The 447,669-nt window shown below is 61.1% G+C and carries 450 protein-coding genes, 9 tRNA genes and 1 riboswitch (2 of these 460 only partly in view); of the genes, 238 read left to right on the top strand and 221 right to left on the bottom strand.

Annotated elements, in window-relative coordinates:
- A protein-coding gene (locus tag KIG99_RS02605) for a BTAD domain-containing putative transcriptional regulator (RefSeq protein ID WP_226458678.1) crosses the window boundary here: on the bottom strand, positions 1–2,352 show its 5' portion. It extends 1,464 nt beyond the left edge of the window; only the first 2,352 of its 3,816 coding nucleotides appear in the window; its start codon is at positions 2,350–2,352; its stop codon lies off the left edge, out of view.
- Between the two features lie 251 nt (positions 2,353–2,603).
- Here KIG99_RS02605 and KIG99_RS02600 point away from each other — a divergent pair, with 251 nt between their 5' ends.
- A complete protein-coding gene (locus KIG99_RS02600) occupies positions 2,604–4,853 on the top strand; it encodes a response regulator (RefSeq protein ID WP_226458677.1) in 2,250 nt (749 codons plus the stop codon).
- Here KIG99_RS02600 and KIG99_RS02595 read toward each other — a convergent pair.
- Both KIG99_RS02595 and KIG99_RS02590 read right to left on the bottom strand, forming a co-directional pair.
- Positions 4,850–5,284, bottom strand: a complete 435-nt coding sequence (locus KIG99_RS02595) for a type 2 periplasmic-binding domain-containing protein (protein ID WP_226458676.1) — start codon at positions 5,282–5,284, stop codon at positions 4,850–4,852. The genes KIG99_RS02600 and KIG99_RS02595 overlap by 4 nt on opposite strands.
- Positions 5,285–5,289: 5 nt before the next feature.
- Positions 5,290–6,489, bottom strand: coding sequence for a hypothetical protein (locus tag KIG99_RS02590; RefSeq protein WP_226458675.1), 1,200 nt, complete (start codon positions 6,487–6,489; stop codon positions 5,290–5,292).
- 71 nt (positions 6,490–6,560) lie between these two features.
- Between KIG99_RS02590 and KIG99_RS02585 the strand changes: the two genes are divergently transcribed.
- Positions 6,561–6,707 carry a hypothetical protein gene (locus KIG99_RS02585; protein WP_226458674.1) on the top strand — a complete coding sequence of 49 codons (147 nt, stop codon included), beginning with the start codon at positions 6,561–6,563 and terminating at the stop codon, positions 6,705–6,707.
- Positions 6,708–6,711: 4 nt separating this feature from the next.
- Here KIG99_RS02585 and KIG99_RS02580 read toward each other — a convergent pair whose 3' ends face one another.
- Both KIG99_RS02580 and KIG99_RS02575 read right to left on the bottom strand, forming a co-directional pair.
- The gene (locus KIG99_RS02580) at positions 6,712–8,274 is read right to left on the bottom strand and encodes an acetyl-CoA hydrolase/transferase family protein (RefSeq protein WP_226458673.1); all 1,563 of its coding nucleotides are present in this window, start codon (positions 8,272–8,274) and stop codon (positions 6,712–6,714) included.
- A 215-nt stretch (positions 8,275–8,489) separates the two neighbouring features.
- A complete protein-coding gene (locus KIG99_RS02575) occupies positions 8,490–8,708 on the bottom strand; it encodes a hypothetical protein (protein ID WP_226458672.1) in 219 nt (72 codons plus the stop codon).
- A gap of 127 nt (positions 8,709–8,835) precedes the next feature.
- Between KIG99_RS02575 and gcvA the strand changes: the two genes are divergently transcribed.
- Positions 8,836–9,822, top strand: coding sequence for a transcriptional regulator GcvA (gene gcvA, locus KIG99_RS02570; protein WP_226458671.1), 987 nt, complete (start codon positions 8,836–8,838; stop codon positions 9,820–9,822).
- A 30-nt stretch (positions 9,823–9,852) separates the two neighbouring features.
- Positions 9,853–10,620: a ZIP family metal transporter gene (locus KIG99_RS02565; protein WP_226458670.1), complete on the top strand. Its 768-nt coding sequence runs from the start codon at positions 9,853–9,855 to the stop codon at positions 10,618–10,620.
- Between the two features lie 21 nt (positions 10,621–10,641).
- On the opposite strand, the gene KIG99_RS02560 is transcribed toward KIG99_RS02565, so the two are convergent.
- Positions 10,642–10,881, bottom strand: coding sequence for a hypothetical protein (locus tag KIG99_RS02560; protein ID WP_226458668.1), 240 nt, complete (start codon positions 10,879–10,881; stop codon positions 10,642–10,644).
- Between the two features lie 45 nt (positions 10,882–10,926).
- Positions 10,927–11,133, bottom strand: coding sequence for a hypothetical protein (locus tag KIG99_RS02555; protein WP_226458666.1), 207 nt, complete (start codon positions 11,131–11,133; stop codon positions 10,927–10,929).
- 66 nt (positions 11,134–11,199) lie between these two features.
- Here KIG99_RS02555 and phaC point away from each other — a divergent pair, with 66 nt between their 5' ends.
- From phaC to phaR, 4 genes are all read left to right on the top strand, one after another.
- Entirely contained in the window at positions 11,200–12,930 is a 1,731-nt protein-coding gene (phaC, locus tag KIG99_RS02550) for a class I poly(R)-hydroxyalkanoic acid synthase (protein WP_226458665.1), read from the top strand.
- 27 nt (positions 12,931–12,957) lie between these two features.
- A complete protein-coding gene (gene phbB / locus KIG99_RS02545) occupies positions 12,958–13,698 on the top strand; it encodes an acetoacetyl-CoA reductase (RefSeq protein ID WP_226458663.1) in 741 nt (246 codons plus the stop codon).
- 47 nt (positions 13,699–13,745) lie between these two features.
- The gene (phbB, locus tag KIG99_RS02540) at positions 13,746–14,489 is read left to right on the top strand and encodes an acetoacetyl-CoA reductase (protein ID WP_226458662.1); all 744 of its coding nucleotides are present in this window, start codon (positions 13,746–13,748) and stop codon (positions 14,487–14,489) included.
- A gap of 128 nt (positions 14,490–14,617) precedes the next feature.
- Entirely contained in the window at positions 14,618–15,172 is a 555-nt protein-coding gene (phaR, locus tag KIG99_RS02535) for a polyhydroxyalkanoate synthesis repressor PhaR (RefSeq protein WP_226440471.1), read from the top strand.
- 57 nt (positions 15,173–15,229) lie between these two features.
- Here the strand turns inward: phaR and KIG99_RS02530 are convergent, their stop codons facing one another.
- Positions 15,230–15,433 (bottom strand): hypothetical protein, encoded by a 204-nt coding sequence (locus KIG99_RS02530; RefSeq protein ID WP_226461861.1) that lies wholly within the window; start codon positions 15,431–15,433, stop codon positions 15,230–15,232.
- Here KIG99_RS02530 and KIG99_RS02525 point away from each other — a divergent pair.
- Entirely contained in the window at positions 15,383–15,706 is a 324-nt protein-coding gene (locus KIG99_RS02525; RefSeq protein ID WP_226458661.1) for a PilZ domain-containing protein, read from the top strand. The two genes, KIG99_RS02530 and KIG99_RS02525, sit on opposite strands and share 51 nt — an antisense overlap.
- 108 nt (positions 15,707–15,814) lie before the next feature.
- Here KIG99_RS02525 and KIG99_RS02520 read toward each other — a convergent pair whose 3' ends face one another.
- Positions 15,815–16,627 (bottom strand): inositol monophosphatase family protein, encoded by an 813-nt coding sequence (locus KIG99_RS02520; protein ID WP_226458660.1) that lies wholly within the window; start codon positions 16,625–16,627, stop codon positions 15,815–15,817.
- A gap of 66 nt (positions 16,628–16,693) precedes the next feature.
- On the opposite strand from KIG99_RS02520, the gene KIG99_RS02515 reads away from it, so the two are divergent.
- On the top strand, positions 16,694–17,455 hold the full coding sequence (locus tag KIG99_RS02515) for an RNA methyltransferase (protein ID WP_226458659.1): 762 nt from the start codon (positions 16,694–16,696) through the stop codon (positions 17,453–17,455).
- A 12-nt stretch (positions 17,456–17,467) separates the two neighbouring features.
- Here the strand turns inward: KIG99_RS02515 and KIG99_RS02510 are convergent, their stop codons facing one another.
- The 7 genes from KIG99_RS02510 to tig all read right to left on the bottom strand — a co-directional run bounded on the left by KIG99_RS02510 (position 17,468) and on the right by tig (position 24,684).
- The gene (locus KIG99_RS02510; protein WP_226458657.1) at positions 17,468–18,346 is read right to left on the bottom strand and encodes an HDOD domain-containing protein; all 879 of its coding nucleotides are present in this window, start codon (positions 18,344–18,346) and stop codon (positions 17,468–17,470) included.
- Positions 18,347–18,412: 66 nt separating this feature from the next.
- A tRNA-Val gene (locus KIG99_RS02505) sits at positions 18,413–18,488 on the bottom strand.
- A gap of 9 nt (positions 18,489–18,497) precedes the next feature.
- On the bottom strand, positions 18,498–18,770 hold the full coding sequence (locus tag KIG99_RS02500; protein ID WP_203466293.1) for an HU family DNA-binding protein: 273 nt from the start codon (positions 18,768–18,770) through the stop codon (positions 18,498–18,500).
- Positions 18,771–18,934: 164 nt separating this feature from the next.
- Positions 18,935–21,349, bottom strand: a complete 2,415-nt coding sequence (lon, locus tag KIG99_RS02495; RefSeq protein ID WP_226458656.1) for an endopeptidase La — start codon at positions 21,347–21,349, stop codon at positions 18,935–18,937.
- 67 nt (positions 21,350–21,416) lie between these two features.
- On the bottom strand, positions 21,417–22,679 hold the full coding sequence (gene clpX, locus KIG99_RS02490; RefSeq protein WP_264180387.1) for an ATP-dependent Clp protease ATP-binding subunit ClpX: 1,263 nt from the start codon (positions 22,677–22,679) through the stop codon (positions 21,417–21,419).
- 14 nt (positions 22,680–22,693) lie between these two features.
- A complete protein-coding gene (clpP, locus tag KIG99_RS02485; RefSeq protein WP_226458655.1) occupies positions 22,694–23,323 on the bottom strand; it encodes an ATP-dependent Clp endopeptidase proteolytic subunit ClpP in 630 nt (209 codons plus the stop codon).
- A gap of 56 nt (positions 23,324–23,379) precedes the next feature.
- Complete coding sequence (gene tig / locus KIG99_RS02480; protein WP_226458654.1) at positions 23,380–24,684, bottom strand: trigger factor; 1,305 nt, start codon at positions 24,682–24,684, stop codon at positions 23,380–23,382.
- Positions 24,685–24,838: 154 nt separating this feature from the next.
- On the opposite strand from tig, the gene KIG99_RS02475 reads away from it, so the two are divergent.
- The 3 genes from KIG99_RS02475 (at position 24,839) to KIG99_RS02465 (ending at position 26,654) form a co-directional block, all read left to right on the top strand.
- Positions 24,839–24,914 (top strand) — tRNA-His (locus KIG99_RS02475).
- Between the two features lie 58 nt (positions 24,915–24,972).
- Entirely contained in the window at positions 24,973–26,454 is a 1,482-nt protein-coding gene (locus KIG99_RS02470; RefSeq protein ID WP_226458653.1) for an aminoacyl-histidine dipeptidase, read from the top strand.
- Positions 26,451–26,654 (top strand): hypothetical protein, encoded by a 204-nt coding sequence (locus KIG99_RS02465; protein WP_226458652.1) that lies wholly within the window; start codon positions 26,451–26,453, stop codon positions 26,652–26,654. The genes KIG99_RS02470 and KIG99_RS02465 overlap by 4 nt, the downstream gene beginning before the upstream one ends.
- Position 26,655: 1 nt before the next feature.
- Here KIG99_RS02465 and KIG99_RS02460 read toward each other — a convergent pair whose 3' ends face one another.
- The 6 genes from KIG99_RS02460 to dapC form a co-directional block, all read right to left on the bottom strand.
- Complete coding sequence (locus tag KIG99_RS02460; RefSeq protein WP_226458651.1) at positions 26,656–27,525, bottom strand: spermine/spermidine synthase domain-containing protein; 870 nt, start codon at positions 27,523–27,525, stop codon at positions 26,656–26,658.
- Between the two features lie 9 nt (positions 27,526–27,534).
- Entirely contained in the window at positions 27,535–28,434 is a 900-nt protein-coding gene (gene prmB / locus KIG99_RS02455; protein ID WP_226458649.1) for a 50S ribosomal protein L3 N(5)-glutamine methyltransferase, read from the bottom strand.
- A gap of 37 nt (positions 28,435–28,471) precedes the next feature.
- The gene (gene dapE, locus KIG99_RS02450; RefSeq protein ID WP_226458648.1) at positions 28,472–29,611 is read right to left on the bottom strand and encodes a succinyl-diaminopimelate desuccinylase; all 1,140 of its coding nucleotides are present in this window, start codon (positions 29,609–29,611) and stop codon (positions 28,472–28,474) included.
- Positions 29,608–30,795 carry a PilT/PilU family type 4a pilus ATPase gene (locus KIG99_RS02445; RefSeq protein ID WP_226458647.1) on the bottom strand — a complete coding sequence of 396 codons (1,188 nt, stop codon included), beginning with the start codon at positions 30,793–30,795 and terminating at the stop codon, positions 29,608–29,610. Before KIG99_RS02445 ends, dapE begins: the two co-directional genes overlap by 4 nt.
- 101 nt (positions 30,796–30,896) lie before the next feature.
- Entirely contained in the window at positions 30,897–31,712 is an 816-nt protein-coding gene (gene dapD / locus KIG99_RS02440; RefSeq protein ID WP_226458646.1) for a 2,3,4,5-tetrahydropyridine-2,6-dicarboxylate N-succinyltransferase, read from the bottom strand.
- A gap of 16 nt (positions 31,713–31,728) precedes the next feature.
- On the bottom strand, positions 31,729–32,919 hold the full coding sequence (gene dapC / locus KIG99_RS02435; RefSeq protein ID WP_226458645.1) for a succinyldiaminopimelate transaminase: 1,191 nt from the start codon (positions 32,917–32,919) through the stop codon (positions 31,729–31,731).
- Between the two features lie 59 nt (positions 32,920–32,978).
- Between dapC and KIG99_RS02430 the strand changes: the two genes are divergently transcribed.
- Entirely contained in the window at positions 32,979–33,356 is a 378-nt protein-coding gene (locus KIG99_RS02430; protein WP_226458644.1) for a hypothetical protein, read from the top strand.
- Positions 33,357–33,377: 21 nt separating this feature from the next.
- Here KIG99_RS02430 and ureG read toward each other — a convergent pair whose 3' ends face one another.
- From ureG to KIG99_RS02370, 12 genes are all read right to left on the bottom strand, one after another.
- Complete coding sequence (gene ureG / locus KIG99_RS02425) at positions 33,378–33,983, bottom strand: urease accessory protein UreG (protein WP_226458643.1); 606 nt, start codon at positions 33,981–33,983, stop codon at positions 33,378–33,380.
- Positions 33,980–34,513, bottom strand: coding sequence for an endonuclease domain-containing protein (locus tag KIG99_RS02420; RefSeq protein WP_226458642.1), 534 nt, complete (start codon positions 34,511–34,513; stop codon positions 33,980–33,982). The genes ureG and KIG99_RS02420 overlap by 4 nt, the downstream gene beginning before the upstream one ends.
- Entirely contained in the window at positions 34,479–35,159 is a 681-nt protein-coding gene (locus tag KIG99_RS02415) for an urease accessory protein UreF (protein WP_226458641.1), read from the bottom strand. The genes KIG99_RS02420 and KIG99_RS02415 overlap by 35 nt, the downstream gene beginning before the upstream one ends.
- A complete protein-coding gene (locus KIG99_RS02410) occupies positions 35,156–35,500 on the bottom strand; it encodes a YnfA family protein (RefSeq protein WP_226461779.1) in 345 nt (114 codons plus the stop codon). The genes KIG99_RS02415 and KIG99_RS02410 overlap by 4 nt, the downstream gene beginning before the upstream one ends.
- A 12-nt stretch (positions 35,501–35,512) precedes the next feature.
- Positions 35,513–36,049 carry an urease accessory protein UreE gene (gene ureE / locus KIG99_RS02405; RefSeq protein ID WP_226458639.1) on the bottom strand — a complete coding sequence of 179 codons (537 nt, stop codon included), beginning with the start codon at positions 36,047–36,049 and terminating at the stop codon, positions 35,513–35,515.
- A 4-nt stretch (positions 36,050–36,053) separates the two neighbouring features.
- A complete protein-coding gene (locus KIG99_RS02400) occupies positions 36,054–36,386 on the bottom strand; it encodes a DMT family transporter (RefSeq protein WP_226458638.1) in 333 nt (110 codons plus the stop codon).
- A gap of 6 nt (positions 36,387–36,392) precedes the next feature.
- Entirely contained in the window at positions 36,393–38,099 is a 1,707-nt protein-coding gene (gene ureC / locus KIG99_RS02395; RefSeq protein WP_226458637.1) for an urease subunit alpha, read from the bottom strand.
- Positions 38,099–38,404, bottom strand: a complete 306-nt coding sequence (locus KIG99_RS02390) for an urease subunit beta (protein ID WP_226458636.1) — start codon at positions 38,402–38,404, stop codon at positions 38,099–38,101. Before KIG99_RS02390 ends, ureC begins: the two co-directional genes overlap by 1 nt.
- A gap of 141 nt (positions 38,405–38,545) precedes the next feature.
- Entirely contained in the window at positions 38,546–38,848 is a 303-nt protein-coding gene (gene ureA, locus KIG99_RS02385) for an urease subunit gamma (RefSeq protein WP_226458635.1), read from the bottom strand.
- A gap of 9 nt (positions 38,849–38,857) precedes the next feature.
- Positions 38,858–39,748: an urease accessory protein UreD gene (locus KIG99_RS02380; RefSeq protein WP_226458634.1), complete on the bottom strand. Its 891-nt coding sequence runs from the start codon at positions 39,746–39,748 to the stop codon at positions 38,858–38,860.
- Between the two features lie 21 nt (positions 39,749–39,769).
- A complete protein-coding gene (gene queF / locus KIG99_RS02375) occupies positions 39,770–40,609 on the bottom strand; it encodes an NADPH-dependent 7-cyano-7-deazaguanine reductase QueF (RefSeq protein ID WP_226458633.1) in 840 nt (279 codons plus the stop codon).
- A 117-nt stretch (positions 40,610–40,726) separates the two neighbouring features.
- On the bottom strand, positions 40,727–41,593 hold the full coding sequence (locus tag KIG99_RS02370) for a hypothetical protein (protein WP_226458631.1): 867 nt from the start codon (positions 41,591–41,593) through the stop codon (positions 40,727–40,729).
- A 403-nt stretch (positions 41,594–41,996) separates the two neighbouring features.
- Between KIG99_RS02370 and KIG99_RS02365 the strand changes: the two genes are divergently transcribed.
- From KIG99_RS02365 to KIG99_RS02355, 3 genes are read left to right on the top strand one after another with little or no spacing between them, the layout of a single operon-like run.
- The gene (locus KIG99_RS02365) at positions 41,997–43,025 is read left to right on the top strand and encodes an ABC transporter substrate-binding protein (RefSeq protein ID WP_226458630.1); all 1,029 of its coding nucleotides are present in this window, start codon (positions 41,997–41,999) and stop codon (positions 43,023–43,025) included.
- A 60-nt stretch (positions 43,026–43,085) separates the two neighbouring features.
- A complete protein-coding gene (locus tag KIG99_RS02360) occupies positions 43,086–43,865 on the top strand; it encodes an ABC transporter ATP-binding protein (RefSeq protein WP_226416538.1) in 780 nt (259 codons plus the stop codon).
- Between the two features lie 11 nt (positions 43,866–43,876).
- Complete coding sequence (locus tag KIG99_RS02355) at positions 43,877–44,653, top strand: ABC transporter permease (RefSeq protein WP_226458628.1); 777 nt, start codon at positions 43,877–43,879, stop codon at positions 44,651–44,653.
- Between the two features lie 57 nt (positions 44,654–44,710).
- Here the strand turns inward: KIG99_RS02355 and KIG99_RS02350 are convergent, their stop codons facing one another.
- Both KIG99_RS02350 and scpB read right to left on the bottom strand, forming a co-directional pair.
- Positions 44,711–45,154 (bottom strand): nucleoside deaminase, encoded by a 444-nt coding sequence (locus KIG99_RS02350; RefSeq protein ID WP_226458627.1) that lies wholly within the window; start codon positions 45,152–45,154, stop codon positions 44,711–44,713.
- A gap of 29 nt (positions 45,155–45,183) precedes the next feature.
- Positions 45,184–45,963, bottom strand: a complete 780-nt coding sequence (gene scpB / locus KIG99_RS02345) for a methylmalonyl-CoA decarboxylase (RefSeq protein WP_226458626.1) — start codon at positions 45,961–45,963, stop codon at positions 45,184–45,186.
- 193 nt (positions 45,964–46,156) lie between these two features.
- Here scpB and KIG99_RS02340 point away from each other — a divergent pair, with 193 nt between their 5' ends.
- On the top strand, positions 46,157–47,080 hold the full coding sequence (locus tag KIG99_RS02340) for an alpha/beta hydrolase (protein ID WP_226458625.1): 924 nt from the start codon (positions 46,157–46,159) through the stop codon (positions 47,078–47,080).
- A 97-nt stretch (positions 47,081–47,177) separates the two neighbouring features.
- Here KIG99_RS02340 and KIG99_RS02335 read toward each other — a convergent pair whose 3' ends face one another.
- From KIG99_RS02335 to KIG99_RS02290, 10 genes are all read right to left on the bottom strand, one after another.
- Positions 47,178–47,411 (bottom strand): hypothetical protein, encoded by a 234-nt coding sequence (locus KIG99_RS02335; protein WP_226458624.1) that lies wholly within the window; start codon positions 47,409–47,411, stop codon positions 47,178–47,180.
- 126 nt (positions 47,412–47,537) lie between these two features.
- Positions 47,538–48,866: a guanine deaminase gene (gene guaD, locus KIG99_RS02330; protein WP_226458623.1), complete on the bottom strand. Its 1,329-nt coding sequence runs from the start codon at positions 48,864–48,866 to the stop codon at positions 47,538–47,540.
- A 6-nt stretch (positions 48,867–48,872) separates the two neighbouring features.
- Positions 48,873–50,234 (bottom strand): 8-oxoguanine deaminase, encoded by a 1,362-nt coding sequence (locus tag KIG99_RS02325; RefSeq protein WP_226458622.1) that lies wholly within the window; start codon positions 50,232–50,234, stop codon positions 48,873–48,875.
- A 7-nt stretch (positions 50,235–50,241) separates the two neighbouring features.
- Entirely contained in the window at positions 50,242–51,162 is a 921-nt protein-coding gene (locus KIG99_RS02320; protein WP_226458621.1) for an ABC transporter permease, read from the bottom strand.
- A gap of 18 nt (positions 51,163–51,180) precedes the next feature.
- A complete protein-coding gene (locus KIG99_RS02315; RefSeq protein WP_226458620.1) occupies positions 51,181–52,239 on the bottom strand; it encodes an ABC transporter permease in 1,059 nt (352 codons plus the stop codon).
- Positions 52,226–53,773 (bottom strand): ABC transporter ATP-binding protein, encoded by a 1,548-nt coding sequence (locus KIG99_RS02310; RefSeq protein WP_226458619.1) that lies wholly within the window; start codon positions 53,771–53,773, stop codon positions 52,226–52,228. The genes KIG99_RS02315 and KIG99_RS02310 overlap by 14 nt, the downstream gene beginning before the upstream one ends.
- 4 nt (positions 53,774–53,777) lie before the next feature.
- Positions 53,778–54,779, bottom strand: a complete 1,002-nt coding sequence (xdhC, locus tag KIG99_RS02305; protein ID WP_226458617.1) for a xanthine dehydrogenase accessory protein XdhC — start codon at positions 54,777–54,779, stop codon at positions 53,778–53,780.
- Positions 54,780–54,815: 36 nt separating this feature from the next.
- Entirely contained in the window at positions 54,816–57,176 is a 2,361-nt protein-coding gene (gene xdhB, locus KIG99_RS02300) for a xanthine dehydrogenase molybdopterin binding subunit (RefSeq protein ID WP_226458616.1), read from the bottom strand.
- Positions 57,173–58,678: a xanthine dehydrogenase small subunit gene (gene xdhA, locus KIG99_RS02295; protein ID WP_226458615.1), complete on the bottom strand. Its 1,506-nt coding sequence runs from the start codon at positions 58,676–58,678 to the stop codon at positions 57,173–57,175. The genes xdhB and xdhA overlap by 4 nt, the downstream gene beginning before the upstream one ends.
- A 96-nt stretch (positions 58,679–58,774) precedes the next feature.
- The gene (locus KIG99_RS02290; RefSeq protein WP_226458614.1) at positions 58,775–59,269 is read right to left on the bottom strand and encodes a nucleoside deaminase; all 495 of its coding nucleotides are present in this window, start codon (positions 59,267–59,269) and stop codon (positions 58,775–58,777) included.
- Between the two features lie 163 nt (positions 59,270–59,432).
- Between KIG99_RS02290 and KIG99_RS02285 the strand changes: the two genes are divergently transcribed.
- From KIG99_RS02285 to KIG99_RS02275, 3 genes are all read left to right on the top strand, one after another.
- Complete coding sequence (locus tag KIG99_RS02285) at positions 59,433–60,623, top strand: BMP family ABC transporter substrate-binding protein (RefSeq protein WP_226458613.1); 1,191 nt, start codon at positions 59,433–59,435, stop codon at positions 60,621–60,623.
- Between the two features lie 35 nt (positions 60,624–60,658).
- Positions 60,659–61,690 carry an adenosine deaminase gene (locus tag KIG99_RS02280; protein ID WP_226458612.1) on the top strand — a complete coding sequence of 344 codons (1,032 nt, stop codon included), beginning with the start codon at positions 60,659–60,661 and terminating at the stop codon, positions 61,688–61,690.
- A 280-nt stretch (positions 61,691–61,970) separates the two neighbouring features.
- A complete protein-coding gene (locus KIG99_RS02275; protein WP_226458611.1) occupies positions 61,971–64,088 on the top strand; it encodes a methyl-accepting chemotaxis protein in 2,118 nt (705 codons plus the stop codon).
- Between the two features lie 198 nt (positions 64,089–64,286).
- Here the strand turns inward: KIG99_RS02275 and KIG99_RS02270 are convergent, their stop codons facing one another.
- Positions 64,287–65,213: a LysR family transcriptional regulator gene (locus KIG99_RS02270; RefSeq protein WP_226458610.1), complete on the bottom strand. Its 927-nt coding sequence runs from the start codon at positions 65,211–65,213 to the stop codon at positions 64,287–64,289.
- Between the two features lie 108 nt (positions 65,214–65,321).
- Here KIG99_RS02270 and KIG99_RS02265 point away from each other — a divergent pair, with 108 nt between their 5' ends.
- Positions 65,322–66,215 (top strand): MBL fold metallo-hydrolase, encoded by an 894-nt coding sequence (locus KIG99_RS02265; RefSeq protein ID WP_226458609.1) that lies wholly within the window; start codon positions 65,322–65,324, stop codon positions 66,213–66,215.
- A 91-nt stretch (positions 66,216–66,306) separates the two neighbouring features.
- Complete coding sequence (locus KIG99_RS02260; protein WP_226458608.1) at positions 66,307–66,996, top strand: DsbA family protein; 690 nt, start codon at positions 66,307–66,309, stop codon at positions 66,994–66,996.
- Between the two features lie 73 nt (positions 66,997–67,069).
- On the opposite strand, the gene KIG99_RS02255 is transcribed toward KIG99_RS02260, so the two are convergent.
- The 5 genes from KIG99_RS02255 to puuE all read right to left on the bottom strand — a co-directional run bounded on the left by KIG99_RS02255 (position 67,070) and on the right by puuE (position 74,616).
- Positions 67,070–71,125, bottom strand: coding sequence for a tetratricopeptide repeat protein (locus tag KIG99_RS02255; protein ID WP_226458607.1), 4,056 nt, complete (start codon positions 71,123–71,125; stop codon positions 67,070–67,072).
- Between the two features lie 344 nt (positions 71,126–71,469).
- Positions 71,470–72,063 (bottom strand): IMPACT family protein, encoded by a 594-nt coding sequence (locus tag KIG99_RS02250; RefSeq protein ID WP_226458606.1) that lies wholly within the window; start codon positions 72,061–72,063, stop codon positions 71,470–71,472.
- 86 nt (positions 72,064–72,149) lie between these two features.
- Positions 72,150–72,644, bottom strand: coding sequence for an ureidoglycolate lyase (locus KIG99_RS02245; RefSeq protein WP_226458605.1), 495 nt, complete (start codon positions 72,642–72,644; stop codon positions 72,150–72,152).
- On the bottom strand, positions 72,641–73,672 hold the full coding sequence (gene alc / locus KIG99_RS02240; RefSeq protein ID WP_226458604.1) for an allantoicase: 1,032 nt from the start codon (positions 73,670–73,672) through the stop codon (positions 72,641–72,643). The genes KIG99_RS02245 and alc overlap by 4 nt, the downstream gene beginning before the upstream one ends.
- Positions 73,669–74,616 carry an allantoinase PuuE gene (puuE, locus tag KIG99_RS02235; RefSeq protein WP_226458603.1) on the bottom strand — a complete coding sequence of 316 codons (948 nt, stop codon included), beginning with the start codon at positions 74,614–74,616 and terminating at the stop codon, positions 73,669–73,671. The genes alc and puuE overlap by 4 nt, the downstream gene beginning before the upstream one ends.
- A gap of 50 nt (positions 74,617–74,666) precedes the next feature.
- Here puuE and gpt point away from each other — a divergent pair, with 50 nt between their 5' ends.
- On the top strand, positions 74,667–75,182 hold the full coding sequence (gene gpt, locus KIG99_RS02230) for a xanthine phosphoribosyltransferase (protein WP_226458602.1): 516 nt from the start codon (positions 74,667–74,669) through the stop codon (positions 75,180–75,182).
- Here the strand turns inward: gpt and KIG99_RS02225 are convergent, their stop codons facing one another.
- Positions 75,183–76,367: a urate hydroxylase PuuD gene (locus tag KIG99_RS02225; RefSeq protein ID WP_226458601.1), complete on the bottom strand. Its 1,185-nt coding sequence runs from the start codon at positions 76,365–76,367 to the stop codon at positions 75,183–75,185. It lies immediately after the preceding gene.
- The gene (uraH, locus tag KIG99_RS02220; RefSeq protein ID WP_226458600.1) at positions 76,367–76,720 is read right to left on the bottom strand and encodes a hydroxyisourate hydrolase; all 354 of its coding nucleotides are present in this window, start codon (positions 76,718–76,720) and stop codon (positions 76,367–76,369) included. The genes KIG99_RS02225 and uraH overlap by 1 nt, the downstream gene beginning before the upstream one ends.
- A 221-nt stretch (positions 76,721–76,941) precedes the next feature.
- Here uraH and uraD point away from each other — a divergent pair, with 221 nt between their 5' ends.
- Positions 76,942–77,463: a 2-oxo-4-hydroxy-4-carboxy-5-ureidoimidazoline decarboxylase gene (uraD, locus tag KIG99_RS02215; protein WP_226458599.1), complete on the top strand. Its 522-nt coding sequence runs from the start codon at positions 76,942–76,944 to the stop codon at positions 77,461–77,463.
- Between the two features lie 30 nt (positions 77,464–77,493).
- Here the strand turns inward: uraD and KIG99_RS02210 are convergent, their stop codons facing one another.
- The 7 genes from KIG99_RS02210 to urtA form a co-directional block, all read right to left on the bottom strand.
- A complete protein-coding gene (locus KIG99_RS02210) occupies positions 77,494–78,480 on the bottom strand; it encodes a LysR substrate-binding domain-containing protein (protein WP_226458598.1) in 987 nt (328 codons plus the stop codon).
- A gap of 195 nt (positions 78,481–78,675) precedes the next feature.
- Positions 78,676–79,368, bottom strand: a complete 693-nt coding sequence (gene urtE, locus KIG99_RS02205; RefSeq protein ID WP_226458597.1) for an urea ABC transporter ATP-binding subunit UrtE — start codon at positions 79,366–79,368, stop codon at positions 78,676–78,678.
- A 708-nt stretch (positions 79,369–80,076) separates the two neighbouring features.
- Entirely contained in the window at positions 80,077–80,850 is a 774-nt protein-coding gene (gene urtD, locus KIG99_RS02200; protein ID WP_226461778.1) for an urea ABC transporter ATP-binding protein UrtD, read from the bottom strand.
- Positions 80,851–80,906: 56 nt separating this feature from the next.
- Positions 80,907–82,031, bottom strand: a complete 1,125-nt coding sequence (gene urtC / locus KIG99_RS02195; RefSeq protein ID WP_226458596.1) for an urea ABC transporter permease subunit UrtC — start codon at positions 82,029–82,031, stop codon at positions 80,907–80,909.
- 164 nt (positions 82,032–82,195) lie between these two features.
- On the bottom strand, positions 82,196–83,773 hold the full coding sequence (urtB, locus tag KIG99_RS02190) for an urea ABC transporter permease subunit UrtB (protein WP_226458595.1): 1,578 nt from the start codon (positions 83,771–83,773) through the stop codon (positions 82,196–82,198).
- A 132-nt stretch (positions 83,774–83,905) separates the two neighbouring features.
- Positions 83,906–85,072 carry a GGDEF domain-containing protein gene (locus tag KIG99_RS02185; RefSeq protein WP_226458594.1) on the bottom strand — a complete coding sequence of 389 codons (1,167 nt, stop codon included), beginning with the start codon at positions 85,070–85,072 and terminating at the stop codon, positions 83,906–83,908.
- 151 nt (positions 85,073–85,223) lie between these two features.
- The gene (urtA, locus tag KIG99_RS02180; protein ID WP_226458593.1) at positions 85,224–86,486 is read right to left on the bottom strand and encodes an urea ABC transporter substrate-binding protein; all 1,263 of its coding nucleotides are present in this window, start codon (positions 86,484–86,486) and stop codon (positions 85,224–85,226) included.
- Between the two features lie 271 nt (positions 86,487–86,757).
- Between urtA and KIG99_RS02175 the strand changes: the two genes are divergently transcribed.
- The gene (locus KIG99_RS02175) at positions 86,758–86,922 is read left to right on the top strand and encodes a hypothetical protein (protein WP_226458592.1); all 165 of its coding nucleotides are present in this window, start codon (positions 86,758–86,760) and stop codon (positions 86,920–86,922) included.
- A gap of 6 nt (positions 86,923–86,928) precedes the next feature.
- Here the strand turns inward: KIG99_RS02175 and KIG99_RS02170 are convergent, their stop codons facing one another.
- Positions 86,929–87,873: a response regulator transcription factor gene (locus KIG99_RS02170; RefSeq protein ID WP_226458591.1), complete on the bottom strand. Its 945-nt coding sequence runs from the start codon at positions 87,871–87,873 to the stop codon at positions 86,929–86,931.
- Positions 87,870–91,241, bottom strand: coding sequence for a hybrid sensor histidine kinase/response regulator (locus KIG99_RS02165; RefSeq protein WP_226458590.1), 3,372 nt, complete (start codon positions 91,239–91,241; stop codon positions 87,870–87,872). The genes KIG99_RS02170 and KIG99_RS02165 overlap by 4 nt, the downstream gene beginning before the upstream one ends.
- A 183-nt stretch (positions 91,242–91,424) precedes the next feature.
- Here KIG99_RS02165 and smc point away from each other — a divergent pair, with 183 nt between their 5' ends.
- Genes smc through KIG99_RS02130 form a run of 7 tightly spaced genes read left to right on the top strand, consistent with a single transcriptional unit; the run spans position 91,425 to position 101,480 of the window.
- Positions 91,425–94,934 (top strand): chromosome segregation protein SMC, encoded by a 3,510-nt coding sequence (gene smc / locus KIG99_RS02160; protein WP_226458588.1) that lies wholly within the window; start codon positions 91,425–91,427, stop codon positions 94,932–94,934.
- Complete coding sequence (locus tag KIG99_RS02155) at positions 94,931–96,241, top strand: cell division protein ZipA C-terminal FtsZ-binding domain-containing protein (protein ID WP_226458587.1); 1,311 nt, start codon at positions 94,931–94,933, stop codon at positions 96,239–96,241. Before smc ends, KIG99_RS02155 begins: the two co-directional genes overlap by 4 nt.
- Positions 96,241–98,610 carry an NAD-dependent DNA ligase LigA gene (gene ligA, locus KIG99_RS02150; RefSeq protein WP_226458586.1) on the top strand — a complete coding sequence of 790 codons (2,370 nt, stop codon included), beginning with the start codon at positions 96,241–96,243 and terminating at the stop codon, positions 98,608–98,610. Before KIG99_RS02155 ends, ligA begins: the two co-directional genes overlap by 1 nt.
- Entirely contained in the window at positions 98,607–99,476 is an 870-nt protein-coding gene (galU, locus tag KIG99_RS02145; protein WP_226458585.1) for a UTP--glucose-1-phosphate uridylyltransferase GalU, read from the top strand. Before ligA ends, galU begins: the two co-directional genes overlap by 4 nt.
- Complete coding sequence (locus KIG99_RS02140) at positions 99,477–100,022, top strand: hypoxanthine-guanine phosphoribosyltransferase (RefSeq protein ID WP_226458584.1); 546 nt, start codon at positions 99,477–99,479, stop codon at positions 100,020–100,022.
- A complete protein-coding gene (locus tag KIG99_RS02135) occupies positions 100,022–100,723 on the top strand; it encodes a class I SAM-dependent methyltransferase (RefSeq protein WP_226458583.1) in 702 nt (233 codons plus the stop codon). Before KIG99_RS02140 ends, KIG99_RS02135 begins: the two co-directional genes overlap by 1 nt.
- A 1-nt stretch (position 100,724) precedes the next feature.
- Complete coding sequence (locus tag KIG99_RS02130; RefSeq protein WP_226458582.1) at positions 100,725–101,480, top strand: S-methyl-5'-thioinosine phosphorylase; 756 nt, start codon at positions 100,725–100,727, stop codon at positions 101,478–101,480.
- A 67-nt stretch (positions 101,481–101,547) separates the two neighbouring features.
- Here the strand turns inward: KIG99_RS02130 and KIG99_RS02125 are convergent, their stop codons facing one another.
- Together KIG99_RS02125 and map (KIG99_RS02120) are read right to left on the bottom strand one after the other, a co-directional pair.
- A complete protein-coding gene (locus tag KIG99_RS02125; protein WP_226458581.1) occupies positions 101,548–104,109 on the bottom strand; it encodes a [protein-PII] uridylyltransferase in 2,562 nt (853 codons plus the stop codon).
- Positions 104,109–104,909: a type I methionyl aminopeptidase gene (gene map, locus KIG99_RS02120; RefSeq protein WP_226458580.1), complete on the bottom strand. Its 801-nt coding sequence runs from the start codon at positions 104,907–104,909 to the stop codon at positions 104,109–104,111. The genes KIG99_RS02125 and map (KIG99_RS02120) overlap by 1 nt, the downstream gene beginning before the upstream one ends.
- A 123-nt stretch (positions 104,910–105,032) precedes the next feature.
- Between map (KIG99_RS02120) and rfbD the strand changes: the two genes are divergently transcribed.
- The 17 genes from rfbD to KIG99_RS02035 all read left to right on the top strand — a co-directional run bounded on the left by rfbD (position 105,033) and on the right by KIG99_RS02035 (position 120,856).
- On the top strand, positions 105,033–105,932 hold the full coding sequence (rfbD, locus tag KIG99_RS02115; RefSeq protein ID WP_226458579.1) for a dTDP-4-dehydrorhamnose reductase: 900 nt from the start codon (positions 105,033–105,035) through the stop codon (positions 105,930–105,932).
- A 198-nt stretch (positions 105,933–106,130) separates the two neighbouring features.
- Positions 106,131–106,880, top strand: coding sequence for a 30S ribosomal protein S2 (gene rpsB / locus KIG99_RS02110; protein ID WP_226440331.1), 750 nt, complete (start codon positions 106,131–106,133; stop codon positions 106,878–106,880).
- A gap of 56 nt (positions 106,881–106,936) precedes the next feature.
- Positions 106,937–107,836 (top strand): translation elongation factor Ts, encoded by a 900-nt coding sequence (gene tsf, locus KIG99_RS02105; protein ID WP_226440330.1) that lies wholly within the window; start codon positions 106,937–106,939, stop codon positions 107,834–107,836.
- A gap of 17 nt (positions 107,837–107,853) precedes the next feature.
- On the top strand, positions 107,854–108,570 hold the full coding sequence (gene pyrH / locus KIG99_RS02100; RefSeq protein ID WP_226440329.1) for a UMP kinase: 717 nt from the start codon (positions 107,854–107,856) through the stop codon (positions 108,568–108,570).
- A 9-nt stretch (positions 108,571–108,579) separates the two neighbouring features.
- Positions 108,580–109,137 (top strand): ribosome recycling factor, encoded by a 558-nt coding sequence (gene frr / locus KIG99_RS02095; protein ID WP_226440328.1) that lies wholly within the window; start codon positions 108,580–108,582, stop codon positions 109,135–109,137.
- Between the two features lie 29 nt (positions 109,138–109,166).
- Positions 109,167–109,928: a polyprenyl diphosphate synthase gene (gene uppS, locus KIG99_RS02090; RefSeq protein WP_226458578.1), complete on the top strand. Its 762-nt coding sequence runs from the start codon at positions 109,167–109,169 to the stop codon at positions 109,926–109,928.
- Positions 109,921–110,760: a phosphatidate cytidylyltransferase gene (locus KIG99_RS02085; RefSeq protein WP_226458577.1), complete on the top strand. Its 840-nt coding sequence runs from the start codon at positions 109,921–109,923 to the stop codon at positions 110,758–110,760. The genes uppS and KIG99_RS02085 overlap by 8 nt, the downstream gene beginning before the upstream one ends.
- On the top strand, positions 110,757–111,947 hold the full coding sequence (ispC, locus tag KIG99_RS02080; protein WP_226458576.1) for a 1-deoxy-D-xylulose-5-phosphate reductoisomerase: 1,191 nt from the start codon (positions 110,757–110,759) through the stop codon (positions 111,945–111,947). Before KIG99_RS02085 ends, ispC begins: the two co-directional genes overlap by 4 nt.
- Positions 111,944–113,311, top strand: coding sequence for an RIP metalloprotease RseP (gene rseP, locus KIG99_RS02075; protein WP_226458575.1), 1,368 nt, complete (start codon positions 111,944–111,946; stop codon positions 113,309–113,311). Before ispC ends, rseP begins: the two co-directional genes overlap by 4 nt.
- Before the next feature lie 3 nt (positions 113,312–113,314).
- Complete coding sequence (gene bamA, locus KIG99_RS02070; protein WP_226458574.1) at positions 113,315–115,588, top strand: outer membrane protein assembly factor BamA; 2,274 nt, start codon at positions 113,315–113,317, stop codon at positions 115,586–115,588.
- Positions 115,589–115,636: 48 nt separating this feature from the next.
- Positions 115,637–116,107, top strand: coding sequence for an OmpH family outer membrane protein (locus KIG99_RS02065; protein WP_226458573.1), 471 nt, complete (start codon positions 115,637–115,639; stop codon positions 116,105–116,107).
- Positions 116,107–117,150 carry a UDP-3-O-(3-hydroxymyristoyl)glucosamine N-acyltransferase gene (lpxD, locus tag KIG99_RS02060; protein WP_404817869.1) on the top strand — a complete coding sequence of 348 codons (1,044 nt, stop codon included), beginning with the start codon at positions 116,107–116,109 and terminating at the stop codon, positions 117,148–117,150. The genes KIG99_RS02065 and lpxD overlap by 1 nt, the downstream gene beginning before the upstream one ends.
- Positions 117,151–117,159: 9 nt before the next feature.
- On the top strand, positions 117,160–117,594 hold the full coding sequence (gene fabZ / locus KIG99_RS02055) for a 3-hydroxyacyl-ACP dehydratase FabZ (RefSeq protein WP_226440321.1): 435 nt from the start codon (positions 117,160–117,162) through the stop codon (positions 117,592–117,594).
- A gap of 1 nt (position 117,595) precedes the next feature.
- On the top strand, positions 117,596–118,366 hold the full coding sequence (lpxA, locus tag KIG99_RS02050) for an acyl-ACP--UDP-N-acetylglucosamine O-acyltransferase (RefSeq protein WP_226458571.1): 771 nt from the start codon (positions 117,596–117,598) through the stop codon (positions 118,364–118,366).
- A complete protein-coding gene (gene lpxB, locus KIG99_RS02045; protein ID WP_226458570.1) occupies positions 118,366–119,511 on the top strand; it encodes a lipid-A-disaccharide synthase in 1,146 nt (381 codons plus the stop codon). Before lpxA ends, lpxB begins: the two co-directional genes overlap by 1 nt.
- Positions 119,499–120,089 carry a ribonuclease HII gene (gene rnhB, locus KIG99_RS02040; protein WP_226458569.1) on the top strand — a complete coding sequence of 197 codons (591 nt, stop codon included), beginning with the start codon at positions 119,499–119,501 and terminating at the stop codon, positions 120,087–120,089. Before lpxB ends, rnhB begins: the two co-directional genes overlap by 13 nt.
- On the top strand, positions 120,086–120,856 hold the full coding sequence (locus KIG99_RS02035; protein WP_226458568.1) for a TrmH family RNA methyltransferase: 771 nt from the start codon (positions 120,086–120,088) through the stop codon (positions 120,854–120,856). The genes rnhB and KIG99_RS02035 overlap by 4 nt, the downstream gene beginning before the upstream one ends.
- Here the strand turns inward: KIG99_RS02035 and KIG99_RS02030 are convergent.
- The 25 genes from KIG99_RS02030 to KIG99_RS01910 all read right to left on the bottom strand — a co-directional run bounded on the left by KIG99_RS02030 (position 120,853) and on the right by KIG99_RS01910 (position 136,766).
- Positions 120,853–123,369, bottom strand: a complete 2,517-nt coding sequence (locus tag KIG99_RS02030; protein ID WP_226458567.1) for a diguanylate cyclase domain-containing protein — start codon at positions 123,367–123,369, stop codon at positions 120,853–120,855. The genes KIG99_RS02035 and KIG99_RS02030 overlap by 4 nt on opposite strands.
- Before the next feature lie 221 nt (positions 123,370–123,590).
- On the bottom strand, positions 123,591–124,403 hold the full coding sequence (gene ppsR / locus KIG99_RS02025; RefSeq protein ID WP_226458566.1) for a posphoenolpyruvate synthetase regulatory kinase/phosphorylase PpsR: 813 nt from the start codon (positions 124,401–124,403) through the stop codon (positions 123,591–123,593).
- 52 nt (positions 124,404–124,455) lie between these two features.
- Positions 124,456–125,460, bottom strand: a complete 1,005-nt coding sequence (locus KIG99_RS02020) for a tyrosine-type recombinase/integrase (protein ID WP_226458565.1) — start codon at positions 125,458–125,460, stop codon at positions 124,456–124,458.
- Between the two features lies 1 nt (position 125,461).
- Positions 125,462–125,680, bottom strand: coding sequence for a DUF4224 domain-containing protein (locus tag KIG99_RS20840; RefSeq protein WP_226458564.1), 219 nt, complete (start codon positions 125,678–125,680; stop codon positions 125,462–125,464).
- Positions 125,681–125,762: 82 nt separating this feature from the next.
- The gene (locus KIG99_RS02010; protein ID WP_226458563.1) at positions 125,763–126,062 is read right to left on the bottom strand and encodes a hypothetical protein; all 300 of its coding nucleotides are present in this window, start codon (positions 126,060–126,062) and stop codon (positions 125,763–125,765) included.
- A gap of 215 nt (positions 126,063–126,277) precedes the next feature.
- A complete protein-coding gene (locus KIG99_RS02005) occupies positions 126,278–127,027 on the bottom strand; it encodes a hypothetical protein (RefSeq protein ID WP_226458562.1) in 750 nt (249 codons plus the stop codon).
- A 187-nt stretch (positions 127,028–127,214) separates the two neighbouring features.
- Positions 127,215–127,424 carry a hypothetical protein gene (locus KIG99_RS02000; RefSeq protein WP_226458560.1) on the bottom strand — a complete coding sequence of 70 codons (210 nt, stop codon included), beginning with the start codon at positions 127,422–127,424 and terminating at the stop codon, positions 127,215–127,217.
- Positions 127,425–127,701: 277 nt separating this feature from the next.
- Entirely contained in the window at positions 127,702–128,232 is a 531-nt protein-coding gene (locus KIG99_RS01995; RefSeq protein ID WP_226458559.1) for a hypothetical protein, read from the bottom strand.
- A 126-nt stretch (positions 128,233–128,358) separates the two neighbouring features.
- Positions 128,359–128,922, bottom strand: coding sequence for a FaeA/PapI family transcriptional regulator (locus tag KIG99_RS01990; RefSeq protein WP_226458558.1), 564 nt, complete (start codon positions 128,920–128,922; stop codon positions 128,359–128,361).
- A 142-nt stretch (positions 128,923–129,064) separates the two neighbouring features.
- Entirely contained in the window at positions 129,065–129,385 is a 321-nt protein-coding gene (locus KIG99_RS01985) for a hypothetical protein (RefSeq protein WP_226458557.1), read from the bottom strand.
- An 84-nt stretch (positions 129,386–129,469) separates the two neighbouring features.
- On the bottom strand, positions 129,470–129,772 hold the full coding sequence (locus KIG99_RS01980) for a hypothetical protein (protein ID WP_226458555.1): 303 nt from the start codon (positions 129,770–129,772) through the stop codon (positions 129,470–129,472).
- Positions 129,773–129,832: 60 nt separating this feature from the next.
- Positions 129,833–130,573: a 3'-5' exonuclease family protein gene (locus KIG99_RS01975; protein ID WP_226458554.1), complete on the bottom strand. Its 741-nt coding sequence runs from the start codon at positions 130,571–130,573 to the stop codon at positions 129,833–129,835.
- A 61-nt stretch (positions 130,574–130,634) separates the two neighbouring features.
- Entirely contained in the window at positions 130,635–131,015 is a 381-nt protein-coding gene (locus tag KIG99_RS01970) for a single-stranded DNA-binding protein (protein ID WP_226458553.1), read from the bottom strand.
- On the bottom strand, positions 131,012–131,560 hold the full coding sequence (locus tag KIG99_RS01965) for an ERF family protein (protein WP_226458552.1): 549 nt from the start codon (positions 131,558–131,560) through the stop codon (positions 131,012–131,014). The genes KIG99_RS01970 and KIG99_RS01965 overlap by 4 nt, the downstream gene beginning before the upstream one ends.
- Before the next feature lie 226 nt (positions 131,561–131,786).
- A complete protein-coding gene (locus KIG99_RS01960) occupies positions 131,787–131,969 on the bottom strand; it encodes a hypothetical protein (protein ID WP_226458551.1) in 183 nt (60 codons plus the stop codon).
- Positions 131,966–132,205 (bottom strand): hypothetical protein, encoded by a 240-nt coding sequence (locus tag KIG99_RS01955; RefSeq protein ID WP_226458550.1) that lies wholly within the window; start codon positions 132,203–132,205, stop codon positions 131,966–131,968. Before KIG99_RS01955 ends, KIG99_RS01960 begins: the two co-directional genes overlap by 4 nt.
- Before the next feature lie 211 nt (positions 132,206–132,416).
- A complete protein-coding gene (locus tag KIG99_RS01950) occupies positions 132,417–132,953 on the bottom strand; it encodes a hypothetical protein (protein ID WP_226458549.1) in 537 nt (178 codons plus the stop codon).
- A gap of 358 nt (positions 132,954–133,311) precedes the next feature.
- Positions 133,312–133,587, bottom strand: a complete 276-nt coding sequence (locus KIG99_RS01945; RefSeq protein ID WP_226458548.1) for a hypothetical protein — start codon at positions 133,585–133,587, stop codon at positions 133,312–133,314.
- Positions 133,588–133,682: 95 nt separating this feature from the next.
- Positions 133,683–133,838, bottom strand: coding sequence for a hypothetical protein (locus KIG99_RS01940; RefSeq protein WP_226458547.1), 156 nt, complete (start codon positions 133,836–133,838; stop codon positions 133,683–133,685).
- Between the two features lie 24 nt (positions 133,839–133,862).
- Positions 133,863–134,120 carry a hypothetical protein gene (locus KIG99_RS01935; RefSeq protein ID WP_226458546.1) on the bottom strand — a complete coding sequence of 86 codons (258 nt, stop codon included), beginning with the start codon at positions 134,118–134,120 and terminating at the stop codon, positions 133,863–133,865.
- A gap of 161 nt (positions 134,121–134,281) precedes the next feature.
- Positions 134,282–134,527: a hypothetical protein gene (locus KIG99_RS01930; RefSeq protein WP_226458545.1), complete on the bottom strand. Its 246-nt coding sequence runs from the start codon at positions 134,525–134,527 to the stop codon at positions 134,282–134,284.
- A 122-nt stretch (positions 134,528–134,649) separates the two neighbouring features.
- The gene (locus KIG99_RS01925; protein ID WP_226458544.1) at positions 134,650–134,892 is read right to left on the bottom strand and encodes a hypothetical protein; all 243 of its coding nucleotides are present in this window, start codon (positions 134,890–134,892) and stop codon (positions 134,650–134,652) included.
- A gap of 858 nt (positions 134,893–135,750) precedes the next feature.
- Positions 135,751–135,876 carry a YHYH domain-containing protein gene (locus KIG99_RS20735; RefSeq protein WP_226458543.1) on the bottom strand — a complete coding sequence of 42 codons (126 nt, stop codon included), beginning with the start codon at positions 135,874–135,876 and terminating at the stop codon, positions 135,751–135,753.
- A 218-nt stretch (positions 135,877–136,094) separates the two neighbouring features.
- Positions 136,095–136,331, bottom strand: coding sequence for a hypothetical protein (locus KIG99_RS01915; protein WP_226458542.1), 237 nt, complete (start codon positions 136,329–136,331; stop codon positions 136,095–136,097).
- A gap of 75 nt (positions 136,332–136,406) precedes the next feature.
- Positions 136,407–136,766 (bottom strand): helix-turn-helix domain-containing protein, encoded by a 360-nt coding sequence (locus tag KIG99_RS01910; protein WP_226458540.1) that lies wholly within the window; start codon positions 136,764–136,766, stop codon positions 136,407–136,409.
- A gap of 101 nt (positions 136,767–136,867) precedes the next feature.
- Between KIG99_RS01910 and KIG99_RS01905 the strand changes: the two genes are divergently transcribed.
- From KIG99_RS01905 to KIG99_RS01710, 40 genes are all read left to right on the top strand, one after another.
- Positions 136,868–137,053, top strand: a complete 186-nt coding sequence (locus KIG99_RS01905) for a hypothetical protein (protein ID WP_226458539.1) — start codon at positions 136,868–136,870, stop codon at positions 137,051–137,053.
- Between the two features lie 92 nt (positions 137,054–137,145).
- Positions 137,146–137,541 carry a hypothetical protein gene (locus tag KIG99_RS01900; protein ID WP_226458538.1) on the top strand — a complete coding sequence of 132 codons (396 nt, stop codon included), beginning with the start codon at positions 137,146–137,148 and terminating at the stop codon, positions 137,539–137,541.
- Positions 137,542–137,626: 85 nt separating this feature from the next.
- Positions 137,627–137,827 carry a hypothetical protein gene (locus tag KIG99_RS01895; RefSeq protein WP_226458536.1) on the top strand — a complete coding sequence of 67 codons (201 nt, stop codon included), beginning with the start codon at positions 137,627–137,629 and terminating at the stop codon, positions 137,825–137,827.
- Positions 137,828–137,939: 112 nt separating this feature from the next.
- The gene (locus KIG99_RS01890) at positions 137,940–138,791 is read left to right on the top strand and encodes a hypothetical protein (RefSeq protein WP_226458535.1); all 852 of its coding nucleotides are present in this window, start codon (positions 137,940–137,942) and stop codon (positions 138,789–138,791) included.
- The gene (locus KIG99_RS01885; RefSeq protein WP_226458534.1) at positions 138,788–139,108 is read left to right on the top strand and encodes a hypothetical protein; all 321 of its coding nucleotides are present in this window, start codon (positions 138,788–138,790) and stop codon (positions 139,106–139,108) included. Before KIG99_RS01890 ends, KIG99_RS01885 begins: the two co-directional genes overlap by 4 nt.
- Positions 139,105–140,046 carry an AAA family ATPase gene (locus tag KIG99_RS01880; protein ID WP_226458533.1) on the top strand — a complete coding sequence of 314 codons (942 nt, stop codon included), beginning with the start codon at positions 139,105–139,107 and terminating at the stop codon, positions 140,044–140,046. The genes KIG99_RS01885 and KIG99_RS01880 overlap by 4 nt, the downstream gene beginning before the upstream one ends.
- A 1-nt stretch (position 140,047) precedes the next feature.
- Positions 140,048–140,353, top strand: coding sequence for a hypothetical protein (locus KIG99_RS01875; protein WP_226458532.1), 306 nt, complete (start codon positions 140,048–140,050; stop codon positions 140,351–140,353).
- Positions 140,350–140,535, top strand: coding sequence for a hypothetical protein (locus KIG99_RS01870; RefSeq protein WP_226458531.1), 186 nt, complete (start codon positions 140,350–140,352; stop codon positions 140,533–140,535). Before KIG99_RS01875 ends, KIG99_RS01870 begins: the two co-directional genes overlap by 4 nt.
- The gene (locus KIG99_RS01865; RefSeq protein WP_226458530.1) at positions 140,535–142,226 is read left to right on the top strand and encodes a class I SAM-dependent methyltransferase; all 1,692 of its coding nucleotides are present in this window, start codon (positions 140,535–140,537) and stop codon (positions 142,224–142,226) included. Before KIG99_RS01870 ends, KIG99_RS01865 begins: the two co-directional genes overlap by 1 nt.
- The gene (locus tag KIG99_RS01860; RefSeq protein WP_226458529.1) at positions 142,223–142,540 is read left to right on the top strand and encodes a DUF7768 domain-containing protein; all 318 of its coding nucleotides are present in this window, start codon (positions 142,223–142,225) and stop codon (positions 142,538–142,540) included. Before KIG99_RS01865 ends, KIG99_RS01860 begins: the two co-directional genes overlap by 4 nt.
- A gap of 115 nt (positions 142,541–142,655) precedes the next feature.
- Entirely contained in the window at positions 142,656–142,835 is a 180-nt protein-coding gene (locus tag KIG99_RS01855) for a hypothetical protein (protein ID WP_226458528.1), read from the top strand.
- Entirely contained in the window at positions 142,832–143,293 is a 462-nt protein-coding gene (locus tag KIG99_RS01850) for a recombination protein NinB (RefSeq protein WP_226458527.1), read from the top strand. Before KIG99_RS01855 ends, KIG99_RS01850 begins: the two co-directional genes overlap by 4 nt.
- Positions 143,290–143,481: a hypothetical protein gene (locus KIG99_RS01845; RefSeq protein ID WP_226458526.1), complete on the top strand. Its 192-nt coding sequence runs from the start codon at positions 143,290–143,292 to the stop codon at positions 143,479–143,481. Before KIG99_RS01850 ends, KIG99_RS01845 begins: the two co-directional genes overlap by 4 nt.
- A complete protein-coding gene (locus KIG99_RS01840; RefSeq protein WP_226458525.1) occupies positions 143,478–143,729 on the top strand; it encodes a hypothetical protein in 252 nt (83 codons plus the stop codon). The genes KIG99_RS01845 and KIG99_RS01840 overlap by 4 nt, the downstream gene beginning before the upstream one ends.
- Positions 143,726–143,881, top strand: a complete 156-nt coding sequence (locus KIG99_RS01835; protein ID WP_226458524.1) for a hypothetical protein — start codon at positions 143,726–143,728, stop codon at positions 143,879–143,881. The genes KIG99_RS01840 and KIG99_RS01835 overlap by 4 nt, the downstream gene beginning before the upstream one ends.
- Entirely contained in the window at positions 143,881–144,465 is a 585-nt protein-coding gene (locus KIG99_RS01830; protein WP_226458523.1) for a recombination protein NinG, read from the top strand. Before KIG99_RS01835 ends, KIG99_RS01830 begins: the two co-directional genes overlap by 1 nt.
- The gene (locus KIG99_RS01825; protein WP_226458522.1) at positions 144,462–144,800 is read left to right on the top strand and encodes a dATP/dGTP diphosphohydrolase domain-containing protein; all 339 of its coding nucleotides are present in this window, start codon (positions 144,462–144,464) and stop codon (positions 144,798–144,800) included. The genes KIG99_RS01830 and KIG99_RS01825 overlap by 4 nt, the downstream gene beginning before the upstream one ends.
- Positions 144,797–144,940, top strand: a complete 144-nt coding sequence (locus tag KIG99_RS01820) for a hypothetical protein (protein ID WP_226458521.1) — start codon at positions 144,797–144,799, stop codon at positions 144,938–144,940. The genes KIG99_RS01825 and KIG99_RS01820 overlap by 4 nt, the downstream gene beginning before the upstream one ends.
- Before the next feature lie 265 nt (positions 144,941–145,205).
- Complete coding sequence (locus KIG99_RS01815) at positions 145,206–145,412, top strand: hypothetical protein (protein ID WP_226458520.1); 207 nt, start codon at positions 145,206–145,208, stop codon at positions 145,410–145,412.
- A gap of 4 nt (positions 145,413–145,416) precedes the next feature.
- On the top strand, positions 145,417–145,821 hold the full coding sequence (locus tag KIG99_RS01810; RefSeq protein WP_226458519.1) for a terminase small subunit: 405 nt from the start codon (positions 145,417–145,419) through the stop codon (positions 145,819–145,821).
- Positions 145,822–145,847: 26 nt separating this feature from the next.
- Positions 145,848–147,266: a terminase large subunit domain-containing protein gene (locus tag KIG99_RS01805; RefSeq protein WP_226458518.1), complete on the top strand. Its 1,419-nt coding sequence runs from the start codon at positions 145,848–145,850 to the stop codon at positions 147,264–147,266.
- A 59-nt stretch (positions 147,267–147,325) separates the two neighbouring features.
- Positions 147,326–149,143, top strand: a complete 1,818-nt coding sequence (locus KIG99_RS01800; protein ID WP_226458517.1) for a hypothetical protein — start codon at positions 147,326–147,328, stop codon at positions 149,141–149,143.
- Between the two features lie 82 nt (positions 149,144–149,225).
- The gene (locus KIG99_RS01795; RefSeq protein WP_226458516.1) at positions 149,226–149,540 is read left to right on the top strand and encodes a hypothetical protein; all 315 of its coding nucleotides are present in this window, start codon (positions 149,226–149,228) and stop codon (positions 149,538–149,540) included.
- Positions 149,537–151,708: a hypothetical protein gene (locus tag KIG99_RS01790; RefSeq protein ID WP_226458515.1), complete on the top strand. Its 2,172-nt coding sequence runs from the start codon at positions 149,537–149,539 to the stop codon at positions 151,706–151,708. The genes KIG99_RS01795 and KIG99_RS01790 overlap by 4 nt, the downstream gene beginning before the upstream one ends.
- Positions 151,705–151,914 carry an HP1 family phage holin gene (locus KIG99_RS20835; protein ID WP_226458514.1) on the top strand — a complete coding sequence of 70 codons (210 nt, stop codon included), beginning with the start codon at positions 151,705–151,707 and terminating at the stop codon, positions 151,912–151,914. Before KIG99_RS01790 ends, KIG99_RS20835 begins: the two co-directional genes overlap by 4 nt.
- A 16-nt stretch (positions 151,915–151,930) precedes the next feature.
- Positions 151,931–152,404: a hypothetical protein gene (locus KIG99_RS01780; protein WP_226458513.1), complete on the top strand. Its 474-nt coding sequence runs from the start codon at positions 151,931–151,933 to the stop codon at positions 152,402–152,404.
- Positions 152,401–152,829: a lysozyme gene (locus KIG99_RS01775; RefSeq protein WP_226458512.1), complete on the top strand. Its 429-nt coding sequence runs from the start codon at positions 152,401–152,403 to the stop codon at positions 152,827–152,829. Before KIG99_RS01780 ends, KIG99_RS01775 begins: the two co-directional genes overlap by 4 nt.
- Positions 152,830–152,856: 27 nt before the next feature.
- Positions 152,857–153,828, top strand: coding sequence for a hypothetical protein (locus KIG99_RS01770; RefSeq protein ID WP_226458511.1), 972 nt, complete (start codon positions 152,857–152,859; stop codon positions 153,826–153,828).
- Positions 153,829–154,069: 241 nt separating this feature from the next.
- Positions 154,070–155,131 (top strand): phage major capsid protein, encoded by a 1,062-nt coding sequence (locus KIG99_RS01765; protein ID WP_226458510.1) that lies wholly within the window; start codon positions 154,070–154,072, stop codon positions 155,129–155,131.
- 11 nt (positions 155,132–155,142) lie between these two features.
- Positions 155,143–155,475, top strand: a complete 333-nt coding sequence (locus tag KIG99_RS01760) for a hypothetical protein (RefSeq protein ID WP_226458509.1) — start codon at positions 155,143–155,145, stop codon at positions 155,473–155,475.
- 55 nt (positions 155,476–155,530) lie between these two features.
- Positions 155,531–155,833, top strand: a complete 303-nt coding sequence (locus KIG99_RS01755; RefSeq protein WP_226458508.1) for a hypothetical protein — start codon at positions 155,531–155,533, stop codon at positions 155,831–155,833.
- Positions 155,833–156,471 carry a phage adaptor protein gene (locus tag KIG99_RS01750; RefSeq protein ID WP_226458507.1) on the top strand — a complete coding sequence of 213 codons (639 nt, stop codon included), beginning with the start codon at positions 155,833–155,835 and terminating at the stop codon, positions 156,469–156,471. Before KIG99_RS01755 ends, KIG99_RS01750 begins: the two co-directional genes overlap by 1 nt.
- Before the next feature lie 5 nt (positions 156,472–156,476).
- Positions 156,477–158,792 carry a hypothetical protein gene (locus KIG99_RS01745; RefSeq protein ID WP_226458506.1) on the top strand — a complete coding sequence of 772 codons (2,316 nt, stop codon included), beginning with the start codon at positions 156,477–156,479 and terminating at the stop codon, positions 158,790–158,792.
- Positions 158,789–159,241, top strand: coding sequence for a hypothetical protein (locus KIG99_RS01740; protein WP_226458505.1), 453 nt, complete (start codon positions 158,789–158,791; stop codon positions 159,239–159,241). Before KIG99_RS01745 ends, KIG99_RS01740 begins: the two co-directional genes overlap by 4 nt.
- 58 nt (positions 159,242–159,299) lie before the next feature.
- Positions 159,300–159,701, top strand: coding sequence for a hypothetical protein (locus tag KIG99_RS01735; RefSeq protein WP_226458504.1), 402 nt, complete (start codon positions 159,300–159,302; stop codon positions 159,699–159,701).
- On the top strand, positions 159,698–160,348 hold the full coding sequence (locus KIG99_RS01730) for a hypothetical protein (protein ID WP_226458503.1): 651 nt from the start codon (positions 159,698–159,700) through the stop codon (positions 160,346–160,348). Before KIG99_RS01735 ends, KIG99_RS01730 begins: the two co-directional genes overlap by 4 nt.
- Before the next feature lie 2 nt (positions 160,349–160,350).
- Positions 160,351–161,004 (top strand): hypothetical protein, encoded by a 654-nt coding sequence (locus KIG99_RS01725; RefSeq protein WP_226458502.1) that lies wholly within the window; start codon positions 160,351–160,353, stop codon positions 161,002–161,004.
- Between the two features lie 2 nt (positions 161,005–161,006).
- Positions 161,007–162,356 (top strand): hypothetical protein, encoded by a 1,350-nt coding sequence (locus KIG99_RS01720; RefSeq protein WP_226458501.1) that lies wholly within the window; start codon positions 161,007–161,009, stop codon positions 162,354–162,356.
- A 10-nt stretch (positions 162,357–162,366) separates the two neighbouring features.
- Positions 162,367–164,280, top strand: coding sequence for a hypothetical protein (locus tag KIG99_RS01715; RefSeq protein ID WP_226458500.1), 1,914 nt, complete (start codon positions 162,367–162,369; stop codon positions 164,278–164,280).
- 133 nt (positions 164,281–164,413) lie between these two features.
- Positions 164,414–165,595 carry a carbohydrate-binding protein gene (locus tag KIG99_RS01710; RefSeq protein WP_226458499.1) on the top strand — a complete coding sequence of 394 codons (1,182 nt, stop codon included), beginning with the start codon at positions 164,414–164,416 and terminating at the stop codon, positions 165,593–165,595.
- A 185-nt stretch (positions 165,596–165,780) separates the two neighbouring features.
- Here the strand turns inward: KIG99_RS01710 and ppc are convergent, their stop codons facing one another.
- The 7 genes from ppc to KIG99_RS01675 all read right to left on the bottom strand — a co-directional run bounded on the left by ppc (position 165,781) and on the right by KIG99_RS01675 (position 177,545).
- Complete coding sequence (ppc, locus tag KIG99_RS01705) at positions 165,781–168,543, bottom strand: phosphoenolpyruvate carboxylase (protein WP_226458498.1); 2,763 nt, start codon at positions 168,541–168,543, stop codon at positions 165,781–165,783.
- On the bottom strand, positions 168,544–168,990 hold the full coding sequence (locus tag KIG99_RS01700; protein WP_226458497.1) for a universal stress protein: 447 nt from the start codon (positions 168,988–168,990) through the stop codon (positions 168,544–168,546).
- A 116-nt stretch (positions 168,991–169,106) separates the two neighbouring features.
- The gene (locus KIG99_RS01695) at positions 169,107–170,927 is read right to left on the bottom strand and encodes an L-lactate permease (protein WP_319002351.1); all 1,821 of its coding nucleotides are present in this window, start codon (positions 170,925–170,927) and stop codon (positions 169,107–169,109) included.
- 137 nt (positions 170,928–171,064) lie between these two features.
- Positions 171,065–173,836 carry an FAD-binding and (Fe-S)-binding domain-containing protein gene (locus KIG99_RS01690; protein WP_226458496.1) on the bottom strand — a complete coding sequence of 924 codons (2,772 nt, stop codon included), beginning with the start codon at positions 173,834–173,836 and terminating at the stop codon, positions 171,065–171,067.
- 834 nt (positions 173,837–174,670) lie between these two features.
- Positions 174,671–176,101, bottom strand: a complete 1,431-nt coding sequence (locus KIG99_RS01685; protein WP_226458495.1) for a LutB/LldF family L-lactate oxidation iron-sulfur protein — start codon at positions 176,099–176,101, stop codon at positions 174,671–174,673.
- Positions 176,098–176,766, bottom strand: a complete 669-nt coding sequence (locus tag KIG99_RS01680; RefSeq protein ID WP_226458494.1) for a LutC/YkgG family protein — start codon at positions 176,764–176,766, stop codon at positions 176,098–176,100. Before KIG99_RS01680 ends, KIG99_RS01685 begins: the two co-directional genes overlap by 4 nt.
- Positions 176,763–177,545, bottom strand: a complete 783-nt coding sequence (locus KIG99_RS01675; RefSeq protein ID WP_226458493.1) for a (Fe-S)-binding protein — start codon at positions 177,543–177,545, stop codon at positions 176,763–176,765. Before KIG99_RS01675 ends, KIG99_RS01680 begins: the two co-directional genes overlap by 4 nt.
- 177 nt (positions 177,546–177,722) lie before the next feature.
- On the opposite strand from KIG99_RS01675, the gene KIG99_RS01670 reads away from it, so the two are divergent.
- Both KIG99_RS01670 and ppsA read left to right on the top strand, forming a co-directional pair.
- The gene (locus tag KIG99_RS01670; RefSeq protein WP_226458492.1) at positions 177,723–178,508 is read left to right on the top strand and encodes a FadR/GntR family transcriptional regulator; all 786 of its coding nucleotides are present in this window, start codon (positions 177,723–177,725) and stop codon (positions 178,506–178,508) included.
- Between the two features lie 25 nt (positions 178,509–178,533).
- The gene (ppsA, locus tag KIG99_RS01665) at positions 178,534–180,909 is read left to right on the top strand and encodes a phosphoenolpyruvate synthase (RefSeq protein ID WP_226458491.1); all 2,376 of its coding nucleotides are present in this window, start codon (positions 178,534–178,536) and stop codon (positions 180,907–180,909) included.
- Here ppsA and KIG99_RS01660 read toward each other — a convergent pair.
- Positions 180,828–181,298 carry a hypothetical protein gene (locus KIG99_RS01660; RefSeq protein ID WP_226458490.1) on the bottom strand — a complete coding sequence of 157 codons (471 nt, stop codon included), beginning with the start codon at positions 181,296–181,298 and terminating at the stop codon, positions 180,828–180,830. The two genes, ppsA and KIG99_RS01660, sit on opposite strands and share 82 nt — an antisense overlap.
- Between KIG99_RS01660 and KIG99_RS01655 the strand changes: the two genes are divergently transcribed.
- On the top strand, positions 181,292–181,459 hold the full coding sequence (locus tag KIG99_RS01655; RefSeq protein WP_226458489.1) for a DUF3149 domain-containing protein: 168 nt from the start codon (positions 181,292–181,294) through the stop codon (positions 181,457–181,459). The genes KIG99_RS01660 and KIG99_RS01655 overlap by 7 nt on opposite strands.
- 347 nt (positions 181,460–181,806) lie before the next feature.
- On the opposite strand, the gene KIG99_RS01650 is transcribed toward KIG99_RS01655, so the two are convergent.
- From KIG99_RS01650 to KIG99_RS01640, 3 genes are all read right to left on the bottom strand, one after another.
- Positions 181,807–182,118, bottom strand: coding sequence for a hypothetical protein (locus tag KIG99_RS01650; RefSeq protein ID WP_226458488.1), 312 nt, complete (start codon positions 182,116–182,118; stop codon positions 181,807–181,809).
- Positions 182,119–182,235: 117 nt separating this feature from the next.
- The gene (locus KIG99_RS01645) at positions 182,236–183,831 is read right to left on the bottom strand and encodes a CHASE domain-containing protein (RefSeq protein ID WP_226458487.1); all 1,596 of its coding nucleotides are present in this window, start codon (positions 183,829–183,831) and stop codon (positions 182,236–182,238) included.
- A gap of 7 nt (positions 183,832–183,838) precedes the next feature.
- The gene (locus KIG99_RS01640; RefSeq protein ID WP_226458486.1) at positions 183,839–184,621 is read right to left on the bottom strand and encodes a substrate-binding periplasmic protein; all 783 of its coding nucleotides are present in this window, start codon (positions 184,619–184,621) and stop codon (positions 183,839–183,841) included.
- Between the two features lie 91 nt (positions 184,622–184,712).
- On the opposite strand from KIG99_RS01640, the gene KIG99_RS01635 reads away from it, so the two are divergent.
- On the top strand, positions 184,713–184,949 hold the full coding sequence (locus KIG99_RS01635) for a hypothetical protein (protein ID WP_226458485.1): 237 nt from the start codon (positions 184,713–184,715) through the stop codon (positions 184,947–184,949).
- 48 nt (positions 184,950–184,997) lie between these two features.
- Entirely contained in the window at positions 184,998–186,962 is a 1,965-nt protein-coding gene (locus KIG99_RS01630) for a putative bifunctional diguanylate cyclase/phosphodiesterase (RefSeq protein WP_226458484.1), read from the top strand.
- Between the two features lie 3 nt (positions 186,963–186,965).
- Here KIG99_RS01630 and KIG99_RS01625 read toward each other — a convergent pair whose 3' ends face one another.
- Complete coding sequence (locus tag KIG99_RS01625; RefSeq protein WP_226458483.1) at positions 186,966–187,613, bottom strand: HD domain-containing protein; 648 nt, start codon at positions 187,611–187,613, stop codon at positions 186,966–186,968.
- A gap of 153 nt (positions 187,614–187,766) precedes the next feature.
- On the opposite strand from KIG99_RS01625, the gene KIG99_RS01620 reads away from it, so the two are divergent.
- From KIG99_RS01620 to KIG99_RS01595, 6 genes are all read left to right on the top strand, one after another.
- A complete protein-coding gene (locus KIG99_RS01620; RefSeq protein ID WP_226458482.1) occupies positions 187,767–187,919 on the top strand; it encodes a hypothetical protein in 153 nt (50 codons plus the stop codon).
- A gap of 121 nt (positions 187,920–188,040) precedes the next feature.
- Positions 188,041–188,136 carry a 3'-5' exonuclease gene (locus tag KIG99_RS20730; protein WP_226458481.1) on the top strand — a complete coding sequence of 32 codons (96 nt, stop codon included), beginning with the start codon at positions 188,041–188,043 and terminating at the stop codon, positions 188,134–188,136.
- A 44-nt stretch (positions 188,137–188,180) separates the two neighbouring features.
- On the top strand, positions 188,181–189,743 hold the full coding sequence (locus tag KIG99_RS01610; protein ID WP_226458479.1) for an ATP-dependent nuclease: 1,563 nt from the start codon (positions 188,181–188,183) through the stop codon (positions 189,741–189,743).
- A gap of 101 nt (positions 189,744–189,844) precedes the next feature.
- Positions 189,845–190,309, top strand: coding sequence for an RDD family protein (locus tag KIG99_RS01605; RefSeq protein ID WP_226458478.1), 465 nt, complete (start codon positions 189,845–189,847; stop codon positions 190,307–190,309).
- Between the two features lie 92 nt (positions 190,310–190,401).
- Complete coding sequence (locus KIG99_RS01600; protein ID WP_226458476.1) at positions 190,402–190,923, top strand: hypothetical protein; 522 nt, start codon at positions 190,402–190,404, stop codon at positions 190,921–190,923.
- 90 nt (positions 190,924–191,013) lie between these two features.
- Positions 191,014–191,607, top strand: a complete 594-nt coding sequence (locus KIG99_RS01595) for an NAD(P)H-dependent oxidoreductase (protein ID WP_226458475.1) — start codon at positions 191,014–191,016, stop codon at positions 191,605–191,607.
- 171 nt (positions 191,608–191,778) lie between these two features.
- Here the strand turns inward: KIG99_RS01595 and KIG99_RS01590 are convergent, their stop codons facing one another.
- From KIG99_RS01590 to KIG99_RS01580, 3 genes are all read right to left on the bottom strand, one after another.
- Positions 191,779–192,171, bottom strand: a complete 393-nt coding sequence (locus KIG99_RS01590) for a glutaredoxin family protein (protein ID WP_226458474.1) — start codon at positions 192,169–192,171, stop codon at positions 191,779–191,781.
- 216 nt (positions 192,172–192,387) lie between these two features.
- On the bottom strand, positions 192,388–193,752 hold the full coding sequence (yjjJ, locus tag KIG99_RS01585; RefSeq protein WP_226458473.1) for a type II toxin-antitoxin system HipA family toxin YjjJ: 1,365 nt from the start codon (positions 193,750–193,752) through the stop codon (positions 192,388–192,390).
- Positions 193,753–194,425: 673 nt separating this feature from the next.
- Positions 194,426–195,001, bottom strand: coding sequence for a hypothetical protein (locus KIG99_RS01580; RefSeq protein WP_226458472.1), 576 nt, complete (start codon positions 194,999–195,001; stop codon positions 194,426–194,428).
- Positions 195,002–195,312: 311 nt separating this feature from the next.
- Here KIG99_RS01580 and KIG99_RS01575 point away from each other — a divergent pair, with 311 nt between their 5' ends.
- The 5 genes from KIG99_RS01575 to nudC all read left to right on the top strand — a co-directional run bounded on the left by KIG99_RS01575 (position 195,313) and on the right by nudC (position 199,364).
- Positions 195,313–195,651 (top strand): hypothetical protein, encoded by a 339-nt coding sequence (locus KIG99_RS01575; RefSeq protein WP_226458471.1) that lies wholly within the window; start codon positions 195,313–195,315, stop codon positions 195,649–195,651.
- Positions 195,652–196,163: 512 nt separating this feature from the next.
- Positions 196,164–196,568, top strand: a complete 405-nt coding sequence (locus KIG99_RS01570) for a phage holin family protein (protein ID WP_226458470.1) — start codon at positions 196,164–196,166, stop codon at positions 196,566–196,568.
- A gap of 83 nt (positions 196,569–196,651) precedes the next feature.
- The gene (locus tag KIG99_RS01565) at positions 196,652–197,863 is read left to right on the top strand and encodes an MFS transporter (RefSeq protein ID WP_226458469.1); all 1,212 of its coding nucleotides are present in this window, start codon (positions 196,652–196,654) and stop codon (positions 197,861–197,863) included.
- Between the two features lie 147 nt (positions 197,864–198,010).
- Complete coding sequence (locus KIG99_RS01560; protein WP_226458468.1) at positions 198,011–198,475, top strand: PaaI family thioesterase; 465 nt, start codon at positions 198,011–198,013, stop codon at positions 198,473–198,475.
- Positions 198,476–198,605: 130 nt separating this feature from the next.
- Positions 198,606–199,364 (top strand): NAD(+) diphosphatase, encoded by a 759-nt coding sequence (nudC, locus tag KIG99_RS01555; protein ID WP_226458467.1) that lies wholly within the window; start codon positions 198,606–198,608, stop codon positions 199,362–199,364.
- On the opposite strand, the gene KIG99_RS01550 is transcribed toward nudC, so the two are convergent.
- From KIG99_RS01550 to KIG99_RS01540, 3 genes are all read right to left on the bottom strand, one after another.
- The gene (locus tag KIG99_RS01550; RefSeq protein ID WP_226458466.1) at positions 199,361–200,095 is read right to left on the bottom strand and encodes a dinitrogenase iron-molybdenum cofactor biosynthesis protein; all 735 of its coding nucleotides are present in this window, start codon (positions 200,093–200,095) and stop codon (positions 199,361–199,363) included. The genes nudC and KIG99_RS01550 overlap by 4 nt on opposite strands.
- A gap of 171 nt (positions 200,096–200,266) precedes the next feature.
- Positions 200,267–201,109: an S-formylglutathione hydrolase gene (fghA, locus tag KIG99_RS01545; RefSeq protein ID WP_226458465.1), complete on the bottom strand. Its 843-nt coding sequence runs from the start codon at positions 201,107–201,109 to the stop codon at positions 200,267–200,269.
- Positions 201,110–201,122: 13 nt separating this feature from the next.
- Entirely contained in the window at positions 201,123–202,238 is a 1,116-nt protein-coding gene (locus KIG99_RS01540; RefSeq protein WP_264180385.1) for an S-(hydroxymethyl)glutathione dehydrogenase/class III alcohol dehydrogenase, read from the bottom strand.
- 127 nt (positions 202,239–202,365) lie between these two features.
- Here KIG99_RS01540 and KIG99_RS01535 point away from each other — a divergent pair, with 127 nt between their 5' ends.
- On the top strand, positions 202,366–203,268 hold the full coding sequence (locus tag KIG99_RS01535) for a LysR substrate-binding domain-containing protein (RefSeq protein ID WP_226458464.1): 903 nt from the start codon (positions 202,366–202,368) through the stop codon (positions 203,266–203,268).
- A 127-nt stretch (positions 203,269–203,395) separates the two neighbouring features.
- On the opposite strand, the gene KIG99_RS01530 is transcribed toward KIG99_RS01535, so the two are convergent.
- Complete coding sequence (locus KIG99_RS01530; protein WP_226458463.1) at positions 203,396–204,340, bottom strand: GlxA family transcriptional regulator; 945 nt, start codon at positions 204,338–204,340, stop codon at positions 203,396–203,398.
- Between the two features lie 87 nt (positions 204,341–204,427).
- Here KIG99_RS01530 and KIG99_RS01525 point away from each other — a divergent pair, with 87 nt between their 5' ends.
- On the top strand, positions 204,428–205,645 hold the full coding sequence (locus tag KIG99_RS01525; RefSeq protein WP_226458461.1) for an MFS transporter: 1,218 nt from the start codon (positions 204,428–204,430) through the stop codon (positions 205,643–205,645).
- Between the two features lie 182 nt (positions 205,646–205,827).
- Here KIG99_RS01525 and KIG99_RS01520 read toward each other — a convergent pair whose 3' ends face one another.
- Together KIG99_RS01520 and KIG99_RS01515 are read right to left on the bottom strand one after the other, a co-directional pair.
- Positions 205,828–206,181, bottom strand: a complete 354-nt coding sequence (locus KIG99_RS01520) for a hypothetical protein (protein WP_226458460.1) — start codon at positions 206,179–206,181, stop codon at positions 205,828–205,830.
- A gap of 258 nt (positions 206,182–206,439) precedes the next feature.
- Positions 206,440–206,658 carry a Nif11-like leader peptide family natural product precursor gene (locus KIG99_RS01515; protein ID WP_226458459.1) on the bottom strand — a complete coding sequence of 73 codons (219 nt, stop codon included), beginning with the start codon at positions 206,656–206,658 and terminating at the stop codon, positions 206,440–206,442.
- Positions 206,659–206,837: 179 nt separating this feature from the next.
- Between KIG99_RS01515 and KIG99_RS01510 the strand changes: the two genes are divergently transcribed.
- On the top strand, positions 206,838–208,166 hold the full coding sequence (locus tag KIG99_RS01510) for a malonyl-CoA decarboxylase (protein ID WP_226458458.1): 1,329 nt from the start codon (positions 206,838–206,840) through the stop codon (positions 208,164–208,166).
- Positions 208,167–208,251: 85 nt separating this feature from the next.
- On the opposite strand, the gene KIG99_RS01505 is transcribed toward KIG99_RS01510, so the two are convergent.
- Complete coding sequence (locus KIG99_RS01505; RefSeq protein ID WP_226440280.1) at positions 208,252–208,605, bottom strand: DsrE/DsrF/TusD sulfur relay family protein; 354 nt, start codon at positions 208,603–208,605, stop codon at positions 208,252–208,254.
- Between the two features lie 170 nt (positions 208,606–208,775).
- Between KIG99_RS01505 and KIG99_RS01500 the strand changes: the two genes are divergently transcribed.
- Positions 208,776–209,492, top strand: a complete 717-nt coding sequence (locus tag KIG99_RS01500) for a substrate-binding periplasmic protein (protein ID WP_226458457.1) — start codon at positions 208,776–208,778, stop codon at positions 209,490–209,492.
- An 18-nt stretch (positions 209,493–209,510) separates the two neighbouring features.
- Here the strand turns inward: KIG99_RS01500 and KIG99_RS01495 are convergent, their stop codons facing one another.
- The 6 genes from KIG99_RS01495 to KIG99_RS01470 form a co-directional block, all read right to left on the bottom strand.
- On the bottom strand, positions 209,511–210,269 hold the full coding sequence (locus KIG99_RS01495) for a fumarate reductase iron-sulfur subunit (RefSeq protein ID WP_226458456.1): 759 nt from the start codon (positions 210,267–210,269) through the stop codon (positions 209,511–209,513).
- Positions 210,266–212,245, bottom strand: coding sequence for a fumarate reductase flavoprotein subunit (locus KIG99_RS01490; RefSeq protein ID WP_226458455.1), 1,980 nt, complete (start codon positions 212,243–212,245; stop codon positions 210,266–210,268). Before KIG99_RS01490 ends, KIG99_RS01495 begins: the two co-directional genes overlap by 4 nt.
- Position 212,246: 1 nt before the next feature.
- Entirely contained in the window at positions 212,247–213,083 is an 837-nt protein-coding gene (locus tag KIG99_RS01485; RefSeq protein ID WP_226458454.1) for a fumarate reductase cytochrome b subunit, read from the bottom strand.
- A gap of 258 nt (positions 213,084–213,341) precedes the next feature.
- Positions 213,342–214,184: a M48 family metallopeptidase gene (locus KIG99_RS01480; protein WP_226458453.1), complete on the bottom strand. Its 843-nt coding sequence runs from the start codon at positions 214,182–214,184 to the stop codon at positions 213,342–213,344.
- A 3-nt stretch (positions 214,185–214,187) separates the two neighbouring features.
- Complete coding sequence (locus tag KIG99_RS01475; RefSeq protein WP_226458452.1) at positions 214,188–214,631, bottom strand: YbjQ family protein; 444 nt, start codon at positions 214,629–214,631, stop codon at positions 214,188–214,190.
- 3 nt (positions 214,632–214,634) lie between these two features.
- Complete coding sequence (locus tag KIG99_RS01470; protein ID WP_226458451.1) at positions 214,635–214,949, bottom strand: YbjQ family protein; 315 nt, start codon at positions 214,947–214,949, stop codon at positions 214,635–214,637.
- Positions 214,950–215,106: 157 nt separating this feature from the next.
- On the opposite strand from KIG99_RS01470, the gene KIG99_RS01465 reads away from it, so the two are divergent.
- The 11 genes from KIG99_RS01465 to KIG99_RS01415 all read left to right on the top strand — a co-directional run bounded on the left by KIG99_RS01465 (position 215,107) and on the right by KIG99_RS01415 (position 223,674).
- Positions 215,107–215,883, top strand: coding sequence for a hypothetical protein (locus KIG99_RS01465; protein WP_226458450.1), 777 nt, complete (start codon positions 215,107–215,109; stop codon positions 215,881–215,883).
- Positions 215,884–215,952: 69 nt separating this feature from the next.
- Positions 215,953–217,893, top strand: coding sequence for an ATP-dependent DNA helicase (locus tag KIG99_RS01460; RefSeq protein WP_226458449.1), 1,941 nt, complete (start codon positions 215,953–215,955; stop codon positions 217,891–217,893).
- The gene (locus tag KIG99_RS01455) at positions 217,886–219,061 is read left to right on the top strand and encodes a hypothetical protein (protein WP_226458448.1); all 1,176 of its coding nucleotides are present in this window, start codon (positions 217,886–217,888) and stop codon (positions 219,059–219,061) included. Before KIG99_RS01460 ends, KIG99_RS01455 begins: the two co-directional genes overlap by 8 nt.
- A gap of 17 nt (positions 219,062–219,078) precedes the next feature.
- Complete coding sequence (mobB, locus tag KIG99_RS01450; RefSeq protein WP_226458447.1) at positions 219,079–219,585, top strand: molybdopterin-guanine dinucleotide biosynthesis protein B; 507 nt, start codon at positions 219,079–219,081, stop codon at positions 219,583–219,585.
- Positions 219,579–220,784 carry a molybdopterin molybdotransferase MoeA gene (locus KIG99_RS01445; RefSeq protein WP_226458446.1) on the top strand — a complete coding sequence of 402 codons (1,206 nt, stop codon included), beginning with the start codon at positions 219,579–219,581 and terminating at the stop codon, positions 220,782–220,784. Before mobB ends, KIG99_RS01445 begins: the two co-directional genes overlap by 7 nt.
- Positions 220,781–221,029, top strand: coding sequence for a molybdopterin converting factor subunit 1 (gene moaD / locus KIG99_RS01440; RefSeq protein WP_226440270.1), 249 nt, complete (start codon positions 220,781–220,783; stop codon positions 221,027–221,029). Before KIG99_RS01445 ends, moaD begins: the two co-directional genes overlap by 4 nt.
- 56 nt (positions 221,030–221,085) lie before the next feature.
- A complete protein-coding gene (ylqF, locus tag KIG99_RS01435) occupies positions 221,086–221,985 on the top strand; it encodes a ribosome biogenesis GTPase YlqF (protein WP_226458444.1) in 900 nt (299 codons plus the stop codon).
- A 104-nt stretch (positions 221,986–222,089) separates the two neighbouring features.
- Positions 222,090–222,165, top strand: a tRNA-Asn gene (locus KIG99_RS01430).
- A 44-nt stretch (positions 222,166–222,209) separates the two neighbouring features.
- Positions 222,210–222,284, top strand: a tRNA-Thr gene (locus tag KIG99_RS01425).
- A 162-nt stretch (positions 222,285–222,446) separates the two neighbouring features.
- On the top strand, positions 222,447–222,665 hold the full coding sequence (locus KIG99_RS01420) for a YdcH family protein (protein WP_226458443.1): 219 nt from the start codon (positions 222,447–222,449) through the stop codon (positions 222,663–222,665).
- A 151-nt stretch (positions 222,666–222,816) separates the two neighbouring features.
- The gene (locus KIG99_RS01415) at positions 222,817–223,674 is read left to right on the top strand and encodes an HDOD domain-containing protein (RefSeq protein WP_226458442.1); all 858 of its coding nucleotides are present in this window, start codon (positions 222,817–222,819) and stop codon (positions 223,672–223,674) included.
- On the opposite strand, the gene KIG99_RS01410 is transcribed toward KIG99_RS01415, so the two are convergent.
- The 3 genes from KIG99_RS01410 to KIG99_RS01400 all read right to left on the bottom strand — a co-directional run bounded on the left by KIG99_RS01410 (position 223,671) and on the right by KIG99_RS01400 (position 225,421).
- The gene (locus tag KIG99_RS01410; protein ID WP_226458441.1) at positions 223,671–224,690 is read right to left on the bottom strand and encodes a class I SAM-dependent rRNA methyltransferase; all 1,020 of its coding nucleotides are present in this window, start codon (positions 224,688–224,690) and stop codon (positions 223,671–223,673) included. The two genes, KIG99_RS01415 and KIG99_RS01410, sit on opposite strands and share 4 nt — an antisense overlap.
- Positions 224,691–224,756: 66 nt before the next feature.
- Positions 224,757–224,984, bottom strand: a complete 228-nt coding sequence (locus tag KIG99_RS01405) for a hypothetical protein (protein ID WP_226458440.1) — start codon at positions 224,982–224,984, stop codon at positions 224,757–224,759.
- A complete protein-coding gene (locus KIG99_RS01400; RefSeq protein ID WP_226458439.1) occupies positions 224,978–225,421 on the bottom strand; it encodes a rhodanese-like domain-containing protein in 444 nt (147 codons plus the stop codon). Before KIG99_RS01400 ends, KIG99_RS01405 begins: the two co-directional genes overlap by 7 nt.
- Before the next feature lie 162 nt (positions 225,422–225,583).
- On the opposite strand from KIG99_RS01400, the gene KIG99_RS01395 reads away from it, so the two are divergent.
- Both KIG99_RS01395 and KIG99_RS01390 read left to right on the top strand, forming a co-directional pair.
- A complete protein-coding gene (locus KIG99_RS01395; RefSeq protein WP_226458438.1) occupies positions 225,584–226,135 on the top strand; it encodes a YaeQ family protein in 552 nt (183 codons plus the stop codon).
- Positions 226,136–226,231: 96 nt separating this feature from the next.
- A complete protein-coding gene (locus KIG99_RS01390) occupies positions 226,232–227,386 on the top strand; it encodes an iron-containing alcohol dehydrogenase (RefSeq protein WP_226458437.1) in 1,155 nt (384 codons plus the stop codon).
- A 12-nt stretch (positions 227,387–227,398) separates the two neighbouring features.
- Here KIG99_RS01390 and KIG99_RS01385 read toward each other — a convergent pair whose 3' ends face one another.
- Positions 227,399–228,124, bottom strand: a complete 726-nt coding sequence (locus KIG99_RS01385; protein WP_226458436.1) for a zf-TFIIB domain-containing protein — start codon at positions 228,122–228,124, stop codon at positions 227,399–227,401.
- A 147-nt stretch (positions 228,125–228,271) separates the two neighbouring features.
- Here KIG99_RS01385 and KIG99_RS01380 point away from each other — a divergent pair, with 147 nt between their 5' ends.
- Positions 228,272–228,982, top strand: a complete 711-nt coding sequence (locus KIG99_RS01380) for a class I SAM-dependent methyltransferase (protein ID WP_226458435.1) — start codon at positions 228,272–228,274, stop codon at positions 228,980–228,982.
- 169 nt (positions 228,983–229,151) lie between these two features.
- On the opposite strand, the gene KIG99_RS01375 is transcribed toward KIG99_RS01380, so the two are convergent.
- Entirely contained in the window at positions 229,152–231,041 is a 1,890-nt protein-coding gene (locus KIG99_RS01375) for a peptidase U32 family protein (protein WP_226458434.1), read from the bottom strand.
- A gap of 7 nt (positions 231,042–231,048) precedes the next feature.
- Positions 231,049–231,882, bottom strand: a complete 834-nt coding sequence (locus KIG99_RS01370; protein ID WP_226458433.1) for a class I SAM-dependent methyltransferase — start codon at positions 231,880–231,882, stop codon at positions 231,049–231,051.
- Positions 231,883–232,026: 144 nt separating this feature from the next.
- Here KIG99_RS01370 and KIG99_RS01365 point away from each other — a divergent pair, with 144 nt between their 5' ends.
- The gene (locus tag KIG99_RS01365; RefSeq protein WP_226440257.1) at positions 232,027–232,305 is read left to right on the top strand and encodes a hypothetical protein; all 279 of its coding nucleotides are present in this window, start codon (positions 232,027–232,029) and stop codon (positions 232,303–232,305) included.
- Between the two features lie 139 nt (positions 232,306–232,444).
- Here KIG99_RS01365 and ettA read toward each other — a convergent pair whose 3' ends face one another.
- Entirely contained in the window at positions 232,445–234,109 is a 1,665-nt protein-coding gene (ettA, locus tag KIG99_RS01360; RefSeq protein WP_226458432.1) for an energy-dependent translational throttle protein EttA, read from the bottom strand.
- Positions 234,110–234,443: 334 nt separating this feature from the next.
- Between ettA and KIG99_RS01355 the strand changes: the two genes are divergently transcribed.
- The 5 genes from KIG99_RS01355 to KIG99_RS01335 are packed head-to-tail and all read left to right on the top strand — an operon-like array spanning position 234,444 to position 239,766.
- A complete protein-coding gene (locus KIG99_RS01355; protein ID WP_226458431.1) occupies positions 234,444–236,612 on the top strand; it encodes a TonB-dependent receptor in 2,169 nt (722 codons plus the stop codon).
- Between the two features lie 5 nt (positions 236,613–236,617).
- Positions 236,618–237,523 carry an alpha/beta hydrolase gene (locus KIG99_RS01350; protein WP_226458429.1) on the top strand — a complete coding sequence of 302 codons (906 nt, stop codon included), beginning with the start codon at positions 236,618–236,620 and terminating at the stop codon, positions 237,521–237,523.
- 26 nt (positions 237,524–237,549) lie between these two features.
- Positions 237,550–237,831 (top strand): hypothetical protein, encoded by a 282-nt coding sequence (locus KIG99_RS01345; protein WP_226458428.1) that lies wholly within the window; start codon positions 237,550–237,552, stop codon positions 237,829–237,831.
- Positions 237,824–238,114, top strand: a complete 291-nt coding sequence (locus KIG99_RS01340; protein WP_226458427.1) for a hypothetical protein — start codon at positions 237,824–237,826, stop codon at positions 238,112–238,114. Before KIG99_RS01345 ends, KIG99_RS01340 begins: the two co-directional genes overlap by 8 nt.
- A 17-nt stretch (positions 238,115–238,131) precedes the next feature.
- The gene (locus KIG99_RS01335; protein WP_226458426.1) at positions 238,132–239,766 is read left to right on the top strand and encodes a PepSY-associated TM helix domain-containing protein; all 1,635 of its coding nucleotides are present in this window, start codon (positions 238,132–238,134) and stop codon (positions 239,764–239,766) included.
- Between the two features lie 174 nt (positions 239,767–239,940).
- Here the strand turns inward: KIG99_RS01335 and KIG99_RS01330 are convergent, their stop codons facing one another.
- Complete coding sequence (locus tag KIG99_RS01330; protein ID WP_226458425.1) at positions 239,941–240,510, bottom strand: bactofilin family protein; 570 nt, start codon at positions 240,508–240,510, stop codon at positions 239,941–239,943.
- Positions 240,511–240,857: 347 nt separating this feature from the next.
- On the opposite strand from KIG99_RS01330, the gene KIG99_RS01325 reads away from it, so the two are divergent.
- The 4 genes from KIG99_RS01325 (at position 240,858) to KIG99_RS01310 (ending at position 244,715) form a co-directional block, all read left to right on the top strand.
- Positions 240,858–242,264, top strand: a complete 1,407-nt coding sequence (locus KIG99_RS01325) for a HAMP domain-containing sensor histidine kinase (RefSeq protein WP_226458424.1) — start codon at positions 240,858–240,860, stop codon at positions 242,262–242,264.
- A complete protein-coding gene (locus KIG99_RS01320) occupies positions 242,254–242,814 on the top strand; it encodes a permease (RefSeq protein ID WP_226458423.1) in 561 nt (186 codons plus the stop codon). Before KIG99_RS01325 ends, KIG99_RS01320 begins: the two co-directional genes overlap by 11 nt.
- On the top strand, positions 242,811–244,205 hold the full coding sequence (locus KIG99_RS01315; protein ID WP_226458422.1) for a sigma 54-interacting transcriptional regulator: 1,395 nt from the start codon (positions 242,811–242,813) through the stop codon (positions 244,203–244,205). The genes KIG99_RS01320 and KIG99_RS01315 overlap by 4 nt, the downstream gene beginning before the upstream one ends.
- A 168-nt stretch (positions 244,206–244,373) precedes the next feature.
- Entirely contained in the window at positions 244,374–244,715 is a 342-nt protein-coding gene (locus KIG99_RS01310; protein WP_226458421.1) for a BON domain-containing protein, read from the top strand.
- A 24-nt stretch (positions 244,716–244,739) separates the two neighbouring features.
- On the opposite strand, the gene KIG99_RS01305 is transcribed toward KIG99_RS01310, so the two are convergent.
- A complete protein-coding gene (locus KIG99_RS01305; RefSeq protein WP_226458420.1) occupies positions 244,740–245,006 on the bottom strand; it encodes a biotin/lipoyl-containing protein in 267 nt (88 codons plus the stop codon).
- 66 nt (positions 245,007–245,072) lie between these two features.
- Between KIG99_RS01305 and KIG99_RS01300 the strand changes: the two genes are divergently transcribed.
- Positions 245,073–245,149 (top strand) — tRNA-Arg (locus KIG99_RS01300).
- A gap of 60 nt (positions 245,150–245,209) precedes the next feature.
- Positions 245,210–245,286: transfer RNA gene (locus tag KIG99_RS01295), tRNA-Arg, on the top strand.
- A gap of 23 nt (positions 245,287–245,309) precedes the next feature.
- Here the strand turns inward: KIG99_RS01295 and KIG99_RS01290 are convergent.
- From KIG99_RS01290 to KIG99_RS01265, 6 genes are all read right to left on the bottom strand, one after another.
- The gene (locus KIG99_RS01290; protein ID WP_226458419.1) at positions 245,310–246,452 is read right to left on the bottom strand and encodes a tyrosine-type recombinase/integrase; all 1,143 of its coding nucleotides are present in this window, start codon (positions 246,450–246,452) and stop codon (positions 245,310–245,312) included.
- A 192-nt stretch (positions 246,453–246,644) separates the two neighbouring features.
- Positions 246,645–248,015: a replication initiation factor gene (locus KIG99_RS01285; RefSeq protein ID WP_226458418.1), complete on the bottom strand. Its 1,371-nt coding sequence runs from the start codon at positions 248,013–248,015 to the stop codon at positions 246,645–246,647.
- Positions 248,016–248,115: 100 nt separating this feature from the next.
- Positions 248,116–248,799 (bottom strand): hypothetical protein, encoded by a 684-nt coding sequence (locus KIG99_RS01280; RefSeq protein ID WP_226458417.1) that lies wholly within the window; start codon positions 248,797–248,799, stop codon positions 248,116–248,118.
- 167 nt (positions 248,800–248,966) lie between these two features.
- A protein-coding gene (locus KIG99_RS01275; RefSeq protein ID WP_226458416.1) for an IS3 family transposase occupies positions 248,967–250,087 on the bottom strand; the annotation gives its coding sequence in 2 pieces (ribosomal slippage) (positions 248,967–249,835 and positions 249,835–250,087; 1,122 coding nt in all).
- Positions 250,088–250,351: 264 nt separating this feature from the next.
- Entirely contained in the window at positions 250,352–251,023 is a 672-nt protein-coding gene (locus KIG99_RS01270; protein WP_226458415.1) for a hypothetical protein, read from the bottom strand.
- A gap of 285 nt (positions 251,024–251,308) precedes the next feature.
- The gene (locus tag KIG99_RS01265; RefSeq protein ID WP_226458414.1) at positions 251,309–252,385 is read right to left on the bottom strand and encodes a hypothetical protein; all 1,077 of its coding nucleotides are present in this window, start codon (positions 252,383–252,385) and stop codon (positions 251,309–251,311) included.
- 590 nt (positions 252,386–252,975) lie between these two features.
- Here KIG99_RS01265 and KIG99_RS20830 point away from each other — a divergent pair.
- From KIG99_RS20830 to KIG99_RS01235, 6 genes are all read left to right on the top strand, one after another.
- On the top strand, positions 252,976–253,341 hold the full coding sequence (locus tag KIG99_RS20830; protein ID WP_404817868.1) for an HNH endonuclease: 366 nt from the start codon (positions 252,976–252,978) through the stop codon (positions 253,339–253,341).
- Positions 253,342–253,918: 577 nt separating this feature from the next.
- A complete protein-coding gene (locus KIG99_RS01255; RefSeq protein WP_226458413.1) occupies positions 253,919–254,473 on the top strand; it encodes a phasin family protein in 555 nt (184 codons plus the stop codon).
- A gap of 97 nt (positions 254,474–254,570) precedes the next feature.
- A complete protein-coding gene (locus tag KIG99_RS01250; RefSeq protein WP_226440246.1) occupies positions 254,571–254,747 on the top strand; it encodes a hypothetical protein in 177 nt (58 codons plus the stop codon).
- A gap of 202 nt (positions 254,748–254,949) precedes the next feature.
- On the top strand, positions 254,950–255,888 hold the full coding sequence (locus tag KIG99_RS01245) for a nucleoside recognition domain-containing protein (protein ID WP_226458412.1): 939 nt from the start codon (positions 254,950–254,952) through the stop codon (positions 255,886–255,888).
- 16 nt (positions 255,889–255,904) lie between these two features.
- Positions 255,905–256,258, top strand: a complete 354-nt coding sequence (locus KIG99_RS01240) for an HdeA/HdeB family chaperone (RefSeq protein WP_226458411.1) — start codon at positions 255,905–255,907, stop codon at positions 256,256–256,258.
- A gap of 1 nt (position 256,259) precedes the next feature.
- A complete protein-coding gene (locus KIG99_RS01235) occupies positions 256,260–256,760 on the top strand; it encodes a YkgJ family cysteine cluster protein (protein ID WP_226458410.1) in 501 nt (166 codons plus the stop codon).
- A 4-nt stretch (positions 256,761–256,764) separates the two neighbouring features.
- Here the strand turns inward: KIG99_RS01235 and KIG99_RS01230 are convergent, their stop codons facing one another.
- Together KIG99_RS01230 and prfB are read right to left on the bottom strand one after the other, a co-directional pair.
- The gene (locus KIG99_RS01230; protein ID WP_226458409.1) at positions 256,765–257,097 is read right to left on the bottom strand and encodes a cupin domain-containing protein; all 333 of its coding nucleotides are present in this window, start codon (positions 257,095–257,097) and stop codon (positions 256,765–256,767) included.
- Positions 257,094–258,198 (bottom strand): peptide chain release factor 2 gene (gene prfB, locus KIG99_RS01225; protein WP_226458408.1). Its coding sequence is split into 2 segments (ribosomal slippage): positions 257,094–258,116 and positions 258,118–258,198, totalling 1,104 coding nucleotides; the frame shifts between segments, so codons are not numbered across the junction. The genes KIG99_RS01230 and prfB overlap by 4 nt, the downstream gene beginning before the upstream one ends.
- 602 nt (positions 258,199–258,800) lie before the next feature.
- On the opposite strand from prfB, the gene KIG99_RS01220 reads away from it, so the two are divergent.
- Entirely contained in the window at positions 258,801–260,834 is a 2,034-nt protein-coding gene (locus tag KIG99_RS01220) for a sensor domain-containing protein (RefSeq protein ID WP_319002350.1), read from the top strand.
- Positions 260,835–260,840: 6 nt separating this feature from the next.
- Here KIG99_RS01220 and KIG99_RS01215 read toward each other — a convergent pair whose 3' ends face one another.
- Positions 260,841–261,611, bottom strand: a complete 771-nt coding sequence (locus tag KIG99_RS01215) for a TIGR01458 family HAD-type hydrolase (RefSeq protein WP_226458407.1) — start codon at positions 261,609–261,611, stop codon at positions 260,841–260,843.
- Between the two features lie 205 nt (positions 261,612–261,816).
- Between KIG99_RS01215 and nifJ the strand changes: the two genes are divergently transcribed.
- The 3 genes from nifJ (at position 261,817) to KIG99_RS01200 (ending at position 267,172) form a co-directional block, all read left to right on the top strand.
- Positions 261,817–265,443 carry a pyruvate:ferredoxin (flavodoxin) oxidoreductase gene (gene nifJ / locus KIG99_RS01210; protein WP_226458406.1) on the top strand — a complete coding sequence of 1,209 codons (3,627 nt, stop codon included), beginning with the start codon at positions 261,817–261,819 and terminating at the stop codon, positions 265,441–265,443.
- Positions 265,436–266,446: a dihydroorotate dehydrogenase-like protein gene (locus KIG99_RS01205; protein WP_226458405.1), complete on the top strand. Its 1,011-nt coding sequence runs from the start codon at positions 265,436–265,438 to the stop codon at positions 266,444–266,446. Before nifJ ends, KIG99_RS01205 begins: the two co-directional genes overlap by 8 nt.
- Positions 266,447–266,554: 108 nt before the next feature.
- Positions 266,555–267,172 (top strand): LysE family translocator, encoded by a 618-nt coding sequence (locus KIG99_RS01200; protein ID WP_226458403.1) that lies wholly within the window; start codon positions 266,555–266,557, stop codon positions 267,170–267,172.
- A 19-nt stretch (positions 267,173–267,191) separates the two neighbouring features.
- Here the strand turns inward: KIG99_RS01200 and KIG99_RS01195 are convergent, their stop codons facing one another.
- The 3 genes from KIG99_RS01195 to KIG99_RS01185 all read right to left on the bottom strand — a co-directional run bounded on the left by KIG99_RS01195 (position 267,192) and on the right by KIG99_RS01185 (position 269,735).
- Positions 267,192–268,307: an ATP-binding protein gene (locus KIG99_RS01195; RefSeq protein ID WP_226458402.1), complete on the bottom strand. Its 1,116-nt coding sequence runs from the start codon at positions 268,305–268,307 to the stop codon at positions 267,192–267,194.
- Entirely contained in the window at positions 268,307–269,458 is a 1,152-nt protein-coding gene (gene nosP / locus KIG99_RS01190; protein ID WP_226458401.1) for a nitric oxide-sensing protein NosP, read from the bottom strand. Before nosP ends, KIG99_RS01195 begins: the two co-directional genes overlap by 1 nt.
- Before the next feature lie 139 nt (positions 269,459–269,597).
- On the bottom strand, positions 269,598–269,735 hold the full coding sequence (locus KIG99_RS01185) for a hypothetical protein (RefSeq protein ID WP_226458400.1): 138 nt from the start codon (positions 269,733–269,735) through the stop codon (positions 269,598–269,600).
- A gap of 452 nt (positions 269,736–270,187) precedes the next feature.
- Between KIG99_RS01185 and KIG99_RS01180 the strand changes: the two genes are divergently transcribed.
- Positions 270,188–270,967, top strand: coding sequence for a class I SAM-dependent methyltransferase (locus tag KIG99_RS01180; RefSeq protein WP_226458399.1), 780 nt, complete (start codon positions 270,188–270,190; stop codon positions 270,965–270,967).
- 126 nt (positions 270,968–271,093) lie between these two features.
- Here the strand turns inward: KIG99_RS01180 and KIG99_RS01175 are convergent, their stop codons facing one another.
- From KIG99_RS01175 to KIG99_RS01160, 4 genes are read right to left on the bottom strand one after another with little or no spacing between them, the layout of a single operon-like run.
- Positions 271,094–271,498 (bottom strand): FKBP-type peptidyl-prolyl cis-trans isomerase, encoded by a 405-nt coding sequence (locus tag KIG99_RS01175; RefSeq protein ID WP_226458398.1) that lies wholly within the window; start codon positions 271,496–271,498, stop codon positions 271,094–271,096.
- A 33-nt stretch (positions 271,499–271,531) separates the two neighbouring features.
- The gene (locus KIG99_RS01170; RefSeq protein ID WP_226458397.1) at positions 271,532–272,437 is read right to left on the bottom strand and encodes a DMT family transporter; all 906 of its coding nucleotides are present in this window, start codon (positions 272,435–272,437) and stop codon (positions 271,532–271,534) included.
- 3 nt (positions 272,438–272,440) lie between these two features.
- Entirely contained in the window at positions 272,441–274,129 is a 1,689-nt protein-coding gene (gene recJ, locus KIG99_RS01165) for a single-stranded-DNA-specific exonuclease RecJ (protein ID WP_226458396.1), read from the bottom strand.
- Positions 274,126–275,154 (bottom strand): hypothetical protein, encoded by a 1,029-nt coding sequence (locus tag KIG99_RS01160; RefSeq protein ID WP_226458395.1) that lies wholly within the window; start codon positions 275,152–275,154, stop codon positions 274,126–274,128. Before KIG99_RS01160 ends, recJ begins: the two co-directional genes overlap by 4 nt.
- A gap of 74 nt (positions 275,155–275,228) precedes the next feature.
- Between KIG99_RS01160 and KIG99_RS01155 the strand changes: the two genes are divergently transcribed.
- The 3 genes from KIG99_RS01155 to KIG99_RS01145 are packed head-to-tail and all read left to right on the top strand — an operon-like array spanning position 275,229 to position 279,218.
- Positions 275,229–276,476 carry a lipoprotein-releasing ABC transporter permease subunit gene (locus KIG99_RS01155; RefSeq protein WP_404817867.1) on the top strand — a complete coding sequence of 416 codons (1,248 nt, stop codon included), beginning with the start codon at positions 275,229–275,231 and terminating at the stop codon, positions 276,474–276,476.
- On the top strand, positions 276,469–277,146 hold the full coding sequence (lolD, locus tag KIG99_RS01150; protein ID WP_226458393.1) for a lipoprotein-releasing ABC transporter ATP-binding protein LolD: 678 nt from the start codon (positions 276,469–276,471) through the stop codon (positions 277,144–277,146). The genes KIG99_RS01155 and lolD overlap by 8 nt, the downstream gene beginning before the upstream one ends.
- Positions 277,147–277,202: 56 nt before the next feature.
- Positions 277,203–279,218 carry a methyl-accepting chemotaxis protein gene (locus KIG99_RS01145; protein WP_226458392.1) on the top strand — a complete coding sequence of 672 codons (2,016 nt, stop codon included), beginning with the start codon at positions 277,203–277,205 and terminating at the stop codon, positions 279,216–279,218.
- Here KIG99_RS01145 and KIG99_RS01140 read toward each other — a convergent pair.
- Positions 279,208–279,741 carry a DUF2062 domain-containing protein gene (locus tag KIG99_RS01140; protein ID WP_226458391.1) on the bottom strand — a complete coding sequence of 178 codons (534 nt, stop codon included), beginning with the start codon at positions 279,739–279,741 and terminating at the stop codon, positions 279,208–279,210. The two genes, KIG99_RS01145 and KIG99_RS01140, sit on opposite strands and share 11 nt — an antisense overlap.
- Positions 279,742–279,849: 108 nt before the next feature.
- On the opposite strand from KIG99_RS01140, the gene KIG99_RS01135 reads away from it, so the two are divergent.
- Genes KIG99_RS01135 through KIG99_RS01125 form a run of 3 tightly spaced genes read left to right on the top strand, consistent with a single transcriptional unit; the run spans position 279,850 to position 283,803 of the window.
- Positions 279,850–282,165: a DNA internalization-related competence protein ComEC/Rec2 gene (locus KIG99_RS01135; RefSeq protein ID WP_226458390.1), complete on the top strand. Its 2,316-nt coding sequence runs from the start codon at positions 279,850–279,852 to the stop codon at positions 282,163–282,165.
- A 25-nt stretch (positions 282,166–282,190) separates the two neighbouring features.
- The gene (locus tag KIG99_RS01130) at positions 282,191–283,045 is read left to right on the top strand and encodes an alpha/beta fold hydrolase (protein ID WP_226458389.1); all 855 of its coding nucleotides are present in this window, start codon (positions 282,191–282,193) and stop codon (positions 283,043–283,045) included.
- On the top strand, positions 283,042–283,803 hold the full coding sequence (locus KIG99_RS01125) for an alpha/beta fold hydrolase (protein WP_226458388.1): 762 nt from the start codon (positions 283,042–283,044) through the stop codon (positions 283,801–283,803). The genes KIG99_RS01130 and KIG99_RS01125 overlap by 4 nt, the downstream gene beginning before the upstream one ends.
- Before the next feature lie 118 nt (positions 283,804–283,921).
- Here KIG99_RS01125 and KIG99_RS01120 read toward each other — a convergent pair whose 3' ends face one another.
- The 5 genes from KIG99_RS01120 to KIG99_RS01100 form a co-directional block, all read right to left on the bottom strand.
- Positions 283,922–284,284 (bottom strand): cupin domain-containing protein, encoded by a 363-nt coding sequence (locus tag KIG99_RS01120; RefSeq protein ID WP_226458387.1) that lies wholly within the window; start codon positions 284,282–284,284, stop codon positions 283,922–283,924.
- Positions 284,281–284,748 (bottom strand): CreA family protein, encoded by a 468-nt coding sequence (locus KIG99_RS01115; RefSeq protein ID WP_226458386.1) that lies wholly within the window; start codon positions 284,746–284,748, stop codon positions 284,281–284,283. The genes KIG99_RS01120 and KIG99_RS01115 overlap by 4 nt, the downstream gene beginning before the upstream one ends.
- Before the next feature lie 25 nt (positions 284,749–284,773).
- Positions 284,774–287,680: an ATP-binding protein gene (locus KIG99_RS01110; RefSeq protein ID WP_226458385.1), complete on the bottom strand. Its 2,907-nt coding sequence runs from the start codon at positions 287,678–287,680 to the stop codon at positions 284,774–284,776.
- Between the two features lie 159 nt (positions 287,681–287,839).
- Positions 287,840–289,219, bottom strand: coding sequence for a 3'-5' exonuclease family protein (locus KIG99_RS01105; protein WP_226458384.1), 1,380 nt, complete (start codon positions 289,217–289,219; stop codon positions 287,840–287,842).
- 62 nt (positions 289,220–289,281) lie between these two features.
- Positions 289,282–289,725: a PaaI family thioesterase gene (locus KIG99_RS01100; protein ID WP_226458383.1), complete on the bottom strand. Its 444-nt coding sequence runs from the start codon at positions 289,723–289,725 to the stop codon at positions 289,282–289,284.
- A gap of 155 nt (positions 289,726–289,880) precedes the next feature.
- Positions 289,881–290,092, top strand: a riboswitch (cobalamin riboswitch).
- Between the two features lie 161 nt (positions 290,093–290,253).
- Between KIG99_RS01100 and KIG99_RS01095 the strand changes: the two genes are divergently transcribed.
- The 3 genes from KIG99_RS01095 (at position 290,254) to KIG99_RS01085 (ending at position 296,048) form a co-directional block, all read left to right on the top strand.
- Positions 290,254–293,025, top strand: a complete 2,772-nt coding sequence (locus tag KIG99_RS01095) for a ribonucleoside-diphosphate reductase subunit alpha (RefSeq protein WP_226458382.1) — start codon at positions 290,254–290,256, stop codon at positions 293,023–293,025.
- Positions 293,026–293,266: 241 nt separating this feature from the next.
- Positions 293,267–294,877 carry an adenosylcobinamide amidohydrolase gene (locus KIG99_RS01090; protein WP_226458381.1) on the top strand — a complete coding sequence of 537 codons (1,611 nt, stop codon included), beginning with the start codon at positions 293,267–293,269 and terminating at the stop codon, positions 294,875–294,877.
- A 19-nt stretch (positions 294,878–294,896) separates the two neighbouring features.
- Entirely contained in the window at positions 294,897–296,048 is a 1,152-nt protein-coding gene (locus tag KIG99_RS01085; RefSeq protein WP_226458380.1) for a ribonucleotide-diphosphate reductase subunit beta, read from the top strand.
- Positions 296,049–296,102: 54 nt separating this feature from the next.
- Here KIG99_RS01085 and KIG99_RS01080 read toward each other — a convergent pair whose 3' ends face one another.
- Positions 296,103–296,303 carry a hypothetical protein gene (locus KIG99_RS01080; RefSeq protein WP_226458379.1) on the bottom strand — a complete coding sequence of 67 codons (201 nt, stop codon included), beginning with the start codon at positions 296,301–296,303 and terminating at the stop codon, positions 296,103–296,105.
- Positions 296,304–296,639: 336 nt separating this feature from the next.
- Between KIG99_RS01080 and KIG99_RS01075 the strand changes: the two genes are divergently transcribed.
- Positions 296,640–296,915, top strand: a complete 276-nt coding sequence (locus tag KIG99_RS01075; RefSeq protein WP_226458378.1) for a type II toxin-antitoxin system prevent-host-death family antitoxin — start codon at positions 296,640–296,642, stop codon at positions 296,913–296,915.
- A 3-nt stretch (positions 296,916–296,918) separates the two neighbouring features.
- Entirely contained in the window at positions 296,919–297,317 is a 399-nt protein-coding gene (locus KIG99_RS01070) for a type II toxin-antitoxin system RelE/ParE family toxin (RefSeq protein ID WP_226458377.1), read from the top strand.
- 37 nt (positions 297,318–297,354) lie between these two features.
- Here the strand turns inward: KIG99_RS01070 and KIG99_RS01065 are convergent, their stop codons facing one another.
- The 7 genes from KIG99_RS01065 to KIG99_RS01035 form a co-directional block, all read right to left on the bottom strand.
- Entirely contained in the window at positions 297,355–298,269 is a 915-nt protein-coding gene (locus KIG99_RS01065; protein WP_226458376.1) for an HNH endonuclease, read from the bottom strand.
- Positions 298,270–298,632: 363 nt separating this feature from the next.
- Positions 298,633–299,175: a hypothetical protein gene (locus KIG99_RS01060; RefSeq protein WP_226458375.1), complete on the bottom strand. Its 543-nt coding sequence runs from the start codon at positions 299,173–299,175 to the stop codon at positions 298,633–298,635.
- Between the two features lie 134 nt (positions 299,176–299,309).
- On the bottom strand, positions 299,310–299,780 hold the full coding sequence (locus tag KIG99_RS01055; RefSeq protein ID WP_226458374.1) for a VF530 family protein: 471 nt from the start codon (positions 299,778–299,780) through the stop codon (positions 299,310–299,312).
- 81 nt (positions 299,781–299,861) lie between these two features.
- Positions 299,862–300,599 (bottom strand): DUF2894 domain-containing protein, encoded by a 738-nt coding sequence (locus KIG99_RS01050; RefSeq protein WP_226458373.1) that lies wholly within the window; start codon positions 300,597–300,599, stop codon positions 299,862–299,864.
- Positions 300,592–301,236, bottom strand: a complete 645-nt coding sequence (locus KIG99_RS01045; protein WP_226440207.1) for an OmpA family protein — start codon at positions 301,234–301,236, stop codon at positions 300,592–300,594. The genes KIG99_RS01050 and KIG99_RS01045 overlap by 8 nt, the downstream gene beginning before the upstream one ends.
- A 2-nt stretch (positions 301,237–301,238) precedes the next feature.
- On the bottom strand, positions 301,239–303,716 hold the full coding sequence (locus KIG99_RS01040) for a DUF802 domain-containing protein (protein WP_226458372.1): 2,478 nt from the start codon (positions 303,714–303,716) through the stop codon (positions 301,239–301,241).
- Positions 303,713–304,525 carry a DUF3348 domain-containing protein gene (locus tag KIG99_RS01035; protein WP_226458371.1) on the bottom strand — a complete coding sequence of 271 codons (813 nt, stop codon included), beginning with the start codon at positions 304,523–304,525 and terminating at the stop codon, positions 303,713–303,715. The genes KIG99_RS01040 and KIG99_RS01035 overlap by 4 nt, the downstream gene beginning before the upstream one ends.
- A 471-nt stretch (positions 304,526–304,996) precedes the next feature.
- Between KIG99_RS01035 and msrA the strand changes: the two genes are divergently transcribed.
- From msrA to KIG99_RS01020, 3 genes are all read left to right on the top strand, one after another.
- A complete protein-coding gene (gene msrA, locus KIG99_RS01030) occupies positions 304,997–306,307 on the top strand; it encodes a peptide-methionine (S)-S-oxide reductase MsrA (RefSeq protein ID WP_226458370.1) in 1,311 nt (436 codons plus the stop codon).
- Positions 306,308–306,466: 159 nt separating this feature from the next.
- Entirely contained in the window at positions 306,467–307,774 is a 1,308-nt protein-coding gene (locus KIG99_RS01025; protein ID WP_226458369.1) for a hemolysin family protein, read from the top strand.
- A 109-nt stretch (positions 307,775–307,883) separates the two neighbouring features.
- Positions 307,884–308,888, top strand: a complete 1,005-nt coding sequence (locus tag KIG99_RS01020) for a sensor domain-containing diguanylate cyclase (protein ID WP_226458368.1) — start codon at positions 307,884–307,886, stop codon at positions 308,886–308,888.
- A 74-nt stretch (positions 308,889–308,962) separates the two neighbouring features.
- On the opposite strand, the gene KIG99_RS01015 is transcribed toward KIG99_RS01020, so the two are convergent.
- From KIG99_RS01015 to eat, 4 genes are read right to left on the bottom strand one after another with little or no spacing between them, the layout of a single operon-like run.
- Positions 308,963–309,817, bottom strand: coding sequence for a TorF family putative porin (locus tag KIG99_RS01015; RefSeq protein WP_226458367.1), 855 nt, complete (start codon positions 309,815–309,817; stop codon positions 308,963–308,965).
- Positions 309,814–310,668 carry an ethanolamine ammonia-lyase subunit EutC gene (gene eutC, locus KIG99_RS01010; protein ID WP_226458366.1) on the bottom strand — a complete coding sequence of 285 codons (855 nt, stop codon included), beginning with the start codon at positions 310,666–310,668 and terminating at the stop codon, positions 309,814–309,816. The genes KIG99_RS01015 and eutC overlap by 4 nt, the downstream gene beginning before the upstream one ends.
- A complete protein-coding gene (locus tag KIG99_RS01005) occupies positions 310,665–312,059 on the bottom strand; it encodes an ethanolamine ammonia-lyase subunit EutB (protein WP_226458365.1) in 1,395 nt (464 codons plus the stop codon). The genes eutC and KIG99_RS01005 overlap by 4 nt, the downstream gene beginning before the upstream one ends.
- Positions 312,060–312,080: 21 nt before the next feature.
- Positions 312,081–313,469: an ethanolamine permease gene (gene eat, locus KIG99_RS01000; RefSeq protein ID WP_226458364.1), complete on the bottom strand. Its 1,389-nt coding sequence runs from the start codon at positions 313,467–313,469 to the stop codon at positions 312,081–312,083.
- A 324-nt stretch (positions 313,470–313,793) separates the two neighbouring features.
- On the opposite strand from eat, the gene KIG99_RS00995 reads away from it, so the two are divergent.
- From KIG99_RS00995 to KIG99_RS00985, 3 genes are all read left to right on the top strand, one after another.
- Positions 313,794–314,762 carry a helix-turn-helix domain-containing protein gene (locus KIG99_RS00995; protein WP_226458363.1) on the top strand — a complete coding sequence of 323 codons (969 nt, stop codon included), beginning with the start codon at positions 313,794–313,796 and terminating at the stop codon, positions 314,760–314,762.
- 33 nt (positions 314,763–314,795) lie between these two features.
- Positions 314,796–315,101: a hypothetical protein gene (locus KIG99_RS00990; RefSeq protein ID WP_226458362.1), complete on the top strand. Its 306-nt coding sequence runs from the start codon at positions 314,796–314,798 to the stop codon at positions 315,099–315,101.
- A gap of 171 nt (positions 315,102–315,272) precedes the next feature.
- Positions 315,273–316,393 (top strand): IS3 family transposase gene (locus tag KIG99_RS00985; RefSeq protein ID WP_226458267.1). Its coding sequence is split into 2 segments (ribosomal slippage): positions 315,273–315,525 and positions 315,525–316,393, totalling 1,122 coding nucleotides; the frame shifts between segments, so codons are not numbered across the junction.
- A 19-nt stretch (positions 316,394–316,412) separates the two neighbouring features.
- Here KIG99_RS00985 and KIG99_RS00980 read toward each other — a convergent pair.
- The 6 genes from KIG99_RS00980 to KIG99_RS00955 all read right to left on the bottom strand — a co-directional run bounded on the left by KIG99_RS00980 (position 316,413) and on the right by KIG99_RS00955 (position 319,513).
- Positions 316,413–316,574 carry a helix-turn-helix domain-containing protein gene (locus KIG99_RS00980; RefSeq protein ID WP_226458361.1) on the bottom strand — a complete coding sequence of 54 codons (162 nt, stop codon included), beginning with the start codon at positions 316,572–316,574 and terminating at the stop codon, positions 316,413–316,415.
- Positions 316,575–316,720: 146 nt separating this feature from the next.
- Positions 316,721–317,119: a hypothetical protein gene (locus KIG99_RS00975; RefSeq protein ID WP_226458360.1), complete on the bottom strand. Its 399-nt coding sequence runs from the start codon at positions 317,117–317,119 to the stop codon at positions 316,721–316,723.
- A gap of 95 nt (positions 317,120–317,214) precedes the next feature.
- Positions 317,215–317,610: a hypothetical protein gene (locus KIG99_RS00970; RefSeq protein ID WP_226458359.1), complete on the bottom strand. Its 396-nt coding sequence runs from the start codon at positions 317,608–317,610 to the stop codon at positions 317,215–317,217.
- 6 nt (positions 317,611–317,616) lie between these two features.
- Positions 317,617–318,204 (bottom strand): hypothetical protein, encoded by a 588-nt coding sequence (locus tag KIG99_RS00965; RefSeq protein WP_226458358.1) that lies wholly within the window; start codon positions 318,202–318,204, stop codon positions 317,617–317,619.
- A gap of 119 nt (positions 318,205–318,323) precedes the next feature.
- Complete coding sequence (locus KIG99_RS00960; protein ID WP_226458357.1) at positions 318,324–318,818, bottom strand: hypothetical protein; 495 nt, start codon at positions 318,816–318,818, stop codon at positions 318,324–318,326.
- A gap of 302 nt (positions 318,819–319,120) precedes the next feature.
- Positions 319,121–319,513, bottom strand: a complete 393-nt coding sequence (locus KIG99_RS00955; RefSeq protein WP_226458356.1) for a winged helix-turn-helix transcriptional regulator — start codon at positions 319,511–319,513, stop codon at positions 319,121–319,123.
- Positions 319,514–319,602: 89 nt separating this feature from the next.
- Here KIG99_RS00955 and KIG99_RS00950 point away from each other — a divergent pair, with 89 nt between their 5' ends.
- The 7 genes from KIG99_RS00950 to KIG99_RS00920 all read left to right on the top strand — a co-directional run bounded on the left by KIG99_RS00950 (position 319,603) and on the right by KIG99_RS00920 (position 327,288).
- Entirely contained in the window at positions 319,603–320,466 is an 864-nt protein-coding gene (locus KIG99_RS00950; protein ID WP_226458354.1) for an SDR family oxidoreductase, read from the top strand.
- Between the two features lie 320 nt (positions 320,467–320,786).
- Entirely contained in the window at positions 320,787–321,686 is a 900-nt protein-coding gene (locus tag KIG99_RS00945) for a glutamate/aspartate ABC transporter substrate-binding protein (protein ID WP_226458353.1), read from the top strand.
- Between the two features lie 63 nt (positions 321,687–321,749).
- A complete protein-coding gene (locus KIG99_RS00940; protein ID WP_226458352.1) occupies positions 321,750–322,487 on the top strand; it encodes an amino acid ABC transporter permease in 738 nt (245 codons plus the stop codon).
- Positions 322,487–323,167, top strand: coding sequence for a glutamate/aspartate ABC transporter permease GltK (gene gltK / locus KIG99_RS00935; RefSeq protein WP_226458351.1), 681 nt, complete (start codon positions 322,487–322,489; stop codon positions 323,165–323,167). The genes KIG99_RS00940 and gltK overlap by 1 nt, the downstream gene beginning before the upstream one ends.
- Before the next feature lie 22 nt (positions 323,168–323,189).
- Entirely contained in the window at positions 323,190–323,918 is a 729-nt protein-coding gene (locus tag KIG99_RS00930) for an amino acid ABC transporter ATP-binding protein (RefSeq protein WP_226458350.1), read from the top strand.
- Positions 323,919–324,036: 118 nt separating this feature from the next.
- On the top strand, positions 324,037–325,962 hold the full coding sequence (locus KIG99_RS00925; protein WP_226458349.1) for a sensor histidine kinase: 1,926 nt from the start codon (positions 324,037–324,039) through the stop codon (positions 325,960–325,962).
- A 3-nt stretch (positions 325,963–325,965) separates the two neighbouring features.
- Complete coding sequence (locus tag KIG99_RS00920) at positions 325,966–327,288, top strand: sigma-54-dependent transcriptional regulator (RefSeq protein ID WP_226458348.1); 1,323 nt, start codon at positions 325,966–325,968, stop codon at positions 327,286–327,288.
- Between the two features lie 145 nt (positions 327,289–327,433).
- Here the strand turns inward: KIG99_RS00920 and KIG99_RS00915 are convergent, their stop codons facing one another.
- Positions 327,434–328,366, bottom strand: a complete 933-nt coding sequence (locus KIG99_RS00915; protein WP_226458347.1) for an AraC family transcriptional regulator — start codon at positions 328,364–328,366, stop codon at positions 327,434–327,436.
- 181 nt (positions 328,367–328,547) lie between these two features.
- Between KIG99_RS00915 and KIG99_RS00910 the strand changes: the two genes are divergently transcribed.
- From KIG99_RS00910 to KIG99_RS00890, 5 genes are all read left to right on the top strand, one after another.
- Entirely contained in the window at positions 328,548–329,006 is a 459-nt protein-coding gene (locus tag KIG99_RS00910; protein ID WP_226458346.1) for a (2Fe-2S)-binding protein, read from the top strand.
- A gap of 11 nt (positions 329,007–329,017) precedes the next feature.
- Complete coding sequence (locus KIG99_RS00905; protein WP_226458345.1) at positions 329,018–331,207, top strand: xanthine dehydrogenase family protein molybdopterin-binding subunit; 2,190 nt, start codon at positions 329,018–329,020, stop codon at positions 331,205–331,207.
- 13 nt (positions 331,208–331,220) lie between these two features.
- Positions 331,221–332,222 carry an XdhC family protein gene (locus KIG99_RS00900; RefSeq protein WP_226458344.1) on the top strand — a complete coding sequence of 334 codons (1,002 nt, stop codon included), beginning with the start codon at positions 331,221–331,223 and terminating at the stop codon, positions 332,220–332,222.
- Positions 332,219–332,788: a nucleotidyltransferase family protein gene (locus tag KIG99_RS00895; protein ID WP_226458343.1), complete on the top strand. Its 570-nt coding sequence runs from the start codon at positions 332,219–332,221 to the stop codon at positions 332,786–332,788. Before KIG99_RS00900 ends, KIG99_RS00895 begins: the two co-directional genes overlap by 4 nt.
- Before the next feature lie 119 nt (positions 332,789–332,907).
- Positions 332,908–333,606 (top strand): YecA/YgfB family protein, encoded by a 699-nt coding sequence (locus KIG99_RS00890; protein WP_226458342.1) that lies wholly within the window; start codon positions 332,908–332,910, stop codon positions 333,604–333,606.
- A gap of 58 nt (positions 333,607–333,664) precedes the next feature.
- Here the strand turns inward: KIG99_RS00890 and KIG99_RS00885 are convergent, their stop codons facing one another.
- Both KIG99_RS00885 and KIG99_RS00880 read right to left on the bottom strand, forming a co-directional pair.
- Positions 333,665–335,128, bottom strand: coding sequence for a DegQ family serine endoprotease (locus KIG99_RS00885; RefSeq protein ID WP_226458341.1), 1,464 nt, complete (start codon positions 335,126–335,128; stop codon positions 333,665–333,667).
- Positions 335,129–335,175: 47 nt separating this feature from the next.
- Positions 335,176–335,469 carry a hypothetical protein gene (locus KIG99_RS00880; RefSeq protein WP_226458340.1) on the bottom strand — a complete coding sequence of 98 codons (294 nt, stop codon included), beginning with the start codon at positions 335,467–335,469 and terminating at the stop codon, positions 335,176–335,178.
- Between the two features lie 110 nt (positions 335,470–335,579).
- On the opposite strand from KIG99_RS00880, the gene KIG99_RS00875 reads away from it, so the two are divergent.
- A complete protein-coding gene (locus tag KIG99_RS00875; protein ID WP_226458339.1) occupies positions 335,580–336,062 on the top strand; it encodes a nucleoside 2-deoxyribosyltransferase in 483 nt (160 codons plus the stop codon).
- Here the strand turns inward: KIG99_RS00875 and KIG99_RS00870 are convergent.
- Positions 336,059–336,811: a M90 family metallopeptidase gene (locus KIG99_RS00870; RefSeq protein WP_226458338.1), complete on the bottom strand. Its 753-nt coding sequence runs from the start codon at positions 336,809–336,811 to the stop codon at positions 336,059–336,061. The two genes, KIG99_RS00875 and KIG99_RS00870, sit on opposite strands and share 4 nt — an antisense overlap.
- Positions 336,811–337,707 (bottom strand): DMT family transporter, encoded by an 897-nt coding sequence (locus tag KIG99_RS00865; protein ID WP_226458337.1) that lies wholly within the window; start codon positions 337,705–337,707, stop codon positions 336,811–336,813. The genes KIG99_RS00870 and KIG99_RS00865 overlap by 1 nt, the downstream gene beginning before the upstream one ends.
- A gap of 127 nt (positions 337,708–337,834) precedes the next feature.
- Between KIG99_RS00865 and KIG99_RS00860 the strand changes: the two genes are divergently transcribed.
- Entirely contained in the window at positions 337,835–340,057 is a 2,223-nt protein-coding gene (locus KIG99_RS00860) for a RelA/SpoT family protein (protein WP_226458336.1), read from the top strand.
- A gap of 13 nt (positions 340,058–340,070) precedes the next feature.
- On the top strand, positions 340,071–340,247 hold the full coding sequence (locus KIG99_RS00855; RefSeq protein ID WP_226458335.1) for a LiaI-LiaF-like domain-containing protein: 177 nt from the start codon (positions 340,071–340,073) through the stop codon (positions 340,245–340,247).
- A 107-nt stretch (positions 340,248–340,354) separates the two neighbouring features.
- On the opposite strand, the gene ppk1 is transcribed toward KIG99_RS00855, so the two are convergent.
- From ppk1 to KIG99_RS00830, 5 genes are all read right to left on the bottom strand, one after another.
- Positions 340,355–342,436, bottom strand: a complete 2,082-nt coding sequence (ppk1, locus tag KIG99_RS00850; RefSeq protein WP_226458334.1) for a polyphosphate kinase 1 — start codon at positions 342,434–342,436, stop codon at positions 340,355–340,357.
- 163 nt (positions 342,437–342,599) lie between these two features.
- Complete coding sequence (locus KIG99_RS00845) at positions 342,600–343,178, bottom strand: YceI family protein (protein ID WP_226458333.1); 579 nt, start codon at positions 343,176–343,178, stop codon at positions 342,600–342,602.
- Positions 343,179–343,206: 28 nt separating this feature from the next.
- Positions 343,207–343,758 carry a YceI family protein gene (locus tag KIG99_RS00840; RefSeq protein ID WP_226458332.1) on the bottom strand — a complete coding sequence of 184 codons (552 nt, stop codon included), beginning with the start codon at positions 343,756–343,758 and terminating at the stop codon, positions 343,207–343,209.
- A 1-nt stretch (position 343,759) separates the two neighbouring features.
- The gene (locus KIG99_RS00835; RefSeq protein WP_226458331.1) at positions 343,760–344,302 is read right to left on the bottom strand and encodes a cytochrome b; all 543 of its coding nucleotides are present in this window, start codon (positions 344,300–344,302) and stop codon (positions 343,760–343,762) included.
- An 11-nt stretch (positions 344,303–344,313) separates the two neighbouring features.
- A complete protein-coding gene (locus KIG99_RS00830) occupies positions 344,314–345,108 on the bottom strand; it encodes a DODA-type extradiol aromatic ring-opening family dioxygenase (protein ID WP_226458330.1) in 795 nt (264 codons plus the stop codon).
- 95 nt (positions 345,109–345,203) lie between these two features.
- Between KIG99_RS00830 and KIG99_RS00825 the strand changes: the two genes are divergently transcribed.
- Positions 345,204–346,097, top strand: coding sequence for a LysR family transcriptional regulator (locus KIG99_RS00825; protein ID WP_226458329.1), 894 nt, complete (start codon positions 345,204–345,206; stop codon positions 346,095–346,097).
- A gap of 46 nt (positions 346,098–346,143) precedes the next feature.
- On the opposite strand, the gene KIG99_RS00820 is transcribed toward KIG99_RS00825, so the two are convergent.
- Positions 346,144–346,911: a hypothetical protein gene (locus KIG99_RS00820; RefSeq protein ID WP_226458328.1), complete on the bottom strand. Its 768-nt coding sequence runs from the start codon at positions 346,909–346,911 to the stop codon at positions 346,144–346,146.
- 34 nt (positions 346,912–346,945) lie between these two features.
- Positions 346,946–347,101 (bottom strand): hypothetical protein, encoded by a 156-nt coding sequence (locus tag KIG99_RS00815; protein ID WP_226458327.1) that lies wholly within the window; start codon positions 347,099–347,101, stop codon positions 346,946–346,948.
- 201 nt (positions 347,102–347,302) lie between these two features.
- Here KIG99_RS00815 and KIG99_RS00810 point away from each other — a divergent pair, with 201 nt between their 5' ends.
- The gene (locus tag KIG99_RS00810) at positions 347,303–348,088 is read left to right on the top strand and encodes a response regulator (protein ID WP_226458326.1); all 786 of its coding nucleotides are present in this window, start codon (positions 347,303–347,305) and stop codon (positions 348,086–348,088) included.
- 10 nt (positions 348,089–348,098) lie between these two features.
- On the opposite strand, the gene KIG99_RS00805 is transcribed toward KIG99_RS00810, so the two are convergent.
- Entirely contained in the window at positions 348,099–351,935 is a 3,837-nt protein-coding gene (locus tag KIG99_RS00805; protein WP_226458325.1) for an MHYT domain-containing protein, read from the bottom strand.
- A 221-nt stretch (positions 351,936–352,156) separates the two neighbouring features.
- Between KIG99_RS00805 and tpx the strand changes: the two genes are divergently transcribed.
- The 7 genes from tpx to pcaC all read left to right on the top strand — a co-directional run bounded on the left by tpx (position 352,157) and on the right by pcaC (position 358,356).
- On the top strand, positions 352,157–352,660 hold the full coding sequence (tpx, locus tag KIG99_RS00800; RefSeq protein ID WP_226458324.1) for a thiol peroxidase: 504 nt from the start codon (positions 352,157–352,159) through the stop codon (positions 352,658–352,660).
- Between the two features lie 69 nt (positions 352,661–352,729).
- Complete coding sequence (locus KIG99_RS00795) at positions 352,730–354,097, top strand: HD-GYP domain-containing protein (protein ID WP_319002349.1); 1,368 nt, start codon at positions 352,730–352,732, stop codon at positions 354,095–354,097.
- Positions 354,098–354,154: 57 nt separating this feature from the next.
- Positions 354,155–355,477 (top strand): 30S ribosomal protein S12 methylthiotransferase RimO, encoded by a 1,323-nt coding sequence (gene rimO / locus KIG99_RS00790; protein WP_226458323.1) that lies wholly within the window; start codon positions 354,155–354,157, stop codon positions 355,475–355,477.
- Positions 355,452–356,849, top strand: coding sequence for an FAD-binding oxidoreductase (locus KIG99_RS00785; protein WP_226458322.1), 1,398 nt, complete (start codon positions 355,452–355,454; stop codon positions 356,847–356,849). The genes rimO and KIG99_RS00785 overlap by 26 nt, the downstream gene beginning before the upstream one ends.
- 75 nt (positions 356,850–356,924) lie before the next feature.
- Entirely contained in the window at positions 356,925–357,137 is a 213-nt protein-coding gene (locus KIG99_RS00780; RefSeq protein ID WP_226458321.1) for a ParD-like family protein, read from the top strand.
- Positions 357,134–357,934 carry a type I methionyl aminopeptidase gene (gene map / locus KIG99_RS00775; RefSeq protein ID WP_226458320.1) on the top strand — a complete coding sequence of 267 codons (801 nt, stop codon included), beginning with the start codon at positions 357,134–357,136 and terminating at the stop codon, positions 357,932–357,934. The genes KIG99_RS00780 and map (KIG99_RS00775) overlap by 4 nt, the downstream gene beginning before the upstream one ends.
- Before the next feature lie 32 nt (positions 357,935–357,966).
- Positions 357,967–358,356, top strand: coding sequence for a 4-carboxymuconolactone decarboxylase (pcaC, locus tag KIG99_RS00770; protein ID WP_226458319.1), 390 nt, complete (start codon positions 357,967–357,969; stop codon positions 358,354–358,356).
- Positions 358,357–358,478: 122 nt separating this feature from the next.
- Here pcaC and KIG99_RS00765 read toward each other — a convergent pair whose 3' ends face one another.
- The 3 genes from KIG99_RS00765 to KIG99_RS00755 all read right to left on the bottom strand — a co-directional run bounded on the left by KIG99_RS00765 (position 358,479) and on the right by KIG99_RS00755 (position 360,339).
- Positions 358,479–359,051 (bottom strand): hypothetical protein, encoded by a 573-nt coding sequence (locus KIG99_RS00765; protein WP_226458318.1) that lies wholly within the window; start codon positions 359,049–359,051, stop codon positions 358,479–358,481.
- A 163-nt stretch (positions 359,052–359,214) separates the two neighbouring features.
- Positions 359,215–359,886: a glutathione S-transferase family protein gene (locus KIG99_RS00760; protein ID WP_226458317.1), complete on the bottom strand. Its 672-nt coding sequence runs from the start codon at positions 359,884–359,886 to the stop codon at positions 359,215–359,217.
- 18 nt (positions 359,887–359,904) lie between these two features.
- Positions 359,905–360,339, bottom strand: coding sequence for a MarR family winged helix-turn-helix transcriptional regulator (locus tag KIG99_RS00755; protein ID WP_226458316.1), 435 nt, complete (start codon positions 360,337–360,339; stop codon positions 359,905–359,907).
- Positions 360,340–360,400: 61 nt separating this feature from the next.
- Between KIG99_RS00755 and KIG99_RS00750 the strand changes: the two genes are divergently transcribed.
- The 4 genes from KIG99_RS00750 (at position 360,401) to def (ending at position 364,734) form a co-directional block, all read left to right on the top strand.
- The gene (locus KIG99_RS00750) at positions 360,401–361,591 is read left to right on the top strand and encodes an aminotransferase-like domain-containing protein (RefSeq protein ID WP_226458315.1); all 1,191 of its coding nucleotides are present in this window, start codon (positions 360,401–360,403) and stop codon (positions 361,589–361,591) included.
- A gap of 72 nt (positions 361,592–361,663) precedes the next feature.
- Positions 361,664–362,491, top strand: a complete 828-nt coding sequence (locus tag KIG99_RS00745; protein ID WP_226458314.1) for a hypothetical protein — start codon at positions 361,664–361,666, stop codon at positions 362,489–362,491.
- A 116-nt stretch (positions 362,492–362,607) separates the two neighbouring features.
- Complete coding sequence (locus KIG99_RS00740) at positions 362,608–364,170, top strand: bacteriohemerythrin (protein ID WP_226458313.1); 1,563 nt, start codon at positions 362,608–362,610, stop codon at positions 364,168–364,170.
- 42 nt (positions 364,171–364,212) lie between these two features.
- Positions 364,213–364,734, top strand: coding sequence for a peptide deformylase (def, locus tag KIG99_RS00735; protein WP_226458312.1), 522 nt, complete (start codon positions 364,213–364,215; stop codon positions 364,732–364,734).
- Here the strand turns inward: def and KIG99_RS00730 are convergent.
- From KIG99_RS00730 to ilvB, 3 genes are read right to left on the bottom strand one after another with little or no spacing between them, the layout of a single operon-like run.
- Positions 364,731–365,276, bottom strand: a complete 546-nt coding sequence (locus KIG99_RS00730; RefSeq protein ID WP_226458311.1) for a hypothetical protein — start codon at positions 365,274–365,276, stop codon at positions 364,731–364,733. The two genes, def and KIG99_RS00730, sit on opposite strands and share 4 nt — an antisense overlap.
- 59 nt (positions 365,277–365,335) lie before the next feature.
- Positions 365,336–365,647 carry an acetolactate synthase small subunit gene (ilvN, locus tag KIG99_RS00725; RefSeq protein WP_226458310.1) on the bottom strand — a complete coding sequence of 104 codons (312 nt, stop codon included), beginning with the start codon at positions 365,645–365,647 and terminating at the stop codon, positions 365,336–365,338.
- Position 365,648: 1 nt separating this feature from the next.
- Positions 365,649–367,319, bottom strand: coding sequence for an acetolactate synthase large subunit (ilvB, locus tag KIG99_RS00720; protein WP_226458309.1), 1,671 nt, complete (start codon positions 367,317–367,319; stop codon positions 365,649–365,651).
- A 439-nt stretch (positions 367,320–367,758) separates the two neighbouring features.
- Between ilvB and KIG99_RS00715 the strand changes: the two genes are divergently transcribed.
- The 3 genes from KIG99_RS00715 (at position 367,759) to KIG99_RS00705 (ending at position 370,009) form a co-directional block, all read left to right on the top strand.
- Positions 367,759–369,042 (top strand): GGDEF domain-containing response regulator, encoded by a 1,284-nt coding sequence (locus tag KIG99_RS00715; protein ID WP_226458308.1) that lies wholly within the window; start codon positions 367,759–367,761, stop codon positions 369,040–369,042.
- A gap of 275 nt (positions 369,043–369,317) precedes the next feature.
- Positions 369,318–369,737, top strand: a complete 420-nt coding sequence (locus KIG99_RS00710; protein WP_226458307.1) for a DUF3352 domain-containing protein — start codon at positions 369,318–369,320, stop codon at positions 369,735–369,737.
- Between the two features lie 14 nt (positions 369,738–369,751).
- Positions 369,752–370,009, top strand: coding sequence for a hypothetical protein (locus KIG99_RS00705; RefSeq protein WP_226458306.1), 258 nt, complete (start codon positions 369,752–369,754; stop codon positions 370,007–370,009).
- 100 nt (positions 370,010–370,109) lie between these two features.
- On the opposite strand, the gene KIG99_RS00700 is transcribed toward KIG99_RS00705, so the two are convergent.
- Together KIG99_RS00700 and KIG99_RS00695 are read right to left on the bottom strand one after the other, a co-directional pair.
- Complete coding sequence (locus KIG99_RS00700) at positions 370,110–371,642, bottom strand: fumarate hydratase (RefSeq protein ID WP_226458305.1); 1,533 nt, start codon at positions 371,640–371,642, stop codon at positions 370,110–370,112.
- Positions 371,643–371,657: 15 nt separating this feature from the next.
- The gene (locus tag KIG99_RS00695; RefSeq protein WP_226458304.1) at positions 371,658–372,194 is read right to left on the bottom strand and encodes a TIGR00645 family protein; all 537 of its coding nucleotides are present in this window, start codon (positions 372,192–372,194) and stop codon (positions 371,658–371,660) included.
- 252 nt (positions 372,195–372,446) lie between these two features.
- Between KIG99_RS00695 and acs the strand changes: the two genes are divergently transcribed.
- The 12 genes from acs (at position 372,447) to KIG99_RS00635 (ending at position 386,079) form a co-directional block, all read left to right on the top strand.
- On the top strand, positions 372,447–374,408 hold the full coding sequence (acs, locus tag KIG99_RS00690; protein WP_226458303.1) for an acetate--CoA ligase: 1,962 nt from the start codon (positions 372,447–372,449) through the stop codon (positions 374,406–374,408).
- A gap of 186 nt (positions 374,409–374,594) precedes the next feature.
- Positions 374,595–374,789, top strand: coding sequence for a hypothetical protein (locus tag KIG99_RS00685; RefSeq protein ID WP_226458302.1), 195 nt, complete (start codon positions 374,595–374,597; stop codon positions 374,787–374,789).
- Positions 374,790–374,792: 3 nt separating this feature from the next.
- A complete protein-coding gene (locus KIG99_RS00680) occupies positions 374,793–377,504 on the top strand; it encodes a sensor histidine kinase (protein ID WP_226461772.1) in 2,712 nt (903 codons plus the stop codon).
- A gap of 16 nt (positions 377,505–377,520) precedes the next feature.
- A complete protein-coding gene (locus KIG99_RS00675) occupies positions 377,521–377,892 on the top strand; it encodes a response regulator transcription factor (RefSeq protein ID WP_226440148.1) in 372 nt (123 codons plus the stop codon).
- A 102-nt stretch (positions 377,893–377,994) separates the two neighbouring features.
- Positions 377,995–380,154, top strand: coding sequence for a 3'-5' exonuclease (locus tag KIG99_RS00670; RefSeq protein ID WP_226458301.1), 2,160 nt, complete (start codon positions 377,995–377,997; stop codon positions 380,152–380,154).
- A 229-nt stretch (positions 380,155–380,383) separates the two neighbouring features.
- Complete coding sequence (locus KIG99_RS00665) at positions 380,384–382,297, top strand: DUF294 nucleotidyltransferase-like domain-containing protein (protein ID WP_226461771.1); 1,914 nt, start codon at positions 380,384–380,386, stop codon at positions 382,295–382,297.
- Between the two features lie 2 nt (positions 382,298–382,299).
- The gene (locus KIG99_RS00660; RefSeq protein WP_226458300.1) at positions 382,300–382,980 is read left to right on the top strand and encodes a hypothetical protein; all 681 of its coding nucleotides are present in this window, start codon (positions 382,300–382,302) and stop codon (positions 382,978–382,980) included.
- 7 nt (positions 382,981–382,987) lie between these two features.
- The gene (locus KIG99_RS00655) at positions 382,988–385,027 is read left to right on the top strand and encodes a sodium:solute symporter family protein (RefSeq protein WP_226458299.1); all 2,040 of its coding nucleotides are present in this window, start codon (positions 382,988–382,990) and stop codon (positions 385,025–385,027) included.
- Positions 385,024–385,272: a DUF4212 domain-containing protein gene (locus KIG99_RS00650; protein ID WP_226458298.1), complete on the top strand. Its 249-nt coding sequence runs from the start codon at positions 385,024–385,026 to the stop codon at positions 385,270–385,272. The genes KIG99_RS00655 and KIG99_RS00650 overlap by 4 nt, the downstream gene beginning before the upstream one ends.
- 6 nt (positions 385,273–385,278) lie before the next feature.
- Positions 385,279–385,548 carry a hypothetical protein gene (locus tag KIG99_RS00645; protein WP_226458297.1) on the top strand — a complete coding sequence of 90 codons (270 nt, stop codon included), beginning with the start codon at positions 385,279–385,281 and terminating at the stop codon, positions 385,546–385,548.
- Between the two features lie 35 nt (positions 385,549–385,583).
- Positions 385,584–385,674: transfer RNA gene (locus KIG99_RS00640), tRNA-Ser, on the top strand.
- 102 nt (positions 385,675–385,776) lie between these two features.
- The gene (locus KIG99_RS00635; RefSeq protein ID WP_226458296.1) at positions 385,777–386,079 is read left to right on the top strand and encodes an STAS domain-containing protein; all 303 of its coding nucleotides are present in this window, start codon (positions 385,777–385,779) and stop codon (positions 386,077–386,079) included.
- Between the two features lie 68 nt (positions 386,080–386,147).
- Here the strand turns inward: KIG99_RS00635 and hslO are convergent, their stop codons facing one another.
- From hslO to KIG99_RS00610, 5 genes are all read right to left on the bottom strand, one after another.
- A complete protein-coding gene (gene hslO / locus KIG99_RS00630; RefSeq protein ID WP_226458295.1) occupies positions 386,148–387,026 on the bottom strand; it encodes an Hsp33 family molecular chaperone HslO in 879 nt (292 codons plus the stop codon).
- A complete protein-coding gene (locus KIG99_RS00625) occupies positions 387,023–387,367 on the bottom strand; it encodes an arsenate reductase (RefSeq protein WP_226458294.1) in 345 nt (114 codons plus the stop codon). The genes hslO and KIG99_RS00625 overlap by 4 nt, the downstream gene beginning before the upstream one ends.
- Positions 387,368–387,427: 60 nt before the next feature.
- A complete protein-coding gene (locus KIG99_RS00620; protein ID WP_226458293.1) occupies positions 387,428–388,054 on the bottom strand; it encodes an esterase/lipase family protein in 627 nt (208 codons plus the stop codon).
- Positions 388,055–388,056: 2 nt separating this feature from the next.
- Entirely contained in the window at positions 388,057–389,373 is a 1,317-nt protein-coding gene (locus tag KIG99_RS00615; RefSeq protein WP_226458292.1) for a ferredoxin reductase family protein, read from the bottom strand.
- A 114-nt stretch (positions 389,374–389,487) separates the two neighbouring features.
- Positions 389,488–391,809 (bottom strand): Tex family protein, encoded by a 2,322-nt coding sequence (locus tag KIG99_RS00610; RefSeq protein WP_226458291.1) that lies wholly within the window; start codon positions 391,807–391,809, stop codon positions 389,488–389,490.
- 120 nt (positions 391,810–391,929) lie between these two features.
- Between KIG99_RS00610 and fliW the strand changes: the two genes are divergently transcribed.
- A complete protein-coding gene (fliW, locus tag KIG99_RS00605) occupies positions 391,930–392,373 on the top strand; it encodes a flagellar assembly protein FliW (protein ID WP_226458290.1) in 444 nt (147 codons plus the stop codon).
- A 165-nt stretch (positions 392,374–392,538) separates the two neighbouring features.
- Here the strand turns inward: fliW and KIG99_RS00600 are convergent, their stop codons facing one another.
- Together KIG99_RS00600 and KIG99_RS00595 are read right to left on the bottom strand one after the other, a co-directional pair.
- Entirely contained in the window at positions 392,539–393,972 is a 1,434-nt protein-coding gene (locus tag KIG99_RS00600) for an SH3 domain-containing protein (RefSeq protein WP_226458289.1), read from the bottom strand.
- A 2-nt stretch (positions 393,973–393,974) separates the two neighbouring features.
- Positions 393,975–395,252, bottom strand: coding sequence for an SPFH domain-containing protein (locus KIG99_RS00595; RefSeq protein WP_226458288.1), 1,278 nt, complete (start codon positions 395,250–395,252; stop codon positions 393,975–393,977).
- Between the two features lie 303 nt (positions 395,253–395,555).
- Here KIG99_RS00595 and KIG99_RS00590 point away from each other — a divergent pair, with 303 nt between their 5' ends.
- From KIG99_RS00590 to KIG99_RS00565, 6 genes are all read left to right on the top strand, one after another.
- Positions 395,556–396,062 (top strand): hypothetical protein, encoded by a 507-nt coding sequence (locus KIG99_RS00590; protein WP_226458287.1) that lies wholly within the window; start codon positions 395,556–395,558, stop codon positions 396,060–396,062.
- Positions 396,055–396,726, top strand: coding sequence for a PspA/IM30 family protein (locus tag KIG99_RS00585; protein WP_226458286.1), 672 nt, complete (start codon positions 396,055–396,057; stop codon positions 396,724–396,726). The genes KIG99_RS00590 and KIG99_RS00585 overlap by 8 nt, the downstream gene beginning before the upstream one ends.
- 15 nt (positions 396,727–396,741) lie before the next feature.
- Complete coding sequence (locus KIG99_RS00580) at positions 396,742–397,374, top strand: OB-fold-containig protein (RefSeq protein ID WP_226458285.1); 633 nt, start codon at positions 396,742–396,744, stop codon at positions 397,372–397,374.
- Positions 397,375–397,393: 19 nt separating this feature from the next.
- Complete coding sequence (locus tag KIG99_RS00575; RefSeq protein ID WP_226458284.1) at positions 397,394–399,070, top strand: flotillin family protein; 1,677 nt, start codon at positions 397,394–397,396, stop codon at positions 399,068–399,070.
- Between the two features lie 123 nt (positions 399,071–399,193).
- A complete protein-coding gene (locus tag KIG99_RS00570) occupies positions 399,194–399,892 on the top strand; it encodes a response regulator (protein WP_226458283.1) in 699 nt (232 codons plus the stop codon).
- A complete protein-coding gene (locus KIG99_RS00565) occupies positions 399,889–401,946 on the top strand; it encodes a sensor histidine kinase (protein WP_226458282.1) in 2,058 nt (685 codons plus the stop codon). The genes KIG99_RS00570 and KIG99_RS00565 overlap by 4 nt, the downstream gene beginning before the upstream one ends.
- Positions 401,947–402,003: 57 nt before the next feature.
- On the opposite strand, the gene KIG99_RS00560 is transcribed toward KIG99_RS00565, so the two are convergent.
- Together KIG99_RS00560 and KIG99_RS00555 are read right to left on the bottom strand one after the other, a co-directional pair.
- On the bottom strand, positions 402,004–404,610 hold the full coding sequence (locus KIG99_RS00560) for a polysaccharide deacetylase family protein (protein WP_226458281.1): 2,607 nt from the start codon (positions 404,608–404,610) through the stop codon (positions 402,004–402,006).
- 400 nt (positions 404,611–405,010) lie between these two features.
- Positions 405,011–405,532: a gamma carbonic anhydrase family protein gene (locus KIG99_RS00555; protein ID WP_226458280.1), complete on the bottom strand. Its 522-nt coding sequence runs from the start codon at positions 405,530–405,532 to the stop codon at positions 405,011–405,013.
- Positions 405,533–405,637: 105 nt separating this feature from the next.
- On the opposite strand from KIG99_RS00555, the gene KIG99_RS00550 reads away from it, so the two are divergent.
- Positions 405,638–406,072 (top strand): hypothetical protein, encoded by a 435-nt coding sequence (locus KIG99_RS00550; protein ID WP_226458279.1) that lies wholly within the window; start codon positions 405,638–405,640, stop codon positions 406,070–406,072.
- Between the two features lie 6 nt (positions 406,073–406,078).
- Here KIG99_RS00550 and KIG99_RS00545 read toward each other — a convergent pair whose 3' ends face one another.
- A complete protein-coding gene (locus KIG99_RS00545) occupies positions 406,079–407,323 on the bottom strand; it encodes a dicarboxylate/amino acid:cation symporter (RefSeq protein WP_226458278.1) in 1,245 nt (414 codons plus the stop codon).
- Positions 407,324–407,437: 114 nt separating this feature from the next.
- Here KIG99_RS00545 and KIG99_RS00540 point away from each other — a divergent pair, with 114 nt between their 5' ends.
- Entirely contained in the window at positions 407,438–407,794 is a 357-nt protein-coding gene (locus tag KIG99_RS00540) for a nucleotide pyrophosphohydrolase (protein ID WP_226458277.1), read from the top strand.
- 7 nt (positions 407,795–407,801) lie between these two features.
- Here the strand turns inward: KIG99_RS00540 and KIG99_RS00535 are convergent, their stop codons facing one another.
- Positions 407,802–408,647 (bottom strand): 23S rRNA (adenine(2030)-N(6))-methyltransferase RlmJ, encoded by an 846-nt coding sequence (locus KIG99_RS00535; protein ID WP_226458276.1) that lies wholly within the window; start codon positions 408,645–408,647, stop codon positions 407,802–407,804.
- A gap of 22 nt (positions 408,648–408,669) precedes the next feature.
- Here KIG99_RS00535 and KIG99_RS00530 point away from each other — a divergent pair, with 22 nt between their 5' ends.
- Both KIG99_RS00530 and KIG99_RS00525 read left to right on the top strand, forming a co-directional pair.
- The gene (locus tag KIG99_RS00530; protein WP_226461770.1) at positions 408,670–409,011 is read left to right on the top strand and encodes a DUF3301 domain-containing protein; all 342 of its coding nucleotides are present in this window, start codon (positions 408,670–408,672) and stop codon (positions 409,009–409,011) included.
- On the top strand, positions 408,995–409,840 hold the full coding sequence (locus KIG99_RS00525; protein ID WP_226458275.1) for a D-hexose-6-phosphate mutarotase: 846 nt from the start codon (positions 408,995–408,997) through the stop codon (positions 409,838–409,840). The genes KIG99_RS00530 and KIG99_RS00525 overlap by 17 nt, the downstream gene beginning before the upstream one ends.
- Positions 409,841–409,849: 9 nt before the next feature.
- On the opposite strand, the gene KIG99_RS00520 is transcribed toward KIG99_RS00525, so the two are convergent.
- Positions 409,850–410,698: a LysR substrate-binding domain-containing protein gene (locus KIG99_RS00520; protein WP_226458274.1), complete on the bottom strand. Its 849-nt coding sequence runs from the start codon at positions 410,696–410,698 to the stop codon at positions 409,850–409,852.
- A 102-nt stretch (positions 410,699–410,800) separates the two neighbouring features.
- Here KIG99_RS00520 and KIG99_RS00515 point away from each other — a divergent pair, with 102 nt between their 5' ends.
- The 3 genes from KIG99_RS00515 (at position 410,801) to KIG99_RS00505 (ending at position 413,817) form a co-directional block, all read left to right on the top strand.
- Complete coding sequence (locus tag KIG99_RS00515) at positions 410,801–412,000, top strand: YbfB/YjiJ family MFS transporter (protein ID WP_226458273.1); 1,200 nt, start codon at positions 410,801–410,803, stop codon at positions 411,998–412,000.
- Positions 412,001–412,046: 46 nt separating this feature from the next.
- Complete coding sequence (gene acuI / locus KIG99_RS00510; protein ID WP_226458272.1) at positions 412,047–413,030, top strand: acrylyl-CoA reductase (NADPH); 984 nt, start codon at positions 412,047–412,049, stop codon at positions 413,028–413,030.
- A gap of 103 nt (positions 413,031–413,133) precedes the next feature.
- Entirely contained in the window at positions 413,134–413,817 is a 684-nt protein-coding gene (locus KIG99_RS00505) for a Crp/Fnr family transcriptional regulator (protein ID WP_226458271.1), read from the top strand.
- Between the two features lie 214 nt (positions 413,818–414,031).
- Here the strand turns inward: KIG99_RS00505 and KIG99_RS00500 are convergent, their stop codons facing one another.
- The 3 genes from KIG99_RS00500 to KIG99_RS00490 all read right to left on the bottom strand — a co-directional run bounded on the left by KIG99_RS00500 (position 414,032) and on the right by KIG99_RS00490 (position 417,315).
- Positions 414,032–415,813: a bacteriohemerythrin gene (locus KIG99_RS00500; protein WP_226458270.1), complete on the bottom strand. Its 1,782-nt coding sequence runs from the start codon at positions 415,811–415,813 to the stop codon at positions 414,032–414,034.
- 336 nt (positions 415,814–416,149) lie between these two features.
- Positions 416,150–416,650 (bottom strand): hypothetical protein, encoded by a 501-nt coding sequence (locus tag KIG99_RS00495; protein ID WP_226458269.1) that lies wholly within the window; start codon positions 416,648–416,650, stop codon positions 416,150–416,152.
- A gap of 86 nt (positions 416,651–416,736) precedes the next feature.
- Positions 416,737–417,315 (bottom strand): RDD family protein, encoded by a 579-nt coding sequence (locus KIG99_RS00490; RefSeq protein ID WP_226458268.1) that lies wholly within the window; start codon positions 417,313–417,315, stop codon positions 416,737–416,739.
- On the opposite strand from KIG99_RS00490, the gene KIG99_RS00485 reads away from it, so the two are divergent.
- A protein-coding gene (locus KIG99_RS00485; protein WP_226458267.1) for an IS3 family transposase occupies positions 417,314–418,434 on the top strand; the annotation gives its coding sequence in 2 pieces (ribosomal slippage) (positions 417,314–417,566 and positions 417,566–418,434; 1,122 coding nt in all). The genes KIG99_RS00490 and KIG99_RS00485 overlap by 2 nt on opposite strands.
- Before the next feature lie 326 nt (positions 418,435–418,760).
- Here the strand turns inward: KIG99_RS00485 and KIG99_RS00480 are convergent.
- Both KIG99_RS00480 and KIG99_RS00475 read right to left on the bottom strand, forming a co-directional pair.
- Positions 418,761–419,417, bottom strand: coding sequence for a CPBP family intramembrane glutamic endopeptidase (locus tag KIG99_RS00480; protein ID WP_226458266.1), 657 nt, complete (start codon positions 419,415–419,417; stop codon positions 418,761–418,763).
- Positions 419,418–419,486: 69 nt separating this feature from the next.
- Positions 419,487–420,014: a hypothetical protein gene (locus tag KIG99_RS00475; RefSeq protein WP_226458265.1), complete on the bottom strand. Its 528-nt coding sequence runs from the start codon at positions 420,012–420,014 to the stop codon at positions 419,487–419,489.
- A 425-nt stretch (positions 420,015–420,439) separates the two neighbouring features.
- Between KIG99_RS00475 and cowN the strand changes: the two genes are divergently transcribed.
- The 3 genes from cowN to moaE all read left to right on the top strand — a co-directional run bounded on the left by cowN (position 420,440) and on the right by moaE (position 422,863).
- A complete protein-coding gene (gene cowN / locus KIG99_RS00470) occupies positions 420,440–420,757 on the top strand; it encodes a N(2)-fixation sustaining protein CowN (RefSeq protein ID WP_226458264.1) in 318 nt (105 codons plus the stop codon).
- 76 nt (positions 420,758–420,833) lie between these two features.
- The gene (locus KIG99_RS00465; RefSeq protein ID WP_226458263.1) at positions 420,834–422,408 is read left to right on the top strand and encodes a peptide chain release factor 3; all 1,575 of its coding nucleotides are present in this window, start codon (positions 420,834–420,836) and stop codon (positions 422,406–422,408) included.
- Between the two features lie 2 nt (positions 422,409–422,410).
- The gene (gene moaE / locus KIG99_RS00460; RefSeq protein WP_226458262.1) at positions 422,411–422,863 is read left to right on the top strand and encodes a molybdopterin synthase catalytic subunit MoaE; all 453 of its coding nucleotides are present in this window, start codon (positions 422,411–422,413) and stop codon (positions 422,861–422,863) included.
- Positions 422,864–422,922: 59 nt separating this feature from the next.
- On the opposite strand, the gene KIG99_RS00455 is transcribed toward moaE, so the two are convergent.
- A complete protein-coding gene (locus KIG99_RS00455) occupies positions 422,923–424,542 on the bottom strand; it encodes a methyl-accepting chemotaxis protein (protein ID WP_319002347.1) in 1,620 nt (539 codons plus the stop codon).
- 154 nt (positions 424,543–424,696) lie between these two features.
- On the opposite strand from KIG99_RS00455, the gene clpB reads away from it, so the two are divergent.
- Positions 424,697–427,279: an ATP-dependent chaperone ClpB gene (gene clpB, locus KIG99_RS00450; RefSeq protein ID WP_226458261.1), complete on the top strand. Its 2,583-nt coding sequence runs from the start codon at positions 424,697–424,699 to the stop codon at positions 427,277–427,279.
- Positions 427,280–427,344: 65 nt separating this feature from the next.
- Here the strand turns inward: clpB and KIG99_RS00445 are convergent, their stop codons facing one another.
- Complete coding sequence (locus KIG99_RS00445; RefSeq protein WP_226458260.1) at positions 427,345–427,644, bottom strand: DUF2502 domain-containing protein; 300 nt, start codon at positions 427,642–427,644, stop codon at positions 427,345–427,347.
- Between the two features lie 75 nt (positions 427,645–427,719).
- On the opposite strand from KIG99_RS00445, the gene KIG99_RS00440 reads away from it, so the two are divergent.
- From KIG99_RS00440 to KIG99_RS00425, 4 genes are all read left to right on the top strand, one after another.
- On the top strand, positions 427,720–428,493 hold the full coding sequence (locus KIG99_RS00440) for a DUF1684 domain-containing protein (RefSeq protein WP_226458259.1): 774 nt from the start codon (positions 427,720–427,722) through the stop codon (positions 428,491–428,493).
- A 113-nt stretch (positions 428,494–428,606) separates the two neighbouring features.
- Positions 428,607–429,017 (top strand): flagellar basal body-associated FliL family protein, encoded by a 411-nt coding sequence (locus KIG99_RS00435; RefSeq protein ID WP_226458258.1) that lies wholly within the window; start codon positions 428,607–428,609, stop codon positions 429,015–429,017.
- Between the two features lie 97 nt (positions 429,018–429,114).
- Complete coding sequence (locus KIG99_RS00430) at positions 429,115–429,348, top strand: DUF3567 family protein (protein WP_226458257.1); 234 nt, start codon at positions 429,115–429,117, stop codon at positions 429,346–429,348.
- Between the two features lie 48 nt (positions 429,349–429,396).
- Positions 429,397–429,606 (top strand): DUF3460 family protein, encoded by a 210-nt coding sequence (locus tag KIG99_RS00425; RefSeq protein WP_226458256.1) that lies wholly within the window; start codon positions 429,397–429,399, stop codon positions 429,604–429,606.
- A 94-nt stretch (positions 429,607–429,700) separates the two neighbouring features.
- Here KIG99_RS00425 and KIG99_RS00420 read toward each other — a convergent pair whose 3' ends face one another.
- The gene (locus tag KIG99_RS00420) at positions 429,701–432,406 is read right to left on the bottom strand and encodes a bifunctional acetate--CoA ligase family protein/GNAT family N-acetyltransferase (RefSeq protein WP_226458255.1); all 2,706 of its coding nucleotides are present in this window, start codon (positions 432,404–432,406) and stop codon (positions 429,701–429,703) included.
- Between the two features lie 88 nt (positions 432,407–432,494).
- The gene (locus KIG99_RS00415) at positions 432,495–432,902 is read right to left on the bottom strand and encodes an OsmC family protein (protein ID WP_226458254.1); all 408 of its coding nucleotides are present in this window, start codon (positions 432,900–432,902) and stop codon (positions 432,495–432,497) included.
- Between KIG99_RS00415 and KIG99_RS00410 the strand changes: the two genes are divergently transcribed.
- On the top strand, positions 432,901–433,440 hold the full coding sequence (locus KIG99_RS00410; protein ID WP_226458253.1) for a class I SAM-dependent methyltransferase: 540 nt from the start codon (positions 432,901–432,903) through the stop codon (positions 433,438–433,440). The two genes, KIG99_RS00415 and KIG99_RS00410, sit on opposite strands and share 2 nt — an antisense overlap.
- On the opposite strand, the gene mnmH is transcribed toward KIG99_RS00410, so the two are convergent.
- Together mnmH and KIG99_RS00400 are read right to left on the bottom strand one after the other, a co-directional pair.
- Positions 433,413–434,474, bottom strand: coding sequence for a tRNA 2-selenouridine(34) synthase MnmH (gene mnmH / locus KIG99_RS00405; RefSeq protein WP_226458252.1), 1,062 nt, complete (start codon positions 434,472–434,474; stop codon positions 433,413–433,415). The two genes, KIG99_RS00410 and mnmH, sit on opposite strands and share 28 nt — an antisense overlap.
- A gap of 4 nt (positions 434,475–434,478) precedes the next feature.
- Positions 434,479–435,081, bottom strand: coding sequence for an arylesterase (locus tag KIG99_RS00400; protein ID WP_226458251.1), 603 nt, complete (start codon positions 435,079–435,081; stop codon positions 434,479–434,481).
- Between KIG99_RS00400 and KIG99_RS00395 the strand changes: the two genes are divergently transcribed.
- Complete coding sequence (locus KIG99_RS00395; RefSeq protein ID WP_226458250.1) at positions 435,080–435,754, top strand: ABC transporter ATP-binding protein; 675 nt, start codon at positions 435,080–435,082, stop codon at positions 435,752–435,754. The genes KIG99_RS00400 and KIG99_RS00395 overlap by 2 nt on opposite strands.
- A gap of 892 nt (positions 435,755–436,646) precedes the next feature.
- Here the strand turns inward: KIG99_RS00395 and pqqE are convergent.
- From pqqE to pqqA, 5 genes are all read right to left on the bottom strand, one after another.
- Positions 436,647–437,792, bottom strand: a complete 1,146-nt coding sequence (pqqE, locus tag KIG99_RS00390) for a pyrroloquinoline quinone biosynthesis protein PqqE (protein WP_226458249.1) — start codon at positions 437,790–437,792, stop codon at positions 436,647–436,649.
- The gene (gene pqqD / locus KIG99_RS00385; RefSeq protein ID WP_226458248.1) at positions 437,789–438,064 is read right to left on the bottom strand and encodes a pyrroloquinoline quinone biosynthesis peptide chaperone PqqD; all 276 of its coding nucleotides are present in this window, start codon (positions 438,062–438,064) and stop codon (positions 437,789–437,791) included. Before pqqD ends, pqqE begins: the two co-directional genes overlap by 4 nt.
- Positions 438,064–438,855 (bottom strand): pyrroloquinoline-quinone synthase PqqC, encoded by a 792-nt coding sequence (gene pqqC, locus KIG99_RS00380; protein WP_226458247.1) that lies wholly within the window; start codon positions 438,853–438,855, stop codon positions 438,064–438,066. The genes pqqD and pqqC overlap by 1 nt, the downstream gene beginning before the upstream one ends.
- Positions 438,856–438,870: 15 nt before the next feature.
- A complete protein-coding gene (pqqB, locus tag KIG99_RS00375) occupies positions 438,871–439,791 on the bottom strand; it encodes a pyrroloquinoline quinone biosynthesis protein PqqB (RefSeq protein ID WP_226458246.1) in 921 nt (306 codons plus the stop codon).
- A gap of 213 nt (positions 439,792–440,004) precedes the next feature.
- The gene (pqqA, locus tag KIG99_RS00370) at positions 440,005–440,079 is read right to left on the bottom strand and encodes a pyrroloquinoline quinone precursor peptide PqqA (protein WP_141353941.1); all 75 of its coding nucleotides are present in this window, start codon (positions 440,077–440,079) and stop codon (positions 440,005–440,007) included.
- Between the two features lie 173 nt (positions 440,080–440,252).
- On the opposite strand from pqqA, the gene KIG99_RS00365 reads away from it, so the two are divergent.
- Positions 440,253–441,209 (top strand): alpha/beta fold hydrolase, encoded by a 957-nt coding sequence (locus tag KIG99_RS00365; RefSeq protein ID WP_226458245.1) that lies wholly within the window; start codon positions 440,253–440,255, stop codon positions 441,207–441,209.
- A gap of 108 nt (positions 441,210–441,317) precedes the next feature.
- Positions 441,318–441,701, top strand: coding sequence for a hypothetical protein (locus KIG99_RS00360; RefSeq protein ID WP_226458244.1), 384 nt, complete (start codon positions 441,318–441,320; stop codon positions 441,699–441,701).
- Position 441,702: 1 nt separating this feature from the next.
- Here the strand turns inward: KIG99_RS00360 and hpnE are convergent, their stop codons facing one another.
- The 3 genes from hpnE to hpnC are packed head-to-tail and all read right to left on the bottom strand — an operon-like array spanning position 441,703 to position 444,578.
- Complete coding sequence (gene hpnE / locus KIG99_RS00355; protein WP_226458243.1) at positions 441,703–442,923, bottom strand: hydroxysqualene dehydroxylase HpnE; 1,221 nt, start codon at positions 442,921–442,923, stop codon at positions 441,703–441,705.
- Positions 442,924–442,930: 7 nt separating this feature from the next.
- A complete protein-coding gene (gene hpnD / locus KIG99_RS00350; RefSeq protein ID WP_226458242.1) occupies positions 442,931–443,764 on the bottom strand; it encodes a presqualene diphosphate synthase HpnD in 834 nt (277 codons plus the stop codon).
- A 4-nt stretch (positions 443,765–443,768) separates the two neighbouring features.
- Positions 443,769–444,578, bottom strand: coding sequence for a squalene synthase HpnC (hpnC, locus tag KIG99_RS00345; protein ID WP_226458241.1), 810 nt, complete (start codon positions 444,576–444,578; stop codon positions 443,769–443,771).
- A 53-nt stretch (positions 444,579–444,631) separates the two neighbouring features.
- Between hpnC and KIG99_RS00340 the strand changes: the two genes are divergently transcribed.
- Both KIG99_RS00340 and KIG99_RS00335 read left to right on the top strand, forming a co-directional pair.
- Positions 444,632–444,716 (top strand) — tRNA-Leu (locus KIG99_RS00340).
- A 123-nt stretch (positions 444,717–444,839) separates the two neighbouring features.
- Complete coding sequence (locus tag KIG99_RS00335; protein ID WP_226458240.1) at positions 444,840–445,766, top strand: bestrophin family protein; 927 nt, start codon at positions 444,840–444,842, stop codon at positions 445,764–445,766.
- 4 nt (positions 445,767–445,770) lie between these two features.
- Here the strand turns inward: KIG99_RS00335 and KIG99_RS00330 are convergent, their stop codons facing one another.
- Together KIG99_RS00330 and KIG99_RS00325 are read right to left on the bottom strand one after the other, a co-directional pair.
- Entirely contained in the window at positions 445,771–446,754 is a 984-nt protein-coding gene (locus tag KIG99_RS00330; RefSeq protein ID WP_226458239.1) for a DHH family phosphoesterase, read from the bottom strand.
- An 8-nt stretch (positions 446,755–446,762) separates the two neighbouring features.
- Entirely contained in the window at positions 446,763–446,963 is a 201-nt protein-coding gene (locus tag KIG99_RS00325) for a SlyX family protein (RefSeq protein WP_226440099.1), read from the bottom strand.
- A 120-nt stretch (positions 446,964–447,083) separates the two neighbouring features.
- Here KIG99_RS00325 and KIG99_RS00320 point away from each other — a divergent pair.
- Positions 447,084–447,160: transfer RNA gene (locus KIG99_RS00320), tRNA-Val, on the top strand.
- Positions 447,161–447,291: 131 nt separating this feature from the next.
- Positions 447,292–447,669, top strand: partial view of a threonine--tRNA ligase gene (gene thrS / locus KIG99_RS00315; protein WP_226458238.1) — the start only. Its footprint extends 1,539 nt past the window's final position; 378 of the gene's 1,917 nt are visible here — the first part of the coding sequence; it begins with the start codon at positions 447,292–447,294; its stop codon lies off the right edge, out of view.

Here is a 447,669-nt window from a genome sequence, read left to right as displayed (position 1 = left end):
GCGGAAAGCATAGTGCGCCTTCATCTCCTGTTGCAGTAGTTGGGCCGCTGCCATTTTTTCCAGGCCGCGGGTGAGCGAGTCGCTTCCCTCGTCCCACAGGTATTCGAGCATTTCGCGGTCGAATTCGCGGCCGATCACCGCCGCATACTGGGCCAGACGCTGGTAGGAGCCGAGGGCTTCGAGGCGCGAGGCGAGCAGGTCGGTAAGATTGAGGGGAATGGTGGTGCAGCCGTTGTCCAGTGCCGAACGGACCATTTGCTCGATATAGAGCGGCATGCCGTCGGCCCGGGCGACGATGCCGGCAATCTGTTCCGGCGGTAGTTGTCCGGCCCCAACGACGCGGTTGGCCAGGTCGCAAGCCAGGGATGCGTTGAGATGGCCGAGGGCCAGCGTGCTTGCCCCGGTCACAATGGCGGCGTCGCGCGAGGTCATCAGCCAGAGGCGGGGCCCGCCTGGTGCGGCGATTGCCCGCGTCAGGAAGTCGAGGGTCGAGGGGCCGGCCCAGTGTGCATCCTCGAGGGTCAGCAATACCGGGTGCTGGCCGGCAAGTCCCTTGATGCATTCCAGCAGCCCGTGCTCAAGCGCACTCCTTCTTGCGAAGTGGTCGTTGATGGTGTCGAGTTCGGAGGGCAGGTTGAGCAAGGCACAGAGGGTCGGAATAAAACGCACCAGTTCCGGTCGGTCGCGGAAAATGCCGTGTTGCAGGGCGCTGATCCGGATCTCGTCGGATGCATCGGGCGGGATCCGAAAACGCCGCTGAACGAAGTCGCTGAGCGGGAAGTAAGGGGTTTGCTGATAATCTGGCTGGCAGCGCAGGTCGATGTGCAAGGCGCCGGTTTTGAGGATCTGTTCGATGGCGGCCCGCATCAGGCGGGATTTGCCGATTCCGGCTTCGCCCTGGACGATGACCGTACGGCTTTGTCCGGCGGAGCCATGCCAGTCGTCGAGCAGCTTTTTCAGCTCGGCTTGGCGGCCGACCAGTGGCGTCAGACTGCGTGCGGCTTCCCTGGTCGCTTCGATGCGGTCGAACGCATCGGTTTTCCCGGTCAGGCTGGAGTACAGATTGCCGTCGCCGGCCAGATAATCCGCAAAGCAGAAGTAGCCTTCGGTGGCGGCGACAATTTCCCGGCTGACCGTGATCTGGCCCGGCTTGCCCTGGCTCGCCAGGAACGAGGCGTGGCGGGAAATTTGGCCGGCGACATCGGGCAGGGCGTAAGTGCTGTCGGCCAGCATCCAGCCGCAATGCAGGCCCAGCGAGAACTCGAGGGCCGTTTGTGCGGCAAGCTCGCGGGCGATTGCGATGGCCGCCTTTAGAGCTCGGCGGGGCGCGCGCTCCTGCGGGTTAGGGTAACCGAAATAAGCGCTCAGCGAGCCGGCGTGCAACTCGACGCAATGTCCACCCTGTTCGCCGATTGCCTGGCGACAGCGGGCGCGCGGCTCCATCAGCGCTTCGTGAATGTCGTCCGGGTGGAGCAATTGTCGGGGATGCAGGTGGCAGACCAGAACGGTAACCGGCAGACGTTGCTGGGTGATTTTGGCGACTGGCTGCACTCGCGTGGGCAGGGCATGTCCCTTTTCGCGGATACGGCTTGCTAGTGACTCGGTTGCCGGGTCGGGCAGGATGCCGACTTCCTTCTCCAGGTAGCTGCGGCAGGCCTCGTATTCGAGCAGTGCCTCGGCGGTTTTGCCGTTTTCGGCGAGGTATTGCATCAGTTGCTGGCGATAGGCCTCTTGCCAGGGAGCCAGCGCCACCTGGCGCCGCATGTGGTGCAGGGTGTGTGCCGTCCGGCCGCTCTGCATGTAGTGGTCGACAAGCTGCTGGTGCAATTGCAGGGCACGGCGCAGGGCGGCTTCCTGGCGCTGGCATAGCCACTGCTCGAATTCCGGCGCGTCGGGGAGGTGCAGACGATCGAGCAGTGGGCCGCGAAACAGGGCAACTTGTTCTTCCGTACTGTTGCTGTCGAAGCCATGTTGGTCGCTTCTCGTCGCGTTGAAACGGCGAAAATCCAGATCGAGCGGATGTGCCGATGCGAAGCGCAATGCCTGTCGCCCTTCGTGCACGATGACGGTACTGTCCTTGCCGAGCACTTTGCGCAAGTTGAAAAGGGCATGGCGCAAATTGTTGCGGGCCGTGTCGTGGTCGGCATCCGGCCAGAACAGGTCGGCCAAGTGTGCGCGGCTGTGGGCGCGCTCCGCTTCGATGGCGAGATAGGCGAGCAGTGCCCGTACCTTGTCGTAGGCGAAGTCGGGCAAGGGCTGTTGACCGCGAAGCGCCGAGAATCCGCCGAACAGGCGTAGCGTTAACAGGTCTTCGTCAGGCCCCGGGTTGTCTGACGCATCACTTGGTTGCAAGGTGCTTCTTTCTTTTTTGCATGGTGCCGTGTTGCCCGGATCGGTTCGGTCGTTGTTGTCGAAAGTCAGACTGGGCAAGGCTCGCCGTCGGACGCAGTGATGTAACACTATCAAATCCCCGACCTGCTGTTAAGTTGTCTTTGTCGCGAATGCCCGTAGCTGCATTGGCTTGCATTTCTGGCGAATGAAAAATTCAACAGGGTGCAATCGGTTTTATGCCAGAATAGTTTCGGGTTCTGAAGTGAAGAAAAATGACATTTCTTGTACGACGTGGCATCGCTTTCCGAAGTGCCTTGGCAGTGATCGGTTTTACGCTGCTGGCCGGGATTTGTTCGGTTGCGATCATCGGCGCAGTGGCTTTCGAGCGGACGGGTGAGGATGTCGCGCTGCGTTTGCAGGCCTTGCTCGATACGGTAGCCAGTACGGCCAGTGCCGCCTGTTTTGTCGAAGACAAGGTGCTGTCCAGGGAAATTGCCGAGGGCTTGCTCAAAAACTCTGTCGTGCTCGGTGTAGTGATTCGTTCAAGTTCGGGCGAGCTGGCCCGTGTTGCGCGGACTCCTGCCGACGCCGGGACGCCGGCCATCTCGCTCGGCGCGGTCAGTCGGAAAATCTATTCGCCGTTCGATCCTCGCGCCCAGGTCGGCGAGATCGTGATCGAACCCAATCAGGATGAGCTCGAGCGATTGAACCGCGAGGAACTGATCTTCATCGGTTCCGCCTTGTTGCTGCAGTTGCTGGCTATCATCGTGGCTGCCATTTTTGCGGCTTTCCGCTGGATCGTCTGGCCGATGAAAAGCATGTCCGACCAGTTGCACCGGATGACCAACGATCAAAGCGGTAGCCTGCCCTTGCCTCCTGGCCACGAAACGACCGAGATCGGTCGTCTGGTGATGGATATCAATGCCTTGAACAGTCATCTGGCCCTGGCGCGTGAGCAGGCCGAGAGTGCCAGCCGGGCGAAGGGCGATTTTCTCGCGCACATGAGTCACGAGATTCGCACCCCGATCAATGCCGTGGTCGGCATGGCGCATCTGGCATTGAAGACGACGCTGACGCCCAAGCAGCGCGATTACCTGGAAAAAATCCGCGGCGCGGGGCGGCATTTGCAGGATCTGGTCAATGACATTCTTGATTTTGCCAAGATCGAAGCCGGCAAGCTGAAGCTGGAGTCGGCGGTCTTCAATCTTGTTGAACTGGTGCGGCGGATCACGGCAATTGCCGAATTGAAGGCGCAGGAAAAAGGCTTGTCGCTGAAAATCGACATTGATCCGCAGATTCCCGCCGAGCTTCGTGGCGACGGCATGCGTCTGGGCCAGGTCCTGCTCAATTATCTGAATAATGCGATCAAATTCACCGAGAAGGGCTCGGTCTGCCTGCAGGCGCGTCTGCTCTCCTGTACGGACGGGCAGTGCCGTATCCGTTTTGCCGTTCAGGATACCGGGATTGGTCTGAGTGTCGAACAGACCGCCCGGCTTTTCAATTCCTTCGAGCAGGCCGATTTGTCGACCACCCGCAAGTTCGGCGGCAGCGGGCTGGGTCTGGCGATCAACAAGCAGCTCGCCGAATTGATGGCGGGCGAGGTTGGTGTTGATAGCCTGCCCGGTCAGGGCAGTACTTTCTGGGCAACGGTCAATCTGGCCGTCGCTCCTTCGGGTTCGACCGTGCTTGCCGAGGAGCATGCTCCGGTCAGCTTGCCGGCGGGCATGCAAGGACTGCGCATTCTGCTCGCCGAGGATAATTTGCTTAATCAGCAGATCGCCCGGGAGTTGCTCGAGGAGTTCGGGGTCGTGGTCGAGGTGGCGAACAATGGCCGCGAAGCCATCGAATTGCTGCAGCGGGCTGTCTTCGATTGCGTCCTGATGGATGTCCGGATGCCGGAAATGGATGGTATCGAGGCGACGCAGCGTATCCGCAATGATCCGCGCTTTCGCGATCTGCCGATTGTCGCGATGACGGCCAATGCACGGACGGAAGACCGGGAGGAATGCCTGGCAGCCGGGATGACGAATTTCATTTCCAAGCCGGTTGAGCCGGCCCAGTTCTTCCGGATATTGCTCAAGTCTTTGCGCCTGTCGCCGGTCTCCTCCACGCCGGTCGACCCGCCGGAAATGCCGGAAACCGTGGCCTCGGCACAGAGCGATGTTGTCATGTCGGGCGAAATTGACATGCAGGTTGTCGCGGCACTCGGGCGCCACAATCCGGAAAAAATCCGCCGCTTTCTTGATCTTTTCATCCAGTCGACCGCCAGCGGTGTGCAACAGATGCTTGCCGCTGAAGATGCCGGCGATATGGCTGCGCTGGCTCAGGTTGGCCACCGCCTCAAGGCTTCTGCCGCCAGCATGGGGGCGGCGCGTCTGGCGGCGCTGATGCAGCAGCTTGAGGCTGCTGCCAGGCAGAATGAGCGTGACGAGACAAGTCGCCTGGTCCGCGAAGTCACCGACGTCTGGCAACTGATTGAAGCCGACCTGTCGGCTTTGCCGGTGGATAATTCTGCCCTTTAGGGCGAACCGGACAGTTCGAAAACGATGCGCAAGCGGCTGTCGATGTGGCTGCGGTCAATATAGCCGATAGCGCCGGGCGTGCTGCTGATCAGGCGGATCAGCTCTTCGCGGCTTTCCGCCGTATAGGGTGGGCGCGAGCCACCGGAAAACACCAGGCGTGACCAGTAGGCCTTGATTTCCGAGGGTTCCTTGTTGACCAGTTGGCGGTAGAAATCAGTTCTTTCCGTACTGTCAGTGCCGAGGTCAATCGGGTGTGCCTCGACCCCGGAAGGTAACTGGCGCCAGCGCCCCATGAACAGGTAAATGACTTCCTGGCGTTTGAGGTGTTCGATGCCGCTTTTCGGGTTGGCCACGACAACCAGATCGGCGCAGGCGTCGCGTCCGGCGATCAGAAGCAGGGCGGAAAGCAGGAGGAATGTGGTGCGCTTCATGATGGTCAGAACACGAAATCGAGCGCCAGACTGAAGACGTTCAGCTTGCCATCGAACTTGCCCGGTGTGCTGGTCGGATAAAGAAAGATGGAATCCGGCTTGCCGCGGATCAGGTCAACTTGTGCCTTGAGCGCCATGTTGCGGCGAAAGTCCCAGCGCGTGCCGAGCGACCAGGTGTGCTGGTCGGTATGAACCCGGGCCAGGGCGCCGGCCAGTGCGACATTTAGGTCGTGGAACGGAATGTCGGGCAGGCCGCTCGACAACTCCTTGCTTTTCGATTTGCTCCACGAGTAGCCCAGGAAGGGGGTGAACTCGCCCAGGCGGTAACCGCCAATCAGATAGCCGGCCTTGGTGTTCTGGTAAATATGGCTTTCATGCGCGGTGTAACTCAGCATGGCCTGGACCTGCAGCGGGCCGCGATCATAGACGCCGCCCGCCGAGTAGAAGCGCGAGGTGGTATTGGTCAGGGCGATGGCCCGGGCTGCCGTGGTCGCGCCGAAGGCGGTGAGTTGCTCCTGCAGGCTTGATACGGGCGCCGGCAAATCATGCTTGAAGGTCATCTGGGCGTAGGTTGCCCGCCATTGCCAGTTGCCTTGCTGGTAGTCCAGGTAAGCGCCGTACATCGGATTGCGCCGCAAACTGAATATCTCTTCGCCGATGGGGGCGACCTCGTTCGATTGGCCGGCAAAGGTCTTGAGCTTGAGGACGCCGTCGCCGACCGGCACGGTGCCAACCAGATCAAAGCCGTCGACATAATGGAAAGCGAGACCACCAAAGAAGTCGACCGGTGGCCGTACCGTCAGATAGGAGTAACCGACATGGCGCGAGTCGGCGAGCATGTAGAACTCGGTTCCCATGCGGCCAACGCGTAGCGTCAGGTTGTTGGGAATCAGTGCATATTTGGCGAAGGCCCAGGAAATATCCGGCTGGAAATTGCCTTGCGGGCCGTAGCGGGTAATGGCTTGCGCAACCAGTTCGAGCGAGTCGGAGGCGCGAAAGTAAGCCTGTACGCCAAGTAGTGAATCCAGCTTGCCGCTCAGTCCCTTGCCGATGCCCTTGACCTGGCTCTGGTCACGAATGAACTGCGCATCGTTGCTGTCGGTCTGGGCGATGCCCAGCGTGCCAAAGCCGCCAAACTCGAAACGCTTGTCGGCGATTTCGCTTTCGCCTTCGGCCATGATCGGCCCGCTCAAGGAGAGCAGCATGGCAAGCAGCACAAGGGAAGTGCCTGGTATTTCCCGCTTGCGGTCCTGCTCTCTGAACCGGTCGATTATTGATGGCACGCAATCATTCCGCAGCAAATGGAGATATGCCGGATCTTAGCAGGATGGCAGGCGAAGATCGCAGCCGCAGCTGGAAAATGATGCTTAAAGAATATGCTGTATGTGAAAAAGGCCGCGCTTTTGGCGCGGCCTCGCGGTGATGCCTTACTTCCGCCAGGCGTCGGCCTGGACGACCGAGTCTTCTCGCCACGCTTCGCGAGCAGCCTTGTTGGCGACCCAGTTGGGCAGGAAGCTGTAGGCCTCGTCGAGCAGGTGCGGTGTGTGGCGGCCGGGCGAGTAGCGCTGGGCCCGGTCGTAGTACTCGCGCAGGGCCGGCTTGAAGTTGGGGTGGGCGCAATTCTCGATGACCACCTTGGCGCGCTGCTTTGGCGACAGGCCGCGCAGGTCGGCCAGACCCTGTTCGGTGACGATGACCTGGACATCGTGCTCGGTATGGTCGACGTGCGAGACCATCGGCACGATGCAGGAAATGCTGCCGCCCTTGGCGCTCGACGGGGTCATGAAAATCGACAGGAAGGCGTTGCGGGCGAAGTCGCCGGAGCCGCCAATGCCGTTCATGATCGCCGTACCCATGATGTGGGTCGAATTGACGTTGCCGTAGATGTCGGCTTCGATCAGTCCGTTCATGGCGATGACGCCGAGACGGCGGATGACTTCCGGATGGTTCGAAATTTCCTGTGGGCGCAGGATGATGCTGTCCTTGAAGCGCGGCAGATCGGCATTCAGTTCGACGAGGGCGTTCGGGCTGAGCGAGAAGGAGGTCGCCGAGGCACAGGTCAGCTTGCCGCTCTTGATCAGGTCGAGCATGCCGTCCTGCAGGACTTCGGTGTAGGCGGTCAGGTTTTCGAACGGACCATCCTGCAGACCGGCCATCACGGCGTTGGCGACGTTGCCGACGCCCGATTGCAGGGGCAGCAGGTTGGCTGGCAGACGGCCCTTCTTCACTTCATGCTGCAGGAAGTCAAGGATGTGATTGGCAATCTTCTGGGAGTTTTCATCGGGGGCGGAGAAAGCCGAATTGCGGTCGGCCTTGTTCGTTTCGATGACGGCGATGACCTTGTTCGGATCGATCTTGTAGTACGGTTCGCCGATCCGGTCGTCCGGTTTGCAGATCGGGATCGGCTTGCGGTTCGGGGGCAGGGCGGTGCCGTAATAGATGTCGTGCATGCCCTCGAGGTGCGGGTTCTGCCAGGAGTTGACCTCAAGGATGACCTTCTCGGCCTGGTCGAGCCAGGTCTTGTTGTTGCCGACGGAGGAGGACGGAATCAGACGGCCGTCTTCGAGGATGCCGGCAACTTCGACCACGGCCACGTCGAGCTTGCCGAGGAAGCCGCCCCAGACGAATTGCGCGACATGCGAGAGATGGATGTCGATGTATTCCATCTCGCCGGCATTGATGCGTTTGCGGCAGGTCGGGTCGGACTGGTAGGGCAGACGCATTTCGATGCCGTCGACCATGGCCAGGGCGCCGTCGAGTTCAGGTGCGGTCGAGGCACCGGTCCATACGCCGATCTTGAATTTCTGCCCGTGCAGGTTGGCATCCATGATGCGCTTGGCCAGTGCGGTCGGGACTTCTTTCGGGTAGCCGGCGCCAGTAAAACCACTCATCCCGACATTGACGCCGGAGGGAATGAGATTGGCCGCCTCGATGGCCGACATGATCTTGCCGCGTAAGGCGGCATTATGGACGCGGGATGCTCCACCCATTGTTTATTGCTCCTGAAAGAGGGGTCGATTTGCCTCCGCATGACCCGGCCGAAAAAAAGCCCGCACAAGGCGGGCTCAAATCCAGATCCAAAGCGCATTAAGGTCTGGAGGAGACGGTGCGCAAATTTACCAAAGGGCAGTAATGGCCAACGAACGAGATTTTTTTATTCGATGGAATAGAAAATCTTATCTGTCGGCTTTTGTGCCATCGGCAATCAGTTGGCCGGCTTGCTTTCAGCTGGCTTTTGTTCCGGCATGGCATTCAGGCTGGCGCCTTCGGCCGGCTTGGCTTGCTCACCCGGCGCGCTTTCAGCGGCAGTCGGGAGGCTGGGGGCAACGGCCGGTGCGGGCAGGGTCGTTGCCGGTTCTTCCTTCTTGCCACAGGCAGAGAGGGCGACGGCGAGCAGGGCGGCAACGAGCAGGGACTTCTTCATTCTGGTATTTCCTTTCACTGGCGGAGGGGGGAGCCGCAGCGGCGGCTTGCTGGCAAAGATAGTGACTTGCTTGCGGTGCGGCAAACGACAATTTATGATCCTATGCTTTAGAAAAACTTAATCATCAATGACCTATCGTCTGCCTCCGCTTTCTGCCATGCGTGCCTTCGAGGCGGCCAGTCGCCATCTCAGTTTCAAGAAGGCGGCCGAGGAGTTGCATGTGACGCCGGCGGCGATCAGCCAGCAGATCAAATCTCTGGAGGATTATCTCGGCCTCAGCCTGTTTCGCCGGCTGACCCGGGCACTCGAGATCACGCCGCAGGGCGAGGCCATGTTGCCGAAGATCCGCGAGGGTTTCGAGTGTTTTGCCGCCGCCGTCGATAGTACCCGCCAGCCCTGCGCCGGTGTGCTGACGGTCACGGCGCCGCCGTCGTTTGCGGCGCGCTGGCTGGTACCCCGTCTGCCGCGTTTCGCCGCGCTGCATCCGGACGTCAAGTTGCGACTTTCGAGCAGTGGTGATGCGGTTGACCGGCGCGGCGGCATTCGTCTCGTTGAAGAGGCGGCAGCCGATTTGCGCGAGGCCGGCAGTACGCTGGCCATTCGCTACGGAACCGGCAATTACCCCGGCTTCCTGGTCGAGCAGATTTTTGCCACCGATTGCGTGCCGGTTTGCAGCCCGCGTCTGGCAAGCGCCGAGCGACCGCTCGCAATCCCGCAGGATCTGGCCCGGCATGTGCTGATTCATGATGAGACGATAGACGATGGCGAATACCAGCCGAGCTGGCGCGAGTGGCTGAGCCATGCCGGCGTGACGGGCGTCGATGCCGAGCGCGGTCCGCGTTTTTCCAATGCCGTTTTGGCGGTGGAGGCTGCTTTGGATGGCCAGGGCGTGGCGCTGGCCTTGAAGCCGCTGGTTGCTGCCGATGTTGCCGCCGGGCGTTTGCGGGTGCCTTTCGAAATCTCGGTGCCGTCGCCGTATTCCTATTTTCTGGTGATGCGCAAGGTACTGGCTGATCGCGACTCGGCGGTGGCTTTTCGTGCCTGGTTGCTTTCCGAAGCGCAATTGTCCGGGCAGGAAAATGGCGAACGTGCCCTCTCGCCTGACGGCGTATAATCCGCGCCTTTCCCTCAATTTCAGGGTGTCGTGAGTACCTTTTCCTGGATCATTGCCGTTTCTCTGGCCGGTGGCTTGCTGAGCGTTCTGGCGGCTGCCGCACTGAGTGTTGCGGTCGGTACGCAACGCATCAGCATGCTGATTTCCTATGCGATTGGCGCCCTGCTTGGGGCGGCTTTCCTGGAGATCCTGCCCGAAGCCCTGGAAAAGGGCGAGCCGCACCAGATGGCGGGAACCGTGTTGTTCGGCATCATGGTTTTCTTCGTTCTGGAAAAACTGGTGCTCTGGCGGCATTGCCACCACGATCACTGCGAGGCGCACGAAGCGCACGCCCCTGCCCATGACCATGGGCGCTCGGGGCTGCTCATCCTGGTTGGCGATACCTTCCACAATTTCGTGGACGGCATCCTGATTGCGGCGGCCTTTCTTGACAGCACCCAGCTTGGCATTGTCACTGCGCTGGCCATCATCGCCCATGAAATCCCGCAGGAAGTTGGCGACTACATGATCCTGCTGCATTCCGGCTACAGCAAAATGCGGGCGCTTGCCTTCAACCTGCTTTCCAGCCTGGCGACACTGGTCGGTGCCATGCTGGCCTATTTTGCGCTGTCCGATCTCCAGGAGTGGATTCCGACCCTGCTCGGGCTGGCGGCGGCGAGCATGATTTATGTCGCCGTTGCCGACCTGATTCCCGGACTGCACAAGCGCACGGAACTCAAGGCGACTCTGCAGCAGGTGCTGTTGATCGGGCTGGGTATCGCGTCGATCGGCATTGTTCAGCATCTCGTCGGCGAATAGCCGGCGTCGCCGCAAGCTCGATCAGTCTTCGGTCGACACATCTACCCCGTCGGGGTCCTGGGCTTGGCGGGCGGCCATTTGTTCCCGGTACTTGCGGCGCTCGCGGCGTACCCTTGAGCCGGCGAAGTATACGACCAGGCTGCATGGCAGGGCGCCGTAAAACAGGAAGGAAACGATGCCGGCAACGACCGTGGGTTCGTTGGCGGCGACCAGCAGGGTGACATAAATCCACCCGATGACGATGATCATGGCTAGAGGCATGGCGTCATTGTAGAAGCAATGTCGGGCAGGCGGTGCGACCCCGTTTCAGAACTTTTCGCCATGCTCACCCCGGGGCTCTGGTAGGGGCGCATTTTTGCGATGCCACAAATGTATGAAGCCGGTCATATTGTTACCGCTTGCAACAATATGGGCTTGATGTGCATTGGATGCCTGGTGAGACTCTTCGGTGTTGTGCGGGGATGGCTTGAAAGCCTTGCCAAATGGTCGTTTCCGCCGGTCGACAATTTTCATTGACAGGATTCGGGGGGGTATGGAGAATCGATAAGCTCAAGCCCACGATAAATCAAAGAGAAACCCATGGCGCATCAGGGATCGAACAATAACGACGCATTTCTCGGCTCGGCGATGCAGTTCATGCAAGCCGGACAGAATATGGCGCAGCAGTTCATGGAGTTTGTCGGCAAGGCCGGGAATCCCAATGTCACGCCTCCGCCGGCGATTGATCCGCAGCAACTGACGGCGCTGCAAAAGCAGTTCACCGATCAGCAGATGTCGCTGTGGCAATCCGTGCTGGCCAAACAGCAGGGGCAGCAGGAGTCCTTCAAGGTGGCGCCGGAACCGGGCGATCGCCGTTTTTCGGCTCCCGAGTGGCGTGACAGCCCGATTTACGATTACACGCATCAGGCCTATTTGCTGAACACCAAGTTCGTGAACCAGATGGTCGAGCTGATCCCCGCGGCTGACGAAAAATCGAAAAACCGCATGCGTTTCCTGGCGCGTCAGATGATCGATGCGATGGCGCCGTCCAATTTTGCCGCGACCAATCCCGAGTTCATTCAGCGTGCCCTGGAAACCAAGGGACAGAGCATTACCGACGGTATCAACAATCTGATTCAGGATTTCGAGAAGGGCCGTATTTCGATGACCGACGAAACGGTCTTCGATGTCGGCCGCAATATCGCGACCACCGAAGGTGCCGTCGTTTTCGAAAACGAATTGATGCAGCTGATCCAGTATGCGCCGCTGACACCCAAGGTCGGCACCCGCCCATTGCTGGTGGTGCCGCCCTGCATCAACAAGTTCTACATCATGGACCTGCAGCCGGAAAACTCGCTGATCCGCTTCATGGTCGAGCAGGGCAATACTGTTTTCCTGGTTTCCTGGCGTAACCCAAAGGAAGAGCAGGGGCATCTGACCTGGGACGATTACCTTGAGCATGGTCCGATTGCCGCGCAGCACGTCGTGCGCGAAATCACCAAGGTCAAGCAGATCAACGCGCTTGGCTTCTGTGTTGGTGGCACCATCCTGACCTCGGCGCTGGCCGTACTGAAGGCGCGCGGCGAGGATCCTGTCGCCTCGCTGACCCTGCTGACCACGTTGCTCGACTTCTCCGATACGGGTGAAATCGGTCTTTTCATTGATGAAAGCGGCCTGCTGGCGCGCGAATCGACGATAGGCAAGGGCGGCCTGCTGCCGGCGCGCGACCTGCAAAGCACCTTTTCCTTCCTGCGAGCCAACGATCTGGTCTGGAATTACGTCACCAGCAACTATCTGAAGGGCCAGAAACCAGCGGCTTTCGACCTGCTCTACTGGAACTCGGATTCGACCAGCCTGCCCGGGCCGTTTGCCTGCTGGTACATGCGCAACCTTTATCACGACAACAATCTGCGTGTGCCGGGCAAGCTTGAAATGTGCGGCACCAAGGTCGATCTCGGCAGTCTGGACATGCCGGTCTATCTGCTGGCGACGCGTGAGGATCATATCGTGCCCTGGCAGTCGGCCTTCCAGAGCACGCGCATTCTCGGTGGTCAGGTGCGCTTCGTGCTCGGTGCTTCCGGGCATATTGCCGGCGTGATCAATCCGGTCAGCAAGAACAAGCGCAGCTACTGGATTAACAACGATGTGAAAATGGATGCTGAAAGCTGGTTGACCGCTGCCGAAGAAAAGAAGGGCAGCTGGTGGGCCGACTGGGCCGAATGGCTGAAACCGTTGTCAGGAGAACAGCGGGCACCGCGCAAACCGGGAAATGCAAAATACAAGCCGATCGAACCGGCACCCGGTCGCTACGTCAAGGAGCGCGCGGTTTAAAAAAGCTGGAGGAGAGGAATCAAGAACATGACGCGAGTTGCACTGGTTACGGGTGGTATGGGTGGTCTCGGCGAAGCGGTATGCATCAAGCTGGCGGCGCTCGGTTTCAAGGTTGTCACGACTTATTCGCCGGGGAACCCCAAGGTTCAGGAGTGGCTGAATTCGATGCACAACATGGGCTATGGTTTCAAGGCCTATCCTTGTGATGTGACCGACTTCGATTCGGCGCGCGCCTGTGTCGAGGCCGTTGCTGCCGATGTCGGGCCGGTTGATGTCCTGGTCAATAACGCGGGTATCACGCGTGACATGACCTTCAAGAAGATGACCAAGGCTGACTGGGATGCCGTCATGCATACCAATCTTGATTCTGTTTTCAACATGACCAAGCAGGTCATGGATGGTATGGTCGAGCGCCGCTGGGGACGTGTCATCAACGTTTCATCGGTCAATGGACAGAAGGGCGCATTCGGGCAGACCAATTATTCTGCAGCCAAGGCCGGCATGCATGGCTTCACCAAGGCGCTGGCGCTGGAAGTGGCGAAGCAGGGTGTCACAGTAAATACAATATCGCCGGGATATATTGGCACCAAGATGGTGACAGCGATCCCGCAAGAGATTCTCGATTCAAAGATTCTGCCGCAAATCCCGGTCAACCGACTGGGCAAGCCAGAGGAAATTGCCGGACTCGTGGCCTACCTTGCTTCCGATGAAGCGGCGTTTGTCACCGGGGCCAATATTTCCATAAACGGCGGTCAGCACATGTACTGACTGACGTATTTTTTACCCCGCTTTATATCAACAATGAAGGAAAAATTATGACGCAACGTGTTGCTCTCGTTACCGGCGCTATGGGTGGTCTTGGAACCGCAATCTGTCAGGAACTGGCCAAGGCTGGCCACAAGGTGGTTGCTTCTTACCACCCGCAGTTCGACAACAAGGATGCCTGGCTGGCTGAAATGGCTGAAGCCGGCTTCAAGGATTTCGTTTGTGTCGCTGGCGACGTTTCCGATATCGCTTCCTGCCAGACCATGGTTGCCGAAGCTGAAGCCGCTTGCGGCCAGGTCGACATCCTCGTGAACAATGCCGGCATCACCCGTGACCGCATGTTCGCCAAGATGGAAAAGGACGGCTGGGATGCAGTTATCGCCACCAACCTGACCTCGCTGTTCAACATGACCAAGCAAGTCTCCGCCAAGATGGCCGAGCGTGGCTATGGCCGCATCATCAACATCTCCTCCGTCAATGGCGTCAAGGGTCAGGCTGGCCAGACCAACTACTCCGCTGCCAAGGCTGGTGTGATCGGCTTCACCAAGGCACTGGCTGCCGAACTGGCCGCCAAGGGCGTGACCGTTAACGCCATCTGCCCGGGTTACGTTGCCACCAAGATGGTCATGGCGATCAAGCCGGAAGTTCTGCAGTCCATCATCGACACCGTGCCGATGAAGCGTCTGGCCAAGCCGGAAGAAATCGGTGGCGCCTGCGCCTACCTGGCTTCCGATCTGGCTGCCTTCATGACCGGCGCCACGATGAACATCAACGGCGGTCTGTACTACCAGTAAGCAATGTTGCGAAATTCGGCATGAAACATTGCTGAATTTTTGCATTGCAACAAGAATGGGCGCCTCCGGGCGCCTGTTTTTTTAGCTATAATGTTGCACTGCACACAAAATCGTTCAAGGATCGCAGCATGTCGGAACTGGTACGCCTGATCAAGAAATACCCCAACCGTCGTCTTTACGATACCAAGACGAGCGCTTACATCACATTGGGTGATGTCAAGGAACTTGTTCTCAAGTTCGAAGTATTCAAGGTCGTCGATGCCAAGACGGCGGAAGATCTGACGCGCAGCATCCTGCTCCAGATCATCCTTGAAGAAGAAACGGGCGGCATGCCGCTGTTCTCGAGCGATCTGCTTTCCGGCTTCATTCGTTTCTACGGTAGCGCCATGCAGGGCATGCTCGGCAAGTATCTGGAAAACAACATGAAGACCTTCGTTGATTTTCAGGGCAAGCTGCAGGAGCAGTCGCGCACTGTCTACGGTCCGGGCGACAACAGTCACATGCAGGCTGATTTCTGGGCGCAGTTTCTCAACTTCCAGCAGCCGGCCATGCAGAACATGATGACGGCCTATATGGAACAGTCGAAGAAAATGTTCCAGTCGATGCAGGATCAGCTGCAGACCCAGACCCGCACGATGTTTACCGGCTTCCAGTTCAATCCGGAAGAGCCCGAACAGAAATAACGCTGAGCCGCCGTTGCTTGGCCTGGCGGAAATTGCATCGGTTTTGGATGTCGACCGCTAAGCCTGGCTTGGCGCAATTTCCTTGCGTTGTTTTTTTGGGGCTGGTTCCGGTATTTTTCCCGCGCCTTTCGCTGGTTTGTTCTGTTGCCCATGGTTTGTCTGCGCTCGCCATGGGAAAATGCAGGCTGATTTTTCCTGCTTGAAAGCACCATGAGAGAGCGTCGTCGATCCCATCGCATTTTTCTGCAAGGTCAGGTTCATCTGACTCTCGGCGGGAAAAATTTCGAGTTTCCGCTGGCCGATGTTTCGGTGACCGGGGTTGGCATCATGCTGGATGTTGCCGTGCTTGGAGCACGTCCGAGCGGCGAAGTTGGTGTCTGCCGCATCGAGTCGCCTGAACTTGCGTCGCCGGTCGAGGCCTTCGTCAGCGTCATGCGCATTCGCCGTGTCGGGCATCAGCATCTGGTTGGCCTGCGCTTCGAGTCAATCAGCGACGAGCAACTGGCTGTGCTGCAGGCGCACGCTTCGGCCTGAATTGAACTCGCCGATTTTCGATGTCTGTCCTGCTTCGGTTTGGGGAACAAAAAAACGCCAGCTGCAAGCTGGCTTTTTTTTGGTTTGGTATTTTTGCTTGTCGGCGATTTAGCCGCGAATGGTCTCTGGCAGCTTGCTCTCGATCATCTTGAGAAGCGGTGCAAAGACCTTCGGCGTGCCGGCGACCAGATTGCCGGTTTCGAGATAGTTGGTGTTGCCGCGCAGGTCGCTGACCAGGCCGCCGGCTTCGGAAATGAGCAGGGCACCGGCCGCCATGTCCCAGGGGGCCAGGCCGAACTCCCAGAAGCCGTCGTAGCGGCCGCAGGCGACATTGGCCAGGTCAAGCGAGGCGGCGCCAGGACGGCGCATGCCGGCGGTTCTCTGGGCGAGTTCCTTGAAGATGGCGAGGTAGGTGTCGAGCTTGTCGAACTCGCGGTACGGAAAGCCGGTGCCGAGCAGGGAGCCTTCCAGGCGAAGGCGTTTCGAGACGCGAATGCGGCGTTCATTGAGGAAGGCGCCGGCGCCCTTGCTGGCAGTGAACAGCTCGTTGCGGTTCGGATCGAAGACCACTGCCTGCTCGACCACGCCGGCCTTGGCCAGGGCGATCGATACGGCGTATTGCGGCAAGCCGTGAATGAAGTTGGTGGTGCCGTCGAGCGGGTCGATGATCCACTGGTACTCGGCATCCGCTGCGCCCTTGCCGGCGGACTCGCCGGACTCCTCTGCTAGAATGCCGTACCCGGGGTAGGCTTCCTGCAGGGTTTCGATGATCGCGGCTTCGGCAAACTTGTCGACTTCGGTAACGAAATCGTTTTGCTGCTTGGCCGTGACCTTGAGCAGGTCGACGTCGTTCGAGGCGCGATTGATGATCTGGCCGGCGCGACGCGCCGCCTTGATGGCGATATTCAGAGCTGGATGCATGGGCTTAAAGAGCTGACGGGCGGCCAGAGCCACCCGATATATATTTGAAAGAACGAATTTTACACCATGAACCCCGAAGTCCTGCTTTCCCGTATCAGAGTCGTGCTTTGCCGCCCCAGTCACCCGGGCAATATCGGCGCCGCGGCCCGCGCCATGAAGACGATGGGCCTGTCCCGGCTGTATCTGGTGGCGCCCAAACAGTTTCCGGATCCCGAGGCGGATACCCGGGCCACCGGAGCGGTCGACCTGTTGCAGGAGGCCAAAATCACCGCAACGCTGAACGAGGCACTCGCCGGTACCGTATTTGTCGTCGCGCTGTCGGCGCGGCAGCGCGATCTGGGGCCGGCACTCGGGGCGCCCCGCGAAACGGTTGCCAGACTGCTTGCCGAGGCGGCCCAGGGTGAGGTCGCGCTGGTTTTTGGTAACGAGACCATGGGGCTGAGCAACGACGAAATTCAGCATTGCCATGCTGCCGTGACGATTCCGACCAATCCTGATTTCAGTTCGCTGAATCTTGGTTCAGCCGTGCAGGTATTGTGCTACGAGTGTCGGATGGCAGCCTTTGCTGAGAAACCGCCGGTAGTTGTTCCCGGCGTCACGCCATTTGTCTCGCTGCCTGCCAGTCATGATGAGGTGGAGGGCTTGTACGGTCATCTTGAATCAGTCATGACCGCAACCGGTTTTTACAATCCGGAACAGCCGGGCCGGCTGATGCCGAAATTGCGCCGCCTGTTTGGCCGGGTTCGTCTTGAAAAGGATGAAATCAATATCCTGCGTGGCGTGCTGGCTTCAACCCAGGTCAAGACCGGATTCGGGCGCAAGGACTAGCTTGCTGCGGCTTCAGGCGAAGCTCTCGCGCATTGCGGTGAGCTGGGTATCAATTTCCGGCTGGAGGTCGGCGTAAGCCGCCTCCAGGGCTTCGCGGTCCGGCGTGCTCATCGGGTTGCCCTGCATGGTCCACTCGAAGTGGCCGCCGGCCAGCATGTTGGCAATATAGACCACGTCTGCCAGGGTGCGGGGTGGGTTGGGGCTGGCGCGCAGGCGATCATGTTCTTCGGTGGCCCTGACGATTTCCTCGGGTAGCCCGAGTGCGTTGAGCAGCGATACGCCAATGCTTTCGTGCCACTCGATGATCAGATGCTTGACACTGTCCGGTCGCTCACGCAGCCCGTCGTATTGCGTGGCGCGGTACAGCATGTAGAAGGCGCCCAGATCATGGATCAGTCCGGCCAGCATGGCCTCTTCGGGATTGATCCGGGTCAGCTGGCGGGCAATGACGCGGGCGCCTGCTGCCGTACGTATCGAGTGATCCCAGAGTGTCTGTGTGAGGTCGGCAAAGGCGGCCATGCCCTTGGCACGCAGCAACTGGGTCATGACGATGGATAGCGCCGAGCTGCGTACGACATTGAGTCCCAGGCGGGTCACGGCAGCCTGCAGGTCGACCACCTCAATGGCGCCCGGATTGAATGCGACCGAATTGGCCAACTGCAGCAGCTTGGCGCTGATCAGCGGTTCGCCGGCGATTGCGGCGCTAATGGCGCGCAACGATACATTCGGGTCATGCAAGACCTTGCGCAGGCGCATGACTGCATCAAAATGGGTGGGAAAGACAACTTCGCCGGCCAGTTCCTTGGCAATGTCGGCCAGCATCTGAAAGCGCTGGGCCTTGAGCGCATCGCCGGTCTTGTCGTCTTCGTGCGATATCTTTTGCGCGGTCATTTTCTTGCTCTTCCAGCAAAAACCCCGCTACAGGAGCGGGGTTCGTGGTTTCCTGTAGAGGAATCCTGGTGGGTGCTGACGGGGTCGAACCGCCGACATTCGCCTTGTAAGGGCGACGCTCTACCAACTGAGCTAAGCACCCGTCATGCGATTAGTTGATGGCGTCTTTCAGGCCCTTGCCGGCGCGGAACTTCGGCGACTTGGCGGCCTTGATTTCCAGGGTCTTGCCGGTGCGCGGGTTGCGGCCGGTGCGGGCTGCGCGTTCACCAACGTAGAAGGTGCCGAAGCCGATCAGGCTGACGGTGTCGCCGGCCTTCAGGGCAGCCTTGACGGCTTCGACGGTAGCGTCGAGGGCGCGGCCGGCGGCAGCCTTGGAAATGTCAGCAGAAGCGGCGATTTGGTCAATCAGTTCGGTTTTGTTCATCTTGAGTCCCCTAGGTGGATGGATTTGAGAAGCGAAATTTTGTGAGGACGGATTTATATATCTGGCGAAATCCTTGTGTCAAGCGGATTCTCGCGGGTTTTCCGGGGCTCGTTAACGGCCAAGGCCTGCCGGTGCGGATGCATCGGCAGGCCTTTCCTTACAAATCAATGAGTAAGCACGGTTTGCGCAGCGGGGTTTTCAGCCGTTGCAGCGACCTCTGATTTTTGCTCGGCCAACTCGGGGAGCGCCTCGGGCAAGCGCTCCAGTGCGCGTTCGAGCACCTGGTCGATCCACTTGACCGGGACGATCTCGATCTTGTTTTTGATGTTGTCAGGGATCTCGGTGAGATCCTTGACGTTCTCGGACGGGATCAGCGCGGTCTTGATGCCGCCACGTACGGCGGCCAGCAGTTTTTCCTTGAGGCCGCCGATCGGCAGGACTTCGCCGCGCAGGGTGATCTCGCCGGTCATGCAGACATCGCAGCGCACCGGGATGCCTGTGTAAGCGGAAACGAGAGCCGTGGTCATGGCGATGCCGGCCGACGGACCATCCTTGGGCGTGGCGCCTTCCGGAACGTGGATGTGGATGTCGGTCTTCTCGAAGACTTCGTCCTTGATGCCGAGGCGGCGCGAACGGGCGCGCACGACGGAGCGGGCGGCTTCGACCGATTCCTTCATGACGTCGCCGAGCGAGCCGGTGCGCAGGATGTTGCCCTTGCCCGGCATGTTGGCGCATTCGATGGTCAGCAGTTCGCCGCCGACTTCGGTCCAGGCCAGGCCGGTGACCTGACCAACCTGGTTTTCCTTTTCGGCCATGCCGTAGCTGTAGCGCTGGACACCGAGGAACTTGTCGAGATTCTTGGCGTTGACCAGGATCTTGGTGTCGCGCTTTTTCAGCACCAGGGTCTTGACGACCTTGCGGCAGATTTTCGAGATTTCGCGTTCGAGCGCCCGGACACCGGCTTCGCGGGTGTAGTAGCGGACGATGTCGCGCACGGCGCTGTCGGCGACCGAAATCTCGGTTTTCTTCAGGCCGTTGTTCTTGATCTGCTTGGGCAGCAGATAGCGCATCGCGATATTGACCTTTTCATCTTCCGTGTAGCCGGACAGGCGGATGACTTCCATGCGGTCGAGCAGCGGCGCAGGGATGTTCAGCGTGTTGGCGGTGGCCACGAACATGACGTCGGAGAGGTCGAAATCGACCTCGACGTAGTGGTCCTGGAAGGTGTGGTTCTGTTCCGGGTCGAGCACTTCGAGCAGCGCCGACGACGGGTCGCCGCGGAAATCCTGGCCGAGTTTGTCCACTTCGTCGAGCAGGAAGAGCGGGTTGCGCACGCCGACCTTGGTCAGGCTGCTGAGAATCTTGCCCGGCATCGAGCCGATGTAGGTGCGGCGGTGGCCACGAATCTCGGCTTCGTCACGTACGCCGCCCAAGGCCATGCGTACGAACTTGCGGTTCGTTGCCTTGGCGATCGACTGGCCGAGCGAGGTCTTGCCGACGCCGGGAGGGCCGACCAGGCACAGGATCGGCGCCTTGACCTTGTCCACGCGCTGCTGCACGGCGAGATATTCGACGATCCGTTCCTTGACCTTGTCGAGGCCGTAGTGGTCCTGGTCGAGTACCTTCTCGGCCTCGCGCAGATCCTTGCTGATGCGCGTCTTCTTGCGCCAGGGCAGGCCGATCAGGGTTTCGATGAAGTTGCGCACGACGGTGGCTTCGGCCGACATCGGCGACATCAGCTTGAGCTTCTTGAGCTCGCCCTGCGCCTTGGCCAGGCCTTCCTTGCTCATGCCTGCAGCCTTGATCTTCTTGTCCAGTTCCTCGAGGTCGGCGCCTTCTTCGCCTTCGCCGAGTTCCTTCTGGATGGCCTTGACCTGCTCGTTGAGGTAGTACTCGCGCTGGCTCTTTTCCATCTGGCGCTTGACGCGGCCACGAATGCGCTTTTCCACCTGCAGGATGTCGATTTCGGATTCGAGCTGCGAGAGCAGGCGATCGATACGGTCGCGGATGCTGTCCATTTCCAGTACTTCCTGCTTTTGCTCAAGCTTGAGCGGCAGGTGGGCAGCGATGGTGTCGGCCAGACGGCCGGCGTCTTCGATGCCGGCGATGGAGGAGAGCACCTCCGGCGGAATCTTCTTGTTCAGTTTGACGAACTGGTCGAACTGGGCGACCACGGCGCGGCGCATCGCCTCAATCTCGTGATCTTCGACGGCGGCCTGCGGCAGCGGCACGGCGGTGGCCATGAAAACCGAAGACTGGGTTTCGATCGCTTCGACGCGGGCGCGCTGGGTGCCTTCAACCAGCACCTTGACAGTGCCATCCGGCAACTTGAGCATTTGCAGGATATTGGCCAGGCAGCCGATGCGGTAGAGGTCTTCCGGCTCCGGCTCATCCTTGGCCGCCGATTTCTGCGCGACGAGCAGGATGTTCTTGTTGCCCTCCATGGCCATTTCGAGGGCCTTGATCGATTTCGGGCGGCCGACGAAAAGCGGGATGACCATGTGCGGGAAAACGACGACGTCGCGCAGCGGCAGCAGCGGCAGTTCGACGGTTTCCGGGAGCGTGTTGGGGTTCGACATTACGATGCCTTTGAAATAGGTATGTGCCCCCTAAGTGGGGGCGGGGAACCGCAATTCAAGTCCCGGCTCAGTTGGAGCCGGAAACCTTTGGCTGATCGGCGTAAATGAGCAGCGGCGGGGTGTCGCCGGTGATCATGTTTTCATCGATGACGACCTTTTCGACATTCTCCATGCCCGGAAGTTCGTACATGATGTCGAGCAAGGCATGTTCCATGATCGAGCGCAGGCCGCGGGCACCGGTCTTGCGATCGAGTGCTTTCTTGGCAATGGCCGACAGGGCGCCGGGGCGAATTTCCAGTTCGACCTCTTCCATGTTGAACAGCTTCTGGTATTGCTTGACCAGAGCGTTCTTGGGTTCGGTCAGGATCTGGACGAGAGCGTCTTCTTCCAGTTCCTGCAGCGTTGCGACGACCGGCAGGCGGCCGATCAGTTCGGGGATGAGGCCGAACTTGATCAGGTCTTCCGGTTCGGTTTCGAGCAGGATCTTGCCGACAGCCTTGCCGTCGTCCTTGCTCTTGACCTCGGCACCGAAGCCGATGCCGCCCTTTTCGGAGCGCTTCTGGATGACCTTTTCCAGGCCGGCGAAGGCGCCGCCGCAAATGAAGAGGATGTTGGTGGTGTCGACCTGGACGAAGTCCTGGTTCGGGTGCTTGCGGCCCCCCTGCGGCGGAATCGAGGCAACCGTGCCTTCGATCAGCTTGAGCAGGGCCTGCTGCACGCCTTCACCGGAAACGTCACGGGTGATCGACGGGTTGTCGGACTTGCGCGAAATCTTGTCGATTTCGTCGATGTAAACGATGCCCTGCTGTGCTTTTTCGATGTCGTAATCGCATTTTTGCAGCAGCTTCTGGATGATGTTCTCGACGTCCTCGCCGACATAGCCGGCTTCGGTCAGCGTGGTGGCATCGGCCATCACGAAGGGAACATTGAGCATGCGGGCCAGCGTCTGGGCGAGCAGGGTCTTGCCGGAACCAGTCGGGCCGATCAGCAGGATGTTGCTCTTCGCCAGTTCCACTTCGCCGGTGTTCTTGGCGGTGTGGCGCAAGCGCTTGTAATGGTTGTACACGGCAACCGAGAGGATGCGCTTGGCAACTTCCTGGCCGATCACGTACTGGTCGAGAATGGAACTGATCTCGCGCGGCGTCGGCAGGTCGGAGCGACCTGCCTTGGCGGCTTCCTCGGGCAACTCGTCACGAATGATGTCGTTGCACAGTGCGATGCACTCGTCACAGATGAACACCGACGGGCCGGCGATAAGCTTTTTGACTTCGTGCTGGCTCTTGCCGCAGAAGGAGCAGTACAGCAGTTTTTCCTGGCCGCCTTTAGACATCTGAATTTCTCCGGTCAAGCCGCATCGCGGCGGGTAAGCACCTTGTCAATCAAGCCGTATTCTGCCGCTTCGTCAGCAGAAAGGAAATTGTCGCGGTCGGTATCCTTTTCGATCCGTTCCAGCGGTTGACCGCTGTGTTCGGCCATGATCCGGTTCAAACGGTCACGGATGGAGAGGATTTCCTTGGCGTGGATGGCGATATCCGAGGCCTGGCCCTGGAAGCCACCGAGTGGCTGGTGAATCATGATGCGTGAATTGGGCAGCGCAAAGCGCTTGTTCTTGGCGCCGGCGTTGAGCAGGAAGGCGCCCATCGAGCACGCCTGACCAATGCACAGCGTCGACACGTCGGGCTTGATGAACTGCATGGTGTCGTAAATCGACATGCCAGCCGTCACCGAACCACCCGGCGAGTTGATATAGAAATAAATGTCCTTGTCCGGGTTTTCCGCTTCAAGGAACAGTAGTTGGGCGACGACCAGGTTGGCGGTGTTGTCGTTAACCGGGCCGACAAGAAAGATCACCCGCTCTTTCAACAGGCGGGAGTAGATGTCGTAAGAGCGCTCGCCACGGCCGCTCTGTTCTACCACCATCGGGATGAGGCCCAGTGCTTGCGGATCCCAGTTGCTTGCGTTGTCGATATTCATGTCAGCCCTTGTTGGTTACGTTACAGACGTTTGTTGTTTTTGTGACGTGCCGGAAATTACTGGTTCTGGCCCATCAGTTCATCAAAAACGGCAGCCTTGTCAGTGACCTTGGCCTTGCCCAGAACCCATTCAACCACATTGTTCTCGATTGCGACGCCTTCGACTTCCTGGAGGCGCTGCGGTTGAGCGTAATACCAACGGATGACTTCTTCCGGATGCTCGTAGCTCTGGGCGGTTTCTTCGACCATCGCACGAACCTGTTCCGGCGTTGCTTGCAGCTTTTCCGTCTTGACGACTTCAGCAAGAACCAGGCCAAGGGTGACGCGGCGCTTTGCCTGGTCGGCAAACCATTCCGGCTGGATCGGGAAGTCCTTGGTCTTCATGCCGCGCTGTTCCATATCCTGGCGGGCAGCCTGCATCAGGCGCTGGATTTCCATTTCGATCAGGGCGCCCGGTACGGCAATCGGGTTGGCCTTGAGCAGGGCTTCCATGACCTGATCCTTGAGCTTGGCTTCGATGCGCTTCTTCACTTCGCGCTTCAGGTTGGCTTCGATCTCGGCCTTCATCTTGGCGACGTCGCCGTCGACAATGCCCATGCTGGTGGCGAACTCGGCGTCGAGTTCCGGCAGGACGGGGGCTTGCACCTGCTTGACGGTGATGTCGAACTGGACCGTCTGGCCGGCCAGATCCTTGGCGTGGTAGTCAGCCGGGAAAGCCAGGTCGAAAGTCTTCGATTCGCCAGCCTTGGCGCCTTCGACAGCGTTTTCGAAATCGGGCAGCATCTGACCCTGGCCGAGCACGAAGGGGTAATCCTTGGCTTCACCGCCGGCGAACGGCACGCCGTCCTTCTTGCCGAGGAAGTCGATGACAACACGGTCTTCCTTGGCGGCGGCGCGGTCGGCGTCGGCGTAGGAAACGCGCTGCTTGCGCAGGATGTCGAGGGTCTTGGTGATTTCGGCTTCGCCGACTTCGAGAACCGGACGTTCGACTTCAGCGGTCGACAGGTCGCCAGGCACGAATTCCGGGTAGATTTCGAAGGTGGCAGCGAACTCGATGTGGGTCGTGCTTTCGGTGGTCTTCGGCTCGATGCGCGGGTAGCCGGCAACGCGCAGCTTCTGGGCGGTCACGGTTTCGCCGAAGACGCGGTCGAGCTGTTCGGAGAGGATTTCGTGACGAGCCTGGTCGCCATACTGCTGCTTGACGATGTGGAGCGGCACCTTGCCCGGACGGAAGCCCGGCATCTTGATGTTCTTGCCCATGCGCTTCAGGCGCTGGTCCATTTCCTTCTCGATATCGGCAATGGCGATGGAGAGGTCGACGCTACGTTCGAGTTCGTTAGCTTGTGCAGTGGTTGCTTCCATGAGAATTCCTTGTGACTACAGAGCCGAAAAATAAAGCTGTCAATTCTATCACGGTGGATCAAACTGACAGCAGTTGCATTCGCTTGCAGCAATTGAAGAAGAAGTTGTAGACAGCGCTTTCAGAAGTTCGTACAATGCGCGCCTTCGCTCAGCGGCGGCTGTAGCTCAGTTGGTAGAGTCCCGGATTGTGATTCCGGTTGTCGTGGGTTCGAGCCCCATCAGTCGCCCCAGAATTTAAACCCCCGAATGTCGAAAGATGTTCGGGGGTTTTCACTTTCAGGGTTCGCCATGGCCACTTTTGCTGCTCAGGATGTTTTCTCTTCTCTGGCGCCCGCCCGCGTCTGGCAACATTTTTCCCGTTTGTGCGCGATTCCGCGGGCGTCCAAGGAGGAAGCGGCGCTGCGCCAGGATCTGCTCGATTGGGCGCAGGCGCATGGTCTGCCGGCAACGGTCGACGCCGCTGGCAACCTGATTATCCGCAAGCCGGCGACGCCCGGGCGCGAGCATCTGCCGGGCGTCATCCTGCAGGCGCATCTCGACATGGTCTGCCAGAAGAATGCCGACACGCCGCATGACTTTGCCCGTGACCCGATCCGGCCGGTGCTGCGCGATGGCTGGCTGGTCGCCGAGGGCACCACGCTGGGCGCCGACAACGGCATCGGTGTGGCGCTGATGCTGGCGGCGCTGGAAGATGCCGAACTGCAGCATGGTCCGCTCGAAGCCCTGTTTACTGTTGACGAAGAGGCCGGCATGGGCGGCGTGCGTGGTCTTGAGCCGGGATTGCTGCAGGGCAGCCTGATGCTCAATCTCGATACCGAGGAATGGGGCGAGTTCTATCTCGGCTGTGCCGGCGGGCTGGACGTCAACGTTGCCCGGTCCGGGCTGCCTGAACCGGTGCCGGTTGGTTGGCAGGGCTGGCGCATCGAGCTGGGCGGGCTGCGCGGCGGCCATTCCGGCGTCAATATCCATGAAGAGCGCGGCAACGCGATCAAGTTGCTGGTGCGCGTGCTGCGCGAGCTTGAGCAGAAATTCCCGCTGCGTCTGGCCAGCCTGCTCGGTGGGACGGCGCGCAATGCCTTGCCGCGCGAAGCAGTCGCCGTGCTTGCGCTGCCGCCGGGGACGCAGACTGCGGTTGGAGCCTGCCTGAAGGAAATCGAAACCGTGCTGCGCCAGGAGTTGCGCGGCGTCGATGATGGCGTTTGCCTGAGCCTGGCGGCCTGCGATGTACCCGAACTGCTGGCCCCTGCCGAGCAGGCGGTCTGGCTGGCCTCGCTGCATGCCGCGCCGCATGGCGTGCGGCGGATGAGCCGGGCTTTGCCGGGTGTGGTCGAGACCTCGAACAATCTCGGCATGGTCGATGTGCAACCGGCCGGCGGCAGTTGCAATTTCATGCTGCGTTCGCTGCAGGACAGCGGCAGTCTGGCGCTAGCCGCGGAGATCGTCAGCCTTTTTGCCCTTTCCGGCACGTCGACCGAACAGAGTGGTTATTACCCGGGCTGGACACCGAACCCGGCTTCGCCGCTGCTCGCGCTGTGCCAGCAGGTCTATCACCGCGAATTCGCCGCTGAATCCAGCGTCCAGGTGATCCATGCCGGGCTGGAATGCGGCATCATCGGGGCCAAGTATCCGAGTCTGGACATCGTCTCCTTCGGCCCGACCATCCGCGGTGCGCATGCGCCGGGCGAGGCGGTCGAAGTGGCCGCGGTCGAGCGTTGCTGGCATTTGTTGCAGGCCATTCTGGCCGCGGTGGATGTAAAGGAAAAAGCATGAAAACCGCTTTGCTCGCTTCCCTGTTGTTCCTTGCCGCTTGTGGCGTCGAAACCGTTGGCACGGCTGCGACGGCGGCATCCCTGAAAAAGCAGGAAGTTGAACAGGGTCAGAAGACGCTGCAGGAGGTGCAGCAAAAGCTTGATCAGGCCAGTCAACAGGCGGCGCAGCGCGCCGAGCAGGCAGGCGGCGACAAACCCTGATTCAGCGGCCGCGCAGCGCCTCGCGGCGGGCCAGACCGAGCTTGGTCGAGCGTTCCATCTTTTGCACGAAGGCCGGGAAATCGAGGCCGAATTTGGCGCGCAACTCCTTGGCGTAGTTGTGCAGCCAGCGCCAGCGCGGCTCGAAGTAGAGCTCGCGGAAGGCGTAAAGCACGTGGTTGCCGTCGTCGGGCACCGAGATCACGATGACCTGGTCGTCGAAAACGTGCATCGCCTCGCCGATCAGGCCGGCGTAGGTTTCCTTTTCGCCGGCCAGGTTGATGACCAGCACGCCGTTGCCAGCCAGCTTGGCGTAGGCGTTTTCGAAAAACTCGCGGTTGGCCAGGCTGGGCGCGAAGCCGGTCTTGTCGAAGGCGTCGACGAGCAGTACATCGATGCCCTTTTCGGTGTTCTCGATGAATTCGGCGCCATCCGCCTCGATGATCTGCAGGCGCTCGTCGTCGGCCGGCACGGCAAAAGCGTCGCGCAGGGCGATTACGTCGGGATTGAGTTCGACCGCAGTCAGGTGGGTGCCCGGCATGCGCTGGTAGCAAAACTTGATCAACGAGCCGCCGCCCAGACCGATCAGCACGATGCGTTTCGGGCGCGGCTGGAAAAGCAGAAATGCCATCATTTTCTGCGTGTACCGCAAGGCGAGGTCGTGCGGCGCCTTGAGCGACATTTCGCTCTGCATCAGGCGCACGTTGAAATACAGGAAGCGCGACTTGCCGTTGTCGATGACGAAGGGCTTCGGGTAGCTCTCGTCGAGCAACTGGGCGCGCAACTCGCCCTCGCGCGCCCAGCCCGGTTCGAGCATGAGCACGGTGCCCGTTTCGATCTCGAAAGGGCTGGGTATTTCGAAAAGCTTGTTCAAGCTGCCTGCTTATTCCGGCAGGTCTTCTGCGCGCAGCAGGAAGACGTATTCGTCGCCGGCTTCGGTGTCGAGCCAGATGAAGGGCAGGTTGGGGTAGGCGGCTTCAAGCGCATCGCGGTTGTGGCCGATTTCGACGACCAGGATGCCGTCTTCCGTCAGGTGCTTTTTCGCTTCGGCGAGGATGATGCGCGTGAAGTCGAGACCGTCTTCGCCCGAGCCGAGCGCCAGTTCCGGCTCATGCAGATACTCCGGCGGCAGCAGGTCGACCGATTCGGCATTGACGTAGGGCGGGTTGGAGATGATCAGGTCGTAGCGCTTGCCGGCCAGTCTGGTGAAGGCATCGGACTGGATGATGTTGACCCGGTCGTTCAGGTGGTAGTCGGCGACGTTGCGTTCGGCGACGGAAATCGCGTCTTCCGAGAGGTCGACCGCATCGACTTCGGCTTCCGGGAAGGCGAGCGCGGTCAGGATGGCGAGGCAGCCGGAGCCGGTGCACAGGTCGAGCGCCGAGTGGATGGCCCACGGGTCTTCGATCCACGGCGTCAGTTGTTCCTGCAGCAGTTCGGCGATGAAGGAGCGCGGCACGATGACGCGCTCGTCGACGTAGAAACGGTGTTCGCCCAGCCAGGCTTCGTTGGTCAGGTAGGCGGCCGGCAGGCGCTCTTCGCAGCGGCGGCGGAAGACGCCGAGCAGGGTTTCACGCTCGCCGGGCAGCAGACGGGCATCGAGGAAGGGTTCGAGGCGGTCAAGCGGCAGGTGCAGCGTGTGCAGCGTCAGGTAAACGGCTTCGTCCCAGGCGTTGTCGCTGCCATGGCCGAAAAACAGTTGCGCGGCATTGAAGCGGCTGACCGCATAGCGGATGAAGTCGCGAATGGTGATGAGTTCGCTGCGGGCGGCGGGATCGGTCATTTTTTGTTTTCAGGATCGGGGGGGCAGGATCGAGCGCTTAGTTGCCGGTAAGCAGCAACTGCTCAAGAATCCGGGTGTAGATGGCGGAGAGTTGCGGCAGCGATGCGACTTCGATGTTCTCGTCGATCTTGTGGCTGGTCGCATTGACCGGGCCGATTTCCAGCATCTGCTTGCAGATCTCGGCGATGAAGCGGCCGTCGGAGGTGCCGCCGGTGGTCGACAGTTCGGTTTCAATGCCGCAGATTTCGCGGATGGCCGCAGTCGCCGCATCGGCAAGCGGACCGCGCCCGGTCAGGAAGGGGCGGGCGCCGAGCGTCCAGCTGATCTCGTAATCGAGCTTGTGCTTGTCGAGGATGGCGCGCAGGCGTTGTTGCAGGCCTTCCGGGGTGCTCGCCGTCGAGAAACGGAAATTGAACTTGATTTCGAGTTGACCGGGGACGACGTTGGTCGCGCCGGTGCCGGCATGGATGTTCGAGACCTGCCAGGTGGTCGGCGGGAAATATTCGTTGCCTTCGTCCCAGACCGTCGTCGCCAGTTCGGCCAGGGCCGGGGCGGCTTCGTGGATCGGGTTGCGGCCCTTTTCCGGGTAGGCGATGTGGCACTGGATGCCCTTGACCTGGAGCGTGGCGGAGAGCGAACCGCGGCGGCCGTTCTTGATCATGTCGCCCAGCGTGTTGACCGAGGTCGGCTCGCCGATGATGCAGAAATCGAGCGTTTCGCCGCGCGCTTTAAGGGCCTCGACGACGGCGATGGTGCCGTCGTTGGCATCGCCTTCTTCGTCCGAGGTGAGCAGGAAGGCGAGCGAACCGGGATGATCCGGGTGGGCGGCGATGAAGGTTTCAACGGCGATCACCGAGGCGGCGAGCGAGGATTTCATGTCGGCCGTGCCGCGCCCGTAGAGCACGCCGTCGCGGATTTCCGGTGCAAAGGGCGGGCTGGTCCATTTTTCCAGCGGCCCGGTCGGCACGACATCGGTGTGGCCGGCGAAGACGAAGAGCGGTGCGCTGGTGCCGCGGCGTCCCCAGAGATTGGTCACGCCATTGCGGTTGATGTATTCGATGGCAAAGCCGAGCGGTGCGAGGCGGGCGGTGATGATGTCCATGCAGCCGGCGTCGTCCGGCGTGACGGAGGGCCGGGCGATGATCTGCCGGGCCAGTTCGAGCGTGGGTTCGGTCATTGGGGTGTTTCGTCGTCGTCGGCGAGGCTGAGCGCAAATTCCTTGAAGGAGGTGCCGCCCGAGTTGGTGCTGTCGAAATCGAGAGCCAGTTCGGCGGCCTTGTCTTCTTCCGGCGTGCTGCTGCTGATTTCGGAATTGTTGATCAGCCACGACAGGTTGGTCGGCGAATCGGCATTGGCCAAGGCTTCGTCGAGGGTGATAGTGCCTTCGTGATAAAGGCGGAAGAGATCCTGCTCGAAGGTCTGCGAACCCGGGGTCAGGGTCTGCTCCATGGCATCCTTGATCGCCTGCACTTCGCCGCGTTCGATCAGTTCGCTGATGTGGCGGGTGTTGAGCATGACCTCGCAAGTCGGCAGCAGCTTGCCGTCCGGTTTCTTGACCAGGCGTTGCGAAACGATGGCGCGCAGGCTGACCGAGAGGTCGAGGAAGAGCGCCGGCCGGTTCTCGGGCGGGAAGAAGCTGATGATGCGGTTCAGCGCATGGTACGAATTGTTGGCGTGCAGCGTGGCCAGGCAGAGGTGGCCGGTCTGCGCGTAGGCGACGGCAGCCTGCATGGTTTCCTTGTCGCGGATTTCACCGATCAGGATGCAGTCCGGCGCCTGGCGCATGGCGTTCTTCAGCGCCACGTTCCAGTCGGCGGTATCCATGCCGATTTCGCGCTGATTGACGATGGAACGCTTGTGCTTGAACAGGAACTCGATCGGGTCCTCGATGGTCAGGATGTGACCATTGCGGTTGGCGTTGCGGTGATCGAGCATGGCGGCGATGGTCGTCGACTTGCCGGAACCGGTAGCGCCGACGATCAGGATCAAGCCGCGCTTCTCCATGATCATCTCGGCCAGCACCGGCGGTACGCCCAGGCTTTCGAGCGGCGGGATGTTGCCGAGGATGAAGCGCACGACGATGCTGACCGAGCCGCGCTGCTTGAAGATATTGACCCGGAAGTTGCCGACCTGCGGCACGCCGAAGGAGAGATTCATCTCCGACGTGGTCTCGAAGGTCTTGATCTGCTCAGGCGACATCAGTTCGTGGGCGATCTTTTCGATCATGTCGGGCAACATCATCTGCTGGTTGACCGGCAGTGTATTGCCCTGGATCTTGATGTGGATGGGCGCGCCGGCGGATATGAAAATATCCGACGCCTGCTTTTCCGACATCAGCTGGAACAGTTTGTCGAGGATCATGGCAAGACCTTCGTTAGGTAGTGGAACTCGGTGGTGCTAAAAATCATGCGCAATGTTGCGGGTGCGTACCGTGCCACCAGCAACATTGCGCAGTCCTGGCTTTAAGGGCGCAGCAGGTCGTTGATGCTGGTCTTCGAGCGGGTCTGGGCATCGACGCGCTTGACGATGATGGCGGCGTACATGCTGTAGGCGCCGTCGCCCTTGGGCAGGTTGCCGCTGACCACCACGGAACCGCTCGGCACGCGGCCATAGCTGATTTCGCCGGTGGCGCGGTCGTAGATCGGGGTGCTCTGGCCGAGATAGACGCCCATGCCGAGCACGGAGTTTTCTTCGACGACGACGCCTTCGACGACTTCCGAACGGGCGCCGATGAAGCAGTTGTCTTCAATGATGACCGGGCCGGCCTGGATCGGCTCAAGCACGCCGCCGATACCGACGCCGCCCGACAGGTGCACGTTCTTGCCGATCTGCGCGCAGGAACCGACGGTGGCCCAGGTGTCGACCATGGTGCCTTCATCGACGAAGGCGCCGATGTTGACGAAGGAGGGCATCAGCACGACGTTCTTCGCGATGTGCGAACCCTTGCGCGCGAAGGCGCCCGGCACGACGCGGAAGCCGCCGGCCTTGAACTGTTCTTCGCTCCAGCCCTGGAACTTGGTGTCGACCTTGTCGTAGAAGCGGACGTCGCCGGCTTCCTGGACGCGGTTGTCGCGGGTGCGGAAGGAGAGCAGCACGGCCTTCTTGGCCCACTGGTTGACGACCCATTCACCGTTGATCTTTTCGGCAACGCGCAGCTTGCCGCTATCCAGATCGCCGATCACGGATTCGATGATCTTGATGGCGTCGGCGGATTGGGTGGTGAGTTCGGTACGGCGTTCCCAGAGGTCGTCGATGGTGGCTTGCAGCGGATGGCTCATGGAGGGTTCTCTCTGTTTAAAGTTGTTGGGCAAATTGACGGATACGGCTGGCCGCTTCGAGGCATTCCTCGAGCGACGCGACCAGCGCGATGCGGATGAAATTGCTGCCCGGGTTGACGCCGTTGGCCTCGCGGGCGAGGAAGCTGCCGGGCAGGACCACGACATTATAGTGTTCGAGCAGGCCGCGGGCGAATTCGGTGTCCGCGATCGGCGTCTTCGCCCACAGGTAGAAACCGGCGTCGGGCAGGGCGGTGCCGAGCACGTCGGCAATCAGCGGCGTCACGGCGGCGAATTTGGCGCGGTACTGGTCGCGGTTGTCGAGCACGTGCGCTTCGTCGTTCCAGGCGGCGATCGACGCGGTCTGCACCGGGGGCGCCATGGCGCAGCCGTGGTAGGTGCGGTAGAGCAGGAATTTCTTGAGGATTTTCGCGTCGCCGGCGACGAAGCCGGAACGCATGCCCGGCACGTTGGAGCGCTTCGACAGGCTGGAGAACATGACCAGGCGGTCGTTCGTGCGGCCGAGCAGCTGGGCGGCCTGGAGGCCGCCGATCGGCGGGTTGGCTTCGTCGAAGTAGATCTCGGAATAGCACTCGTCAGAGGCGATGATGAAGCCGTACTTGTCGGAGAGGGCGAACAGCGTCTTCCAGTCGTCCAGCGACAGCACCTTGCCGGTCGGGTTGCCCGGCGAGCAGACGTAAAACAGTTGTACGCGCGCCCATTCTTCTTCCGACAATGCCGCGTAGTCGAAGGCAAAGCCGTTGTCCGGCAGGTTGTTGAGGAAGCGCGGCTCGGCGCCCGACAGGTAGGCGGCGCCTTCGTAGATCTGATAGAAGGGGTTCGGGCTGGCGATCAGCGGCACGTAGCCACGGCTCGGGTCGATCACCGTCTGGGCGAAGGAGAAAAGTGCCTCGCGCGAGCCGTTGACCGGCAGGATCTCGGTTTCGGCATCAAGCTGCAGGCCGTAGCGGCGGCCGCACCAGGCGGCGATGGCCTGGCGCAAGGCCGGCATGCCCGGCGTCGTCGGGTAGTTGGCGAGGCCGTTCAGGCCCTTGGCCAGCGCGTCCATGATGAAGGGCGGCGTGGCGTGCTGCGGCTCGCCGATCGACAGCTTGATCTCTTTGTATTGCGGGTTCGGGGTGACGCCGGCGAACAGGGCGCGCAGCTTTTCGAAGGGGTAGGGCTGGAGTTGGGCGAGATGCGGATTCACGGCGGGCGTCGAATGGGTGTAAAAATGTCGATTATCCCCGAAAACAGTGTTGCTGCCTCGTGAACAAAAAATCCCGCGTCTTCCCCCTTGCTCTGGCACTGCTGCTCGGCGCCTGCGCCTACGGCTACCAGGCGCGTGGCAGCTTGAGCGACGTGGCGGGCGAACTGCGCGGCAAGGGTTATCCGGGCAACAGCGGCGGCGGGCGTTTCGTGCTGAGCGAGCGCCACAGCGGCCTCACCTGCGACGGCATCGCCGAGCCGGCCAAGTCGTCGCCCAACCCTGGTTCCTGTCTGGGTGAAAGCGGCGAAGGTCTGGTCCGCTGTTCGGACGGGCGCGAAATCCGCTTCACCTGGCGCGCCATCACCTGCCGCTCGTTGCAGGGCAGCGGTGTGGACGCCAGGGGAAATCGCCTGGAATTCGTGGTCGACCGGCCGTGATGCCGCCTACCGGTCAACGGCCTAAAGCATGCCTTTTTCGCGGATGAAGGCGATGATCTCGTCCAGGCCCTGACCGGTCTTCAGGTTGCTGAACACGAAGGGCCGCGCGCCGCGCTGCGCCTTGGCATCGGTCGCCATGACCTCAAGCGAGGCGCCGACCATCGGTGCGAGGTCGATCTTGTTGATGATCAGCAGGTCGGACTTGGTGATGCCGGGGCCGCCCTTGCGCGGAATCTTCTCGCCGGCCGCGACGTCGATGACGTAGAGCGTCAGGTCGGAGAGTTCGGGCGAAAAGGTCGCCGCCAGGTTGTCGCCGCCGGATTCGACGAGAATCAGCTCGACGCCGGGAAAGGCGCGTTGCAGGCGGTCGACCGCCTCGAGATTGATCGACGCATCCTCGCGGATCGCCGTGTGCGGGCAGCCGCCGGTCTCGACGCCGATGATGCGCTCCGGCGCCAGCGCCGAATGATTGACCAGGAACTTGGCGTCCTCGGCGGTGTAGATGTCATTGGTGACGACGGCCATGTCGATCTGTTCGCGCAGGGCCTGGCACAGGGCCAGGGTCAGGGCGGTCTTGCCGGAACCGACGGGGCCGCCGATGCCGACGCGCAGTGCTTGTTTGCTCATGATTGGGTTTGTTCCAGTTGCTGTTGGAGGTGTTCGTAAACACCGGGAAGATTGTTCAGAATTTCGCGGTTGGGGTAGCGGAGGACACGCAGGCCATGGCTTTCAAGGAAGGCCGTTCGTTTGGCATCGTAGTCCTGCTGTTCTGCGTGACTGTCGCCGTCGATTTCGATGGCCAGATTGAGTTCGGCGCAGTAGAAATCGACGACGTAGGGACCGATGGGTTTTTGCCGGAGGAATTTGTGGCCGAAAAATTGCCGGTTGCGCAGGACTTTCTGCCAGATCAGATTTTCGGCCGGCGTTGGCTGCTGGCGGTTTGTGCGGGCGAAAGCAGTCAGGCGTTGGTCGTAGGAAAGAAATTTGTTCTTTCGGATAGTGGCCTCAAACCCCTCCCCGGCCCTCCCCTTGTCAGGGGAGGGAGTGGCGGTTGAACCGTCGCCACTATATCCCCCCCCTGACAAGGGGGGGCTAGGGGGGGTTAAGGTTTTTGCCACCATCTCAAGACCGAAACAGTCGCGAATACTGCGTTTCATGCCGCGCGCAAGCAATGGCGAAGGCTGGTGTGAAGTTGGACCACTGCATTTCGGGCAATTTTTGTGCGTCGACCGCGATGGCGGGAATCCTGCCGCCCAGCTCGGCAAGCAGGCGCTGGCCGGCGGCCTGGCCGAGCGGTACGGCTTTCAATGCGGCCATTACCTGGTTTTCCGCCCAGGACCAGAGGTAGGCGGTCAACGCGGCGTCGGGCGCGATTTTCCAGTAGGCGGCGAGGCCGGCCCAGCCGGTCGGGAAGGCGATTTCACCGAGGCTGGCTAGCGTGCTTTCGACACTTGCCAAGTCCGGATCGCGCAAATCGCGCACCAGGCGGTTGAGCGAAAAGCCCATCTGGGCTGTTTCGGCGCGCAGTTCGGCCGATTCGCGGCTGGCCAGGAATTCGCCATTGAGGCGGGCGATTTCGCCGGCCTCGCCAGCGGTCCACGCTGCCATCAGGGCAAAAACCAGCGGCGCTTCGTAGCGCCCGATGCCGTGCTGCATCAGGTCGGCAATCCAGCGGCCGGCCGTGGTTTCGTCGCTGATGACGCCCGATTCGACAGCCCATTCCAGGCCCTGCGAATAGGTGTAGGCACCGACCGGCAGGGCCGGGCTGGCCAGTTGCAGCAGGCGGGCGAGTTGCAGGCTCATGCGCTTGCGCCGGCGGAAGGTTGCAGCGCGATGACGGCCATGCCGCACAGGGCGATCATGGCACCGGCAACATCCCAGCGGGTCAGCGCCACGTCATCGACGAAACGCAGCCAGAGCAGCGCGACGGCGATGTACATGCCGCCGTAAGCCGCATAGGTCCGGCCGGCGGCCGTCGGATGCAGGGTCAGCAGCCAGGCGAAGGCGATCAGCGAAAGTGCGGCCGGCAGAAGCAGGAGCGCGCTCTTGCCCTGTTTGACGACGAGCCACGGCAGGTAGCAGCCGACGATCTCGGCGAGTGCAGTGAGGGCGAACAGCAGGCTGAGGCGGAGCAGTTCCAAAATTCTTTCCCGTGCTCAGCGTGGCTTGAATTGGTGAATTTTCGGCACGGAACGGTGTGGACCGTGGCCGGGGTTGTGCAGGTCGGTCGTCGCCTCGTCGTCGCCATGGTGATGGCCGCCATGCGCCCCATAGGCGCCGGATTCCGGCTGGAAGGGCGCTTCGGTTTCGCCGATCGTGCAGCCCAGACCCTTGGCCATGTCGGCCAGTACGTGGTCGGTCTGGAAGCGCAGCTTGCCGCCGTTTTCCGTCGGCAGGATCTGTACCGGCACATGCCGGTTGCCGAGGTGATAGGCGGCGCGGGCGAAGAGCAACGGGCTGTCGGCGACGGCTTCGATCAGCTTTTCCGGCGCGGCGAGGATTTCGACGACGGTTGAGCCGTCTTCAGCCACCAGCTTGTCGCCGCCGTGCAGGTGATCGCCGCGTTCGAGGAAGATGCCGGCATCCAAGCCGGAAGCGAGCGTGACCTTGAGGCGGCTGCGCTTGCGTTCGTCGTAGGCCAGCGCCACCGAGTCGGTGGCGGCGGCAGTGCTGCGGTGGTTGAGGATGAGCATGGGTTCAGTGAGCGACGGTTTTCGAGAAGAGGTTGAGGACGATGACGCCGGCGACAATCAGCGTCAGACCGAGCACGGCTGCCAGGTCGAGCGCCTGGCCGTAGAGCAGCCAGCCGGACAGGGCGACCAGCGCGACGCCGACGCCGGACCAGATGGCGTAGGTGATGCCGAGCGGCAGCGTGCGCAGTACCACCGACAGGCAGTAGAAGGCGATGCCGTAGCCGATCACGACCAGCAGCGAGGGCCGCGGCCGGGTGAAGCCTTCCGCTGCCTTCAGTGCCGAGGTGGCGATGACTTCGCTGACGATCGCCACGCCGAGGTAGAGCCAGTGCTGCATGCCGTCTCAGAACAGGAAGTAACGCTGCGCCAGCGGCAGTTCGGTCGCCGGTTCGCAGACGAGATGCACGCCGTCGGCCTTGACCACGTAGGTTTCGGGATCGACGGTGATTTCGGGCGTGGCGCCGTTGTGCACCATGTCAGATTTCTGCAGCGTGCGCGTGCCGGAGACGGCGACCAGCGTTTTTTGCAGTTTCAGGGCGTTGACCGCTGGGTTTTGCAGCGCCGCTTGCGAGACGAAGGTGACGGACGTTTTCAGCGCCTTGCCGAAGCTGCCGAACATCGGCCGGTAATGTACCGGTTGCGGCGTCGGGATCGAGGCGTTGGGGTCGCCCATCGCGGCGGCTGCGATCATGCCGCCTTTTAGAATCAGGCTCGGCTTGACGCCAAAGAAGGCCGGTTTCCACAGCACCAGGTCGGCCAGCTTGCCGACTTCGATGGAGCCGACGGTGTGCGCGATGCCGTGGGTCAACGCCGGGTTGATCGTGTACTTGGCGATGTAGCGTTTGACGCGGAAGTTGTCATTTCTTGTACTGTCTTCCGGCAAGGCGCCACGCTGTAGCTTCATCTTGTGCGCCGCCTGCCAGGTACGGATGATGACTTCGCCGACGCGGCCCATGGCCTGCGAGTCGGAACTCATCATCGAGAAGGCGCCGAGGTCGTGCAGGATGTCCTCGGCGGCAATCGTCTCGCGGCGGATGCGCGATTCGGCGAAGGCAATGTCCTCGGCGATGCTCGGGTCGAGGTGGTGGCAAACCATCAGCATGTCGAGATGCTCGTCGATGGTGTTCACCGTGTACGGCATGGTCGGGTTGGTCGAGCTGGGCAGGACATTGGGCAGGCCGGCCGCCTTGATGATGTCCGGGGCGTGGCCGCCGCCGGCGCCTTCGGTGTGGAAGGTGTGGATGGTGCGGCCCTTGAAGGCGCCCAAGGTCGCTTCGACAAAGCCGGATTCGTTGAGCGTGTCGGAGTGGATGGCGACCTGCACGTCCATCTCGTCGGCCACCGTCAGGCAGCAGTCGATGGCGGCCGGCGTCGTGCCCCAGTCCTCGTGCAGCTTGAGCCCCATGGCGCCGGCTGCGACCTGCTCGCGCAGGGCTTCCGGCAGGCTGGCGTTACCCTTGCCGAGGAAACCGAGGTTCATCGGGAAAGCGTCGGCCGCTTCGAGCATGCGGTGGATGTGCCACGGCCCCGGCGTGCAGGTCGTGGCGAAGGTGCCGGTGGCGGGGCCGGTGCCGCCGCCGATCATGGTCGTTACGCCGGAATAGAGCGCCTCGTCGATCTGCTGCGGACAGATGAAATGGATGTGGCTGTCGATGCCACCGGCCGTGACGATCATGCCTTCGCCGGCGATGACCTCGGTGCCGGGGCCGATGACTATCGTCACGCCGGGCTGGATGTCCGGGTTGCCGGCCTTGCCGATGGCTGCGATGCGGCCATCCTTGAGACCGATGTCGGCCTTGATGATGCCGGTCACGGCATCGACGATCAGGGCGTTGGTGATGACGGTATCGACCGTTTCAGCCGAGGCGCGCTGGCCCTGGCCCATGCCGTCGCGGATGACCTTGCCGCCGCCGAATTTCACTTCCTCGCCGTAGATCGTGTGGTCCTTTTCGACTTCGATGATGAGGTCGGTATCGGCGAGACGGAGACGGTCGCCGGTCGTGGGGCCGAACATTTCGGCGTAGGCCTGACGGGTGATTTTCGTACTCATCACAGTGCTCCCTGAACGAGGCCACGGAAACCGTAGACCTTGCGGTCGCCAGCCAGCGCGACCAGTTGCACGGTGCGCGTCTGGCCTGGCTCGAAGCGCACGGCGGTGCCGGCGGCGATGTCGAGGCGGAAGCCGCGCGCCGCTTCGCGGTCGAAGCTCAGACCGGCATTGGTTTCGTGAAAGTGGTAGTGCGAGCCGACCTGGATCGGGCGGTCACCAGTATTGGCGACGACCAGCGTGATGGTCGGGCGGCCGGCATTGAGTTCAAGTTCGCCGGGTTCGGCGAGGAGTTCTCCGGGGGTCATGGTTTCTCCGTAAACGAGAAGGGGGAAAACCCCTCCCCAACCCTCCCCTTGTCAGGGGAGGGAGTGGCGCCTCGGTTGGCCGAGATGCTCACTCCCCCCTGACAAGGGGGGCTGGGGGGGTTAGGGGTTTGCATCCTGCAATCAAACAATCGGGTTATGCACGGTGACCAGCTTGGTCCCATCCGGAAACGTCGCTTCGACCTGGATTTCCGGAATCAGCTCGGCGATGCCGTCCATGACGTCGGCGCGGCTCAGGACCTGTGTGCCGGCGTGCATCAGTTCGGCAACGGTCTTGCCTTCGCGGGCACCTTCCATGATGGCGCAAGTGATCAGCGCCACGGCTTCCGGGTAGTTGAGCTTCAAGCCGCGCGCCAAGCGCCGTTCGGCGAGCAGGCCGGCGGTGAAGATCAGCAGCTTGTCTTTCTCTCGTGGTGTCAGTTCCATGAAGACTCCTTAGGTATTCCAGATTCTTGGCAAAACGGCCGGTCGACCGATACAGGCCGGGCGCAGGATTTTCCAGATGTCGGCGAACCATTGCCGCGCGGCTTCGCTGTTGTCGCCGAGGTAACGGGCAACCAGGATGCCGGGCAGGGCGGTCAGCGCATGTGATGCGGCATCGGCCGGGGCGATGGCGCGGCAGCTTTCGAGCAGGGCGGCGGCCTGTTGCGGCAGTTCGGGAAAGCTGCAAAGCAGGGTGCCGCAGACGGTGGCGCCGGCCCAGCCGGCCGGGCTGTGCAACATCGCGTCATTGCCGGCAAAGCCGCCGCGTTCGAGCCAGATCGGCTGGCCCGACCGGTCGACGCGACAAAACAGGTCAAAACGGCCGTTTTCAAAGCGTTCACCGGCGGCAGCACGGCCCAGGCAGAGAATGTCCCAGCCGATATAGCGGCTGTCGGCGGCGAGTTGCACGCGGGTGTCCATGCGCGCAATGGCACCATCGAAGACGATGGTTTCCTGCGGCAGCCATTCGAGCGCGGCGCCGGCGCAAACGTTGAATTTGATGTGCTGGCTGGCTTCGGCGCCGCCCGAGCGGTACCACTTGCCGGCACCCGGCGTGGTGATTTGTGCCTGGGCCGCGGCGTCGACCGTCACGGCGATGTGCAGCTGGTCGCCGCCGGCAATGCCGGAGGGTGGATGCAGCAGGATGGCCTGGCAGATGCCTTCGCCTTCCGGGTAAAGCGCCTTTTGCACGCGCAAGGGGCCCTGGTGGCGATTCTCGCGCAGCACACTGCGGCCTGCACGGCTGGCAAAACCGAGATGCAACTCGGCGTGCCAGGTGGGCGGGGCGATCGGCAGGCGGCTGTTCATGGCCGGATTGTCGGCAAGGTGGCCGCGGCCGGCCATACGCAGGAACGCGTAGGCGACCTACTGGCGGACTTCGCGGACATTTTCCGGCGGCCCGAACTCGCCGCTGCTGCGGAAGGGATTGATGTCGAGTCCGCCGCGCCGCGTGTAGCGGGCGTAAACGGCAAGCGCGGCAGGCGCGCACTGGCGCGTGATGTCGCAGTAGATGCGCTCGACGCACTGCTCGTGGAATTCGTTGTGGTTGCGGAAGGAGACGATGTAGCGCAGCAGCGCGGCGCGTTCGAGCGGCCGGCCGCGGTAGCGGATGACGACCATGCCCCAGTCCGGCTGGCCGGTGACCAGGCAGTTCGACTTGAGCAGGTGCGAATACAGCGTTTCCTCGATTTCCGGGGCGTCGACCGTGTGCAGCAGTTCGGGGGTCGGCTGGTAGGTGTCGCAGGCGATGTCGAGATCGTCGAGCAGCACGCCGTCCGGATAGGCGATCTGCGGCAGCGGGTAGAGGCCGAGCGGCGCCAGTTCGACATCGACCGTGGCGCCGGCGGCCGCCGACAGATCCTTGGCCAGTGTCGCGACCACCGTGTCGGTGTCGGCAAAGGGCGTCTGGTTCAAGGAATTCAGGTAGAGCTTGAAGGACTTCGATTCGATCAGGTGCGGGCTGTCAGCCGGGATGCGGAAGCAGCCGAGGGCGACGACCGGCTTGCCCTTTTCATTGAGCCAGGAGATTTCGTAGGCGTTCCAGATGTCTTCGCCGACGAAGGGCAGGGCGGCATCGCTGACGCCGATCTCGCTGCGCTTGATCTGGCGGGGAATCGGGAAAAGCAGCTCCGGGGCGTAAGCATTGCGGTATTCCGTGGCTTTGCCGAGGGGCGACAGGGGGCTGGGGTCGTGGCTGGAGTTCATGGCGCGATTTTACCCGCAACTGCCGTGCGCCAAGGGCGGGCTGGGCTGCTGGCGGAAGGAAAACGGCGCAGCCGGCCGAAGCCCGCTGCGCCGTGGCGACACATCGTCGATGACGATTTAGAAGTGGAACTCGGCGCGAATCATCGGGGTCTTGGCGAAGGCACCATCACCGGCGGCCTTGGTGTGGTCGTTGCCGAACTTGTTGCGCCAGTACTGGTATTCCAGGCCGACCTTGAAGGTTCTCGGCTTGGCGCCGAGCAGCGAGCTGGCGTCGTACATGATCTGCGCATCGATGTTGGTTTCCGGCTTGGTATTGCCACCGAATTCGTTCTTGCCCTTGGACGCGATGAAGTTGGCAAAGCCTTCGAAGGAAAGCTTGACCGGGCCGACGCTGAACGGGATGCCCCAGGCGGCATTCAGCATCGGGTGCGGATCGTAGTCGTAGCGGTCGGTTTTGGTCTTGGTGAAGCCGTTGTAGGGGGCATTGCTTTCCCACAGTTGCAGCAGGCTGACATTCAGGAAGCCCGGCACGTCGAACATGACGGTCGGACCGGCAACCAGCATCTGCTTCTTCGAGTTGTAACCGGCATCATCCTTGAAGTTGAAGTCGAAGCCGGCAGTCAGGCCGAGACCGCGGACCGGGCCGAACTTGAAGGTTTCCGGCGTGCCGAAGACCTTGCCGAGATCGAGGGTGTGACGATAGACAACATAAATTTCCTGGGCGCCCGTGGTGGAACCGACACCATCCGGGTCCTTCTTGTCGGACAGCAGGATGTCGGCATTCAGGAAATTGGTGCCGTATTTGTAACCGTTGACATGGTTCAGGTTGAAGATGTTCTTGGCGATGTCGTTGTTGTTGAACGGCTCGGCAAAGGTGGTGCCGTAGCGGTAGCCGACGTAGGTATCGCTCCAGTCGACGGCGTAGGCGCTAGACAGGCTGGCGGCGAGCAGCGCACCGAGGACGGCGGATTTCTTGATGGACATGGGATTGAACCTCCAGGAGTTGAATGTAATTTTTGTCGGGATCTGCCGTGTTGCGATGCAGCATTGAACCGATGGGCAAAATTTATCAGGACAGCGGCGCCGCGGGCTGTATATCCATTATCAGCAAAGTTGTATAAGCAAGGTTTTATATCCCATTGAATATAATGAGCTTGTTTGAAGCGGGATATACAAAATCCATGCACTCGAAGGGGGCGGTTTTGCGCTCGACGCACTCTTTTGATGCACGATTTTCCCGGAAATCCACGCAAAACACGGTGATGCCGGCTTATCTCCGGTGCAAAAATCGTATGCTGAATTTAAAGTCGTTTTAATTCAGTTGCTTAAGTCTTGGCATGGCGATTGCCTAGAGGGAGTCACTTTATCTGCTCTGGAGATCTGCCAAATGTCTGTCCCGTTCAATGTCTGCCGTCGTCTCTTCCTCGCTGCCAGCATGGCCTTCCTTGCCAGCCCGGTGCTCGCCGAGACGCCGACCAAACTGAAGTTCACCCTCGACTGGCGTTTCGAAGGTCCGTCCGCACCGTTCCTGTTGGCCAAGGCCAAGGGTTACTTCGCGGCCGAAGGGCTTGATGTCGAGATCGACTCCGGTGCCGGTTCGGCCGGTGCGGTGACGCGCGTCGCCACCGGTGTATACGAGATGGGCTTCGCCGATTTCAACGCGCTGGTCGAATACGATGCCAAGACGCCGAACTCGAAGATCCAGGGTGTCTACATGGTGTACAACGCAACGCCGGCTGCCGTCTTCGTGCTCAAGAAGTCGGGCATCACCAAGCCGGCCGACCTCGCCGGCAAGACGCTGGCGGCGCCGATCTTCGATGCCGGCCGCAAGGCTTGGCCGGCCTTTGCCAAGTCCAACAAGCTGGCGGTCGATGCCGTGAAATGGCAGACCGTCGAACCGGCTCTGCGCGAAACCCTGCTCGCCCGTGGCGACGTGGATGGCATCACCGGCTTCTACTTCACCAGCCTGCTCAATCTCGAGGCGCGCGGCGTCAAGACGGAAGACATCGTCGCCCTGAAGTACCCGGACTTCGGCGTTGAACTGTACGGCAACGCGATCATCGCCAGCCCGAAGCTGATGGCCGAGAACCCCAAGGCCGTGGCCGGCGTGCTGCGCGCCTTCAACAAGGCGCTCAAGGAAACCATCGCCAACCCGGTCGCGGCAATTGCCTACGTCAAGGAACGCGATCCGCTGATCAACGTCGATCTGGAAACGCGTCGCCTCAAGCTGGCGCTTGAGTCCAGCGTGATCACGCCGGAAGTCAAGGCGAACGGCCTCGGTGCGGTGACTGCCGAGCGCATGCAGCGCTCGCTCGCCGAGACGGCCGAAGCCTACGGCCTGGCCAAGGTGCCGGCTGCTGCCGACCTGTTCACCTCTGCCTTCCTGCCGGCCAAGGCCGACCGGATGCTCAAGTAAGCAGTTTGCGCCGGGGGCGGGCGTCCGCTCCCGGCTGATTTCACCCGACAGGAATTTCCCATGTCTTTTGTTTCCTTTGAAAACGTCAGCCTGGCCTACGCGCCGGGTGGCGCCAATGCCATCGAGAACGTCAGCCTGAACATCCGCGAAGGCGAATTCGTTGCCGTGGTCGGTCCGTCCGGTTGCGGCAAATCGACCCTGATGAAACTGGTCTCCGGCCTCAAGCCGCCGAGCGAGGGCTATGTCTTCGTCGATGGCCGCGAAGTCGGCGGACCGCTGAAAATTATCGGCATGGCCTTCCAGGCCGCCAACCTGCTCCCTTGGCGCACGACGCTGGACAACGTGATGCTGCCGCTGGAAATCGTCGAACCCTTCCGCAGCAACCTGAAGAAGGAGAAGGCCAAGTACACCGCCGATGCCGAGGCGCTGCTCGCCAAGGTCGGTCTGGCCGGCTACGGCGACAAGTTCCCGTGGGAGCTGTCGGGTGGCATGCAGCAGCGCGCCTCGATCTGCCGCGCGCTGATCCACCAGCCGCGCCTCCTGATGCTCGACGAGCCCTTCGGTGCGCTCGATGCCTTCACCCGCGAGGAACTGTGGTGCATGTTGCGCGATTTGTGGCAGCAGCAGCCGTTCACCGTCGTGCTGGTGACGCACGATTTGCGCGAGGCGGTCTTCCTGGCCGACACCGTGTACGTGATGAGCAAGCGCCCGGGCCGCATCCTGGTGCGCAAGGAAATCGACCTGCCGCGCCCGCGTCCGCTCGACGTGACCTATACCGATGCCTTCGCCGGCTATGTTCACGAACTGCGTGAACACATCGGCCGCATTCGTGAATCCTGAGGAGCGCCAGCATGGCCGTTAAACAATCCACCCTGATCAAGGTCGCGCCCTGGGCCCTGACCATCACGCTTTTCCTCGTCTGGGAAGTCATCTGCACCGGTCTGAAGATTCCCGACTACCTGATGCCGGCGCCCAGCGCCATCTGGGTCGCCGGCGTTGAATACGCCTCGCCGATCATGATGCACGCGACGCAAACCTTGTTCACCACGCTGGCCGGTTTTGCGCTCGCCGTCGTCGTCGGCATGCTGCTCGGCCTGGCGGTCGGCGCCTCGCCGCTGATCTACAAGGCGACTTATCCTTTGTTGGTCGGTTTCAACAGCATTCCCAAGGTCGCCTTCGTGCCGGTGCTCGTCGTCTGGTTCGGCATCGGTACCGTGCCGGCCATCCTGACCGCCTTCCTGATTTCCTTTTTCCCGGTCGTGGTCAATGTCGCGACCGGCCTGGCGACGCTGGAGCCGGAACTGGAAGACGTGCTGCGCTCGCTCGGCGCCAAGCGCTGGGACATCATGATCAAGGTCGGCCTGCCGCGCTCCTTGCCGTACTTCTTCGCCTCGCTCAAGGTGGCGATCACGCTGGCCTTCGTCGGTTCGGTGATCTCGGAAACCGTCGCTTCCAACCTCGGTATCGGCTACCTGATGATGTCGGCCAGCTCGTCGATGAACATGCCGCTGGTGTTCGCCGGCCTGATCGTGATCGGCGTCATGGGCGTTGTCATGTACGAACTGTTCGCGCTGGCGGAAACCCGCCTGACCGGCTGGGCGCACCGCAATCCGAACGCGCCGGGTTGATTGCTCGCAGCTTGCCCAATGAAAAACGGCGCCGCGCGGCGCCGTTTTTCATCGTTTTCAGCGGTCGACCGTGTCGACGACGCCGATATCCTCGTTCCACAATTCCGGCCGGGCCGCGATGAAATCGCGCATCAGGGCGATGCAGGTCTCGTCCTGGACGACTTCGACGCTGACGCCGCGTGAGCGCAGCAATTCCTCCTCGCCCATGAAGGTTTTGTTTTCGCCGACGATGACGCGGCGGATGCCGTAGAGCAGCATGGCGCCGCTGCACATGGCGCAGGGCGAGAGCGTGGTGTACAGCACCGCCTCGCGATAGACGCTGGCCGGCTGGCGACCGGCGTTTTCGAAGGCGTCCATCTCGCCGTGCAGGATGGCGCTGCCGTTCTGCACACGACGGTTGTGGCCGCGGCCGATGATGCGGCCGTTGTGCACGATCACCGAGCCGATCGGGATGCCGCCTTCGGCGAGGCCAAGGCGGGCTTCGGCTATGGCGGCTTGCATGAATGGATCCATGGTTTTTCCTTTTTCGTTCATTCGCCGAGGTAGACCGGCGTGCGTTTTTCCTTGAAGGCGTTGATGCCTTCGGCGTAGTCGCGGCTGTTGTACACCACCCGGCGCAGGCCCTGGATGCGCTCGAAGTCGGCTGGTGACAGGGCGTGTGCGGCGGCCAGGATGCGCAACTGCTCCTTCATGACGCCGATCGCCAGCGGCGAGTTGTGGGCGATGGTCTGCGCCATCTCGTGCGTGAAGTCGGTGATCTCGGCGGCCGGTACGACGTGGTTGATGATGCCCTGGCGTTCGAGGCGGGCGGCGGTCATCGGTCGACTGGTAAAAAGCAGCTCTTTTGCGATGTGCGGCGGCGCGGCGTTGAGGAAGGTGAGCAGGCCGGTCGCGTTGTAGGGCACGCCGAGCTTGGCTGGCGTCGCGGCGAAGGTCGCCTCGGGCGTGGCGACGATCATGTCGCAGGCGAAGACCAGTTCGCAGGCGCCGCCCCAGACGCCGCCCTCGATCAGCGCAATGACCGGGGCCGGAAAGGCTTCCACGTCGCGGATCAGCATGCGCAACGGGTCCTGCCAGCCGAGCGGGTCGAGGCCGCCGAGCGGCAGTTCGGCGACGTTGTGGCCGGCCGACCAGACCTTGGCACCGGGCCGGGCGCGCAGGATCGCAACGCGCACGCGTTCGGCCTTGAATTTCTCGAAAGTGGCGGCGATTTCGAGGACCAGTTGTTCGGATAGCGCGTTGCGCTTGATTTCGTAATTCAGCGTGATGGTGCCGATGCCATCGCTGATTTCGGCAAGAATCAGGGACATGGAGTTTCCTGTGGTCAGTATTGCGGCCTATTGTGCCCGAGATGCAGCATCAATGATGCGGGGCAGAGCCTCCTGCCCATGCGGCGGATGTGCCGATGCGATCCGCTGACGCATAATGCGGCCGATATCTGCTGCGGCAAACGCGGTACCGCCAGCGCCCGCTGAAGCCGCCCGCAAATGAGGAGGGAACGAGATGAAACGACTGCACCTGTGCGCCATCGGCCTGGCCCTGCTGCTCGGCCTGTGCGAAGCCAGCCTGGCCGGTCCGTTGCTCGATCGTCTGCGTGAACGGCGCGCGGCGCAAGGCAGCAGCGCGGCTGGTTCCAGCCTGCCGGCCGGTGTCGAGCGCCTCGAGAACATCGCCTACGGCAGCGATCCGGCGCAGGCTTTCGACGTCTATCTGCCGCCGAATGCGCAGAATGCGCCGGTGATCTTCATGGTGCATGGCGGCGCCTGGGCGATCGGCGACAAGGCGACGGGCCGTGTCGTCGAGGCCAAGGTGGCGCGCTGGGTCAGTCGCGGTTTCATCTTCATCTCGGCCAATTACCGCATGCTGCCGAGTGCGCCGCCCGACGTGCAGTTGCGCGACGTGGCCCTGGCCGTGGCGACGGCACAGCGCAAGGCGGGTGAATGGCGCGGCGATGCGCAGCGTTTCATTTTGATGGGCCATTCGGCCGGGGCGCATCTGGTTGCACTGCTCGCCGCAACGCCGCGTCCCGCCTACGCACCGGACCTGCAGCCGGTGCTCGGTACGGTGGCGCTGGACAGTGCGGCGATGAATATTGTCGAGATCATGAGCCAGAAGCACTATCGCCTCTACGACAAGCCGTTCGGGACCGATCCGGCCTACTGGCGCAGCATGTCGCCGACGCTGAACCTGGCGGCCGGGGCCGCGCCGCTGCTTGCCGTCTGCTCCAGCCGGCGCGATGAATCCTGCGCCCAGGCCAGCCAGTTTGCCGGGCGCGCCGGGCAACTCGGCGTGCGCGCCGAAGTGCTGCGCCAGGATCTGTCGCACGGCGATATCAACAGTCAGCTGGGGACGCCGGGCGCTTACACGGCGGCGGTCGAAACCTTCCTGGCCAGCCTGGACGGCGAAGTGGCGCGCCGGCTGCGCTGAGCGTCTGGCGGTCCGGACGCCGGCTTGCCATTTCGCTTGATTGTTTCAACTTTATCGCGCCCGCGAACTGCTGTTCAGGCGCGCTGGCAAAGAAGGATCACGCCCCCCGGTCGGTGAAGTGCAGCGTCTCCTTGTGGAGAAAGCCGAGGGCGGCGGCATAGCGCGCGGCCAGTTCCTGGACCAGCGGATCGTCCGCCGCATCAGCCTGGCGCAACAACTCGGTGTTGCTGATCCAGAGCATTGGTTCGACCAGGGCCTGACGCTGCAAGGTGGCGGGATAGGGCGGGCGGCCTTGTTCGGTGGGCGCAGCGTGCGGATTTTGTTCACTCATGATGCGGCCTCTTTCGGCGGGTTCATGAGTTCAATATATAGTATTTATTATAGTTGTCAAATTTGGTATTAATTGAGTGTCGACCGATGGCACCTTGTCATATGCTGTATCTCGAGAGAAACCGGCTTACTGCTGAAATGCCGGCTTGCCCATGACATGCGTCGCGACGACGCAGCGTTCGTCGCCGAGGATCATCAGCGCGAACAGCTTCTCGGCCAGGCGTTCGCTGCCCTTGAGGCGGAAAGCCAGTTCCGGCGTGGCGCGCGGGTCGAGGACGACGAAGTCGGCTTCCTTGCCCTTGGCGAAATTGCCGATGAATTCATCGAGGTAGAGCGCCTGGGCACCGCCCAGCGTGGCGAGGAACCAGGCGCGCAGCGGCGCCAGCGGGCGCTGGTGCAGTTGCGACACCTTGTAGGCTTCGCCCAGCGTGCGGATCAGGCTGAACGAGGTGCCGCCGCCGACATCGGTGGCCAGCCCGACGCGGATGCCGGCATCGGCCGCCGCCGGATGGTTGAAGAAGCCGCTGCCGAGGAAGAGATTGGAGGTCGGGCAGAAAGCCGCCGCCGCGCCGTAGCGGGCCATTTCCTCGATTTCGACGGGCGCGAGGTGGATGCAGTGGCCGTAGATCGTGCGCGGGCCGAGCAGGCCGTAATGCTGATAGACGTCGAGGTAGTCGCGGCAATGCGGGAAGAGCTGGCCGACCCAGGCGATCTCGGCCGGGTTTTCGGCGAGGTGCGACTGCACATGCAGGTCGGGCTTGCTCTTGTAAAGCTCGCCGGCCAGTGCCAGTTGCTCGGGGCTGGAAGTCGGTGCGAAGCGCGGCGTGATGCTGTAGCGCAGGCGGCCCTTGCCGTGCCAGCGCTCGATCAGTGCCAGGCTGTCGCGCTCGGCGTCGGCCACGGTATCCATCAGGTTGGCCGGGGCATTGCGGTCCATCATGACCTTGCCGGTCAACATCCGTAAATCGCGCTTTTTCGCCGCCGCCATGAAGGCATCGACCGACTCCGGATGCACTGTCGAAAAAACCGAGGCCGTCGTCGTGCCGTGCGCCAGCATGCGCTCGATGAAATATTCGGCGGTGGCAGCGCCGACCGCCGGGTCGCCGAAGGCCGCCTCGGCCGGGAAGGTGTAGTCGTTGAGCCAGTCGAGCAACTGCCGGCCGAACGAGGCAATGATGCCGGATTGCGGGTAATGGCAATGGGTATCGACCAGACCGGGCAGGATCAGCCGGTCGCCGTAATTGAAGACTTCAGCTGCGGCGAGATCCTCCGGCGCAACGCGGGCCTGGACGCCGACCCAGGGGCCGAGATCGGCGATATGGCCGTCGACGATCCACAGCGCGCCGTCGCGAAAATACTGGTAGCTGTCGGCGTCGTCCTGTTCGCCGGGATCGGCGAGGAAATGCAGCACCTGGCCGCGGACAAGCTGGAAACGGGAGGTTTGCGGAGCGCTCATGATTTTTCAGTGGCTGCCGTTGGCCAGTTGCCGGGCCAGGCGGTTGTGGGTGGCGACCAGCGGTTGCAGGTCGAGCGGCAGCAACTGGCCGTCATCGACGACCGGCTTGCCGTTGATGATGGAGTGGCGCACCGACTGCGGCGTGCAGAAAACCAGCGCCGCGACCGGGTCATGTACCGCGGCGCCGGCCAGGTCGAGGCCGCCGGTCGGGAAGGCGACGAGGTCGGCGCTCATGCCCGGGGCGAGCGCACCGATGTCGTCGCGGCCGAGGACTTTGGCGCCGCCGAGCGTGGCGAGTTCGAGCGCCTGGCGCGCACTCATTGCCGCCGGGCCGAAACCGACGCGGGCGAGCAACATCGCCTGGCGGGCTTCGCCGAGCAGATGGGCGGCGTCGTTCGAGGCGCAGCCGTCGACGCCGAGGCCGACATTGACGCCGGCGGCGCGCATCGCCGGGATCGGCGCGATGCCGGAGGCCAGCCGCATGTTCGAGCACGGGCAATGCGCGACGCCGGTGCCGCTGCGCGCAAAGAGAGCTATGCCCGGCGCGTCGAGTTTGACGCAGTGGGCGTGCCAGACGTCGTGGCCGACCCAGCCCAGCGATTCGGCGTATTCGGCCGGCGTCATGCCAAATTTTTCATGGCTGTAGGCGACGTCGTTGTCGTTTTCGGCCAGGTGGGTGTGCAGCGAAACCTTGTAGCTGCGCGCCATTTCGGCGGCGTCGCGCATCAGTTCGCGGCTCACCGAGAACGGCGAGCAGGGCGCGACGACGATGCGCTGCATGGCGTGGCGCTTGGGGTCGTGCCAGGTTTCGATCAGGCGCTGGGTGTCCTTGAGGATGCTTGCTTCGTTTTCCACGAGCCGGTCCGGCGGCAGGCCGCCCTGGCTTTCGCCGACGCTCATGCTGCCGCGCGCCGCGTGAAAGCGCATGCCGATGGTCGCGGCGGCTTCGATCGAGTCGTCGAGGCGGCTGCCGTTCGGGTAAAGATAGAGATGATCGCTCGACGTGGTGCAGCCGGACATGATCAGCTCGGCCATGGCGGTCAACGTCGAAATCTTGATCATTTCCGGCGTCAGCCCGGCCCAGATCGGGTACAGGCGACGCAGCCAGCCGAACAGCTCGGCGTCCTGGGCGCCGGGAATGGCGCGGGTCAGGCTCTGGGTCATGTGGTGGTGCGTGTTGACCAGGCCGGGCAGGGCAACCGTACCGGCCAGCGAAATCACCTGGTCGGCAGTGGCCGGCAGTTGGTCGCTGCTGCCGACCGCTTCGATCACGCCGTCGCGGATGAAGACGCCGCCGCCGGGAATCTCGCGGCGGGCGGCATCCATGGTGACGAGGACGTCGGCGTCTTTCAGTAAAAGCGTGGTCATCAAGTACTCAGGGCAGGAAAGGCTTGCCGAGCGAGGCCGGCAGGTTGAGCTGGAGCAGTTTGCGGTCGCGCGAAATGACGACCAGCACGACGATGGTTGCAGCATACGGCAGCGCGGCGAGGAATTGCACCGGCACGTCGATGCCCAGACCCTGCGCGTGGAACTGCAGGATGGTGACGGCGCCGAACAGATAGGCACCGAGCAGCAGGCGGGTCGGCTTCCATGTCGCGAAAACGACCAGCGCGACGGCGATCCAGCCGCGTCCGGCGCTCATGTTCTGCACCCACAGCGGCGTATAGACGGTGGACAGGTAGGCGCCGGCGATGCCGGCCATGGCGCCGCCGAAAGCCACCGCGCCGTAGCGGATGCCGAGCACCGGATAGCCGATGGCGTGCGCCGCTTCTGGCGATTCGCCGACCGCCTTGAGCAGCAGGCCGAGGCGGGTCTTGGCCAGGGTCCAGGCGACGACGGCGAAGGCGATGAAGGACATATAGACGACGGCATCCTGCTTGAAGAGCACCGGCCCGATCACCGGGATGTCGGCGAGCAGCGGAATGGCCAGCGGCTGCAGGCCGGGCAGGCTGTAGCTGACGTAGTGCTGGCCGATGAAGGCCGACAGGCCGATGCCGAAGATGGTCAGGGCGAGGCCGCAAGCCGCCTGGTTGGCGGCGAGCGATAGCGCGAAGAAGGCGAAGATCATCGCCGTCGCAGCACCGGCGATGGCACCGGCGGGCAGGCCGGCGGCGGCACCGTAGCCGGTTTCGGCGGCGAGCGCAAAGCCGGCGATGGCGCCGGTCAGCATCATGCCTTCGACGCCGAGGTTGATGACGCCGGTTCGCTCGGCGACCAGCTCGCCAAGGCCGGCGAAGATCAGCGGGGTGGCGGCGGCAATGGCGCCGGCGAGGACGGGAATCAGGCTGTCGATCATGGTAGGTTCCTCAGTCGGCTAGCGGACGGGTTTGCGCAGGCGGTTGTCGATGAAAGCATCGGCGCCGAGCAGGAAGAAGAGCAGCATGCCCTGGAAGATGCCGGTAATCGCCGCCGGCATCTGCAGGCTGACCTGGGCCGCTTCGCCACCGAGGTAGATCAGTGCCATCAGGCAGCCGGCGAGGACGATGCCGAGCGCGTGCAGGCGGCCGAGGTAGGCGACGATGATCGCCGCGAAACCGTAGCCCGGCGAGATGTTGAGATTCAACTGGCCGACCGGCCCGGCCACTTCGCCGACGCCGGCCAGCCCGGCGGTGAGGCCGGAAATGACCAGGCTGAACCACACCGTCTGCTTGGCCGAAAAGCCGGCGTAGCGCGAGGCGGCCGGCGCCTGGCCGCCGACTTCGAGCTGGTAGGAGAGGAAACTCCTGGCGTTGAACAGCCAGAAGGCGAGCACCGCGAACAGCGTGATGAAGACCGAGGTATTGACCCGCGAGCCTTCGAGCAGGATGCCGAACAGCGCGTTGTCGCCGAACATGATCGATTGCGGGAAGTTCATCCCGTCCGGGTCGCGCCAGGGGCCGTTGACCATGTAGGAGAGGATGAAGGTGGCGACGTAGCTGAGCATCAGCGTGGTCAGCGTTTCCTCTGCATTGAAGCGCGTCTTGAGCAGCGCCGGCAGGGCGCCCCACAAGGCGCCGCCGAGGGCGCCGGCGACGACCATGGCCGGGATCACCCAGGCCGAGTCGCTGCCGTCAAAGTAGATCGCGACGCCGCCGCCGAACAGCGCGCCGATGATCAACTGGCCTTCGGCGCCGATGTTGTAGATGCGCGCCTTGAAACCGATCGCCAGGCCCTGGGCGATCAGGATCAGCGGGCAGGCCTTGATCAGCAGCTCGCTCCAGCCGTAGCTGGTGGTCAGCGGTTCGATGAAGAAGACCTGGAAGGAGGCGATGGGCGACTTGTCGAGTGCCCAGAACAGGAAGGAGCCGGCGAGCAGCGTGGCGACGATGGCGATCAGGGGCGCCGTCCAGCGCATCAATTGCGACGGCTGGGCGCGGGGTTCAAGCAGGTGCATGGCCGGACTCCGTGGGCTGGGCGGTTTCTTTGAAAAGGCCGGACATTTGCAGACCGACCGATTCGGCATTGGTCGCCGCCTTGGGCTGGGCGGCGGAAAGCTTGCCGGCGGCAAGCACGGCGATGCGGTCGCTGATTTCGAACAGCTCTTCGAGTTCTTCCGAAATCACCAGGATGGCGACGCCGGTGCGTGACAGGTCGAGCAGCGTCTGGCGCAGGAAGGCGGCGGCGCCGACATCGACGCCCCAGGTCGGCTGGGCGACGATCATCAGCTTGGGGGCGAGCATGATTTCGCGGCCGACGATGAATTTCTGCAAATTGCCGCCGGACAGCGAGCGTGCCGCCGAACCCGGCCCGCCGCAGCGCACGTCGAAACGGGCGATGCATTGCTCGGCAAATTCCTTCGCCTTGCGGTAACTGACCAGGCCCCACTGCTTCATGCCCTGGCGATGCGCCGTGAGCAAGGCATTGCGCGACAGCGACAGGGCTGGCACGGCGCCGCGGCCGAGCCGTTCTTCCGGCACGAAAACCAGGCCATGGGCACGCCGCTGGCCGGCATCGAGATGGCCGATGGCCTGGCCTTCCAGGCGGATCGCGTCGCGCTGGCCGGTCGTTTCGCCGGACAGCGCAGCCAGCAGTTCGGCTTGGCCGTTGCCGGAAATGCCGGCGATGCCGAGGATTTCGCCGGCGTTCACGGTTAGCGAGATGTTTTCCAGCGTCGTGCCGAACGGATCGTCGGAGACGAGGCTCAGGCGGTCGACCTCGAGAATTGGCCGATTTTCACCGTGGTAAATGGGCGCTGCACAGACCGGCAGTTCTCGCCCGATCATCATGCGCGCCAGGCTGGCCGGCGTTTCGTCGCGCGGAATCGCGGTGCCGGTGACCTTGCCGCCGCGCATGATGGTGGCGCTGTCGCACAGCGACTTGATTTCGTGCAGCTTGTGGCTGATGTAGAGGATGGAAACGCCTTCCGAAGCCAGCCGGCGCAGCGTCTCGAACAGTTTCTGCACGGCCTGCGGCGTCAGCACCGAGGTCGGCTCGTCGAGGATCAGCAGCTTCGGGTCCTGCAGCAGGCAGCGCACGATCTCGACGCGCTGGCGTTCGCCGACCGACAGGCTATGCACGCTGCGGTAAGGGTCGAGCGGCAGGCCGTAGCGTTCCGACACTTCCTTGACGCGCGCCGCCAGCGCCGGCAGGTCGAAGGGCTCGTCGAGAACCAGGGCGATGTTCTCGACCACCGACAGCGTCTCGAACAGCGAGAAATGCTGGAAGACCATGCCGATGCCCAGCTTGCGCGCCTGCGCCGGGTTGGCGACGGCGACCTGACGACCGTCCCACATCATCTCGCCATCGTCGGCCTTGACCGCACCGTAGATGATCTTCATCAGCGTGCTCTTGCCGGCGCCGTTCTCGCCGAGGATGGCGTGGATCTCGCCGGGCATCACCGTCAGGCTGACGTCGGAATTGGCCACCACGCTGGGATAGCGCTTGGTGATGTGCAGCAATTGCAGTCTGGGATCGGGCGGCGGTTTCAAGGCTTTACTCCGGCTGGATGGTGCTGGTGGACAGGCGTGGGCGGGCAGCCTGGGTCAGCAGTTGGCGGGCGTGGTGTATCTGCAGGATTTCGGCGCCGACGGCGAGTGCGATGGCGGCGGGTTGCTTGCTGACGATGCCGGCAATGCCGATCGGGCAGGTCAGTTCTTCCAGGCGTTCGCGCGCCAGGCCGCGGTCGAGCAGGCGGTGCTCGAAGGAAGCGCGTTTGCTCTGCGAGCCGATCAGGCCGAAGTAGGCGAAGTCGCGCCGGCGGTAGACCGCTTCGCACAGCGCAAAATCCAGCGTGTGGCTGTGCGTCATGATGATGAAGAAAGTGCCGGCCGGGGCCTGCGCGACTTCGCTCTCCGGCGTGTCGGTGAGGCGGGTGTCGATGCCGTCCGTGGCGAGCCCGGCAAAGGCCTCGTCGCGGCTGTCGATCCAGGTGATCGCGGCGCCGAGCGGCTGCAACTGGTGGACCAGCGCCTGCGCGACATGACCGGCGCCGAAAATCCACACCGGGAAGCGGTCGACCGCTATTTTCTGGCTGAATTGCCATTCTTCCGGGCCGCCCACCAGTTTGGTGACGGCGTGTTCGCCATCCGGCGTCCAGTTCGAGGCAGCGGCCCGGTGATCGAGCCGGCGCTGCAGGCAGGCACCATTTTCGACGGCATCCCGGCGCGCCTGCCATTCGGCCAGGCTGCTCGCCGCGATGTTCTCGAACAACAGCCAGACGACGCCGCCGCAACACTGGCCGAGGCGGGCGCCGAGGTTGTAGCGCTGCACTTGCGGGCGGCTGTTCTCTGCCGTCAGGCGGCGCCGGGCCTGGGCGATGGCCTGCCATTCGAGATGGCCGCCGCCTATGGTCAGCGCGGTGCTGTCGGCGCCGACCAGCATCGTCGCGCCGGCTTCGCGCGGCGCCGAACCCTGCGTGCCGGCAACAGTGACCAGCACGACGTCCTGGCCGGCGGCCAGTTGCGTGTTCAGGGCGGCGAGCCAGTCAGCGGCCATGGCGGGAATCTCCGGTTGGCGATTTCATGCGCGATTTCATGTGTTTTCCGGCAGTCGACCGCTGGCCGCGGCGAGGGCGGCGAGAATCGCTTCCGGCGTCGCCGGCGCGCTCAGTCTGACCTGGCTGCCGACCGGCAGCGTTGCGCCGACCGCATCGCGCAGCGCCTGGAAAACCGACAGCGCGAGCATGAAGGGCGGCTCACCAACCGCCTTGGAGCGGTGGATGCTGTCCTCGACATTGGCGTTGTCGAAGAGGCGGACGTTGAAGACTTCCGGCAGATCGCTGGCGGTCGGGATCTTGTAGGTCGAGGGCGCATGGCTCATCAGCCGGCCGGCCTGGGCGCCCTCGGTTTTCCACCACAGTTCCTCGCTGGTCAGCCAGCCCATGCCCTGGATGAAGCCGCCTTCAATCTGGCCGATGTCGAGCGCCGGATTGATTGAGCGGCCGACGTCATGCAGCACATCGACGCGCAGCACGCGGCTTTCGCCGGTCAGCGTGTCGATGGCGACTTCGCTGCACGACGCGCCGTAGGCGAAGTAGAAGAAGGGCCGGCCGAGCTTGGTCACCGGGTCGAAATGGATTTTCGGCGTCTTGTAGAAACCGGCGTCCCACAACTGGATGCGCGCCCGGTAGGCGGCCATGACCAGTTCGTGGAAGCTGGCGTCGTAGGCGTCACCGGCCTTGACGCGGCCGTCGGCGAATTGCACGTCGGTTGCTGCCACCTTGCCATTGCACAGATCGACGACAAAGGCGGCGAGCCGCGCCTTGATGTTCAGACAGGCGTTTTGCGACGCCTTGCCATTGAGGTCGGCGCCGCTTGAGGCCGCCGTCGCCGAGGTGTTGGCGACGCGGCTGGTGTCGGTAGAGGAGAGGCGCACATCTTCGAGCGGCAAGCCAAATTCCTGGGCAACGATCTGCTTGATCTTGGTGTACAGGCCCTGGCCCATCTCGGTGCCGCCGTGCGAGACGAGCACCGTGCCGTCGGTATAGACATGAACCAGCGCGCCGGCCTGGTTGTAGTGCGTGGCGTTGAAGGAGATGCCGAACTTGATCGGAGTCAGCGCCAGGCCGCGCTTGATGACCGGGCTGTTCGCGTTGAATTCGGCAATCGCGGCGCGCCGGGCGGCGTAGTCGCAACTGGCGGCGAGTTCGGCGACCAGGGCCGGGGCGACATTGTCTTCGACGGTCATGCCGTAAGGCGTTGTGCTGCGGACGCCGGGTTCGACGTCGTAGAAATTGGTCTGGCGAACCTCCAGCGGATCGCGCCCGAGATGGCGGGCGATGTCGTCGAGCACGCTCTCGATGACGAACATGCCCTGCGGTCCGCCGAAGCCGCGGAAAGCGGTGTTCGACACGGTGTTGGTCTTGCAGCGCAGGCTTTTCAGCGTCACCGCATCGAGGTAGTAGGCGTTGTCGATGTGGCAGATCGTGCGGTCGTTGACCGGGCCGGACAGGTCGGCCGAGTAGCCGCAGTTCGATGCCATCTCCAGCTTCAGGCCGAGCAGGCGGCCGGCGTTGTCGAAGGCCGATTCCCAGGCGTACTGGAAACCGTGGCGCTTGCCGGTGGCGATCATGTCATCGTCGCGGTCGAGGCGCATTTTGACCGGTTTTCCGGTGTTGACCGCCAGGATCGCCGCGAGGCAGGCCCATTGCGCCGATTGCGATTCCTTGCCGCCGAAGCCGCCGCCCATGCGCCGGATCTCGACGCTGATCTGGTGCGAACGCCAGCCCAGCGCATGCGAGACCAGTTGCTGCATCTCGGTCGGGTGCTGCGTCGAGCAGATCAGGTGCAGCGTGTGGTCTTCCCTGGGCTGGACGTAGGAAATCTGGCCTTCGAGGTAGAAATGCTCCTGGCCGCCGACGCTCGCCGTGCCGCTCAGGTGATGCGGTGCTGCGGCAAACGCCGCATCGACCGGGCCGCGCTGCATTGCGAAGGGCGGCAGCACCCAGGATTCGGCGGCAATCGCCGCCTCCATGTCGAGGATGGGCGTTTCGACCGCGTACTCGACTTTCGCCAGGCGCACCGCCTGCCGTGCCGCGTCGCGCGTCTCGGCGGCGACGGCGAAGATCACCTGGCCGTAGAACTGGATTTCCTCGCCGGCGATGATCGGATCGTCGTGCAGGATGGGCCCGCAATTGTTCTCGCCGGGAATGTCGGCGGCGGTGATCACGCAGCGCACGCCGGGATAGGCGCGCACGGCAGACAGGTCGAGGTTCTTGATGCGGCCGCGCGCACAGGTCGACAAGCCGGCCGCCGCATGCAGCGTGCCGGCCAGTTCCGGCAGGTCGTCGATGTAGGCGGCCTTGCCGCTGACGTGCAGGTGCGCGCTTTCATGCGGAATGGCGCGCCCGACCAGCGAGCCGGAGAGCTGGGAATTTGCGGGACGGGCGTTCATGGGCGGGCCTCCGGCGTGATCGGCGACAACTGGGCGAGACGCACCGGCGCAGCGGTCGACGTGTTTTTTTGCCCGGTTTCCAGCCAGAAGCGCTGCAACAGGTTGGCGGCGACCGTGAGGCGGTAGGCGCTGCTGGCGCGTACGTCGGAGAAGGGCGCGAAATCTTCCTTGAGTGCGGCCATGCCCAGGCGCACCGTGTCCGGGTCCCACGGCCGGCCGAGCATTGCGGCTTCGCAGGCGGCGGCGCGCTTCGGCGTCGCTGCCATGCCGCCGAAGGCGAGGCGGGCGCGGCGGATCAGGCCATCGCTGTCGACATGCACGGCCAGCCCGGCGGCGACCGCCGAGATGTCCTGGTCGAGGCGCTTGGCCACCTTGTAGCTGCGGAACAGCCGTTGCAGCGGCGCCTGCGGCGCATCGAGAATCAGCGAGCGGACGAATTCGCCGGCCTGCAAAGCCGTCTTCTGATAGTCGACATAGAAATCCTCAAGCGCCATTTCACGCGTCGCGCTGCCTTTTTGCAGCACGATGCGGCAGCCGAGCGCGATCAGGGCCGGCATCGAATCGCCGATCGGCGAACCGTTGGCGACATTGCCGCCCAGCGTGCCGGCATTCTTGACCGGGGTCGAAGCGAAGCGGCGGGCCAGTTCGGCCCATTGCGGCTCGAAGGCGGTGAGCGCGGCAAACGCATCGGTCAACGTCACGCCGGCGCCGATTTCCAGGCGCTCGGCGCCGATCGCGACGCGTTTCAGTTCGGCCACGGCGCCAAGCTGGATGATTTCGCCGAGGTCGCGTCCCTGCTTGGTGACCCACAGGCCGACGTCGGTGCCGCCGGCGACCAGGCGGGCTTCCGGCAATTTTTCGCGCAACTCGGCGAGTTCGGCCAGGCTGCGCGGGCTGTGGCTGTGCCGGCCGCCACCAGCGTAATCGAGCGGCGGCAGCTTGGCGAGTTCCTTCAAGGCGGCGATCACCGGCAAGCGGTTGAGCGGCTGGCGCGGCAGGGCGTAGGCATCCTGCGTCGCATCGACGATGGGCCGATAACCGGTGCAGCGGCACAGGTTGCCCGACAGCGTGTGGTCGATTTCCTCGCGCTCCGGGCAGTTCGGCTGGTTTTCATAGAGTGCGAACAGCGACATCGCGAAACCCGGCGTGCAGAAGCCGCATTGCGAACCATGCCGGTCGACCAGCGCCTGCTGCACCGGATGCAGGCGGTCGGCAGCCGGTGCCAGGTCCTCGACCGTGAACAGCGCCTTGCCGTCGAGCGAGGGCAGGAACTGGATGCAGGAATTGACGGCGCGCAGGCGCAGTTCCTCCTGGCCGTCGGCACCGACCAGTTCGCCGACGACGACGGTGCAGGCACCGCAGTCACCCTCGGCGCAACCTTCCTTGGTGCCGGTCTGCAGCAGGTCTTCGCGCAGATACTGGAGCACCGTACGGGTCGGCGCCGGGCCCTGCACTGCGTGCAGCGCGCCGCGGAAATAGAACTGGATGGGGCGTTCGGACATGATGCTGAAAAGGTTTCCTGTGACGATGATTGAAGGTAGCACAGCTCCCCGGCTCAGGTTGAGAGGCGGGAGACGATAAGGGTTATGTGCGCTTTCTTATGGTTGCTGCCAGAAGCCGATGTGCGGCGCGGCGGCCTCGTCTTCGAGGCAGGGGCCGGTGACTTCGATGCGGCGCTGGCCGCGTGCAAACACCTCGCGGCAGGGCAGCGCGAAGGTCGGGTTTTCCGGGTGGTCGCCGGTCAGGCCGAGCAGCTTGTGCTCGGACAGCGCATAGACGACGCGGCCGATGCCGCACCAGTAGATGGCGCCGGCGCACATGGCACAGGGTTCGGCGCTGGTGTAGAGCGTTGCGGCGGCAAGTTGCTCAGGGCTGAGGCGGCGGGCGGCGAGGCCGGCGGCGACCAGTTCGGCGTGCCGGGTCGGATCGCCCTCGGGTGGCAGCGAATCGTTGCCGGCTTCGGCGACGATATGGCCGTCGGCATCGACGACGATGGCGGCAAACGGATGCTTGCCGCTGTCGCGTACCTGGCGGGAGAGGTCTATGCAGTAGCGCAGGTGCTGCGCGTCCTGCTCGGTCAAGTTACTAGTCATGGCGGGCTTTCGTGAAGTGTTGCCGGAATTATCGCGGTAGCGCCGCCCGGGCAATGACAGTCCTGAGCAATACTGGTCATAACGTTGGCGAGATAGGTTAGGCCGCGCTTGATTGCTACAGTGCAGCAACCAACCCTCACAGACCTTCCAAGGAGAACTTCGCATGCTGTCCAGACTCAAGACACTCACTGCCGTTGCGGTCATGGCCGTTGCCGGCCTGACCGCTGCCCAAGCCGCCGAACCGGTCAAGGCCGGTTTCGTCTATATCGGCCCGACCGGCGATCACGGCTGGACCTACTCGCACGATGAAGGCCGCAAGCTGCTGGAAAGCCAGTCGGGCGGCAAGGTCAAGACCGCCTTCGTCGAGAACGTGCCGGAAACCGCCGACGCTGAACGTGTCTTCCGCGATCTGGCGCAGAAGGGCAACAAGGTCGTCTTCGGCACCTCCTTCGGCTACATGAACCAGATGGCCAAGGTCGCCAAGGCCTTCCCGAATACCGTGTTCATGCACGCCACCGGCTACAAGACGGCGGCCAACCTCGGTGTGTACGACGTGCGTACCTACGAAGGTGCCTACATGCTCGGCGTTGTTGCCGGCAAGATGAGCAAGGGCAACAAGCTCGGCGTCGTCGCCTCGATTCCCATCCCGGAAGTCATCCGCAACATCAACGCCTTCACGATCGGCGCACGCAGCGTCAATCCGGCGATCACGACGCGCGCCATCTGGGTGAATTCCTGGTTCGATCCGGGCAAGGAACGCGAAGCCGCGCTGGCGCTGATCTCGCAAGGCTGTGACGTGCTGATGCAGAACACCGATTCGCCGGCCGTCGTCCAGGCTGCCCAGGAAAAGGGCGTGCTCGCCTTCGGCTGGGATTCGGACATGACCAAGTTCGGCGGCAAGGCCCACCTGGCGGCTTCGGTGCTCAACTGGGGCGTGATCTACAAGAAGACGCTGGATGAAGTGCAGGCCGGCACCTGGAAGAGCGGCGACCTGTGGTGGGGCGTCAAGGAAGGTGCCGTCAATATCGAGAGCTTCGGTCCGGCCGTCACCGCACCGGTCAAGAAGCTGGCCGAAGAGCGCCGCGACGCGATCAAGGCCGGTACGCTGCACCCCTTCACCGGCCCGCTCAAGGACCAGACTGGCAAGGAACTGCTTGCCGCCGGCAAGACCTACGCCGATGGCGACCTGAAGAAGATGAATTTCTACGTCGAAGGCGTCGAAGGTTCGATTCCGAAGCAAGCACCACCGGTACCCGGAAACGCGGCCTGCGGGTCGCGTTTTTTATTGGCTGGCCGCTTTTGCCGGCCGGTATCGCAAGTATTTTGTAGAATCCATGGCTCTGGCCAGGCTTGATGTTTGTTGCCGGCCAAGCTCTCAGGAGAATTCCCATGATCGCCACGCAAGACAAGGACGCCAGCCTCGAACTGGCCTGCCGCATGCCGAAGGCCGAGCTGCATGTGCATATCGAAGGCACGCTGGAGCCGGCGCTGGCCTTTGCGCTGGCCCGGCGCAACGGCATCACGCTGCCTTACGCCGATGAAGCGGCGCTCGCTGCGGCCTACGATTTCGACAGCCTGCAATCCTTCCTCGATCTCTACTACGCCTGTGCCGACGTGCTGCGCACGGCCGACGATTTCCGCGACCTGATGCTCGCCTATCTCGAGCGCGCCGCGGCCGACAACGTGATCCATGCCGAGATGTTCTTCGATCCGCAGACGCACACGGCGCGCGGCATTCCCTTCCTCACCGTGCTCGATGGCCTGGAAGAAGGCCTGCGGCAGGGCCAGGCGCGCTGGGGCATCAGCGGCCGGCTGATCCTCTGCTTCCTGCGCCATCTCAGCGAAGAAGACGCCTTCGCCACGCTGGCCGAGGCCGAACCTCATCTGGCGCGGATCGACGGTTTTGGTCTCGATTCCTCGGAAAAGGGCAATCCGCCGAGCAAGTTCGCGCGCGTCTTCGCCCGTTGCCGCGCACTCGGCAAACCGGTCGTCGCGCACGCCGGCGAGGAAGGCCCACCGGTCTACATCAGCGAAGCCCTCGATTTGCTCGGCTCGAAACGCATCGACCACGGCGTGCGCGCCCTCGAAGATGCTGCCGTCGTCGAGCGTCTGGTGCGCGAAGGCGTGCCGCTGACGGTCTGCCCGTTGTCGAACATCCGTCTCTGCGTGTTCAAGGACATGACCGAGCACACGCTGGGCAAGCTGCTGGCGCAAGGCGCCAAAGTCACGTTGAACAGCGACGACCCGGCCTATTTCGGCGGTTATCTGAACGACAACATCCGCGCCGTGCAGGCCGCTTTCCATTTCGACGCGGCGACCTGGTACCAGCTGGCGCGTAACAGTTTCGAGGCGAGCTTTGCCAGCGATGCCGAAAAGGCAGGCTGGATAGCGCGGCTTGATGCGTGTTTCGCCGAGGCTTGAAAAAGATGTAGCAAACTTTACGCGTGCTGCATCGCTTGTCGATTAGTCGACAGCGATGCAGCACGCTGTGACGTGCCCGCGATCGTCGCTTCCGGCCTTCCCCAATCTTCGGCGATTGCCGCACCGCAAGCGTTTCCGGTATTCCCGGAAAATGCAGGGCTATTGCCTTCGTGATAGGCGCATTTCCTGCTTGCCCCTCGTTTACAGATCAAAAATCATATAAACATTGCCTGGCGGCCTCGCGCATGAGAGCCGGAGGCGACAGGGAGCAGCTTGCGTCATGAAGAACAACCAACCGGTTACCCATCGGGAGGTCTTGATGGACGATGGCGTCACCATCGTTACCAAGACCGACCTGCGCGGCAGCATTACCTACGTCAATCCTGATTTCATCCGCATTTCGGGCTTTTCCGAGGCGGAGTTGCTCGGCCAAAGCCACAATATCGTGCGCCATCCGGAAATGCCGGTCGAGGCTTTTGCCGACATGTGGGCAACCCTCAAACAGGGCAAGCCGTGGAACGGCATTGTCAAAAATCGGTGCAAGAACGGCGATTTCTACTGGGTCGATGCGCATGTCGCACCGATTGACGATGCCGGCAAGGTAGTCGGTTATACCTCGATGCGCACCAAGCCGACCCGGCAGCAGGTCGAGGCGGCCGAAGCCCTGTACCGGCAATTCCGCGAGGGGCGCGCGAAGGTCCGGCTGCATGCTGGCAATCTGGTCAGTACCTCGTTCCTGCAGCACATCAATGTATTTCGCCGGGTGCTCGAGATGGCGGTCAACAGCCAGTTGTACCTGCTGATGGCTGCCTTCCTGATCGGTTTTGGCGTGGCTGGCGCAGTGGTCTACAGCGGTCTGGGCAAGGTCCAGGTCAATGGCCCGATCTACCAGCGCGTCGTCCAGGGCAAGGATCTGGTGGCGGATATCCTGCCGCCGCCCGAATACCTGATCGAGTCCTATCTCGTCGTGCTCGAAATGCTGCGCGCCGAGCCGGCGGCCCTGCCGGCGTTGTTTGAAAAGAGCGCGCAGTTGCGCCAGGACTTCGATACGCGACACCTGGTCTGGGTTAATGAACTGCCGGCCGGGACGATCAAAACCCTGATGGTCGAAGACGCCTACAAGCCCGGCGTCGCTTTCCTCGATCTGCGCGACCAGGCATTCATTCCGGCCCTGCGGGCCGGTAACCGGGCCGCAGCGGAAAACCTGCTGCCCAGGCTGGCGGCACTCTATGCCGAGCATCGTGCGGTGATCGACCAGGTGGTAACGCTGGCCAATCAGCGGATTGCCGATGATGAAAGGAATGCGGCCGAGATCATCAGCGGCAATTATTTTTTGCTGGGCGGCCTTGGGCTGGGAATTGCGCTGATCGTCAGCCTGCTGGGCGGAACCGTGATCCGCAATCTGCAGCGACTGCTCGGTGGCGATCCGCGCTATGCCTGCGAAATCACACGCCACGTGGCTTCGGGCAACCTGGGGCTGCGCATCGAGGTCGAGCCGCTCGACCGGACCAGTTTGCTGGCCTCGATCGGCCATTTGCGTGAAATGTTTCGCAACATGCTGAGCGATATCCAGAACAATGCCGACCGGGTGGCAACACATGCCCACCAGATGGTCATGGTGGCCGATCAGGTGGCCTTGAGTTCGCAGGCGCAGAGCGAGTCTACAGCGGGCGTGGCGAGCACGACCGAAGAGGTCAGCATGAGCATGGCCCAGGTTGTGGAGAGTGCCGCCGAGGCGCATGCCATTTCGGTGGCCTCCGGCAATACCTGCGAGAGCGGGGCCAATGTCATCAACAGTGCGGTCATCAGCATGGAAAGCATTGCCCGGACGGTGCGCCAGTCGACACAGAGCATCCTGGCACTGGGCAAGCAGTCGCAGCGTATTTCTTCAGTCATTCAGGTGATCCGGGAAATCGCCGACCAGACCAACCTGCTCGCCTTGAATGCAGCGATCGAGGCGGCGCGGGCCGGTGAAAGCGGGCGCGGTTTTGCCGTCGTCGCCGACGAGGTGCGCAAACTGGCCGAGCGGACATCGCATGCCACGAGTGAAATTGCCGGCATGATCGCGGCGATCCAGAACGGCATGAACGAGGCTGTCGGCAGCATGGAAGCCGGCGTCGCGCAGGTCGATCAGGGTGTAGCCCTGGCCAACGAAGCCGGTGTCGCCATCCAGCGCATCCGCGACAGCGCGGCTCAGGTGGTTACCGTGGTGGCGGATATTTCCGCCGCCCTGCGTGAGCAGGGCGCGGCGACCGAGAATATCCGCAGCCACGTCGAGCGGATTTCCGGCCTGTCGGATGAAAATAATTCGGTCGCTGGCGATGCCCTGAGCGGTGCGCAGCAGTTGCTCGAGACGGCGACCGGCATGCAGAGCACGGTCAGCCGGTTTGCGGTCTAGTTGGACGGCGGCGGCTTGATCGGTGGTTTTGGGCGGGATTGGCGATGCCACCGGTCGTGCATGGCCGCTAGCGGTCGACGTCGAGAAAACGGCAATTTTGCGGTGGAGGCGGGCGGCTTGCCGATCATCAAGCCGCCGTCTGGAGACTCGTTCGGGTCGGTTGGCGATATGAGCAAAAAGGCCTAGTTTTCCTACAACTCAGGCTGGTGTTTCCACCCCGAGCGCCAGATCCCACGGCGCAATTTCACCGGCAAAGCGCGCTGCCAGAAAGTCCACGAGCAGGCGCAAGGCCAGTGGCTGGTGCTGGCGTGACAGGTAGATGGCGTGGATGCCCAGCACGTCCGGCTCGTACTCGGGCAGCAACCGGATCAGGCGGCCGGCGCGCAGGTCGTCGCCCAGGTAGTAGGTCGGCAGCATGCCGATGCCGGCGCCGGAAAGCGCGGCGCGGCGCAGGACTGCCGTCTCGTTGGTGTGAAAGTTCCAATTGACCGGCACGGTGATCGTCTCGCCCTGACGCGTCAGGCGGTATTGCTTGCCGATCCCGAAGGCATGCGCGATGCAGCGGTGCCGGCGCAAGTCGTCGGCGTCAAGCGGCGTGCCGTGGCGCTGCAGGTAGTCGGGCGAGGCACAGAGCATCGAACGGCAGTGCGCCAGGGGGCGCGCAATCATCGTCGGGTCCAGATTGTTGGTGATGCGCACCGCCAGATCGACGCGCTCGGCAACGAGATCGGTCGGCTTGTCGCCGACCGACAGCACGATTTCCACCTGCGGATACAAGGCCTGAAACTCGATCAGCACCGGCGTCAGCTGGGCGTCGGCAAACGAGCCGGCGGTCGTCACGCGCAGCATGCCGGCCGGCTCGCGCTTGCGTTCGGCCGCGATGTGGCGGGCTTCCTCGGCGATGTCGAGCATTTGCCGGCAGGCGGGCAGGGCGGCCAGACCGGCATCGGTCAGGCTGACCTTGCGCGTCGTCCGGTGCAGCAAGCGGGCCTCGAACCAGTCCTCGACGGCGGCGAGATAGCGGCTGACCATGGCAGCCGACATTTCCAGATGCTCGGCCGTCTGCGTCAGGCTGCCCCGATCGGCGACTTCGACAAAGACACGTACAGCGGTCAGGCGATCCATTTCATCGATCCATGCAATAAATAATCAACCGATACGGACTTTATCAATCATTTTGCAAAACTTAAAGTTCGTTCCGTACCGCTTGCTTATTCATTCAAGGAGACCAACATGTCCTACAGTCGCCAACTTGGCCGCTTCGTTTTCCCCGCCCTGATCACGCTTGGCGTTGTTGCCGCGAGCGGCGCCCGCGCCGAAGTCGCCGCGCCGCTCAGCATCACGACCTATAACGCCGACGCCAACAGCTTTCACGTCAATGCCGTGGTGGTCAGCGGCAAGCGCGAAGCGGTCGTGATCGACAGCGGCTTTACCCGTGCCGATGCGCTGCGCATCGCCGCCAATGTGCTCGATAGCGGCAAGACGCTGAAGACGATCTTCATCAGCAATGCCGACCCCGACTTCTATTTCGGCGCCGAAGTGCTGAAAGGCATCTTCCCGCAGGCGCAGGTGCTGACCACCCCGGCCGTGCGCGCCAAGATCGAGGCCAAGCTGGCCGGCAAGCTCGCCTTCTGGGGCCCGAAGATGGGCGTCAACGCACCGCAGAAGCCGATCGTGCCGGACCTGCTGCAAGGCAACACGCTGAGCGTTGATGGCGAAAGCATCGAAGTGCGCGGCACCGGCGGCGAACTCGCGCATCGCCCCTATGTGTGGATTCCGTCAATCCGGACCATCGCCGGCAATATCGCCATTTTCGGCAATTTGCACGTGTGGACCGCTGACACCCAGAAAGCCAGCGAACGTAAGGCCTGGATTGCCCAACTCGATGAAATCGAGGCGCTCAAACCGGTGACGGTCGTGCCCGGCCACATGACTGCCGGCACGGCGCTGGATACGAGCAACATCCGCTATACCCGCGAATACCTGCAACGCTTCGAAGTGGAAGCGGCCAAAGCCAAGACCGGTGCCGAGCTGATCGATGCGATGAAGAAAGCCTACCCGAACGTCGGCGAGGGCCTCGCACTCGAGATCGGCGCCAAGGTGAACAAGGGCGAAATGAAGTGGTAATCGGCCCCGCCTGGCCCGCTTTGCCCCGACAGGTGCTGCGAGCCAGGCAAGCCGGCTTTTATCCCGCAAAACACATTGATTGGAGTCCCGAATGAGCACCCTGCATTACATCTACGACCCGCTCTGCGGCTGGTGCTACGGCGCCGCGCCGCTGGTCGCGGCGGCACGCGAAATCCTCGCCGTTCAGGCACACGGCGGCGGCATGATGACCGGCGCCAACCGCCAGCAGGTGACGCCGCAACTGCGCGCCTACGTCAAGCAGCACGACGCGCGCATCGCGCAACTGACCGGCCAGCCCTTTGGCCCGGCCTACGCTGACGGCCTGCTGCACGCCAGCGGCGTCGTACTCGATTCAGAACCGCCCACGGCGGCCATCCTGGCCGCCGAAGCGATCGCCGGGCGCGGGCTCGACATGCTGGCGCAACTGCAGATCGCGCATTACGTCGAAGGCCGGCGGATTGCCGAAGCAAGCACCCTGAACGAAGTCGCCGGCGAGCTCGGCCTCGACACGCAGGCCTTTGCCGCCGCCTTTGCGCAACAATCCGGCGCCGCTGTCCAGCGTCACATCGAGGAAACCCGGCATTTGATGGCCGAAGTGGGCGCCCGCGGCTTTCCCTGCTTCGTGCTCGAAACTGATGGCGTCTTGCAGCGCATCGACATCGGGGGCTACCTGGGCCAGCCGCAAGCTTTTCAGGATTGGTTGCGCGGCCAGGTTTCGGGGGCGAAGGGCGGGAATGCGGGTGATGCGCCGGTCTGCGACATTAATGGCTGTGGCGTCTGAAGCGGAGAGAGGGCTAGATGGTTGGTGGCTGGTTCTCGGCCGGAGCTGACATTGGATTGTCTCGCTGGCAACGTCAGCAATTTTGGGGACTCCTGACCGTTGAGTCCCCTGTCGGGGTCGCAGCGATTTTTGTTAGCATCGCCCTTGCCTCAACTGACATCCGAATTGACAGATAAGGCGCAGCAATAGAGAGCACTGTAGCGACCTTCGCCAGTCCGTTTAGAGAGTTGTCCACACATGAAGCCTTAATTGCGGGAATAGCCATCCGGGGGGCTGCGAAAGCAAACTGCTGATTATCGACCGCAAAAAGCCATTTCCTGATTGCCAACGTTTCAGCATCTAGTTCAATCCATCGCTTTACTGGTTCAAGAGCATTCAGAAGCCGGAAGGATATCTTCCATAATTCATCCGCCGAAACGGGACCATGGTGTAGCGCAACCAACCCAGCACCAAGCTTCTGGCATAAAGATTCATCGGCCGAGCAGCCTTCAAGAACATCCAAAAACTGCGCGACTTCGCTGGGTAATGGAGCTAGTGTGGACAAATCTGCTCGCCACTGCTCAACGGGGAATGATTGGTCGGGATGGCGAGCCAAACAATTCACGCAGGCAGCCAAGAATATTTGATACGTTAGCCCCCAATTTCCCGGCTTTCTCCAGTAATCCTCCGGCAGTGGTGGGATTTCCCCAAGCTGCCAGCCGTCCTCTTCGCGCTCTTCAATCCTGAGTGCTTTGGAGTAATGCATCGCCTCGTGCATTCGTACATACGCTGAGACCAAACCATCCCAAGGGGGGGTTTTTAGGGCAGCCTCAAACGCTACAGTTCGCTGGTATCCCGCAACGAAGAGAGGCTGCTCTGCCTCGGAGAATTTGTCTGCATGTGTCCGAATTCCGCAATCTAGGCCAAGCGCTTGTTCGGTACTACGCAGAAGCGCCCAAGCTCCCGATATCGCGACAATCCTATGGCTCTTAATTCCCTCATGCGGTTCCTGGTTACTACACATTCCGGGGCGCGGTTCGGCTATATGCTCTGATCGCTCCTTGACCGCTTCAAGGTGAATCCAAGTTACGCAATGGCGAACTGTGGCGTGGAGATTGCGCAGTTTGATGTCGTCTGTAACCGGGACAGGTTCCAGTAATTCAAGCGTATTTGCAAACCTAGAAATGCTCTGTTGCTGCTTGCCTTGCTTCCAGTAGCCGAATGCAGCGTCAGCCATCAAGCCAATACCCATGGGTTTCTGCACAGTCGACTTCAATGCGCGTTGGGATCCCGTTTCGAAGAATTCCGTCGCACGTGCCCAGTTTCCAAGATTTGCGGCCGCTATCCCGGCATGGCGGCAGGTATACACGTACTCGACATTCGAGAGTCCTGGCAAGGACAACGCTTTTCCGGCAATAGGTATTGCATCCAGCTCGCGTTTTGCATGGAAGAGCACCTTGGCTCGCTGGTTGACCAGGTTTGCAATGTTTGGAAATTCGGCCTCAGCTTTATCGAGCACTGCCAATGCGTTCTCAGCAGAATTACCGTACTCATCGTGTATGACTGAGGTCGCAACCTGGCATGCCTGAACAATTTCATTGGCTCCCCAGCACCGCGATGTTAGTTCGACAGTCTTAAGTACGGTTAAAGCTTTGCCGACATCAAGCAATCCATCTTTTACATCGGACCACCAAGCATTTCCAATGAGGAGGGAGGCAAAACAAATATCCGAATCGCATACACCAAGAAGCAAATCACGCTTGTCCTTAGGGAGTTCATCTAGGGATGCAACGAGTGCCTCAAGATCATCTAGCCCACTCAAACGAACTGCTTGGTAGGAGAACAGCAGTTGCTCCGGCCGGTCGCTTCCTATGCGAGGCATCCCAGGTGGACGATTCCGCCCCAGATTTGCATAAATATCCTTCAGGTCTGGTGTCGTCGCCGTATCGATCAAGCAGGACAACATCCGAACAACGGTTTGCGACGGAATATGAATGTCGATCGTATTTAAGACAACCCCATAGACCATCGCCTCGGACATCTTCTTCAGGCTGGAGTCTTCCATTGCCGCCAGAAGCTCTTCCAGACGATCGACAATCTTTAACGCATTCTCCGTATTGACTGATGAGGTGACGAATCTGAATTGAGCCAAACGGAGCAACAAATCAACGTTCGGATTTTCTTCGACGATCCGCTGGCCGGCTTCCAGAGCAAGATGCGGGAACCACGTCATCGCATCATATAGCAGGCCAATATGCTCGCCATCTTCCAAGACAATGCCATTAGCAATCGCCGCCAATGTTGCTAGGTCTTTCGCCATGAATGCATGGAAGAATGCGGTGGCGAGTTCATACTGATTTAGGGTGCGCCTGCCAAGGTAGTTTTGCGCTATCGCAACGTGGACAGCTTTAATTTCGCCGGGCGGCAGAACTGTCTCAGCAGCCCCTCCAAGCAGGGGAGATACTCGGAAGCGATTTTCATCTTCTCGCTCAATCCACGGCCCAACAAGGTGGTCAAATGCTTCTCCGGCCAATGGAATCGCTTGCGGGGCATTCGCGACAGCAATGACTGTTTGTCGAGAAAACGACCCAATTATCACACTTAAGCGGTACGCCAGCGTACGCGTTGCGTCGCTGGGGAATTGCTCAAGCAATCGCTGGCGCGCCTCCTGGCGAACCCTTGTTATGTCCTCACTTCCGGTTAAGTCGGAAAGCGTTACTGGCGGCCAACCTTGGGCACTTAGGGTTCGTACTCTCGCATGAACCAATTGAGGATGCCCATACGTGGACAGGAAGATGACACGCGCCCACCCCTCCCGCAGTCTGCTGTCGGATAGCCCATGTTCCAAAAGCAAATGATTGACCTCAGACTCGTCGAAGTACGGAACCGGTACCTCGCAGTCGGTTGTCAGCCATAATTTGGGGAAAAGCTGCAAAGGCGGTCGAGCAATGCCCGTAATCAGGACAAGGCCATCTCGTTGCGCTACCGCAAAGATAAGAGCAACGAACTCCCGCTCAAATTGAGAGATACGACCGAGTTCAACGTCATCAAGAACCATAAGGATAGGATCGTCGACGGATTCGATCTCGTATGTTGCTCTTGTTAGCCCCTCCCGAACTTGTTCAGGGGAACGCCCGCGAAATCCTGCCCAAAGCCATGCGCCACCGATCTCTTCTGTGACTAACGAGGCTAGGTTTGTCTTTCCGACACCGCTACTCCCGTAAAGGAAAACAGTCTTTGTCGACTTTAATAGTGCCGCAATTCGACTAACAAGATTGGCCCGGCCAATTGCGCCCCTGACCCTGGGGAGAGGGGTACCCAAGCTAGGTGGCATCGCCGCGAGGCGCGCAATCTCACCGGCCTCTTGCATCCTAAAAGTCAACTGCATAGCACCGGAATTTTGCATGGCGTCCAGGGCGCCACGAGGAATCACCTCACTTGTCGCTTCATCGAAAGCGCTTAGAAAATCGCCATAGTAAAGTTGCTTCAACCCATCTTTTGTTAGAAGGTCGGCGACTCTTTTAAGAAGATGTGGGAGCGCATGGGTCGAATAGTGAGTGTTAATGCCCCGTTTCGCCCCATGCACTTTCAGCTTGTTTTCAATTACATATTGGAGTGCCGCTGTGTCTTTTGAACCCAAGTCCCACTGAATGCGGGCAAGGAGGCGATCGCATAGAGCGACTGCTGAAGCCGAACGAATGAACTCGAGCAGAGCTTCATCGAGGGGTAACGTGAGGAAAAACTGGCGCAGACTCTCACCGTCCGTCGCGCCGTGAGCAGTGGAACGCCAATACTCCAGTCCACATCTATCCGATCCAAACGGGGCGCCTTGCTCGCAACCAGCCTCCGCTGTGCTGAGGAAGCGGAGGGTAACTTGAAAATCGGTATTGCTCCGTTGGTGGATCCAAAAGTTATTGATGGCATCGACCACCGCCGATGAACGTAGTGTGACATTACCGGACTGATGTTTGACTTGAGTTGTTACAATTGATAACCCTGACTGAACATCAAAGTCCTCAGCACCTTCCAGAACGAGGACTTCGTTTTCACCGAGGAGCATCCAGGCCAACACGCTTTGGTATATCTGATAGACATACCCACGAATGCTGGCTGTCGCGTCACGATTTGGGATTCCGACAAATTTCGTCATAAATGGTCGCGAATCAAACTCGCCATGCGAGATCCTTTTTGTGGAGGACTAGAGCCGTTATGGAAATTGAGCCAAGCGTTACCGATGGCTTCACAAATGCAGCCATACTTAAAGAAAAGCGCTGCTGTCGATGAAGTTTGGATATTGAATGGTAGCAGGCTGTTGACGTAACGTAACCTATTGACTAATCAGTCGGAGTGCGCGTTCGAACAAGTCGACCGTTTCGTTGACTTATGAACGACTGCTCTCCGCTCCATTGCGGACTACTTCCGCAAGAGCCATCAACGACAGCAAAGGCCGATGAACAGCCTTCTGTCGTCCCGCACTATCCGCAACCTCTCCCCCTAAACCCCATCCTCCAGCCAAACAACCCGTCCTTGCCCAGCCTCATTGAGCCGGGCGATCAAGGCGGGGGCTTCACTTTCCGCCAGCCGGAAAACGCAGTTCACCTGCGCGCCGTGCTCGATGCCGGTCAGGCTTGCTCCGACCGCCTCGATTTCGCGACGCAGCAGGCCTTCCAGCGCGTAGGGCAGTTCGCAACGCAGTTCACGTTGCTTGACGATGGGGATTTTGCGGGCGTCGCGCAGGGCCTGGGCGATGCTGTCGGTGTAGGCGCGCAGCAGGCCGCCGGCGCCGAGCTGGATGCCGCCGTAGTAGCGCACGACGCTGGCGAGCACGCCGTCGAAATCCTGGTGGCGCAGCACTTCGAGCATGGGGCGGCCGGCGGTGCCGCTCGGTTCGCCGTCATCGACCGCGGCCGACTGGCCGCCGGCGAGCAAGGCCCAGCAGACGTGCGCGGCGCCGGGGTGGGCGGCGCGCAATTGGGCGATGACGGCCTGCGCCGCGGCGCGGTCGGCGACCGGTTGCACGCAGCCGAGGAAGCGGCTTTTCTTGATTAGCAGTTCGCTATGGACGGGCGCGGCGAGGGTTTGGGCCATGGGGCGGGAAACAAGGTGAGGGCGGAGGGCGCCGCCATTTTACGCTGCCCGCTTCGCGCGCCTTGTTGCCGGCCGGGTTTGCCCGATTAATCCAGGCTCAGGCTGACTGGCGGTTCGATGCTGACTTCGTCGCAGTTGTTGCCCGGCCCTGAACGGTCGACCACCAGAAAATCGCCAATTTCATTGAGCGCGAGCAGCGGGTGATGCCAGACGCCGGTTGCGTAATTGACGCCCTGGCCGGGCTGGGCGAGGAAGGCGCGCAGGTCGTCCGGGCCGGGCGCCGGGCCGGGGCGGGCGACGACGACCAGGTAGGGCTGGTTGCCGAGCGGCATGAAGGCCTGCGAGCCGAGCGGGTGGCGTTCCATCATGCTGACGGCGAAGGGCAGCGAGCGTGGCTGGCCGCGGAAGATGCTGACGATCAGCTTGCCGTCCGGGCCGGCGTCGAGTCTGGCCAGGTCGTGGTAGCGCTCGGTGTTGCCGCCGTTGATGGAAATCGGCGTTTTTGCGGCGTCGACCGCCATGACGTCGCCGAAGGGCGCGAAGGCGGCAGCGGTCAACGCTTCCGGAACGAGCTTTTTCACCAGGCCACCTTGCCCCACAGGCGCAGGCGCGAGACGCCGCCGTCGGGGATGATGTTGAGGCGCACATGCGTGACCGGGCCGAGGTCGGCGAGGTTGCCGCTGAAGGTGTGGATGGCGTCCATCGAGAGCTTCTGTTCGCTGATCAGGAAGGGCCAGAACATGCTCTGCGTGATCACCGACTGGTCGGTGCCGCCGTCCATGCGCGCCGCCTGCAGCGAGAAGCGGTCGGGGTAGTTGCCCTTGAAGTGGGCGGTGTCGACTTCGATGCGCTCGATGCTGCCGGGCGTGCCCAGTTGCAGGATGCACCAGTCGTTGCCGGGTTCGCGCCGGCGCCGGGTTTCCCAGCCGTCGCCCATGTTGATGCCGCGGCCCGGCGCGATCAGGTTGGCGGCGCAGCCGAAGTGGGCGTCGTTCCAGGCCACGGCGCGGCCGCCGTTTTCCAGCGCGACGAGGTCGTAGATACGTTCCGGCTCGTTGGCATCGAAGACGCCGACCGGCTGGCCATAGACGCGCAGGCGGGCGATGCCGCCATCCGGGTAGATGTTCAGGCGCAGGTGGCTCCAGGTGTCGGTGCTGCTGATTTCGAGCAGGTGATGGCTGTTGCCCGACAAGGTCGTGGACGGCAGGATGCGCGTCCAGCGGGCGTTGGCGAGCACGGCCGGGTCGTCCGATTCGCAATCGGTGGCGTCGATCGAGATGGCCGGCGCGAAGTTGCCGGTGAAGTGGCTGGTGTCGACGTCGAAGCCGCGCACGATGCCGCGCCGGCCGAGCTTGACCAGGCTCCAGTCGTAGCCGGCGGTGCGCTTGCGGCGGGTTTCCCAGCCGTCCATCCATTTGCCGTTGGCGTCGTACTTGCCGGGGATGAACACTGCCGGTTCCGGGTTGAGCAGGCGTTCGAGCGGCGCGAAGAATTCGTCGCTGGCGGCGATGGCGCGCGCGCCGATGCGGGCGTCGGCGAGGTTCACCGAACGGGTCGCCCAGTCGGGCAGGGTGGCGGGGGCGGAAACGATGGGCGCAGCGTCGCTCATAGTGCGGAGTCCTTGCGGTATGGGTGGGTGGCGATCCAGTGGCGGGCGATGTCGAGGCGGCGACAGACCCAGACCCGGTCGTGTTGTTCGATATGGTCGAGAAAGCGTTGCAGCGCCAGGAAGCGGCCGGGCCGGCCGAGCAGGCGGCAGTGCATGCCGATCGACAGCATCTTGGGCGATTCGTCGCCTTCGGCGTAGAGCACGTCGAAACTGTCCTTCAAATACTGGAAGAACGGATCGCCGTGGCTGAAGCCTTGCGGCAGGCAAAAACGCATGTCGTTGGTGTCGAGCGTGTAGGGCACGATCAGGTGCGGCACCGGCGTGCCGTCGCTCTTGGTGACTTCGGTCCAGAAGGGCAGGTCGTCGCCGTAATAATCGCTGTCGTAGAGCAGTCGACCGTCGTCGGCGACCAGACGGCGCGTGTTCGGGCTGTCGCGGCCGGTGTACCAGCCGAGCGGGCGCTGGCCGGTCATCTGTTCGATGACCTCCAGTGCCAGGCGCATGTGCTCGCGCTCAATGGCTTCGTCAACATGCTGGTAGTGGATCCAGCGCCAGCCGTGGCAGGCGATTTCGTGGCCGAGTTCGACAAAGGCGGCGGTCAGTTCCGGGTGGCGTTGCAGCGCCATGCCAACGCCGAACACGGTGAGCGGCAGGCCGCGCTTTTCGAATTCACGCAGGATGCGCCAGACGCCGACGCGCGAGCCGTATTCGTAGATCGACTCCATCGACAGGTGGCGTTCCGGATAGCTGGCCGGGTTGAACATCTCGGAGAGGAACTGCTCGGAGCCGGCGTCGCCATGCAGCACGCAGTTCTCGCCGCCTTCTTCATAATTGAGCACGAACTGCACGGCAATCCGGGCATTGCCGGGCCAGGCGGCATGCGGCGGGCGCGCACCATATCCAATCAGATCACGCGGGTATTCGGTTTTGCGTATATGGCTCATAGCTGCCTCCAACTATACTGCGGCCCATTCTTTTTTCTCGGGAATGCACCATGGAAAATACCCCCGCCAGCCCCTACCGCGACGATATCGTGATCTCCTGGCCGGAGCTGCATCGCGACACGCGCCTGCTCTGCCATCAATTGCTGGAAAAGGGACCGTTCAAGGGCATCATCGCCATCGCCCGCGGCGGCCTGATCCCGGCCGCGCTGGTCGCGCGCGAGCTGGAAATCCGCCTGGTCGACACGATCTGCGCTTCGAGCTACGAGGCGGCTTCCGACGACGCGGCGCAGACTGCACGCAAGGAAGTCAAGATACTCAAGGGCGTCGATCACGATGGCGAAGGCTTTCTGCTGATCGACGACCTGGTCGATACCGGCAACACCGCGCGCGTCATCCGCAAGCTGCTGCCCAAGGCCTATTTCGCGACGCTCTACGCCAAGCCGCAGGGGCGCGAGGTGGTCGATCTCTGCGTCAAGCAGTTCAGCCAGGACAAGTGGATCTACTTCCCCTGGGATATCGACTACCAGTTCGTGCCGCCGATGAAGAAGCATCGCGCTGCTCCGTAATCAGCGGTAACCGCCGGCCGCCCAGGCGGCCAGTTTGGCGCGCTCGGCATCGGTCATTGCGGTGATGTTGCCGAGCGGCATGGCCTTCAACTGCACGGCCTGGGCCAGGATGCGCGGGCCGTTGGCGCGGATGGCGGCCGGATTGTCGAGCAGCACGCCGGCCGGCGCGGCTGGCATCAGCGTTGGTGCGGTGGCGTGGCAACCGGTGCAGCGCGCCGCGATGATCGGTTGAACGTCGGCCAGTTGCGGTGCGGCGGCCGCCGAAACGGCGAGTGGTGCCGGCGCCAGCCAGACGAAGACGGCAAGCAGGATGGCGCCACCGGTCAACGGGTATTGCCAGGCAAAAATGCCCTTGTGCTTGAGATTGAAGAAATGGCGGATGAGCACCGCGGCAAGCATGATCGCCGCCAGCACCAGCCAGGCCTGCTGGTGGTTGTAGGTGAAGGCGTAATGATTCGAGATCATGCAGAACAGCACCGGCAGCGTCAGGTAGTTGTTATGCACGCTGCGCTGCTTGGCCCGCTGGCCGTGGATGGCGTCCGGTACCTCGCCGCGCTGCATGGCGGCGACCGTGGTTTTCTGGCCGGGAATGATCCAGAAGAAGACGTTGCCGCTCATCGTTGTCGCGATCATCGCCCCGACATGCAGGAAGGCGGCACGGCCGGAGAGCAGGTGGGTCAGCACGTAGGCGACGGCAACCACGAAGATGAAATAGAGCACGGCGAAGAGCAGCAGGCTGCGCTTCATCAGCAGCCGGCACAGGCCGTCGTAGACCAGCCAGCCACTGGCCAGCGTTGCCAGGCCGACGCCAATCGCCTGGCCCGGCGTCAGTGCCGCCTTGGCCGGATCGACCATGTAGGTCGCGGCCTGCGAGTAATAGAGCACGCCGAGCAGGAAGAAGCCGGTGATCCAGGTCGAGTAGGACTCCCACTTGAACCAGTGCAGGTCGTCCGGCAGGTTCTTGGGCGCGACCAGGTATTTCTGCGGGTTGTAGAAGCCGCCGCCGTGCACTGCCCACAGCTCGCCGCCGACGCCCTTGGCGATCAGATCGGGATCGCTCGGCGCCTTGAGCGTGTTGTCGAGCCAGACGAAATAGAACGACGAGCCGATCCAGGCGATGCCGACGATCAGGTGCAACCAGCGCAGCAGCAGCGAGCCGATTTCGATCAGGTAAGCGCTGTCCATCAACTGCCCCGGTAGGTCGAGTAGGCCCACGGCGAGACGAGCAGGGGCACGTGGTAATGGCTGGCTGCATCGGCAATGCCGAAGGCCAGGCTGATCCGGTCGAGGAAGGGCGGCTCGGACAACTCGGTACCCAGGGCGCGGAAATAATCGGCGCTGGCGAAAACCAGTTCGTAGGTGCCCGGCGTCAGCGCCTCGCCTTCGAGCAGCGGGGGGTCAAAACGGCCGTCGGCGTTGGTCGTGCCGGCGAGCAGTTGCGTGCGCGTGGCGCCGTCGATGCGGTACAGCGTGAAGGGCATGCCGGCGGCGGGCCGGCCGTTGGCGGTGTCGAGTACATGCGTGGTCAGGCGCCCCATGGGCTTCTCCGGAAACGGAAATGGCGATGGGGCGATTATAGGAAGCCTCGGCCGCCGGCGGGTTTATAAAGGCTATCGGGTTTTCCAGATGAAGGCCGATTTGGTGCCGCTGCGCCCGGCGATATATGAAAGCGCGCAAGATCGTTATATTGCCCGGCGGCTTGCTGGAAGGGGGGCGACCTCCGTAAGCTAGGCCAACGTTCAACTGCCTTCCTTTCCCCATGCTCGAACATCTGACCATAGACAGTCTTTCCCGCCTCGATCGCGCCAGCTTCATGGTCGCCGTCGGTGCGGTCTTCGAGCACTCGCCCTGGGTCATGGAGCGGGCCTGGGAGCGGCGTCCCTTCGCCAACCGTGCGGCGCTGCTCGAGGTGTTGCGTACGGTGCTGGCCGAGGCCGACCGCGGCGAACTGCTCGCCCTGATCAATGCCCACCCGGAGCTGGCCGGCAAGGCGGCAGTGCGCGGTGATTTGACTGCCGATTCGGCGCGCGAACAGGCCGGGGCCGGGCTCAATGCCTGCACGCCGGAGGAATTCGCCAGCATCCAGAAATTGAATTCAGCCTACCGGGAACGATTCGGCTGGCCCTTCATCATCGCGGTCAAGGGACTGGGCCGGCAGGAAATCATCGCGGCGATGGCGGCACGTCTGACGCGCCGGCCGGAAGATGAATTCGCCGAAGCGCTGACGCAAATCCTGCGCATCGCCAGCTTCCGTCTCGACGATTTGATTTCGGCCGAATAAACCCGGTCGACCGCGTCGACCGGGGCAAAATCAGGCCAGGGCGCGCTTCTTGGCGACCGGGGCAACGGCCTGGACGCTGTCAGTCTTGTTGCCGACGCGTTCGCGGATGACATCGACGATCTGCTCGCGGAACCAGCGGCATTCCTCGGAATGGTGCGAACGGTCGTGCCAGAGCAGGTAGAAGCGCATCTTGGGGAACTCAAGCGGCGATTCGGCGAAGCACAGATCGCCCAGCGAGCAGCAGTGCTCGGCAAAGATGCGCGGTGCCGAGAAGATGATGTCGTTCTGCAACAGCACGTAGGGCACCAGATTGAAGTAGGGCACGCTGGCGACGATGTTGCGCTTGAGGCGCTCGCGCGCCAGCTGCATGTCGATGACGCCGCGCTGGCCGACCGCGTAGGGCGTCGGCACCAGGTGCTCTGCATTCAGGTAGTCGTCCTGGGTCAGCTTGTGGCCGGCCAGCGGGTGATCCTTGCGCATCAGACAGACCACGTCGTCGTCAAAGAGCGGTGCCAGGCGCAGGTGTTCGGGCGGCTGCGGCCAGTTGCCGATGACGGTGTCGAGTTCGCCCGATTCGAGGGCGCGGGCGTAGTCGTAATCCGGCCCGAAGGAATGCAGCACGACCTGCGAATTCGGCGCCAGCTTGCGCAGGCGGGCGACGATGTTGCCGATCAGGATGGCGTTCAGGTAATCCGGCGTTGCGATGTTGAAGACGCGTTTCGACTTCATCGGGTCGAAACGCACCTGTTGCAAGCCGATCGCCTCGATCTGGGCAAGCGCGATCTTGACCGGCTCGAGCAGCGACTGGCCGCGCTCGGTCGGCGTCATGCCGTTGCGGCTGCGCACCAGCAACTGGTCGCCGGTGATGTCGCGCAGGCGGCGCAGGGCGGTACTCACCGCCGGCTGCGACTGGTTCAGGCGGCGGGCGGCGTTGGAGACGCTGCATTCGGTGAGCAGCGCATGCAAGACCTGCAGCAGATGCACATCGATGGATTCCCAGGAACAAGTCGTTGCCATTTTTTTCCCTCTGACGATTCGGCGTTGATAGCTGACTTAAGCAATAAGTGCGCCTCATTGTCTGCTGACCGAAAAGTCAGCAATCCAGGCCGGATCGGGGTTTCGGCTAACTCGACATGCTCTTTTTGCGCACCGCTTTTGCGCACTGAAAGCCGCATGCGCCCCAATTCGATGCCTGGTTTTGCGTCGACCGCCTCAGACTGCCAACGCCTGGCGCACGCCGTCTTGCGGCATGGTTTCACCGCGGCCGCGCATGATGAACTCGCCGCGCTCCATCAGCAGGTACTGGTCGGCCAGTGCTTCGGCGAAGTCGTAATACTGCTCGACCAGCAGAATCGCCATTTCGCCGGTGGCGGCGAGCATGCGGATGGCGCGTTCGATGTCCTTGATGATCGACGGCTGGATGCCTTCGGTCGGTTCGTCGAGGATGAGCAGTTTCGGCCCCATGGCCAGGGCGCGGCCGATGGCGAGTTGTTGCTGCTGGCCGCCGGAAAGGTCGCCGCCGCGGCGGTGCATCATCTGCTTGAGGACCGGGAACATCTCGAAAATGCGTTCGGGAATCTTCGTGCTGCCCGGCTTGGTGGCGAGGCCCATCAGCAGGTTTTCCTCGACGGTCAGGCGCGGGAAGATCTCGCGCCCTTGCGGCACGTAGCCGATGCCGGCCTTGACGCGTTCGTGCGGCGGCAGGTTCGTGATGTCCTTGCCATCGAAGGTGATGCTGCCGGATTTTGTCTTGACCAGGCCCATCAGGGATTTGAGCAGGGTGGTCTTGCCGACGCCGTTGCGGCCGAGGAGGGTGGTGACTTCGCCGGTTTTGACCTCGAAGGAGAGGCCACGGAGGATGTGGCTGCCGCCATAGGCTTGGTTGAGGGTGTCGATTTTCAGCATGGTGGGGTTCTCCGGCTCAGGTGTTTGGTTCGCGTGGCGTTTTGCTTGTAGTCTCGGCTACGGTGGGGTTTGTGCTCGTTTTACGTTGGGGTTCCGCCTTGCGGGCGGGCGTACTTTCTTTTGCTTCGCCAAAAGAAAGTAGCCAAAGAAAAGGCGCCCCCCGGGTCAGCGCCGGGCTGCGCCCGGTCCCTTGCGCTACTCGGTTGTCCGGGCGGCTTGCTAAACTCGCCTGCGGCTCGGACAGACGCAAGCCGAAAGCCCCCGGCCAGCCTGCGTTGCTCAGCGCCTCTCAGGGGGACCCGAAAGGCGTCGCCGCCGAACCGGTGGAGATGGTTTTGACCTGTTTCGAGCGGTCGACCGCTAAAAAGCGGCATTTTCTGTTCCTGGGCAGAGCCGTTGTTCCGAGACGTTTTTGGGGTCCCCATGAGAGGCGCTGAGCAACGCAGAAAACGGCGGAAAGAGGGCGAGGACTGTCTGAGGGGCGTAGCCCCGAGTTCCGCAGCCCCCGCCGGTTTCGAGTAGCGCAAGGAACCGGCGAAGCCGGCGCCGACCCTGGGGTCGCCTTTTCTTTGGCTACTTTCTTTTGGCGAAGCAAAAGAAAGTACGCCCGCCCGCAAGGCGGAACCATCACGCCAAACAAGAACAACATCTTCCGTAGGCGAGACGCCTGGCAGGGCGGAACCCAGCGCCAAATAGTCGAGACTCCCCTCAGCGCCCAAGATAAACCTCAATGACGCGTTGATCATTCTGCACCGTCGCCAGATCGCCCTCGGCCAACACCGAGCCTTCGTGCAGCACAGTCACCAGCCCCCCAAGCTTCTCAACAAACGCCATATCGTGTTCAACAACCACCAGCGAATGCTTGCCGGCGAGCGAAACGAACAACTCCGCCGTCCGCATCGTCTCGTCGTCGGTCATGCCGGCCACAGGTTCATCCAATAACAACAGCTTCGGTTCCTGCATCAGCAGCATGCCGATTTCCAGCCACTGCTTCTGGCCATGCGAGAGCAAGCCGGCCTGCCGATCAGCCTCCTTGTCCAGCCGAATTAACCGCAAGGTTTCGGCAATGCGATCCCGCTCGTCGCCGGCCAGCCAGGCCATCAGGCTTTTCCATACGCGCTTGTCGGTCTTCATCGCCAGTTCAAGGTTTTCGAAGACGGTGTGCTGCTCGAAGATGGTCGGTTTCTGGAACTTGCGGCCGATGCCGACGTGGGCGATTTCCGGTTCGGTCAGGCGGGTCAGGTCGATCGACTGGCCGAAGAAGGCCTTGCCCGAATCGGGCCGGGTCTTGCCGGTGATGACGTCCATCATCGTCGTCTTGCCGGCGCCGTTGGGGCCGATGATGCAGCGCAGTTCGCCGGCATTGATTTCGAGGTTCAGGTTGTTGAGCGCCTTGAAGCCGTCGAAGCTGACGGTGATGTCTTCGAGGTAGAGGGCGACGCCGTGCGACAGGTCGAGCTCGCCGGTCACCAGGTGGCCCATCTGGTCGGCGCCATCGCTGCCCTCGGGGCGGTCGTCTTGCCAGGTTTCGAGGGTGTTCATGCGGCGGCTCCTTTGCGGCTTTCGTACTTTTCCATCAGTTTCTTCCACAGGCCGACCAGGCCTTGCGGCAGCATCAGCGTCACGACGATGAACAGCAGACCGAGGAAGAACAGCCAGTATTCGGGGAAGCTGACCGTGAACCAGCTCTTGGCGAGATTGACCACGAAGGCGCCGATGATCGGCCCGATCAGCGTGCCGCGCCCGCCGACCGCGACCCAGATGGCGATTTCGATGGAGTTGCCGGGGCTCATTTCGCTCGGGTTGATGATGCCGACCTGCGGCACGTAGAGCGCGCCGGCGATGCCACAGAGCACGGCCGAGATGACCCAGATCGTGAGCTTGTACCAGAGCGGGTTGTAGCCGATGAACATGACCCGGTTTTCGGCGTCGCGGATGGCGGTCAACACGCGGCCGAACTTGGATTTGACCAGCCAGGCGGCGAAAACCAGGGTCAGTGCGAGGGCGATGGCAGTCAGGCCGAACAGCACCAGCCGGGTTTCCGATGAGGTGACGCTGTAGCCGAGTACCCGCTTGAAATCGGTGAAGCCGTTGTTGCCGCCAAAGCCGGTTTCGTTGCGGAAGAAGAGCAGCATCGCGGCGTAGGTCAGCGCCTGGGTGATGATCGAAAAATAGACGCCCTTGATCCGCGAACGGAAGGCGAAGTAGCCAAATATGAAGGCAACCAGCGCGGGCACGGCCATGACCAGGAAGGCGACCCAGCCGAAGCTGTCGCTGCCGACCCAGAACCAGGGCAATTCCTTCCAGTCGAGGAAGACCATGAAGTCCGGCAGATCGGCGCCGTAGGAGCCGTCGCGGCCGATCTGGCGCATCAGGTACATGCCAAAGGCGTAGCCGCCGAGCGCGAAGAACAGGCCGTGGCCGAGCGACAGGATGCCGCCGTAGCCCCAGATCAGGTCCATGGCCACGGCGACCAGCGCGTAGCACATGATCTTGCCGATCAGCGTGATGGCGTAGGTCGAGACGTGGAAAGCGCTGTCTTCCGGGAAGCCGAGGTGGAGGACGGGCACGACGACCAGCGCGAGGGCGAGGAAGATGCCGAGGGCGATCCAGCTCTTTTTGTCGAGGGAGGACAGGATGCGGAGGGTGAGGGGCTTACGCATGGTGGCTCCGGGCAATATCTGGGCAAACGGCAACCCCTCCCGGCCTCCCCTTTTCAGGGGAGGAGCAAAGCGTCAAGCACGAGGCGTTTGTCACCCCCCCTGACAAGGGGGGGCTGGGGGGGGTTTGGGGTTGAATTCCAAGTATCAAAAACATGTCCATAGCCTTACTCGACGAAGCGACCCTTGAGGGCGAAGATGCCCTGCGGCCGTTTCTGGATGAAGATGATGATGCAGACGAGGATGCTGATCTTGGCGATGACCGCCCCGGCCCAGCCTTCGAGCAACTTGCTGAAGATGCCCAGGCCAAGTGCCGCCCAGACCGCGCCGGCGAGTTGTCCGACGCCGCCGACCACAACCACCATGAAGGAATCGACGATGTAGCCCTGGCCCATGTCCGGGCCGACGTTGGAAATCTGCGACAGCGCCACGCCGCCCAGCCCGGCGATGCCGGCACCCAGCGCGAAGGCCATGGTGTCGATGCGCGCCGTCGGCACGCCGACGCAGCCGGCCATCGGTCGATTCTGCGTCACGGCGCGCACGAACATGCCGAGCCGCGTCTTGTTCATCAGCACCCAGACGAGGAAGAGCACGAACATGGCGAAGCCGACGATGATGATGCGGTTCCACGGCAGGATCAGGTTGGGCATGATTTCGATGCCGCCCGACATCCAGCTCGGGTTGGACACTTCGACGTTCTGCGCGCCGAACAGCACGCGCGCCGACTGGATCAGGACCAGCGACAGGCCCCAGGTGGCGAGCAGGGTTTCCAGCGTGCGGCCGTAGAGCCAGCGAATCACCGTGCGTTCCATGAGCACGCCGACCATTGCGGCGGCAAAGAAGGCGACCGGGATGGCGGCCGGCAGATACCAGTCGATGGCGTCCGGGAAGTAGGCGCGGAACAGCGTCTGCATGCCGTAGGTGGCGTAGGCACCGACCATCAGCAACTCGCCGTGCGCCATGTTGATGATGCCCATGACGCCGTAGGTGATGGCCAGCCCGAGCGCGCCGAGGAGTAGGATGCTGCCCAGCGACAGACCGGAGAAGGCGCGGCCGACGTTCTCGGCGATGGCCAGCCGGCTGTCGATGGCCTTGACCGCGGCGATGGCTTCATAGCGCACCTTGTCGTCGGGTTCGCCGGCCTTTTCGGTGAGCGGCAGCAGGACGCTCTTGATGGTTGGCGACGAGGTTTCGGCCAGCGCCTTGACGGCGGCCAGGCGGGCGGCCGGATCGGCGTTGCCGAGATTGGCCTGGGCGTAAGCGAGGGTCAGCAGTGCCTTGATTTCGGCGTTGCTTTCCTTCTCCAGCGCCCGCGCCAGCAACGGCGCCATTTCCGGCGTCACCTGGCTTTGCAGCTTCTGGGCCGAGGCGAGGCGGACGCTGGCGTCGGTGTCGAACAATTTGAGCGCGGCCAGCGCGCTGGCCAATTCGCCGCGAATCCGGTTGTTGACCGTTGGCGACTCCGGGCTGGCCGGCATCTTGACCACTTCACCCGTCGTACCATCAAAGGCCTTGTCGCCATCGATGATGACGACCTTGTCGCCGGCCAGGAACAGGCTGTCTTCGGCCATGGCCTTGAGGACGCGCACGGCGTCCGGGTCGGCGGTCTGGGTCAGTTGCCGGATGGCGGCGACTTTTTCGCTGGAGTCCTCGGCCGCCAGCTGGCGAACCTGCGCCGGATCAAGCGCAGCCCAGGCCGGCAGCGTGCCGGCACAGAGCAGGAGGGTGAAAAGGATTTTTGTCATCAACGTTCCGTTCGCAATTGTTGCGGTGCAGCGACAGATTACGGACGGGACGGCGGATCAGGAATACGGCGAATTGCGTAGGGTGGGGCCCTGCTGAGTATCTCCCGACAAACCGGGGGCTCCCTTGCTAAGCTAGGCCGGGGTGCTTGCTGTATTTGCGGCCGGGTTTCGCATCTCCGGCGCTGTTTCCGGCGTAGCGCAGACGACGCGGTTGCGACCTTGGGTCTTGGCCGCGTACATCGCCAGGTCGGCCCGGTGCATCAGGCTGGACAGGCTCCGATCCTCCTCTTGCAGCAAGGCAATGCCGATGCTGACCGTGGGTTGTACCGGGTGTCCCTGGAGATTCAGACGCAAGTCTGCCGTTGTCTGACGCAGGCGTTCGGCCGTGTCGATTGCGTCGCTCAGCGTCGTCTCGGGCAGGAGCAGGGCGAATTCCTCGCCGCCCAGCCGGCCCAGGCAGTCGCCGCTACGCAAATGCCGGGTAAAGGCATTGACCACGGCAACCAGCACTTCGTCGCCGGCCAGGTGTCCGTACTGGTCATTGACCTGCTTGAAGTGATCGAGATCGATGATCAGCAGGGCCAGCACCTGCGGGGTGCGCTGCGCTGTCTGCAACAGCTGTTCGGCGGCGGTCAGGAAATAGCGGCGATTGATCAGGCCGGTCAGGGCGTCGCGCGAGGCTTGCGACTCAAGTTCGCTGATCAGTATTTCGTTGCGTTGGCGCAGTTGCAAGGCCTCGGTTGCGTAGGCATTTATTTGCCGGGCAACCTGGATCATCAGGGCGCTGAAGCCGGCGCCGAGCAGGCAGAGGCCGATGTTGAACAGGCCAGGGTCGAGTAGCGGCGGGCCGAGCAGGGCGAGAATCGGGAAGATCATGTCGAAGGCGAGCATGCGCAGGTGGGCATTGCTCATCGAGGTGGTCAGCGCGATCAGGCCGATGTGCACCAGCATGATGAAAACCAGGCTGGGAAAACTGCCTTGTTGCCAGGCCCAGAAAACCAGCGACGACCAGGCCAGCATGTGGGCGCCGTGGGCGAGGGCAATGCGCCGGACCCAGTGCGTTTCGTCGCCCGGCGCGGCCTTGCTGCACTTGAAAGCGCGATAGACACGAATGTAGTTGGCGATGATCAGAAGTTCTGCAATCGCCCAGCTGGTCGCCCATGCAACGGGCACCCAGTTGGTCAGCATCGCGGCGACAACCAGGGTCAGTGGCGGTGCCAGGTAGCGGTCGTGCAGATGGATATCCACATACAGGTGCAACTGGGCCAGCCGGATGTCGGTCCGGGTGTCGGTCGTCATGGGGACTGGGGTTGATCAGGTCTGTGCATGGACCGACTATGCCTGATCGAGATGTTCCTGTCATCGTTTGACAATGTCACAGCTGGCAGGTAAGCCGCACGTAAAAAAGGGGGCCGAGGCCCCCGTTTCTGCGACTGACAGTAGCTCCGGATTACTTCATTTCCGGCTCGTCCTTCTTCTTGTCGTTGCCGGCGATGAACGGGCTCCACGGCTGAGCCTTGACCGGGCCGGGCGTCTTCCAGACGACGTTGAACTGGCCGTCGGCCTTCACTTCGCCGATGAATACCGACTTGTGCAGGTGGTGGTTCTTTTCATCCATCTTGGAGAGGATGCCGCTCGGTGCCTTGAAGGTCTGGCCGGCCATGGCGGCGATGACCTTGTCGGTGTCGGTCGACTTGGCCTTCTCGACGGCCTGCTTCCACATGTGGATGCCGATGTAGGTGGCTTCCATCGGGTCGTTGGTGACGACCTTGTCGGCGTTCGGCAGCTTGGCCTTCTTGGCCCAGTCGCGGTACATCTTCACGAACTTGTCGTTTTCCGGGTTCTTGAGCGACATGAAGTAGTTCCACGACGCCAGGTGGCCGACCAGCGGCTTGGTATCAACGCCGCGCAGTTCCTCTTCGCCAACCGAGAAGGCGACGACCGGCACATCGGTGGCTTTCAGGCCGGCGTTGCCGAGTTCCTTGTAGAAGGGCACGTTGGAGTCACCGTTGATGGTCGAAACCACGGCGGTCTTCTTGCCTTCGGAGGCGAACTTCTTGATCTTGGCGATGATGGTCTGGTAATCGCTGTGACCGAACGGCGTGTAGTCTTCCATGATGTCGGCGTCAGCAACGCCCTTCGATTTCAGGAAAGCGCGCAGGATCTTGTTGGTGGTGCGCGGATAGACGTAGTCGGTGCCAAGCAGCACGAAGCGCTTGGCTTCGCCGCCGTCCTTGGACATCAGGTATTCGACGGCCGGGATGGCTTGCTGATTGGGTGCGGCGCCGGTGTAGAAGACGTTCTTCTCAAGCTCTTCGCCTTCGTACTGGACCGGGTAGAAGAGCAGGCCGTTCAGTTCCTTGTAAACCGGCAGCACCGACTTGCGCGACACCGAGGTCCAGCAGCCGAAGGTCACGGCAACCTTGTCCTTGGTCAGCAGCTGGCGGGCCTTTTCGGCGAACAGCGGCCAGTTGGAAGCCGGGTCGACGACGACCGGCTCGAGCTTCTTGCCGAGTACGCCGCCGGACTTGTTGATTTCGTCGATGGTCATCAGCACGGTTTCCTTGAGCGCGGTCTCGGAAATGGCCATGGTGCCGGAGAGGGAATGCAGCACGCCGACCTTGATGGTATCGGCGGCGTGGGCCGTCATGCCGATGGAAGCCAGGGCGGCGGAGAGTACGGTTGCCTTGATGAAGTTGCGACGATTGCTCATGGAAGCTCCTCGGTTTGGGGGTCTGGTCTTACTGCGTTGTTGCAGTGCAGCGCCAGATTAAGGAGCGGGCGGTTTTGGCGGAATACGTTAGATTGCGTAGGTCGATGGATATGCCTGTCGGCAGTATTTTCTTATCAGCGATTGGTAGAACGGCGTCATCGTTGTTTCGTTAATCTGTAACCTGGCTGGCGTAGTCTGGCGTTCTTTTCCAGGCGCCGGCAAGAAGCGCCGAACCGCGCGATTCGATTCGCGATTTGCGGAGCGAGACATCATGAATATCAACCAGCAGCCGATTCCCGTCGTGCCCCACTTGCCGCCCGTCGTGCGCGTGGCGGCCCCGCGTTTTGTAGCCCTTCCGGCAACGCAGCAGGGGCGCGATCCGGCGCGCGAAGCGCTGGCCCGCCTGCAGGCCAGCCGGCAGCAAACCGACTTGTAAGCTGGCTCAGCCGCCACGCATCTTGCTGGTCGCCAGATTCGCCGCCGCAGTGCGGGTCTCGACGCCGAGTTTCTCGAAAACATGCTCCAGATGCTTGTTGACCGTGCGCGGGCTGTTGCCGAGGATGTCGCCGATGTCGTTGCTGGTCTTGCCCTGAGCGACCCAGTAGAGCACCTCGGCTTCGCGCTGGGTCAGGCGGAAGGCGGCGATCAGCGATTCGATGGCGGAGGCGTCGTTTTCCTCGCGCAGCACGACCAGCCATTCGTCGTCGCCGGTCTGGTCGTGGAAGGAAGCGAGCAGGCGGCGGCTGCCGTTGGCGCAGAGCAGCGGGCCGGGCTCGCGGTTGTCGCGGCGCGCCTTGTGGGCGCCGGCGATCCAGTTCAGGAGTTCTTCCGGGGCGACGTCTTCCGGGTTGGCGAAGTAGTCGTTGAGCAGCTTCCTGGCCAGCGGCGTCTGCCAGACGATGCGGCTGTCGGCGGCGCGCACCGCCACCGTGGCCTGGCCGAAGGCGTCGAGCGCCGTCCGCGCCTGCTTCATCTGGCGGGCGTTCTGCATGTGCGCGGCGATGCGCGCCAGGACTTCCGGCGGACGGATCGGCTTGGTCACGTAATCGGCGCCGCCGGCCGCGAAGGCGGCGACGACATGCTCGGTTTCGGTGAGCCCGGTCATGAAGACGATGGGAATGTGCTGCGTCGAGAAATCGGCCTTCAGCCGGCGCGCCACCTCGAAGCCGTCCATGCCCGGCATCAGCGCGTCGAGCAGGATCACGTCGGGCAGGCTCTGGCGGGCGCGTTGCAGCGCCGATTCGCCGTTGGTCGCGACAAGCACGGTGTAGCCGGTGTCGTCGAGTGCGTCATGCAGTAGCGAGAGATTTTCCGGTACGTCATCGACGATCAGCACGATGTCCGAAATGGTATTGGCGATGGGCGGCGTACGGTCGACGGTCGTCATGGGCGCATTTTCCTGAGAATTTCCTTCATCGCATCGAACTGGAACTGGCGCGCCAGATCGCGCAGGACGCGGACGAACTCGCCGTGTTGCGGGTCGAGGCGTTCGATTTCGGCGAGCTTGTTGAGCATGCCGCGCAGGTAGCCGAGGTTGATCAGCTCGTCGAGCGCCGCCAGGTGGCTGGCGTCGGGCGCGATCAGCGGTGGCGGTTCGGCCGGCGCGGCAACCGGCGGCGGGCTGTCGGCGGTGATCCATTCGAGTTGCAACTGGCGGCCGATCCAGTCGAGCAGTTCATTGACGCGCAGCGGCTTGACGATGAAATCCTGCGGCGCGATGCCGACATCGTTGTCCAGGCCCTTGTCGAAGGCATTGGCCGAAAGGATGGCGATGTGGGCGTCGCTGAGGCCTTGCTGGCGGATGCGGCGGATGGTTTCCCAGCCGTCGATGCCGGGCATGCCGAGATCCATGAAAATCAGGTGCGGCGCGAAGCGCGGAACGCTGGCCAGGCATTCGTAGCCGCTGGCCGCCTGTTCGACGATGAAGCCGAGCGGTTCGAGCACGCTTTGCAGCATGTCGCGATCGACCTTTTCGTTATCGACGACGAGGATGCGCCGGCGCACGCCGACATAGCCGATGCGGTTGAGCCGGCTCAGTTCGCGCGCTGCCTGGCGGGCATGCACCTGCGGCAGGAAGAGGCGGATGCGGAACAGCGTGCCCTCGCCGGGCGTGCTGCTCAGCTGCATTTCGCCGCCCATCAGGTCGGTCAGCATGCGGGCGATGGTCAGGCCGACGCCGCTGCCGCCGGCCTGCACGCTGCTGCCGCGCACGAAGGGTTCGAAGATGCGCTCGAGGTCGGCGGCAGCGATGCCGGGGCCGCTGTCGCGAATCTCGAAGACGGCCATCTCGCGCCGGCATTCGACCTTGAAGGAGACGCCGCCGCGCACGGTGAACTTGATCGCGTTGCCGAGCACGTTGATCAGGATCTGGCGCAGGCGTCTTTCGTCGGCGCGGACGATGGCGGGAATCTCGCCGCTCGGCTGGTAGTCGAAGGACAGCCCCTTGTTGCGCGCCTGCAATTCGAACATGCCGACGATCTGCTGCAGGAAGTCGGGGAAGTCGAGCGGCTTGACCTCAAGGGTCAGCTTGCCGCCCTCGATGCGCGCGATGTCGAGCGTGCCCTCGATCACCGAGAGCAGGTGGTCGCCGCTTTTGCGGATGACGCTAACCGCCTGCTTGCGGCTGGGCGGAATGTTTTCGTCGGCATCGAGAATCTGCGCGTAGCCGAGGATGCTGTTGAGCGGCGTGCGCAGTTCGTGGCTGATCGCCGTGATGTAGCGGCTTTTCGCCTGGTTGGCCTGTTCGGCGACCTGGCGGGCCTTTTGCAGGGCTTCGTCGGTGCGCTGGTGCGACTCGATTTCCTGGATCAGCAATTGCGTCTGGCGGTTTGACTCTTCCTGTGCGACCTGCCGGCTTTGCTGGGTCAGCACCATCCACCAGGCGACGACGCCGGCGAGCATGAGGAGAGCGGCAAAAGCCTTGATGAACGTATCCTGCAACGCGGCGATGAGCAGCGTCTGTCCGGCCCCGAGGGCGAGCAGTTCGTGCGTGTACAGCACGCCGAGGACGAGCGCCAGGATCGGTACGATGCCGGCCATCAGCAGCAGGTAATGGCCCAGCCCGGTTTCCAGGTAGGGCCGGGCGACCGCCGGCAGCAGGCGGCGCAGCACGCCGTTCCATTGCGCCGCGAGATTGGCCTGCGGCTTGCAAAGGTCGTGGCAGCGGGCGTCGAGCGAGCAGCACAGCGAGCAGATCTGGCCCTGGTAGGCCGGGCAGTGCGCCATGTCCTCGCTCTCGTAATCGCGCTCGCAAATCACGCATTTCTGGACGTCGACCGCTGGCGGCTGGGCCGGGCGCGCCAGGTAATAACGGCCGCCAGTCGCCCAGGCAAGCAGCGGCGAACAGAGCAGGGCGGTGCCGAGCGCGACGAAGGACGCGTAAGGCTGGATCTCGCTGCCGAGCAGGCCGACGAAGGCGGCGATCGAGAGCAGCGAGGCGATACCCATGGCGCCGACGCCGACCGGGTTGATGTCGTAGAGATTGCTGCGCTTGAATTCCATGCCCGGCGGCGACAGGCCGAGCGGCTTGTTGATGACGAGATCGGCGACGACCGCCGCCATCCACGAAATGGCGATGTTGGAATAGAGGCCGAGTACCTGGCCGAGCGCCTGGAAGACGTTGAGTTCCATCAGCAGGAGCGCGATCAGCGTGTTGAAGACAACCCAGACGACGCGCCCCGGATGGCTGTGGGTCAGGCGGGCGAAGAAATTGGACCAGGCCAGCGAGCCGGCGTAGGCGTTGGTGACATTGATCTTCAGTTGCGAGACGACGACGAACAGCGTCGTCGCGGCAATCGCCAGCGTCGTGTTGTCGAAGACATGCGAGAAGCCGATCAGGTACATCTGGTTGGGATCGACTGCCTTCGCCGCTGGCACCGCGTTGCGCAGCGCCAGCCAGGCGAGCAGGGCGCCACCCAGCATTTTCAGGATGCCGGGCACGACCCAGCCCGGACCGCCGACGATGACGCCGAACCACCAGCGGCGCGCGTTGGCCGGCGTCTTTTCCGGCATGAAGCGCAGGTAATCGACCTGCTCGCCCATCTGCGTGACCATGGCGATGCCGACGGTCAGTGCCGCGCCGAACAGGTGCGGATCGAAACCGGGCGGCGCGCCATGTTCGCCGCCGTAACTCCACAGCCCGGCCAGGGCCTGCGGTTCCTCGATGAACAGGAAGGCGTAGGGCAGCACGAGCAGGAACAGCCAGAGCGGCTGCGTCCACGCCTGCAGCTTGCTGATCGCGGTGACGCCGTGGGTGACCAGCGGAATGACGACCAGGGCGCAGATCAGGTAGCCCCAGGCCGGCGGAATGCCGAAGGCGAGTTCGAGCGCGTAAGCCATGATCGCCGCTTCGAGGGCGAAGAAGATGAAGGTGAAACTGGCGTAGATCAGCGAGGTGATGGTCGAGCCGATGTAGCCGAAGCCGGCGCCGCGCGTCAGCAGGTCCATGTCCAGGCCGTAGCGGGCGGCGGTGCTGCTGATCGGCAGGCCGATCAGGAAAATGATCAGGCCGGTCGCGAAAATCGCCCAGAAGGCATTGATGAAACCGGCCTGCACCATCATCGTCGCGCCGACCGCTTCGAGCACCAGGAAGGAAGCGGCGCCGAAGGCGGTGTTGGCAACGCGCATTTCCGACCATTTGCGGAAACTGCGCGGCGTGAAACGCAGGGCGTAATCTTCAAGCGTCTCGTTGGCGACCCAGGTGTTGTAGTCGCGGCGGATCTTGATGACTTTCTGGGTGGCGGCAGCGGGATTCATGGAGAAATTAGAACATGATTTTTCCGCTCGCCGTTTGCCCGGCGGAAGTTTGTTGCGGGGCGTGGCCCTTTTGCGGCACATTGCCCGGCCAGCTTCGTGCAAGTGCGGTGCCGGCGATCAAATCGGTCGATGTTATGATACGGCCCCCGTCATGGCAGGGGCATTTGCTTCCGCCACAGCCTCATGCGACTGACCAAACTCAAACTCGCCGGTTTCAAATCCTTTGTCGATCCGACTGCGGTTGCCCTGCCCGGGCAGCTGGTCGGCGTCGTCGGCCCCAATGGCTGCGGTAAATCCAACATCATGGATGCCGTACGCTGGGTGCTGGGCGAGTCCAAGGCCTCCGAGCTGCGCGGCGAGTCGATGATGGACGTCATCTTCAACGGCTCGTCGAATCGCAAGCCGGTGTCGCGCGCCTCGGTCGAACTGATTTTCGACAATCTGCTCGGCCGCGCCCTCGGCCAATGGACGCAGTATTCCGAGCTTTCGGTGAAGCGCACGCTGACCCGCCAGGGCCAGTCGGACTACTTCATCAACAACCAGAAGGTCCGCCGCAAAGACATCACCGATCTCTTTCTCGGTACCGGCCTCGGCCCGCGCGCCTACGCCATCATCGGCCAGGGCATGATCGCCCGCATCATCGAGGCGCGCCCGGACGACCTGCGCGTCTTCCTCGAAGAAGCCGCCGGCGTGACGCGCTACAAGGAGCGGCGCAAGGAAACCAACGGCCGTCTCGAGGACACGCGCGAAAACCTGCTGCGTGTCGAGGATATTCGCCAGGAACTCGGTAACCAGATCGAGCGCCTCGGCGCCCAGGCCGAAGTGGCGCGCCGTTACCACGCGCTGAACGAACAGCTGGTGCAGCGCCAGCAGATTCTCTGGCTGTTGAAAAAACGCGAGGCCGAGGCCGAACGCCAGCGCCTGTCGCTCGAAGTCGAGCGCGCCACCACCGATCTCGAAGCGCAAAGCGCCGCTCTGCGCGAAACCGAGGCGCGTGCCGAAGCCATGCGCGAGACGCATTTCGCCGCCGGCGACGCCCTGCATCAGGCGCAGAGCGACATGTATGCGGCCAATGCCGAAGTTGCCAAGCTTGAAGCCGAAATCCGCCATCGCCGCGAATCGCGCAGCCAGCTTGAGGCGCGCATCGTCCAGCTCGAAGGGGAACTGGCGCAATGGACGCAAACCGCCGAGCAGTTGGCGGTCGACCGGCAAAAATGGGAAGAAACCGAGGAAATCGCCCGTCTCAAGGTCGAGGAAGCCGCCGAGCGCCTCAACGAACAGATGGACATCGCGCCGCAGGTCGAGGAAGACCACGCCCAGGCGCTCGACGAACTGCAGCGCCTGAAAACCCGCACCGCCAACGCCGAGCAGCGTCTCGAAGTCGAACTGACCAACAAGGCACACGCCCAGCGCGCCCTGCAGGGCATCGTCCAGCGTCGCGAACGCCTGCGCGACGAGGGCGGCGGCCAGAATGCGCCGGATGCCATGGACCTCGCCGAGAAGGAAGAAGAGCTCGACCTGCTGCGCGAGGAACTGGCTGGCGACCAGGATCACCTGCAGCAACTGCAGCAGGAGCTGCCGCAACTCGAAGCCAGCCGCCGCCAAGTGCGCGAGGAACTGCAGCGCATCGAGCGCGAACTGGCCGCCGGCCAGGCGCGCCGCGCCGCGCTTGAACAGATGCAGGCGCGCGTGCGCGACAGCGGCACCTTGCCCGAGTGGTTGCGCCGGCATGGTCTCGATGCCGCCGTGCCGCTGTGGCAGCAGATTCACGTCGAAGCCGGCTGGGAGTCGGCGGTCGAAGCGGTGCTGCGCGAACGCCTCAACGCGATTGCCTGTGCCGACAGCGGCAAGCTCGACGAATGGCTGCACGATCGGCCCGAGGCGCGGCTCAGCGTGATGCTGCCGGCGCCGGCGGATTTGCCTCCGGAAACGGCGTCGACCGCGGCGCATCTCGGCCAGCGCGTGCGCTGCACCGATCCCGAACTGGCCGGCGTGCTCGCCGACTGGCTGGCGCCGGTGCTCACCGCCGAGTCGCTCGATGCGGCGCTTGCCCGACGCGGCGAACTGCGTCCCGGCGAAGTGCTGGTCACCCAGGGCGGCGACCTGATCACCCGCTGCAGCCTGAATTTCTTTGCGCCCGACAAGGGCGAGCACGGCTTGCTCGAGCGCCAGCGGGAAATCGAAAGCCTGGCTGACGGCATTGCCGATTTCGCCGAAAAGGCCGAAGCCGGGCGCGAGCAGGTTGAATTGCTCGACGAGCAATTCAGCGACAAGCAGGAAGAAATCGGCGAAATCCGCCAGTACGTCACCGACCGTCAGCAGCGCGTGCATGCCGTGCAGCTCGAAGTGGTCAAGCTGAGCCAGGCGATCGAGCGCCATCGCGAGCAGCGCGAACGCCTGCAGGAACAGATGGCCGAACTGGCCGAGGAAGAAGAAGCCGAGCGCGAGCGCGAGATGGCGGCGGACGAGAAGATCGCCGAAGTGCGCGACGGCCTCGGCCGCATCCGCGTCCTTGTCGTCGGAGCCCAGTCGCGTCTCGACGAGTGCGAACGGGCAGTGCGTGCCGAGCGCGAGCGCAATTCCGATTTCGACCGCGCCTTGCGCGAGGCGCAGTTCTCGCTGCGCGAGGCGCAGGGCAAGCTGCAGGACGTCTTCGCGCAGCAGGCGACGGCGCAGCGCGAGCTGAACCGGGTCGGCAAGGACTTGGCGCAATGCGCCGAGCAGGTCGAGGCGGCGCCGGCCGACGTCATGGAAGACAACCTGCAGATCGCGCTCGAACTGCGCCAGGAGCGCGAAATGGCGCTGGCCGAAAAGCGCGATGCGCTGGAGGCGGCAACCAACGCGCTGCGCGGCCTCGAAGAACAACGCATGAAGATCGAGCAGGGCCTGGAACCGCTGCGCGTCCGGATCGGCGAGCTCAAGCTCAAGGAGCAGGCGGCGGCGCTCAATACCGAACAATTCGCGCTACAGTTGCTCGAAGCCGGTGCAGACGAGGCAGCCTTGCTGCCTGAATTGGGCAACGCCAAACCGGCCAGCCTGCAGGGTGAAATCACGCGGCTCGGCAACGCGATTACCGAACTCGGTGCGGTCAATCTTGCCGCCTTGCAGGAACTGGACACGGCGACCGAGCGCAAGGGCTACCTCGACATGCAGGCGGCCGACCTCAACGAAGCGATGGAAACCCTGGAAAACGCGATCCGCCGCATCGACCGCGAGACGCGCGACTTGCTGCAAACCACCTTTGATACGGTCAACGGCCATTTCGGGCAACTTTTCCCGGAACTGTTCGGCGGTGGCCGCGCCGAGCTGGTGATGACCGGCGAGGAGATCCTCGATGCCGGCGTGCAGGTCATCGCGCAGCCGCCGGGCAAGAAGAATTCGACCATTCACCTGCTTTCCGGCGGCGAAAAGGCGCTGACCGCGATTGCGCTGGTTTTCTCGATGTTCCAGTTGAACCCGGCGCCGTTCTGCCTGCTCGACGAGGTCGATGCGCCGCTCGACGATTCCAATACCGAGCGTTTTTGCGGCATGGTGAAGAAAATGTCGGCGAATACGCAGTTCTTATTTATTTCCCATAATAAAATCGCGATGGAAATGGCCGAACAGCTGGTCGGCGTCACCATGCAGGAATCCGGTGTTTCGCGCGTGGTGGAAGTGGATATCGAAGAAGCTTTGAAGATGAGGGATGCATGACCGAACTCCAGTTGGGACTGATCGGCCTGGGCGCGAGCGCAGTGGTTGGCGTATTCGCCTATAACAAGTGGCAGGAATACCGCCACCGCAAACTGGCGGAAGCCGTCTTCAAGCCGCAGCACGACGATGTTCTGCTCGGCGCCACGCCGCCGGCCGCCAAGGTGGAAGCTGCGCCGCTGCGCAGCGAGCCGGAAATCCGTATCGAAGAGCCGTCAGCGGTCGACCGTCGCGTCGAGCCGGTTTTCAATGACGTGCCCTACAGCGACCCGTATCCGACCGAACCGGGCGTAGACGAAGTCATCGAGATCGAAGAACCGGCGCATTTCGTCGATGAACCGGAAGCGCCGCCGCAATTTGCGCGGCCAGTTGCCGAGCCGGTTGTCGAGGCGCCCGCCAGGCCGGTTGCCGAACCTGTCGTCGCCGCGCCACCGGCGCCTGCCGAGCCGGAAGACCTGCCGGCCGAAGTTCCTGCCGGTGCCGTACCGGCCGAACTGCTCGATCCGCGTCTGGAACTGGTGGTCGCCCTCGAAATGGTCGAGCCGGTCGCCGTGCAGCAGATCCTGCATTCGCAGCGCGACGTGTTGCAGCGCATCAACAAGCCGGCGCATTGGGTCGGCTTCAATGAACGCAACCGCGAGTGGGAGCGCCTGACGCCGGACAGCACGCTGAAAGTGCGCCGCCTGCGCGTCGGCCTGCAACTGGTCAATCGCATGGGGCCGGTTTCCGAAGGCGACCTGACCGTCTTCGTCAATGCCATCCATGCGCTGGCCGACGAATTGATGGCCGTGGTCGACATGCCGTCCTCGCGCGTCCTCGACCAGGCGGCAGAGATCGACCGTTTCTGTGCCGCGGTCGACCTCGAAATCGGCATCAATCTGGTCAGCCGGGCGAGTGCCTTCTCGGGCACCAAGATTCGCGCCCTGGCCGAAGCCGCCGGCATGGTGCTCGGCGTCGATGGTCTGTTTACGCGCTATGACGACGACGGTCGCGCCCAGTTCTGCCTGCAGAATTACGAAAGCACGCAGTTCTCGCCCGATAGCGTGCGCACCCTGACTACGCATGGCCTGACTTTCCTGCTCGATGTGCCGCGCGTCGATCACGGCGAGCGCGTGTTCGGGCAGATGTCCGAACTCGCCAAGCGCTTTGCCGATACGTTGCAGGGGGCGCTGGTCGATGACAACCGCCAGCCCTTGTCCGATTCGCAGCTTGAGCACATCCGGCGCGAATTCATCGGCAAGCCGCAGGCCACGATGGCCAGTTTCGGCCTGCCCGCCGGTTCGCCCCAGGCGCTGCGGCTGTTCTCCTGATGGCTGGCGTGGTCGAGACGCAGCGCGCCGAGCAGCTGCGCGCCGAGCTTGAGCGCCATAACCAGGCTTATTACGTCCACGACAACCCGAGCATTCCGGATGCCGAGTACGACCGGCTGTTCCGTGAGTTGCAGGCGCTCGAGCAGCAATATCCCGAACTGCAGACGGCTGATTCGCCGACGCAGCGGGTGGGGGCGGCGCCGCTCAAGGAATTCCCGCCGCGCCAGCACGGCGTGCCTATGCTCTCGCTGAACAATGCCTTTGCCGAAGCCGAGGTCGAGGCTTTCGACCAGCGCGTGCGCGACGGCCTGCACAGCATCGCAACGGTCGACTATGCCGTGGAGCCGAAATTCGATGGCCTGGCGATCAGCCTGACCTACGAAAACGGCGTGTTCACCTGCGGCGCAACGCGCGGCGACGGCACAACCGGCGAGGAAGTGACGCCCAATCTGCGCACCCTGCGCGGCATCCCGCTGCGTCTGGCGGGCGAGGGCTGGCCGGTGCTGATCGAAGTGCGCGGCGAAGTGCTGATGTTCAAGGCCGATTTCGCCAAACTCAACGAACGCCAGCGCGCGCGCGGCGACAAGGAGTTTGCCAATCCGCGCAATGCCGCCGCCGGCAGCCTGCGCCAGCTCGATTCGAAAATCACCGCCAGCCGGCCGCTGTCCTTCTTCGCCTACGGCGTCGGTCTGGGCGCCGATACGGTCGACGTCAAAACGCATGCCGAATTGATGGATAGACTGGCTGCCTGGGGTTTTCCGGTGGCAACGGAGCGCGACGTCGTGCACGGCAGTCGTGGCCTGCTCGATTATTTTGCCCGGATCGGCGCGCAACGCCCGAGCCTGCCCTACGACATTGACGGCGTGGTCTACAAGGTCAATTCGCTGGCCGCGCAGGAAGAGCTCGGCTTTGTTTCACGTGCGCCGCGCTTTGCCATTGCCCACAAATTCCCGGCCGAAGAGGCCTTGACCGTGGTCGAGGCGATCGACATCCAGGTTGGCCGTACCGGCGCGCTGACCCCGGTCGCGCGTCTGGCGCCGGTCTTCGTCGGCGGCGTCACGGTGACCAACGCGACGCTGCATAACGAAGACGAACTGCGTCGCAAGGACGTTCACGTCGGCGACACGGTGGTGGTACGCCGCGCCGGCGATGTCATTCCCGAGGTGGTCAGCGTTGTTGCCGAACGCCGGCCGGCCACCGCCCAGCCTTTTGTGATGCCCGACGCCTGCCCGGTGTGCGGTGCGCACGTCGTGCGCGAGCCGGGCGAGGCGGTGACGCGCTGTTCCGGCGGTTTTTCCTGCCGCGCGCAGCGCATCCAGGCCATCCTGCATTTTGCCGGGCGCCGGATGCTGGACATCGACGGTCTGGGCGAGCGCTATGTCGAGCGGCTGGTTGAATTTGACTACGTGCATGGCATCGCCGATCTGTATCGCCTCAAACTCGACGACCTGCTGGAAATGAAGCGGCGCGCCGACGAAAAAGATGGGACGGTGCCGGAAACGGTCAAGGCCGGTCAGACGCCGACGCGCTGGGCCGAGAACCTGCTCGCCGGCATCGCCGCCAGTCGCCGGCCGACCCTGGCCCGCTTGCTCTTCGCGCTGGGCATCCGCCACGTCGGCGAAAGCACGGCCAAGACCCTGGCCGACTGGCTGGGCAGCGTCGAACGCGTGCGGCGTGCGCCGGCGCCCTTGCTCGCCGTGCTGCCCGATATCGGCGCTACGGTGGCGGCGGCGATTGCCGATTTCTTTGCCGAAGAACGCAATGTCCAGGCGGTCGACGAGCTGTTATGCCCGGAAATCGGCGTCGCGCCGGCCGACGAGCATGCGCCGCGGCCCGGTCTGGCCGAACGCCTGGGCTGGGCCGAACTCTACGCCGTACTCGGCGTGCCGCGCCTGACGCCGGTGCGCGCCAAACAACTCGCCGCCGTTGTCGACGGTGCGACGCTGGCGACGCAGGGGATCAACGCGGCGGCCTTGTCCGGCGCCGGTGTTCCCGGCGACGTCATTACGTCACTCGGCGAGTGGTTGCAGGCGCGCGGCAATCGTGGTCTGCTGGCTGCTGTGGCAACGCGGCGTGACGAACTGCTGGCGGCGCTGCCGGCAGTCGGCGTACAGGATGTCGCAGCGACACCGTTGGCCGGCAAGACCTTCGTATTGACCGGTACGCTGCCGACCTTGAAGCGCGACGATGCCAAGACGATGATCGAAGCCGCTGGCGGCAAGGTGAGCGGTTCGGTGTCGAAGAAGACGGATTACGTGGTGGCCGGCGAAGAAGCCGGCTCCAAACTGGAAAAGGCGCAGGAACTGGGGGTTGCTGTGCTCGATGAAACAGAATTTTTGCAATTGCTCGAAAAGGGAGTCCTGAAATGAAAAAAGTTCGCAAAGCCGTATTCCCGGTGGCCGGTATGGGCACCCGTTTCCTGCCGGCGACCAAGGCCGCTCCGAAGGAAATGCTGCCCATCGTCGACAAACCGCTGATCCAGTTCGCGGTTGAAGAAGCCGTCGCTGCCGGCATTACCGACATGGTGTTCGTGACCGGTCGTTCCAAGCGTTCGATCGAGGATCACTTCGACAAGGCCTACGAGCTGGAAAGCGAACTCGAAGCGCGCGGCAAGAACGAGTTGCTCGACTTCGTGCGCAACATGATTCCGAAGAACATCAATTGCATCTACATCCGCCAGGCCGAAGCGCTCGGGCTCGGCCATGCCGTGCTTTGCGCCAAGCCGGTGATCGGCGACGAGCCGTTCGCCGTGATTCTCGCCGACGACCTGCTCGATGGCGAAGTGGCCGTCATGAAGCAGATGACCGATACCTACGACTATTACCGCTGCTCGGTGCTCGGCGTGCAGGACGTGCCGCGCGCCGACACCAAGAGCTACGGCATCGTCGATGCACGCGCCGTGGCCGACCGGGTCGAACAGGTCAATGCCATCGTCGAGAAGCCGAAGCCGGAAGACGCACCGTCCACGCTGGCCGTGGTCGGCCGCTACATCCTGACGCCGCGCATCTTCCATCACCTGGAAAACATCAAGCCGGGGGCCGGTGGCGAGATCCAGCTGACCGACGGCATCGCCTCGCTGCTTTCCGAGGAACAGGTGCTCGCCTATCGTTACGACGGCACGCGCTACGACTGCGGCTCCAAGTTGGGCTACCTGCAGGCGACGGTCGTTTTCGGCCAGCGTCACCCGGAAGTCGGGCCGGCCTTCGATGCCTACCTGAAGTCGCTGGGGCAATAAATGGACGCACAAAAAGCTCGCAAGCTGCTCGCCGAGGCCGAACTGATCCACTCCGAGGCCACCGTGCAGGCGGCGCTCGACGAGGTTGCCGGGCGTATCCGCAGCCAGTTGTCCGAGAAGAATCCGCTGGTCCTCTGCGTGATGACCGGCGGCGTGATCTTTACCGGTCAACTGCTGCCCAAGCTCGATTTTCCGCTCGACTTCGATTATCTGCACGCGACGCGCTATGGCGCCGACACCCAGGGCGGCAAGATCTCCTGGCGCATGGCGCCGTGGACTTCGGTCAAGGGGCGCACCGTGCTGGTGGTGGATGACATCCTCGACGAAGGCGTCACCCTGGCCGCGGTCAAGGACAGCCTGCTGCAACTCGGTGCCGACGAGGTCCTGCTCGCCGTGTTTACCGACAAGCTGAATGGCAAGAACAAGCCGATTACCGCCGACTTCGTTGCCTTGCCGGTGCCGGATCGTTTCGTCTTCGGTTACGGCATGGATGTCGATGGTGCCTGGCGCAACCTGCCGGCTATCTATGCGATGAAAGAAGACTGATGAGCGGTGCCACCGTCGCCGAGTTTCTCGGCTACTGGGAAGCGGAAGGGCAGCACTACGTGCGGCGCGGCGACTACGAATGGATGGCAGCGCTGGTGCCGGGCAAGCGGGTGCTGGAAGTCGGCTGCGGCGTGGGGTTTGCGACGCAGGCGCTGGCGGCGCGCGGCTTGTCCGTGCTCGCCATCGACACGCTGCCGGAATGTCTGGCCGCGACGCAGGCGCGCGTGGCGGGGCAGGATGTCACGCTGCTCGAAGCCGACGTCATGGCCTTGTCAGACGGTCAACGTCTTGAAATCGCCGATTTTGCGCCGGATGCCGTGGTTTGCTGGCTGATGGGCGCGCCGGCCACGGTCACCGGTGCGACGGCGAGCGATGGCGGCAAGGCGGTGGTCGCCTACCGCGAGAAAATACACCGCGGCATCGCCGAACTGGCGGCCAGCCTGCCGAGCGTGCAGGCGTTCCACCTCGTCGACCGGACGGTGATTCCCTGGCAGGCCAAGGATATCGGCCGCGATACCCTGGTCGGTTACCACGCCGGCAAGACCCTGCGCGATCTGCCGCTGCTTGCCGAGCGCAAGCACGCGCTGTATCGCAAGATCGATGGCAACTCGCCGGAAATCGAAAGAATGCGCAAATCGCACCCCTCGCTGAAGAGTGCGGTGCCCGTGCTGGCTTCGCTGCTGGCCGAAAGGAAAAAATAATATGCTGGCAATCATCGGCGGCAGCGGTCTGACGACCCTGTCCAATCTTGACGTCTCGCATCGCGAAGTCGTTCGTACGCCTTACGGTGAACCTTCCGGGCCGGTGGTTTTTGGCCAGATCTGCGGCCAGCCGGCGATGTTCCTGCCGCGCCACGGCTACGGTCACACCATCCCGCCGCATATGGTCAACTACCGCGCCAACATGTGGGCGCTGCACCACCACAAGGCAACCGGCGTCATCTCGGTCGCGTCGGTCGGCGGCATCCGCAGCGACCTGCAGCCGGGCGACATCGTTTTGCCGCACCAGATCATCGATTACACCTGGGGCCGCAAATCGACCTATTTCGATGGCAACGGCACGCCGGTGACGCATGTCGATTTCACCGAGCCTTACGATGCTGAACTGTGCGGCCGCATTCGCGCGGCCGGCGAGGTGCTCGGCATTCCGATGAAATCGGGTGGCGTCTATGCCGCGACCCAGGGACCCCGCCTCGAAACCGCGGCCGAAATCAATCGCCTGGAGCGCGATGGTGCCGATCTGGTCGGCATGACCGGCATGCCGGAAGCGGTGCTGGCGCGCGAACTCGGCTTGCCCTACGCCGCCATCAACGTGATCGCCAACCATGCCGCCGGGCGCGGCAGCAGCGAACACGGCATCCGCTTCGAAAGCCTCGATGAAGTCCTGCAGGGCGCGATGGGCCGGGTGCGTTCGGTGATCGAGAAACTGGTCGGCTGCCAGGATATTTGCCAGCGCTGAACGGTCGACCGCTGGAATAATGCAAAAAGGGCGCCGCGGCGCCCTTTTTGTTTGCTGCGGCAAAAGCTCAGACCTTGAGGCGCTCCATCAGCTCGGTTTCCAGGCGGATGCGGCTGCCACTTTCGCGCAGGTCGCCGCCGCTGATCAGGAAAACGTCTTCCGCCCGCTCGCCGAGCGTCGTGATCTTGGCGGTATGCAGGTTGGCGCCGTGTTCGGCCAGCGTGTTGGCGACCGTGTACAGCAAACCGGGGCGGTCGGCGGCGGTCAGCGAAAGCAGGAAGTGGGCGCCGCGCTCGTCGCCGCGGATGCTGGCTTCGGGCTTGATCGGGAAATGCTTGACCTGGCGCGACAGGCGGCCGGACGACGGAATGTCGGGCGGTAGCTGCTGGATCAGGCGCTGTTCGAGTTCGTGCTCGATGTAGGCAACCATTTCGCGGTCGGATTCGCGGTTTTCGATGTCGAGCACGACAAAGCTGTCGAGCGCGTAGCCGTGTGCTGTGGTGTGGATCTTGGCATCGACAATGCTGTAGCCGGCACGCGCGAAGAAGCCGACGATGCGGGCGAAGAGGTCGGGCTGGTCCTGGGTGTAGACCATGACCTGCAGGCCTTCGCCTTCCTGGTAGAGGCGGGCGCGCACGACCGGCTGGTTGTTGTAGATGCGGTAATGCAGCGAGCGCGTGTGCCAGGCGATTTCCTCGGCCGAGTGGCGCAGGAAATAGACGGTGTCGAGCTGCTTCCACAGGCGCTCATGCACGGTGTCGGACAGGGCGAAGAAGCGCAGCAGGCGCATCGCCTCGGCCTGGCGTTCGGCGATGATGCCCTGACGGGCCGGTGCCTCGTCCTGGCCGAGGTAGTGCAGGGTCTGGTAATAGAGGTCGGCGAGCAGCTTGCCTTTCCACTGGTTCCAGACTTTCGGGCTGGTGCCGCGGATGTCGGCGTGGGTGAGCAGGTAGAGCGCGGCGAGATGGCGGGCATCGCCGACGCGGCGGGCAAAGCCGGCGACGACATCGGGGTCGCTGAGGTCTTCCTTTTGCGCGACTTGCGACATGTTCAGGTGATTGCGCACCAGCCAGACGACCAATTCAGAGTCTTCCGGCGACAGGCCGTGCTGCTCGCAGAAAATCTGCGCATCGCTGGTGCCCAGCTCGGAATGGTCGCCACCACGTCCCTTGGCGATGTCGTGGAAAAGGGCGGCAGCGTAGAGCAGCCAGGGCGCGTCGAATTCGCTCATGACGCGCGAACAGAGCGGGTATTCGTGCGCAAACTCGCTCATCGTGAAGCGCCGGATGTTGCGCATGACCTGCAGGATGTGCTGATCGACGGTGTAGACGTGGAACAGGTCGTGCTGCATCTGGCCGACGATGCGGCCGAAATTGGGCAGGTAGGCGCCGAGAATGTCGAGCTGGTTCATGCGGCGGAATTCATGCACGACACCGCGTTCGCTGTGCAGCAGGCGCATGAAGGCGGCGCGGTTGGCCGGATCGGCGCGGAAGTCGTCATTGATCACCGACTCGCCGGCACGCCACAGGGCGCGCAGGGTGCGTGCCGTCATGCCGTGCAACTCGTGGCTTTCCTGCATGACCTGGAAACTGTCGAAAATCGCCGCCGGTTTTTTCTCGAACAGGGCCTCGTCGCGGATGTCGAGCAGGTTGCCGACCGACTGGAAGTCCTCGTCGATGTATTGCGGCGTCAGTTCGCTTTCCGGCGCCAGCGCAGCGCCCATGTTCTGCAGAAGGATGGTGTTGAGAACGGTGACTGACTTGGCATTGCGGTAGTAACCCTGCATCAGCTGCTCGGAAGCGCGCTTCGCTTCGTTCGAGACAAAACCGTACTGGGCGGCCAGCGTGCTCTGGTAGTCGAAGAGCAGGCGGTCTTCGCGGCGGCCGACCGTGAGGTGCATGCGGATGCGCAAGTGGCGCAGATAATCCTCGCAGGCCTCGGCCTGGCGTGCGCCTTCTTCGGTGATGATGCCGTTTTGTTCGAGTTCGGCCCAGGTCGCACCGTAACCGGCTGCCTTGGCGATCCAGAAAATGACCTGCAAATCGCGTTGACCGCCTGGCGCATCCTTGCAGTTCGGTTCCAGGCTGTATGGCGTTTCGTTGAAGCGCAGGTAGCGTTCCTGCTGTTCCAGGCGCTTGGCTTCGAAGAAGACCAGCGGGTCGAGGTTGCCGTGCAGGCGTTTCTGGAAGGTGGTGAACAGCTTTTCGTTGCCGGTCAGCAGGCGGGCTTCGAGCAGGGCCGTCTGGACCGTGATGTCATTGCCGGCTTCGTCCAGGCATTCCTGAATGGTGCGCACGCTGTGGCCGATTTCGAGGCCGATGTCCCAGAAGTGGCCGACCAGTCTTTCCAGCTTTTCCTGCAGCGCCGCGCCGGCTTCGCGCGGCAGCAGGATCAGCAGATCGATGTCGGAGGCCGGGTAGAGTTCGCCGCGGCCATAACCGCCAACGGCGGCAAGCGACAGCGTGGCAGGAAAGTCGAGGGCGTTCCACAGCTTGGCGAGCACCGCATCGACCTGCACGCAGCGCGAGCGGAGCAGGGCGACGGCGTCCTGGTTCTGCTCGTAATCCTGTTTCAGCCCGCTTTGGATGGCCTTCACTTCTGCGCGCAGGGCGCCGACATCACAGCTCATTACTTGATCCAGTCTGGCTTGGGGCGGCATCCGGCGGAAAGGGTCATGATTTCGTAGCCGGTTTCGGTGACGAGCAGGGTGTGCTCGTATTGCGCAGACAGGCTGCGATCCTTGGTGACGATGGTCCAGCCGTCGTTCATTTCGCGGATGGCGGCCTTGCCGGCGTTGATCATCGGCTCGATGGTGAACATCATGCCGGCTTCCAGACGCGGGCCGGTGCCGGCCTTGCCGTAATGGACGACTTGCGGATCTTCGTGGAATTTCTTGCCGATGCCGTGGCCGCAGAATTCGCGCACCACCGAGTAGCCGTTCTTCTCGGCGTGTTTCTGGATGATGGCGCCGATGTCGCCCAGGTAAGCGCCGGCACGCACCACCGAGATGCCCAGCCACAGGCATTCGAAGGTGATTTCGCAAAGGCGCTTGGCCTGGATCGAGCCTTCGCCGACGATGAACATGCGGCTGGTGTCGCCGTGATAACCGTCCTTGATGGTCGTGATGTCGAGATTGACGATGTCGCCGTTCTTGAGCACGCGGTCGCTCGGTACGCCGTGGCAGACCTGCTGGTTGATCGAGGTGCAGATCGACTTCGGATACGGGTCGTAGCCGGAGGGGGCGTAATTCAGCGGTGCCGGGATGCAGTCTTGCACATTGACCATGTAGTCGTGGCAGAGGCGGTCCAGTTCTTCGGTGGTGACGCCCGCCTTGACGAAGGGTTCGATGTAGTCGAGGACTTCGGCGGCGAGGCGGCCGGCGACGCGCATTTTTTCAACTTCGTCCGGCGTCTTGATCGTGATGCTCATGGTTGTTCTGTTAAGCGGTGGGCAATGGGCAAGGATAAATGATGGGCTTTGTTTCTCAAAGCCGGCCTGGCGGGAAATGGCATACTTCGGGCTTGTGCAATCGACGGGCTGGGCAGTGGTGCGATGACTATTCTCTTGTTGGGCAAGGACGGGCAGGTTGGCTGGCAATTGCAGCGGGCGCTGGCACCGTTGGGGCCAGTGCTGGCCTGCGGCCGTGCTGAATGTGATCTGGCAGATGCAGCGCGGATTCGTTCCCTGATTCGTCAATCCAGGCCGGCGATCATCGTCAATGCGACTGCGTATACCGCCGTGGACAAGGCCGAGTCGGAGCCGGAACTGGCGCACCGGATCAATGCCGTGGCACCGGGCGTGCTGGCAGAGGAAGCGTTGCAACTTGACGCGACGCTGCTGCATTACTCGACCGATTACGTTTACGACGGTTGCAAGGCGACGCCTTATGTCGAAAGCGATGCGACCAATCCGCAAAGCGTTTACGGGCGCAGCAAGCTGGCTGGCGAGGCGGCGATTCGTGCGGTCGGCGGCAAGTCGCTGATCTTTCGCACCAGCTGGGTGTTCGGCGAGCATGGCGGCAATTTCGTCAAGACCATCCTGCGGCTGGCGCGTGACAAGGAAAGCCTGAATGTCGTCGACGATCAGGTCGGTGCGCCGACGCCGGCCGAATTGATCGCCGACGTCAGCGCCGTGGTGCTGGCCATACTGCGTGGCGGTCAACGTCTCGAAAAGGGCGAAAACCGGCTGTATCACCTTGCTTCGGCCGAGCCGCTCAGCTGGTGCGGGTTCGCACGTGCGATTGTCGATCTGGCCGGGCAGATGCCGGGCTTCGATCTGCGCCTCAAGGCGGAGGCAATTCGTGCGATCACGACAGGCGAATATCCGACGGCGGCTGTCCGTCCGGCCAATTCGCGGCTCGACTGCAGCCGCCTCGAAAACGATTTCGGGCTGCAGATGCCGGGCTGGCAAGCATCTCTGGTACGCATGCTGGAGCGGTTGGCGACCAGGTAGCGTGCTTGTGGCTCTTTGAGAGCGGGCGTTCTGCTGCTATAATCGACCGGTTTTTCTGGCTGTGTTAGCCAAAAAAATGGTTGTGCACGTGGTGTGTGCAATCAAAATCCTCACATCCGCCGATTAAGGGTGTGCGTCAAGATTCAGTCCTGGCGTACGTTTCCGGCGGGTGGCGGTTCAACCCTTAAGGAGTTTTACATGTCCGTTACCATGCGCGAAATGCTGGAAGCCGGTGTCCACTTCGGTCACCAAACCCGTTTCTGGTCCCCCAAGATGGCCCCGTATATCTTCGGCGCCCGCAACAAGATTCACATCGTCAATCTCGAAAAGACCCTGGCCAAGTACAACGAAGCCATCGCTTTCGTGAAGAAGCTGTCCGCCAATCGCGGCAACATCCTGTTCGTCAGCACCAAGCGTCAAGCTCGTGAAATCCTGGCCCAGGAAGCCCAGCGCGCTGGCGTGCCGTATGTTGACCAGCGTTGGCTGGGTGGCATGCTGACCAACTTCAAGACGGTCAAGACCTCGATCAAGCGCCTGAAGGAAATGGAACTGGCTGTTGAAGCCGGCGAACTTGAGCGCATGCCGAAGAAGGAAGCGCTGACCTTCCGTCGCGAACTGGAAAAGCTGCAAAAGTCCATCGGTGGCATCAAGGATATGGCCGGTCTGCCGGATGCCATCTTCGTGATCGACGTCGGTTACCACAAGATTGCCATTACCGAAGCCGAAAAGCTCGGTATCCCGGTCATCGGCGTGGTCGATACCAACCACTCTCCGGAAGGCGTTGCTTACGTCATTCCGGGTAACGATGACTCCTCGCGCGCCATCCAGCTCTACGCTCGCGGCGTGGCTGATGCCATCCTCGAAGGTCGTAGCCAGGTTCTGCAAGACATCGTCGCTGCCGGTGGTGATGACGAGTTCGTCGAAGTCCAGGAAGAAGCAGCGCAATAAAGCTGCAATGGCGGAGCCCTAGGCTCCGCCTGTTTGAACAAGTTCAGGAGATAGTTATGGCGGCAATTACCGCAGGCATGGTGGCAGAACTGCGCGGCAAGACCGATGCGCCCATGATGGAATGCAAGAAGGCACTGACCGAAGCCGATGGCGACATGGTCAAGGCCGAAGAAATCCTTCGCGTCAAGCTGGGTAACAAGGCCTCCAAGGCCGCTACCCGCATCGCCGCTGAAGGTGTTGTGGCAATCAGCATCGCTGCTGACGGCAAGACCGGTGCCATGATCGAAGTCAATAGCGAAACCGACTTCGTTGCCAAGAACGACGAATTCCTCGCGCTGGCCAATGGCAGTGCTGCCCTGGTGGCTGCGCACAACCCGGCCGACGTGGCTGCGCTGTCGGCTCTGCCGATGGGCGAAGGTACCGTCGAATCGACCCGTTCCGCTCTGGTTGGCAAGATCGGCGAAAACATGACGATCCGTCGTTTTGTCCGCTTCGAAGCCAAGGGCAAGCTGCAGTCCTACATCCACGGCGGTTCCAAGGTTGGCGTCGTGATCGATGTGGTCGGTGGTGATGACCAGCTGGGCAAGGATCTGGCGATGCACATCGCTGCTTCCAAGCCGAAGTCGCTCGATGCATCCGGTGTTTCTGCCGAACTGCTCGATACCGAACGTCGCGTCGCCATCGAAAAGGCCCGTGAAGCCGGCAAGCCGGAAGCCATGCTCGAAAAGATCGCCGAAGGCACCGTTCAGAAGTACCTGAAGGACGTGACCCTGCTCGGTCAGGTCTTCGTCAAGGCTGAAGACGGCAAGCAAACTATCGAGCAGCTGCTCAAGGCCAAGGGCGCTTCCGTCGCTGGCTTCAGCCTGTTCCTGGTTGGTGAAGGCATCGAGAAGAAGGTTGACGACTTCGCTGCTGAAGTTGCTGCCCAGGCTGCCGCTGCTGCTGCCAAGAAGTAATTGTTAAGGAAACGCCAATGACCACGCCCAAGTACAAGCGGATTCTCCTCAAACTCTCCGGCGAAGCCCTGATGGGTAATGACGCCTACGGCATCAACCCGCAGGTCATCGCCGGGATCGTCGCGGAGATCAAGGCAGTATCCGATATGGGTGTGGAAATTGGCGTCGTGATTGGCGGCGGCAACATCTTTCGCGGCATGGCCGGTACGGCCACCGGGATGGATAGAGCCACCGCTGATTACATGGGCATGCTGGCCACGGTGATGAATGCCATGGCACTGTCCGATGCCATGCGCCAGGGCGGTCTGAATGCTCGCGTGCAATCGGCGCTGAATATCGAGCAAGTCGTCGAGCCGTACATCCGCGGCAAGGCGATCCGCTATCTCGAAGAAGGCAAGGTTGTCATCTTCGGTGCTGGTACCGGCAATCCCTTCTTCACCACCGATACTGCTGCAGCCCTGCGCGGTTCGGAAATCGGTGCGGAAATCGTGCTCAAGGCGACCAAGGTCGATGGCATCTATACCGCCGACCCGAAAAAGGATCCTTCTGCCACGCGTTTTGACAAGATCAGCTTCAATGAGGCGATCTCCAGTAATCTGGCGGTCATGGATGCGACCGCCTTCGCGCTGTGCCGCGACCAGAAATTGCCGATCAATGTGTTCTCCATCTTCAAGGCCGGCGCGCTGAAGCGCGTGGTCTGTGGCGAAGATGAAGGTACGCTGGTCTATTGCTGAGGAAACAAGATGATCGCCGAACTCAAGAAAACTGCCGAAGGCAAGATGCAGAAGTCGCTGGAATCGTTGAAGAACGATCTCCAGAAAATCCGTACCGGCCGTGCTCATACCGGTCTGCTGGATCATGTCCAGGTCGATTACTACGGCTCCATGGTGCCGGTCAATCAGGTCGCCAATATCACGCTGATCGACGCGCGTACCATCGGTGTTCAGCCGTGGGAAAAGCCGATGGGCCAGAAAATCGAAAAGGCGATCCGTGACTCCGATCTGGGTCTGAATCCGGCTTCGCAAGGTGACCTGATCCGTGTGCCGATGCCGGCCCTGACCGAAGAGCGTCGGCGTGACCTGATCAAGGTCGTCAAGACCGAAGGCGAAGCCGCCAAGGTTGCGATTCGCAATCTGCGTCGCGATGCCAATACCCATCTGAAGGATGCGCTCAAGAAGGGCGAGATTCCCGAGGATGACGAGCGTCGCGCCCAGGACGACGTGCAGAAGCTGACCGACCGTTACATTGTTGAAGTCGACAAGATGCTCGCCGCCAAAGAGGCCGAGCTGATGCAGGTTTGAGCCTTTCTTCGGCTGAGTTTTCTCGCTGAATGGCTCTGTTCTCGAGTTCAACGCGCCAGGTTCCGACGATTGCCGCCGTGCCTCGGCACGTCGCGGTCATCATGGATGGCAACGGGCGCTGGGCAAAAAAGCGCTTCCTTCCGCGCGTTGCCGGTCACGTCAAGGGTGTCGAACTGGTTCGCGAAATGGTGCGGGCCTGCCTCGAGCGCGGCGTCAAGTACCTGACCCTTTTTGCATTTTCGTCCGAAAACTGGCGTCGACCGCAGGAAGAGGTTTCCCTGCTCATGCAGTTGTTCGTCAAGGCACTTGAGCAGGAAGTCGAAAAACTTGATCGCAATGGCGTGCGTTTGCGTATCGTCGGCGATCTGTCGCCTTTCGATTCCCGCTTGCAGCAACTGATCCAGGATGCGCAGGACAAGACGGCCGGCAACCAGCGCCTGGAACTGACCATCGCCGCCAATTACGGCGGACGCTGGGACATCATGCAGGCGGTCAACCGGATGTGCGCGGCGCAGCCGGAAAAGCATGCCGGCTGGACCGAGGCTGATCTCGAGCCGTGGCTGGCGATGAGCTATGCGCCGGAGCCCGATCTGTTCATCCGCACAGGCGGCGAGGAACGGATCAGCAATTTCCTGCTCTGGCAACTGGCTTATACCGAACTCTATTTCACCGGCACGCTGTGGCCGGACTTCGATACCGCCGAATTCGACAAGGCGATTGCTTCCTATCAGCAACGCGAGCGTCGTTTCGGTCGAACCAGCGAACAGCTGGTGGAAAGCCCCAATGCTTAAGACCCGTGTGATCACGGCGCTGGTCCTGATGGCGCTTTTGCTGCCGAGTATTTTCCTGCTGCCGCAAGCCTCCTGGGCCATTCTGGTTGCCGCCTTCATCGGTGTTGCCGCCTGGGAATGGGGGGCGTTGCTCGGTTGGAGCGGCCGAGCCCGGCGGATTCTCGGTGGGCTGACTGCCTTGCTCTGTACCGGTTTGGCGCTGCGTTTTCCCGATGCGCTCGGTGCCGGCCAGACGGTCGACCCTGCGCAGACCTGGGTTTTGGTTTTTTACGGGGTTTCGGCCTTGTTCTGGTGTCTGTTGATTCCGCTTTGGCTCAAGCACAAGTGGGCGCTGGGCGGTGGTGTCGTCGGTGTTCTGGTCGGCGCGGTCGTGCTGTTGCCGACCTGGCTGGCCATGGTGCAGTTGCGCATCCTTGGTCCGGCCGTATTGCTGGCGATTTTCGCCGTGGTCTGGATGGCCGATATTGCCGCGTATTTTTCCGGCAAGGCCTTCGGTAAGCGCAAGCTGGCGCCGTCGATCAGTCCGGGCAAGACCTGGGAAGGTGCCGCAGGTGCGGCGCTTGGTGTGGTCATTTACGGTATCGTGGTGCGCGCCGCTTTTGCGCTGGACGCTCCGGCGCTGCCGCTCTGGATCCTGTTGCTGCTCGGCGTTACTGCCATCAGCATCATTGGCGACCTTTACGAGTCGCTGCTCAAGCGCAAGGCCGGCATCAAGGACAGCAGCAATGTGCTGCCCGGGCATGGCGGTGTGCTCGACCGTATCGACAGCCTGACGTCGACGCTGCCGGTAGTTGCCTTGCTCTGGTTGCTGCTCGCATCGTCCAAAGGATGACTGTGCAAAATATTACGGTGCTGGGCTCGACCGGTTCGATCGGCGTCAGTACGCTGAACGTCATTCGCCGTCATCCGGATCGCTATCAAGCATTTGCACTCTGCGCGCACAGCCAGGTCGACAAGCTGTTCGAACAATGCCGTGAATTCCAGCCGCGTTTTGCCGTGTTGCGCGATGCGACACTTGCGGCGCAACTGACTGATCGTTTGCGCGCCGCAGGGTTGAAGACCGAGGTGCGCCACGGTGTTGAAGCGCTGATCGAGTTGTCGGCGTTGCCCGAAGTCGATGCCGTGATGGCGGCGATCGTCGGTGCTGCCGGTCTCGAGCCGACCCTGGCCGCGGCGCGCGCCGGCAAGCGCGTCATGCTGGCCAACAAGGAAGTGCTGGTCATGGCCGGCGAACTCTTCATGCATGCCGTGCGTGCGCATGGTGCGACGCTGCTACCGGTCGACAGCGAACACAATGCCATTTTCCAGGCTTTGCCGGCCGACTTTGTGCGCGGCCTCGATGCCTGCGGCGTGCGTCGCATCCTGCTGACGGCCTCGGGCGGCCCCTTCCGCAATGCGCCGCTCGATACGCTGGCGCATGTTACGCCGGAGCAGGCCTGTGCTCACCCGAACTGGGTCATGGGACGCAAGATTTCGGTCGATTCGGCGACCATGATGAACAAGGGTCTCGAAGTCATCGAGGCGCACTGGCTGTTTGCGGCGCCGCCGCAGCAAATCCAGGTCGTTGTCCATCCGCAGAGCGTGATCCATTCCGCGGTCGAATATGCCGATGGCTCGGTGCTTGCCCAGCTGGGCAATCCCGATATGCGCACACCGATTGCCTACGCCATGGCCTGGCCGGAGCGGATTGCGGCCGGGGTCGAGCCGCTCGATCTGTTCAAGATTGCGCGTCTGGATTTTCATGCGCCCGATTTCGAACGTTTCCGCTGTCTGCAACTGGCTTACGACGTGTTGGCGACCGGTGGAACGGCCTCGGCCATTCTCAATGCAGCCAACGAAGTCGCGGTTGCCGCCTTTCTTGAGCGTGACTTGCCCTTCCTGGGAATTGCCCGTCTCAACGAGGCTGTCCTTGCTGCTTTGCCGGCTGGTCCGCAGGGTAATCTGGGTGACGTCATGGCCGCAGATGTCGAGGCGCGGCATCTCGCCAGCCAGATGATCCGTGAGCGTCGCTTCGCGTGAGTAATTTCCCGTTCTATCTCGCCGCTTTCCTGGTGGTGCTCGGTGTCCTGATTGTCGTGCATGAGTTTGGCCACTACGCGGCAGCCCGCTTTTGCGGTGTCAAGGTGCTGCGTTTTTCGCTCGGCTTCGGTCCGGTGCTGTGGCAGAAAAAACTGGGGCGTGACCAGACCGAATGGGCGCTCAGTGTTTTTCCTTTGGGTGGCTACGTCAAGATGCTCGACGAGCGCGAAGGCGAGGTGGCTGTTGAGGAGTTGGATCGGGCTTTCAACCGGCAGGGCGTCGGTAAGCGCAGCCTGATCGTTGCCGCCGGACCGCTTGCCAATTTTGTCCTGGCCATCCTGCTCTACTGGGGAATTTTCATGTACGGCAGCCAGGAGTTGCTGCCGGTGCTGGGCAGTCCGCCGGTCGATTCGCCCGCAGCCATGGCTGGTGTACGCAATGGTGAGCAGGTGCGCCGGATCGACGGCGAACCGGTCGCGACCTGGAACGATTTGCGCTGGACGCTGTTGCAGAAGGCGGTCGATCAGGAAAGCGTCGAGCTGGAAGTGATCAACGAGCAGCAGGAGATTTCCTTGCGCAGGCTTTATCTGCAGGCTGCAGGTGAAGGCGGTTGGGAGGGTGATGCGCTGCTGCGTCTGGGGGTCGGCTTTTATCGTCCGAAGGTTCCGGCCGTGTTGGGGCAGGTTGTCAGTGGTGGCGTTGCTGATCTGGCCGGGTTGAAACCGGGTGACCGGATTCTGGCGGCCAACGGCAAGGCCATTCAATTCTGGCATGAACTGGTTGGCAAGGTACGCGACTCGGCGGGCAGTGTTCTGCATCTGGATGTTGAACGGCGGGGCGAGCTCCTTGCTCTTGATGTGGTGCCGGAAGCTTTTGCCGAGCGCGGTCAGACGATAGGCCGGATCGGTGTGGCGGTTGCGGATAACGCCGAATTGCATCGGGAAATGCGGACTTTCGTCAGTTATGGCTTCTTTGCGGCTGGTGGCAAGGCGCTGGCAGAAACCTGGGACAAGTCGGTATTCAGTCTGCTTATGCTGGGCAAGATGCTGACCGGCGAAGTTTCCTGGCGGAACCTGTCCGGTCCGGTGACGATTGCCGACTATGCCGGCCAATCGGCTCGTCTTGGTCTCGACTATTATCTGAAGTTCATGGCGCTGGTCAGCATCAGTCTGGGCGTCCTGAATCTGCTGCCCATCCCGGTGCTGGATGGGGGGCATTTGATGTATCATATGATCGAAGTCGTCAGGCGCAGGCCGCTCTCGGAGCGGGCCATGGAGTTGGGGCAGCGTATTGGTCTGTCCATACTTTTCGTCTTGATGGCTTTCGCCTTTTTTAACGACATAAATCGCCTGGTCACTGGCTGAATGATGAACAAATCGCTGCTGTCTTTCCTGATTGCTGGCCTCTTTGCCACGCCCGCGCTGGCTTTCGAGCCTTTTGCGGTCAAGGATATCCGTGTTGAGGGCATCCAGCGTACCGAAGCGGGTACCGTCTTCAGTTACCTGCCGGTCAAGGTCGGCGATACGCTCACCGATGAAAAGGCTGCCCAGTCGATCAAGGCGCTTTTTGCCACGGGTTTTTTCAAGGACGTGCGTCTCGAGATTGATCGCGATGTCATGGTCGTTGTCGTGCAGGAGCGTCCCGCCGTCGCCAAGCTTGACTTCGTTGGTTTGAAAGAATTCGACAAGGATGTCATCGTCAAGGCCCTGAAGGATACCGGGATTGCCGAAGGCCGGATCTTCGATCGCGCACTGCTGGAGAAGGCCGAGCAGGAACTCAAGCGTCAGTATCTGACGCGTGGCAAATACGGTGTGAATATCACGACGACGGTAACGCCGCTTGAGCGGAACCGGGTCGGGATCAATTTCAATATCGAAGAAGGTGTTGCTGCCAAGATCCGCCAGATCAATTTCGTTGGCGCCAAGTCCTTTAGCGACAAGGAGCTTTTGTCCCAGTTCGAATTGACGACACCGGGCTGGTTGACTTGGTATTCGAAGAGTGACCAGTATTCGCGGCAAAAGCTCTCGGCCGACCTGGAAAAACTGAAGTCTTTCTACATGAATCAGGGCTACCTGGAATTCAATGTCGAGTCGACCCAGGTTTCGATTTCTCCCGACAAGCAGGATGTGTTCATCACTGTCAATGTGGTGGAGGGTGAGCGTTATCAGGTTTCCTCGGTCAAGCTGGCCGGTGAATTCAGCGTTTCCGAAGACGAGTTGCGCAATCTGGTCAAGGTCAAGGCCGGCGATGTGTTCTCGCGTGAGCGTCTGAACGAGTCGACCAAGGCGATTAGCGAGCGACTGGGCAAGGAAGGTTATGCCTTTGCCAATGTCAATGCCGCACCCGAAATAGACAAGGAAAAGCGCAAGGTCGCCTTCACCATTTTTGTCGATCCGGGAAAACGGGTTTATGTGCGCCGGGTTAACGTGACCGGCAATACCAAGACGCGTGATGAGGTCGTGCGTCGTGAAGTTCGTCAGATGGAAGGCGGCTGGTATGACGCTGAGCGCGTGACTGCGTCAAAGCAGCGCTTGGATCGACTGGGGTATTTTACTGAGGTTGTCGTTGATACCCCGGCAGTGCCTGGTACGGCAGACCAGATTGATGTCAATCTGGCGGTGGTCGAAAAGCCGACCGGTAATCTGATGCTGGGTGTGGGAACCTCCAGCACCGACAAGGTCATCCTTTCCGGGTCGATTTCCCAGAACAACTTCCTGGGTAGCGGCAACAATGTCTCGGTTCAAGTCAACTCGGCCAAGTCGTATCGAACCTATGCTTTTTCCTATACGAATCCTTACTTCACGCAGGATGGCGTAAGCCAAGGCTTCGATATATATCATCGTACGGTGAATACGAGTTCAACGGCGATTGCTTATTACACCTCATCCTCAACTGGTGGTGGTATTCGTTTTGGTTTTCCGATTGGCGAAAAGGAGTCCTTGGGCATTGGCTTGGGGTTAGATTCGACCAACATCACCACGACAAGCGATAGCCCAAAGTACTATCAGGATTTTGTCGACAAGTTTGGTAATCGCAATCTTTCCTTGCCGGTAACCCTTAATTGGGCCAGTGACAGCAAGGACAATTATTTCTTCCCGACCAAGGGAACCTACCAGCGTGCCGGCATCGAACTGGCCTTGCCTGGTGGCGACCTGAAGTACTATCGTGCCAATTACCAGTTGCAGCATTTCATTCCGCTGAACAGCAAGTTTACGATTATGCTGAACGGCGAGTTGGGTTATGCAAATGGTTATGGTGGCATGGAGTTGCCGTTCTTCAAGAACTTTTACGCGGGTGGCGTCGGTTCGGTGCGTGGCTATAAGGCCTCCTCACTCGGTACGCCATGGAATGGAACGGAATACCATGTTGGTGGTAATCGTCGTGTTATCGCCAATGCAGAGTTGCTATGGGGTTTCCCCGGGATGGAAAAGACTTTCCGCATGGGGTGGTTCTTTGATGCGGGTCAGGTCTATCAGACGGACGAAAAGTTTGATCTGGGGCAACTTCGCTATTCAACCGGTCTTTCTGCCGCGTGGATTTCGCCGATGGGTCCGTTAAAATTCAGTTTCGGCAGGCCGCTCAACAAGTCGTCCACCGACAAGGCAGAAGCCTTCCAGTTCCAGATGGGCACTACATTTTGATTCAGGAGTCTCAAGTTGAAAGTTAAGTCTCTAGTTCTCGCATCGCTGATGTCCGCCCTGTTCGTGACGGGGGTCAGTGCCAATGAATTGAAGGTCGGTTACGTCAATACCCAGCGCATTTTCCGCGATGCACCGGCTGCCCAGAAGGCTGCCAAGAAGCTGGAAGGCGAGTTCGCCAAGCGAGACCAGGATCTCCAGCGCATGGCCAAGCAGTTGCAGGGTCTGCAGGAAAATCTGGAAAAGAATTCCGTGACCATGTCGGAGGGTGACCGCCGCAACAAGGAAAAGGAATTCGGCGAGTTGTCGCGTGAGTTCCAGCGCAAGCAGCGCGAATTCCGCGAAGATCTGAACTTGCGTCAGAACGAAGAAAATGCCGCCGTGATCGAGAAGGCCAACAAGGCCATCAAGCAGATCGCCGAAGGCGACAAGTTCGATCTGATTCTTCAGGACGTGGTCTGGGTCAGCCCGAAGCTGGATATTACCGATCGTGTGATCAAGGCTCTTGCCGAAGGCAAGTAATGCCGGTGGCTGGGGGTACTCCGCTTTCCCTGGCTGACATCGCCGCCCGACTGGGCGGCGATGTGCTTGGTGACGCCGAAACGCAGATCAGGCAGGTGGCGACGCTGGCTTCGGCGGGCGCTGGCGAAATCGGCTTTCTGACCAATCTGAAATACCGGAGTCAGTTGGCGACGACGCGCGCGTCGGCCGTAATCGTCGCACCGGATTTTGCCGATGCCGTCGATTTGCCGCGCATTGTCAGCAAAAATCCTTATGCCTATTACGCCCGCCTGGCAACGCTGCTCAATCCGCGGCCGGCGATGGCTGCCGGCGTGCATCCGAGTGCCTGCTGCGCTTCGGAAGTGCCGGCCAGTGCCAGTATCGGCCCGCAGGTCACGATCGGGGCTCGGGTCAGTCTGGGCGAGGGCGTCGTCCTTCATGCCGGTTGTGTGCTCGGTGACGATGTTGTAATTGGTGCCGGTAGCATTCTCTATCCGAATGTCAGCATCTACGCTGGTTGCGAGATCGGGAGCAATGTCATCCTGCATTCCGGCGTCGTGATCGGTGCCGATGGTTTCGGTTTCGCTCCGGACCAGGGACAGTGGATCAAGATTCCGCAGATCGGTCGGGTCATCATTGGCGACAACGTTGAAATTGGCGCCAGTACGACGGTCGACCGTGGCGCACTCGACGACACCGTGATTGGCGACGGCAGCAAGATCGACAACCAGATCCAGATCGGCCACAACTGCCAGATCGGCAAGCATTGCGTCATCGCCGCCTGTGCCGCGGTGGCGGGCAGTGTCACCTTGCAGGACAACGTGATCATCGGCGGGGCGGCGATGATTGCCGGGCATGTGACGATTGCCTCCGGGGCGGTGATTTCCGGTGGCTCCCTGGTCATGAAGAACATCACCAAACCGGGGCAATACACCAGTGTCTTCCCGTTGGAAGAGCACGGAAATTGGTTGCACAATGCAGCGCAGATCAGGCATCTGGCCAGGTTGGCTGAGCGGGTTACGGAACTCGAGAAAAAACTTAAAAATACCAATGTAGAGGGCTGAAAAATGGAAATGGACATTCAACAAATTCTCGAGCATCTGCCGCATCGTTACCCGTTCCTGCTGGTCGATCGCGTGCTCGAGATCGAGCCCGGCAAGTCGATTCACGCCTACAAGAACATCACGATGAACGAGCCGTACTTCGTCGGCCATTTTCCGCACCATCCGGTCATGCCGGGCGTGCTGATCATGGAAGCGCTGGCCCAGGCGGCGGGCATCCTTTCCTTCAAGTCGATGGACGAAAAGCCGTCGGCGGATACCGTGTTCTACTTTGCCGGCATCGACGATGCCCGTTTCAAGCGTCCGGTTGTGCCTGGTGACCAGTTGCACCTGCATGTCGAAATCGAGCGCCAGATGCGCGGCGTCTGGAAATTCATCGCCGAAGCCCGTGTCGACGGCCAACTGGCTGCCTCGGCCAAGCTGATGTGTGCCAAGCGGGATCTCTGACATGATTCATCCAACAGCCATTGTCGATCCGGGCGCCAGGATCGGTGCCAATGTCGAGATCGGCGCCTATTCGATCATCGGTCCCCACGTCGAGATCGGCGACGGCACGAAAATCGGGCCGCACACGATCATTACCGGGCATACCCGCATTGGTCGCGACAACCATATCTTCCAGTTCTGTTCGCTGGGCGAAGTGCCGCAGGACAAGAAGTACGCCGGCGAACCGACCCGTCTCGAGATCGGCGACCGCAACACGATCCGCGAGTTCTGCACTTTCAATCTGGGAACCGTGCAGGATGCCGGCGTCACCAAGATCGGCGACGACAACTGGATCATGGCCTACGTGCATATCGCACACGATTGCCAGGTCGGCAACAAGGTCACCTTTGCGAACAATGCCTCCCTGGCCGGCCACGTTGTCGTGGATGACTGGGCGATTCTCGGCGGCTTTACCGGCGTGCACCAGTTCTGCCGCATCGGCGCCCACGTCATGACGGCGGTCAGCACCGTGATCCTGCAGGATGTGCCGCCTTACCTGATGGCCGCCGGCAACACGGCGCAACCTTACGGCATCAATGTTGAAGGCCTGAAGCGTCGAGGTTTTACCGCCGAGTCGCTGAGCTCGCTGAAGCGCGCTTACCGCACGCTCTACAAGTCCGGCCTGCTGCTTGAGGAAGCCAAACAGAAGCTGGCGGAAGACGCCAAGACGCAGCCCGATGTGCAGCGTTTTGTCGATTTTCTTGAGCTGTCCAAGCGCGGCATTATTCGCTGATGGGCAACGTGGTACGGATTGCGATGGTGGCCGGCGAGGCCTCCGGTGACTTGCTGGCCAGTCATCTGATCGCCGCGCTCAAGGCGCGTCTGCCCGATGCCGTGTTCTATGGCATCGGCGGTCCGCGCATGCAGGGGCAGGGTTTTGACGCCTGGTGGCCGCTTGAAAAGCTGGCGGTCATGGGCTATGTCGATGCCCTGAAGAATTATCGCGAGATTGCCGGCATCCGGCGCCAGCTGAAAAAGCGTCTGCTCGACATCCGGCCCGACATCTTCATCGGGGTCGATGCGCCGGACTTCAATCTGGGTCTGGAAACCGATCTCAAGGCGGCTGGCATCAAGACCATCCATTACGTCAGCCCGTCGATCTGGGCCTGGCGCGGCGGTCGCATCAAGAAGATCGGCCGGGCGGTCAACCGTGTTCTGGCGCTGTTTCCGATGGAGCCGCCGCTCTACGAGAAGGCGCACATTCCGGTGACCTATGTCGGGCATCCGCTGGCCGACATCATTCCGCTGGAAACCAGCAAAACGGCAGTGCGCGAGAAGCTCGCCATGCCCAAGGATGCGCCGATCTTCGCCTTGCTGCCCGGTAGTCGTCAGGGTGAGCTGGCGATGATGGCCGAGACTTTCGTGCAGACGGCCAAACTGATTCACGAACGTCTGCCCGGCGCCTTGTTTGTCGTGCCGCTGACCACGCGCGAGACGCGCTTGCAGTTCGAGATGGCGATGTACACGCAGCAGGCCGGCGAGGTCCCGTTCCGACTGCTGTTCGGGCACGCCCAGGATGCGCTTGGCGCGGCCGACGTGTCGCTGGTCGCGAGTGGTACCGCGACGTTGGAAGCCGCGCTGATCAAGCGGCCGATGGTGATCACCTACAAGATTGCCAAGTTGTCGTACTGGATCATGAAACGCATGGCCTACCAGGCTTTCGTCGGCCTGCCCAATGTCCTGGCCGGGCGCGAAGTGGTGCCGGAGATACTGCAGGACCAGGCAACGCCGGAAAACCTGGCGGAAGCCCTGATCAAGCTCTACGAGGACAAGGAAAACGCGGCGGCAGTGGCTGAAGTGTTCACCGACATCCACTGGCAATTGCGCCAGAACACCGCCGAAAAGGCCGCCAACGCGGTCATTCAATGCCTGAACTGATGATCCCGCCGGGCCTGGTCTGCGGTATCGACGAGGCCGGGCGCGGGCCGCTGGCTGGTACGGTGGTCGCGGCAGCAGTCATTCTTGATCCGGCACGGCCGATTGCCGGCCTCAATGATTCGAAAAAACTTTCCGAAAAGAAGCGCGATGCGCTGGCGGTGCTGATCCGCGAGCGGGCCGTGGCCTGGTGCGTTGCCTCGGCCTCGGTCGAGGAAATCGACCGCCTCAATATCCTGCACGCGACGATGCTCGCCATGCAGCGTGCCGTGGCCGGTCTTGCCGTGCGGCCGACGAGTGCGCTGGTCGATGGCAATCGCTGCCCGCAACTGGATATTCCGGTCGAGGCCATCGTCAAGGGCGACGGCAAGATCGCCTCGATCGCCGCTGCCTCGATTCTCGCCAAGACGGTGCGTGATGCCGAGATGCTTGAATTGCATGCGCAGTATCCGCAATACGGTTTTGACCGCCACATGGGTTATCCGACGGCCGCACACTTCGCTGCGCTGGAACAACATGGCGCTTCGCCGGTGCATCGACGCAGTTTCGGGCCGGTGGCGAAACAGCTCTCCCTGCTATGAAGCTGATCCAGTCGCGCGACAACGCCTTTTACAAGAGCCTGAAGCGTCTCGCTGAATCGGGGCGTGAGCGGCGCAAGACGGGCCAGACCTTGCTCGACGGCGTGCACCTGGTCGAAGCTTACGAAGCGGCATTCGGTACGGTCGACAGCCTGATCGTCGCCGAATCGGCGCTGCAGGTCGGCGAAATCGCCCGCTTCACGGCCGGGCGCGATGTCGTCGTGCTTGCCGACAGCCTGCTGCGCGATCTCGGCCTGGTCGATACGCCAAGCGGTTTGCTGGCCATTGCAGCCATGCCCGCACAGCGCCCGGCGGTCGACTACGAAAAAGATGCCATTTTGCTCGACGGTGTGCAGGATCCGGGCAATGTCGGCACGCTGCTGCGCACTGCAGCCGCCGCTGGGATCAGGCAGGCGCTGCTGGCGCCGGGCTGCGCCTCGCCGTGGTCACCCAAGGTGTTGCGTGCCGGGCAGGGCGCCCAGTTCGCCTTGGCCATCCATGAAGATGTCGATCTCGCTGCCTTCATGGCCGATTACCGTGGCACGACGGCGGTGACCACGCTGGAGCAGGCAACTTCGCTTTTCGAAGCGTCCTGGTCCGGGCCGCTGGCCTGGGTATTCGGTGCCGAAGGGCAGGGCGTGCGGCCCGAATTGCTGGCTACGGCCGGCCTGCGTATCCGTATTCCGATGCCGGGTGCGGTCGAGTCGCTGAATGTGGCTGCCGCCGCTGCCGTTTGCCTGTTCGAGATGCTGCGTCGCAGGCTGGGCTAGCTGCTGACCGTTTTAGGGGCTGTCATTTCAGCCTCTCCGGCCTGTTCTCGAATCATGTTGTGCCCGGCCTGCTTTGCTTCATACATCGCTTTATCTGCGGTACTTAGAAGCTCATCCGGGGCCTGGTTTTCCTGCGGGAAATAGGCAATACCGATACTGCAGCCTACGGAGATTGGGCCGCTTGCCAACTCAACGGGTTTATTGATTGCCAAACGAATTTTTTCGGCGATAAGCAGCGCCTCTTCCCGTGTATTTAGCCCCGGAAGGATCGCGGTAAATTCATCTCCACCTAGTCGGGCAACTGTGTCGCTTTCCCGGACTAATTCCTTCAATCGACGTGAAATTTCGACCAAGACGAAATCTCCTGCCGCATGCCCCTCTCTATCGTTGATTGCCTTGAATTTATCGAGGTCAATGAAAAGTAGGGCCCCCATTTTTTCGCTACGGCGTGCGGCGGGAATCGCCTGTTTGAGGAGTTGCTGGAATAGGGTGCGGTTTGGCAGATCGGTCAGCGTGTCGTAATGGGCCATATGCTGAACCTGAGCTTCCATACCCTTTCGTTGCGATATGTCTTCGATGATAGTGACGAAATTGCTTACCTGATTGTTCTCGTCAAGCAGAGGGGTAATGATTTTGTGAACCTGGAAAATATGTCCATCCTTATGAACAAAATCAATTTCTCCGTCAAATGTCTGACCTTTGCTTGTTGTATTGCGGATTTCAGAAAACTTTGTCGAGGCTTGATCCTGAACGTGAAACAGTTCTGGTGTTTTCTCAATAACCTCCTGCTGGGTGTAACCGCTAATCCGGGAAAAGGCCTGGTTGGCCCATAAAATATGGGTTTTTGCATCAGAAATGAATACAGCTTGTTCGACGCTGGTTAGTGCCAAGTCGAGCAGTGAGAGCCATTCCTGTTGTCGGGCTGACTCGAGCGACACGGAGAGGCGGCTGGCAATCCCGGCTAAACGTTGCTGGGCGCCAGTCACTAAGGCGGCATTTTTGCTATACAGGGCTAATGCGCCCCAGGTCGTACCTTGCAAGGTCAGGGGAAGCGTTATCGTTGATTGAACCCCCGCATCGATTGCCGCGCGTGAATGTGGCAAGACAAGACTGTCACTGACTTCGCTAATCTGACGATAGCCGCTGCGGATCACGGCAGGAACGGGTGGCCAGCCAGTATCAGCCTGGTTCCAATGCAGGGGAAGCTCCGCGCTGTCGAGAAAGTGCTGGTCGACCATTTCTGATTGGGCAACGATAGTGATTCGTCCATCCCTTTCCGCCTTGCCAATCCAGGCTGCTGCAAGATTGAATACAGGCAGAATGTTGTCGCAGAAAATCTGGGCAACGGTTGCGGTATTCATTTGCCATTTCAGAAGAACCATGTCCAGGTGGCGAAAGATTTCTGCAATCGCTTTTTCCTGGTGCTGCTCGGTGATGTCCTTCGCGTAAACGGCTACGCTGACAGCCAACCCTTTGGCATCGTAAACCGGATAAATCGAATTCTCGAACTGAATGCCATTACGTTCATCGTTTAGCGTGATTGGCTCGGCTGTGGCAATGACCTGCTCGACCGCTAGCTGGCGCGAGTTGGCCAACGATTTTGGCAGCATGGCAAAAAAGTTTTCGCCGAGCAGGTCTTCTGGCTTTTTTGTGAAACGTTGGGCTCCAAACTGGTTTATTGCTTGAATTTCTCCTTTGTGGCCGAGCAGCAGGACTGTTTCGGACGTCGCATCAATCAGTGCCTGCATGCGAACCTGGCTGTTTTTCAGGTCGAGCTCAATCTTTCGGGTACTTTGGGCAATTATCCCGGCAACGATCAGCAAAAGAATGCAGAGTAGTGTGGCGCGTATCAGTTGATGCCGGCTCTGGAGTGACAACGCTTCATCTATATCGTCGATGTAGATGCCCGAGCCGATGATCCATCCCCAAGGCTCAAATTTCTTAACAAAGGAGAGCTTTGAGTATTTTGTCGTGCTCGATGCCCCATCATTCGTCTGTTTGTACCATTCGTAGCGAACAAAGCCGTAGCCTGAGCGATTGGCGACGTCCGCAAAGGCGATAAACAGGTTTTTCGGGCCATCCGTATTTACGAAGTTCTCGGAGTCGCCATAACTGACTTGCGTCGCCGAGTTGAATTTTTCCGACTCAAGTGTCTTTCCCTCCAGTTCGGGCTGGAGAGGATGCATGATCATCTTTGGAAATGGTTGCCCCGTATCATTCAGCCAAAAATACTCATTGTCACCGTAGCGCATTGAACGAATGGTTTCCGAGGCAATCTTTTTTGCTTCCGCTTCGCTCAGCTTTCCCGACGCCTGCAGGCCTTGATAGTGGGCCAGGATGGAGTATCCGGATTCGACCAGATGCCTTGTTTGTGCGGTCTTCTCACGTAAAAGCGAGTCTCGCAGGGCCGAAGCATCAATTAGATGGGCGAGGATTGTGCCGGTGATGAAGAGCACAACAATGATCCAGATCCGATTGTGGATGCTCTTGTTTCCAAATAGGTGATGTTTCATGTTCGATACTGGAATCCTGGCAATAAGGCGTTAGGGATCGAAGACCATTTTGCCCCCTCTGTTTGCTGCTTGTCACTTGCTATACGGGGGAAGAGTTGCGCCAAGTCAAATTCTGACCATAAATTGCCAGTATTTTTCTGTTTGCTGACGAGGGCTTTTGAGCGCAAAAAAAGCATCTGCCAACAGATGCTTTTTTTGATGCCAGAACGGGGAACTAACGGTCAGCGCAGCTTGAGTTCCTGCAGCACCGTGGTCGATATTTCCTCGATCGACTTGGTCGACGAATCCAGCCAGCGAATACCTTCGCGGCGCATCATCTTCTCGGCTTCGGCGATTTCGTAGCGACAGTTGGCCAACGAGGCGTACTTGCTGGCGGCGCGCCGTTCTTCGCGGATCTGGGCGAGGCGTTCGGCCTGGATGGTCAGGCCGAACAGTTTCGGGCGGTGCTTTTCCAGCGTGCTGGGCAGGCGGCCGCGATCGAAGTCTTCCGGGATCAGCGGGAAGTTGGCGACCTTGAGGCCGAACTGCATGGCCAGGTAAAGCGAGGTCGGCGTCTTGCCGCAGCGCGACACGGCAACCAGGATCACGTCGGCTTCCTCGAGGTCGCGGTCGGTGATGCCGTCGTCGTGCGCCAGCGTGTAGTTGATCGCCTCGATGCGTTTCTTGTAGTCCGAACTGTCGGTCGAGTCGCGTGAGCGGCCGATGGTGTGGCTGGACTTGATGCCGAGTTCGGCCTCGAGCGGCGACAGATAGGTCTCGAAGTAGGACAGCGAGAAGGCATCGGCCTGGTGCACGATTTCGGCCAGATCCTGATTGACCAGCGTCGTGAACACGATCGGCCGCATGCCGTCGGCCTCGCCCTGCGCATTGATGCGGGCAACAGCTTCCTGCGCCTTCTCGATGTTGTCGAGGAAGGGGATGCGGATCTGCTTGAATTCGACTTCCTCGAACTGCGTCAGCAAGCTGTGGCCGAGCGCTTCGGCGGTCAGGCCGGTACCGTCCGAGACGAAAAATACGGTGCGTTTTATTTGCATGTTTCAAAAGCCTTGTGCTGCAATGGTTTCCGGTTTGTTGGTGGCTGGTTATCTACAATTTTGTAGATCGCTTAACCGTCTGGATTTTCTCAATCTCTCGCGCCTTGATGTACTTTTCAGACATTGCACGCGATGCATGGCCTAGGATTGCTTGATAATCTTGGCCCTGTTTCTTTGCCTCGGTAGCCGCATTCCCGCGAATATCGTGGAAATGAACGTCTTCCACCTTGGCATTTCTGACGGCGATTTCCCACACTTGATAGAAGCTTGAGTAGCAATATGCCTTGCCTGTCCTAGTGCAAAGCAAGTGCGTCAGGTTCTTGACTGGCCGTGGAATTTTCTTTGCTCTGGCGATGACTTCGCGCAAGTATTTTGACCACTCGAAAAGCTGGCGCTTCCCTGTCTTGTGCTGCTCGATGTACAGGCCATCGTCTTGAAGGTCTGAAAACTTGATCTTCAATACATCAGTAATTCGTGCGCCGGTCAGGTACGCCAAGTCCATCGCCACGCGCACAGAATGATTTGCCTTCTCTCTGATGAGCAGGAATTCATCGTCTTTCAGGTGCCGAGTCCTACCTTCAATCACATGCTTCTTAATCGACTTGCAAGGATTGACGCAATCAATCAATCCTCTGCGGATAGCGTAGTCGAACACGTTTGACAGGATGACTCTGCCGATGTTTGCCTGAGACTTTGAACTATGGCCGTCCATGAATCTTGCCACATGAACAGGCTTGATCATCTCCATAGGCCCGTCAAATACGGTTGGAAGCAGGTCTATCAGCGTCTGATAGGTGCGCTTAGTAAGCGGCGCAAGCTTTGTGTATTGTTCGCTGGATAGCCATTGCACAAGCACAGCAGGGAAAAACGATCCGCCGATTGATCCGCCATTCTCAAGCTGCGCCCACTTGATACGGGCCTTGGTTAGATCGGCGTCAAGCCTGATCCATTTTCTCGGTAGTGTGGTCGTGACGTAATAGAATGCACCAGACTTTAGGTGCATCCTTGGCGGAAGGTCTAGGTTTGATTGGCGGCGTCTTCCCATTGAGCCTGACATGCTATGCCACCTTCTTTAGTGCGTCAAAGTTTGGCTCCCACTTTGCCGGCTGCGTGCTTGCCGATCCTGATAGCTGCGACTCGGAATGAGTTCGCGAAACAATCGGGCGGCCAGAGCATGCAACTTTGAATGAGTAGCCATTCTTTGCAAGCCACTCTCTTTGCTTCTTGTGCTTAACGTAGCCGGTAAGCGTTTCAATCTCGTCTTGAGTAAGGAACATATCTCATCCGGGCGTTAAAAATCCCGCCGCAGCGGGATCGTTGGTTAGTGTGTCAGCGCCGCGTTTGTCGGCTATTCCAAGGTTATGTGCCAACAAACCCCTTCTCTCCATTAATCCATGCTTCCTGAAAATCAGGCAACGGGGCGCTCTCTATCTTTACTTGATGGCCGTCGAAATCTTCCCAGTTCATGTTATTAACGGCCCAGTCTTGAATCTCGTAGTCGTCAGACTCAAACAGTGGAATTGTGTCCTCCGCTAAGCTTCGTTCAATGTCGCCGTCAAACTCATGTGCATAGTGAGCAGCACGGCTTCTGGCAATAATTTCTACCGGCACTCCCCATTTGCTGCCATCCGGCATTTCAACCGTCATAATCTTGTGCATATTGCTCTCCGTTAAAAATGCAGACTAATCGGCCTGTGTGGGTTCTGACTTGCAAGACTCGCACTTGTCGCGGATAAGTATTCCTCCGCACTTTTCGCACTGACCATCGCTAGGCTTGCCGAATATACGGTCAAAGCTATCGTCAAATCTGCGCTTAGCGTCTCCGGATAGATGCTTTGATGCGATGGTGTCGCCGGTAATGTCGTTGATTGCCATCATTCCCCCTTCGCTTTCTCTGCCAGTGCGCGGATGGCGTTGGCGATCCGGCTGGATGCAGTCGCTTTGCCCATGATGTATTCGCTGCGGCCTTCGTTCGCGTCGTCATCGTCGGCGATTGAGTCGTTCAGCGCATCAGCTTTTTCCTCGAACAGATCAGCCACCTTCGCACACTCTTCATAAACCCCGGCGATCATCTCGCGCAGGGCTGAGTCGTCGCGGGGCTTGGAGAGGGCATCGCGCATCTTTTCAATCGCATAGCCAACGCCGTCGTACTGTGGAAAATCCCATTTATCAACGTTCTTGACGCACCAAGTCATAAGCGCATCTACGGAATCGTGCTTGTACTCAAGGGCAATGCGCAACCGTTCGTTATCCGCCTCTGCTGCGGCCAGTGCGGTGCGGGTGGCGGTTAGTTGATCTGTCATCGCGCTCAATTCTGCGGTACTTACTGCCCACAAATCATCGCGACAGCACTGCTCTCCATCTACACCATCTGTGTAGAGAATAGGGCGCTTTGCGTATTCATTGTGGCAGCGGTATTTGCGTTCAAGATACTCAATTCGATCAAGATACATCTGGTTGCTATCGGTCAGCCGCTCGTTCTCAGCCACAAGGTCAGCGCGGACTAGGGTGGCGAAGGCGTGCAGCTGGAAATTGGTAGGGTAAGGAGAAGACTCAGAATTACCGATGCTGATACCTGAGATTCCCGCCATCCGCACAACGTCTTCTTTCGATAGTGTGGTCATTTCCGGTTCTTCCTTCGAGATTCTGCGGCGATAGATTGCTTACGCTTCTTTGCGGTCCTGGCATCTGATTTGCGCTTTGGCTTGCTGGCTACACCGCCGGGCATGACATATCCAGAGTAACGGCTTGCTGCGTCACTGGAACCGATTGTCAGTGCGTAAGCCATTGCTGCGAGCATTGGGGCTTTGTTCATTTCGTGCCTCGATTCCAGTAGAGGTTATGCGAGTTTAAAAACTGTTCCCAGTTTGCGTCATCCGGCCAGCATGAGCGGGCGTCAATCAGAAACCCTCGATAAATTACATCATCACTCTCCGCGCAAATATCCCGGTGGCGCATTGCGATGAACTCGGCAAGGATCAGGAAGTAGCCGGCTAGGGCTAGGATGTGGATGGTGGTCATGCTGCACCTCCATTCATCGCACTAACCCAGCATTCGTCACTTTCTTCTTGGTTGCGTGGATTACCCGGGTGGACGCAAAAGCTACACGGCGGAGAAATAAAACAAGTGCAACCGCGATCGCTAAAGTCAGCGTCAAATTCATCACGGTCAGATTGGGCATCGGGAGAAAGAATCATCCCTACCCGAAACCAATATTCGCTTGTCGTTCCTTCCCCTTCAGCTATCCATGTGAGCAGTTCAGAGCGAACGTAAGCTGCAATCTCTGAGTTAAAGGACATCACGCACCGCCTTTCACCGATGCGATGGCAGCATTAATCTCATCGCCGATGTCTTCGCCTTGTCCGTTTTCCCAACCAGAAAAGTCAAGTTTCGGATCAATTAGCGCAAGGCATTTCAGTAAAGCATCCCGCTGTGCCTTGTAGTCGGGTTGAGGTGAGGTATCGAAGTCGCCATCCAGAACTGACAGTCCGAAATTTGTGTGCTCGTAATAGTTTGCCGATACGCGGCGAACCAGCCCGATTTCTGCGAGGCGCTTCATGCGATCCTTCGGAACGTCGTACCCTTCGTTGTCCATGGAGCATTCGTGGAAGCGGCGAAGGTCTGCCATTTCCTGATCGAAAATAGCGAACGGAAGCGCCACCAGCTTCTGCTCACTCGGCGCACTCGCAGGCTGGGCGATGGGGGATTCTATAAATTCACGAAGCACTTTGTACGGACCGATTGGCTCAACTCCAGTATCCATCCGAGCAAAGTCGTCCATGCTTTCCAGCGCTTCAAGTGCGCGGAGTTGTTCTTCAGTCAGTGCCATATCAATCTCCTAACTATCTACTAATCCACTTGGTAATTAGTAGTTGAATAAAAGACCCGCTCACCGAATACCAATCAATGCACACAAGCTAAATGGTTTGGGGTGAGGTGGTGAGCGGGTGGGTAATCAGTCGCCGATCCAAATCCACAACTGGACTGGCATTGTCTTTGGCGCAGGACGCTTGCCGCATTTCTTAACCATGCGTTTCCCTTCAAGATTCGGAAGGCATGCATGCACGGCGTCAATTGAAACTCCTACGGCTTCCGCAATTTCTCTTGCGCTTACGGGTTCCTGCATGGCGTTGCGATACTTTTGCGTAGCTTCATGCTGCTTCTTGCTATTGCCCGATAATTCGTATTTAGGAATGCAGTCTTTCATCCCTTTTGTCACGTAGTAATAACGCTTGATCGGGTTGTATTCTTCGATCAGTTCAATCCGATCCTGCGACACAAGAACAGCAATAGCCTCGCGAGTTGTGGAGATTGAGCATTCAATCTCCTTCGCAATCGTAATCACCGTGTTAATGCCTTCGTCAATCGCAGAGTAAATACTTTCGATGCGCTTGATCTTATTGGCATGCGTTCCTTTGTGCTGAATAGGAACGTCGTCGCCGATTGCCTTGTGTCGGATTGATACGATTCCTGGCGGTGGCGTATATCCACCATTGATTAGCAGAGCTAGTACGCTCATTTATTGTTCTCCAGATAAGCACGAAGCTGCCAAGTTTTGGCATGGACATAAACGCCGTCAGCACGTAGCAGCAGAGTGGTTACAGGGCCGATAAGGTCGATTGCGTATAGTTCGCCTTCTAGGCGGAATTGGTAGCCGGGAGTCATCTTGAAACCTTAACAGTTGCAGTCGGATTCATTGCGCAGGCTTCGATATATGCGCTGACAAATGGCAAGAAGTGTTCGTACATTCCCCATCCATTAGGGGAGTTAAATTTCTCCATCTTCTCGCGCTCTGAAATCAGCAACGAATAACCAGCAAGAAGCGGTGCGATTAACTCGCTTGCGCTGTTAATGCCAATTTCATCTGGTCGCCACAGGTGCATATAGATTCCTGCCGCTTCTGCCATTTTGTTCAGGTTGTGCGTGATGTTTCTCGAATAAACCTCATCGCCATCAACAATCAAAGTTACGTCTAGGCTCATATCAATCTCCACGTTAATCATTAGGGATGACACTGGATGCCATCTCTAATGCACCCTGTTTCCAAGGTGCAGCCGATTTGTGTGTCAGGCTCGGCAGGCCTCAAACATGTCCTGTGTATTTGTGTCCTTAAATGGATCGCTTTCAGGAAGTAAGTCTTTTAGGCGAGTGTTCCCATCTCCGTTGTATGGCAAACACATTCCATCCCACAATCCATCGAGCCGCTTTAGGTGCTCAATACTTTTAATTTCAATGGCTTCATCTGCTGTAAATTCGCAGTCATAGCTAATATCAAATTGCCCGTTTTCAGCAACAGCCATCGCATCAATATTGCTTTCTGCCATAACTACAGCGGAAATCTTTAATTCAACAAAGTACGGTTTAAGCATTTGTCACTCCATGAAAAACGCCCGGTGTTTAGTCGGGCGCTTGGTTACTTGATGCGTAGGCTAGGCAGCTTTCAATTCCTGCTTGTCGTCAAACTGGAATGTGATGCGCTTGTACATTTCCCACGTACGACGAACGTCGTCTTTGCAGTAGTCAATGACTTTCTGCGGATCAGTCGGCCAAGTTGCTGCAACCATTGACCCGTCGAAATCGCCCTTGCCAGGAATGCCGAATGCTCGGCACAGACGATCCATGCTGCCGCGCTTATGTGGGTCGCTAGACCACAGCAACATCGTGTCTTGGATGATCGAATCCCATGGCTTGGCAGCGAACGCCTTACGGAAAATCTGCGGTGGCGTAACGCCAAGGATGATGCTGCGATGCTTGAGGAACGGAAGGTCAAAACCGGCGATGTTGTGACCAACAAACGAGGTTTCAATCTGATACGTTCCTTCGTGCCGTGGGCGAAGCGAAAGCGCCTCTACGCTTGCGTAGAACTGCTGAATCACTTGGCGCTCGGTGAATTCGGCAGAAGTAGCGAACGGTTCGCCGTCATCAATCTTCCAACTGATACAAGCAATCCGGCCTTCCAATCCACTGAACGAAGTCTTTGCAATCCGTTCCTCGATACCAGCATCAATCTCTGCATGCTTGGCTGCGATAAACTCTGCAATCTTTGCTTCGTCCTTGTAGTTGGATGGAGCCTTGACCGCTGCTTTCTCTGCCTCTGCATCATTGCGGAAGTCAGCGATTACCTGCGGATCGTTGCAAGGCAGAGTCTCAATATCGAAAATTACATGCATGGCTTACTCCATGAAAAACGCCAGCGGATTGGCTGGCGTTGTTGGTTGGTGTTGGCAGGGATCAGAAGGGAATTGTGTCTTCAAAATCCTCCGCTGCTGGCTTCTTGCTGCCAGCGTCTTGTGAAGCGTCTGGTTGCTTGCCGCCAACAAGAGTCAGGTCATTGACACGAACCTCAAGCGAGTAGCGCTTCTGGCCGTCCTTGTCGGTGTATTCGCGATTCGCAATCTCGCCACTAATGGCAACCTGAGTCTTGTCCTTGAGATACGGAAACAAAGACTCGCCGCGCTTTCCCCAAAGATTGAACTTCATCCAGCTAGTTACCTTGCTGTTTCCGAATCCAGACTCAACCGGGCCTTTGAATGAAACGATTGAGTCTCCGCCTTGGGTGAATCGTTGCTCTGCATCCTTATAGATGCGTGTTGTGCAGGTAAAAACGTTCATGCTGCTTCCTTGTAGTTGTTGAGTGCTGCGGTGATGCGTGCCGTGTCTTCCTTCTTGGCGCGCTCAAGTGCTGCGTTTGCGTATTGCTGCGCCTTTGCCTTTGTCGGTGCAGCAGTGATTGCCTGGATAGCCTTTTCAACATCCAGCGGCTCTACTTGCTTCGGCGGCGAAGGCTTGCTTGCTGCGTTGCCGTCGTCGTCTTCTGCTGCGATGCCACACGCAGCCATCAGCGAGTAGCGGCGGGCGTAACTGAGCGCGCTACCGTAGCCCTGCGGGTCTTGCTTGCTGGCCGGAACGTGCAACTTTCCGCAGCGCATTTCCTCGCCTGACTCATGCCGGAATACAGTCTCGACCGTAACCCCGGTGTTGTCGTCGAACGTTTCTTGAATCAGCGCAATGCCATTATTCAGCAGCGCTTCATCTACCGCTTCAAGACATGCGGCCAAGTCGGCGTACTTCGACTTGAACGCCGGGTTTGTCTTGCACTTGAGAGCAGGGCCAAACTCCCGCTTTGCCTTCACAAAGGCTGATGTGATCTGTTTCATTCTCGAAAACCTCCGCAAACTGTTGTTGAAATTGTTGCCAGAACATTAGGCCGCCATCGTCATCGTCCATGTCCACTACTCCTAGACTTTCGCCGAAACTCGAACATGACTATCTCTGCAAAGTGCTTGATTGCATCGTGTCGCTCTACATAACGAAGAGCGGCATGTTGGCCCCATTGGGTGATGTGCTTGTATGCGCGTACTGCGGCGCGGGCTTGGGGAGTGGTCATGGCGAATCACTGACAACTTGGATTGGCGTCGATTCTTTCGGGTCAGAACCAACTTGAAGCGCGCATTCTCCGGGCTTAAGGCTGCACGATTTGTTGCCAACAATGACGTAGCCGCATGCCGCACGACCGCCTTTAAGAAGACCACGTGTCGAGCACATAATCTTTTCTTTTTCGCTCATGCTGCCTCCCGTACTGGCTCAAGTAGAATTGCATCAAGCTCTGCATCGGAGACAAGCAGGTTATGTCCGTTGTCAGAGAACAGATTGACGCGGAATTCCTGCTTGCTTCCCGCTGCATTGATCGCCTCAAACACGATTGATCGTGAGTAGTGATCGCCGTAATCCGTCGTTCCGTGGTCAATTGAATCCAGATGCACGCCGACAATTCCGTGTAGGTTTAACGAGCCAACCATCATGCAAGCCTCCAGTTATTGCGTTCGCTCACATTGCGCAGCGCCATGTACTCACGGCGAACCCGGCGAAGCTATTTTCGAGCATTCAGTTGAGCAACGATGATTCGATTGGTTAGATAAGGATCACTGACGCACATAAGGCATTCAGATTGACCGTCGATGCAGATTTCTAGACTTCTCATCTGGAAGTAGAGAAGCCAGCGCTTGAGTGTTTTCATGGCTGTTCTTCCCATTCGATGCGGACGCAGGCGATGCGACTTGGTTGTGCAAAATCGTTGGCATTATTTTCCGACTCATAAGCGTCTGAAGTTCTTGCCATGAAAGAGCCTGTTGAGGTCGGATACACATTCACCCAGCCCTCGCGCTTCACCTTTGGCGGCGTCCAGGTGAGGTCATCAGCAGAGGGCGAGTGCAGCACAGAAAAAGCCCCGCTGTCGTGAATCGCCGCGACGTGGTCGGTGATACTCAAAACGATGTCGATTACGCACTTCCCTTTGAGCGGGTGGTACAGCACATCCCCCTTATAAACCGGCTTCCCTTCAACCCAACACAAAGGCTCCATTCGGATATTATTAACGCACCTGAATCCAAACTCACCACCCCCGCCCTTGGTCAGATAAACGATGTCATCAACGGAGTCCGGTCCTGCAACGAATTCCATTGATTGACCATCTTTTCTGCAAATAGCCTCGCCACGCTTCGCCGCCTCCAGATCAAACGGACGCAGCAGTGAATAGTCTTTGTCGCTCATGTCGACTCCTTGGAATAAAAGACGCGCCCTGTGATAGCGGCGCGGAAACATCGCTTCCCGATATAAGAGCGATGCAGAGGGAGATTGAATTTGGTGCGGTTGAAATATTTCCATGGCGTCACCGCTGCGCTGTTCCGATACTCCCGGCCTCGGTGGGGCTGCTCCAATAGTCCGTCATCCAATGTGGATGCTCTCCCGATGTTCTGGCTTGGCTGGCTATTGCTGAATGCGCTTCCGTGTTCAGCTACAAGGGAAGGGATGACTACATTTGCCCGTGTAGTCCAGCTTGCGCTTGCTGCGTATGCGGGGTCTGAATTAGTCCGCCTCTCTTACCCGGAGGCGGTTTAGGTTTGCGTTGTTAATTTTGTTCAGGAGGCTTCATTCCCCTGATCTGCCCGACCCTGCCTTTTGCTTGCTTAAGTCGCATGCGCAACGATTCAACATCTCGCTCAGCTTTCGCAACAAGAAAGTTATGCGCCAGTTCCCACGAATCGTGCCAGTTGCTCCATTCAGAAACCTTGTTCTCGCGGATGGATCGATTTCCATGCTTGGCCGGCAGAAAAACTTGCTTTTCTGTTTCACGCTCAACTTCAATCGCCTCAATTTTGTCAAATCGCGTTCTGTACTTAATCATTTTTTACCCATTCCACATGTTGACCGCAGTGCGATAGCTCCACTATTGGCATTTAGATTCAATTATCTTCTCTATATTTTCATACCACGCCACCATCAAAACAACGCAGGCTCAAAGCTATTCCAATCCACCGCAGGCGCAGATTTAATACGCTCCGTGATGTACTTGTAGTTGCTAGACGGCTTATCCCACACCCAGCGGATTACTTCGCCGAAGTCGTCTAGTATTCCGTAGCGGGTGCGTGGTTTCATGTCTAGCTCCGGATGCTTGTCTATTTATTTAATTAAAAATTCTAGAGACTCCATCTTTTTGATGCTTTTCTTAAGCGACTCGATTTTTTTCTTTCGCATTTCTTCTGCCCGAGCAATTGCCGCATCCTGTGTTCTGTGCCAGTCTTTACCATGGGCATATTTGTGTTTGTCGTACGCCAGCATTTCGCTGCTAATTTTGTGGCAAACCTCGCCTTCAACCTCTTTTATTCCTTCTGTAAGCGAATATTTAGTTACCCACGCCTTAATTTTTTCATTTTCCATATCATTCTCCAGTTATTAGTGCCGCTATTTCCCGGCTGCCATCGAGATACGCGCCCTCGACTCTCTGCGTCATGAACGCTTTGAGCGTGTTTCCCGCAAGCCCTGGGCTAGTCTTGGAGTGAATACCCCGTCCTATGCGGATACTTGCGGGTGATGCTCGGTTAGTAACCAAAAACCTTTGCTAACTGCTTTGCACTTTCATCGCCCAAAACATCTTGGTTATTCAGGTAGTATCTAGCAAGCTTCTCAGCAAGCTCTTTGTCATCAACCCCGATTGCCTTGGCGATACCCTGTCTAACCTGACTTGCATCAGAGCGAGAAAGTTTTGTTCCACCTTCTGTGTATCCAGCAAGTCCGCGAACGTAATCTGCTGCATATGTGTATGGATACCGACCGTCGTTCTCCATCTCTATCTCTATCTCCTATCAGTCAAATCGGATGGCCCGCAGGTTGGTTTGTCGACCGTAGCAGTTTCTCCTTTTGAGAGTGCAGGCCATCCGATTTGCCGCCTCAGTGAAGCGGCTTGGTGTTACCAACGACCATCCATGAAATCGTTGTATGCTCGTTCCGCCGCATCTTCCGCAAGGCCGCGCATTTCATCTCTGTAGTCGCGTTGCATGCATTGAAGCGCTCGGCTGTACTCGCCTTGAGAAAGCAAGCCTTCGCGCAAGTCGCGCTCTATCTGCTCTTCTTCGCGTTCGTACTGCGTCATATCGTCCTCCAGTTGGTTATTCACATTGAAGGCGTCTGGCATCGAAATCCAGATAATCACGGCTTGGCATCCGTATGCGCATATTTCGCCTTCAATGTGCCGACTCCCGAAGGAATCGGCGGTAATTCACGTTTGTGTATGGCTAACTTGTTGAGCAAATGGATCGCCAGTCCAACCAGTGATTAACTGTCCGCCACCGCCTGATACACGGTCACTTAGATTTGCTACCCGGCTCGCTATGCTCGTCATCCGCTTAAATCCACTAGGAACCCGTACTCATTGGCTTGAGTGCGTTACGTGGGGCAGGGAGCTTGCCGGTTTCATTACTGTCTAATTGTCGCGGTCCTCGTTGGTCTGAGGATGGCGGGCCGTGTTGGTGGCCTAAAGAGCGGTGCTGCTTAAATCTTCACTAGCAAGGCGCTTGGCCTTGGTGGTAGAGACTCAAATCAATCCAATCTGACGCGCTTTTCTGCGCAATACATCGGGACTCGGAGGAAGGGGGCCAATGTTTGACGGATGGACATGCCCAATAACCAACTCCGCCAAGATTGCAAACTCTTCGCGCTCCTTGTTTGCTTTGCGCTCAGCTTGGATGCACGACCACTCATACGGCGAGTGCAGTCTGTACATTGTTCTGTCGCTTGCCATCTCGTTCTCCCATCTAGTTAATCGGCTTGTGCTTCTGCGCTGCTCAACGCCAGGTATTTCTTGTTTCGACTCATGCCGCGCCGGTTAAGGACACTGCCGTCTTGCCTAACTTGATTCCCGACTCGCGGGTTTTTCCTGCGGTGCGTTGTTTGCTGCGATGGGTGTAGATTAAACCCGAATTAGGGTCTTGTCAAACCCTTTTTTGGGTTTTGATGTTCGATAGGCAAAAAAAATCCCGCACTCGGCGGGATCGTCTGTGTTGCTTGCTATTTAATGGCAGTGATATACGCCAGTCCTGTGATCGTAGTGGCACCCCTTGCTATCAGTCCCGCCCGAGTGGGCAAGAACAGGGGCTGCTACCAGCACGGCAACAATGAAAGCAATCGCAGTCTTCATAAACACCTCCTTGTTAGTGAAACGTCATCATGACACTGCGTTTGCGTTTTAACAATTGTTTGTGTTGTATTACCTTAGTCTAATTGATTGTCATGGCAAAAAAAGTACAATAAAAACCCCGTCGAAACGGGGCTGGAGAGGGGAACGCACCGTCATGCATTCCTGAGTGCGTTGCTCCGCACTCGGGGCCAGCTGTTCTTTGCTCGCCGGAATATCCCCTATGTTTCTATCGCCATGTGCAGCTTAACCTTGAACAGCTCAAGGTTGGCTTTGTCATGCTTTGACAGAGCGCCGCCAGAGATAACGGTCGAGTTTCCGCCATCCCTGCGCGATAGGATGATGATCGCTCCATCTATATCCCTTTCTCTGCAAACGCTCAAGGCATTAGTCAGCGCCTCTTTGGCCGCTTCGTGATTCGATCTAGACAGGTCATAAAGCTTTACGTTAGATGCCATGCTTTCCAGTTGTTGTGTATCACGTTGCAAATATCTCACAACACAACAATGAAAAGAGGATATTTAACAAATTTGTTACTTTTTGTCGTTTGCTCTTCTGTTCTGGCTTGGAACGACTATCTTTCCGATGCTCATTGTCTTGACCGCAGATGTTGATTGGTGAGCCTCTAGAGCCTGCAAGCTGAATCCCTGTTGCAGCATCGTTGCCGGAGTTGAGCCAAGAGCATTGACGATTGCCTCCACTGTATCCAGGTTAGGTGCGGTTTCTCCGCTGATTGCTCTTTGCACCGATGACAGGCTAATCCCTGCATCTTTAGCGAGCGCCTTCGGCTTGTTTGAGCTGCTCTCATACTTGATTTCCATCATCGATTTGACGGATTCAGCAAAGATTTTCTTGTAGTCACCCTTTGACAGAGTTGGCTTTGTCCTAGTCATTCTTTCTCCATTCTTCATGGAGATACTAGGCAAAAGTTAGACCCTTTTTCGGGTTGCATAGACCCAAAAAAGGGTCTAGAATATGTCTTATGAAAATTTCCATGTACGACTTCGTTATCGACAAGCTCCATGTAAGCCGTGGTAGCTGGCCTTCTATTGCCATTTCCGCCGGCATGTCCAAGCGCACGGTAGAGAAGATTGCGCGCAAGGAAATTGAGAATCCGAGCGTCCATAACGTTCAAAAGCTTTACGACTATTTTGTCGGCGCAAAGAAGAAGCAAGCCTGATGTGTTTTTCGTTTTCATGGCAAGCATCTTCTTTTTTTTGACCTTTTAACGCACCCCTAACCGCCCCTAGTCATTAGGGGATGGAGATAACGATGCAAGCAAAGCTGTTTTACGACGACGAATACGAGGCGCTAAACCTTATGGTCAGCAACTCGCAGAAGTCCGCAAAGGAACTTGCTGTCTATCTGTTTCCGCATTTGAAGATGGATTCTGCATATGCCCGTTTGAAGTCATGCCTTAACCCTGAAAAGGACGAGCGTCTTACTTTCGGCCAGATCATCGCGGCAATGAACTTCTGCGAGTGCTACGACCCGCTTGCATACGCATGCGATGAAACGATGCACGGACGCCCGGATCGCAAAGCGCCGGAAGACGAAGAAGTGAAGATCGTTGAAGCTATGAACTCCGCTGCAGCAGTCATGCAGAAGGCAATGCGCCAGCTTGAACATCTGCAAGCACGTACCGCAAATATTCGGAGGGCAGCATGAGCTACCTACTTATTTCCGCATGCGTCGTCATTGCTGCAACTCTTATCGCAGTCGAGCTTGTATCAGATCAAGAGGATGACGAGTGATGTTCGCAGCCACTGCCCACGTTCAAGAATTGAAGCGCATCGCTACTGCCGAGAGCCATTCCAAGATGATCGGCATTCAGTTCATCCCCGCACGTTTGCGCTGCGGTGGATGCGGAAAGATGCGCACGGCTGTCACTGGCAAGCAATACGCATCTGGCCTGTTCCTGGGCGATTGCTGCAAGCCGAAGAAGGCTAAGTAAATGAATCTGTCTAGCCAAGGACAAAAAAATGCCCACGTTGGCGACCTTGCAGGGTCCGTGGGCAGTAACTACCTGGAGCAAATTATGCAACAAAAATTAGTCGAGGTCAATCATGGCCGGTGACTGGATAAAGATGCGCGTGAATTTAGTCACGAACCCAAAAGTAATCGCCCTATCTGAGCAAATAAGTTACTCAGGCGAATATCAGGACTGGTCTGGTATGCATGGCTTTATTCCATCGATTGGAGGAACAAAGCAAGACTTTGACGATGGGGTTATGCAAGCGTTACGCGTAACGCGTTACGTTGTCGTTACTGCGCTGTTACGTTTTTGGGGTTACGCAAACGAACACGCTAAAGATGATTTCATCAAATCTCTGCGCATTTCTGACGTTGACGAAATAGTCGGAGTGCCTGGATTTGGTCGTGCACTAGAGTCTGTTGAGTGGGCAGAATACGACGAAGAGTTGCGTGGTCTGCGTATTCCAAACTTCAGCGAATACAACACCTCAGGCCATGAGCGCAGCGCAGAAGCCAAGACAGCCGCGCAAAGACAGAAGGAATACAGGGATCGCAAGAAGTCAGAATCCGCCGTGCAAAACGTTGTTAAAACAAGTGACGTAACGAGTGAAGTAACGCGTAACCGCAGAGAAGAGAAGAGAAGAGAAGAAGTAAACCAAGATTCGGACAAGCCGACTCGGAAGAAATCAACTCCTATCCCTGCCGACTTCTATCCAAACGAAAACGGTGTCGCGTATGCCGAAGAGAAGCGCGTAATCCTTGCGGTTGAACTTGAGTCTTTCCGCAACTGGCATCTTGCAAAAGGTGGAACGTTCAAAGACTGGCAGGCTTGCTGGAGGACATGGTGCGATAAGGCCGTCGAATTTGGACGCGCCGGAAAGGCTCCTGCTGCTTCTGAATCTGGACAGCCTTCACTTCCAGAATTCATGCGAGGTGCGCTATGACTGGCGGCGATTTCTTCTCAGCGCTCTACAAACGCGGCGTCGACCTCCCGGTCCGCATATTTTTCGGTGGAACTCATCCGAACGTTTATCGCCCGCATGCTCTGAGCTTCTGCAATCTGACGCTTGACGAGGACGAGGAAATCCACGCTGAGAAGTTTTCTCTGCTGGAAGGCTTTGACGTATCAATTGTTACCGACCGCCTTGACGACAAGACACGCGAACTGACAAAAGCAATTGCCGCCTGCCGGCCTAAGCATCTGGTCGTGTGTGCTACCGACAAGCTGCTGTCATGGGCGCCGCATAGGGGTTGGAAATGAACCTTATCGACCCTAACATCGACCTGTCGCAATTCACTGAGCCGGAAAACGTCAATCGCGTTCGCTCTGCTGATCGCTTCAAGAAGCGCACGCTCGACATCCTGACGCACAAAAACCAAGCCGTTGGCACTCCGCTTCCTTGGGCAAAGACAAGCGACATCATCGAGCTTCGACCCGGTGAACTTTCAATCTGGACTGGCTACAAAGGCCACGGAAAAAGTCAATTCTTGTCGCAGATCATGCTTGGCTGCATGCGCAAGAATCAGCGCGTCTTGATTGTCTCTCCCGAGTTCAAGCCGGAAGAGGTTCTGGCCCGCAAGTGCCGTCAAGAATCTGGATCTAGCAGCCCTCCGGTTGGCTTCGTTGATTCGTGGTTTGAGTACGCAAAGTCTCGTCTTTGGCTGTTCGACCATCAGGGCGCATTGCAGTCTGAAAACGTGGTTGCGCTGTGCCGGTATGCCGCCGCAACGCTGGAAATCAACCACATTGTCATTGATAGCTTGATGAAGTGCGGCATTGGCGTAGGCGCTGACGACTACACGAAGCAAAAACATTTCGTGGATAAGTTGCAGAACGTCGCCCACCAATCCGGCCCGCACATTCACCTTGTTGCGCACGCCCGCAAGGGATCGTCTGACGATCAGCCTGCCGGACTGCACGACGTAAAGGGAACTAGCGAAATCGGAGACATGGCCGAAAACGTTTTCTCTGTGTGGCGCAACAAGCCGAAGCACAAGGCTATGAGCACTGGCGACCAATCGAAATACAACGAACCTGATGCTCTGTTGATTTGCGAGTCGCAGCGCAACGGCTCCGGATGGAATGGATCGCTGCAATTTTGGTTCGATCCGAAATCCGGCCAATACCTTGAATCAATCAACGATCACGCCCGCTGCTATGAGCCTGCCGGCGCATCCGTTGAAGTAGTGGAGTTTTGACATGGCAACCGTAACCGTTACCAAGCAATTCAAAGAAGATTTCGACCTGTGGGCAGCTAATGCTCTTGAGTGCGGAGAATTCACCAAAGAAGACATGTCCGAGTTCAAAGAGATGCTTCGCAATGACTTTAAGCCGGGTTCTGATCAACTCCGCGAAGGCTACAAGGCAATCACTGCGGCTGGTGTAACTGTTCCTGCTGCGATTGATAACTACGAGGATCGCATCAAGGTCTGGTCATCGTTCTTCGCTGCCGCTGCAAACAACCTGCGCAACGTCCGCAAGCTTAATTTGAAGGTGGCCGCATGAACCACATCAGCAAGCACATAGACGAGCTAATCGCAGGATGGCGCGCAAAGGATCGTGAGCTATTCCAAGAGAGCGCAGCCATTCGCCAGTTTGACGGAAACCAATCACGCGACGAAGCAGAGCAGGGCGCATACGCAGAGATTCGCGCCAAGGTAGATGCGGATAAGAAGGAGATGAAGTGATGGGCGCGATTGAGATTCTTTCTGTTGATGAGGTCTGCGGCTCGTTCTTCGCGCCTGCATCCAGCGATATGGTTGATACGCTGGTTGGTCAATACAAGCAGGCCCGCAAGCGCATCAAGGAAGTTGCTGAATTCTCTGATGGCGAAGTGTGCAAGGCCGTTCTTGGATATTTCCTCGAAGGCAATGCAACCGAAGACCGTGGCCGCATTTCCATGAGCACATCGGCTTCGCAGTTGTTCCAAGAGGATGGCGCTGTTGCTTCGATGAACTCCGCTTACTGGTCAAAGGCTCTTGCGCTGACTGATGTTTATGACGCGATGCCTCAGGATCGCCGCAACCAGTGGAATGCACAAATCCGTAACCCGAAAGGCGTCAAGAAGCATCGGGACGCCAAGGAATGGGAAACGCCGCCACTTCCAGATTTCGAGGAAGAAACCGTTCGCGCCACGTTGCAAGGGCTGTTGACTAGCCGTGCAATGTTCCTGGCCGAGCGTGTTGATGGAATCTTCCGCGCCTTGTCCGGTGAGCATGTAACCAATTCGCCGGCTGCATTTGGCAAGAGAATGATCATCGCAAGGCTGATCACTTACTACAGCACGCTAGACTATGATCGAGTTGGCTACATCAATGATCTGCGCTGCGTGATTGCCAAGTTCATGGGGCGCGATGAGCCGCGCTGGAATAGCACTTCGAGCGTAGTTGACCGTGCTCGCCGTGAGATGCGCGGCCAATGGGTAACTCTTGACGGCGGCGCAATTCGTCTGCGTGCGTACAAGTGCGGAACCGCTCACCTTGAAGTGCATCCCGATATGGCGTGGCGCTTGAATAGCATTCTTGCTCACATGCACCCGATGGCTATCCCTGCCGAGTTCCGCGCCAAGCCGAAGAAGCAGCCAAAGGATTTCGTAATGATGGGCAGACCGCTTCCGTTTGCAGTTATCGAGCAGCTAGAAGGGCTTAAGCAGGCTCAAAACCTTGTCGAAAACACTGGTCCTGATGCTTGGCGAAACAAATACCGCCGCGTTGATATTCCCAATGCTATGCAAGCGGATCACAGGGTTAGCGACGAGGCAGAAAAGGTTATTGCATATATCGGCGGGGTGAAAAAGCAGAACGACAGAGGCGGCTTCTACTTTGAGTTCGATTACAACCCGCGCGAAGTTATTGCAGAAATCATCTGTTCTGGTTGCTTGCCTGACCAAAAGGCGCACCAGTTCTATCCGACTCCCGCAAATGTTGCCGAGGCGGCGATTGAGTTGGCGATGGAAGGCGCTGCGCCCGGAATGAATTGGCTGGAGCCAAGCGCTGGCATTGGTGGCCTTGCCGACTTAATGCCGAAAGATGAAACAACCTGCATCGAGATTAGCGCCCTGCATTGCAAGGTACTTGAGGCGAAGGGCCATAGCGTTGTGCATGGCGACTTCCTGAAAATCGCCCCGCAGACAAAGCCGTATCAGCGCATCGTGATGAATCCTCCGTACAGCGAAGGACGTTGGCAGGCTCATATCGAGCACGCAGCAAGCATGCTTTCCAATGGCGGGCGACTTGTTGCAATCCTTCCTGCATCTGCCAAAGGCAAAGACGTATTGCCTGGAATGTCCTGCGAGTGGTCAAAGGTGTTCGCCAATGAGTTCGCCGGTACATCTGTTTCGGTTGTGATCCTGGTTGCGGATAAGGCGGTGCAGAAATGAGGCTTGTTATTTTGGAAAGCCCGTATGCAGGAGATGTTCAATCAAACATTGAATATGCGCGCCTGTGCCTTCGAGATAGTTTGATGCGTGGAGAGGCTCCAATTGCATCGCACTTGCTTTATACGCAGCCTGGAGTTCTGGACGATGAGAAGCCAGATGAAAGAATGCATGGAATAAATGCTGGGTTGGCTTGGAAGTCGGTCGCTGATGCAAGCGTTGTATATACAGACCTGGGAATAACTTCTGGCATGGAGTACGGAATAAAAGCAGCACAACAGGCTGGAATAAATATTGAGTTCAGGAGCATTAAATGACCTGCTCAACCTGCGCCAACTCACTCCCTACAAATGCCTATCCCCTAATAGCGTGCATCTTATGGGATCGCACGTATCAACAACCTAGCGAAACTTGCGTGCGGTGGGTGAAGAAGTGACGAAGCAAGAATTGATTGCAGAAATGCGCGACTTATCAGAGCGAATGCTTGATGTCGCCGTGAAGCTTGACTACTTCGGCGGCTTTGAAGGAGAGGCATCGCAACATGCCGCAGAGCTTGCCGGCGCGTCTGGCGTGGTGCTCACCTGGGCCGATGGAATGGAGGCCGAATCATGACCGACTTCAAACCAATCGTTATCAAGCTGGTAGGAAAGCCGCAAGTTGATCGCTTGAAGCAGATCGCTGAAAACCTTCCGGTCGGACAAGAGCTTGAATGCGTCTTCCGGAAGGAGCAGAAGGTTCGCGGCATGGATGCCAATGCTCGCATGTGGGTTGGACCGCTCAAGGATATTGCAGAACAAGCATGGGTCAATGGCAGGCAATTCTCTGCCGAGGTATGGCATGAACATTTCAAGCGCCAATACCTTCCGGAAGATAACGATCCGGAGATTCATCTGCTGGCAAAGGAAGGCTATCGCAAGTGGGATTTTGATCCTGCCGGCAATCGCGTCCTGATTGGCTCGACAACGCAGCTTCTCAAGCGCGGATTCGCACTCTACCTGCAACAAGTGGAGGCTGACGGCGCACAGATGGGCGTGATGTTCCATGAAGCACCGCAAAGGATAGCAGCATGAGCTTCGGCCTAACAGACAAAGCGCTCTTGATCTGCCATGAGCACTACAACGACTTCCGGCCAAAGACCAACGGTTGCGGAAAGTGCCCGATCCACAAGGAATGCACTAGCCCGGTTGGCGCTGGTCAGGCTGCTCTTGATGATTGGCGCAAGAAGGTGAATCAAGCTGCGGAGAACGTCGAATTATGACCGCGCAACTACTCGACTTCCCGCTCAACTCTTCAATGATCGACATCCCGTCAGCCCTGCGCGAACTCGCCGAACAGATTGAGCGCGGAGATCATGGCGAAGCATTCAATCTTATGTGGGTAATCGACACCGGGAATAGCGAAATGTCGCTTGGTCTGATGGGCAAGTCACCGCAGCCCGGACTGTTGGCTTACTACATGGCCGGCTCTGTGCAGAAGAAATTGCTTACTGGGATAGGTGAAGTATGAAAGCGATTGCTAAAACAATCATTTTCCTTGTTGCTGTGTCAGCAATACCGCTATGGATTGTCTATGGCGCATATGAAGGCATTGTTGAGCTGAAAGATAGGGCGCTCGACGCGTTTTCTGAAATAGACGCCGAATTTAACAGGAAAAAGTGATGCCGCGTTGTCGCTACTGCTCAAACATTTACAAGCCGGCACGCACTATGCAGCCAGGTCGCGTCTGCAACTCCGTTGAGTGCCTGTTCAAGCATGCAAACAAGATTATGGAGCAGAAGCTTAATCAACGCGCCAAGGCTGAGCGCATTGCTGCTGCCGAGGATCGCAAGACGGTAAAGATCAAGCTTGACAAACTCAAAACCGCAAGAGACTGGACCAATGAGGCCCAAATTGCATTCAATAAATATGTCCGTGAGCGCGACAGCAATCGACCCTGTATTAGTTGCGGATCTTCGCTCAATGGAGGCTATGTTGGCGGCGCGTTTGACTGCGGTCATTACAGAAGCGTTGGTAGCGCACCCCATCTTAGGTTCCATGATCATAACGCTCACGGGCAGTGCAAAAAATGCAACCGATACCTATCAGGAAACGCCGCAGATTACCGTGTCGGCCTGATTGCGCGAATTGGGATTGAAAGTCTTGAGTCTATCGAGGCAGATCAGACACCACGCAAATACACCATCGAAGAACTGAAAGCCATCAAGGCAACCTATATCGCCAAACTCAAGGAGCTACGCAAGTGACCACAGAATCCGATCCCACTGGCCGCAGCGCCAACCAACCAGGCGCAAAGCTAGACGCCGGGAAAATCTACGCTGGCATCCTTGATGACTTCGCACTTGCCCTGATGGCGGTTGCCGAGGTTGGCACGTTTGGGGCCAACAAATACACGCGGGGCGGATGGCAGTCTGTGCCGAATGGCGATGTTCGATACCGGGATGCAATGTGGCGGCATCTACTCAAGGAGCGCCATGAGGAATTCGACGCTGATTCTGGTCTGCGCCACGTAGCACACCGTGCATGGAATGCACTGGCAGAGCTTGAGCTTCGCCTCCGCCAGCAACAGGAGGCCGCATGATTACTCCCGCAACCAGCATGCAAATTCCACGCCGCATCGCTCAAGCAACGCGACTCGCAATCTCTCCGCTGATTATCTCGCTGGAGTTCATTGGCGACTTTTTGCGCACATGGAGTCAAGTCTATGGAGGCGACAAATGAAGCGAGGAAGAAAGCAAACGGTAGGACTCAAAGTCATGCAGAGCGTAAAGTTTAATTCGACCGTCGCTGATATTGTTCAATCAACCGGAGCAAAGCCAAACACGGTTAGAGCAGTATTGCGCAGAGCAGCAACAAAAGGAGAGATTCACATTCAGCGATTCTACAAAGGTCATTCAGGCCGAGCTATGAAAGTTATTCCTCACGATGAAGGCGTTGAATCTAGGCTGAATGGATTGATATTGGGATTTTATGGGAAGGTTACAAAATGAAGAAATCAATACTCGGCTTTGAGAAAAAACATATTCCAGGAAATGAATTATTTTCTGCATGCATTGGAATGCAAGCATCTATAAAAAGCAATGAGCTTGCAAAGGATGCTCAAGAAACACAGGAAAAGCATAGATCAAGGTTTGTTTGGCTAGATGGAGATGAGCCATTTATTCCAAATCAGACATTTTCTTTGGATAGGTGACAAAATGAGCCTAACCCAAAAACAGGAAAACTTCTGCCTTGCTTACATTGAAACAGGAAATGCATCTGAGGCTTATCGTCGCGCTTATAACGCCGAGAACATGAAGGAATCATCAATTAATGTGAATGCAAGCAAATTGCTCGCTGACGCTAACATCGCGCTAAGGATTGCCGAGTTGCGCGAACCTGTTGTGGTTAAGGCACAGATAACCCTAGAGCAGCATTTGAACGACTTAAAGCGATTGCGTGATCTTGCCGAGGCATCTGAAAAGTTTGGCCCTGCTGTTCAGGCTGAAATGGCTAGAGGAAAAGCGTCTGGACTATATGTCGATAAGACAGAGCTAACCGGCAAGGATGGTAAGCCAATCGAGGTTATCAATCCGACTCTTGAGATTGTGCTTAGCAAGTGAGATTAGAGCTTCATCCAAAGCAGTCTTTGGCATTCCAAAGCGATGCAACAGAAATCCTATATGGTGGTGCTGCTGGAGGTGGAAAATCGCACCTGATGCGATGCTGCGCCATTGCATGGGCTGTTGATATACCGGGAATACAAATATACCTATTCCGCCGCACCTATCCTGATTTGTGGAAGAACCACATGGAAGGTCCGAGCAGCTTTCCTTCGATGCTTGGCGAGTGGATTTCAAGCGGGTTCGTTAAGTTGAACCTTGGTGATAGTCAGGTAATTTTCGGCAACGGGTCGAAGATTCACCTTTGCCACTGCCAGAATGAAAAAGATGTGTTCAAGTATCAGGGGGCTGAAATCCACGCACTTTTGATTGACGAACTAACGCACTTTAGCGAGACAATTTACCGATTCCTGCGCGGTCGTTGCCGTCTTGGCGCTTTCTCTAAGTCGATTCCTGACAAGTGGGCAGGACAATTCCCGAGAATAATGGCAGGCGCTAATCCTGGCGGAATTGGTCATCACTTCGTCAAGGCAACATTCATTGATGGCGTTGTGCCGCTGGTTAAGCGCAAGATGGACAAGCGAGATGGCGGCATGGTTCGCCAGTACATTCCGGCACGCTTAGACGACAATCCAACGATGGACGAAGGATATGCGGACAAACTATCTGGCCTTGGCAATGAGGCGCTTGTTCGTGCGATGCTTGATGGCGACTGGGAGATTGTAGCCGGCGCATACTTCACGGAATTTAGCCGTGATAAGCACGTGGTAAAGCCATTTACTATTCCGATGCACTGGACGAGATACCGTGCGTTTGACTGGGGAAGTGCAAAGCCGTTTGCTTGCTACTGGATAGCTGTATCTGATGGAAGCATCGCGAAATATCAACATGGTGCGCTGATTGTCTATCGCGAATACTACGGAATGAAGGATGGCGAGCCGAACAAAGGGCTGAAACTCCCATCGGACAGAGTTGCGCAGGAAATCAAGAAGCGCGACGGTAAGGAAACCACGGAATCAGGCGGCTTCGGCGTGGCTGACCCTGCGATATTCGCAGAGGATGGAGGTCCATCTATTGCTGAGACAATGCGCAAAGAAGGTGTCCGCTGGCGTTCTGCTGACAATAAGCGGAAGGCTGGATGGGAGCAGGTTAGAATCCGATTGAATGGCGATGATGACGATACGCCGCTGCTGTACGTGTTTGAAACCTGCGTTCATCTAATCCGGACGCTTCCGGCATTGCAGCATGACGACCACGACCCGGAAGACGTTGATAGTGATCAGGAAGACCACGGACCTGACGCATTGCGTTATGGCTGCATGGCAAGGCCAATCATTAGAGAAGGATCGAAGGCTGATAAACGGCCAAAGGTTGGCACATTCGCCCATCTCCTAGAGATAACCGACGAGAAGAAGCCGCCTAGCAAGTACCGATCATTGCGCTAATTTCTCACGTTCAGCACTCCGGCATATATAGGTGAAAACTTATTGTTGGAGTGTTAAAAATGCTGCGCCATGCGACTTACAAGAGGAACGAGAAGGACTTTGCAACCAAGGTAGTTGAGGATGATTCAACGGGGTTGGTTACGCTTTACGTTGATGATAAAGCGGCCGTTACTTCGGATGTTGATGAACTCACCGGGGTGCTTAGTTTTTCGGGCGCTGGCGGAGAACTCGATGTCGCCGGCCGAAACGCATGGGACGAATACCGCACGCTGCTGCGGCTCGATCAAGCATCCGGCACGCCGAAAGACTACAGCGGACAGGGAAATGACGGCTTTTTGCGCCCAAGCTACGCGGAAGGTAGTGCATGGGCTAATTCTGGCTATCTGACGACTGCGGCAAGCACTGACGCTTACGCGATGATCCCCGGCACTGTCGCGTCGATTGATTTCACCAAGCGCAACTGCATCTTGTCGATGGTTATCAACATGGCGGCTCCGGCAAGTGAAATATTTTCGCTTTTCACGTTTGGCAACACGACGGCAAAAGGCTTTTATTTTGGCGCCACTGCGGCCGGTAAGCTTAAGCTGACGCTTTGTTTTGATGATGGCACGACTGCAAACTTCGGGGTTACGAACGGGACGTTCTGCGACTCTTCGGATCACACGCTTGGGCTAGTCATTGACCGAGTCACTGGCAATGTGTGGCTTTTCAAGGATGGGGTGATCGACACCGTTGCTTACGGTATTGCGACAAAGCCGATGACGATGAGCTCTGCGTATCGGGTTGGCCTCGGTGGTCCGTGCAACAACGTCGATACCGGGATTTCTGGTTATGCAACCAAGCTGAAAGGCCTGCACCTGATCGCCCCGCGTGCATTGCCTCTTAATGTCGCGCACATTATGCGACGTTTGCACGATAGCCCGCTCGACCCGTTGCGCAACAATGAAATCGTTTTCCGCCGCGAAGACGATCTGCGTCTGCTTGCTGTTGCCGGTCAATCCAACGAGTCAGGCTCAGGCGTCAAGGCGTCCGCAGTTGCTGTATTTGGCCCACCGCAGGCCGATGCTGTCGCACCGAGCGGCGCTGCCGGGAAACGGAGCATGTGGCCGCGACTTATCGAAACAATGGGCCGTCGTGGTCACTGGATGCACGTCTATAACGACGCGCACGGCGGTAGCAGCATTGTTGATGGCTGGGTCGGCCGTATTCGAAACTGGGCATCCGGCGACGAGTACGTGAACGGCAGCTACGCCCTGTCGGACGGAAAGCTGTGGCGCGCCAATCTCAGCACCGGCACACTTGCATCTGCTGCGCCTACCGGAACGGCAGACATGACTACCGCTGATGGTATCGCTTGGGTTTATCTCGGGGCACCGACTGTACAAGATGTCGTCGGTGTGTGCGGACGCAATCACCCGCGTTTCGACCCGCTCGGCTACTGCGCTCATCTCGCAATCGGGCTGGGATGGAACTACGCTCACAAGTGGGGTTTGATTCAGTTCGGGCAAACCGATAGCTCGCCGACCGTCGGCGTTTCCAGAGCAAACTACAAAACCGCTCACATCGAACTGGCTAAATACATGCTGGAACATGGCGCGGAAAAAGTCATGCTTGGCTTGTCGATTTACACATCGGTTGGTGGCCGAGATGCGATCTACACCGGGACGCTCCGCCCGGCTATTGCTGATGCAATTTTAGAGGCAGCCGATTCCCGCATCGTTGCCGGGGCCGATCTTCGAGAGGCCGTTGGTGTTCTCAGCACATCAGCCGTGTCAGGAGTTCCTGGCCTGCAATCTGACCAGTACCACGGCAACGATGCGTGCTATCGCGCAATGACCGACGCTTGGGCAGATCGAATGATCGCGCTCGGCTGGTAAATTCTCATCCTCTCTGCACAAGGCTCACTTCGGTGGGCCTTTTTATTTATCACCTTGGATTGACTGGAAATATAACGCACGCATGGACGAACTAATGCGCGTGTGTCAGGGCTTGAGTGCTACTCGCCCGCAGATCAATCTAGAGCAATTGCTTGCTCTGGAGTCACCTTTTGCCACATTCGAGGCTCATGTTGTAGCAGAGCAAGGGCGCGATTACTGGGTATATACGGTAAATGGCAAGACGCTAGAAGGCGATGCAATTGTCGTCCGTGCATCTTTGCCGAATCAGGCTGAGGCGATGGCTCAGGAAGGTTTATCAGACACGATTGAAGCTGCTCGGAGATATGACGCGAACACTGGCCTGCAATCTGAAGTTGAAGTGCGGGGCGTTGAATGAGCTATACCGAAGACGCGAACGATAGCGAACTTTCACCAGAGCAGAAGGCGCTTGCTAAGCGCTGGGGAAAGAAGCTTGAGAAGGCACTAAAACAACACAAGGATGATGGCGTAGAAAAGCGCCTGAAAGAGCTTCGTTCATACGTTCGCGGCGATGTTGGCGACGACGGAGAAGCTGGCCTAGTCAGAACGAACATCATTCACTCTAATTTCGCTGCAATTCTCCCGCAGATTTACGCGAAAAATCCTGAAATCGCAGTTACGCCGACTGAATCGGTTGGAAATGTCGTTCCTTGGGTTCCGGGTTTCTGCAAGACGATGCAATCTGTGCTGTCTCGCGTGTTCGTCAAAGACGCGAAGCTTAAAAAGCGTGCAAAGTCTGCCATTCGTTCGGCGATGACTACTTCAATCGGATGGGCCAAGGTTAGCTGGCAGAAGGATGTTCGCACCGACCCGCTGATTGAAAACAGACTGAGCGATACGCAGGACAATTTGCAGCGCATCCAGTACCTGATTGACGAAATCAAGGAAGATGACGATTCGCGCTGTGAGCTTGAGGCTAAAAAGGCAGAGCTTGAGCTGCAACTTCAATCGCTGAATCAGCAGGCAGAGGTTTCAACGGTTGAAGGAATCGTCATTGACCGCGTTTTGACTGAGGATATTTTTATCCTCGATGAAACCATCTACGACTTCGACCAGTACGACCAAGCGGAGGCCATTGCGCACCGCGTCTGGATGACCGAAGAACAGTACGAGCAGACTTTTGGTAAGGATGTTCCTAAATCATCGCTCAAGTACGGAAGCGACAAAAGAGAGTCGAAGGATAACGACGACGAACGCGCCTATTTGGTCGCTGTTTTCGAGGTTTGGGACCGTGTAAGCAATACGGTATATACGCTTTGCGCTGGTGCTGATGAATGGGCGCGTGATCCGTATGTTCCGGCGTCAATTGGCCGTCGATTCTTCCCGTTTTTTGCGCTTGCGTTCAATCCAGTAGATGGACGAGTTGAGCCGATTAGTGATGCAGAACTGTTGCGCGAGTTGCAAGACGAATACAACACGACTCGCACCAATTTTGCAGAGCATCGCAAGGAAAACTTGCCTGTTCGCTTTTACCGCAAGGGTGGCGACCTAACAGATAACGACATTAACGCTCTCGCCAATAGACGTTCTAATGAATGGGTTGGAATTGAAGGCGACCCGACGCAGCCGATTGAAAAAGACATCGGAATCCTGCAAAACCCGCAGATTGATCCAAATACATACGACGTTCAGCCTATTCTTCGCGATGCAGAGATGGTGCTTGGCGCTGGCGATGCAGCTAAGGGTGTAATCAACAAGGCAAAGACCGCCACAGAGGCAGAAATCATGTCTCAAGGCCTGCAATCTCGCGTTGCAGAGCGTCAAGATGTGGTCGAGGACTGGATTGCCGAGATGGCGCAGTATGCCGCAGAACTGTGCTTGCTTGAAATGACATTGCCGCAGGTGCAGCGCATTGCTGGCGCTGATGCTGTTTGGCCGCAATTGAGCAAAGAGCAGATTTTTGACCTTGTTCAAGTGGAAATTCGTGCTGGCTCCGCTGGCCGTCCGAACAAGGCAAAAGAGCGCGAACAGTGGGCGCAGATGTTTCCGCAGATTCAGCAATCCATCACGCAGATTATGGAGCTTCGCAAGAACGGCGAGAACGACATGGCAGAAACCATGATGAAGCTCATGGAAGAAACGCTTCGCCGGTTCGATGAGCGGATTGATATTGAATCGTTCATTCCGAAGAAGGAAGAAGGCGAGCAAGAGCCGCAGATTCCTCCTGAAATTCAGCAACAGATGCAGCAGGCGCAAGAAGCGATGCAGCAGCTTCAACAGGAAAACGAACAACTCAAGCAAGAGCAGCAATCCGGCATGGTTGATATGCAGACGGCTGAAACAAAGGCAAACATTGACGCACAGGCCAAGACGAATGCTGCGCTGATTGATGCCGATGTTAAGCGCGAACAGATCGCATCAAATGAGCGCGTCGAGCTTGCCAAGATTGAGGCTCAAAACCGCTTGAATGAGCAAAGCGCGGCACAGAACGCAGTCCTTTCTCAGCTTGCAGAGATGGTGCAAGCGATGCATCAGGCAATGTGTCAGATGGCGCAGCCTGCAACCAGTGTAGTGATTGAGCCATGAGCGACCCAAAGACAACCGTTGCGAGTTACGCAGCATCTGCCGGGGCCGTAGTGTTTGGCCTGACTGCTAACGAAATTGCTGCCTATGTTGGTATGGCATGCGCAGTCGCGACGTTTGTTGTCAATTGGTACTACAAGCGCCAGCACTTGAAGCTGATTGAATCTCGCGTGATTCCATTTCCTAGCATCCAATCGGAAGAGATTTAACGACTAGGAGCAAAACATGATTGAGACATTGATTGGAACTTTATTTGGCGGATTGTTTCGCATGGCACCTGAAATCCTTAAATGGATGGATAGGAAAGACGAGCGAAAACATGAGCTATCAATGTTTGACAAGCAACTTGACGCCGACAAATTAAAGGCTTCGTCTGCACAGCAATTGGCTGATATTGAAGCTAACAAAGGAATCGGAGTTGCTGAGATTCAGGCGCTAATTGAAGGAGCAAAGGCTCAATCAGTTCAAACGGGTATTAAATGGGTTGATGCGCTTAATTCGCTGGTTAGGCCGATTCTTACATTTTACTGGTGCATTGCGCTTTATACCGGCGCACTAATTGCCCAGTACATGGCGCTTATTAGCCAAGGACAAACAAACACTGCTGCAATCCTGTCTATTTTTGGACCGCAGGAAAAGGCGATTGTTGCAAGCATGATGTCTTATTGGTTCCTTGATCGCACGCTTCGCCGTAAATGATCTTAGAAAAGCTAAATGATCTGATTCGCAAGTTTGAGGGTTTGAGGCTCAAGCCTTACTTATGCCCTGCTGGTGTTCCGACGATTGGTTACGGACACACAGGGCCAGAAGTAAGCATAAAGATGAAGCCAATCACTGAACCAGTTGCAGAGGCAATGATGGTGCAGGACGCGGCAACATTTGCGACCGCTTCGGCAAACCTCTCGCCTGTCCTCTATTTTGACAGTGACAAGCACAGTGCCATTGCTGACTTCTGTTTCAACCTTGGAACCACTAGATACAAGGCAAGCACATTGCGCCGAAAGGTCAATGCTGGCGATTGGGAAGGCGCACAGGAAGAGCTGCAAAAGTGGGTATGGGGCGGAGGAAAGAAGCTGCCCGGACTGATTGCAAGACGCAAGGCAGAGGCTTTGCTACTCAAGTAAATATTTTCACCAACCCCAAGGACTACCATGGAAAACGACGTGATTGATTCGGTCGCCGTCACCGAAGAAGCAGTAGAAACTGACAAAGTTGAAGCCGCAGAAAGCAATGATCCGCAATCAATGCTTGAGGCGATTCAGAACGGTTTGAAGCAGGATGAACCGGAAGCCGCCGCCGCCGAACCGGAGCCTGAGCCAGAACCAGAACCGGAAGTTGCTCCGGAAGCCGAAGCAGAGGCTGCGCCGGAAAACGAGGACGATCCACCGGAAGGAATCAGCAAAAAGGCTCAAGAACGCTTCCGCAACATCGTTTCCAAGGTAAAGGAAAAGGAAGCCGAGCTAACCTCCGTCCGCTCTGATCTGGATGGTATCCGCACGCTGATGAAAGACACTGGCGGGACGCCGGAAGACTTCTCCCGTACCTTTGAATACATCCGAGCCGTCCGCTCTGGTGATTTCGACAATGCACGCTCGATCCTTGAGGATCAGATTCGCCAACTGTCTGTAGCAACTGGCAAGCCGTTTGGGCAGGTTGATCCTCTGTCGCAATTCCCTGACCTTCGCGAACGGGTGAATGCTTACCAGATGGACGAACCGACCGCGCTAGAGATTGCCCGCAGCCGTTCCAATGCTGACGCTCAACGCAAAGCCGAGCAGCAGTTTAGCGAACGCCAGAATCAGGAGCGTCAATCTGTTCAAGCACGGCAGAGCGCAATTGCTGAGATTGACCGACTCGGCGCAGAGTGGGCCAAGAGTGACCCGGATTACGCAGTCAAGGAAGGCATCATTACGCAACGTGCGCAAGAGATTGCGGCGCAGTTTCCTCCTAGCCAATGGGCCGCGCAAGTAAAGCTGATGTATTCGGCGATTTCTTCCATGCCAGTGCATAAGCCTGCTGCGCCTTCGCCGGCTCCGCTCCGTGCCTCCGGTCAGTCTGCCGGTGCTCGTCAGCCTACAAATATGCTTGAGGCGCTGCAAAGTGGCCTGGGTTACGGTAACTAAGTTCGCAACTCCGAAAGGAGAGTGATCCTGTGACGCCGTGAGGCGATTATTCCCGCAGATGGAGTTTCACAAAGAGCCTCACCTAGTTCGGGGCTTTTTCTATTTATCACCTTGGAACAGTCGAATTTATAAAGCCTGCATGACGTATCCGAAGTCGTCATCGGATGTTGTGTATGGCTGAATTTACCCGTCGACGCCAGCGGGAAAGAGTGTTTTCCCTTAATTTCCAAGGAGCTTGAAAATGGCATTTAGCGCCCAAGAGCTACAGGACGCTGGCAAGATCGCACTTGATTTCCACATGAAGAAATCTCCGATTGACCAGGTAGCCGTCGAACGTCCGTTCATGAAATCCCTGATGGGCAAGAAGAAGTCTTTCCCCGGCGGCAAGCAGTACATCGTCGAGCAGCTTCGTTATCGCTACCAGTCGAACTTCCAATGGTTCAACGGTGCGTCTGTTGTCTCGTACAACAAGCGCGTAACCGTCGAGCAAGCACAGTTCCCGTGGCGCTCTGCCCACGATGGCTTCTCGCTTGACGAAGATCGTCTTGCCCAAAACGGTATCGTCATCGACGACAACGGCAAGGGCGGCAACGCTTCTCAGGCCGAGCAAGTTCAACTTACCAACCTGCTGACCGAATCCACCGAAACGCTGCGCCTTGGTTTCGAGGAAAAGTTCTCGATGTATCTGCACCTTGACGGCACCAGTTCTACTGATGCCGTCGCCGGTCTGGATGCAATCGTTGCGCTTGACCCGACCTCTGGCACCGTTGGCGGCATTGATCGTTCTACGTCGACGTACTGGCGTAACAACGTATCCACCAGCCTTACCGCTCCGACGACTGCTTCACAAGCTGCAACTTTCCTTGCTGCAATGGAAACGATGTGGCGTGCTTGCGTGAAGAACGGCGGCCGTCCTGACCTGATCTTCGCTGGTGCATCGTTCATTGATGCTTACATCGCATCCCTGACGCTTTCCGGCCAGCAGATTCAATACGCTGGTGGAGAAGCTCGCAAGCTGGATGGCGGCGTTGGTGGCGTCTATTTCAAGGGCATTGAAATCCAATGGTGTCCGGAATTTGACGACAACTTCGGTGGCTTCGTTTCTCCTTCCACCGGCTGGACGAAGCGTTGCTACTTCATCAACTCCAAGCATCTTACCCTGCGTCCGATGGATGGTCAGGACATGGTGACTCGCAAGCCGCCGCGTGTTTATGACAAGTATGTGTACTACTGGGCTTTGACGTGGCGTGGTTCTTTGACCACCAACCGCGCTAATGCTCATGCAGTTCTGGCCTTGTCGTAAGGAGAGATGACATGAAAAACCAATCTCTCGGCACGCTTACCTCCGCAACCACTGGCACCGCCTACAAGCCGGAAGACAGCAATGTTGAATTTCAACGTGGCGGCAAGGTTCTGGCTGTTATTCAGCCGACCAATGGCGCTTTTGTTGGCACTGCGAAGATTCAAGGCACCAATGATCTGGACTCGGTTGCTGACGCTTCGGCAACCTGGACTGATCTGCTCACGTTCGTTGCCCCAGCTTCCAACTCTGGCAGCAAGTTGGCCCTTGTGACAGCTTATCGTCGCATGCGCCTGAATGTAACCGCCTTCACCAGCGGTTCGGTTGAAGGCCAGCTTCTGGCCTAAGTAGTTCGCCCCAGTCCTCACAATGGATTGGGGCATTTAATTTCAAGGAGTGTAAATGTTAGCTAAACACGTTCGCGTACTGGTTCGCCGGGATATGGCAGAAATCATTGGCGCTACTGTCTTTGCTCATGAAGTCGACATCCTCCGCGACGTTCATGGTGATTCCAATATCGAAGAACTCGAAGGCGAGTTTGAGCCGGTTGAAATTGACCCGGCAGAAGAGTTTGACCGACTTGTGAATGTTTATGGCCGCAACGACGAAGGTCAAATCTACGTCGAGCGTGTCATTGGCCGCGGCCCGAAGCAGCTTGAAGCGCTTGGCGTTAAAAAGGTTGGCCGTCCGGCAAAGGCTGAATAATGACCTATCGAACCTTGGGCGAACTTCGGTCTGATTTATCGCGCCGTCTTGGTTTTGGCGCTCAAGGTTCTTCAGGCATCAATTCAACGCTACTTGATAGCTTCCTGCTCAACGCTCAAGAGCAGTTGTTTGCTGACTATGAGTGGCGAAACCTAATAAAGTATGACGAGAAGCAGACAAACGTAGGTCAGACGCTTTACGACTGGGCAAATGATTGTGCACCTACGCACCTTCGTGACATAGCTGTTTATGATGGCTCTCGGTGGGTTCCCATGCAAGAAGGTATTTCATGGGATATGCGCTCATTTGATCAGCAGACGATTCCGAATCGTTACGAGCGTTACGCTCAGATGGAAATATGGCCTGCTCCTGACTCGCAATACACGATCCGTCGTTATTACGTTGCCAAGCCGGCGCGATTCACACAAGACAACGACCGCGCATCTATTGATGACGGCCTAATCTTCTTGCATGCGCTGACGAACGCAAAGCTGCACTACCGACAAGAAGATGGGCAGGCATACGCGAATCAGCTTAATTCAATGTTGAATAAGCTGAAGGCAAAGAATCGCGGCCAATCTGTGGTGTCTCGCCGTGGATCGTCTAGCGAAACTCCGCCGCGTCCTCGGCAAGTTTAATACCAATGGGCGCAATCACATTTAGCGATTTCTCAAGCGGCCTTGATCTTCGCAAGGGTGCATCTGTATCTGACGCAAACCGACTGCGCGACATGACGAACTGTTATGTCACTACGGGCAAGACGATCCGAAAGCGCCCCGGCCTGTCTCTGGTTACGACGCTCGAATCAGGTACAAAAGGGCTGCGCTCTGCTGGCGGAAAGCTAAACACGTTCTATGCAACGGGTTCAGTTACGCATGCAGACTCGCGCTTTGTTGCGAACAAGATAACGCACCCGACAAATGCAGCCGTAGAGGTCAAAAACATCCACTATGCCGATGTATTCAACGGCTACCTGTATGTGTCCGTCGAATACAACAACGGTGAAATCAAGCACCACTACATTGACAATCCGGCATCTCTTACGCCATGGGATTCTTACCTAGTTACGACACTTGGCGATGTAATCCGGCCAGTTACTAACAATGGACTGCGCTATGAGGTATCTGTTTCTGGTGTTGCGTCGAACGTTGAGCCAGCTTGGCCTACGACTATTGGCGCATCAATTGCAGAACTTGAGGCTTCGTATCCTTCGTGGTCTTCATTATCTGAAAAGACGCTTGGAGATGCGTTTAAGCCTTCTGCTAGTACTGGTTTTGTATATCAGTGCTCAATTGCTGGTTTCTCCGGGCCAGTTGAGCCTACGTGGCCTTCTGTGCTTGGCGATACTGTCTATGACTCTGGATATTCAGAATCTGGATTTTTGAAGTATGAGGATTTGGTGCTTGACGCAATCCGTCATCCAACAACTAGCAACACGTACCTGTACAAAGTAACCACTGCTGGACGCTGTGGAAATGTAGAGCCGACATGGCCCGTTATCGTTGGAAACACGGTAACAAGCGGAACGGTTGTATTTACTTGCGTTGCTTACTCAACTGTTTTTCCTCCGGAAAACGTCACGCTAGGATCAATCCGAAAGACTAGCTCAACAACCAATTACCTGTATGAAGTAACCACTGCTGGTGCGACTTCTGGTGTTGAGCCAACTTGGCCTACCACGGTAGGATCAACCGTAACAGAGTATGATTCTGTTGCTACCGCATGGGCGGCGACAACTGCGCTTACTCTTGGTGCTTTCCGTCGCCCGGTCATTGCAAACGGCCTGCTGTACGAAGTAACGACCGCAGGAACAACCGCAGGAACTCAGCCAACTTGGCCGACTACGCCAGGCGCAACCGTAACCAATGGAACGGTTGTTTTTACGTGCCGAACGCCTGCCGTCTATACGTGCCGAGCAAAGGCGCAATACACCTGCGTTGCCATCCCTGAATACACTTGCCGTGGTACAGAGATTTACGACGAAAATTGCCCGCATACGTCAGCAGTAATCAAGAAATCGTCAAAGATATTTGCTGTGGATGATGAAGTTGTCCGCTTCTGCAAAACATCGAATCCGCGCAATTGGACTGAATCCAGCGATGCTGGTTTCCTTGGTGTTGGCATTCAGCAATCAGGATCAACCAACCCAACCGCGCTAGGCGAATATTCCGGTAATCTCGTTGTGTTTTTCCGGGACTCTGCGCAGGTTTGGTCTGTTGATCCTGATCCTGCAAAAATGTCGTTTATCCAAGGCATTGACGCAGGCTGTCCATATCCGCATGGTGCGTCAAACATGGCAGGCGATGTGTTCTTTACCAGCTATGACGGAATTCGTTCTATCACGACGCAATCAACCACCGGGAACATGATTGACGTCGACGCAGGATCGCCGATTGATTCAATGATAAAGCAGTCTTTTGGTGTTAATGACGATATTCGTGCATTCTATTTCCGTGGTGGCGGTCAGTATTGGGCCATGAACGGAAATGTAGCGTTCGTTTATTCATTCTCCAGAACGTCTAAAATCTCGGCTTGGTCAAAGTATGTTTTTCCGTTCAACATCACAGACGTTACGGAGCTTGACGGAGACTTGTATTTCCGCGCAGGCAACACCGTTTATAAGCTGGATGAAAACGCGTATTCTGATGCTGGCGTTGATTTCGATGTAACTATCGAATTCCCATATCTTGACTTCAAGACGCCGGGTGTCATGAAGCAGATTCTCGGCATGGATTCTGTGATGATCGGCTCTGCTGACATGCAGATAAAGTTTGATTCTCGCAATCCGTCTGCAATCACTCCAGAGATTAGAATGACTGGAGATACAAGGCCGGGTGAAATGACAGCCGTAGAGGTTGTTTCTGTTGGTATTGCGCCAGTGATTAGGGCAACCAACGACCAGCCTTTCGAACTCCATGCGCTAACGTTCTATTATCAGAACCTTGCGTCTATTTCATGATCGTAAAAGCCTCTTTCCCGGACATTATCGAGGTCTGCATTAACTTGCGCGAAGATGATTTCTCCGAGGTAATGTCAACTCGATGGAACAATGACCCTTTTGAATTGGCTGCTGATCTTTATCGCTCTCCGGGCGGTAAATTTGCAGTTATCCATAACGATAACCCTGTTTGTATTCTTGGTGTAGCAACATCAACGCCGGGGGTAGGGCAGGGCTGGCTTGTTGGTACAAACGAAATCGGCTTAGCTGGCGTAGAAGTTGCCAAGGCTGCAAAGCGAATAATTGCAACGCTATTTGAAAATGATGTGCATCGCATTCAGTGCTATAGCGCATCGTTTCACACGCAGGCACATAAATGGCTTGAGTTAATCGGATTTCAGAAAGAATCCGTGATGAAGTCATTCGGGAAAGACGGCACAGACTTCTACTGCTACGCCATAACAAAGTAATTTATCACCTTCGCCGCGATTTAATACATTCGGCCCAATAGTTTAGGGCTGGAAAATCGTGGAAATCCGTACCGTTCCTTTTCACCTGATACATCAGAACTGGCCGAAAGTGGAAGCGTTTATCGCATCCGGCCTGATGTTCAGTGAGGATTACACGATAGATCAAGCACGCGCCCTGCTTGGTCAAGGATATTGGCATTTGGTTATTGCGGAAGACGGTGGAGAAATCAAAGGGGCTTGCTCTATTGAGTTCTCTGACCGGGCAAATGCAAGAGTTGCGGTTATTACGTCCATCGGTGGGCGAATGATCGTCAGCAAACAAACCAGATTCCAGCTTGAAGAACTGATGAAGCGATGCGGGGCAACAAAGATTGAATGCTCTGCAAGACCTTCTGCGGCGCGGCTCTATTCGATGGCCGGCATGCGCCAGAAGTGCATTGTAATGGAGTCTGAAATATGAGCGGTGGCGGCGGTGGTGGTGGAGATGGCGGGGCAAGTGATCGCGAAGCGGCTCGCCTGAAAAGAATTGACGAAGGCACGGCAGCGGTTAATGCCATCTTCGGCCAAGGAAATGACGAGGCAGCAGCAAAGCGTCAAGCGATGTACGACACGACGCGCAATGACACGCGGCAGTTCTACTCAGAACAGCTTGGCGAAGATTCGGCAAAAGCAAAGCGCGACATGGAATTCCAGAAGGCTCGCCAAGGAATTATCGGCTCTTCTCAGTCAAACGACCTAGATTCTGAATATCAGAAGCGCATGGATCGTGGGTTGATTGATGTTGCCAACCGCGCTGACTCTACAGCGACCCAGTTCAAGACATCCGACGAAACCGCACGACTTAACCTGATTGCAAAGGTTGTCGCTGGCCTCGATCAAGGAAGCGCTGCGCAGAACGCAATAAGCACCATGCAAACGAACTCCAACGCAGCTAAAGAGGCTTACCAGTCTCAGCGTATGGCTAACGTGTTCTCTGATCTGCTCGGCTCTTACAACAATGCGCAATACAACGCCGGAGCCAATACGGCGAAGCAGCAGTATGGGTCAGGAACCGGGAATTTCTACGCTAACAATTCCGCATACAGCGGCAATACATCGAGCAGCTAATCATGTGTGACGCAGTAAGCCCTATCTTCTACGCCGCAATGGCTGCTCTTGCCGCTGGTGGTAGCTACATGCAATCAGAAGCTGCAAATGATGCGGCAGACCGTCAAGCTGCTGCGCTGAATTCTGCCATGGAGCAGCAAGACAATTGGGCGAAGAAGGCCGAAGCAAAGGCCATGGAAAACGCTCAAGAATACGACATGACGGATCGTACTGATCGGCTCAACGCAGCGAGAGAGCAGGCGGGTAATTCGCTTGTTGATTCGCTGGTTAAGTCGCGTGAGCAGCTTGGAGCCGGAGAGCAAGCAACTGGAAAACTGTCCGATGCATTCATCACCGACCAACAGGGAAAGATGGCTAACCAGTTCCAGCGTTCGGTTGATATGGCTCGGCTGATGGGCAAGATGCGAGGCGTTCAGGACATGCTTGGTCAAGAGGGCATCAAGAATGCCGACTATGCAAACCAGCTTGGGATTATTGGCCGAAATGCCAAAGGCGCACTTGATGCAGCGCAGCCAGGAATCATCGCAGCCGGAAAGATTGACTCAGGCAAAGCCGCTCTCGGATCGTTTATGTCTTCTGTTGGCTCTAGTGGGCTTGGCTCTGGATTTGGTGGTTCGCTTGGTAGCGCTGCATCCAACACTAATTTAATGAGGTAATCATGCCGACTAACGCATACGAAAACGCAGCAATGTTAGCGGCTCCTTGGGCGCAAGCTGGGCGTCAGATTTTCCAAGGCCAGAACTCCTATGAAGCAGGGCGCACAAAGATGGCTCAGGCGCTTGCGCAACAAGGCCAGATGGAAGCGCATGCCAATCTGTTTAACGAGCAGGCAGGGCTTATGCGAGAGAAGGCAGCAGCAGAGCAGCAGCGCCGTTCGTTCCAAACTCCTGAATTTGGCTCAAAGATCGCGTCTGCGCTGGCTGGTTTGAGCGACCAACAAGGCAACGATCTGTCGTCGTATCAGTCTCAGGGGAATTGGGGCGTTCGTCCTGCCGAGATGTTGCCGCCAGATCAGGACGGCCCTGCTGCGCCTGAAATGAACAAGCCCGCACCTTCGTGGTATTCGCCGGATGTCGAGCGAAAATACAATTTGGCACGCGGCGTACATTTAGCTAATCTTGGCGGAACTGGTAATTCAGAAGTTGCGCACATGACTGATGCTTTTGTAAAGCTGCTTGGTCAGGGACGATTGGATCAGGCTATTGCTGATCCTCGCTTCCGCGCTGCTCTTGGCCCTTCTGTTGCTGCTGCTGCCGGCAAGGGTGAATTCAATAACATGGGCACTTCTGGAGTATTCAATCAATTTAGCGGACAGCAAGAGCTAAACGATATCGGAAAAACTTCCGCTGTTGAAAATCGCGCTCAGGCAAACAACGCTAATGCATCTGCTGCTCAACATCTTGCCAGCCGTGATCTAACGCGTTCGAAGATCGGACAGCAAACTGTTAATCCTGATGGCTCTGTTACTGCGCCCGCAGCAGTTCAAAAACCCATGCCCGTTGGTGCGTTGAAGCTCCAGCAAGAAGGTCTGGAAAACATGTCCATTGCATCGAACATTAATCCGATGCTGCAACGGTTTGCCAATGATATTGACGCCGGAAAACTCCGTCTTGGGCCTGTTGCAAACATGTTTAACAAGGGGAAGAACTTTGCCGGCGCAAGTGATGAAGGAAGCCGTAATTTTGCAAGCTTCCAAGCAACGCTTGAAAAGCTCCGCAATGACTCTTTGCGACTGAATAAGGGCGTACAGACTGATGGAGACGCTAAGCGCGCATGGAATGAATTGATGACCAACATCAACGATCCAGACGTTGTTAAGCAGCGCATCAATGAAATCCAAGGAATCAATGAGCGCGCCGTCGAGTTGCACCGGATGAATGTAAATCAAATCCGCCGAAATTTCGGCAATCCTGACATTGATGTAACCGGATACGTTGCGCCTAGTCCTGCGAAAACAGGCAGCAACATTGATGCACTTTTGAACAAACACGATCCAATAGTTAGATAAGGCAAATAAAATGGCCGACCTTGAACGACTTAAACGCGCCTTGGTTAATGCTGATCGTGCGGGCGATATTGTCGCTGCGCAAGCATTTGCCCGTCAGATTCGCCAGCAAATGGCCGCTCCTGCTGCAAAAGCAGACCCTGCGATGAATCCGACTAGCGACATGAACACGTTTGAAAGGTTTGCCGCTGGCGCTGGAAAATCAATCACAGACGCCGGCCGTGGTCTTGGTCAAATGATTGGCCTTGTCGATCAAAAAGACATTGAAGAATCTCGCCGTCTCGATGCGCCTCTGATGAATACAGGCGCAGGAACAGCAGGTAATATTTTCGGGAATGTCGCATTGCTTGCGCCTACCGCCGCAATTCCCGGAGCGAACACAGTTACTGGGGCAACGCTGATTAATGCTTTGGCCGGTGCTGCACTGACCCCAGGAACGCTTGGAGAACGTGCGCAAGCCGCATCATTTAGCGGCCTAGGTGGCGGCGCAGGCATTGGCGCAGGGAAGGTGATTTCAGGCGCTGGAAGGATTGCAAACGCAGCGGCTATGCCTTTGACTAAATCTGGTCAGGAAAAGATTGTTGGTGAGGTTCTTCGACGTGCCGCCGGGAACAATGCGGATGATGTTATTTCGCGACTCCGTGGAGCAACTGAGCTAGTGCCGGGTTCTGTGCCGACTGCTGCCGAGGTTGCGGATTCTGGCGGCATCGCAGCGCTACAACGCGCCATGAGTGCCGCAAATCCTGACGCATATGCGCATAGAGGCATGAGCAACAACGCGGCCCGTGTAGAAGCTTTGCGCGGCATTGCTGGCGATGAACAGGCCATGCAGGCGGCTATTTCTGCGCGTAAGTCTGCTACTGATCCGCTTTATAAGGCTGCTGACAGTGCTGTTGTAACGTCGGATGAGCAACTACGTGAAATCATGTCTCGTCTTCCTAACGGAACGATTGCTCAGGCACAAGAAATTGCTCGCATGACGAACCGGCCTATTAAGTTCGGCTCGGACATTCCTGAATCTTCGGTTGCAACTGGCAGGATTGATCTGGCAACCGGCCGTCCAGTTATGCAGACAACTGCTGCACAGAATGCACAATTTACCGGGCGTGGAATCGACCTCATCAAGAAAGCAATTGACGATGTTGTGAATACTAATCCAACTGCTGCGATTGGGAATAATGCAAAGAGCGCAGGGCTTGGCGTCAAGCAAGACTTGGTTAATTGGGCAGATAACGCCATTCCGGAATATGGACAAGCTCGCCAATCATGGGCAGAAGGAACTGTGCCAATTTCGCAGATGCAAATCGGGCAAGAACTGCTCAACAAATTGGAGCCGGCGCTTGTTAGCTATCACCCAAGCGGAGCGCAGTTCCGACAGGCTGGAAGTTCGTTTGCCAATGCCTTAAACGACGTTCGCGGAAACCTTGTAAAGAACGCAACAGGAGGCATAAAGCGCAACCTTGAGGACGTCATGGCGCCTGAGCAGATGGCTACGCTAAACGGAATCGGTGCTGATCTGTCGCGCTCTGCCGCTGCTGCTGATATGGGGCGAGGTGCAGGGTCAAACACGTTCCAGAACTTCGCAATGGACAACCTTGCCGCGCAGTCAGGCATGCCGCCTGCTGTCGGCGCACTCGGTAACATCTTGACGCTTGGCGCAGGATCAAAGCTGATGGGGGCCGCAAAGGCTATTTCCAACAAGATTTATCAAGGCTCAGATGACGCAATGAAAAGCCGAATGGCTGACATCCTGCTTGACCCGCAGGCAGCAGCTACGGTCATGGAAAACTCTGTGAAACCAGGGAGATTGGGCCAGGCATTGCAGAACGCAATCGGCAAGGGAGGCGTTGATAAGCTGAACTACGGCATGAGCGTTTCGCCAGGAGTGCTTGGTTCAGCCTTTGCGCTTCCATACGGGATACAGTAACACCCGTTTAAGTTTTGATTCAGGCATCTTCCGCTCAAGGAATGAGACAAGAAGAACGCCAAGCACGCCGAATATGAGCAGCACAAACGGCTTTAGAAATGCAGCAATCATCAGATTCAAGTGAGGTTCCTTAATGTCACAACCTACGCCATACACACAGACGACTGATTTCAGCCAGCAAGAGGCTAATAACGCTTCTGGCCGATCAACCGTCAATACCGCTGCGCTCGATGCTGAGTTTGCAAACATCGAAACAACGCTAGATCAGACGTTGGACAACCTGCAAAAAATCCAACGTGATGACGGAAAGCTAAAAGATTTGGCAGTTGGTGTCAATGCGCTATCTCCGGAAATATTGAATTTGATGGGCGGTTTCCGCATTGTCGGTGATGGAGTATGGGCAGCAAGCACAGCTTACCAAGTCAAGGATTTGGCTTCTGATGAAAACAGCAACTATGTTTGCATTCAGGCGCACACCTCCGGAGCAACGTTTGACCCGCAGTATTGGTCGCGTTTCGGTTTCACGATTGGTTCGGATGTGTCTGACGCTGCTGCAAATGCCGCTGCAAGTGCTGCCGCTGCTCTGTCTAGTGCTAATGCTGCTGCGTCAAGCGCTTCCGCTGCGGCAACCAGTGCAACCAACTCGGCAACCAGCGCGACCGCTTCTGCGTCGTCTGCTTCCGCCGCGATTGCATCAAAGAACCTCACCCTGCAATACGCAACGCAGGTAGAGAACTCGCTTGCATACCTTGCTGTCGAGGCAACTCAAGCAGAGATGGAAGCCGGAACCGAAACGGATAACCGTGCCATGTCTCCTTTGCGCGTAAAGCAAGCAATCGAGGCGCTTACCCCTGATCACATCTGGTACTCACAAGGGGAGTCAGTTGGCAGCATTGCCTCTCAGACTGAGTTTGGCAATTCATCAATTCCTGAAACGGCAACAGAAATTGAAATTCTTTGCGTATCCGTTACGCCATCGTCGTCAGGAAGAATTGTTGTTCAGGTTGGATCAGCGTCATATATAACAACCGGATATTCTGGATATTGCCTTGAGCGCCCATCCGGCGATTCCTCTCTTACAACTGGGTTTCCGGTTACGTTTGCAGCTAGTTCTGTTGGCTATACTGGTTCCATCACCCTATCAAAAATCGGAACAACTAACAAATGGATTATGAAGTCAACTGGTGTTTCGAACACGCTGATGCAGGTTGGCGTTGGCAGCGTTGATGTTTCAAGTATCTTGTCAAGAGTTAGGGTTAGCCTTGCGGGAGGCGGTTCATTTTCTGCTGGAACGGTGTCAATAAAGTGGAAATGATTCTTTTGCTGTTGATCTACAAAATCAGAACGCCATAGTTCCTGCGCGGGTCTTCGGGCATTGATATTGCATATTTTGTAGATAGTTATTGGCCTGCAACTAGGCCAAAACAATTGCAGCGCAAGGTTCTCAGTCGAAAAAGCGCATCATACGGTGCGTTTGAGTGTGATGGGCATCTCCCGATTTTACCCGCTGTTGCGCAAACCGGAAGCGACGCCGTTGATCGACAGATGGATGCCGCGTGCGACGCGCTCGTCCGTCTCGCCGGCGCGGTGGCGCTTGAGCAGTTCGACCTGGAGGTGGTTGAGCGGATCCATGTAGGGCGAGCGCAGTTGCAGCGAGCGTTTCAGTTGCGGGTTGTCGCCCAGGAAATCGTCCTGTTCGAGAATGGCCAGCAGGTGCTTTTTCGTTAGTTCCCATTCCTGGCAGATCTGGCCGAAGATGCGTTCGCGCAAGCCGGCATCGCTGACCAGTTCGGCATAGCGCGAGGCAATCGCGAGATCGCTCTTGGCCAGCACCATGTCCATGTTGGAGAGCAGGCTCTTGAAGAAGGGCCAGGATTTCAGCATGCGGCGCAGTGTGGTCAGGCCGTCGGAATTGGCCGCCAGGTAGCCGTCGACCGCTGAGCCGAAGCCGTACCAGCCCGGCAGCATCAGGCGGCATTGCGCCCAGCTGAACACCCAGGGAATGGCGCGCAGGTCCTCGATACGCTCGGACGCCTTGCGCGACGCCGGGCGGCTGCCGATATTGAGCAGGGCGATTTCGGAAACCACGGTCGATTGCCGGAAATAGGTCGTGAAGCCCGGTGTTTCATAGACCAGGCCGCGATAGGCGTTGAAGGCGCGCCGCGACAGTTCGTCCATGACGGCATGGAACTGCTGCGCCGGCTCGACCTGGTTTTCGTGGTCGGTCAGGCTGGCTTCCAGGGTTGCGGCGAGCAGTACTTCGAGATTGCGCCGGCCATTGTCCGGGTTGCCGTACTTGGTCGAAATGACTTCGCCCTGTTCGGTCAGGCGGATCTGGCCGGACACGGCGCCGGCCGGCTGGGCGAGGATGGCATGGTAGGACGGGCCGCCACCGCGGCCGACCGAGCCGCCGCGCCCGTGGAACAGGCGCAGGCGTACGCCGTGCTGGCCGAAGACGCGGGCCAGTTCGATTTCGGCCTTGTACAACTCCCAGCCCGAAGTCAGGAAGCCGCCGTCCTTGTTAGAGTCGGAGTAGCCGAGCATGACTTCATGCTCGTCGCCGCGGCCGGCGATCAGGGCGCGGTAGGCCGGGATGGCGAAGATGCCGTCCATGGTCGCGGCGCTCTTCTGCAAGTCCTCGATGGTTTCGAAGAGCGGGATGATATTGACGTCGAGGCGCGCCGTGTTGCCGGGCAGCAGCAGGCCGGATTCCTTGAGGAGCAGGGCGAGTTCGAGCAGGTCGGAGACGCCGTCGGTCTTCGAGATGATGAAATTGGGCAGGGTGGCGGCGCCGTATTTCTCGCGCAGCTCGCGGGCGGCAAAGAAGATCGCCAGCTCGCCCTGCGTTTCTTCCGAGTAGTTCAGGTAAGGCGAGTAGAGCGGACGCGGCGTGCTGATTTCCTCGACCAGCAGCTTGATCCGGTCGACCTCGGTCAGCGCCTCGTAATCCGGGCAGCGGCCGGCACCGGCAAGCAGTTCGGCGACGCTGCGCGCGTGCACTTCGGAATTCTGGCGCAGGTCGATCGGTGCCAGGTGGAAGCCGAACACCTGCACAGCGCGCAACAGCCGGCGCAGGCGGCCGCCGGCCAGGCTGGCGCTGCCATTCAGCTTGAGCGAATTGGTCAGGATCTTGAGATCGGCGCGCAGGGCTTCCGGCGTGGCATAGGCGCTGGCGTTGCCGATTTCATGGCGGACCGGTTCGACCTGGTCAAGCACGCGGGCAGTGGCGGCGAGCCGGGCATAAATTCCGGAGAGGGCGCGGCGGTAAGGTTCGTCGGCGCGTTGCGGCGAGTGATCGGTGGAATGCTCGGCGAGCGCCACCAGTTCCGGCGTCACCTTGACCAGCAGGTCGGAGAGCGGCAGTTCGCCGCCCAGCTCGTGGATTTCTTCGAGGTAATGATTGAGCGCGGCCGCCGACTGCAGGCGCAGCGCCTCGCGCAGGATCTCGGCGGTGACGAAGGGATTGCCGTCGCGGTCGCCGCCGATCCAGGAGCCGACGCGGAAGAAGGGCGGCAGCGCCCAGTTCTTTTCCGGGTAGCGCTTCTGCAGTTGCTGCGTCGCCTGGATGTAGAGGCGCGGCAGTTCGGTGAAGAAGGTTTCCTTGAAGTAGGTGATGCCGTTCTTGACCTCGTCGAGCACCTTGAGGCGGACCGGGCGCAGCATCCGTGACTGCCACAGGGTGAGGACCGAGTTGGCCAGCGCCAGGTCGTTTTCGGCTTCTTCTTCCGGCGTCATCTGCAGGCGTTCGCGCTGGTCGAGCAGGCGGGCGAGGTCGCGGTGATTGCGGATCAGGCTCTGGCGCTGCACTTCGGTCGGATGCGCGGTGAGCACAGGGGCGACCACGGCATGCGCGAAGAAGTCGGCGATGGCTTCCGGTGATACCTGGGCGGTCGACAGTGCGTCAAGGGCAAAAACCAGGCTGCCTTCGCGCGGCGGCGAGCCGGCCAGGTCGTAGGCGCGACGCCGACGGATGTGGTGCTCGTCCTCGGCGATATTGGCCAGTTGCAGGAAGTAGGAAAAGGCGCGGACGACGGCCTGCGTCGTGTCGCGCGGCAGTTGGTCGAGCAGGGTGGCCAGCCCGGCACGGGCGGCCGGGTCGCCGTCGCGGGCAAAGCGCACCGCTGTCTGGCGAACCTGCTCGACCGTGGCGAAAACGGCATCGCCTTCCTGCTCGCGCACCGTGTCGCCAAGGATGCGGCCAAGCAGGCGAATGTCGGTACGCAGGGGTTCGTCCTTGTTGCTGTCGGGTGCGCTGGCTTGCATTTAGTGCTTTCTGACGAGGAGGACGGAGGCGTCGGCGATCTTGGCCAGTTGTTCGGCCACCGAGCCGAGGATGAGCGTGGCGATGCCGCGCTGGCCATGGCGGCCGATCACGATCAGGTCGGCGCCGACTTCCCTGGCCTTGTCGGCCAGGGTTTCCGAAACGCGACGGTTGCGCGCTTCGAGGAGCAGGGTTTCGGCGTCGACGCCTTCGGCATCCTTGATCGCCTCGTCGAGCAGCTTCTGGCCGGCATCGGCAATCGCCTTGATGGCGTTGTCGATGTTCAGCGAGGTCGAGAAGGTGCGACCGTGCATGCCCATCAGCGTCTCGTCGGCGACGTGCGTGATGTAGAGCTTGGCGTCGCTGGTGCGGGCCAGGTGCAGGGCTTCGGCCAGTGCACAGCGGGAAGTTTCGCTATCGTCGATGGCAACCATGATTTTCTTGTACATCGTGTTCTCCTTGAATTCGTGAATGACGGTACCTTAGCAACTCGTCCGGCTTTTATCTGTTAGGGAAAACCTGTGGTATCCGCCGAACCGCCGCCTGGCGGTCCGACAGGATGGGGTCAGTGGAAATGAACCTCGTCGCGGCCTTCGACCGGTGCTTCGAGATCGGCACCGATGCGGCGCGATACGAAGGTCACTGCGCTGATGATGGCAACGAAAATGCCCAGCCACATCAGGCCGTCCGGGTTGATCGCAGCCTGGGCGGCATTGGCGACCGCAGCGGCAGCCGCGGCAACCGGTTTGACGTAGCTCGGCACAATGCCCGGGAAGACGTAGGCCCACAGCAGGTGCAGCACGCCGACCAGCATTGCCATGATCAGCGAATGCTTGAAGGTGAAGCGGAAGATTTCCGATTCGCGGCCGACCATGCCGGTCGCGCCGGTGGCGACCGAGATCGATTGCGGCGAGATCATCTTGCCGCAAACGCCGCCACAGGTATTGGCCGACATGGCGATGACCGGGTCGATGCCGAGTTTCTCGGCGGTGACAGCCTGCAGCTTGCCGAACAGCGCGTTGGTCGAGGTGTCGGAGCCGGTCATGAATACGCCCAGCCAGCCCAGCAAAGCGGCAAAGAAGGGGAAGGCGACACCGGTCGTGGCAACCGCGTAGCCCAGGGTGATCGCCATGCCCGAGAAGTTCATGATGTAGGCGAAGCCGAGAATGGTCGAGATCGTGATGATCGGCCACTGCAGGGTCTTCAAGGTGTCGCGGGCGACGCCGCCGGCGGTCTTGAGCGAGGCGCCCATGACGATAATGGAGAAGAACCAGGCGAACAGGATGGCGGTGCCGGCAGCGCTCAGGACATTGAACTTGAACACGGCGGGCTTGGCCTTGCCGGCCTGGTCGATGACCAGCTTGTCGAGGCCGGCAATCGGGAAGGCAAAGTCGAACACCTGTTTGGTGATCTGGTCGAGTGCCTGGTTAACCGGCTTGATGCCCCAGGCGCAGACGAACAGCGACAGGATGATGAACGGTGCCCAGGCCCGGAAGATCTGGCCGCCGGAGTACAAGAGCTTGGCCTTGCCTTCGCGCTTCGGCTCATGGTCGAAGTGCCAGCTTTCCTTCGGGTGCCAGACCTTGAGGAAAAGCACGGTGCAGATGATGGACGCGATCGAGGCGATCAGGTCGGGCAATAGCGGTGCGGTCAGCGGGGAATTCGACGACAGGAACTGGGCCAGGGCGAAGGAGCCGCCACTGACAAAGCAGGCCGGCCAGACTTCCAGACCCTTTTTCCAGCCGGCCATCAGCACGACCAGATAGAGCGGTACGAAGAAGCTGATCAGCGGCAACGTGCGGCCGACCATCTGGCTCAGCGCGAGGTCGGGGATGCCGGCAACCTGGCCGCCGACGACGATGGGGATGCCGATGGCGCCCCAGGCAACCGGAGCGGTATTGGCAAGCAGGCAGATCGAGGCCGCGTAGAGCGGGTTGAAACCCAACCCGGCCAGCATTGCCGCGGTGATCGCGACCGGCGTGCCGAAACCGGCGGCGCCCTCGATGAAGGCGCCGAACGAGAAGGCGATCAGCAGGGCCTGCAGGCGGCGGTCATCGGAGATCGAGGCGAGCGAGTTCTTGATCACCTCGAACTGGCCGGTCTTGACCGACATGTTGTAGATGAACAGCGCGGTGATGACGATCCAGCACACCGGGAAGAGGCCGAAGGCGCCGCCGTAGAGCGTTGCCAGGGCGGCCAGGTCAACCGGCATGCCATAGACGAAGATGGCGATCAGCAGCGCGAGCGAGGTGCCGCCCAGTGCGGCGAAGTGCCCCTTCATGTGCTTGATGGCGAGCGCCCAGAACAGGAAAAGAATGGGGATGGCCGCGACGAACGCGGACAGGGCGATATTGTCGAATGGATCGACATTCATTTGCCAAGTCATACAATGAGTCCTTATAACTATAACGAGTTGGTCGCCGCCGGCCGATTTCCAGATCATCGGCGGTTACCGTAGTAGTAAATTTCTTGTGCCGGGCCGGAGTTCGCACCTCCGGGCCGGTTTTTTTTGTCTCCCCCTCCTCAACAGGTCATGGAGCCCTCCTTGCGTGAACAGGCTTCAAGCAGGTAGGCGACCGAGCGGTAGCTCAGGCCGGTTTCGGCGGTCAGGCCGATTTCGCAGGTGCGGTTGGTCGATACGCCGCAGGCGCAGTTGGCTGGCAGTTCAGTATGGATGTGGCGCAAGGCGTGCTGGTTCAGTTCCGGCACGGCGAAGCCGCGGTCGCCGCCAAAGCCGCAGCAGGTGACGCCGGCCGGCTCGATGACTTCCTCGACGCAGGCCTTGAGCAGGGTGCGCAGCTTGGCCTCGGCACCGGTCCGTTTGACGCTGCAATTGACGTGCAGCGCCACCGGGCCGGGCTGACGGGTGATCAGCAGGCGCGGCAACAGCGCGTCATGGGCGAACTCATGGAAGTCATAGAGCTTGAGCTTGCCGGCCAGATGCTTGTACATGCGGGCGGAGCAGGCGCTGGCATCCATGATTACCGGGTACTTGCCGTTTTCCGAGGCTTGCATCAGCGCAGCTTCGAGGCGGTTCGCCATGGCGTCGGCTTCTTCTGCCATGCCCTTGCTCGCCAGCATCTGGCCGCAGCACAGATTGTCGAAACCGGCGGGCAGGATAGCGCGGTAGCCGGCTCGTTCGAGCAGTTCGATGATGACATCGCCGAGTTGCTTCTCGCCACTATCGGCCGGCCCGAAGATGCGGCCGCCGCAAGTCGGGAAATAGACTACCGGGTCGCCCTGGGTCTGGCGTGCAACCGGTGCCTTGCCGGCGTGCGGCATGTCCTTCTTCCAGGCGCCACCGGAGATGCGGGCGAGGAAGTTGTCGCCGAGCACGCCGGAAACGGCATGGCCGACTTTCAGGCCGAGGCGCGAGGCGCTGGCGAGCGCGCCGAAATGTTCGCCCGTCCAGGCGTTGACCGTACGGGCGGTTTCGCCCATCTTGCGGCCGCGCAGGCGGCGGGTCAGGTCGCCGGTGTCGATGCCGACCGGGCAGGCGGTCGAGCACAGGCCGCAACCGGCGCAGGTGTCGAGGCCCATGTAGGCATAGTCCTCGCCGATGCTGCCGGCGGGCAGGCCCTGGGCTTCGCGGCGGGCCAGTTCACGCACGCTGACGATGCGCTGGCGCGGGCTGAGCGTCAGTCGGTGCGAGGGGCAGAGCGGTTCGCAGAAGCCGCATTCGATGCAGCGGTCGACGATGTCCTCGGCGGCCGGCATCGGCTTCAGGTTGGCGAGGTGGGCCTGCGGATCGTCATTGATGATGACGCCGGGGTTGAGCAGGTTTTCCGGGTCGAACAGGTTCTTGATGCGGCGCATCAGCTCGGCGGCGTCCTTGCCCCATTCCAGTTCGACGAAGGGTGCCATGTTGCGGCCGGTGCCGTGTTCGGCCTTGAGCGAGCCGTCGTACTTGCCGACCACCAACTGGCAGACGTCGTCCATGAAGCGGGCGTAGCGGTCGACCTCGGCCGGATCGCCAAAATCCTGCGTGAACACGAAATGCAGGTTGCCCTCCAGCGCGTGCCCGAAAATGATCGCCTCGTGGTAGCCGTGCTGGCGCAGCAGGCCTTGCAGGTCGAGCGTGGCGTCGGCCAGCGACTCGATCGGGAAGGCGACGTCCTCGATCAGCACGGTGGTGCCGGTGCGGCGCATGGCGCCGACCGAGGGGAAAGTGCCCTTGCGCACTTTCCAGTACATCTCGCAGGTCGCCGGATCGGTCGAGAAGACCATCGGTTCGACCGTGGCGACGCCCGCGATGGCGGTATGCACGGCGGAAATCTTCTCCTGCAGCGCGTCGACCGTTGCGGCGCGCACTTCGATCAGCAATGCGGCCGCATCCTCGCCCAGTTCGCGCATCACCGCCGGCAGGCCGGGCTTGTTCTCGACCGAATGCAGGGCGGGCCGGTCGAGCAGTTCGACCGCGGCGACCGGCTGCGGCTTGAGGCGGATCACCGCTTCGCAGGCGGTGCGGATGTCGGGGAAGAAAACCAGCGCGGAAGCTTTGCACGGGTCCTCGACGACGGTCAGGTAGGTGATGCTGGAAATGAAGCCGAGCGTCCCTTCCGAGCCGATCATCAGGTGGCTCAGGATGTCGATCGGGTCTTCATAATCGACCAGCGCATTGAGGCTGTAGCCGGTGGTGTTCTTGATCTTGAACTTGTGGCGGATGCGCTCGGCGAGTTTCGGGTTGTTGCGCGTATCGCTGCCCAGTCGCTCGAGTTCGCCGAGCAGCACGGCATGGCTTTGCGAGAAGGCATTGACGCTGAGCGGGTCTTCGGTGTCGAGCACGCTGCCATCGGCGAGCACGACGCGCAGGCCGGCCAGCGTCCGGTAACTGTTCTGGGCCGTGCCGCAGCACATGCCGGAAGCGTTGTTGGCGGCAATGCCACCGATCTTGGCCGCCCCGATCGACGCCGGATCCGGCCCGATCTTCTTGCCGAGCGGCGCCAGGCGCCGATTCACCTCACCCCCGACAATGCCCGGCCCGACCTTGACCTTGCCGGCATCGGCACTGATCTCGCAACCGGTAAAGCCCTCGCCGATCAGCGCCAGGATGCCGCTGCTGATCGCCTGTCCGGACAGGCTGGTCCCGGCCGCGCGGAAAGTCACCGGCGTGGCGTGCAGCCGGCCAGCGGTCAACACCGTGCGCACGTCGTTTTCCGATTCGATCAGCGTGATCACCTGCGGGATCAGGCGGTAGAAACTGGCGTCGGTGCCGTAGGCGAGGCGACGCAGATCGTCGACGATGATCTGGTGATCTGGGAGGTGTTGGCGGAGGTGCTGGATTAGGGCGCTCATTTGGTTTGTCTCGGGTGTTTGTTTTTGGCGTGGGTGGTGATGGGTGTGGTGCTTGTTTGGTGTTTTGGTTCCGTGTCGGCGGGGTGGCTAAAGGATGATTGTGGTCCTTTACCTGCTTTAGTCTCGGCTACGGTGAGTGTTGTGCTTGTTTTACGTTGGGGTTCCGCCTTGCGGGCGGGCGTACTTTCTTTTGCTTCGCCAAAAGAAAGTAGCCAAAGAAAAGGCGACCCCCGGGTCGGCGCCCGCTGCGCGGGTCCCTTGCGCTACTCGGCTAGCCGGGCGGCTTGCTAAACTCGCCTGCGGCTCAGACAGACGCAAGCCGAAACCCCCGGCCAGCCTGCGTTGCTCAGCGCCTCCCAGGGGGACCCGAAAGGCGTCGCCGCCGAACCGGTAGATATGATTTTGGGTTGTTTTCAGCGGTCGACCGTTAAAAACAAGGCTTTTCCTTTTTTCTTCCTGGGCAGAGCCGTCGTTCCGTGACGCCTTTCCGGGTCCCCATGTGGAGCGCCGAGCAACGGAGAAGGGCCGGGGGCCTTCGGCGAGGACTGTCTGAGGCCCGAAGGGCCGAGTTCCGCAGCCGCCCGGTCCTTCGAGTAGCGCAGGGAAGTCGGCGCAGCCGACCGCGTAGCCTGGGGTCGCCTTTTCTTTGGCTACTTTCTTTTGGCGAAGCAAAAGAAAGTACGCCCGCGCCGCCAGCGCGGAACCCGGCCGCCAAAAAGGTGCTGCACTATTTTCGCGAGAAAGGCTAACTGAACCCAGCCGCCAAACAAGCGCCGCATTCATCCGGCGAAAACAGCCATCCGAATCCAGCCCCTGAGCAAGCCCCACCCCCATTTACCCGCGATCCCTCAACATATCCCGCAACCGCTTCGGTGCCGGCTTCAAAGGCACCCGCACCGTCGTCCAGGCCCCTTGCTTCGCAGGCATCAGCCACGCCAACCGGCTCCCCAGCCAGGTCGCAACAGCGTACAAGGAAGGCGAGCGATACACCGTCGCCCATCCCTTCCAGACGGAAGTCATCAGCCAGCTATACCCGGCTCCCTGACCAAGCATCGAAGGATTCGCGTGCGGTGCGGTAAAGGCCTCTTCGCGCAGGCGCATCAGCAATTCCGGGATCGGAATCTTCACCGGACAAACCTCGCCGCACGCCCCGCACAGCGAGGAGGCGGTGGCCATCGATGAGGTCGCCTCCAGACCGAGCATGTGCGGCGAGATGATCTTGCCGATCGGGCCGGGGTAGGTCGTGCCGTAGGCATGGCCGCCGATGCGGGTATAGACCGGGCAGTGGTTCATGCAGGCGCCGCAGCGGATGCATTGCAGGGTCTTGCGCAGTTGTTCGTCGGCGTAGGCCTGGCTGCGGCCGTTGTCGAGCAGGACCAGGTGGACTTCGGCCGGGCCGTCTTTCTCGCCCGGTTTGCGCGGGCTGGAGATCATGTTGAAGTAGGTCGAGATGTTCTGGCCGGTGGCCGAGCGCGTCAGTAGCGAGAGCAGCGGCGGTACGTGTTCGAGCTTTTCGACGATTTTCTCGATGCCGGTGATGGCGATATGCACCGGTGGCGCCGTGGTGCACATGCGGCCGTTGCCTTCGTTTTCGACCAGGCACAGCGTGCCGGTTTCGGCGACGGCGAAATTGACGCCGGAGAGGCCGATGTCGGCTTCCAGGAATTTCTGCCGCAGCACGTTGCGGCCGATCTGGATCAGCGCATCGACGTTGTCGGTGTAATCGACGCCTTCGACCTTGTCGGCGAACAGGCGGGCGATTTCTTCCTTGGTCTTGTGAATGGCCGGCATGATGATGTGCGACGGCTTTTCATCGGCGAGCTGGACGATGTATTCGCCCATATCCGATTCCAGCGCAGCGACACCGGCGGCTTCGGCGGCATGGTTTAGCTCGATTTCCTCGCTGACCATGGACTTGCCCTTGACCATCAGCTCGGCGCCAATGCGCTGGCAGATGCCGAGGATGATCGCGTTGGCTTCTTCCGGCGTCTCCGCCCAATGCACCTGGATGCCGTTGCGGGTCAGGTTGGCTTCGAGTTGTTCGAGCAGGGTCGGCAATTTGGCCAGGTTGTACTGGCGGATGCTTTCGCCCAGCGTGCGCAGGCTGGCCAGTTCCCCGGCGTCGGGGAACTGCGCGGCGCGCTTGCTCATCAGGAAGTCCATGGCGCCGCGGAAACTCTGGCGCAGGAAGGGATTGTCGACGACCGCCTTGGAGCGGGCGCGGAAGCCTTCGGCGGGCTTGAAATGCAGGGTGTGCTGGCTCATTGTGCGTCCTCCGTCAGCAGCAAGACGACCAGTTCCTTGGGGCCGTGCGCGCCGTAGGCCAGCGTCTGCTGGATGTCGGCGGTTTTCGACGGACCGGAAACGAGCAGGGCGTTGGTCGGCAGGCCGTCCTTCCAGCCTTCGCTGTGCATCGCCTCGTAAAAGGTGTTGTAGATGCGGTTCGCGTCGAGCAGCACGATATGCACCGGCGGTACCAGCGACATCAGCCGCGGCTCGGCGGCATCCGGCCAGAGGATCAGCGTGCCGGTCTCGGCGATGGCGGCGCGGGCGGCGGTCAGGCTGGCCGGCGTCGCGTTGAACATCTCCGTCTTCCAGGCTTCGATCGCCATGTCGTAGACCTGGCAGTCGACGCCCTGACGCGGGAATTCATCGAGCAGCGCGCAGCCGTGCGTCGTTTCCTCGCTCACCAGGATCTTGTCCAGCCCCTTGCTGCGCAGGACTTCGCGCAGGGTGCTCAGCCAGTCGGCCGGCGTGACCGCATGCACTTCGGCATGCGCCAGTTCGATGCACTGGCGGAAGCGCTGCACCTTGCCGGCGTTGTCTTCCGGCGTGCGGTGCGTGGCGTACCAGGCGGCGACGTCCGGTACGGCCTTGTCCTGGCGCGGGGCGGCCTTCAGTTTGTTCAGGATGCGGTCACGAGCGCTCATTGGGCAGTCCTCCGCAGCAGGAAGCTGGCGATGTGTTCGCCGGGCAGGCTCGGCTTGCTCTTGCCTTCCTGTTGATCCTTCCAGGCGGCGTGGCCGAGGATGTTCATCAGGCAGCCGCAGTCGGCGCTGACGACGCGCTCGGCGCCGGTCGCCTTGAGGGCCTTGACCTTGTCTTCGACCATCGCGCCGGAGATTTCCGGCTGCTTCAGCGAGAAGGTGCCGCCGAAGCCGCAGCATTCGGATTCGTGATCCTGTTGTGCGACCTTGACCTTGTCCAGGTTGCCGAGCAACTTCCGGCCGGTCAGGTGGACATTCATTTCGCGGCGCGCCGAACAGGAGGTGTGCAGCACGACGGTGCAGTCGCCGCCGGTGTCCTGCGGCTGCCAGTCGAGCACATTGACCAGGAAATCGGTCAGCTCGTAGATGCGTCCCGACAGCGCTTCGGCCTGTGCCTTGCGGGCCGGGTCGGCGGCAAACAGCGTCGGGTAATGGTGCTTCATCATGCCGGCGCAGGAACCGGACGGGACGACGACCGGCCAGTCTTCCGGGAACAGCGTCAGTTGCAGCGCGGCAACTTTTCTCGCTTCGTCGGGAAATCCGCTGGTGTAGGCGGGTTGGCCGCAACAGGTCTGTTCTTCCGGGAAATGCACGCGCATACCCAGGCGTTCGAGCAGGGTAATGGCGTCCATGCCGGCGCCAGGATAGAACTGGTCGACGACGCAGGTGGCAAAGAAATAGATGTCGCGCGGGCGGCTCGCGGGTTTTCCATGATTCGGCATGGTTTCTCCGTTGGTAAATTGGTCAAACCAATATTTCGTGAAGCGAAAATGTACGATACAACCGTTACTTAGTCAATAATATAAGGGTTTTTCCGGTGCTTGCGGTTTACCTGTTTGCTTATTAGAATGGCGTGGTCTTACCAATCAATGACCACTGAAAAGCACCGCGAAAGCCCCATGTCACCAGCCAAAATGCAGGTTCCGCGTATTTCGGATGCCGTCGCCGCTTCACTCGAGCGCCGCATTCTTGAAGCTTCGCTGAAGCCGGGCGACCGCTTGCCGCCGGAGCGCGAGCTCGCGGCCGAGATGGGCGTGTCGCGCCCGTCGCTGCGCGAAGCGATCCAGAAACTGGCATCGAAGGGCATGGTGCAAAGCCGGCAGGGCGGTGGCACCTTCATCACCGACCGTCTGGCATCGAGCTTCTTCGATCCGTGGCGCGACATGCTGGGCGCGCACCCCAATCTGCGCGAAGACATGCTTGAATTCCGCCGCATGCTCGAAGGTCAGGCCGCCGAATGGGCAGCCGAGCGCGCCACCGGCGACGACCTGGCGCGCATCGACCAGGCTTTTACGGAGCTGACCGCCGCTTTTGGTGTCGACGACCTCGACAACCGTTCGCGCTGCGACATCGCCTTCCACCAGGCAATCGGCGAAGCCGCCCACAACGCCTTGCTCGGCCACCTGTCGTCGGCCCTGCTGCGCCTGATGCACGACAACATTCGTCTCAACCTGGGCGAGCTGAATGGCGTGCCGGCAGCCGGTAACCTGCTCAAGAACCAGCACACCGCGATCCACGCCGCCATTCACGAGCGCAAGCCGGCGGCCGCCCGCGCCGCCGCCGAAACCCATATCGATTTCGTCCGCGAAACCTTGGCCCAGTCGCTGCGTACCGCCGCCCGGCGGGAAACGGCAGCGCGCCGCCTGAGTAGTGATTTCAGCAATAACCCTTCGTCTTCTTCTTGATTTGACCCCCCGGAAAGGAACAGGCATGGAGCCTATCGTTATCCCCTTTGAACAATTGCGCATGACTGACGTAGAGCAGGTTGGCGGCAAGAATTCCTCCCTCGGCGAAATGATCAGCCAGCTGGCTGGTACGGGCGTCCGCGTGCCGGGCGGCTTTGCCACGACGGCCTCGGCTTATCGCGAGTTCCTGGCGCAGAGCGGCCTCGACAACAAGATCAACGCCGCCCTCGATGCGCTTGATGTCGAAGACGTCAATGCACTCGCCGTTTGCGGTGCGCAGATTCGCCAGTGGATCATGGAAACGCCGTTCCCGATGTCGTTGACCGTTGCGATCACCGAGCAATACCAGCGCCTGGTTGCCGACTCGACCGCCGACATGTCCTTCGCCGTGCGCTCCTCCGCCACCGCCGAAGACTTGCCGGATGCTTCCTTCGCCGGTCAGCAGGAAACCTTCCTGAATATCGTCGGCCTGGAAAACATCCTGCACGCGATCAAGGAAGTCTTTGCCTCGCTGTACAACGACCGCGCCATCTCCTACCGCGTGCACAAGAACTTCATCCACGCCGATGTCGCGCTGTCGGCCGGTATCCAGCGCATGGTGCGTTCCGACAAGGGTGCCGCCGGCGTGATGTTCACGCTCGACACCGAATCCGGCTTCCGCGATGCCGTGTTCGTCACCTCCAGCTACGGCCTGGGTGAAACCGTCGTGCAGGGCGCCGTCAATCCGGACGAGTTCTACGTGCACAAGCCGATGCTGGCTGCCGGCAAGAAGGCCATTGTACGTCGCAACCTCGGTTCCAAGATGATCAAGATGACCTTCTCGGCCGAGAAGGTTGCCGGCAAGTCGGTCGTTACCGAGGATGTCGAAGAGTCCCTGCGTCACCAGTTCTCGCTCAATGACGAAGAAGTCATGGAGCTGGCCCGCTACGCGATGATCATCGAAGCCCACTACGGTCGTCCGATGGATATCGAATGGGGTAAGGACGGCATCGACGGCAAGCTCTACATCCTGCAGGCCCGCCCGGAAACCGTGCAGTCGCAGGCGCATGCCGGCAAGGTCGAAAAGTTCAAGCTCAAGTCCTTCTCCAAGGTGCTCGCCTCCGGCCGCGCCATCGGCCAGAAGATCGGTGTCGGCCCGGTCCGCATCGTCAAGGATCCGAAGGAAATGGACCAGGTCAAGCCGGGCGACGTGCTCGTCGCCGACATGACCGACCCGAACTGGGAACCGGTGATGAAGCGCGCTTCCGCCATCGTCACCAACCGTGGCGGCCGTACCTGCCACGCGGCGATCATCGCCCGCGAACTGGGCATCCCGGCCATCGTCGGCTGCGGTGACGCTACCGAAACCCTGACCGAAGGCGAAATCGTTACCGCCTCCTGTACCGAGGGCGACACCGGCCACGTCTATCGCGGCAGCCTCGATTTCGAAGTCACCTCGCGCGACATTACCGCCATGCCGGACGTCCCGGTCAAGGTCATGATGAACGTCGGCAACCCGGAACTGGCCTTCGAATTCGCCCAGCTGCCGAACGCCGGTGTTGGTCTGGCCCGCGTCGAATTCATCATCAACAACGTGATCGGCATTCACCCGAAGGCTATTCTCGACGTCGATCGCCTGCCGGCTTCGAAGCGCGACGAAATCAAGCGCCGCGCCCGTGGCTACGCTTCGCCGAAGGAATTCTTCGTCGAAAAGCTGGTTGAAGGCGTGTCCACCATCGCCGCTGCCTTCTGGCCGAACCCGGTGATCGTGCGTCTCTCCGACTTTAAGTCCAATGAGTACCGCAAGCTGCTCGGCGGCGAGCTCTACGAGCCGGAAGAAGAAAACCCGATGCTCGGCTTTCGCGGTGCTTCGCGTTACATCGCCCAGTCCTTCCGCGACTGTTTCGAGATGGAATGCCGCGCCATGAAGAAGGTCCGCGAAGAAATGGGCCTGACCAACGTGCAACTGATGGTGCCGTTCGTTCGTACCGTTGGCGAAGGCCAGGGCGTCGTCGATCTGCTCGCCGAACACGGCCTCAAGCAGGGCGAAAACGACCTCAAGCTGATCATGATGTGCGAAATCCCGTCCAACGCGCTGCTCGCCGACGACTTCCTCAAGATCTTCGACGGCTTCTCGATCGGCTCCAACGACCTGACCCAGCTCACCCTTGGTCTCGACCGCGACTCCGGTCTGGTCGCCAATCTCTTCGACGAGCGCGATCCGGCCGTCAAGATGCTGCTCGCCATGGCCATCGCCTCCGCCAACAAGGCCGGCAAGTACATCGGCATCTGTGGCCAGGGCCCGTCCGACCACCCCGATCTGGCCGAATGGCTGATGGATCAGGGCATCAGCAGCATCTCGCTGAACCCGGACACCGTGGTCGATACCTGGACCCGTCTGGCCTCGCACAAAAAGGCCTGATTTTTACGGTCGACCGTTGAGAAACGGCAGAAATGAAAAAGGCCGGGAGCGATCCCGGCCTTTTTGTTTATCCGTTTTTGGCGTTGATTGTCAATTGTGGCGTGATTTTTGTTATTTGCTGCCAAAATTGGCGCTGTTCGGCGCTTTGTGAACTTGTTCGAGTCTTGTCGATGACGCATCAAGTGGCGAATGCTCGGCATGCCATTTCCTCCCGCTGCCCGCCAAGCCTTCTGCTGCATGGTTTGCGGGGCGCGCCGGAGTTGTTTTTGTGCGCTTGAATTTTCCCTGGTGACATTGTCAGCCCATGGGCATGCATCTTGCGATTGGATTGTCATGGCTGGATCAATACAGTCATCAACCGAGAGATAAAGGGAGAAAATCAATGGCATGGGATCTGTTGTTTACGTCGGATATCGGGCTGCTCAGCCTGTTTACTATCGCTTTCATCCTCGTCATGGGGGTGTATATCGGGCGCTACGCGATGCAGCACATGAAGTCGGACGCCAAGGATGCTGCTGCGAATGGCGGCTCGGCAGGCGTCGCCCATTGATTTGCAGTTAGTGGCAAGCGGCCTCCGGTTGCGGGGGCGGCAGGAAGGAGGGCGATCTCCGGGGGCGTTCCTGCACAAAGAGCGGGGCAGATGACGCCGCAGTCGCTCCCACGACTGTCTGGTTGTCTGTCAGCAATTGCTTTCCGGTCTTTTCTCCCGGTTTCCGGGAGAAAAGCATGTTTGCCGGTTTTCCCAAGCCAGGATCGGGGCAATTGTGGCAAGCCTTGCTTTTCTGGGCTGGTGCGTGCTCGGGGGTCGCCCGACCCTTATTCGCCACGGGGGTTGCACGATGAAAAGGCCGGTTTTCCGGCCTTTTCCATTTTCGCGATATTTTTTGCGTTGACCGCCTAGGTCGTGATGCGGTTCATGGCCACGGTCAGTTGCGGGTAGTAGCCGAGCCGGCTGATGCCGATGCGCCGGGCGATTTCGACTGATTCGGCCGCTTCGCGCGCGGCCGGCGAATGTTCGAGCAGGCAGGGAAAGGCGCGGGCGGCATCGGTCACTGCAAAGATGGTCAGGAGCAGGTGACCGCAGGCCTTGTAATAGGCCGGGTCGAGTCGCACGAAGCGGGCGCCGTCATCGCAGGCATCAAGATAAGTTGCCGCCGTTGTTGCGGTTTCCTGAAGTCGGTCGATATCCATCTGGTTGAGCGCGATCATGGTGACACTCCTTCGTGAATCATTCAGCAAAACTGCCTCTGTGAATGTATTAACGTCCGGAGTGGACAAGAAGTTGAGCCTATTTACGTGCGGTAACACCTTGCCCGGCGGCTCAGTTCAAAACCGGCTGTTGGTCATCCTGCCGGCCAGTTCGACGCCGTCGCGCCCGTTCTCCTTGGAGCGGTACATGGCTGCATCGGCGCGTTTGGTGAGCGTGATTTCATCGATGCCGTCGGTCGGGTAAATGGCGATGCCCAGGCTGCAGGAAATCCGATGTTCCTGGCCGTTGACCGTTACTGGCTGGCGGACTGCCTCGCATATCTTTTCCGCCAGGTTGAGCGCATCGCTCGCTTCGGTCAATTCAGTCATCAGGATGACGAATTCGTCGCCGCCTATGCGGCCGACCGTATCGGCGGCGCGAACCGCCGTGCGCAGGCGTTGCGCCATCTGCTGCAAGAGTTGGTCACCGACGGCGTGGCCGAAGTTGTCGTTGATCGGTTTGAAATGATCGAGATCGAGAAAGATCAGTGCAAATTGCCCGTTCAGGCGCTTGGCCCGGGCCAGTTCCTGCTGCAGGCGGTCGCTGAACAGGGCCCGGTTGGGCAACCCGGTGAGCAGGTCGTGCTGCGCCATGTGGCGCAGCTTTTCAGTCATCCGGGCGGCCAGGCGCAAGGCGCGGCTACGGCCGTTGAGCAGTAGCCAGACCAGTGCCGCCAGGGCGAAGCTCAGGCAAGTGCCAGCCGCGGCGATGACGAAGGCTGTGTCGCGATCGTAGAGTTTCTCGAATTGCTTTTGCGTGGATAGCGAAATTGTCCAGTTATGGCCGGCGACGACCATGTATTCGATGGTGCTCAGGGCGTTTTTGCCCGTCGGTCCGAGCGTCTCGTTGCCATCCGCCGCGCGGTAGATCAGTGCCGCCTCGGTTGGGTCGACTTCGTCATAGATGCTCAAGGCAAGGCCTGAGGGCTGTCTGCCGTACAGGCTGGCCATGAAGTCGTTCATGTGGAACGAGGCATATACCCAGCCGACCAGATTGGCGCGGCGCTGGGCAATGCTGTCATGCGGCCGGTCGTGGGCGAAGACCGGGATGTACATGATGAAGCCGGGCGTTGCCGTGCTGGCGTCGTCCACCGCGAGGCGCACCTTGCCGGAAATGGCGGGCATGCCGGAATCCCTGGCCCTGATCATGGCTTGCCGGCGCTGTGGCTCGGACCAGGCGTCAAAGCCGAGGAGGGTCCGGTTGCGGCCAAAGTACGGTTCGCGCTGAATGACTGGCGCGTAGATTTCGCGTTCGCCGGCTGGTTCAATCCGGTAATCCGCCAGCCCGAGCTGGCGCATGCCCGCTTCATGGGCCGCTTTGTTCTCCGGGGCGACCAGTTCGGCGATGCCTATGACCTGGACTCCGGAAAAGTTGGCATCAAGCTGCAGTGACTCGATGTAGTCGTGAACAGCCTTGCGGTTCTTCAGGCTGGTGGTCGCCAGCATGCTTTGGACGCCGCGCAGCATCTGTTCGTAGGCGGCAACCCGCTGTTCGATGCGGCTGACCGTTTCGCGCAGGGCAAAATTGAACTGCGAGCGCATTTCGTTGTTTGCGCTGTTGCGTTCGTGATCCCAGACCAGCCAGGTGGTGCCGAGCGAGGTAACCAGCGCCAGCCACGGCAACCAGGGCAGCAGCGAAAGAATTGCCGCGGTGCGGCTTGGGTGCTCCTGCATGAGCCGTTTAGAAGTCGACCATGGCGGCAGCCTGGTCCGGCTTGAAGTACTTCTCGAAAATCCGGCGCATCGCGCCATCGTTGCGCATGCCGGCGATCAGGGCCCGCCATTTTTCCTGTTCGGCGACCGGCAGGGCTTTTCTCGACATGATCAGGCCATGCGGTACGGCCGGGTCGTTGAATTCGATGACCGTCGTGAACTCGCGGATCTTCTTTTCTTCCAGGCTCGGGTAGTCGAAGGGTTCGATGATCATGCCCTGGATGCGATTGAGTTGCAGCGCCTGATAAAGCGGCGACAGCCCGCTCGACAGGCTCAGGCGGTTATCGGCCTGCAGCCGGTCGACCAGCCGGTTGGCGGATTCGCTGTAGCGGAAGCTGCGGATGACGCCCAGTTGCAGGGCGTTGTTTTGCACGAAATCGTTGATCTGGCGGACGTTGATGTCCTTGCGCACCAGCAGGTAGTAGCGGTTGCTGAAATACCAGGCAAAGGTGGCGAATTTTTCACGGTCGGCATTGGCAATGCCGGAAAGGCTGAAGTCGAGCGCGCCGGACTCGATCAGTTGCCAGATGCGGGCGCGTGGCATCAGGCTGACAGTGACTTTGCAGCCGCTGCGCCGGACCAGTTCCTCGGCGACATCCTTGTCGATGCCGGTATCGGTGTCGGCGGAGTAGAGCAGGCCGTGATCATGCAGGGCCAGCGTGTAGGGGCGGGAACAGTCAGGCGTTGCTGCGTTCACGCCAGCAAGGCTGCCGAGCGAGAGCAGTAAGGCGAAAGCTATGCGTACGATCATCGTCGGTCTCCGGGGGGAGGTGTGACTATTTGTTCAAATTGTTGCTCAATCATACCGAAACATTGCGAAACCGCGAGCAGTAAAAACCCTGATGCTGCTTGCCTTGGCGCAGTCATCAGCCGGTTTTGCAATTGGCCGGCAAACGGCGTGGCCGGCGAAGTTTTGCGCGCAAGGCATGCAAATATCTTCGACGAATATCCGTGCCCGGCTGCTTTTTCACGCAAAGCACGCCGCGACAAGCGCTGGCCGGCCGGTCTTATCCATCGGTAATCTTGCTGCGGGAATAATCCTGCCGGGCGATTCCTGCAACGGCGAAGAGGAGTCTTGACCTGCAAGGGAAAGGGCCGGGATACTGCGTGGCCGGCAGTAGCCATGCATGGCCAACCATCTCGTAACCACCAGACAAATGTCGATTCGCGACCATTCCACTCTGCCTCACCAGATTGCTGCCGGCAACGTGGCTGCGGAGGGCTTGCGTCGCCCGGTCAGCCGGATGATCGGCTTGCAGGTCGGTGCCTTGCTGGTGCTGGGCGGGCTGCTCCTGTTGCTCTGGCTGGCGCATTCTTCGCCGCTGGTGCGCGGCAGCCTGGCCCTGTGCATCCTCTGCGGCAGCTATTTCGTCGCTATCCAGTTGCGGCGTCTATGGACGACGCAGCGCGCCTACCGCCTCGCCATGGAAGCCGCCCATGACGGTTTCTGGGAATGGGATCCGGTCAGCAAGCGCCTTAACGTGGGCGCCCGCCTGCTCGAAATCCTTGGCTACAGCGAGAACTTCCTGCCCGACACGCATGCCTGGCTGGAACTGGTGCATCCAGAGGACAGGGCGCATTACAACCGGACGGTGGCCGATCACCTGAAAGCACGCACGCCGTTCTTTTATTGCGAATACCGGGTCCGGGCGAGCAATGGCGAATACCGCTGGATTGCCTCGCGCGGCATCGCGGTACGCGACCGGCATGGTGTCGCCTACCAGATGGCCGGATCGGTGACCGATATTACCGAGCGCAAGCTGCATGAAGATGAAATGCGCTATCTCGTCGAGCACGACCGGCTGACCGGCCTAGCCAATCGCTTCATGCTCGCCGAGCGGCTGGCTTTGGCGATGTCCGGTGAGGGCGGTTGTGCGCTGTTGTTTATCGATCTCGACCGCTTCAAGGACATCAACGACTCGCTCGGCCATCGTCTGGGCGACCATTTGTTGCAGGAAGTCGCGGCCCGCCTGCGTACCGTGACGCGGGACGAAGACACGCTGGTGCGCCAGGGCGGCGACGAGTTCATCGTCCTCCTGCCCGGCCTGGTCAATCCGGCGCTTGCCGAGGCGCGGGCGCTGCTTTTTCTTGACCAGCTCAACGCGCCTTTCGTCACCGACGGCAACCACCTGCATGTTGGCGCCAGCATCGGCCTGAGCATTTATCCGAACGATGCCGAGGATGCCGAACAGCTGCTGCGCAATGCCGATACTGCGATGTACGCGGCCAAGGGGCAGGGCGGTGGCCGGGTTTGCCGGCATACGCCGCTGATGAAGGAACGCGTGCTGCAGCGGGCCTCGATCGAGGCCCGCCTGCGTCTGGCCATCGAGCAGCGGGCGTTCGAGCTGCACTATCAGCCGCAGTTCGATACCGCCAGTGGCGAACTGCTCGGTGCCGAGGCGCTGTTGCGCTGGCGGGATGGCGAACAGTGGATTCCGCCCGAGCGCTTCATCTCGGTTGCCGAAGAAACCGGCCTCATCGTGCCGCTCGGCGACTGGGTGCTGGAACAGGCGATCACCTGCCTGGCCGGCTGGAACCGTTGCTCGGCCCGGCCGCTGCGCATGGCGGTCAATCTCTCGCCACGCCAGTTCTGGAACGGCAAATTGCTGGAGCGTGTGATCTCGGTTTGCGCGCGACATGGCGTGGCGCCCGCCCAGATTGAACTCGAAGTCACCGAGTCGATGCTGCTGCAGGCCGAAGGCGACCACGTCGACACCCTGCATGCGATGCGCCGGCACGGCTTCCGGCTGGCGCTCGACGATTTCGGCACCGGCTACTCGTCGCTTTCCTACCTGCACCGGCTGCCCTTCAACAGCCTCAAGATCGACCGCAGCTTCGTCATGTCGCTGATCGACGAAGAAGGCAATTACACCGGTGCTTCGGCGCTGGTGCCGGCGATTATCGTCATGGCCCACAACCTCGGCCTCGAAGTCGTCGCCGAAGGTGTCGAAACCGAGGGCCAGCTACTGATGCTGCGCGACCTGGTCTGCGACGTGCATCAGGGTTTTCTCAGCGGTCGACCGGTCTGCGAAGCCGATTTTCGCCGCCAGTTCATGAGCGCCGCGCACAGCGGCCCCTCACTCGGCGCCTGAAATTCAAGCCGACACGTTCCACTCGGCGAGAAACTGCGCCACGAAATCCTGCATGAACTGATGCCGCGGCTCGGCCAGGGCGCGGCCGGTCGGCGTGTTCATGCGGTCCTTGAGGAGAAACAGCTTCTCGTAGAAGTGATTCAGGCTGGCGCCCTTCGACGCCTTGTAGGCCGCCGCCGTCTGGTGCAGCACCGGCGGCTCGTCCGGATCGTGCATCAAGCGCCCGGCGTGGCCGCCGTAAGCAAAACAGCGGGCAATGCCGATCGCGCCGATCGCATCCAGGCGGTCGGCATCCTGCACGCAACGCCCCTCCAGCGACCGCATCGGCGTCGCCACGCCAGCACCCTTGTAGGAAATGCTGGCGACGATCTCGACCACCGCCTCGATCACCGCCGCCGGCGCACCTTCCTCGCTGAGCAACAAGCGCGCTTCACGCGGCCCGACACTGTCGTCGCCGCCGTGGAACTTCCAGTCGGCGATGTCATGCACCAGCGCCCCGAGTTCGGCAATCACCAGGTCGGCCCCCTCGCGCTCGGCAATCTGCCGCGCCAGCTGCCAGACGCGATGAATGTGATGCCAGTCATGGCCCGAGCTTTCCGACAAAAACTTGGCCTTGATCCGGGCGGCGATACGGTCGACGAGGTTTTGCATGCGATTTTCCTGGGCGAAGGGGGCGACATCGTAACGCCGAATCGGGGAGAGGCTGGCAGCGCGAAAGCTGTCCAAGCTATTTTCAGCCGAACGGGATATGGCCTATGGCATAATTTTCCCATTACAAATTCATAACAAAACGGAAGGGTGGTCGTGGCGTCTTTGATTCCGGCAATCGGCGTGTGTGTTTCGCGCATGACCGGTGGCGAAAAACGTCTCGCCTACCGCCTCGAGCAGAAGCTCAAAGACGACTGGCTGCTCTGGTTCGACGTACCGCTCGGCCCGCGTAACGTGCATTCCCGATGATTTATCAGGACGACATCATCTTCGTTTAGCAGGACGATACCGTGAGGTTTTTGACCATGCGTAGCTGAAAGGGACTGGCGTTTCCGCTAGTTACGATTCCGGGGGGAGGGCGGGTAGGGCGGTGGATGAAGAGCGGAATGATGAGGAGGCGCGGTTGTTGTATGTGGCGATGACTCGGGCTATGCGGGATTTGGTGATAGTTGGGAGTGAAACGTGATGTCCGTGCATGTCATGGTTTTTTATTATTGACGGAATTAAATAATGAAATATCGAGAGAGTCAGAAAGATAAAACGCTCCGTAATCGTTACTTAAATGATTATGCTCACGCTGCCTTGCGTAGAATTTTTCTCAAAGAAGGCGAATTGCGAGGGATAAATTCACTAGACATTAATTTTAACTTTCCAATTACAGCAATTGCTGGGAAAAATGGTGCGGGAAAGTCAACAATTTTGGCTTTGGCATGTTGTGCATTTCACAATAATCGAAATGGATTTAAGCTTCCAAAGAGAAAAGTTTCTTACTTTACATTTTCAGACTTTTTCGTCCAGCATCCAGAAGAAGTGCCACCTCAAGGGATTGATATTCGCTACGGTATTGCTTATGACAAGTGGAGAAAAACAGATTCGTTTCCTGATGGAAGAGGAGTTGGGCATCAACGCCGCTGGAAAAGCAAAGGGGGGAAGTGGAATAACTATGCTGATCGCGTTAAGCGGGATGTGGTGTTTCTTGGCATCGAAAGAATTGTTCCTCATAGCGAGAGAAGCCAGTCACGTTCTTATTCCAGAGTTTTTAAAGATACTCAGCCTATGGGTTGGGAGGATAAGGTAAAGGATGCGGTTGGCTATATTTTAAATAAATCTTATGACAAGTTTAGCTACCTTCGTCATACAAAATATAGCCTCCCGCTCGTTAAAATTAATAATTCAGTCTACTCTGGATTTAATATGGGGGCCGGAGAGAATGCACTGTTTGAAATATTTTCGACCATTTACTCTTGTGGAGAAGGGGCTCTGCTTGTCATGGATGAGGTTGAGCTTGGACTTCATGCTGAAGCTCAAAGGAAATTTATTGATAGGCTTAAAGACGTGTGTTTGGAAACACACACGCAAGTTATATGCACTACTCACTCCAAGGAAATATTCGACTGTTTGCCATATGATGCTAGATATTTCGTTGAGTGCATAAATGGAAAGACTAAACTAACGGACTCCATTTCGTCTGAATTCGCTTTTGCAAAGATGGCGGCTATTCCTGGTAATGAAATTGATATTATGGTTGAGGATGAGGTGGCGAAATCGCTATTGCAATCAAGCTTGCCGGCACACATTCGTTCTCGAGTAAAGATAACAGTAATTGGTTCTGCCTCAGCCCTTGCTAGGCAACTAGCTGCAATTTACATTCGCGGTGAAGAACGACAGACTTTGGCTATATTCGATGGCGATCAGCGAAACAATGAAAATAATAATATGAAGCACGCCGAAAAAATGGCCGAAAATATTGGAATTGATTTTGTTGGTTGGTATAAAAATCGCATTGCCTATTTGCCTGGCGATACTTGGCCAGAAGCATGGATTGTTCAGAAAAGCACGAGCTGTCTTGAATTGCTATCAAAACTTACATCAAGCGATTGTGATGTTTTGTCTGATGTACTTGAGTACGGTCTTCAAGCCGGAAAACATAACGAATTTTTTGAAATTTCGAATAATCTTGGCCTAGATCAGAAGGTTTGCCTTAATTTTTTTACAACAGGTGTGTGTCAAGCTCATTCAGGTGAGTTTGAGTCTCTTGTTAGTCTGGTTTCAAAATTACTATCTCAGCAATAGGTTAAAAAATAGCAAACAAAGAACAATAGGGGTCAGACCCCATTTTTTTAATGGGGCGGGGTGGGTTTGTTTTGTTTGTCAAGTTTTTAAGTGGAGTATTTATGGATGAGTCATCTTTTGAATATGCAGGCTTCTGGGTGCGTGTGGGGGCTGCCCTCATCGATACAATATTGATCATGGTAATTACATTTCCGCTTCTCATTTCAATTTACGGCTGGAAGTATTTTGATTCGGAGAGCGTGATTTCCGGCCCTGCTGATTTTCTTATTTCCTGGGTTCTTCCCGCTGTTGGCTCGGTCTGGTTTTGGACACGAAAGCAAGCCACTCCGGGGAAGATGGCATTGTCGCTACGCGTTTTAGATGCCGACTCTGGCGCTGCGCTCTCTGTCGGCCAAAGCATCGGGAGATACCTGGCATATTTTGTATCTGCGATCCCGCTTGGGCTTGGACTGATCTGGGTAGGCTTTGATAACAGGAAACAAAGTTGGCACGACAAACTCGCTCATAGCGTCGTCGTCAGAGCCAAACAACGTGGCCCTGTTTCAGTCAGATTCCCCAATGCCTAGGGCAAATGATGCATAGAGGTTGGAGTGATTAAATTTTTAATTAAAACTAACACTTTCTCTGCCTATTTCGATTTGAGTGTAAATAACTGAAAATGGCGCCCGCATCCGTCAATCGCCGCCTGATATTTGTCGCTGCCCTACTTGCAATTTCAGGTGTCGGCCTGACCGGTTTTCCGTTCGAGGTCGATTTGTGGGGTATCAATGAGCAGGTTGGTCTGGCGCTCGCCTTGGCCATTCCCTTCAGTCTCGTCTGGGCAGGCTTCGCTTCTCCGCGCGGTGACATTCGCCGGGCCGCCTTTATTGTCGCCTTGCCGGTTCTGCCGATCACCTTGTTGTGCTGGCTGGTGATGTCTTTCTCGGCGCCGTTCATCGACGGCATGCTCGACGAAGCCAACTCGGGAGTGGTTCGCTATCGCCTCTATCGGGTTGCCGCGTTTGACGCCGATCCGCTGGGTATTGTGCTGCAACGGGAAATCGATCTGCTTCCCGGCCTGCGGATATTCTGGAAACTGTGCGGCGACACTTACGAGTCGGCCGGCAAGATCTCCCGCATCACGAACGACGAGGTTGAAGTCAGGGCGGGCGAGCGTCTCGTGCTGAGCTGTCGGCTTTAAGCGGGGGAGCCGCTCGTGTTTCTGGTGCGATGCTTGCGGCGATGCGGCATATTCTGCTTCTCAACAGTTGCTCGGTTTTAGACATTCCCCATGAAGACCCTAGTCGTCATCGCTCACCCTCTCCCCGACAGCCTGACCCAAGCCCTGGCACAGGTCGCCATCAAATCACTGACCGCCGCCGGTCACGAGGTCGTGGTCGAGAACCTTTACGACGCCGGGTTTTCTCCGGTGCTGACCGAGGCCGAGCGGCAGAGTTATTACCGTTTGCCTTTCGATGCTTCTGCCATCGCCGGGCAGGTTGAGCGCTTGCTCGCCGCTGAGGCTTTGGTGCTGGTTTTTCCGACCTGGTGGTTCGGTTTTCCGGCAATCTTGAAGGGCTGGTTTGACCGGGTCTGGGGGCCTGGGGTGGCTTACGATCATGCCAGCGATCTGGGGCCGATTCGGCCGCGCCTGCTCAATCTGAAGCACGCGCTGGCGATCACTTCGCTCGGGTCGCCGTGGTGGGTGGATCGCCTGCTGCTGTGGCAGCCGGTCAGGCGCATCCTGAAAACGGCGTTGCTGGGCACTTGCGCGCCGGCTTGCCGCTTCGGGATGCTGTCGCTGTATCAGGCGGAGAAGCTCGATTCGGCTCAGGTTCGGCGCTTTTCCTCGCGGATTGAAAGGGCGTTGGCGCGCTGGTCGTAACGCGGGCCTGGGTTCGTGCGCTGCGGCGGGGCGGTCTGAACGCAGCTTTTCCTGCGCCCGCCGCGAGGCAGATTCGCTCGCTCGTTCTGGCTCTCAGGCGGTCGACCGGTGAAAAAGGTGCAAATTGCCGGCACAAACCAAGGGCCGGCCGTTCCCTCTCGGCCGGGGGCTTCAGGCGCTGGCGAAACGACTGCGCAGGTACTTGATGATCTCGCCGGATTCGTAGAGCCACTGCGTATTGCCGGCCGGGTCGGTGATTTTCAGGCAGGGCACCTTGGCCTTGCCGCCGCCGCTGATCAGCGCCTCGCGGTGGGTTCCGGGGTGTTGCGCATCTAGCCGTTCTACCTTGAGGGCGAGACGCCGCATTTCCTGGCGTACCTTGATGCAAAACGGGCAGGTCTTGTACTGGTAAAGGACGAGGCTGGCGCACTGCTGGTCGACCTCGGCCTGGCTTGCGGCGGGACGCACTAGCCCCTTGGGCCGGGTGACGAACTCGCCGAGCAGCATGAAGGGGCCGATGACGATCCGCAGGGTTTTGAAGAAGGCTCTGATCACTGTTTTCATGGGGGATGACTTGCTTCCGTTAATGGACGGGCTTAAGGCAGCCGGTTCGCCATGGAGTTCCGCGCGCCGCGAATTGATTTCTCCTGCGTGGCTGCGTTCGTGCTCAGGAATTGCGCAGCGGCTCTGCGCCGAAGCGATTGCCAACGACTTCGATGCGCCATCGGGTCTTTGCAGAAGGGGCGGAAATCGGGCAGCCTGGGGGCTGCGTACGGGCAGCTATGCCAGCCGCCCAATCCGCTCAGCTGCCGTCTGCAAGTGCCTGTCCAGTGCGGCGAGGCATTCGCCAAATCCGGCAGTGAATCCCGCTTCCTCGTGCAGGCGTTCCAGATAAGCCTGTGCCAGCGCCAGTGCCTGGCGCCACTGGGCGCTGCTGATCTGGCTGTCGAAGCCGGCCGCCGGTAGCGTGGCGGGGAGTTCGCCACTGCTGCGCGGGGCGAAGGTCATGGGCAGCATGTCGTAGGCCGGCGCCAGTTTGTAGGGGCGGCCACTGTCGGTGACGAAGGAGAGGTTGCCGGGGTGCATGTCGGTGTTGCCGATCAGCGTGCCGAAGGCGTACAGCAGGCAGGCGGCCGCATGTGCGTCGCGGGTGATGTGACGCTCGGCAAGCAGGCGGGCGGTCATAGTCGGCCAGCCGCCACGGCCGAGGCCGATGAATTCGGCGTCCATGGCGCTGAGCGAAATGAGGCCGCGCCGGCCGTGCGGGCCGATGCGGTCGAAACGCTCGACTTCGAGAAAGCGTTGTCGGCCGTGGTCGAGGATGCATGTGGCGACGGCGGCGATGGCGTTTTCGCGCAGCAGTGTCAAGGCGTGGTGCTCGGCCAGCAACAGGTCGCGCCAGCGTTGGGCGACGGGGTTGTCGGCGCCTTCTGCGGCAGCGAGTGAAAACTTGACGAGCACATGGCGCGGGCCGCTGGCCGTTTCGGCATAGGTGCCGAACTTGGGTTGCTCGCCGCCGGCCGAGGAGGCCGGGGTTTCACCGCTCAGCGCTTGCCGGGCGCGTTCGGCGTAGGCGGCGGCAAGTCCGGTGCCCGGCAGCGCGACCGGCGCTGGGCGCTGGATGAAGTGTTCGCGCCCGGCGTCACCGACAATCAAATTGCCGATGGCGTCGCTGCCCGGTTGGCTGAGCAGGGCGCGCAGGATGTGTTCTTCCTGCCAGTCGCCGAGACGGGGCGGCAGGCCGAGCGTTTCCGCCTGGGCTGCAACAAAGGCGCGGCCGAGAAAGCCCTGCGGGCGCATGTCGTCCAGCCACCAGGGAAAGCCTTCGCTGTGGCTGGTGCTGCCGTCGCTGTTGGTCATCACGTAGCCGGTGGGCTGCACCGGGCTGAGCCGCCCGAGCGCCTCGACCTGGCCGGCCGGCGTGACGCGATAGATGGCAACATCCGGCATGGCGAGCAGGGGCCGATGCAGTGCGTAGTGAATAGATCGATACGGGCCGAAACGGATGACCTGATCGCCCAGCGACTGCATGGCACGGGACAGCGTGGCCTGGCTGACGCCCATTTTTTCGGTCAACTGGCGAGCGGTGAGCGGGCCGGACGAAAGCAATGTACGAATGCTTAGCGAGTGATCTGGTGCTGACATGAATTCATTCATGAATAGATTGTTGAACTGATCATAGTCTTGTTGCGGCGGCTTGGCTATTGCAGCGGCAGCGATGCGGCCATTGAGAAACGCTGGGCGCCAGCCGTGCAAGCTGTTTTCACAGCTGAGCCTGGTTTTTGCCTGTGTTCAACGGTCGACCGCTAAAAACAGCGTAATTTGCTCTGAACTGCCGAGGCCTGATTTTCGCGTTATGTGGAGATGATCCTTCGGGGAGTTGATAATAAAAAGTGTTTCTCAATATTGGCGAATGTTAATGATTGCCTAATACGAGAAACACAATGCCGGCCAAAGCCCCAGTAAACCCCACTGTCGTTGCCGAGCAGCTTGTCGCGCTCGGCGTCCGTATTCGTGCGCAGCGCAAGGCCCGGGGTGCCTACGGCGAAGCGATTGCCAACGACCTCGACGCGCCATCGAGCGATTGCAGAATCGCCCGGACTGGCTGGAGTGTTGCATGCAGGTGATGGCGATCAGCGGTGTTGTGGAGCAAAATCCGGGCGCTGCGGCGGGGGCTGGGTTGAACTGTGAATCACACGGTAATAAACAGTCGGAAATGAAACTGTCGGGGCCGCCATGTTTTGGCCGGTCAGGCTGCCGGGAGTGTCGCTGAACCAGAAAGACATCGCCCCCATGTCGGGGGCGATGTTCGGGAAACCTACTGGCTGGTCGTTTTCTTTTTTGCCTTCTTTGACGTTGCCGTCTTTTTTGCGCTACCGGCCGTCTCGCCGGAAGACTGCGCGCCTTGTTGCGCAGCAGGATCGTTCACGTTGGGGGTTTGACGGACAGCATCCATGAACTTGCAGAATTCGCCTTGCACGCTGTCGATCGGCGCAGAAACGCCACCGGATAGCGCCAATGAGACATCAACACGGATTTCCGAGGCAGAAAGTTTCTTGATGACGACATTGATCGGTACCGTTTTCCCCTTGCCGTAGCTTACGGTCTGGTTGGCGCTGATCAGGCCGGATTCTTTGCTGCTGGTCACGATTTGATACCCATTCGTTGCAACGGTCTGAAGCAGGGTGTCAAAGGCGGCGGCCGGTGATTTCTTCTGAAATACCTCGTAGGTGCTGTGACGCTGGCCAGTCCAAAAGCCGCCTTCGGTAGCAAAGTTGGTCATGCAGGCGCCTTTCTGGGCCGGTGCAGCCGCTTCGCTGGCCGTTGAGGACGGTTGGCTGGCGCAGCCGGCCAGTGCGGCTACTAGCGCCACAACTGAAAATACGGTTTTCATTTCATTGTTTCCTGAGAGGCCTTCTGGTTTCGCGTGTGGATTGATGTTTCATCCAGGCAATATCGATAGCGTTGTGCCGGAAAAGGACGAATATCGAAATCCGTTGAGATTGCATGGCGGATCGTCGCTCCCGGTGTTTTATGAAAACGGCACAAATTATCGCAGGCGCATGTTATGGGGTGGGGCAATGGAGCGTCAAGCCTCGGTGGCTGTCGGCTTTCATAGCTGTTGCCGTTCATGTGGCTGGTGCGTAGCGTGTGGCGATGCGGTATTTTCCGGGGGCTGCAGCATCAAATGAACCGGGAGATTGCGTGAGTTTGTCGCTGGATGAGTTTCGCAAGCAGCTTCAGGAGGTCTTGCTTGCCGCGCAGGAGCAGGACAGGCAGGCCGGGCCCCGGCTGCGCTGGCTGCTCCTCGGTGCGATCCATGTTGCGGCTGGCTGCTTGCGCCCGCTCGGCAAGCTGAAGGCATTGCGCTGGATCGGGCTGGGCAATTTCTTCGACGTCAGTGAGTTTGCCTGGCTGGCCGCCGCGTTGCCCGACGTGATGTCGGACTGGACGAAACCCTGTCCCGATCTGGGCCACCTCGGCATCCGCTGCAAGAAGTGCCGCACGCACGCCATGCCCCAAAATTTATCTATACAAAACTGATTCAACTATGGATAATCCGTCCTCACTGGACGCCAGCGTCCTCCCGGTTAAGCGTGATTCGGGTGGAGGAGACTAAGTAGGTAAGTAAAGGAAAGCCCGCATTAGACGGGCTTCTTTTTCGTCTGTCGTTTCTGGCAGGGTGGCGGAGTTGCCGCTGCGAGCGATCCGTCGTGTGGCCCGCTTCGGGCCGGCTGGCCTGGCTTTCCGGGCAATTTTCCGGCGAAAAAAATGCCCGCACTAGGCGGGCATAAATCCATTTTTTGGAATGGAGGAGACAGGTCCATTGTGGCACAGATTTGCTGCAGTGCAACATAAACTTGTAATTCTTTTGCAATGATTAATTATCGGGCTGCCGGCGTCTTGGCGTGTGCCCGTCTTCCATGCTCCGGTGGGCGTTGGGCGGGCTGGTCGACTGCTCGGAGGCGCGCGGAAAGTGTCGGGCAAGGGGCTGGCGTTTCCTGCTTTGGCCTGGATGGCCGATAATTCCCGTTCAGTTCATTCGAGGAATTAGCATGCTCGCCAATCTGACCGCCTTCTTCATTCACTGGGGCATCATCGCCTTGTCGTTGTGGGTGGCCAGTCATGTGTTCAGCGGCATCCGCTTTGCCAGTACCGGCACGCTGCTGGTTTCGGCGCTGCTGCTCGGTTTTGCCAACGCAGTGCTGCGCCCCTTGCTGATCGTGCTGACCCTGCCGCTGACTTTCCTGACCCTGGGTTTCTTCCTGCTCGTGATCAATGCGCTGATGTTGCTGCTGGTGGCGCGCCTGGTCGATGGCTTCAAAATCTCCGGCTTCTGGACGGCGTTTTTTGCCAGCCTGTTCATTGCGCTGATGAGCATGCTGCTCGGCGGGTTGGTGCCGGATGCCGATCTGACCATCTATCGCCTGCCGGCGAGCGGGCCGACCATCTCGATGTAGCTTTTGCCGGGGAAAGCTACCGCCGGGCCGTCGGGACGCGTATCCTTGCCGGCCGCCCTTGGCGAACAGTTGCTGCACGATCCATGACCACCGAGCTCGCCCCGCGTACCGAACGTTTCTTCCTGCTGACCCTGGCTGGCGTCCAGTTCAGCCACATCCTCGATTTCATGATCATGATGCCGCTCGGGCCGATTCTGATGGCGGCGTTCGGCATCGGGACGCACGAGTTCGGCCTGCTGGTCGCCTCCTACAGTTTCAGCGCGGCGATTTCCGGTGTGCTGGCGGCGACCTTTGTCGATCTCTTCGAGCGCAAGCGCATGCTGCTCGTCTGCTTTGCGCTGTTTGCGCTGGCGACGCTGGCCTGTGCGCTGGCGCCGGGCTTTTCCATGCTCCTGCTGGCGCGTGGCCTGGCCGGCGTGTTCGGCGGCATCATGGGCGCGCTGGTGCAGACCATGGTTGGCGACGTGATTCCGTTCTCGCGGCGGGCGCGGGCGAGCGGCCTGATCGCCAGTGCCTTCTCGCTGTCGACCATTGCCGGCGTGCCGCTCTCCCTGTGGCTGGCCAATCATTTCGGCTGGCAGACGCCGTTCATCCTGATCGCCGCGACCAGCGTGTTGTTTATCGTAGTCGGCCTGCGCTTCCTGCCCGAGCTGCGGCATCACCTGAGCGAAGAGAAGCGGGCGCACCTGCTCTCGGCGACCTTCAGCGTGCTCGGCGAAGCCAATCACCGGCATGCCTTGCTGTTCTCGGCGCTGCTGGTGTTTTCCGGCTTCACGGTGATTCCCTACATCACGGTTTACGCGGTCAATAATGTCGGCATCGACCCGCACGATATTCCCTTCGTCTATCTCGCCGGCGGTTTTGCGACCTTCATCAGCGCGCGCCTGATCGGCCAGTGGGCCGACCGGCATGGCAAGGTCGAAGCCTATCGCTGGGTGGCGCTGATTACCATCGTGCCGCTGCTCGTCCTTACCCATGTCGGCCGCCTGCCGCTGTGGGGCTGGCTGATCTGCTCGACCAGCTTTTTCGTGCTGATCTCGGGGCGCATGATCCCGGCCATGGCGGTCATCACCTCGGCGGCGCAGCCGAAGTTGCGTGGCACCTTCATGTCGCTCAACGGCACCGTGCAGTCGCTGGCGATGGGCCTGGCGACGACGCTGGCCGGCTACATGATTGCGCTCGACGCCGATGGCCATGTCGTCGGTTATCCGTTTGCCGGTTACCTGGCGGTCGGCGCCAATCTGGTGGCGATCTGGTATGTCGGGCGTATCGTGATGCACGGGCATAAGCCTTGACCCGCGGGCAAATCGGCCTATTTGCGGCGTCGACCGGTCAACCGCAAAAATAGGCCGAATTTGCATGCTTGTTGTCGGCGGGCGCAGTGGTCGCCGCCGGCCGGCATCGCCTAGGATGCGCCTTGCTTAAACAACAAGGAGACAAGCATGCAGGCCTTTCAGGACTATTACCCGGAGAATCTCGCGCACTGCTACGGCTGCGGCCGCAACAACGCGGACGGCCACCGGATCAAGACTTTCTGGGAGGGCGACGAAACGGTCACGCATTTCCAGCCGCGCCCGGAACACACGGCCATCCCCGGTTTCGTCTATGGCGGCCTGCTTGCCTCGCTGATCGATTGCCACGGCACCGGCACCGCCGCGGCGGCGATGTACCGGGCGGAAAACCGCAGCATGGACAGCCTGCCGGCCTTTCGTTTCGTTACCGGTTCGCTGCAGGTCAGTTACCTGAAGCCGACGCCGCTCGGCCCGGAGCTGGAAATCCGCGGTCGGGTCAAGGAAATCAAGGGGCGCAAGGTGGTGGTCGAGGCGACGGTGTATGCCGAGGGCGTCGCGACGGCGCGCGGCGAGATCGTCGCGGTGCAGATGCCGGATACCTTCGTCGCCGCCTGAGTGGTTTTGCCACCGGCGTAGCGGTCGACCGTAAAAATGCGGGCAAAGCCGCGCGCCGGTCGTGGCGCACGGCTTTTGCCCGGGGCGGATGCTAAGCTTGCGTCTTTCCTGACAGCAGCACACGCCCAGCATGAGCAAAACCGGTTACTGGATCCTGCGTTCCGAGCATCGCTTGTTGACCCTGGTCGATACGGTTTTTCCGTTCGGCCCGGCCGGCGCCTTCGGCGACCCGGACAACGCCCTTTACGTCGGCGAATTGCACGGCCAGCCCTGCCATGCGGTCGACCTTGCCGAATTGCCGGAAATGCCCGGCGCCGAGCCGACGCCGCTGCGCGCCATCTTCCAGCTGGCCGGGCCGGAAATCTTCGCCCTGGCCGGGCGCGCCACGCAATTGCTCGACTGGCAGGCCAACCACCGCTTCTGCGGCAAGTGCGGCACGCCGACCGAAAAGAAGGACAGCGAACTGGCGATGCACTGCCCGCACTGTGGCCTGCTTGCCTATCCGCGCCTGTCGCCGGCAATCATGGTGCTGGTGCGCGACGGCGACAAGCTGCTGCTCGGGCGCAGTCCGCATTTCAAGCCGGGCGTGTTCAGCGCCCTGGCCGGTTTTGTCGAACCGGGCGAGACGCTCGAAGAATGCGCCGCGCGCGAGGTGCGCGAAGAGGTCGGCATCGAGATCACCAACCTGCGCTATTTCTCCAGCCAGCCCTGGCCGTTTCCCAATTCATTAATGATCGCCTTCTTTGCCGATTACGCGGGCGGCGAAATCACGCCCGATCCGGCCGAAATCGAAGCGGCAGAGTGGTTTGCGCCCGATGCGCTGCCCATCCTGCCGGATCCGATCAGCATCTCGCGCCGCCTGATCGACGCGGCGCAGCGCCCGGCTTAATCGTCTTCTTCCTCCGCGTTGTACAGGCGCAGACGCTTGTCGGCGCTGACGCCGAGGATCTTTGCCAGCCAGGGCGGCGGCGAGTCGGCCAGCGCCTGCTGGAAGCGCCCGATGACTTCCAGCGCCGGTCCGCCGTTGGGCAGCTTGATCGGGAAAATGTCGGCGCGGATCACCTTGGCCGCCGCCGGCCCGCCGATCGACACGACGTAGAGCACATGGCAGTCGCCGATCAACTGGCAGCGAAAGAGGTTCTTGTCCTCGGCAAAATCCGCTTCCAGCGCGCTGCGCACGCCGATCAGACGGCTTTCCGTGGCCGATACCTGATAGACGAGGTAGCGCAGGCAGGAGCCGAAATGCCCGTTCAGCTCGTTGCCGCTGTCGGAGGCGATGGCGACGCGCAGCGAATCGGGGATGTCGCCGTCGGCATAAGGCTCGGCCTGCGGCAGGTTTTCGTCGTCCTGCACCTCGCCCCACAAGATGCGCACGGCGAGTTTCATGGCGTCGATGCCGATGCCCATGTCTTCGTCGTCTTCCTCGCCATCCATGCTGCCCAGCCCGGTTTTCAGGTTGGTGACGGTGATCGCACGCAAATTGTCGGTGTCGATTTGTTCACCGAGATGGCTCTGCAACAGCGCAATCAACCGCGGCAGGGTGACATTGGGCATGGCGCGGGAAGCCAGGGCAACGCGCAGCGCGGCTTCCTGGGTAATCGGCATGGTTCTCTGGTCCATTGGGGATCTCCTTGGCCTTGCTGGCCTATCGTTGGAGATTTTGCCCTTGCAGGGATGGTGCCAAGCGCCGGCTTGGTAGTCCTGGTCAGCGTTTTCGCTGAATTGAACTAATTTGTCGCGCTTTGGTCCGCGACAGCCTCTTGTCGAGTTTTCGACAAGAGGCGCGCCGGCTTACTTGAGCGCCTGCGCGTGGTGGCGCAGGTGATCGTCGATGAAGCTGGCGATGAAGTAATAGCTGTGGTCGTAGCCCGCCTGCGTGCGCAGCGTCAGCGGATGCCCGGCGGCCAGCGCCGCGACTTGCAGCATTTCCGGCTTGAGCTGAACGGCGAGGAACTGGTCGCGGTCGCCCTGGTCGATCAGCATCGGCAGCTTTTCGCCGGCATTGGCCAGCAACTGGCTGGCATCCCATTCGCGCCAGCTCGCCCGGTCGACGCCGAGATAACCGGTAAAAGCCTTTTCGCCCCAGGGCACGGCGGCCGGGTTGCAGATCGGCGCAAAGGCCGACAGCGACTGGTAGCGGCCCGGATTGCGCAGGGCGCAGACCAGGGCGCCGTGGCCGCCCATCGAATGGCCGCTGATGCCGCGCTTGCCGGAAACCGGGAAGCTGGCTTCGATCAGCGCCGGCAGTTCATGCACCACGTAGTCGTGCATGCGGTAGTGGCGGGCGTAGGGTTCCTGCGTCGCGTTCAGGTAGAAGCCGGCGCCGTGGCCGAAATCCCAGCCGCCGTCCGGATCGCCCGGCACGTCGTCACCGCGCGGGCTGGTATCGGGCGCGACGATGATGATGCCGAGTTCGGCCGCCAGGCGCTGGGCGCCGGCCTTCTGCATGAAGTTCTCGTCGGTGCAGGAAAGCCCGGACAGCCAGTAGAGCACCGGCAGCTTTTCACCCTGTTCGACCTGCGGCGGCAGGTAGATCGAGAAGACCATGGCGCAGTTCAGCGTGCTGGAATGATGGCGGTAACGCTTGTGCCAGCCGCCGAACAGCTTCTGGCAGGAGAGGTTTTCGAGGTTCATCGTGCGGCTCCGCTCAGAAATGAATCACGGTGCGGATGCTCTTGCCTTCGTGCATCAGGTCGAAGGCTTCGTTGATCCGTTCGAGCGGCATGGTGTGCGTGATGAAGGTATCGAGCGGGATTTCGCCGCTTTGCGCCTTGGCGACATAGCCCGGCAGTTCCGTGCGGCCCTTGACGCCGCCGAAGGCGGAACCGCGCCAGACGCGGCCGGTGACGAGCTGGAAAGGACGCGTCGAGATTTCCTGGCCGGCACCGGCGACGCCGATGATGGTCGATTCGCCCCAGCCTTTGTGGCAGCACTCGAGCGCGGCGCGCATCAGGTTCACGTTGCCGACGCACTCGAAGGAGTAATCGACGCCGCCGTCGGTCATCTCGACGATGACGTCCTGGATCGGCTTGGCGAAATCCTTGGGGTTGATGCAGTCGGTGGCGCCCAGTTGTTTGGCGATCTCGAATTTGGCGGGGTTGATGTCGATGGCGATGATGCGCGAGGCCTTGACCATCTTGGCGCCGATGATCGCCGCCAGACCGATGCCGCCCAGGCCGAAGACGGCGACGGTGGCGCCTTCTTCAACCTTGGCGGTGTTGAGCACGGCGCCGATGCCGGTGGTGACGCCGCAGCCGAGCAGACAGACCTTTTCCAGCGGCGCATCCTTGGCGATTTTGGCCAGCGAGATTTCCGGCAGCACGGTGTATTCCGAGAAGGTCGAGCAGCCCATGTAGTGGTAGATCGGTTGGCCGTTGTAGGAGAAGCGGCTGGTGCCGTCCGGCATCAGGCCCTTGCCCTGGGTGGCGCGCACCGCCTGGCAGAGGTTGGTCTTGCCCGACAGGCAGAACTTGCACTTGCCGCATTCGGCGGTGTACAGCGGAATGACGTGGTCGCCGACGGCGAGCGAGGTGACGCCTTCGCCGATCGCCTCGACAATGCCGCCGCCTTCATGGCCGAGAATGGCCGGGAAGAGACCTTCCGGATCGTCGCCGGAGAGCGTGAAGGCATCGGTATGGCAGACGCCGGAAGCGACGATGCGGACCAGGACTTCACCGGCCTTGGGCGCTTCGACATCGACTTCAACAATCTGCAGGGGCTGGCCGGCGGCAAAGGCAACGGCGGCGCGGGACTTGATCGACATGGCGGAACTCTCGGAAGGGTGACAATGGCGCCGAGTATAATTAGCCACCCGTTGCGGATAAATCGACTTTCAAGGATTGATTGTTGCTGTATGGGGATAATCAAGCCGCCGGAGGAGGGCGCCACAGATGAGCCGTTGGGAAGGCCTGGATGAATTCGTCGCCGTCGCCGAATGCGGCAATTTCTCGCGTGCTGCCGAGCGTTTGCGCCTGTCGTCATCGCATGTCAGCCGGCAGATCGCGCTGCTCGAAGAACGCCTGCAGGCGCGGCTGCTCTACCGGACGACGCGGCGCGTTTCGCTGACCGAAGCCGGCCAGACTTTCTTCGCGCGCTGCCAGCGCCTGATCGAGGAACGCGACGAAGCCTTCCTGAGCATCAGCGACCTGCACAGCGCGCCGACCGGCCTGCTGCGCATGACCGCGGCGGTGGCCTACGGCGAGCGCTTCATCGTGCCGCTGGTCAATGATTTCATGGCGCAACATCCGGCCCTGAAAGTCGAAATCGAGCTGACCAACCGCACGCTGGACATGGTGCATGAAGGCTTCGACCTCGCCATCCGCCTCGGCCGGCTGACCGATTCCAGCCTGGTCGCGACGCGCCTGGCGCCGCGCGCGATGTATCTGTGCGCCGCGCCAAAATACCTCGAAAAATACGGTCGACCGCATACCTTGTCGGAACTGGGGCAACACAACTGCCTGATCGGCACCGGCGACAGCTGGTTGTTCCAGCAGGACGGCAAGGAATACCCGTTCCGGCCGAGCGGCAACTGGCGCTGCAACAGCGGTCAGGCAGTGCTCGACGCGGCGCTGCGCGGCTTCGGCCTGTGCCAGTTGCCGGATTACTACGTGCTCGATCCGCTGCGGCGTGGCGACCTGGTCGCGCTGCTCGCCGCCAACCAGCCGCCCAACGCCGCCGTCTGGGCGGTCTACCCGCAACGCCGCTATGCCTTGCCGAAAGTGCGCTTGCTGGTCGAGGCGCTGAAAGTCGGGCTGGCGGTTTGCCCGGAGTATCGTGATGCGGTGGCGAGCTAGGCCGGGGAAAGATTGGCTGCCCAAGGGGCTGCCGTTTCTGGTGCCCTGAAGTCGGCGCGGGGCTGGTAGTGGTTTTGCCGGTTTTTTAGCGGTCGACCGCTAAAAAACCGGCAAAACCAATTTTCCCTCAAGCCCGGCGCAGCGCCGACGGCGGCATGCCGCGCAGGCGGATGAAGGCGCGGCGCAGGGTTTCCGGGTTGGCAAAGCCGCACTGGCGGGCAACGCTTTGCACGCTGTTGCCCGCTTCGAGGGCGCTGGCGGCAGCTTCGATGCGCAGGCGTTCGACGGCACGGGCCGGCGAGCTGCCGGTTTCGGCGGTGAAACTGCGCGCGAAATGGCGCGGACTCATGCAGGCGCGCGCGGCAAGTTCTTCGACGCCGAGCGGCTGATCGAGGTGCTGCCGGATGTAGTCGAGCAATCCGGCAAAGCGGCCGGGCCCGCCGCTCAGTTCGAGCAATGCCGAATACTGCGTCTGGCCGCCCGGCCGGCGGTAATAGACGACCAGCTGGCGGGCGACCTGGCGCGCTACCTGTTCGCCGAGATCGGCGTCGATCAGCGCCAGCGCGAGATCGATGCCGGCGGTGATGCCGGCCGAGGACCAGATCCGGCCGTCGTTGACGTAGATGCGGTCGGCCTCCAGGCAAACGCCGGGAAAGCGGCGGCGGAAATCGGCGCTGCGCTTCCAGTGTGTGGTCACCATTTTCCCGTCGAGCAGGCCGGCCGCGGCAAACAGGAAGGCGCCGGAGCAGATGCTGGCTAGGCGTCCGGCGGTCGCCGCGCGCCGGCGCAGGAAATCGAGATTGCCGGCATTTTCGCTGGCCGCGTTGATGCCGTGGCCGCCCACGGTGAGCAGGGTGTCGCCCGGCTGGTCGAGCGCTGGCGCAGCGGCAAAGGCGATGCTGTCCAGCGCCAGCCCCGAGGAACTGGCGACCGGGCCACCGTTCTGGCTGCCCAGTTGCACCTGATAGCTGGCGGCGACGATGTCGTTGGCTGCCTCGAAGGCAGCGACCGGGCCGGCCACATCGAGCAGCTGGAAACGTGGATAGAGGACGAAGAGCAGCTGACGGGGCATGGCGTAAAAAGTGGGAAAGTAGTCATTTGAGACATTAACGCTTTTCGGCACCATGGGGAACCCGTATTTCTAGATCAGGAGAGTCCCGTGTCCGTTTCCCTTTCACCCCCTGTTGCCGCCGACGCGCGGCGCAACGTGCTGCTGCTTGCGCTGTCGCAGGCGGCGGTGATGACCTGCATCAGCCTGCTGCTTGCCTCCTCGGTGCTGATCGGCGCGCGCCTGGCTTCGCCGGCCTGGGCGACCGTGCCGCTTGCCGTGCAGTATCTTGGAACGCTGCTGGCGCTTTACCCGGTGGCACGCCTGATCAATCGCTACGGGCAGCGCCCGGTATTTTGCGGCGGCGCCTTGTTCGGTGCGCTCGGCCTGGCCATGGCTGCGGCCGCAATCTGGCTGGGCAGCTTCGTGCTGTTTGCGCTGGCCGGCGGCGTGATCGGCATCTTCAGCGCGGTCGGGCAGTATTACCGTTTCGCAGCGGCCGACGCCGTGCCGCCCGAGCGGCGCAGTTCGGCGATTTCGCTGACTCTGAGTGGTGGCGTGCTGGCGGCGCTGGCCGGCCCGAGCCTGGCGCGCTGGACCAGGGATGCTTTCGCGCCCGCCTTTGCCGCCAGCTTCCTTGCCCTGGTCGGGGTGGCGCTGCTCGCCGCCTTCCTGGCGACCCGCCTGCGCCTGGTGCGGCCGCTGCCGGCCGAAACGGCGCAGGTGCCGGCATCTTTCATGCCGCTGCTGCGTCAGCCGGATTTCCTGCTGGCCGTGGTGGTCGGCGTGGTCGGCTATGCGCTGATGAACCTGCTGATGACGGCAACGCCGCTGGCCATGCTGTGCAGCCATCTTGATTTTGCCGCGACGGCGACGGTCATCCAGTGGCATGTTGTCGCGATGTTTGCACCGTCCTTCTTTACCGGTGCGCTGATCCGCCGTCTCGGTGTGCTGCCGGTGATGCTGCTTGGCGCCTTCTGCATGCTTGGCTGCATCGGCGTTGCGGTCAACGGCGAAACACTGGTTCATTTCGAGCTGGCGCTGATCCTGCTCGGTATCGGCTGGAATTTCCTCTACGTCGGTGCCACGACGCGCCTGGTCGAATGCTGTCCGCCGGCGCACAAGGCCCGTGTTCAGGCTTTCAACGACAGCCTGGTCTTTCTTGCCATCGCCGGCGTCACTTTCAGCTCGGGGCCGCTGGTTGATCGCTTCGGCTGGCAGGCCCTGAATCTCTGGGCGGCGCTGCCGGTCGGCGTACTGATCCTGACCATCGCCGGGCGCTGGCTGGCGACACGGCGCCCGGCGTCCTTGCTGGCTAACGGTGCGTGAACTGCTTTTGGCACCTGGCTGACGGTCGACCGCAAACAACACCCGAAAACGAACAAGGCCGGACGAACCGGCCTTGTTTACCAAGTGTGCAATGCTACAGACGCGCAGCAGGGCCTTGATCAGGCGCTCGGAGAGCCGGGCTTCGGTGAATTGCGGTTTGTTGGGCGGGTAGAGGGAATTCCTTAGTTGCGGCGGACAAGTACGTAGGGATTGCGAAACGTTGCTCCCTTGATTTCCGAAACCGCAAAGGAGTTGCCGGCCGCCAGTATTTTGGCGCGTCCGGTTGCATCTGCACGACCATCGTTTGAATGTTCCTTCATCTCGACGATGAGCGGCTCCGGGGCGATCAGACGCAACTCGAAAGTGGTGCCCGGCATGTTGCTGCCGGTGATGCTGGCGGTCGAGTTTGGTCCGCTCAGGGTGACGGATTGTTCCAGTTGGTCAGCCAGGTAGATGTCGATCTTGATCGCTTCCACAGCAATGGCGGACGCAGGAATTGCCAGCAAGGCGGCAAGCAGCAGGGGGAGGGATTTCATCGCGTAAGTCCTGGGGGCGTTTGACCGGGAACGCTGTTGTCGCATCGGGCAGCAGGCCGGGCAAGATGGCGCAAAGTCGCGAATGCTAACCCCGGGACCGGATTCGTTTCGTTACAAACTGTAATCGTCAGCGCCAGGCCAAGGTTTGCCCGGGTCGCTTGATGCGGTTTTTGCCCTGGCGCAGCGGTCGACCGCTAAAAACACCCGAAAACGAACAAGGCCGGACGCGCCGGCCTTGTTCGCCGAGTGGGCAATGCTTCAGACGCGCAGCAGGGCCTTGATCAGGCGCTCGGAGAGCTGGTCTTCGGTGAATTGCGGTTCGTTGGGCGGGTAGAGCGAGTTCTCGTCGATGGCAAAGCCGTGCTCCAGGGCCAGGGCACGCAGTTCCTTGATCTTCTGGCAGGCCAGCAATTGCTCTTTCAGCACCGGATCGCTTTTGGCTTTTTCGGAAAAGGCCTTGATGGGGACAATCGACATCTGTTTCTCCTGTTCAACGTTGTTGCGAAAAAAGGGGGTATTCCCGCCCGCCGGGCGAGCGTCCGCTTTGTCGGCTTGTCGACAAAAACGACGTCTTTTCCGGGGCGTCGGGGGGTGTAAGCAATTCCGGGGCCAAATCTGCCCCGCCTTGGGGCACAATATCCGGCAGGAGGTGAGCCATGGTGACAAAAGGATTGGTCGATAAATTGCGTTCGATGGTCGGCGCCGGCGCGGCGCGTGTGGCGCTGACGCCGCGCGGCCTGGAGCGTTTGCGCGCGCAGTTGCATGAATGTGCCGAAGGGCAGGGTGGCGAAGTGTCGGCGCGCGGTCGCGCGGCGCGTCTCGCCGAAACTTATCTCAGCCTCAATGACGAAGGCCGGCAGCGTTTCCTCAAGCTGATCGCGCTCGAGTTCGGGCCGGACCCGGTCAAGGTGGCGACGGCGCACGCCGCCTACCAGGCCGCGGTCGGCACGCCCGAGCAGTGGAAGGCGGAGGCGGCGATGCGCGGCGCGATGCGCTCGCGGCGCATCCGCATCCTGACCCAGTTCAACGCCATTCCGCAGGGCGTCAAGTTTCTGGTCGATCTGCGCGCCGACCTGCTGCGCTATCTCGAAAACGACCGCGAACTGGCCGTGCTCGACCGCGAACTGGAGTCGCGCCTGTCAGCCTGGTTCGACGTCGGCTTCCTGGAATTGCAGCGCATCACCTGGAATTCGCCGGCTGCCTTGCTCGAGAAGCTGATCGAGTACGAAGCGGTGCATGAAATCCGCTCGTGGACCGATCTCAAGAACCGGCTCGATTCCGACCGCCGGCTCTACGCCTTCTTCCATCCGCGCATGCCGGCCGAGCCGCTGATTTTTGTCGAGGTCGCGCTGACCGACCATCTCGCGGCCAACGTCCAGGAACTGCTCGACGAGCACGCGCCGGTCTTCGACAACAGCAAGGCCGACACGGCGATCTTCTATTCCATCTCGAATACCCAGGTCGGCCTGCGTGGCGTTTCGTTCGGCAATTTCCTGCTGAAGCGGGTGATCGACGACCTGAAGCGCGACTTCCCGCGTCTTGCCAGCTTCGCGACTTTGTCGCCGATGCCGGGCCTGGCTGCGTGGGTGAAGAAGAATCCGCAGGTACTGGCCGAGGCGGGCAGCGAATTGCCGCTCGAAGCGCTGTCGACCGGTACGTGGGCCGAGGACAAGAAGCAGGTGCGCAGTCTGCGCGATCCGCTGACCCGACTCGCCGCGCGCTACCTGGCCACGGCCAAGCAGGGCGGCGGCGAGCGCGGTGCGCCATTCGACCCGGTGTCGCGTTTCCATCTTGGTAACGGGGCGCGCGTCGAGCAGCTCAATTATCTGGCCGATGCCTCGCCGAAAGGCTTCCGGCAGTCGTTCGGGTTGATGGTCAATTACTTCTACAGCCTGGATGACATCGAAACCAACCTTGAGGCCTTCGCCAGCACCGGCCAGATCGCGATGTCGGCCGGGGTGCGGCGCCTGGCGCGCAGCAAGTAGGTTTTTGCCTGTTTCAGGCGGTCGACCGTCTGAAAAGGTCGAAAATGCAGAAAAGGCCGGGCGCGCTGCCCGGCCTTTTTTTGGCTCAGAAAGTGATGACCTTGTCCGCTGCCAGCGTCGCGGCCGCCAGTTCGACCAGGGTGCCGATACTGGTGCCGGGAATCAGCGGCAGTTCGCCGAGGCCGCGCGCCAGGGCGCAGGTGCGGCAGAGCTTGATGCTGGCGCCGCTGGCAACCAGTTGTTCGACCATGCCCTGCAGGCCGTTGCCGGTGCCGTCGATCTGGTTGGGCAGGCCGAGTACCGTGGCGTCGGACATCAGGAAAATATTGACCTGCGGCTTGGCATCGCTGCCGCTCAGGGCACAGGCCAGGCGCAGGGCGGAAAGGCAGCGTTCGCTGCCATAGGGGGCGGCGTGGATGATGATCAGGATGTTTTGCATGGAGTGCTCCTTGGTAAGTGCCGTGCATGCTGCGTAAATACGGCGCGCTTGGCAAGTCGGCTTGAGCGCGCGCAGTCATCAAATTGGCGGCAGCGTGGCGCTATACTGGCTGCAAATCATAGGTGGCGTGAAGAAGCATGCGGCAACTTCGGCAGTTCCTTGTTTGGTGTTTGTTCCTCTTGCTCCCGCTGGCAGCAACTGCCGCACCGGGTGAGCCTGGCGCGCTCAAGGTAGTGGTGGTGGATGATGCGCCGCCGATGGCTTATCGCGACGCCAGCGGGCAACTGACCGGCTTCAGTGTCGCCGTCATGCAGGCTCTTTGTGCGGAAATCAATGTCCGCTGCGAGTTTGAACCGCGGCAGTTCGAATATTTGCTCGATGATCTGGCAAGCGGTCATTTTGACGTGGCTGCCGTCGGTTTGCTCAATACGCCGGAACGCCGTCAGAAGGTGCTGTTCACCCGCCCGGTCTACCGCTCGCAAACCCTGTTTTTCGCCAAACCCGGCGTGACGCCCGGTCAGCCCGATGTGCGCGTTTCCACCTTCAAGGGCTCGGTGCAGGAAGGCTATATCCGGCAGCAGGGCTGGCGGTCGGTCGGCGCGCAAACGGCCGAAGACATGGTCGAGCAACTGGTGGCCGGCGTCGCCCAGGCCTGCGTCGTGCCGCTGATGAGCAGCCTCAACCTGCGCAAGAACCGCGCTTTCCTGCAACTCGGGCTGGTACCGGTGATCCTGCAGGCGCCCGAGTTCGACAATGCGGCGTCCTTTGGCATCACGCCGCAGCGCGCCGACCTCAAGCCGGTACTCGACAAGGCGCTCGACCGGATCAAGGTCAACGGCACCTACGACCGGATCAACTCGAAGTTCCTGCCTTTTCGCGTCGATTGAGGCATCGACCGCCTGGCCTCAGCTGAGGCCGACGATCGCCATCTTGCGCCGCAGGTAGGCAATCTGCGTCTGCAACGGCAACTGTTTCGGGCAGACGTCGTGGCAGCCGAGCAGCGACATGCAGCCAAAGACGCCGTCGTCGTCGCCGATCAGCTCGTAGAAATCCTCGTCGCTGCGCGTGTCGCGCGGATCGAGGCGGAAGCGGGCGATCTTGTTCATGCCGACCGCGCCGACAAAATTTTCCCGCATCTGCGCCGTGCCGCAGCCGGCAATGCAGCAGCCGCATTCGATGCAGCGGTCGAGTTCGTAGATGGCTTCGGCGAGTTCCGGCGCCATTTTTTCTTCGAGCGCGTCGAGCTGGACCGGTGCAGCGTTGTGGATCCAGGTCCGCAGGCGTTCGCTGGTGCCGCGCATCCATTTGCCGGTATTGACCGATAGATCACCGATCAGCTCGAAGAAGGGCAGCGGTGCCAGCGTGATCTGCGTGCCGAGGTCGCGCGTCAGCGTGCGGCAGGCGAGGCTGGGCCGGCCATTGACCAGCATGGCGCAACTGCCGCAGATGCCGGCGCGGCAGACGAAATCGAACTGCAGTGAGCCGTCCTGCGTGGCGCGGATTTCGTTGAGGGCGATGAACAGCGTCATGCCTTCGGCTTCTTCAATTTCGAAGTCCTGCAACTGCGGCCGGCTGGCCGGATCGGCCGGGTTGTGGCGCAGGATGCTGAAGGTCAGGCGGCGCGGTGCCTGGCTGGCCGGTGGGCGGCGAAAGAGCTTGATCATGCGGACTCGTCGAGGCGGGCGTTGTTGCCGCGCAGATGCGCCGGCAACAGGTGGCGGAAGGGCATCAGGGCATCCTGGATGGCGTGGCGGTCGGCCTCGCCGAGGCGGGCGCGGATGGCGTCGATCTCGGCCTGGCGGATGGCGGTGGCCGGATGCTCGATGGCATCGCGCGTGCCGTAGCCGCGCCAGCCGGGCGGCAGTTCCATGCCGGCGATGGCGAGTTCCTCGTAGGCGAGGCTGGGCAGCGGTTGCGCCGCGTCCGGCCAATAAGCGAGGCTGCGCTTGAGCCAGTCGGCGTCGTTGCGCTGCGGGTAATCGCTGCGGAAATGCGCGCCGCGGCTTTCGCAGCGCTGCTCGGCGCCGCGCGCGACGCAGAGCGCCAGCTTGAGCATTTTCTGCAGGCGCCAGGCGGTGGTCAGTTCCGGATCGGCACCCGGGCGCCGGCCGCCGAGGCCGATCCGCCGGCTGCGCAAAACGAGCTTCTGCAGGGCGTCGACCGCTGCGCCCAGGGTTTCGCCGTGGCGCACGATGCCGACCTGTTCGGTCATGATCGCCTGCATCTCGCGCAGCAGTTGGCCGGCCTTTTCCGTGCCTTGCCCGTCGCTGAGCGCGGTGAATTCGGCTTCGGCCTTTTCCAGGCAGTCGCGCACGAGCGCGGTTGAAACGTGCATGTCGCCGGCCGGCGAGGCACAGAAATCGGCGATTGCTTCGCCGACGATCATGCCGGCGACGACGGTTTCGGCGACCGAGTTGCCGCCCAGGCGGTTGAAGCCGTGCAGGTCCCAGCATGCCGCTTCGCCGCAGGCAAAGAGGCCGCTCAGGCCGTAGGCGGCGCCCTGCGCATTGGTGCGGATGCCGCCCATCGAGTAATGCTGGGCCGGGCGCACCGGTATCCATTGTTTGGCGGGGTCGATGCCGAGGAAGTGATGGCAGATTTCCTTCACTTCGCGCAGCTTGCTGTTGATGTGCGCTTCGCCGAGCAGCGTGATGTCGAGCCAGAGATGCTCGCCGAAGCGGTTGCGGGCGCCCTTGCCGGCGCGGATGTGCGCTTCCATGCGGCGGGCGACGACGTCGCGCGAGGCCAGTTCCTTCTTCTCCGGCTCGTAGTCCGGCATGAAGCGGTGACCGTCGACGTCGCGTAGCAGGCCGCCGTCGCCGCGACAGCCTTCGGTGACCAGGATGCCGGCCGGGAAGATCGCGGTCGGATGGAACTGCACCGCTTCCATGTTGGCGAGCGGCACGACGCCGGTTTCCAGTGCGATGGCGGCGCCTATGCCTTCGTTGATCACGGCATTGGTCGTCGCCTGGTAGATGCGCCCGAAACCGCCGGTGGCGATGCAGGTGGCGCGGGCGACATAGGCCGACAGCTTGCCGTTGGTCAGGTTGCGCACGATGGCGCCGTAGCAGCGGGCGCCGTCATGGATCAGCGAAACCGCTTCCATGCGCTCATGCACCGGAATGCCGGCGGCGATGGTCTGGTCGCTGACGGCGTAGAGCATGGCGTGGCCGGTGCCGTCGGAGACGTAGCAGGTACGCCATTTCTTGGTGCCGCCGAAATCGCGCGCGGTGATCAGGCCGTGCGCCGCATCGGCCTCGTTGAGCGTGACTTTCTGGCTGTCGATGATGACGTCGTGCGGGCCGCGTTCGACGCGGTTCCAGGGCACGCCCCAGGCGGCCAGCTCGCGTACGGCCTTGGGCGCGGTATGCACGAACATGCGGGCGACTTCCTGGTCGGCGCCCCAGTCGCTGCCGCGTACGGTGTCGCCGAAATGCACGTCTTCGTTGTCGCCGGCGCCCTTGGCGGTGTTGCCCAGGCTGGCTTGCATGCCGCCCTGGGCAGCGGCCGAGTGCGAGCGTTTGGGCGGTACCAGGCTGAGGATGATGACCTTCTGGCCACGCTTTTTCGCGGCGAGGGCGGCGCGCAGACCGGCCAGTCCGCCGCCGATGACGAGGACGTCGGTATGGATCACATCCATGTCAGTGTCTGCCGCTGGCTTGCTGGCCGGGGACGTAGCGTTCGCCGGCCTTTTCGGCGTGGGCGCGGCCAAGCTCGACGTAGGCGAGCAGGGTGACCAAGCCGAGCGTGATGAAGAAGGCGCTCAGCGCATGCCGCGCCATCTGCAGGCGACGACGGCTGATGTTGGCCGAAGCGGCGGCGAACCAGCCCCATTTGATGGCCAGCCGGTAAAGGCCGATGCTTCCATGCAGTTCGGCGGCGAACAGCAGCATCAGGTAGAGCGGCCACATGCCGCCGGTCCAGACGCGGTCGGCCGATTCATAGGGGCCGATCAGCGCCGGCTGGGTCAGCATGCCGTAGAGATGGATGGTGGCCATGAAGAACAGTGCGAAGCCGGTCCAGATCTGCAGCCACCACAGCGAGGTGTCGGCGTGCTGCAGGCTGTTCTTGTGCGCGACAAAGCTGCGGTACTGGCGATAACCGGCCGGGAATTTGCGCATCGCCAGCCAGGCATGCAGGATGAAGATGGTGGTGATCACGCAGACCACGGCCGAAACCATGATCGGATAAGGCTTGCCGAGAAAATAGACGCCCTCGAAGAAGCGGGCGATCGTATAGAAGGCGTCGTGGCTGATCAGGATGCTCGACACGAAGAACATGTGTGCCATCAGGAACAGCCCGAGAAACAGCCCGGAGGCGCTTTGCAGCAGATCGAGACGGGCCGGCCAGCGGCTTTTGCGCAGGGGCGGGACGTCGACCGCCCAGCTCCGTTGCGGAACATCGAGGCTTAACTGTCCGCTGGCGTCCAGGTTGATCTGTTCGTGGCTGGCTTTACTGTGCTCTATCTGGCTTGCCATGATGCGCTTCCTGTTGCGAGGCCTTCCCCGTTGAAGGTCGAGGTCGAAATGCGGCGGCGGGCAGGTTTTGCCGGCGCTGCTTTCGACATTCGTGTTTTTTGACTATCGATTCCGACTTTAGCACAGGGAGTCGGGGTTATGCTGCATTGCAGCAATTATTTGTTATGCCGTGTTTTGTAAGGCTTGTATAAGCCTTGTACCAGATCGGTTGACGGGTTTTTTTAGGTGATTTTGCGCTGCCGCAAAACCGATTGCCGGCTAGGGTTTTTTCAGGAATGCCGGCAGTGGGGTGAGGACCTGTCCGGCTGCGCCCGGATGAGCTTGCGCGAATTGCTGGATGCGGGCGATGCGCGCCGCGTGGTCGGGATGAGTGTTGAAAATGGCCGGGGCTTCGAGGCTTTGCGGTCGACCGGCGATATATTCGAAAAATGCCGCCGCATCGCCGACATGGCCGTAGGTGCGCAGCACGGTCTGCAGCGCCTCGGCGTCAGCTTCTTCTTCCTGGGCGCGGCTGAAGGAGAGCATCGACAGCATGCCCATGTTGCCGACCCATTGCTGCATGGCGCCGTCGCCGACCCCGGCCAGGCTGCTCAGCGCCAGCATGACGGCAAAGCCGCGGCCGACGGCGACGATCGGGTGGCGCTGCCGGACATGGGCCATTTCGTGCGCCAGCACCATGGACAGCGCGTTTTCGCTGGGCAGGGTGGCGAGCAGGCCCTGGTAGACGACGATATGGCCACCCAGGGTGGCCATCGCATTGACCGTCGTATCCGGTGAGTAGTGCAGGCTGAAACTCATGCCGGGCGGCAGCTGCATGTTCGTCGCCAGGCGCTCGGCCAGCGCCTGCAGGTAACGCTGTTTCTGCTGGCTGGCCGTGTTCTGGTCATCCTTGAGCCAGCCGATGTCGACGCCGGAGAGCAAGGCCTTTTCCTGTGCGAAGGGCACGTAACGTACGAGATGGCCGGCGAGGAGCGATAGCAGCAGCACCCCGGTCAGCAGCACGGCGCTGATGCCGCCGAGCAGCAGGCCGAACTCCTTGAGCGGATGCGACGGGCTGATGTTGATCCCTTCCGGGACCGGCCGGTTCTCGTAGTCGCTCATCGTCTAGCGCGGCGTTACGGCAGTGCCGTAGGCGACGACCTCGACGGCACCGATCGTCTGGTCGTTGTCCTTGGAGATCGAGGCGGTTTCCAGGCGCACGTTCCAGACGCTGCTGGCGCCGCGGGCGCGGGCTTCTTCCTTCATGCGCAGCATGGCTTCGCGGCGGGCGCGTTCGAGCAGCGACTCGTAGGAACTGACGCGGCCGCCGATGAAGTTGCGCAGGCCGGCGACGAAGCGCTTGAAATAGTCGATCGAGATGACGACGCTGCCGCAGACCAGCGCGGCGTCGCCGGTATGGGCCGCGGGGATGTTGCGTTCCGAAAAGCAGAGCAGATCCTGCAACTCGGCTTCGCGCGCGATGATCGAGCGGAAGTGCCGCTTTTCGGCTAGTTGACCGAAGACGTAGCCGCAGCCGAGCAGGATCAGGAAAAATATCAGGTCGTACATGGCTTATTCCACCACGACGGCCGTGCCGTAGGCGAACAGTTCGGCAGCGCCGGCGGCGACCGAGGAGGTCGAGAAACGGACATTGACCACGGCGTTGGCGCCGATCGCTTCGGCCTGGGCAAGCATGCGCTGTACGGCTTCCTCGCGCGACTCGGTAAGCAGTTCGGTGTAGCCCTTCAATTCGCCGCCGAAGATGTTCTTTAGCCCGGCCATCAGGTCGCGGCCGGCGTGCTTGGAGCGCACGGTGTTGCCATTGACCAGGCCGAGATGCTTGACGATGGTCTTGCCGGGAACGGTTTCGATATTGGTGACGATCATGCGTATTTCCTCGCGAGAACTGCCTGGGTTGATAAGTTCGCCGCCGGGCCATCCCGGTGCCGCGGCAGTATATTCCAAGTGGGTGATTTGTTGCTTGTCGCTTGCCGGAAGCGCAGCGGTATGCAAATCTCCGCCTGTTGCCAAAAAAACATAAAAAATGATCTGTTCAGGGAAAAAACTAACGGCCGCGCTGGCCTGGTTGGCGTGCGCCGGCGGGGCGGCGGCCGATCCGGAAATCATGGTGCATGAGGGCGACCTCGCCGCGCGCGGCGAACTGGTCGCGACCCTGCATGCCAATCACACGCTGCAGGGCGACAAGACGACGCGCGACGGTACCTGGCCGGTGGACAAGATGAGCTATGTCATGGCCGAGTTCGCGACCGGCCTGGCGCCAGGCTGGGAGGCCGGTATCCACCTGCCGGTGATGCGCGCCGGCATCGACAGCCCGAGTTCGCGGCGCGGCGACTGGGGCGAGTCGGCGATCATGTTCCGCCTCAAGCACATCCGGCCGCTGGGCGGCGGCTGGTATTACGGTTTCAATGCCGAATACGACATCAATTCGCCGCGCTTCGTCGCCGACAAGACGAGCATCGAATTCCGCGGCATCGCCGGTTACGACGGCGAGCATTTCCGGCTGGTCGCCAATCCGCACCTGATGTGGGGCTACGGTCAGGCCGGCGCGGATCGGCGGCCCGACTTCAATGTCGATTTCAAGGCCATGCACAAGCTGTCCGGCGATTTTGCCTGGGGCCTGGAAGCCTATCTCGACTGGGGTAAGTTGAGCGATCTGAATCCGGGCGCGGGCGACCGCACGCTCTACTTGGTCGGCGAGATGCAGACGGCGGGCGGTTCGTTTCATGTCGGGATCGGCCAGGGTTTCAAGGAAACGCCGGAGAAATACGTCATCAAGGCGGTCTGGTCGGAGAGCTTCTGAGGCGGAGCGGGCGGGGCAAGGGGGCCGGCATCTGTTAAGATTCGGCCCGCATTCATCAGGCCTTTTTCCTTGTCTTCCCTTCCCGAAATCTTTTCCCCCGACGGGCCGCTGGCCCGGGCCATTGGCGGCTATCGCGTGCGCGATCAGCAGGTTGAAATGGCCGAGCGCATTGCTGCCGCCATCAAGAGCTGTTCGGTCTTCATCGCCGAGGCCGGCACCGGCACGGGCAAGACTTTCGCGTACCTCGTCCCGGCCCTGAAATCGGGCGGCAAGGTGATTGTTTCCACCGGCACCAAGACCCTGCAGGACCAGTTGTTCAACAAGGACCTGCCGATGGTGCGCGACGCCTTGAAGGCGCCGGTCAAGATCGCCCTGTTGAAAGGGCGCGCCAATTACGTTTGCCCCTACCACCTCGAACGGGCGCTCGCCGATGGTCGCTTCCTGACCCGCGAGGATGCCGCCGACGCGCGCCGCATCTCGGTTTTCGCCAAGGTCACGCATACCGGTGACAAGGCCGAATGCCTGGAAGTCTCGGAAAACTCGCCGGTCTGGGGGCACGCCACCTCGACGCGCGAGAACTGCCTGGGCCAGGACTGCCCGGATTACAAGGACTGCTTCGTCATGCTCGCCCGGCGCGAGGCGATGGCGGCCGACCTGGTGGTGGTCAATCACCATCTCTTCTTCGCCGACGTCATGCTGCGCGACGAAGGCATGGCCGAACTGCTCCCCGCCTGCAACACGGTGATCTTCGACGAAGCGCACCAGTTGCCGGAAGTAGCGACGCTGTTCTTCGGCGAAACCGTCTCGACCGCGCAGGTGCTCGACCTTGCTCGCGACAGCCGCGCCGAAGGCCTGACCAGCGCGCGCGATTGCCTCGACCTGCAAAGCGCGACGCGCGAGCTGGAAAAGGTCGCCAAGGATCTGCGCCTGGCGGTCGGCCTCGACAGCGGTCGCTTCGCTTACGGTCAACTGCTCGAAAAGCCCGAATTTGCGCCGGCCCTGAAACTGCTCGAAGACGAGGTCAGCGGCTTTGCGGCGATTCTCGAAACCCAGGCCGAGCGTTCCGAAGGCCTGGAAAAATGCTGGCAGCGCGCCACCGAGCTGCTGCGCCAGATCGGTCACTGGCAAAGCAATGCCGACGACGGCTACGTGCGCTGGGGCGAGGCCTACACGCATTCGCTGCAGCTCAACACGACGCCGCTCGACGTCGCCAACATCTTCCGCAAACAGATGGGCGGCCATCCGCGCGCCTGGATCTTCACCTCGGCGACGCTTGCCGTGCGCGGCCAGTTTCATCATTACTGCGCCGAACTCGGCCTTGGCGAGCCGGAGTCGGCGTGCTGGCAAAGTCCCTTCGACTACGGCAAGCAGGCCTTGCTCTACGCGCCGCTCGGCATGCCGGAACCGAACTCGATGGGCTATACCGATGCCGTCGTCGACGCCGCCTTCCCTGCGGTCAAGGCGGCGGGCGGCGGTGCCTTCTTCCTGTGCACCAGCCTGCGCGCCATGCGCCGCACGCATGAGTTGCTCAAGGCGCGTCTCGAGGACGAAGGTCTCGACATGCCGCTGCTGATCCAGGGCGAGGGCAGCAAGAACGACCTGCTGCAGCGCTTCCGCCATCTCGGCAACGCCATCCTGGTCGGTAGCCAGAGTTTCTGGGAAGGCGTCGATGTGCGCGGCGAGGCGCTCTCGCTCGTCGTCATCGACAAGATTCCCTTCGCGCCGCCCGACGATCCGGTGCTCTCGGCGCGCATCGAGCAGATGAAGCAGCAGGGCCGCAACGCCTTCATCGAATACCAGCTGCCGCGCGCCGTGATCAACGTCAAGCAGGGCGCCGGCCGGCTGATCCGCGACGAGGACGATACCGGCGTGCTGATGATCTGCGATCCACGACTTATATCAAAGCCGTACGGCCGGCAGGTGTGGCAAAGTCTGCCGCCCATGAAACGCACCAAGGAGTTGAACGATGTGCTCAACTTTTTCGCCCGCCGCAACGGCGACCATGTTTGATCGCGCCGCCCTGAACGCCGCGCTGGTCGCCGGCGCCGGTCTCGACCTGGCGGCGCTCGCCGAGTCGCACCCGTCCTTGTTCTCGCAGGCGGCCGTTGCGATTGCGCCGGCCACCCGGCAGGCAATGGCCGACCTCATCGCCGCCATCGAGTCGGTTGTTGCCTTGCCCGCCTGGCAGGAGCGCGTGCTGGCCGGCGCGCCGGCCCTGGCGCAGCGGTCGACGGCGGCGCGCAGCGTGTTTTTCGGTTACGACTTCCACCTGGCGGTCGACGGTCCGAAACTGATCGAAATCAATACCAATGCCGGCGGCGCGCTGCTCAACACCTGCCTGCTCCGGGCGCACGGCGAAACCGCCGCGGCCGAACGCATCGAGCAGGAAATCGTCGCCATGTTCCGCGCCGAATGGCAACTGGAGCGCGGCGCGGCGCCGCTGACGCGGATCGCCATCGTCGATGAAAACCCGGCCGCACAATACCTGGCGCCGGAGTTCGAGCTCTTCCGGCGGCTTTTCGCGCGCCACGGCATCGCCGCAGTGATTGCCGATCCGGCCGAGTTGTCGCGCCGCGGCGAGCGCCTGCTGTATCGTGGCGAGGTCGTCGACCTGGTCTATAACCGGCTCACCGACTTTTCCCTCGAGGCGGCGGTCAACGCCGATCTGCAGGCCGTTTTCGCGGCCGGCGGCGTGGTCGTCACGCCGCATCCGCGGGCGCATGCGCTGTATGCCGACAAGCGCAACCTGATGCTGCTCTCCGATCCGGTTGCGCTGAGCGAACTCGGCGTGTCGGCCGCAACGCAGGAAATCCTGCTGGCCGGCATCCCGCGCACGGTCGCGGTCACGGCGGTGCAGGGCGAACAGTTCTGGAGCACGCGCAAAAACTGGTTCTTCAAGCCGGCCGCCGGTTTCGGCAGCCGCGCCACTTATCGCGGCGACAAGCTGACCAAGCGCGTGTTCGAGGAAATCCTGCAGGGCGGCTACATCGCCCAGGAAATCGTGCCGCCTTCGACGCAGACGCTGCTCGTTGACGCTGTCGCGCAGGACATGAAACTCGATGTGCGCTGCTACACCTACGCGGCCCGCATCCAGCTCGTCGCGGCCCGCCTTTATCAAGGGCAAACGACCAATTTCCGGACGCCGGGCGGCGGTTTCGCCCCGGTGTTTACGGCCTGAACGGTTAGAATCCGGCCATGAAAGTATTTGGTATCGCCGGCTGGTCCGGCTCCGGCAAGACGACGCTGCTCGAAAAACTGATTCCGGCGCTGACCGCGCGCGGCCTCAAGCTCGCCGTCATCAAGCATGCCCACCACGGTTTCGACATCGACCGGCCGGGCAAGGATTCCTACCGTCATCGCGAAGCCGGCGCCGTCGAGGTACTGCTTTCCTGCAACGACCGTTGGGCGCTGATGCACGAGCGGCGCGGCGAGGCGGAGCCGACCCTGGCCGAATTGCTCGGCCACCTGTCGCCCTGCGACCTGGTGCTGATCGAGGGCTTCAAGCAGGAACCGGTGCCCAAGCTCGAGGTCTACCGCCCGGCCCACGGCAAGCCGCCGCTTTTTGCCGAGCGCAGCGACATCGTCGGCGTCGCGACCGATGGCGAGGTGGTGAGCGATCTGCCGGTGCTGCCGCTGAACGACATCGCGGCGATCGTCGATTTTGTAATGAACACCCTGGATTTGCAGGAACGCCCATGCTGAGTTTTGAAGAAGCCCTGGACAAGCTGTTGTCCGCCGCCACGCCGGTCGAAGAAGTGCGTGCCTTGCCGCTGACCGCCACTGCCGGCCGCGTTTTGGCCGTGGCGCAGGCGTCGACCGTTGCGGTGCCGCCGCTCGACAATTCGGCGATGGACGGCTACGCGGTGCGCGTCGCCGATATCGCCGCGGCCGGCGTCTGCCTGCCGGTCAGTCAGCGCATTCCCGCCGGTACGGTCGGCACGCCGCTGCAGCCGGGCACGGCGGCGCGCATCTTTACCGGTGCGCCGGTGCCGGTTGGCGCCGACGCCGTGGTCATGCAGGAGCTTTGCGAACACGGCGAGGGTGGCGTCGTCATCAATCATCTGCCGCATGCCGGCGAGAACATCCGCCGTGCCGGCGAAGATATCTCTATTGGCGGCCAGATCCTCAGCGCCGGCATGAAGCTGCGGCCGCAGGACGTGGCGCTCGCCGCCTCGGCCGGGCTGCCGGAACTGCCGGTGTATCGCCGCCTGCGCGTCGGCGTCTTCTTCACCGGCGACGAACTGGTGCAGCCGGGCGAGCCGCTGCCGCCGGGCGCCATCTACAACTCCAACCGCTACGCCTTGCGCGCGCTGCTCGAAGGCCTGGGCTGCGAAGTGCGCGATCTCGGCACGGTTGCCGACACGCTGGACGCAACGCGCGATGCGCTGCGCCGCGCGGCCGAAGACAACGACCTGATCATCACCAGTGGCGGCGTCTCGGTTGGCGAGGAGGATCACGTCAAGCCGGCGGTCGAAGCCGAAGGCCGGCTCGATATGTGGAAAATCGCCATTAAGCCGGGCAAGCCGCTGGCTTTCGGCGAAGTCCGCAAAAGCGACGGCAAGGCCTGGTTCATCGGCCTGCCGGGCAATCCGGTGTCGGCTTTCGTCACCTTCCTGATCATGGTCCGGCCTTTCATCCTGCGTCTGCAGGGTGTGGCCGAGGTGTTGCCGCACAGCTACACGCTGCGCGCCGATTTCGACTGGAAGAAGCCCGATCCGCGCACCGAGTTCCTGCGCGGCCGGCTCAACGGCGCCGGTGGTGTCGAGTTGTTCAAAAACCAGGGCGCCGGCGTCGTCACCTCGCTGTCCTGGGGCGACGGACTGATCGTCAAGGCGCCGCAGCAAGTTATTGCGGCGGGCGAGAGCGTGCGTTTCATCCCCTTCGCGGAGCTGCTGGCATGAGCGTCAAGGTGCTTTACTTCGCCAGCCTGCGCGAGGCGCTCGGCGTCTCGGCCGAGACGGTCGACCTGCCGGAAAGCGTCAAAACGCTGGCCGCGCTGCGCGACTGGCTGGTTGCGCAGGGGCGCGAAAAACTGGCGACGGCGAAGAATCTTCGCTGCGCCGTCAATCAGGAAGTGGCCGGGCTGGATGCGGCGGTGCAGGATGGCGACGAGATCGCCTTCTTCCCGCCGGTAACCGGCGGTTGAAAGAAGCCGCTGCGCTGCACTTTGTTGGCGCCTTGCGGTTGTAAAAGGAAAAGATAATGTCCATCCAATGGTTCCCGGGGCACATGACCTCGGCCCGCAAGAAGGCCGGCGAGACGCTGGCCATGGCCGACGTCGTGGTCGAGGTGCTCGACGCCCGCCTGCCGGAGGCTTCGAGCAATCCCATGATTCACGAGCTGCGCGCCTTCCGCCAGCGGCCCTGTCTCAAGCTGCTCAACAAGGCCGACATGGCCGACCCGGAAGTGACCAAGGCCTGGCTGGCTTATTTTGAAAAGCAGCCGGGGGTCAAGGCGGTCGCCATTTCCTGCAAGAAGGCGAGCGACGTGGCGCGTATTCCCGGTCTGGCGCAGAAGCTGGCGCCGCACCGCAACGATGCCGTCAAGCCGCTGCGCCTGATGATCATGGGCGTGCCCAACGTCGGCAAGTCGACGCTGATGAACGCGCTGGTCAAGAAAAAGGTGGCGGCGGTCGGCGACCAGCCGGCGGTGACCAAGAGCCAGCAGCGCATCGACATCAGCTCGCGTCTGACCATTTACGACACGCCCGGCATGCTGTGGCCGAAGATCGCGCATCCGATCGACGGCCAGATGCTGGCCGCCAGCCATGCGGTCGGCGTCAATGCCTACATCGACATCGAGGTCGCGACCTTCCTCGCCGGCTTCCTGCTCGAACATTACCCGGCGCTGCTCACGGCACGCTACGGCTTTGCCACGGAAGGCATGGATGCGGTCGGTGTCATCGAAGCCGTCGCCAAACGGCGCGGTTGCCTGATGAAAGGGCGGGGCGGCGAGCTGGATCTGGAAAAGGCCTCCGGTTTGCTGTTGACCGATTACCGCAGTTGCGCGCTCGGCCGGATCAGCCTGGAAACCCCGTCCTTGCGTGCCGAACGGGCCAAACAGCTGCTCGAACAACAGGCGGCACCGGCTGCCGAAGAATGATTGTTTAAAAAAAATAAACTTCGAAACGAAGAGTGCTAGGTCGTTTCAGAAGTTTTGTATATAATTCGCGCCCTGTCGATGGTCATCATCGGCAAACACGTAGTTCCTCGATAGCTCAGTTGGTAGAGCGCCGGACTGTTAATCCGTAGGTCCCTGGTTCGAGCCCAGGTCGGGGAGCCAAAAATTCTGCTTCATGCCATTACCACTCGGCTAGCAGTCTTGTTGCCCATGTGGCTCAGTGGTAGAGCACTCCCTTGGTAAGGGAGAGGTCGGCAGTTCGATCCTGCCCATGGGCACCATTAATCCAGAATCCCCCAAAATCTCCCGCATGACCCGGTAGTGTCGCGTCTTTGCCGCGCAGACAAGGCTTTTGCACGGTCAACCGGGGATTTTTCCCGATTTTGGTCGTATCATCGATACCTGAACACAAGCCAAATAGTAACCAGCCGTGGAGAAGTAGCATGTTTCCTGAATACCGTGAACTCATCACCCAACTGAAAACGACGGATCGTCATTTCCTGAATATTTTCGACAAGCACAACGAACTGGATCAGAAGATCAAGAACATGGAATCCGGTATCGAACCGGCTACCCATGACGTCATCGAAGGCCTCAAGAAAGAAAAGCTCGTACTCAAGGACGAGCTCTACAGCACGCTGCGCAAAGCCAGCGCCGCCTGATCTTCGGGTCTTCGGCAAGAAAAAGCCACCTCGCGAGGTGGCTTTTTCTTTGTCGCTCAATTCTGGCTGCGCCTCTTGGCAGGCGCCCGGAGGGGCATTACATTGCTGGTTGCGGCACATATTTCGAATGTGCCATCGGGACGAGGAAAACATGCAGGCGCATCAGTGGCAGTGGGGGATCAGCCAGTGGGTCGAATATCTCAAGGACAAGGAAATTCCGGTCCTGGCAAGCACCCGCGCCGTTCTCACGGCGCTGCGCGAGGGGCCGGACGAAGAACGTGAGCGCCTGTCGGCACGCGACATGGCCGACATTGTTTACGCCGACCCCTATCTCGCCCTGAAAGTCCTGCGCAAGGCCGAAGACAGTCGTTCGCGCCAACTCGGTCACGATACGACGACGCCGCTGGCGGCCATCCTGCAGGTCGGCTTCGATGAATTGCACGATATCGTGATCGGCAGCCCGCTGCCGGTCGATGTCTTGCCCGGTTGCGCCATCTGCGAACAGCGTTCGCTGCTCGCCTCAGCGATTGCCCGCGCCTGGGCCGACCGGCGTGCCGACATCTCGTCCGACGAGGTGGCGATGGCAGCCTTGCTGGTCGAGATCGGCGAATTGCTGCTCTGGCATTTCGCGCCGGAAATGACCGACAAGGAAGTCGGCGTGCGCGAATGGAACGAGCGTTACTGGGCGCTGGCGCTACGCCAGTCGGAAATCGAATTCACCTTCCGTCAGCTGACCATGGCGCTGGCGCAGGCCTGGGGCTTGCCCGGCCTGGTCATTGCGCTGATCAAGGGCACCGACACGCCGCGCGCCAATATCGCGCGTCTGGCGGCCGATGCCGCCAAGCGCATCAGCATCGAGCCGGAAGTGCCGGCCTTGCTGGCGATCCTGCAGGAAGTGTCAGGCGTGGTGCCGGGCGCCGAGTTGGCTGAACTCGCCGCGCCGCTGCCCTTGCCGGACGAGCTGCGCGACGCCTTGCTGGCGGCGATTGCCGCGTTGCCGGCGGATTAGACGCGCAGCAGCGCGATCTTCAGCGGCGGTTGACCGTCGTGGCTGGGGAAATCTTCTTCCGGCGTGATCCATTCGAGTTCGCGTACCGTTCGTCCGGCCTTGGCGGCGCAGCGCTGCAACTGGTCGGCCCAGACTTCACGGGAAATCTGTGCCGCGTTGTTACAGCAGATCAGCGTGCCGCCTTCGGCCGTGCATAACAGCGCCGGCTTCATCAGCGCGGCGTAGTCATTGACGATATCGACGACGCCGAACGGGCTCTTGGCGTAGCGCGGCGGATCGAGGAAGACGACGTCGAAGCTGTGCTTTTCCAGCGTCGGGAAGGGCGGCATCGGCTTGCCGCGCACCTTCTTCGGCTGGCCGATGCCGGAGAGCTGGCGCATTGCGGCGAAGGCATCACTCTGCACGAAGCGCAGACGGATCGGCAGGTCGTTGAGGCGGGCGTTGTCCTTGCCGACTTTCAGGCTGGATTCGGCAAAATCGACATTGACGACGTGCGCGGCGCCGGCCTTGGCAGCGGCGACGCCGACGCCGCAGGTGTAGGCGAAGAGGTTGAGCAGCGTCTTGCCGGCGATTTCCTGCATGACGCGGCGGCGACCGGCGCGCATGTCGAGGAAGAGCCACGGATCCTGGCCGGCATGGCGGCCCTGCACCAGGTAGCGCACGCCCATTTCATGGAACTCGCGCGGCTGTTGTGCTTCCGCCAGGACGTCGAGCGGCAGCGGATTGACGATGCGCGAGTTGGCGCCGCTGCGGTCGTTGTAGATCGCGGTCAGGCCGGGCAGGACGCCGGCGTAGAACTGTTCGATGGCAACCCGGTCGTGGCCGTCGAGCGGCGTGTGGAAGCTTTGCAGCAAAAGCAGGTCGCCGTAGCGGTCGACCGTCAAACCGGGGTGATTTTCGCCGCTGCCGTTGAACAGCCGGTAGGCATTGGTGTCTTCGGCGTGCAGGCGTTCGAGGAGCGGCTGGCGCGCATCGAAGGCGGCTTGCAGGAGGGCGGTGAGTTGCGTCGTGGGCATGGGGTTTCCGGTCGGATTGCAGCGATCGGCGCGCAAATTGCCGCCGGAAAGCCGAGGCGATGCATTTTACCGGACGGGGTCGTCTACCGGGGGATTAAGAAGCGGCCACAACCGCCAGTGGCCGCAAGCCGAGCGGGCGCGCCGCTCGGAACCGGCCCAGCCGCCGTCATTGCACGGCCCGGTGCTGGTTTCGTCCTCGATCAGCACGCTGGCCGGCGTGTCACCCGGCTGGCGCGGGCCGCCCCAGTGTTCGCAACTGGCGCAGCGTTTGCGGTCGACGGCGTGGCTCAGCAATTTTTCGCGCTGCGGCAGGCCGCAATGCTCTGCGTCGCCGGGACGACGGCGCCGCCGTTGCCCAGCCAGCCCTTGATGCCGCTCTTGACGTTATAGACGCGGGCATAGCCGGCCTGTTGCGACAGGAATTGGCTGACTGCCTTGGTCCGGTTGCCGCTGCGGCAGATGACGATCAGTGGTTCATTCGGTTTGGCGACTTGCTGCGCCTGGCTTAGCCAGCCGGCCGGGTCGGACCGGCCGCGTTCGTCGAAGAAGGTCAGCAGCTTGCTGCCGGCGACGATGCCGGTTTCTTCCCATTCCGGCTGGGTGCGGATGTCGATCACCGGCGTGCCGGCCTTGAGCAGGCGTTGCAATTCCGCATTGTCGATATCGACGACCTCGGCGTGGGCGAGCAGGGAAGAAAAGGCGAGGGTGCAGGCAAGAAGCAGGCGGCGCATGGCAGATCCGAAAATAAGGAAACGCTGATTATAGGTTTTCCCGGCGCCACCCGCCCATTTTTGCCTCTGGCGAGTAGTCGACCGTCTGCTTGTTCAGACCGCATTCCGCTCGGCCGGTTCGCGCCCTGCGTGGGATAATCCGCGCTTTTTCCGGGGACCGGCATGGCGCTCAAATCGACTATCTTCAAGGCAGAACTGCAATTGGCCGATCTTGATCGCTCGCATTTCGGCGAATACCCGCTGACTTTGGCCCGTCATCCATCGGAAAACGACCAGCGCATGATGGTCCGCCTGCTCGCTTTTGCGCTCTACGCCTCGGAAACGCTGGCCTTCGGGCGCGGCCTGTCGAACGAGGACGAGGCGGCGCTGACCGATACCGATCTGACCGGCTGCATCGAGCGCTGGATTGACGTCGGCCTGCCTGACGAACGCAATATCCGGCGTGCCTGCGGGCGTGCCCGGCAGGTCGTGGTGCTTGCCTACGGCGGGCGCCAGGCGGAAATCTGGTGGCAGCAGTCGGCCGACAAGCTGGCCGGGCTGAAGAACTTGACGGTGCTTGCCCTGGCGCCGGAAGAGTCGGCGGCGCTGGCGGCACTCGCCGAGCGCAACATGCGCCTGCAGTGCACGATCCAGGACGGCACGATCTGGATCGGCACCGACAGCAAGCAGGTCGAACTCACGCCGCTGATCTGGCAAGCGCCGGCCGAGCGCTAAGCGGAGCCGCGGCCAGCAGCTTTTTGTTGGCGCCGTTTCCCAAAAACGGCAGCGGCAGGGCAGAATCTGTGTTCGCTCCATCCTGAGGCCTGCGCGATGAACCCGTCCTTCGATTTCAGCTACCACAACCCGACCCAGATCCATTTCGGCCCCAACAGCTTTGCCAAGCTCGCTGACCTGATTCCGCGCGATGCCCGGGTGTTGCTGCTCTACGGCGGCGGTTCGATCAAGAAGAACGGCATCCACGCCGAGGTCTGCGCGGCGCTGGCCGGGCGCCAGGTCGTTGAATTTGCCGGCGTCGAGCCAAATCCGACCCTGGAAACGCTGAGCCTGGCGGTCGACCTCGCGCGGCGGGAGAAAATCACGTTCATTCTCGGCGTCGGTGGCGGTTCGGTGGCCGACGGCGCCAAGTTCATCGCCTGCGCGGCGCTTTACGATGGCGATGGCTGGGACATCGTCAGTGGCAAGTTCGTGCCGCAGGAAGCACTGCCGGTCGGCATCGTGCTGACCCTGCCGGCGACCGGTTCGGAATCGAATGCCGGCGCCGTCGTCACCCGGCGGTCGACGCTGCAAAAGAAGGTGTTTTACGTGCCGCCGGCCCGGCCGCGTTTCGCCATTCTCAATCCCGACGTGATGGCCAGCCTGCCGGACCGGCAACTGGAAAACGGCGTCGTCGATGCCTTCGTGCATGTCTGCGAACAGTACCTGACCTATCCGGTCGGTGCGCTGGTCCAGGACGGTTACGCCGAGGCCGTGTTGCGCGCCCTGAAGACGCTGGCCGACAGTTTCGCACAGCGCCACACCACTGACTGGCGGCAAAACCTGATGTGGGCTGCCAACCAGGCCCTGTGCGGCGTTATCGGGGCCGGCGTGCCGGCCGACTGGGCGACGCATCGTCTGGCGGTCGAACTGACCGCGCTCTACGGCATCGATCACGGCCGCACGCTGAGCATCATCCAGCCCTGGCTGCTGCGCGAACTGATCGAGGCCAAGCGCGCCAAGTTGGAGCAGATGGGGCGCGAAGTCTTCCGCATGCCGGCGCCGACGGCCGAGCAGACCATTGCCGCGCTCGAAGCCTTCTACCGCAGCCTGAACATGCCGCTGCACCTCTCGGAAGCGGGTGTCGATGATCCGGATGCGGCAACGCGCGTCATGCAGGCCGTGCGCGAGCATGGCAATGCGGCGCTCGGCGGCCATGCCGGGCTGGACGAAGAGAAAACCACGCGGATCATCGCGGCCGCCTGCAGTTAGGCGGCACGCTGCTCAGCGGCGGAACAGGGTGGAAAACAGCGTCACGCCGGCGTCGATCAGATCGACAATCTCGGCACCGTCGAGGCTGTCGCCTTTTTTCTGTTTTTCGCGCAGCTGCCGGCTGCGTTCCCGTTCGCGCATGACGATGGCGTCGGCGAGCAGTTCGTAGTCGGGCGGTGCACTGCGCTTGACCTCGGCCTGCTGGTAACGTGCCAGCGCCTGCTCGACCGCCTGCGGATCGAGGATAGTGATCGGGGCGCGGCAATGGCTGCAGGCGTGGTCCTTGCGGATGTCGACCGGTGCGCCGCAGCCGTTGCAGCGCACGATGCCGACCTTGCTCGCCAGCTCGTCGATTTCCGCAACGGTCAACTGGCGGACGAAGCCCTTTTCGATCATGAACTGGGCAAAGGTCGTGAAGCGGCCGTGCTTTTGCAGGCAGCGGTGGTAGTTGAACTGGCCGCCGTGTCTGGCGACATCCAGGCCGTGCAGCAGCTTGTCGCTGCAGCGCGGGCAGACCAGCGGATCGCGCAGCGGCTGGCGCTGCTCGTCGTGGTGGTCCTGAATCAGCCGGAACAGTTCGAGTATCCCGCCCGGCGTCAGTTGGGCACTTTCGAAATCGTCAAACCAGATGCCCTGGCAGGAAAAGCAGATATCGAGTTCGATTTCGCCATGCAACTGGCGCTCGAAGGTTTTTTGCAGCATCGACTGCCGGCAGGACGGGCAGGAGGTGGATTTCATGGCGGCGGAGCGTTTTGATGACGGATGCAACTATAGCCCGGCTTTTCTCCGTTTCTCCGGAAAAGAGGCGAATCGCGTGTTGCCCGGGGCTTTTTTGAACATCATCATCCGTTAATATTCGCTCTTGCCAATTTCACCGGAAGTGCCATGCAGATCGCCGACCCGACCCAGACCACGCTGTGCAACGAAATGCAGTTGCTGTTCGCCGAATTGCCGCTCGACGCGGCGCATGTCCTTGAACTCGGCTGCGGCCGCGCCGACAAGACGCGGCAACTGGCGGCCAGCGGCCGGCCGGCGCAGATCCTGGCGCTCGAAGTCGATACCATCCAGCACGCGCGTAACCTGGAAATCGCCGATCTGCCGACGGTGCGTTTTGCGCATGGCGGGGCCGAGGCGATTCCGGCGGCAGATGCGAGTGTCGACATCGTGCTGATGTTCAAGTCCCTGCACCATGTGCCGGTTGCCGATATGGATGCGGCGCTTGCCGAAATCGCCCGTGTCCTCAAGCCGGGCGGTCTGGCCTGGATTTCCGAACCGGTCTTTGCCGGCAACCTGAACGAGGTGTTCCGCCTGTTCCACGACGAGAAGCTGGTCCGCGAAGCGGCTTTTGCCGCGGTCTGCAAGGCGGTCGAATCGGGCAGCCTGACGCTGGAAAAGCAGCTGTTCTTCAATACGCGCAGCTCTTTCGACAACTTCGCGCAGTTCGACACGCGCATGATCCAGGTCACGCACAGCGACCACCGCCTGTCGCCGGAGCTCTACCGGCAGGTGCAGGCAAAGTTCGAGTCCTTCGCCGGGCCGGACGGCTACACCTTCCACAACCCGCAGCGCGTCGACCTGCTGCGCAAGCCGGCCTGAAAAATCGCACGCAATCTCCCGCGAGTCATGTCCCCTTCGATGTAGGCGGCCAGGTTAAGGCCGGATGATTTTCTCCTCCCCTGAAAAGGGGAGGCCGGGAGGGGTTTAGAGTCCTGCCAAGCAGTGTCGCTACCTATTGAGCGATCACGGCAGCTTCCGGAAAGCCGCTTCAGCCGCAGGCCGCGGTCGGGCGTACCGTACCGAGATTGAGCGTGACGCCTTTTTTCATCTTGCCGATGACGTGCATTTCGCAGGCCTTGCAGTCGAACTTGAGGATCAGCTTTTCGCTGCCATTGACCAGGGTCATCGGGTCCGGCTTCAGGTGCTTCACTTCCTTCGGGCACAGGTTGAAGCTGTAGCGCAGGCAGTGGCGGGTGATCATCAGCGACACCATGCCCTTTTCCTGGTTCGCCTCGTAGGCGTCGGCGATCAGCTGGACGCCATGCTTCTCGTAGAAATGACGGGCCTTGGCGTTGAAGACATTGCCGAGATAGGTCAGTTCGTCCTGCGGGTAGGGCACGGGATTGGCAGCGGGTGCGGCGCGCGGCGGACGCGGGTGGGTCGCGATGCGGGCTGCTTCCAGCTTTTCGGTGGCCTCGCGGCGCAGCGCATTGAGCGTACCGACCGGCAGGAACCACGGCTGGCTGAGCTTGAGTTCGACCGGTTGCGCGCTGAACATCGTGTTGCCGAACTTGCCGAGGCTGTCTTTCAGCGTATTCGTCGCCCGTTCGGCGTTCTGGGCGATTTCCTGGCCGTGGACGAGGTTGACCGTTACGGACACATTGTCCTCATCGGTCAACGTCAGGGAAAAGCCGTTTTCCGTCTCGGCGAACACGGGTTGTACGGCGACGCGGCGTTCGGCCGAGTCCTTTTCCAGTGAGCGCTCGAATTCCTGGTCGCGGTTGCGGAACAGCGTGGTGCCTTCGGTCAGTTCGGCGGGAATCTCGACCGGGAAGAGCTTGGTGCCTTCGGCCCGGTTGATGCGTACGCCGACCACGTCGCCATGCGCGTCGTAGAAGCAGATGCCGTCGCCGTTATTGAAGGGTTTTTCGGCGTTGACCGTAAACCAGCCGTCGCCGATCTCGACGACTTCGCCGATCAGCTCGCCGACGAAAGCCGGCGAATCGAAGGCGCCGATGTCGTCCTGGCGCTCGTTGGCGAAATAGTCGGTGTAGCCGCGGTTGAAGGTCTTCTCCGGTTGCGGCTCGAAGGTAAAAGTGCTGCTGCCGCTTGAAGCGCGGGTGAATTCCGGGTTTTCGGCGATGATTTCGTCGAGCAACTGGCGGTAGTGCGCCGTGATGTTCTTGACGTAGGAGAGGTCCTTCAGGCGGCCTTCGATCTTGAAGGACGAGACGCCGGCGCGCGCCAGTTCCAGCATGTTCTGTGTCTGGTTGTTGTCCTTCATCGACAGCAGATGCTGGTTCTCGGTGATCGTCTTGCCCTTGTCGTCGATCAGTGTGTAGGGCAGGCGGCAGGCCTGCGAACATTCGCCGCGGTTGGCGCTGCGCCCGGTGTGGGCGTGGCTGATGAAGCACTGGCCGGAATAGGCGACGCACAGTGCGCCATGCACGAAATATTCGAGGGCGAGCGTCGTTTCCGCGGCAACCTTCTCGACTTCCTTGATCGTCATCTCGCGCGCCAGCACGACCTGCGAGAAACCGGCGTCTTCGAGGAATTTCACCTTGGCCGGATTGCGATTGTCGGTCTGCGTGCTGGCATGCAGCTGGATCGGCGGCAGTTCGACTTCGAGCAGGCCCATGTCCTGGATGATCAGCGCGTCGGCGCCGGCTTCATAGATTTTCCAGGCCAGTTGGCGGGCTTCTTCGAGTTCGTCGTCGCGCAGGATGGTGTTCAGCGCGACAAAAACCTTGGCACGGAAGCGGTGCGCGAATTCGCACAGGCGGGCGATGTCTTCGATGGTGTTGCCGGCGCCGTAGCGCGCACCGAAGGCCGGACCGCCGATATAGACGGCATCGGCGCCGTGCCGGATGGCTTCGATGCCGAAGTCGGCGTTCTTGGCCGGGGCGAGGAGTTCGAGCGGGTGTTGGATACGGGTCATGGGCAACTTAGTATGCGAAACGCGGCGCAAGTTCCTCGATATTGAACTCGCGCAGGATGGCCTCGGCGCGTTCGCGGGCATTTTTCCTGGGGGCGCCGCGCTTGCTGGCGATGATCAGCTCGTTCTTCATCGAATGTTCCCAGCCGACCAGTTCGGTGACGGTGACGTCGTAGCCGTGCGCCTCGAGCAGCAGGCAGCGCAGCACGTTGGTCAGATGGCTGCCGAGTTCGCGTGTGTGGATCGGGTGGCGCCACAGTTCGGAAAGCGGCGTCTTGCCCAGCGACTCGTTCTTGCGGGCGCGCATCGTCGCGGCGACTTCGGCCTGGCAGCAAGGTACCAGCACGATATGTTTGGCGTTCTTCTCCAGCGCGAAGCGGATCGCATCGTCGGTCGCGGTGTTGCAGGCATGCAGCGCAGTGACGACGTCGATCTGCGCGGGCAGGGCGGCGGAGTGCGTCGACTCCTCGACCGTGACATCGAGAAAGCTCATGCCGGCGAAGCCGAGACGCTTGGCCAGCTCGCGCGATTTCTCGACCAGTTCCTTGCGCGTCTCGATGCCGTAGATGTGGCCGTGCTGTTCGTCCGCCTGGCGCGCCTTGAAATACAGGTCGTAGAGGATGAAGCCGAGGTAAGACTTGCCGGCGCCGTGGTCGGCCAGGCTGGTGGCGTCGGCGAGCAGCGGTTCGATGAATTGATAGAGGTGATAGACCTGCTTGAGCTTGCGCCGCGTGTCCTGGTTCAGCTTGCCGTCGCGGGTCAGGATGTGCAGTTCCTTGAGCAGTTCGATGGACTGGCCGGGGCGGATTTCCGGGATTTCGGCGGGGATGTTCGGCTTTTTCATAGGGCGCGATTATCGCATTTGACGACGCTTTGCCGCGGCGAAAAAAGTTTTGAAATTTCTATTACTTTTGTGTCAACCGAATCAATACCGGGTCGTTATTCGGCTCATGGTGATCCAACACCGCATCTAAACACGGAGAGACAAATGGGCAGTTTGAGCAACGAATCTTTCGAACAGTTTCTTGATTCCCTGAAAAACGCCGGTATTACCATTTCCAACGAAGCCGAACTGCGTGAGCGGCTGGCTGAAGCACAACGTTGGCGTTTTGCCTTCCAGACCCTGGCTGCCAACGGCAAGGTCATCGGCATCAACTTCGAAGATCGCTCCGAAGGCCGCAACGAAGCCGCCATCGATCGCGCTTTCAACGAATTCCAGTTTTCCGAAAATACCAAGGCTGTGTTCTCCGCCAATCTGAAGCACTAATCCCCAAATATCCGGTTTTGGCCTTCCGCCATGGCGGGGGGCAAAAAGAAGAACGGGCGCCATACGGCGCCCGTTTTGCATGGTGGCTGGCGGTTGACCGCGTACCGCCCGCGAAAACGGCGGTACGCGCGGTCCGGCCTCAGCGCGTGATCGGCTTGTAGCGGATACGCTTCGGCTTGGCGCCTTCTTCGCCGAGGCGCTTCTTCTTGTCTTCCTCGTATTCCTGGAAGTTGCCTTCGAAGAAGTTCCATTGCGAATCGCCTTCAGCGGCCAGGATGTGCGTACAGATGCGGTCGAGGAACCAGCGATCGTGCGAGATGACCATCGCGCAACCGGGGAATTCGAGCAGCGCATCTTCCAGGGCGCGCAGCGTTTCCACGTCGAGGTCGTTCGACGGTTCGTCGAGCAGCAGGACGTTGCCGCCGGTCATCAGCGTCTTGGCCAGGTGCAGACGACCGCGTTCGCCGCCGGACAGGTTGCCGACCTGCTTGCCCTGGTCGGCGCCCTTGAAGTTGAAGCGGCCGATGTAGGCGCGCGACGGCATTTCGAACTTGCCGATCTGCAGGATGTCGCTGCCCTGAGCCAGTTCCTCGAACACCGTCTTGGAACCGTCGAGGCAGTCGCGCGACTGGTCGACGTAGGCGATTTTGACCGTCGGGCCGATGTCGACCGTACCGGAGTCCGGCTGCTGCTGGCCGGTGATCATCTTGAACAGCGTCGATTTACCGGCGCCGTTCGGGCCGATAATGCCGACGATGGCGCCGGCCGGGATCGTGAAGCTGACGTTGTCCATCAGCAGCTTGTCGCCGAAGGTCTTGGTGACGCCAGCAAACTCGATGACCTTGCCGCCCAGGCGCTCGCCGACCGGGATGAAGATTTCCTGGGTTTCGTTGCGCTTCTGGTATTCCTGGCTCGACATTTCCTCGAAACGGGCCAGACGCGACTTGGACTTGGCCTGGCGCGCCTTCGGATTCGAGCGCACCCATTCCAGTTCCTGCTTCATCGCCTTCATGTGGGCGTCGATCTGCTTGTTTTCGGTTTCCAGACGGGCTTCCTTCTGCTCCAGCCAGGACGAGTAGTTACCCTTGTACGGAATGCCGTGGCCGCGGTCGAGTTCGAGAATCCACTCGGCGGCGTTGTCGAGGAAGTAGCGGTCGTGGGTGACGGCGACGACGGTGCCGGGGAAGCGGACGAGGAACTGTTCCAGCCATTCGACCGATTCGGCGTCCAAGTGGTTGGTCGGTTCGTCGAGCAGCAGCATGTCGGGCTTGGCGAGCAGCAGCTTGCACAGCGCGACGCGGCGTTTTTCACCGCCGGACAGGTTGCCGATCACGGCTTCCCAGGGCGGCAGACGCAGCGCGTCGGCGGCCAGTTCCATCTGCGCTTCGGTGTCGGAACCGGCGGTCGAGATGATCGCTTCGAGACGGGCCTGTTCTTCGGCCAGCTTGTCGAAATCGGCGTCCGGGTCGGCGTAGGCGGCATAGACTTCATCGAGCTTGGCCTGCGCCTGCATGACTTCGCCGAGGGCGGATTCGATTTCTTCCTTGACCGTCTTGCTCGCGTCGAGCTGCGGTTCCTGCGGCAGGTAGCCGATCGAAACGCCGGCCAGGTGCTGCACTTCGCCGTCGTATTCCTTGTCCACGCCGGCCATGATCTTGAGCACGGTCGACTTGCCGGAACCGTTCAGACCGAGCAGGCCGATCTTGGCGCCGGGGAAGAAGGAGAGGGAAATATCCTTGATGATCTGCCGCTTGGGCGGGACGATCTTGCTGACGCGCAGCATCGACATTACGTATTGAGCCATGGACCTTGCCTGTCGCTGGAAATGAATAGCCGCAAAGTCTACGAGGCTTCGCGGCAAATGACCAGCATTCCCGGCAATTTGGCTTTTTCCGGGCAGTCGACCGGTGGGCGGCGCTTCGAGCGCCGATGGCGAGTTGCGATCGCTGGCGAATGCCTGTCCAGCCTGGCACGACATCGGTAAACCTGTTGAAAAATGCTTGTGGTTGCAAATGCAAGTCATTCTCAACTAAAATTTAAAAAGGTTGTACCTCTTTCATTTGTCCCGCCGGGACAAGCCAACACGTGCTACACAAGCCAGCCTTCGCCAGCCAGTGTTTCTTTTCAGGGAAAACACAATGCTGCGAATGACTCCAATCGCACTGGCCATGGGCATGCTTGCTCTGCCGCAATGGGCCTTGGCCCAATCCGCCACCAATGAAAATGCCGAAATCGAACGGACGCTGCCGACAGTAAATGTGTCGGCAAGTGCGGATCAGCCGTCCGACTTGCCCGCGCCCTACGCCGGCGGCCAGGTTGCCAAGGGGGCGCGCCTGGGCGCGCTGGGCAACCGGAATGTCATGGACACCCCGTTCAATATCACCAGTTATACCGCCGAACTGATCGAGAATCAGCAGGCGCGAAGCATTGCCGATGTGATGGCCAACGAGGCGTCGGTCCGTTTTACAACCACGAGCGGGCACGCCTACGAAAATTTCCGGGTGCGCGGTTTTGACGTCAATTCTTCCGAAATCGCGATCAACGGCATGTTCGGCCTGGCGCCTAGCGGCCATGTGCCGCTCGAGGCAATGGAGCGGGTCGAGGTATTGAAAGGCCCGAGTGCGCTGTTCAGCGGCATGCCGCCGGGCGGCGGGGTCGGCGGGGTGATCAACCTGGTCCCCAAGCGGGCAGGTGACGATCCGCTGACCCGCGTCTCGGTCGGCTATCAATCGGCCGGGCAACTGATGACGAGTGTCGATGCGGGCCGGCGTTTCGGCGAGCGCAAGGAGTTCGGCGCCCGGATCAACGGCGCGTTCAGCGATGGCGACACGGAACTCGACGGTCAGTCCAAGAAGCGTCAATTCCTCTCCGGCGCGTTCGACTATCGCGGCGAAGCGCTGAAGGCTACGCTGGATGTCCATTACGGCAAGGAATCCTTCTCCGGCGGTACGCCGGCGATGTACTGGTTCCAGAGCACTACGCCGATCCCGAAGGCGCTCGACCCGCGGACCAATTTGTTCCCCGGCGCCAGCGGTACGCTGGAGAGCAAGGCCGTCATTGCCCGCGCCGAGTACGAAATCAATCGAAATGTCTCGCTGTTTGCCGGACTGGGCGCGATGAGTTTCGAGCAGACCGGCTTCATCAACGGAACCCACGCCCGCAATATCGCCGCCAATGGCAACTTCACCGCCGCGACCAACGGTACCCGCTCCTACACCGATAGCGTTTCGGCCGAAGCCGGCGTGCGTTCGCGCTTTACCACCGGCAACGTCGGGCACGAACTGGTTGTGCATCTCTCCAACCTGGAGCAGGAAAGCGGCTCGGCGACCACCTCGACCAGCACGACCTCGAACATCTACAACCCGGTGACGACGCTGGTCATGCCGGATTCGCCGGCTTATGCGCCGAAAACATCGGAAACGACGCTGTCCAGCCTGGCGCTGGTGGATACCCTGGCCTTCATGGAGGATCGGGTCTTGCTGACGCTGGGCTTGCGCTACCTGAACGTCAAGACGACTAATTACAACGCAGCGACCGGCGCCGTGATCATCCCGTCATACGACAAGAGTGCCGTGACGCCGGCCCTCGGGATCGTTCTCAAGCCCTGGGGGCAAGGTGTTTCCCTGTACGGCAATTACGTTCAGGGCTTGAGCAAGGGCGCTACGGTTACCGATACCTCGGCCACCAACAAGAATTTCGTGTTCGCGCCCTACGAGACCGAACAGATGGAGACCGGGGTCAAGTGGAATGCCGGAAATTTCACCAACACCGTCAGCTTGTTCGAAATCACCAAGCCGACCACGCTTGCGAACGGCAGCAGCACCAACCCGACCTACACCGACGACGGCGAAAAGCGCGTACGCGGTCTGGAGTGGAATACCTTTGGCACGCTGACGCGCAATCTGCGGGTGCTGGGCGGGATTGCCCATTCCCGCGGCGTTCAGACCAAAACTGCCAATAACCAATACAACGGCAATGTCGCCATCGGCACCCCGCGCTGGCAGGGCAATCTGGGCGCCGAGTGGGATGTGCCGGCACTTTCCGGCCTGACGCTGAGCGGTCGTGTCGTGTCCACCAGCAGCCAGTATCTCGATGCGGCCAATCAGCAGAAGGCCTCGGGCTGGAGCATCCTCGATGTCGGGGCGCGTTACCGCACGCTGATGAGCGGTCGCCCCCTGGTGCTGCGTGTGAACGTTAACAACCTGTTCGACAAGCGCTACTGGTCGGGCAGTTTCAGCGACAGCTACGCGATGGCAACTCTGGGCGCGCCGCGCACCGTGACGGCCTCCGCAACGATGGATTTCTGAACGGCATGCGTTACCTGAGTGTAAATATCCTGGCAGGTCTGGTGCTGGCGGCGGCAACGTCGCCGGCCCGGGCCGGGAGCGAGCCGGCCGCATGGTCCGCCGTGGTCTTGCCGCAAGCGCAGCAACTGGATGTCGAGGCTGCCGCAACCGGCTTCCGCTACCGGGTATTCGTTTCGGTGCCGGCTTCGCCGCCGCCGGCCGACGGTTACCCGGTGCTTTATGTGCTGGACGGCAATGCGGCATTTCCCGTGGCGACCTTTCTGGCGCGCAGTGCGGAAAGTCGGCGTGAAGTGACCGGGCTGGCGCCGCCTGTCGTTGTCGGCATTGGCTATCCGGGCGCGGATGATTTCGACGTGACGGCCCGGCGTCGCGACTACACCATCGGCCCGGACGATCGTAGCGATGCAGCGACGGCGGGCGGGGCCGAGCATTTTCTCGACTTTATCGAGAGGGAACTCAAGCCGCTGCTGGCTGCGCGCCACCCCATTGACCGCAAGCGTCAGGCCCTGTTCGGTCATTCCTTCGGCGGCCTGTTCGTGCTGCACGCCCTGTTTACCCGACCGACCGGCTTTACGACCTACCTGGCGTCCAGTCCTTCGATCTGGTGGCAGGACAAAAGGGTGCTCGGCGAATTGCCGGGATTGATCGCGTCGGGTATTTCACCCCGTGTGCAGATCAGTGTCGGCGCTCTCGAGGACAATCCGCCGAAGGGAAACCATCCGCCCGAGGTCCGGGCCCTGATGGCGACTCGCACGATGATTCCCGCGGCGCGTGAGCTTGCCGGAAAGCTGCAGAGCCTTGCCGCCTTCCGCGACAAGGTGGTCTATCACGAACTGGCCGGAGAGGATCACGGTCCGGTCTGGTTGCCGGCCATGACGCGCGGCATGCAGTTTTTCCTGGAACAGCCTTAGGGCTTGCCGGCTACAAGGTATCCACCATGAAAATGTCGCTCCTGATCGGTCTGGCCCTGCTTTTATCGGGTTGCGCCGCCATTTACCTGGGCTCGCCCAATCAGCGCTGGCTGCCTGTTCCCTGGCGCGCCCGGCTGGCCCGGTTCCTTGGTGGCCTGTTGCTGGCGCTGGGCTGGCTCGCTTTGGTCAGGGAAATGCAATGGCTGACCACGGCCTTCGTGTTCCTGACCGCCCTGATGCTGTTCTTCTCGCTGCTGCCCTACCTCGGTGCTTTCCTCGATATGCGGCGAAAGGGGCGGCATGTCTGAGAAGAAATCCCCGGCGGTGCACCGTGACTGGCTGGCCAAAAGCGCCGCTGGCATTTTGTGCGGCGGCGTCCTGGCATTTGCCTGCAGCGGCCTGTTCGCACAGTTGAATGCCGACCTGCCGCTGGCCATCCGTGGGCAGCTGGCGATGTGGATGGTGCCGCCAATCTGGCTGGGCGTGCTCAGCGGCGCCTATTTCTTTTCCAGCGGGGGCCGGGCCTGGCTCGGGCTGGGCGGCGCCAGCGCGTGCGTGGTCGGCACCTGGCTGGCCGTCCGCTTATCCTGATCCGGGACCTGAACATCATGCGTACAGACTTCGTCCGTATCTACAAGTCGGTCCATACCTGGACCGGCATCCTTACCGGCATGGCGCTATTCATCGCCTTCTACGCCGGTGCCCTGACTGTTTTCAAGGAACCGCTGGCGCGCTGGGTGGCGCCACCCAAACAGGTCGAAAGCGTGCCGCTGGCGCAGGCGCAACAACTCATGCTCGGCGCCCTGGCGGTCAACCCGGCTGCGGCACGGGATTTCACCATCCATCTCGATGACGCCGAACACATCGCGGGCCGCATGGATTGGCAGGTGCGCGATCCGGCGGCTGACGAGCACGACGAGACAGCCGTGCGCCATTACGCGGCGACGCTCGATGCGGCCGGTAATGCCGTCGTTGTCGAAACGCATCCTTCGCCCCTGGCCGGCTTCATCGACACGCTGCACCGGGTGGTCGGCCTGCCGGTCGATAACGACCCGAATCGCTGGATCATGGGCATTGTCGCAGCGCTCTATGCGCTCGCGCTCGTTTCCGGGGTGGTCGTGCTGCTGCCTTCGCTGGTCAAGGATTTCTTTGCCTTGCGGGTCGGCAAGAACCTGAAGCGCATGTGGCTCGACGCCCATAACGTGATCGGCATCGTCAGCCTGCCTTTTCACCTGGTCATGGCGCTCACCTCGGTGGCCTTTGCCTTTCATGACGAGATCTACGTCATTCAGGACAAGCTCGTGCACGAAGGAAAATGGGCGGCCGCCTTCCAGAGACCCAAACCGGCACCGGGAGCCAGCGCCGTGCACGAACCGGCCGCCATGCTGCCGCCTGAGGTCTTGCTGGCCCGGGCCGGGGAATTTGCTCCCGGTTTCGTTCCTTCGATGCTGCAATACCAGCAGGTCACCGGGGTGCGTCCGACGCTCCGTATCTGGGGCAAGGATGCCGCTGCTGTCTCGCCGCGGGCGCGCGGCGGCTTTCTCGCCCTTGATCCGTTCAGCGGCAAAGTCATCAACAGCGATTTCCTGCCCGGTCGACAGAGCACGCCCAACCTTTTTGTCAGCAGCTTTTTCGCCCTGCATATGGCGGCCTTCGGCGGCACGCTCGTCCAGTGGATGTACTTTCTGCTCGGTCTGGCCGGGGCCTGGCTGTTCTACAGCGGCAATCTGCTGTGGGTGGAAAGCCGGCGGCGCAAGGCGGCGCGGCAAAGTGACGATGTGCCGGTACAGCGCCAGGATGCGCGTTGGCTGGCTGCAGCGACGGTCGGCGTCTGTCTGGGATGCATGGGCGGCATTTCCTTGACGATTGTCGGCGGCAAGTGGCTGTACGGCCATGTGGACAACCTCGGCGCCTGGCATGTCGGGCTCTACTATGCGGCCTTCTTCGCCAGCATCGCCTGGGCCTTCCGGCGCGGCTGCGCGGCTGCTGCCGTACATCTGCTGTGGGCGGCCGCCTTGTTCACCCTGGCGATACCGCTCACCACGCTGCTCGCCTGGCGCTTTCCTTCCCTGGGAATGTGGGCGCATACCTCGGCGGAAAGTCTGGGCGTCGATGCGACGGCCCTGGTCGGAGCCCTGGTGTTTGCCTGGATGGCACGCGCCACCTCGCATCGCATTCGGCACGGCGTGGCCGATAGTGTCTGGTCGATCGAAGGCCGGGCTGGTTCGGCCACGCCCGCCTGAGTCTTGGTGTCGGCTGGCAGGGGGGCGGTGTGTTGCCATGCACCGCTTTTCCTGGGGCGCTTCGATGCCGGGGAGCGAACTCCGGGTCTGCGCGGCAAATGACCAGCATTCCGGCAATTTGGCCTTCCGGGCATGGTCGACCGGTGGGCGGCAGTAGTGCCGCCCGCTTGGGTTTTAGCCGACGATGGCGCTCAGGGTCGGCACGCTTTCGCTGCGCGCCCAGTTCTGGGACGGCTTTTCCGCCGACAGGGCATTGATGTCGCCGCACAGTTCGCCACCTTCATCGATGACCAGCTTGCCGTAGCGGATCTTGCCGCTGACCTTGCCGGTGGCGTGGATGATCAGTTGCGAGCGGGCGGTCAGTTCGCCGTCGAAGCTGCCATGGATTTCCGCGATGTCGATGCTGACCTTGCCCGAGAACGAGCCCTGGTCGGCGATACGGATCACCCGGCTGTCCATGGTCGCTTCGACGCGGCCTTCGACCACCAGTGTGTCGCAGTCGAGAATTTCGGCGCCTTTCAGTTTGACATCGGGGCCGACGATGAGTCGGGCGCCGAGCACGTTTTCGGAAATGGGCGCTTCCTTTTCCACGGCCGGCGGGGCCGCCGGTGTTTCGGGGGCGACTTGCTGCGCGGCGCGGGTGGTCAGGTCGACCGGCGGGGCGCCGTTGCTGCCGGGGATGGTTCTGACATCCTTGCGGACGACGGGATCGTTGCGCGTGGTGATGACGGGTTTGCTGAACATGAAGACTCCTCGTTGGGTGGGGCGAAAGGGGATAGCTTCGGAAAGCAAACGCGATAAGCGTGCCATCAGTGAAATAGATATCTAAAACAAAGGCTTGGGTTTTTGCCTTTTCTGGCGAGTCGACCGTATGGACGGTATCTGTCGGCAAATGGCGACAGCTTTTTTTGCTGCGGATCAGCAAGCCTTAAGCCGCTTGGCTTAAGCTTGTCGTGTATTGGCGACGTGACTTGCAAGGTGATGATTATTCGATTGTTTTTGTTTTTCTCAAAGGCGTTGGCAGCTGCCTGCCCGGTTCCCGGTGCGGCGGCCAGGCGGTCTACACTGGAATTTTCGCGAAAAGCCTGCGCATGATCCGGATTTCCTTTCGCCAGGGCATGTTGCTCGGCTTTACCGTCATAGTCCTGCTGCTCGCCGGCGCAGCATTGCAAAGCTGGCTGGTGCTTGAGCGCCTGGTCGAGCAAAGCCGGCAGACCAGCGAACAGGCGATTGCCCTGACCGCGGAGATACAGGAGCTCGGCGAGCGCACCGTCGATCTCGAACGCAGTGCCCGCCAGTATCTGCTGCTCAGTGACCCGGTCTTTCGCCAGCGTTTCGACGAACATCTGACGCAGTCACTGGCGCTGGTTGATCGCCTCGATGTACAGGCCGGCGATTCGCTGGCCTCCTTGCTTGGCGGCTGGCGGATGGTCGCCGGCGCCTTGCGCAGCGGCCTTGAGCAGAAAGTCGGCAAGGCCGAGCTGGCGCCTTTGTTGACGCGTCTGGTCGAGTTGAACGGGCTGATCAAGGAGGCCGGGCAGCGCTGGATCGAAAGCCGCAACAAGCAGGTGCTCAAGGATCTGGACGCCAACCGGCGGCATCTTGGTTTGCAGATCGCGCTGGCGCTGGGCGGTGCCTTGCTCGCGGCCACGGCGATGGGCTGGTGGCTGGTACGCCCGGTGCGGCAACTGGAGCAGGCGATCGGCCGGCTCGGCGCGAGCCGTTTCGACGAATCGGTCCTGGTCGGTGGTCCGGTCGACCTGCGTCGTCTGGGCAAACGTCTGGACTGGTTGCGTCTGCGTCTGGCGGAGCTCGAATCCGACCGCGAGCGCGCCCTGCGGCATGTGTCGCATGAACTGAAAACGCCGCTCACGGCGCTCAAGGAGGGCATCGCGCTGTTGCGCGAGGAAGTGCCGGGGCCGCTCGCCGGCAACCAGCGCGAAGTGGTCGATATCCTGCAGCACAACGTCGCCGGCTTGCAGCAGCAGATCGAAAGCCTGCTCAGCCTCAATGCCGCTGCCTTTGAAGCGCGCCGGCTGAATATCGGCAAGGTCAATCTCGGCAAGCTGCTGAGTGGCGTCGTGCAGCGCCGCGAACTGCATGTCCAGTCGCGGCAGTTGAAGGTGCTGGTCGAGACGCCGGATGACAACCATGCGCTGCTCGATGCCGAGAAAATGGCGGTGGTGCTCGACAATCTGCTGTCCAATGCCATTGATTTCAGCCCGGAAGGCGGCGAAATTCGCTTGCTTGCCCGACATGCCGAGCGCGCCTGGTATTTCGAGTGTATCGACCAGGGCCCTGGGGTTGCCGCCGAGGATGCGCAACGGATTTTCGATCCGTTTGTCCAGGGCCAGCGTCAGGCGCCATCCCTTCGCCGCGGCAGCGGGGTCGGGCTTTCCATCGTGCGCGAACTGGTGCGCGCGATGGGCGGCTCGGTGAGCTTGTTGGCGGCCGAGCAGGGCGCTCATTTTTGTGTGGAACTCCCCGATGATCAGTAATTCGCAACGCTGGCGGCAGGCTGCCGGTAAATCAACTCTGCCTATCCTGCTTGTGCTCAGCCTGCTGCTCGGGGCCTGCGCCAATACGGCTGGGCCGCGACCGCCGGCTTACGACGGGCCGGGCCCTTTGCCGCCGCTTGCCTATTACCAGTTGCTCGGCAAAATGAGTCCGGCTGAGCTTGGCCGTGAGCGCTCGGTGCTGGCGGCCTTGCCGGCAACGTCCAACACGCAGTTGCGGCAGGCGATGCTGGCCGGCCATCCGCGCGCGGCGCCGGATTTGACCAAGGCAATCGCGCTGCTCGACGGCATCCTGAAATCGAGCGATCCGGCCGCGCTCAGTCTGCAGCCGTTGGCCCGCCTGCTGGCCGACAACTATCTGGAACGCCAGAAACTCGATGTGCAGTTGGAACGTCAGGGCCAGCAGTTGAAGGAGAGCCAGCGCAAGAGCGTCGAGCTGCAGGAAAAGATCGATGGTCTGGCCGACATCGAGCGCACCCTGCCGCAACGCACGCACAGTCTGCGGCCGGCCCCGGTGGGGCGGAGCAAATGACGGCCGGCGCGCACGTCCTGGTCGTCGATGACGATGAAGATATCCTGCGCCTGCTCAGCATGCGCCTGCTGGCGCGCGGCTTTCGCATCACCGCGGCAGGCTCGGCCGAGGAGGCGCTGGCGCACATCGCGGTTGATCCGCCACGCGTCGTGGTCAGCGACGTGCGTCTGCCGGGGCGCGATGGCCTCGCCCTGTTCGAGGAAATCCGCACGACGCGGCCGACCCTGCCGGTCATTCTGCTCACCGCGCACGGCAGCATTCCTGATGCGGTCGACGCCACTTCTAGGGGCGTTTTCGGCTATCTGACCAAGCCGTTCGACAGCCAGGTCCTGCTCGAGAAAATCGATCAGGCGCTGCAGCTTTCCGCGCCGGAGCTGCCGGTTTCGGCCTCCGGTACGGCAGCGGGCAGCGCGCAGGCCGATGAATGGCTGGCCGGCATTGTCTTTCGCAGCACGCAGATGGCCGAGTTGCTCGCCGAGGCGCGCATGGTGGCGGCGTCTGACGCCAGCGTGCTGATCCGCGGCGAGAGCGGTACCGGCAAGGAAGTGCTGGCGCGTGCCATTCATCGCGCCAGTCCGCGCGCCAAGGGGCCGTTTGTCGCGATCAATTGCGGTGCCATTCCCGAGCAGTTGCTGGAGTCCGAGCTTTTCGGGCATCTCAAGGGAGCGTTCACCGGTGCCGGCAATAACCGGGTCGGGTTGATCCAGGCAGCCAATGGCGGCACCTTGTTTCTCGATGAAATCGGCGACATGCCGCTCAGCCTGCAGGTCAAGCTACTGCGCGTACTGCAGGAGCGCGTCGTGCGGCCGGTGGGGGCGACCCGTGCCGAGCCGGTCGATGTGCGTCTGGTTTCGGCGACGCATCGCGATCTCGATGCCGCGATGGCGGAGGGCCAGTTTCGTGAAGATCTTTATTACCGGCTCGATGTCGTTTCGCTGACGCTGCCGCGGCTGGAAGAGCGGCGCGAGGACATTCCGCTGCTCGCCGCCCATTTTGTGCAATTGCTGGCCGCCAAGTACGGCAAGCCGATTACCGGCTTCGCCCCGGATGCACTGGAGGCGCTGGCCACGGCTGCCTGGCCGGGCAATGTCCGGCAGCTCTACAACGTGGTCGAGCAGAGTTGCGCCCTGAATTCGACGCCGCTGATCCCCTTGTCGCTGGTCCAGCGTGCCCTGCGCCTGCCGACCATGGAGGCGCTCAGCTATGCCGAGGCGAAACAGCGCTTCGAGCGCAATTACCTGGTGCAGCTGCTCAAGCTGACCGATGGCAACGTCGCCGACGCGGCACGCATTGCCGACCGCAATCGCACCGAGTTTTATCGCTTGCTGCAAAAGTACGATCTGACGCCGGCGATGTTCCGCAGCGAGAGCGAGGCGCTTGGCGAGCGCTGAGCATCGCTTGCCTGGCCGCGCCAAGCCTGGCCGGCTGTCGCCGTCAGGCGACCGAAAATCCCCGTGATGTGGGCGTCTATTTCCTATCTAATTGATTAATTTAATTTAAATTTTCTGGCACGGTCCTCGCAATAGACCTTTGGTATTGAATTACTGGAGGAGCAGGACATGATCAAACGTCATTTCGCAGTTGCCGGTTTTATTGCCGTCGTGGCGCTCTGTGGTCTGGGGCTGACCGCCTTTGCCACCGACGATCCACAAGTCATCGCCAGCGTCAGCATGGCCGGCGAAACGCTGGACACGGTGCTCACCGAAAAGGTCGAAACCTTGTTGCGCACGGACATCGGGCTGGCCGGCTCGCAATTACGTGTGCAGGGCAGGGCGGGTGTCGTCACCGTCGGCGGCACCGTGCCCGACGAACATTCGCTGCGCCGGGCGCTCGACCTGGCGAGCAGCGTGCGCGGCGTCAGGGAAGTGCGCAATGCAATGGAGATCGACTCCCCAAAATGATCGGGGCGGTATGGCGAGGCTTGCTCAGTCTGTTTGCAGCGTTACCAGCAATGCACCCTCATCGACCGTATCGCCCTCTGTAACGTGTATGGCAACCACCTTGCCGGCGTAGGGGGTCGGAATATCGAGCGCCACCTTGCCGGTTTCGAGAACAAGAATGGTGTCGTCAAAATCAACCTCATCGCCGACTTTGACCAGGATTTCGAGAATGAAGACATTGCCACTGGCACAGGAGCCGCAACTCTCCCAGCACTCGGGATACTTCGGCATACGGACGAATTTGGCGCGCATTTAAAATTTTTCCTGGAAACCCTTGCATTCTACGTCTTCGTCCGTATAATGCGCGGCTCTTGCAGTGCGCCCGTAGCTCAGCTGGATAGAGTACTTGGCTACGAACCAAGGGGTCGGGCGTTCGAATCGCTCCGGGCGCACCAGCAAAGACAAGCAGTACCAGCAGTAAAACTGATCATCGATCAGCAAATAGTTTTGACAGTGCGCCCGTAGCTCAGCTGGATAGAGTACTTGGCTACGAACCAAGGGGTCGGGCGTTCGAATCGCTCCGGGCGCACCAAAAGAACTTGAAGTATCAAACACTTAGGCCAATCTCTGATTGGCCTTTTTGTTTTCCGTGGGGAGAAAATGGGGACTCAGCTTCCCAATCTGCTCCCGGCGGATCATCTCCAGGCTTCGATTCGTCCGGCTACGTTCATCGGTAATCCGCTCCAGGGCTTCCACCAGTTCCTCAATCTGAGCGACTGAGTAATGTGCGGTCATGCCCCGGCGGGTGTGCCAAAGAACGTCAGCAATCGTTTCCTCCCTAACTCCTGATTCACGCAATCGCATCCCAACGGTGTGTCGCAGATCATGGAAGTGAAGATCAGGAAGTCCCGCCTTTGCCCTCGCACGCTGCCACCCACTATTGCCTACGGTCTCAATCCGGTTTCCCTGGTAGGGAAAGACATACTCGGCATGTTTGCCGCGTTGCCCCTCGATGATGCTTTGGGCCACCGAATTACAGACCAGAACACGACTACGTTTCCTGCCTTTCACGTTCTCCCTGGGGACGTCAAAAACAGACCGTTCCAGTTCGGGGATGTAAATTTCCCATTCCCAGCGCAGACCACAAACCACCTCATCCCGCGCGCCGGTGTTCAGATCGAACAGGGCCATCTTTGCGAGATGGTCCGCCAAGTGCGGCAACAAACGCCGCTGCTCGGCCCAGGTAATCGGGCGAGGCTCACGCTGAAAGCCAATGAGCGGCAGCATGGTGATGAGCGGAGGGGTCTCCAGCCAGGTTTTTCCATCCTCATCGCGCCAACTTCGCGCGGCCAGGTTGAGAATCCGGCGAACAATCCCGAGGCCGAGATTGATCGTTTTATGAGACCGCCCTTCATCCTTGCGCTGCTTCACATAGGCCGCCAACGTCTGATCGTGAATCTGATCGAGCGTGAGCTTGCCAATTAACGGCACCAACTTTTCCAGCAGATAGATATCGGTTTGAAGCGATACCTTCTCCCGGTGGTCGAGCAGATACTTCGCGGCAGCCTCATCGAACGTCCGTTTCTGGCGAACGCCGAAGAGGTGCTTTTGCCGTAGCTGCTCCAGTTGGAGGATCAGCCAGGATTCCGCTTCTTCAAATCGTTCAAAACGGTTGCGAAGTCGAGTGCCTTTGAAGACCTTATCAACCCACCAGAAGCCTTGCGGGTCTTCGTAAATGCCGGATTGTGTTCGGCCCATGAATAAACTCCTTCCTCCACGGGCCGCCCGTTCCGGGATTTATGTTCTTCCAATACTCGATCCAGGTCAATTCGGTCGAAGATAACTGACGTTCCCAAGCGAACCGAATTGAGCCAAGGGCGGAAGTACTTATCGAAGGCGCGGCGCTTGATGCCCAGGTAATGCAACGCCTCCTGGCAATTGAAGCCGCGCTTATCCATCGCTTTCCTTCCGATAGGCCCTGGCCTGATCTGCCACCTCTTTGGCCTTGCGTTTTGCTTCCTGCTCCGGGTCGTTGATTGCGGTGTGGTACTGCCGGTTCTTGAGAGCGAGCTTCTCGGTAATCAAGGTTTCGAAGGGCAATCCCAACTCATATGCTTTCTGCTCGTGGTACAGATAGGCATTCGCTAGGAAATCCTCGGTCCCTTCGTAGAGTTCATGGGCCGGAAAGCCATGCTTCGCCATGTAGGACAGAATTGCGCTGTAGGCGACCTGAAAGAGCTTGTCATCGTTGGGGCTGCGAGTCGGGCTAAAGCGCTTGCTCAGCGGTCCTCCTTTGCCCTCCCAATCAACCGAAGACAGAAGCGCCCACAGGGGGTGAGTCGGCCAGCGTGAGCGGGTTTGATCTGCCTCCTGGGGGAGCGTCAGGCGCAGCCATTCGGTGGTGGCGTAGCTCCACAGGCCATTGAGGTGATTCAAGACCTCTGAGAGCTTGGAAAGGCCTTTCTGGGTCAGGACTTCTCGCTTCAGTTCAAACTCCAGGCGCCAGATTGCCCCTTGTCCGGTCCATCCCGTTTTTTGCCACAGGGGAAGAATCCAATCCTTGCCGCTGACAACGATTTCCAGCAGCTTGTTATAGAGCCGGGCAGAGATGGTGCCGCCGAGGCCAACCGACCAACCGGAGAAGTTGCCGGATACGGCATAGGCATTGATGGACGAGGCCCGAGTTACCCAGGCTTGCCGATCCCAACTTTCCATATCCACCGACGAGACGAAATCGACAAACAAATCGATCCGGCTGACGTTGGCCGACTCCTTGATTTCCCCAAGTTCCGAAAGAATCTCATAAAGGTGCTTTTCGGCTTCCACAGGGCCGACATGGGCCAGGTAGACCGCCGATACCTTCACATAGGCCATAGGCGCTTTATGACCAGGGCGAGATAGCTGAATTCGGAATGCGCCGTCCTCGATGATGTAGGGGAAGAGGGAAGCCCCTTTCTCCTTGACCTCAAAAATGTCTTTCCCGAGCGGTAGCTGAGCTTTTGCGACCTCACCCGGCTCTGTGGATTGGGCAAGGGCTTTTAAAGCCTTGAGGCGTGAATCTGACTCTCGGGAGAGTTCTCCTGGGTAGGAGAGATAAAGACTATCAACACCCCATCGAAGGGCCTTGAAATAGTCATCATTGCAGTTATAGGGTGCTGTGTTACTAGGGGGCGCACCTTGAAAGGCAGGTTCCGCCACTTCTTGTCCCCCGTCCGCCCGCGCTTCGCTCGCGGTGCGGGCGGGGGCCAGGGAAGTGGCGGTAGATTGCTGGCTGGGTTGCGAACCTAGGCCATTGCGGCCTGTTCTGTGCTTCTGTGACATATCCGTTTTCCTTTTGGACTTGCCAGGTGCCGAATGGCCCTGGAACGGATACGGAAGTTATGTTTCGGAAGCTTTGTTCCGAATGCACCGAAGTAAAAACTCAGCGCATTGACATGCCGCCAGTTTTCTGAAATCGCCTGTAGTCAGCTAAGCGCTTCGTCAGGTAATTCGTGTCCTCAATCCGGCATTGGTAAGGGTCTAGACCTATGTCGTCACAGAGATCGAGAATCTCATCGTGTTTTAGCTCATCTAGCCATCCAATGATTTCAAGAATGCCGAACAACATGAACAAGGCGGGATATTGAATTTTCCCCTTTAGGTTGGGGTTCGCTTCTCGATACGCCAAAGATCGCAAAAAAACGACATCGCCTTCGTCTTGGGCTCGTTGTTTCCTGTCAATGAAGTAGGGGTGGTGGGACAAGATGAAACGATCTACCTGTATGGCCTTGCCAAATGCTTCGTCGTCACCTTCCATGGCTCTTTTAACCAGAGAGACAAGTGTGGCCCCATGCGTCATCAATGACAGCGTATTGAAAAAATGTGAGAACACACCGGCAAAGAAGAATGAACTCGCCTTGGTTGCTGCTGCGAACTCATCTTCTGGAAGCGATTGGAGATATTTTTCCTGTTTAAGCCATTCTTCCTCCGAGTCAGGGAAGGTAAGACTTTTAAGAAAGTCGTACTCTCCTTCGCCGTTTCCAATGTCGTTCAAAAAGTTTTCAATTTCTTGTTCAGTCCAGGTGCTGGCCTCTTTGTTGAAGTCGAGAAAGCCTTGCTCCCCCATCAACCCTAGAAAGAGGGCAACTCCTGGTTTTCGTTCGTCATCGTAAAGCTCGACGTAATTAGCAATTTTTTGTCTGATGGTAGCGAATCGCCCTGGGAACGTAACCCGACCACCTTCAGATTTGAGCTCGTTGTATAGCTCTCCATAAAGGCGACGTCCCCCCGTTTTCAGTAGCAGAGGGCTTTAGAGTCCGGGGGTAATTTACCTGATTTCTGGGTGAGTGATTTTGCATAGGCTGCGGGCGTCAAACCGCCCAGGGATTTTTTCGGTCGCTCCTCGTTGTACTCGCGGCGCCAGCCTTCGATGACGACCTGGGCATGGCGCAGGCTGGTGAACCAGTGCTCATTCAGGCATTCATCCCGGAAACGCCCATTGAACGATTCGATATAGGCGTTCTGATTCGGCTTGCCTGGCTCAATGAGAAAGAGTTGGACGCCACGGGCATGCGCCCAGGTCAGCATGGCCCGACTACAGAACTCCTTGCCGTTATCCGTCCGAATGGCCTTGGGCAAGCCTCGCGTCTTGGCCAACTGATCGAGCGTTCGGGTGAGTTGCATGCCGCCGATTGCGCGTTCCGGAACAATCGCAACTGCTTCGTGCGTAGCGTCATCCACAATGGTCAGGCTTTTGATGACTCGTCCTTCCGCCGTCCGGTCGAACACGAAATCCATTGACCAGACCTGATTGGCGGCCGAAGGGCGCTCTAGCGGGTGACGATCCGACACCGGAATCTTCTTCCGCTTTCGCCTTCTCACTTGCAGACCGGCCTCGGCGTAGAGCCGATCCACCCGCTTGTGATTCACCACCAGGCCGGCCTGCCGCAGCTTCAAGTAGATCATCCCGGCACCGTAGCGCCGATGACGTTGGGCGAGCGTGACGATCTTCTCCTTCAAAGCAGCATTGCGATCCGCCGCCGGCTGGTAACGGAATGAACTCGGACTCATGCCAACGAACCGCAATGACTTTCGCTCGCTGAGCCCCTCGTCGATCAGGTAGCGCACCAGATCACGTCGTGACGGTGCGCTCACCACTTTTTTCGCAGAGCTTCCTTAGCGATCTCGTTTTCCAGCATCGTTTCGGCCAACAGCTTCTTCAAGCGCGTGTTTTCCGTTTCGAGCTCCTTGAGCCGCTTAGCGTCCGACACGCTCATTCCGCCAAACTTGCTGCGCCAGAGGTAGTAGCTTGCCTCTGAGAAGGCGTGCTTGCGGCACAACTCCGCTATCGGCATTCCTGCTTCTGCTTCCCGCAGGAAGCCAATGATCTGTTCTTCGGTGAATCGCTTCTTCATGTCCAATCTCCTTGTCGTGGTGAATTGGACTCTAAAGTCAGGCGCTACTCAATTCCGGGGGGACGTCGAAGGGGGAGGCACTGTTTGGCGAAGGAGAAAGCGTAACTTTTTGAAATCACTAATCGAAAAGGTTGAGAAGTAGTAAGAGGACAAGCTTTTGTGATCGGATTTTGACCACCAAAACTTATTGGTCGAGAGCCTTTGGGGGGGCTGCTGCGTGCCCTAAGCGGAAGTGCTTAGTTCAGGAAAGCGGACGCACCTTGGCTATTTATTCGGCCCTAGACGACGCTCGCGATCCTTGTTTTTCGCAATCCACTCGTCAATCTTCTTCCAGTCCTCTTCGAGCTGCGAGCGGGTTTGGTCAATGACATCCTGACCAACTTCTGCACACTCGTAAATGCTTTTTCCTGTTGAACTTTGTGAGACGGTTATTGCGGAATCGTTTGACCCAGCAAGCAGCTTTGGACGTTTGCCGTTAATGCACATCAACCAAACATCAACACTCAACTGTTGCCGTCCGGGCACAATATTCCACGAAACAAGCAGCCCATCGTTGGTCCATACGGTCTTGTAGCTCTTTGGATGGCGTTCGATCCATTTCTGCGCAAATTGCAGGTCATCAAAATGGATCTGGCCTTCTCCGACTACTGTTCTAGAAATTCCAGAACAACCTCCGGTGGATAAGCCGAATGACGGGGCTGCATCATAGATTCCCATACTCCCATACCATCGTTTCTTTCTCGCAACCATATCGCTTTTGAGTTTGCAGCGCTCCCACTCGTAGGTTCTGTCAAACCCCTTACCGGAGGTCACCATTATTGATGTGTTCTCCTTTCTGGCTTCGATTGTTGCCCCCTCTCGCATAACAAGCTCGGTACCCGCGTATGTACTGGTTGGTAGCAGTGCAGCTACAACAACTGAGATAACGGTTCTCATGAGGTGCCTGACCAAAGTCATCATATCGATGCCAACATCCTGCCGTGAATTATTTGGAATATCAAGGTGCGTGGATGAGCGTACGACGAATGGCCGCAATGGGGACTACTCACCGACAGACCGCTCCTGGCCGGTTGCCGCCTCATGCTGGGTGAGTGGAGCTTCCTTGGCCGCTTCGTGCCCTTAGCGGAAATATTGGGCTGGCGAAACCAGACATTCAGGAACGTAGAGGTGACTGGCCTGCGCGGTTTTTAGCGCAGGCCCATGTTGACCGCAGGGCTCGATTTAGGTGGAAGAGCGGAGGCTGAGAGTGGCAAGATGTAATGCCTCGATCACCGACTTGAAACAAGCCTCTGCATCTTCGCTGAGTTTGCGGTTAGCAAATATTGGCTGATCTGGCGGCACCTTGTCTTGGTTGAGAATCGTAAGCAAGGGAGAGACGTGCACAACGCGATGGCGGTAGCGAATGAAGTCTTGCAGGTCACTAAGCGCCTGACTGCCAACCCCTATGTCGCCAAGCTTAATGCCATACGCGGCCTTGTAGGCGCGCTTGACATCATCGTAGTTCTGGAAGTTTATTTTCAGAGCATTGACCACTTCCGTCAGAATTGACGCGTTCGCGGTTACGGCCTTCGTCTCAATTTCTTTCAAGCGATTTGACTCACGTTCTGCTCTTGATGCGAAGGCGGTAAATAGTGCATTCCAATCGGCACCAATACCCTCGGACTCTACTTCAAGCAGTCGTGTCTTGGCATAACTCTCAAGGCCAGTAACTAACATTGAAAGAATGGCACTCGTCTGCACAACTTCGAAAATGAAACCTTCCTCAGACTTCCCCGTCAGAAGGACTTCAATTGCCTTGATTGTGTTTTGCCAAGTTTCAATAGCGGTTGGCGTAAGAACTGATTGGCCATTTTGATGAAAGCGTGCGCCCATTACGTCAACCCCTTCATCGCCAATCTGAAATACAGCTCCGTTACGCCCAATTCTGAAACTGATGGGGGATGGAACCCCTTTGGCAGTCAACAATTCTGACTCTATGCCTCTGGGGGCACAACAAAACATTAACTCTTCCGGTGACCAACTGAATGCCAAGAATGCTTTTTCAAAGTCAGGTAACGGCCCGAGCGGAATTGATGCGACTCGTGTTCCAGTGCCGGGTGACGAATGAAAGAACCGCAGCACACGATCAGCGGTGCGATCAACACGGAAAAAGTGTCCGTTGGCTGGAATTTCAACCAAAACGCCGGCGACTGAGCTTTGTTTGAATGCTTCAGCCGACGAAAATTCAAACGTTATTGTGCCTACCGGAACGCAAATAGCATCGCTGATTTGATGAGCGAGTTCAGATGGAAGGGGCATATAGTTTCCTGATGACCCAACAGCGTTTACACGGAAGCTGGGGGGAATATAAAAATTAATATTGATAACGCGGGATTCGACGGTCTTTGTCCGACAACTAACTGCCAGTTGCTTGGCGTCTATGCGTTCAGTATAGCGGCTCCAATGTACCGGACACCTGTGGATTATTTTCAAGGTAGGGATGGCGGGTACGAGTGGCGGTTTTCCGGCGCTGACCCGAAGGGCTGCTTGTGGCCGACTTGAGTCAGTTGCATCACCTGGTACCGGCCATCACGTGGCTATGGCTGCTTTCTGAAAATCGACCTGACCGGAGCGTGCCCTTTGCGGACATAGGCCAGTTGGGCAAGCGGACACTTAGGAACGTCGAAGTTCAGGGGCGCGCCGCCGATAGGCGGAGCGTTACTCCCCCTTCAACACGTTTATCAAGTTCTCAAGCCTTGCAGGATTCAATGAAAATCGTCTACGATTATTCTACTGCGTAACAAATTCATGTTCGCATGTTGTGCTAGTCCGAGCTAAATCGGCTAGTACCCGCGGGTAGCCAATCAGGCGTAACGGGAATCTCCTTTTGAACTTTACAAGGGGCCCGTATGGCCAAATCTTATCTTTCCGCGCTCCGTCATCAGGCCTTCGAACGCCAAAAGCACCGCTGCCATTACTGTGGATTTCTGATGTGGGAATCAGATCCCGACTCCTTTGCTCGTCATCACGGAATTAGTTCGGCAAATGCCAAACGATTCCAGTGCACAGCGGAGCATCTTGTTGCCAGACAAGACGGGGGTAAGGATACCGCTGCGAACATCGTTGCAGCATGTGCATATTGCAACCACGGTCGGCACAAATGCCAGCCTGCACCATCGCCTGATAGGCTTAAGCAGAAAATTGCAAAGCGACTTGCACGCAATCGCTGGCATCCGCTGCCAGTCGTAACCTGTTTGTCGTTGAGGGCTAACTAAGTTGCGATGAGGAAACCTACTGCTTAGGGAGAGCTCGACGAACGTCGGTATTTGGCCGAACTGAGACGTTTGTCGTGGGGACTTTTTGGGGACTCAGGGGAAAATGACTGGCTAATACTGTGCCAAATGGGGAATCGGGCGGCACTGTGGCTCTAATAAAAACAATAGGTTATAAGCGACTGATCAACTACGAACCAAGGGGTCGGGCGTTCGAATCGCTCCGGGCGCACCAAAAAACTAATCAATCAAGCCAATCTCCGGATTGGCTTTTTTGTTTTTCATGGGGCAAAAATGGGATTCGGCTTCCCGATCTGTGTTTGCTCGATCGATTGGATGTGGCTCCACAACCCTACCATTTCCTCCTGGTTTGTTCTGCGTGTTGCGGCGTCGCTGCGTCGTTCCGGTATTGCCCGGTGCGTCTTCTACTTGTTAGTTGATCCGAATATTTTCATTGTTAATGGTGCAGTGCACAAAAGTTGTTGACAGGTGATTCTCTGTGGCTACAATGGAGTCATGTTGCGGCGCAGCAAAATAAGCTGACCCGCCAGACGCATCCCAACCCTACGGAGATTCAACCATGTTCACCAAGCCCCAAGATTTCGCCAAGTCCGGTTTCAACTTTGCCCTGTTCTTCGCCAACACCGCTTTTGATGGCATCGAGCGTCTGGCCCTGTTGAACCTGGCCGCTGCCCGTTCCATGTTCGAAGTTTCGCTGTCCAACATCGAAAGCCTGCTCGGCGCCAAGGATGTTCAATCCTTCGTCAGCCTGCACAAGGAACTCTCCACCCCGTCCATCGAGAAGGGCCTCGAGTACTCGCGTAACGTGATCTCGATCGCTTCCGAAACCAAGGACAAGATCGCCAAGGAAGTGGAAGTTCACGTTGCCGACACCAGCGCCAAGGTTTCCGGCCTGGTCGAAAAGGCCCTGGCTGCTGCCCCGGCTGGTTCCGAAGTTGCCGTTGCTGCCGTCAAGACCGCCATCAAGTCGGCCAACGAAGCTTACGAAGGCCTGAACAAGGTTGCCAAGCAAGCTGCTGAAGTTGCCGAAGCCAGCGTTGCCGCTGCCACTTCCGCCACCATCAAGGCTGCTGCTGTTGCCGCCCCGAAGGCTGCCGGCAAGAAGGCTGCCTAAGCCAGCATGAATCGATGAAGCCGGAGCCAGTCTGCGGTTTCTGACAAAAAGCCCTTGGTAACAAGGGCTTTTTTACTTTTTGATTGGAGTTTTCGCGATGCCGCATACCCACGCCGCCAGCAAGGCCGAGGCCATTCACGAGGCGCTCGAGCATTTTGTCGAAGAGCAGCACCACCAGCCCGATGCGCATGAAAAGGCGCGTCTCGTCTCCGATACCATCAAGGAATGGGAACACGAGCAGGTCGAGGAAATGCACGCCGCCAAGGCTGCCTGATCCGCTTTGTAGCGGTCGACCAGCAAAAACGGGGCAAAATGCCCCGTTTTTTGTTGCGCTAAGAATCCTTGGCGCGTCTCTTCGGTGGCGGGGTTCGGCAACTTCAATAAGCGATAAATCGAGCGTAAACATCGAGTCACTGCGCTACAAGGGAAATCGCCAATACCCTTCACGCCGGGCAGCAGTGCAATAATCCCGCCCTATGGAAATCCTCATCGAAATCATCCTCAAGGCTGGCCGTTCGGCCGTCGAGCTGTCGCTCTTCGTGTTGCTGCCGGTCATGGTTGTCATGCTCTCGCTGATGCGTCTGCTCGAAGCGCGCGGTGTGCTGGACTGGGTGGTTGCCCGCCTGGCGCCCTTGCTCAAGCCGTTCGGGCTGACCGGACTGGGCGTTTTTGCAGCCTTGCAGATCAATTTCGTCAGCTTCGCCGCGCCGATGGCGACGCTGACCATGATGGAGCAGCGCGGTGCGTCGGATCGCCATATCGCGGCGACGCTGGCCATGGTCTTCGCGATGTCGCAGGCCAATGCGGCGCTGCCGATGATGACCATGGGCCTTGATCTCGCGCTGACCTTGATCTATTCCCTGATCGGCGGCCTGGCCGCGGCGGCGGCGACCTATTACCTGTTCGGGCGCTCGCTGTCGGGTGTCGAGGGCAAGCTCGACGAGCATCTGGCGCATCCGGTGGCGGAGAGTGCCAAGGGCATTCTCGACGTGATCAACCGGGCCGGCGCCGAAGCCTTCAGGCTGGCGACCGGGGCGATTCCGATGCTGGTGCTGTCGCTGGTCATCGTCACCGCGCTGCGTGTTTCCGGCGCCATCGACGGCCTGACCCACCTGCTGGCGCCCATGCTGACGGCGCTTTCGATCGACAGTGCGCTGATCCTGCCGACCCTGACCAAGTACATCGCCGGCGGTACGGCGATGATGGGCGTCATGGACGACATGCGCAAAGCCGGCCAGATCAGCGTCGAACTGCTCAATGCCAGTGCCGGCTTCCTGATTTCGCCCTTCGATCTGCCCGGTGTGGCGGTGCTGATCTCGGCCGGGCCGCGCATTGCCGCGGTCTGGAAACCGGCCGCGCTCGGCGCTTGCGTCGGCATTGCGGTACGCACGGCGGGGCATATACTGGCGGCCTGAGAACAGGGATGGTCAGATGAAAATACGAAAAATTGCCGGGTTGACCGCTGCGGCCTGCGCCGCGCTGTGTTTTGGCATGTCGGCAACGGCAGCAACGAATATTCTCGGCTTCGACGACATGTCCTGCGCCACCTGGATCAAGTCCAAGGACGATCCCGATCAACGCAATGCCTACATTTCCTGGCTGCGCGGCTTTTTGACCGGCCACAATTACGCCTTGCCGAACCAGCAGGTGTCCACCATTTCCAGCGGCACGATCGACGCCAAGATCAGCCAGTATTGCAAGGAAAACCGGGACAGCAATATCAGCGAAGGGGTGATGCGCCTGAGCGACCAGTTTTCCGGGCGCAACCAGCCGATCCGGAAATAGCTTGGCAGCGCTTTTCCGGCTGCACGCCGAGGTCGACCGCCGCGTCGCCAGCATCCGCGAGAACCGGCCCGACTGGCTGTGCGGCAAGGGCTGCGACGGCTGTTGCCAGCGCCTCGCCGAAATCCCGCAACTGCATGCCGCCGAGTGGTATCTGCTACGCCAGGGCCTGGCCGGGCTGACGCCGCAGCATCTGCAGCAGATTGACGCCGCCATGGCAGTCCTCGCCAGCCAGACGGCGCGGCCGCTGACCTGTCCGCTGCTTGACCGGGCAAGCGGCGCCTGCCCGGTCTATGCGCAGCGCCCGGTAGCCTGTCGCACCTACGGCTTCTACGTGCAGCGCGACAAGGGCGTCTATTGCACGCAAATCGAGGCGCAGGTCGATGCTGGCGCCTTGTCCGATGTCGTCTGGGGCAATCATGATGCGGTGGATCAGAGTCTGGCCGGCCTTGGTGAGCGGCGTCCGCTGACCGAGTGGTACGCCGAATGGCGCGCGGAGCGCTAGTCTTTCAGGCGCGGTAGAAAACGGCGAGCCAGACGGTAGTGCGCCCGGCGGGCGTCCAGTCGACGCGATGCCGGCGGTGTGGCGCGATATTGACGTAGTCGCCGGCCTGCAGATGGCGGGCTTCGGCTTCGTCGGCAAAGCGCAGTTTTGCTTCACCTTCGAGCACGACCACCCATTCGCCCTCGGCCTGGTCGTACCAGAAATCCGGTGGGCTGCACTGGCCGGTGGAAACAATGCGCTCGATGCGCAGATCGGGGAGGGCAAGCAGTTCGGCGAATTGCTCGGCCGCTACGGGAGCGGCCGGCAATCCGGCGAACAGGTTGGGTTGTGGCGTCACACGCCTTGCTTGAGGCTGGCCTCGATGAACGGATCGAGGTCGCCGTCGAGTACGCCCTGGGTATTGCCGGTTTCGTGGTTGGTGCGCAGATCCTTGATACGGCTCTGGTCGAGCACGTAGGAACGGATCTGGTGGCCCCAGCCGATGTCGGACTTGGCGTCTTCGAGCTTCTGCTGTTCGGCTTGCTGCTTGCGCAGTTCGAACTCGTAGATGCGGGCGCGCAGCATCTGCCAGGCTTCGTCGCGGTTGCGGTGCTGCGAACGGTCGTTCTGGCACTGCACGACGATGCCGGTCGGGACGTGCGTCAGACGCACGGCGGAGTCGGTCTTGTTGATGTGCTGACCGCCGGCGCCGGAAGCGCGGTAGGTGTCGGTACGCACGTCGGCCGGGTTGATGTTGATCTCGATCGAGTCATCGACTTCCGGGAACACGAACACCGAGGTGAAGCTGGTGTGGCGGCGCGCGGCGGAGTCGAACGGCGACTTGCGGACCAGGCGGTGAATGCCGGTCTCGGTGCGCAGCGTGCCGTAGGCGTAATCGCCGGTGAATTTGACGGTGGCGCTCTTCAGGCCGGCAACGTCGCCTTCCGACTCTTCCATGACCTCAACGGTGAAGCCCTTCTTTTCGCCGTATTTCAGGTACATGCGCAACAGCATCGAGGCCCAGTCCTGGGCTTCCGTGCCGCCGGCGCCGGCCTGGATTTCCAGGAAGCAGGGCATCGGGTCGGACGGGTTGTTGAACATGCGGCGGAATTCGAGGGCGGCGACCTTGGCTTCCAGGCCGGCGTTGTCGGCCTCGACGGAGAGCAGGGTGTCTTCGTCGCCGTCTTCCTTGCCCATGTCGAACAGTTCGCGCCCATCGTTGATGCCGGCGTCGACTTCTTCGAGCACCAGCACGATGTTTTCCAGGGTTTTCTTTTCCTTGCCCAGTTCCTGGGCGCGCTTGGCGTCATCCCAAATCTTGGGATCTTCCATCTCTTGCGTGAGAAGGGTCAGGCGTTCGCGTTTCTGATCGTAGTCAAAGATACCTCCGAAGCTCGGCGGCGCGCTGCGCCAGATCCTCGAGCTTGTTGGAGATGCTGTTGATGTGTTCGGCTTCCATGTGACCAGTTCCAGTGCATTGCAAAGGCGTGATTATAGCTGGCAGGCGACTGCTTTCCGACCGGATTGTGCGTCTGACGCGCCCGGTCGCGCCTGTCCGGGCCGTCGGCTGGCCAGTGTCGGGCCGGGCGGAGGCATCCGCTGCGGCCGTTCCGGTGCGGGCCTGAAGGCGTGCGGCAGCGGCTGTTCAGCTTGGCGCGGCGGTGTGATCTCGTGGCTGTCGCGCCAGTGGTCGACGTCTCTTGGAGGGCAGGTTTCGCAAAGAGGGCAACTTTATTGCCGGTCCGTATGTCGGAGGGATGGAGGGGGTGTTCCCGGTTTTGGGGTAGGCAGGACTCTGTCATGCACCAGGCTGGCGCTACCTGCGCTGTCATGGTGCGTGCCGGGGTGAAAAGCCGTTGTTTTTGGCGGTCGACCGATAGAAAACTTCAAAAGTGCCAAATTTGTGGCGGGCAGGGTTTTTGCTCTGTGAGAACGGTTCCTGATCAAACTTATCCTTTCGTGAAAGATATCGTGCCTTCTCCTGGTTTTCTCCCTGTCCTTCGCAAACGTCGTGACTCCGCATGGAGCGACATCGACAGTGAACGTGTGTTGCAGGTGCTGGTGCACAATCTCGAGGGCATGGTCTTTCGCTGCGCGGTCGACGAACAATGGACCCTGCACTTTGTCAGCGATGCCAGCCGCGAGCTGACCGGTTACTGCCCTGACGAGCTCGAGAACAACAAGGTCGTCTCGCTCGAGATGATTACCCATCCGGATGACCGGGCGCGCGTCCGCCAGGTGATCGTTGCGGCGATGAACGGGAGCGGTCGCTATCGCCTGCAATACCGCCTGCTGCACCGCGACGGCCGGGAAATATGGGTGCTTGAACGCGGCTCCGTCGTGCTCGACGAGCAGGGACGGCGCGTGGTCGAAGGTTTCATCGAGGACATCACCGAGCAATTGCTCAGCCAGCGCCAGCTGGCCGATGCCGAGCTGCGCTATCGCAGCATCTTCGAAGACTCGGTGATCGGCATGTTCCAGACCTCGATCGACGGTCATTACCTGGCCGCCAACCTGGCGCTGGCCCGTCTTTACGGCTATGAAACGCCCGCCACCCTGATCGCCGGGCTGTCCGACATTGCCACCCGGCTCTACGTCGCACCCGGCCGGCGCGAGGAATTCAAGCAGCGCATCCGCGATACCGGGCGCGTCACCGATTTCGAATCCGAGGTCTATTGCCGCGACGGCAGCCGCATCTGGATTTCCGAGAACGCCCACGTCGTGTATAGCCCGGAAGGTGAGGCGCTCTATTACGAAGGCACGGTCGAGGATGTCACGGCGCAGCACAACTATCGGCAGCAACTCGAATACCAGGCAACGCACGATCCGCTGACCGGCCTGCCCAACCGCAATCTGTTGCAGGACCGCCTGCAGCAGTTGCTGCGTCTGGCGCAGCGCAAGGGCACGCACGGCACGCTGGCCTTCGTCGATCTCGACAACTTCAAGTTTGTGAACGACAGCCTCGGTCACGGCGCCGGCGACGAATTGCTGGTCGAAGCTGCCAAGCGGCTCAAGGCCTGCCTGCGCGAATCGGATACCGTGGCGCGTTATGGCGGCGACGAGTTCGTGCTCATCCTCGGCGATTACGGCGGCCTCAGCGACACGCTGCAGATCCTGCACCGCATTCAGGAGGCCGTCGCCGAGCCGATCATGCTCGACGGCCATGAAGTGCGCGTCAATTGCAGCATCGGCGTCAGCGTCTATCCGGACGACGGCGAGGATCTCGAAGCGTTGCTCCGCCATGCCGACGCGGCGATGCACCACGCCAAGCAACTGGGCAAGGGGCAGTTCCAGTTCTACACCGAATCACTGAATGCCGCAGCGCGCGATCGCCTGGCGCTCGACTCGGCCTTGCGCCGTGCGGTCGAGCAGGAAGAACTGTACGTCGTCTATCAGCCCAAGGTCGATGCGCGCGGCCGCGCCTTCGGTTTCGAGGCGCTGGTGCGCTGGGACAGCGAGGAATTCGGCAGTGTTTCGCCGGTCAAGTTCATCCCGCTTGCCGAGGAAACCGGTTTGATTTCGCAACTGACCTGGTTCGTCATGCGCCAGGCCTGTCACGAAGCGGCCGGCTGGCGGGCGGCGGGATATCGTGATCTGCATGTGGCGGTCAATATCTCGCCCAGCCTGTTCCGCGAAAATGATCTGGCGGCGCTGGTCCGTTCGGTGCTCGACGAAGCCGGCCTGCCGCCGGCCAATCTCGAACTGGAAATCACCGAAGGCATGCTGATGGGCGACGTGCAGCGGGCGCTCGCCGTGCTGCACGAACTGAAGGCGATGGGCGTCATCATCGCGATCGACGACTTTGGTACCGGCTACTCCTCGCTCGCCTACCTGAAGCGCTTCCCGATCGACATTCTCAAGGTCGATCGTTCCTTCGTCATGGAATGCGACACCGGTGCCGAAGCCACCGCGATCACGCGTGCCATCGTCTCGCTGGCGCACAGCCTGAACCTGCGTGTCGTTGCCGAAGGCGTCGAGAAGCCGTCGCAACTTGCCGTGCTCAATGCGCTGGGTTGCGAGGAGTTCCAAGGTTACCTGTTCGCGCGGCCGCTGTCGGCCGGTGCCGCCGCCGAATTTTTGCTGACGGCCCGCTAGCACGGCTTAGCGATCGAGCAGCCGGGAAACGGCCGCCGCAAAGTCGTCGACCGTTGCGGCCGGCCTGATTTCCGGATGCGCCTCGTCGCCCGGCCGGAACTTGCCGGTGCGCACCAGCAGGCCGGGAATGCCGGCGGCCTGCGCGCCGCCGATGTCGTCGCTGAGGTCGTCGCCGATCAGTACGGCATTTTCCGGCGCGACGCCGAGCTCGGCCAACGCCGATAAAAAGAACGGTGCCGCCGGCTTGCCGACCACTTCCGCCTTGACGCCGCTGCTGTATTCCAGGCCGGCGACGTAGGCGCCCATGTCCAGCGTCAGGCCGTCCTTTTCCTTGAAATAGCGGTTGCGCGCCATGACGATCAGCGGTCGACCCTGCATCAGCAGACGAAATGCCGTGTTCAGCGCGGCATAGGTGAAATGCTCGCCGGCATCGCCGAGCACCACGGCATCGGGGTCGGCGTGGCTGGCGCCGATTTCGTCGGCGATATCGGGATGTATCAGGTAATGCGGACGCAGGCCGCGTTGCTCGACCAGATGGCGGGTTGCGTGCACGGCCGTCTGCACTTCCTCCGGTGCGATGGCGAAGCCCATCTGTTGCAGGTTGGCGACGATGCGTCGGCGCGGCGAGCGCGTTGTATTGGTCAAAAAGCGCAGCGCCAGGCCGCTGGCGCGCAGTCGCTGCAAGGCTTCGACGGCGCCGGGAATCGCCTGCTCGTCGATATGCAGAACGCCGGCCAGATCGATCAGGACGGCTTGCGGGCGGCTCGGCAGTGGCATGGTGATTTCTCCCGGCGGGATTTTCTTGATGGAACACATGCCGTTATTTTAGTTCCCGGCGTCATCGAAGCGGGCGGACACGCCTGCGTTTTCGGGCGTAGAATGCAAGTGCTGCATTGCAGCATCCGGCGTTTCCGGGCTGGCCCGGGGCGTTTTCCGGCTGCCAGCTTTCGAGTGGGCGTAGTCGAACCACCAGGATCAGATCATGAAACACATGCTCACCATCGACGGTAACGAAGCCGTCGCACACGTGGCCTTCCGCATTTCCGAAGTGATCGCCATTTACCCGATCACCCCTTCGTCCGGCATGGGCGAACTGTCCGACGAATGGGCGGCACAGGGCAAGGCCAATATCTGGGGCAGCGTCCCGAAAGTCGTCGAACTGCAATCCGAAGGCGGCGCCGCCGGCACCGTGCATGGCGCGCTGCAGGCCGGCGCGCTGGCGACGACCTTCACGGCCTCGCAAGGCCTGCTGCTGATGATCCCGAACATGTACAAGATCGCCGGCGAACTGACGCCGACGGTGTTTCATGTCGCCGCGCGCGCCCTGGCGACGCATGCGCTGTCGATCTTCGGCGACCATTCCGACGTGATGTCCACGCGCGCCACCGGCTTCGCGCTGCTTTCCTCCAACTCGGTGCAGGAAGCGCACGACATGGCGGCCATCGCCACCGCCGCGACGCTGGCCGGACGCATTCCGGTGCTGCATTTCTTCGACGGTTTCCGCACCTCGCACGAGGTTGCCAAGATCCAGACGGTCGACGACGCCGTTTTGCACAAAATGCTGCCGCAGGAGCGCATTGTCGAGTTGCGCGGCCGCGCGCTGTCGCCGGAACACCCGGTGCTGCGCGGCACGTCGCAGAATCCGGACGTTTTCTTCCAGGCGCGCGAGGCGCAGAACCCGTGGTTCGACGCCTTCCCGGACATCGTTCAGGAAGCCATGGACGAATTCGGCAAGCTCACCGGTCGACCCTATAAATTGTTCGATTATGTCGGTGCGCCCGACGCCGAGCGCGTCATCATCCTGATGGGTTCCGGCGCCGAAACCGTGCAGGAAACGGTCGCCCACATGAATCGCCGCGGCGAGAAGGTCGGGCTGCTCAAGGTCCGCCTGTTCCGCCCCTGGGCGCCGGCTGCCTTGCTCGCCGCCTTGCCGGCGACGACGCGCCAGATTGCTGTGCTCGACCGCTGCAAGGAACCGGGCGCCGCCGGCGAACCGCTCTACAAGGACGTCCTGGTGGCGCTGGCCGAAGATGCCAGCAATGAAGCACCGCGCTTCGCCACCATGCTGCGCGTGATCGGCGGGCGTTACGGCCTGGGTTCCAAGGAATTCAATCCGGCCATGGTTTTGGCCGTTTTTGCCGCGTTGACCGAGCCGGCGCCGAAACGCCGCTTCACGGTCGGTATTGCCGACGATGTGACCGGCCTGTCGCTGCCCTTCGACGCCAGCTTCCGCAGCGACGCCACCGCCGAAACCTTTGCCGCCGTGTTCTACGGTCTGGGTTCGGATGGCACGGTGTCGGCCAACAAGAATTCGATCAAGATCATCGGCGACGAAACCGAGCTCTATGCGCAAGGTTATTTCGTCTACGACTCCAAGAAGTCGGGCGCGATGACCGTTTCGCACCTGCGTTTCGGGCCGCAACCCATCCGTTCGGCCTACCTGACCGGCGACGGCGACGCCAAGTTCATCGCCTGCCACCAGCCGCATTTTGTCGAAACGCATGATCTGCTGGCGCATGCCGCGCCGGGCGCCGTTTTCCTGCTCAATACGCATCTGCCGCCGGAGCGCGTCTTCGCGACGCTGCCGCTTGCCATGCAGCGCCGGATGATCGAAAAGCAGATCCGCTTCTACGTCATCGACGCTTATCAGGTGGCGCAGGAGGCCGACATGGGCCGGCGCATCAATACCGTGATGCAGACCTGCTTCTTCGCCATTTCCGGCATCCTGCCGCAGGAAGACGCGATTGCCGCGATCAAGCATGCGGTCGAGAAAACCTACGGTCGCAAGGGCCGGCGCATTGCCGAACTGAATTACCGCGCCATCGACAAGACGCTGGCCTGCCTGAACCAGGTGGTTTTGCCCGCAGAAACGACGTCGACCGCTACGCCGGACGCCGCCATTGTCGGCCAGCCGCTGACCGATTTCGTGCGCAAGCTGACCTTGCCGATGATCGCCGGCCATGGCGACAGCCTGCCGGTTTCGCTGTTCCCGGTCGATGGTACCTGGCCGACCGGCACCGCCAAGTACGAAAAGCGCAATCTGGCGCTGCAGATCCCGGTGCTCGAAACCGATCTGTGTACGCAATGTGGCAAGTGCGTCTTCGTCTGCCCGCATTCGGCGATCCGCGCCAAGGCCTTCCCGGCTGAACTGGCCGAGAACGCGCCTGCGACGTTCAAGCACATGGCGCCGCGCAGCAAGGATTACCCGGCAAGCTGGAACATCAGCTACCAGGTGGCGCCCGAGGATTGCACGGGCTGCACACTGTGCGTCGAAGTCTGCCCGATCCGCGACAAGTCCAATGTCTCGCGCAAGGCCCTGAACATGGCCGAGCAGCCGCCGCTGCGCGCCCAGGAAGCCGAGAACTGGGAATTCTTCCTCAAGCTGCCCGACTACGACCGGCGCATCGTCAAGCGCGGCACCGTGCCCGGCGCCATGCTGTTGCCACCGCTCTTCGAGTTTTCCGGCGCCTGCGTCGGCTGTGGCGAAACGCCGTACATCCGCCTCGCCACGCAACTGTTCGGCGACCGCATGCTGGTCGCCAACGCCACCGGCTGTTCGTCGATCTACGGCGGCAACCTGCCGACCACGCCGTACACGACCAACGCCGAGGGCAGGGGGCCGGCCTGGAACAATTCGTTGTTCGAGGACAATGCCGAATTCGGGCTCGGCATGCGCCTGGCCACCGATCAGCTGGCCGATGCGGCGCGCACGCAATTGAAGGCGCTGGCGCTGGAAGTCGGCGACGAGGTGGTGGCCGCCTTGCTACACGCCGACCAATCGACCGAAGCCGGCATCCATGAGCAGCGCGAGCGCGTTGCGGCATTGCAGGCCAAGCTCGGCCACCTCGCGACGCCGGCCGCCGCTTCGCTTTCGGCGATTGCCGAAAACCTGGTGCGGCGCAGCGTCTGGATCATCGGCGGCGACGGCTGGGCCTACGACATCGGCTTCGGCGGCCTCGACCATGTGCTGTCGTCGGGCGCGGACGTCAATATCCTGGTGCTCGATACCGAGGTCTATTCCAACACCGGCGGCCAGAACTCCAAGGCGACGCCGCGCGGCGCCGTCGCCAAGTTCGCGGCGAGCGGCCAGAACAACCGCAAGAAGGACCTGGCGCGCATCGCGATGGACTACGAAAACGTCTTCGTCGCCAAGGTCGCCTACGGCGCCAAGGACACGCACACGCTGAAGGCCTTCATCGACGCCGAAAGCTATCCCGGCGTCTCGATCATCATCGCCTACAGCCCGTGCATCGCGCACGGCGTCGACATGTCGCACAACCACAGCCAGCAGGACCTGGCGGTCAAATCCGGCCACTGGCCGTTGCTGCGCTACGATCCGCGCCGCCGCGAGCAGGGCGCCAATCCGCTGTCGGTCGATAGTGCCGCGCCGAGCGTACCGTTCAGGGATTTCGCCAAAAACGAGGCGCGCTTCACCGTGCTCGAACGCCAGCATCCGGAAGCCGCCGCCCGCTTCATGGACCAGGCCGAAAGCGACGCCCGCCTGCGTCACCAGGAATACGTCGAACTGGCCGGCCTGTTGCTGCCGGAAACGATGATCGCTGAACAGAAGGCCGCCAGCGCCGAAAACAAGGGAGAGCCCAATGCCTGATTTGTCCACCACCTACCTCGGGCTCAAGCTCAAGAATCCGCTGGTTCCTTCCTCGACGCCGCTCAGTCGCCAGATCGATCCCATCCTGCACCTCGAGGATGCCGGCGCCGCGGCCATCGTCATGCACTCGCTGTTCGAGGAAGACGTGCGCAACGACGAGCGCATGATCGACCGCTTCCTGATCACGCCCGACGCCTTCGGCGAATCGGCCGGCCACCTGCCGGGCCGCCACGACTACGTCAGCAAGCTCGACACCTATCTCGAGCAGATCACGCAACTCAAGGCGCGCCTGGAAATCCCGGTGGTTGCCAGCCTCAACGGCTCCTCGCTCAACGGCTGGGTCGAACTCGGCCAGGAAATGCAGGCGGCCGGCGCCGACGCGCTCGAACTCAACGCCTGGTACATGCCGGGCGACCCGGAAATCCCGGGCGATGCGCTCGAAGAACGCTATCTCGGCCTGCTCCAGGAATTGAAGGATCAGGTCGGCATCCCGGTCAGCATGAAGCTGTCGCCCTTCTTTTCGTCGCTGCCCAACTTCGTGCGCCGCGCCGAGCAGGCCGGCGCTGCCGGCATCTCGCTGTTCAACCGCTTCTTCCAGCCCGACATTGATTTAGCCACTTTGAAAGTGGTCGACCGTGTGCAGCTTTCGACCTCGGCCGACACCCTGCTCACCATGCGCTGGATCGCCATCCTGCGCGGCCGCAGCAAACTGAGCCTGGCCGCCAGCGGCGGCGTGCACACGGCAGACGACGCCCTGAAAATGCTGCTCGCCGGCGCCGACGTCGTACACATGGCCAGCGCCCTGCTCGTCGGCGGCCCGCCGGCGCTGATGGAAGTGCTCGACGGCATCTCTCGCTGGATGGAAAAGGGCGAATACGCGTCGGTTGCGCAACTCAAAGGCTCGATGAGCCAGCAAAACCTGCCCGACCCGAGCGCCTTCGCACGGGCGGCCTACCTCAATGCGCTGGATTCGTTTACGCCGCCGGCGGGAGTGATGTACTGAGTCGGGGATTTCGCCGGTGTGGGGGTTGTTGCATGGAGATGGATCAATTCGCTTCCCGGCGGAATACGACTGGATAACTGGCTTTTTACCCACTTCGTCTCCTTGATCATGATCAGCCTCGAATTTTTGATTACCTCCCTGATCGTCGTCCTCATCCCCGGCACCGGCGTCATCTACACCGTCTCCACCGGCCTCGTCGCCGGGCGGCGGGCGGGTCTGTTTGCGGCCTTGGGTTGTACGCTCGGGATCGTGCCGCATCTGCTGGCGACGGTGCTCGGGCTGGCGGCGCTGCTGCACAGCAGCGCGCTGGCTTTCCAGGCGCTGAAATATGCCGGCGTGGCTTATTTGTTCTATGTCGCCTGGGCGACCTGGCGCGACCGTTCGGCGTTTGCCGTCGAGGCGGGGCAGGTGGCGCGCAGTTCGGCGTCGGCCGTGGTGATCAAGGCTTTCCTGCTCAATATCCTCAATCCCAAGCTGACCATTTTCTTCCTCGCCTTCCTGCCACAATTCGTGGCGCCGGGCGCGGCGCGGCCCTTGCTGCAGTTGTTCGCGCTGAGCGGCGTTTTCATGGCGATGACCTTTGTCGTGTTCGTCGCCTACGGCTTGCTGGCGCATGCCTTCCGCCATGCGGTGATCGAGTCGCCGCGCGTGCAGGCCTGGCTGCGGCGCGGTTTTGCCGCCGCCTTTGTCGGGCTGGGGGCGAATCTGGCCTGGTCGGAGAAGTGAGGCGGCTGCCGAAAGGGCCTTAGCCGCCTGCGGCAGCGTTGGTTTCTTCCGTGTCCGGGGCATCCGGGCTACAGGGCAGGAAGAGGGTGAAGGTGCTGCCCTTTCCGGGTTCGCTGTCCACCTTGATCCGGCCGCCGTGTTTTTCGATGATGCCGTAGGAAAGCGACAGGCCGAGCCCGGTTCCCTTGCCGACCGGCTTGGTGGTGAAGAAGGGGTCGAATATCCTGGCCTGGATTTCCGGCGCCATGCCGCAGCCGCTGTCGCTGACGGCGATCCAGGCTTCTTCGGCGGTGCAGCCGCTAGTCAGCGTGATGGTGCCGCGCTGGGCGATGGCCTGGGCGGCATTGACCAGCAGGTTCATGAAGACCTGGTTGATCTGCGACGAGCGGCAGCGTACCCGGGGCAGGGTGCCGTAGGCGCGGATTACTTCGGCCTTGTACTTGATCTCGTTCCAGACGACGTTCAGGGTGCTTTCCAGGCCGGCGTGCAGATCGGTCCATTCGTAGCTGTCATCGCCGGTGCGCGAGAAGTCGCGCAGGTCCTGGACGATCTTGCGGACGCGGGCGGTGCCGTCGATCGATTCGCTGATCAGGCTGGGGATGTCGTCGCGGATGAAGTCGAGATCGGCCTGGCGGCAGATTTCCTGGAGAGCGGCGCGGGTCTGCGGCTGCTCGGCGAGCAGGGGGGCGATGCCGGCCTGCATGTCGTCGAGCAACTTGAGTAGTTTGCCGACGTAGCCTTGCAGGGTGCCCAGGTTGGAATTGACGAACCCGATCGGGTTGTTGATTTCATGGGCGACCCCGGCCGCCAGCTGGCCGATCGAGGCGAGCTTTTCCGATTGCAGGAGTTGGTTGTGGGCTTCTTCGAGACGGTGAATCAGTGTCCGCTGCTCTTCCTTTTCGCGTTGCAGGGCGTGGTTGATATTCTCGTTTTCACGCAGGGCTTCTTCCAGTTCGTGCGTGCGTTCCCGGACCTGTTTTTCGAGGGTGACGGCGGTCTGGAACATGCCGAAGTCGGAGGCCCGGGCGCTCATGTCGCGTTCCGCCCGATTCATCAGGGCGGTGATGATCTTGTTGAGGCGGACGATTTCGCCCTGCAGGGCGGATATTTCCGGCGGGCTGCTCGGCTCAGACATTATTTTTTCCAGTCCGGCGAGCCGATGGCGATGCCGGTAAAGGTCTGGTTGACGTGTACGCTGCCGTATTGCTCGCCGTAGGTGCTGAAGCCGACCGCGTTATTGCGCATGAATTCGGCACCGGCTTTTTCCTTGAGGTTTTTCTGGGTGATTTCCTGGTTGCGCAGGATGCAGTCGCAGCCCAGGGTCAGCAAGGGGGGGCCGATTTCCTTGCGGATGCCGTCGAAGGCTTCGACCAGGTTGGCGAGCAGGTCGGCACCGCGCGCGACGCGCAGGATCAGCCCCTCCTCGATGGCGCAATAAAAGCGCAGGCTGCCATCCGGGTTGGCTTGCTGGATCGAGCGCACATAGTCGGTACCATCAATCACGACGACGACCGGAGTCGCCGCAAAGTGGGCGGCATCGAGCTCGGCGTGTTTGATGCCGAGGATGCGGGCGTATTCGTCGGCCGCCGGCAGGCCGTTGATCTCCTTGACGATGCGGTGCTCGGCGTCGGCTTCGGTGACGACCAGTCTTTCCTGGTCGCTGATGAAGTGCTGTGTCTTGAACATCCGGAAGGGGAGTGGCGTGCTGAGCAGAAGCAGCACGGCGCTGTCGGTATGGAAGGCGCCGTCGTGAAAAACCCAGGTGTGGACAAACTTGAGATCGTCGCCGGCCGAACCGCCGCACAGCGGGATGCCGCGCAGGGCCGATTGCAGCGTATGCACGACCGGCTCCTCGCGAATCGAGAGGCCGTCGATCATCAGGAAGGCAAAGGTGTTTGCCTGGTGGTCGTGTGCGGTCAGTTCTTCCAGTTGCTGCGTCAGGTCCTGAGTGAAGGCCTGGCCGCGGGCGTTGGTGAAATTCTGCAGATCGGGCAGCAGGCCGGAGACCGCCTTGCCGCCAGTAGCGGAAAAGCTGAAGCCGGACAGGCTGTGGTCACGATAGCCGGCCGGCCCGATTTCGCCGGCGGTGGTGCAGCCGATGACGCGGACACCGGCAAACAGGCGGTTCAGAGCTTCGGCCAGGCGCTCGAGGTCGTAGTTGCTGGAGCAGAAAAAGACGACCAGCGCCATGTCCGGCTGGCTGAGTGCGGCGTGGAGTTCGCTTGCCGCCTGTTGTGGATCGGTGGCGCAACTGTGGGCCGTGCGGATGGAATTGCGACTATCCATGATCATTGTCTCCCGGCCGTAACGGCCTGCTTTTTTGCCGATTATCCGATCCCCGCCGGCTTTGTCCAGCTTTTGTTGGCGCGCCAGCGGTCGACCGCCTGGAATCAGTGAATTTGGGGCGCCGCCTTCGGTCGCTTGTTTATACGCCGTTTCTGTTCGCCATGACGATGGCGCCGCTTGGTTTGGTGGTGCCGGTTCGCGGGTTGTTGATGCCGCTTGGCGCGGTGCCACCTTGTTTGCCTGCACGCGAGAAGTGCGGTTTTTTCCCGTTCTGCATGCGCCGGGCGAATTTTCCTGTTTCTTGATTTCGTGCCCGATTACCTCGCCAACACCGGCCCCGATGGCGGTGTTCTGGTCCTGGGCCGACATGCCGGAGCAGGCGGAGAGATCGAGCGAAGGGGGGGCAAGAACGCGGATGTTGCTGTTGCGCATGGGGTGCCCTTTTCCTGAAATCGGGCAAGTGATTTTCGGTCGGTAGCAAGCAGTGCTGATGCGATTTTTGGCCGTTGAAGTCTTTGGTTGCAAATCAGCACGGCAGGCGTTTTCTTTCCTGTATTGCTCAATGGCAGCTTGCGCCCAACCCGCAACCCGTTCGGTGTGGCGGCGCATGAGTCCCCTGTCTGTGCTCGGTCAATGCTTTGCGATTTGTCGCGCTGCGGCAGTCGGCCCGGAAAAGGCTGTAGGATTACGGCCAATATTGATCACGCCAGTGGGCTTCAGGGGGATGAAATGAAGGTCTGTCACGCCAATCGCTACAATTTTTATCAAGTGCTGGAGCGGGTGTTCTATGCCCAGAACATCAAGCCCAAAGTCATGGAGCTGGGCGTTCTGCGGGGCGAGAATGCGTTGCACATGCACAAGGTTCTTGCACCGGAGCTTCTGGTGCTGGTCGATAGCTGGAGCATGTCGGCTGCCGAGGCCTACTGTCCGTTTCCCGAGTTGCCGGCATGGGTCGATTCGCTGGACAAGTACGCTTCCTATTACGGCGGCTCAATGCACGAACAGGCGACCTATGACCGGTTGTTCGAGGAGTGTCAGGCCCGCTTCGTGGGGCTGCCCAATATCCATTTCATCCGCTCCGATACGGCTGGCGCATTGAAGCGTATCCAGCCGGAAACCGGTGTCGAGAAATTCGAGCTGATCTACATCGATGCCAATCACCAGTACGAGTACATCCTGCACGATCTGATGACTTATCAGGACCTGGTGGCCGATGAAGGCTGCATGGTGCTGAACGATTGCTGCCACAGCCTGCTCGGTACCCGCCAGAATCTCGGGGTGCTGGAAGCGGTGACCAGTTTTATCAAGCGCAGCAATTTCGTGCCGGTGGCACTGACCAATACCGACTGGTCGGATCTGATCCTGGTTCGTCGCGGCAGCATGATCGAGCAGTTGATCGATCACGTGATAACCAATTCGGACATCGCCTTTGTCGATGTGCCGCACCAGTTGCTGCCGGCGGCGCGTGTCGTGCAGGGGCAGCAGCGGGTCAATATCAGCTTCGTCTAGCGGACTGCCGGTGCTTGCCGGCACCGGATAGGGCGGCTGGGTTTCCGGTCTCGACCGACAATGAAAATGGCGCAGCAAGCTGCGCCATTTTCATGTCTTTCCAGGCGTCGACCGCCTGGCGCCGCTTTAGCGGGTGACTTTGAGCAATTCCACCTCGAAGGTCAGCGTTGCGTTGGGCGGGACGGCGCCGCCGGCGCCGCGCGAGCCGTAGGCGATTTCGGGCGGGCAGATCAGCTTGGCCTTGCCGCCTTCGCGCATCTTGGAGACGCCTTCGGTCCAGCACGGGATGACGCGGCTGAGCGGGAAGCTGGCCGGTTCGCCGCGCTTGTAGGAACTGTCGAATTCGGTGCCGTTGGCCAGCGTGCCACGGTAATGCACCTGCACGGTGGCGGCCGGCGTCGCCTGCTGGCCGCTGCCGTCCTTGAGCGATTCGTAGATCAGGCCGGACGGCGTGTGTTCCGGGGCGCCGGCGTAGGCGGCGCTGCTCACGGCAACGAGGGCGCTCAGGGCGATTTTGTGCAGCAGGTTCATGTTTTCTCCAGCGGTTGGGTTGAGGCCGCCAACTTACCGCGCGGCGGCTTGCCGGGCAAGCTTTTCGGGGATTTCAGGCGGCTTTTTCCCAGGTTTTCGGCCGAGCCGGTTCAGCCCCAGCGAAAGCAGGATGACGCCGCCGCCGGCCGCGAGGCGCGGCAGGTCGGCGTCGCGGTTCCAGATCAGCACATTGACCAGCAGGCCGGCCGGGACGTGCAGTTCGTTCATGATGGCGAGCGTGCCGGCGTCGACCTTGGTGCTGCCCTTGACCCACCAGAACATGCCGAGCGCCGTCGCGAACACGCCCATCCAGGCGAGCACGCCCCACTGGATGGCGCTCTGCGGTAAACGCGCCGGATTGCCGAAAATCAGGAAGGACGGCACGGCGAGCAGCATCGCGCCGAGAAAGAAGTGGCCGAACAGGCGGTGCAATGCTTCTTCGGTCGGGTAGCGGGCGAGCAACTGGCGGCACAGCACCTGGCCGGCGGCGAAGGCGGCGTTGGCGATCTGCAGCAGGACGAAGCCGAGCAGGTAGTCGCCGGTCAGCGGCTGGAAGCGGATCAGGATGCCACCGCCGACCGCGACGCCGGCCGCGAGCAGCGCCCAGGCATTGAAGCGGCGGGCCAGCGCGTCGTCGAGCAGGGTGACGTAGATCGGCGTCAGCACCGTGAACAGCAGCACTTCGGGTACGGTCAACACGGCAAAACTGCGATAAAGGCAGAGATAGGTGACGCCGAACTGCAGCGCGCCGGCCAGCCAGAGGCCGCCGATCAGGCGCTGCGGCAGGCCACGCCAGCGCAGCAGCGGCACGAAGATGGCGGCGGCGATGGCAACGCGCACCAGCACGGCGAAATCGCTGTCCACCTGGCCGGCCAGGTAAACGCCGATCAGGCTGAACGAGAACGCCCAGAGGACGGTGACGACAATCAGGTAGGGCACGGCTTATTCCAGATGCTCGACCATCAGCTGCGTCGTTTCGACGCCCATGTATTCGTTGATGCTCAGGCGATAGGCGAGGCGGGTGGTGCTGCCGGGCTGCTTGCTGAAATTGAACTGGATGCCGTCGATGCGCGTGTTGCCCTTGCGCAGGCGCAGCTTGAGGTGCTTTTCCTTGAGCACGCGCTGCTGCTCGACCTCGAACTCGTCCATGAACAGCGGTGCCGGGAAGCCCTGGCCCCATATCTCGTTTTCCAGCAGGCGGGCGATGTCGAGCGAGTAGTAGCCACCTTCGAGCGTGCCGTCGGTTTCGATGGTGCGGGTCAGGTCGGCGGGTGAGAGCAGTTCGCCGGCCACTTGCGCGAAGAGATCGCGGAATTGTTCGAAATTTTCGGCGTGTACCGTTGCGCCGGCCGCCATCGCATGCCCGCCGAAGCGAATCAGCAGGCCGGGGGCGCGCTTGGCGACCAGGTCGAGCGCGTCGCGCAGGTGCAGGCCGGGAATCGAGCGGCCCGAGCCCTTGATGATGCCGCCTTCGCCGGGCGCGAAGGCGAATACCGGGCGGTGCAGCTTGTCCTTGATGCGCGAGGCGAGAATGCCGACCACGCCTTCGTGCCAGGTTTCGTCGAACATCGCGATGCCGGGCGCAGCGTCGCTGGCGTCGAGCGATTCGAGCAGGATCATCGCCTGTTCCTGCATGCCGGATTCGATCTCGCGGCGTTCGCGATTGAGCGCGTCGAGTTCCTGCGCGATCTGCAGGGCACGGCTGGCGTCGTCGGTGAGCAGGCATTCAACGCCCAGGCGCATGTCGGCGAGGCGGCCGGCGGCATTCAGGCGCGGCCCGAGGATGAAACCGAGGTCCATCGCCGTCGCCTTTTTCGGGTCACGGCCGGCCGCCTTGAACAGCGCCGCGAGGCCGGCCTGCAACTGGCCGGCGCGCATGCGCTTTAAACCCTGGCTGACCAGGATGCGGTTGTTGCGGTCGAGTTTCACCACGTCGGCGACGGTGCCGAGCGCGACGAGATCGAGCAGGCTGGCGAAATTGGGTTCCGGCCGGTCGGCGAAGAAACCGCGTTCGCGCAATTCGGCACGCAGGGCGAGCATCACGTAGAACATGACGCCGACGCCGGCGATGCATTTCGACGGGAAATCGCAGCCCGGCTGGTTCGGGTTGACGATGCAGTCGGCGGCGGGCAGGGTTTCTGCCGGCAAATGGTGGTCGGTGATCAGCGTCGCGATGCCGTGTTCGCGCGCCCGGTCGACGCCAGCGATGCTGGCGATGCCGTTGTCCACGGTGATGATCAGGTCGGGCGACTGTTCGGCGGCGACGTCGACGATTTCCGGTGACAGACCGTAGCCGAGCTTGAAGCGGTCGGGCAGCAGGAAATCGACATCGGCACCGAGCATCTTCAGGGCGCGCATGCCGACCGCCGTCGCCGTGGCGCCGTCGCAGTCGTAGTCGCCGATGATCAGCAGCTTGGCCTCGGCCTCGATGGCGTCGGCGAGGATGTGCGCGGCGTCCGTGGCGTGCGTCAGCGAAGCCGGCGGCAGCAGCGATTTCAGCTCGTAGTCGAGTTCCGCCTTGTCCTTGATGCCGCGTGCCGCGTAGAGGCGGGCGAGCAGCGGGTGCAGGCCTTGCTGTTCGAGTTGCCAGGCGGTGCGCGGCGGGCTGGAGCGGGTGACGAGCTTGGTCATGCCTGGGCCTGCTTGGCGAGTTGTTCGGCGGTGGACATCAGCGGCTGGGCCTTTTTCCAGAATTTCCAGCGTTCACCGCCGGCGATTTCGTAGTGCAGTTCGCCATAGACGCAGGGCGCGATCAACGTCAGGCGGTCGACCTTGCCACCGAGGGCTTTTCTGAGCGGCGCGAACCAGTCGTTTTCGAGGGCGGTGAAGGCCGTGCGCCAGCCTTCGCCATCTTCGTAGAGGACGCGCGGCAGCAGTTGGTCGAGCACGACCAGCGGCCGTTCGCCGGCTTGCGGCAGGAATTCGGCCAGCGTCGCCGGGCGCGGCGCGAGCGGTGTTTTGCTGATTTGCGCCAGGCCGGCGGCGAGCGGGTTGTCGCTCCAGATACCGGTGAAGGCGGCCGGCGCATGTTGCGGCAGGCAGCCGCCGCCCCACAGCCACAGGCTGTTGATCGCCGGCTGGCCGGTGCGTTCGCGGCGGCTGTTGACCGGGTGGCCGTGCAGGAACATCTGCACTTCGTTGAGCCAGCGGGTCAGGGGCAGGGCGCTGCCGTTCAGTTCGCCATCGACGCGGCGGCCGGCCATCGCGGAAAGCGGCGCCACCGGGTGGTCGACCGCCTGGTGCAGGCGCAGATACCAGCGGCGTGCGTCGTGGCTGTGGAATTCGCCGATGTCGGCAAATTCGCTATTGAGGGCAGCGATGATGGCGGCGGCTTCGTCCATTTCAAGATCGAAGGCGCCGGCATCGGCAAGCACGATGCGTTCATGGTGAAAGCGCAGATGCACCGGATCGGCGCACAGCCAGTGGCCTTCGCCGGCCGCAGCAGAACCTTCGCCGAGCAGGCGCAGGGCGCCGAACGGGGCGTCGGCGAGGCCGCAATGGGCGGCGAGGACATTCTCGAAGGGGCGACGCGGCCGGCGGTTCAGGCTGGCGTGGCCGAGCAGCCATTCGCAGCCGGGGGCGGCGAGCTTGCCGAGGGTGAATTGGTCGGCCGGTTCGGGCCAGATCAGTTCGGGGACAAGCAGGGTCAGATGCACGGTAATCCAGGCAGACAGGCGGCGGGAAAGCGCTTGAGTGTACCATAGCGACTTTGCCTCACTCCGAACGCCACATGGCCCTGCCTTATGAACTGCTGATCGGTCTGCGTTACACGCGGGCCAAACGTCGCAATCACTTTATCTCCTTCATTTCATTGATTTCCATGCTCGGCATCGGGCTCGGCGTCGCGGCGCTGATCGTCGTGCTCTCGGTGATGAACGGCTTCCAGAAGGAATTGCGCACGCGCATCCTCGGGGTTGCCTCGCACATCCAGATCCAGGGCATCAACGACCAGCTGGAAAACTGGCCGGCGATCGCGGCGCAGGCGATGCAGCATCCGGAAGTGCGCGCCGCGGCACCCTTCGTGCAGTCGCAGGCGATGTTCACCGTCGATAACGGCGTCAAGGGCGCGCTGGTGCGCGGCATCCTGCCCGATCAGGAAGACCGCGTCGCCGACTTCCGCAAGACAATCAAGAGCGGCAGTCTGGATGACCTCAAGCCGGGCGAGTTCGGCGTCGTGCTTGGTGCCGACCTGGCGCGTTCGCTGCGCGTCTTTACCGGCGACAAGGTGACGCTGATCGCGCCGCAGGGCACGGTGACGCCGGCCGGCGTGATCCCGCGCCTGAAGTCGTTCAAGGTGGTCGGCATCTTCGAGGTCGGCATGTATGAATACGACTCCGGCCTTGCCCTGATCAACCTGCAGGATGCGCAGACCCTGTATCAGATGGGCGACTGCGTCACCGGCGTGCGCCTCAAGGTGGACGATCTCTTCCAGGCGCCGCGCATCGCGCGCGAGCTGGTCCGCTTCATCGATGCCGATGCCTATCTGCACGACTGGACCAAGAGCCACGCCAATTTCTTCCGCGCCGTGGCGATCGAGAAGAACATGATGTTCATCATCCTGTCGCTGATCGTTGCCGTTGCCGCCTTCAATCTCGTTTCGACGCTGGTCATGGCGGTCACCGACAAGCAGGCCGACATCGCCATCCTGCGCACGCTCGGCGCGCGGCCGCTGTCGATCATGGGCATCTTCGTCGTGCAGGGCGCGCTGGTCGGCTTCATCGGGCTGGGGCTGGGCGTTGTCGGCGGTGTCGCGCTGGCGCTCAACATCGATGTCGTCGTGCCTTTCATCGAGCGCATGCTCGGCGTGCATTTCCTGTCCAAGGAGGTTTATTACATCTCCGACCTGCCGTCCGAACTGCAATGGGGCGATGTCTGGGGCGTGACCATGATTTCCTTCGTGCTGGCGCTGCTGGCCACCCTTTATCCCAGCTGGCGCGCCTCGCGCGTCAATCCGGCGGAGGCCCTGCGCTATGAGTGATCCGATCCTGCAGGCAAGCGGCCTGAGCAAGGTATTCAAGGGCGGCGGCCTCGACGTCGCCGTGTTGTCCGGCATTGACCTGGCGATCATGCCGGGCGAGACGGTGGCCATCGTCGGCGCTTCCGGCTCCGGCAAGAGCACATTGCTGCACCTGCTGGGCGGGCTGGATACGCCGAGCCAGGGCGCGGTGACGCTGATGGGGCGCGATTTCTCGGCCCTCGGCGAGGTCGACCGCGGCGACTGGCGCAACCGGCATCTCGGTTTCGTGTATCAGTTCCACCATCTGCTGGCCGAGTTCTCGGCGCTGGAAAACGTTGCCATGCCGCTGCTGATCCGCCGCACGCCGCGCGCCGAAGCGCTCGCCCGGGCCGCGGCAACGCTGGCCGCGGTAGGCCTCGGCCATCGCCTGGAACACCGGCCCGGCGAGCTTTCCGGCGGCGAGCGGCAACGCGCCGCGATCGCCCGCGCGCTGGTCAGCGAACCTTCGTGTTTGCTCGCCGATGAACCAACCGGCAATCTCGACAGTCAAACGGCCGGTGTCGTGTTCGAACTGCTGCTGGAGAGGGTGCGTCAGCAGCAGTCGAGCCTGGTCATGGTGACGCACGACACCCGCCTGGCGGCGCGAGCCGACCGGGTGCTGCAGTTGAATGACGGTTTGCTGGTGGATTGATCTGTGCCATAGTTTTCGTATTCAAAATAAATAAAAATCCAACGAGAGGAAAGATCATGCAAGCACTGTTCACGCCCGCCATCGCGCTGATGAACCGTTTCCGCTATCCCTTCAAATTCATGCTGCTCGGGCTGGCCGGCTCGACGGTGATCGTCGTCCTGCTGCTCACGGTGTTCGTGACGCTCGATCGCGATATCAAAACGGCGGAGAAGGAAATCGCCGGCCTGCACATGCTCAAGCCGATGAATCGCCTGGTGCAGTTCATGCAGCAGCACCGCGGCCTGTCTTCGGGCGTGCTCAACGGCAACGACGCGATGAAGGACAAGCGCGCCGGCAAGGAAAAGGACGTCGTCGAGGCGCTGGCTGCCGCCGATGCCGAGTTGTCGCCGAGCTTGCGCGCCACGGCACAGTGGAAGTCGATCCGCGACGACTGGGAAAACATCCGCACGCAGGGCCTGGGTTGGACACCGCCGGAAAACATCAAGCGCCACTCGGCGATGATCGACAAGGCGCTGGTCTTCATGGTCGATATTGCCGATGAATCCGAGCTGACGCTCGACCCGGCGATGGATACCTACTATTTCATGGATACCGTGGTCAGCAAGATGCCGGCCATGCTCGAACCGCTCGGCATCACCCGGGCGCGCGGTACCGGCATCCTGAGCAAGAAGGAAATCACGCCGCAACTGCGCGTCGATGTCGCTTCGCTGATCGCCCAGATGACCGCCACCCTGCGTGCCCAGAACAACAACCTGGACAAGGTCATGCGTTTCGCGCCCGCCCTGCGCAGCGATCTGGCCGGCCCGGCGAAGGAATTCTCGGATGGGGCGGAAAAGATCTTCGCGCTGGTGCGCGACGACATCCTCGGCGAAAAGTACGCGACGCCGCCGCAGGAATATTTTGCCCAGACGACGCAGATCATCGATCTCGGCTACAAGGTGATGTTCGACGTGCTGATGCCGCAGTTCGAGAAGCAACTCGAGCAACGCGCCGCCGAAGCACGCAAGATTCTCTGGCTGAATGCGCTGCTTGCGGTGATCGTCATGTTCGTCGTTGCCTACCTGTCGGTGGCGACCTATTACTCGGTGATCAACAGCGTCAATATCTTTTCGCGCGGCGCCCAGCGCCTGGCCGACGGCGATCTGACCGTGCATTTCGAGACCGCCGGGCAGGACGAACTGCATGCCGCCGGCGACGACCTCAACAACATGGCGCGCGCCTTGCGCGCCCTGATCAGCCGGGTCAAGGCCGATGTCGAGCAACTGCGGCATACTGCCGATCATCTCGCCGTCTCCAGCCACCAGATTTCCGACAGCACGCTGGCGCAAAGCGATTCCGCTTCGAGCATGGCGGCCTCGGTCGAGGAAATGACGGTCAGCGTCGATCACATTGCCAAGAATGCCCAGGATGCCCAGGCCTACTCGAACCAGTCGGACGAAGTGGCGGCCAATGGCAACCGGATTGTCCAGAACGTGGTCAGCGAGATCGAAGGCATCGCCGCCACCGTCAACCAGTCGGCCGTTGCCGTCGAGGCGCTTGGCGATCAGTCGCATCAGATTTCGAGCATTGTCGGCACGATCAAGGAAATTGCCGACCAGACCAACCTGCTGGCGCTCAATGCGGCGATCGAAGCTGCGCGGGCCGGCGAGTCCGGGCGCGGCTTCGCGGTGGTTGCCGACGAAGTGCGCAAGCTGGCTGAGCGGACCGCCAAATCGACGCAGGAAATTGCCGGCATGATCGATTCCATCCAGGCTGGTACGACGACTGCGGTCGGCAGCATGAAGCTGGGCGTGCAGCGTGTGGCGAACGGCGTCGAGCAGGCGCAGGCGGCCGGCGATGCGATCCGCCAGGTGCAGTCGCAGGCGCGCCAGGTAGTCGATTCGGTTTCCGAGATCACTACGGCATTGCGCGAGCAGTCGGCGGCGAGCAGTGAAATTGCCCGCAATGTCGAACGCATTGCCCAGATGGCAGAAGAAAACAACTCGGCAGCGTCGAGCAACGCCGATACCGCCGGTTCGCTGCGTCAGCTGGCCGAAACCCTGAGCGGCGAAGTCGAACGCTTCAGGACCTGAGCTGGCGCCGCCGCCAGGCGGCGACCAGGTAAAGCCGCCAGGCCAGCTTGACGGCGAAATAACCAAGGACGGCAAGGCTGGCGGCGAGCACGACCAGGCCGATACCGAGCGGCTTGCCGACGCCGGCCATCCAGCCCAGCATGGCCTGGCTCCAGTCGGCCAGGTGGCCGAGCGCAAATTCGGGCGGCGCAATGAAATGGCTGCCGTCGCCAATGACCAGCCGGCCGAGTTCATAGGCCAGCAGGTAGAGCGGCACGATGGTGAACGGGTTGGTGTACAGCGTCACGAACATCGCCAGCGGCAGATTTACCCGAAAGAGCAGGGCGCAGAGCGCCGCGCCGAGCATCTGGAAGGGGCCCGGGATCAGGCCGCAGGCCAGCCCGGCGGCGACTGCGCCGGCCGCCGAATGGCGATTCAGGTGCCACAGGCGCGGGTGCAGCAGCGAGTCGTGAAACGGCCGCAGCCAGCGGTTCTCGCTGATTGCCGACGGGTCGGGCAGGTATTTTTTCAGATGCTTGCGCATGCCGGACATTATCCGGCAAATCAATTTCTGCTGCAGTTTTCCGGCTGGCGATTTTTATGCAATTTGGCTATTCTGCGGCGGTCGACCGTTGCCGCGGGCCATTTTTGCATGCGCCTCAATATCCTCGCTTTTGCCGCCGGAGTCCTTGCCCTGCAGTTGCAACCGGCGCTGCCCGCCTGGCCGCTCTGGGCGCTGGCCGGTTTACTGCTGTGCTGGCCGCAGCAGCGCCGGGGCGGCCGGATCAGCCGCGGGCTCGCCGTTATCGGCTGCTGCGCGCTGGGATTTGCCTGGGCCGGCTGGCGGGCCGAGATTCGCCTCGCCGACGAACTGGGTGCGGCCTGGGAAGGCGAGGATGTCGAAGTGATCGGCGTGATCGCCGGTCTGGCGCAGGAGTTCAGTTACGGTACGCGCAGCGAATTTGTCATCGAGCAGGCGTTGACCGCTGGCGCCGTCGTGCCGCGGCGCGTGCTGTTGTCCTGGTATGCCGGGCGCGACACGACGCAGACGGCTCGACCGGCGCTGCATCCGGGTGAGCGCTGGCATTTGACGCTGCGTTTGAAGCGGCCGCACGGCAATGCCAATCCGCAGGGCTTCGACTACGAGGCCTGGCTGCTCGAACGCAACATCCGCGCTACCGGTTATGTCCGGCCGCCGCCGGCCAAGCGTCTGGAGACGATGGTCTGGCGGCCGGCTTACGCCATCGAGCGCTTGCGCGACGTGATCCGCACGGCATTTCGCAGCACCTTGCCGGCCGAACAATACCCGTGGGCCGGCATTCTCATCGCGCTGGCGGTGGGCGACCAGAACGCCATCGACGGCGATTACTGGACGGTGTTCAACCGTGCCGGCGTGACGCATGCGCTGTCGATCTCGGGCTTGCACGTGACCATGGTCGCGGCCTTGTTCGGCTGGCTGCTCAGCGCTGTCTGGCGGCGCATTCCCCGGCTCGCGCTGCGCCTGCCGGCGCAAAAGGCCGGCGTGCTCGCCGCCTGTCTCGGGGCGCTGTTCTATGCCGGACTGGCCGGTTTCGCGGTGCCGGCGCAACGCACCTTCTACATGTTGCTGGTCGCGGCGCTGGCGATGTTTTCCGGGCGCCTGCTGGCGCCGAGCCGGATCCTGGCGCTGGCGCTGCTGGTCGTGCTTGCATTCGATCCCTGGGCGGTTCTGGCGGCTGGTTTCTGGCTGTCGTTCGGCGCGGTCGGCGCGCTGTTCTACATCGGCGCCGCGGCGGTCGGCGCGGGGCGCGGCTGGCGCTGGCAACTGCGCAACTGGGGCCTGGTGCAGTGGGCCGCGACGCTGGCTTCGCTGCCGGTGCTGCTGCTCGTCTTCCAGCAGTTCTCGCTGGTTTCGCCGCTGGCCAATGCGCTGGCCGTGCCGCTGATCAGTTTTGTCCTGACGCCGCTTGTGCTGTTTGCGGCGCTGATTCCGTGGTGGCCGGTTTTGGCCTTCGCGCACTGGTTGACCGGCTGGCTGATGCAATTCCTGTTTTGGTGCGCCACCTGGCCGGTCTGGCAGGCGCCGGCGCCACCCTGGTGGGCGGCCGCTGCGGCCGGGCTGGGTGTGGCGCTCTGCCTGCTGCCGCGCGGCGTCGCCGGGCGCGGCTTGGGGCTGGTGTTGCTCATGCCGGCCGCCTTCTGGCCGGCGCCGCAGCCGGAGGCGGGCGGCGTCTGGATCGACGTGCTCGATGTCGGGCAGGGCCTGGCCAGCGTGATCCGTACCCGTGAACATGTGCTGGTCTACGACCCCGGCCCGCTCTACGGTGCCGACGCCGATGCCGGCCAGCGCGTCGTCGTGCCTTACCTGCGCAGCCTCGGCATCAACCGTATCGACCAGTTGATGGTGACGCATCGCGACAGCGACCACGCCGGCGGCCTCGGCTCGGTGCTGGCGGCGCTGCCGGTCGGCGAGGTGCGCTCGTCGCTGCCGGAAATCGCCGGCACGCGCTGCGTCGCCGGCCAGCGCTGGGTCTGGGACGGCGTTTCCTTTGCCGTGCTGCATCCGGCGGCCGCGGCCTATGCGGTCGACAGCAAAAGCAACCATCTTTCCTGCGTCTTGCGCGTCGAAGCCGGCGGCCGGGCGATGTTGCTGACTTCCGATATCGAGGCGGCCGACGAAGCGGAACTGCTGATGCGCGATCCGGCGGCGCTCGCCGCCGAGATCATGCTGATGCCGCACCACGGCTCGAAAACCTCGTCGACGCCGGCCTTCCTGGCCGCGGTCGGGGCGCCGCAGGCGATCATTCCGGTCGGCTACCGCAACCGCTTCGGTCATCCCAAGGCCGAGGTGCTGGCGCGCTACGCCGCGCGTGGCACGCGGCTGTGGCGCACCGATCGCGACGGTGCCGTGCAGGTCAAACTGGTGGCCGGGGAGATTGCAATCACTGCCTGGCGTGACGAGCGCAAGCGTTATTGGTACGGCCGGTGATACATTGGCGGCGAAGGAGACAAGCATGCAATTCACGCAAAAGACAGTGCAATGCATCAGTCCGTCCGGCCTGCACCGGATGGCTTATACCGAGTGGGGCGCGCCGGACAATCCGCGCGTCCTTGTCTGCGTGCACGGCCTGACCCGCAATGCCCGCGATTTCGACGATCTGGCACGCGCGCTGTCGGCGCATTACCGCGTCGTCTGTCCCGACGTGGTCGGGCGCGGGCGCAGCGGTCGACTGCGCGATCCGGCGCATTATGGCGTGCCGCAATACGTCGCCGACATGGTGACGCTGATTGCCCGCCTCAATGTCGACAGCGTGCATTGGCTCGGCACCTCGATGGGCGGCCTGATCGGCATGGCGCTGGCGGCGCAGGAAAACTCGCCGATCCGCCGCCTGATCCTCAACGATGTCGGGCCGCTGATCACCGTCGATTCATTGAAGCGCATCGGCGCCTACGTCGGTCTCGACCCGACCTGGGCGACCTTCGGCGAGGCGCAGGCCTATGTTCGCCTGATCAGCGCGCCGTTCGGCAATCTCGATGAGGCGCAGTGGCATCACCTGACCGAATCGAGCATCGGCCAGCGTGCCGACGGGCGCTGGGGCTTTCTCTACGATCCGCAGATCGCAACGCCGTTCAAGGCCACCTTCAGCGAGCAGGACATCGATCTCTGGCCGCTCTACCAGGCCATCCGCTGCCCGACGCTGGCCATCCGCGGCGCCGAGTCCGACTTGCTGACGCGCGAAACCTGGCTGCAGATGGGCCAATGCGGTCCACGTGCCGAACTGGCCGAAATTCCCGGTGTCGGCCACGCGCCGATGTTTTTGACCCAGGGGCAGATCGATATCGCCCGCAATTTTCTTCTCGCCGCATGAAACATCTCGTCGTCAATGGCTTGCGCCTCGAATACCGCGATTACCCGGCGACCGTCGCCGGCCGCCCCGAACTCCTGCTGCTGCACGAAGGCCTCGGCTGTGTCGCGATGTGGCGGCATTTCCCGGAAAAGCTGGCGGCCGCCACCGGCTGCCGCGTCGTCGTCTGGTCGCGCGCCGGTTACGGCGGCTCGCAGGCTTATGCCGAGCCGCGCAACACGCGCTACATGCATCGCGAAGCTGAGGAAGCCCTACCGGCGCTGCTCGCCGAACTCAATATCGACCGGCCGCTGCTGATCGGCCACAGCGACGGCGGCAGCATCGCGCTGATCTTTGCCGGCGCCTTCCCCGGGGTGCCGCGCGGCATCGCCGTGCTGGCGCCGCACGAGTTCGTCGAGGCAGAAACCCTGGCCGGCATCCGCGAAGCGCGCACCGCCTGGCAGACCACCGACCTGCCGCAGAAACTGGCGCGCTACCACCATGCGCAGACCGAACGCGTGTTCAGCGACTGGAACGACTGCTGGCTGTCGCCACCGTTTCGCGACTGGAATATCGAGGAATATTTGCCGCGCATCCGCTGCCCGGTGCTCGCCATCCAGGGCGAGGACGACGAATACGCGACGCTGCGCCAGATCGACGCCATCGCCGAACAGGTGCCGGGCACGCAACTGCTCAAGCTGGCGAATTGCGGCCACACGCCGCAGCGCGATCAGGAAGCGGCGGTGCTCGATGCGCTGACCGCCTTCGTCGCACGCTGCTGACGGTCGACGCCGGGAAAAAGGCAAAAACCGTCTTTTCCGGTAGTCGACCGCTGCGGCCTAGTCGGGTTTTGCGTATCCCGGCAAAAACCGTCTTTTTTGCCGGTCGACCGTTGGGAAGTTAAAGCAACTCGGTATCGGCGTGCGAATACGCCGGCGCGCAGCAGCACAGGATGTGCAGCGCCGTGCTGCCGGTATTTCTGACGCAGTGCGGCGTGCCCGGCGCGATGGCGATGCTGTCGCCGACGGCGATCGCGAACTTCTCGTCAGCCAGCGTCATCTCGCCGCTGCCCTGCGTCACGTGGTAGATCTCTTCGGTCACGGCATGCCGGTGCAGCAGCGTTGTCGCGCCCGGCGGCACGATGGCTTCGGCCAGGCTCTGCTGCCGGATGGCATGCTGGTCGGGGTGCAGCAGTTCGCGGATCTGCGAGCCATCCTTGGTGATGTAGGGCGCAATTTTGCGATAGACGCTGCGCTTCGTCACTTGCCGCCCCAGGGCTGGATCGGCACGCTCGAGATGGCGTTGGCCGGCGCGCCGTTGATCAGCTTGCGGCTGATCGCGACATAGACCAGCACGTTGCGTTTCTCGTCGAAGCTGCGATGGATGGAGGTTTCCTTGAACATCAGCGAGGTGTCCTCGCTGAACACAATCTTGTCTTCCGGCAGCTTGGCCGGCTTGCTGATCGGGCCGATCTGGCGGCAGGCGAGCGAGAACTGCGACGGATCTTCGGCCAGCCCGAAGCTGCCCTTGATGCCGCCGGTCTTGGCCTGGCTGAAATGGCAGGTGACGCCGGGAATTTCCGGATCGTCGAAGGCATAGATGCAGACGCGGTGATTGGCGCCGATCAGCTTCCAGGTTGTCGTGATGCAGCCGACTTCCTCTGCCGTGGCGGCAAAACTGGCGGGCAGGGCGAGGGCGGCGAGGAGCAGGGGAGCAAAACGTTGCATGGTGGTTTCTCTTGGTTCCGGTTGTTTATTCGGCCGGCGGCAGGGCGAGTACCGCCCGGCACAGGGCCGCCAATTCGTCGAGCAGTTGCGGCAGGCAGGGGCGAGCGGTTGCCAGGTCGCCCTGGCGCAGCGCGATGTCGAGTTCGGTGGCCTGGTGCGCGATGCTGACGGCACCAATGCTGCCGGCAGCGCCCTTGAGCGTGTGGGCGAGGCGTTCGGCAGCCTCCAGTTCGCCGGTCTCGATCAGTTCCTGCAGTTGCGTGGCCGCTTCGGCATGCCGATCGACAAACATCTGCACGACATGCCGGTAGCGTTGTGCCTTGCCGCGCATCAGGCTGAGGCCGGTTGCGACATCGAGGCCGGGAATGGCTTCCAGGCTGGCGAGCAGTTTCGCCTGGTCATCCGGTGCCGGGGCGGGCGCCGCATTGACTGGCGCTTCCGCTGAAGCTGTCCGCGGCAACCATTTCAACAGGCAGGCATAGAGATATTCCGGCTCGACCGGCTTGGCGATGAAATCATTCATGCCGGCTGCGAGGCAGCCCGCCTGGTCTTCGGAAAAGGCGTTGGCGGTCATCGCCAGGATGGGTTTGCTCTGCCAGCCCGGCAGTTGGCGGATGGCCCGGGTGGCCGACAGGCCATCGAGATTGGGCATCTGGATGTCCATCAGGATCAGGTCGTAATGCTGCTGCCCGGCCATTGCCAGGGCCTTGCTTCCATCTTCTGCGACATCGACGGCAAGCCCGACGCCATGCAGCAATTCGAGCGCCACTTCGCGATTGATCGCATTGTCTTCGGCGAGCAGGAGATGCTGGCCGCCATGCTGTGCGCGCAACTGCTCTTCGGCGTTGCGGGCTTTTGTTTCAGCGGCCGGGAGAACCCCGTGCCCGGCTTGCAGGCGGGCGGTGAACCAGAAGGTGCTGCCCTCGCCGGGAACGCTGTCGGCACCGGCTGCGCCGCCCATCAGTTCGGCCAGGCGACGGGTAATGACCAGCCCCAGGCCGGTGCCACCGTATTGGCGCGTGGTTGAGGCATCCGATTGGGCGAAGGGCTGGAACAGACAGGCCAGCTTGTCGGCAGGAATGCCGATACCGGTATCGCTCACGGTAAAACGGACGAGCAAGTCGTGGTCTTCGCTGCCGAGCAGTCTGGCACTGAGTCTGATGCTGCCGGTATTGGTGAACTTGACGGCATTGCTGGCGAAGTTGAGCAGTCCCTGGCGCAGGCGCATGGCGTCGCCCTTGAGCCAGACGGGAACCGAGTCGGTGTCGATTTCGATGCTCAGGCCCTTGGCGCTGGCGGCTTCAGCAATCATCGAGCGGACCTGGTCGAGTAGGGCCGGCAGCGCGAAGTCGCCATGCTCGAGTTGCAGCTTGCCGGCTTCGATCTTGGAAATGTCGAGAATGTCGTTGATGATCGACAGCAGGTGGCGCCCGGCCTCGTCGATCTTGCCCAGCCGGTCGGCCTGGGGCGCGCTGGCGCCGTGGCGCAGCAGATGCGTCAGGCCGATGATGGCATTCATCGGTGTGCGGATTTCGTGACTCATGTTGGCCAGGAAGCTGCTCTTCGCTTCGTTGGCGCGTTCCGCTGCCTGCTTGGCCTCGGCGAGTTCAGCGGTGCGCTGGTCGACGCGCTCTTCCAGGGTGTGCGTGTGGCGCAGCTGCTCGGCGCGCTGGACGGCGAGTTCGGCCACCATGCTGTCGAAAGCATGGGCGAGCCGGCCCAGTTCGTTGCCCTGTTTGAGATCGATGGGCTGCGGCATTTTGCCCTTGCCCAGTTCGTCGACCGCTCGGGTAATGCTTTTCAGCGGCTGGCTGACAATGCGCCGGATCAGGCTGCGCATGGTCCACAGGGCAGGGATTGCGAAGATCACGCCGATCAGCAACAGCACGCCGATGCCGAGCAGCATGCGTTCATTCAGCCTGGCCTGCGGCAGGACGCTGACCCAGTACCAGCCCGGGCCGTCGATGCGGCTCCAGGCGACTAGGTGCGAACCATCCGGTGTGCGTTGCACGCCACTGCTCGCCGGCGTGCCGTGGATCAAGGCGTCGATCTGGTCGAGCAGCGGATCGTGCAAGCCGGACAGCGCCAGCTGGCCCTGCGCGGCGGCGATGCGTTCGTACAACTGCGGATGCGCAATCAGCTGCTGCTCAGCGCTCAGGATGAGGTGGTATTCGTCGCTGGCGCCGGCCCGTCGCGCCGTTGCCAGCAGGCTGTCGACGGTGATGTCGTGGCCGACCGTGCCGACCCATTCGCCGTGCCAGTCAAGTGGCTGAATCGCCGAAACCATCCAGGCGGCGGCCTGTTCGTCGAAATAAACCGGGGTCCAGAAAAGCGAGCGTTCGCGGTTGTTGACCGGTCGTGCACCGGTCATCGTCGGGTAATTGAAATTGTCGGTCTGCGGCGTCGCGGCGGCGCCCCAGTCGATACCGCGCGAATAGACCATCAGGCCGACTTCGACGAAATCCATGTACACCGAGAAGAAGGGCGGCACCAGCGCCGGCCCCTGTTCGCGGAACAGTTCGTAGCTGGCCACGGCGCGCCGCTGTACCGAGTCGTCCGGTTCGCCGCCGGCCTGTTGCAGGTAGAGCGTCGGCGCCCGTTCGGTGTCGACTTGCTCCGGGCGCAGGCGCCACAGGCCGTCGGCACTGCGCGCGAAGAGTTCGTGGAAGCGCTTGCGGCTCTGCGCCGGATCCAGCGCATCAAGGCGCTGCAACAGTTCCTTGTGCAGGCGCTGCACGCTGGTCTGGGCCTGGCGGAAGGTTTCCTGATGCGCCAGCGCATGCGTCTCGGCCAGTTGCTGCAAGGTCAGCGAGACGGTTTTTTCGGTTGCCAGGCGCAGGGCGATGAAGCCCGCGCCGGCCAGCAGGACCAGCAGCACCAGGATCAGTGCGCCCAGCGAAAGCGACAGGCGGCGGGAAACGGTATTGATCATGCGTCCGGATGATTCAGATTTGATTGCGCCTGGCAGGATGTTTCAGGACCGGTGTTTTTGCGCATTCGCCCAGGGCCGGAGGCCGGTGAAATGCTTGCGACAACTTTATACCACACGGTGAAGATGGTTTTGGCGCGCCGTTGGCCGGGGATTCTGCGACTAACGCGGCTGGCGGGTGCAGGGCTTCAGCTTGCCGACGTACTTGGCGAGGATCTTGTAGGTGTCGCGCTCGAAAGCCGGGCGCGGCGCGGCGAGCAGGGCATCGATGTCGGACTCGCTCTTGACCGTGCCCAGGTAGCGCCAGCCGTCGATCAGGTGGGCTTCTTCGCCCTCGTGGATCAGGGCCGGGCCGGCGTAAGGCCAGGCGAGCAGTTTCAGTCCGGTCAGGGCGCCGACCAGACGCATGCTGTGTTTGGCGAGCGGCTCGCTGCCGACGCAGGCCCCCTTGCAGCGCCGGATCTGCTGGCCGAAACAGGGTTTGCCGGGAATGCCCTTTTCCAGGCCGAGCAGGGTGTCGCACAGGTTGTGCGATTCGGCCAGCGTGCGCAGCACGTCGCGCGCCTCTTTTTTCGTCTTGAACAGGCCGTAGCTCGACGTGTGCAGATTGAACTCGATCTCGCGCGCCGAGCGGAGTTCCGGGCGCAGCCAGCCTTCGCCTTCGTCGATCAGCGTCCAGGTGCACACCTCGTCGTTCTTGCGCAGCTGGCGGTTGAGGCCGGGCTGCATTTCCTTGACCAGGGCGGCTTCCTTGAGCAGGGCGCCGATCTCGCCGGCGGTTTCCATCCAGTCGATGCGCCGAACCTGCTGCGCAATGGCCGTTTCCTTGGCCGACTTGTGGTCGGCGGCGAAATGCGACAGCACGCGCTGGCGAATGTCCTTGGCCTTGCCGATGTAGAGCGGCAGGTTGTTTTCGCCGTAGAACAGGTAGACGCCGGGGGTTTCCGGCAGTTCGTCGAGGATCGCGGCGTCGAGATGCGGCGGCAGGCTGGGGTAGGCGTTCTGCGCGTCGAGCGCGGCAGTCAGCGCCTCGCCGCTGCGGTCGACCTGGATTTTTTGCCAGAATTGGTGGATCAGCTGCGCATCGGCCAGCGCCCGGTGGCGTGCCGCCGCCTGCAGGCCGTGGCGCTCGATCAGCGAATCGAGATTGTGCCGCTTGTGCTCCGGGTACAAGGCGCGCGACAGCTTGACGGTGCACAGCACGGAAGCGCGGAAATCGATGCCTAGGCGCTTGAACTCGGTTTTCAGGAAGCCATAGTCGAAACGCGCGTTGTGCGCGATGAACAGCCGCCCCTGCAGACGTTGCAGCGCTTCGGCAGCGACTTCCTCGAACGGCGGTGCCGTCGCCACCATCGCATTGCTGATCCCGGTCAACTGCTCGATGAAGGGCGAAATCGATACGCCCGGATTGACCAGCTGCTGCCACTCACGCACAGAACCGTCGGCATCGACCTCGACGATGCCGATTTCGGTGATGCGGTCAAAGGCGGCGGTGGCACCGGTGGTTTCGAGGTCGACGAAGGCGAGGGGTTTGCGGTGCATGGCGGGGCGGAAATCGGGACAGGTTGCGATGATACCGCCAGAACGGGCCAGCCCGCCGTCGCTTACTTCTCGCTCTTGCCGTGCATCACCATGATCGTCTGCTGCATGATGGCGCACAGCGTTTCCTTGCCGTCCTTGCAGGCATAGACCTCGGCCTTGGTGACGATCAGCGTGCGTCCCGGCCGGAGCACTTCGCCGCGGGCGATGAGGGTTTCGCCATCGGCGGGGGCGACCAGGTTCATCTTGTATTCGACGGTCAGTACCGAGGCGCTGGCCGGTACCACGGTCATCGCCGCGTAGCCCGCTGCCGAGTCGGCAATCATGCCGACCACGCCGCCATGGACGAAGCCGTGCTGCTGCTCGACGCCAGCCCAGTGCGGGATGTGGATTTCCGTGCGGCCGTGTTCGATCAGCGGCAGGCTGGCGCGAATCAGCTGCATCGCGTTTTGCTTGGCAAAGCTGGCGGCGACGCTCGCCTTGAAGTCGGGGTTGGCAATGTGCGCCATGGTTTGTCTCCGTTTTGTTGGTCTTGGGCCGGACTCACTTTAGAGTGCCGTTGACGTTTACGTCAACCCCGGGTTTTTACTGTATTTAGTAGCCAGTTCGGCTAAATCTACTGCATGTAGTGTTTTTTGCTTGACGTCATCATCGCGCCCCCTTTAGACTGCCGTCCATTGAAGGTTCCCCGCAAGGGGATTGAAAGGGAATCCGGTGCCAGGTCTTCGACCTGTATCCCGGGGCTGCCCCCGCAACTGTAATCGGCGAGCGTTTCGCCACCGAGTTTGCCAACTCATGCCACTGGATGCGTCCGGGAAGGCAGGTGAAACGCGCTGAGCCGAGAGCCAGGAGACCTGCCTCAATGTGTCCTTTTTCATGATTTTGGGGCGGGGTGTCCCTGACGAGAGGTTTTTGCGTGGTCTCTTGCCGTTTGTCCGTTGTGTCGAGCCGTGGTCGGGATGCTTCCCGTTGCACCGGTCGGCCTGCGCCAACGGTCCGCGCACTCGGTTCTCCGCCCCCCGATACGGAGAATCGCCTTGCAATCCAATGTCCAGTCTCTCTCTGCCGCTAACCAGTTCGCGGTAGCTGCCCTGCAGGTCATCCGCCGCAACGGCGCGCTCGTCGCCTTCGATCCCGACAAGATCGCCGTTGCGCTGAGCAAGGCTTTTCTCGCCGTCGAAGGCAGCCAGAGTTCGGTGTCCTCGCGCATCCGCGAACTGGTCGCCCGCCTGACCCAGACGGTGGTCAATTCGCTGACCCGGCGCTCGCCGGACGGCGGCACGGTGCATATCGAGGACATCCAGGACCAGGTCGAACTGGCGCTGATGCGCGCCGGCGAACACGACGTGGCGCGCGCTTACGTGCTCTACCGCGAACGCCGCGCCGCCGAGCGGGCGGCCAGCCAGCTCGAGGAGGTCAGCGTTGCCGAACTGCATGTGCTCGACGACGGCGTGCGCAAGCCGCTCGACCGCTCCTTGTTGCTGAAGAATTGCGAAGCCGCCTGTGCCGGTCTGGGTGACGTGGTTTCGGCCCGGGCCATCTTCGACAGCGCCCTGAAGAATCTCTACGACGGCGTGCCGCTGGCCGACGTTTACCAGGCGCTGATCCTTGCCGCGCGCACCTTGATCGAGCGCGAGCCGGCCTACAACCAGGTTACCGCCCGCCTGCTGCTGGCCAGCCTGGGCCGCGAAGTGCTCGGCCGGCCGGTGACGCTGGACGAACTCGCAGCGGTCAACGGCGAATATCTGCCCGTTTTCATCAAGCAGGGCATCGCCGCCGAACTGCTCGATCCGCGCCTTGCCACCTACGATCTGCCGCGCCTTGCTGCCGCGCTGAAACCCGAGCGCGACCTGCAGTTCGGCTACCTCGGCCTGCAGACGCTGTACGACCGTTACTTCCTGCACATCGAAGGGCGGCGCATCGAGTTGCCGCAGATTTTCTTCATGCGTGTCGCGATGGGCCTGGCGCTCAACGAAATCGACCGCGAAGCGCGCGCCATCGAGTTCTACGACCTGATTTCGAGTTTCGATTTCATGTGCTCGACGCCGACGCTGTTCAACAGCGGGACGCTGCATTCGCAACTGTCGTCGTGCTACCTGACGACGGTGGCCGACGATCTCGAAGGCATCTATCAATCGATCAAGGAAAACGCCCTGCTGCAGAAGTACGCCGGCGGCCTCGGCAACGACTGGACGCCGGTGCGTTCGCTGGGCAGCCGGATCAAGGGCACCAACGGCCAGAGCCAGGGCGTGATTCCCTTCCTGAAAGTGGTCAACGACACGGCGGTCGCCGTGAACCAGGGCGGCAAGCGCAAGGGCGCGGTCTGTGCCTATCTCGAGACCTGGCACCTCGACATCGAGGAATTCCTCGATCTGCGCAAGAACACCGGCGACGAGCGCCGCCGCACGCACGACATGAACACCGCCAACTGGATTCCCGATCTGTTCATGCGGCGGGTCATGGAAAATGCCGAGTGGACGCTGTTCTCGCCGGTCGACGTGCCCGATCTGCACGAATTGTGCGGCGCCGAATTCGAGGTCGCCTACCTCGGCTACGAAGCGCAGGCGGCCAGCGGTCAACTCAAGCTGCACAAGAGAATCCCCGCTGTCCAACTGTGGCGCAAGATGCTGACCATGCTCTTCGAAACCGGCCATCCGTGGATCACCTTCAAGGATGCCTGCAACCTGCGCTCGCCGCAGCAGCACGTCGGTGTCGTGCATAGCTCGAATCTGTGTACCGAGATCACGCTGAACACGTCCGACTCGGAAACTGCCGTCTGCAATCTCGGTTCGGTCAATCTGCTGGCGCATCTGAAGGACGGCCAACTCGACCAGGCCAAACTGGCGCGCACGATCAACACCGCGCTGCGCATGCTCGACAACGTGGTCGACATCAACTTCTACGCGACGCCCAAGGCGCGCAACGCCAACCTGCGGCATCGCCCGGTCGGCCTCGGCATCATGGGTTTTGCCGATTGCCTGTACGAAATCGGCCTGCCTTACGCGTCGACCGCTGCGGTGGAGTTCGCCGACCAGACCATGGAAGCCGTCTGCTACCACGCCTACTCGGCATCGAGCGAACTGGCCCGCGAGCGTGGCCGTTATTCGAGCTTCACCGGCAGCCTGTGGGACCAGGGCATTTTGCCGCTTGATTCGATCCGGCTGCTGGAGGCAGGGCGGGGCGGCTATCTCGAGGTAAATCGGGAATCCAGTCTCGACTGGAACGCGCTCAAGGAACGCATCGCCCGTTACGGCATGCGCAATTCCAACTGCGTGGCGATTGCGCCGACCGCGACCATCTCCAATATCGTCGGCGTCTCGGCCAGCATCGAGCCGACCTACCAGAACATCTACGTCAAATCCAACCTCTCCGGCGAGTTCACCGTGGTGAATGACGCGCTGGTTCGCGACCTGAAAGCGCTCGATCTGTGGGACGAAGTGATGGTCGCCGACCTCAAGTATTTCGACGGCTCGCTGGCCCGCATCGAGCGCGTGCCGGACGAACTCAAGGCCCGCTACGCGACGGCCTTCGAGATCGACCCGGTGTGGCTGATCGAAGCGGCAGCGCGCCGGCAGAAATGGATCGACCAGGCGCAATCGCTGAACCTCTATCTGGCGCTGCCTTCCGGCAAGAAACTCGATGAGATCTACAAGCTGGCCTGGACGCGCGGCCTGAAAACCACCTACTACCTGCGCACGCTCGGCGCCAGCCAGGCCGAGAAGGCGGGCGGGCGCGACGACTCCGTGGTGCAGGAAGAGGCGCCTAAGTTCTGTGCGATCGATGATCCGACTTGTGAGGCGTGTCAGTGACGAAAAGTCCGGCCGCGAAACTCCTCCCCCTTCAAGGGGGAGGCAGGGAGGGGGATGGGTCGCATTGCGTCTGCTCGGCGAGACCCATCCCCCCTGTCGGAGGGCTGGCTTTGCACAGCCAGCCCGTTCCGGCGGGGCAGAGCAGTGCTCTGCCAAACCCCGCCTCCACCCCCTTGAAGAGGAGGGGGTGCGTTGCCGGCCGGGTTAAGCTTGCCGCCTTTCCGTATCACGAGACATTTCGATGAAATCCTTCTTCGCTTCCTGCCTGCGTCCGGCGCTGGCCCTGTTGCTGGCGCTGCCTGCCATCGCCCTGGCGGTCGACCTCGATTTGCCGGCCGAAATCGGTGCCACGGCGCAGGTCGACCGTAGCGAGCGCGACGGCCTCTGGGAAAAGACCCTGGTCGTGCGCTTTGCTGGCGAACGGCGTGCCTTGTCGACCAGCGATGGCCCGCTCACGGCGCGCGCTGCGCTCAACCAGGCGGCGCATCCGCTGCTCTGGATGAAGCTCGGCGCCGACGGCAAGCGCTATAGCGAAGAAAGGCGCGCCGCGACGGCGGGTCGTCTGCAACTGCCGCCGGCCGCCGTCGCCGAGATGTCCACAGCGGCCGACATGGACAATCTCGCCGTCGTCACGCGCCGGCACGGCCCGCTGACGGTGACCGTGCTGGCCACGGCCGGGGCGAAGAGCAACGCCATCCGCACCGGCGTCGATGCCGGCGCCTACATCGAAGGAGAGGAACCTGCCGGCACCATCAACATCATGGTTCTGGCCAACATCGAACTCAGCGACGCGGCGCTGGCCCGCGCCCTGATCACCATCACCGAGGGCAAGACGGCGGCGCTCGAAGACCTCAAGGTGCCGAGCAGCTACACCAAGGACGTGCAGGCGACTGGCACCGGCACCGACAGCATCATCGTCGTTTCCGGCACGGCGGCGCCGCGCGCCACCTACACCGGCGGTCACAGCCGCATCGGCGAGCTGATCGGCAAGGCGACCTACGCGGCGGTGGTCGAGGCGCTCGGCAAGCAGAACGGCTATTTCCTGCCCGGCAGCAAGCGCTTCGGCGACGCCGCGGCCGGCCCGGCGAAAGCCGCCGGCGATCTGCGTCTCGCCTTGCTGCATCTCGATCCCGTGCCGGGCGACATTGCCGGCAACCGGATGCGCATCGAAGCCGGCATCCGCGCCGCCGTGCGCCACGGCGCCGACTGGGTGGTGACGCCGGAACTGGCCGAAACCGGCTACAACTTCGCCAAGCGCGTCGGCACCGACTGGATCGCGCCTTTCCCCGATGCCTGGATCAGCAGCCTGGCCGCCATCGCGCGTGACAACGGCGTCGCGCTCTTCGTCGGTTTCGCCGAGCGCGATGCGCAGACCGGCAAGCTCCACAACAGCGTCGCCGCCATTGACCGCAGCGGGCGCATTCTCGGCGCCTACCGCAAGCAGCGCCCGGTCGGCCAGGCCGAAGCCTGGTCGCTGGCCGGCACGGAAGGCACGCCCTTCATGGTCGATGGCATCGCCGTCGGCACGCTGATCTGCGCCGACGCCTGGCGTCCCGACGCGGCTGCCCAGCTCGCGGCGCGCGGTGCGCAAATCCTGCTCTCGCCGGCCAACTGGCCTCCGGTCGAGGGCATGGGGCCGGGCGACGTCTGGGAAAAGCGCTCGCGTGAAACCGGCCTGCCGCTGATTGCCGTCAATCGCGGCGGCCGCGAGCCGGAACTCGATTTCTCGCTGGGGCAGAGTGCCGTCTCGCTCAAGGGCAAGCGCCTGCACAGCTTCACCGCCGCCGAGGGCGGCATCTTCTACGTGGACTGGAATCGCCGTCAGCGCTTCCGGGCCGTTCGCACCGACTGACACCGAGGTTCAAACCATCATGAATGCCGCCTTCCGCTTCGACGACTGGGACACCCCGTCGCAACCCGCCGCCCCGCAAAGCCCGGCGGTCAACCTTGAAAATGCCGCAAAAACCGCGGTCGACCGCGTGGCGCCGGCCATTCCTGATCAAGTCGGCACGCCGGCCCTGGCGCCGGTCAACGCGGCGGACAAGCGCATCGTCAATGGCAAGGCCGACATCAACCAGCTAGCGCCGTTCAAGTACCCGTGGGCCTGGGAGTTCTTCCTCAAGGCCAACCGCAACCACTGGACACCGCTCGAAATCGGCATGGCGCAGGACGTGCACGACTACCACCACAAGCTCAGCCCGGCCGAGCGCCACGTCTTCGAGAACGTGCTCGCCTACCTGACCACCTCCGACATCCTTGCCATGCGCAACATCGGCCTGGCGGTGATGGAGAAGATGAGCGCGCCCGAACTGCAGATCTACCAGGCCCGCCAGGTCTATGAAGAAGCGCTGCACACCTGGACCTACCAGCACTGCATCGAAAGCATCGGCCTCGACCAGCAGGAAATCTACAACCGCTACCGCGTCGTGCCCGAAATCCACGGCAAGATCGCACTGGCCAATCGGCGGCTGGAGCGCGTCATTCGCGCCGACTTCGACCTCACCGACCGCGCCAACCTGCACGAATTCGCGCTGTCCTATTTCTTCTTCGCGGTGATCTTCGAAGGCTGCTGGTTCTACAACGGTTTCACGCCGATCTTCGCGCTGCAGCGGCGCGGCCTGATGAAGGGCACCGCCGAGCAGTTGCAATACATCATGCGCGACGAGGTGCTGCACTGCGCCTTCGGCATCCGCGTCGTGCGCGAACTGCTCAAGGAAGAAAACCTGGAACTCGACCCGCAGGCCCTGCGTACGCTCTGGGACGAAGCCGAAGCCGCCGAGCGTGCCTACGCCGGCTACATCCTGCGCGAACCGATTCTCGGCTACAACGCCGACCTGCACGTCCAGCAATTCCGCTTCGTCGCCAACCGGCGGGCGCGGCAGGTGGGTGTCGAGGAACCTTTCCCCGGCGCCGAAAACGTGCTGCCCTGGCTGGACGAGCAGGCCAATCTGAGGAAGGAGAAAAACTTCTTCGAGACGCGCGTCACCGAATACCAGACGGGTGGGGCGCTGGCCTGGGATTGAGCCGTCCGGCCGGATTCGGCGGCGCAGCTCGCCGACTGAATCCGCCGGGCGGCCTCAAGCAGGGTTTGTCGCATTCGCCACACCGCCGGTCAGGCAGGCGAAACGCGACGGCAAGTCACCCGGCAGGCGCCAGCCAAACAGCAGTTCCTCGGCATCGGCCAGAGAAGCGCCGGTGCACAGCACTTGTTCGGACAAATGGGCAAAAGCGGCAAGGCGCAGCCAGAACATGGTTTCTTCGTTGAGTCGGCAAGTCATGCTGTTCTCCCGGTGGTTTCCTGTGTTCGCTGCGAGTCACGCAATGTTTGTTCCATGCGTGAAAGTGCCGCTCAGGAGGCAAGCGGGGGCGGTACGGGCACGCCGGCGGTGCATTGCCGGCACCGGGGAAGTGCGTTGGTGGGTCGCCTGATGTTTGCCAAGTTGTTCGTTGCGTTTCGGCCGTAGCCAGGCGAAAACGTTTTTCGATTTTTGGCCAAATTTTCCGGTTGACCGGTGGAATGACCGAAAACGAAAGCCGCAACAAAAGCCGCAACAAAAGCGATCCCGGCGGGTCTGCTACACTAGACGTTAACGTATTCGTTAAGGAATCAAATCATGACTTTCAGCGCCCAGGATGTCGTTCCGATCAGCGAAGCCCGCGCACGCCTGACTGAATTGTCCGATGAAGTCGTCGCCGGCGCGGAAAAGCTGCTGACCAAGAACGGCACCGCCTATGTCGCCATCGTCGACGCCAAAAAGCTGGATTACTACCATGCGCTGGAAGCGGAACACGCCAACCTGGTGCTGCTGTCCGAGGCGGAAACCGGCCTGCGCGAGGTGTTGGCCGGTCAGCGCGTGTCGAATGCCGAACTTCTGAAAGCCCTGGCCTGAAGCATGGCGCTGCCGAACAATGCCAAAGTCGAGGCAACGCCCAACTTTCTGGCCAATCTGGAAAGCATTCATCAATTCTTCCAGACTCAGGACGCGGATACCGCCGATTCCCGGTTCGCCAGGTTGAAAGCCGATCTGCGGGAGATGATCGCTGTGCTGGCATGGTCACCAGCCGGCGGACGACCGGCCAGGTTTCTGATGGCGAAATCAGCGCAAGCCCGGCTGAAATCGGAGACAGTCCTGAACTTGGCCGAACAAGCGGGATTGCCCTACCTGCGGGAGTATGTCGTCGGCCAACATATCGTGCTCTATGCGCATGCCGAGACGGAAGCGGTGCTACTCGCCGTCAAACATCAACGCCAGTTGAACTACGCTGTGGCGGATTTGGCTGCAGGGGAATAGTGTCTCTGGTGCCCCTTTGATTCTCTTTGTATTCGAATCAATTCTTTGGGGGGTATGTGGTGCTGTCAGAGAATAATATGTCTTGATCTTTGTCCAATTTTTTATGCTTTCGTATTGCAACGTAGTCAGAGTGGTTCTCGGCAATCCTACGGGTATTTAGCGGCGGAAATGTTCTAACCATATCCTCAGCGTACTTGCGATCACCAAAAAAGCCAACGAGCCGATAGTTGTGGTTCCATTCAAGAGCCCATGACCAGCAGTCCCCTGCAGCAAAACGACGGATTGCAACTTTGAAGAAGCCATCTGCGATTTCTGCCACAAGGCGTAGTTCCCATGTTTTAACTGCGTGCATAAATGCCACAATCAACTCGTTTCCCCAGTCATCGCGAATCGTGTAATGAAGGGGGTGAAAGCCCCCTGTCCAATAACCACCTTTTCTAGACTCCGGGTTGTATGTGAGAAAATAAAATAGGCCGCCAAGCTGAAAACGCGCAAGCTCGTAAACTCTATGGTCGTCTATTTGTGGAGGGGCAATAAAATTGCCAGATAGATGTAAATCAAACTTACTTCCGGCTGTAAATTCAATGGTTTCATGGCTCAATCTGACTTCTTTTTTACTGCGCCGACTTATACTTTTTAGTTTTCGCTGTGCCTCCGCTTTTAATTTTTCATCATCTATTGCGAAGGATCCTGCGTTATTGGGCTGCATGGTGATTGATGAAATGTCATCTTCTAAACTTGACTTGATTGTGTTGCATTTAACACAAGAGTTGAGAATCAGATTCCAACTTTGGTTAAGCTTGCCTTTTGGAACAAATAGTCGGCCAACTACGTGCTCCGTGTTGTGACTTGAAACGGTCAAGTCCTCGCCGCAGTATGGGCATGTGACATTATCTAATACTGTTGCCACATCGGGCCGAACGGATTCTAGGGGATGTTTTTTTTCGCTCATATTTTTCGGCGTTCCCAATGGCTATTTAACCCGTGTATCCAATATGCATTCCTGTGCTCGGAATGTGTAGGGTTTGGAGTTTGTCGCTTAATTCACTGTGAGTATTCTTCAGTAGGCTGTCTGAATACGCAATGGCGATATTGGTTGGTCGGTTTTTTAATTAAAGGGGCCAGGCTTAATTAAAGGTAATTAAATGGGCCAGGCCCGATTTAACTTGATAGGCAGTCCTTCATGCCCCGTCACCTCGGTTCCCCCCTCGCTGGCCTACCCCTGGAATAATTTGAGCCTGGTCCCTTTTATTTTTGACACAAGCGGTAGACACTTGGCGCAGGCGATTGACTGTCCGCTTGATGGAAGAGGGCATCACTTGCACACCTCAGATATCTGCCTCCGGAACGTGGCGAGCATTTCTTCTTGTGTCGTTTCCGTCACCTTGATGTTCTTCCCTTGATGCTGCTGCGCTTTGAGAAGCTGGATCAACCACTCTCTGTATAAGCAGGCGGAGTGGAGAGCCCATGTAATGTTGGGTACGTCTACAGAAGAAATTTCGGTTCGAAAGTGAGCAAGTCGATTGTTCCGAAAACTAACCAGATCCTGGTGATATTGCTTCCACTGGTCCTCTGTCACCCTAATGTAATCGAGGATGATGGACAACCCAAATGGCTTCAAGTTAGAACCGCTAGGGATCGGAAGTATTTCTGCCATTTTTTTCCAGTGCGAACTCTGGGAGTTCGCCCCAAACAGCGAATTCCACGCCATAACAGCATCGGAATAGCACATGTCGCAAATGCTGAGCCAAGCCTCTGCTTGTGGTTTTGTTCTGGCGATGTGATCTGCGAATACACAAGCACGAATGCAGTCATGCGCAAGGCCAAACTGAACTTCAATTGAATCAATGGAGCTCATGGTGGTATCCAACGTTATTCAACCGACCCGTCGGTCCATATGTTGATGTTCGGAAAATACCAATTCGAAATAACCGATTGATTCGATGATGGCCATTTTGGAGGACCCTACCTAGAAATCTTCGAATCCCGGATCTATTTCCGCCACTTCGCCCAGGGATCCGTATCAGAAGAAACCGCGGGCTGCGCGTAATTCGATTTGCGCTTCTCCGGGCTGCTGCGGCGGGCCGTGCCGGCGTCGTGTTCTGCCGCTTTTCTGGCGCGTTTTTCGCGCAGGCGTTCTGCATCTTCCAGGCTCAGTTCGGCCGGTTCGCCCGGGGTCTGGTCTGGCGGAATGATGCGGTCGCGCGGCGGCAGTTCGAACTGTTCGTCCGAGGCGCGCGGCAGGCTCTTGAATTTGTAGAGATAGAAGGCTTCGACTTTCTGGCGCGCCCAATCGGTCTTTTTCAGGAACTTGACGCTGGATTCGATGCCGGGATTGCTTTTGAAGCAGTTGATATTCAGATAGGCGTAGAGGATTTCGAAACCGTAGTAGTCGACGATCTCGGTCAGCATCTGCTTCAAGCCAAGGCCGTGCAAGGGGTTGTTGCTGTAATCAATATCCATGGGGATGGAAGCCCGGAAATAGGTGGTCAATGCGGGATTATACCTGTCGCGATACGGCCAATTTGGCTGGGCGATGGCAAATCAGCGGCTGGCTGCGCTGCGCTTTGTGCTGCGTGTCTTCTTTTCTCCCTCGCCAGCCGCTGCGCGGGTGGGCACGGGTTTGGTCGGGTCGGCGTGGTCCAGCCAGATCAGCGTGTCGATGTAGGACATGAAGCCTTGCAGGTAGTCCGGCGCGATGTCGCGCATGCGTTCGAGGCTGCGCAGGACGAGGTGCTGCGAGTTCATCGGACCGGCATTTTCCGGGGCCTGGGCGAGTGTTTGGGTCAGTTGCTGTTCGGTGCTGAGCTTGGACCACTCGTTGCGGAAATAGGCGACCGACTTGAGCTCCGGGCCTTGCCGGTTGCGGCTGGCTGAGACGCTTTTGGAATCGTGCTCAAAATTGCGGTTGACCGGTGGGGCGCCCGATGCGGCTGGTTTTGTGCCCGTCTGCGCATGCGCGTGCTGGCTGATGTAGGCGAGCAATTCGGCGAGCGGGCTGGCGCTGTCTTTCGGCCCGGCTTTGGCTGGCGCGAGCGCCGGGCGGGCGGCGAGTTCGCTGGCGGCGGTGCTGATTCTGGCGTTGAGCGAGAGACGGATGGCTTCCGGCTGCGTCGCGGCGCGCCGGGCGAGGGCGACGAGATAGGCAAAGCGGACGGGATCGCGGGCGGCGGCGCCGCTGGCGCGCAGCGCTTCGAGTTCGGGCGGCAGGGCGGTCGACGCCGCCGTGGCGGCCATTTCGTCCGGGGCGCCTTGCGCGGCGAGCTCGCCCGTTTCAGCCATTGCCTTCCTTGCCGTTGGTGCGTGACTTGGGCACCGGCGCCATTTCGACGCGGCGGTTGCGGGCACGGCCGTCGGCATCGCTGTTGGCGGCGACCGGCTGCTGCGACCCGAAGGCGGCAGCGAAGACCGACGAGGACGGCACGCCGTCCTCGATCAGCGTGCGCGTCACGGTCAGCGCGCGCTGGGCCGAGAGTTCCCAGTTGTCGGCGAACTGGCGGTTGCTGCCGCGCACCGGCGTGTCGTCGGTAAAGCCGCTGACCATCAGCATCTGCTCGCTGGCGCCGAGGTAGGCGGCGATCGGTTCGGACAGGCTCTTCAGCAACTGCTTGCCTTCCGGCTGCAACTGGTCGGAATTGAGCGCGAAGAGCACGTTGCCGCTGATCCCGATTTTGCCGTTGTTGAGCGTCACGCGGCCGGAGGCGAGCGGGCCGGCCAGGGCTTTTTCGAGGGCTTCGCGGCGCTGTTCCTCCTGCTGCCGCTTCTGGATCTCGGCTTCGAGGCTGCTCACCAGTTCGAGCTGCACGCCGAGCACGCCGACCAGGATCAGCACGAAGGCGCCGAGCAGGCCGGCCATCAGGTCGCCGAAGACGGCCCAGACCGGTGTCGCGTGTTCGCCGCCGGCGTCGATGTCTTCCATGCTCAGGCCTCGCTACCTGTGGCGCGTTGCAGGTCGTCGACCATCTTCTTCTGCGACATGATGCTGAGGTCGATGATTTCGCGCGCCTGCGCGACGTAGTAGGCAAGCTGTTCGTCGCTGCGCGTCAGCGATTTGGCAAGGCCGCCTTCGATGCGTTGCAGCGCCGTCAGCATCTTGTCGTTCGATTCGCTGAACAGTTGCACGGCGTGGCCGAAAGCCTCGCCCAGGCTGGCGACTTCGAGGGCGCCACCGGTGATGCTGCTGCCGATATCAACCAGCTTGCCGGCTTCGCTTTCAACCTTGGCGGCGAACTGGCTGCCGGCGCGTTCGAGCAGTTCGGCAGAAGACGCGACCAGCGCGTCGATGGCGCTGCGCTGCTCGGTCGAGGCGTGGTTGATGGCGTCGAGCAGGGCGCCCAGGGTTTCCATGATGCGGCTGCGTTCTTCGAGCAGGCTGTTGTCGCGCGCCATGCTGGCCGACAGTTCGTGACGCAGCTGACCGATCACTTCGGCGGCGGCTTTGGGCGCCTCTGCGGCGGTCTGCATCAGGCGCGTGACTTCGGCGATGGTCGTCTCGGCCTGGCGCTGGTGCGTGGCGACCAGTTCGCGCGCCGTCGTGCCGAGCGTGCCGGTGATCTGTTCCTGCTGCGCCAGCGTCGCCTGGCCGGCCTGCTGCCAGTGCGCTTCGAGCTTGCCGGCCATCGCCGTAAGCGTGTCGGCAAAACCGGCCTGGCGGGCCTGTTCACCGCTGGCCCATTCGTTCTGCCAGGCGGCCTGGGTGGCGCGCATCTCGGCGAGCAGCGCGGCACTGCGCTCGGCGAAGGTGGCGGCGAGGCTGCTTTGCGTCTGGTCGAGGGCCTGCGTCAGACGCTCGCTGGCCTGTTCGTGCTTGGCCAGCGCGCCGCTCCAGGTGGCGGACACCGTCTGCACGGCGCCGTCGAAACGCTGGGCGATGCCATCGAGCTGGCTGGCGACCTGCTGGCTGAGCGCCGTTTGCTGATCCTGCGTCGTTTGCGCGAAGGCGGCGTGGCTGGCGGCGAGTTCGCTGCGCAGCCCGGCATGCGTGCCGTCTACCGAGTCGAGCAGCGCCTGCGAACGCTCGCCGAAGGTGTCGGCAAAGGCGCCCAGCGTGGTCTGCAACTGCTGGTTGAGGGTGTCGCTGCTGTTGCTGTGCTGGGCCAGCGCGCCTTGCCAGGTTGCGGCCACCTGGCTGACGGCCTGGTCGAGGCGGGTGGTGACGCCGTCGAACTGGCTGGCCAGCGTCGCGGCCAGTTGCTGCTGGCTGGCGGCGCTGCTGGCGGCGAGCGCGGCGTGCTGTTGCGCGGCGTCGGCCTGCAGTTTGCCCTGGGTGCTTTCGAGCGAGGCGAGCAGCGCGGCCGAGCGTTGTTCGAAGGTTTCGGCGTAGGCGTTGAGCGCGGCCTGTTGTTGCTGTTGCTGCGCATCGGTCGCCTGTTCGTGGCGGGTCAGGGCTTGCGTCCAGGTGTCGCTGACCGTGCTCACGGTTTGCGCGAACTGGCCGGTGATGCCGTCGAGCTGGCGTTCGACGGTGCCGAACAGCTTGTCGTGCAGGCCGCGCGTCTGGTCGGCGATGCTCGTCATGGTGGCGGTGACGACGGGCTGAATGGTCTGCGCCGCAACCGTCGCGCTGTCCTGCAAACTGGCCTTGAGCGAGCGGTCGACCGACTGGGCGAGATCGTTGTACAGGCCCTTGGCTTCGGCATGGAAGCTCTGCTGCCCGGCGAGCAGTTGTTCGCCGAGTTGGCGGCTCTGTTCGGCCATGCGGTTCATCATCGTGTCGAGCTTGCCGACCAGTTCGGGCAGCGCCTGCGCTTGGGCCTGCAGGGCCTTGAAGGTTTCCTGGCGCTGGTAGCTGAGCGAGAAATCGCGCAGTACGCCGGCGATGCGGCTGTCGAGCAGTTGCCCGACCTGCAGGCGCTCGCGCCGGCACAGCGCCGAAATCAGGCCGAGCATGGCCGAGGTCGCGACGCCGGCGACCGAGGTGCCGAAGGCGACCCCGAGGCCCTTGACCGGCGCGGCAAGCGCGGCGCGGATGGTGCCCAGGTCGGTGGTGCTTTCCAGCGCCAGCACGGCGCCGTTCAGCGTGACGACCATGCCGAGGAAGGTGCCGAGCATGCCGAGCAACACGAGCAGGCCGACCAGGTAGGGCGTGATGCCCGGGCCGGGCAGGGCGACGCGTTCGCCTTCGATGCGCAGGCGCACGGCGTTCTGCAACGCGGCCGGTACCTGTTGCAGCCATTCGCCGAGGTGACCGAGGTCGTCCGGGATGCTGCGCAGCGCCTGGGCCAGCGCCTCGGTGTTGGCGTGGAAGCGGCGCATTTCGAGCGCGCCGGCGACGTAGACCGCGGCGATGACGCAGGAGACGGTGAAAGCCAGGGCGTGGCCGCCGATGTAGCCGATGGCGACCCAGACGACGGCAAACAGGCCAAGGAAGAAGGCGGAGAGACTGAGATTGCGGTTCATTGGGGCTTTGTTTCCATAGATTCACTCGCGCTGCCGGCGGCGGCAATCAGGCCGGCGGCCGGTTTGAGGCGCAGTTCCAGTTCGGCGAGCAGCATGGTCTGGGCATCGTGGCAGAAGGCGTCGAGCCAGCTGCCGGCCTGCGTCCAGTCAGCAGGATCATCGGTTTGGCCATCGGCCAGGGCGGCACGGTGTTCGGCGTAGCGCTGATCGAAGCGTTTGCCGAGCAGGATGGGTATGTTGCTCAGCAGGTTGCGCTCGCGGACGGCGAGGATTTTTTCGAAGGTGGCGTCGAGGTCGGCGAGTTTTCGTCCGGCTGCCGACTGAGCGGCCAGCGCCTTGCGGGCATTGGCGCGCAGCGCCGTGATCGCGGCGTTCATGTCGCGCTGGTGGGCGAGGTAGTAGCGGTGGTAGGGCGAGAAGTCGGCGGCGCTGTCGGCAGTCGCATTCGGCAGCGGCGTCGGAAAGGGAATGCGGACCGGGCTGTCGGATGGCGCGGGGTTGAACACGCCATCGTTCTGGATCGAAGCGCTCAGGTTGCCGCGCACCCGCGCCAGCTGGCCTGCCAGGTCGGCATTGGCGGACGGCGCGGACGTGTTGCCGCCGGCCTCGTGATTGAGGACCGAAAACAGCGTCAGCGCATCCGAGAAGTCCAGCCATTGCCCGAGGCGTTCGCCGAAGTCGTATTTCGGCTCGGCGACATTGGGGAGGGTGTCGGACAGGACGCGGACGAGGGCAGAGCGGTTGAAGGTGGCGCGGTGCAATTCACGCGTCATGATCAGGGCCAGGTTCGACGTCGAAAGGGGGCGCAAGGCTACTACAACTTTGCGACGCGGTCAGCGGTCTGCTGCAGGCCGCGTGCGCGCGGAGATCCTGAGGGCCGGTGTACTTCATGGTGAACAGCGGATTTTCGGGTATTTTCGGTCGGTTCCAAGAAGCAGCCCACGATCTTTGAATGATCACATATCTGTGCACCGGTACCGCTTCGCCGGGCCTTTAACCCCTCCCAACCTCCCCTTGTCAGGGGAGGCGTCAGCGCTTCCAGCGTCAGCTTGGCCTCCCTCCCCTGACAAGGGGAGGGCCGGGGAGGGGTTTGCATGACCAGCAATAAATCGTGATCCGCCTGTAAGAAATCCGCCCGCGCCGGCGACTAAAGGGAACCACTGAGCAATCAGGCCGTCCACCACAGGCGAAGGGCGGCGCGCCGGCGAACTTGCCGGCCGGCTTTCTCCGCCAGCGAAAGGCAAGCAATGTCACCCCGACGACTCATACAAGGAATCATCTTGGCCATCTCTACCAGCTTTCTGATTGGCGCCTGCGCCGACGACAAGGCGGCCGGCAAGGCCGCCAAGGATCAGGCCAGACCGGCCGTTACCGACAGCATCGTGCTCGGCATGGGCTGTTTCTGGGGCGCCGAAAAGCGCATGGCCGCCATTCCCGGCGTGCTCGATGTCGAAAGCGGCTACGCCAACGGCGAGATCGCCGGCACCTACGAAGCGGTGCTCGCCCAGGAAAAGCTGCTGCGCGCCGGCAAGGCAACGCAGCGCAACCACGCCGAAGTGGTCAAGGTCACCTTCGACCCGGCCAGGGGCGATCTGGAAAAGATCCTCGTCCAGTTCTGGGAAAGCCATAACCCGACGCAGGGCGACCGTCAGGGCAACGACGTCGGTACCAATTACCGCAGCGCGGTCTATAGCCATAACGATGCGCAGCAGGCGCTGGCGCTGAAGACGCGCGACACCTACCAGTCGGCGCTGACTGCCGCCGGCTACGGCAAGATCACCACCGACATCGCGCCGCTGAAAAAGTATTTTTCCGCCGAGGAATACCACCAGGACTACCTGGTCAAGAACCCGAACGGCTACTGCGGCCTGGGCGGCACCGGCGTCAAATACCCGGTTGCCGGCGCCGCGACGACGCCGATGCCGGCGACCGCTGCCGTCAAGGCGCCGCGCCTCGATGCCAAGATGCTCAATTTCGAGCGCCAGCTGATCGTCTTCGAAGGCGAGGACTGCGCCTACTGCCGCAAGTTCAAGGCCGACGTGCTCGATCACTGGCAATCGTCGGTCGCCATCGTCAGCACGCTGAATCCCGAGGCGCCGGCCGGCTGGACGCTGGAAAAGGCCTTGTTCGCAACGCCGACCATCGTGCTCTTCGAGAAGGGCAAGGAAGTCTCGCGCTACACCGGTTACAGCGGCGAAGCGCCGCGTTTCTGGCAGTGGCTGGGTTTTCACCTGCTCACTCCGGCGCAGCAGAAGATCGCCTTCGAGCAGGGCACCGAACGGCCCGGCACCGGCTCCAATCTCGATGAAAAGCGGCCTGGCACCTTCGTCGATCCGATTTCCGGCGTCGCGCTCTTCCGCAGCGATACCAAGTTCGAGAGCGGCACCGGCTGGCCCAGCTTCTTCAATCCGCTGCCCGGTTCGATCTCGCTGCATGAAGATGTCAGCATGGGCATGAAGCGCGTCGAAGTGCGCAGCGCCAGTTCCGGCATCCATCTCGGCCACGTCTTCGACGACGGCCCGCCGCCGACCGGCAAGCGCTACTGCATCAACGGCAACGTGCTGAAATTCGTGCCGGACAAGGCGAAGTAGCCGCCCAGCGGTCGACGTCGGAAAATGCCTGTTTTTCCGGCGTCGACCGTAAAAAGCCGGGGCATCCCCGGCGCTGGCTGATGGAAACCGGCCCGGCTCCGGTACTATTACGCCACTCGAATTCAAGGAAAGGTGCAGGGCACATCCCGTGTCCGCGTTATGGGTAGTAGCTTTTTGCTGGTTGTGGTTGCGCTCGTTCTCGTTGTTCTGAACGGTTTTTTCGTGGCGGCAGAGTTTGGCCTGGTCAAGCTGCGGCCGAGCCGGGTCAAGGCGATTGCCAAGACTTACGGTTGGCGGGGTCGCATCCTTGCCAAAGTGCACCAGGATCTCGAAGCCTACCTGTCGGCCTGCCAGCTCGGCATCACGCTCGCCTCGCTCGGTCTCGGCTGGGTCGGCGAACCGGCCTTTGCCGACCTGCTGCGGCCTTTCCTCGGCGCGCTCGGCATGACGAGCGAGGAGCTGATCCACGGCATCGCCTTCGCGGTCGCCTTCTTCATCATTTCCTACCTGCACATCGTGGTCGGCGAACTGGCCCCGAAATCGATGGCGATCCGCATCACCGAGAAAGTCGGCCTGTGGACGGCGCCCGGCCTTTACGCCTTCTACTGGGCGATGTATCCGGCGATCTGGGTGCTCAACCACAGCGCCAACTGGGTGCTGCGCAAGGTGCACCTCGACGTGCAGGCCGGTCATGACAGCCATTACTCGGCCGAGGAACTCAAGCTCATCCTGCGCGCCTCGCGCGCCGATGCCGACTTTGCCGGCGACGAATGGCGGGTTCTCGCCCAGGCCCTCGATTTCCGCGATCTCAACGTCGCCGACCTGATGCGCCCGTTCAACGAAGCCATTCCGCTGTCGGCCAGCGACGATATCGAACTCAGTCTGGAGCGCATCGTACTGCACCGCTTCAGCCGCTATCCCTATCTCGCCGACGACGGGCAGGCCAAGGGCGTCATCCATTTGAAGGACATTTTCATCGCGCTGCGCAAGGACCCGGACCTCGCCTCGCTCGACAAGCTGGTGCGGCCGGTGATGATCGTTTCGCCCAACCTGTCGGCGACCGAGCTGTTCCGCCGCTTCCGCCAGGGCGCGCCGCATTTCGCCGTGGTCGCCTACGGCGACGGCCATCCGATCGGCTTCATCACGCTCGACAACCTGCTCGGCGCGCTGGTCGGCGAGATTCGCGACGAGTTCCGGCAGACCCACAACGAGTGGTCCAAGCTCGACGATGGTTCGCTGATCGGCAAGGGCAGCCTGCCCATCTTCACGCTGGAACGCGCACTCGGCATCGACATCGACGAAGCCGGCGTCGATTCGGTTGGCGGTCTGATCCTGCAGCAACTCGGCGATCTGCCCGAGGAAGGCCAGCGCATCTCCTTCCCGCAGTTCGATGCCGTGGTGAAAAAGATGACCGGGCCGCGCATTGTGCTGGTCCGGATCATTCCGGCGGAAGAGCCGGAAAAGTAGCCTTTCCTGCCTGGTTTTCGGTAATTCGCTCCGCGATACGCAGTATATTGCTTTCGTAATATATTCTGCGCCAGAATACCCGATTGTCTCTAAGCCAGCAGGTATGGAAATGCCACCATCCACGGATCAACTGATGCAGGTCATTCGGATTCAGACCGAGATTGCCAGGCTCGGGCTGGGCCTGGGTGACATCATGGGATTTGTCGTTGAACAGGTTCTTTCCCTGATCAGCGCAGACGGGGCGGCCGTTGAACTCGCCGAAGGCGATGAGATGGTCTACCGCGCCACGGCCGGCATCGCCAAGGAGCAGATCGGCCTGCGCCTGAAGATAGACGGCAGCCTGTCCGGCTTGTGTGTGCGCTCCGGCGAAATTCTCAATTGTCCCGATTCCGAGGCCGATCCCCGCGTCGACCGGGCCGCCTGTCGCCTGGTCGGTCTGCGCTCGATGCTGGTCATGCCTCTGCAGCACAAGGGCGTCACGGTCGGTGTCCTGAAGGCGATGGCGGCGCAGCCAAACAGGTTTTCGTCAGCTGGCGTGGTCCTGCTCGGCATGTTGTCGGAGGTCATCGCGGCTGCGATGTACAACTCGGTGCGCTACGACATCGACGAGTTGTTCCACCAGGCCACCCACGACAGCATGACCGGTCTGGCCAATCGTGCCCTGTTCATGGATAGGCTGCGCAGCACCGTGTTGCAGAGCGAGCGTGATAATCGCCCGATCGGGGTGCTGATCATCGATATGGATGGCCTGAAACAGATCAACGATACGCATGGTCACCGGGTTGGTGACGCCGTGATCATCGAGTTCGCCAACCGCATCAGGGAGGGAACGCGCAGTTCCGACACCGTGGCGCGTCTGGGGGGCGACGAGTTCGGCGTACTGCTGACCGCGGTCGAACAACCCAGGGATGTCGATACGGCCGTGCAGCGCATCGACAGCGAAATTCAGGCGCGCTTTGCGTTCGAGGACAAGGAATACGAATTGCGCGGCAGCATCGGTTCGGCGATCAGCACGGTCGACGGTCTGGAAATCGAACAACTCCTGGAAGTCGCCGACCAGAGAATGTATGCCGCCAAGCGGCAACGCAGTGCCAGTTTGCAGGTCTGTGCCTGAGCCGGCACGCGGCGCCGGACAAGACAAAAAAGCGGGGCCGGGCATCACAGCCCGGCCCCGTTGCATTTGCTGGCTCAGAAGGCCTTGTTCACGCTGACGAAGAACTTGTCGCGGGCGATGTCGGAGGCCGAGGTGCCGTTGGCTAGGCTCAGGAAGTTCTTGTAGGCGTTCGGTTCGCTCGACACCGAGTAGGAGGCGCCGACCGTCCAGCCGTCGGCGAAGGCCTTGCTGACGCCGGCCTTGAAGTAGGTGATGTCGAGACCGGTCGAGTGGCGGATCATTTGATGCCCGAGCTGGCCGTTGACCGTCCAGCCTTCGGCCACTTCATAGGCGGCATTGAGTTCGACGAAAGGCGAGTAGCGCGTGCTGCCGGTGACGCCGGCCGCGGCGTCGCCGAAGAAACCGCCATTGGTCGGCGAGTTGTTGGTGCTCCAGCCGAAATACTCGGTCAGCGTGGCGCCGGTCTTGAAGGTCAGCCACTCGTAGCTGAACGCCACCGAGGCTTCCAGCGTGTTCAGGCTGTTCTTGGCATTGAAGCCGGTGAACACCGAATCGCTCCAGTTGGCGCCGGGATAGGTGTAGTAGATCAGGCCGATGTCGTAGCCGACGGTGTCGGCGATCTTGCCGCGATAGCCGCCGTAGATGTCGAGCTCGACAGTGGCGCCGGGCAGCCAGTGATCGGAAACGTTGGAAGCGGCGACGCCGATGTAGGCGCCGGAAGCGTGATCGGCTTCGGCGCTGACCTGCAGGGCGGGCTTGCCCCAGGTCTGCGACTGGCCGCGGAAGATGTAGTCGCTGACGACGCCGACATTGACCGGGAAGGTCCAGGCGGCGTCGCCGTCGGCCAGGGCCGGGGCGGCAGTGCCGATAGCGGTCGCGGTGAGGGCGAGCAGGACGGCGGCGCGCAGCTTGCGGGAAGAGGATGTCATGCAGGGATCTCCAGGAGGTTCAAGGTGGGAAAAAAAGGTGGGGCGGTTTCCGGCGCGGCGAGGCGCGGCCCGGTTTCCGCAGTGGCCAGCGCCGGCGCGTCGCTGTCGTCCTTGAGATCGACGCCGGTGCGGCCAAGGCGGCGCGCGCCGTCGATCAGGAAGGCGAGCTTGCGTGCTGCCTCGGCGTAGGGCAGGCCTTCCGGCCGGACGTTCGAGATGCAGTTGCGCTGTGCGTCGTTGAGGCCGGGGCGCGGCCCGGCGCTCAGGTAGAGGCCGAGACTGTCCGGCGACGACAGGCCGGGCCGCTCGCCGATCAAGACCACGACCTGCTCGGCGCCGAGCAGATGGCCGATCTCGTCGCCGAGCGCGACGCGCGCCTGGGTGGCGATAATCAGCGGCTGGCTGCTCAGGTCAGGGATGTGCGCGCGCAGGGCGGCGAGAAATGCCCGCGTATGGCTGCTGGTCGCCAGCGAGGACAGGCCGTCGGCGACGACGATGGCCAGCCGCGGTCGGGCCGGCCAGTGGTTTTTGCCGTTTTCGGCGAGTCGACCGCTACAGGCTGGCGCGAGTCGGCGCCCGTAATCGGGGCGGCGTAGGTAAGTGGCGCGGTCGGCGGCCTGGCTTTGTACGGCGAGGGTCCGGAAGCCGTCGGCCTGCAATTCGCTGGCGAGCAGATCGACGTCGAGCGCCGTGTGCACCGCATCGCGCGCCTGGGCATGTGCCGTCCCGAAGCGCAGCACCTCGCGCGTCGGCAGGCTGACGCCGGCGCGGCCGAGGGCGACGCGGGCGCGCGTCAGGCCTTGCAGTTGCTGCCAGGGGTCGGGCGTCAGGATGGCCGGTTTTTGGCTCATGGCGCCTCCTGGATGCTTTCGGCCAGCCCGAGCAGCGGGTACTGGCTGCTTTGGGCGAGCAGTTCGCCGCGGTAGTCGGTGATGCGCATCTTCTCCAGCCATTCCTCGAATTCCGGCGCACGGCGGCGGTCGAGCACGCGGCGCAGGTAGAGCGCGTCGTGGAAGGAGGTGCTCTGGTAATTGAGCATGATGTCGTCGGCGCCGGGCACGCCGATGATGAAATTGATGCCGGCGACGCCGAGCAACGTGAGCAGGGTGTCCATGTCGTCCTGGTCGGCTTCGGCATGGTTGGTGTAGCAAATGTCGCAGCCCATCGGCAGGCCGAGCAATTTGCCGCAAAAATGGTCCTCGAGGCCGGCGCGGATGATCTGCTTGCCGTCGTAGAGATATTCCGGGCCGATGAAGCCGACCACGGTATTGACCAAGAGCGGCTGGTAACGCCGCGCCAGGCCGTAGGCGCGCGCCTCTATGGTCTGCTGGTCTACGCCGTGGTGGGCGTTGGCCGACAGCGCGCTGCCCTGGCCGGTTTCGAAATACATCACGTTGTTGCCGAGCGTGCCGCGCCCGAGTTCGCGCGCCGCCGCATTGGCCTCGTCGAGCAGCGCCGCGGACACGCCGAAACTGCTGTTGACGCCCTCGCTGCCGCCTATCGACTGGAAGACCAGATCGACCGGCGCGCCCTGGTCGATGGCACGCAGCGTATTGGTGACGTGGGTCAGGATGCAGCTTTGCGTCGGCACCGCGTACTGCTCGCGGAAATCGTCGATCAGGCGGAGCAGGGCGGTGATCGCCGGCAGGCTGTCGGTCGCCGGGTTGATGCCGATCACCGCGTCGCCGGCGCCGTAGAGAAGGCCGTCGAGCATCGAGGCGGTGATGCCGCGCGGATCGTCGGTCGGGTGGTTGGGTTGCAGGCGTACCGCAAGCCGGCCGGGCAGGCCGAGGGTGTTGCGGAAACGGGTGACGACCGAGCACTTGGCGGCGACCAGGATCAGGTCCTGGTTGCGCATCAGCTTGCTCACCGCCGCCACCATCTCCGGCGTCAGGCCGGGCGCCAGCGCCGCCAGGCTGGCCGTGTCAGCGGCGTCGGAAAGCAGCCAGTCGCGGAACTCGCCGACCGTCAGACCGGCCACCGGCAGGAAGGCGCCGGCGACGTGGCTGTCGATGATGATGCGGGTGACTTCGTCGTCTTCGTAGGGAATCACCGCCTCGTTGAGGAAGTGGGCGAGCGGGATGTCGGCGAGCACGAGGCGCGCCGCCATCCGTTCCTCCTCGCTGGCGGCGGCGACGCCGGCCAGCATGTCGCCGGAGCGGGCCGGACTGGCCTTGGCCAGCACCGCCTTGAGGTCGGGGAAGACATGGCGGTGCAGGCCGAGGGTGCAGGCGTGGATCATGATGCGTTTCCTGGCGTTCGCTTATTCGGCTTCGGCAGCCAGTTCAGCAAAAGGGAGGGCGGCGCGCTGGGCGTGGGTGATCCGGAAGTAGCCGTAGCCAATGGCCAGGATCAGCACGAAGAGGCCGGCCAGGGTCGGGTTGAACCAGGCCACGGTGCCCAGACAGACCAGGGAACCGGCCAGTGCGATGGCCGGGAAGACCGGGTAGAACGGCACCTTGTAGGGACGGGCGAGACGCGGTTCGCTGGCACGCAGCTTGAACAGTGCGGCCATGCTCAGGGCGTACATGAGCAGGGCGCCGAACACCGACATGGTGACGATGTTGGCAGTCAGGCTCTGGCCGCCGAAGGACAGCACCTCGTCGCTGAAGATCGCGGCGATGCCGATCAGGCCGCCGGCGATGATGGCGCGGTGCGGCGTCTTGAAGCGCGGGTGGATCTTGCCGAGCCAGCCCGGCAGGTAGCCGGCGCGGGCCTGGGCATAGATCTGCCGCGAGTAGCCGAGGATGATGCCGTGGAAGGAAGCGACCAGCCCGAACAGGCCGAGCCAGACCAGCATGTGGAGCCAGCCGCTCGATTCGCCGACGATGGTCTTCATCGCCTGCGGCAGCGGATCGTTGATGTTGGCGAGCTTGGTCCAGTCGCCGACGCCGCCGGCAAAGACCATGACGCCGATGGCCAGCACGACCAGCGTGAGGATGCCGCCGGTGTAGGCGATCGGGATCGAACGCTTCGGATCGCGCACTTCCTCGGCAGCCATGGCAACGCCTTCGATGGCGAGGAAGAACCAGATGGCGAACGGAATGGCGGCGAAGATGCCGGTCAGCGAAGCGAGCGAGAACTCGTCGGCGCCGCTCCAGCCGCCGGCGGTGAAGTTGGCGAGCGAGAAGCCTGGGGCAACGACGCCCATGAAGACGAGCAGTTCAAAGATGGCGAGGATGGTGACGAACAGCTCAAAGGTCGCGGCAATGGTCACGCCGACGATGTTGAGGCCCATGAACACGACGTAGGCGCCGGTCGCCGCGATCTTGGGATCGAGCGCCGGGAACTGCACGTTGAGGTAGGCGCCGATGGCGAGCGCGATGGCGGGCGGCGCGAAGATGAATTCGATCAGCGTCGCCATCCCGGCCAGGTAGCCGCCGGTCGCGCCGAAGGCATGGTAGCTGTAGGCAAAGGGACCGCCGGCGTGCGGGATGCTGGCGGTCAGCTCGGTGAAGCTGAAAATGAAGGTGCCGTACATGATGGCGACCATGATGGTGGTGACCAGGAAACCGAGGGTGCCGGCCGTCGCCCAGCCGAAACTCCAGCCGAAATACTCGCCGGAAATCACCAGGCCGACGGCAATGCCCCACAGTTGCCAGGTGCCGAGGCTGGCCGAGAGGCCGTGCGCCGAATGGGAAGGGGTAGTCATGATGTGCTCCGAAAAATGTTGGTGACTGCATCTTCGAACAGGCGGCGGGACGACACATATCAAGAATCAGCACCGCAATATCAAAAATTGGCACAAATGGCGGTCGACCGTAAAAAACCATGCGTTTTGCACCGCAGCAGTGCCCGAAAACCCGGAAATGCACCACGCCGGACGGCATTGCGCCCGGTTTTGCCTATTTTTCCGTCATGACCTGCAAGCGGCGTGCCCGCTGCCGACGCCAATCGCGAAAACGGCATAGGCAATTTGCGCCGGATGGTACGAGCCTTGCATTGAATCGCGCGACAGCAACAGCCGAAAGCCACCATGAGCGCACTCACCACATCCCATCCGGCCTTTGCCCGGCCACTGCGCCGCGAGATCCGGGCGCGCGATGCGGACGAGCATGCGCGTAACCTGTCGCAGTGGGATCAGCGCTACGACCAGCTTTCGGCCGGCAGTTTCAGTGGCGAAGTCACCGAACTGTGGCTACCCAAGACCCAGGTTTTCGTCGAACGCGCCAACCAGCAATTGCGCCAGACCTGCGCCGCCTGGCCCGACTCGGTGTGGTTCGGCATTCCCGACATGGCTGACGGCCTGATGGCGATGGGCGGCAAGCAGCTCTCCTCGCGCGCCGTCTGCATCCGCGATGGCGGCGCCGAGTTTGACCTGCTCACCGCGCCGGATTTCGACCTGTTCGGCGTCGTCGTCGATCGCGAAAGTTTTGCCCGGCATCTCGACGTCACCTGCCATCTCGATCTCGACCGCCTGCTGCAGCAGGGCGACGTGCGCGACCTGGCGCCGGGGCGCAAGGAACACCTCTGTCGCAAGCTGGCCAACATCCTCGCCGACGCCAACAGCAGCGAAGCCGACAGCGCAGCGGTCGACGACCTCCAGGGGCGCATTTTCGAAGCCCTGGCCGGCGTGCTGACCAGCCAGGATTCGCAGCCGGCGCCGCTCAGTCGCACCCGCCTGCAGCACCAGCAGGTCGTGGACAAGGTGCGCCGCCGTGTTCTCGAGCAGCCCGACGCACCGCCCAGCGTTGCCGAACTGTGCGAAGCCTTCCATATCAGCCGGCGCGCCCTGCAGAACTGCTTCGAAGACGCCACCGGCCTGGCGCCGCTCGCCTACGTGCGCAGCCTGCGCCTCAACGAAGTGCGCCGGCAGTTGCGCGCCAACACGGCGCGCCCGATCTCCTGCATCGCCTACGACTGGGGCTTCTCGCACCTCAGCCAGTTTGCCCAGGACTACCGCCGCCTGTTCGGCGAACTGCCCTCCGAAACCCTGCGCAGCTGAGCCCGCCAGAAGCCAAGCACCGGAAACCCGTCCATGTCCCATCGCCATTCCGGCTGCCCGCTCTGCGGCGGCCAACTGACCGCCCTCGACCTGCTCAACGCCTGCGACGAACTCGCCGACGCCGGCCTCGGCATCCTCGCCGCACGCTGCCCCTACTGCCAGGGCCGCCTGGAAATCCGCCCGGCCGCCGGCCGCATCGAGATCGGCTACATCGTCGGCCAACGCTTCGACGTCGCCTTCAGCCTCGATTGCGCCGGGCTGGAAGTGCTGGCTGATGCGGGTGATGGGAGTCTGCGCCTGCGGATGCCGGAAAATGGTTGGGAGTTTCGGGAAGAGTGAGCAGCAGGTAAGGCTGGGCCTTGCTGGGCGGTCGACGTGGGGAAAAGGGCGTTTTTACGGCGTCGACCGCTGTGATTTGCTCTGAACTATCTTGTTGCTTACCCGACGTCCCCCCGGAATTGAGTAGCGCCTGACTTTAGAGTCCAATTCACCACGACAAGGAGATTGGACATGAAGAAGCGATTCACCGAAGAACAGATCATTGGCTTCCTGCGGGAAGCAGAAGCAGGAATGCCGATAGCGGAGTTGTGCCGCAAGCACGCCTTCTCAGAGGCAAGCTACTACCTCTGGCGCAGCAAGTTTGGCGGAATGAGCGTGTCGGACGCTAAGCGGCTCAAGGAGCTCGAAACGGAAAACACGCGCTTGAAGAAGCTGTTGGCCGAAACGATGCTGGAAAACGAGATCGCTAAGGAAGCTCTGCGAAAAAAGTGGTGAGCGCACCGTCACGACGTGATCTGGTGCGCTACCTGATCGACGAGGGGCTCAGCGAGCGAAAGTCATTGCGGTTCGTTGGCATGAGTCCGAGTTCATTCCGTTACCAGCCGGCGGCGGATCGCAATGCTGCTTTGAAGGAGCAGATCGTCACGCTCGCCCAACGTCATCGGCGCTACGGTGCCGGGATGATCTACTTGAAGCTGCGGCAGGCCGGCCTGGTGGTGAATCACAAGCGGGTGGATCGGCTCTACGCCGAGGCCGGTCTGCAAGTGAGAAGGCGAAAGCGGAAGAAGATTCCGGTGTCGGATCGTCACCCACTAGAGCGCCCTTCGGCCGCCAATCAGGTCTGGTCAATGGATTTCGTGTTCGACCGGACGGCGGAAGGGCGAGTCATCAAAAGCCTGACCGTTGTCGACGATGCGACGCATGAAGCGGTCGCGATTGTTCCGGAACGCGCAATCGGCGGCATGCAACTCACCCGAACGCTCGATCAGTTGGCCAAGACGCGAGGCTTGCCCAAGGCCATTCGGACGGATAACGGCAAGGAGTTCTGTAGTCGGGCCATGCTGACCTGGGCGCATGCCCGTGGCGTCCAACTCTTTCTCATTGAGCCAGGCAAGCCGAATCAGAACGCCTATATCGAATCGTTCAATGGGCGTTTCCGGGATGAATGCCTGAATGAGCACTGGTTCACCAGCCTGCGCCATGCCCAGGTCGTCATCGAAGGCTGGCGCCGCGAGTACAACGAGGAGCGACCGAAAAAATCCCTGGGCGGTTTGACGCCCGCAGCCTATGCAAAATCACTCACCCAGAAATCAGGTAAATTACCCCCGGACTCTAAAGCCCTCTGCTACTGAAAACGGGGGGACGTCGTACCTACGATGGCGTGTGAGTCGGCGCCACCTGGCTAACAACCAGCGCCTCCGGATCGTTTTCTTCAAGCACCTCGGTCAGATATTCGGCAACGGCCTGCTCGTCCGGTAAATGCTCAGCGATGTCGAATTCGGGTAGATAGGTGATCCTGATCTTCTTGCTCATCTGACGGCCTTGGCAATGTCAGTGCTTTGCTTGGCCTTGTCGCGAAAACACTAGCTATCTAGGTCAACCTTGAAAATCATCGGACTGAGGCCAGCGCAGCTGGCCGAAGGTCCGGTCGATTGTGATGTTGGGCAATATGTTTTGGTTCACACTTTCCCTGCTGTTCGCTCTTGCAGTTGCCGGAGAAATACTTTGCCGATGCGGCGATTTGCGGTGCGGGCAACGACTGCTATGGCTGACGCGATGGCTATTGAAATTGCCACGCCGTGCAATTGCTCTTGCGTGGCAAGTTGTGAAAGGAAGGCGGGGAAAGCCTTGACGATGAACTGCACCAAGAACGACAGCAACAGGAGAATCGCACCAACGATGAAGTCGGATTTTTGCAGCAGCATCTCTTCGGCGATGGCCTGTCCTTTGCCCCACATTTTTGTTGCGATCTCTTCGGCGCGGTTAGGGTTCAAATGGAGAATGCCAATGCAAAAGAACAGCGCGCTAAATAGGCCGAGGCATGAAGCGGCAAGATCGAGAACGGCAGCGACGCTCATGGTGCCCAACGTTGTAAATTACCGGACGAAGGCAAGCGCAGTTTGCCGAAAGTTCGGTGGATTCGAGTGTTAGGCTTGTGGTTGGTGTTGCACATTTATTGAAGTAGTGAAGTGATAAGACTTGGATGTTTAGCAACGACTACTCCATTCGCTATATCAATTCCACAAATAAAATCAGAGCCAGGGTAATAGCCGGTAAATGCAGCATAGAGGGTTTTTGGGGATCTATTTTCATCCAGATAAGTGCCACTTCTCCTGGCCCCAGCATTGATAGCTTTTTCCAATAATTTATTGGCGGAATCGCCGATGTTTACTGAGCCACAAAGAGACTCGGCTTTTTGTTTAGCCGACAGCTCGGAGATGGTTACGTACATCAAAAGAGCGAGGACTATGATAATTGGCTTATTCATGTGCTTTAAAAGCCTACCGTTTGAATTCACCGGCCTGCACGGCTTTTCGCGTAGGTCCAGTGGAATGATGGATTGGGCCACGCGGATTCACTTTAGAAGTAGGCGGAACCAGTAGATTGTTGAAATCACTGTTGAACAGGCCCAGAAGATGAGTCCGCCTAGATATAGCAAGTCGAGCCCCATGCTATGGCTAATGAAGCGGGACCACTTCTCAGATAGTGGTTCATTCGGACTCCACCCCAGAACCGGGCGATCCGGTTTTCCTCGGCGTGGAGCGGCACTCGAATTGAGTTCGATAGTACTAGCCGGGAGCTTATGTTGCCGACTAAAGAAACCTGCCATGAGTTCTTCCCCGTCGAGCTTCCAATAACGACGCTCGATCTCGATTCCCCTGTGCGCAACATTGGTGAATAGCGCCCGCGAACGAAGCTCAAGTATCCACAAACAAACGGTAAGCCAGCAAGCCAGCAAAGAGACGGCAGCTCGAAAATCCCAAGTAATTTCTCCCTTGAAAACGGCGCCTGCTATGAAGCCCATTGCTGCGACATAGAGTCCAGCGATCGTGAATCGACTATTCACTAATGCAGTGTGATAGTCGACGCACGCACGATGTTCGGCACGAGCCTCGTCCGGACCGTAGGACTTGGGAGATGATTTTCTCAACATGTGCCTCATATTGTTAGGATCTCCAGAGGGGCCCAACGTTGTAAATCACCGGACGCAGGCAAGCGCAGCTTGCCGGAGGTCCGGTGGATTGGAATGTTGGGCGGCAGGCAGGCAAAAAACATAAGTGGCTAACGAAACCCGACGTCTTTGATGCCTGTAAGTAATGCAATTTGCCGCCGCAGTCTTGCCAGACTTTCCGGCTCATTGCCTCCCTTTAGGCCCAGAAACCCGTCCCATGAAGGAATTTCCGTTTTGACAGCGATGCGCTCACCATCTTTTAGGCGAATTTCTAACTGAACATATTTGTCGTTTTCGCCTGAAGTCTTTATGTATGACTGAATCGAATCTAAAGCATCGAAAGGAAGAACTCTTGTTTTCCTTCCCAACCGATAGCGAAGCTCCATCGTTTGCGTCTGATGTTTGAAAACGATTTCGTGTGGTCTTCGAAGCAGCGTAGCTAATACAAGTACTGTGATCAGTGCTAGCGGCGGTCCCCACCAGAAAGCGTTGATATCTCGGCGGAAAAATTCGCCCGCAACTGCTGCCATAAGAAACGGAAGGAACACCAGCATCCATGTTCCTGTGTCTGGTTCGATTGCAATGTCATCGGATTCCGGGTTCATTGTGCTTATTGAGGTGACGCCCAACGTTTAGTAGGCACCTTGGCAGGTGCCTACTTCTGCCAGAGGTGGTGTATATAGTGGCAAATTATCACTCAGCATATTGATTCGTTTGATTTTGTTGGTGACTACCAGGACTGACGATTTGATTTTTACACCTCAAACCTAAAGCAAACCAAAAGGGTCAGAGCGCATAAGAAAAACATTCCGGCTCCCCCAAGGTTATTGAGGGCCGCGGAAAATGAAATTCGACTTGAGATTACGCGATATGCATCACCGGCTCAAGCGTGATTTTCCCGATCCCCTCAGCCTTTCGCCTTCCTCCCCGCCAGAATCTCCGGCAACTTCACCTCTATCCAGTCGGCCAGCGCCTCCACCTTCTCCCCGACTTCCTCGCCGAGCGGCGTCAGCTTGTATTCGACATGCGGCGGTACGACGGGGTAGGAAATCCTCTCCACGAAGCCGTCGCCTTCCAGCCATTGCAGGGTCTGGGCGAGCATTTTTTCGCTGATGCCGTTGACCTTGCGGCGCAGGTCACTGAAGCGGTGGGTGCCGCTGCGCAGGGCGACGAGGAGCAGGACGCCCCAGCGGCTGGTGACGTGTTTGAGGACTTCGCGCGAGGGGCATTTTTCGGCGAAGAGCTGGCCGCGCTGCATGAGTTCGGCGAAGCCGGGGCGTGGGGTGTCGGTGTCAGGCATTTTGTACTTACCTTTTTGTGCGTACTTACTAAAAGTTAGCGATGTCGCTATTCTGCCGGCTCCCCCCACCGAAACAAAGGAAATTCATCATGATCGTCATCACCGGCGCCTCCGGCCAGCTTGGCCGCCTTGTCATCGAAGCCCTGTTGCAGACAGTTCCGGCCGGCGAAATCGTTGCTGCCGTGCGCAATCCCGAGAAAATCGCCGATCTGGCGGCGCGCGGCGTGCAGGTGCGCGTTGCCGATTACGACCAGCCGGCCAGCCTGGCCGCCGCCTTTGCCGGCGCCGACAAGCTGTTGCTGATTTCGGCCAACGAGGTCGGTCGCCGCGTGCCGCAGCATCGCGCCGTGATCGAGGCGGCCACGGCGGCCGGCGTCGGCCTGCTCGCCTATACCAGCATTCTGCATGCCGATAGCTCGCCGCTGCCGCTCGCCGCCGAGCACCAGGAAACGGAAGCCCTGATCCGCGCCTCCGGCCTGCCGGCGGTGATCCTGCGCAACGGCTGGTACACCGAGAACTACCTGGCCGGCATCCCGACCGCGCTGCAGTACGGCGTGGTGCTGGGCAGCGCCGGGGCCGGACGCATTGCGTCGGCGGCGCGTACCGACTATGCCGCGGCGGCGGCTGCCGTGCTGACGCGCGACGACCAGGCCGGGCACATCTACGAACTGGCCGGCGACGAGTCCTACACGCTGGCCGAACTGGCCGCCGAAATCGCCAAACAGTCGGGCCAGGCGGTCAACTATCAAAATTTGCCGGAAAGCGAATTCAAGGCCGCGCTGCTCGGCGCCGGCTTGCCGGATTTCCTGGTGACCTTGCTGGCCGAGTCCGATGTCGGTGCATCCAAGGGCGGCTTGTTCGACGACAGCCGTCAGCTGAGCCAGTTGATCGGCCGGTCGACGACATCGCTGGCCAACATGGTCGCGGCGCAACTGGCGGCGACTGCCGCTTAAGCCCCTGATGCGGCTTGCCGCGGTTCGGCCCACGTGGGCTGGTCGCGCTGAGCCGGTGTTTTTCGAGCCGCCTTTGTCAGGCGGCTTTTTTATTTCTCCGGGCAGGCCGGTGTGGCGCAATAATCAAGGTGTCGGAAATCCGATGGTGGATTTGCCGCCAGCCTCGGGAAACCGGCGGGGGTTCTGGTGCTGTTCGAATTTTCATGAATAAAATCAGTTGCTTGATTTTATTTTGTGTCGGCCGTTTGGCTGGCACGCTGCCTGCATTGTATTTGTTCGCCAACGCTGTCCGCTGCTATAGCCACTGAACTGGAGATGACATGAAACGCTTTGCCCTGATCACCACGCTTGCTGCCGTTCTGAGCACCACCATCGCCTTGCCGGCCCATGCCGACGAGTCGCCGACCCTGAAGAAAATCAAGGAAGGCGGCAGCATTACGCTCGGCCACCGCGAATCCTCGATTCCCTTTTCCTACTACGACGACAAGCAGCAGGTCATCGGTTATTCGCATGAAATGATGTTGAAGGCAGTCGATGCGATCAAGGCCGAGCTCAAGCTGGCCAAGCTCGATACCAAGCTGATGCCGGTGACTTCCGCCAACCGCATCACGCTGATCCAGAACGGCACGGTCGATATCGAGTGCGGCTCGACGACCAACAACCTGGAGCGCCAGAAGCAGGTCGGTTTTTCGAGCACTATTTTCGTGATCGGCACCCGCCTGATGACCAGGAAGACTTCCGGGATCAACGATTTCGCCGATCTTGCCGGCAAAAACGTGGTGACCACGGCCGGCACGACCTCCGAGCGCCTGATTCGCAGGATGAATGAAGACAAGAAGATGGGCATGAACGTGATTTCCGCCAAGGATCACGGCGAAGCCTTCCTGACCCTGGAAACCGGCCGCGCCGTCGCCTTCATGATGGACGACGCGCTGCTCTTCGGTGAAATGGCCAAGGCCCGGAAGCCGGCCGACTGGACAGTGGTCGGTACGGCACAATCGAAGGAAGCCTACGGCTGCATGCTGCGCAAGGACGATCCGGGCTTCAAGAAGGTGGTCGATGCGGCGCTCAACAAGGCCATGACCTCCGGCGATGCCGAAAAGATCTACGCCAAGTGGTTCATGAACCCGATTCCGCCTAAGGGCCTGAATCTCAACATGCCGCTCTCCGACGACATGAAGGCCTTGTACAAGGCCCCGAACGACAAGGCTTACGAGTAAGCGGACCAGGCCGGCGCCTCACCTGCTTGCGGGGGAGGGCGCCTTCTTGCTGAGGAGACAAACATGAATTACCAATGGAACTGGGCTGTCTTCCTGCAGCCGAGTGCGACCGGTGATGGCAGCTATCTGGACTGGATGTTGTCCGGTTTCAAAATGACCATCTCGCTGTCGTTGACCGCCTGGGTCATCGCGCTGCTGCTCGGGGCGCTGGTCGGCGTCCTGCGCACCGTGCCGAACCGGCTCCTGTCCGGACTGGCGACGGCCTACGTCGAGATGTTCCGCAATGTGCCGCTGCTCGTGCAGCTCTTCATCTGGTACTTCGTGTTGCCGGAACTGCTGCCGGTCAGCATCGGCGATGCCTACAAGCAGGCCAACCCGGTGGTGCAGCAATTCCTCGCCTCGGTGGTCTGCCTCGGCTTGTTCACCAGTGCCCGTGTCGCCGAGCAGGTGCGCGCCGGCATCAACTCGCTGCCGCGCGGCCAGAAGAATGCCGGTCTGGCGCTTGGTTTCACGCTGCCGCAAACCTACCGCTACGTGATGCTGCCGATGGCCTTCCGCCTGGTTGTGCCGCCGCTGACCTCGGAGTTTCTCAATGTCTTCAAGAATTCCGCCGTCTGCTCGACGATCGGCCTTCTTGAACTCGCTGCCCAGGGCCGCCAGCTGGTCGATTACACGGCGCAGCCCTTCGAGTCCTTCATCGCCGTGACGGTGTCCTACATCATCATCAACGTGACCGTGATGACCCTGATGCACAAGTTCGAGAAACGCATCGCGGTGCCCGGTTATATCGGAGGCAAATAATGACTTACGAATTCGACTGGTCCTCCATCCCCGGCGCCTTGCCCTTCCTCTGGGAGGGCATGAAGGTCTCGCTGGAAATCACCGCGCAGGCCATCGTGGTCGGCATCGTCTGGGGCACCTTGCTGGCCATGATGCGGCTGTCGTCGATCAAGCCGCTGTCCTGGTTTGCCGCCGGCTACGTCAACCTGTTCCGCGCCGTGCCGCTGGTCATGGTGCTGCTCTGGTTCTTCCTGATCGTGCCGAAGTTCATCGAGACGCTGTTCAACTTTCCGCCCGGCGCCGACCTGCGCCTTTCTTCGGCGATGATGGGTTTTGCGCTGTTCGAGTCGGCTTACTACTCGGAAATCATCCGCGCCGGCATCCAGAGCGTACCGAAGGGGCAGATCTCGGCTTCCTACGCGCTCGGCATGACCTACGCCCAGGCGATGCGCCTGGTCGTGCTGCCGCAGGCCTTCCGCAACATGGTGCCGCTGCTCCTGACCCAGGCCATCATCCTTTTCCAGGACACCTCGCTGGTCTATGTCTCGGCGCTCGCCGACTTTTTTGGTGCCGCCTACAAGGTGGGCGACCGTGACGGTCGACTCGTCGAAATGCTGCTTTTTGCCGGCGCCGTCTATTTCGTCATCTGCTTTTCCGTGTCCCGCCTGGTAAAGCGTTTCCAGAACAAGCAGCCGGCCTGATCCCGGCCGCAAGGAGAATCCCATGATCAAGATTGAAAACGTCAGCAAGCATTACGGCAGTTTCCAGGTGCTCACCGATTGCACTACCTCGGTGAGCAAGGGCGAGGTGATCGTCGTCTGCGGCCCGTCCGGTTCCGGCAAGTCGACGCTGATCAAGTGCGTCAATGCCCTGGAGCCGTTCCAGTCCGGCCAGATCATCGTCAACGGCATCTCGGTCGGCGATCCGAAAACCGATCTGCCCAAACTGCGCTCGCAGGTCGGCATGGTCTTCCAGAATTTCGAACTGTTCCCGCACATGAGCATTACCGAGAATCTGGCCATCGCCCAGGTCAAGGTGCTCGGCCGCAGCAGGGAAGAAGCCATGGACAAGGGCCTCAAGCTGCTTGAGCGGGTCGGCCTCAAGGCGCATGCCAGCAAGTTCCCCGGCCAGCTGTCCGGCGGCCAGCAGCAGCGCGTGGCAATCGCCCGGGCGCTCGCCATGGACCCGATCTGCATGCTGTTCGACGAGCCGACTTCGGCGCTCGACCCGGAGATGGTCAACGAAGTGCTCGACGTAATGACCGAACTCGCCCAGGAAGGCATGACCATGATGTGCGTGACGCACGAAATGGGCTTCGCGCGGCGCGTCGCCAATCGCGTGATCTTCATGGACCAGGGCCGCATCGTCGAAGACGACGCGAAGGAAGCCTTCTTCGCCAATCCGCGTTCGGAACGGGCGCAGCAGTTCCTCGCCAAGATCCTGCACCACTGATGCGCCAGAGCAGTCTGACCAGGCGCGTTGCCACGCCGGCCGGTTTTGCCCGGTCGGCAGCGGTCGACCGTCCGGATCGGCCATTTTTCCCGCCGCCTGGCGGGTTTCCGCTTTCTCGATGAACATGACCGAAAGCAGCACCTCCATCCCCGTTGCCTTGCCGCAGCCGCACCGCGCGCTGGGGGTGATGGCCGTGCTGGTGCTGCTGCTGGTGACGGCGCTGTTTGCCTACCGGGTTTCCGAAAAGCAGGGCTTCGGGCAGATGCGCGACGAGTCCAGCCACCAGCTGGACATTCTTGCCGCCGCGATCGACAGCGAAGTGACGCGGCACGCCTCGATTCCCAGCGCCGTCGAACTCAATCCCGACGTGCTGGCCCTGCTGCGCGCCCCGGCCGGGCGCCAGGAGCGGCTGCAGGGCGCCGCCAACCGCTTCCTGCAAAAGCTCAACGACCACCTCGGCGGCCCGGTCATTTTTGTCCTCGATACGAGCGGCAAGGTGGTCGCCTCGAGCGACTGGATTTTCTCCGACAACCTGCTCGGTGCCGACCTTTCCTACATGCCGCTGTTTCGCGGCGCGGTGGCCGGCGTGCCGGGCCGGCACTACGCGGTCGACAATGTGCGCAAGGAGCCGGGCTATTTCTTCGCGCTGCCGATCCGCGACGAGCAGCAGGAGTGGAAGGTGATCGGCGTCGCCGTCGTCAAGTCCAGCCTGCACGAGCTGGAGCGGCGCTGGCTGGGGCAGGATGCGCCGGCCCTGATCGTCGACCCGAACGGCATCGTGCTGCTCGCTTCGCCGCCGGAGTGGCGTTACGCGACGCTGCAACCAAAAAAACCGGAAGAACTGGCGCGCATCAGCCGCGAACAGTTTGCCGGCCAGCCGCTCGGCGCCACCTCGCTCGATATCGCCATCGATGCCGCCCAGGACGGCGCCGTGGTCCACCTGTCGCGCGAGCTGAAAAGCGTTTCCGGGCCGCTCCAGGGCGCGCGCTCCTATCTCGCGCTGAGCCGCCATCTGCCGGGCACCGCCTGGCGCATCATCGTCTTTTCCGACCTGCGCCCGGTCGCCGTGCAGGCATCGACGCATGCCGCGCTGGCCGCTGCGGCAATCGGCTGTTTGCTGCTCTGGCTACTCTTTCTCAGCCAGCGCCGGCGCCTGGCGCGCGGTCGCGAAGAAACCCGCCTGATGCTCGAACAGGCCAACCAGGAGCTGGAACGCAATGTCGCGGCACGCACTGCCGATCTCTCCGAGGCGGTGGCCGGGCTGCAGCGCGAAGTCGCCGAGCGCCAGCGTGCCGAGCAGACCCTGCGCGCCGCCCAGGACGAACTGGTGCAGGCCGCCAAGCTGGCCGTGCTCGGCCAGATGGCGACCGGCATCACGCATGAACTCAGCCAGCCGCTCGGTGCCATTCGTACCTTGTCGGCGAATGCCGTCGAGTTCATGCATCGCGGCGATCTGGCGACGGCCGAGCGCAATCTTGGCATCGTCGGCCAGCTTGCCGAACAGGCCGGCGGCATCATCACGCCGCTCAAGACTTTCGCCCGCAAGTCGCCGGCGCTGTCGGTGGCGGTCGATGTGGCGCAGGCGGTCGATGCCGCGCTCTTCCTGTTCGAGGCGCGCCTGAAAAAGATGAGCGTAGCGGTCGACCGCAAATTTTCGGCCGATTCCTGGATTGCGTGGTGCGACCAGAACCGCCTGCAGCAGGTGCTAGTCAACCTGATCGGCAATGCCCTCGACGCCATGGCCGACGAGCCGGTGCGCAGCCTCTCCTTCAGCGCCGAGCGCGCCAGTTCCGGCCAGGTCGCGCTGGCGGTCAGCGACAGTGGTTTCGGCTTCAGCGAAGAAGCGCTGGCACATTTGTTCGAACCGTTTTTCACGACCAAGCAGCCGGGCGAGGGCCTCGGTCTCGGCCTGACCATTTCGCGCGACATCCTGCGCGACTTCGGCGGCGACCTGATGGCCGGTCCGGCGCCCGGCGGCGGCGCGCGTTTTGTTATCCTGTTGCCGGCGGTTCCGGCCGCCAATCCTGTCACTGAAAAGGTTTAGGCCATGAAACCCCAGCTCTCCGTCCTGCTTGTCGAAGATGATGCGAATGTTCGTCTCGGTTGCGAGCAGGCCATGCAACTGGCCGGCATCGCCGTCACGGCGGTGAGTTCGGCGGAAGAGGCGCAGCGTCTGCTGCAGGCCGGTTATCCCGGCGTCGTGGTGAGCGACATGCGTCTGCCCGGCATCGACGGCATGGCCTTGTTGCGCTGGGTCGTGCAGCTCGATCCGGACCTGCCGGTGATCATCATCACCGGCCACGGCGACGTGACCCTGGCGGTCGAAGCCATGCGCAGCGGCGCCTACGATTTCATGCAGAAACCGTTCTCGACCGGCGATCTGGTCGATGTCGTCCGCCGCGCGCTGGAAAAACGCGAGCTGGTCCTCGAAGTCGAAGCCCTGCGCCGCCGCCTCGATCATCGCGACGATCTCGAAGCCCGCCTGATCGGTCGTTCGCCGCAGATGGCGCGGGTGCGCCAGCTGATTCTCGATGTCGCCGACGCAGCGGTCGACGTGCTGATTTTCGGCGAAACCGGCACCGGCAAGGAAATGGTGGCGCGCTGCCTGCACGACCTGTCGCAGGCGGCGCAGGAAAACTACGTCGCGATCAATTGCGGCGGCATGGCCGACAACCTGCTCGACAGCGAACTCTTCGGCCACGAATCGGGCGCCTTCACCGGCGCCCAGAAGCGGCGCATCGGCAAGATCGAATACGCCAGCGGCGGCACGCTCTTCCTCGACGAAGTCGAATCGATGCCGATGAACATGCAGATCAAGCTGCTGCGCGTTTTGCAGGAGCGCGTCATCGAGCGCCTCGGCGCCAATCAGCAGATTCCCGTTTCCTGTCGCGTCGTCGCGGCGAGCAAGGAAGATCTCAAGCTGGCCTCCGATCAGGGTCGCTTCCGCGCCGACCTGTATTACCGCCTCAACGTCGTGCGCATCGAACTGCCGCCGCTGCGCGAACGCCGCGAAGACATCCCGGCGCTCTACGACCAGTTCCTGCTGCAGGCCGCCAAGCGCTACAACCGGCCACCGCCGCCGGTGACCAGCGATTACCTGCATCGCCTGATGGCGCAGGAATGGCCGGGCAACATCCGCGAACTGCGCAATGCTGCCGACTGCCACGCCCTCGGCATCAGTCGCGACAGCATGGCGCCGGGCTGCGGTAATGCCGTGCCATCGCTGACCGAGGCCGTCGAGAATTACGAGCGCGGCCTGGTCGCCAGCGAATTCGCCCGCCAGGAAGGCAACATCGCGCGTACCAGCGAAGCCCTCAAGATCGCCCGCACGACCCTGCACGACAAGCTGAAGAAGTACGGTTTGATCTGATCGACCCTGGCACTGCGCGCAGCGGGAGCGATGCGCCGCACCAGGATGCCGGCAAGGTGATCGGGCACAATCTGATCGCTTTTGGCGCCGGCGGCCGGATATATATCCGCGCCTTCCTGCAATCGGCGCGTCTTTTCCGCTTTACTCAGTTGCCTTCGGCCTGACGCACGACTGCGATGTCGCGCGCCGGCGGGGTGCCGAACATGCGCCGGTATTCGCGGCTGAATTGCGACGGGCTTTCGTAGCCGACGCGGTGCGCCGCCGAGGCGGCATCGTGGCGTTCGGCCAGCATCAGGCGGCGGGCTTCCTGCAGGCGCAGCTGCTTCTGGTACTGCAGCGGCGTCATCGCGGTCAGCGCCTTGAAATGATGGTGCAGCGACGACTTGCTCATGTTGGCGATGCCGGCCAGGTCGTCGATGCGGATCGGCTGCGCCAGGTTCTGCCGTAGCCAGCCGATGGTGCGCGCCACCTGGTGGCTGTGGCTGCCGCTTACCGCAGCGTCGCGCAGGCGTGGGCCGAGCGGGCCGCTGAGCAGGTGGTAAAGCAGTTCGCGCTCGATCAGCGGGGCAAGCACCGGGATGTCGTCCGGCGTGTCGAGCAGGCTGGCCAGGCGCAGCGCGGCGTCCTTGACGCGGGCTTCCAGCGGCGCCACGGCGAGGGCGCGGGCGACGCCGGATTCGCTGCGCGGCAGCGCCGGCAGCTGGTTGCAGATTTCGGCAATCTTCAGTGGGTCGAGGGCGACCGCCAGGCCGAGATAGGGCTCGCTGGCCGAGGCGCGGGTGATTTGTGCCGCCATCGGCAGGTCGACCGATGAGACGATGTAATGCCGCGCATCGTAATCGAAGACCTCGTCGCCCAGCGTGATCCGCTTGGCGCCCTGGGCCATCATCCCGAAGGCGGAAAGTGCGATCGTGCAGGTCGGCGAACTGACGCAGCTGCCGCGGAACAACAGCAATCCCGGGACGCGCGTCGTGATGTTGCCATCGCCCGGGCAGTGGCGGTCGATCAGGTCGGCCAGGGGCGACTGGTGCGGGGTGCGGGAATCAATCCGGTTGGGCATGGTCACAAGCAAGGTCAAGGTGTTCGCCAGCGTAGCTGCTTTGTCCTTTTTCAGCGAGGGGGCGAACTGCGTTTCTGGAGGATCAGGCAATAAGTTCGCAGTTTTGGGTTAGCGCCTGTCCGGCCGGCGGCCCCAAACTCTGCCCATGGCGTCGGTGGCAGGTACCGCCGGCAGATCAACCCCACCGAGGATTCCCGTGATGATTGAACTCAATGTAAATGGCAAGCTGGTCCGGCTTGATGTCGATCCCGAGACGCCGCTGCTCTGGGCCTTGCGCGACACGCTGCAACTGACCGGTACCAAGTACGGTTGCGGCCAGGGCCTGTGCGGCGCCTGTACCGTGCATGTCGATGGCTCGCCGCTGCGCGCCTGTTCGACACCGGTCTCGGCGGTGGTCGGACGCAAGATCAGCACCATCGAGGTGGTCGAGGCCGAGCGGGTCGGCAAGGCGGTGCAGGCGGCCTGGCGCAAGCTCGACGTCGTGCAGTGCGGTTACTGCCAGTCCGGCCAGATCATGAGCGCCGTTGCCTTGCTGCGCCAGAACCGCAAGCCGAGCGACGCCGACATCGACGCCGCCATGTCCGGCAACCTGTGCCGCTGCGCGACTTATGTCCGGATCCGCGCCGCCATCCACGAAGCTGCCCGCAGCCTGGCTTGAGGAGAATCAGCATGCGTGAAATGAACATTGAAAACCTGAGCCGCCGCCGTTTCCTGCAGGGCGGCGCCGGCCTGACCCTGGGCTTCTGCCTGCCGTCCCTGGTGGCCGCAGCAACGGCTGAAAAAATGCCGGTGGCGACCTTCGAAGCCAATGCCTTCCTGCGCATTGGCAGCGACAACACGGTGACAGTGCTGTCCAAGCACCTTGAAATGGGGCAGGGCACCTACACCGGCCTCGCCACCCTCCTTGCCGAAGAACTCGATGCCGACTGGGCACAGATGCGCGTCGAGGGCGCTCCGGCCGATGCCAAGCGCTACAACAACCTGCTGATGGGGCCGATCCAGGGCACCGGCGGCAGTACGGCGATGGCCAATTCCTGGCAGCAGATGCGTCAGGCCGGTGCCGCCGGGCGGGCGATGCTGGTTGCGGCAGCGGCGCGGCAGTGGCAGGTGGCAGCGGACGAAATCGTGGTCGAGGCGGGCAAGCTGACTCACCCGGCCAGCAAGCGTTCGGCAAGCTTCGGGCAACTCGCCGAAGCGGCCGCCAAGGAAGCCGTGCCGAGCGAGGTCAAACTCAAGGATCCGAAGGATTTCAAGCTGATCGGCAAGACCGCCAAGCGGCGCGATTCGGCCGACAAAACCAATGGCACGGCGAAATTCACGCAGGACGTGCAGTTGCCCGGCATGCTGGTCGCCGTCGTCGCGCACCCGCCGCAGTTCGGCGCCACGGTCAAGGCCTTCGACGCGAGCAAGACCCGGGCGATCAAGGGCGTGGTCGATGTCGTGCAGATTCCGCAAGGCGTTGCCGTGCTCGCCAAAGACACCTGGAGCGCCAAGCTTGGTCGCGATGCGCTGCTGGTGACCTGGGACGACAGTGCCGCCTTCAAGCTGGGCAGCGACGAGATCCTCGCCCGCTACAAGGAACTGGCCAAGACGCCCGGCCTGGTGGCTCGCAAGGAAGGTGATGTCGCTGCCGCTTTCGCAGCGCCGGCCAAGGTGGTCAGGGCGAGTTACGATTTTCCCTATCTGGCGCATGCCGCGATGGAGCCGATGAACTGCGTCATCCAGCTCAAGCCCGATGCCTGTGAAGTCTGGAATGGCGAGCAGTTCCAGACGGTCGACCAGGGGAATCTCGCGCATTTGCTCGGCCTCAAGCCGGAACAGGTGAAACTCAACATGCTGTACGCCGGTGGCAGTTTCGGCCGGCGCGCATCGACGCATTCCGATTACTTGCTCGAGGCGGCGCACATCGTCAAGGCGATCAATGGCCGGGCGCCGGTCAAGCTGGTCTGGCTGCGCGAGGACGACATGCGCGGCGGCTATTACCGGCCGCTTTTCCATCACGCCCTGGAAGCGGCGCTTGATGGCAGCGGCAAGCTGGTCGGCTGGAAACACCGGCTGGTCGGGCAGTCCATCCTGGCCGGCTCGCCGTTCGAGGCGATGATGGTCAAGGACGGCATCGACCACGTTTCGGTCGAAGGCGCTGCCAATCTGCCCTATGCCATTCCCAATCTGACGGTCGACCTGCATACGCCGACCGATATCGGCGTGCCGGTGCTGTGGTGGCGCTCGGTCGGTTCCTCGCATACCGCCTTTTCGACCGAAGCCTTCCTCGACGAGGTCGCGGCCGCTGCCGGCAAGGATCCGCTTACCCTGCGCCAGGAGTTGCTGGCGGCCCACCCGCGCTATCTCGCCGTGCTCAAGCTGGCGGCTGACAAGGCTGGCTGGGGAACCAAGCTCAAGGCCGGCAAGGCCGGGGAACGACGTGGTCGCGGCATCGCCATCCACGAATCCTTCCACAGCATCGTTGCCCAGGTCGCCGAGGTCACGGTCAGTAAAGACGGCAGCCTCAAGGTCGATCGCATGGTCTGCGCGGTCGACTGCGGAACGGCGATCAATCCGGACAACATCCGCTCGCAGGTCGAGGGCGGCATCGGCTTCGCGCTGTCGGCCGTGCTGCACGGTGAAATCACGCTTAAGGAAGGGCGCGTCGAGCAGGGTAATTTCGATGGCTACGCGCCGCTGCGCATCGGCGAGATGCCGAAGGTGGAAGTGCATATCGTGCCTTCGGCGGCGCCGCCGACCGGGATCGGCGAGCCGGGCGTGCCGCCGGTGGCGCCGGCCGTCGCCAATGCCATCGCGGCGGCGACCGGCAAGCGCGTGCATCGGTTGCCGATCCGGCCGGCCGACCTGCTGGCCTGAGCGGGAGGCGGACATGGATAGCCTGGATACGCAGGTGCTCGCCGCCGCCAGGCGCTGGGCCAACGAAGGGCGGCGCTTCGCGCTGGTCACCGTGGCCCGGACCTGGGGCTCGGCGCCGCGCCCGCCCGGCGCCTGGATGATCCTGCGCGACGATGGCATGGTGCAGGGCTCGGTTTCCGGCGGCTGCATCGAGGACGACCTGATCCGGCGCAAGCTGGTCGGCGAGTTTTCCGATGGGCTACCGCAGGTTGTGCGCTACGGCGTGACGCAGGACGAGGCGCACCGCTTCGGCCTGCCTTGCGGCGGTACGCTCGAGCTGGTCGTCGAGTCGGCGCCGGATTGTGCTGCCCTTGACGCGCTCGCCGAACGCATTGCCGGCGGCCAACTGGTCCGCCGCGAACTCGATCTGGCGAGCGGCCGGGTGGTCATTCACGCCGGTGCCGCCGGCGACGCGCTGGCCTGGGACGGCGCGACGCTGAGCACGCCGCACGGCCCGGCCTGGCGCCTGCTGATCATCGGCGCCGGGCAGATCTCGCGTTACCTGGCGGGCATGGCGCAGGCGCTCGGCTACCGCGTGCTGGTCTGCGATCCGCGCGAGGAGTTCGCCGGCGAATGGGACGTGCCCGGCGCCGAGCGCGTAGCGGGTATGCCTGACGACGTGGTCAACGAACTGGCGCTCGATCCGCGCAGTGCCGTGGTGGCGCTGACCCACGACCCCAAGCTCGACGACATGGCGCTGCTCGAAGCGCTCAAGTCGCCGGCCTTCTACGTCGGGGCGCTCGGTTCGCAGCTCAACAACGACAAGCGGCGCGCCCGCCTGCTCGAATATTTCGACCTGACCGCTGCCGAGGTGGCGCGCCTGCACGGGCCGGTCGGTCTGCCGATCGGCAGCCGCACGCCGCCGGAAATCGCCGTCTCCATCCTGGCCGAGATGACTGCGGTCAAGAACTCGGTGCAGCCGGTGACGGCCGGCGCGGCGCGCGAGGCCGATCCTTACGCCTGCCGCGTCGGATGAGCCGGGGCGTCGTCGGCATCCTGCTCGCCGCCGGTTTCGCCCGGCGTTTCGGCAGCGACAAGCGGTTGCAACGCCTGGCCGACGGCCGCGCGATGGCCGTGGTCGCCGCCAGCCAGTTGCGTCAGGCGGGCGTGCCGGTGATCGCTGTCGTGCGCCCGGCGGATGCGCTACTCGCCGAACTGCTTGCAGCCGCCGGGTGTGAGGTGGTCAGGGCGCCGGCTGCGCAGCTCGGCATGGGGCATAGTCTGGCAGCCGGCGTTGCGGCGAGTCCGGATGCGGCGGGCTGGCTGGTCGCCCTGGCCGACATGCCGCGCCTGCAGGTTGCCTCGCATCGCGCCGTGCTCGCCGCGCTGCACGCCGGCGCGAGCCTCGCGCGCAGCGAACATGGCGGGCAGGCCGGGCATCCGGTCGGTTTTGCCGCGCGCTGGCGCGAACAACTGCTTGCCCTGAGCGGCGACGCCGGCGCGCGCCAACTGGTGCAGGCGGGCGCAGCCGAGCTGGTGCGCTGTCCGGTCGATGATCCCGGAGTGCTGTTCGACGTCGATCTGCCCGCCGATCTCGCCTGAGCCGGTGGGCAAAATTGCCCGTTTTTTGCGGTCGACCGGTGGCCGGCCGGCGACATAGGGCCTGACGACAGGCGCCGCCTGGGCTATGATTGTCCGATTGCCACAAGATAGATCCAAGAATGAACCCGACCCCCCTGAACGATGCCGATCTCGATCGTCTCGAAGAACTGCTTGAAGCCAATATTTTCAATGGCGATGCGATGCGCCTCGACGAAATCCAGGCCATTTTGTGCGCCATCGTGAGTGGACCGGTGGCCGTGCCGCCGACCGCCTGGTTGCCGGAAGTGCTGGGCGAAGGCATGGCCTCGGCCGAGGGCGATCCCATCCTCGGCGAAGCGGTCGAACTGCTGATGCGCCTCAACAACGACATCGCCGCCGCGCTGCTCGCCGATGAAACCGTGTCGCCGGTGCTCTATCCGCTCGACGAAAAGTGCGAAGACTACGACTACGCCGCCTGGGCCGATTCCTACGTGTTCGGGGCCGGCATGGCCGGCGACTGGTATGAGCTGGCCGGCAAGCATGCCGACGACCTGTCCGAGCTGCTTGAACCGATGTTCCTGTTGAACGGCATGCTCAAGGAAGACGTCGAGAAAAGCGGCGAGCGCTGGTTTGCGCCGGCCGAAGAAGCCCGCCTGGTTGCCGACATCCAGGAAAACCTGCCGGTCATCGTGCAGACGCTGTACAACTTCTGGCGCAACAAGCGCGCCGGCGGCACGGTCAAGCGCGAAGAGCCGAAGTCCGGTCGCAACGATCCGTGCCCCTGCGGCAGCGGTCGCAAATACAAGCAATGCTGCGGTTCGCCGGAAAAGCTGAACTGATCCGGATCCGGCATGCGAAAAGGGCCGCTCGTCGAGCGGCCCTTTTGCTTTTCGGCTTTTAGCCGAGGTCGACCGGTACGAACAGGCGCGAGTCGCCGCGCTCGACCAGGATGGCGACGCGCTTGCCGGCCTTGCTGACCAACTGGCGCAACTGCTCGGTGCTGCTCACCGCTTCGCCATTCACCGAAACGATGATGTCGCCGGGCTGGATGCCGGCGCGGGCAGCCGCGCCGCTCGCATCCTGGACGAGCACGCCGCCCTTGAGCTCGGCGCGGCGCTGCTCTTCCGGCGTCAGGGCACGGACCGCGACACCAAGCCGGCCCTTGTTGGGTTCGGCGCTGTCGTTGCTCGCCACCTTGGGTTCGCTGAAACTGCCGACTTTGGCTTCGATGACGCGGCTGGCACCGTTGCGCCAGATCTGCAGCTTGGCCGTCTCGCCGGCAGCCATGCCGGCGACGATGGCAGGCAGTTCGCCGGAGCCGGCGATTTCGCGGCCGTTGATGGCGAGAATGACGTCGCCCGGTTCGAGGCCGGCCTTGGCGGCCGGGCTGCCTTTTTCGACCGAACTGACCAGTGCACCGTTGGGCTTTTTCAGACCGAAGGAATCGGCCAGCGACTGGTTGATGTCCTGGATGGTGACGCCGAGCCGGCCGCGCTGCACCTTGCCGCTGGTCACGATCTGCTTTTCGATGCCCATCGCGACCTCGATCGGGATGGCGAAGGACAGGCCCTGGTAGCCGCCGCTGCGCGAGTAAATCTGCGAATTGATGCCGATCACTTCGCCGGCCATGTTGAACAGAGGGCCGCCCGAGTTGCCAGGATTGACCGCGACGTCGGTCTGGATGAAGGGCACGTAGCTGCCGTCGGGCAGGGTGCGCGACTTGGCCGAGACGATGCCGGCGCTGGCGCTGTTCTCGAAGCCGAAGGGCGAACCGATGGCGAGCACCCATTCGCCGACGCGCGTGTTGGCAGCGCTGCCGATCTTGACGGTGGGCAGGTTGCTGGCCTCGATCTTGAGCACGGCGACGTCGCTCGCCTTGTCGAGGCCTTTGACCTTGGCTTTGAATTCGCGCTTGTCGGTGAGCTTGACGGTGACTTCCTCGGCGCCCTCGACGACGTGGGCGTTGGTCAGGATGGTGCCGTCGCTGGTGACGATGAAGCCGGAGCCCTGGCCGCGCACCGGCGTTTCGCCGCCGCGCGGCTGGGCGCCGCGGAAACGGCGGAAGAATTCGTAGAAGGGATCGTCCGGGTCGATCTGCAACTGGTCAGCCTGGTTGTTGCCGGTCTTGCGCGAGCCGGTGACGCTGATATTGACCACGGCCGGTCCGTTGCGCTCGACGATCGTTCCCATGTCGGGCAGGGCGGCGCCCGGCGCGATGACCGGCGTTGCGGCGACCGGGGCGGGCGGGGTGGCGGCATTGGCTTCGCTGATCGTCTGGACGTGACCGAGCGAGTAGGCGCCGCCCAGGGCGGCGCTCAGGGCCAGGGCAATCACGGTGAGTTTCAGTTTGCGTACAGGCATGGCTGCTTTCTCCATTTTGTCTTTGTGGAAAATCCGGTGATCGTGGTTCAGGGCATCTGTTCGAGGCTGCTGCGCGTCTGGCGGCGGTCGACTTCGACGCTGGCCAGCTGGGTGGCAGCGCTTGGTGCACGTACCGCGCGGGTGTCGTTCTCGGCCATGGCAGCGCCGCCGAACAGGGCGCCGCTGCCGCCAGCGAGCAGGGCCAGGCGCAGGATGGCCCAGCGCAGGTTGTGGAGCGGGGAACGGGCCACTTGGCGCCGCTCGGGCAGGCCGAGGTAGGTGCGCGAGGTGGCAATGAAATTGGCGATGCTTGTCGCTTGCCGGGGATCGGTGATCAGCATGGCGGGGTCCTCTGCAAAAAAAGCACAGATGCCATGTTTGCCCAGAACGCCGGATTTTCAAGTACCCTTTTTGCGACGGTTTGTATCACGATGTTGCCAAGGGTAATCCCATGAAAATCTACCTCGCCGGTCCCGATGTCTTTCGTCCCGATGCCCTCGCCTGGGCCGAAGAGGCGCGCCGTGCGTGTCATGCTGCCGGACATCAGGCGCTGGTCCCGCTCGATGGTGTCGAAACGACGGCGGCGGGCATTTATTACGCCAATATCGGGCTGATCCGCGCCGCCGATGCGGTGCTTGCCAATCTCAACCCGTTTCGCGGCTGCGAGCCGGATTCCGGCACCTGTGTCGAGGTCGGCTTTGCGCTGGCGCTGGGCAAGCCGGTATTCGGCTATCTTGCTGTGGCGGAAGGAACGACCGAGCGCGTCGCCCGTCTGGCCGGGGCGCCGCTGGACATTCGCGACGGCCGGGCAGTCGACCGCGACGGCTTGTGCGTCGAGGATTTCGGCCTGCCGCTCAACCTGATGCTGGCGGTGCCGGTGCGCCTGGTGGTCGGTGGTCTGGGCGAGGCGCTGGCGCTGTTGAACGCCGGCTAGGCGGCGAGTCGGGCGAGCGGGTCCTGGCGGTAATAGTCGCGCAGCAGGGCGTAGAGCTCGGGATATTCGGCGGTGAGCAGCGCTGGCTGCTCGAAGAAATTTTCGCTGAGCACTGCGAAGAACTCGGCCGGATGCTCGCTGGCGTAGGGATCGATGCGCGTTTCCTCGCCGCTGTCCACGCGCTGGCAGAAGTCTTCCCAGGCGGCGAAAAACACCTTTTCCCAGCGGTCGACCGGTAAGCCGGCATGCAAGGCAGGAATGCCGTCGGCTTCGCCATTCAGCATGTCGAGCTTGTGGGCGAATTCGTGGATGACTACGTTGTAGCCGTCGCCGGCCATCTGCGCGTCGCGCCACGAGATGATCAGCGGCCCGCCTTCCCAGGCTTCGCCGGAGAGCACGTCGTCGTATTCATGCACGACGCCGTCCTCGTCGGCCATTTGCCGGGGTACGACGAACTCGTCCGGGTAAATCACGATGCCGACCCAGCCGCGATAGGCGCTCAGCCCGAATTCGAGGATGGGCAGGCAGCCCTGGGCGGCAATCGCGACGCACATCGCGTCGTTCAATTCGAGGCCGCCACCGGTGCTGAATTCCTTTTCGGCGAGGAATTCCTCGGCGAGCAATTTCAGCCTTTTTTGCTCGTCGACCGTCAGGACGGCGAGAAAGGGCAGACCGGCCACGGTCTGCGCCCAGAGGTCGGCGGCAATCTCGGGGCGGCGCCGGCCGCGCAGCCAGTCGAAGAGGCCCATTATTTCTTCGTGGTCAGCCAGATGCCGGTGAAGATCAGCGCGATGCCGAGGTAGTGGTACCAGTACGGGATTTCGCCGAGGAACAGGGCCGAGAGCAGGGTGCCGAAGACCGGCATCAGGTGGATGAACAGGCTGGCCTTGTTGGCGCCGACTTCGGCGACGCCGCGGTTGTAGAAAATGTAGCCGACGAAGCTCGGGAAGACGCCGACGTAGGCAATCGAAGCGAGTGATGCTGCGTGCAGGTTGATCTGCCGGCCGCCGGCGATTTCCCAGAGATAGGCCGGGGTCAGCGCGAGCAGGCCGACCGCGGTCATTGCGCCGAGCATCAGCATCGGATGCACGCCGGCCGGGCGCCAGGCGAGACCGACCGTGTAGATCGCCCAGACCAGCACGGCGCCGAGCATCCAGACGTCGCCGAGATTGAGGTTGAGATGCAGCAGGATGTTGAAGTCGCCGTGCGCGACGATGGTCAGCGCGCCGCATAGCGAGATCAGCACGCCGATGCCTTCGATCCGGCGCAGGTGCTTGCCGAGGAAGGCCCAGGAAATCGCGATGGTGGCGACCGGGATGAAGGAATTGAGCAGCACGGCATTGGTCGCCGAGGTGTATTGCAGCGCGATGTAGGCGAAGGTGTTGTAGCAGCCGACGCCGAGCACGCCGAGCAGCAGCACCGGCTTCCAGCCCTGTTTCAGTTGCGGCCACTGCGTTTTCAGGTGTGGCAGTGCGAGCGGCAGGACAAGCAGCAGCGCAATCGCCCAGCGCCAGAAGGCGAGGGCCATCGGCGGCACATCGGCGCGCACGCCGCGGCCGATCACCATGTTGCCCGACCAGAACAGTGCGGTCAGGGTCAGCAAGAGGTAGGGGCTGGTCAGGAAGTTGTGGTGTTTTGCAGTCATGGCGGGATTATGCCTGAGCCGGGAGAGGCCTTTCAGAGCGGATATCCCCAATAGGGTTCCCGCTGTTTGTCGGGAAGGCGCATTCGCCGGCATCGCTTGCCGCTTCCCGGACGGTATAATTCGCGGCATGGTTTCCGTCGTTCATTCCGTCGCCGCCCAGAGCGACTTCGATAAGTTCCTCGCCACCCTCTCCGCAGGGTTGGCCGAGCCCGATGCAGAGCGCCTGAAAAAGGCCGTTGAATACGCCTGGGAGAGCTACGGCGACCGGGTGCTCGGCAGCGGCGAGCGGGTCTGGTCGCACGCACTGGGCATGGCGGTGATCATCGCCGGTCTCAAGCTCGACGCCGAATCGCGCATCGCCGCCATGCTCTTTGCCATTCCGTCCTACGACGAGCATGGCGTGGCGCGCATCGAGGAAAAATTCGGCAAGCCGGCGGCACATCTGGTCGCCGGCGTTTCCCGCCTCGATCGTCTGCGGCCGATCACCAAGGGCTTTGTCGCGGCCAATATCGAGGCTGGCGAAGTCAATCCGGCCGAGGTCAAGGCGCAGGTCGAAGTGCTGCGCAAGATGCTGCTCGCCATGGTCGAGGACATCCGCGTCGTGCTGCTGCGCCTGGCCAGCCGGACGCAGACCCTGCGCTTCTATGCGGCCAACCCGGACGACCTGCGCGTCCAGGTGGCGCGCGAAACGCTGGAGCTCTATTCGCCGCTCGCCAACCGGCTCGGTGTCTGGGAACTGAAGTGGGAACTGGAAGACCTGTCCTTCCGCTTCATCCACCCGGATACCTATAAAAAAATCGCCAAGATGCTCGACGAGAAGCGCAGCGAGCGCGAGCAGTTCATCGTCGAAGCCGTCGCCAGGGTGCGTCAGGAGCTGGCTGCGGTCGGCGTTGAAAAGGCCGAGATCTACGGCCGCCCGAAGCACATCTACAGCATCTGGAACAAGATGCGCAAAAAGGGCGTCGAGTTCTCTGAGGTCTATGACGTGCGCGCCCTGCGCATCATCGTCGACGACCTCAAGGACTGCTACACCGCGCTTGGCATCGTGCATAACCTGTGGTCGCCGATTTCCAAGGAATTCGATGATTACATCTCGAATCCCAAGGGTAACAACTACCGCTCGCTGCATACTGCCGTGCGCTGCCCGGATGGGCGCAGCCTGGAAATCCAGATCCGTACCTGGGAAATGCACAAGCACGCCGAACTCGGCGTTGCCGCCCACTGGCGCTACAAGGAAGGCAGCAAGCGGGTCGGTGGTGACGACTACGACGACAAGATCGCCTGGCTGCGCCAGCTGCTGACCTGGAAGGACGAAGTCGCCGACAGTTCCGACTGGGTGTCGCGCTACAAGCAGGCGGCGCTCGACGAAACGCTCTATGTCATGACGCCGCAGGGCAAGGTGGTCGACCTGCCGCAGGGCTCGACGCCGGTCGACTTCGCCTACCGCGTGCATACCGATCTCGGTCATCGCTGTCGCGGCGCCAAGGTCAACGGTCATCTGGTGACGCTCAATACGCCGCTCGAGACCGGGCAGCAGGTGGACATCATCACCGCCAAGGTCGGTGGGCCGTCGCGCGACTGGCTCAACCCGACGCTGAACTACATTCATACCAAGAGCGCGCGGGTCAAGGTGCGTGCCTGGTTCTCGAACCTGGCGCTGGAAGAAACCCTGGCCGAAGGCCGGGCAATCGTCACCAAGGAATTGCAGCGGGCCGGCCAGACCGGGGCCAATATCGAGGAGTTGTCGCACAAGCTCGGCTTCTCGCGTGCCGACGACATGTATATCGCCGCAGCGCGTGGCGAGATGAACCTGCGCCAGTTCCAGACCGTGGTGCGCGGTGGCGACCTGCTCGCCGAAACGCTGGCGCCGGACGAGGTGCAGACGCGGCCGAGCAAGCCGGTCGAAGGCAACCAGGGCATCCTGATCGTCGGCGTGGACAAGTTGCTGACCCAACTGGCGCGTTGCTGCAAGCCGGCACCGCCCGACGAGATCCAGGGCTTCATCACGCGCGGCAAGGGCATCTCGATCCACCGCATGGATTGCTCCAATTTTGCCAATCTTGCCGCCATGCACCCGGAGCGCGTCATCGAGACCGACTGGGGGGTGCAGACGACCGGCGTTTTTGCTGCCGACATCGTCGTCGATGCGCATGACCGGCAAGGCCTGCTGCGCGATATTTCGGAAATCTTCACGCGCGAAAAGCTCAACGTCGTCGGCGTCAATACCCAGTCCAAGCAGGGCAAGGCGCACATGAGCTTTACCGTCGAAATCACCAACCTGCAGCAGATGCAGAAAACGCTGACCCTGATCCACGATGTCGAAGGCGTGGTCGGCGTGCGGCGCGCCTGACCGGAGAAAAGCGATGAAGGGAAATTTTGCGGCCATTGCGCTGGCGGTGATCGGGGCGCTGGCCCTGGCGGTCAATCTCGATCTGCTCGAAATCGATCTGGTCAATCTGCTGCGCAAATGGTGGCCGCTGGCGCTGATTGCGCTGGGCGTGGCGCTTTACTTCACGCCGGACGACCAGCCGCGCCGCTAGGTTTGGTCCTGCTGCCTGCGGGGCTGCATTTGCAGGTGCGGTGAACAAACAAAAGGGCAGAAATGCGGCGAGTACCGCATTTCTGCCCTTTTTTCAGCGTCGACCGTTCAAACGCCGCCCAGCGTCAGGCGCAGTTCGCCCTGCGCATTGTGCGGCTTGGCCCGGGCCGAGCGCCGGCGCTGGTACACGCCCTGGCTGTTCATGTCCCAGCCCTGCTGGTTGTCAGCCATGTAGAACTTGAGGCCTTCGGTGATGACGCGCTTTTTCAGCTTGGGATCGAGAATCGGGAAGGCGAGTTCGATGCGCTTGAAGAAATTGCGCTCCATCCAGTCGGCGCTGGACAGATAGACCGATTCCTTGCCGCCGGCGAAGAAATAGAAAATCCGGTGGTGTTCGAGGAAGCGGCCGATGATCGAGCGGACGCGGATGTTGTCCGACAGGCCTGGCACGCCTGGGCGCAGCGCACAGACGCCGCGCACGATGAGATCGATCGAGACGCCGGCCTGCGAGGCTTCGTAGAGGGCGTTGATGACCTCGGCTTCGAGCAGCGAATTCATCTTGGCGACTATGCGCGCCTTGCCGCCAGCTCGCGCCGTTTCGGCCTCGGCCTGGATCGCGGCAACGACGTTCGGTTGCAGCGTGAATGGCGCCTGCCACAAGTGTTTCAGCGTGCGCGCCTTGCCCAGACCGGTCAACTGCTTGAAAACTTCGGAAACGTCGTGGGTGATTTCCTCGTTGGCGGTCATCAGGCCGAAGTCCGAGTAAAGGCGGGCAGTACGCGGGTGATAGTTGCCGGTGCCGAGATGGGCGTAGCGCTTGAGGCCGCCTTCTTCACGGCGCACGATGAGCAGCGCCTTGGCGTGCGTCTTGTAGCCGACCACACCATAGACGACATGCGCGCCGACTTCTTCGAGCTTGGTCGCCCAGCTGATGTTGGCTTCTTCGTCGAAGCGCGCCATCAGTTCGACGACGACGGTGACTTCCTTGCCGTTCTGCGCGGCGCGGATCAGCGACTGCATCAGCACCGAGTCGGTGCCGGTGCGATACACCGTCATCTTGATCGCGACGACATTCGGGTCGCTGGCCGCCTGGTTGAGCAGTTCGATGACCGGCGAGAACGACTGGTAGGGATGGTGCAGCAGGATGTCGCCGCGGCGGATGCTGGCGAAAATATTGACGCCCTTGCCGACCGCCTTGGGAATGCCGGGCACGAAGGAGGAAAACTTCATCTCCGGACGGTCGACCCAGTCCGGCACCTGCATCAGGCGAACCAGGTTGACCGGGCCATGTACGCGGTAGAGATCGGCATCCTTGAGGCCGAACTGGGCGAGCAGGAATTCGGTCATTGCCGGCGAGCAGTTGTCGGCCACTTCGAGGCGCACGGCATCGCCGAAATGGCGGTGCGGCAGTTCGCCCTGCAGCTTGGTGCGCAGGTTGGTGACTTCTTCTTCGTCGACGAAGAGGTCGGAGTTGCGCGTGGCGCGGAACTGGTAGCAGCCGAGCACGCTCATGCCGGTGAATAGTTCGCCGACAAATTCGTGCAGGATGGACGACAGGAAAACGAAGCCGTATTCGCAACCGGCCAGTTCTTCCGGCAGGCGGATGACGCGCGGCAAAACACGCGGCGCCTGGACGATGGCGGCGTTGGAACTGCGCCCGAAGGCGTCCTTGCCTTCGAGCTCGACGGCGAAATTGAGGCTCTTGTTGAGCACCTTGGGGAAGGGGTGCGACGGATCGAGTCCGATCGGCGTCAGCACCGGCACCATCTCGCGGATGAAGTAATTGCGGATCCATTCGCGCTGCGCTTCGTTCCACGACGAGCGACGCAGGAAGCGGATGCCTTCTTCGGCCAGTGCCGGCAGGATCACGTCGTTGAGGTGCAGGTATTGTTCGGTGACGATGGCATGCGCTTCGGCCGAAACCAGGCGGAAGGCCTCATGCGGCGTCTTGCCGTCGGTGGTCGGAACCTGCGCGTTGGCCTTGACCTGTTCCTTGAGGCCGGCCATGCGGATCTCGAAAAACTCGTCCATGTTGCTGGACACGATGCACAGGAAGCGCAGGCGCTCGAGCAGCGGCACCCGTTCGTCTTCCGCCTGGGCCAGCACGCGCCGGTTGAAGGCGAGCATACCGAGTTCGCGGTTGAGATAGTTCTCGGTCGGGAAGCGGGGTTTGATTTGGGGATGATGCATCGCGCGCTCCATGTGTTTTCTGAAGTATATTCCTTAAGCCCATCATTTTGTTGCACTAATGTTTCAGTGTGATGACATGGGGTGAGCCTGTGGCAGCGGCGGCGCGGTCCACGAAAAACGCCGCCCGAAAAGGCGGCGTTGGCTTTCTGCTGCGGATAATCGCTTATTGCTTGATCGCTTCGATAGCGACTTCGATGCGCACTTCGTCACCGACGTAAGGCGCGTACTTGCCGGCATTGAATTCCGAGCGCTTGACCACGGTCCAGGCATTGGCGCCGATCGCATCCTTCTTCAGCATCGGGTGCGGCATGGCCTGGAAGGAGGTCACGGTCAGGGTCACCGGCTTGGTGACGCCCTTCAGGGTCAGGTTGCCTTCGACGCTGACCGGCTTGTCGCCTTCGAAGACGACCTTGGTCGACTTGAAGGTAGCGGTCGGGTACTTGGCGGTGTCGAGGAAGTCTTCACCCTGGATGTGTTCGTTGAAGGTGTCGAAGCCGGTATCGACGGATTTGGTGTCGATCACGATGTCGACCGAGCCGGTCTTGGCGACCTTGTCGAAAACGACCTTGCCGCTGTTCTTGTTGAAGCGCGAAAGTTGGGTCGAGTAGCCAAAGTGGCTGTACGAGAAGCGCGAGAAGGTGTGCGTGCTGTCGGCGACGTAGGTTTCCGGGGCGGCCAGCGCCGGGGCTGCGGCAGCGGCGGAAAGGACGAGGGCGGCGGCGATCTTGTTGAGTTTTTGCATGGTGATTCTCCTGTTTGGGGTTGGGGTCTTACTTGCTGTTGGCGGTGATGTGGAACTTGATCAGGACGTCGTTGGCGACGATGTCGAACTTGGCCCAGGAGCCTTCGCCGATAGCGAAATCGGCGCGGCGGATGCTGAAGCTGCCGTCGAAGGTGCCGCTCTTGCCCTGCGCCGTGAAGGTGGCGGGGACAACGACGGGCTGCGTCTTGCCCTTGATGCTGAGCTGGCCGGTGACTTCGTACTTGTTGCCACCGAGCGGCTTGACGCCGGTCGACACGAAACGCGCGGTCGGGAAGGCCTTGGTGTTGAACCAGGGCTTGCCGGCCACTTCGTCGTCTCCTTCCGGGGCGCCGGTGTCTACGCTGGCCAGTTCGACATCGAAGCTGGCGCTGGCCGACGCCGGGCGGGCCGGATCGAAGGCGAGCTGGCTGGAAAAGCGCTTGAATTTGCCGTCGACCGCTACACCCATCTGCTTGTAGGTGAAGTTGATGGCGCTCTTGTCGGCCTGGACCTGGGTGAATTCGGCGGCGTGGGCCGCGAAGGCGGTAGTCAGTGCGAAAGCGAGGGCGATGCGTTTCATGTCAGTTCTCCTTGGCGTGACGGGGCAACATGCGAGTCAGGATGTCGTCCTTGTCGATGAAGTGGTGCTTGAGGGCGGCGCCGATATGGGCGAGCAGGGTGAGGATGAAGAGGATGGCGAGCGCTTCGTGGACTTCGGCGAGCTGCGCACCCAGTTCCTTGTTCTTTTCGAGCAGGTCGGGGATCGGCAGGATGCCGAACCAGACGGTTTGGAAGCCCTTGGCCGAACTCATCAGCCAGCCGGAGAGCGGCAGCGCCAGCATCAGCAGGTAGAGCGCCAGGTGACCGGCGTGCGCCGCCAGTTGCATCAGCTTCGGCATGCTCGCCGGCAGCGCGGGCGGCCGGTGTGCGACGCGCCAGGCGAGGCGGACCAGGACGAGCAGGAAGGCAGTGACGCCGGCCCACTTGTGCCAGGAATAAAGCTGCAGCTTTTCCGGCGACAGCGGCAGGTCATGCATGTAGAAGCCGAGCGCGAGCAGGCCGATGAGCAGGATCGCCATGGCCCAGTGCAGGCCCTTGGCAGTACGGGTGTAATGAGTGGACACGGTCAACCTCCTTATTGGGGCAAAAATGAATAGGCATCCATCGCGATCACGTAATCGTCGATGCCGGCATGGAAACGTTCGGTGCTGGCGTTTTCGCCCGCTGCTCCGAGTGCGACATAAAGCGGCAGCAAATGTTCATCGCTGGGATGCGCCTGGACACCACCCGGGCTTTGCCGGCGGTAGTCGAGCAGGGCGTCGATGTCGCCAGCCTGCAGGCGTTCGCTCAGCCAGTCGGTGAACTCGCGCACATAGGCCGGTGTCTGACCACCATTGCGCCAGGCCATCTGGTAATCGCGCAGGTTGTGCGTGACATTGCCCGAGGCGATCACGAGAAAGCCTTTCGCGGCGAGCGGGGCAAGCGCCCGGCCGAGTGCGTAGGCCTGTTGCGGCCCGCCATGGCTCTGGATGGACAGCGGGATGACCGGCACGTCGGCTTCCGGGAACATCAGACGCAGCGGCACCCAGGCGCCGTGATCGAGGCCGCGCCCGGCATCGCTGGCGACCGGCAGGCCGGCGCTGCGGATTGCGGCCACCACCTCGTCGGCCGCTTCGCGGCAGCCGGTGGCCGGGTAGTTGAGCGCATAGAGCTCTTCCGGGAATCCCCAGAAGTCATGAATGGTTTCCGGTCGGACGGCGTAGCCGACGGTCGGCTCGGCCGTATCCCAGTGCGCGCTGACGATGACGATGGCGCGCGGCAGCGGGAGCTGGCGGGCCGCCGCGGCGATCGCCGCACCGGCCGCACCGGGGCGCAGCGCGAAAGTCGGCGCGCCGTGCGGAACGAAAAGAGCGGGTAGGGACTGTGTCATTGCTGCGACTCCTGATGCGATGGGCGTACTTTAGTCCTCCTTTTTGCAGCGAAATAGCCGACAATCGGCAAATGTTTATTGCTGGATAAGCAACAATGGATAGACTCGAAGCCATGCATCTCTTCGTGCGTGTCGCCGAACTGGGCAGTTTTTCGGCGGTAGCGCTGCAACTGGGCCTCGCCCGTTCGGTGGTAACGCGCCAGATTGCGGCGCTCGAAGCGCATCTCGGCGTCAAGCTGATGGTGCGCAGTACGCGCCGCCTGGCGCTGACCTCGGCCGGTACCGCCTACCTGGAAAAATGCCGGGTCATTCTCAATCTCGTCGAGTCGGCCGAGACCGACGTCGCCGAGGAGCGCCTGACGCCGCGCGGCAATATCCGGATCAGCCTGCCGCTGAGCTTCGGCCTCAAGCGCCTGGCACCGCTGCTGCTCGATTTCTCGCAGCGCTATCCCGAAGTTGGCCTCGAGATGGATTACAGCGACCGGCGGGTCAAACTGATCGAGGAGGGCATCGACCTGTCGATCCGCATCACCCGGCGCCTCGAACCCGGCGACGTGGCGCGCAAGATCGGTCACAGCCGCATGCTGGTGCTCGCCGCGCCGGATTACCTGGCAAGGCATGGCCGGCCGCGCCATCCGTCCGAACTGGCGCATCACGAATGTCTGGGCTACACCGCCGGCGGCGGCAGCCTGGCCTGGCAGTTCATGGTTGCCGGGCAACTGGAAAGTTTTGTCATGCATAGCCGCATCAACGCCAACAACGGCGACGTGCTGACCGAGGCGGCAGCGCAGGGCCTGGGCATCACCTGTCAGCCCGATTTCATCATTGACGACTATCTGGCATCCGGCCGGGTCGAGGCCATCCTTGCTGACTTTCCGATTCCCGAACTCGGGATTTACGCCATGTTGCCGAGCAACCGGCATGTGCCGCACCGGGTGCGCGTGCTGATGGATTTCCTCGCTTCCGGGTTGGCCGAGCCGGCAATTTAGGTGTTTTTCCGGCGTCGACCGGTCGACGCCGGAATTTTCGCTGTTTTCAGGCGGCGAGCAGGGCCTGCAACTGGCTGAAGAAAGCCTTGTCGCGCTCGTATTGGCCGTCAGCGAGCATTCCCTTGGTCGTTTCGAGCGCGGCCAGGAAATTGTCGACGACCTGGCGATAGCTGTCGGTCTCGTCCGCTGCGTATGGCGCCCCCTGGCTCTGTCCGTCGATCCGGATGCCGTAGATGGCATCGTGCATCATCAACTGATAGGTCATCATCTGCCCCGGAGCCATGTCGGCCGTGGCCTGGAACCAGGCCTCCTTGACGGCCGCGGGCGCGTCGCTGGGCGGGAAGGACATGGTTCGGGCCGCGCCCACCTCTTCGATCCCGTCGGCGTTCAGGTCTACCGCGTAGCCTTCGGGCAGCAACAGGTTTTCGGCGCCTTCCTCGCTGATGGAGGCGGTATCGATACGGTCGGCGAGGCAGTGGTTCTGGCGCACGGCATCAAGCTCCTTCGCCGACAGCGAGCCGAGAAACTGGCGGGCATTGTCCATGCCGCCCGAACTGTAGGCCTTGTTCAGCACCTCGGCGTAGAGCGCCTGACTCTCAGTGCTGACGCCGCGCAGGGCGGAAAGTTCACGATGCGTGCTGCCGAGGATATCGGTCAGCGATTGGCTGGCAGTATCGCTTTCGCTGCTCGCCGATATCGGGTTTTGCGCTGCAAATGCGGCCTGGTAAGCCGCGTAAAAACTGCTGTCCGGTGTTTCGCGGTAGCCGTGGCGCTGCGCCGCAGTAATCGGTGTGCCGACGTTTCTGATCTGCATGATCTTGCCTTTCTCCCGGAAAAATTTGCCGTTGTCAGCCTGTTTTGCCGGTCATTCGCTGGCGTTTCGGCCATTGCCGGCCGCTTTGGGCTTGCCCGGGGAAATTAGCAGGGAATATGCCAGTTGAACGGCGTGGCGAGGCGTCAGGGCCGCTCAGCTTGAAATCGGCGAGGTGGATGATGTCAGCCATGGCAGAAGTATGCGAAAACTGTTGCCCGGTTTGCGCGTCCCCCGGATTTTTCGGGCTCCCAGGGTATTTACCCGCTGATTGGTGGCTAGCCCTTCGGCATTGTTCACCTGGCGTTTCGTTATTGCGGCCGGCCTTGCCTGGTGCTGTTCTTCCGGCTTCCCCTTCTGCTAAGCTGCGTTTTCCCTACTCCGGAGTTTTCAGATGCGGATCATGATCGTCGATGACAATGCAGCCATGCGCAAGCTGCTTGCCGCATTGTTTGCCGCGGCCGGTCATGAAGTGGTGGGTTCCTTCGGCGATGGCGATGGTCTGGAGGATCAAGTCCGCTCCATCCTGCCCGATGTGCTGTGTCTTGATTACCATCTGCCGGGGCGTGACGGGCTGACCATCATCAAATCGATCCAGGCGGAATGGCCGCAGATCGACGTTGTCTTCATGACTGCTTCGGCGGAAACGGACATCGAAGAGCGGGCTGCGGATGCCGGGGCTTCCGGCTTCATCCGCAAGCCTTTCGGTCAGGTGCAGATCTTTGCCGAATTGCAGGCGGTTGCCGATACCCGCCATGCCGCCAATCACCAGGCCGGCGCCGGCGCCCCCAATGCGCCGGCACCGGTGCGCGGCAAGCGAGAGACGGCGGTGATCGCCGATGACAATGGCTCGGTGCGTCTGGTGCTCAAGGGCTTGCTCGAAGAAAACGGATTGATCGTCGTGCAGTCGGTGGCGAACGGGGCCGAGGCGGTACAGGCGGTACGCAATCATCAGCCGCGGGTGCTCTGCCTGGACGTCAACATGCCGGTGATGGGCGGCCTGGAAGCGCTGCCGCAAATTGTCGAGGCCAGCCCGCAAACCTCGGTCATCATGGTCACCGGTTGTGCCGACAAGAAGCTGGTCAGCCAGGCTGCAGGCCTGGGCGCCGTCGGCTACATCCTCAAACCCTTGCGTCCGGCCTACGTCGAAACCTTCATCCGGCGCTTGCTCGGTCGCTGAAGCTGCTGTTTCAGCGTGCCGCTGACAGCCATTTGAGCAGCGTCGCAAACAGGATTTCCGGATCGACCGGCTTGGCAATGAAGTCGTCCATGCCGGCTTCCATACAGCGCGCCTTGTCCTCGGCGAAGGCATTGGCAGTCATTGCCAGGATGGGCAGCTTGGCGCAGCCGGGCAGCTCGCGAATGCGTCGGGTTGCTTCCAGGCCATCCATGCGCGGCATCTGCATATCCATCAGGATCAGCTGGTACGGATGCTGGCTGGCCATGGCGACGGCCTCGACCCCGTCCGCCGCGACATCGACGGCAAGTTCAAGGTCGCTGAGGATCTCGAGGGCGATTTCGCGGTTGATCGGCTCATCCTCGACGAGCAGGATGCGGCTGCCGGCGTAATTGCTGTGCAGTATTTCCTCCGCTTGCTGTGCCTTGACTGCCATCGGCCTGGGCCTATCCAGACGGTCGCGCGCCAGCCTGACGGAAAACCAGAACAGGCTGCCTTCACCTTGGCGACTGCTGACGCCGGCATCCCCGTCCATCAACTGGGCGAGACGGCGCGTGATGTTGAGGCCAAGCCCGGTGCCTCCGTGGTGGCGGGTGGTCGAGTTGTCGGCTTGTTCGAAAGCCGAGAACAGGCGTCGCTGGGCTTCCTCACTGATGCCGCTGCCGGTGTCCTCGACTTCGAAGCGGAGGTGGACATCATCTGCCGACTGTTCGATGAGCCGGGTGCGCAGCGTGATGTGGCCGCTGTCGGTAAATTTGACGGCGTTGATTACGTAATTGAGCAAGGCCTGCCGGATCCGGGTCGGATCGCCGAGCAGGTTGCCGGGCAGGGCGCTGGTTTCGACGCGCAGGTCGAGGTTCTTGGCGTGGACGCGCTCGGCCATCAGCGAGACGACATCGGCAACCAGGGCGCCGACATGGACCGGAATCGACTCCAGGGTCAGTTTGCCGGCCTCGATTTTCGACAGGTCGAGAATGTCGTTGATGATTGCCAGCAGGTGTTGCCCGGCGACCTCGATCTTGCCCAGGCGTTCGGCCTGGCGCGGCGTGATGCTGTCCCGTCGCAGCAGGTGCACCATGCCGGTGATGGCATTCATCGGGGTGCGGATTTCATGGCTCATGTTGGCCAGGAAGGAACTCTTGGCGCGGTTGGCGGCCTCGGCCTCGGCGGCATGGGCTGCGAGCTCGGTGTTGAGCGCAGCGATCTGGCGGGTGCGTTCATCGACCAGTTCTTCAAGATGCAGGCGATAGCGTTCCAGTTCCTCGATGTTGTGCTTTTTCTCGGTCACGTCTTCCTTGACCGAGAGGTAATGCGTGATCCGGCCATCGCTCTGGCGGATGGGCGAGAAGATCTGGTGTTCGATATAGGTTTCGCCATCCTTGCGCCGGTTGATGAACTCACCCTGCCAGGGCCGGCCGTTGCCCAGCGCCTGCCACAGCGCCGCATAGGTCTCCGGCTGCGTGCGGCCGGACTGCAGGAAGTGCGGATTGCGCCCGATCACTTCATCGAATGCGTAGCCGGAGGTCTTGCAGAATGCTTCATTGACGTATTCGATCTCGCAGCGCGTATTGGTGATGATGATTGAATTCGGGCTTTGTTCGACCGCCTGCGAGAGCTTGCGCAGCTTTTCCTCCGAGGCGCGCTGGGCGCTGACATCGAACCAGGCGACGACCGTGCCGATACTTTCGCCATCCTGAACGACCGGGCGGCCCCAATACTCGACGGGAACAGCCTGACCGTCCTTGCGCCAGAAGACTTCGCCTTCGACATGGACGCCATTTTCATTGAGGTTGTTGAGGCCGGCGGGGCATTCGCAGGCTGGATAGAGCGTACCGTCGGCGTGCGAGTGATGAATGGTGGTGTGCATGCGCTGGCCAAGCAGTTCGCTTTCGTCGGCATAGCCGAGCAGCTCGATACAGGCGCGGTTGACGAAGATGCAGGTGCCGTCGCGGTCGGTGCCGTAAATGCCTTCCGCCATCGAGTCGAGGAGCAGGCGGAATTTTCTCTCGCTTTGTTCCAGGCGGGTGAGGGATTCGCCCTGGGCCCGGTTGGCTTCGTGTACGGTCCGGAAATAAAGCCAGCCGCCATAAATGGAGAAAAACAGCAGTCCGCCGGCGATCGCCAGCAGCACGAAAAGCCAGGTCCGGTTGTCCTGGATATCCGGCCAGGATTCAAGATAGTGCGGCAGGTAAACGCTGATCCCGTCGGCGGACAAGGTTTGTTTTTCGAGAATGAGCGGGGTGTTGCGGCGACTTTTCAGCAAATCGGGAAAATTGTCATCGCCCCAGCCCGATAGTTGCATCGGCTCCGCTTTCGCCAACTGATAGCGTTGCAGGCGCTGATATTCACTGAATTGCTCCAGGGTGTTGCCGGGAACGGTTCGCCACAGCAAGGCGGGATCGGTGGACGAGACAACGACGCCATGCGCGTCCGTCAGAAAGACACCGCTGCCGGCGAAATGCTGGGTCAGGCTGCGAATGTTGAGTTTGACCGCAATCGTGCCGAGATTCCTGCCCTCGGCCAGAACCGGTGCGGCGAAGTAGAGGCCGGGAATCCGGCTGACCTTGCCGATGGCAAATTGCCGCCCCGGCTTGCCGGCTTGCGTGCTGTGGAAATAATCGCGTTCGCTGAAGTCGGTGCCGACAAAACTGTCCGGCTCCCCGGCGTTGCTGGCGGCAACGCTGCGGCCGTCGGGCGTCATGATCCAGATGACGTCGGCCTTCAGTACTTTCGCCTGGCTCAGCAGATAACGGTTGAGTTCTGCCAGTTGCTGGCTTTCGCTTCGTTGCTGAGCCGGCGCGTCCTTGCCGGATGATCGGGCGGCAGCCGGTCCGGCGAGTTTTTGTTGCAATTGCCGGATGGCGGGTTCGTGCGCCAGCGCTTCCGGTAGCGCCGCCTGCCAGTTCAGGGTTTCCTGGATGCTGGCGGCGACATAGCTCAGTTGCCGGTGGGCAGTTGCGGTTTCCTGTTGGTAGAGTTCAGCGGACAGGTGCGAGGTGTAGAGCGAAGCAAGTACCCAGGCGATCCCCGTCCAGATCAGCCCCATGGTCAGCAATGGCCGGTAGTGGGCGGTATCGAACGCCATGGCGTGACGTTTGCCGATTGCGGCAACCACCATGGCGATGATGATGGCGATGATGGCCAGGGCGAGTGCCGTGGCGAGCAGGGAGGGCGTCAGCTGCGAAACGGGAATGCCGGCATCGCCGTCACGGACAAAATAGGCCGCCGCCATCGCGGTGTAGTGCATGCCGGAAATCGCCAGGCCCAGTGTGCTTGCCGCAGCCAGGTTGGCCCATGGGCCGCTGGGCAGCCAGCGGTCGATTCTCGCCTTGAGCCAGAGTGCCGGGATGGCCAGGCAAACCGCGACCGCGAGCGAGACGAAAAACAGGGTTCGGTCGTAACGCACCAGTCCGTCGAGGCGCATCGCGGCCATGCCGGTGTAGTGCATGAGGCCGATGCCGAGCGCGATCAGGGTGCCGCCGAGCAGCAAATCCGGCGTGTCGAGCACTTTCCGGCTGATCAGTGCCAGCGCCAGGCTGCAGGCAAGAACGCCGGGGATGATCGAAACGGTCGTCAGCCACGGCGAATAGGCGACGCTGCAGGGAAGCTGGAAGGCCTGCATGCCGACGAAATGCATCGCCCAGATACCAAGCCCCATGGTGATGCCACCTGCTGCAAGCCAGTTGCGGCGTTGTCGGCGATCGTCGAGCCTGGTTGTCAGGTCGGAGACGAGCAGGGCGGCAAAGGCAGCGAAGATGGCAATCAGCAATGAGGCCACGACCAGCAGCGGGTCGTACTGACCAATGTAAAGAAGGCTGTCGGGTGGCGCGCTGCTGACGAGTTCGAGCATGAAGGGGCGGTTGCCTGTTTTTTGGGCTGCTGGGCCGAAACAGTATATATCTTAAGGCAGAGTGCGCTCCTTTCTTTGCTTCTCCATCGGTCAACGCCTGTTGATGGTCGTTTTTCGGGCGTGTGCAGTATGTTTTTTGCACTTGCCGATGAATTTTTTTCGCTGATGCAAGGTCATATCCAACTTGGCGCTTTCGCCATCACCAAAACATGGAGCACAACATGAGCAATTCCGTAACCCTGGGCGGCAATCCGATCGAAGTGGGCGGCGTCTTTCCCGTCAAGGGCAGCGCCGCCCCGGCCTTTGCGCTGGTCGGCAAGGATCTGGCCGATGTCACGCTGGCCAGCCTGGGCGGTCAACGCAAGATTTTGAACATTTTTCCCAGTGTCGATACGCCGACCTGCGCGACCTCTGTGCGCAAGTTCAACCAGTCGGCCAGTGAGTTGAAGAACACCGTCGTGCTGTGCATCTCGGCCGATCTGCCGTTTGCGCAAAGCCGTTTCTGCGGTGCCGAGGGCCTGGCCAACGTGCAGACCCTGTCCACCATGCGCGGCCGCGATTTCCTGGCCGCTTACGGCGTCGCCATCGCCAGCGGGCCGCTCGCCGGGCTGGCGGCGCGCGCCGTCATCGTGCTTGATGAAAATAATCAGGTACTGCACAGTGAACTGGTCAGCGAAATCAAGCAGGAGCCGGATTACGCCCCGGCTCTCGCCGCGCTCGCCTGACCCCATCCCGGCGCGGCAGCGTTTTCTGCTTCGCCGGGCGGTCGACCGCTGTAAACGCAGGTTTTTCCCATGCCGATGCGCCGTTTTTCCGTGCCGCCGTCTTCCGGCGGCTTGAAACTGTCCGAACTGATTTCGGCGCTGTCGCACGCGCTCGACATCACCGAAGGGCAGCCGGCCGGGCATTGCATCCGCTGCTGCTGGATCGGCATGCACATCGGTCGGACGATCGGGCTCGCTGACGAGGCGCTGTGGGAGCTCTATTACACGCTGCTGCTCAAGGATCTCGGCTGCAGCAGCAACGCGGCACGCATCTGCGAGCTGTACCTGACCGACGACCTCGCTTTCAAACGCGACTTCAAGACGGTCGGCGACAGCCTGCCACAGGTGCTGCAATTCGTGCTCAGCCATACCGGTCTCAAGGCCGGGCTGGCCGAACGCTTTCGCACCGCGTTGACGATCATGCGCGACGGCAGCGAGATCGCACAGGAACTGATTGCGACGCGTTGCCAGCGCGGTGCCGAAATCGCCCGCCTGCTGCGTTTTCCGGAAGCGGTCGCGGCCGGGATTTACAGCCTCGATGAGCATTTCAACGGGCAGGGCCGGCCGGCAGCACTGGCCGGCGATGCGATCCCGCTCTATGCGCGGATCGCGCTGCTCGCCCAGGTCATCGACGTCTTCCACACGACCGGCGGGCCGGGCGCAGCACTCGACGAAATCCGCCAGCGTTCCGGCAACTGGTTCGATCCGCTGTTGGTGCAGGCCTTCGAGCTCGTTGCCGATGACGATGCCTTCTGGGCCATGCTGGCCGCACCGGAAGTCGGCGCCGCCATCCTGGCGCTCGAACCGGCCGCGCACATCGTTGATCTGGATGACGATTACCTCGACGACATCGCCGCCGCCTTCGGCCAGGTGGTCGACTCGAAGAGTCCTTACACCAGCGGCCACAGTGCGCGCGTGGCGCTTTACACCGACCTGATCGCCGAAGAAATGGGCCTGTCCGCCGAGCGTCGGCGCTGGCTCAAGCGCGGTGCGCTGCTGCACGACGTCGGCAAGCTCGGTGTCAGCAACAGCGTGCTCGACAAGCCGGGCAAGCTCGACGCCGAGGAGTGGGAAGCGGTCAAGGCGCACGCGATGTACACCGAAACCATCCTGGCGCGCATCGCTGCTTTTTCCGAGCTGGCCGTCGTTGCCGCGGCGCATCACGAGCGTCTCGACGGCAAGGGTTATCCGCGCGGTTTGCTCGCCGATGAGATCACCCTGGAAACCCGCATCATCACGACGGCCGACATCTTTGATGCGATCACCGCCGAGCGCCCCTATCGTGGCGCCATTCCGATTCCCCGCACGCTCGAGATGATGGCCGAAAACCTCGGTACCGCCATCGACGAGCACTGTTTTGCCGCGCTGAAACGGTCACTCGACCGCCTGCCGGCCTGATTCCCCCGTAAAATACGGCCTTTTCGCATTCCGGCTTTTCCGGACAAGGTTTTTCGCATGACTATTCAACAAAAAGTGCCGACCGTCGGCTTCGTCAGCCTGGGTTGCCCCAAGGCCAGCTCGGACGCCGAGCGCATCCTGACCAAGCTGCGCGCCGAAGGCTATGAAATCTCCCCGAGCTACGACAATTCCGATTTGGTGATCGTCAATACCTGCGGCTTCATCGATGCCGCCGTCGAGGAATCGCTCGACGCGATCGGCGAGGCCTTGAACGAAAACGGCAAGGTTATCGTCACCGGCTGCCTCGGCGCCAAGGGCGACATCGTGCAATCGACGCATCCGTCGGTGCTCGCCGTGACCGGCCCGCACGCCGCCGATGAAGTCATGGGCTACGTGCATGCGCACCTGCCGAAACCGCATGATCCCTACACCGACCTGGTGCCGGCCCAGGGCGTGCGCCTGACGCCCGATCACTTCGCCTACCTGAAGATTTCCGAAGGCTGCAATCACAGCTGCACCTTCTGCATCATCCCGTCGCTGCGCGGCCCGCTCGTCTCGCGCCCGGTTGGCGACGTGCTGGCCGAGGCCGAGAACCTGGCGCGCGCCGGGGTCAAGGAAATCCTCGTTATCTCGCAGGACACCAGTGCCTACGGCGTCGATCTGAAATACCGCACCGCCTTCTGGGGCGGCAAGCCGGTCAAGAGCCGCCTGAAGGAATTGTGCGAGGCGCTGGCCAGCTTCGGCATCTGGGTGCGCCTGCATTACGTTTATCCGTACCCGTCGGTCGACGACATCATTCCGCTGATGGCCGAAGGCAAGATCCTGCCTTACCTCGACGTGCCTTTCCAGCACGCCAGCCCGAAGATCCTCAAGGCCATGAAGCGCCCCGGCTCCAGCGAGAACACGCTGGAGCGCATCGCCCGCTGGCGCGAGATCTGCCCGGAGCTGGTTATCCGCTCGACCTTCATCACCGGCTTTCCGGGCGAGACGGAAGAGGATTTCGACCAGTTGATCCAGTTCCTCGAAGATGCCAAGCTCGACCGCGTCGGCGCCTTTGCCTACTCGCCGGTCGAGGGCGCCAAGGCCAACGAACTCGGCGAACTGCTGCCGGAGGACGTGCGCGAAGATCGCCGCCGTTGGCTGATGCAGGTTCAGGAAGACATCTCCGCCGCCAAGCTCGAAGCCAAGATCGACACCACCATCCAGGTGCTGGTCGACGCGGTGGACGAGGAAGGCACAATCGCCCGTTCCAAGGCCGATGCACCGGAAATCGACGGTCTGGTCTATCTCGACGGCTTCTTCGATGCCCAGCCGGGCGACTTCCTGCAAGTCAAGGTCGTCGACGCCGATCACCATGACCTCTACGCCCAGCCTGTCTGAGCAACTCGCAGAGATTGTCGGGGCGGCGCACGTCCTGACTGCGCCGGCCGACATCGCGCCCTTCGTCAGCGACTGGCGCGGGCGTTACGTCGGGGCAGCGCTCTGCGTCGTGCGTCCGGCTGATACGGCAGAAGTCGCCGCCGTCGTCCGCGCCTGCGCCGCCAGCCATACGCCGATCGTGCCGCAGGGTGGCAATACCAGTCTGTGCGGCGCGGCGACGCCGGATGCGACGGGCCGGGCGGTCGTGCTCAGTCTGAGCCGGCTGCGCCATATCCGCGCGGTCGACGCGCAAAACAACACCATTTCGGTCGAGGCCGGCTGCACGCTGGCCGAGGTGCAGGCGGCGGCACGCGCTGTCGACCGGCTGTTCCCGCTGGCGCTCGCTTCCGAAGGCACGTGCCGGATCGGCGGTAATTTGTCGACCAATGCCGGCGGCGTGCAGGTGCTGCGCTACGGCAACACGCGCGAGCTGACGCTGGGCCTCGAAGTGGTACTGCCCAACGGCGACATCTGGGACGGCCTGCGCGGCCTGCGCAAGGACAACACCGGCTACGACCTCAAGCAGTTGTTCATCGGCGCCGAAGGCACGCTCGGCATCATCACTGCCGCCGTGCTCAAGCTCGACCCGCTGCCGCGCCGGCTGAGCACCTGCTGGCTCAATGTCGCCAGCCCGGCCGCAGCGGTCGACCTGCTGAATCGGGCAAAAACCGTTTTCGACGCGCAGTTGACCGCTTTCGAACTGATTTCCGAAACGGCGCTCGGCCTGGTGCTCAAGAATATCCCGGGCAGCGTCCGGCCCGGCGCCGTGTCGCCCTGGTACGTGCTGGCCGAGTTTGCCGATGCGCCGACCGCCGCTGTCGAAGCCTGGCTGGGCGACATGCTGGAACGCGAGCGCCTCGCCGACGCCGTGCTCGCGCAGAGCGAGACGCAGGCGGCGCGGCTGTGGGCGCTGCGCGAGAACATCTCGGAAGCGCAGAAGATAGAAGGCGTCAGCATCAAGCACGATGTCGCGGTGCCGGTCTCAGCCATTTCCGAGTTCCTGGCGCGCGCCGACGCGGCGCTGGCGGCAGCCTTTCCCGGCATCCGTGTCGTCGCCTTCGGGCATGTCGGCGACGGCAACCTGCACTACAACCTGTCGCAGGCCGACGCGCAGGAAAACGCCGTTTTCCTCGCCAGCCAGCCGGCGGTCAACCGCATCGTGCATGACACGGTCGACTCCCTGAACGGCTCGATTTCCGCCGAGCACGGCATCGGCCAGTTGAAGCGCGACGAGTTGGCGCATTACAAGAGCCCGGTCGAACTCGCGCTGATGCGCAGCATCAAGCAGGCGCTCGATCCGCAGGGCCTGATGAATCCGGGCAAGATCCTCTAGGCGGCACGGCTCGACGCGCGGGTTCGGTTTTGTTAGTATATGAAGTGACTACAAAACATATATAGAGTGCCTGCCTTGGGAATTGTCAAAATATCAGAACAGATGCATGAAAACCTGCGTCTGACCAGCGGCGCGCTGAGTCGCTCGATCAATGCCCAGGCCGAGCACTGGTTGCGCGTCGGCATGCTCGCCGAACTCAATCCGCAACTGCATTACGGCGAGATCTGCCTGTTGTTGATCCAGGCCGAACGCCAGGCCGGGCCGCTCACTGAAGAGCGTGCCGCATGAGCGGCGCCGTGCAGGTGCCGCTGCGCTCGCCGGAAGAGATTGCACTGGCCCGCCGGGCCGGTCATCTCGCCGCCGAACTGCTCGACATGATCGGCCAGCATGTTCGGGCCGGGGTGACGACCGACGAACTCGACCGCCTGTGCCACGACCATATCGTCAAGGTGCAGGGCGCGATTCCGGCCAATGTTGGTTACCACGGTTATCCGAAGACGATCTGCGCCTCGGTCAATAACGTCATCTGCCACGGCATTCCGTCCGACAAGAAACTCAGGAACGGCGACATCGTCAATATCGACGTCGCGCTCAACAAGGACGGCTGGTTCGGCGATTCGAGCCGGATGTACTGCGTCGGCGAGCCGGGCATCCTCGCCCGCCGCCTGGTGCGCACCACCTACGAGGCGATGCGCGCCGGCATCCTGCAGGTGCGGCCGGGCGCGACGCTCGGCGATGTCGGCCATGCCATCCAGAAAGTCGCCGAACGTGAAGGCTTCAGCGTCGTGCGCGAATACTGCGGCCACGGCATCGGTCGCATCTACCACGACGAGCCGCAGGTCCTGCATTACGGCCGGCCCGGCGAAGGCCTCCGGCTCGAAGCCGGCATGGTGTTCACCATCGAGCCGATGATCAACGCCGGCAAGCCCGGCATCCGCCATCTGCCGGACGGCTGGACGGTGGTCACCAAGGATCGTTCGCTCTCGGCGCAGTGGGAGCACATGGTCGCCGTGACCGACAGCGGTTTCGAGATACTGACGCCATGGCCGGACGGCTACGGCGATTACCCGGCCATCGCGGCCTGAGCGCAGTGCCGACCCGGCACACGGAGAACAAGATGAGTCGTGACGAACAATTTGAACAGGGTTTGCAGATGCGTCGCCAGGTAATGGGCGATGCCTTCGTCGACAAGGCCTTTGCCAATGTCGATGCCTTTACCGCGCCGCTGCAGGAATTCGTGACCCGCAACGCCTGGGGTACGACCTGGTGCCGCGACGGCCTGGATCTGAAAACACGCAGCCTGCTGACCCTTTCGATGCTGACTGCGCTCGGTCGGGCGACCGAAATCAAGGGGCATGTCCGCGGTGCGGTCAATAACGGCGCCACGCCGGCGGAAATTCAGGAAGTCTTGCTGCACGCTGCGATCTACTGCGGCATGCCGCTTGCCATCGACGCCTTCCGTTCGGCGCATGAAGTACTCAAGGAAATGGGCAAGATCGAAGCTTGAGGTGAGGGCCGTTTGCTTGCCGGTCAACGGATGCGGCCACGATAGCGGATGGCGTTTCAGGCGGCAGTGCAGGTCATGCCGCGAAGGGCCGGAAACGGCTTGTCTGTTTCCGGCTTGAGGCTTCAGCTGTTGCCGAATTTCTCGGCATGCAATTTCACCGCCTGTGCGCGCGCAATACGCAGGCGGAGCTTGACGGCGTCGGACAGTCCATCGTCTGCAGTCCCCGATGCCTTGCCGGCCTGACTCAGGTTGAATGCATCGACCGCCTTGGTCCGTGCCAGCAAAAGACGAAGCTTGATGTGACCGGGAAGGTCCAGGCCCGCGTCATCTTCGTCTTCATCGGCTTGATCAAATGACTTGGCAAGCTTGGGTTTGCTAAAGGAGCGGTGGAAGTCCAGGTCATCAAGAGAGCTGTCGTCGTCGTCATTATCCGACGCAATGAGTTCCGCCCGGTCATCATGTTTCGCGCTCGAGTTCGCCAATACGATTTGTTCGCGTGCGGCGCGCGACAGCATCGACTTTACCCTGGCAACCTTTACTGCCTTGGCTTTTTTGGCCTGGCGGATGCTCGTTGTATTCGGGGTGTAGTTGGCGAGTTCGACGACCATGGCCTGCATGGGAACCGGCGCGATGGTGACGACGGCTTCGCTGGCGGGTTGTTGTGCCGGCAGCTGTTCCTCCTGGAACTGCTGCATGTCACCACTCATCGGCTCCCAGGCGTGCACGCCCATTGCGGCCAATGACGTCAGAACAAGGATTAAAAATTTGCGCACTGCTGTACCTGCAATTCAACTCGTATCACTGGTTAACGCAGCAAAGCGGTTTCCGTTGTCACTGTTTTTAAATATTTTTTAGCCATCAGCGTTGCCCGCCGTATTCCGCGGCCAGATCGTCGTAATGCGCGTGCGCCTCGCTTTCCAGCAGTGCCGCCGCGTACCACTCGCGCATCGCCGGATGTGCCAGCATGGTCGCGCTGTAGGCTGCGGCGAGCGGCGGCAGGGCGACGTTGTAGATGTGCAGGCGCCAGACGATGGGGGCGAACATCGCGTCGGCGACCGTGAAATCGCCGAACAGGTAAGGGCCGTCGCCGGTTGCTAACTTGCTGCGCGCTTCTTCCCAGATTTCAACGATGCGGTCGATGTCGCGCTGGACTTCCGGCGTTGCCGGTTTGCCTTTCAGCTTGAGCTTGAGGTTCATCGGCATCGCCGTGCGCAGCTTGGCGAAGCCGGAATGCATTTCGGCGCATATGCTGCGGGCGCGGGCGCGCGCCAGGCGGTCGACCGGCCAGAAAGCCGGATTTTGCTCGGCGAGGTATTCACTGATCGCAAGGCTGTCCCATATCTGGAAGCCGTCATCGTGCAGGCAAGGCACGCGCGCATTGCCTGCCAGTGGCTTGAGCAGCGGGTTGTAGTCGCGCCCGGCGACCGACACCATGTGTTCCTTGAAGGGAATGGCGAAGTGCTTGAGCAGCAGCCAGGGGCGTAGCGACCACGAGGAGTAGTTCTTGTTGCCGATGTAGAGGTCGAGCATGGGCGTTTCCTGTTCGGGTTAGGATTTTTCCGGGATGGTCCGCATCACCGCCCGCCAGCCTTGTTCTGCCTGCGGGCCGGCGGCGGCGAAGACGGCGGCGAGATGTTTCATCTGTGTACCGGTCAACTGCGTTTCGAGCTGCTTTCCTTCCGCTGTCAGCGACAGTTGTTTGACGCGTCGGTCGTGTTCGGCCACGTCCACGGCAACAAGTTTCATCTCGATCAACTGGCGGAGCGGCGCGTTGAGCGCCTGCTTCGAAACGCCGAGGATGCCGAGCAGCGCATTGACCGCGATTTGCGGATTGCGCCCGACGAAATGCAGGATGCGGTGATGCACGCGCCCGAGGCCGCGTTGTTCCAGCATGCGATCCGGGCGCGAGGTGAAGGCGCGGTAGGCGAAAAAGAAGAGTTCGATTGACTCTTCAAGCTCATCCTGGTTTTTTTGGTCAATCATGTTGACATAATAGGGGTGGGTGCTTAGGCTGTCCATAGGTCAACTGCATTGACGTTAATCGATGAATACCCCCAGCCCAGCATTGCGTTTTTCCCGCCGCGTGGCGAATCTCGAAGCCTCGCCGATCCGCGAAATCCTTTCGGTGATTGATCGGCCGGGCATGATTTCCTTTGCCGGCGGCCTGCCGGCGGCGGAAACCTTTCCCACCATGAATCTTGCCGACGTGCCGGCCAAATGGTTGCAATACGGGCCGAGCGAGGGCGATCCGCAATTGCGCAAGCTGATTGCAGAGAACCTCTCGGCGCTTGGTCTTGAATGTTCGGCTTCGCAAGTCCTGATCCTCTCCGGTTCGCAGCAGGGCATTGATCTGGTCGGCAAGCTGTTCATCGATGCCGGCACGCCGGTCGCCGTCGAATCGCCGACTTATCTTGCTGCGTTGCAGGTCTTTCGCTATTTCGGCGCGAGTTTCACGCCGCTCGCGCCGCGCCTGCAGGATGCCGGTTTCGACGCGGCCCGGCTGCCGGCCTTCGCCTATGCCATCCCGACCTTCCAGAACCCGACCGGGCATTGCTACGACGCCGACGAGCGTGAGGCGCTGGCCCGGGCTTGCGACGATTTCGGCGTACCGCTGTTCGAGGATGATCCCTACCGCGATCTCGCTTACGACCCCTGCGAACGCACCCCGGTCTGCGCCCGCCTGCAGAAGGCGTCCTGGGTCTATCAGGGCTCCTTCTCGAAAAGCCTGGCACCCGGCCTGCGTCTGGGTTACCTGGTCGCTTCGCCCGACCTGATGACGCCGCTGGTGCGTTTGAAGCAGGCCGCTGACCTGCACAGCAACCGGATCAGCCAGTGGTACGTGCTCGGCCAGTTGCGGGATGCCGGGCGGGAGGAGCGCCTGACGCGTATCGTCGATATCTACCGGCAAAAGCGCGACCTGTTCGCGCGCGAGCTGGAACGCAATTTCAAGGGCCTGGCCACCTGGCAGGTGCCGGCCGGCGGCCTGTTTTTCTGGCTCGAACTGCAGCAGAGGATAGATACGCGGACGTTGCTGGCGCGCGCCATCGAGCGCAACGTCGCCTTCATGCCGGGCGAGCCTTTCTGTCCGGATGCACCCAATGCCTGCGGTGCCTTGCGTCTCAATTTCAGCCATGCCGACGAAGCGCAGATCATCGAGGGGCTGGCAACCCTTGCCGAGTTGGTCCGCGAAGCGCTGGTCCGGGCGCCGAGTGGCCTGCGCCGCGCCTGTGCCTGAGTCGGCAAGCGACGCGGCTTGACCGGGTTTTACATTTGCCGGGACGGGTTTCTGTCAGCTCGGTAGCTTAAAATGCCGCCGATGCTTCTTCAGGACTTTTCTTTCCATCGGCGCGCACCGCTGTGGGCAATCGCCGTTTCGGTATTGATCCACGCCCTGGTGCTGCTCGTTCCGCACAGCGACCCGTCCGGCGAAAAAAGCCTGCCGCGGCTTGAGGCCAGTCTTGCGCCGCGCCAGCCGGTTCGACCGAGTGAGGTTCCGGAAATACCGTTGCAGGCGAGAAAAACGGAGCGCAAGCCGACCGGTCAACGTCTGTTGACGACGCAAAAGCCGGGCGGTCGCGCGGTAGCACCCAGCCCGAAATGGTCGGCGGCCGAGAAAGCCGACATGAACAACTTCCTTGAGGGGCTGGCCAGCGAGGCCAAGGCCGCTCCCCGGCCGACACTGGCGCAGCGCTCGCTCGCCATGGCGCGCGACGAAGCGCGGCAACTGGCGCGTCAGGATGAGGCCGGCACGGCAACTCTGGAATTGCGTCCGAACGCGGCACAGCCCGATCCGTTCAGCCTGGAAATGTACGTAGATGGCCTGATCCGCCGTCTCAACCGCAGTTCGGCCTTCGTCAAGAACGATCCGCGCAGCAAGGGCGTCCGGCCGGCCGCGGTGCAGTTTCGCCTGAACCCGGACGGCACGCTGAAATCCTTCACGGTGCTCAATGCCGGCGACCAGGCGGCGGAAATCGCCTTCATTCGGTCGGTGGTCGAGCGCTCGATCCCGTTTGCGCCTTTCCCGGCCGATATCGACAAGTCGGCGCGTTCGCTGGCGATGACCATTTGCATCCTGCCTACGTCGTCCGGCGACGGCTTCGGTTTCTCCCGGATGAGCGGCGGGCGCGCTTGCTGACACAAGGTCGCAAAAACTTCACTTTTTGTGGTGCGATTGGACTTTGGTCCATGGGAAGCCGGTTTTCCTGAAGGTAGGATACCGCCCTTGTTTTAAAGGGATGCCGAAGGCAGACGATGGATAAGGATCAGGAAATCCTGGCAATCAGCCGGCTGGTTTTCGAATTGACCAAGCTGGGCGGAGCCGATGTCGATCTCGACCACATGCTGGCAAAGCTTTTCGATCTGTTGATCAGCTTGCCGGGAATCCGGGTCGAGGCACGCAGTGCCATCCTGCTCAACAACTCCCGCGGCGGACTGACCCAGGTCGCCCAGTTCGGTTTGCCTCCGGTCTGGGAGAACTCGGCGCTCTCGCGTGCCGACCCTTACGCCGGCCAGGGCGATGTCGGCCAGGCCTTCGTCACGGCGGCAAGCCGCTTCCATCCTTATCAGTCCGTGGCTGCGCCCGACGCTGCGGCTTGTTTTGTCCTGCCCCTGCGCAACCAGGGCAAGCCCTTGGGCCGCGTCCTGCTCTTCATCGATCCCGAGTGGCAGGCCGATGCCGTTGAAAGCGAGTTCATGACCGATCTGGCCGGTGCGCTTTCCGTCTTGGTCTCGCGCTGCATCATCAACGAGACGCTGCGCGTACGCGAGGTTGAACTGGAAGAGGCGCGTACCGATGCCATCCGGCGCCTGGGGGCGGCTTCGGAATATCGCGACAACGAAACCGGCATGCACATCATGCGGATGACGCATTTTTCGACCAGCATCGCCAAGGCCATGGGGCTGCCACAGGAAATGCGCGATCTGCTGGCGGTCTGCGCGCCGATGCACGATGTCGGCAAGATCGGCATTCCCGACGCCATCCTGCTCAAACCCGGCCGCCTGAGTACGGACGAGTTCACCATCATGAAGACGCATACCGAGATCGGTTCGCGTCTGCTGACCGGAACCGATACCCTGATCCAGACGGCCAAGGAAATTGCTGCCAGTCACCATGAACACTGGGATGGCAACGGCTATCCGGAAGGGCTGAAGGGTGAGGAAATCCCCCTGCTGGCGCGGATCTGTGCCGTCGCCGACGTGTTCGACGCACTGACATCGGCGCGGCCCTACAAGAATCCGTGGCCGGTCGAGGAGGCTGCCGCCTGGGTGCGCCAGCAGGCCGGATCGCATTTCGATCCGCAGGTGGTGGTTGCCTTTGACGTGGCAATGCCGGAAATCCTGCGTATTCGCCAACTGTACCGCGATGAAATCATCGACCCTAACCAGGTTCTCGATCTGCCAGTGGTGCCGTCCACGCAGTCAGACTGGGTGCGCTGGGAGGGCAGCCTGAGCGTCGGTATCGATGTCATCGACGAGCATCATCGCTATCTGTTCGATCTGACCAATGACCTCTTTGAAATCGTTTCGCAGAAGCGGGGGGCAAGTGAGGTGGCCCGCGTCCTGAAAGCGTTGAGTCAGTATGCCCAGGTGCATTTCCGGGCCGAGGAGCGGATGATGGCGCACTATGGCTACGCTGCCATTGCTGTCCAGCAGCACCAGCATCATGCATTTGAAGACCGCTTGCAGGGCTTCTATGAAGAGTTGCACAACAACCCGCTGACTGCGCAGTTCGAGGTCCTGATCTATCTGCGTAATTGGCTGGTCAGGCATATCGTGCAGGAAGATGCCGGGCTGTACGAACTGGTCAAGGTTTGAACGCTGTTTCCCGGTAGTGCTTGCCAGGAATGGGGGAGCTAAATGACGATACGCAACATTCTCCGCATGGGCGATCCGCGTCTGCTGCAGGTCGCGCAACCGGTCCGCGACTTTGCGACGCCGGCCTTGCAGGCCTTGATTGAGGATATGTTCGACACCATGCGCGCCGCCGGCGGAGTCGGGTTGGCGGCGCCGCAGATTGGCGTCGGCCTGCAACTGGTGATCTTCGGTTTCGACGCCAGCGAGCGTTATCCGGATGCCGGTGCCGTGCCGCAAACCATCCTGATCAATCCGCTGATCACTCCACTGGGAGACAGCGAGGAGTCGGCCTGGGAAGGCTGTTTGTCGGTGCCCGGCCTGCGCGGCGAAGTGCCGCGTCATGCACGCATCCGTTATCAAGGCTTTGATGCCGACGGGATCGCCATCGATCGCACGGTTGATGGTTTTCATGCCCGCGTCGTGCAGCATGAATGCGATCATCTGATCGGCCGTCTGTATCCGACCCGGATGCGCGACCTGACGCGCTTTGGCTACACCGAGGTGCTGTTTCCCGAACTGCCCTAGAGCCCGAGATGGCCCTGGGTACTGAACAGTCGCTCAATAACATCGAGGCCGAGCGCCTCGATCTGGTCCACCGCACCGTCTGAAAATCCCTGTGGCCGTTGGCCGGTAATCTCTTCCCAGAAGTGCGCGGCTTGTTCCGGTGAGGCCGGCTGCAGTGTGCCGTTCGCGTTTTCGATATGGGCGGCAAAGCCGTGCTGCCAGTGATTGCCGGGCGCAAAGCGGTAACCGAGATGGCCGATTTCATGCCGGGCGGCGCTCGCATCCAGGGCCGACCAGCGGCCGCTCGCATCGCAGGCGAAGGCGCTGCCGTCGGGAAGCGGGATCAGCGTTGCCCTGCGTTCGCCATCGCCATGACAGCACGAGGAAAAAACCAGCCGACCCGGCTGCTTTTCGCGCAGCACGGGCAGGATGCGGTTTTCGATCAGCCAGGAATCGACATGCGAGGTGCCGGCCATGATCAGGCGGGCCAGGTCACTGCGCCGCTCGGCGTGTGCAACGAGTGCTGCGGCGCTTTGCGGCCAGTCGAAGGACAACGTATCCAAGGTGATTTTCCGGTCGGTGATGAAGGCGACATTCTAAAACGGATGTCGCCTTCATCGCGTCAGGGTCGGAAAAACTCCTCGAGTTGGCTGAATACCGCATGCTCGGCATGGTGGCGGCGCACGGCGATCACATCCTCGAGTTTTTCCGCCTGCTTGATGACCTGTGCCAGGCGCTGGTCTTCGTTGAGCAGCAGCCAGATGCGGCTGCGCGTGCCATCCTCCACCGGCAGGCAGAGAATGCCTTCGACGTTGTAGGTGCGCCGGGAAAACAGGCCGACGACGTGCGACATCACGCCGGGATGGTTATTGACGTCGATTTCGAGCACGGCGCGGGCGAGGGCGGTTTGTTCGTTGCGGTTGCTGGCGTTCATTTCAGGCTCCGATCATTTCACGGTTGGCGGCGCCCGGCGGCACCATGGGATAGACCTTCTGCTCGACATCGATGCTGGCGTGGATCAGGCAGGGGCCGGGGCGGGCGATGGCTTCCTGCAGCGCAGCCACAGGATCGGTTGCCAGATCGAGGTCGACCGCTGCGATGCCGAGGCCCTGGGCGACCTTGATGAAGTCGGGCGTCACCTTGAATTGCGAGGCGAACAGGCGCTCGCCGTAGAACAGCGTCTGCTGCTGGTGCACCAGGCCGAGCGAGGCGTTGTCCATGAGCACGATTTTCAGGTTCACGTTTTCCTCGGCGGCGGTCACCAGTTCCTGGATGTTCATCATGATCGAGCCGTCGCCGGTGAAGCAGACCACGGTGCGCTGCGGTTCGGCGAGCGCGGCGCCGATCGCCGCCGGCACGCCGAAACCCATCGTCCCGAGGCCGCCCGAGGTCAGCCACTGGCGCGGCCGGCGCAGCGGATAGGCCTGCGCCACCCACATCTGGTGCTGGCCGACGTCGGTGGCGATGATCGCGTCGTTGTCGAGGCTGGCAGCGACGGCGCGGATCAGACCGAAATGCGTGCGCGGGTTGGCGGCCTCCGGCATGTGCAGGGGAAATTCGCTGCGCAGGGCGTCTACCCGGTCGACCCAGTTTTTTCGGGTGTTTTCGGCCACCGCCGGCAGCAACTGCGTTAATGCTTCGCCGACATCGGCACCGATGGCGAGGTGCGCCGTCTTGATCTTGTCGAGTTCGGCCGGGTCGATGTCGATGTGGATGATCTTCGCCTGGCTGCAGAAGGCCGCCACCTTGCCCGTCGCGCGGTCGTCGAAGCGGGCGCCGACGGCGATCAGCAGGTCGCATTCGTCGAGCGCCAGATTGGTGTAGCGGGCCGCGTGCATGCCGAGCATGCCGAGCGACAGCGGATGATCGACCGGCATCGTGCCGAGTGCCATCAGGGTCATCACGGTCGGCAAATTGGCCTTTTCAGCGAGGTCGACCGCCCGGCGCGATGCACCGGAATGCACGACGCCGCCGCCGAGATAGAGGATCGGGCGCTGCGCTGCGTTGATCATCGCGGCAGCTGCGGCGATCTGCTCCGCCGCTGCCGGCACAGCGGGCAGGGCGGTGCTCGGTGCCGGCCAGTCGCTGACTTCGATGGCCTGCGTCTGCACATCCTTGGGAATATCGATCAGCACCGGGCCGGGGCGGCCCGAGGCGGCGATCTCGAAGGCGCGTGGAATGACGTCGAGCAGTTCTGCGGCTGAAGTCACCAGGAAGTTGTGCTTGGTGATCGGGATCGACAGGCCGTAGGTGTCGACTTCCTGAAAGGCATCGGTGCCGATCATGGCACGCGGCACCTGGCCGGTGATCGCGACGAGCGGGATCGAGTCGAGCTTGGCGTCGGCGATTGCGGTCAGCAGGTTGGTCGCGCCCGGGCCGGAAGAGGCGAGGCAGACGGCGGGCAGGCTGCTGACCCGCGCCATGCCCTGGGCCATGAAACCGGCGCCCTGTTCGTGGCGGGCGAGCACGTGGTGGATGACGGTCGACTGCCCGAGGGCGTCGTAAATGGGCAGGATGGCGCCGCCGGGAATGCCGGCGACCGTGCGGATGCCTTGGCGTTCGAGCAGGCGGATGGTGATCTGGGCACCGGTCAGGGTTTCTGTCATGGAGTACTCCTTGCTGGTTGGTGGCACAACCGGCGGGCTCCAAAAACAAAACCCCGCCGGTTTGCGCCGGCGGGGTTTGGGGAAGTCTGTGCTGTTTCTGCTACCCGATCCGCGACGGCGTGTCTGTAACGACGCCTACGATGACGACTACGCGGACGACAACAGCCGGCACTGCACGGGCAGGGCTGGGGCGGAAGTGGCGGGCGTTGGTCATGGCAGATTCGGGTTGGGGCTGAAAATCGAAGGCGCACTATGGCTGAGTTTTTCCTTGCTGGCAAGTGCTTTGGGAGCGAGTCACGGCAAGCCTTGTTGATGTTGTGTAAAGAAAGGTAAATGCATTCTGGATTTACCTTTCTTCGCAAAATTGGACTAAACTGCCGTATTCCTTTAGTCATATACTGGAGGGTGCCAGTCAGGCATTCTCTGCTACGAAAGCACCATGACAAAGTTGCAGAAGGTTCTGATCGTCGATGCGTCACGGGTCACCCGGGCGTCGCTGGCCAGATATCTGAAGGGACATTTCAAGGTTTGCGAGGATGCCGATGGCGAGTCGGCCTGGCAGACGCTTGTCCTCGACAGTTCCATCGTCGCCGTTATTTCGGGTGGGCATCTGGCCAAGCTGGATGCGCTGGAACTGGTCGAGCAGATCCGTGAAAACAAGCTGTGTCGCCTCAATCGCATGCCGTTTTTCATGGTCGTTTCCGAGTCTTGCTCCGCCCAGGAAAAACTCGCTGCCAGCCAGCGCGGGGTGACCGATTTCATCCCCAAGCACTTGCCGCCAGCCGAGATGGCTGCATTGCTCAACCATCTGCTCGGTCAGGCGTACCTTGCCGAAGATCGGCGCCAATCTCCGCTCGGGTTTGACTCCCTCGCACCGGGGCAAGCTGCCGCTGTCGCGTCGGCAGATGAATCGGCCCGTCCTTACACCGGTGAGCGCAGCATCACCGGGGCAACCGACATCATGGGGCAGGTTGGGCTCCTCGCCGGATTGCATGATGTCGCCCACGAGGGGGGGGGCCGTAGCGGCCGCAGTACCGATTTGCTGAGCCCGGACAGGTTCGCCGAGTGTTTGCGGCAACTGCCGGTGACCAGTGCTGCCGGGGTGCTGGTCTTTGGCCTGGATGGCTACGACAGGCTGCTCGCAAGCTACGGAGTGGAACTTGCCGAACGGGTGGTGCGCAAGGTTTCAGCCATGCTGGCCAACAAGATTCGCGGCGAGGACAGTATCGCCCGACTGGCGCCGGGGCAGATCGCCATCCTTGCGACGCAGACCAATCGGACGCTATGCACGAGTTTTTCCAGTCGTGTTTGCAAGGCCCTGGCGGCGGCCCAGATTTCGGTACGCGGGCAGCGCGTTGACCTGACCGTCAGCGTCGGTGTTGCGGCCTTGCCGGAGGAGGGGGCTGCGGCAAGCGAAACGGATCTGCTGCAGCTGGCGCGCGAACGGCTGGCTGCGGCAATGGCAGCCGGCGGCAATCGCGTCATCTCCGGTGATCCCGCTCCCGACCAGTTGTTCGGCGCTCAGGACGTTTTTCTCGGGCGCCTGCAGAGCGTACTGGCTGAAGCGTCACCCGAGCTCATGGCTTCCTGTCTTGGGCAGGCTGGTCTGCAGTTGATGCCTCTGCTCGGTCAACTCGAAAAAATGTTCGATTTTGCTCTGCCGCTCGATGAGATGCAGCGCCGGCTGAGTGAGCGAGCGCAGGCCGAGCGGACTGGCGGCTAACAGAGCCCTGACGTAAAAAAGCCGGCGCTAGGCCGGCTTTTTGTTTGTGCAGGCGCCATTACGTCGCTGGCACACAATATATTCATAACCGTGAAATTGCGTTTATTTATGGCAACGGTGACGCTGCACAATTGGATCAAGAAACAGGAAATCGTCAGTGGCATGCCTATTGCATTATGACAGCCGGGCGTGGGCGCATTAAGGCTCTGGAGTGAGAGAGCAAGGAACTGTGTCAGGCGAACGAAATGTCATACCGCAATAACCAGGAGGAAGTCATGGACATGATTAGCTATAACAGTGGCAAAGCAATGCTCACTGGTTTGGTCAGAGAGTTACACGGCCCCAAACTTGTTCCAAAAGATGCATGGACAGTCGATCGATACAAGCAGATTAGCGAAACCCCGGCAGAGCGTGCTGCATTTCGGAAAAAAATAGATGAGATTGACAAAAATCTTGCCAAACTCAGGGAACAAAGCATACAAGAAACTGGAATCGATCCTTGGGTGGCGCCAAGTAATTTCACCATCGACAGAACACCGTGGACCGAGGGACAAATGGCGGCTTATGTTCAGAATGAAATGGACAAGTTCGTAGAAAATGATGCAAAAACCCAGCGAAGTCGTGCCTGGTTTGCGCTGCACGAAGCCGGTAATCTCGCCATGCCAGAAAATCCAGTCATCGACACCACCGCCTGATCCGGTTTTCCCATATGCATCTCAATGCCTTGCCACCCCGGCAAGGCATTTTTATTTCTGCGGCAATATTTGCCGGTCATATTTTCTCGTCTTGCCGGATTATTCCTCGATGCCTGTTTTTTGCGGGAATGAACATCAATCGCCGGGATCACCATTCAAAAGACCCTGAAGTCCGGCGCCGGACTCTAGTCGCATTAACGTTGGCGGAGAAATGCCGACCAATCCCCGCGGATATCTCCTTTGCCCGCAACACGACTGCGACGATCAATTGACCACTTTAAGGAAGATGGAAGTCTGGATATGCTCAAGTTTGAACATGCCCAGACCCCTTGCGTTAGTACGACAACGAGATAATGGCGTGTGCAGGAAAGATCAGCCCTTGAGCGGGATCTTGCCGATCTTGACCTGCCATTCTTTCGGGCCGGTTTCGTGCACGCTGACGCCGGACGAGTCGACCGCCACCGTTACCGGCATGTTCTCGACATCGAATTCGTAGATGGCTTCCATGCCCAGATCGGCAAAGCCGACCACCTTGGCCGACTTGATCGCCTTGGCGACCAGGTAGGCGGCGCCGCCGACCGCCATCAGGTAGGCCGACTTGTTGTCCTTGATCGCCTCGATGGCGACCGGGCCGCGTTCGGACTTGCCGATCATCGAGATCAGGCCGGTCTGTTCGAGCATCATGCGGGTGAACTTGTCCATGCGGGTGCCGGTGGTCGGGCCGGCCGGTCCGACGACTTCGTCACGCACCGGATCGACCGGGCCGACGTAGTAAATGACCCGGTTGGTGAAGTCGACCGGCAGCTTTTCGCCCTTGGCCAGCATGTCGGCAATGCGCTTGTGCGCGGCATCGCGGCCGGTCAGCATCTTGCCGTTGAGGAGCAGTTTCTGCCCCGGCTTCCAGGCAGCGACTTCTTCCTTGGTCAGGGTGTTCAGATTGACCTGCGTCGCGGCCTTGAGGTCCGGCGTCCAGGTGACGGCCGGCCAGTCTTCCAGCTTCGGCGGTTCGAGCTTGGCGGGGCCGGAGCCATCGAGATGGAAATGGCAGTGGCGGGTCGCGGCACAGTTCGGCACCAGTGCAACCGGCAGGTTGGCGGCGTGGCAGGGGTAATCCAGCACCTTGACGTCGAGCACGGTGGTCAGCCCACCGAGGCCCTGCGCGCCAACGCCCAGTGCATTGATCTTTTCCATCAGTTCGAGGCGCAGTTCTTCCGGACGGGTCAGCTTGGCGCCGGTGGCAGCTTTTGCCTTCAGTTCGTGAATATCGACCGGCGCCATGATCGATTCCTTGGCCAGCAGCATGGCCTTTTCCGGCGTGCCACCGATACCGATGCCGATGATGCCGGGCGGGCACCAGCCGGCGCCCATTTCCGGGATCTTCTTCAAAACCCAGTCGACCAGGTCGTCGGACGGGTTGAGCATGGCGAACTTGGACTTGGCTTCCGAGCCGCCGCCCTTGGCGGCACAGATCACTTCGACGTGATGGCCGGGAACGATTTCAAAATGCACCACGGCCGGGGTGTTGTCCTTGGTGTTCTTGCGGGCACCAGCCGGATCGGCGAGCACCGAGGCGCGCAGCGGATTGTCCGGGTTGCCGTAGGCGCGACGCACGCCTTCGTTGATCATTTCCTGGATGCTCATCGTGGCATCCGGCCAGGTGACCTGCATGCCGACCTTGATGAAGACCATGCCGATGCCGGTGTCCTGGCAGATCGGGCGGTGGCCTTCGGCCGACATGCGCGAGTTGGTCAGGATCTGGGCAATGGCGTCCTTGGCAGCGGGGGATTCCTCGCGCTCGTAGGCTTCACCCAGCGCCTTGATGTAATCGAGCGGGTGGTAGTAGCTGATGTACTGGAAAGCATCGGCAACGGACTGGATCAGGTCTTCCTGTTTGATGGCGGTCATGCAAGAACTCCGTTTTTAGTGGTGTTTTTGGTTTTGAAGAGCGAGGGTCTGGGTCATGGTCTTGTCGACAAGCGCCATGGCCAGGGCGGAGAAAAGGAATACGACATGAATGATCACCTGCCACATCAGCGTTTGCTCGGACAGGTTGGCGGCATTGATGAAGCTTTTCAGCAGGTGAATCGATGAAATGCCGATGATCGCCGTCGACAGCTTGATCTTGAGGACGCCGGCATTGACGTGCGACAGCCATTCCGGCTGGTCCGGATGGTCGTCGAGATCGAGGCGGGAAACGAAGGTTTCGTAACCGCCGACGATGACCATGACGAGCAGGTTGGCGATCATCACCACGTCGATCAGGCCAAGCACGGCCAGCATGATTTCGGCTTCGCTGATGTGGGCTGCATCGATCGCGTTGTGAACCAGGTGGCTCAGCTCAACCATGAACAGCCAGCAATAAACGATCTGGGCAACGATCAGGCCAAGGTAGAGCGGTGCCTGGATCCAGCGGCTGGCGAAAATGAAGGATTCGAGATGCTTGATCGGAGAGTTCATCGGGGCTTTGCTTTGAGTCGGGGAGGCGAAGTTTATCACGCTGCCGCGGCGCCTCCGGTATATGCCGAATTGCTGCGGCGCAGCGTGATTTCGTAAGGCCTTTGTAAGATTATCAACGTCTAATGCCGCCTCAACGCTGGCGAGGGGAGTGAGCAGTTCTCCAGCTTGGGCGGCTTTAAATAGTCCCGGGGCAAACCCGAGATCCGATCGGTTGTTTCAACAAAAGCGCGAAGTACCGCAGAGGAGAAAAATATGTCGAATGAGTCCGTGCAGCTAATTTATCCGTCCGAAGAAATGGTCAAGAATGCGGCGGTTTCCGGGATGGATGCCTACCGTGCCCTGTGCGCGGAAGCGGAAGCTGACTATCCGGAGTTCTGGGCCAAGCGTGCCCGTGAAATGATCACCTGGAAGCAGCCGTTTACCCAGTCACTGGACGAATCGAACGCTCCCTTCTTCAAGTGGTTTGCCGACGGCAAGCTCAATGTTTCCTACAACTGTCTCGACCGCAATGTCGAAGCCGGTCTCGGCGAAAAAGTCGCCCTGATCTTCGAAGCCGACAACGGCGAAGTCACCAAGGTCACCTACAAGGAACTGCTCTCCAAGGTTGCCAAGTTTGCCAATGCCCTGCGCGGCATGGGTGTCAAGAAGGGCGATCGCGTCGTCATCTACATGCCGATGACCGTTGAAGGCATCTGCGCGATGCAGGCCTGTGCCCGTATCGGCGCCATCCACTCCATCGTTTTCGGCGGCTTCTCCGCCCAGTCCCTGCGCGATCGCATCCATGATGCCGGCGCAGTTGCCCTGATCACTTCCGACGGCCAGTTCCGCGGCGGCAAGGCCATCCCGCTCAAGCCGATCGCTGACGAAGCCTTCGCCATGGGTGGTTGCGAGTCGGTCAAGAACGTCATCGTCTTCAAACGCACCGGCGCCGAAGTCAATATGGTTGCTGGCCGTGACACCTGGTTGCACGACGCTGTCGCCAACCAGTCCGACGTCTGCGAACCGGAATGGGTCGAAGCCGAACACCCGCTGTTCCTGCTCTACACGTCCGGCTCCACCGGCAAGCCGAAGGGTGTTCAGCACTCTACCGGCGGCTACCTGCTGCACGCCATCATGACCATGAAGTGGACCTTCGACATCAAGCCGTCGGACGTCTTCTGGTGTACGGCCGACATCGGCTGGGTCACCGGTCACACCTACATTACCTACGGCCCGCTTGCCTGTGGCGCCACCGAAATTGTTTTCGAAGGCGTGCCGACCTTCCCGGATGCCGGTCGTTTCTGGAAGATGATCCAGGATCACAAGGCCACCATCTTCTACACCGCCCCGACCGCGATCCGTTCGCTGATCAAGGCTGCCGACAACAATGCCGCAGTCCATCCGAAGAGCTACGACCTGTCGTCGCTGCGTATCCTCGGTTCGGTTGGCGAGCCGATCAACCCGGCTGCCTGGACGTGGTACTACGAAAATGTCGGCGGCGGCCGTTGCCCGATCGTCGATACCTTCTGGCAAACCGAAACCGGTGGTCACATGATCACCCCGCTGCCGGGCGCAACCCCGCTGGTGCCGGGTTCCTGCACCCTGCCGTTCCCGGGTATCCAGTTCGCCGTGGTCGATGAGACCGGTGCCGATCTGCCGTGGGGTCAGGGCGGTATTCTGGTCTGCAAGAAGCCGTGGCCGTCGATGATCCGCACGATCTGGAACGACGACGAGCGCTACGTCAAGTCCTACTACCCGGCTGACTTCCAGGGCAAGTACTACTTGGCTGGCGACGGCGCGATCCGCGACAAGGACACCGGTTATTTCACCATCACCGGTCGTATCGACGACGTGCTCAACGTTTCCGGTCACCGCATGGGCACGATGGAAATCGAGTCCGCGCTGGTTGCCAATCCGCTGGTTGCCGAGGCTGCCGTGGTTGGCCGTCCGGACGACCTTACGGGTGAAGCCATTGTTGCCTTCGTCGTGCTCAAGGGCCAGCGCCCGACCGGTGACGACGCCAAGCGCATCATCAAGGAGCTGTCCGACTGGGTTGGCAAGGAAATCGGTCCGATCGCCAAGCCGAAGGACATCCGTTTCGGTGACAACCTGCCGAAGACCCGTTCGGGCAAGATCATGCGTCGTCTGCTGCGTGGTCTGGCCAAGGGCGAGGAACTGACGCAAGACACCTCGACGCTCGAGAATCCGGCCATCCTGGAACAACTCAAGGGTTAATCACCTTTTCGTTCCCGGTTGAGCCCAAGAGGCGGCGAGCTTGCCACGCCGCCTCTACAGACTAAAAGGCAAGGAGGAGACAATGGCCACCCAAAAGGAGGCCTCCCGTGTGGTCGCATCAGACTGCATGCCAACAACGGCTGGCACGCTTTGCGTGTCAGCCGTTTTCTATTTTTGGAGGGTGCGATGAAGCGCGCGAGTCTGTCGCGGCAGCGCCTGGCGGCGCTTGGGCTGCTCGGCATCCCCCTGTTGACCTATCCGCTGCTCGGTTTGCCGGAAGGTAACTGGTTGGGTCTGCCGGCCGGCTATGTTTACCTGTTTGCCGTGTGGGGCGGGCTGATCGCCTTGGCGGCCGGGGTCGCCGAGCGAAAGGGGAAGTAGGTGCTGCTTTCCGGCTGGTTCATCTCCCTGATTGCCGCGGCCTATCTCGCCGTGCTCTTTGCCGTTGCCCGTCATGGCGAGGCGCGGGCCGATGCCGGGCGCTCGATCATTTCGGCCAATGTCTACGCGCTGTCGCTGGCGGTCTACTGCACGTCATGGACCTTTTTCGGCAGCGTCGGGCGGGCGACTTCGGGCGGCCTGTCCTTTCTCACCATCTATCTCGGTCCGACCCTGATGCTGCTGTTTACCGGCGTTATCCTGAAAATGATCCGGATCAGCAAGGCGCAGCGCATCACCTCGATCGCCGACTTCATCGCGGCGCGCTACGGCAAGAGCCAGCTGCTGGCCGGTCTGGTGACCGTGATCGCGGTGATTGGCGTCGTGCCTTACATCGCCCTGCAACTGAAAGCGGTCGCCGCCAGTGTCGATGTGCTGTTCGCCGGCGACCGGCACCGCCTGCTGCCCTGGTGGCTTGATTCGACGCTGCTGGTCGCCGCGGTGCTCGCCTTGTTCACGATCTGGTTCGGGACGCGCCATCTCGATGCCACCGAGCGCCACGAAGGCATGGTTGCGGCGGTCGCCTTCGAGTCGGTGGTCAAGCTGTTTGCCTTCCTGGCGGTCGGCCTGTTCGTGACCTACGGCATGTTCGACGGTTTTTCCGATCTCTTCGCGCGCGCCGCCGCATCGCCCGAACTGGCGCGCCTGCTGCAACCGGATTCGGCACGCGCCGGCACGTGGACCGCGTTGATCCTGCTCTCCGGACTGGCCATCATCTTTTTGCCGCGCCAGTTCCAGATCATCGTCGTCGAAAATGTCGATGAGGCGCACCTCAAGCGTGCCGTCTGGCTGTTCCCGCTCTACCTCTTGCTGATCAATATTTTCGTGCTGCCGGTCGCGCTCGGCGGTTTGCTGCATTTCTCCGGTCAGGCCGTCAATCCCGATACCTTCGTGCTGACCCTGCCGCTCGCCCACGGCGCCGAGGCGCTGGCCTTGCTTGTCTTCATCGGCGGCCTGTCGGCGGCGACCGGCATGGTCATCGTTGAAACCATCGCCTTGTCGACGATGGTCTGCAACGATCTGGCGATGCCCTTGCTGCTACGGTCGACCTGGCTGCAGGGCGAAAAAGGGCGCGACCTGTCGGGCTTGCTGTTGTTGATCCGGCGCATTGCGATCGGCCTGATCCTGCTCCTTGGCTATGTCTATTTTCGCGCTGCCGGCGAAGCCTATGCGCTGGTCGGCATCGGCCTGATTTCCTTTGCTGCGGTCGCCCAGTTCGCGCCGGCCATGTTCGGCGGCATGTACTGGAAGCAGGGTACCCGGGCCGGCGCGGCGGCCGGCCTGCTCGGCGGTTTCGCGGTCTGGCTCTATACCTTGCTGCTGCCATCCTTTGCGCGTTCGGGCTGGATCGATGACGGCTTTGTTGTCCATGGCCTGTTTGGTCTGGCCGGGCTCAAGGCGCAGGCGTTGTTCGGTCTGAGCGGCTTCGACGAAATCTCGCACAGCCTGCTGTGGAGCCTGTTTGCCAATATCGGCCTGTATGTTCTGGTGTCGCTCAACTCGCGGCCGGATGCCACCGAAGCCGGGCAGGCCGAACGTTTTGTCGATGTCTTCCGCTACGCGGGCGGTGCGACCGATGCCCGTTTGTGGCGTGGCAATGCTTCGCAGCCGCAGCTGGTTGCCTTGCTCGAACGCTTTCTTGGCCCGGCCCGGGCTCGTCAGCAACTGGCGGCGCATGCCGCGACGCGCGGTCAGGCCGACTGGCGGGAGTTGCCGGCTGATGCGGGCTTCGTTCAATTTGCCGAGGGCGAACTGGCGGCGGCGATCGGTTCGGCCAGTGCGCGTGTCATGGTCGCCTCGGTGGCGCAGGAAGAAGATCTCGGGCTCGACGAAGTGCTCGGCATTCTCGACGAGGCGACGCAGGTGCGCGCCTACAGCCACCAGCTGGAAAACAAGCAGCGCGAACTGGAAGTGGCGACCAGCGAGTTGCGCGCCGCAAATGAGCGTTTGCGCGAGGTCGACCGCATGAAGGACGATTTCATCGCGACCGTGACGCACGAATTGCGCACGCCGCTGACCTCGATCCGCGCCTTTTCCGAAATGCTGCACGACGATCCGCGCCTCGAACTCGCCGAGCGGACGCGCTTTCTCGGCATCATCGTCGGCGAGACCGAGCGCCTGACCCGGCTGATCAACCAGATTCTCGATCTTGCCAAGCTCGAATCCGGGCATGCCGAATGGACCAGCGCGGCGGTCGACATCGGCGCCGTGGTGCGCGAGGCGATGGCTTCACTGGAACAGTTGTTCCGCGACAAAGAGGTCGCCCTGAGCGGCGAGATTCCGGAAAACGGGCCGCAAGTGCAGGTCGACCGCGACCGCCTGACCCAGGTCGTCATCAACCTGTTGTCGAACGCCGTCAAGTTCGTGCCGGGTGGTGTTGGCCTGGTTCGGGTGCGGGTGTTTTCGCTCGCCGACAGTGTGCGCGTCGAGGTGGCCGACAACGGACCGGGGCTGAGTGCCGACGAATGCCGGCTGGTTTTCGAGAAGTTCCGCCAGGGCGGCAACACATTGACCGACAAGCCGCAGGGCACGGGCCTCGGACTGCCGATCAGCCGGCAGATTGTGGAATATTTTGGTGGTAATCTCTGGGTTGAAAGTCAGCCCGGAGCAGGCGCAACTTTCATTTTCACGGTGCCCTTGCCGGCACCTGAGGCATAACAAGGGAGACAAACTCATGGCCAAAAAAATATTGATCGTCGATGACGAACCCAACATCGTCATTTCGCTCGAATTCCTGATGAAAAAGGAAGGTTTCGAGGTTGCCGTCGCCGTCGATGGCGACGAAGCGCTGGCCAAGGTCGCCAGCTTCAATCCGGATCTCGTTTTGCTCGACGTCATGATGCCGAAGAAGTCCGGCTATGAAGTCTGCGAGGCCTTGCGCGCCGATCCGGCGCGGGCCGGGCTGCTGATCGTCATGCTGACCGCCAAGGGGCGCGATACCGAGGTCGCCAAAGGACTGGCGATCGGCGCCGATGCCTATGTGACCAAGCCGTTCTCGACCAAGGACCTGGTGGTCCGGGTCAAGGGCATGCTCGGCGTCGCCTGATCTTGCGCGGCCGGGTACGGAAAATCAGCTTTCCGTACCGGTCGACCGTCCAGAATGCACAAAAATGCCGGGGCGCCGGCAACAAAAATCAGGAAGTGTGTCATGAAGGCCAAACATCGTTTTATCTTTGCCGTCGTCGTGCTCGGTCTGTTGATGACCGGGCCGTTTGTCGTTACCTCCCTGCTGGTCTGGCTGGACATGAAGGAAGCCGAGCGCAACATGCTGACCGAGCTGCTCGTCTCGCGCCTGCCGGTCGGCACGATGATGACGCTGTTCGGCTTTGCGATCGGTGTCATGGTGCTGCACAAGCTGTTCAAGCAATACGTCGAAGGCCTGTTGCGCATGTCGGAAACCCTGCGCCTGATGCTGCGCGCCAATCGCGATTTCCGGGTCGAGCTTGATGGTCCGCCGGAAGTGCAGCAACTGGCCCAGGCCGCCAATGAACTGGCGCAGCAACGCGATGAGCTGATGGACGATGTCGATGCGCAGATTGCGCGCGCCAAGGCCTCGGTCGAAGAAGAGAAGAATCGTCTGGCGGCGCTGATGTCGGAACTGTCGCAGGCGGTGGTCGTGTGCAATCTCGATGGTCGCATCCTGCTTTACAACAACCGCGCCCGCCTGCAGTTCAAGGCGCTGGCGCTGGGGCCGACCTCGGCTGCGGGCGGGGCACTGATCGGTCTGGGCCGTTCGATCTTCTCGATTCTCGAAAAGAACCAGGTCGAGCACGCCGGCGATGTCATTCGTCTGCGTCTGGCGGCCGGCAAGACGCCGCACGCCAGTTTTACGACCACGACGCGCGGCGGCCAGCTGTTGCGCATCCAGATGGTGCCGGTCATGCCGGGTGCCGGTGAAGCCGCCGGCGCGGCAATGTCGGGCTATGTGCTGACCATAGACAACATCACGCGCAGCATCGAGGAAGAAGAAAAACGCGACCAGGCGCTGCATGCGCTGAGTCAGGGCAGTCGCTCGGCGATTGCCAATATCCGCGCCGCGGTCGCCAACCTGCTCGATTACCCGGACATGGAGCCGGAGCAGCGCGGCCGCTTCCTGCACGTCATCGACGACGAGGTCGCCAAGCGCAGCCAGTCGATCGACCAGACGATGAGCCAGTTCTCCGACTCGCTGAAGACGCGCTGGCCGCTCGAAGACATTCTTGGTGTCGATGTCATCTCCGCCGCCCGCCGGCGCATTGAAGAGCGTCTAAAGCTGCCGATCAAGTGCGAGGAAGTCGACGAAAGCCTGTGGCTCAAGGCGGACAGTTTTTCGCTGGTTTTCGCACTGGTCTTCCTGGCCGGCCGCCTGCAGGATCACTACGAGCCGCGCGAGCTGCGCTTCCGTCTGAGCAGCGAGGGCCGGCTCGCCTATCTCGACCTGATCTGGGCCGGGCCGGCGATGTCTTCCGAGACCTTCTACACCTGGGAAATGGAAAGCATGCAGGTTGGCGGCGACACCTCGCCGCTCACGCTGCGCGATGTGATCGACCGGCATGGCGGCGAAATCTGGTATCAGCGCGAGAAGGCGGCGCATCGCGCCTATTTCCGCTTCGTGCTGCCGGTCGCGACGCCCGATGCCGAGGTGATGATCGAGGAGCGCCAGGTTACCGGCCGGCCCGAGTATTACGATTTCGACCTGTTCAAGTTCGACGACCGCTCGATCGATCTCGACCGCAAACTTTCCGACCTGACCTGTACCGTGTTCGATACCGAGACGACCGGGCTGGAGCCGTCGAACGGCGACGAGATCATCCAGATCGGCGCGGCGCGCATCGTCAACAACCGCCTGCTGCGCCAGGAGGTCTTCGACCAGATCATCGATCCGGAATGCCCGCTCAAGCCCGAGTCGATTCCCATCCACGGCATCACCGAGGACATGGTGCGCGGCAAGCCGAACATTGACGCCGTGCTGCCGGCCTTCCACCAGTTCTGCGAAGACACGGTGCTGATCGCCCATAACGCGGCTTTCGACATGCGCTTCCTGCAGCTCAAGGAAGAGCGCACCGGCATCCGATTCACGCAGCCGGTGCTCGATACGCTGCTGCTCTCGGCTGTCGTGCATCCGAACCAGGAGTCGCACAAGCTGGATGTGATCCTCGAGCGTCTGGGCATTCAGATCGATACCCGGCACAACGCGCTGGAAGATTCGCTGGCGACCGGCGAGGTCTTTCTCAAGCTGGTGCCCTTGCTCGCCGACATGGGCATCGTGACGGTACGCCAGGCGCTGGAAGCTTCGGAAAAAACCTATTACGCCCGGATCAAGTACTGATGAACTTCCCGGTATTCCCGCCAGTCGCCGCAGCCTTCTGTACGGTCAACGCGGAATTTTTGCCTGTTTTGTCCCGGCCGGCCGTGCAGCGAAGCGCTGCGCGAGAGAACGGCCATCCCGCACGAGGCGCTGCCTTTGCGCCTCAAGTTAAACTAAGCTCTCTGAGAAAATCGAGGTTGTCGTGAATACGCAAACGGAACAAACAGCCCTGGAACCCGTTGAAGTCTCGTTGCGCCAGGAAGGGCGCCGGCGCGTCGCCGGCAATACGCTGGCCTTCTTGAAGAATCATGCGCCGTTCAACAAGATGAAGGCCGATGCGCTGCAGGCCTTTGCCGACAAGGCGCAACTGGTCTTTCATTCGGCCGGCAGCGAAATTGTCGGGCCGGAAGCCGGCAACGTCCGGTACTTCTACCTGATCGAGTCGGGCAAGGTGCAGGCGCGCCAGGCCGGTGAAGTGACGGTGACCGAGTATTCGATCCTCAGCCTCGGGGCAGGGGAGAGCTTCCCGATCGGCGCCGTGACGGCCGGGCGTCCGTCGACCAATACCTACACCGCGGTCGATGATGTTTTCTGCTACCAGCTGCCGGCCGAAGACTTCATGCAGCTGATGACCAGCAGCCCGGAATTCAACCTGTTCTGCACGCAGTACATCGCCAGCCTGCTCGACCAGTCGCGCTGCCAGCTGCAACTGCAATTCGCCCAGCGCGCCAACGAGCAGCAGACGCTCAATTCGCCGCTGGTCGGTATCGGTTCGCGTTCGCCGGTCGCCGTGGCGCCGGAAACGCCGGTGCGTGCCGCGCTCGAAACCATGTCGGCGGCCAAGGTCGGTTCCCTGGTCATTGCCGGCGAAGATCGCAAGCCGGTCGGCGTGTTCACCCGCTCCGACCTGCTTGATCGCGTCGTGCTCGCCGATCTGCCGCACGATGCGCCGATCAGCCAGGCCATGTCGCCGGCCCCGTTCAAGCTCGAAGAGCATGCCACCGCCTACGATGCCATGCTGGCCATGGCGACGCATGGCATTCGCCATGTGCTGGTCACCGATGCCGAAGGCAAGCTGACCGGCGTGGTCTCCGAGCGCGATCTCTTTGCGCTGCAACGGGTTGGTCTGCGCCAGATTCGCCAGTCGATTGACGGCGCACATAACGTCGAGGCGCTGCAGCAGGCGGCGGCCGACGTACGCCAGCTGTCGTTCAACATGCTGGCCCAGGGCGTTGGCGCCGAACAGTTGACGCAGTTCATCTCGGCGCTCAACGATGCGCTGACCCGGCGCGTCATCCAGCTCAACCTGGAAACCCACAACTTTGACGGCATCGAGTGGGCCTGGCTGGCCTTCGGATCGGAAGGGCGCGACGAGCAGACCTTCAGCACCGACCAGGATAACGGCATCGTTTATGCCGTGCCCGACGGGTTGACCGTTGGCGAGCTGAAAACCCGCTTCCTGGCCTTTGCCCTGGACGTGAACAAGGATCTCGACCGCTGCGGCTTCCCGCTGTGCAAGGGCAACATCATGGCGAGCAACCCGCAGTGGTGTTTGTCGCTCGACGAATGGAAGGAGCAGTTCAGCCAGTGGATCCGCGTGCCGCAGCCCGAGGCCTTGCTCAATGCGACGATCTTTTTCGACTTCCGGCCGCTGTTCGGCAAGGTCGAGCTGGCTGAAGCGATGCGCCGTCACCTGCTGGCGCAGACCTCGTCGAACCCGATGTTCCTGCGTGCCATGGCGCACAACGCGCTCGACGTCGAGCCGCCGCTCGGCAAGATCCGCGATTTCCTGACCGATCTCGAACCGGATCATCCGGGCAAGATCGACCTCAAGAAATACGGCTCGCGCATCTTCGTCGACGTCGCCCGCATCTACGCGCTGGCGACCGGTGTGCACAACACCAATTCCGTGCAGCGCCTGCGCCTCGCCTCGAAGCGCCTGTCGATCCGCGACGACGAGGTCAACGCGGTGCTCGAAGGCATGGACTTCATCCAGTTCCTGCGCCTGCAACACCAGTATCTGGAAGGCGAACCGGGCACCCAGGGCGACAACCTGATCAATCCGGACGACCTCAACGAACTGGATCGCCGCATTCTCAAGGAATCCTTCCGTCAGGCGCGCAAGCTGCAGACGCGCCTCAAACTCGACTACCAGGTGAACTAGAAATGTTCGGAATCCGGAAATTCCTGTTCAAGGATGGTTCGCCGGCGCATCTGCCTGATGACGTCAAGGCTGCGATCGAGGTTTGGCGTGCGAGCAGCGGTCCACAGCTCGACGAGGCTCATTTTCATGTGCGCTATGTCGTCATCGACATCGTCAGCAGCGGCCTCAAGCCGGACAGCGACGAGTTGCTCGGCATTGCCGCGGCCGGCGTGCGCGAGGCCGGCATGGTCGTGCCGGATGACGCGTTCTATCTCGATTTCAGCGCCATCGAAGGCGAGGGTGAAGCGCAGCAGCAGGCGGTCGACCGCCAGTTGATGGCCTTTTTGCAATTCCTCGCCAAGGCGCCACTGGTGACCTATCACGTGCCCTATGTCGGCGGCTTCCTGCAACGCATCTACAAGGAGCGCCTGGGCATCGATTTCCAGCCGAACTGGGTCGATCTCGCCTGGCTGCTGCCGTCGATGTTCGAGGAAAAGTCGCATACCCTGCAGCCGCTCGATCACTGGCTCGACCTTTTTGGCCTGGCGAGTGGCAGCGGCCGGCGCGATGCGATGGAGAACACCCTGATGCTGGCCCGCATCTTCCAGATGTTGCTGGTCCGGGTCAGCGGCAAGGGCATCGACACGCCGGGCCGCCTGGTCGATGAGTCGCGCGCCAGCAGTTTCCTGCGTCGCACGCACTAGGCGTCGCATGTTTTCATCCCTGACCAGGTTGCAGCGCTACTACCTGTATTACACGGTTTGTTTCCTGGCGTTCATCGGGGCGCTTGCCGTGCTCGAGCAGCACGGCATGCCGCCGCGCTGGATCGGCTACGCCTTCCTCTTCTTCACCATCTCGATGTACGCGGTGATCGGCATCATGAGCCGCACTTCGGATGTCTCCGAGTATTACGTCGCCGGGCGCCGCGTGCCCGCCTTCTTCAACGGTATGGCGACCGGTGCCGACTGGATGAGCGCGGCTTCCTTCATCGGCCTGGCCGGCACGCTGTATTTGTCGGGGCATCAGGGGCTGGCTTTCGTGATCGGCTGGACCGGCGGCTTCGTGCTGGTGGCGCTGCTGCTTGCCCCCTATCTGCGCCGCTTCGGCGAATACACGATTCCCGATTTTCTCGGCGCCCGCTATGGTGGCAACGCCATTCGCGTGATTGCTGTCGCCGCCGCCATCCTGGCCTCCTTCGTCTATGTCGTGGCGCAGATTTACGGCGTCGGCGTGATTACCAGCCGCTTCGTCAGTCTGCAGTTCGAGATCGGCGTTTTTGTCGGCCTCGCCGGCATTCTCGTCTGTTCCTTCCTGGGCGGCATGAAAGCGGTGACCTGGACGCAGGTGGCGCAATACGTGATCCTGATCATCGCCTACGTGACGCCGGTCGCCATCCTGTCCTGGAATGTCACCGGCAATCCGGTGCCGCAACTGGTCTATGGCCAGGTGCTGCAGGAAGTCGGGCGCCTGGAGGACAAGCTGTTCAACATGCCGGCCGAAATCGAGGTGCGCCAGCTCTATCGCGAGCGGGCCGATCTGTACGCCGAAAAGATCATGCAACTGCCCAGCTCACTGAACCTCGAGCGCGAGCAGATCTCGACGCGGATCAACGAGCTCAAGGCGAGTGATGCGCAAATGAAGGACATCGTGGCGCTGGAGAAACAGCGCCGCGAACTGCCGCACGATCCGGAGCAGGCGAAAGTGCGCTGGGAAAATGCGATGTATTCGGCGGTCGACCGTAGCCAGCCGCCGGTGCGCCATGCCGAAGCCTTCCCCGGCGAGACTGCCGAGCAGCAGTTGCCGGAGCGCATCAATTTCCTGGCGCTGATCTTCTGCCTGACCATCGGTACTGCAGCCTTGCCGCACGTCCTGACCCGCTACTACACGACGCCGACGGTTAGTCAGGCGCGCGACTCGGTGTTCTGGTCGCTGCTGTTCATCCTGCTGCTCTACATCACGGCGCCGGCCTATGCTGTTTTTGCCAAGTACGAAGTGCTGTCCCACCTGGTCGAAATACCGATTGCCAAATTGCCGAGCTGGGTTGCGGCGTGGACCAAGATCGGGCTGGTCAGCATCGAGGACATCAATCGCGACGGGATCCTGCAACTGGCCGAACTGGCGCTCAATCCCGACGTGATCGTGCTCGCCACGCCGGAGATCGCCGGCATGCCCTATGTCGTTTCCGGCCTGGTCGCCGCCGGTGGCCTGGCGGCGGCGCTGTCCACCGCCGACGGTTTGCTGCTGACCATCACCAGTTCGTTGTCGCACGACATCTACTACCGCATCATCCGGCCGGATGCCTCGACCCAGTTCCGGCTGGTGATCTCCAAGTCGATGCTGCTGGTGGTCGCCGTGCTGGCTGCGACGGTGGCGGCGCAAAAGCCGGGCACCATCCTGTCGATGGTTTCCTGGGCTTTCTCGATTGCCGGCTCGGCCTTCTTCCCGGCACTCGTACTCGGTATCTTCTGGCAACGGGCGACGCGCGCCGGTGCGCTGGCCGGCATGCTGGTCGGCATGCTGCTCAGCATCTACTACATCCTGCGGGTCGAATTCGACAGCATTCCCTGGCTGGGTATCAAGGGAATCGGCATGGCGCCGTGGTTCCATGTGCATTCGACCTCGGCGGGTGTTTTTGGTGTCTTTGCCGGCTTCCTCACCATCATCGTCGTCAGCCTGATGACGCGAGCGGATGGCGAGGGCGGTGATTTTCTCCAGGGCATCCGGCGCAGCGGGAAGGACGGCGGGCGATGAAGGCGCGCGATCTCTACTGGCGCAAGACCCGTCGTCTGACACTGAGCTTGTTGGTGCTGTGGGTTTTTGTCACCTTCGTGCTTAACTGGTTTGCCCGCGAACTGAACCACTTCCAGCTCTTCGGCTTCCCGCTCGGCTTTTACCTGGGGGCGCAGGGCTTGCTGTTCATCTACCTGCTGATCATCTGGTATTACAACCACCGCATGCGCAAGCTGGATGCCGAGTTCGGCATCGAAGACCAATAGCTTGCCGTGCCGGATTTCCTGATCGGTGCGCTGCGCGCAATCATCGAAATGCTCGGTCTCTGCCTGATCGGGCAGGGCGTGCTTTTTCTGCTGTCAGGGACAAGATGTACGGTCAACCCGGTGTGGCAGTTGTTTTCCCTGGTTACGAGAGCGCCCCGCCAACTGGTTGCCGGCATGCTGCCGCGCGGAACAGGTGACCGGAAAATCAGCTTCGCCACTTTCCTGATTCTCTTCTTTCTCTGGACTGGTCTGGCTTTTCTGCGAAAACTGCATTGACGAACGCCAGCTTTCTGCTAGAATGCGCGGCTCTTGGAGCGGTGGATGAGTGGTTTAAGTCGCACGCCTGGAAAGCGTGTGTAGGGTAATCCCCTACCGCGGGTTCGAATCCCGCCTGCTCCGCCAAGATACTGAAAGGCCCGTTTTCCGGATTAGGAAACCGGGCCTTTTGCATTTACCCTGTGCGCAAACAGGCGTTTTTCTCTTGACTCACCGATTGGACAATCCATGTTTATTTCGAGCCAGCTCGTTGGTACGGTCGCAACCATCACGCTACGGGGAAGTTTCGGCTTTTCCGAGCACCGGGATTTTCGCAAGGCCGTCAAAGAACAGCTGGCCGCTCCTTGCACTGTGCTGGAGATCGATTTCGACGGCGTTGATTACCTCGACAGTTCTGCCCTCGGTTCCCTGTTGCTGTCGCGGGAAGAGGCCGGCGCTGCCGGCAAGTCGATCGTGCTGGTCAATTGTCGGGGGACCGTCAAGCAGATCATCGATATCGCCAATTTTCATCGGCTTTTCACGATCCGCTAAGCTCCGATCCTGGGACGTAAAAAAACCGCCAATCGCAAAATTGGCGGTTTTTTTTGCCTGCTTGTCGCTCAGTGCAGCTTGCCGGCCTCGCTGTCGGCAAACAGCTGCGCGACGTCGGCGGCGCTGAAGCGGTAATCGCGGTTGCAGATGTCGTCGCGGATCAGGATTTCGCCATGTTCGGCGAGTATGGTCTCGGCGTCGGCCTTGCCCAGGCTGCGGATCATGTCGGCCACCTTCTCGCGATCTTCCGGGCAGTGGTAGACGACGGTCTGGGCGTCGTACACGCGCAGGCCGCGCGCTTCAATTTCTTCGTGGAAAAGGCGGCCGAGCAGGGTTTCGGCATCGAGTTCGAGCAATTCGGCCGGCTTGACGGTCGCCGCCAGCTGGCTGATCCGGCTCCAGCCATCCTGATCGTGGTTGTCGGCCTGCGGCATCTTCTGCAGGAAGAGGCAGACGGCCGCCTTGGAATTGGCCGTGGCGAACAGGCGCGAGGGCTGCTGTTCCGACTGCTCCAGGTAGTGCTCGAAAATTTCCGCAATGCTCTCGCCGACCATGGGCACATAGCTCTGGTAAGGTTGGCGCGCGGTCGGTAGATCGAGGCTCATCATCAGCTGGCCGCCCTGATGGGCGCCGAGCAGTTCCGGTACCGGGGCCGGCAGGACGACCGGGTTGCTGCGCGCCATGCCGCGCATCTGCAGTTGTTCGTTGCAATCCATGACCAGCAGCTGGATCGGGCCGTTGCCGCGCAATTGCAGGGTCAGGCGACCGGGCTGCTTCAACTGGCCGGCGATCAGCGCCGTGACGGCTGCAGTTTCGCCGAGTAGTTGGGCAACTGTCGGCTGGTAGTCGCGGCCGGCCTGCATCTGCTGCCAGCAGTCGTCGAGGCGGACGATGGCGCCGCGAATGTCGAGGCCGTCGAAGAGGAAACGCTGGATGGTGCTGCTCATTTGAGTTGTTCCGTATAGTTTTCCGGGCTGAAGCCGACCAGCAGCTTGCTGCCGGTGTCGAGCACCGGGCGCTTGATCAGGGCCGGGTATTGCGCCATCAATTTGAGGGCTTTTTCTGCGTCGACCGCTGTGCGCTCTTCTTCGGTCAGTTTCTTCCACATCAGGCCGCGCTTGTTGAGCAGCACTTCCCAGCCGGCGCGGGCGCTCCAGTCCGGCAGATTGCTTTCGGCCACGCCGGTCTTCTTGTAATCGATGAATTCGTAGGCGATCCCGTTTTCACTCAGCCAGGCGAAGGCTTTCTTCATGGTGTCGCAGTTCTTGATGCCGTAGACTTTGATCATTGCAGTCGCTGTTTGTCGCAAAAGGCGAATGATAACAGCGCCGCGTCGGCCGGCACTGCGTCAGGCCAGGTGGCGTTGGCGCAGGCGGTGCAGGATGCTGGTGCTGACCAGGCGGCTGCTTGGCAGCAGGGTATGCACGACGGGCAGGTGGATTTCGTCCCTGATCCAGTCGGCGGTTGCTTCGGAAACGGCGACCACGCCGTCGTTGGCGTCGCTGCCGAAGGGGCCGCGGCGCAAGTTGAGGCCGCGCGTGCCGAGGATGGCGGTGGTCGGCACGGCAAGTGGCGGAATGTGTTGCATGCGTTCGCGGCTCGCCAGCAACTGGCCGTTGTCACCGGTCAACAGGCGAAAAACCGGGTTTTTGCTCAGCTGTCCGGCGAGGCGGGCCGGGCGGATTGGTGAGCCGAGCAGGAAAACGTGCTGTGGTCGCTTGCAGTCCGGCGCCAGACTGGCGAGGGCGGCGCGCAGCAGGACGCCGCCCAGCGAATGGCCGATCAGGATGTAGTCGCCGCCGGCTGCAAGCTGTTCAAGGCGGCTGGCGAGGCGTGCGACGATGCCAGCAAAGTCTTCCCGACGACTGCTGTAGCCGAAACTTGCCGTGTTCAGCCCGGCCTGCCGCAAGCGGCGCAGCATCGGCCAGCCGGAGAGTGGCGAGCGGCCCATGCCGTGGATGAAGAGAACCTGCATGCCTAGCGGAATTCGAACATTTCGCGATGAAAGGCGGTGGCGGGCAGGCCGTTGCCGGTCAGCGTTCTGGCCAGGGCGGCACCCCAGGCACCCGGGCCGCAGAACCAGACGCTGCTGCCCGGCTTCAGGCAGGCGCTGATATCGGCCGGATCAAGCGGGCCATCGCTGTCGGTCAGGCGTTGATGCAGGCGTACGCCGGCGGCTTGGCAGCGTTCGGCGAGCTGCTCGGGGAAGGGGCTGGCGGCGCGCGTGCAGTAGAACAGATCGGCTTCACCGGCGCTGCCTTTTTGCGCGACACGCTCGTCGAGCTTGGCGAGGAAGGGCGTGATGCCGATGCCGCCGGCGATCCAGACCTGCGGCGCACGGTCGACTGCATTTTTATCGGCAAAATCGAATTTGCCGTAGGGACCTTCGAGGACGACTTGCTGGCCGACGCGCAGGTTGCCCGGCAGGGCCGCCGTGTAATCGCCGAGTGCCTTGATCGCCAGGGTCAGCGTGCCTTGCTGTGCTTGCCATGCGGAAGCGATGGTGAAGGGATGGGCGCCTTCGCCGGTCTTGCCGAAATCGGCAAAGAGGAACTGGCCAGCCTGGTGGCCGGGCCAGGCCGGCGAACGGCAGACGATCTCCAGCGTCTGCGCATCAGGTTGGCGGAGCGTTTCGATGCTTGCCGGGTACTGGCGGTTACGCCCGATGCGGTTGCTCAGCGAGAGCAGGGCGGGGATGATGCCGGCGGCGGCGAGTGTGGCCGTCAGCCAGCCGAGCGGGCTTTGCCAGAAGGTGGCAGGGAGCAGGATCAGTCCATGGAAGGCGCCGGCCAGGAAGACGAGGCCGAAGGCCTTGTGCACCAGCCGGAAATAACGATAGGGAACGCGCTTGACCAGGGCGATGACAACCAGTGCGAGCAGGATGTAACCGGCCCATTCGCCGACTTCCTTGGCCAGGTCTATCCACATCTCGGGTTCGCCGCGAGGTCCGCGCGGCCGGTTCGGACCAACGATCCAGCCCGCCTTGGCGAGATTCTTGGGCAGCCATTCGAGCAGATAGTGGGTGAGGACCAGGAGACCGGCACCGATGCCGATGTTCTTGTGTAGACGATAGAGCTTGTCGAGGCCGCCGAAGCGCTGTTCCAGCCAGCGCGGGCGGGCGGCGAGCAGCATGCCGGCGCTCATCCACCACAGGGCGAGCAGGCCGGACAGGATGATCAGCGGGCGGCGCCAGGCCCAGAAACCTTCCGGATTGGCGGCCAGCACGTCGGGCAGGGCAAAAATACTCCACAGGGCTAAAGGAACCAGCGCGAGAGCGAGGAGAGGGCGTTTCATGATGTTGTTCATCTGGTATTGCGATGACATCAGTCTACGCCGCTCTCCGGCGATGGGCTGTTGCAGAGTGTAAGCAAATGAAAACCGCCTGGCGGAGCAGGCGGTTCGGGGTGCTTAGCGCTTCAGCTTGGCGAAGGCCGAGGCCATCGCGTTGTTGGCCGGGGCCGGTCCGGTGCTGCGCGGAGCCGGTCGCGTCGGATTCTGGCCGCCGCGTCCAGCCGGCGCGCCGTCGTGTCGCTTGGCCTGGCCCGGCTCGTCGCCCATGCGCATGGTCAGCGCGATGCGCTGGCGTTGCAGATCGACTTCGAGCACCTTGACCTTGACCACCTGGCCTGCCTTGACGATGGTGTGCGGGTCCTTGACGAAGGTATTGGACAGGGCCGAGACATGCACCAGACCATCCTGGTGCACGCCGATATCGACAAAGGCACCGAAGGCGGCGACGTTGGTGACGACGCCTTCGAGGATCATGCCCGGACGCAGATCGGAAACCTTTTCGACGCCATCGGCGAAGGTCGCCGTCTTGAACTCGGGACGCGGGTCGCGGCCGGGTTTTTCCAGTTCCTTGAAAATGTCCTGCACGGTCGGCAGGCCGAAGCGTTCGTCGGTGTATTTCGAAGGATTCAGGCCTTTCAGGGCGCGGCTGTCGCCGAGGATTTCCTTGATCGACTTGTTGAGGTCGACAATGATTTTCTCGACTACCGGGTAGGCTTCCGGGTGAACGGAGGAGCTATCCAGCGGGTTGTCGCCGTTCGGCACGCGCAGGAAGCCGGCGGCCTGTTCGAAGGTCTTGTCGCCGAGGCGCGGCACCTTTTTCAGTTCGTCGCGCGAGCGGAAGGCGCCGTTGGCATCACGGTAGCTGACGATATTCGCAGCCAGGCTGCCGTTGAGGCCGGAAATGCGGGTGAGCAGCGGCACCGAGGCGGTATTGACGTCGACGCCGACGGCATTGACGCAGTCTTCAACCACGGCATCGAGATTCTTGGCGAGCTTGGATTGCGACACGTCGTGCTGGTATTGGCCGACACCGATCGATTTCGGATCGATCTTCACCAGTTCGGCGAGCGGGTCCTGCAGGCGGCGGGCGATCGACACGGCGCCGCGGATCGAGACGTCGAGATCCGGAAATTCCTTGGCGGCGAATTCGGAGGCCGAATAGACCGAGGCGCCGGCTTCGGAAACGACAATTTTCTGCAGCCGGGCTTCCGGGTAGCGTTTCATGACATCCTGCACCAGCTTGTCGGTTTCGCGGCTGGCCGTGCCGTTGCCGATGGCAACCAGCGATACGCCGTGCTTGGCGGCCAGGCGGGCGATGGTGGACATCGAACCGTCCCAGTCGCAGCGCGGTTCGTGCGGATAGATCGTGGCGTGGTCGAGCATCTTGCCGGTGGCGTCGACGATGGCCAGCTTGCAGCCGGTGCGGATGCCCGGGTCGACGCCCATCGTGACGTGCTGGCCGGCCGGGGCGGCGAGCAGCAGGTCTTTCAGGTTACGGCCGAAGACGCGGATCGCTTCTTCCTCGGCGCGCTCGCGCAGCTCGTTCATCAGTTCGAGTTCGAGGTGGGTGTAAATCTTGACCTTCCAGGTCCAGCGCACGGTGTCGGCCAGCCATTTGTCGGCCGGGCGGTTTTGCGGCTTGATGCCGAAACGCACGGCAATTCGCTGCTCGCAGGGATTCGGGCCGGCCTTGACGGCTTCCTCGTCGAGTTCGGAGTCGAGCACCAGCGCGACTTGCAGCATGCCTTCATTGCGGCCGCGCAGCAGGGCGAGGGCGCGGTGCGAGGGCATGCTGGTGACCGGCTCGGCGAAGTCGAACCAGTCGCGGAACTTGGCGCCTTCGGATTCCTTGCCTTCGACGACGGTCGACCGGACGTGGCCGTGTTCGCTGAGGTATTGGCGCAGGCCGCCGAGCAGTTCGGCATCTTCGGCGAACTTTTCCATGAGGATCTGGCGCGCGCCGTCGAGCACGGCCTTGGTGTCGGCAAAGCCGGCGTCGACGTTGATGAACTTGGCGGCTTCGTCTTCTGGCGAAAGATTCGGATCTTCTAGGAGGCTGAAGGCCAGCGGCTCGATGCCGGCTTCGCGGGCGATCTGCGCCTTGGTGCGGCGCTTCTGCTTGTACGGCAGGTAAAGGTCTTCCAGGCGTTGCTTGGTTTCGGCATCGCTGATCTCGGCCTTGAGTTCCGGCGTCAGCTTGCCCTGTTCCTCGATGCTGGCCAGGATGGCCGTGCGCCGGTCTTCGAGATCGCGCAGGTAGGTCAGGCGTTCTTCCAGGTTGCGCAACTGGGTGTCGTCGAGGCCGTCGGTCGCCTCCTTGCGATAGCGCGAGATGAAGGGAACGGTGGCGCCTTCGTCGAGCAGGGCGATGGCGGCGTTGACCTGAGCCGGGCGGACGCCCAGTTCGATGGCGATGCGGTGTTCGATGGGTGCGAGCATGGATGCGGCAGTGCAGCAAAAAAGGGGGGTGAACTATGCGCAATCCGGCCCTAAAATACAACCTTGTTGAGTTACAGTAAGTCGCGTGACATTGGCATTTCAATCCAAAGGAGAAAAATAATGAAAGTTGATACCTATCTGTTCGGCTCGGTCGAAGTCAATCCGGAAAAAGTCATTACCTTCCCGAACGGTCTGGTCGGCTTTGAAAGCAGCACGCGCTTCACGCTGGTGCATGAGAACGATGTTGGCGAGTCGGCCAGTTTCACGCTGCAGTCACTCGATGATCCGACGCTGGCCTTCCAGATCGTCGATCCGACCACGCTCGGCTACAACTACGAGCTGGCCCTGAGCGACGCCGAGAATGCGCTGCTGCAGACGCCGGTTGCTGCCGATGTGGCGGTGATGCAGGTTCTGTTCAAGAAGGAAGAGGGCGGCAAGGCCGTGATCAGCCCCAACCTGCGTGCGCCGCTGGTGATCAACACCAAGGCCCGGGTCGGCCTGCAGAAGGTCATGGAAACCTTCCGTCCGAACATCACCTTGTCCAACCTGTCGAGCTCCGTTTAACACGCGAATTCGCCAGGCAAACGCGGGGCTGCGGTTATATGAAGTTCCCGATCGCTAATAATTGAAGTCAAAAATGCCGCTCCTTATTTCAGGAGCGGCTTTTTTTTGCCAGAAGCGCTTATTGGTGTGGGGCAATATTGGTCATGCTGCGAGTGAATGATGATATCAACGTACGCTGACCGTGCCGCCCTTCCAGCGCGGGTCCTGCCAGCGGTAGAAGGTTGAGAGATTGCCCGGTTTATCGGCCTGCCTCTCGGTTTCCAGGCTGCTCAGTTTTAGGGTCTCGAAACTGAGCTTGTAGCGGCCATCCACCTTCGCCTCGCGCGCCGCCAGCATCTGCGCATTGCCCGGTACCCAGCCGGCGAATTCGACATAGCCGAGATTCGGGTTGTCGAGGGCCGGCGGTACGATGTCCACGCTCCAACCTTCGCCGGCTTTCCTGAAGATCCACATTTCACGCCAGGTATCGAGTGGCTGGACGGCCAGCGCCACGCTTTCGCCGGACGGGCTGGTCGTCGCCGAAGCCGGCCAGACGATGCCGTAGGTGCAGCGCGTGAAGAGCGGATTTTTCACATCGTGTTTGGCATCGACCAGATGCACACAGCTTTCGCCGGGCTGGCCGGGCGTTACCGCCACCGTCACCCTGACCGACGTTTTCGCGGCCACTGCTGGCAGCCCGGCCTCGGCCGCCCAGCGCGAGGCGCCGACGCGGATCGCGGCATCGCTATAGTTGGTAGCGTCGCTTTCCATGAGTTCACTCTTGTTGATCACGGCCAGTTCGGCGATGGCGCGATTGGCGGCTTCCTGCACGGCAGCCGCGGCAAATTCCGGGCGTCGCGCGCGTTGGTAGGCGAGGCTCGCCCAGACCCCGGCCTTGCGCAGGTGCAGACGGTTTTTCAGGACCTCCGGCAGTTTCGCCAGGTCGACGCGTTCCAGCACGTCGGCCCGCCAGTTGTCGAGATTGAAGCGTTCGACCGGGTTGAGATTGCTCGCCACGCATTCATGTTTGGTCAGCGCCAGCGCGGCCAGGGCTTTCTCGATGTCGGTCGAGGGCAGGGCCAGCACGCGGCGCTGGGCGTCGCCGTTGTAGCAAAGCTGGACCAGGCCGTCGCGCTCGAAACTGCTCATGGTGACGCCGTAATTGGCCACTACTTCGAGATGCGCCGCGGTGATTTCGCCGGCCTTGCCGGGTTTGCCGGCCGAGGCTCGTCGCGCCAGCCGTTCGGCCATGCTACCCAGCGCCTCGAAAACCTCGCCGTTGATTGCGGCAGCCGGTGCAGCAAGCAGGTAGGCGGCGGCATAGCTGATGCCCAGCGCTTCCGAACCCGGCGTCTCCTTGAGAAAACGTACCACCGCCAGCAGTTCCGGCGCGCTTTCCGGCTTCAGCGACTGGATGCGGACCTGAGTCGCCTTGATATAGCCGGCCCGTTCGCGGCGATGATCGTAGACCTGCAGGAAATCGCCCTTTTGACCGCGAATTTCCAGGCTGTCGCCCTGCCAGAGCATGGCCTGCTGCGCGGCGGAATCCTTCGGCGCGGCGCGCAGGGCAGACTGGTCCTGGGTGACGATGGCGATGACGGTGAGTGCGGTGGCCAGCATGATTATTGCCCTTCCTGTTGGTCGACTTCTTCGCCGTTCGGGGTGGCCGGCGGGTTGCGCTGCTTGCCGGCGCCGAGCAGGGTGTTGCCGATGAAGCCGCCATCGGCCGGCGGCGGCGCGATGATCACTGAGATCTTGTCGGAGAGCTTGTCGGCCAGCGTCTTCTGGATGAGCAGCGGATTTTTCTGGATCAGCGCGCCGTCGCGGGCCAGTTGCTCGCTGGCCAGCTTGCCCAGGCGATCCTGACGGTAGGCTTCGGCGTCGGCCAGCTTGCGGCGCGATTCGGCCTCGCCCTGGGCTTCGATCTGGCGCGCCTGGGCATTGGCTTCGGCGCTCTTGATGCGCGAAATCTTCTCGGCTTCGGCTTCCAGGCTGCGTTGCTCGATCTGCTTCTGCTTGAAGGGCAGCACATGCTTCATCGCCTCGGCCTGCGCCTTGGCGGCGATGATCTGTTCCTCGCCGGCGGCGGCCGCCGCCGTTTCGCGGCGAACCTTGTCGGCCTGCGCTTCGAGCTCGGTCTGCTTGACCTGCTTTTCCTTGAGTTCCAGCGTGTATTTCATCTTCTCGCTCGACAATTCCTCGGCCAGCAGGTTTTCCATGCCCGCCTTGTAGTCGGCCGGCAGATCAATTTTGCCGATCAGCACGGCCTGCAGCTTGATACCGTCCTTTTCGAGTAGCGGCTTCAATTCGTCCTCGATGACCTGGACCATTTCCGAACGTTTGCTGGAAAAGATTTCGCGCACCGTGTAGCGCGCTAGGGTCTTGTAAAGCACGCCCTGCACGGCTGGCTGCACGACTTCACCGCCGATGTCGTCGGGTAGCGCGCGGGCCATGCTGGCAATGCGGCTCGGGTCGAGTGCGTAACGCACGCTGATATCGACGCCGATCGACAGGCCTTCGACGCTCTGGAAGGGTGCCGCGCCGTCGGCCGTGTCGCCGCCTTCCGGACGGTAGATCTGGTCGCGCAGCGAGAAGCGGCGCAGCTCATGCAGGCCGGGAATGACCAGTACGCCACCTTCGCGCACCTCGGTCGCGTTGCCGGTCAGCTGATTGACGCGCACCGCCGCTTCGCCGCGTGCCACGCTCTGCATCGGCGGATGCTTATAAATCCCGTAGCCGCCCAGCCCAACGACGGCCAGCGCGATGAGCGTCAAACGCGCACCATGCACCCGGCCGGCGACCAGGCCCACGCCACTGCTGATCGCCGAAGCAGTGCGCGCTCCGGCGCGGCCCAGCGAGTTACCGAGTTGGCCAACGATGTTGTTCAGACGTTCCGACATGATCACTTCCTCCTCACATTTGATCTTCGCGTTCGGGTCAGGCCCCGTTTCCGGTGGGCGGGAAGATCGATCCGCACCCCGGCTTTCCATGGCTGCCATCGTGCCGCGACATGCCATGAGCAAGCCATGCCGTGGCGGGGCGACTTTGCTCAGGCGGCAGGCGGGCCTGTTCCGGGGCGTGAACAAACACTCACGTGGCGCCACAACAAATATGACGTTGACAATAAATATCAATGCAGCATAGGATTGCTTGCAAATGCACACATTCGGATACACCCACTTCCATTTCCGAAGGAGACGTCCATGGCACAAATGCAGACCATCTCGATCCGGATTCCGGATGCCGATTTTCATTGGCTATTGGCCCGCCAGGAGCCGGGCGCCTGCACACCCAGCGAAAAGCTGCGGGCGCTGCTGGCCGGCGTTCGCCAGCAGGAAAGCGGCCTGACCGATCCGGACGCCTGCGCGACCTGGCTGCGCGGTCTGGAACAGCCGTTTGCCGACGCGGTGGCAAGCCTGGAGCGCAAGCAGGGCAAACATTCCGACCTGATCGGAACGGTCGCCGAATTGCTGCCCCAGATCATGGCAACGCTGATCTCGTCGCGTCCGGACGATGAACAGGCGGCCCACGCCATCGAGGCCATCCTCGCCCGGCAGTGTTACCGGCTGTTTGCCGCATTGTTGAGGACGGCTGTCACATCAACCCCTTCAGCATATGACAAGGGCGTGCACGCGCCTTATCTGACCGATATCATCGAGCTTGCCAACATCATTTCAACCACACAAGGGAAGGAACCTAACCATGGCTGAAACCATTGCATCCCGTGTCTCCCGAATCATCGTCGGCAGCGCCCATGCCCTCCTCGACAAGGCCGAGAATCTCGCCCCGGAAGCGGTCATGAGCCAGTCGATCCGGGAAATCGACCAGGTCATCGCCGAAGTTCGTGTAGATCTCGGCAAGGCCGAGGCAGCCAAACACCTGGTACTTTCCCGGATTGCCAAGCTGAATGCCGAACACGAGACGCTCGGCGCGCAGCTCGACACGGCCGTCGCCGAAAACCGTGACGATCTGGCCGGCGCCGCCATCGCCCGCCAGACGGACATCGAGGACCTGTTGCCGGTGCTCCAGAAAGCGCTCGATGAGCAATCCGAACAGTCGGCGGAACTGGAAAGCTATGTCGTCGCGCTGCTTGCCAAGAAACGTGAACTCGAACAGGTGCAGACCGACTACCTGGCGACGCTCGCCAATCAGGCGGCCACATCGTTGGCGCCCGGCCTGGGCGATCGCCAGGCGCGTATCGAGGATGCCGCTGCGTCGTTTGATCGCGTCCTCAGCCGCCAGACCGGCGCCAGCCTGTTGATCGGCGGGGGCAACGGCGCAGCCGGCAAGCTCAAGGAGCTGGCCGAAATGCAGCGCAACAACCGGATTGCCGAACGGCTGGCGGCCGCCAAAGCCGCATTCAATGGCAAATAACCGGAAAGGATTGCGGTGAACATCTTTCTCGCCCCCGAGTCCTGGCCGTTTTCGGTTGCCGCGCTGGTCCTCCTGGCCATCGCGGTAATCGAAGGCTTGGGATTGTTGACCGGGCTCAGCCTGTCCGCCTGGCTGGACCATCTGCTCCCCGAAGCCGGCGGACTGCCCGGCGTTTCCGAGGCCTGGCTGGGCTGGCTGCACGTTGGCAAGGTGCCCCTGCTCATCCTTCTCGCGTTGTTCCTGACCGCTTTTTCGGTGATCGGCTTTACCGCGAACACGTTGGTCAAAAGCCTGCTCGGTTTCTATCCACCGGCCCTGCTTGCCGCGCCGCTCGCCTTTCTCGGCACCTTGCCGGTGGTTCGCCTGTCGGGTGCCGCTATTGCCCGCCTGGTGCCGGGCGACGAAACCAGCGCGGTAACACTGGAAAGCCTGGTCGGCCATGTCGCCAGCGTCATCAACGGCACGGCGCGCGTCGGCTTTCCGGCGGAGGCGCGAGTAAAGAACGAACATGGCCTGACGCTGTACGTGCACGTCGAACCAGACAACAACGCAACTACATTCAGCGCGGGCGATTCCGTTTTGCTGGTCAGGCAGATCTCCGGATCTCGCTTCTTGGCGATCGCCAATCCGCGTCCGGACTTACTTTGAAATTAAGGGGAACCACACAATGGATCAACTGTTCGACATCAGCATGATTGCCGGTATCGCCCTCCTCGGGCTGCTCGCCATCGGCCTGGTTTTTTCGCGCCTGTACCGCCGCTCCTCGAAGGAACTGGCTTTCGTCCGCACCGGCCTGGGCGGACAAAAGGTGGTCATGGATGGCGGCGCCATCGTCCTCCCGGTATTCCACGAATGCGTCAACATCAACATGAACACGCTCAAACTGGAAGTCTCGCGGGCCGGCGCTGACAGCCTGATCACCCTCGACCGGCTGCGCGTCGATGCCGTGGCAGCCTTCTTCGTGCGGGTCATTCCCAGTGTCGACGGCGTTGCCAATGCGGCGCAGACCCTGGGCCAGCGCACCATGCACCCGGATTCGTTGAAGGAACTGGTCGAAGACAAATTCGTCGATGCCCTGCGCGCCGCCGCCGTCTCGATGAGCATGCACCAGTTGCTCGACAAGCGCGCCGATTTCATCCAGGCCGTTCAGAACGCCGTTTCCGAGGATTTGCTGAAAAACGGTCTGGAACTCGAATCGGTCAGCCTGACCCGGCTTGACCAGACGCCGATCAAATTTTTCGACGCCCAGAACGCTTTCGATGCCGAAGGTCTGACCAAGCTGACGCAACAGACTCAGCAACGGGCGATGGAGCGCAACGAAATCGAACAGGACACCTCGGTCGCAATTGCCAAGAAGAACTATGAAGCCACCCAGCTCAAACTGACGATCGAGAAAGAACAGACCTTCGCCACGCTGCAACAGCAACAGGAAGTCGCCACCCGCCAGGCGCAGCAGACGGCCGAAGTCGCGACCATCACCGCCCAGCGCGAACGCGAAGCGCAGCAGGCCAAGATCGATGCCGAACGTCTGGTTCAGGAAGCCGAAGTCGAAAAGAACCGGGCCATCCGCCAACGTCAAATTGAAGCCGACCGGGAAGTCCAGGTCGCCAAGATCGAACAGGAAAAGCGCACCACCTTGGCCGATCAGGACAAGCTGATTTCCATTGCCGAAAAATCCAAGGCACAGTCGGATGCCGAGAAGCAGGCCAATGAGGCCCGCGCCCTCGCCGCCAAGGCCGAGGAACAGGTGAAGACGGCCCGCGAAGTGGCCATTGCCGAACGGGAAAAGCAGATCGCTCTGGTCGTCGCCGAACAGGAAGCCCAGCAGCAGGCGATTGGCGTTCGAGTCTCGGCCGAAGCCGAGAAGGATGCCGCGGAAAACCACGCCCAGGCAGTCAAGATCAAGGCCGAGGCGCTGCAGGTGCAGTACCAGGTGGAAGCCAACGGGATCGAACTGCGCAATGCGGCACTGAACACGCTGGACGCCGAACAGATTGCCATGCAGATCAAGATGAAGCTGTTCGAAGCTTTGCCCGGCATCATCGAGGCCTCCGTCAAGCCAATCGAGAAGATCGACGGCATCAAGATCATCCAGGTCGATGGTCTCAACCGGAACAGCAGCAACGCTGGCGGCCCGGCCGGCATCGGCAGCGGCAGCGGCAACCTGGCCGAGCAAGCCGTCGCGGCGGCCCTCGCCTACCGCGCCCAGCAACCGATACTCGACGCGGTGCTCGGTGAGATCGGCATGAAAGGCGGCGACATGAACGGTCTGGTCGAGGCGGTGCAGCGTGAAATCAGACCGCTGCCGCAAAGCATGGCGACTGAACCGCTGGCGACGGCCTGACCGCCTAGTACGCGAAAAGCTGGCCAGAGCACGGGCGCCTGTCGTGAACAAAAACTCACGCCAGGCGCCTGCCATCGCCAACGGAAAACGGCGATACTTGCCGCCATCGCCATGGAGCCCGTCATGATCAAAGTCGCCGTCATCGAAGACGACCTGCCGACCAGCCAGCAGTTGAAGGAATGGATACTCGCCACTCGGCCGGACATCGTGGTCGACCAGTGGTTCAGCCGCGACGAGGCGGAGGCTGCGGTGGCCCGCGAGGATTACGCGCTGGTCACGCTGGATATCGAACTCGGCCGCGAGCGCAATGCCGGCGTCGCCATCATCAATGCCATCAACAAGGGCGGGCGCGGCACGCCGGTGCTGGTCGTCTCGGCCATGCCGGCGGCCATCTACCGCAGCATCATGAAGGCGCTCGACGCCTGGGATTACCTGCAGAAGACGACCTTCGAGGAAGGCGACTTCACCGACACCTTTCTCGAAATCCTGCGCGCCACGCGCGACCGCAGTGCAACCAAAACTGAAACCGGCAACGCCGAACTAGCCCTCGACCCGCTGCGCCAGAATTCACCGCTGTGGCGAGGCCAGCGTGTGAACCTGCCGCTCACCGCGCAGCGCATCCTGGCTACGCTCTACGAACGGCGCGGTGAAGTCGTTTCCTACGACGAACTGTTCCAGGTCGTGAAGAGCGGCCGCAACCGCGACAACATCAGGAAGCACATCAGCACCATCCGCGAAGCCTTCCGCGAGCTTGACGACAGCTTCGAGCGCATTGAGAACATCCCGATGCGCGGCTTTCGCTGGTCGGATCAGATCAAGTGAAACCGGCGCTCGCCTGGCTCGCTTCCTTCCGCCTGCGCCTGCTCTTTCGTGGTGCCTTCCTGGCGCTCGCCCTGGCTGTCGTGGCGATGGCCGTCACGGTATTGCAGGAGGAAAAGCAGCGCAGCTACGACAATTATCAGGCCAGCCTGGGCAAGACCAAGGAACAGATCGTCGCCCGCCTGCACCATCCGGCCGGGCAACTGGCGCTGCTCAATCCGCGCCGTGACGCTCGCGCCGCGAGCGCCGGCCAGCCGGTCGTGCTGCCTTATTCGGCGATCGATTTCGACGACCAGAACAAGGTGCAGAACGCCGTCGAAATGGCCGGTTGCCTGGTCCAGTATCCGCAATCCGGCAGCCTCTGCGTGGCCATCGGCAACAACCCTTGGGCCGGCGGTTTCATCTACGCCGCCGGCACCTTCGCGAGCGGCCCCTTGCTCGCCCATCGCATCGGCGACGAAATCCTCGACGGCGCCCACCGCCTGCGCGTCACCGTTAACCTGCGCGGCCAGACCTACCGCTGGCTGGCGCCTTTCGAGCCACAGGCCGGCAACGGCAAATGGGAAGGCCAGCGTGGCCGCTTCACCGGCTATGTCGAGCAGGACGGCCGCGACTACACCGGGGCCAAGCCGGTGCGCGAATTCCGCGGCTGGGTCTGGCAGGATGGACATTGCCTGAAAAACAGCCAGGCCGGCAACGATGAAACCTGCGCCCGAAAATCCTTCTTTTCGCTGCGTTTACCGGTCGACGTGTTGCGCGATGCCCTTTTCCTGCGCGACAAGCCGATCTGGCCGCCGCCCGATCTTGACCAGTTCAAGGTGCGTGTCGAAGTCCTGGCGCCGGGCGAAGAGGGCACTTTGTTCGACAGCAGCAGGCCGGGCGCCGTGCCGCCTTTCTCGCTCGACAGCCTGGGCGGCCTGCTGCTGTCCGGCGAGAGCCTGAGCATCCGCCGCGCCGACGCCAGGGACACTGAAATCATCCAGCTCGCCGGCCGTGACGAGGCGCTCGAACAATCCTCGCCGCTGCTCACCCGGCTGATCCGCCGGCTGCCCGTCGAAAGTCTGGAAGCGCCGGTCGTTGAACTTGCCGACGAGGTGACGACGCCGCTCGGCAATTACCGCATCCTGCTCAAGGGCGACGCACGCAGCGTGAACAAGGTGCTCAGCGCCGTGGCGACGCGCGTCTCGTGGTTCGTCGGCGCCATGCTCGGGGCCATCGGGCTGGCCTGGCTGGTCATCGAGATCGGCATCATCCGGCGCATCGCCCAGCTCACCCGGCGCACGCGCGGTCTGTCGAAAAGCGTGCACGCTGACGGCGGCCTCGACGCCTACGACCTCGCCGACCTGCGCGGCCACGACGAGCTCGGCATCCTGGCCACCGGCCTCAACGACCTGCTGCGCCGCGTCAAGGAAGACGTCGAGCGCGAGAAGATCCGCGCCGCACAGGAAAAGGACATGTGGCACGCCGTCGGCCACGAAATCATGTCGCCGCTGCAATCCCTGCTCGCCCTGCATGGCAGCGCCGACGATCCCAGCCAGCGCTACATCAGCCGCATGCAGCAGGCGGTGCGCGTGCTCTACGGCAGCGCCAGCCCGAGCGAGGCCTTCGAGAGCAGTCGTCTGAATGTTGCGGCCATTGATCTCGCCGGATTCGCAGCCAATGTCGCGGCCAATGCCGGCATCGCCGAGGTGCGTTACGTCGGCAGCAGCGAAGTGCTACTCGTGCGCGCCGATGAATTCCCGCTTGAAGACGTTTTCGCCCATGTCCTGAAAAATGCCGACCGCCACCGGATATCCGGCACGCCCATCGTCATCGACCTGACCAGCTCCGACAGCACGGCCACGGTCAGCATCTTCAACAGCGGGCCGGCGATTCCCGACGAACTGCTCGAGCGCATTTTCGAGTACGGCGTTTCCGAACAGCCGACTAGCGGCAATCGCGGTCAAGGCCTGTTCGTTGCCCGCACCTACATGGCCAAGATGGGCGGTACGATCACCGCGAATAATATCGACGATGGCGTGCGTTTCGAACTTGCCTTGCCTCGGTTAATTGGCTAAACACCTTGTTAGACCGTGTTTGGTATCGTCCGCTTACTGAGCTTCGCTGAACAATGCCTAGACTTTTTCCAATTGCCCTTTGACATAAGCCGCGCCTGAGCCGTTCGGGGCCAGTTCGAGATAGGTCTGATAAGCCTTCTTCGCCCGTTCGCCTTCGCCGGCCTTGCTTAGCGCATCGCCCAGATTCAGGTAGGCGATGGCGCGTGACGGGTCGATCTTGACGGTGTTTTCAAACCAGCGCGCCGCTTCCTTGTATTTTTCCTGCTTGTAAAAGACAAAGCCGAGGTTGTTGGCGGCTAGTGCAAAATCCGGGCGCTGTTTCAGGGCTTCGGTGAATTGGGCTTCGGCCTCGGCATAGAGCTTCTCCTTGAAGAATTGCAGGCCGCGGTCGTTGGCGCGCTGGGCAAGTTGGCGGGCGCTGGTCGGTACGGCGGCCGGCGGGGTGATTTTCTGGCTGCCGCCTTGCAGGTCCTTGACGACGACGGGAGCCGCCACCGGCTGGTTGTTGGCTGCGCTACCGACTGTCGCCGGCGGTGCTGCCATCCGGCTGGCGTCAAGTTTGCTGTTGAGGGCAATGGCCTCGCTCGGCAACTGCTTGGTGTCTGCACTGAGGAATTCCGTCTCGCTGGGCAGTTCGAAGATGAAATCGCCGCCTTCCGACCCCGGCAGGCTGCCGAAGGCCGGCGTTTGGTGCGAGGCGGCGGCGACGGCCGGGGCAACGTAGGCGGCCAGTTCGGTGGCGGTGATCAGGCCGTCGCCGTTCAGATCGCCCTTGCCGTTCAGTCCCTGCAGCAGCGCCCAGGTGAATACCGAGTGGCCGTTCGGGCCGCCGTCGGCAACCAACTGGTCGGCGCCGCCGGCGGTCAGCATTTGCCGGCCGAGGCGCTTGCCGTTGTCGCGCAGGAAATTGGCGTTGCCGGCGCCGCGCGTCAGGCCGAGGCCGCTGTAGCAGGCGTCCATGATGAACAGCGCATGCTTGGCGGTGATGCTTTCGGCGATGTTCTGCAGTTCGGTCATCGGAATGGCGTCGGTGGCGATCTGCGCCGGATCGGAATCGACCGGCACGATGTAGCCGAGATCGCGCCCCGAGCTCAGTTGCCGGGTCGCGCCATGGCCGGCGAAGAAGACGAACAGCCGGTCGTTCTTTTTCATGCCGGCATGCGTCAGCTTGTCGTGGAAGGCCGAAAGGATGCCGTTGCGCGTCGCCTCCTTGTTGTCCAGGGAAACGACATGGTCGTTGGCGAAGCCGAACTTGCCGATCAGCGTTTCGCGGATCGCCTTGGCGTCGCGCACGGCGTATTGCAGCTTGGGCCACTTGGCGTAATCGTCGATGCCGATGACGATCGCCCAGGAATCGCTGTAGCCGGCGGCGCTGCTCGCCGTCGCGGCCGGTTGCGCGGCATTGCCCTTGGTAGCGACGAAACCGTTGCCGTCCCAGCCGGCGAACTGGTAGCCGGCGGCGGTCAGGCGGTCGAGAATGCCGGGCAGCGCCTTGACCGTGCGTTCGTGGATGTCGTGGAAGAGGATGATGCCGTGACCGGCCTTGTCCACCTCGCCGAGCACGCGCTCGGCGATGGAAGCCGGCACCGGGTCGGCCCAGTCCAGTGAATCGATATTCCACATCATCGAGCGCAGGTGGGCGGTATCGAGCAGGCCCAGCCCCTCGGCATTGCGCGCGCCGTAAGGGAAACGGAACAAGGGGGAGCGGCGCGCATCGACGGCCTTGAGCAATTCATCGGTATTGAGGATCTCGGTTTTCAGCGCCTCACCGCTTTTCTTCGACAACTGCGCATGCGTCATGCTGTGGTTGGCGATGACGTAGCCGGCCGCGAGCAACTGGCGGCTGACTTCGGCGCGCGGCGAGAGCTTGGGCTTGCCGCTGGCGTCGATAGTGCCGAGATTGCTGCCGACCTCGAAGAAGATGGCCGGCGCGTTGTATTGCTTGAGGATGGCGGCGATTTCCTTGGTGTAAGTGCCGTGCGGGCCGTCATCGAAGGTCAGGACCAGGGTTTTCGGCGGCAGGCTGACGCCAAAGACTTCACCCACCGACTCGTCCTTCGGTTTCTTCGCCTTGCCGCGCATGCCGGGCTCGGCGGCTTCGGGCGCCGTGGCGTAGGGCAGCACGACGCCGAAATCCTTGAGGATCTGTTCGCGGCTGTAACGGGTCTTCAACTTGGCGACGTAATCCTCCCAGCGCTCGCGTTTCAACTCGATGGCGCGGCTCTCGAAGCGCCCGAAGACCTGGCGGATTTCCTTTTCGTAATTGCGCTCGATTTCGGCCAGGGCGTCGAGATCCTCGCCAATCCGCTTGTGCAGCTTGATGGCCGGCAATGAGCCGTCTTTAGCCACGGCCACCTGCAGGCTGCGCAGCAATTCGCGGAAAGCCAGGCGGTCGGCGTCGAACAGGTCGGGATCGCTTTCAACATAGTCGAGCAGGCCGGCGATGGTCTCGAAGCGCTTGGCGCCTCCGGAAGCGACCAGTGTGTCGAGCGCCGCTTCGAGATCAACGATACGCTGGCGGTTTTCATGGAACAGCGCCTGGCCGACCTGGTTGGCTTGTTCGCGCTCGCTTTCGGAAAGCGTCTTTTCGTCGGCGAAGAGCACGATGATCTTGCGGTAGGCCGCCAGGGTTTCCTTGAGATTGGCCGTCAGTTGGTCGCTCACGGCTGGCACTGCAGGTGTTTCGGTGAGCGTTGCAAGTTGGCCGTTACCTCGCCAAATCCCGAGTCCGATTGCCACTCCCAGGGCAAGCACGGCTGCCGCCAAAACAATTTTTTTATTCATATCCCCGAACCCTGAGCACAATGCCCGGCGCATTTTGCGGGCAGCGAGGGGAAAGATCAACCTCGCGCTCCCAACTCAAGTCATCGGTTCTCCCTGAGCCGACAGGCAGCGAGTTCCGCACCGTAACGCAGAACGCAAATGGTGGCTTCCGGGGATCGGTACGCCCCCTGGCCGCTTTCTGGCGATGAATCCGAAGAGATGACAGTCGCTTGTGGCGTTGTCTGCCCTTCGAGGGACGTTGCCCAGAGAGGGGGGCTGTGTACCAACCCCGCGTTGTCGTTTACAGCGGCTGCAAGGTGTCGCGATAGCGGGCGGCGTTGGCTACGTAGTGCTCGGCTGATTTCTGCAGCTTGGCGACATCCTCGTCGGACAGCTCGCGCACGACCTTGCCCGGCGAGCCGACGATCAGGCAGCGGTCGGGAAAGACCTTGCCTTCCGGGATCAGCGTATTGGCGCCGACGATGCAGCCCTTGCCGATCACGGCGCGGTTGAGGATCACCGAACCGATGCCGATCAGGCTGCCGTCGCCGACCGTGCAGCCGTGCAGCATGACGAGGTGGCCGACGGTGACGTTGTCGCCGATGTGCATCGGCACGCCTTCGTCGGTATGCAATACCGAGCCGTCCTGGATGTTGGTGTTGGCGCCGATGTGGATCGGGTCGTTGTCGCCGCGCAGCGTGGCGTTCCACCAGATCGAGGCGTTCTCGCCGAGGCGAATGTCGCCGATTACCGTGGCGTTGGGGGCAACCCAGGCATTGGTGCCGATTTGCGGTTGTTTGTCAGCGAGGCGGTAGAGGGGCATGTGGTCTCCATTTGCTATTTGAAATTGGCCATTTTTGCGGCGTCGACCGCAAAGCGCAGGCGCAATGTTACGCTGCCGGCCTGCGGGGCGCCTCAAGGAGCCAACATGAATTTTCCTCGACTCAAATCCTGGCAATGGGCCTTGCTCGTCATCGCCTGCCTGGTCGCGCTCGACTGGGCGATCCGCCGGCCGGATGCGCGTTCGCGCGAGCTGACCGGAATCATCGCGACGCAGGGCAGCGCCCAGCTCAAGGCCTATCCCTATCAATTCCATGTGCTGCGCGTCGAAGGCAAGACGGCGGTACTCAGCACGCCACGCAGTTTCGAGGTGCCGGCTTTCAAGGTGCTGGGTGTGTTGTATCCGGAAATCAACGTCAAGGATCACAACAACCCGGCCTTCATCGCCGTCGAGCAACAACTGGGCGCGGTTCAGGCCGAGGCGCGCAACATCGTTGCGGCGCAGCCTGGCATCGCTGATGTGCGCTGGGAACTCGATCGCCAGTGGCTGCGCCAGCACGGCATCGAGGTGCCGGACAAATAGCCGGCTTCAGGCGTTCCTGTCGGCGCCGGTCAACTTTTGCACGATCAGGCTGCCGATCATGTCGCCTTCGACATTGACCGCCGTGCGCGTCGTGTCGAGGATGCGGTCGATCGGCAGCAGGATGGCGATGGCTTCGGTCGGCAGGCCGACCGACTGCAGTACCAGCACCATGCTCAGCATGCCGACGCTGGGAATGCCGGGCGCGCCAATGGCGCCGAGCATGGCGACGAAGAAGATCACCGCCTGCTGCGCGATGTCGAGTTCGATGCCGGCCAGGCGGGCGACAAAGAGGGCGGCAGCGGCTTCGTAAAGGGCAGTGCCATCCATGTTGACCGTGGCGCCGAGCGGTACGACGAAATTGGCGATGTCCTTCTTGACGTGCAGATGCTGCTCCGTGCAGCGCAAGGTGACCGGCAGTGTGACGGCGCTCGAGCTGGTGACGAAGGCGGTGACCAGCGCTTCGCGGGCGCCGCGGAAGAAGTGCAGCGGCGAAATGCGGGTGACCAGCCAGAGTAAGGCGGGCAGCACGACGATCCCGTGGAACAGCGTCGTGCCGGTGACCACGGCGATGAATTCGAGCAGGCTGCCGAGCAGTGCCGCCTGCTGTGTCGCGGCGAGTTGCAGGAGCAGGGCGGCAAGGCCGAGCGGCGCCAGGTACATGATCCAGCCGACAATCAGCAGGCAGAGTTCCTGCAACTCCTGAAGGAGCGTGCGCAGGTTCTTGTAGCGCTCGCCGCCGACAACCAGTGCGATACCAAGAATCAGCGCAATGACCACGATGGCGAGCAGGTCGCCGCTGGCCAGCGCCTTGATCGGGTTCTGGAACAGGCCGTGCATGAACTGGGCGATATAGTCGGGCAGCGGCATCTGGCGTGCCTGGTAGTTCTGCGTCGCCTCGGTAAACATCGCGAGGTGCAGGCCTTCGCCGGGCCGGAACAGGTTGGCGGCGCCGAAGCCGAGGAAGATCGCCAGCGCCATCGACAGCGCAAAAAAGCCCAGCGTGGTCGTCCACACCGCATGCATTTTTTCATGCGCGCGCAGGTTGGCGACGCCGACCACGATGGACGAAAAGACCAGCGGCACCAGCACCATGCGCAGCAGGTCGAGGAATAGCGTACCGACCAGTTTGGCGCCGTACAGCGTGTTCTGCGCCAGCGGTGTCGCGGTCTGGCCGTTCAGGTAGAGGCCGGCGGCGATGCCGAGGGCGCAGCCGATCAGGATTTGCGTATTGAGCGACAGTTTGCGGGCCATGCTGATTCCGTGGGTGAGGGCAGGGCAGATTGTATATGCCCGGACGGTCAACGCCGTGGCGAAGGCGTTTTTGCGCTAGCATCGCGCCCGGATGACATCGGCTGGAGAATGAAAATGAGCGATTTTGAAGCGTTGACCGCTGCGCTGTGCGAGTTTCGCGATGCGCGCGACTGGCGGCAGTTTCACACCCTGCGCAACCTGATCACCTCGCTCAATCTCGAAGCGGCCGAACTGCTTGAGCTGACGCAATGGAAGAGCGATGCCGAGATCGACGCCTTGCCGGCCGACGCCAAGTCGGGCGAAGCCTTGCGCGACGAATGCGCCGACATCCTGCTCTACCTGCTGCTGATCGCCGATACGGCCGGCATCGACCTGCTCGCCGCGGCGCGCGCCAAGCTGCTCAAGAACGCGGCGAAATATCCCATAGAAAAGGCCCGCGGGTCGCGGGCCAAATATACCGAACTCGGTTGAGTCGGACTTACGAAGTCTGGCTCTCGATCTTGTACTTCGCCCCGTCGTTCTGGGCGAGCAATCGGGTGATCACCGGCAGGTTTTCGTGCAGGGTCTTTTCCAGCGTCCACGGCGGGTTGATGATGAACATGCCGCTGCCGTGCATGCCGTAGCCGTCCTTGGCCGGGGCGCTGACTTCCAGCGTGGCGTGCAGCCAGTCCTTGGCGCCCAGGCCCTTCAGTTTCTCGGGCAGCTTGCGTGATTCCGGCTTCGAGAGCATCGGGTACCACAGTGCGTAGGTGCCGGTCGGGAAGCGTTTCATGGCTTCCTGCAGGCCCTTGATAACATTGGCGTAATCGTCGCGCGTTTCGTAAGACGGGTCGATCAGGACCAGGGCGCGGCGCGGCGGCGGTGGCAGGATGGCTTTCAGTCCGGCGAAGCCGTCGCCGGCGGTGACCATGACCTGGCGGCCGGCGCTCTTGAAGCAGCCTTCGAGCAGCTTGACGTCGGTGCTGTGCAGTTCGTAGAGACGCAGACGGTCGCCGTCGCGCAGCAACTGGCTGGCCAGCCAGGGCGAACCCGGATAGTGGCGCAGCTGGCCGTCCGGATTGAGCATGCGGACGAAATCGACATAGTCGGCAGTGGCCGGCGGCAGGCCCTTGGCGTCCCAGAGGCGGCCGACACCGTCGCGGAATTCGGCGAGCTTGGTGGCGTGTGCCGACTCCAGCGCGTAGCAGCCGGCGCCGGCATGGGTATCGATGATCCAGAAGGGCGCCGGTTTGTCGCCCATGTACTGGGCGATCTGGAGCAGGATCAGGTGTTTGATTACGTCGGCGTGGTTGCCGGCGTGAAAGGCGTGGCGATAACTGAGCATGGGCACAGTATACTTCGCCGCCATGCCTATTTACGAAACCATTTTCCTGTTGCTCGCCGGTGCCCTCGTCTGGTTCTGGCTCGATACGCTGAAAGCCCGTGAAATCGGCATTTTGGCCGCGCAGCAGGCGTGTACCGAAGAGGGCCTGCAATTCCTCGACGAAACCGTGGTCGGGCGCTCGCTGCGCCTGGGCCGCGACGACAACGGCCAGCTCCGGCTGCGCCGCGTCTATGCCTTCGAATATAGCGATACCGGCGACAACCGTCGTTCCGGCAGCGTCACGATGCTTGGCCACGAGGTCGAGATTCTGCACGTTCGCCCCAACCTTTACGTGATTCCGAGCAGCCATGAAACCCTCCATTGAAACCATCGAATTCCACGGCATCGAAGCCTTCCAGCTGAACGGCCCGAAAGGCACCACGGCCGTGATCAGCCGGCTGGGTGGACAGGCCCTGTCCTGGAAGACGGCCGACGGCCGCGAACGCCTGTTCCTCTCCGAACAGGCCGTGTTCGACGGCAGCGTGGCGATCCGTGGCGGTGTACCCGTCTGTTTTCCGCAATTTGCCAGCCTCGGCGACCTGCCCAAGCACGGCCTGGTGCGCACCCGCCTGTGGTCGGTCAGTTCGCAGCGTTGCGGTGACGATTACGCGCTGGTCACGCTGGAAGTGACCGACGATGAAGCCAGTCGCGCCCTCTGGCCGCACGCCTTTCATGCCGAAATCACGCTGATGGTCGAAGCCGACCGGATCGACGTCGAGTTGTGCATCACCAATACCGGCGGCGACGCTTTCGAATTCACCGGCGCGCTGCATTCCTACCTGCGCGTCACCCAGGTCGAAGACATCGAACTCGAAGGCCTGCACGGCTTCGACTACCGCGATGCGGTCAAGGACACGGTGCAGCGCGACAGCGGCATCGAGCTGCGCATCGAGGGCGAAACCGACCGCGTCTATTACAACGTCAAGCGGCCGCAGATGCTGCATGCCGCCAATCTGAGTCTGGCCCTGCAGAACCAGGGCTTCCCCGACGTCGTGGTGTGGAATCCGTGGGTCGAGCGCTGCGCCGAACTCAAGGACATGCCGGACGATGCCTGGCGTCACATGCTTTGTATCGAGGCCGCGGTGGCCGGCGAGCCGGTCAGCCTGCCGGCCGGTGAAGAGTGGTACGGCCGGCAGACCCTGGTCGCGATCTAAGGCTTTCGTCTAGCGCGCTGCGGCCGCAACGGCATCGGCCAGCGTGCCGAGCGCAACCATCGGTGGCGCGGCGCGCAGATGGATCATGCCGGTCGGCACCTGGCTGATCTCGGCGGGCAGGGTTTCAACGACCAGGTCGGCGGCGTGTTGCGACTGCTCGACGACGCGGCGCGGCATCAGCGTCCAGCCGAGGCCGACCGCAACGCAGCCGAGGATGCCTTCGAGCGTGCCGAATTCCATTGCGTCGGCCACCGCATGCCCGGTGGCGCGTTGCCAGGCGAGTGCCCGGCTGCGGTAGGCGCAGCCTTCGCGGAACAGGATCAGCGGTTGCAGGACAGGGTTGGCGCCCTTGGCGCTGATCTGGACCAGTTCCTCGACGACCAGTTCAGTGAATTCCAGTTCGGGATGGATGACCGGGCCGGCGATGAAGGCGCAGTCTAGCTTGTGGGTCAGCACCTTGTCGGTGAGCTGGGCGCTGGTGTTGGTGACGACGCGCAGTTCCAGGCGCGGATGCTCGGCGCGCACCGCCTTGAGGGCGCTCGGCAGGTGCAGGGCGGCAAAGGTTTCCATGGCGCCGATGCGCAGTTCGCCGACGTTCTCGCCGACCTGGCGCACCGCGGCGCTGGTCTGGCGCTCCAGCAACAGCATGCGGCGCGCGTAGTCGAGCAGCACGCGGCCCGACGGGGCCAGTTCGAGGCCGCGCCCCTTGCGGAAAAACAGTTCGGCGCCCAGTTCTTCCTCCAGCCGGCGGATGCGGTTGGTGACATTGGACTGCACCGTGTTCAGCTTGCGCGAAGCGGCGAGGATGCCGCCTTCCTCGACGACGGTCTGGAAAGTGCGCAGGGCGACCAGTTCCATTGATCTATCTCCAATAGCGAACGTTACGTTCTAAACAATTCATTTGTATCGATAGCTTAACTTGTTTACCTTTCGTCTACCAAAACAAGAGGAGACATCCCCATGCGCGAACAGAGACAACGCCTGCAAGTGCTCAGCGCCGGCATTTTCAGCCTGGTGCTGGTGCTTGGCGTCGCCCGCTTTGCCTACACGCCGCTGCTGCCCGTGATGCAGCAACAGGCCGGCCTGGGCGTCGCCGAAGCCGGCTGGCTGGCGGCGATCAATTACGCCGGCTACCTGAGCGGCGCGCTGATCGCCTCGCTGATCAGTGATCTGGTCCTCAAGGACAAGCTATACCGGATCGGCCTCGTCGTCGCCATTGTGTGCACGGCGATCATGGGCATGACCACCGATGTCACGATCTGGGCGCTGTCACGCTACTTTGCCGGCCTGGCGAGCGCCGCCGGCATGCTGCTCGGCACCGGCCTGATCCTCAACTGGCTGATCCGCCACAACCATCGCAGCGAACTGGGCATCCATTTCGCCGGCATCGGCATCGGCATTGCCGGCTGCGCCGCGGTCGCAGCCTTGATGAATAGCTGGCTGGACTGGCGCGAGCAGTGGTTCGTGTTCACCGCCATCGGCTGCGTGCTGCTCGTGCCGGCCCTGCGCTGGCTGCCGGCACCGGATACCAGCGGCGTCACCAAGAGCGGCCAGGTGCTGGAAGACAAGCCGCCCAGCCCGCTTTTCCTGCGCCTGTTCATGGCCTCGTATTTCTGCGCCGGTTTCGGCTTCGTGGTCAGCGCCACCTTCATCGTCGCCATCATCAACCATCTGCCGGGCCTGAGCGGGCAGGGCAACCTGGTTTTCCTGGCAATCGGTATCGGCGCGATTCCGGCCTGTTTCAACTGGGATCTGATCGCACGCCGCACCGGCGACCTCAATGCGCTGATCCTTGCGGCCGTACTGCAGATCGTCGGCATCCTGATGCCGGTGCTGTTCGGCGGCCTGCTCGCCTCGCTGTTCGGTGCGCTGCTCTTCGGCGGTACCTTCGTCGGCATGGTCAGCCTGGTGCTGACCATGGCCGGGCGCTACTACCCGACCAAGCCGGCCAAGATGATGGGCAAGATGACGCTTTCCTACGGCGTCGCGCAGATCATCGGGCCGGCGATCACCGGCTGGCTGGCGACGCAACTGGGCAGCTACAACGCCGGGTTGTATGTCGCAGCCGGCGTCATGCTGGTCGGCACGGCGCTGTTGCTGCTGCTCAAGCTTGTCGAAAAGCGCGATCTCGCGTCTACTGCCCGTTTGCAGGCGGTCTGAACGGTCGACCGCGCCAGATTGCCATTTTTCCGTCAGGAGACAGAACATGTTCAAGGGAATTTTGATCAGCAAGGATGAGTCCGGTTACCGGGCCGCTTTTCAGGACATCGACGCCGCCGTGCTGCCGGAAGGCGATGTCACGGTCCAGGTCGAATGGTCCACGCTCAATTACAAGGACGGCCTGGCGATTACCGGCAAGTCGCCCGTGGTGCGGCGTTTCCCGATGATGCCGGGGATCGATTTCGCGGGTACGGTGACTGAAAGTTCGAATCCGGCCTGGAAAGCCGGCGACGCCGTCATCCTTAATGGCTGGGGCGTCGGCGAGACGCATTGCGGCGGCCTGGCCGGCGTCGCGCGGGTCAAGGGTGAATGGCTGGTCGCCCGGCCGGCCGCCTTCACGGCACGGCAGACCATGGCGATCGGCACCGCCGGTTACACGGCGATGCTCTGCGTGCTGGCGCTGGAAAAGCACGGCATCAAGCCGGAAGACGGCGAAATCCTCGTCACCGGCGCCAACGGCGGCGTCGGCAGCGTCGCCATCGCACTGCTCGCCAAGCTTGGCTACAAAGTGGTCGCGTCTACCGGTCGACCGGCGGAAAGCGACTATTTGCGCGCGCTCGGTGCCGCCGACATCATCGACCGCGCCGAACTGGCCGCCCCCGGCAAGCCGCTCGCCCGCGAGCGCTGGGCCGGCGTCGTCGATGCCGTCGGCAGCCATACGCTGGCCAACGCCTGCGCCAGCACCAAATATCGCGGCGCCGTCGCCGCCTGCGGCCTGGCCGGTGGCATGGATTTCCCGGCGTCGGTGGCGCCCTTCATCCTGCGCGGCGTGACGCTGTACGGCATCGACAGCGTCATGGCGCCTCTGTCTGTGCGTCAGGAAGCCTGGCAACGCCTGGCGCGCGATCTCGATCCGGCCAAGCTGGAAGCGATCACGCACGAGATTGCGCTGTCCGGCGCGATTGCCGTGGCCGGCGAATTGCTCGAAGGCAAGGTGCGCGGTCGCGTGGTCGTCGATGTCGCACGCTGAAATGCTTTTGTCGCAAAACTGCCATTCCTGAGCGGTCGACCGCTGCCAGGCCGCTGATTTCACGGGTGTTGCGGCCTGGTCTTTCTTTTGCTTCGGGCATCTTATGGATGCCATTCAACAACACCCAACGGAAAAAGCCAGCCGCGCCGCCGAGCGCTGGCTGCAGGAACTCGGCCGCTCCGGCTTGCCCGGCGGTTTCGAGCAGCGCGAACTGGGCAAGGGCGGCCTGCTGTCCACGCCCTCGGCCGCCAACAACCAGGTTTTCATCGTGCACAGCGGTCGTCTGCGCGTCTACCTGGCCGGCGAAAACCGCGAGCTGACGCTGACCTTCCTCGAAGCCGGCGACATCTACACGACGCACACCCCGACCTATGTCGAAGCCGTCGCGCCGAGCACGCTGTGGCTGATCGACACCGCCTCGTTTGCCCGCAAGCTGGCCAGCGATCCCTCGGTCACGCCGGTCATGATGCGCGTCCTCGGCGGCATGCTGAACAATGCCGTCAAACTCATCGAAGACCTCGCCTTCCGCGAAGTGCCGGCCCGCCTGGCCCGCTTCCTCCTCGGCCTCGCCAACCGCCGCGGCCTGGTCTGCGACGAAGGCCTGCTCGTGCCGCTCGACCTCGGCCTCGAAGACATCGCCAGCCTGCTCGGCACGACCCGGCAAAGCGTTTCCCTGCTGATCAACCAGTGGGAGCGCGAAGGCCTGCTGCAACGGCAGGGGCGGCGGACACTGCTGGTTCGTTCGCTGCGGGCGTTGGCTGAGCGTTGTCCGGATCCGGTGGGCTGAGATTCAACATCCACTAGAACCTGGGACGTAAGGAAAACGCGGGGGCTCCAAGTGATAGCGTTGAGTGGCCGGTATTCGGCGATGAAGTTTACGCCTGCACCCTAGCGCCCCGGCCGTGATCGGATGTTCGATACCAAAGATGGATTACTGTTTGAACGTCTGGTCAACTCTGACAACAACCAGAGAGCCTACTCCAACAAAGCGCTGATCTTGGTCACAATTTGGCTCTTAACCATTTCAAAATGGTTACATAAAGGTGTTCCGGGACGACAGGTTTGGCAATGTGATCATTCATGCCTGCTTCAAGACAAATTGAACGATCTTCTGCAAAAGCATTTGCTGTCATTGCCAATATTGGCGTTGAGTGATTTCTAGACTGTCCATTTCTTATGGCAATCGAAGCGTCGACGCCACTTACATTCGGCATCTGCATATCCATCAAGATCAATGCATAGTCTTTCTGCTTTGCGAACTCGATTGCCTGCTGACCGTCATTCGCCATATCAATCACGAAACCTACGTCCTCGAGCAAACAACGAGCAACCTCTTGGTTAATCTCATCGTCTTCTGCCACCAAGATTTGAGACCCTGAAAATTCCGCAATCAATATTTCTTCGGCACTTTCAAAAAACCTCTGTTCTTCGGTGGCAAAATCATCTACGCCCTTCGGGAGTTGCACTTCAAACCAAAAGGTACTTCCGAGGTCAGGCACGCTTAACATGCCAATTTCCCCGCCCATAAGCTGCACGAGTTGTTTGCAAATTGCGAGCCCTAAACCTGTTCCGCCGTATTTCCTGGTTGTCGACACGTCTGCCTGTTGAAACGAAGAAAACAGCAAGCTTTGCGCTTCCTGTGGCACACCAATCCCGGAATCCTTTACTTCGACGCGAAAAGCAATATGTGAAGGCGTATTTTCCAGCTCCCGAATCGCAACTTTGACTTCTCCCTGCCCAGTGAATTTCACGGCATTTCCGGTTAAGTTCATCAGGATTTGACCTAGTCGTAACGGGTCTCCAAGCAAGGGCTGATTAAGAAGTTCGGCTGGCACATCTATTACAAAGCCTAAACTTTTGGCTCGCGCTTTGTAACCAACCATACTATTGATGCTTTCCATGACGCTTGCGAGCTTGAAGTTTGTTGCCTCAAGGGTGAGCTTGTTCGCTTCAATTTTGGAGATGTCAAGGATGTCGTTAATTACTGCTAGCAAGTGATCGGCGGCATGTTTTGCTTTTTCTAGTTGCTCGGAACCGGTGGCATCAGTCAACCGTTGTTGAGCAAAATTGATCATGCCCATAATCCCGTTTAGTGGGGTCCGCAGTTCGTGGCTCATGTTAGCTAGAAACGTACTCTTGGCCACATTCGCCGCCACAGCCTCATCCCTTAAGCGGATCAGTTCTATTTGGCTTGCTTGTAAATCCTGCTCTGCTTTGATCCTTCGGCTAATCTCGCGTGTCATCTGGATAGTGCGATGTGCGAGGGTGTCATACATGCCCATCACGGTTTCAATCAAAACTCGTGTTGCACCCTCCATCTCGTGATTGGCGATCGCCTTGCATTCTTCAAGCGACATGCCTGAAGGTAAGGCCAAAACAACTTTTGCCATGCGCTTATCGGACTCAATAATGTGCATCGCTAACCAATGGGTTAGAAAAGAGACGATTTCTTCAATGACCACATCGGGGTTTTTGTGGAGTTCGCTCCCTTTAATTTCCAGAACTTTGGCAATGAAATCTTCGTGCCCTTTTTTGTGCCATTCTTCCCAAGAGTCGTTCCGGAAATGCTCGTGCCAAATTTTCTCTTCGGTCGTGAAATGGTAAGCGGTATATGCCTTGAGCTCGTCAAATACCTTAGTGATTTCTGGTGCTTCGGACTGAAATGCCAAATGACTTACCAGTACATTGAGTAAATTGACCAACTGCTTGTGCTGGGTATCAATGATCTCAATGCCCGACTCGAAATTTTTGTTCCACGGGAATATTTCAACGGCATTGAGCATGGCAACAAACCCTTAGTGATTAGAGGGGTAATTGTCTCATATGGGAAATCTGGCAACAGTAATTTTTTTGAACACTAGTTGTTAATTTTGTAGATTTGTATCAGATTAAAGGTGAGAATGCTCAGTTTGAGGACCGAACACCCAGGTGCTACGGACCGCTTCCAGAAAGCGAAATTCCACTGTCTGCTTTCCGGCGAGGAATCTTGAAAGATGGCCGTCGCATCGGTGCCTGTTGCTGCCGTAGCCACTATTGGAAAGCGGTCACTCGGCACGTTTGAATTCACCGGACTGCGCGGCTTTTCGCGCAGGTTCGGTGGAATGATGGGGTGGGGTCGCTTAGCGTTCTTGCCCATGCCTCATAACAAGCACGGCAGCTACACCGATGATCCCGAGCACGAAGCTGGCCAACAGCCAGACCTGTGCGATTGCAAGGACGCCACAAATGTAGCCCACACTGAGGTAGAGGGTTGGTTCTCGCCGACACTCTGCCCAGATAGCTGTGCCCATCGCAATTAGCGCAAGCGCTACACTCAGAGCAACAAGAAATAGAATTGCATTTTCATCGTTAATTGCGAAGTGACCAGCATCGGTCATCTCCGGAACGCCACCGATGCTCGTGATTCGGTTGGGTGTAACACTGGTGATTCCGTGAGACGGAAGATCAATGACAATAATGGAGGGCTTTTCGGGAAGCGGCTGCTTAACGAAACCAAGGCCGTCCAGCCAACCGAGAACTGTGGAACTGCCAGGAACCCAAATCGATCGCAGATGACTGGCAAAAACAGACAGCGGGACTGCCAGCACTCCGCTCAACATGGATACCAAATCAACACGCATTGGATACCGCACCCTCTGCCCCCCAACGATGAAGCTCACTGGACGGCTGGCAGCGAAGCTGGCCGACGGTCCGGTGGAGCGGATTGTTATGCGATACCACGAGGGAGTCTCCTGCAGCCGTATAACTGCCCATTCCATCCTCGTACAGTGGCCACTCCGACGGACACCAGCCAAGCAATTTCTAGCGCCAGCAGGGCTAAATATTCCCAAGTGGCACACCGATGGCCCTCTATACATTGGTCAGATGTCACGATGTTATTGAAGATCGAAAGGGCTACGGTAGCCAAAACCCAATAGCAGCAAATAACCAGTACTCGACGCCAAGCAGCGGGATATACGTACTCGGTGCTGTCCGGTGTTCGCTCGACCAACATTTCGTGGGCGGGCAATGTATTCGAGTCTTTATGGATGACCACCGACCTGGCCAGTAGGTCGTGCACCGCCTGATGCTTTTTTGTGGTGAGAACAAAGATAAATGACAGCCACCCAAGCAGCAGTTTCGCTATAAAGCGGATGGTGGCCGCAATAAAATTAATATTGCGCTGCCCGTCAATTGTGGCGACCCGAATTTTCAACAAGTGATGCCCGATGGTACCGACGTCCCCCCGGAATTGAGTAGCGCCTGACTTTAGAGTCCAATTCACCACGACAAGGAGATTGGACATGAAGAAGCGATTCACCGAAGAACAGATCATTGGCTTCCTGCGGGAAGCAGAAGCAGGAATGCCGATAGCGGAGTTGTGCCGCAAGCACGCCTTCTCAGAGGCAAGCTACTACCTCTGGCGCAGCAAGTTTGGCGGAATGAGCGTGTCGGACGCTAAGCGGCTCAAGGAGCTCGAAACGGAAAACACGCGCTTGAAGAAGCTGTTGGCCGAAACGATGCTGGAAAACGAGATCGCTAAGGAAGCTCTGCGAAAAAAGTGGTGAGCGCACCGTCACGACGTGATCTGGTGCGCTACCTGATCGACGAGGGGCTCAGCGAGCGAAAGTCATTGCGGTTCGTTGGCATGAGTCCGAGTTCATTCCGTTACCAGCCGGCGGCGGATCGCAATGCTGCTTTGAAGGAGCAGATCGTCACGCTCGCCCAACGTCATCGGCGCTACGGTGCCGGGATGATCTACTTGAAGCTGCGGCAGGCCGGCCTGGTGGTGAATCACAAGCGGGTGGATCGGCTCTACGCCGAGGCCGGTCTGCAAGTGAGAAGGCGAAAGCGGAAGAAGATTCCGGTGTCGGATCGTCACCCACTAGAGCGCCCTTCGGCCGCCAATCAGGTCTGGTCAATGGATTTCGTGTTCGACCGGACGGCGGAAGGGCGAGTCATCAAAAGCCTGACCGTTGTCGACGATGCGACGCATGAAGCGGTCGCGATTGTTCCGGAACGCGCAATCGGCGGCATGCAACTCACCCGAACGCTCGATCAGTTGGCCAAGACGCGAGGCTTGCCCAAGGCCATTCGGACGGATAACGGCAAGGAGTTCTGTAGTCGGGCCATGCTGACCTGGGCGCATGCCCGTGGCGTCCAACTCTTTCTCATTGAGCCAGGCAAGCCGAATCAGAACGCCTATATCGAATCGTTCAATGGGCGTTTCCGGGATGAATGCCTGAATGAGCACTGGTTCACCAGCCTGCGCCATGCCCAGGTCGTCATCGAAGGCTGGCGCCGCGAGTACAACGAGGAGCGACCGAAAAAATCCCTGGGCGGTTTGACGCCCGCAGCCTATGCAAAATCACTCACCCAGAAATCAGGTAAATTACCCCCGGACTCTAAAGCCCTCTGCTACTGAAAACGGGGGGACGTCGGTACCGCCGGTAACCGCCACCAATCCTGGTTCGAGGACAAATATGGGTACCAAGACAAGGGTCACCTTGCCATAGACATGCGAGACACCGATGGCATCACCAAGGATCAATGTTCCGAATATGGTGAAAGGTAGGAGAACCGAATCAATTAGGACTGCTCGGACCCGACGTATTAGCCTCGGATAGAAAACTTGGGTCATAGATTAAGATGCATAACGTCAAAGGTGAGAGGCCGCCGGAGCGGTGAAGCCACGTAGAGAACCTGCAAGCGCAGCTTGCAGGCTGTCCCACTCGACCGATGGGTTGGGGCTCACGCGAGGGAGAACCCCAGTAAGTCAGCGAGTATGTGGGCGGAAACGAGAGGCCACAACTGCTTCGTTCGGACGTAGTAGAAACCGAGGACGATGCCGAACCCAAGAACCGAGACTGCGCCGATTGGGCCTTGGTAAAGGTGATATAGGACGCGAATGAGGAGCGAGACACCAAGTGCGAAAGAAACGCCGGATCCCTCTAACGCTCTCTGCAAGTAGCCAACTAGAAAAGTCTCTTCGTACAACCCATTAACTAAGGAGACGCCTACGAGCGGGGCAAAAGAGATCGTTGCATGGGCAACCATTTGTTCAATTGGCTGCGTAGGAGAGAGGGGCCCCGCAAACACAGATGTTAGCGCCCAGGAAGCAAGAGAACCCGCGACAAAGAGGCCGACTCCAACAAGCGTTCCAGCAACCGTGGGATTTGGAATAAGGTTGGCTAAGTCGTGCCCCCGCACGTGGAGATAGCCGAGCGCGGCGGCTGCAAGCATTATTTCGGACGCGATGATTCCAAAGAATGAAACATCCGTGAAGGGATGGGTTGGGAAGCCTGATGCGACCGCTTGAAGGGAGCCGAGAATGAACCAACCAAAACACAACGCCGTGACAATGACAATGTCAGCGGCGCTATTTGCGACGGCGGAGCGGTGGTTCATTGATATGAGCCCCAACGTGGAAATAAGCGGCCTGCGCGGCATTTCGCGCTGGTCCGCTCGAATGTAAGGTTAGCCGCCATGGGACTCTCCGCGAACCGCACCGAGCAACCGGACGATTCGGTAGAAAAAAATTGCTTCAGTAATTGCAACGGCCAGAAAAGCGAGGAGACCAAAGAATGAGCCTCCAATATGAGAGAGATTAATCGCAAGCTCGCTGTGGCTCTCAGCCAGCGCGATTAGTGTCTGGCGGAAAACGATTGTAATAAGCCAGAAGCAGCCCCACACGGGCAACGTAGTCGTGATATTTATCGGTAAGCTCAGACACATGAATTGAGCAATGAAGTCTGAACTTGCGTCGCCACCAGCCGCGTCATAGGCCCTCGACAATCCGACGACAGTGATGAATGCAACAACAACGGCTTCATATAGCGATAGCCAAGACCAGAGTGGGTTTGCAGAAACAAGTCCGGAATATCCGAAGGCCGCAGAACTCAACGATGCGGCAAGAAGGTAGTAGCTGCGCTGGCGGGAACTGACTTCACCACTTGCCAATTCTCGGGCAAGGCGCTTTGAGTTGAAGAAGTGGATAGTTGTCATGACGGCTAACAACGCTGTAGAAAAATAGTACTCATGCCAGCATCGTGACGTGAATCATATGGAATATCAAGCCGCACTTTTGTCGCTGGACCTTGCCGCCGATGCCTGCTATGGAGAAAAGGCTTGAACGGCGGCTCCTGGCCGATTATGTGAGGTCGGCAACGTCCGCTTCGGAGCGTTTAAATTCGAAAAATAGTGGTTCGGCTGAGCGGCGGCTCTAGAGAAGGCTGGACGGCCGAAATGGGCACAGGGCCGCTGGTGGAAATCCAGAATTAACGATCTGTTTTCAAGACTTCTCCACACATTGGCATCCAGGCGACGAGTTTCTGTTTTTCACCGGCATTCCCAGGAACGTCGGCCAGCCGACGGAATCGTTTTTGGTCGCCCGTTACAGTGGCTCCATCACCAATTGAAGGAGCCTCGCCATGGAAACCAGCAAAGCAGCAACGCCCGATTGTGGCTGCGGCAAGAAGGTCGACCGCTACGTCACCTTCAACGACATCGACTGCGCCGGCAACGCCCGTCGCCTGATGGAATGCATCGAACGCAACGTGCCGAATGCGGCGCGCACGGCGCCGTTCTGGCCTTACTTCATGGCCAAGCGTCAGCCGAAGAGCGGCACGGCGCCGGACGACCTGTTCCTGATCCATTGCCACATCAACGTGATTCGCGAACTGTTCGACGAATGCGGCGATACGGCGGCGCAGACGCTACTGACCCAAGTCGAGGAAGAGTGTTGTTGATTGACGCGGCGTCCGGCGGGGTGCAAAGGTATAATCGCGGCCTCTGATTTTTCGGGCGAATTTCGCCCTGGCCGCCGTGACCCCACTCGAAACTGAAATTGCCCGCCGTCGCACCTTCGCGATCATTTCCCACCCTGACGCCGGTAAGACGACGCTGACCGAAAAGCTGCTGTGGTTCGGCGGCGCCATCCAGGTGGCCGGCGAAGTGCGCGCCCGCAAGGCTTCACGCCATGCAACGTCGGACTGGATGGAGCTGGAAAAGCAGCGCGGCATTTCGGTGACCTCGTCGGTGATGCAGTTCCCGTACCGCGAATGCATGGTCAACCTGCTCGACACGCCGGGCCACGAGGACTTCTCGGAAGACACCTACCGTACGCTGACCGCCGTCGACTCGGCGGTCATGGTGATCGACTCGGTCAACGGCGTTGAAGCGCAGACGATCAAGCTGCTCAACGTCTGCCGCATGCGCGACACGCCCATCCTGACCTTCATCAACAAGCTCGACCGCGAAGGCAAGGAGCCGATCGACCTGCTCGACGAAATCGAGTCGGTGCTCGGCATCCAGTGCGCGCCGATGACCTGGCCGATCGGCATGGGCAAGCGTTTCCGCGGCGTCTATCACCTCTACGACGACGCCATCGCCTTCTTCGATCCGCAGGCCGAGAAGGGCACGGCCGAGATCATCCTGGGTCTCGACAACCCGCGTCTCGATGAGTTGATCGGCACGCAGGCCGACGAGTTGCGCGTCGATATCGAACTGGTGCGCGGCGCTTCGCATGCCTTCGATGCCGAGGCTTACCTGAGCGGCAAGCAGTCGCCGGTGTTCTTCGGTTCGGCGGTCAACAACTTCGGCGTGCAGAGTTTGCTCGATGCCGTGGTCGACCTGTCGCCGGCACCGATTGCCCGCCCGGCCGTGACGCGCCGCGTCGAGCCGGACGAAGGCAAGTTTTCCGGCTTCGTGTTCAAGATTCAGGCCAACATGGACCCCAAGCACCGCGACCGCATCGCCTTCCTGCGCGTCTGCTCGGGCCGCTTCGACCGCGGCATGAAGGTCAAGCAGGTCGCGACCGGCAAGACCCTGTCGATCAACAACGCGATTACCTTCATGGCGCGTGACCGTTCGACCACCGACGAAGCCTGGCCGGGCGACATCATCGGCATCCCGAACCATGGTTCGATCCGTCTCGGCGAAACCTTCACCGAGGGCGAAGACCTGCGCTTCACCGGCATTCCGTCCTTTGCGCCGGAACATTTCCGCCTCGCCCGCATCGCCAACCCGCTGAAGATCAAGCAGTTGCAGAAGGGCTTGCAGCAACTGGCGGAAGAGGGCGCTACGCAACTGTTCAGGCCGCTGTCCGGCACCGACATGATTCTCGGCGCGGTCGGCATCCTGCAGTTCGATGTCGTCGCCAGCCGGCTTGAGAACGAATACGGCGTCAAAGTCATTTTCGAGAGCTACAACTGTTCGACGGCGCGCTGGATCCACGGCGACGCGGCCGAGTTGCGCCAGCTGTCGGATCGCTACAGCGCCAACGTCGCGCTCGACGGAGCCGATGATCCGGTCTACCTGGCGCCGAACAACGTGTATCTGAACATGGTCAAGGAAAAGTATCCGAACCTGCGCTTCCTCGAAGCGCGCGAGGTGATCTGAGCATGACGGTGCGCGTTCAGACGGCGGATTTTGACCTTGGCGCGGAGTTGACCGCGCAGCGTGCCGGCGATGCCCGGATCGGCGCGCAGGTCAGCTTCCTCGGTCTGGTGCGCGACCTCAACGGCGGGGCCGGGGTCAGTGAGATGACCCTGGAGCACTATCCCGGCATGACCGAGAAGTCACTCGAAGAAATCGTCGACGCAGCCAAGGCGCGCTGGGATATCTACGACGCATTGGTCATTCATCGCATCGGGCCGCTGCTGCCCTGCGACCAGATCGTGCTGGTTGCCGTGACCAGTGCGCATCGCGGCGAGGCCTTTGCCGCCTGCGAATTCATCATGGACTACCTGAAGACGCGGGCACCGTTCTGGAAGCGGGAAGTCACGCCGGACGGCGCACACTGGGTCGATGCCCGGGACAGCGACGATACGGCGGCGGCGCGTTGGGAAAAATAGGCGTACCGGGATAATAAAAAAGGGAGCCGCGGCTCCCTTTTTATTGGCCTGCGCCTGGTTCAGGTCTTGAACTGGGCAACCGTCTGGTGCAGGGAGTCGGACAGCGAGTGCAGGCGGCGTGCCGCATCCGCTGTATGGCGTACGGCAATGGCGCTTTCTTCCGACATCTGGGCGATGGTTTCGAGCTTTTGCGCGATGTCGTTGCTGGCCGTTCCCTGTTCGCGAATCGAGTCGGAAATGCCATTTACCACGAAGGAAACGCGCAGGGCGCCGTCGCGGATGCGATTGATCGACTGACCGGCCTGGTTGGCTAGTTCGACGCCGCTCGCGACCTGTTCGACGCCGGCTTGCATACTGTCGACGGCGCTCTTCGTGCCGTTCTGGATCTTGGCGACCATGCCGCCAATTTCTGTCGTCGACAGGGTGGTGCGCTCGGCCAGCTTGCGCACTTCGTCGGCAACCACGGCAAAGCCACGGCCCTGTTCGCCGGCACGCGCCGCTTCGATGGCGGCGTTGAGGGCAAGCAGGTTGGTCTGGTCGGCGATTTCCTTGATGGTATTGACGATCGAGGTGATCTGGTTCGATTGGTGGCCGAGTTCCTCGACAATATTCGACGAGGACTGGACGGCTTCGGAAATCAGGCGCATCTCGGTCGCGGCGTTGTGGATCACGGTGGCGCCTTCTTCCGAGATGGTGCGCGACTCTTCCGAAATGCCATGCGCTTCGGCGGCATTCTCGGTGACCTGGTCGATACTGACTGCCATTTCCTCGACCGAAGCGGCCATCGACGAGGCGGCGTCGCTCTGCTGGCGGGCCCGGTCGGCGACTTCTTCCGATGCATTCAGCAACTGGTTGGCAGCGCTCGATACCTCGACGGCATTGCCGATGATGGTCGAGATCATGCTGCGCAGTGTGTCCTGCATGGTCCGGATATTGGCGAGCAGGCTGTCCTGGTCGTTGGCTGCAACCTCGACCGGTGTCGTCAGGTCGCCCGAGGCGATGCGCTTGGCGACGGCCGAGGCAATGCTCGGGTCGCCGCCCAGGGTCTTGATGATGTTGCGCGAGACCAGCAGCAGCGATACGGCGATGAAGCCGCCGATGGCGATGCCCCAGAGCAGCAGCTTGACGGCATCGGCGCGGAACTTGGCATCGACGTCATCGACATAAATGCCGGAACCGATGACCCAGCCCCAGGGCTCGAAACCCTTGACGTAGGAAATCTTGGGGACGCCTTCTTCCGAGCCCGGCTTCGGCCACAGGTAATCGACGAAGCCGGCGCCATTCTTCTTGACCATGGTGTTGAATTCGACGAACAGCAGCTTGCCGTTCTTGTCCTTGAGCTGGTCGAGTTTCTTGCCTTCCAGTTCGGGCTTGATCGGGTGCATGACCATCAGGTCAGTGAGGTCGTTGATCCAGAAGTACTCGACCTTGTCGTAGCGCATGGCGCGCAGGGTGTTGATGGCAGCCTTCTTGGCGTCGTCGACCGACATGCGGCCTTCGCTCGCTTCCTTTTCGTAGTTGGCCACCGTCGCCTGGGCGACTTCAACCAGGTTGCGAACCTTGTCCTGGCGATCGCCAAGCATCTGGCTCTTGCCGTTGATCAGCAATACCGCGAACAGCACGATCAGCGCGCCGATCGTCGCAAGGGTCATCGCGGTCAGTTTGCCGCGCAGTGTCATTCCTTGTCCCATCATTATTCCACCCTGTTTTTGTGTGTTCTGTAACTGATGGGAAATTTAACATATTCGCCACCAATGTAGGTGGGGTGATTGAAATTCGTCAGTTTGTCCCTATCTGACCAATATCAACAGGCAAACCTTGTGAAGGACGAACATGCGACTCGACAAATTCACCACCAAATTCCAGCAGGCTCTGGCCGATGCCCAAAGTCTGGCAATCGGCGGCGACCAGCAGTTCATCGAACCCCAGCACCTGTTGCTGGCACTGCTCAACCAGGACGATGGCGGCACCACCTCGTTGCTGGCCCGTGCCGGCATCAATGTGCCGGCCCTGCGCGCCGATCTGGAACGGGCACTGAAAAACCTGCCGCAGGTTTCTGGCCACGGCGGCGACGTTTCCGTCGGCCGCGATCTGAGCAACCTGCTCAATCTGACCGACAAGGAAGCCCAGAAGCGCGGCGACCAGTTCATCGCCAGCGAGATGTTTCTGCTCGCGCTGTGCGATGACAAGAACGAAACCGGCCGCATCGCCAAGCAGCACGGTTTCTCGCGCAAGTCCATCGAAGCCGCGATCATGGCCGTGCGCGGCGGGCAGGGCGTTGATTCGCAGGAAGCCGAAGGGCAGCGCGAGTCGCTGAAGAAATATTGCATCGACCTGACCGAACGAGCCGCCCAGGGCAAGCTTGATCCGGTGATCGGTCGCGACGATGAGATTCGTCGTGCCATCCAGATCCTGCAACGGCGCACCAAGAACAACCCGGTGCTGATCGGCGAGCCGGGCGTCGGCAAGACGGCCATCGTCGAAGGCTTGGCGCAGCGTATCGTCAATGACGAAGTGCCGGAAACCCTGAAGGGCAAGAAGGTGCTGGTCCTCGACATGGCCGGCCTGCTTGCCGGCGCGAAATATCGCGGCGAGTTCGAGGAGCGCCTCAAGGCCGTGCTCAAGGAAGTCTCGCAGGAAGCCGGGCGCATCATCCTGTTCATCGACGAACTGCACACCATGGTCGGCGCCGGCAAGGCGGAAGGCGCCATGGACGCCGGCAACATGCTCAAGCCGGCGCTGGCGCGCGGTGAGCTGCACTGCATCGGCGCGACCACGCTCAACGAGTATCGCAAGTACATCGAGAAGGATGCCGCACTCGAGCGCCGTTTCCAGAAGGTGCTGGTCGACGAGCCCTCAGTCGAATCGACCATCGCCATCCTGCGCGGCCTGCAGGAAAAGTACGAACTGCACCACGGCGTCGATATCACCGACCCGGCCATCGTCGCCGCTGCCGAGTTGTCGCACCGCTACATCACCGACCGCTTCCTGCCCGACAAGGCGATCGACCTGATCGACGAGGCCGCGGCCAAGATCAAGATGGAAATCGACTCCAAGCCGGAATCGATGGACAAGCTCGACCGCCGCATCATTCAGCTCAAGATCGAGCGCGAGGCAGTCAAGAAGGAAAAGGACGAAGGCTCGAAGAAGCGTTTTGCCCTGATCGAGGAAGAAATCGCCCGCCTGACCAAGGAATACTCCGATCTCGAGGAAATCTGGAAGGCCGAGAAGTCTGCCGTGCTCGGTTCCGCCCAGATCAAGGAGGAAATCGATCATCTCAAGGCCGATATCGCTCGTCTGCAGCGCGAAGGCCGGCTGGGTGAAGTGGCTGAACTGCAATACGGCAAGCTGCCGCAGCTGGAAGCCCGGTTGAAGGCGGCCGAAAAAGCCAATGAAGGCGAAGGGCGCAAGAACAAGCTGTTGCGCACCCAGGTCGGCGCCGAGGAAATCGCCGAAGTGGTTAGTCGCGCCACCGGCATTCCGGTCAGCAAGATGATGCAGGGTGAGCGCGAGAAGCTGCTGCACATGGAAGACAAGCTGCATCAGCGCGTCGTCGGGCAGGATGAAGCCGTGCGCCTGGTCGGCGATGCCATTCGCCGTTCGCGCGCCGGCCTGTCGGATCCGAATCGTCCCTACGGCTCCTTCCTCTTCCTCGGCCCGACCGGCGTCGGCAAGACGGAGCTGTGCAAGGCCCTGGCCGAGTTCATGTTCGATGCCGAGGATCACCTGATCCGCATCGATATGAGCGAATTCATGGAGAAACACTCGGTCGCCCGCCTGATCGGCGCGCCGCCGGGCTATGTCGGCTACGAGGAGGGCGGTTACCTGACCGAAGCGGTGCGCCGCAAGCCGTACTCGGTGATCCTGCTCGATGAGGTCGAGAAGGCGCACCCGGATGTCTTCAACGTGCTGCTGCAGGTGCTCGACGACGGCCGGATGACCGATGGTCAGGGCCGTACGGTCGACTTCAAGAATACGGTCATTGTCATGACTTCCAACCTGGGCAGCCAGATGATCCAGCAGATGGCCGGCGAGGAATACGGTGTCGTCAAGCTGGCGGTGATGGCGGAGGTCAAAAACTACTTCCGGCCGGAGTTCATCAACCGCATCGACGAAGTCGTCGTCTTCCATGCGCTCGACGAGAAGCACATCGCCGGCATCGCGAAGATCCAGCTCGGTTACCTGGAAAAACGCCTGGCCCAGCTCGACATGGCGATTGTGGTCGCCGACAGCGCCCTGGCCGAACTGGCGCAGGCCGGTTTCGATCCGGTGTTCGGGGCACGGCCGCTCAAGCGGGCGATCCAGCAGCAGATCGAGAATCCGCTGGCGCGGGCGATCCTGGAAGGCAAGTTTGCCGCCAAGGATACGATCCGGGTCAGCTGCGAAAATGGCATCATGCGCTTCGCCAAGGTCTGATTGCTGGTCAGGAAATGAAAAAAGGCGGGGATTTCCCGCCTTTTTTCGTGTCTACCGCTGGCTGCTTAGCAACGGCCCTTCTTGGCCTGGCCCGGCGGGCAGTGGCCGCCATCCTGGTGCGGCACGCCGCGCTCACCGCGCCCCGTGTAGTATTTTTCACCACGCGGTCCGTTGTGGCGTTTCCAGTAATCCTGGTCGCGCCAGTCGTAACCGTCCCAGTAGTAGCCGCGATCGTTGCGACTGCCAAAGGTGACGGTGACGCCCGGTGCCTGGACGCGAACGTTGCCGATGTCGACCTTGATGTCGGCGGCCGGTGCAAGCAGCGGCGCGGCGGCGAGAGCGGCGGCAATAAGGAATTTGTGCATGGAGTGTCTCCGTGGTCGAGTGAATATTGATTAACGCCGCGTGGCGGAAATCGTTGGCGAGAGGATTGTAAAGAAATGTCGCAGGAACTGAAGGACTGGCAGGCTCAGCGCCATGCCGAATTGAGCGGGCCCGACAGCTGGCTGGGCATGCAGGGCTTGTTCTGGCTGGAGCCCGGTGAGAACCGGGTTGGCAGCAGCGAGAACTGTCGCGTCCAGTTGCCGTCCGGGCCGGCTCATCTCGGCGACTTGATCTGGGCGGGGGAACTGCTCTCATGGCAGCCGCTCGCCGGTTCGGCGCGTGAGTTGCAAACGGATCGTTCGGGTCAGCCCTCAGCGGTCGACCACGAAAATCTGTCATTTTTCATCGTCGACCGTGAAGGACGTCTGGCAGCCCGTGTGCGTGATCGTGACTGGGCTGCCCGGCAGCCCTTTGCCGGCTTGTCATACTTTCCTGCGGCGGCGGAGTGGGCGATCGAGGCCGAATGGCAGGTTCTGGCACCGCCACTGTCCATGGAAGTGCCCAATGTCACTGGCGAATTGAAGACGGTTCTGGTCAGTCACAAGGCGGTGTTCAATGTGGCCGGGCAATACGTCGAACTGTTGCCGATGTCGGTCGGCGAGCACGAGGTATTCTTCGTGTTCCGCGACCGGACGAGCGGCAAGGAAACTTACGGTGCCGGGCGTTTCCTGAAGGTGTTGCCAGCGGTCGACGGAAAAATCAGGCTCGATTTCAACCATGCCTACAATCCGCCCTGTGCGTTCACGCCATTTGCCACCTGTCCGTTGCCTCCCCCGGAAAACTGGTTGCCCTTCGCCGTGCCGGCCGGAGAAATGAAACCCGGGGCTTAGCAAACGACCGTCGGCAACGGTCGTCTGGGGTATCATCCGGGCATAGGCTCTTTCGCTTCATCAGGGCTGTCTGCCGATCAATGCGGGACGCCCGTTTAACCGAACCTCTGCTCATGAACCCCAATTTCTCGCTGCTTCGCCATTTTCTTGCCTTCTGCATGTTCGTCCTGGTCGGTGCTCAGCCGGCATTGGCCAATGATCATGGTGGCGGAGCCGCCGCTCCCGAACCGCTCAAGTTTGTTGTCAATCTGGGCGATCCGGCCAAGGGGGGCAAATATCTGCAGGTGCAGATGGTTTTCGAAGCGGCTTCGCCGGAGGCCGATCATCATCTGGCTGCGCACCGGCCGCGTATCCAGCATGCCATGATCCTGCTGCTTTCCAGCCAGGATGCTGCCAATCTGCTGACGCTGAAGGGCAAGAAGGATCTGATGGAAGAAATCATCGATACGGTTAACCATTTGTTGCACGAAACCGAAAAAACCGGTGTCAAGGAAGTCTTCTTTACCAGCTTCATCATCCAGTAAGGCCAGCCGCTGCGGCAATAAAATATTGCCGCGGCCCTTGAGAAAGCCGGCAGACACCCGTAAATAGGGTTGTAGGAGTTCTCATTGGAGGTGTGCGATGAACGTCATCTACAGCAGCGATCATTACTGGGTGCTGGCTTATCCGGCGCAACAGGGTTTTGAGCTTTTCGACAAGGAAAGCCTGTCTACGCTGTTCCTGCAGGGGCCTCTGGCCTGGCATTTTCGCAATGCGATGGAAGAAATCCCGGAAGCCGAGCGCGATGAGGAAACCATTGATGCCTTCCTCGACGATTACTGTGCCGGCAGTACCCGCCCCATCGTTTTCCACTGACGTGCTAGAATCGCGCCATTGTCTTGATTAGCCTGGGAATGCAGCCAAATGGGTGACGTAAATACGAGCTACGTGTCTGATCACACGAAATGGATGAACGAACAACTGGAAAAGAACCCGGCCTGGGTTGAAGATCAGAAGGTCGGTCGCGCCCTGTGGTGGGACAAGAAACAGGATGTCGACACCAGTACGCGCAATGCCGACTCCAAGGTTGCCCAGAAACCGTATCCGTACGATGTGAATTTCTTCGGCGAATAATCAGTCGCCGCTTCCCGCAGACACCGTCTGGTGTTTTTCGGGGATGAAAAAAAGCCGGTCAATCGACCGGCTTTTTGTTGTCTGGCTTTCCTGATCAGCCAACCAGCGGCTTGACGACGCGCTTGACGGCGGTGTCGTCCGGGTGCGGATGGATGGTGAAGCCCAGGCTGGTCATCAGGCGGAACATCTTGCTGTTGGTCGACAGCACGTCGCCGACCACAGCACGGTAGCCCTTGGCGCGGGCGCAGTCGATCAGCGCCGTCATCAGCTTGCGGCCGACGCCGCATTTCTGCCAGTCGTCGCCGACGGCCAACGCGAACTCGACCGATTCGCCATCCGGATTGACCACGTAGCGGGCAACGCCAATCTGGTATTCCTTGCCTTCGGCGATTTCGTCTTCTGGCGGCAGCGTGGCGACCAGGGCCATTTCGCGGTCGTAGTCGATCTGCGTGAAGCGGACCAGCATGGTTTGCGTCAGTTCGCGCAGGGTGTCCATGAAGCGGTAGTAGCGCGATTCGTCGGACATGCGCTTGACGAATTCCTGCTCCAGTTCGGCATCTTCCGGACGGATCGGGCGGATGGTGACGACCTTGCCGTCGTTCATCTGCCATTCCTGGATCAGGTGGACCGGGTAGGGGTAGATCGACATGTGGGCGTAACGGTCGCCACTGGCGCCGGCGGCGTGGTCGATGACGATGCGGGCATCGGCAGCGATGGCGCCGTTTTCATCGACGATCAGCGGATTGAGATCGAGCTCCATGATCCACGGCAGTTCGCAGACCATTTCCGAAATGCAGAGCAGGACTTCCTTGAGCGCGTCGCGGTCGACCGGCGGCATGTTGTGGAATTGGCCGAGGATCTTCGAGGCGCGTGTCGAATCGATCAGGTCGGCGGCCAGGAACTTGTTGAGCGGTGGCAGGGCGACCGAACGGTCGCTGAAGATCTCGACGTCGAAACCACCGGCACCGAAGGTGATGACCGGTCCGAAGATCGGATCGCGGAAAACGCCGATCATCAGTTCGCGACCATTCGGACGCGACAGGAAGGGCTCGATCGAAACGCCGTTGATCTTGGCGTTCGGATGGCGCTTGCTGACCGTATCGATGATGTCGTGATAGGCGTTGCGTACGGCCGGCGCATTGACGATGTTGAGGCGCACGCCGCCGGCGTCGGATTTGTGCGGCAGATCCGGCGAGTCGACCTTCATGGCGATCGGGAAACCGATCTGCTCGGCGAGCAGCAGGGCCTCGGTCGCCGTGCGGGCAACCATGGTCTGCGCGACCGGCACCTTGAAGGCGCGCAGGATGGCCTTGGATTCCATTTCGGAAAGCACCTTGCGGCGCTCGGCGAGCAGGGCCTCGATCAGCATCTTGGCGCCTTCGGCTTCCGGGCGACCGTGCTGGCGGGTCGGTTCCGGCGTTTGCAGCAGCAGCTTCTGGTTGCGGTAATACTTGGAAATGTGGTGGAACAGCTCGATCGCCGTTTCCGGCATGCGGAAGGCCGGGATGCCGTTGTCTTCGAGCAGCTTGCGCGCTTCGGCAACCTGTTCTTCGCCCATCCAGCAGCAGATGATGGTGCGGTTGAGCTTGTCGGAAATCTCGATGATTGCCTTGGCAACACCCAACGGGTCGGTCATCGCCTGTGGCGAGAGCATGATCAGGGTGCTGTCGACATTCGGGTCCTGCGTTACGGCAAGCACGGCATCGCGGTAGCGTTCCGGCGTCGCATCGCCGGCGATGTCGATCGGGTTGCTGTGCGACCAGGTGGTGGGCAGCGCCTTGTTGAGCACGGCCATGGTTTCGGTCGACAGTTCGGCGAGCGGGATGCCCATGTCGCCGGCACGGTCGGCCGCCATGGCGCCCGGGCCGCCACCGTTGGTGATGATGGCCAGGCGGTTGCCGAGCGGACGGAACTTGGAAGCGAGTGCCTTGGCGGCATAGAACAGCTGACCGACGTTCTGGACGCGGACCACGCCGGCGCGGCGCACGGCAGCGTCGAACACGGTATCGGAAACAGCTGCCATGCCGGAATGGGTCGCGGTGGCCATGGCGCCGGCTTCGTGGCGACCGGCCTTGAGCAGGATGATCGGCTTGATGCGGGCGGCCGAGCGCAGGGCGCTCATGAAGCGGCGGGCATTGCGGATGCCTTCGACGTACATCAGGATGTAGTGCGTGCGGCTGTCGTAGATCAGGTAGTCGAGGATTTCACCGAAATCGACGTCGGCTGTCATGCCCAGCGAAATGACCGAAGAGAAGCCGACCTGGTTGGCCTTGGCCCAGTCGAGCACGGCCGAACACATGGCGCCGGATTGCGAGACCAGGGCGAGATTGCCCGGATTGGCGGTGATCTTGGTGAAGGTGGCGTTGAGGCCGAGTTCCGGGCGGATGATGCCGAGGCAGTTCGGGCCGAGAATGCGGACGTTGTAGGAGCGGGCGATTTCCAGCACCTTGCGCTCGAGCGCGGCGCCGATATGGCCGGCTTCGGAAAAACCGGAGGCGATGACGATGACGTTGCGCACGCCCGAACGGCCACATTGCTCGATCAGTTGCGGCACGGTTTGCGGCCGGGTGGCGATGACCGCCATTTCGACGCGGGCGCCGATTTCCTCGATCGACTTGTAGGCCGGCTGGCCCTGAATGGTTTCGTGCTTCGGATTGATGGCGTACAGCTTGCCCTTGTAACCCGAGTTCAGGATGTTCTTGAAAATGACATTGCCGACCGAGTTTTCCCGTTCGGAGGCGCCGATCACGGCAACCGATTTCGGTTCGAAAAGCGAAGTTAGATAGTGCTGTTCCAACATGGCGAACCCCTCATTAGCTTGTTATTGTGCAGCGCACGATTCTGGCACAAATGAAGGGTGATTGCCATGTGGGCAAAGCACTTACGGATTATTCAACCAGCGACAATTCGAGGTGCAGCGACTGGGAAAGGGCGCGGTGGACCGGGCATTTCCCGGCAATTTCCAGCAGGCGCTGGCGTTGTGTGTCGCTGAGTTCACCTTCCAGGGTGATCTCGCGCTTGATCTGGTCGCGCGGCTTGCCATCGACCTCGATTTTTTCGTGGCTGAGTGTCACCTTGATGCCGGTTAGCGGCAGTTCCTTGCGTTCGGCGTACATGCGCAGCGTCATCGAGGTGCAGGCACCCAGGCCGGCCATCAGGAAATCGAACGGGGCCGGGCCGGCATCGCCGCCGCCGACGCTGACCGGTTCATCGGCGAGCAGCCGGTGCTGGCCGACGCGGACCTCCTGCTGGTATCTTCCCTGACCATTTTCTGCAACGATGACGAGATCCGACATGACAGGCTCCTTGAACGAAATGCCGCAAATCATACCTGCTTCGCCCTGGGTCGAACGACATTGCCCGCTGATCCCTGCCGGTGGTCGTGTGCTTGATCTGGCCTGCGGCAGCGGCCGCCACGTCCGCCTGCTGGCCGGGCGCGGCCATCCGGTGCTGGCGGTCGATCGCAATGGCGAAGCCTTGGCTGCTCTGGCCGGCTTGAGCAATGTCGAAACCCGCCTGCTCGACCTCGAAGGCGAGGCCTGGCCGCTCGCTGGCGAGCGCTTTGTCGGTATCGTCGTCACCAACTACCTGTGGCGGCCGCATCTGCCGGATGTGCTGGCCATGCTGGCGTCGGGCGGCGTGCTGATCTACGAAACCTTCATGCAGGGCAACGCGGCCTACGGCAAGCCGTCCAGCCCGCAGTTCCTGCTGCAGCCGGGCGAGTTGTCAGCCCAAGTTAAGGCGGCCGGTTTGCGCGAGATTGCCTTCACCGAAGGCTACGTCGAGCAGCCGCGGCCAGCGATGATTCAGGCGGTCTGCGCCGTGCGCGACTGAACGATGCGTTCGGCCAGGCTGGCGACGCCAGCGGTCGACAGGTCGCTGGCGGCAAATTTCAGGGATGTTTCGATGCCGGCAAAACTGCGGGCCTGCGAGCGGCGGTAAAGCGGATCGTAATGTTCCGCCAGCAGTTCGCGCACCAGGGTTGGCCATTCGGCATCGCGCGCCAGTTGCTGCCAGCGGTTGAGCAGTTCGCGGCAGAGCAGTGAGCGCAGGGTTTCCAGGCGGCCGATCAGGAAATCCGGATCGGTCAGGAAATAGTCGTAGTCGCGCAGCAGGAATTCGACACGCGACTCGATATCGGCTTCGACCTGCAGGCATTCGCCGCTGCGCATGGCGGCAAGCAGGGCATCCGGCAGATGCAACTGGCCGATCTTGCGGCTTTCCGCTTCGACATAGACCGGACGGCTTGGGTCGAGCGCGGTCAAGGCTTGCAGCAGGGCAGTTTCGAAGCCTTTTTGTGCCGGCTGCGGCTGGTCGGGCAGGACGCCGAGCACCGATCCCTTGTGGCTGGCCAGGGTTTCGAGATCGATGACCTGCTCGCCGGCGGCCGCGATCGCCTGCAGGATGCGCGTCTTGGCATTGCCGGTGGCGCCGCACAGAACACGGAAATCGAAGTTTTGCGGCAGTTCACCGAGGCGGGCCAGGACATGCGTGCGCCAGGTCTTGTAGCCGCCATCGAGTTGCCCGGCATGCCAACCGATGGCGCGGAAAATGGTGGTCATCGAACCACTGCGGTCGCCGCCGCGCCAGCAGTAGATCAGCGGCTTCCAGTGTTTGGGCCGGTCGAGAAAGCGTTCGCGCAGGTGGCGCGCGATGTTCTCCGCAACGAGCGCGGCGCCGATCTTCTTGGCTTCGAAGGGCGACACCTGTTTGTAGATGGTGCCGACCTGGGCGCGTTGTGCGTCGTCGAGCACCGGGCAACTGATCGCGCCCGGGATGTGGTCTTCGGCAAACTCGGCGGGCGAGCGGACATCGATGATCTCGTCGTAGGCCGCGAGATCGGCAAGCGTGGGGCGGGGCTGTTTCATCCGCCTATTTTAGCAAGGGGAGCAGGGCCGGCCAGACGTGATCGAGGATTAAAGGCTGTGCGGCGGCGGTCGGATGCAGGTTATCGGCCTGAAACAGCGACTGCTGGCTGGCAACCGGTTCGAGCAGGAAAGGCAGCAGCGCCGCCTTTCGGCTACCTGCCACGGTCGCGAAACTGCTGCGGAATTCCTCAGCGTACGGCCCGTAATTGGGCGGCAGGCGCATGCCGGCGAGCAGCACGCGCGCGCCGGCGGCCTGGGCGGCGGTTGTCATGGCGCTGAGGTTGTCGCGCATCTGGACCAGTTGCAGGCCGCGCAGCCCGTCGTTGGCGCCGAGTGCGATGACGACGACGGCCGGCTGGTATTGGCGCAGGGCGGCGGCGAGCCGGGCGCGCCCGCCGGCCGTGGTTTCGCCGGAGATCGACAGGTTGGCGACGCTATAATCAAGGCGTTTTTCCGCCAGGCGTTTGTCGAGCAGGGCCGGCCAGGCTTGTTCCGGGCGAATGCCGTAACCGGCCGACAGTGAGTCACCCATGACCAGGACGGTCTTGGCGGCCTGGGCCGGGAGCGTGGAAAAGAGCAGGACCAACAGGAAGAGAGCGAGCCGCATGGCAGGACAACCAGTCGTTGAAGTGGTGGGTTTGGGCAAGACCGTCGATAACGGTGGCGAGCCGCTGATCATTCTGCAGGATATTTCCTTTTCGGTCATGCCGGGCGAAACGGTGGCGATCGTTGGGGCCTCGGGTTCCGGCAAGTCGACGCTGCTCGGCTTGCTTGCCGGCCTGGACGTGCCGAGCGCCGGCGCAATCCGTCTCGACGGCCTGGCCCTGGCCAGCCTCGACGAGGATGCACGCGCCGTGCAGCGCGGCAAATTGCTCGGTTTCGTCTTCCAGTCATTCCAGTTGCTGCCTTCGCTGACCGCGCTGGAAAACGTCATGCTGCCGCTGGAATTGGCCGGTGCGAAGGCGTCGACCGCTACGGCGCAGAGCTGGCTGGAGCGGGTCGGCCTGAGCCACCGCCTCAAGCATTATCCGAAACACCTGTCCGGCGGCGAGCAGCAACGCGTCGCCCTGGCCCGCGCCTTCGCTCCTGCGCCGCGCCTGGTCCTGGCCGACGAGCCGACCGGCAATCTCGACGCCGCGACCGGGCAACAGATCATCGACCTGATGTTCGAGCTCAATGAGAAGGAAGGCACGACGCTGATCTTGGTCACGCACGACGAGGCGATTGCAGCGCGTTGCGGCCGCATCCTGCGTATCCAGTCCGGGCGACTGGCTGACTGAAGAATTTTGAATTTGGCTGATTTTTTACGGTTGACCGTAGAAAACCAGGCTTTTACCGAAGTTGTCTAGCGCGTCGCCGGCCATCGTGATGATCGGCGCGAGTTGGCGGGTTTTTGCAGTTTTGGAAAGCCTGGGCTCACACTTTCGGCCAGGAGCGGTCCTTCAAGCGCTTAACCACAAACCGGACATTTACCTTGAGGAAAATGCAATCAGGATAGATACTTGCTCGCCTATCTCATTTTTGTAGGTAAATTAGCGAACAAAGTGCCTGGAAAGCCTTGTGACTCCTTGAAGATTCGATGTTTCTTTGGCATCGGTTTGAATAAGCTTAGGCGGCCCATCGGTTCATCTATTAACTGCTAGGGTTTGCAATGGCATTCTCAAGAGTCTTTTATATAGTCTCGACGCTTTCTCTACTATTGCTGGTGCTTAGTTCTCCCATCTGGGTCATGCAACTAATTTTTGTTGTTGCCTACCGAGCATTTCTTCCTGCATTCATTATCGGAACGTATCCGATTACGATGTTTTTCCTTCAGAGAACCTCCGAACGATGCAGCGAAGCCAATAATTGTGCTGGCTTGCACCGCATACTTCCGTTGTTTTCTATACATTCGGTGCTTTTGTATTTTGCTTATGAAGGTATCAAAGACCTGCACTAATCCAGCGCTCAATCCAACCGCCTGACGGGTGTTGGGTTTTCCCCCTACAGTCGCTTTCCCAAACGGCCTATGTTCGCAAATGGTACGAAACGCCCCGTCACCCTTCGGCTCAGCAGGTCGGTCATGCGGAAGGTGTGACAGATAACAACTCCATCGCCGTGCAGCCCCAAGCACCCATCATGTGAAATTGGGAGATTTTTTCCGGTTGACCGTGTGCCTGGTTTGGCGACCTCTCAGACCCCCGAAACTGGCGTTTCCCCTTCCTGGCATAAGCGCCGGCTTTCCTTTGGGTCGCGGAAAATCAGGGCTTGCGTCTGGCGTTCGGGCCGGGAGGCATTTTCCAGCGCGCTGCTGACGATTTCATGGTGCGGGCTTTTCGGGCAGACGGGGTCGGCGGCGTCGGCATCGCCGGCGAGCAGGTAGGCCTGGCAGCGGCAGCCGCCGAGGTCTTCTTCCTTGTGGTCGCAGTCGCGGCAGGGCTTTTTCATCCAGCCGGTGCCGCGGTAGTGGTTGAAGCCTTCTGATTCGTACCAGATCTCGCGCAGGCTGCTGTCGCGGACGTTCGGGAAGCTCAGGCCGGGCAGCATGCGGGCGGTGTGGCAGGGTAGCGCCGTGCCGTCCGGCGTTACGGTCAGGAAGACGTTGCCCCAGCCGTTCATGCATTTCTTCGGTTTGCCTTCGTGGTAGTCGGGGACGACGAAAAGGATGCGCATGCGTTCGGCCAGCTTTTCCTTCCATTCATTGGTGATGGCCTCGGCGCGGCGTAATTGCTCGCGCGACGGCATCAGCTGGTCGCGGTTGAGCAGCGCCCACGAGTAGTACTGGGCGTTGGCGAGTTCGAGGTATTCGGCACCGAGTTCGTCGGCCATTTCGATGATGCGGCCGATGTGGTCGATGTTCAGGCGATGGATGACAACGTTCATGACCATCGGCCAGCCGCGCGCCTTGATCATTTCGCCGACCTTTTGCTTGAGGTCGAAGGTGCGCGTGTGGGTCAGGAAATCGTTGATCTCCTTGGTTGAGTCCTGGAAGGAGAGCTGGATGTGATCGAGGCCGGCCGCCTTGAAGGCGTCGAGGCGCGCTTCGGTGAGACCGATGCCGGAGGTGATCAGGTTGGTGTAGTAGCCGAGCTGGCGGGCTTCGCCGATGAGTATCTCCAGATCGTCGCGGAGCAGCGGTTCGCCACCGGAAAAGCCGCACTGCACGGCGCCGAGCTCGCGCCCTTCGCGCAGCACGCGCAGCCAGTCTTCGGTGCTCAGTTCGGCTTCATGTTTGGCGAAATCGACCGGGTTGTAGCAGAACACGCAGTGCAGCGGGCAGCGGTAGGTGACTTCGGCGAGCAGCCACATCGGCGGGCCGATTTTGGCCGGGGTATTCATGCCAGGGCTCCGCTGTCGAGGCGCAGCCAGCGCTTTTCGATGGCCATGGCGAGAAAGGCCTCGACGTCGCCGCGCAAGCCGCTGGCTGAAAAGGCTGTTTCAAGGTCGGCAACGATGGCCGCAATGTCGCGCTGGCCGTCGCAGCGGGCGAGGATCTCGCCGCCGCTCTGGTTTAGCTTGATCATCCCTTCCGGGTAGAGCAGCACATGGCATTGCTGCGCTGGCTCCCACTGGAAGCGGAAGCCATGGCCGAGGCGCGGTGTGCCGTCCATCAGGCGACTTTCCGTTCGGCGGTGACCCCGTTGGTGCCGTAGTGCTGGCCCATGACGTCGTTCATCGACCACAGGATGTCGAGCTTGAACTTGAGGATCTGCACGGCGCGTTCCTGCATGGCGCGGGTGCGGAAGTAGTCGAGCGTGACATTGAGGCCCTGGATGACGTCGCGCGGCGCCTGGCTGGTCCGGTTGCGGAAATATTGCAGGCCGGACGACTCGATCCACGGGTAGTGCCCAGGCCAGGTGGCCAGGCGCTGGAGGTGGATGACCGGGGCGAACAGTTCGGTCAGCGACGAGCAGACGGCCTCTTGCCACGGGGCGCGGCGGGCGAAGTTGATGTAGGCGTCGACGGCGAAGCGGACGCCGGGCAGCACGTGGCGCAGGTCGATAATTTCCTCGCGGGTCAGGCCGACGGCTTCACCGAGGCGTATCCAGGCTTCGATGCCGCCCAGATCGACCATCTTCTCGCCATTCGGCAGTCCGTATTCGAAGCCGTCATGGTCGAGGATGCGCTGCACCCAGCCGCGGCGTACTTCGCGGTCCGGACAGTTGGCCATGATCGCCGCGTCCTTCACTGGAATGGCGATCTGGTAGTAGTAGCGGTTGGCCACCCAGCCGCGAATCTGCTCGGGCGTGGCGTGGCCGGTATTGAGCATGACGTTGAACGGATGGTGGATGTGATAGGCCTTGCCGTTCTCGCGCAATTGCGCTTCGAATTCTTCGCGGCTCCAGGCCGGGCGGCCGTCGTCGGCGTCGTGGGATTCGGCAAGGATGTCGGCTCGGATCATGGCTGTCTCTCTTTGTTAGATGGTGATGCGGGTGCCGTCTTCGGCGACCTCGATGCTGCGCCGGGTCAGTTCGGCGCGCTGCGGCGAGTTTTCGTCGAGGATGGGATTGGTGTTGTTGATGTGGATGAGGATCTTGCGCACGTGTTTCGGCAGCTCGTCCAGCCAGTCCATCATGCCGCCGGGGCCGGATTGCGGCAGGTGGCCGATGTCGCGGGCGGTCTTGGTGGACAAGCCGGCGACGATCATTTCGTCGTCGGTCCAGAAGGTGCCGTCGACCATCACGCAATCGGCTTCGACCATGCGGGCGTGCACTTCAGCCGTCCGGGCGCCGAGGCCCGGGGCGTAAAATAGTTTGCGGCCGCTGCACTTGTCGGTGATGCTGACGCCGACGTTGTCGCCATCGACCGAGGCTTCGCGGTGCGGCGAGTAGGGCGCGGCCTTGCTGGACAGCGGTAGCACCGAGAACTCGAGGCCGGCCACTTTCGGCATGTTAAAGGCTGAGCCATCGAGCGGCAGGTCGTGATGCTCGACGCCGCAGTAATGCTCAAGCACGCGCAGCACCGGGTTGCCGGTGGTCAGGTCTTCGTAGACCGGCTCGGCGCACCACAGCGGCATCTTGGATTTCTGCTCGCGCAGCATGAAGAGACCGGTGGCGTGGTCGATCTGGCCGTCGACGAGCAGGATGCCGCCGATGCCGGTATCGCGCAGGGCACGGTTGGGCTGCAGTTCGGGCGTTGCCTTGATCTGCTGCAGGATGTCGGGCGAGGCGTTGAGCAGGGCCCAGTCCCTGCCGTCGTCGGCGCTGACGCAGATCGATGACTGGGTGCGCGGCTTGGCGCGGACACTGCCGTCGCGCAGGCCGGCACAGTTGCGGCAATTGCAGTTCCACTGCGGGAAGCCGCCGCCGGCCGAGGCGCCGAGAATGATCAGTTTCATGATTGATTGGAGCCGTCATCGCCAGCCAGTGTAGTGCTGCATGCTATGAGGTGCTTGATAAAACTGATGCATTTGCCCTTGTGGCAAGGCGCAAACCGCAGCGATACCAAGGGTATCGCGAGGATTTGTAACGCAGCCACGGGGGTAAAGGCGCAGTTTTATGTGCCGAATAGCTTGCAGTACTACACTTAAGCCGCGATGACGGCGTATTCCTTAGCGGGCGGCGATGTACATCGTGATTTCAAAGCCGAAGCGGAAGTCACAAGCGGTCGGGGTTTCCCATTTCATGGCACAGTCTCCTTGGTTTGTTGGTAGAGGCCGGCGGAGTGGCGCCGGTGAAATGCACTATGGCGCAGCCTCCCGGCGCGTGCCACGCGATAAGCATGAATACCCCCTACAGATTTTCATGAGATGTTGGCGTGCCTGGCAGCATCTCTTCGCGGACAGTTAGAATCGCTGGCATGAATCAGTGCGTGCGTTATCTTTCACCCGCCTCCTTGCCAATATCTGCCGCATGGTTGCCGGTTGCCGGCGGCCACCGGCTTTATGTCGAAGAGCATGGCGAGCCGGACGGAATTCCTGTGCTGGTCCTGCACGGCGGGCCGGGTTCGGGCAATTCGCGGGCGCACCTGCAGTTTTTTGCCGCCGGGCGTTATCGCGTCGTTCTGCCTGACCAGCGGGGCGCTGGGCGCAGCGAGCCGGCCGGTTGTTGCGAGTACAACACGACGGTCGACCTGCTCGATGACATCGAAAGTCTGCGCCGTGCTCTTGGCTTCGAGCGCTGGCTGGTCGTTGGCGGCTCCTGGGGAGCTACGCTCGGACTGCTCTATGCGGCAGCCCATCAGCAATGCGTCGGCGGACTCCTGTTGCGCAATCCCTTTCTGGCGCGGGCCTGCGATTTCGATGCCTTCTTCGGCGGGCAGAAGGCGCACTTCCCGCTTGCCTGGCACGCCTGGGAAAAGCTCGGGGCACCGGGCGCGCCCGGCGCCATGTTGCCCTGGCTGGTCGAAGAGTTTGCAACCGCTGGCAGTGTACGACTGCAGTCATTGGTCGAGGCTTGGCACGGTTGGGAGAGCGCGCTTAGCGGCAGTCCGGTACGCAGCTTGTCGGCTGGCGAGATTGCTGGGCTATTGCAACGATACCGCCTGCAATGCCATTACTTCGGTCAATCCTGCTTCCTGCCGGACAATGCGGTGTTTTCTGCTGCCGTGTCTGTCGCGGCGGCGGGGCTTCCGGTTCGCGTCGTGCAAGGCATGAGCGATCTGGTCTGCCCGCCAGCTGGTGCATCCGCGTTGCTGGAGCGTCTGCCGTCCGCAACTTGCGACGGGGTGCCCGGGGTCGGTCACGATCCGTTTGCGCCGGCAATGCAAGGGGCGATGCGTGCCGCTCTGGCGCACCTGGCGGCCGGTTGGCGGTGAGTTGCTGTCAGATTCTTGTTTCGATGTCCGACCGGATATTGCACTGCCGTAGCGGTCGACCGGGCTGATAGGCCGAATATTGAAATCTGTTTTTTTGAGTGAGGTGCTATGCATAGTTGCGATGGCTGCACGGTGTGCTGCAAGGTCCTGAAAATCCGCGAGCTCGACAAGCCGGCCAACACCTGGTGCGCCGATTGCAAGATCGGCGTCGGTTGCGGGATTTACGAAACGCGGCCGGAGTCGTGCCGGGTTTATGAATGCATCTGGCTACAGACGCAAAGTCTGGACAAGCCGATTGCGGCGGCTTTGCGGCCGGATCGCTCGCGCGTCGTGATCGGCACCACCAATCACGGCGAGGATGTCGTGCTCTACGTTACGCCGGACCGCCCGGATGCCTGGCGGCGCGGCGAGTTCGCCAGGCTGGTCGGTGAATTCAAGGGGCGCGGCATCAAGGTGCTGGTCAGTTGCGGCGACGACCTGCAGGTCGTCTGATTCAGATTTTGAGCAGGTGCTGCGCGGCGCGGCGGCCGCTGCGTACGGCGCCTTCCAGCGTCGCCGGGTAATCGGCCCAGGTGTAGTCGCCGGCGAGGAAAACGGCGGGATGGCTGGTTGTGCAGGCGGGGCGGGCGATATCCGGTCGACCGGAAAAAGTTGCCCGTTTTTCACGGATCACCTTGCGCCAGCTGGCCTTTGTGGTGAGGTTGAGCTCGCTTTCCAGTTCGTCGGCGAGCGCCTCGTCAGTCAGTGCCTCCCAATCGCCATGGCCGCTCAGGATGCAGGCGAGCAGTCCGCCCTGGCGGTCGACGACCCACTGGCCGTGATTTCCCAGCTGGCTGACGAGCGGAAAATCGAGGCGCGTTTCCGGGCTGAATTGCAGGTAGATCGTGGCGATCGGCTCGTAGTCGTAAGCGGTCGCCGCTTCCGGCCAGAGCATGGCGACATGTTGCGCGGCGCAGGCGATGACGACGCCGGCGAAAGGCTGGCCGTCGACAAGAACGCCATCGCTGGTGGTTTCCAGACGGTCGACGCGTGTTTTCAGGCGAATTTCAGCGCCGTGTGCCTGCAGCCAGGCGGCGGCCGGTTCCGGCAGCAGGCGGCCGAGATTGGCGCGCGGCAGCAGCAGGTCGGTATCGGCGCGGCGCGGGCTGCCCAGGCTATCGCGCAGGACGTTGGCGAATAGTTGCGCCGAGGCGCGCTCGGGCGGCGTATTGAGCGCCGCGAGGCAGAGCGGTTCCCACAGGTGGCGGCGCAGCGCGCCGGTCTGGCCGGCGGCGTCGAGCCAGGCGGCGACCGTGGTGTCGGTTTCAAGCCGGAATTGCTGCCGCTTGATGCCGTCCATCCACAGCGCGGTGCGCAGTTTTTCCGCAAAACCGACGCCGCGTGCCGCGAGCAGGCCCCAGGCCAGGTTGAGCGGCGCCGGCAGATGCGGCAGCGCCATGCGAAAGCCGCTGTTGTCGCGTACCTGCAGCGGCCGGCGTTCGAGGAGTGTGGCGGGATCGGCGCCGACCTGATGCATCAGGGCGAGCGTTTCGCGATAGGCACCGAGCAGGATGTGCTGGCCGTTGTCGAGTTCGCGCCCGTCTATCGTCGCACTGCGCGCCCGGCCACCGAGCACGCGGCCGGCTTCGAACAGGGTCGTGGCGGTGCCGCCGGCGGTCAGCTCGACTGCTGCCGCGAGACCGGCCCAGCCGCCGCCGATGACTGCGACTTTCATGTGGCGTTTAGCCGGCAATCCAGGTCTTGCAGGCGATCCATATCTTGCGCACCGGCGTCAGCGAAATGCGCTGGTGCAGGACCTGGAAGTTCTCGCGGCGGATCTCGTCGAGCAGGGTGCGGTAAATCGCCGCCATGATCAGGCCGGGCCGCTGGCTTTTACGGTCGACGGCCGGCAGCAGGGCAAAAGCCTGGGCGTAATATTGTTCGGCACGCTCGGTCTGGAACTGCATCAGGGCCGTGAAATTGTCCGAATACTTGGCATTGAGAATGTCGGCGGCCGGCACGTTGAAGCGCTTCAGTTCATCCATCGGGATGTAGATGCGGCCGCGCCGGGCATCTTCGCCGACGTCGCGGATGATGTTGGTGAGCTGGAAGGCCATGCCGAGATCGTGCGCGTATTTTTGCGTCTGCCGGTCCTGGTAGCCGAAGATCGCGGCGGCGAGCAGGCCGACGACGCTGGCGACGCGGTAGCAGTAAAGCGACAGGCCCTTGAAGTCGAGGTAGCGCGTCTGTTGCAGGTCCATCTCCATGCCGTCGATGATTTCCAGCAACTGTTCCTTGGGCAGGTTGAAGTCGCGGTTGACCGCTTGCAGCGCCTGGCCGACCGGGTGTTGCGGCTGGCCGTCGGCGACGCGTTCGATTTCCTGGCGCCACCAGGTGAGTTTGGTCGAGGCGAGCGAGATGTCGTTGCATTCGTCGACGACGTCATCGACCTCGCGGCAGAAGGCATAGAGCGCCATGATGGCGCGCCGGCGTTCCTGCGGCAGGAAGAGGAAGCTGTAGTAGAAGGAGGAGCCGCTGCTGGCGCACTTCTCCTGGCAATATTGTTCGGGGCTCATGGGCTCACATTCTAAAGGCGCGGACGGCGAGAACCAGCCAGTCCGCCTTGCCGAGCTTGGGTCGGCGGTGGAAGACGTCGCCGCGCACCTGGCGCAGGCGTTCGAGGATGCGCAGCCCGCCCTGCACGGTCAGGCGGATTTCCCAGCCGAGCCGGCCGGGCAGGGCGTGGACGAGCGGCGCGCCGAGCTGCATCAGGCGACTGGCGCGGTCGATCTCGAAATCCATCAGGGCCGCCCACTCGGCCGACCAGCGCCCGGCGGCGATGTCGGCTTCGCTGATCCTGAAATGCGGCAAATCGGTCTGCGGGATGTAAACGCGGTCTTTTTGCCAGTCGACCGCCACGTCCTGCCAGAAATTGATCAATTGCAGCGCGCTGCAGATGCAGTCCGACTGTTCCAGGTGTTCCGGCTCGGTGCGCCCGAACAGGTGCAGCACCAGGCGGCCGACCGGATTGGCCGAGCGGCGGCAGTAGTCGAGCAGTTCCGGGTAATCGGCATAGCGTTTCTTGACGACATCCTGCGCAAAGGCGTCAAGCAGGTCGCGGAAAAGCTGGATGGGCAGTGCGTGCTGCGCGATGACGGCGGCGAGATCGACAAAAAGGGCAGTTTGCGGCGGTTGACCGCTGGCGATCCGGTCGAGCTCGGCCTGGTAGGCGGCGAGAGCGGCCAGGCGCTCGGGCGGCGTCGCCTCGCCTTCGTCGGCAATGTCGTCGGCGCTGCGCGCAAAGCGATAGATGACCTCGATCGGCCGGCGCAGGCGGGCCGGCACGAGCAGTGAGGCAACCGGGAAGTTTTCGTAATGTTCGACGGGCATGGGGCGGCAAGTATAGGGGGGAAGCGCTTTGAGTGGTAGAATGCGCGCCGCCTGCCCAGGTGGCGAAATTGGTAGACGCACCAGATTTAGGTTCTGGCGCCGCAAGGTGTGGGGGTTCGAGTCCCTTCCTGGGCACCATCGCAACGACGATGGTAAAGGCAAATGTTTACAGTCTGGTTGCATCAGGGCCGCTTGATCCCGAGGATAAGCGGCCTTTTTGTTTTCAGCCGCAGCCAGATTTCGCCGGAGTTTTGCCTTTTCATGATCATTCGTCCTCGCCATCACTGGTTTCGTCTGCTTTTTGTCTGGCGCGGCTCGGTCCTGCCGAATATCGTCGGGCGCCTGGCGCTGGTGCTTGCCGTCTCCGTTGTCAGCGTGCTGAGCCGCGAGTGGTGGATGAGCGCGCATGCCAATTCGGCCCTGAGCATCCCGCCATTCACCTTGATGGGCGTGGCGCTGGCGATCTTTCTCGGTTTTCGCAACTCGGTCAGTTACGAGCGCTTCTGGGAGGCGCGCCGGCAGTGGGGAAGTATCCTGATCGCGGCGCGTTCGCTGGTGCGGCAGGTGGTCAGCGTCCTGCCCGGCGAATCGCATGCTGCTTTTCGTCTGGAGCTGGTGCGCGCTGTGTCGGCCTTTGCCTTTGCCCTCAAGCACCAGTTGCGGCAGACCGATGCCGCCGCCGATCTGGCGCTGCGTCTCGATGCGCCGGCGCTGGCCGAAGTGGCTGCGGCCAGCTTCCAGCCGCAAATCGTCTTGCTGCAACTTGCCAACCGGCTGGCCGACGAACAGCGGCGTGGCAACTTGTCGGAGATGCAGTGGCTGGCGCTCGACAAGAGTCTGAGCGTCCTGGGCGAAACATCCGGTGCCTGCGAGCGCATTGCCAGCACGCCGATTCCTTACACCTATCGTGTCCTGATGAATCGCACGGTCATGGTCTATTGCCTGCTGCTGCCAGTCGGTCTGGCGACCAGTATCGGCTGGCTGACGCCGCTGATCGCGACTTTCGTCGCCTATACCTTTCTGGCGCTGGAAATCATCGGCGAGCAGATCGAGGAGCCGTTCGGAACCGAACCGAACGACCTGGCGCTCGATGCGCTGTGCCACACCATCGAGTGCTCAGTCTGCGAGATGGCGGGTCTTGCGCCGCTCGGCGAAGCGCCGGTCGCGCACGATTACGTGCTGAACTGAGTTTTTATTCCTGGCCGCCGAGCGCCAGGATCTCCGCGAAGAACTGTCCGGCCGGCAGGCGAAAACCGGCGGCATTGCGATGCCCGCCACCGCCGTAGCGCTGCGCGATCGCAGCAACGTCGAAGTCGCCTTTCGAACGCAAAGAAACTTTGGCTTCGCCGTCGCCGGCGAGTTGCCAGATCAGACCGAAGCTGCCGCTCTGTTCTGCCAGTCGATTGCCCAGTTCCGAGGCAAACAGGGCGTTGGCATTGATGGCGGTGCCGCTGATTGCCAGCCAGCTTTGTTCACCATTGCTCAAGCTTTCCTGCTCATGGCGCACCGCCTGCAGCGCGTCGATCGCCTCGCCACGCAGGCGGGCCGGCATCCGCAGCGCGCTGTTGGCGAGGCGTTCGATCTCGTTACCGAAGAAGGACTCAATGGCTACACCCTGTTCGAGCAGGCTGCGGTAGCGCGCCGAGTTGTGGTCTGCGGTTGCTTGCAGGATATCGTCCCAGTTTGAAAATTCGAAGGGCTGCTGGCGCAGGGCGCGGCAAAAGGCGCGCGTGCCGGGCAGGGCAAAGCGCCACATGTCCTGGTCTTCGATGTGGGCGAGGGCGAGCGGCAGGGCGGTGGTTGGATGAAAGTGTTCCCAGGCCAGCCGGGCGCCGGATTTGTCGAGATCGAAAATCACCCGTAGCGGCAGTTCGGGGTGCTGGTAGCTTTGTTTGCCGTCTGCGCCGGCTTGCAGCAAGCCGTTCCAGGCTTTGCGGGCTGACAGGTGATGGTCGATCTGGGTCACCGATTTTGCTGTCGCGGCCAGTTCCTTCAGTACCTCTGGGGCAAAGGAAAAGTCTAGGATGAAGAGATCCTGGTCGGCAATTTTGCCCATTTCACACAGTTGACCGTGGTGCATGGGCAAATATTCGGCAGCGTCGCCGAAATGCCGCCAGGCGGCAAAAGCGGCGCCAAAGCCGTCGAGGCAGTCGGCGTGGTAAATGATGCAGGGCAAGATCGGTCTCAGTAGTGCGGTGGCAGTTCGTCGCGCAGGCTGCGCGTCTCGTTGGGCTGGGCCGATTGCATCTGTTCGCGCAGGTTCTTGATCTCGTTGGCGAGCAGGTCGATCTGCTGTTGCTGGCGATAGACGATGCGGTTCAGTTCATCGACGAGGTCTTCGGTATAGCTGATCTTGATCTCAAGATCGGTGATTCTGGATTCCACGGGTTTACCTGTTCGGGGTTATTGCCAACTGCAAAGTATGCGGCCTTTGTCCGGCTTCGAGAAATTTCGCGAGAAGCTGTTGACATCGGTGTTTAAGGGTCTATAATGCGGCGCTTCCTTAGGCGGTTAGCTCAGTTGGTTAGAGCGCCACGTTGACATCGTGGAGGTCGTTGGTTCGATTCCAATACCGCCTACCAAAATTCCTGACGGAGCTGAATTGATGCTTTTCCGAACTTGCACTGCAGTTCAGAAACACTAATCGAGTCAGCCTTCGTTTGACCAAAAAGTGCGGCTCATCCCGCACTTTTTTTTCGCCTAGAGATTTGCCATGCCTGATATCAAACTGCCTGATGGTTCCATCCGCTCCTTTGAACAGCCGGTAACGATCGCCGAAGTGGCGGCGAGTATCGGTGCTGGTCTGGCGCGTGCCGCGCTCGGCGGCAAGGTGAATGGTGAGCTGGTCGATACCTCCTTTCTGATCGAAGAAAATGTCGATCTGGCCATCGTGACCGACAAGGATCCGGAAGGGCTGGAGCTGATCCGTCACTCGACGGCGCACTTGCTGGCCTTTGCGGTCAAGGAGTTGTTCCCGGAAGCGCAGGTGACGATCGGTCCGGTCATCGAAAACGGCTTCTACTACGACTTCGCCTACAAGCGCCCGTTTACGCCGGATGACCTGGTTGCCATCGAAAAGCGCATGGCCGAA

The organism is Quatrionicoccus australiensis, assembly GCF_020510425.1.
In the GTDB taxonomy this organism is placed as follows: domain Bacteria; phylum Pseudomonadota; class Gammaproteobacteria; order Burkholderiales; family Rhodocyclaceae; genus Azonexus; species Azonexus australiensis_A.
Note: the sequence above shows the minus strand (reverse complement) of the source record. Positions and strands in the feature narration are given on the sequence as shown.

Coding starts and splice junctions, on each gene's coding strand:
- KIG99_RS02580 (WP_226458673.1), bottom strand. CDS start 8,274: ATGGGTGGAGCATCCCGCGTCCATAATGCCGCCTTACGCGGCAAGATC.
- KIG99_RS01445 (WP_226458446.1), top strand. CDS start 219,579: ATGCTGAGTTTTGAAGAAGCCCTGGACAAGCTGTTGTCCGCCGCCACG.
- KIG99_RS01605 (WP_226458478.1), top strand. CDS start 189,845: ATGGATGAGTCATCTTTTGAATATGCAGGCTTCTGGGTGCGTGTGGGG.
- KIG99_RS01645 (WP_226458487.1), bottom strand. CDS start 183,831: ATGCAGGAGCACCCAAGCCGCACCGCGGCAATTCTTTCGCTGCTGCCC.
- KIG99_RS01100 (WP_226458383.1), bottom strand. CDS start 289,725: ATGGCGCACATTGCCAACCCCGACTTCAAGGCGAGCGTCGCCGCCAGC.
- KIG99_RS00595 (WP_226458288.1), bottom strand. CDS start 395,252: ATGTCGGAACGTCTGAACAACATCGTTGGCCAACTCGGTAACTCGCTG.
- eat (WP_226458364.1), bottom strand. CDS start 313,469: ATGACTACCCCTTCCCATTCGGCGCACGGCCTCTCGGCCAGCCTCGGC.
- KIG99_RS01335 (WP_226458426.1), top strand. CDS start 238,132: ATGCGTACAGACTTCGTCCGTATCTACAAGTCGGTCCATACCTGGACC.
- puuE (WP_226458603.1), bottom strand. CDS start 74,616: ATGAGCCATATACGCAAAACCGAATACCCGCGTGATCTGATTGGATAT.
- KIG99_RS01905 (WP_226458539.1), top strand. CDS start 136,868: ATGTACGACTTCGTTATCGACAAGCTCCATGTAAGCCGTGGTAGCTGG.
- KIG99_RS01565 (WP_226458469.1), top strand. CDS start 196,652: ATGACCACCGAGCTCGCCCCGCGTACCGAACGTTTCTTCCTGCTGACC.
- KIG99_RS00575 (WP_226458284.1), top strand. CDS start 397,394: ATGGATCAACTGTTCGACATCAGCATGATTGCCGGTATCGCCCTCCTC.
- KIG99_RS01315 (WP_226458422.1), top strand. CDS start 242,811: ATGACGGCCGGCGCGCACGTCCTGGTCGTCGATGACGATGAAGATATC.
- KIG99_RS00555 (WP_226458280.1), bottom strand. CDS start 405,532: ATGCCCCTCTACCGCCTCGCTGACAAACAACCGCAAATCGGCACCAAT.
- gcvA (WP_226458671.1), top strand. CDS start 8,836: ATGACCTATCGTCTGCCTCCGCTTTCTGCCATGCGTGCCTTCGAGGCG.
- KIG99_RS01020 (WP_226458368.1), top strand. CDS start 307,884: ATGCCACCATCCACGGATCAACTGATGCAGGTCATTCGGATTCAGACC.
- KIG99_RS02515 (WP_226458659.1), top strand. CDS start 16,694: ATGAACCCCGAAGTCCTGCTTTCCCGTATCAGAGTCGTGCTTTGCCGC.
- KIG99_RS01570 (WP_226458470.1), top strand. CDS start 196,164: ATGCTCGCCAATCTGACCGCCTTCTTCATTCACTGGGGCATCATCGCC.
- KIG99_RS01200 (WP_226458403.1), top strand. CDS start 266,555: ATGATCAGCCTCGAATTTTTGATTACCTCCCTGATCGTCGTCCTCATC.
- KIG99_RS00990 (WP_226458362.1), top strand. CDS start 314,796: ATGTCCCATCGCCATTCCGGCTGCCCGCTCTGCGGCGGCCAACTGACC.
- KIG99_RS01250 (WP_226440246.1), top strand. CDS start 254,571: ATGCCGCATACCCACGCCGCCAGCAAGGCCGAGGCCATTCACGAGGCG.
- lpxA (WP_226458571.1), top strand. CDS start 117,596: ATGATTCATCCAACAGCCATTGTCGATCCGGGCGCCAGGATCGGTGCC.
- KIG99_RS00700 (WP_226458305.1), bottom strand. CDS start 371,642: ATGACCGCCATCAAACAGGAAGACCTGATCCAGTCCGTTGCCGATGCT.
- KIG99_RS01670 (WP_226458492.1), top strand. CDS start 177,723: ATGTCACCAGCCAAAATGCAGGTTCCGCGTATTTCGGATGCCGTCGCC.
- KIG99_RS01700 (WP_226458497.1), bottom strand. CDS start 168,990: ATGTACAAGAAAATCATGGTTGCCATCGACGATAGCGAAACTTCCCGC.
- KIG99_RS00740 (WP_226458313.1), top strand. CDS start 362,608: ATGGATAAGGATCAGGAAATCCTGGCAATCAGCCGGCTGGTTTTCGAA.
- ettA (WP_226458432.1), bottom strand. CDS start 234,109: ATGGCTCAATACGTAATGTCGATGCTGCGCGTCAGCAAGATCGTCCCG.
- KIG99_RS02320 (WP_226458621.1), bottom strand. CDS start 51,162: ATGATCGACAGCCTGATTCCCGTCCTCGCCGGCGCCATTGCCGCCGCC.
- KIG99_RS00765 (WP_226458318.1), bottom strand. CDS start 359,051: ATGCAGCAGTTCCAGGAGGAACAGCTGCCGGCACAACAACCCGCCAGC.
- KIG99_RS00505 (WP_226458271.1), top strand. CDS start 413,134: ATGGATGCCATTCAACAACACCCAACGGAAAAAGCCAGCCGCGCCGCC.
- KIG99_RS00420 (WP_226458255.1), bottom strand. CDS start 432,406: ATGTTGGAACAGCACTATCTAACTTCGCTTTTCGAACCGAAATCGGTT.
- ppsR (WP_226458566.1), bottom strand. CDS start 124,403: ATGCAAATAAAACGCACCGTATTTTTCGTCTCGGACGGTACCGGCCTG.
- KIG99_RS01790 (WP_226458515.1), top strand. CDS start 149,537: ATGAGCTATACCGAAGACGCGAACGATAGCGAACTTTCACCAGAGCAG.
- ppc (WP_226458498.1), bottom strand. CDS start 168,543: ATGCAAGCCAGCGCACCCGACAGCAACAAGGACGAACCCCTGCGTACC.
- KIG99_RS00535 (WP_226458276.1), bottom strand. CDS start 408,647: ATGCTCAGTTATCGCCACGCCTTTCACGCCGGCAACCACGCCGACGTA.
- tsf (WP_226440330.1), top strand. CDS start 106,937: ATGGCGGCAATTACCGCAGGCATGGTGGCAGAACTGCGCGGCAAGACC.
- KIG99_RS01465 (WP_226458450.1), top strand. CDS start 215,107: ATGATCTGTTCAGGGAAAAAACTAACGGCCGCGCTGGCCTGGTTGGCG.
- KIG99_RS00550 (WP_226458279.1), top strand. CDS start 405,638: ATGAATTTTCCTCGACTCAAATCCTGGCAATGGGCCTTGCTCGTCATC.
- KIG99_RS00995 (WP_226458363.1), top strand. CDS start 313,794: ATGAGCGCACTCACCACATCCCATCCGGCCTTTGCCCGGCCACTGCGC.
- lon (WP_226458656.1), bottom strand. CDS start 21,349: ATGTCGAACCCCAACACGCTCCCGGAAACCGTCGAACTGCCGCTGCTG.
- rfbD (WP_226458579.1), top strand. CDS start 105,033: ATGACTATTCTCTTGTTGGGCAAGGACGGGCAGGTTGGCTGGCAATTG.
- KIG99_RS01550 (WP_226458466.1), bottom strand. CDS start 200,095: ATGGACCAGAGAACCATGCCGATTACCCAGGAAGCCGCGCTGCGCGTT.
- KIG99_RS02280 (WP_226458612.1), top strand. CDS start 60,659: ATGATCGCCACGCAAGACAAGGACGCCAGCCTCGAACTGGCCTGCCGC.
- KIG99_RS00885 (WP_226458341.1), bottom strand. CDS start 335,128: ATGCCTGTACGCAAACTGAAACTCACCGTGATTGCCCTGGCCCTGAGC.
- KIG99_RS00520 (WP_226458274.1), bottom strand. CDS start 410,698: ATGGAACTGGTCGCCCTGCGCACTTTCCAGACCGTCGTCGAGGAAGGC.
- KIG99_RS00955 (WP_226458356.1), bottom strand. CDS start 319,513: ATGCCTGACACCGACACCCCACGCCCCGGCTTCGCCGAACTCATGCAG.
- KIG99_RS00910 (WP_226458346.1), top strand. CDS start 328,548: ATGATTGAACTCAATGTAAATGGCAAGCTGGTCCGGCTTGATGTCGAT.
- urtC (WP_226458596.1), bottom strand. CDS start 82,031: ATGCGTAAGCCCCTCACCCTCCGCATCCTGTCCTCCCTCGACAAAAAG.
- ureE (WP_226458639.1), bottom strand. CDS start 36,049: ATGCTCATCCTCAACCACCGCAGCACTGCCGCCGCCACCGACTCGGTG.
- nosP (WP_226458401.1), bottom strand. CDS start 269,458: ATGGATAGTCGCAATTCCATCCGCACGGCCCACAGTTGCGCCACCGAT.
- KIG99_RS01885 (WP_226458534.1), top strand. CDS start 138,788: ATGACTGGCGGCGATTTCTTCTCAGCGCTCTACAAACGCGGCGTCGAC.
- KIG99_RS02155 (WP_226458587.1), top strand. CDS start 94,931: ATGACCGAACTCCAGTTGGGACTGATCGGCCTGGGCGCGAGCGCAGTG.
- KIG99_RS02590 (WP_226458675.1), bottom strand. CDS start 6,489: ATGCTGCTCTCCTTGAGCGGGCCGATCATGGCCGAAGGCGAAAGCGAA.
- KIG99_RS01860 (WP_226458529.1), top strand. CDS start 142,223: ATGAGGCTTGTTATTTTGGAAAGCCCGTATGCAGGAGATGTTCAATCA.
- clpP (WP_226458655.1), bottom strand. CDS start 23,323: ATGAATATCGACAACGCAAGCAACTGGGATCCGCAAGCACTGGGCCTC.
- KIG99_RS01875 (WP_226458532.1), top strand. CDS start 140,048: ATGGCAACCGTAACCGTTACCAAGCAATTCAAAGAAGATTTCGACCTG.
- KIG99_RS01540 (WP_264180385.1), bottom strand. CDS start 202,238: ATGTCGATCAAGTCCCGCGCCGCCGTTGCCTTTGCCGCCGGCCAGCCC.
- KIG99_RS00400 (WP_226458251.1), bottom strand. CDS start 435,081: ATGCGGCTCGCTCTCTTCCTGTTGGTCCTGCTCTTTTCCACGCTCCCG.
- KIG99_RS01890 (WP_226458535.1), top strand. CDS start 137,940: ATGGCCGGTGACTGGATAAAGATGCGCGTGAATTTAGTCACGAACCCA.
- KIG99_RS00425 (WP_226458256.1), top strand. CDS start 429,397: ATGGGTGACGTAAATACGAGCTACGTGTCTGATCACACGAAATGGATG.
- KIG99_RS01215 (WP_226458407.1), bottom strand. CDS start 261,611: ATGCCACTGCCGAGCCGCCCGCAAGCCGTCCTGATCGATCTGGCCGGC.
- KIG99_RS01470 (WP_226458451.1), bottom strand. CDS start 214,949: ATGATCGTCACCAATATCGAAACCGTTCCCGGCAAGACCATCGTCAAG.
- lolD (WP_226458393.1), top strand. CDS start 276,469: ATGAGTGATCCGATCCTGCAGGCAAGCGGCCTGAGCAAGGTATTCAAG.
- KIG99_RS02415 (WP_226458641.1), bottom strand. CDS start 35,159: ATGAGCCTGCAACTCGCCCGCCTGCTGCAACTGGCCAGCCCGGCCCTG.
- yjjJ (WP_226458473.1), bottom strand. CDS start 193,752: ATGTCAGCACCAGATCACTCGCTAAGCATTCGTACATTGCTTTCGTCC.
- KIG99_RS00760 (WP_226458317.1), bottom strand. CDS start 359,886: ATGCTCGACCTCTACATCGGCAACAAGAACTACTCCTCGTGGTCGCTA.
- KIG99_RS00705 (WP_226458306.1), top strand. CDS start 369,752: ATGCATCTCAATGCCTTGCCACCCCGGCAAGGCATTTTTATTTCTGCG.
- KIG99_RS01895 (WP_226458536.1), top strand. CDS start 137,627: ATGTTCGCAGCCACTGCCCACGTTCAAGAATTGAAGCGCATCGCTACT.
- KIG99_RS01775 (WP_226458512.1), top strand. CDS start 152,401: ATGATCTTAGAAAAGCTAAATGATCTGATTCGCAAGTTTGAGGGTTTG.
- KIG99_RS01265 (WP_226458414.1), bottom strand. CDS start 252,385: ATGCCCCTTCCATCTGAACTCGCTCATCAAATCAGCGATGCTATTTGC.
- KIG99_RS02265 (WP_226458609.1), top strand. CDS start 65,322: ATGTCCTACAGTCGCCAACTTGGCCGCTTCGTTTTCCCCGCCCTGATC.
- KIG99_RS00810 (WP_226458326.1), top strand. CDS start 347,303: ATGCGGATCATGATCGTCGATGACAATGCAGCCATGCGCAAGCTGCTT.
- alc (WP_226458604.1), bottom strand. CDS start 73,672: ATGAGCGACGCTGCGCCCATCGTTTCCGCCCCCGCCACCCTGCCCGAC.
- KIG99_RS00920 (WP_226458348.1), top strand. CDS start 325,966: ATGAAACCCCAGCTCTCCGTCCTGCTTGTCGAAGATGATGCGAATGTT.
- KIG99_RS01595 (WP_226458475.1), top strand. CDS start 191,014: ATGAAGACCCTAGTCGTCATCGCTCACCCTCTCCCCGACAGCCTGACC.
- KIG99_RS01510 (WP_226458458.1), top strand. CDS start 206,838: ATGGTGACAAAAGGATTGGTCGATAAATTGCGTTCGATGGTCGGCGCC.
- lpxD (WP_404817869.1), top strand. CDS start 116,107: ATGCCGGTGGCTGGGGGTACTCCGCTTTCCCTGGCTGACATCGCCGCC.
- KIG99_RS01930 (WP_226458545.1), bottom strand. CDS start 134,527: ATGGAGAACGACGGTCGGTATCCATACACATATGCAGCAGATTACGTT.
- KIG99_RS01820 (WP_226458521.1), top strand. CDS start 144,797: ATGATTACTCCCGCAACCAGCATGCAAATTCCACGCCGCATCGCTCAA.
- hpnC (WP_226458241.1), bottom strand. CDS start 444,578: ATGCCCGTCGAACATTACGAAAACTTCCCGGTTGCCTCACTGCTCGTG.
- KIG99_RS02275 (WP_226458611.1), top strand. CDS start 61,971: ATGAAGAACAACCAACCGGTTACCCATCGGGAGGTCTTGATGGACGAT.
- KIG99_RS01185 (WP_226458400.1), bottom strand. CDS start 269,735: ATGCAGAACGGGAAAAAACCGCACTTCTCGCGTGCAGGCAAACAAGGT.
- ylqF (WP_226458444.1), top strand. CDS start 221,086: ATGTCCATCCAATGGTTCCCGGGGCACATGACCTCGGCCCGCAAGAAG.
- KIG99_RS00890 (WP_226458342.1), top strand. CDS start 332,908: ATGAACCCGACCCCCCTGAACGATGCCGATCTCGATCGTCTCGAAGAA.
- KIG99_RS01380 (WP_226458435.1), top strand. CDS start 228,272: ATGCAGATCGCCGACCCGACCCAGACCACGCTGTGCAACGAAATGCAG.
- KIG99_RS02165 (WP_226458590.1), bottom strand. CDS start 91,241: ATGAATCCCGCTGCCGCCACCCAGAAAGTCATCAAGATCCGCCGCGAC.
- KIG99_RS00870 (WP_226458338.1), bottom strand. CDS start 336,811: ATGGGCCTCTTCGACTGGCTGCGCGGCCGGCGCCGCCCCGAGATTGCC.
- KIG99_RS02420 (WP_226458642.1), bottom strand. CDS start 34,513: ATGAAACGCAGTATTCGCGACTGTTTCGGTCTTGAGATGGTGGCAAAA.
- KIG99_RS02185 (WP_226458594.1), bottom strand. CDS start 85,072: ATGACGACCGACACCCGGACCGACATCCGGCTGGCCCAGTTGCACCTG.
- KIG99_RS00845 (WP_226458333.1), bottom strand. CDS start 343,178: ATGCAAAAACTCAACAAGATCGCCGCCGCCCTCGTCCTTTCCGCCGCT.
- KIG99_RS00940 (WP_226458352.1), top strand. CDS start 321,750: ATGAATTACCAATGGAACTGGGCTGTCTTCCTGCAGCCGAGTGCGACC.
- KIG99_RS00755 (WP_226458316.1), bottom strand. CDS start 360,339: ATGATTGACCAAAAAAACCAGGATGAGCTTGAAGAGTCAATCGAACTC.
- uppS (WP_226458578.1), top strand. CDS start 109,167: ATGGCTCTGTTCTCGAGTTCAACGCGCCAGGTTCCGACGATTGCCGCC.
- KIG99_RS02010 (WP_226458563.1), bottom strand. CDS start 126,062: ATGCACAAGATTATGACGGTTGAAATGCCGGATGGCAGCAAATGGGGA.
- KIG99_RS01765 (WP_226458510.1), top strand. CDS start 154,070: ATGGCATTTAGCGCCCAAGAGCTACAGGACGCTGGCAAGATCGCACTT.
- pcaC (WP_226458319.1), top strand. CDS start 357,967: ATGAGTCGTGACGAACAATTTGAACAGGGTTTGCAGATGCGTCGCCAG.
- KIG99_RS00625 (WP_226458294.1), bottom strand. CDS start 387,367: ATGATCAAAGTCTACGGCATCAAGAACTGCGACACCATGAAGAAAGCC.
- KIG99_RS00410 (WP_226458253.1), top strand. CDS start 432,901: ATGACAGGCTCCTTGAACGAAATGCCGCAAATCATACCTGCTTCGCCC.
- KIG99_RS01180 (WP_226458399.1), top strand. CDS start 270,188: ATGAAGGTCTGTCACGCCAATCGCTACAATTTTTATCAAGTGCTGGAG.
- KIG99_RS01155 (WP_404817867.1), top strand. CDS start 275,229: ATGGCCCTGCCTTATGAACTGCTGATCGGTCTGCGTTACACGCGGGCC.
- KIG99_RS01055 (WP_226458374.1), bottom strand. CDS start 299,780: ATGGATATTGATTACAGCAACAACCCCTTGCACGGCCTTGGCTTGAAG.
- KIG99_RS02210 (WP_226458598.1), bottom strand. CDS start 78,480: ATGGCAACGACTTGTTCCTGGGAATCCATCGATGTGCATCTGCTGCAG.
- KIG99_RS01695 (WP_319002351.1), bottom strand. CDS start 170,927: ATGACTTGGCAAATGAATGTCGATCCATTCGACAATATCGCCCTGTCC.
- KIG99_RS01330 (WP_226458425.1), bottom strand. CDS start 240,510: ATGTTCAGCAAACCCGTCATCACCACGCGCAACGATCCCGTCGTCCGC.
- KIG99_RS01590 (WP_226458474.1), bottom strand. CDS start 192,171: ATGAAAACAGTGATCAGAGCCTTCTTCAAAACCCTGCGGATCGTCATC.
- KIG99_RS01770 (WP_226458511.1), top strand. CDS start 152,857: ATGGAAAACGACGTGATTGATTCGGTCGCCGTCACCGAAGAAGCAGTA.
- KIG99_RS00860 (WP_226458336.1), top strand. CDS start 337,835: ATGGTTTCCGTCGTTCATTCCGTCGCCGCCCAGAGCGACTTCGATAAG.
- KIG99_RS01125 (WP_226458388.1), top strand. CDS start 283,042: ATGAAACATCTCGTCGTCAATGGCTTGCGCCTCGAATACCGCGATTAC.
- KIG99_RS00440 (WP_226458259.1), top strand. CDS start 427,720: ATGTCGCAGGAACTGAAGGACTGGCAGGCTCAGCGCCATGCCGAATTG.
- KIG99_RS01600 (WP_226458476.1), top strand. CDS start 190,402: ATGGCGCCCGCATCCGTCAATCGCCGCCTGATATTTGTCGCTGCCCTA.
- KIG99_RS00585 (WP_226458286.1), top strand. CDS start 396,055: ATGGCTGAAACCATTGCATCCCGTGTCTCCCGAATCATCGTCGGCAGC.
- KIG99_RS00525 (WP_226458275.1), top strand. CDS start 408,995: ATGAAACCCTCCATTGAAACCATCGAATTCCACGGCATCGAAGCCTTC.
- mnmH (WP_226458252.1), bottom strand. CDS start 434,474: ATGAAACAGCCCCGCCCCACGCTTGCCGATCTCGCGGCCTACGACGAG.
- KIG99_RS00750 (WP_226458315.1), top strand. CDS start 360,401: ATGAATACCCCCAGCCCAGCATTGCGTTTTTCCCGCCGCGTGGCGAAT.
- KIG99_RS02085 (WP_226458577.1), top strand. CDS start 109,921: ATGCTTAAGACCCGTGTGATCACGGCGCTGGTCCTGATGGCGCTTTTG.
- KIG99_RS00570 (WP_226458283.1), top strand. CDS start 399,194: ATGATCAAAGTCGCCGTCATCGAAGACGACCTGCCGACCAGCCAGCAG.
- map (WP_226458320.1), top strand. CDS start 357,134: ATGAGCGGCGCCGTGCAGGTGCCGCTGCGCTCGCCGGAAGAGATTGCA.
- KIG99_RS02445 (WP_226458647.1), bottom strand. CDS start 30,795: ATGATCCTCGACAAACTGTTCCAGCTGATGTCGGAAAAGCAGGCGTCG.
- KIG99_RS02525 (WP_226458661.1), top strand. CDS start 15,383: ATGAGAGAGCGTCGTCGATCCCATCGCATTTTTCTGCAAGGTCAGGTT.
- KIG99_RS00360 (WP_226458244.1), top strand. CDS start 441,318: ATGCATAGTTGCGATGGCTGCACGGTGTGCTGCAAGGTCCTGAAAATC.
- KIG99_RS02360 (WP_226416538.1), top strand. CDS start 43,086: ATGTCTTTTGTTTCCTTTGAAAACGTCAGCCTGGCCTACGCGCCGGGT.
- ppk1 (WP_226458334.1), bottom strand. CDS start 342,436: ATGCATCATCCCCAAATCAAACCCCGCTTCCCGACCGAGAACTATCTC.
- pyrH (WP_226440329.1), top strand. CDS start 107,854: ATGACCACGCCCAAGTACAAGCGGATTCTCCTCAAACTCTCCGGCGAA.
- pqqC (WP_226458247.1), bottom strand. CDS start 438,855: ATGATCCGAGCCGACATCCTTGCCGAATCCCACGACGCCGACGACGGC.
- KIG99_RS01455 (WP_226458448.1), top strand. CDS start 217,886: ATGTTTGATCGCGCCGCCCTGAACGCCGCGCTGGTCGCCGGCGCCGGT.
- KIG99_RS00365 (WP_226458245.1), top strand. CDS start 440,253: ATGAATCAGTGCGTGCGTTATCTTTCACCCGCCTCCTTGCCAATATCT.
- KIG99_RS02020 (WP_226458565.1), bottom strand. CDS start 125,460: ATGTCAGGCTCAATGGGAAGACGCCGCCAATCAAACCTAGACCTTCCG.
- KIG99_RS01475 (WP_226458452.1), bottom strand. CDS start 214,631: ATGTACGACCTGATATTTTTCCTGATCCTGCTCGGCTGCGGCTACGTC.
- mobB (WP_226458447.1), top strand. CDS start 219,079: ATGAAAGTATTTGGTATCGCCGGCTGGTCCGGCTCCGGCAAGACGACG.
- KIG99_RS01110 (WP_226458385.1), bottom strand. CDS start 287,680: ATGATCAATACCGTTTCCCGCCGCCTGTCGCTTTCGCTGGGCGCACTG.
- KIG99_RS01690 (WP_226458496.1), bottom strand. CDS start 173,836: ATGAGCGCCCTAATCCAGCACCTCCGCCAACACCTCCCAGATCACCAG.
- KIG99_RS00545 (WP_226458278.1), bottom strand. CDS start 407,323: ATGGCCCGCAAACTGTCGCTCAATACGCAAATCCTGATCGGCTGCGCC.
- KIG99_RS01965 (WP_226458552.1), bottom strand. CDS start 131,560: ATGAAACAGATCACATCAGCCTTTGTGAAGGCAAAGCGGGAGTTTGGC.
- KIG99_RS02380 (WP_226458634.1), bottom strand. CDS start 39,748: ATGGCCGGCCGCGGCCACCTTGCCGACAATCCGGCCATGAACAGCCGC.
- KIG99_RS02140 (WP_226458584.1), top strand. CDS start 99,477: ATGGACGCACAAAAAGCTCGCAAGCTGCTCGCCGAGGCCGAACTGATC.
- KIG99_RS00650 (WP_226458298.1), top strand. CDS start 385,024: ATGAAGGCGCGCGATCTCTACTGGCGCAAGACCCGTCGTCTGACACTG.
- KIG99_RS00925 (WP_226458349.1), top strand. CDS start 324,037: ATGAACATGACCGAAAGCAGCACCTCCATCCCCGTTGCCTTGCCGCAG.
- KIG99_RS01240 (WP_226458411.1), top strand. CDS start 255,905: ATGAAAATACGAAAAATTGCCGGGTTGACCGCTGCGGCCTGCGCCGCG.
- KIG99_RS01285 (WP_226458418.1), bottom strand. CDS start 248,015: ATGTCACAGAAGCACAGAACAGGCCGCAATGGCCTAGGTTCGCAACCC.
- KIG99_RS00715 (WP_226458308.1), top strand. CDS start 367,759: ATGACAAAGTTGCAGAAGGTTCTGATCGTCGATGCGTCACGGGTCACC.
- KIG99_RS00670 (WP_226458301.1), top strand. CDS start 377,995: ATGAAGGCCAAACATCGTTTTATCTTTGCCGTCGTCGTGCTCGGTCTG.
- xdhC (WP_226458617.1), bottom strand. CDS start 54,779: ATGGCCGCTGACTGGCTCGCCGCCCTGAACACGCAACTGGCCGCCGGC.
- KIG99_RS01560 (WP_226458468.1), top strand. CDS start 198,011: ATGCAGGCCTTTCAGGACTATTACCCGGAGAATCTCGCGCACTGCTAC.
- KIG99_RS01400 (WP_226458439.1), bottom strand. CDS start 225,421: ATGCGCCGCCTGCTTCTTGCCTGCACCCTCGCCTTTTCTTCCCTGCTC.
- acuI (WP_226458272.1), top strand. CDS start 412,047: ATGTTCAAGGGAATTTTGATCAGCAAGGATGAGTCCGGTTACCGGGCC.
- dapD (WP_226458646.1), bottom strand. CDS start 31,712: ATGAGCCATCCGCTGCAAGCCACCATCGACGACCTCTGGGAACGCCGT.
- uraH (WP_226458600.1), bottom strand. CDS start 76,720: ATGGGGCGCCTGACCACGCATGTACTCGACACCGCCAACGGCCGGCCC.
- KIG99_RS02135 (WP_226458583.1), top strand. CDS start 100,022: ATGAGCGGTGCCACCGTCGCCGAGTTTCTCGGCTACTGGGAAGCGGAA.
- KIG99_RS00945 (WP_226458353.1), top strand. CDS start 320,787: ATGAAACGCTTTGCCCTGATCACCACGCTTGCTGCCGTTCTGAGCACC.
- rimO (WP_226458323.1), top strand. CDS start 354,155: ATGACTATTCAACAAAAAGTGCCGACCGTCGGCTTCGTCAGCCTGGGT.
- KIG99_RS01420 (WP_226458443.1), top strand. CDS start 222,447: ATGTTTCCTGAATACCGTGAACTCATCACCCAACTGAAAACGACGGAT.
- KIG99_RS01305 (WP_226458420.1), bottom strand. CDS start 245,006: ATGCGCGCCAAATTCGTCCGTATGCCGAAGTATCCCGAGTGCTGGGAG.
- clpB (WP_226458261.1), top strand. CDS start 424,697: ATGCGACTCGACAAATTCACCACCAAATTCCAGCAGGCTCTGGCCGAT.
- KIG99_RS00875 (WP_226458339.1), top strand. CDS start 335,580: ATGAAAATCTACCTCGCCGGTCCCGATGTCTTTCGTCCCGATGCCCTC.
- KIG99_RS01675 (WP_226458493.1), bottom strand. CDS start 177,545: ATGCCGAATCATGGAAAACCCGCGAGCCGCCCGCGCGACATCTATTTC.
- bamA (WP_226458574.1), top strand. CDS start 113,315: ATGAACAAATCGCTGCTGTCTTTCCTGATTGCTGGCCTCTTTGCCACG.
- KIG99_RS01850 (WP_226458527.1), top strand. CDS start 142,832: ATGACCGACTTCAAACCAATCGTTATCAAGCTGGTAGGAAAGCCGCAA.
- KIG99_RS01520 (WP_226458460.1), bottom strand. CDS start 206,181: ATGAAATCCCTCCCCCTGCTGCTTGCCGCCTTGCTGGCAATTCCTGCG.
- KIG99_RS01495 (WP_226458456.1), bottom strand. CDS start 210,269: ATGATCAAGCTCTTTCGCCGCCCACCGGCCAGCCAGGCACCGCGCCGC.
- KIG99_RS00960 (WP_226458357.1), bottom strand. CDS start 318,818: ATGAACCCGGAATCCGATGACATTGCAATCGAACCAGACACAGGAACA.
- KIG99_RS02555 (WP_226458666.1), bottom strand. CDS start 11,133: ATGAAAATTGTCGACCGGCGGAAACGACCATTTGGCAAGGCTTTCAAG.
- KIG99_RS01935 (WP_226458546.1), bottom strand. CDS start 134,120: ATGGAAAATGAAAAAATTAAGGCGTGGGTAACTAAATATTCGCTTACA.
- KIG99_RS01070 (WP_226458377.1), top strand. CDS start 296,919: ATGGCGCTGCCGAACAATGCCAAAGTCGAGGCAACGCCCAACTTTCTG.
- KIG99_RS01715 (WP_226458500.1), top strand. CDS start 162,367: ATGGCCGACCTTGAACGACTTAAACGCGCCTTGGTTAATGCTGATCGT.
- KIG99_RS00900 (WP_226458344.1), top strand. CDS start 331,221: ATGGATAGCCTGGATACGCAGGTGCTCGCCGCCGCCAGGCGCTGGGCC.
- KIG99_RS01710 (WP_226458499.1), top strand. CDS start 164,414: ATGTCACAACCTACGCCATACACACAGACGACTGATTTCAGCCAGCAA.
- KIG99_RS01245 (WP_226458412.1), top strand. CDS start 254,950: ATGGAAATCCTCATCGAAATCATCCTCAAGGCTGGCCGTTCGGCCGTC.
- KIG99_RS01530 (WP_226458463.1), bottom strand. CDS start 204,340: ATGCCCCGTCAGCTGCTCTTCGTCCTCTATCCACGTTTCCAGCTGCTC.
- KIG99_RS00905 (WP_226458345.1), top strand. CDS start 329,018: ATGCGTGAAATGAACATTGAAAACCTGAGCCGCCGCCGTTTCCTGCAG.
- KIG99_RS00895 (WP_226458343.1), top strand. CDS start 332,219: ATGAGCCGGGGCGTCGTCGGCATCCTGCTCGCCGCCGGTTTCGCCCGG.
- gpt (WP_226458602.1), top strand. CDS start 74,667: ATGGAAAATACCCCCGCCAGCCCCTACCGCGACGATATCGTGATCTCC.
- KIG99_RS01955 (WP_226458550.1), bottom strand. CDS start 132,205: ATGATGGTTGGCTCGTTAAACCTACACGGAATTGTCGGCGTGCATCTG.
- KIG99_RS02175 (WP_226458592.1), top strand. CDS start 86,758: ATGAATATCAACCAGCAGCCGATTCCCGTCGTGCCCCACTTGCCGCCC.
- guaD (WP_226458623.1), bottom strand. CDS start 48,866: ATGAGCGCTCCGCAAACCTCCCGTTTCCAGCTTGTCCGCGGCCAGGTG.
- KIG99_RS01970 (WP_226458553.1), bottom strand. CDS start 131,015: ATGAACGTTTTTACCTGCACAACACGCATCTATAAGGATGCAGAGCAA.
- queF (WP_226458633.1), bottom strand. CDS start 40,609: ATGAACTCCAGCCACGACCCCAGCCCCCTGTCGCCCCTCGGCAAAGCC.
- tig (WP_226458654.1), bottom strand. CDS start 24,684: ATGGAAGCAACCACTGCACAAGCTAACGAACTCGAACGTAGCGTCGAC.
- KIG99_RS01815 (WP_226458520.1), top strand. CDS start 145,206: ATGAAGAAATCAATACTCGGCTTTGAGAAAAAACATATTCCAGGAAAT.
- uraD (WP_226458599.1), top strand. CDS start 76,942: ATGCTCGAACATCTGACCATAGACAGTCTTTCCCGCCTCGATCGCGCC.
- KIG99_RS02260 (WP_226458608.1), top strand. CDS start 66,307: ATGAGCACCCTGCATTACATCTACGACCCGCTCTGCGGCTGGTGCTAC.
- KIG99_RS01410 (WP_226458441.1), bottom strand. CDS start 224,690: ATGCCCACGACGCAACTCACCGCCCTCCTGCAAGCCGCCTTCGATGCG.
- KIG99_RS01025 (WP_226458369.1), top strand. CDS start 306,467: ATGGGTAGTAGCTTTTTGCTGGTTGTGGTTGCGCTCGTTCTCGTTGTT.
- KIG99_RS00620 (WP_226458293.1), bottom strand. CDS start 388,054: ATGCAGGTTCTCTTCATCCACGGCATGGGCCGCTCGCCACTCTCCGGC.
- KIG99_RS01085 (WP_226458380.1), top strand. CDS start 294,897: ATGAATGCCGCCTTCCGCTTCGACGACTGGGACACCCCGTCGCAACCC.
- KIG99_RS01865 (WP_226458530.1), top strand. CDS start 140,535: ATGGGCGCGATTGAGATTCTTTCTGTTGATGAGGTCTGCGGCTCGTTC.
- KIG99_RS02390 (WP_226458636.1), bottom strand. CDS start 38,404: ATGACCCCCGGAGAACTCCTCGCCGAACCCGGCGAACTTGAACTCAAT.
- KIG99_RS00480 (WP_226458266.1), bottom strand. CDS start 419,417: ATGAACCACCGCTCCGCCGTCGCAAATAGCGCCGCTGACATTGTCATT.
- KIG99_RS01795 (WP_226458516.1), top strand. CDS start 149,226: ATGGACGAACTAATGCGCGTGTGTCAGGGCTTGAGTGCTACTCGCCCG.
- KIG99_RS01625 (WP_226458483.1), bottom strand. CDS start 187,613: ATGCAAAACCTCGTCGACCGTATCGCCGCCCGGATCAAGGCCAAGTTT.
- KIG99_RS00695 (WP_226458304.1), bottom strand. CDS start 372,194: ATGAACTCTCCGATCAAGCATCTCGAATCCTTCATTTTCGCCAGCCGC.
- KIG99_RS01195 (WP_226458402.1), bottom strand. CDS start 268,307: ATGTCTGAGCCGAGCAGCCCGCCGGAAATATCCGCCCTGCAGGGCGAA.
- hpnE (WP_226458243.1), bottom strand. CDS start 442,923: ATGAAAGTCGCAGTCATCGGCGGCGGCTGGGCCGGTCTCGCGGCAGCA.
- KIG99_RS01900 (WP_226458538.1), top strand. CDS start 137,146: ATGCAAGCAAAGCTGTTTTACGACGACGAATACGAGGCGCTAAACCTT.
- KIG99_RS01090 (WP_226458381.1), top strand. CDS start 293,267: ATGAAATCCTTCTTCGCTTCCTGCCTGCGTCCGGCGCTGGCCCTGTTG.
- KIG99_RS01370 (WP_226458433.1), bottom strand. CDS start 231,882: ATGAAAAAGCCGAACATCCCCGCCGAAATCCCGGAAATCCGCCCCGGC.
- fghA (WP_226458465.1), bottom strand. CDS start 201,109: ATGAACCTCGAAAACCTCTCCTGCCAGAAGCTGTTCGGCGGCTGGCAC.
- tpx (WP_226458324.1), top strand. CDS start 352,157: ATGAGCAATTCCGTAACCCTGGGCGGCAATCCGATCGAAGTGGGCGGC.
- KIG99_RS00655 (WP_226458299.1), top strand. CDS start 382,988: ATGTTTTCATCCCTGACCAGGTTGCAGCGCTACTACCTGTATTACACG.
- KIG99_RS01810 (WP_226458519.1), top strand. CDS start 145,417: ATGAGCCTAACCCAAAAACAGGAAAACTTCTGCCTTGCTTACATTGAA.
- KIG99_RS02560 (WP_226458668.1), bottom strand. CDS start 10,881: ATGCCTCTAGCCATGATCATCGTCATCGGGTGGATTTATGTCACCCTG.
- KIG99_RS01485 (WP_226458454.1), bottom strand. CDS start 213,083: ATGGCAAGCCAGATAGAGCACAGTAAAGCCAGCCACGAACAGATCAAC.
- KIG99_RS01345 (WP_226458428.1), top strand. CDS start 237,550: ATGAAAATGTCGCTCCTGATCGGTCTGGCCCTGCTTTTATCGGGTTGC.
- KIG99_RS00500 (WP_226458270.1), bottom strand. CDS start 415,813: ATGCTCAATGCCGTTGAAATATTCCCGTGGAACAAAAATTTCGAGTCG.
- urtE (WP_226458597.1), bottom strand. CDS start 79,368: ATGCTGAAAATCGACACCCTCAACCAAGCCTATGGCGGCAGCCACATC.
- KIG99_RS00930 (WP_226458350.1), top strand. CDS start 323,190: ATGATCAAGATTGAAAACGTCAGCAAGCATTACGGCAGTTTCCAGGTG.
- KIG99_RS01635 (WP_226458485.1), top strand. CDS start 184,713: ATGCTGCTTGCCTTGGCGCAGTCATCAGCCGGTTTTGCAATTGGCCGG.
- KIG99_RS02350 (WP_226458627.1), bottom strand. CDS start 45,154: ATGCAAGCCGCCATAGCCGAAGCCCGCCTTGGCCTCGCCGAAGGCGGC.
- pqqE (WP_226458249.1), bottom strand. CDS start 437,792: ATGAATACCCCGGCCAAAATCGGCCCGCCGATGTGGCTGCTCGCCGAA.
- KIG99_RS20735 (WP_226458543.1), bottom strand. CDS start 135,876: ATGAAGACTGCGATTGCTTTCATTGTTGCCGTGCTGGTAGCAGCCCCT.
- KIG99_RS01535 (WP_226458464.1), top strand. CDS start 202,366: ATGAGCCGTTGGGAAGGCCTGGATGAATTCGTCGCCGTCGCCGAATGC.
- KIG99_RS02530 (WP_226461861.1), bottom strand. CDS start 15,433: ATGAACCTGACCTTGCAGAAAAATGCGATGGGATCGACGACGCTCTCT.
- moaD (WP_226440270.1), top strand. CDS start 220,781: ATGAGCGTCAAGGTGCTTTACTTCGCCAGCCTGCGCGAGGCGCTCGGC.
- KIG99_RS01135 (WP_226458390.1), top strand. CDS start 279,850: ATGCGCCTCAATATCCTCGCTTTTGCCGCCGGAGTCCTTGCCCTGCAG.
- KIG99_RS00795 (WP_319002349.1), top strand. CDS start 352,730: ATGCCGATGCGCCGTTTTTCCGTGCCGCCGTCTTCCGGCGGCTTGAAA.
- KIG99_RS00590 (WP_226458287.1), top strand. CDS start 395,556: ATGGCACAAATGCAGACCATCTCGATCCGGATTCCGGATGCCGATTTT.
- KIG99_RS00820 (WP_226458328.1), bottom strand. CDS start 346,911: ATGCAGATCAGAAACGTCGGCACACCGATTACTGCGGCGCAGCGCCAC.
- KIG99_RS02600 (WP_226458677.1), top strand. CDS start 2,604: ATGACATTTCTTGTACGACGTGGCATCGCTTTCCGAAGTGCCTTGGCA.
- KIG99_RS00815 (WP_226458327.1), bottom strand. CDS start 347,101: ATGGCTGACATCATCCACCTCGCCGATTTCAAGCTGAGCGGCCCTGAC.
- KIG99_RS02400 (WP_226458638.1), bottom strand. CDS start 36,386: ATGCAGCACTGGCTCTACCTCGGCGTGGCGATCGTCAGCGAAGTCATC.
- KIG99_RS20830 (WP_404817868.1), top strand. CDS start 252,976: ATGGCCAAATCTTATCTTTCCGCGCTCCGTCATCAGGCCTTCGAACGC.
- acs (WP_226458303.1), top strand. CDS start 372,447: ATGTCGAATGAGTCCGTGCAGCTAATTTATCCGTCCGAAGAAATGGTC.
- hslO (WP_226458295.1), bottom strand. CDS start 387,026: ATGAGCAGCACCATCCAGCGTTTCCTCTTCGACGGCCTCGACATTCGC.
- KIG99_RS01640 (WP_226458486.1), bottom strand. CDS start 184,621: ATGATCGTACGCATAGCTTTCGCCTTACTGCTCTCGCTCGGCAGCCTT.
- KIG99_RS00980 (WP_226458361.1), bottom strand. CDS start 316,574: ATGAGCAAGAAGATCAGGATCACCTATCTACCCGAATTCGACATCGCT.
- KIG99_RS01415 (WP_226458442.1), top strand. CDS start 222,817: ATGCAGGCGCATCAGTGGCAGTGGGGGATCAGCCAGTGGGTCGAATAT.
- KIG99_RS20840 (WP_226458564.1), bottom strand. CDS start 125,680: ATGTTCCTTACTCAAGACGAGATTGAAACGCTTACCGGCTACGTTAAG.
- KIG99_RS01725 (WP_226458502.1), top strand. CDS start 160,351: ATGTGTGACGCAGTAAGCCCTATCTTCTACGCCGCAATGGCTGCTCTT.
- ilvB (WP_226458309.1), bottom strand. CDS start 367,319: ATGACAGAAACCCTGACCGGTGCCCAGATCACCATCCGCCTGCTCGAA.
- KIG99_RS00685 (WP_226458302.1), top strand. CDS start 374,595: ATGAAGCGCGCGAGTCTGTCGCGGCAGCGCCTGGCGGCGCTTGGGCTG.
- KIG99_RS00600 (WP_226458289.1), bottom strand. CDS start 393,972: ATGCTGGCCACCGCACTCACCGTCATCGCCATCGTCACCCAGGACCAG.
- KIG99_RS01005 (WP_226458365.1), bottom strand. CDS start 312,059: ATGATCCACGCCTGCACCCTCGGCCTGCACCGCCATGTCTTCCCCGAC.
- KIG99_RS01320 (WP_226458423.1), top strand. CDS start 242,254: ATGATCAGTAATTCGCAACGCTGGCGGCAGGCTGCCGGTAAATCAACT.
- KIG99_RS01870 (WP_226458531.1), top strand. CDS start 140,350: ATGAACCACATCAGCAAGCACATAGACGAGCTAATCGCAGGATGGCGC.
- KIG99_RS00825 (WP_226458329.1), top strand. CDS start 345,204: ATGGATAGACTCGAAGCCATGCATCTCTTCGTGCGTGTCGCCGAACTG.
- hpnD (WP_226458242.1), bottom strand. CDS start 443,764: ATGAGCCCCGAACAATATTGCCAGGAGAAGTGCGCCAGCAGCGGCTCC.
- KIG99_RS00975 (WP_226458360.1), bottom strand. CDS start 317,119: ATGAGCGTCGCTGCCGTTCTCGATCTTGCCGCTTCATGCCTCGGCCTA.
- KIG99_RS01175 (WP_226458398.1), bottom strand. CDS start 271,498: ATGAACCTGCTGCACAAAATCGCCCTGAGCGCCCTCGTTGCCGTGAGC.
- ppsA (WP_226458491.1), top strand. CDS start 178,534: ATGGAGCCTATCGTTATCCCCTTTGAACAATTGCGCATGACTGACGTA.
- KIG99_RS00840 (WP_226458332.1), bottom strand. CDS start 343,758: ATGAAACGCATCGCCCTCGCTTTCGCACTGACTACCGCCTTCGCGGCC.
- KIG99_RS02270 (WP_226458610.1), bottom strand. CDS start 65,213: ATGGATCGCCTGACCGCTGTACGTGTCTTTGTCGAAGTCGCCGATCGG.
- KIG99_RS01080 (WP_226458379.1), bottom strand. CDS start 296,303: ATGACTTGCCGACTCAACGAAGAAACCATGTTCTGGCTGCGCCTTGCC.
- KIG99_RS01340 (WP_226458427.1), top strand. CDS start 237,824: ATGTCTGAGAAGAAATCCCCGGCGGTGCACCGTGACTGGCTGGCCAAA.
- KIG99_RS01390 (WP_226458437.1), top strand. CDS start 226,232: ATGAACCCGTCCTTCGATTTCAGCTACCACAACCCGACCCAGATCCAT.
- urtD (WP_226461778.1), bottom strand. CDS start 80,850: ATGGGCCACCTGGTGACCGGCGAGCTCGACCTGTCGCACGGCGTCGCC.
- KIG99_RS02370 (WP_226458631.1), bottom strand. CDS start 41,593: ATGTCCATCAAGAAATCCGCCGTCCTCGGTGCGCTGCTCGCCGCCAGC.
- ligA (WP_226458586.1), top strand. CDS start 96,241: ATGGCTGGCGTGGTCGAGACGCAGCGCGCCGAGCAGCTGCGCGCCGAG.
- cowN (WP_226458264.1), top strand. CDS start 420,440: ATGGAAACCAGCAAAGCAGCAACGCCCGATTGTGGCTGCGGCAAGAAG.
- nifJ (WP_226458406.1), top strand. CDS start 261,817: ATGAAACACATGCTCACCATCGACGGTAACGAAGCCGTCGCACACGTG.
- gltK (WP_226458351.1), top strand. CDS start 322,487: ATGACTTACGAATTCGACTGGTCCTCCATCCCCGGCGCCTTGCCCTTC.
- KIG99_RS01375 (WP_226458434.1), bottom strand. CDS start 231,041: ATGACCCGTATCCAACACCCGCTCGAACTCCTCGCCCCGGCCAAGAAC.
- KIG99_RS00880 (WP_226458340.1), bottom strand. CDS start 335,469: ATGCTGATCACCGATCCCCGGCAAGCGACAAGCATCGCCAATTTCATT.
- KIG99_RS01350 (WP_226458429.1), top strand. CDS start 236,618: ATGCGTTACCTGAGTGTAAATATCCTGGCAGGTCTGGTGCTGGCGGCG.
- KIG99_RS00805 (WP_226458325.1), bottom strand. CDS start 351,935: ATGCTCGAACTCGTCAGCAGCGCGCCACCCGACAGCCTTCTTTACATT.
- KIG99_RS00660 (WP_226458300.1), top strand. CDS start 382,300: ATGTTCGGAATCCGGAAATTCCTGTTCAAGGATGGTTCGCCGGCGCAT.
- KIG99_RS00635 (WP_226458296.1), top strand. CDS start 385,777: ATGTTTATTTCGAGCCAGCTCGTTGGTACGGTCGCAACCATCACGCTA.
- KIG99_RS01915 (WP_226458542.1), bottom strand. CDS start 136,331: ATGGCATCTAACGTAAAGCTTTATGACCTGTCTAGATCGAATCACGAA.
- KIG99_RS01205 (WP_226458405.1), top strand. CDS start 265,436: ATGCCTGATTTGTCCACCACCTACCTCGGGCTCAAGCTCAAGAATCCG.
- KIG99_RS01980 (WP_226458555.1), bottom strand. CDS start 129,772: ATGCTTAAACCGTACTTTGTTGAATTAAAGATTTCCGCTGTAGTTATG.
- KIG99_RS02595 (WP_226458676.1), bottom strand. CDS start 5,284: ATGAAGCGCACCACATTCCTCCTGCTTTCCGCCCTGCTTCTGATCGCC.
- KIG99_RS01105 (WP_226458384.1), bottom strand. CDS start 289,219: ATGCACCGCAAACCCCTCGCCTTCGTCGACCTCGAAACCACCGGTGCC.
- KIG99_RS01040 (WP_226458372.1), bottom strand. CDS start 303,716: ATGAACCGCAATCTCAGTCTCTCCGCCTTCTTCCTTGGCCTGTTTGCC.
- xdhA (WP_226458615.1), bottom strand. CDS start 58,678: ATGTCCGAACGCCCCATCCAGTTCTATTTCCGCGGCGCGCTGCACGCA.
- prmB (WP_226458649.1), bottom strand. CDS start 28,434: ATGACCGATCCCGCCGCCCGCAGCGAACTCATCACCATTCGCGACTTC.
- KIG99_RS01610 (WP_226458479.1), top strand. CDS start 188,181: ATGAAATATCGAGAGAGTCAGAAAGATAAAACGCTCCGTAATCGTTAC.
- KIG99_RS01355 (WP_226458431.1), top strand. CDS start 234,444: ATGCTGCGAATGACTCCAATCGCACTGGCCATGGGCATGCTTGCTCTG.
- KIG99_RS02130 (WP_226458582.1), top strand. CDS start 100,725: ATGCTGGCAATCATCGGCGGCAGCGGTCTGACGACCCTGTCCAATCTT.
- map (WP_226458580.1), bottom strand. CDS start 104,909: ATGAGCATCACGATCAAGACGCCGGACGAAGTTGAAAAAATGCGCGTC.
- KIG99_RS02290 (WP_226458614.1), bottom strand. CDS start 59,269: ATGACTAGTAACTTGACCGAGCAGGACGCGCAGCACCTGCGCTACTGC.
- KIG99_RS02365 (WP_226458630.1), top strand. CDS start 41,997: ATGTCTGTCCCGTTCAATGTCTGCCGTCGTCTCTTCCTCGCTGCCAGC.
- KIG99_RS01680 (WP_226458494.1), bottom strand. CDS start 176,766: ATGAGCGCTCGTGACCGCATCCTGAACAAACTGAAGGCCGCCCCGCGC.
- KIG99_RS01325 (WP_226458424.1), top strand. CDS start 240,858: ATGATCCGGATTTCCTTTCGCCAGGGCATGTTGCTCGGCTTTACCGTC.
- ilvN (WP_226458310.1), bottom strand. CDS start 365,647: ATGAACGCCAGCAACCGCAACGAACAAACCGCCCTCGCCCGCGCCGTG.
- KIG99_RS01740 (WP_226458505.1), top strand. CDS start 158,789: ATGATCGTAAAAGCCTCTTTCCCGGACATTATCGAGGTCTGCATTAAC.
- KIG99_RS00430 (WP_226458257.1), top strand. CDS start 429,115: ATGAACGTCATCTACAGCAGCGATCATTACTGGGTGCTGGCTTATCCG.
- KIG99_RS02520 (WP_226458660.1), bottom strand. CDS start 16,627: ATGCATCCAGCTCTGAATATCGCCATCAAGGCGGCGCGTCGCGCCGGC.
- KIG99_RS02585 (WP_226458674.1), top strand. CDS start 6,561: ATGGCACGCAATCATTCCGCAGCAAATGGAGATATGCCGGATCTTAGC.
- KIG99_RS02355 (WP_226458628.1), top strand. CDS start 43,877: ATGGCCGTTAAACAATCCACCCTGATCAAGGTCGCGCCCTGGGCCCTG.
- KIG99_RS00335 (WP_226458240.1), top strand. CDS start 444,840: ATGATCATTCGTCCTCGCCATCACTGGTTTCGTCTGCTTTTTGTCTGG.
- KIG99_RS02065 (WP_226458573.1), top strand. CDS start 115,637: ATGTCCGCCCTGTTCGTGACGGGGGTCAGTGCCAATGAATTGAAGGTC.
- KIG99_RS01880 (WP_226458533.1), top strand. CDS start 139,105: ATGAACCTTATCGACCCTAACATCGACCTGTCGCAATTCACTGAGCCG.
- galU (WP_226458585.1), top strand. CDS start 98,607: ATGAAAAAAGTTCGCAAAGCCGTATTCCCGGTGGCCGGTATGGGCACC.
- KIG99_RS01290 (WP_226458419.1), bottom strand. CDS start 246,452: ATGGGCCGAACACAATCCGGCATTTACGAAGACCCGCAAGGCTTCTGG.
- dapE (WP_226458648.1), bottom strand. CDS start 29,611: ATGACCGAACCCACGCTCGAACTGGCCCGGCAGATCATCGCCCGGCCC.
- KIG99_RS02005 (WP_226458562.1), bottom strand. CDS start 127,027: ATGACCACACTATCGAAAGAAGACGTTGTGCGGATGGCGGGAATCTCA.
- KIG99_RS01650 (WP_226458488.1), bottom strand. CDS start 182,118: ATGATCGCGCTCAACCAGATGGATATCGACCGACTTCAGGAAACCGCA.
- KIG99_RS01730 (WP_226458503.1), top strand. CDS start 159,698: ATGAGCGGTGGCGGCGGTGGTGGTGGAGATGGCGGGGCAAGTGATCGC.
- KIG99_RS01945 (WP_226458548.1), bottom strand. CDS start 133,587: ATGATTAAGTACAGAACGCGATTTGACAAAATTGAGGCGATTGAAGTT.
- KIG99_RS01385 (WP_226458436.1), bottom strand. CDS start 228,124: ATGAAATCCACCTCCTGCCCGTCCTGCCGGCAGTCGATGCTGCAAAAA.
- KIG99_RS01780 (WP_226458513.1), top strand. CDS start 151,931: ATGATTGAGACATTGATTGGAACTTTATTTGGCGGATTGTTTCGCATG.
- KIG99_RS01750 (WP_226458507.1), top strand. CDS start 155,833: ATGACCTATCGAACCTTGGGCGAACTTCGGTCTGATTTATCGCGCCGT.
- KIG99_RS00865 (WP_226458337.1), bottom strand. CDS start 337,707: ATGACTGCAAAACACCACAACTTCCTGACCAGCCCCTACCTCTTGCTG.
- KIG99_RS01130 (WP_226458389.1), top strand. CDS start 282,191: ATGCAATTCACGCAAAAGACAGTGCAATGCATCAGTCCGTCCGGCCTG.
- KIG99_RS02510 (WP_226458657.1), bottom strand. CDS start 18,346: ATGACCGCGCAAAAGATATCGCACGAAGACGACAAGACCGGCGATGCG.
- KIG99_RS01505 (WP_226440280.1), bottom strand. CDS start 208,605: ATGCAAAACATCCTGATCATCATCCACGCCGCCCCCTATGGCAGCGAA.
- KIG99_RS01060 (WP_226458375.1), bottom strand. CDS start 299,175: ATGAGCTCCATTGATTCAATTGAAGTTCAGTTTGGCCTTGCGCATGAC.
- smc (WP_226458588.1), top strand. CDS start 91,425: ATGCGACTGACCAAACTCAAACTCGCCGGTTTCAAATCCTTTGTCGAT.
- KIG99_RS01745 (WP_226458506.1), top strand. CDS start 156,477: ATGGGCGCAATCACATTTAGCGATTTCTCAAGCGGCCTTGATCTTCGC.
- KIG99_RS00490 (WP_226458268.1), bottom strand. CDS start 417,315: ATGTCCAATCTCCTTGTCGTGGTGAATTGGACTCTAAAGTCAGGCGCT.
- KIG99_RS00475 (WP_226458265.1), bottom strand. CDS start 420,014: ATGACAACTATCCACTTCTTCAACTCAAAGCGCCTTGCCCGAGAATTG.
- KIG99_RS01145 (WP_226458392.1), top strand. CDS start 277,203: ATGCAAGCACTGTTCACGCCCGCCATCGCGCTGATGAACCGTTTCCGC.
- KIG99_RS00530 (WP_226461770.1), top strand. CDS start 408,670: ATGCCTATTTACGAAACCATTTTCCTGTTGCTCGCCGGTGCCCTCGTC.
- fliW (WP_226458290.1), top strand. CDS start 391,930: ATGAAAGTTGATACCTATCTGTTCGGCTCGGTCGAAGTCAATCCGGAA.
- KIG99_RS01075 (WP_226458378.1), top strand. CDS start 296,640: ATGACTTTCAGCGCCCAGGATGTCGTTCCGATCAGCGAAGCCCGCGCA.
- urtA (WP_226458593.1), bottom strand. CDS start 86,486: ATGAGCAATCGTCGCAACTTCATCAAGGCAACCGTACTCTCCGCCGCC.
- KIG99_RS01490 (WP_226458455.1), bottom strand. CDS start 212,245: ATGGATGTGATCCATACCGACGTCCTCGTCATCGGCGGCGGACTGGCC.
- KIG99_RS01050 (WP_226458373.1), bottom strand. CDS start 300,599: ATGGCTGAAACGGGCGAGCTCGCCGCGCAAGGCGCCCCGGACGAAATG.
- rpsB (WP_226440331.1), top strand. CDS start 106,131: ATGTCCGTTACCATGCGCGAAATGCTGGAAGCCGGTGTCCACTTCGGT.
- nudC (WP_226458467.1), top strand. CDS start 198,606: ATGAGCAAAACCGGTTACTGGATCCTGCGTTCCGAGCATCGCTTGTTG.
- lpxB (WP_226458570.1), top strand. CDS start 118,366: ATGGGCAACGTGGTACGGATTGCGATGGTGGCCGGCGAGGCCTCCGGT.
- KIG99_RS01950 (WP_226458549.1), bottom strand. CDS start 132,953: ATGAGCGACAAAGACTATTCACTGCTGCGTCCGTTTGATCTGGAGGCG.
- ureG (WP_226458643.1), bottom strand. CDS start 33,983: ATGAGCAAACAAGCACTGCGCGTCGGCATCGGCGGCCCCGTCGGTTCC.
- KIG99_RS00745 (WP_226458314.1), top strand. CDS start 361,664: ATGCCGCCGATGCTTCTTCAGGACTTTTCTTTCCATCGGCGCGCACCG.
- KIG99_RS01910 (WP_226458540.1), bottom strand. CDS start 136,766: ATGACTAGGACAAAGCCAACTCTGTCAAAGGGTGACTACAAGAAAATC.
- KIG99_RS02325 (WP_226458622.1), bottom strand. CDS start 50,234: ATGACCACGCTTTTACTGAAAGACGCCGACGTCCTCGTCACCATGGAT.
- KIG99_RS01045 (WP_226440207.1), bottom strand. CDS start 301,236: ATGGAAGACATCGACGCCGGCGGCGAACACGCGACACCGGTCTGGGCC.
- ureA (WP_226458635.1), bottom strand. CDS start 38,848: ATGGAACTGACACCACGAGAGAAAGACAAGCTGCTGATCTTCACCGCC.
- KIG99_RS01580 (WP_226458472.1), bottom strand. CDS start 195,001: ATGAAAACCGTATTTTCAGTTGTGGCGCTAGTAGCCGCACTGGCCGGC.
- xdhB (WP_226458616.1), bottom strand. CDS start 57,176: ATGAACGCCCGTCCCGCAAATTCCCAGCTCTCCGGCTCGCTGGTCGGG.
- KIG99_RS01975 (WP_226458554.1), bottom strand. CDS start 130,573: ATGCATGTAATTTTCGATATTGAGACTCTGCCTTGCAACGATCCGCAG.
- KIG99_RS00830 (WP_226458330.1), bottom strand. CDS start 345,108: ATGACACAGTCCCTACCCGCTCTTTTCGTTCCGCACGGCGCGCCGACT.
- KIG99_RS00395 (WP_226458250.1), top strand. CDS start 435,080: ATGGCAGGACAACCAGTCGTTGAAGTGGTGGGTTTGGGCAAGACCGTC.
- KIG99_RS02575 (WP_226458672.1), bottom strand. CDS start 8,708: ATGAAGAAGTCCCTGCTCGTTGCCGCCCTGCTCGCCGTCGCCCTCTCT.
- KIG99_RS01310 (WP_226458421.1), top strand. CDS start 244,374: ATGATCAAACGTCATTTCGCAGTTGCCGGTTTTATTGCCGTCGTGGCG.
- KIG99_RS01995 (WP_226458559.1), bottom strand. CDS start 128,232: ATGGCACTGACTGAAGAACAACTCCGCGCACTTGAAGCGCTGGAAAGC.
- KIG99_RS02255 (WP_226458607.1), bottom strand. CDS start 71,125: ATGACGAAATTTGTCGGAATCCCAAATCGTGACGCGACAGCCAGCATT.
- urtB (WP_226458595.1), bottom strand. CDS start 83,773: ATGACAAAAATCCTTTTCACCCTCCTGCTCTGTGCCGGCACGCTGCCG.
- def (WP_226458312.1), top strand. CDS start 364,213: ATGACGATACGCAACATTCTCCGCATGGGCGATCCGCGTCTGCTGCAG.
- KIG99_RS00495 (WP_226458269.1), bottom strand. CDS start 416,650: ATGCGTGTTGATTTGGTATCCATGTTGAGCGGAGTGCTGGCAGTCCCG.
- ureC (WP_226458637.1), bottom strand. CDS start 38,099: ATGAGTACGAAAATCACCCGTCAGGCCTACGCCGAAATGTTCGGCCCC.
- eutC (WP_226458366.1), bottom strand. CDS start 310,668: ATGAGCCAAAAACCGGCCATCCTGACGCCCGACCCCTGGCAGCAACTG.
- phaR (WP_226440471.1), top strand. CDS start 14,618: ATGTCGGAACTGGTACGCCTGATCAAGAAATACCCCAACCGTCGTCTT.
- KIG99_RS01480 (WP_226458453.1), bottom strand. CDS start 214,184: ATGAGCGACTACGAGAACCGGCCGGTCCCGGAAGGGATCAACATCAGC.
- recJ (WP_226458396.1), bottom strand. CDS start 274,129: ATGACCAAGCTCGTCACCCGCTCCAGCCCGCCGCGCACCGCCTGGCAA.
- KIG99_RS20835 (WP_226458514.1), top strand. CDS start 151,705: ATGAGCGACCCAAAGACAACCGTTGCGAGTTACGCAGCATCTGCCGGG.
- KIG99_RS01830 (WP_226458523.1), top strand. CDS start 143,881: ATGCCGCGTTGTCGCTACTGCTCAAACATTTACAAGCCGGCACGCACT.
- KIG99_RS01660 (WP_226458490.1), bottom strand. CDS start 181,298: ATGCCATTGATTTTCTCCCTTTATCTCTCGGTTGATGACTGTATTGAT.
- KIG99_RS02465 (WP_226458652.1), top strand. CDS start 26,451: ATGAAAACCGCTTTGCTCGCTTCCCTGTTGTTCCTTGCCGCTTGTGGC.
- KIG99_RS01270 (WP_226458415.1), bottom strand. CDS start 251,023: ATGAGAACCGTTATCTCAGTTGTTGTAGCTGCACTGCTACCAACCAGT.
- clpX (WP_264180387.1), bottom strand. CDS start 22,679: ATGTCTAAAGGCGGCCAGGAAAAACTGCTGTACTGCTCCTTCTGCGGC.
- KIG99_RS02250 (WP_226458606.1), bottom strand. CDS start 72,063: ATGGCCCAAACCCTCGCCGCGCCCGTCCATAGCGAACTGCTAATCAAG.
- scpB (WP_226458626.1), bottom strand. CDS start 45,963: ATGTCCCTGATTCTTGCCGAAATCAGCGATGGCATCGGCACCATCACG.
- KIG99_RS01365 (WP_226440257.1), top strand. CDS start 232,027: ATGGGCAGTTTGAGCAACGAATCTTTCGAACAGTTTCTTGATTCCCTG.
- phbB (WP_226458662.1), top strand. CDS start 13,746: ATGACGCAACGTGTTGCTCTCGTTACCGGCGCTATGGGTGGTCTTGGA.
- moaE (WP_226458262.1), top strand. CDS start 422,411: ATGACGGTGCGCGTTCAGACGGCGGATTTTGACCTTGGCGCGGAGTTG.
- KIG99_RS01515 (WP_226458459.1), bottom strand. CDS start 206,658: ATGTCGATTGTCCCCATCAAGGCCTTTTCCGAAAAAGCCAAAAGCGAT.
- KIG99_RS00540 (WP_226458277.1), top strand. CDS start 407,438: ATGAGCGATTTTGAAGCGTTGACCGCTGCGCTGTGCGAGTTTCGCGAT.
- KIG99_RS01115 (WP_226458386.1), bottom strand. CDS start 284,748: ATGCAACGTTTTGCTCCCCTGCTCCTCGCCGCCCTCGCCCTGCCCGCC.
- KIG99_RS01255 (WP_226458413.1), top strand. CDS start 253,919: ATGTTCACCAAGCCCCAAGATTTCGCCAAGTCCGGTTTCAACTTTGCC.
- KIG99_RS01685 (WP_226458495.1), bottom strand. CDS start 176,101: ATGAGCCAGCACACCCTGCATTTCAAGCCCGCCGAAGGCTTCCGCGCC.
- KIG99_RS00710 (WP_226458307.1), top strand. CDS start 369,318: ATGGACATGATTAGCTATAACAGTGGCAAAGCAATGCTCACTGGTTTG.
- KIG99_RS01140 (WP_226458391.1), bottom strand. CDS start 279,741: ATGCGCAAGCATCTGAAAAAATACCTGCCCGACCCGTCGGCAATCAGC.
- KIG99_RS01800 (WP_226458517.1), top strand. CDS start 147,326: ATGCTGCGCCATGCGACTTACAAGAGGAACGAGAAGGACTTTGCAACC.
- KIG99_RS01630 (WP_226458484.1), top strand. CDS start 184,998: ATGGCCAACCATCTCGTAACCACCAGACAAATGTCGATTCGCGACCAT.
- KIG99_RS00435 (WP_226458258.1), top strand. CDS start 428,607: ATGAACCCCAATTTCTCGCTGCTTCGCCATTTTCTTGCCTTCTGCATG.
- KIG99_RS02035 (WP_226458568.1), top strand. CDS start 120,086: ATGAAGCTGATCCAGTCGCGCGACAACGCCTTTTACAAGAGCCTGAAG.
- KIG99_RS01065 (WP_226458376.1), bottom strand. CDS start 298,269: ATGAGCGAAAAAAAACATCCCCTAGAATCCGTTCGGCCCGATGTGGCA.
- KIG99_RS02125 (WP_226458581.1), bottom strand. CDS start 104,109: ATGAGCTGTGATGTCGGCGCCCTGCGCGCAGAAGTGAAGGCCATCCAA.
- KIG99_RS02470 (WP_226458653.1), top strand. CDS start 24,973: ATGGCCACTTTTGCTGCTCAGGATGTTTTCTCTTCTCTGGCGCCCGCC.
- KIG99_RS02030 (WP_226458567.1), bottom strand. CDS start 123,369: ATGAAACATCACCTATTTGGAAACAAGAGCATCCACAATCGGATCTGG.
- KIG99_RS01835 (WP_226458524.1), top strand. CDS start 143,726: ATGAAAGCGATTGCTAAAACAATCATTTTCCTTGTTGCTGTGTCAGCA.
- KIG99_RS01760 (WP_226458509.1), top strand. CDS start 155,143: ATGAAAAACCAATCTCTCGGCACGCTTACCTCCGCAACCACTGGCACC.
- KIG99_RS02340 (WP_226458625.1), top strand. CDS start 46,157: ATGAAACGACTGCACCTGTGCGCCATCGGCCTGGCCCTGCTGCTCGGC.
- phbB (WP_226458663.1), top strand. CDS start 12,958: ATGACGCGAGTTGCACTGGTTACGGGTGGTATGGGTGGTCTCGGCGAA.
- KIG99_RS01720 (WP_226458501.1), top strand. CDS start 161,007: ATGCCGACTAACGCATACGAAAACGCAGCAATGTTAGCGGCTCCTTGG.
- KIG99_RS02500 (WP_203466293.1), bottom strand. CDS start 18,770: ATGAACAAAACCGAACTGATTGACCAAATCGCCGCTTCTGCTGACATT.
- KIG99_RS00675 (WP_226440148.1), top strand. CDS start 377,521: ATGGCCAAAAAAATATTGATCGTCGATGACGAACCCAACATCGTCATT.
- KIG99_RS00415 (WP_226458254.1), bottom strand. CDS start 432,902: ATGTCGGATCTCGTCATCGTTGCAGAAAATGGTCAGGGAAGATACCAG.
- KIG99_RS00455 (WP_319002347.1), bottom strand. CDS start 424,542: ATGACACTGCGCGGCAAACTGACCGCGATGACCCTTGCGACGATCGGC.
- KIG99_RS00950 (WP_226458354.1), top strand. CDS start 319,603: ATGATCGTCATCACCGGCGCCTCCGGCCAGCTTGGCCGCCTTGTCATC.
- KIG99_RS02315 (WP_226458620.1), bottom strand. CDS start 52,239: ATGCACCTGCTTGAACCCCGCGCCCAGCCGTCGCAATTGATGCGCTGG.
- KIG99_RS02225 (WP_226458601.1), bottom strand. CDS start 76,367: ATGGACAGCGCTTACCTGATCGAAATCGGCTCGCTGCTGCTGCGCTGG.
- KIG99_RS01395 (WP_226458438.1), top strand. CDS start 225,584: ATGGCGCTCAAATCGACTATCTTCAAGGCAGAACTGCAATTGGCCGAT.
- ispC (WP_226458576.1), top strand. CDS start 110,757: ATGACTGTGCAAAATATTACGGTGCTGGGCTCGACCGGTTCGATCGGC.
- frr (WP_226440328.1), top strand. CDS start 108,580: ATGATCGCCGAACTCAAGAAAACTGCCGAAGGCAAGATGCAGAAGTCG.
- KIG99_RS01940 (WP_226458547.1), bottom strand. CDS start 133,838: ATGAAACCACGCACCCGCTACGGAATACTAGACGACTTCGGCGAAGTA.
- KIG99_RS00855 (WP_226458335.1), top strand. CDS start 340,071: ATGAAGGGAAATTTTGCGGCCATTGCGCTGGCGGTGATCGGGGCGCTG.
- KIG99_RS01840 (WP_226458525.1), top strand. CDS start 143,478: ATGACCGCGCAACTACTCGACTTCCCGCTCAACTCTTCAATGATCGAC.
- KIG99_RS00615 (WP_226458292.1), bottom strand. CDS start 389,373: ATGAAACGCCCTCTCCTCGCTCTCGCGCTGGTTCCTTTAGCCCTGTGG.
- KIG99_RS01280 (WP_226458417.1), bottom strand. CDS start 248,799: ATGGGGGAGCAAGGCTTTCTCGACTTCAACAAAGAGGCCAGCACCTGG.
- KIG99_RS00515 (WP_226458273.1), top strand. CDS start 410,801: ATGCGCGAACAGAGACAACGCCTGCAAGTGCTCAGCGCCGGCATTTTC.
- KIG99_RS01655 (WP_226458489.1), top strand. CDS start 181,292: ATGGCATGGGATCTGTTGTTTACGTCGGATATCGGGCTGCTCAGCCTG.
- KIG99_RS00610 (WP_226458291.1), bottom strand. CDS start 391,809: ATGCTCGCACCCATCGAACACCGCATCGCCATCGAACTGGGCGTCCGC.
- KIG99_RS02335 (WP_226458624.1), bottom strand. CDS start 47,411: ATGAGTGAACAAAATCCGCACGCTGCGCCCACCGAACAAGGCCGCCCG.
- phaC (WP_226458665.1), top strand. CDS start 11,200: ATGGCGCATCAGGGATCGAACAATAACGACGCATTTCTCGGCTCGGCG.
- KIG99_RS01755 (WP_226458508.1), top strand. CDS start 155,531: ATGTTAGCTAAACACGTTCGCGTACTGGTTCGCCGGGATATGGCAGAA.
- pqqB (WP_226458246.1), bottom strand. CDS start 439,791: ATGAAACTGATCATTCTCGGCGCCTCGGCCGGCGGCGGCTTCCCGCAG.
- fabZ (WP_226440321.1), top strand. CDS start 117,160: ATGGACATTCAACAAATTCTCGAGCATCTGCCGCATCGTTACCCGTTC.
- KIG99_RS01990 (WP_226458558.1), bottom strand. CDS start 128,922: ATGAGCGTACTAGCTCTGCTAATCAATGGTGGATATACGCCACCGCCA.
- KIG99_RS02000 (WP_226458560.1), bottom strand. CDS start 127,424: ATGACCACCATCCACATCCTAGCCCTAGCCGGCTACTTCCTGATCCTT.
- KIG99_RS02285 (WP_226458613.1), top strand. CDS start 59,433: ATGCTGTCCAGACTCAAGACACTCACTGCCGTTGCGGTCATGGCCGTT.
- KIG99_RS00445 (WP_226458260.1), bottom strand. CDS start 427,644: ATGCACAAATTCCTTATTGCCGCCGCTCTCGCCGCCGCGCCGCTGCTT.
- KIG99_RS00965 (WP_226458358.1), bottom strand. CDS start 318,204: ATGAGGCACATGTTGAGAAAATCATCTCCCAAGTCCTACGGTCCGGAC.
- KIG99_RS01985 (WP_226458557.1), bottom strand. CDS start 129,385: ATGAGCCTAGACGTAACTTTGATTGTTGATGGCGATGAGGTTTATTCG.
- rnhB (WP_226458569.1), top strand. CDS start 119,499: ATGCCTGAACTGATGATCCCGCCGGGCCTGGTCTGCGGTATCGACGAG.
- KIG99_RS01015 (WP_226458367.1), bottom strand. CDS start 309,817: ATGACATCCTCTTCCCGCAAGCTGCGCGCCGCCGTCCTGCTCGCCCTC.
- KIG99_RS00785 (WP_226458322.1), top strand. CDS start 355,452: ATGACCTCTACGCCCAGCCTGTCTGAGCAACTCGCAGAGATTGTCGGG.
- KIG99_RS01845 (WP_226458526.1), top strand. CDS start 143,290: ATGAGCTTCGGCCTAACAGACAAAGCGCTCTTGATCTGCCATGAGCAC.
- KIG99_RS02170 (WP_226458591.1), bottom strand. CDS start 87,873: ATGACGACCGTCGACCGTACGCCGCCCATCGCCAATACCATTTCGGAC.
- pqqD (WP_226458248.1), bottom strand. CDS start 438,064: ATGGACGGCACACCGCGCCTCGGCCATGGCTTCCGCTTCCAGTGGGAG.
- KIG99_RS01960 (WP_226458551.1), bottom strand. CDS start 131,969: ATGAGCGAAAAAGAAAAGATTATGTGCTCGACACGTGGTCTTCTTAAA.